At 72.1% G+C, this 459,371-nt stretch carries 412 protein-coding genes, 3 tRNA genes, 11 pseudogenes, 1 CRISPR repeat array and 1 riboswitch (2 of these 428 running past the window's edge); of the genes and pseudogenes, 200 read left to right on the top strand and 226 right to left on the bottom strand.

The window, feature by feature from the left end; genetic code table 11:
• From H299_RS0109250 to H299_RS0109165, 18 genes are all read right to left on the bottom strand, one after another.
• Positions 1-530 carry the 5' portion of a F0F1 ATP synthase subunit B gene (locus H299_RS0109250; protein ID WP_027748188.1) on the bottom strand. Its footprint begins 22 nt before the window's first position, so 530 of the gene's 552 nt are visible here — the first part of the coding sequence; it begins with the start codon at positions 528-530; the stop codon falls past the left edge of the window.
• A 41-nt stretch (positions 531-571) separates the two neighbouring features.
• Positions 572-814, bottom strand: a complete 243-nt coding sequence (atpE, locus tag H299_RS0109245; protein WP_027748187.1) for an ATP synthase F0 subunit C — start codon at positions 812-814, stop codon at positions 572-574.
• A 73-nt stretch (positions 815-887) separates the two neighbouring features.
• Entirely contained in the window at positions 888-1,697 is an 810-nt protein-coding gene (atpB, locus tag H299_RS0109240) for a F0F1 ATP synthase subunit A (protein ID WP_027748186.1), read from the bottom strand.
• A 237-nt stretch (positions 1,698-1,934) separates the two neighbouring features.
• Positions 1,935-2,381 (bottom strand): Cg1360 family ATP-synthase-associated protein, encoded by a 447-nt coding sequence (locus H299_RS0109235; protein ID WP_027748185.1) that lies wholly within the window; start codon positions 2,379-2,381, stop codon positions 1,935-1,937.
• Positions 2,382-2,662: 281 nt separating this feature from the next.
• Positions 2,663-4,015: an MraY family glycosyltransferase gene (locus tag H299_RS0109230; RefSeq protein ID WP_027748184.1), complete on the bottom strand. Its 1,353-nt coding sequence runs from the start codon at positions 4,013-4,015 to the stop codon at positions 2,663-2,665.
• A gap of 95 nt (positions 4,016-4,110) precedes the next feature.
• Positions 4,111-4,770, bottom strand: coding sequence for a low molecular weight phosphatase family protein (locus H299_RS0109225; RefSeq protein ID WP_027748183.1), 660 nt, complete (start codon positions 4,768-4,770; stop codon positions 4,111-4,113).
• A complete protein-coding gene (locus H299_RS0109220) occupies positions 4,767-5,414 on the bottom strand; it encodes an L-threonylcarbamoyladenylate synthase (RefSeq protein ID WP_027748182.1) in 648 nt (215 codons plus the stop codon). The genes H299_RS0109225 and H299_RS0109220 overlap by 4 nt, the downstream gene beginning before the upstream one ends.
• Entirely contained in the window at positions 5,415-6,254 is an 840-nt protein-coding gene (prmC, locus tag H299_RS0109215; RefSeq protein WP_027748181.1) for a peptide chain release factor N(5)-glutamine methyltransferase, read from the bottom strand.
• A 96-nt stretch (positions 6,255-6,350) separates the two neighbouring features.
• Positions 6,351-7,433 carry a peptide chain release factor 1 gene (prfA, locus tag H299_RS0109210; RefSeq protein WP_027748180.1) on the bottom strand — a complete coding sequence of 361 codons (1,083 nt, stop codon included), beginning with the start codon at positions 7,431-7,433 and terminating at the stop codon, positions 6,351-6,353.
• Between the two features lie 138 nt (positions 7,434-7,571).
• Positions 7,572-7,796, bottom strand: a complete 225-nt coding sequence (rpmE, locus tag H299_RS0109205; RefSeq protein WP_027748179.1) for a 50S ribosomal protein L31 — start codon at positions 7,794-7,796, stop codon at positions 7,572-7,574.
• Positions 7,797-7,948: 152 nt separating this feature from the next.
• Positions 7,949-9,076, bottom strand: a complete 1,128-nt coding sequence (locus H299_RS0109200; RefSeq protein WP_027748178.1) for an LCP family protein — start codon at positions 9,074-9,076, stop codon at positions 7,949-7,951.
• Between the two features lie 415 nt (positions 9,077-9,491).
• The gene (gene rho, locus H299_RS0109195) at positions 9,492-11,555 is read right to left on the bottom strand and encodes a transcription termination factor Rho (protein WP_027748177.1); all 2,064 of its coding nucleotides are present in this window, start codon (positions 11,553-11,555) and stop codon (positions 9,492-9,494) included.
• Between the two features lie 386 nt (positions 11,556-11,941).
• On the bottom strand, positions 11,942-12,886 hold the full coding sequence (gene thrB, locus H299_RS0109190; RefSeq protein WP_027748176.1) for a homoserine kinase: 945 nt from the start codon (positions 12,884-12,886) through the stop codon (positions 11,942-11,944).
• Positions 12,887-13,136: 250 nt separating this feature from the next.
• Complete coding sequence (thrC, locus tag H299_RS0109185) at positions 13,137-14,261, bottom strand: threonine synthase (RefSeq protein WP_027748175.1); 1,125 nt, start codon at positions 14,259-14,261, stop codon at positions 13,137-13,139.
• Positions 14,262-14,287: 26 nt separating this feature from the next.
• A complete protein-coding gene (locus tag H299_RS0109180) occupies positions 14,288-15,580 on the bottom strand; it encodes a homoserine dehydrogenase (RefSeq protein WP_027748174.1) in 1,293 nt (430 codons plus the stop codon).
• Between the two features lie 148 nt (positions 15,581-15,728).
• On the bottom strand, positions 15,729-17,120 hold the full coding sequence (gene lysA, locus H299_RS0109175) for a diaminopimelate decarboxylase (RefSeq protein ID WP_027748173.1): 1,392 nt from the start codon (positions 17,118-17,120) through the stop codon (positions 15,729-15,731).
• A gap of 17 nt (positions 17,121-17,137) precedes the next feature.
• Positions 17,138-17,953, bottom strand: a complete 816-nt coding sequence (locus H299_RS0109170; RefSeq protein WP_027748172.1) for an arginine--tRNA ligase — start codon at positions 17,951-17,953, stop codon at positions 17,138-17,140.
• A gap of 89 nt (positions 17,954-18,042) precedes the next feature.
• Positions 18,043-18,504 (bottom strand): response regulator, encoded by a 462-nt coding sequence (locus H299_RS0109165; RefSeq protein WP_486587204.1) that lies wholly within the window; start codon positions 18,502-18,504, stop codon positions 18,043-18,045.
• 271 nt (positions 18,505-18,775) lie between these two features.
• Between H299_RS0109165 and H299_RS0109160 the strand changes: the two genes are divergently transcribed.
• Positions 18,776-18,847, top strand: a tRNA-Arg gene (locus tag H299_RS0109160).
• 211 nt (positions 18,848-19,058) lie between these two features.
• Here the strand turns inward: H299_RS0109160 and H299_RS0109155 are convergent.
• From H299_RS0109155 to H299_RS33060, 5 genes are all read right to left on the bottom strand, one after another.
• A complete protein-coding gene (locus H299_RS0109155) occupies positions 19,059-20,435 on the bottom strand; it encodes an integrase (RefSeq protein WP_027748170.1) in 1,377 nt (458 codons plus the stop codon).
• On the bottom strand, positions 20,432-20,635 hold the full coding sequence (locus H299_RS0109150) for a helix-turn-helix domain-containing protein (RefSeq protein ID WP_027748169.1): 204 nt from the start codon (positions 20,633-20,635) through the stop codon (positions 20,432-20,434). Before H299_RS0109150 ends, H299_RS0109155 begins: the two co-directional genes overlap by 4 nt.
• A gap of 898 nt (positions 20,636-21,533) precedes the next feature.
• Positions 21,534-21,980 carry a lanthionine synthetase LanC family protein gene (locus H299_RS0109145; RefSeq protein ID WP_486587210.1) on the bottom strand — a complete coding sequence of 149 codons (447 nt, stop codon included), beginning with the start codon at positions 21,978-21,980 and terminating at the stop codon, positions 21,534-21,536.
• A 557-nt stretch (positions 21,981-22,537) separates the two neighbouring features.
• Positions 22,538-23,410, bottom strand: coding sequence for an aminoglycoside phosphotransferase family protein (locus H299_RS0109140; RefSeq protein WP_027748167.1), 873 nt, complete (start codon positions 23,408-23,410; stop codon positions 22,538-22,540).
• The gene (locus tag H299_RS33060; protein ID WP_051262248.1) at positions 23,407-24,651 is read right to left on the bottom strand and encodes a helix-turn-helix domain-containing protein; all 1,245 of its coding nucleotides are present in this window, start codon (positions 24,649-24,651) and stop codon (positions 23,407-23,409) included. Before H299_RS33060 ends, H299_RS0109140 begins: the two co-directional genes overlap by 4 nt.
• Positions 24,652-25,492: 841 nt before the next feature.
• Between H299_RS33060 and H299_RS0109125 the strand changes: the two genes are divergently transcribed.
• The 11 genes and pseudogenes from H299_RS0109125 to H299_RS39885 all read left to right on the top strand — a co-directional run bounded on the left by H299_RS0109125 (position 25,493) and on the right by H299_RS39885 (position 36,798).
• Positions 25,493-26,326 (top strand): SAM-dependent methyltransferase, encoded by an 834-nt coding sequence (locus H299_RS0109125; RefSeq protein WP_078512593.1) that lies wholly within the window; start codon positions 25,493-25,495, stop codon positions 26,324-26,326.
• 228 nt (positions 26,327-26,554) lie between these two features.
• The gene (locus H299_RS33055; RefSeq protein WP_158692306.1) at positions 26,555-27,163 is read left to right on the top strand and encodes a DUF6624 domain-containing protein; all 609 of its coding nucleotides are present in this window, start codon (positions 26,555-26,557) and stop codon (positions 27,161-27,163) included.
• On the top strand, positions 27,160-27,957 hold the full coding sequence (locus H299_RS38180; protein ID WP_078512573.1) for a GntR family transcriptional regulator: 798 nt from the start codon (positions 27,160-27,162) through the stop codon (positions 27,955-27,957). Before H299_RS33055 ends, H299_RS38180 begins: the two co-directional genes overlap by 4 nt.
• Before the next feature lie 96 nt (positions 27,958-28,053).
• Positions 28,054-28,320, top strand: a complete 267-nt coding sequence (locus H299_RS0109105; protein ID WP_158692305.1) for a hypothetical protein — start codon at positions 28,054-28,056, stop codon at positions 28,318-28,320.
• 102 nt (positions 28,321-28,422) lie between these two features.
• Positions 28,423-29,475, top strand: a complete 1,053-nt coding sequence (locus H299_RS0109100) for a hypothetical protein (protein ID WP_158692304.1) — start codon at positions 28,423-28,425, stop codon at positions 29,473-29,475.
• 120 nt (positions 29,476-29,595) lie between these two features.
• Positions 29,596-29,778, top strand: a complete 183-nt coding sequence (locus H299_RS0109095) for a hypothetical protein (protein WP_027748162.1) — start codon at positions 29,596-29,598, stop codon at positions 29,776-29,778.
• 253 nt (positions 29,779-30,031) lie between these two features.
• Entirely contained in the window at positions 30,032-31,276 is a 1,245-nt protein-coding gene (fxlM, locus tag H299_RS0109090) for a methyltransferase, FxLD system (RefSeq protein ID WP_027748161.1), read from the top strand.
• A gap of 53 nt (positions 31,277-31,329) precedes the next feature.
• Positions 31,330-31,503 carry an FxLD family lanthipeptide gene (locus H299_RS38175; RefSeq protein ID WP_078512572.1) on the top strand — a complete coding sequence of 58 codons (174 nt, stop codon included), beginning with the start codon at positions 31,330-31,332 and terminating at the stop codon, positions 31,501-31,503.
• A gap of 69 nt (positions 31,504-31,572) precedes the next feature.
• Positions 31,573-34,503, top strand: a pseudogene (locus tag H299_RS39905) (lantibiotic dehydratase); the annotation flags it as partial.
• A 151-nt stretch (positions 34,504-34,654) separates the two neighbouring features.
• Positions 34,655-35,809, top strand: coding sequence for a lanthionine synthetase C family protein (locus tag H299_RS39890; RefSeq protein WP_037758183.1), 1,155 nt, complete (start codon positions 34,655-34,657; stop codon positions 35,807-35,809).
• A gap of 11 nt (positions 35,810-35,820) precedes the next feature.
• Positions 35,821-36,798, top strand: coding sequence for a thiopeptide-type bacteriocin biosynthesis protein (locus tag H299_RS39885; RefSeq protein WP_486587209.1), 978 nt, complete (start codon positions 35,821-35,823; stop codon positions 36,796-36,798).
• Positions 36,799-37,064: 266 nt separating this feature from the next.
• On the opposite strand, the gene H299_RS0109050 is transcribed toward H299_RS39885, so the two are convergent.
• The 10 genes from H299_RS0109050 to H299_RS0109005 all read right to left on the bottom strand — a co-directional run bounded on the left by H299_RS0109050 (position 37,065) and on the right by H299_RS0109005 (position 47,663).
• Entirely contained in the window at positions 37,065-37,865 is an 801-nt protein-coding gene (locus H299_RS0109050) for a class I SAM-dependent methyltransferase (protein WP_027748155.1), read from the bottom strand.
• A gap of 1 nt (position 37,866) precedes the next feature.
• Positions 37,867-38,142 carry a hypothetical protein gene (locus H299_RS0109045; RefSeq protein ID WP_027748154.1) on the bottom strand — a complete coding sequence of 92 codons (276 nt, stop codon included), beginning with the start codon at positions 38,140-38,142 and terminating at the stop codon, positions 37,867-37,869.
• A complete protein-coding gene (locus H299_RS0109040; RefSeq protein WP_027748153.1) occupies positions 38,139-40,313 on the bottom strand; it encodes a phosphoketolase family protein in 2,175 nt (724 codons plus the stop codon). Before H299_RS0109040 ends, H299_RS0109045 begins: the two co-directional genes overlap by 4 nt.
• A 3-nt stretch (positions 40,314-40,316) precedes the next feature.
• Positions 40,317-41,468 carry a GGDEF domain-containing protein gene (locus H299_RS0109035; RefSeq protein ID WP_027748152.1) on the bottom strand — a complete coding sequence of 384 codons (1,152 nt, stop codon included), beginning with the start codon at positions 41,466-41,468 and terminating at the stop codon, positions 40,317-40,319.
• Positions 41,468-42,193 (bottom strand): HAD family hydrolase, encoded by a 726-nt coding sequence (locus tag H299_RS0109030; RefSeq protein ID WP_486587203.1) that lies wholly within the window; start codon positions 42,191-42,193, stop codon positions 41,468-41,470. Before H299_RS0109030 ends, H299_RS0109035 begins: the two co-directional genes overlap by 1 nt.
• Positions 42,190-43,374 (bottom strand): enolase C-terminal domain-like protein, encoded by a 1,185-nt coding sequence (locus tag H299_RS0109025; RefSeq protein ID WP_027748150.1) that lies wholly within the window; start codon positions 43,372-43,374, stop codon positions 42,190-42,192. The genes H299_RS0109030 and H299_RS0109025 overlap by 4 nt, the downstream gene beginning before the upstream one ends.
• Positions 43,374-44,438, bottom strand: a complete 1,065-nt coding sequence (locus H299_RS0109020) for a hypothetical protein (protein ID WP_027748149.1) — start codon at positions 44,436-44,438, stop codon at positions 43,374-43,376. Before H299_RS0109020 ends, H299_RS0109025 begins: the two co-directional genes overlap by 1 nt.
• Complete coding sequence (locus H299_RS33045) at positions 44,438-44,941, bottom strand: ATP-binding protein (RefSeq protein WP_078512571.1); 504 nt, start codon at positions 44,939-44,941, stop codon at positions 44,438-44,440. The genes H299_RS0109020 and H299_RS33045 overlap by 1 nt, the downstream gene beginning before the upstream one ends.
• A gap of 268 nt (positions 44,942-45,209) precedes the next feature.
• On the bottom strand, positions 45,210-46,451 hold the full coding sequence (locus H299_RS0109010) for a helix-turn-helix domain-containing protein (RefSeq protein WP_027748148.1): 1,242 nt from the start codon (positions 46,449-46,451) through the stop codon (positions 45,210-45,212).
• An 84-nt stretch (positions 46,452-46,535) separates the two neighbouring features.
• On the bottom strand, positions 46,536-47,663 hold the full coding sequence (locus H299_RS0109005) for a helix-turn-helix domain-containing protein (RefSeq protein ID WP_027748147.1): 1,128 nt from the start codon (positions 47,661-47,663) through the stop codon (positions 46,536-46,538).
• Positions 47,664-49,467: 1,804 nt separating this feature from the next.
• Between H299_RS0109005 and H299_RS39550 the strand changes: the two genes are divergently transcribed.
• Together H299_RS39550 and H299_RS0108995 are read left to right on the top strand one after the other, a co-directional pair.
• Positions 49,468-49,947, top strand: a complete 480-nt coding sequence (locus H299_RS39550) for a hypothetical protein (RefSeq protein ID WP_158692302.1) — start codon at positions 49,468-49,470, stop codon at positions 49,945-49,947.
• Positions 49,940-51,208, top strand: coding sequence for an MAB_1171c family putative transporter (locus H299_RS0108995; RefSeq protein ID WP_158692301.1), 1,269 nt, complete (start codon positions 49,940-49,942; stop codon positions 51,206-51,208). The genes H299_RS39550 and H299_RS0108995 overlap by 8 nt, the downstream gene beginning before the upstream one ends.
• Positions 51,209-51,230: 22 nt before the next feature.
• On the opposite strand, the gene H299_RS0108990 is transcribed toward H299_RS0108995, so the two are convergent.
• Positions 51,231-52,082, bottom strand: a complete 852-nt coding sequence (locus tag H299_RS0108990) for a helix-turn-helix domain-containing protein (protein WP_027748144.1) — start codon at positions 52,080-52,082, stop codon at positions 51,231-51,233.
• Between the two features lie 752 nt (positions 52,083-52,834).
• Here H299_RS0108990 and H299_RS0108985 point away from each other — a divergent pair.
• The 8 genes from H299_RS0108985 (at position 52,835) to H299_RS33035 (ending at position 59,770) form a co-directional block, all read left to right on the top strand.
• Entirely contained in the window at positions 52,835-53,740 is a 906-nt protein-coding gene (locus H299_RS0108985; RefSeq protein ID WP_027748143.1) for a hypothetical protein, read from the top strand.
• A 5-nt stretch (positions 53,741-53,745) separates the two neighbouring features.
• Positions 53,746-54,426 carry a zinc finger domain-containing protein gene (locus tag H299_RS0108980; RefSeq protein ID WP_027748142.1) on the top strand — a complete coding sequence of 227 codons (681 nt, stop codon included), beginning with the start codon at positions 53,746-53,748 and terminating at the stop codon, positions 54,424-54,426.
• Between the two features lie 150 nt (positions 54,427-54,576).
• Positions 54,577-55,218: a WhiB family transcriptional regulator gene (locus H299_RS0108975; RefSeq protein ID WP_027748141.1), complete on the top strand. Its 642-nt coding sequence runs from the start codon at positions 54,577-54,579 to the stop codon at positions 55,216-55,218.
• Positions 55,215-56,828, top strand: a complete 1,614-nt coding sequence (locus H299_RS0108970) for a hypothetical protein (RefSeq protein ID WP_027748140.1) — start codon at positions 55,215-55,217, stop codon at positions 56,826-56,828. Before H299_RS0108975 ends, H299_RS0108970 begins: the two co-directional genes overlap by 4 nt.
• A complete protein-coding gene (locus H299_RS0108965; protein ID WP_027748139.1) occupies positions 56,825-57,016 on the top strand; it encodes a hypothetical protein in 192 nt (63 codons plus the stop codon). The genes H299_RS0108970 and H299_RS0108965 overlap by 4 nt, the downstream gene beginning before the upstream one ends.
• 164 nt (positions 57,017-57,180) lie before the next feature.
• Positions 57,181-57,348 (top strand): hypothetical protein, encoded by a 168-nt coding sequence (locus H299_RS38165; protein WP_486587202.1) that lies wholly within the window; start codon positions 57,181-57,183, stop codon positions 57,346-57,348.
• Positions 57,349-57,476: 128 nt separating this feature from the next.
• The gene (locus H299_RS40340) at positions 57,477-58,022 is read left to right on the top strand and encodes a plasmid mobilization protein (RefSeq protein ID WP_027748138.1); all 546 of its coding nucleotides are present in this window, start codon (positions 57,477-57,479) and stop codon (positions 58,020-58,022) included.
• The gene (locus tag H299_RS33035; protein WP_051262244.1) at positions 58,019-59,770 is read left to right on the top strand and encodes a relaxase/mobilization nuclease domain-containing protein; all 1,752 of its coding nucleotides are present in this window, start codon (positions 58,019-58,021) and stop codon (positions 59,768-59,770) included. The genes H299_RS40340 and H299_RS33035 overlap by 4 nt, the downstream gene beginning before the upstream one ends.
• A 133-nt stretch (positions 59,771-59,903) precedes the next feature.
• Here H299_RS33035 and H299_RS0108945 read toward each other — a convergent pair whose 3' ends face one another.
• A complete protein-coding gene (locus tag H299_RS0108945) occupies positions 59,904-60,722 on the bottom strand; it encodes a hypothetical protein (RefSeq protein ID WP_158692300.1) in 819 nt (272 codons plus the stop codon).
• Between the two features lie 186 nt (positions 60,723-60,908).
• Positions 60,909-61,328: a hypothetical protein gene (locus H299_RS0108940; protein ID WP_027748136.1), complete on the bottom strand. Its 420-nt coding sequence runs from the start codon at positions 61,326-61,328 to the stop codon at positions 60,909-60,911.
• Positions 61,329-62,145: 817 nt separating this feature from the next.
• On the opposite strand from H299_RS0108940, the gene H299_RS0108935 reads away from it, so the two are divergent.
• The gene (locus tag H299_RS0108935) at positions 62,146-62,589 is read left to right on the top strand and encodes a hypothetical protein (protein ID WP_027748135.1); all 444 of its coding nucleotides are present in this window, start codon (positions 62,146-62,148) and stop codon (positions 62,587-62,589) included.
• A gap of 95 nt (positions 62,590-62,684) precedes the next feature.
• Positions 62,685-63,374, top strand: a complete 690-nt coding sequence (locus H299_RS0108930) for a hypothetical protein (RefSeq protein WP_027748134.1) — start codon at positions 62,685-62,687, stop codon at positions 63,372-63,374.
• Between the two features lie 353 nt (positions 63,375-63,727).
• Here H299_RS0108930 and H299_RS0108925 read toward each other — a convergent pair whose 3' ends face one another.
• The 4 genes from H299_RS0108925 to H299_RS0108910 form a co-directional block, all read right to left on the bottom strand.
• Complete coding sequence (locus H299_RS0108925) at positions 63,728-64,645, bottom strand: hypothetical protein (protein WP_158692299.1); 918 nt, start codon at positions 64,643-64,645, stop codon at positions 63,728-63,730.
• A gap of 271 nt (positions 64,646-64,916) precedes the next feature.
• A complete protein-coding gene (locus tag H299_RS0108920; protein ID WP_078512570.1) occupies positions 64,917-65,603 on the bottom strand; it encodes an SPDY domain-containing protein in 687 nt (228 codons plus the stop codon).
• Positions 65,604-65,679: 76 nt separating this feature from the next.
• The gene (locus tag H299_RS0108915) at positions 65,680-65,961 is read right to left on the bottom strand and encodes a hypothetical protein (RefSeq protein ID WP_027748131.1); all 282 of its coding nucleotides are present in this window, start codon (positions 65,959-65,961) and stop codon (positions 65,680-65,682) included.
• Positions 65,962-66,061: 100 nt separating this feature from the next.
• A complete protein-coding gene (locus H299_RS0108910) occupies positions 66,062-66,433 on the bottom strand; it encodes an SPDY domain-containing protein (protein WP_027748130.1) in 372 nt (123 codons plus the stop codon).
• Between the two features lie 270 nt (positions 66,434-66,703).
• Here H299_RS0108910 and H299_RS33030 point away from each other — a divergent pair, with 270 nt between their 5' ends.
• Positions 66,704-67,873 (top strand): hypothetical protein, encoded by a 1,170-nt coding sequence (locus tag H299_RS33030; RefSeq protein WP_037758178.1) that lies wholly within the window; start codon positions 66,704-66,706, stop codon positions 67,871-67,873.
• Positions 67,874-67,888: 15 nt separating this feature from the next.
• Here H299_RS33030 and H299_RS0108900 read toward each other — a convergent pair whose 3' ends face one another.
• The 7 genes from H299_RS0108900 to H299_RS33010 all read right to left on the bottom strand — a co-directional run bounded on the left by H299_RS0108900 (position 67,889) and on the right by H299_RS33010 (position 73,831).
• Complete coding sequence (locus H299_RS0108900; protein WP_158692298.1) at positions 67,889-68,542, bottom strand: hypothetical protein; 654 nt, start codon at positions 68,540-68,542, stop codon at positions 67,889-67,891.
• 999 nt (positions 68,543-69,541) lie between these two features.
• Positions 69,542-70,186: a SpaA isopeptide-forming pilin-related protein gene (locus H299_RS40335; RefSeq protein WP_486587201.1), complete on the bottom strand. Its 645-nt coding sequence runs from the start codon at positions 70,184-70,186 to the stop codon at positions 69,542-69,544.
• Positions 70,183-70,551: an MSCRAMM family protein gene (locus H299_RS40330; protein WP_486587200.1), complete on the bottom strand. Its 369-nt coding sequence runs from the start codon at positions 70,549-70,551 to the stop codon at positions 70,183-70,185. The genes H299_RS40335 and H299_RS40330 overlap by 4 nt, the downstream gene beginning before the upstream one ends.
• A gap of 35 nt (positions 70,552-70,586) precedes the next feature.
• Positions 70,587-71,225 carry an SPDY domain-containing protein gene (locus tag H299_RS0108890; protein ID WP_486587199.1) on the bottom strand — a complete coding sequence of 213 codons (639 nt, stop codon included), beginning with the start codon at positions 71,223-71,225 and terminating at the stop codon, positions 70,587-70,589.
• Between the two features lie 196 nt (positions 71,226-71,421).
• Entirely contained in the window at positions 71,422-72,255 is an 834-nt protein-coding gene (locus H299_RS33015; protein ID WP_037758174.1) for an SPDY domain-containing protein, read from the bottom strand.
• A gap of 43 nt (positions 72,256-72,298) precedes the next feature.
• Positions 72,299-73,537, bottom strand: coding sequence for an ATP-grasp domain-containing protein (locus H299_RS0108880; RefSeq protein ID WP_027748127.1), 1,239 nt, complete (start codon positions 73,535-73,537; stop codon positions 72,299-72,301).
• A 51-nt stretch (positions 73,538-73,588) separates the two neighbouring features.
• Entirely contained in the window at positions 73,589-73,831 is a 243-nt protein-coding gene (locus H299_RS33010) for a hypothetical protein (RefSeq protein WP_051262242.1), read from the bottom strand.
• A gap of 5 nt (positions 73,832-73,836) precedes the next feature.
• Here H299_RS33010 and H299_RS38160 point away from each other — a divergent pair.
• Positions 73,837-74,711, top strand: a protein-coding gene (locus H299_RS38160; RefSeq protein ID WP_106965752.1) for an IS5 family transposase whose coding sequence is annotated in 2 segments (ribosomal slippage) — positions 73,837-74,175 and positions 74,178-74,711 — 873 coding nt in all. Because the reading frame shifts where the segments join, the coding sequence is not laid out codon by codon here.
• Positions 74,712-74,720: 9 nt separating this feature from the next.
• Here the strand turns inward: H299_RS38160 and H299_RS0108860 are convergent.
• The 8 genes from H299_RS0108860 to H299_RS33005 all read right to left on the bottom strand — a co-directional run bounded on the left by H299_RS0108860 (position 74,721) and on the right by H299_RS33005 (position 80,809).
• A complete protein-coding gene (locus tag H299_RS0108860) occupies positions 74,721-75,182 on the bottom strand; it encodes a hypothetical protein (protein ID WP_027748124.1) in 462 nt (153 codons plus the stop codon).
• Positions 75,183-75,686: 504 nt separating this feature from the next.
• Positions 75,687-76,931, bottom strand: coding sequence for an MFS transporter (locus H299_RS0108855; RefSeq protein ID WP_027748123.1), 1,245 nt, complete (start codon positions 76,929-76,931; stop codon positions 75,687-75,689).
• Positions 76,928-77,437 carry a hypothetical protein gene (locus H299_RS0108850; RefSeq protein ID WP_027748122.1) on the bottom strand — a complete coding sequence of 170 codons (510 nt, stop codon included), beginning with the start codon at positions 77,435-77,437 and terminating at the stop codon, positions 76,928-76,930. Before H299_RS0108850 ends, H299_RS0108855 begins: the two co-directional genes overlap by 4 nt.
• Positions 77,437-78,300 carry a winged helix-turn-helix transcriptional regulator gene (locus H299_RS0108845; RefSeq protein ID WP_027748121.1) on the bottom strand — a complete coding sequence of 288 codons (864 nt, stop codon included), beginning with the start codon at positions 78,298-78,300 and terminating at the stop codon, positions 77,437-77,439. The genes H299_RS0108850 and H299_RS0108845 overlap by 1 nt, the downstream gene beginning before the upstream one ends.
• A 31-nt stretch (positions 78,301-78,331) precedes the next feature.
• Positions 78,332-78,754: a hypothetical protein gene (locus tag H299_RS0108840; RefSeq protein WP_027748120.1), complete on the bottom strand. Its 423-nt coding sequence runs from the start codon at positions 78,752-78,754 to the stop codon at positions 78,332-78,334.
• Positions 78,755-78,766: 12 nt separating this feature from the next.
• Positions 78,767-79,207 (bottom strand): hypothetical protein, encoded by a 441-nt coding sequence (locus H299_RS0108835; protein WP_027748119.1) that lies wholly within the window; start codon positions 79,205-79,207, stop codon positions 78,767-78,769.
• Entirely contained in the window at positions 79,204-79,659 is a 456-nt protein-coding gene (locus H299_RS0108830; protein ID WP_027748118.1) for a hypothetical protein, read from the bottom strand. The genes H299_RS0108835 and H299_RS0108830 overlap by 4 nt, the downstream gene beginning before the upstream one ends.
• Positions 79,660-80,095: 436 nt before the next feature.
• Positions 80,096-80,809, bottom strand: coding sequence for a hypothetical protein (locus H299_RS33005; RefSeq protein ID WP_037758171.1), 714 nt, complete (start codon positions 80,807-80,809; stop codon positions 80,096-80,098).
• 236 nt (positions 80,810-81,045) lie between these two features.
• On the opposite strand from H299_RS33005, the gene H299_RS39545 reads away from it, so the two are divergent.
• Positions 81,046-81,204 (top strand): hypothetical protein, encoded by a 159-nt coding sequence (locus H299_RS39545; protein WP_158692297.1) that lies wholly within the window; start codon positions 81,046-81,048, stop codon positions 81,202-81,204.
• 9 nt (positions 81,205-81,213) lie between these two features.
• Here the strand turns inward: H299_RS39545 and H299_RS0108815 are convergent, their stop codons facing one another.
• From H299_RS0108815 to H299_RS0108800, 4 genes are all read right to left on the bottom strand, one after another.
• The gene (locus H299_RS0108815) at positions 81,214-81,894 is read right to left on the bottom strand and encodes a DUF3631 domain-containing protein (RefSeq protein WP_027748116.1); all 681 of its coding nucleotides are present in this window, start codon (positions 81,892-81,894) and stop codon (positions 81,214-81,216) included.
• A complete protein-coding gene (locus H299_RS0108810) occupies positions 81,891-82,373 on the bottom strand; it encodes a hypothetical protein (protein ID WP_027748115.1) in 483 nt (160 codons plus the stop codon). The genes H299_RS0108815 and H299_RS0108810 overlap by 4 nt, the downstream gene beginning before the upstream one ends.
• Positions 82,370-83,020, bottom strand: coding sequence for a DUF4913 domain-containing protein (locus H299_RS0108805; protein ID WP_027748114.1), 651 nt, complete (start codon positions 83,018-83,020; stop codon positions 82,370-82,372). The genes H299_RS0108810 and H299_RS0108805 overlap by 4 nt, the downstream gene beginning before the upstream one ends.
• A gap of 166 nt (positions 83,021-83,186) precedes the next feature.
• The gene (locus H299_RS0108800; protein ID WP_027748113.1) at positions 83,187-83,942 is read right to left on the bottom strand and encodes a DNA-methyltransferase; all 756 of its coding nucleotides are present in this window, start codon (positions 83,940-83,942) and stop codon (positions 83,187-83,189) included.
• Between the two features lie 484 nt (positions 83,943-84,426).
• On the opposite strand from H299_RS0108800, the gene H299_RS0108795 reads away from it, so the two are divergent.
• The 7 genes from H299_RS0108795 (at position 84,427) to H299_RS0108765 (ending at position 91,758) form a co-directional block, all read left to right on the top strand.
• Positions 84,427-85,560 carry a C40 family peptidase gene (locus tag H299_RS0108795; RefSeq protein ID WP_027748112.1) on the top strand — a complete coding sequence of 378 codons (1,134 nt, stop codon included), beginning with the start codon at positions 84,427-84,429 and terminating at the stop codon, positions 85,558-85,560.
• A gap of 142 nt (positions 85,561-85,702) precedes the next feature.
• Positions 85,703-86,017 carry a hypothetical protein gene (locus H299_RS0108790; protein ID WP_027748111.1) on the top strand — a complete coding sequence of 105 codons (315 nt, stop codon included), beginning with the start codon at positions 85,703-85,705 and terminating at the stop codon, positions 86,015-86,017.
• Positions 86,017-86,709 carry a hypothetical protein gene (locus H299_RS0108785; RefSeq protein ID WP_027748110.1) on the top strand — a complete coding sequence of 231 codons (693 nt, stop codon included), beginning with the start codon at positions 86,017-86,019 and terminating at the stop codon, positions 86,707-86,709. The genes H299_RS0108790 and H299_RS0108785 overlap by 1 nt, the downstream gene beginning before the upstream one ends.
• Positions 86,710-86,742: 33 nt before the next feature.
• Positions 86,743-88,104, top strand: coding sequence for an SCO6881 family protein (locus H299_RS0108780; RefSeq protein ID WP_027748109.1), 1,362 nt, complete (start codon positions 86,743-86,745; stop codon positions 88,102-88,104).
• 90 nt (positions 88,105-88,194) lie between these two features.
• Positions 88,195-89,667, top strand: a complete 1,473-nt coding sequence (locus H299_RS0108775) for an SCO6880 family protein (RefSeq protein WP_027748108.1) — start codon at positions 88,195-88,197, stop codon at positions 89,665-89,667.
• Positions 89,668-89,718: 51 nt separating this feature from the next.
• The gene (locus H299_RS0108770) at positions 89,719-90,165 is read left to right on the top strand and encodes a DUF6238 family protein (RefSeq protein WP_027748107.1); all 447 of its coding nucleotides are present in this window, start codon (positions 89,719-89,721) and stop codon (positions 90,163-90,165) included.
• A 78-nt stretch (positions 90,166-90,243) separates the two neighbouring features.
• Positions 90,244-91,758 (top strand): ATP-binding protein, encoded by a 1,515-nt coding sequence (locus H299_RS0108765; RefSeq protein ID WP_027748106.1) that lies wholly within the window; start codon positions 90,244-90,246, stop codon positions 91,756-91,758.
• Between the two features lie 104 nt (positions 91,759-91,862).
• Here H299_RS0108765 and H299_RS0108760 read toward each other — a convergent pair whose 3' ends face one another.
• From H299_RS0108760 to H299_RS0108725, 8 genes are all read right to left on the bottom strand, one after another.
• Positions 91,863-92,198, bottom strand: a complete 336-nt coding sequence (locus tag H299_RS0108760; protein ID WP_027748105.1) for a YnfA family protein — start codon at positions 92,196-92,198, stop codon at positions 91,863-91,865.
• 11 nt (positions 92,199-92,209) lie between these two features.
• A complete protein-coding gene (locus tag H299_RS39540) occupies positions 92,210-92,518 on the bottom strand; it encodes a hypothetical protein (RefSeq protein WP_158692296.1) in 309 nt (102 codons plus the stop codon).
• Positions 92,499-92,948 carry a MerR family transcriptional regulator gene (locus H299_RS0108755; protein WP_027748104.1) on the bottom strand — a complete coding sequence of 150 codons (450 nt, stop codon included), beginning with the start codon at positions 92,946-92,948 and terminating at the stop codon, positions 92,499-92,501. The genes H299_RS39540 and H299_RS0108755 overlap by 20 nt, the downstream gene beginning before the upstream one ends.
• Positions 92,945-93,280, bottom strand: a complete 336-nt coding sequence (locus H299_RS0108750) for a hypothetical protein (RefSeq protein ID WP_037758168.1) — start codon at positions 93,278-93,280, stop codon at positions 92,945-92,947. Before H299_RS0108750 ends, H299_RS0108755 begins: the two co-directional genes overlap by 4 nt.
• A 283-nt stretch (positions 93,281-93,563) precedes the next feature.
• Positions 93,564-95,282, bottom strand: a complete 1,719-nt coding sequence (locus tag H299_RS0108745; protein WP_027748102.1) for a hypothetical protein — start codon at positions 95,280-95,282, stop codon at positions 93,564-93,566.
• The gene (locus H299_RS0108740; protein WP_027748101.1) at positions 95,279-95,602 is read right to left on the bottom strand and encodes a helix-turn-helix domain-containing protein; all 324 of its coding nucleotides are present in this window, start codon (positions 95,600-95,602) and stop codon (positions 95,279-95,281) included. Before H299_RS0108740 ends, H299_RS0108745 begins: the two co-directional genes overlap by 4 nt.
• 4 nt (positions 95,603-95,606) lie before the next feature.
• Positions 95,607-96,683, bottom strand: a complete 1,077-nt coding sequence (locus H299_RS0108735) for a tyrosine-type recombinase/integrase (protein WP_027748100.1) — start codon at positions 96,681-96,683, stop codon at positions 95,607-95,609.
• Between the two features lie 774 nt (positions 96,684-97,457).
• Positions 97,458-98,825, bottom strand: a complete 1,368-nt coding sequence (locus tag H299_RS0108725) for a hypothetical protein (RefSeq protein ID WP_027748098.1) — start codon at positions 98,823-98,825, stop codon at positions 97,458-97,460.
• Between the two features lie 476 nt (positions 98,826-99,301).
• On the opposite strand from H299_RS0108725, the pseudogene H299_RS33000 reads away from it, so the two are divergent.
• The 6 genes and pseudogenes from H299_RS33000 to H299_RS32975 all read left to right on the top strand — a co-directional run.
• A pseudogene (locus tag H299_RS33000) lies at positions 99,302-100,147 on the top strand (IS110 family RNA-guided transposase); the annotation flags it as partial.
• 94 nt (positions 100,148-100,241) lie between these two features.
• Positions 100,242-101,417, top strand: coding sequence for an HAD hydrolase-like protein (locus tag H299_RS37480; RefSeq protein WP_158692295.1), 1,176 nt, complete (start codon positions 100,242-100,244; stop codon positions 101,415-101,417).
• Between the two features lie 204 nt (positions 101,418-101,621).
• Complete coding sequence (locus H299_RS0108705) at positions 101,622-102,089, top strand: hypothetical protein (protein ID WP_027748097.1); 468 nt, start codon at positions 101,622-101,624, stop codon at positions 102,087-102,089.
• A 256-nt stretch (positions 102,090-102,345) separates the two neighbouring features.
• A CRISPR array of direct repeats spans positions 102,346-102,699; the repeat unit is 29 nt; unit sequence GCCGTCATCAACCCTGGTGGGTTCGCAAC.
• Positions 102,700-102,891: 192 nt separating this feature from the next.
• Complete coding sequence (locus tag H299_RS32985; RefSeq protein WP_486587198.1) at positions 102,892-103,527, top strand: hypothetical protein; 636 nt, start codon at positions 102,892-102,894, stop codon at positions 103,525-103,527.
• A 12-nt stretch (positions 103,528-103,539) separates the two neighbouring features.
• Positions 103,540-104,181, top strand: a pseudogene (locus tag H299_RS32980) (hypothetical protein); the annotation flags it as partial.
• Between the two features lie 152 nt (positions 104,182-104,333).
• Positions 104,334-104,786, top strand: coding sequence for a GNAT family N-acetyltransferase (locus H299_RS32975; protein ID WP_051262240.1), 453 nt, complete (start codon positions 104,334-104,336; stop codon positions 104,784-104,786).
• A gap of 27 nt (positions 104,787-104,813) precedes the next feature.
• Here H299_RS32975 and H299_RS0108690 read toward each other — a convergent pair whose 3' ends face one another.
• Positions 104,814-106,406 (bottom strand): ISL3 family transposase, encoded by a 1,593-nt coding sequence (locus H299_RS0108690; RefSeq protein ID WP_486587197.1) that lies wholly within the window; start codon positions 106,404-106,406, stop codon positions 104,814-104,816.
• 169 nt (positions 106,407-106,575) lie between these two features.
• Here H299_RS0108690 and H299_RS32970 point away from each other — a divergent pair.
• The 16 genes and pseudogenes from H299_RS32970 to H299_RS0108610 all read left to right on the top strand — a co-directional run.
• A pseudogene (locus H299_RS32970) lies at positions 106,576-107,112 on the top strand (VWA domain-containing protein); the annotation flags it as partial.
• 150 nt (positions 107,113-107,262) lie between these two features.
• Positions 107,263-107,712, top strand: coding sequence for a hypothetical protein (locus H299_RS0108680; RefSeq protein WP_027748094.1), 450 nt, complete (start codon positions 107,263-107,265; stop codon positions 107,710-107,712).
• Positions 107,713-107,819: 107 nt separating this feature from the next.
• Entirely contained in the window at positions 107,820-108,239 is a 420-nt protein-coding gene (locus H299_RS0108675; protein ID WP_078512569.1) for a hypothetical protein, read from the top strand.
• A gap of 405 nt (positions 108,240-108,644) precedes the next feature.
• Positions 108,645-109,091 (top strand): hypothetical protein, encoded by a 447-nt coding sequence (locus tag H299_RS40325; protein WP_486587196.1) that lies wholly within the window; start codon positions 108,645-108,647, stop codon positions 109,089-109,091.
• A 271-nt stretch (positions 109,092-109,362) separates the two neighbouring features.
• Positions 109,363-110,112, top strand: a complete 750-nt coding sequence (locus H299_RS0108665) for a hypothetical protein (RefSeq protein WP_027748092.1) — start codon at positions 109,363-109,365, stop codon at positions 110,110-110,112.
• Positions 110,113-110,170: 58 nt separating this feature from the next.
• Entirely contained in the window at positions 110,171-110,551 is a 381-nt protein-coding gene (locus H299_RS0108660; protein WP_027748091.1) for a hypothetical protein, read from the top strand.
• Entirely contained in the window at positions 110,548-111,348 is an 801-nt protein-coding gene (locus H299_RS0108655; protein WP_027748090.1) for an SPDY domain-containing protein, read from the top strand. The genes H299_RS0108660 and H299_RS0108655 overlap by 4 nt, the downstream gene beginning before the upstream one ends.
• 266 nt (positions 111,349-111,614) lie before the next feature.
• Positions 111,615-111,968: a hypothetical protein gene (locus H299_RS40320; protein WP_486587195.1), complete on the top strand. Its 354-nt coding sequence runs from the start codon at positions 111,615-111,617 to the stop codon at positions 111,966-111,968.
• Positions 111,943-112,719: an SPDY domain-containing protein gene (locus H299_RS0108645; protein ID WP_027748088.1), complete on the top strand. Its 777-nt coding sequence runs from the start codon at positions 111,943-111,945 to the stop codon at positions 112,717-112,719. Before H299_RS40320 ends, H299_RS0108645 begins: the two co-directional genes overlap by 26 nt.
• 214 nt (positions 112,720-112,933) lie before the next feature.
• Positions 112,934-113,701: a haloacid dehalogenase-like hydrolase gene (locus H299_RS32960; protein WP_051262239.1), complete on the top strand. Its 768-nt coding sequence runs from the start codon at positions 112,934-112,936 to the stop codon at positions 113,699-113,701.
• On the top strand, positions 113,698-113,838 hold the full coding sequence (locus H299_RS39535) for a hypothetical protein (RefSeq protein ID WP_158692294.1): 141 nt from the start codon (positions 113,698-113,700) through the stop codon (positions 113,836-113,838). The genes H299_RS32960 and H299_RS39535 overlap by 4 nt, the downstream gene beginning before the upstream one ends.
• 11 nt (positions 113,839-113,849) lie before the next feature.
• The gene (locus H299_RS0108630) at positions 113,850-114,671 is read left to right on the top strand and encodes an SPDY domain-containing protein (protein WP_027748087.1); all 822 of its coding nucleotides are present in this window, start codon (positions 113,850-113,852) and stop codon (positions 114,669-114,671) included.
• A 121-nt stretch (positions 114,672-114,792) separates the two neighbouring features.
• Positions 114,793-116,586 carry a type IV secretory system conjugative DNA transfer family protein gene (locus H299_RS0108625; protein ID WP_027748086.1) on the top strand — a complete coding sequence of 598 codons (1,794 nt, stop codon included), beginning with the start codon at positions 114,793-114,795 and terminating at the stop codon, positions 116,584-116,586.
• 656 nt (positions 116,587-117,242) lie between these two features.
• Positions 117,243-117,533 (top strand): annotated as a pseudogene (locus tag H299_RS38150) (hypothetical protein); the annotation flags it as partial.
• A gap of 66 nt (positions 117,534-117,599) precedes the next feature.
• Positions 117,600-118,796 (top strand): tyrosine-type recombinase/integrase, encoded by a 1,197-nt coding sequence (locus tag H299_RS0108615; protein ID WP_027748085.1) that lies wholly within the window; start codon positions 117,600-117,602, stop codon positions 118,794-118,796.
• A complete protein-coding gene (locus H299_RS0108610; protein WP_027748084.1) occupies positions 118,789-121,245 on the top strand; it encodes a site-specific integrase in 2,457 nt (818 codons plus the stop codon). The genes H299_RS0108615 and H299_RS0108610 overlap by 8 nt, the downstream gene beginning before the upstream one ends.
• A gap of 35 nt (positions 121,246-121,280) precedes the next feature.
• On the opposite strand, the gene H299_RS0108605 is transcribed toward H299_RS0108610, so the two are convergent.
• Positions 121,281-122,099, bottom strand: coding sequence for a barstar family protein (locus H299_RS0108605; RefSeq protein WP_027748083.1), 819 nt, complete (start codon positions 122,097-122,099; stop codon positions 121,281-121,283).
• A gap of 145 nt (positions 122,100-122,244) precedes the next feature.
• Here H299_RS0108605 and H299_RS0108600 point away from each other — a divergent pair, with 145 nt between their 5' ends.
• The 4 genes from H299_RS0108600 to H299_RS32950 are packed head-to-tail and all read left to right on the top strand — an operon-like array spanning position 122,245 to position 126,658.
• Positions 122,245-122,868 (top strand): hypothetical protein, encoded by a 624-nt coding sequence (locus H299_RS0108600; RefSeq protein ID WP_037758162.1) that lies wholly within the window; start codon positions 122,245-122,247, stop codon positions 122,866-122,868.
• Positions 122,868-124,130: a DNA cytosine methyltransferase gene (locus H299_RS0108595; RefSeq protein WP_027748081.1), complete on the top strand. Its 1,263-nt coding sequence runs from the start codon at positions 122,868-122,870 to the stop codon at positions 124,128-124,130. Before H299_RS0108600 ends, H299_RS0108595 begins: the two co-directional genes overlap by 1 nt.
• The gene (locus H299_RS0108590; protein WP_027748080.1) at positions 124,131-125,243 is read left to right on the top strand and encodes a DnaB-like helicase N-terminal domain-containing protein; all 1,113 of its coding nucleotides are present in this window, start codon (positions 124,131-124,133) and stop codon (positions 125,241-125,243) included. It begins immediately after the preceding gene.
• The gene (locus H299_RS32950) at positions 125,240-126,658 is read left to right on the top strand and encodes an SPDY domain-containing protein (protein WP_078512568.1); all 1,419 of its coding nucleotides are present in this window, start codon (positions 125,240-125,242) and stop codon (positions 126,656-126,658) included. Before H299_RS0108590 ends, H299_RS32950 begins: the two co-directional genes overlap by 4 nt.
• A gap of 1,037 nt (positions 126,659-127,695) precedes the next feature.
• Here H299_RS32950 and H299_RS0108575 read toward each other — a convergent pair.
• The 10 genes from H299_RS0108575 to H299_RS0108530 all read right to left on the bottom strand — a co-directional run bounded on the left by H299_RS0108575 (position 127,696) and on the right by H299_RS0108530 (position 138,852).
• Positions 127,696-129,030 carry a condensation domain-containing protein gene (locus H299_RS0108575; RefSeq protein WP_027748077.1) on the bottom strand — a complete coding sequence of 445 codons (1,335 nt, stop codon included), beginning with the start codon at positions 129,028-129,030 and terminating at the stop codon, positions 127,696-127,698.
• A complete protein-coding gene (locus tag H299_RS37475) occupies positions 129,027-129,920 on the bottom strand; it encodes an inositol monophosphatase family protein (RefSeq protein ID WP_078512567.1) in 894 nt (297 codons plus the stop codon). The genes H299_RS0108575 and H299_RS37475 overlap by 4 nt, the downstream gene beginning before the upstream one ends.
• Positions 129,917-130,933, bottom strand: a complete 1,017-nt coding sequence (locus H299_RS32940) for an SDR family oxidoreductase (RefSeq protein WP_037758157.1) — start codon at positions 130,931-130,933, stop codon at positions 129,917-129,919. Before H299_RS32940 ends, H299_RS37475 begins: the two co-directional genes overlap by 4 nt.
• A gap of 192 nt (positions 130,934-131,125) precedes the next feature.
• Entirely contained in the window at positions 131,126-132,157 is a 1,032-nt protein-coding gene (gene gntD / locus H299_RS0108560; protein ID WP_037758155.1) for a guanitoxin biosynthesis L-enduracididine beta-hydroxylase GntD, read from the bottom strand.
• Positions 132,157-133,278: a capreomycidine synthase gene (gene vioD / locus H299_RS0108555; protein WP_027748075.1), complete on the bottom strand. Its 1,122-nt coding sequence runs from the start codon at positions 133,276-133,278 to the stop codon at positions 132,157-132,159. The genes gntD and vioD overlap by 1 nt, the downstream gene beginning before the upstream one ends.
• Positions 133,279-133,577: 299 nt before the next feature.
• On the bottom strand, positions 133,578-134,498 hold the full coding sequence (locus tag H299_RS32935; protein ID WP_037758153.1) for an NAD(P)-dependent oxidoreductase: 921 nt from the start codon (positions 134,496-134,498) through the stop codon (positions 133,578-133,580).
• Entirely contained in the window at positions 134,495-136,285 is a 1,791-nt protein-coding gene (locus H299_RS32930; protein WP_486587194.1) for a non-ribosomal peptide synthetase, read from the bottom strand. The genes H299_RS32935 and H299_RS32930 overlap by 4 nt, the downstream gene beginning before the upstream one ends.
• A 5-nt stretch (positions 136,286-136,290) precedes the next feature.
• Complete coding sequence (locus H299_RS32925; RefSeq protein ID WP_158692292.1) at positions 136,291-137,472, bottom strand: pyridoxal-phosphate-dependent aminotransferase family protein; 1,182 nt, start codon at positions 137,470-137,472, stop codon at positions 136,291-136,293.
• Between the two features lie 77 nt (positions 137,473-137,549).
• On the bottom strand, positions 137,550-137,753 hold the full coding sequence (locus H299_RS0108535) for an MbtH family NRPS accessory protein (protein WP_027748074.1): 204 nt from the start codon (positions 137,751-137,753) through the stop codon (positions 137,550-137,552).
• 151 nt (positions 137,754-137,904) lie between these two features.
• Positions 137,905-138,852, bottom strand: coding sequence for a winged helix-turn-helix domain-containing protein (locus H299_RS0108530; RefSeq protein WP_027748073.1), 948 nt, complete (start codon positions 138,850-138,852; stop codon positions 137,905-137,907).
• 172 nt (positions 138,853-139,024) lie between these two features.
• Between H299_RS0108530 and H299_RS32920 the strand changes: the two genes are divergently transcribed.
• On the top strand, positions 139,025-140,149 hold the full coding sequence (locus H299_RS32920) for an MFS transporter (protein WP_199782408.1): 1,125 nt from the start codon (positions 139,025-139,027) through the stop codon (positions 140,147-140,149).
• A 35-nt stretch (positions 140,150-140,184) separates the two neighbouring features.
• Here the strand turns inward: H299_RS32920 and H299_RS0108520 are convergent, their stop codons facing one another.
• The 4 genes from H299_RS0108520 to H299_RS0108505 all read right to left on the bottom strand — a co-directional run bounded on the left by H299_RS0108520 (position 140,185) and on the right by H299_RS0108505 (position 145,294).
• Complete coding sequence (locus tag H299_RS0108520) at positions 140,185-142,359, bottom strand: AfsR/SARP family transcriptional regulator (RefSeq protein WP_027748072.1); 2,175 nt, start codon at positions 142,357-142,359, stop codon at positions 140,185-140,187.
• Between the two features lie 207 nt (positions 142,360-142,566).
• On the bottom strand, positions 142,567-142,860 hold the full coding sequence (locus H299_RS0108515; protein ID WP_027748071.1) for a hypothetical protein: 294 nt from the start codon (positions 142,858-142,860) through the stop codon (positions 142,567-142,569).
• Positions 142,853-143,527 (bottom strand): PIG-L deacetylase family protein, encoded by a 675-nt coding sequence (locus tag H299_RS0108510; protein ID WP_027748070.1) that lies wholly within the window; start codon positions 143,525-143,527, stop codon positions 142,853-142,855. Before H299_RS0108510 ends, H299_RS0108515 begins: the two co-directional genes overlap by 8 nt.
• Positions 143,528-143,536: 9 nt before the next feature.
• Positions 143,537-145,294 (bottom strand): carbamoyltransferase family protein, encoded by a 1,758-nt coding sequence (locus H299_RS0108505; RefSeq protein ID WP_486587193.1) that lies wholly within the window; start codon positions 145,292-145,294, stop codon positions 143,537-143,539.
• Between the two features lie 1,722 nt (positions 145,295-147,016).
• Here H299_RS0108505 and H299_RS32915 point away from each other — a divergent pair.
• The gene (locus tag H299_RS32915) at positions 147,017-148,216 is read left to right on the top strand and encodes a DegT/DnrJ/EryC1/StrS aminotransferase family protein (RefSeq protein WP_037758151.1); all 1,200 of its coding nucleotides are present in this window, start codon (positions 147,017-147,019) and stop codon (positions 148,214-148,216) included.
• A gap of 66 nt (positions 148,217-148,282) precedes the next feature.
• On the opposite strand, the gene H299_RS0108495 is transcribed toward H299_RS32915, so the two are convergent.
• The gene (locus H299_RS0108495) at positions 148,283-148,747 is read right to left on the bottom strand and encodes an NUDIX domain-containing protein (protein ID WP_027748068.1); all 465 of its coding nucleotides are present in this window, start codon (positions 148,745-148,747) and stop codon (positions 148,283-148,285) included.
• Between the two features lie 52 nt (positions 148,748-148,799).
• A complete protein-coding gene (locus H299_RS38145; RefSeq protein ID WP_158692291.1) occupies positions 148,800-149,582 on the bottom strand; it encodes a helix-turn-helix domain-containing protein in 783 nt (260 codons plus the stop codon).
• 847 nt (positions 149,583-150,429) lie between these two features.
• Here H299_RS38145 and H299_RS0108485 point away from each other — a divergent pair.
• Positions 150,430-150,923 (top strand): annotated as a pseudogene (locus H299_RS0108485) (pentapeptide repeat-containing protein); the annotation flags it as partial.
• A 132-nt stretch (positions 150,924-151,055) separates the two neighbouring features.
• Here H299_RS0108485 and H299_RS32910 read toward each other — a convergent pair.
• Positions 151,056-152,075, bottom strand: coding sequence for a transporter (locus H299_RS32910; RefSeq protein WP_486587192.1), 1,020 nt, complete (start codon positions 152,073-152,075; stop codon positions 151,056-151,058).
• Positions 152,076-152,261: 186 nt separating this feature from the next.
• Here H299_RS32910 and H299_RS39530 point away from each other — a divergent pair.
• The 13 genes from H299_RS39530 to H299_RS0108415 all read left to right on the top strand — a co-directional run bounded on the left by H299_RS39530 (position 152,262) and on the right by H299_RS0108415 (position 164,337).
• Positions 152,262-152,338: transfer RNA gene (locus tag H299_RS39530), tRNA-Arg, on the top strand.
• 126 nt (positions 152,339-152,464) lie between these two features.
• On the top strand, positions 152,465-152,695 hold the full coding sequence (locus H299_RS0108475) for a CopG family transcriptional regulator (RefSeq protein ID WP_037758149.1): 231 nt from the start codon (positions 152,465-152,467) through the stop codon (positions 152,693-152,695).
• On the top strand, positions 152,692-153,108 hold the full coding sequence (locus H299_RS0108470; RefSeq protein WP_027748064.1) for a PIN domain-containing protein: 417 nt from the start codon (positions 152,692-152,694) through the stop codon (positions 153,106-153,108). The genes H299_RS0108475 and H299_RS0108470 overlap by 4 nt, the downstream gene beginning before the upstream one ends.
• A 234-nt stretch (positions 153,109-153,342) precedes the next feature.
• Positions 153,343-153,924, top strand: a complete 582-nt coding sequence (locus H299_RS32905; RefSeq protein ID WP_078512563.1) for a nuclear transport factor 2 family protein — start codon at positions 153,343-153,345, stop codon at positions 153,922-153,924.
• The gene (locus H299_RS32900; protein ID WP_078512562.1) at positions 153,921-154,826 is read left to right on the top strand and encodes a sigma factor; all 906 of its coding nucleotides are present in this window, start codon (positions 153,921-153,923) and stop codon (positions 154,824-154,826) included. Before H299_RS32905 ends, H299_RS32900 begins: the two co-directional genes overlap by 4 nt.
• A gap of 462 nt (positions 154,827-155,288) precedes the next feature.
• Positions 155,289-156,755, top strand: coding sequence for an ATP-binding protein (locus H299_RS0108450; protein WP_037758147.1), 1,467 nt, complete (start codon positions 155,289-155,291; stop codon positions 156,753-156,755).
• Positions 156,752-157,174 (top strand): roadblock/LC7 domain-containing protein, encoded by a 423-nt coding sequence (locus H299_RS0108445; RefSeq protein ID WP_027748062.1) that lies wholly within the window; start codon positions 156,752-156,754, stop codon positions 157,172-157,174. The genes H299_RS0108450 and H299_RS0108445 overlap by 4 nt, the downstream gene beginning before the upstream one ends.
• A complete protein-coding gene (locus H299_RS0108440) occupies positions 157,171-157,533 on the top strand; it encodes a DUF742 domain-containing protein (RefSeq protein WP_027748061.1) in 363 nt (120 codons plus the stop codon). The genes H299_RS0108445 and H299_RS0108440 overlap by 4 nt, the downstream gene beginning before the upstream one ends.
• Positions 157,511-158,116, top strand: coding sequence for an ATP/GTP-binding protein (locus tag H299_RS0108435; RefSeq protein ID WP_037758145.1), 606 nt, complete (start codon positions 157,511-157,513; stop codon positions 158,114-158,116). Before H299_RS0108440 ends, H299_RS0108435 begins: the two co-directional genes overlap by 23 nt.
• Positions 158,113-159,390 (top strand): cytochrome P450, encoded by a 1,278-nt coding sequence (locus H299_RS32895; protein WP_051262232.1) that lies wholly within the window; start codon positions 158,113-158,115, stop codon positions 159,388-159,390. The genes H299_RS0108435 and H299_RS32895 overlap by 4 nt, the downstream gene beginning before the upstream one ends.
• Entirely contained in the window at positions 159,390-160,697 is a 1,308-nt protein-coding gene (locus tag H299_RS0108425; RefSeq protein WP_027748059.1) for a cytochrome P450, read from the top strand. Before H299_RS32895 ends, H299_RS0108425 begins: the two co-directional genes overlap by 1 nt.
• A 232-nt stretch (positions 160,698-160,929) precedes the next feature.
• On the top strand, positions 160,930-163,149 hold the full coding sequence (locus H299_RS0108420) for an NADP-dependent isocitrate dehydrogenase (protein ID WP_027748058.1): 2,220 nt from the start codon (positions 160,930-160,932) through the stop codon (positions 163,147-163,149).
• Between the two features lie 246 nt (positions 163,150-163,395).
• The gene (locus H299_RS0108415) at positions 163,396-164,337 is read left to right on the top strand and encodes a D-alanyl-D-alanine carboxypeptidase family protein (protein WP_027748057.1); all 942 of its coding nucleotides are present in this window, start codon (positions 163,396-163,398) and stop codon (positions 164,335-164,337) included.
• A 54-nt stretch (positions 164,338-164,391) separates the two neighbouring features.
• On the opposite strand, the gene H299_RS0108410 is transcribed toward H299_RS0108415, so the two are convergent.
• From H299_RS0108410 to H299_RS0108395, 4 genes are all read right to left on the bottom strand, one after another.
• Positions 164,392-165,660, bottom strand: a complete 1,269-nt coding sequence (locus H299_RS0108410; protein ID WP_027748056.1) for an MFS transporter — start codon at positions 165,658-165,660, stop codon at positions 164,392-164,394.
• Positions 165,661-165,739: 79 nt separating this feature from the next.
• A complete protein-coding gene (locus H299_RS32890) occupies positions 165,740-166,846 on the bottom strand; it encodes a ThiF family adenylyltransferase (protein WP_051262231.1) in 1,107 nt (368 codons plus the stop codon).
• A 171-nt stretch (positions 166,847-167,017) separates the two neighbouring features.
• Positions 167,018-168,886, bottom strand: coding sequence for a M3 family metallopeptidase (locus tag H299_RS0108400; RefSeq protein ID WP_078512561.1), 1,869 nt, complete (start codon positions 168,884-168,886; stop codon positions 167,018-167,020).
• A gap of 321 nt (positions 168,887-169,207) precedes the next feature.
• Positions 169,208-169,927, bottom strand: coding sequence for a hypothetical protein (locus H299_RS0108395; RefSeq protein WP_078512560.1), 720 nt, complete (start codon positions 169,925-169,927; stop codon positions 169,208-169,210).
• A gap of 313 nt (positions 169,928-170,240) precedes the next feature.
• On the opposite strand from H299_RS0108395, the gene H299_RS0108390 reads away from it, so the two are divergent.
• The 4 genes from H299_RS0108390 to H299_RS0108375 are packed head-to-tail and all read left to right on the top strand — an operon-like array spanning position 170,241 to position 174,457.
• Complete coding sequence (locus H299_RS0108390; protein ID WP_027748053.1) at positions 170,241-171,272, top strand: hypothetical protein; 1,032 nt, start codon at positions 170,241-170,243, stop codon at positions 171,270-171,272.
• On the top strand, positions 171,269-172,159 hold the full coding sequence (locus H299_RS0108385) for a hypothetical protein (protein ID WP_051262230.1): 891 nt from the start codon (positions 171,269-171,271) through the stop codon (positions 172,157-172,159). Before H299_RS0108390 ends, H299_RS0108385 begins: the two co-directional genes overlap by 4 nt.
• A 33-nt stretch (positions 172,160-172,192) precedes the next feature.
• A complete protein-coding gene (locus tag H299_RS0108380) occupies positions 172,193-172,696 on the top strand; it encodes a hypothetical protein (RefSeq protein WP_027748051.1) in 504 nt (167 codons plus the stop codon).
• A gap of 12 nt (positions 172,697-172,708) precedes the next feature.
• A complete protein-coding gene (locus H299_RS0108375; RefSeq protein ID WP_027748050.1) occupies positions 172,709-174,457 on the top strand; it encodes an asparagine synthase C-terminal domain-containing protein in 1,749 nt (582 codons plus the stop codon).
• Positions 174,458-174,512: 55 nt separating this feature from the next.
• Here the strand turns inward: H299_RS0108375 and H299_RS0108370 are convergent, their stop codons facing one another.
• Positions 174,513-174,980, bottom strand: coding sequence for an SAM-dependent methyltransferase (locus H299_RS0108370; RefSeq protein WP_027748049.1), 468 nt, complete (start codon positions 174,978-174,980; stop codon positions 174,513-174,515).
• Between the two features lie 62 nt (positions 174,981-175,042).
• Here H299_RS0108370 and H299_RS0108365 point away from each other — a divergent pair, with 62 nt between their 5' ends.
• Complete coding sequence (locus H299_RS0108365) at positions 175,043-175,846, top strand: inositol monophosphatase family protein (protein WP_027748048.1); 804 nt, start codon at positions 175,043-175,045, stop codon at positions 175,844-175,846.
• Positions 175,847-175,902: 56 nt separating this feature from the next.
• Here H299_RS0108365 and ehuB read toward each other — a convergent pair whose 3' ends face one another.
• Together ehuB and H299_RS0108350 are read right to left on the bottom strand one after the other, a co-directional pair.
• A complete protein-coding gene (gene ehuB / locus H299_RS40315; RefSeq protein WP_486587191.1) occupies positions 175,903-177,819 on the bottom strand; it encodes an ectoine/hydroxyectoine ABC transporter substrate-binding protein EhuB in 1,917 nt (638 codons plus the stop codon).
• 326 nt (positions 177,820-178,145) lie between these two features.
• On the bottom strand, positions 178,146-178,688 hold the full coding sequence (locus H299_RS0108350; protein ID WP_027748047.1) for a GNAT family N-acetyltransferase: 543 nt from the start codon (positions 178,686-178,688) through the stop codon (positions 178,146-178,148).
• 716 nt (positions 178,689-179,404) lie between these two features.
• Here H299_RS0108350 and H299_RS0108345 point away from each other — a divergent pair.
• Together H299_RS0108345 and H299_RS40310 are read left to right on the top strand one after the other, a co-directional pair.
• A complete protein-coding gene (locus tag H299_RS0108345) occupies positions 179,405-180,514 on the top strand; it encodes a chitinase (protein ID WP_027748046.1) in 1,110 nt (369 codons plus the stop codon).
• 175 nt (positions 180,515-180,689) lie between these two features.
• Positions 180,690-180,830, top strand: a complete 141-nt coding sequence (locus H299_RS40310) for a hypothetical protein (RefSeq protein WP_486587190.1) — start codon at positions 180,690-180,692, stop codon at positions 180,828-180,830.
• A gap of 283 nt (positions 180,831-181,113) precedes the next feature.
• Here H299_RS40310 and H299_RS39880 read toward each other — a convergent pair whose 3' ends face one another.
• Entirely contained in the window at positions 181,114-181,284 is a 171-nt protein-coding gene (locus H299_RS39880; protein WP_199782419.1) for a hypothetical protein, read from the bottom strand.
• Between the two features lie 100 nt (positions 181,285-181,384).
• Between H299_RS39880 and H299_RS0108330 the strand changes: the two genes are divergently transcribed.
• Positions 181,385-181,684, top strand: coding sequence for a helix-turn-helix transcriptional regulator (locus H299_RS0108330; protein ID WP_486587208.1), 300 nt, complete (start codon positions 181,385-181,387; stop codon positions 181,682-181,684).
• Here H299_RS0108330 and H299_RS0108325 read toward each other — a convergent pair.
• The gene (locus tag H299_RS0108325; protein WP_027748044.1) at positions 181,671-182,399 is read right to left on the bottom strand and encodes a snapalysin family zinc-dependent metalloprotease; all 729 of its coding nucleotides are present in this window, start codon (positions 182,397-182,399) and stop codon (positions 181,671-181,673) included. The genes H299_RS0108330 and H299_RS0108325 overlap by 14 nt on opposite strands.
• A gap of 329 nt (positions 182,400-182,728) precedes the next feature.
• Between H299_RS0108325 and H299_RS38125 the strand changes: the two genes are divergently transcribed.
• Positions 182,729-183,592, top strand: a complete 864-nt coding sequence (locus H299_RS38125; protein WP_027748043.1) for a lamin tail domain-containing protein — start codon at positions 182,729-182,731, stop codon at positions 183,590-183,592.
• A 61-nt stretch (positions 183,593-183,653) separates the two neighbouring features.
• On the opposite strand, the gene H299_RS0108315 is transcribed toward H299_RS38125, so the two are convergent.
• Positions 183,654-184,127 carry an Lrp/AsnC family transcriptional regulator gene (locus H299_RS0108315; protein ID WP_027748042.1) on the bottom strand — a complete coding sequence of 158 codons (474 nt, stop codon included), beginning with the start codon at positions 184,125-184,127 and terminating at the stop codon, positions 183,654-183,656.
• 93 nt (positions 184,128-184,220) lie between these two features.
• On the opposite strand from H299_RS0108315, the gene H299_RS0108310 reads away from it, so the two are divergent.
• The 3 genes from H299_RS0108310 (at position 184,221) to H299_RS0108300 (ending at position 186,536) form a co-directional block, all read left to right on the top strand.
• Positions 184,221-185,066 (top strand): LLM class flavin-dependent oxidoreductase, encoded by an 846-nt coding sequence (locus H299_RS0108310; RefSeq protein ID WP_027748041.1) that lies wholly within the window; start codon positions 184,221-184,223, stop codon positions 185,064-185,066.
• Positions 185,067-185,140: 74 nt separating this feature from the next.
• Positions 185,141-185,584 carry a nucleoside deaminase gene (locus H299_RS0108305; RefSeq protein ID WP_027748040.1) on the top strand — a complete coding sequence of 148 codons (444 nt, stop codon included), beginning with the start codon at positions 185,141-185,143 and terminating at the stop codon, positions 185,582-185,584.
• Positions 185,585-185,660: 76 nt separating this feature from the next.
• Positions 185,661-186,536, top strand: a complete 876-nt coding sequence (locus tag H299_RS0108300; RefSeq protein WP_027748039.1) for a glycosyltransferase — start codon at positions 185,661-185,663, stop codon at positions 186,534-186,536.
• A gap of 623 nt (positions 186,537-187,159) precedes the next feature.
• On the opposite strand, the gene H299_RS37465 is transcribed toward H299_RS0108300, so the two are convergent.
• Entirely contained in the window at positions 187,160-188,971 is a 1,812-nt protein-coding gene (locus tag H299_RS37465) for a hypothetical protein (protein ID WP_051262229.1), read from the bottom strand.
• Positions 188,972-189,157: 186 nt separating this feature from the next.
• Here H299_RS37465 and H299_RS0108290 point away from each other — a divergent pair, with 186 nt between their 5' ends.
• Genes H299_RS0108290 through H299_RS0108280 form a run of 3 tightly spaced genes read left to right on the top strand, consistent with a single transcriptional unit; the run spans position 189,158 to position 191,906 of the window.
• Positions 189,158-190,330 (top strand): NAD-dependent epimerase/dehydratase family protein, encoded by a 1,173-nt coding sequence (locus H299_RS0108290; RefSeq protein ID WP_078512557.1) that lies wholly within the window; start codon positions 189,158-189,160, stop codon positions 190,328-190,330.
• Complete coding sequence (locus tag H299_RS0108285) at positions 190,327-190,821, top strand: NUDIX domain-containing protein (RefSeq protein WP_027748037.1); 495 nt, start codon at positions 190,327-190,329, stop codon at positions 190,819-190,821. Before H299_RS0108290 ends, H299_RS0108285 begins: the two co-directional genes overlap by 4 nt.
• Positions 190,818-191,906 carry a GHMP family kinase ATP-binding protein gene (locus H299_RS0108280; protein WP_078512556.1) on the top strand — a complete coding sequence of 363 codons (1,089 nt, stop codon included), beginning with the start codon at positions 190,818-190,820 and terminating at the stop codon, positions 191,904-191,906. The genes H299_RS0108285 and H299_RS0108280 overlap by 4 nt, the downstream gene beginning before the upstream one ends.
• A gap of 78 nt (positions 191,907-191,984) precedes the next feature.
• Here H299_RS0108280 and H299_RS0108275 read toward each other — a convergent pair whose 3' ends face one another.
• The 4 genes from H299_RS0108275 to H299_RS0108260 form a co-directional block, all read right to left on the bottom strand.
• Positions 191,985-193,082 (bottom strand): radical SAM protein, encoded by a 1,098-nt coding sequence (locus H299_RS0108275; protein WP_027748035.1) that lies wholly within the window; start codon positions 193,080-193,082, stop codon positions 191,985-191,987.
• Between the two features lie 248 nt (positions 193,083-193,330).
• Entirely contained in the window at positions 193,331-194,236 is a 906-nt protein-coding gene (locus H299_RS0108270) for a carbohydrate ABC transporter permease (RefSeq protein ID WP_051262228.1), read from the bottom strand.
• Positions 194,233-195,252, bottom strand: coding sequence for a carbohydrate ABC transporter permease (locus tag H299_RS0108265; RefSeq protein WP_078512555.1), 1,020 nt, complete (start codon positions 195,250-195,252; stop codon positions 194,233-194,235). Before H299_RS0108265 ends, H299_RS0108270 begins: the two co-directional genes overlap by 4 nt.
• 209 nt (positions 195,253-195,461) lie before the next feature.
• Complete coding sequence (locus tag H299_RS0108260) at positions 195,462-196,754, bottom strand: extracellular solute-binding protein (protein WP_027748032.1); 1,293 nt, start codon at positions 196,752-196,754, stop codon at positions 195,462-195,464.
• Positions 196,755-197,057: 303 nt separating this feature from the next.
• Between H299_RS0108260 and H299_RS0108255 the strand changes: the two genes are divergently transcribed.
• Together H299_RS0108255 and H299_RS32875 are read left to right on the top strand one after the other, a co-directional pair.
• Positions 197,058-198,221, top strand: coding sequence for a serine/threonine protein kinase (locus H299_RS0108255; RefSeq protein WP_027748031.1), 1,164 nt, complete (start codon positions 197,058-197,060; stop codon positions 198,219-198,221).
• 7 nt (positions 198,222-198,228) lie between these two features.
• Complete coding sequence (locus H299_RS32875; protein ID WP_486587189.1) at positions 198,229-199,044, top strand: HAD family hydrolase; 816 nt, start codon at positions 198,229-198,231, stop codon at positions 199,042-199,044.
• Here H299_RS32875 and H299_RS0108245 read toward each other — a convergent pair.
• Positions 198,992-200,545, bottom strand: a complete 1,554-nt coding sequence (locus H299_RS0108245; RefSeq protein ID WP_027748030.1) for a N,N-dimethylformamidase beta subunit family domain-containing protein — start codon at positions 200,543-200,545, stop codon at positions 198,992-198,994. The genes H299_RS32875 and H299_RS0108245 overlap by 53 nt on opposite strands.
• Before the next feature lie 220 nt (positions 200,546-200,765).
• On the opposite strand from H299_RS0108245, the gene H299_RS32870 reads away from it, so the two are divergent.
• Both H299_RS32870 and H299_RS0108235 read left to right on the top strand, forming a co-directional pair.
• Positions 200,766-201,611, top strand: coding sequence for a methyltransferase domain-containing protein (locus tag H299_RS32870; protein WP_037758137.1), 846 nt, complete (start codon positions 200,766-200,768; stop codon positions 201,609-201,611).
• Positions 201,608-202,405: a GNAT family N-acetyltransferase gene (locus tag H299_RS0108235; protein WP_486587188.1), complete on the top strand. Its 798-nt coding sequence runs from the start codon at positions 201,608-201,610 to the stop codon at positions 202,403-202,405. Before H299_RS32870 ends, H299_RS0108235 begins: the two co-directional genes overlap by 4 nt.
• A gap of 70 nt (positions 202,406-202,475) precedes the next feature.
• On the opposite strand, the gene H299_RS32865 is transcribed toward H299_RS0108235, so the two are convergent.
• The 3 genes from H299_RS32865 to gad form a co-directional block, all read right to left on the bottom strand.
• The gene (locus H299_RS32865) at positions 202,476-203,651 is read right to left on the bottom strand and encodes a hypothetical protein (protein ID WP_051262227.1); all 1,176 of its coding nucleotides are present in this window, start codon (positions 203,649-203,651) and stop codon (positions 202,476-202,478) included.
• A 162-nt stretch (positions 203,652-203,813) separates the two neighbouring features.
• Complete coding sequence (locus H299_RS0108225) at positions 203,814-204,026, bottom strand: hypothetical protein (RefSeq protein WP_158692290.1); 213 nt, start codon at positions 204,024-204,026, stop codon at positions 203,814-203,816.
• A 386-nt stretch (positions 204,027-204,412) separates the two neighbouring features.
• Entirely contained in the window at positions 204,413-205,798 is a 1,386-nt protein-coding gene (gene gad, locus H299_RS0108220; protein ID WP_027748027.1) for a glutamate decarboxylase, read from the bottom strand.
• Between the two features lie 179 nt (positions 205,799-205,977).
• On the opposite strand from gad, the gene H299_RS0108215 reads away from it, so the two are divergent.
• From H299_RS0108215 to H299_RS32860, 3 genes are all read left to right on the top strand, one after another.
• Positions 205,978-206,994, top strand: a complete 1,017-nt coding sequence (locus H299_RS0108215; protein ID WP_027748026.1) for a DUF5954 family protein — start codon at positions 205,978-205,980, stop codon at positions 206,992-206,994.
• A gap of 133 nt (positions 206,995-207,127) precedes the next feature.
• Complete coding sequence (locus tag H299_RS0108210; protein ID WP_027748025.1) at positions 207,128-208,255, top strand: FAD-dependent oxidoreductase; 1,128 nt, start codon at positions 207,128-207,130, stop codon at positions 208,253-208,255.
• A gap of 137 nt (positions 208,256-208,392) precedes the next feature.
• Positions 208,393-209,199 carry a peptidoglycan recognition protein family protein gene (locus H299_RS32860; RefSeq protein ID WP_078512554.1) on the top strand — a complete coding sequence of 269 codons (807 nt, stop codon included), beginning with the start codon at positions 208,393-208,395 and terminating at the stop codon, positions 209,197-209,199.
• 165 nt (positions 209,200-209,364) lie between these two features.
• On the opposite strand, the gene H299_RS0108200 is transcribed toward H299_RS32860, so the two are convergent.
• Entirely contained in the window at positions 209,365-209,904 is a 540-nt protein-coding gene (locus tag H299_RS0108200; RefSeq protein WP_051262226.1) for a GNAT family N-acetyltransferase, read from the bottom strand.
• Between the two features lie 189 nt (positions 209,905-210,093).
• On the opposite strand from H299_RS0108200, the gene H299_RS0108195 reads away from it, so the two are divergent.
• The 10 genes and pseudogenes from H299_RS0108195 to H299_RS0108150 all read left to right on the top strand — a co-directional run bounded on the left by H299_RS0108195 (position 210,094) and on the right by H299_RS0108150 (position 223,603).
• Entirely contained in the window at positions 210,094-210,489 is a 396-nt protein-coding gene (locus tag H299_RS0108195; protein ID WP_027748023.1) for a hypothetical protein, read from the top strand.
• A gap of 193 nt (positions 210,490-210,682) precedes the next feature.
• Positions 210,683-211,108: an SH3 domain-containing protein gene (locus H299_RS0108190; RefSeq protein ID WP_027748022.1), complete on the top strand. Its 426-nt coding sequence runs from the start codon at positions 210,683-210,685 to the stop codon at positions 211,106-211,108.
• Positions 211,109-211,369: 261 nt separating this feature from the next.
• Positions 211,370-212,344: an AurF N-oxygenase family protein gene (locus H299_RS0108185; RefSeq protein WP_078512553.1), complete on the top strand. Its 975-nt coding sequence runs from the start codon at positions 211,370-211,372 to the stop codon at positions 212,342-212,344.
• 78 nt (positions 212,345-212,422) lie between these two features.
• A complete protein-coding gene (soxR, locus tag H299_RS32855; protein WP_037758135.1) occupies positions 212,423-212,911 on the top strand; it encodes a redox-sensitive transcriptional activator SoxR in 489 nt (162 codons plus the stop codon).
• 4 nt (positions 212,912-212,915) lie between these two features.
• Positions 212,916-213,224 (top strand): hypothetical protein, encoded by a 309-nt coding sequence (locus H299_RS0108175; protein WP_027748020.1) that lies wholly within the window; start codon positions 212,916-212,918, stop codon positions 213,222-213,224.
• Positions 213,225-213,713: 489 nt separating this feature from the next.
• Positions 213,714-214,730, top strand: a pseudogene (locus tag H299_RS32850) (chitinase); the annotation flags it as partial.
• A gap of 211 nt (positions 214,731-214,941) precedes the next feature.
• On the top strand, positions 214,942-217,053 hold the full coding sequence (locus H299_RS0108165; protein ID WP_027748019.1) for a serine/threonine-protein kinase: 2,112 nt from the start codon (positions 214,942-214,944) through the stop codon (positions 217,051-217,053).
• 151 nt (positions 217,054-217,204) lie between these two features.
• Complete coding sequence (locus H299_RS32845) at positions 217,205-219,709, top strand: outer membrane protein assembly factor BamB family protein (RefSeq protein ID WP_037758133.1); 2,505 nt, start codon at positions 217,205-217,207, stop codon at positions 219,707-219,709.
• A 38-nt stretch (positions 219,710-219,747) separates the two neighbouring features.
• Positions 219,748-222,192, top strand: a complete 2,445-nt coding sequence (locus tag H299_RS37460; protein WP_158692289.1) for a protein kinase domain-containing protein — start codon at positions 219,748-219,750, stop codon at positions 222,190-222,192.
• 196 nt (positions 222,193-222,388) lie between these two features.
• Complete coding sequence (locus H299_RS0108150; RefSeq protein WP_486587187.1) at positions 222,389-223,603, top strand: C40 family peptidase; 1,215 nt, start codon at positions 222,389-222,391, stop codon at positions 223,601-223,603.
• 37 nt (positions 223,604-223,640) lie between these two features.
• Here H299_RS0108150 and H299_RS0108145 read toward each other — a convergent pair whose 3' ends face one another.
• Entirely contained in the window at positions 223,641-224,213 is a 573-nt protein-coding gene (locus H299_RS0108145) for a roadblock/LC7 domain-containing protein (protein WP_027748017.1), read from the bottom strand.
• Positions 224,210-226,852, bottom strand: coding sequence for a nitrate- and nitrite sensing domain-containing protein (locus H299_RS32835; protein WP_051262224.1), 2,643 nt, complete (start codon positions 226,850-226,852; stop codon positions 224,210-224,212). Before H299_RS32835 ends, H299_RS0108145 begins: the two co-directional genes overlap by 4 nt.
• Positions 226,853-227,403: 551 nt before the next feature.
• Between H299_RS32835 and H299_RS0108135 the strand changes: the two genes are divergently transcribed.
• Entirely contained in the window at positions 227,404-228,261 is an 858-nt protein-coding gene (locus H299_RS0108135; protein ID WP_027748016.1) for a protein phosphatase 2C domain-containing protein, read from the top strand.
• 100 nt (positions 228,262-228,361) lie between these two features.
• Here H299_RS0108135 and H299_RS0108130 read toward each other — a convergent pair whose 3' ends face one another.
• Positions 228,362-228,826 carry a MarR family transcriptional regulator gene (locus H299_RS0108130; protein WP_037758306.1) on the bottom strand — a complete coding sequence of 155 codons (465 nt, stop codon included), beginning with the start codon at positions 228,824-228,826 and terminating at the stop codon, positions 228,362-228,364.
• A gap of 312 nt (positions 228,827-229,138) precedes the next feature.
• On the opposite strand from H299_RS0108130, the gene H299_RS0108125 reads away from it, so the two are divergent.
• Complete coding sequence (locus H299_RS0108125; protein ID WP_027748014.1) at positions 229,139-230,017, top strand: lysozyme; 879 nt, start codon at positions 229,139-229,141, stop codon at positions 230,015-230,017.
• Between the two features lie 68 nt (positions 230,018-230,085).
• Here H299_RS0108125 and H299_RS40305 read toward each other — a convergent pair whose 3' ends face one another.
• The 6 genes and pseudogenes from H299_RS40305 to H299_RS38995 all read right to left on the bottom strand — a co-directional run bounded on the left by H299_RS40305 (position 230,086) and on the right by H299_RS38995 (position 232,233).
• Positions 230,086-230,256, bottom strand: coding sequence for a DUF7848 domain-containing protein (locus tag H299_RS40305; RefSeq protein WP_486587207.1), 171 nt, complete (start codon positions 230,254-230,256; stop codon positions 230,086-230,088).
• Positions 230,217-230,396 (bottom strand): annotated as a pseudogene (locus H299_RS40300) (DUF6415 family natural product biosynthesis protein); the annotation flags it as partial. The pseudogene H299_RS40300 and the gene H299_RS40305, both read right to left, overlap by 40 nt.
• 59 nt (positions 230,397-230,455) lie before the next feature.
• Complete coding sequence (locus H299_RS37455; RefSeq protein WP_051262223.1) at positions 230,456-230,635, bottom strand: hypothetical protein; 180 nt, start codon at positions 230,633-230,635, stop codon at positions 230,456-230,458.
• A 41-nt stretch (positions 230,636-230,676) separates the two neighbouring features.
• Positions 230,677-230,925, bottom strand: a complete 249-nt coding sequence (locus tag H299_RS39875) for a hypothetical protein (RefSeq protein WP_199782418.1) — start codon at positions 230,923-230,925, stop codon at positions 230,677-230,679.
• Between the two features lie 113 nt (positions 230,926-231,038).
• Positions 231,039-232,046 (bottom strand): XRE family transcriptional regulator, encoded by a 1,008-nt coding sequence (locus H299_RS40295; RefSeq protein ID WP_486587206.1) that lies wholly within the window; start codon positions 232,044-232,046, stop codon positions 231,039-231,041.
• Positions 231,928-232,233, bottom strand: a complete 306-nt coding sequence (locus H299_RS38995; protein ID WP_106965747.1) for a helix-turn-helix domain-containing protein — start codon at positions 232,231-232,233, stop codon at positions 231,928-231,930. The genes H299_RS40295 and H299_RS38995 overlap by 119 nt, the downstream gene beginning before the upstream one ends.
• A gap of 166 nt (positions 232,234-232,399) precedes the next feature.
• On the opposite strand from H299_RS38995, the gene H299_RS39525 reads away from it, so the two are divergent.
• The 3 genes from H299_RS39525 (at position 232,400) to H299_RS0108095 (ending at position 233,820) form a co-directional block, all read left to right on the top strand.
• Positions 232,400-232,603, top strand: coding sequence for a hypothetical protein (locus H299_RS39525; RefSeq protein ID WP_158692288.1), 204 nt, complete (start codon positions 232,400-232,402; stop codon positions 232,601-232,603).
• Positions 232,600-233,142, top strand: coding sequence for a DapH/DapD/GlmU-related protein (locus tag H299_RS0108100; RefSeq protein WP_027748012.1), 543 nt, complete (start codon positions 232,600-232,602; stop codon positions 233,140-233,142). The genes H299_RS39525 and H299_RS0108100 overlap by 4 nt, the downstream gene beginning before the upstream one ends.
• A gap of 69 nt (positions 233,143-233,211) precedes the next feature.
• Positions 233,212-233,820 carry an AAA family ATPase gene (locus H299_RS0108095; RefSeq protein ID WP_078512549.1) on the top strand — a complete coding sequence of 203 codons (609 nt, stop codon included), beginning with the start codon at positions 233,212-233,214 and terminating at the stop codon, positions 233,818-233,820.
• A gap of 90 nt (positions 233,821-233,910) precedes the next feature.
• On the opposite strand, the gene lon is transcribed toward H299_RS0108095, so the two are convergent.
• Entirely contained in the window at positions 233,911-236,322 is a 2,412-nt protein-coding gene (gene lon / locus H299_RS0108090) for an endopeptidase La (protein ID WP_027748010.1), read from the bottom strand.
• A gap of 128 nt (positions 236,323-236,450) precedes the next feature.
• Here lon and H299_RS37450 point away from each other — a divergent pair, with 128 nt between their 5' ends.
• From H299_RS37450 to H299_RS0108065, 5 genes are all read left to right on the top strand, one after another.
• Positions 236,451-237,077, top strand: coding sequence for a hypothetical protein (locus tag H299_RS37450; RefSeq protein WP_027748009.1), 627 nt, complete (start codon positions 236,451-236,453; stop codon positions 237,075-237,077).
• Positions 237,074-237,898 (top strand): class I SAM-dependent methyltransferase, encoded by an 825-nt coding sequence (locus H299_RS0108080; RefSeq protein ID WP_051262222.1) that lies wholly within the window; start codon positions 237,074-237,076, stop codon positions 237,896-237,898. The genes H299_RS37450 and H299_RS0108080 overlap by 4 nt, the downstream gene beginning before the upstream one ends.
• Positions 237,899-237,978: 80 nt before the next feature.
• Positions 237,979-238,818, top strand: a complete 840-nt coding sequence (locus H299_RS32815; protein ID WP_486587186.1) for a response regulator transcription factor — start codon at positions 237,979-237,981, stop codon at positions 238,816-238,818.
• A gap of 6 nt (positions 238,819-238,824) precedes the next feature.
• Positions 238,825-239,934 carry a sensor histidine kinase gene (locus H299_RS0108070; protein WP_051262221.1) on the top strand — a complete coding sequence of 370 codons (1,110 nt, stop codon included), beginning with the start codon at positions 238,825-238,827 and terminating at the stop codon, positions 239,932-239,934.
• 237 nt (positions 239,935-240,171) lie between these two features.
• Positions 240,172-244,083 (top strand): multifunctional oxoglutarate decarboxylase/oxoglutarate dehydrogenase thiamine pyrophosphate-binding subunit/dihydrolipoyllysine-residue succinyltransferase subunit, encoded by a 3,912-nt coding sequence (locus H299_RS0108065; protein ID WP_027748006.1) that lies wholly within the window; start codon positions 240,172-240,174, stop codon positions 244,081-244,083.
• Between the two features lie 111 nt (positions 244,084-244,194).
• Here H299_RS0108065 and fxsT read toward each other — a convergent pair whose 3' ends face one another.
• From fxsT to H299_RS32795, 7 genes are all read right to left on the bottom strand, one after another.
• The gene (gene fxsT, locus H299_RS0108060; RefSeq protein WP_486587185.1) at positions 244,195-247,158 is read right to left on the bottom strand and encodes an FxSxx-COOH system tetratricopeptide repeat protein; all 2,964 of its coding nucleotides are present in this window, start codon (positions 247,156-247,158) and stop codon (positions 244,195-244,197) included.
• A 260-nt stretch (positions 247,159-247,418) separates the two neighbouring features.
• Positions 247,419-248,816, bottom strand: a complete 1,398-nt coding sequence (locus tag H299_RS32810) for an aKG-HExxH-type peptide beta-hydroxylase (protein ID WP_078512548.1) — start codon at positions 248,814-248,816, stop codon at positions 247,419-247,421.
• A 38-nt stretch (positions 248,817-248,854) separates the two neighbouring features.
• Entirely contained in the window at positions 248,855-249,118 is a 264-nt protein-coding gene (locus H299_RS0108050; RefSeq protein ID WP_158692287.1) for a hypothetical protein, read from the bottom strand.
• A 105-nt stretch (positions 249,119-249,223) separates the two neighbouring features.
• Complete coding sequence (locus H299_RS32805) at positions 249,224-252,355, bottom strand: SAV_2336 N-terminal domain-related protein (protein WP_051262220.1); 3,132 nt, start codon at positions 252,353-252,355, stop codon at positions 249,224-249,226.
• A 6-nt stretch (positions 252,356-252,361) separates the two neighbouring features.
• Positions 252,362-253,435, bottom strand: a complete 1,074-nt coding sequence (locus H299_RS0108040; RefSeq protein WP_027748003.1) for an AAA family ATPase — start codon at positions 253,433-253,435, stop codon at positions 252,362-252,364.
• 110 nt (positions 253,436-253,545) lie between these two features.
• Positions 253,546-255,759: a VMAP-C domain-containing protein gene (locus tag H299_RS32800; protein WP_486587184.1), complete on the bottom strand. Its 2,214-nt coding sequence runs from the start codon at positions 255,757-255,759 to the stop codon at positions 253,546-253,548.
• A gap of 168 nt (positions 255,760-255,927) precedes the next feature.
• Positions 255,928-256,383, bottom strand: a complete 456-nt coding sequence (locus tag H299_RS32795) for a CU044_2847 family protein (RefSeq protein WP_037758128.1) — start codon at positions 256,381-256,383, stop codon at positions 255,928-255,930.
• Positions 256,384-256,533: 150 nt separating this feature from the next.
• Between H299_RS32795 and H299_RS0108025 the strand changes: the two genes are divergently transcribed.
• On the top strand, positions 256,534-257,496 hold the full coding sequence (locus tag H299_RS0108025; protein WP_027748002.1) for a zinc-binding dehydrogenase: 963 nt from the start codon (positions 256,534-256,536) through the stop codon (positions 257,494-257,496).
• A 63-nt stretch (positions 257,497-257,559) separates the two neighbouring features.
• On the opposite strand, the gene H299_RS0108020 is transcribed toward H299_RS0108025, so the two are convergent.
• Both H299_RS0108020 and H299_RS0108015 read right to left on the bottom strand, forming a co-directional pair.
• The gene (locus H299_RS0108020; RefSeq protein WP_027748001.1) at positions 257,560-258,429 is read right to left on the bottom strand and encodes a PadR family transcriptional regulator; all 870 of its coding nucleotides are present in this window, start codon (positions 258,427-258,429) and stop codon (positions 257,560-257,562) included.
• A gap of 128 nt (positions 258,430-258,557) precedes the next feature.
• Positions 258,558-258,752: a DUF6104 family protein gene (locus H299_RS0108015; RefSeq protein WP_027748000.1), complete on the bottom strand. Its 195-nt coding sequence runs from the start codon at positions 258,750-258,752 to the stop codon at positions 258,558-258,560.
• 348 nt (positions 258,753-259,100) lie between these two features.
• Between H299_RS0108015 and H299_RS0108010 the strand changes: the two genes are divergently transcribed.
• Positions 259,101-260,297: an NAD(P)-dependent malic enzyme gene (locus tag H299_RS0108010; protein ID WP_027747999.1), complete on the top strand. Its 1,197-nt coding sequence runs from the start codon at positions 259,101-259,103 to the stop codon at positions 260,295-260,297.
• Between the two features lie 84 nt (positions 260,298-260,381).
• Here H299_RS0108010 and H299_RS0108005 read toward each other — a convergent pair whose 3' ends face one another.
• Positions 260,382-261,176, bottom strand: a complete 795-nt coding sequence (locus H299_RS0108005) for a class I SAM-dependent methyltransferase (RefSeq protein ID WP_027747998.1) — start codon at positions 261,174-261,176, stop codon at positions 260,382-260,384.
• A 103-nt stretch (positions 261,177-261,279) separates the two neighbouring features.
• Between H299_RS0108005 and H299_RS0108000 the strand changes: the two genes are divergently transcribed.
• Positions 261,280-261,900, top strand: a complete 621-nt coding sequence (locus tag H299_RS0108000; protein ID WP_027747997.1) for a CGNR zinc finger domain-containing protein — start codon at positions 261,280-261,282, stop codon at positions 261,898-261,900.
• Here the strand turns inward: H299_RS0108000 and sodX are convergent.
• Positions 261,813-262,274: a nickel-type superoxide dismutase maturation protease gene (gene sodX / locus H299_RS0107995; protein WP_027747996.1), complete on the bottom strand. Its 462-nt coding sequence runs from the start codon at positions 262,272-262,274 to the stop codon at positions 261,813-261,815. The genes H299_RS0108000 and sodX overlap by 88 nt on opposite strands.
• Before the next feature lie 145 nt (positions 262,275-262,419).
• Here sodX and sodN point away from each other — a divergent pair, with 145 nt between their 5' ends.
• Together sodN and H299_RS38120 are read left to right on the top strand one after the other, a co-directional pair.
• Positions 262,420-262,815, top strand: coding sequence for a superoxide dismutase, Ni (gene sodN, locus H299_RS0107990; protein ID WP_027747995.1), 396 nt, complete (start codon positions 262,420-262,422; stop codon positions 262,813-262,815).
• 178 nt (positions 262,816-262,993) lie between these two features.
• Positions 262,994-263,285, top strand: a pseudogene (locus tag H299_RS38120) (NsdA family TPR-like regulatory protein); the annotation flags it as partial.
• A 422-nt stretch (positions 263,286-263,707) separates the two neighbouring features.
• On the opposite strand, the gene H299_RS0107975 reads toward H299_RS38120, so the two are convergent.
• Positions 263,708-264,667, bottom strand: a complete 960-nt coding sequence (locus tag H299_RS0107975; RefSeq protein WP_027747993.1) for a LysR family transcriptional regulator — start codon at positions 264,665-264,667, stop codon at positions 263,708-263,710.
• A gap of 244 nt (positions 264,668-264,911) precedes the next feature.
• Here H299_RS0107975 and snpA point away from each other — a divergent pair, with 244 nt between their 5' ends.
• A complete protein-coding gene (gene snpA, locus H299_RS0107970; RefSeq protein ID WP_027747992.1) occupies positions 264,912-265,604 on the top strand; it encodes a snapalysin in 693 nt (230 codons plus the stop codon).
• 123 nt (positions 265,605-265,727) lie between these two features.
• Here the strand turns inward: snpA and H299_RS0107965 are convergent, their stop codons facing one another.
• Positions 265,728-266,879 (bottom strand): 50S ribosomal protein L11 methyltransferase, encoded by a 1,152-nt coding sequence (locus H299_RS0107965; RefSeq protein ID WP_027747991.1) that lies wholly within the window; start codon positions 266,877-266,879, stop codon positions 265,728-265,730.
• Positions 266,880-267,049: 170 nt separating this feature from the next.
• Entirely contained in the window at positions 267,050-267,964 is a 915-nt protein-coding gene (locus H299_RS0107960) for an EamA family transporter (RefSeq protein WP_199782407.1), read from the bottom strand.
• Positions 267,965-268,195: 231 nt separating this feature from the next.
• On the opposite strand from H299_RS0107960, the gene H299_RS0107955 reads away from it, so the two are divergent.
• The 5 genes from H299_RS0107955 (at position 268,196) to H299_RS0107935 (ending at position 271,689) form a co-directional block, all read left to right on the top strand.
• A complete protein-coding gene (locus H299_RS0107955) occupies positions 268,196-268,426 on the top strand; it encodes a hypothetical protein (RefSeq protein WP_027747989.1) in 231 nt (76 codons plus the stop codon).
• Positions 268,427-268,573: 147 nt separating this feature from the next.
• The gene (locus H299_RS32790) at positions 268,574-269,521 is read left to right on the top strand and encodes a pyridoxal-phosphate dependent enzyme (protein ID WP_051262263.1); all 948 of its coding nucleotides are present in this window, start codon (positions 268,574-268,576) and stop codon (positions 269,519-269,521) included.
• Positions 269,518-270,033: a GNAT family N-acetyltransferase gene (locus H299_RS0107945; RefSeq protein WP_027747988.1), complete on the top strand. Its 516-nt coding sequence runs from the start codon at positions 269,518-269,520 to the stop codon at positions 270,031-270,033. Before H299_RS32790 ends, H299_RS0107945 begins: the two co-directional genes overlap by 4 nt.
• A gap of 271 nt (positions 270,034-270,304) precedes the next feature.
• Positions 270,305-270,718, top strand: coding sequence for an anti-sigma regulatory factor (locus H299_RS0107940; RefSeq protein ID WP_027747987.1), 414 nt, complete (start codon positions 270,305-270,307; stop codon positions 270,716-270,718).
• Positions 270,715-271,689, top strand: a complete 975-nt coding sequence (locus H299_RS0107935; RefSeq protein ID WP_037758126.1) for an RNA polymerase sigma factor SigF — start codon at positions 270,715-270,717, stop codon at positions 271,687-271,689. The genes H299_RS0107940 and H299_RS0107935 overlap by 4 nt, the downstream gene beginning before the upstream one ends.
• Positions 271,690-271,766: 77 nt before the next feature.
• On the opposite strand, the gene H299_RS0107930 is transcribed toward H299_RS0107935, so the two are convergent.
• Positions 271,767-272,180 carry a hypothetical protein gene (locus tag H299_RS0107930; protein WP_027747985.1) on the bottom strand — a complete coding sequence of 138 codons (414 nt, stop codon included), beginning with the start codon at positions 272,178-272,180 and terminating at the stop codon, positions 271,767-271,769.
• Positions 272,181-272,242: 62 nt separating this feature from the next.
• Here H299_RS0107930 and H299_RS0107925 point away from each other — a divergent pair, with 62 nt between their 5' ends.
• Complete coding sequence (locus H299_RS0107925; RefSeq protein WP_027747984.1) at positions 272,243-273,211, top strand: diacylglycerol kinase family protein; 969 nt, start codon at positions 272,243-272,245, stop codon at positions 273,209-273,211.
• A gap of 314 nt (positions 273,212-273,525) precedes the next feature.
• Positions 273,526-273,789 (top strand): WhiB family transcriptional regulator, encoded by a 264-nt coding sequence (locus H299_RS0107920; RefSeq protein ID WP_027747983.1) that lies wholly within the window; start codon positions 273,526-273,528, stop codon positions 273,787-273,789.
• 203 nt (positions 273,790-273,992) lie between these two features.
• On the opposite strand, the gene H299_RS0107915 is transcribed toward H299_RS0107920, so the two are convergent.
• From H299_RS0107915 to H299_RS0107890, 6 genes are all read right to left on the bottom strand, one after another.
• The gene (locus H299_RS0107915) at positions 273,993-275,468 is read right to left on the bottom strand and encodes a PAS domain-containing sensor histidine kinase (protein WP_027747982.1); all 1,476 of its coding nucleotides are present in this window, start codon (positions 275,466-275,468) and stop codon (positions 273,993-273,995) included.
• 476 nt (positions 275,469-275,944) lie between these two features.
• A complete protein-coding gene (locus tag H299_RS0107910; RefSeq protein ID WP_027747981.1) occupies positions 275,945-277,018 on the bottom strand; it encodes an SIS domain-containing protein in 1,074 nt (357 codons plus the stop codon).
• Between the two features lie 44 nt (positions 277,019-277,062).
• Complete coding sequence (locus tag H299_RS0107905; RefSeq protein ID WP_027747980.1) at positions 277,063-278,649, bottom strand: glycoside hydrolase family 3 protein; 1,587 nt, start codon at positions 278,647-278,649, stop codon at positions 277,063-277,065.
• An 18-nt stretch (positions 278,650-278,667) separates the two neighbouring features.
• A complete protein-coding gene (locus H299_RS0107900; protein WP_027747979.1) occupies positions 278,668-279,546 on the bottom strand; it encodes a carbohydrate ABC transporter permease in 879 nt (292 codons plus the stop codon).
• A gap of 11 nt (positions 279,547-279,557) precedes the next feature.
• Positions 279,558-280,544, bottom strand: coding sequence for a carbohydrate ABC transporter permease (locus H299_RS0107895; RefSeq protein ID WP_027747978.1), 987 nt, complete (start codon positions 280,542-280,544; stop codon positions 279,558-279,560).
• A gap of 85 nt (positions 280,545-280,629) precedes the next feature.
• Positions 280,630-281,907, bottom strand: a complete 1,278-nt coding sequence (locus H299_RS0107890; protein ID WP_027747977.1) for an extracellular solute-binding protein — start codon at positions 281,905-281,907, stop codon at positions 280,630-280,632.
• Between the two features lie 294 nt (positions 281,908-282,201).
• On the opposite strand from H299_RS0107890, the gene H299_RS0107885 reads away from it, so the two are divergent.
• From H299_RS0107885 to H299_RS0107860, 6 genes are all read left to right on the top strand, one after another.
• Positions 282,202-283,023, top strand: coding sequence for a GntR family transcriptional regulator (locus H299_RS0107885; RefSeq protein ID WP_027747976.1), 822 nt, complete (start codon positions 282,202-282,204; stop codon positions 283,021-283,023).
• A gap of 186 nt (positions 283,024-283,209) precedes the next feature.
• Positions 283,210-283,518 carry a DUF3311 domain-containing protein gene (locus H299_RS32785; protein ID WP_051262217.1) on the top strand — a complete coding sequence of 103 codons (309 nt, stop codon included), beginning with the start codon at positions 283,210-283,212 and terminating at the stop codon, positions 283,516-283,518.
• Positions 283,515-285,110 (top strand): monocarboxylate uptake permease MctP, encoded by a 1,596-nt coding sequence (gene mctP, locus H299_RS0107875; RefSeq protein ID WP_027747975.1) that lies wholly within the window; start codon positions 283,515-283,517, stop codon positions 285,108-285,110. Before H299_RS32785 ends, mctP begins: the two co-directional genes overlap by 4 nt.
• A 46-nt stretch (positions 285,111-285,156) precedes the next feature.
• Complete coding sequence (locus H299_RS0107870) at positions 285,157-285,684, top strand: GNAT family N-acetyltransferase (protein WP_027747974.1); 528 nt, start codon at positions 285,157-285,159, stop codon at positions 285,682-285,684.
• Between the two features lie 53 nt (positions 285,685-285,737).
• Positions 285,738-285,876: riboswitch (cobalamin riboswitch) on the top strand.
• A gap of 119 nt (positions 285,877-285,995) precedes the next feature.
• A complete protein-coding gene (locus H299_RS0107865) occupies positions 285,996-288,416 on the top strand; it encodes a ribonucleoside-diphosphate reductase subunit alpha (RefSeq protein WP_027747973.1) in 2,421 nt (806 codons plus the stop codon).
• Positions 288,413-289,465, top strand: a complete 1,053-nt coding sequence (locus tag H299_RS0107860) for a ribonucleotide-diphosphate reductase subunit beta (protein WP_027747972.1) — start codon at positions 288,413-288,415, stop codon at positions 289,463-289,465. The genes H299_RS0107865 and H299_RS0107860 overlap by 4 nt, the downstream gene beginning before the upstream one ends.
• A 161-nt stretch (positions 289,466-289,626) precedes the next feature.
• Here the strand turns inward: H299_RS0107860 and def are convergent, their stop codons facing one another.
• The 6 genes from def to H299_RS0107830 all read right to left on the bottom strand — a co-directional run bounded on the left by def (position 289,627) and on the right by H299_RS0107830 (position 294,619).
• The gene (def, locus tag H299_RS0107855; protein WP_027747971.1) at positions 289,627-290,259 is read right to left on the bottom strand and encodes a peptide deformylase; all 633 of its coding nucleotides are present in this window, start codon (positions 290,257-290,259) and stop codon (positions 289,627-289,629) included.
• A gap of 85 nt (positions 290,260-290,344) precedes the next feature.
• Complete coding sequence (locus H299_RS0107850) at positions 290,345-291,346, bottom strand: hypothetical protein (protein ID WP_027747970.1); 1,002 nt, start codon at positions 291,344-291,346, stop codon at positions 290,345-290,347.
• 438 nt (positions 291,347-291,784) lie between these two features.
• Positions 291,785-292,159 (bottom strand): mycothiol system anti-sigma-R factor, encoded by a 375-nt coding sequence (rsrA, locus tag H299_RS32780; RefSeq protein WP_051262216.1) that lies wholly within the window; start codon positions 292,157-292,159, stop codon positions 291,785-291,787.
• The gene (locus H299_RS0107840) at positions 292,156-292,863 is read right to left on the bottom strand and encodes a sigma-70 family RNA polymerase sigma factor (protein ID WP_027747969.1); all 708 of its coding nucleotides are present in this window, start codon (positions 292,861-292,863) and stop codon (positions 292,156-292,158) included. Before H299_RS0107840 ends, rsrA begins: the two co-directional genes overlap by 4 nt.
• A 227-nt stretch (positions 292,864-293,090) precedes the next feature.
• Entirely contained in the window at positions 293,091-293,792 is a 702-nt protein-coding gene (locus tag H299_RS32775) for an alpha/beta family hydrolase (protein ID WP_037758123.1), read from the bottom strand.
• The gene (locus H299_RS0107830; RefSeq protein WP_027747968.1) at positions 293,792-294,619 is read right to left on the bottom strand and encodes an SOS response-associated peptidase; all 828 of its coding nucleotides are present in this window, start codon (positions 294,617-294,619) and stop codon (positions 293,792-293,794) included. The genes H299_RS32775 and H299_RS0107830 overlap by 1 nt, the downstream gene beginning before the upstream one ends.
• Before the next feature lie 217 nt (positions 294,620-294,836).
• On the opposite strand from H299_RS0107830, the gene H299_RS0107825 reads away from it, so the two are divergent.
• The 6 genes from H299_RS0107825 (at position 294,837) to H299_RS0107800 (ending at position 301,649) form a co-directional block, all read left to right on the top strand.
• Positions 294,837-296,279, top strand: a complete 1,443-nt coding sequence (locus tag H299_RS0107825) for a basic amino acid/polyamine antiporter (RefSeq protein WP_027747967.1) — start codon at positions 294,837-294,839, stop codon at positions 296,277-296,279.
• Between the two features lie 135 nt (positions 296,280-296,414).
• Entirely contained in the window at positions 296,415-297,644 is a 1,230-nt protein-coding gene (locus tag H299_RS0107820) for an arginine deiminase (protein ID WP_027747966.1), read from the top strand.
• A 236-nt stretch (positions 297,645-297,880) separates the two neighbouring features.
• Positions 297,881-298,594, top strand: a complete 714-nt coding sequence (locus tag H299_RS0107815) for a M50 family metallopeptidase (protein WP_027747965.1) — start codon at positions 297,881-297,883, stop codon at positions 298,592-298,594.
• Positions 298,595-298,731: 137 nt separating this feature from the next.
• On the top strand, positions 298,732-300,156 hold the full coding sequence (gene aroA, locus H299_RS0107810) for a 3-phosphoshikimate 1-carboxyvinyltransferase (RefSeq protein WP_027747964.1): 1,425 nt from the start codon (positions 298,732-298,734) through the stop codon (positions 300,154-300,156).
• A gap of 13 nt (positions 300,157-300,169) precedes the next feature.
• Entirely contained in the window at positions 300,170-301,177 is a 1,008-nt protein-coding gene (rsgA, locus tag H299_RS0107805; protein ID WP_027747963.1) for a ribosome small subunit-dependent GTPase A, read from the top strand.
• Between the two features lie 148 nt (positions 301,178-301,325).
• A complete protein-coding gene (locus tag H299_RS0107800) occupies positions 301,326-301,649 on the top strand; it encodes a DMT family transporter (RefSeq protein ID WP_027747962.1) in 324 nt (107 codons plus the stop codon).
• A gap of 18 nt (positions 301,650-301,667) precedes the next feature.
• On the opposite strand, the gene H299_RS0107795 is transcribed toward H299_RS0107800, so the two are convergent.
• The gene (locus H299_RS0107795) at positions 301,668-302,258 is read right to left on the bottom strand and encodes a TetR/AcrR family transcriptional regulator (RefSeq protein ID WP_027747961.1); all 591 of its coding nucleotides are present in this window, start codon (positions 302,256-302,258) and stop codon (positions 301,668-301,670) included.
• Positions 302,259-302,409: 151 nt separating this feature from the next.
• Here H299_RS0107795 and hisN point away from each other — a divergent pair, with 151 nt between their 5' ends.
• Positions 302,410-303,204: a histidinol-phosphatase gene (gene hisN, locus H299_RS0107790; protein ID WP_027747960.1), complete on the top strand. Its 795-nt coding sequence runs from the start codon at positions 302,410-302,412 to the stop codon at positions 303,202-303,204.
• Positions 303,205-303,384: 180 nt separating this feature from the next.
• On the top strand, positions 303,385-303,855 hold the full coding sequence (locus tag H299_RS32770; RefSeq protein ID WP_051262215.1) for a CBS domain-containing protein: 471 nt from the start codon (positions 303,385-303,387) through the stop codon (positions 303,853-303,855).
• A 110-nt stretch (positions 303,856-303,965) separates the two neighbouring features.
• On the opposite strand, the gene H299_RS0107780 is transcribed toward H299_RS32770, so the two are convergent.
• Positions 303,966-305,432 carry a catalase gene (locus H299_RS0107780; protein ID WP_027747959.1) on the bottom strand — a complete coding sequence of 489 codons (1,467 nt, stop codon included), beginning with the start codon at positions 305,430-305,432 and terminating at the stop codon, positions 303,966-303,968.
• Between the two features lie 136 nt (positions 305,433-305,568).
• Between H299_RS0107780 and H299_RS0107775 the strand changes: the two genes are divergently transcribed.
• The gene (locus H299_RS0107775; protein ID WP_027747958.1) at positions 305,569-305,985 is read left to right on the top strand and encodes a Fur family transcriptional regulator; all 417 of its coding nucleotides are present in this window, start codon (positions 305,569-305,571) and stop codon (positions 305,983-305,985) included.
• A 108-nt stretch (positions 305,986-306,093) separates the two neighbouring features.
• Here H299_RS0107775 and H299_RS0107770 read toward each other — a convergent pair.
• The 3 genes from H299_RS0107770 to H299_RS32760 all read right to left on the bottom strand — a co-directional run bounded on the left by H299_RS0107770 (position 306,094) and on the right by H299_RS32760 (position 311,226).
• A tRNA-Met gene (locus tag H299_RS0107770) sits at positions 306,094-306,170 on the bottom strand.
• A gap of 156 nt (positions 306,171-306,326) precedes the next feature.
• Positions 306,327-308,117: a tetratricopeptide repeat protein gene (locus H299_RS32765; protein WP_199782406.1), complete on the bottom strand. Its 1,791-nt coding sequence runs from the start codon at positions 308,115-308,117 to the stop codon at positions 306,327-306,329.
• A gap of 184 nt (positions 308,118-308,301) precedes the next feature.
• A complete protein-coding gene (locus H299_RS32760) occupies positions 308,302-311,226 on the bottom strand; it encodes a UPF0182 family protein (protein ID WP_199782405.1) in 2,925 nt (974 codons plus the stop codon).
• A 111-nt stretch (positions 311,227-311,337) separates the two neighbouring features.
• Here H299_RS32760 and H299_RS0107755 point away from each other — a divergent pair, with 111 nt between their 5' ends.
• Positions 311,338-311,913, top strand: coding sequence for a PPA1309 family protein (locus H299_RS0107755; RefSeq protein ID WP_027747957.1), 576 nt, complete (start codon positions 311,338-311,340; stop codon positions 311,911-311,913).
• A 101-nt stretch (positions 311,914-312,014) separates the two neighbouring features.
• Here the strand turns inward: H299_RS0107755 and H299_RS0107750 are convergent, their stop codons facing one another.
• From H299_RS0107750 to H299_RS0107735, 4 genes are all read right to left on the bottom strand, one after another.
• Positions 312,015-313,115 carry a PDZ domain-containing protein gene (locus H299_RS0107750; protein WP_027747956.1) on the bottom strand — a complete coding sequence of 367 codons (1,101 nt, stop codon included), beginning with the start codon at positions 313,113-313,115 and terminating at the stop codon, positions 312,015-312,017.
• 65 nt (positions 313,116-313,180) lie between these two features.
• Complete coding sequence (locus H299_RS39870) at positions 313,181-313,351, bottom strand: hypothetical protein (protein WP_199782404.1); 171 nt, start codon at positions 313,349-313,351, stop codon at positions 313,181-313,183.
• Between the two features lie 160 nt (positions 313,352-313,511).
• The gene (locus H299_RS0107740; RefSeq protein WP_027747955.1) at positions 313,512-313,976 is read right to left on the bottom strand and encodes a molybdopterin synthase catalytic subunit; all 465 of its coding nucleotides are present in this window, start codon (positions 313,974-313,976) and stop codon (positions 313,512-313,514) included.
• 67 nt (positions 313,977-314,043) lie between these two features.
• On the bottom strand, positions 314,044-315,138 hold the full coding sequence (locus H299_RS0107735) for an SDR family oxidoreductase (protein WP_027747954.1): 1,095 nt from the start codon (positions 315,136-315,138) through the stop codon (positions 314,044-314,046).
• Positions 315,139-315,270: 132 nt separating this feature from the next.
• On the opposite strand from H299_RS0107735, the gene H299_RS32755 reads away from it, so the two are divergent.
• Together H299_RS32755 and H299_RS0107725 are read left to right on the top strand one after the other, a co-directional pair.
• The gene (locus H299_RS32755; RefSeq protein WP_037758118.1) at positions 315,271-316,800 is read left to right on the top strand and encodes a zinc-dependent metalloprotease; all 1,530 of its coding nucleotides are present in this window, start codon (positions 315,271-315,273) and stop codon (positions 316,798-316,800) included.
• A complete protein-coding gene (locus H299_RS0107725) occupies positions 316,797-317,324 on the top strand; it encodes an NUDIX hydrolase (RefSeq protein WP_027747953.1) in 528 nt (175 codons plus the stop codon). The genes H299_RS32755 and H299_RS0107725 overlap by 4 nt, the downstream gene beginning before the upstream one ends.
• 81 nt (positions 317,325-317,405) lie before the next feature.
• On the opposite strand, the gene H299_RS0107720 is transcribed toward H299_RS0107725, so the two are convergent.
• From H299_RS0107720 to H299_RS0107705, 4 genes are read right to left on the bottom strand one after another with little or no spacing between them, the layout of a single operon-like run.
• Complete coding sequence (locus tag H299_RS0107720; RefSeq protein WP_027747952.1) at positions 317,406-318,164, bottom strand: AIM24 family protein; 759 nt, start codon at positions 318,162-318,164, stop codon at positions 317,406-317,408.
• 15 nt (positions 318,165-318,179) lie between these two features.
• A complete protein-coding gene (locus H299_RS0107715; protein ID WP_027747951.1) occupies positions 318,180-318,860 on the bottom strand; it encodes an AIM24 family protein in 681 nt (226 codons plus the stop codon).
• A gap of 10 nt (positions 318,861-318,870) precedes the next feature.
• Positions 318,871-320,571 (bottom strand): TerD family protein, encoded by a 1,701-nt coding sequence (locus H299_RS0107710; protein ID WP_027747950.1) that lies wholly within the window; start codon positions 320,569-320,571, stop codon positions 318,871-318,873.
• Between the two features lie 48 nt (positions 320,572-320,619).
• Positions 320,620-321,192 carry a M48 metallopeptidase family protein gene (locus H299_RS0107705; RefSeq protein WP_027747949.1) on the bottom strand — a complete coding sequence of 191 codons (573 nt, stop codon included), beginning with the start codon at positions 321,190-321,192 and terminating at the stop codon, positions 320,620-320,622.
• A 174-nt stretch (positions 321,193-321,366) separates the two neighbouring features.
• On the opposite strand from H299_RS0107705, the gene H299_RS0107700 reads away from it, so the two are divergent.
• Together H299_RS0107700 and H299_RS32750 are read left to right on the top strand one after the other, a co-directional pair.
• A complete protein-coding gene (locus H299_RS0107700) occupies positions 321,367-322,488 on the top strand; it encodes a ThiF family adenylyltransferase (protein WP_027747948.1) in 1,122 nt (373 codons plus the stop codon).
• Positions 322,489-322,583: 95 nt separating this feature from the next.
• Positions 322,584-323,987, top strand: coding sequence for an ABC1 kinase family protein (locus H299_RS32750; RefSeq protein ID WP_037758116.1), 1,404 nt, complete (start codon positions 322,584-322,586; stop codon positions 323,985-323,987).
• A gap of 214 nt (positions 323,988-324,201) precedes the next feature.
• On the opposite strand, the gene H299_RS40290 is transcribed toward H299_RS32750, so the two are convergent.
• From H299_RS40290 to H299_RS0107675, 4 genes are all read right to left on the bottom strand, one after another.
• Positions 324,202-324,528 (bottom strand): hypothetical protein, encoded by a 327-nt coding sequence (locus tag H299_RS40290; protein ID WP_027747947.1) that lies wholly within the window; start codon positions 324,526-324,528, stop codon positions 324,202-324,204.
• Positions 324,525-324,887 (bottom strand): WhiB family transcriptional regulator, encoded by a 363-nt coding sequence (locus H299_RS0107685; RefSeq protein WP_027747946.1) that lies wholly within the window; start codon positions 324,885-324,887, stop codon positions 324,525-324,527. Before H299_RS0107685 ends, H299_RS40290 begins: the two co-directional genes overlap by 4 nt.
• 137 nt (positions 324,888-325,024) lie before the next feature.
• The gene (locus H299_RS0107680; RefSeq protein ID WP_027747945.1) at positions 325,025-325,312 is read right to left on the bottom strand and encodes a hypothetical protein; all 288 of its coding nucleotides are present in this window, start codon (positions 325,310-325,312) and stop codon (positions 325,025-325,027) included.
• 149 nt (positions 325,313-325,461) lie between these two features.
• A complete protein-coding gene (locus H299_RS0107675; protein WP_027747944.1) occupies positions 325,462-327,777 on the bottom strand; it encodes an ATP-dependent DNA helicase UvrD2 in 2,316 nt (771 codons plus the stop codon).
• A 155-nt stretch (positions 327,778-327,932) separates the two neighbouring features.
• Here H299_RS0107675 and H299_RS0107670 point away from each other — a divergent pair, with 155 nt between their 5' ends.
• Complete coding sequence (locus tag H299_RS0107670) at positions 327,933-328,190, top strand: NrdH-redoxin (protein WP_027747943.1); 258 nt, start codon at positions 327,933-327,935, stop codon at positions 328,188-328,190.
• An 85-nt stretch (positions 328,191-328,275) separates the two neighbouring features.
• Here H299_RS0107670 and nudC read toward each other — a convergent pair whose 3' ends face one another.
• The 5 genes from nudC to H299_RS0107645 form a co-directional block, all read right to left on the bottom strand.
• Positions 328,276-329,214 (bottom strand): NAD(+) diphosphatase, encoded by a 939-nt coding sequence (nudC, locus tag H299_RS0107665; protein WP_027747942.1) that lies wholly within the window; start codon positions 329,212-329,214, stop codon positions 328,276-328,278.
• 128 nt (positions 329,215-329,342) lie between these two features.
• Positions 329,343-330,743, bottom strand: a complete 1,401-nt coding sequence (locus H299_RS0107660; RefSeq protein ID WP_027747941.1) for a dipeptidase — start codon at positions 330,741-330,743, stop codon at positions 329,343-329,345.
• 34 nt (positions 330,744-330,777) lie between these two features.
• The gene (locus tag H299_RS32745) at positions 330,778-334,278 is read right to left on the bottom strand and encodes an ATP-dependent DNA helicase (RefSeq protein ID WP_486587183.1); all 3,501 of its coding nucleotides are present in this window, start codon (positions 334,276-334,278) and stop codon (positions 330,778-330,780) included.
• A gap of 99 nt (positions 334,279-334,377) precedes the next feature.
• Complete coding sequence (locus H299_RS0107650) at positions 334,378-337,884, bottom strand: ATP-dependent DNA helicase (protein ID WP_078512543.1); 3,507 nt, start codon at positions 337,882-337,884, stop codon at positions 334,378-334,380.
• Between the two features lie 167 nt (positions 337,885-338,051).
• Positions 338,052-338,558, bottom strand: coding sequence for an MGMT family protein (locus H299_RS0107645; protein WP_027747939.1), 507 nt, complete (start codon positions 338,556-338,558; stop codon positions 338,052-338,054).
• A gap of 128 nt (positions 338,559-338,686) precedes the next feature.
• Here H299_RS0107645 and H299_RS32740 point away from each other — a divergent pair, with 128 nt between their 5' ends.
• Positions 338,687-341,593 (top strand): lysylphosphatidylglycerol synthase transmembrane domain-containing protein, encoded by a 2,907-nt coding sequence (locus H299_RS32740; RefSeq protein ID WP_106965746.1) that lies wholly within the window; start codon positions 338,687-338,689, stop codon positions 341,591-341,593.
• Positions 341,594-341,696: 103 nt separating this feature from the next.
• Here H299_RS32740 and moeZ read toward each other — a convergent pair whose 3' ends face one another.
• From moeZ to H299_RS0107605, 7 genes are all read right to left on the bottom strand, one after another.
• Complete coding sequence (gene moeZ, locus H299_RS0107635; protein WP_027747938.1) at positions 341,697-342,875, bottom strand: adenylyltransferase/sulfurtransferase MoeZ; 1,179 nt, start codon at positions 342,873-342,875, stop codon at positions 341,697-341,699.
• 66 nt (positions 342,876-342,941) lie between these two features.
• Positions 342,942-343,712 (bottom strand): spherulation-specific family 4 protein, encoded by a 771-nt coding sequence (locus H299_RS0107630; protein WP_027747937.1) that lies wholly within the window; start codon positions 343,710-343,712, stop codon positions 342,942-342,944.
• On the bottom strand, positions 343,700-344,623 hold the full coding sequence (locus tag H299_RS0107625) for an NAD-dependent epimerase/dehydratase family protein (RefSeq protein ID WP_027747936.1): 924 nt from the start codon (positions 344,621-344,623) through the stop codon (positions 343,700-343,702). The genes H299_RS0107630 and H299_RS0107625 overlap by 13 nt, the downstream gene beginning before the upstream one ends.
• Before the next feature lie 139 nt (positions 344,624-344,762).
• Positions 344,763-346,340, bottom strand: coding sequence for a hypothetical protein (locus tag H299_RS32735; RefSeq protein WP_051262212.1), 1,578 nt, complete (start codon positions 346,338-346,340; stop codon positions 344,763-344,765).
• Positions 346,337-348,376, bottom strand: a complete 2,040-nt coding sequence (locus H299_RS32730; RefSeq protein ID WP_078512542.1) for a DUF3492 domain-containing protein — start codon at positions 348,374-348,376, stop codon at positions 346,337-346,339. The genes H299_RS32735 and H299_RS32730 overlap by 4 nt, the downstream gene beginning before the upstream one ends.
• 252 nt (positions 348,377-348,628) lie before the next feature.
• The gene (locus tag H299_RS0107610; protein WP_051262211.1) at positions 348,629-350,032 is read right to left on the bottom strand and encodes a DUF3152 domain-containing protein; all 1,404 of its coding nucleotides are present in this window, start codon (positions 350,030-350,032) and stop codon (positions 348,629-348,631) included.
• 173 nt (positions 350,033-350,205) lie between these two features.
• Positions 350,206-351,192, bottom strand: coding sequence for an alpha/beta hydrolase (locus H299_RS0107605; RefSeq protein WP_027747934.1), 987 nt, complete (start codon positions 351,190-351,192; stop codon positions 350,206-350,208).
• A gap of 158 nt (positions 351,193-351,350) precedes the next feature.
• Here H299_RS0107605 and H299_RS0107600 point away from each other — a divergent pair, with 158 nt between their 5' ends.
• The 4 genes from H299_RS0107600 to H299_RS0107585 all read left to right on the top strand — a co-directional run bounded on the left by H299_RS0107600 (position 351,351) and on the right by H299_RS0107585 (position 353,173).
• Complete coding sequence (locus H299_RS0107600; protein ID WP_027747933.1) at positions 351,351-351,575, top strand: hypothetical protein; 225 nt, start codon at positions 351,351-351,353, stop codon at positions 351,573-351,575.
• A gap of 165 nt (positions 351,576-351,740) precedes the next feature.
• On the top strand, positions 351,741-352,370 hold the full coding sequence (locus tag H299_RS0107595; RefSeq protein ID WP_027747932.1) for a TetR/AcrR family transcriptional regulator: 630 nt from the start codon (positions 351,741-351,743) through the stop codon (positions 352,368-352,370).
• Positions 352,371-352,500: 130 nt separating this feature from the next.
• The gene (locus H299_RS0107590) at positions 352,501-352,728 is read left to right on the top strand and encodes a DUF3107 domain-containing protein (RefSeq protein ID WP_027747931.1); all 228 of its coding nucleotides are present in this window, start codon (positions 352,501-352,503) and stop codon (positions 352,726-352,728) included.
• A gap of 154 nt (positions 352,729-352,882) precedes the next feature.
• Positions 352,883-353,173 carry a hypothetical protein gene (locus H299_RS0107585; protein ID WP_027747930.1) on the top strand — a complete coding sequence of 97 codons (291 nt, stop codon included), beginning with the start codon at positions 352,883-352,885 and terminating at the stop codon, positions 353,171-353,173.
• Between the two features lie 93 nt (positions 353,174-353,266).
• On the opposite strand, the gene H299_RS0107580 is transcribed toward H299_RS0107585, so the two are convergent.
• On the bottom strand, positions 353,267-354,016 hold the full coding sequence (locus H299_RS0107580) for a ferritin-like fold-containing protein (protein WP_027747929.1): 750 nt from the start codon (positions 354,014-354,016) through the stop codon (positions 353,267-353,269).
• A 511-nt stretch (positions 354,017-354,527) separates the two neighbouring features.
• Here H299_RS0107580 and H299_RS32725 point away from each other — a divergent pair.
• Positions 354,528-356,132: a DEAD/DEAH box helicase gene (locus H299_RS32725; protein ID WP_486587182.1), complete on the top strand. Its 1,605-nt coding sequence runs from the start codon at positions 354,528-354,530 to the stop codon at positions 356,130-356,132.
• Positions 356,133-356,247: 115 nt separating this feature from the next.
• Positions 356,248-357,132 carry an alpha/beta fold hydrolase gene (locus H299_RS0107570; RefSeq protein WP_027747928.1) on the top strand — a complete coding sequence of 295 codons (885 nt, stop codon included), beginning with the start codon at positions 356,248-356,250 and terminating at the stop codon, positions 357,130-357,132.
• A 114-nt stretch (positions 357,133-357,246) separates the two neighbouring features.
• Here the strand turns inward: H299_RS0107570 and H299_RS0107565 are convergent, their stop codons facing one another.
• The 4 genes from H299_RS0107565 to H299_RS0107550 form a co-directional block, all read right to left on the bottom strand.
• On the bottom strand, positions 357,247-357,855 hold the full coding sequence (locus H299_RS0107565; RefSeq protein ID WP_027747927.1) for a MarC family protein: 609 nt from the start codon (positions 357,853-357,855) through the stop codon (positions 357,247-357,249).
• Between the two features lie 149 nt (positions 357,856-358,004).
• Positions 358,005-358,850 (bottom strand): PHP domain-containing protein, encoded by an 846-nt coding sequence (locus H299_RS0107560; RefSeq protein ID WP_027747926.1) that lies wholly within the window; start codon positions 358,848-358,850, stop codon positions 358,005-358,007.
• Between the two features lie 103 nt (positions 358,851-358,953).
• The gene (locus H299_RS0107555) at positions 358,954-359,592 is read right to left on the bottom strand and encodes a DUF6758 family protein (RefSeq protein ID WP_027747925.1); all 639 of its coding nucleotides are present in this window, start codon (positions 359,590-359,592) and stop codon (positions 358,954-358,956) included.
• Between the two features lie 263 nt (positions 359,593-359,855).
• The gene (locus H299_RS0107550; protein ID WP_027747924.1) at positions 359,856-360,446 is read right to left on the bottom strand and encodes a suppressor of fused domain protein; all 591 of its coding nucleotides are present in this window, start codon (positions 360,444-360,446) and stop codon (positions 359,856-359,858) included.
• Between the two features lie 462 nt (positions 360,447-360,908).
• On the opposite strand from H299_RS0107550, the gene H299_RS0107545 reads away from it, so the two are divergent.
• Together H299_RS0107545 and H299_RS0107540 are read left to right on the top strand one after the other, a co-directional pair.
• Positions 360,909-362,024 carry a magnesium and cobalt transport protein CorA gene (locus H299_RS0107545; protein WP_027747923.1) on the top strand — a complete coding sequence of 372 codons (1,116 nt, stop codon included), beginning with the start codon at positions 360,909-360,911 and terminating at the stop codon, positions 362,022-362,024.
• A gap of 53 nt (positions 362,025-362,077) precedes the next feature.
• The gene (locus tag H299_RS0107540; RefSeq protein WP_027747922.1) at positions 362,078-362,650 is read left to right on the top strand and encodes a hypothetical protein; all 573 of its coding nucleotides are present in this window, start codon (positions 362,078-362,080) and stop codon (positions 362,648-362,650) included.
• A 35-nt stretch (positions 362,651-362,685) separates the two neighbouring features.
• On the opposite strand, the gene H299_RS0107535 is transcribed toward H299_RS0107540, so the two are convergent.
• Positions 362,686-363,420 (bottom strand): hypothetical protein, encoded by a 735-nt coding sequence (locus H299_RS0107535; protein WP_051262210.1) that lies wholly within the window; start codon positions 363,418-363,420, stop codon positions 362,686-362,688.
• Positions 363,421-363,716: 296 nt separating this feature from the next.
• Between H299_RS0107535 and H299_RS0107530 the strand changes: the two genes are divergently transcribed.
• The 3 genes from H299_RS0107530 to H299_RS0107520 all read left to right on the top strand — a co-directional run bounded on the left by H299_RS0107530 (position 363,717) and on the right by H299_RS0107520 (position 366,980).
• Positions 363,717-365,015 (top strand): magnesium transporter MgtE N-terminal domain-containing protein, encoded by a 1,299-nt coding sequence (locus H299_RS0107530; protein ID WP_027747920.1) that lies wholly within the window; start codon positions 363,717-363,719, stop codon positions 365,013-365,015.
• Complete coding sequence (locus H299_RS32720) at positions 365,015-365,563, top strand: DUF1003 domain-containing protein (RefSeq protein ID WP_051262209.1); 549 nt, start codon at positions 365,015-365,017, stop codon at positions 365,561-365,563. Before H299_RS0107530 ends, H299_RS32720 begins: the two co-directional genes overlap by 1 nt.
• Positions 365,564-365,792: 229 nt before the next feature.
• The gene (locus H299_RS0107520; protein ID WP_078512583.1) at positions 365,793-366,980 is read left to right on the top strand and encodes an Mrp/NBP35 family ATP-binding protein; all 1,188 of its coding nucleotides are present in this window, start codon (positions 365,793-365,795) and stop codon (positions 366,978-366,980) included.
• A 134-nt stretch (positions 366,981-367,114) separates the two neighbouring features.
• On the opposite strand, the gene H299_RS0107515 is transcribed toward H299_RS0107520, so the two are convergent.
• From H299_RS0107515 to sigE, 5 genes are all read right to left on the bottom strand, one after another.
• Positions 367,115-367,798, bottom strand: coding sequence for a hypothetical protein (locus H299_RS0107515; RefSeq protein ID WP_027747918.1), 684 nt, complete (start codon positions 367,796-367,798; stop codon positions 367,115-367,117).
• Positions 367,799-367,939: 141 nt separating this feature from the next.
• Positions 367,940-368,497, bottom strand: a complete 558-nt coding sequence (locus H299_RS0107510; protein ID WP_027747917.1) for a sec-independent translocase — start codon at positions 368,495-368,497, stop codon at positions 367,940-367,942.
• A gap of 133 nt (positions 368,498-368,630) precedes the next feature.
• Positions 368,631-370,322 (bottom strand): trypsin-like peptidase domain-containing protein, encoded by a 1,692-nt coding sequence (locus H299_RS0107505; RefSeq protein ID WP_027747916.1) that lies wholly within the window; start codon positions 370,320-370,322, stop codon positions 368,631-368,633.
• Between the two features lie 77 nt (positions 370,323-370,399).
• On the bottom strand, positions 370,400-371,350 hold the full coding sequence (locus tag H299_RS0107500; RefSeq protein WP_027747915.1) for a zf-HC2 domain-containing protein: 951 nt from the start codon (positions 371,348-371,350) through the stop codon (positions 370,400-370,402).
• On the bottom strand, positions 371,347-372,120 hold the full coding sequence (sigE, locus tag H299_RS32715) for an RNA polymerase sigma factor SigE (RefSeq protein WP_199782416.1): 774 nt from the start codon (positions 372,118-372,120) through the stop codon (positions 371,347-371,349). The genes H299_RS0107500 and sigE overlap by 4 nt, the downstream gene beginning before the upstream one ends.
• 155 nt (positions 372,121-372,275) lie before the next feature.
• Between sigE and H299_RS0107490 the strand changes: the two genes are divergently transcribed.
• The gene (locus H299_RS0107490) at positions 372,276-372,962 is read left to right on the top strand and encodes an O-methyltransferase (protein ID WP_078512539.1); all 687 of its coding nucleotides are present in this window, start codon (positions 372,276-372,278) and stop codon (positions 372,960-372,962) included.
• Positions 372,963-373,124: 162 nt separating this feature from the next.
• On the opposite strand, the gene H299_RS38110 is transcribed toward H299_RS0107490, so the two are convergent.
• On the bottom strand, positions 373,125-373,292 hold the full coding sequence (locus tag H299_RS38110) for a DUF3117 domain-containing protein (protein ID WP_106965600.1): 168 nt from the start codon (positions 373,290-373,292) through the stop codon (positions 373,125-373,127).
• A 309-nt stretch (positions 373,293-373,601) separates the two neighbouring features.
• Between H299_RS38110 and H299_RS0107480 the strand changes: the two genes are divergently transcribed.
• Positions 373,602-374,390, top strand: coding sequence for an enoyl-CoA hydratase-related protein (locus H299_RS0107480; RefSeq protein ID WP_027747912.1), 789 nt, complete (start codon positions 373,602-373,604; stop codon positions 374,388-374,390).
• On the opposite strand, the gene H299_RS0107475 is transcribed toward H299_RS0107480, so the two are convergent.
• Both H299_RS0107475 and H299_RS32710 read right to left on the bottom strand, forming a co-directional pair.
• On the bottom strand, positions 374,375-375,004 hold the full coding sequence (locus tag H299_RS0107475) for a DNA-3-methyladenine glycosylase I (protein ID WP_027747911.1): 630 nt from the start codon (positions 375,002-375,004) through the stop codon (positions 374,375-374,377). The two genes, H299_RS0107480 and H299_RS0107475, sit on opposite strands and share 16 nt — an antisense overlap.
• Positions 374,991-375,371 (bottom strand): DivIVA domain-containing protein, encoded by a 381-nt coding sequence (locus tag H299_RS32710; protein WP_037758109.1) that lies wholly within the window; start codon positions 375,369-375,371, stop codon positions 374,991-374,993. Before H299_RS32710 ends, H299_RS0107475 begins: the two co-directional genes overlap by 14 nt.
• Before the next feature lie 165 nt (positions 375,372-375,536).
• Between H299_RS32710 and folP the strand changes: the two genes are divergently transcribed.
• The gene (gene folP, locus H299_RS0107465) at positions 375,537-376,403 is read left to right on the top strand and encodes a dihydropteroate synthase (RefSeq protein WP_027747910.1); all 867 of its coding nucleotides are present in this window, start codon (positions 375,537-375,539) and stop codon (positions 376,401-376,403) included.
• 40 nt (positions 376,404-376,443) lie between these two features.
• Here the strand turns inward: folP and H299_RS0107460 are convergent, their stop codons facing one another.
• The gene (locus H299_RS0107460) at positions 376,444-377,190 is read right to left on the bottom strand and encodes an LOG family protein (protein WP_027747909.1); all 747 of its coding nucleotides are present in this window, start codon (positions 377,188-377,190) and stop codon (positions 376,444-376,446) included.
• A 128-nt stretch (positions 377,191-377,318) separates the two neighbouring features.
• Entirely contained in the window at positions 377,319-378,398 is a 1,080-nt protein-coding gene (gene dapE / locus H299_RS0107455) for a succinyl-diaminopimelate desuccinylase (RefSeq protein ID WP_027747908.1), read from the bottom strand.
• Here dapE and H299_RS0107450 point away from each other — a divergent pair.
• Together H299_RS0107450 and H299_RS37445 are read left to right on the top strand one after the other, a co-directional pair.
• Positions 378,397-379,368, top strand: a complete 972-nt coding sequence (locus H299_RS0107450) for a VldE C-terminal domain-containing protein (RefSeq protein ID WP_051262208.1) — start codon at positions 378,397-378,399, stop codon at positions 379,366-379,368. The genes dapE and H299_RS0107450 overlap by 2 nt on opposite strands.
• A 338-nt stretch (positions 379,369-379,706) precedes the next feature.
• Positions 379,707-380,006: an ATP-binding protein gene (locus H299_RS37445; RefSeq protein WP_486587181.1), complete on the top strand. Its 300-nt coding sequence runs from the start codon at positions 379,707-379,709 to the stop codon at positions 380,004-380,006.
• Between the two features lie 115 nt (positions 380,007-380,121).
• Here the strand turns inward: H299_RS37445 and dapC are convergent, their stop codons facing one another.
• Positions 380,122-381,252 (bottom strand): succinyldiaminopimelate transaminase, encoded by a 1,131-nt coding sequence (gene dapC / locus H299_RS0107440; protein ID WP_486587180.1) that lies wholly within the window; start codon positions 381,250-381,252, stop codon positions 380,122-380,124.
• A gap of 134 nt (positions 381,253-381,386) precedes the next feature.
• Positions 381,387-381,713, bottom strand: coding sequence for a ferredoxin (gene fdxA / locus H299_RS0107435; RefSeq protein ID WP_027747905.1), 327 nt, complete (start codon positions 381,711-381,713; stop codon positions 381,387-381,389).
• Positions 381,714-381,850: 137 nt separating this feature from the next.
• Here fdxA and H299_RS0107430 point away from each other — a divergent pair, with 137 nt between their 5' ends.
• Complete coding sequence (locus H299_RS0107430; protein ID WP_027747904.1) at positions 381,851-382,981, top strand: GNAT family N-acetyltransferase; 1,131 nt, start codon at positions 381,851-381,853, stop codon at positions 382,979-382,981.
• A gap of 110 nt (positions 382,982-383,091) precedes the next feature.
• Positions 383,092-384,021, top strand: coding sequence for a transglutaminase-like domain-containing protein (locus H299_RS0107425; protein ID WP_027747903.1), 930 nt, complete (start codon positions 383,092-383,094; stop codon positions 384,019-384,021).
• A 201-nt stretch (positions 384,022-384,222) separates the two neighbouring features.
• On the opposite strand, the gene H299_RS0107420 is transcribed toward H299_RS0107425, so the two are convergent.
• The 4 genes from H299_RS0107420 to H299_RS0107405 all read right to left on the bottom strand — a co-directional run bounded on the left by H299_RS0107420 (position 384,223) and on the right by H299_RS0107405 (position 388,070).
• The gene (locus H299_RS0107420; RefSeq protein ID WP_027747902.1) at positions 384,223-386,418 is read right to left on the bottom strand and encodes a hypothetical protein; all 2,196 of its coding nucleotides are present in this window, start codon (positions 386,416-386,418) and stop codon (positions 384,223-384,225) included.
• A 127-nt stretch (positions 386,419-386,545) separates the two neighbouring features.
• The gene (locus H299_RS32700) at positions 386,546-386,947 is read right to left on the bottom strand and encodes a DUF6113 family protein (RefSeq protein WP_037758264.1); all 402 of its coding nucleotides are present in this window, start codon (positions 386,945-386,947) and stop codon (positions 386,546-386,548) included.
• 5 nt (positions 386,948-386,952) lie between these two features.
• A complete protein-coding gene (mshB, locus tag H299_RS0107410) occupies positions 386,953-387,840 on the bottom strand; it encodes an N-acetyl-1-D-myo-inositol-2-amino-2-deoxy-alpha-D-glucopyranoside deacetylase (RefSeq protein ID WP_027747901.1) in 888 nt (295 codons plus the stop codon).
• A 35-nt stretch (positions 387,841-387,875) separates the two neighbouring features.
• Positions 387,876-388,070 (bottom strand): hypothetical protein, encoded by a 195-nt coding sequence (locus tag H299_RS0107405; protein WP_027747900.1) that lies wholly within the window; start codon positions 388,068-388,070, stop codon positions 387,876-387,878.
• 213 nt (positions 388,071-388,283) lie between these two features.
• On the opposite strand from H299_RS0107405, the gene H299_RS0107400 reads away from it, so the two are divergent.
• Positions 388,284-390,461 carry a prolyl oligopeptidase family serine peptidase gene (locus tag H299_RS0107400; protein ID WP_027747899.1) on the top strand — a complete coding sequence of 726 codons (2,178 nt, stop codon included), beginning with the start codon at positions 388,284-388,286 and terminating at the stop codon, positions 390,459-390,461.
• Positions 390,462-390,575: 114 nt separating this feature from the next.
• On the opposite strand, the gene H299_RS0107395 is transcribed toward H299_RS0107400, so the two are convergent.
• The 5 genes from H299_RS0107395 to H299_RS0107375 form a co-directional block, all read right to left on the bottom strand.
• Positions 390,576-391,742: a dipeptide ABC transporter ATP-binding protein gene (locus H299_RS0107395; RefSeq protein WP_027747898.1), complete on the bottom strand. Its 1,167-nt coding sequence runs from the start codon at positions 391,740-391,742 to the stop codon at positions 390,576-390,578.
• Positions 391,743-391,754: 12 nt separating this feature from the next.
• On the bottom strand, positions 391,755-392,819 hold the full coding sequence (locus H299_RS0107390) for an ABC transporter ATP-binding protein (RefSeq protein WP_027747897.1): 1,065 nt from the start codon (positions 392,817-392,819) through the stop codon (positions 391,755-391,757).
• 11 nt (positions 392,820-392,830) lie between these two features.
• Complete coding sequence (locus tag H299_RS0107385; protein ID WP_027747896.1) at positions 392,831-393,808, bottom strand: ABC transporter permease; 978 nt, start codon at positions 393,806-393,808, stop codon at positions 392,831-392,833.
• Between the two features lie 120 nt (positions 393,809-393,928).
• Positions 393,929-395,731 (bottom strand): ABC transporter substrate-binding protein, encoded by a 1,803-nt coding sequence (locus H299_RS0107380; protein WP_027747895.1) that lies wholly within the window; start codon positions 395,729-395,731, stop codon positions 393,929-393,931.
• Positions 395,732-395,829: 98 nt separating this feature from the next.
• Positions 395,830-396,861, bottom strand: a complete 1,032-nt coding sequence (locus tag H299_RS0107375) for an ABC transporter permease (protein WP_027747894.1) — start codon at positions 396,859-396,861, stop codon at positions 395,830-395,832.
• A gap of 478 nt (positions 396,862-397,339) precedes the next feature.
• On the opposite strand from H299_RS0107375, the gene H299_RS32695 reads away from it, so the two are divergent.
• The gene (locus H299_RS32695; RefSeq protein WP_051262206.1) at positions 397,340-398,356 is read left to right on the top strand and encodes a hypothetical protein; all 1,017 of its coding nucleotides are present in this window, start codon (positions 397,340-397,342) and stop codon (positions 398,354-398,356) included.
• Between the two features lie 304 nt (positions 398,357-398,660).
• On the opposite strand, the gene typA is transcribed toward H299_RS32695, so the two are convergent.
• The 5 genes from typA to H299_RS0107345 all read right to left on the bottom strand — a co-directional run bounded on the left by typA (position 398,661) and on the right by H299_RS0107345 (position 405,281).
• Complete coding sequence (typA, locus tag H299_RS0107365; RefSeq protein WP_027747893.1) at positions 398,661-400,544, bottom strand: translational GTPase TypA; 1,884 nt, start codon at positions 400,542-400,544, stop codon at positions 398,661-398,663.
• A 172-nt stretch (positions 400,545-400,716) separates the two neighbouring features.
• Positions 400,717-403,032, bottom strand: coding sequence for an ABC transporter family substrate-binding protein (locus H299_RS0107360; protein ID WP_486587179.1), 2,316 nt, complete (start codon positions 403,030-403,032; stop codon positions 400,717-400,719).
• A gap of 192 nt (positions 403,033-403,224) precedes the next feature.
• On the bottom strand, positions 403,225-404,031 hold the full coding sequence (locus H299_RS0107355; protein WP_027747891.1) for an SAM-dependent methyltransferase: 807 nt from the start codon (positions 404,029-404,031) through the stop codon (positions 403,225-403,227).
• Between the two features lie 95 nt (positions 404,032-404,126).
• Entirely contained in the window at positions 404,127-404,690 is a 564-nt protein-coding gene (locus H299_RS0107350; RefSeq protein ID WP_078512582.1) for a Uma2 family endonuclease, read from the bottom strand.
• Positions 404,691-404,846: 156 nt separating this feature from the next.
• A complete protein-coding gene (locus tag H299_RS0107345) occupies positions 404,847-405,281 on the bottom strand; it encodes an SRPBCC family protein (RefSeq protein ID WP_027747889.1) in 435 nt (144 codons plus the stop codon).
• A gap of 278 nt (positions 405,282-405,559) precedes the next feature.
• Here H299_RS0107345 and H299_RS0107340 point away from each other — a divergent pair, with 278 nt between their 5' ends.
• The 4 genes from H299_RS0107340 to H299_RS0107325 all read left to right on the top strand — a co-directional run bounded on the left by H299_RS0107340 (position 405,560) and on the right by H299_RS0107325 (position 409,602).
• Entirely contained in the window at positions 405,560-405,856 is a 297-nt protein-coding gene (locus tag H299_RS0107340) for a hypothetical protein (RefSeq protein WP_027747888.1), read from the top strand.
• 118 nt (positions 405,857-405,974) lie between these two features.
• Positions 405,975-406,820, top strand: a complete 846-nt coding sequence (locus H299_RS0107335; protein ID WP_027747887.1) for a hypothetical protein — start codon at positions 405,975-405,977, stop codon at positions 406,818-406,820.
• A gap of 38 nt (positions 406,821-406,858) precedes the next feature.
• Positions 406,859-408,805 (top strand): fumarate reductase/succinate dehydrogenase flavoprotein subunit, encoded by a 1,947-nt coding sequence (locus H299_RS0107330; RefSeq protein ID WP_027747886.1) that lies wholly within the window; start codon positions 406,859-406,861, stop codon positions 408,803-408,805.
• Positions 408,802-409,602, top strand: a complete 801-nt coding sequence (locus tag H299_RS0107325; RefSeq protein ID WP_486587178.1) for a succinate dehydrogenase/fumarate reductase iron-sulfur subunit — start codon at positions 408,802-408,804, stop codon at positions 409,600-409,602. Before H299_RS0107330 ends, H299_RS0107325 begins: the two co-directional genes overlap by 4 nt.
• Positions 409,603-409,704: 102 nt before the next feature.
• Here H299_RS0107325 and H299_RS32690 read toward each other — a convergent pair whose 3' ends face one another.
• From H299_RS32690 to glpX, 5 genes and pseudogenes are all read right to left on the bottom strand, one after another.
• Positions 409,705-411,504, bottom strand: coding sequence for an ATP-binding SpoIIE family protein phosphatase (locus H299_RS32690; RefSeq protein ID WP_078512537.1), 1,800 nt, complete (start codon positions 411,502-411,504; stop codon positions 409,705-409,707).
• A 176-nt stretch (positions 411,505-411,680) separates the two neighbouring features.
• Positions 411,681-414,230, bottom strand: coding sequence for a SpoIIE family protein phosphatase (locus tag H299_RS32685; RefSeq protein ID WP_486587177.1), 2,550 nt, complete (start codon positions 414,228-414,230; stop codon positions 411,681-411,683).
• Between the two features lie 88 nt (positions 414,231-414,318).
• Positions 414,319-414,558: pseudogene (locus H299_RS0107310) on the bottom strand (hypothetical protein); the annotation flags it as partial.
• A 147-nt stretch (positions 414,559-414,705) separates the two neighbouring features.
• Entirely contained in the window at positions 414,706-415,458 is a 753-nt protein-coding gene (locus H299_RS0107305; protein WP_027747883.1) for a GntR family transcriptional regulator, read from the bottom strand.
• Positions 415,459-415,595: 137 nt separating this feature from the next.
• Positions 415,596-416,630 (bottom strand): class II fructose-bisphosphatase, encoded by a 1,035-nt coding sequence (glpX, locus tag H299_RS0107300; protein WP_027747882.1) that lies wholly within the window; start codon positions 416,628-416,630, stop codon positions 415,596-415,598.
• A 190-nt stretch (positions 416,631-416,820) separates the two neighbouring features.
• On the opposite strand from glpX, the gene H299_RS0107295 reads away from it, so the two are divergent.
• On the top strand, positions 416,821-417,420 hold the full coding sequence (locus H299_RS0107295; RefSeq protein WP_027747881.1) for a DUF4245 family protein: 600 nt from the start codon (positions 416,821-416,823) through the stop codon (positions 417,418-417,420).
• An 81-nt stretch (positions 417,421-417,501) separates the two neighbouring features.
• Here H299_RS0107295 and H299_RS0107290 read toward each other — a convergent pair whose 3' ends face one another.
• The 4 genes from H299_RS0107290 to H299_RS0107275 all read right to left on the bottom strand — a co-directional run bounded on the left by H299_RS0107290 (position 417,502) and on the right by H299_RS0107275 (position 421,254).
• Positions 417,502-418,095 (bottom strand): malonic semialdehyde reductase, encoded by a 594-nt coding sequence (locus tag H299_RS0107290; protein ID WP_027747880.1) that lies wholly within the window; start codon positions 418,093-418,095, stop codon positions 417,502-417,504.
• 136 nt (positions 418,096-418,231) lie between these two features.
• A complete protein-coding gene (locus tag H299_RS0107285) occupies positions 418,232-418,513 on the bottom strand; it encodes an exodeoxyribonuclease VII small subunit (RefSeq protein ID WP_078512535.1) in 282 nt (93 codons plus the stop codon).
• Positions 418,514-418,611: 98 nt separating this feature from the next.
• Positions 418,612-419,826, bottom strand: coding sequence for an exodeoxyribonuclease VII large subunit (gene xseA / locus H299_RS0107280; protein WP_027747878.1), 1,215 nt, complete (start codon positions 419,824-419,826; stop codon positions 418,612-418,614).
• Positions 419,827-419,835: 9 nt separating this feature from the next.
• Positions 419,836-421,254, bottom strand: coding sequence for an APC family permease (locus H299_RS0107275; RefSeq protein WP_027747877.1), 1,419 nt, complete (start codon positions 421,252-421,254; stop codon positions 419,836-419,838).
• A gap of 85 nt (positions 421,255-421,339) precedes the next feature.
• On the opposite strand from H299_RS0107275, the gene H299_RS0107270 reads away from it, so the two are divergent.
• A complete protein-coding gene (locus H299_RS0107270) occupies positions 421,340-422,377 on the top strand; it encodes a 4-hydroxy-3-methylbut-2-enyl diphosphate reductase (protein ID WP_078512580.1) in 1,038 nt (345 codons plus the stop codon).
• Positions 422,378-422,719: 342 nt separating this feature from the next.
• On the opposite strand, the gene H299_RS40285 is transcribed toward H299_RS0107270, so the two are convergent.
• The gene (locus H299_RS40285) at positions 422,720-423,553 is read right to left on the bottom strand and encodes a DUF6542 domain-containing protein (RefSeq protein ID WP_158692286.1); all 834 of its coding nucleotides are present in this window, start codon (positions 423,551-423,553) and stop codon (positions 422,720-422,722) included.
• A gap of 236 nt (positions 423,554-423,789) precedes the next feature.
• Here H299_RS40285 and ychF point away from each other — a divergent pair, with 236 nt between their 5' ends.
• Positions 423,790-424,878, top strand: coding sequence for a redox-regulated ATPase YchF (gene ychF, locus H299_RS0107260; RefSeq protein WP_027747875.1), 1,089 nt, complete (start codon positions 423,790-423,792; stop codon positions 424,876-424,878).
• Between the two features lie 279 nt (positions 424,879-425,157).
• On the opposite strand, the gene H299_RS32675 is transcribed toward ychF, so the two are convergent.
• Positions 425,158-425,742 carry a class I SAM-dependent methyltransferase gene (locus tag H299_RS32675; protein WP_037758102.1) on the bottom strand — a complete coding sequence of 195 codons (585 nt, stop codon included), beginning with the start codon at positions 425,740-425,742 and terminating at the stop codon, positions 425,158-425,160.
• Positions 425,743-425,797: 55 nt separating this feature from the next.
• Here H299_RS32675 and H299_RS0107250 point away from each other — a divergent pair, with 55 nt between their 5' ends.
• The 5 genes and pseudogenes from H299_RS0107250 to H299_RS0107235 all read left to right on the top strand — a co-directional run bounded on the left by H299_RS0107250 (position 425,798) and on the right by H299_RS0107235 (position 431,006).
• Positions 425,798-426,568 (top strand): helix-turn-helix transcriptional regulator, encoded by a 771-nt coding sequence (locus tag H299_RS0107250; RefSeq protein ID WP_027747874.1) that lies wholly within the window; start codon positions 425,798-425,800, stop codon positions 426,566-426,568.
• A gap of 122 nt (positions 426,569-426,690) precedes the next feature.
• Positions 426,691-426,858 (top strand): annotated as a pseudogene (locus H299_RS40280) (ATP-binding protein); the annotation flags it as partial.
• Between the two features lie 151 nt (positions 426,859-427,009).
• Positions 427,010-428,107, top strand: a complete 1,098-nt coding sequence (locus H299_RS0107245) for a sugar diacid recognition domain-containing protein (protein ID WP_027747873.1) — start codon at positions 427,010-427,012, stop codon at positions 428,105-428,107.
• Positions 428,108-428,225: 118 nt separating this feature from the next.
• Positions 428,226-429,422 carry a glycerate kinase gene (locus H299_RS0107240; protein WP_486587176.1) on the top strand — a complete coding sequence of 399 codons (1,197 nt, stop codon included), beginning with the start codon at positions 428,226-428,228 and terminating at the stop codon, positions 429,420-429,422.
• A 156-nt stretch (positions 429,423-429,578) separates the two neighbouring features.
• Positions 429,579-431,006 carry a GntP family permease gene (locus tag H299_RS0107235; protein ID WP_027747871.1) on the top strand — a complete coding sequence of 476 codons (1,428 nt, stop codon included), beginning with the start codon at positions 429,579-429,581 and terminating at the stop codon, positions 431,004-431,006.
• 21 nt (positions 431,007-431,027) lie between these two features.
• Here the strand turns inward: H299_RS0107235 and H299_RS0107230 are convergent, their stop codons facing one another.
• Positions 431,028-431,462, bottom strand: coding sequence for a VOC family protein (locus H299_RS0107230; RefSeq protein WP_027747870.1), 435 nt, complete (start codon positions 431,460-431,462; stop codon positions 431,028-431,030).
• A gap of 119 nt (positions 431,463-431,581) precedes the next feature.
• Between H299_RS0107230 and H299_RS0107225 the strand changes: the two genes are divergently transcribed.
• The gene (locus H299_RS0107225; RefSeq protein ID WP_027747869.1) at positions 431,582-432,220 is read left to right on the top strand and encodes a TetR/AcrR family transcriptional regulator; all 639 of its coding nucleotides are present in this window, start codon (positions 431,582-431,584) and stop codon (positions 432,218-432,220) included.
• A 238-nt stretch (positions 432,221-432,458) separates the two neighbouring features.
• Here the strand turns inward: H299_RS0107225 and H299_RS0107220 are convergent, their stop codons facing one another.
• Positions 432,459-432,833: a WhiB family transcriptional regulator gene (locus H299_RS0107220; RefSeq protein ID WP_027747868.1), complete on the bottom strand. Its 375-nt coding sequence runs from the start codon at positions 432,831-432,833 to the stop codon at positions 432,459-432,461.
• A 336-nt stretch (positions 432,834-433,169) separates the two neighbouring features.
• Entirely contained in the window at positions 433,170-433,823 is a 654-nt protein-coding gene (locus tag H299_RS32670) for a DUF1707 and DUF2154 domain-containing protein (RefSeq protein WP_037758254.1), read from the bottom strand.
• A 215-nt stretch (positions 433,824-434,038) separates the two neighbouring features.
• Here H299_RS32670 and H299_RS0107210 point away from each other — a divergent pair, with 215 nt between their 5' ends.
• The 5 genes from H299_RS0107210 (at position 434,039) to H299_RS32650 (ending at position 441,633) form a co-directional block, all read left to right on the top strand.
• The gene (locus H299_RS0107210) at positions 434,039-435,766 is read left to right on the top strand and encodes a fumarate hydratase (RefSeq protein WP_027747867.1); all 1,728 of its coding nucleotides are present in this window, start codon (positions 434,039-434,041) and stop codon (positions 435,764-435,766) included.
• 74 nt (positions 435,767-435,840) lie between these two features.
• Positions 435,841-437,301 (top strand): class II fumarate hydratase, encoded by a 1,461-nt coding sequence (locus H299_RS32665; protein WP_078512533.1) that lies wholly within the window; start codon positions 435,841-435,843, stop codon positions 437,299-437,301.
• Between the two features lie 183 nt (positions 437,302-437,484).
• Complete coding sequence (gene fomD / locus H299_RS32660; protein ID WP_051262204.1) at positions 437,485-438,237, top strand: cytidylyl-2-hydroxypropylphosphonate hydrolase; 753 nt, start codon at positions 437,485-437,487, stop codon at positions 438,235-438,237.
• Positions 438,238-438,390: 153 nt separating this feature from the next.
• Positions 438,391-439,071, top strand: coding sequence for a class I SAM-dependent methyltransferase (locus tag H299_RS0107195; RefSeq protein WP_027747866.1), 681 nt, complete (start codon positions 438,391-438,393; stop codon positions 439,069-439,071).
• 63 nt (positions 439,072-439,134) lie between these two features.
• Positions 439,135-441,633, top strand: a complete 2,499-nt coding sequence (locus H299_RS32650) for a SpoIIE family protein phosphatase (protein ID WP_106965740.1) — start codon at positions 439,135-439,137, stop codon at positions 441,631-441,633.
• A 66-nt stretch (positions 441,634-441,699) separates the two neighbouring features.
• Here H299_RS32650 and ahpD read toward each other — a convergent pair whose 3' ends face one another.
• On the bottom strand, positions 441,700-442,281 hold the full coding sequence (gene ahpD, locus H299_RS32645) for an alkylhydroperoxidase, AhpD family (protein ID WP_051262203.1): 582 nt from the start codon (positions 442,279-442,281) through the stop codon (positions 441,700-441,702).
• Between the two features lie 171 nt (positions 442,282-442,452).
• On the opposite strand from ahpD, the gene H299_RS0107175 reads away from it, so the two are divergent.
• The 7 genes from H299_RS0107175 (at position 442,453) to H299_RS32640 (ending at position 449,829) form a co-directional block, all read left to right on the top strand.
• The gene (locus H299_RS0107175) at positions 442,453-443,058 is read left to right on the top strand and encodes a Uma2 family endonuclease (protein ID WP_027747864.1); all 606 of its coding nucleotides are present in this window, start codon (positions 442,453-442,455) and stop codon (positions 443,056-443,058) included.
• A 145-nt stretch (positions 443,059-443,203) separates the two neighbouring features.
• Entirely contained in the window at positions 443,204-444,664 is a 1,461-nt protein-coding gene (locus H299_RS0107170) for a catalase (protein WP_027747863.1), read from the top strand.
• Positions 444,665-444,760: 96 nt separating this feature from the next.
• Positions 444,761-445,285 (top strand): PadR family transcriptional regulator, encoded by a 525-nt coding sequence (locus tag H299_RS0107165; protein WP_027747862.1) that lies wholly within the window; start codon positions 444,761-444,763, stop codon positions 445,283-445,285.
• An 80-nt stretch (positions 445,286-445,365) separates the two neighbouring features.
• Entirely contained in the window at positions 445,366-446,037 is a 672-nt protein-coding gene (locus H299_RS0107160; protein ID WP_027747861.1) for an ABC transporter ATP-binding protein, read from the top strand.
• Between the two features lie 29 nt (positions 446,038-446,066).
• On the top strand, positions 446,067-448,382 hold the full coding sequence (locus H299_RS0107155) for an FtsX-like permease family protein (protein ID WP_037758244.1): 2,316 nt from the start codon (positions 446,067-446,069) through the stop codon (positions 448,380-448,382).
• 152 nt (positions 448,383-448,534) lie between these two features.
• The gene (locus tag H299_RS0107150) at positions 448,535-449,494 is read left to right on the top strand and encodes an SPFH domain-containing protein (RefSeq protein WP_027747859.1); all 960 of its coding nucleotides are present in this window, start codon (positions 448,535-448,537) and stop codon (positions 449,492-449,494) included.
• Positions 449,491-449,829: a hypothetical protein gene (locus H299_RS32640; RefSeq protein ID WP_051262202.1), complete on the top strand. Its 339-nt coding sequence runs from the start codon at positions 449,491-449,493 to the stop codon at positions 449,827-449,829. Before H299_RS0107150 ends, H299_RS32640 begins: the two co-directional genes overlap by 4 nt.
• 93 nt (positions 449,830-449,922) lie before the next feature.
• On the opposite strand, the gene H299_RS32635 is transcribed toward H299_RS32640, so the two are convergent.
• The 4 genes from H299_RS32635 to H299_RS0107125 all read right to left on the bottom strand — a co-directional run bounded on the left by H299_RS32635 (position 449,923) and on the right by H299_RS0107125 (position 455,236).
• On the bottom strand, positions 449,923-451,485 hold the full coding sequence (locus tag H299_RS32635) for an AI-2E family transporter (RefSeq protein WP_051262201.1): 1,563 nt from the start codon (positions 451,483-451,485) through the stop codon (positions 449,923-449,925).
• Positions 451,486-451,689: 204 nt separating this feature from the next.
• The gene (locus tag H299_RS0107135; RefSeq protein WP_027747858.1) at positions 451,690-452,424 is read right to left on the bottom strand and encodes a lytic transglycosylase domain-containing protein; all 735 of its coding nucleotides are present in this window, start codon (positions 452,422-452,424) and stop codon (positions 451,690-451,692) included.
• 406 nt (positions 452,425-452,830) lie between these two features.
• Complete coding sequence (phoH2, locus tag H299_RS0107130; RefSeq protein ID WP_027747857.1) at positions 452,831-454,153, bottom strand: RNA 5'-3' helicase PhoH2; 1,323 nt, start codon at positions 454,151-454,153, stop codon at positions 452,831-452,833.
• Positions 454,154-454,474: 321 nt separating this feature from the next.
• The gene (locus H299_RS0107125; protein ID WP_027747856.1) at positions 454,475-455,236 is read right to left on the bottom strand and encodes an isoprenyl transferase; all 762 of its coding nucleotides are present in this window, start codon (positions 455,234-455,236) and stop codon (positions 454,475-454,477) included.
• A gap of 179 nt (positions 455,237-455,415) precedes the next feature.
• Between H299_RS0107125 and mgrA the strand changes: the two genes are divergently transcribed.
• Entirely contained in the window at positions 455,416-456,462 is a 1,047-nt protein-coding gene (gene mgrA / locus H299_RS0107120) for an L-glyceraldehyde 3-phosphate reductase (protein WP_027747855.1), read from the top strand.
• A 201-nt stretch (positions 456,463-456,663) separates the two neighbouring features.
• Here the strand turns inward: mgrA and H299_RS0107115 are convergent, their stop codons facing one another.
• The 3 genes from H299_RS0107115 to H299_RS37430 all read right to left on the bottom strand — a co-directional run bounded on the left by H299_RS0107115 (position 456,664) and on the right by H299_RS37430 (position 458,283).
• Complete coding sequence (locus H299_RS0107115; RefSeq protein WP_027747854.1) at positions 456,664-457,401, bottom strand: A24 family peptidase; 738 nt, start codon at positions 457,399-457,401, stop codon at positions 456,664-456,666.
• A gap of 39 nt (positions 457,402-457,440) precedes the next feature.
• On the bottom strand, positions 457,441-457,653 hold the full coding sequence (locus H299_RS37435) for a hypothetical protein (protein WP_158692285.1): 213 nt from the start codon (positions 457,651-457,653) through the stop codon (positions 457,441-457,443).
• Positions 457,654-458,082: 429 nt separating this feature from the next.
• Positions 458,083-458,283, bottom strand: coding sequence for a hypothetical protein (locus tag H299_RS37430; RefSeq protein ID WP_027747852.1), 201 nt, complete (start codon positions 458,281-458,283; stop codon positions 458,083-458,085).
• Positions 458,284-458,401: 118 nt separating this feature from the next.
• On the opposite strand from H299_RS37430, the gene H299_RS0107100 reads away from it, so the two are divergent.
• Positions 458,402-459,371 carry the 5' portion of a WYL domain-containing protein gene (locus H299_RS0107100; protein ID WP_027747851.1) on the top strand. Its footprint extends 68 nt past the window's final position, so only the first 970 of its 1,038 coding nucleotides appear in the window; the start codon lies at positions 458,402-458,404; the stop codon falls past the right edge of the window.

Here is a 459,371-nt window from a genome sequence, read left to right as displayed (position 1 = left end):
GACGCGCTGTCCTCAAGGCTGTCGAGGAAGCGGTCGATCGTACGGCTCTGCCGCGCGTGGTCGTCGAGCGACTCACCCACGAGCTTGCCGGCCAGCTCCGTGGCCAGCTTGCCGACGTCCTGGCGCAGGGCCTGGGTGGCCTGCTTGCGGTCGGCCTCGATCTGGGCGTGACCCGCGGCGATGATCTCCTCGCGCTGCCGCTGGCCCTCGGCCCGCATCTCGGCGATCAGCTCAGCGCCCCGCTGCTCGGCCTCGCCGCGCATCCGCGCCGCCTCGTGCCGTGCCTCGGCGAGCTTCTCCTTGTACTGCTCCAGGGTCTGCTGTGCCTCGAGCTTGGCCGCATCTGCCTGCTCGATGCCGCCCTCGATGGCCGCACGGCGCTCGTCCAGAACCTTGTTGATGTTCGGGAGGAGCTTCTTCGACAGGAAGAAGAAGACGATACCGAAAGCGATCAGGCCGATGACCAGCTCAGGGATCGGCGGAACGAGCGGGTTCTGCTCTTCCTCCGCCAACTGCATCAGAGCGTTCACATCAGTGCCTTTCGTTGAAAAGGGCAATCAGTCGGCACTGATCACTTGCCGTAGACGAACGGCAGGACGATGCCGATCAGGGCGAGCGCCTCACAGAAGGCGAAGCCGAGGATCTGGTTCTGCCGGATGAGGCCGGCGGCCTCGGGCTGACGGGCCAGAGCCTGGGTGCCGTTACCGAAGACGATGCCGACGCCGATGCCGGGGCCGATGGCGGCGAGGCCGTAGCCGATGGAACCGAGCGAGCCGGTGACGCCTTCTGCAGCGATGGTCTGGAGAGCAGACATGCCGGTTCTTCCTTCTCTTTCACGGTCCGATGGGGGTTGGCCACCGGAAGAACAGATGGTTGGAGACGGGGGCTCAGTGGTGCTCGGCGAGCGCGCCCTGGATGTAGTTGCAGGCCAGGAGGACGAAGACGTACGCCTGGACGGCCTGGATGAACAGCTCGAAGCCGACCATCACGACGGCCATGATGAACGAGACGCCCGCGTAGGCGATGCCCACGCCGTTGAGCGTGTACCAGGCGGCGATGGTGAACATCACGATCAGCAGGTGCCCGGCGAACATGTTGGCGAAGAGCCGGACCGCGTGGGTGAAGGGCCGCACCAGCAGGTTCGAGAAGAACTCGATCAGCATGGCGAGCGGCAGCACGGGACCGAGCGACTTGTCGTAACCGGTGAAGTTCTTGAAGGCGCCGACGAAGCCGTGGCGCTTGAAGGTCAGCGAGACCCAGAGGACGTAGACGATGAGCGCCAGGCCTGCGGGGAAGGCGATGATCGAGGTGACCGGGAACTGCGCCAGCGGGATCACGGACCAGAGGTTCATGACCCAGACGAAGAAGAACAGCGAGACGATCAGGGGGACGTACTTCTCGCCCTCCTTCTTCCCGATCGTCTCGTAGACCACCCCGCGGCGGATGAAGTCGTACCCCGCCTCGCCGACCATCTGGAGCTTGCCCGGGACCACCTTCGGCTTGGCGAACGCCGCCCAGAAGAACCAGACGATGAGAACCGAGCCCAGCAGTGCCAGCAGCATCGCCTTGTTGAACTCGAAGCCGCCGACGGTGAACATCGGCTTGAAAACAAAGGAGTGGAGCCCCGGGGCCGGGAAGCCGCAACCGTCAAAGATGTGGCAATCGGTCTCGAAGGCAAGCGTCTGGTCAGCACTCACCGCGAGCTCCTTCTGCATGGCGCATGGATACGGCTACCTCGATGTGTCGGCGCGGCGCGCGGCCGCGGAACGGCACTGGACTGGTCTTACGGATGTGGAGACGGCGGCCGATCAACGGGCGGGGCTGTCGATGCCCGGTCGTGGAGCACGACATCTCAGCCGCCCGCACCTGCTGCGCCGCAGTTGGCACCGGACGATAGCAGCTAGCCGAACCTGCCTTTATGCCGACCCTACCGATCATGAATTCGCCCCCGTCGCAGCGGCATTGGCCTGCGCGTCGCCGGTCGAGGACTCGGGCTCCACGTACAGCGTCTTGGCCGTCATGTGTGCCCTCGCCTGCGAGGCGATCCACACGAGCGTGGCTCCCAGCAGCGTGAAGCCGAAGGCCTGGGTACTGAAGAGGGTGGTGTCCTTGAACACGGCCAGGACTATGGCGAGCAGCAGGATCTGCGTCGTGTACAGCAGCAGGCCCATGGCCTGGAAAAGGTGCGGAAAGGACTGCGCGACCTTCTGCAGCGCGAAGAGGCCCAGCCCCATGAAGAGGATCACCACAACCGCGCCCGCCGCAGCACCGATCGCGCCCTTGCCGCCCGCGAGCGGAGCGCTCACAGCTGCGCCGACGGCACCCGCGAGGGCGGTCGGGACGACACAGTGAAGGAGCATGCGAGCGTCGTTCGGCTGCATGGGGAACTCCGGGGAGTCGGGGGCGTCTTGTCGTCGATGACGAGCGTATCCCCGGCATTGCGGACATCTTCATCGAGGACGCCCATCTCACCGAAGGGCCGTCGCACTGCGCCCCCTCGGCCGGTCACCGGGTCTCGTGAACGCTATCACAAACTATTTGATGAGGTCTTTACCAAGATTATGTGCTGCCCGTCACACGAATAAGCGGGCTTCCCCACGACAATCCACCCGCCCTGTATGCCCGTTATGGGTGGGGCAAACCGGCACCGGCCTCCCGGTCCTTACGAACGGGTATCGATCTTACGCCGCCGCGTGAAGCGCTGCCGGTCGCCGATCGCCGTCGAGCCGTGCAGCCCCGCGAGCGCGGGCTCCCGCTCCGGCTCGGCCGCCGCTCCCGCGTCGCCGTCCGCACCCGCCGCCGGGCCCTGCGCCGCCGCCCCGCCGCCGGTCACCGCGCCGTCCGCGCCGCCCCGCCGGTACCGGGGCGGCACCAGGAAGCGCGCCCAGAGAGGCACCCGCGGGGTGAAGCGCGGCAGCAGCAGCACGACCAGGCCGATCGCGCTCAGCAGCACCACCGCCAGCACGATCACCAGGCTCGACGAGTCCACCGAGAAGGCGACCGCGCCGAAGGCGAGCAGGGCCGACCAGAAGTACATGATCAGCACCGCCCGGCTGTGCGAGTGCCCGATCTCCAGCAGCCGGTGGTGCAGGTGCCCGCGGTCGGCGGCGAACGGCGACTGGCCGTTCCACGTCCGCCGTACGATCGCCAGCACCAGGTCGGCCACGGGCACCGCGATGATCGTCAGCGGCAGCAGAAGCGGCATGTAGAGCGGCACCATGGTGTGCACCGCGTCCCGCTCCGAACCCGCGTGCTGCACCATGAGGTCGGGGTCGACCTGGCCGGTGATCGACACCGCGCCGGCCGCCAGCACCAGGCCGATGAGCATCGAGCCGGAGTCGCCCATGAAGATGCGGGCGGGATGCATGTTGTGCGGGAGGAAGCCCAGGCACATGCCCATCAGGATGGCGGCGAAGAGCGTCGCGGGGGCGGCGGCCTCGATGCCGTGCCCGTACCAGATGCGGTAGGCGTACATGAAGAACGCGGCGGCGGCGATGCAGACCATGCCGGAGGCGAGGCCGTCCAGGCCGTCCACGAAGTTGACCGCGTTGATGGTGATCACGACGAGGGCGACGGTGAGCAGCGTGCCCTGCGGCGCCGTCAGCGCCACGTTCCCCACACCCGGCACCGGCAGCCACAGGATCGTCAGCCCCTGGAGCACCATCACGCCCGCGGCGATCATCTGGCCGCCCAGCTTGACCAGCGCGTCGACGCCCCACTTGTCGTCCAGGACACCGAGCAGCCAGATCAGCCCGGCGCCGGAGAGCAGCGCGCGAGGTTCGTCGGAAAGGGTGAACACCTCGCCGATGTTGGTCAGTTGCGACGCGGTGACCAGACCGGCGCACAGCCCGCCGAACATCGCGATGCCGCCGAGCCTCGGCGTCGGCTCCCGGTGCACGTCCCGCGCGCGGATCTGCGGCATCGCACCCGCGGCGATGGCGAACTTCCGCACCGGGCCGGTCAGCAGATAGGTGACCGCGGCGGCGACGCACAGCGTCAGCAGATATTCACGCACGGGCTCCCCAGTGTTCTCGCCGGCTGCTCAGGCCCACACCCTAACGGGCGAAACCGTGGACACCTGGCAGGTCGGATCGGTTGCACAAACGCCTCTTACATCCGTGCCGGTACGCCGGTGAGAGCGGTCACCACCGGGTCCAGCGCCTCGCTGATCTCGTCCCCCACACTGCGGAAGTACGGGATCGGGGCGCCGTAGGGATCATAGATCTCGTCGGCCTCCGGATTGGGCGCGATCAGCCAGCCGCGCAGCGCCGCCGCCGCGTGCACCAGCGCCGCGGCCCGCTCCACCACGCTCACCGCCGTACGGGGCGGCGGCAGCGTCGCGGGGTCTATCGCCCGCACCAGGCGGGTGAACTCCTTCAGCGTGAACGTGCGCAGCCCGGCGGAGTGCCCCATCGAGATGACCTGCGCGCGGTGGTCCCGGGTGGCGGTCAGCACCAGATCGGCCCGGATGACGTGCTCGTCCAGCAGCTCGCGGGCCAGGAACCCGCCGGGGTCGGCGCCGTACTCGTGCAGGACCGCCGCCGCGTGCTCCTCCATGGGCGCGCCCTCGTGCCCCCAGGTGCCCGCGCTCTCCACGACGATGCCGCCGCTGCGCGCGTCGCCGAGCCGGTCCGCCAGGGCGTACCGGTTCAGCCGCTCGGTGAGCGGCGAGCGGCAGACGTTGCCGGTGGAGACGTGGAGAATCCGGAAGGCGCCGGGACCGGGCGGTGCGGCCGGTGCCGGTATGCCACGCCCTTCGGGCGGGGTCAACTGCCCACCTCGAGGTGGGGTACGACCTTGCGCAGCTCCTCCGCGCTCAGTGCGCCGGCCCGCAGCAGCACCGGCACCTCCCGCGTGACGTCGACGATCGAGGACGGCGCGGTGTCCTGGGTCGGACCGCCGTCCAGGTAGACCGAGACGGACTCCCCCAGCATCTCCTGCGCCGCGTCGCAGTCCTGCGGGGAGGGGTGCCCGGTCAGGTTGGCGGACGACACGGCCATCGGGCCGCACTCCGTGAGGAGTTCCAGCGCCACCGGGTGCAGCGGCATCCGTACGGCGACCGTGCCCCGGGTGTCACCCAGGTCCCAGGCCAGTGACAGCTGCTGTTTCGCGACGAGAGTGAGCGCTCCCGGCCAGAAGGCGTCGACCAGCTCCCAGGCCGTCTCGGAGAAGTCGGTGACCAGGCCGTGCAGGGTGTTGGGCGAGCCCACCAGCACCGGCGAGGGCATACCGCGCCCGCGCCCCTTGGCCTCCAGCAGGTCACCGACGGCCTCCGCGCTGAAGGCGTCCGCGCCGATGCCGTAGACGGTGTCCGTCGGCAGCACGACCAGCTCGCGGCGGCGCACGGCCGAGGCGGCTTCGCGCAGACCCGTCCTGCGGTCGGTGGCGTCGGTGCAGTCGTAACGGCGTGCCATCTAGGGCACCTCCCTGCGGGCTGTGGCGAATCGGGGGCGGTTGTTGAGGTCGGGATGGTCGGCGGCGTCCGCCCAGCCACGGTCCTCGGTGAAGATCCACGGCACTTGGCCGCCCTGGGTGTCCGCGTGCTCGATCACCACCACGCCGCCGGGGCGCAGCAGGCGGTGTGCCGTGCGCTCCAGGCCGCGGATGGTGTCGAGACCGTCCTCGCCGGAGAACAGGGCCAGCTCCGGATCGTGGTCGCGGGCTTCCGGGGTCACATACTCCCACTCGGTGAGCGGGATGTAGGGCGGGTTGGAGATGACGAGGTCGACCTGCCCGTCCAGCGCGGGCAGGGCGCTCAGCGCGTCACCGCGGTGGAGCGCGACCCGCGAGCCCTCGACGTTGCGGCGGGCCCACTCGTGCGCCCCCTCGTCCAGCTCGACCGCGTGTACGCGCGAGCGCGGTACCTCCTGGGCCAGCGCGAGCGCGATGGCGCCCGAGCCGGTGCACAGGTCGACGATCAGCGGCTCGGCCACGTCCATGGCGCGTACCGCGTCTATCGCCCAGCCGACCACCGACTCCGTCTCCGGCCTGGGCACGAAGACGCCGGGGCCCACCTGGAGTTCGAGGTAGCGGAAGAAGGCGCGGCCGGTGATGTGCTGGAGCGGCTCGCGCGCCTCGCGCCGGGCGACGGCCTCCCAGTAGCGCGCGTCGAAGTCCGCGTCGGCGACACGGTGCAGCTCGCCGCGCTTGACGTCGTGCACGAACGCCGCCAGCTCCTCCGCGTCGAAACGCGGCGACGGCACGCCCGCGTCAGCCAGTCGCTGGGTGGCCTGCGCCACCTCGGCGAGCAGCACCGTCTGGGAGTACGGCCCGCGGCGAAGCCGCTGAGGGTCGCTGTGCCCGGGGGTTGGCTGCACTTGTGGGGTCCTCCACCCGTTCCTTGCGCGTACTCACTGCGAAGCCGCGAGCTTCGCCGCGGAGTCCGCGTCGACACACGCCTGGATCACCGGGTCCAGTTCACCGTCGAGCACCTGGTCCAAGTTGTACGCCTTGAAGCCGACCCGGTGGTCGGAGATCCGGTTCTCGGGAAAGTTGTAGGTCCGGATGCGCTCGGACCGGTCCACCGTACGCACCTGGCTGCGGCGGGCGTCGGACGCCTCCCGCTCCGCCTCCTCCTGCGCCGCCGCGAGCAGCCGGGCGCGCAGGATGCGCAGCGCCTGCTCCTTGTTCTGGAGCTGGCTCTTCTCGTTCTGGCAGGAGACGACGATGCCGGTGGGCACGTGGGTGATGCGGACGGCGGAGTCGGTGGTGTTGACCGACTGGCCGCCCGGGCCCGAGGAGCGGTAGACGTCGATCCGCAGGTCGTTCGGGCTGATCTCGACGTCCACGTCCTCCGCCTCGGGCAGCACCAGGACGCCGGCGGCGGAGGTGTGGATGCGGCCCTGCGACTCGGTCGCGGGCACCCGCTGGACGCGGTGCACCCCGCCCTCGTACTTGAGCCGGGCCCAGACGCCCTGCCCGGGCTCCGCTCCGGGCCGCGCCTTCACCGCGATCTGGACGTCCTTGTACCCGCCCAGGTCGGAGGCGTTGGACTGGAGCAGCTCGGTCTTCCAGCCGGCGCGCTCGGCGTACCGCAGGTACATCCGCAGCAGGTCGCCCGCGAAGAGCGCGGACTCGTCGCCGCCCTCGCCGGCCTTCACCTCGAGGATGACGTCCTTGTCGTCGCCGGGGTCGCGCGGCACGAGCAGCAGCCGGAGCCGCTCGGTGAGCTGCTCGCGGCGGGCCTCCTGCTCCTTGACCTCGGCGGCGAACTCGGCGGCGTACTCCGGGTCGTCGGCGGCCAGTTCGCGGGCCGTGGCGATGTCGTCCGCGGTCTGCTTCCAGGCGAGGTAGGCGGTGATGATCGGGGTCAGCTCGGCGTAGCGCTTGTTGAGTTTGCGGGCGCCCGCCTGGTCGGCGTGGATCGCGGGATCGGCGAGCTGCCTCTCGAGGTCGGCGTGCTCGCCGATCAGTTCCTCGACCGCCTCGAACATCGTGTTTTCCTTGTCTGGAAGATCAGCCGGGCGGCACCGGTGACGGTGCGCGGCGACGCGGTGGACAGCCGGTGAGGCGACAAAAGCGCCGGTCCGGCCGCCCCGGAGGGCGGCAGCGGGACCGGCGCTCGGGGGTCGCTACTTCGAACCGGCGGAGGCCTTCTTGCCGAAGCGGGCCTCGAAGCGGGCCACGCGGCCACCGGTGTCGAGGATCTTCTGCTTGCCCGTGTAGAACGGGTGGCACTCGGAGCAGACGTCGGCGCGGATCGCGCCTTCGGCCACAGTGCTACGGGTGGTGAACGAGGCTCCGCAGGTGCAGCTGACCTGGGTCTCGTAGTACTCGGGGTGGATCTCGCGCTTCAAGGTGTCTCCTAGGTTCGGGAGGGCGCCGGGTCGCGGGGCGGATTTGCCCCACGTGAACCGGAACCGACGTACCAGTCTGCCACTTCTGGCCGTACCCCCCAAAACCGGGGGGCGGGCGCCGGTATTCCCTCCCGGGGCGGCCGCGGGGGCCGCTACTCCACGACCCCGCCGATGTCACTCTCCGCGCCCGCCGTGTTCCTGGTGGCCGACCTCGGTATCGGGCGGTCCTCCCGCAGCGCGGCCCACACCTGCGCGCTCTGCCGCTCGACGGGGAGCACCCGGTTGGGGTTGTGCGGGTCGTAGCGCACCGGCATCGTCACCATCCGGACCTCCTCGGGCTCGATGCCCTTCATCGTCTTGGCCAGCCCGGTCAGGTCACCGACCGAGTCCAGTTCGGAGTCGGTGGTCAGCGCGGAGGTGGCGGTGTCCGCGAGGTCGAAGAGCTTCTTCGGGTTGCCGAACAGGCCGATGCTGTTGACCTGGCCCATCAGCGCGCGCACGAACGCCTGCTGCAACTGGATGCGGCCCAGGTCGCTGCCGTCGCCGACGCTGTGCCGGGTGCGGACCAGGCCGAGCGACTGCTCGCCGTCCAGGGTGTGCTCCCCCGGCCGCAGGTCCAGCTTGCTGTCCCGGTCCTTGATCGGCTTGTTGACGGTCAGCTCCACCCCGCCGAGCCGGTCTATGAGGCGCTTGAAGCCGGAGAAGTCGACCTCGACGTAGTGGTCCATCCGCACGTCGGTCATCTTCTCGACCGTCTTGACCGCGCAGGCCGGGCCGCCGACCGCGTACGACTCGTTGAACATCGCCTCGCGCACGGCGGGCGCGGTGCCGCCGTCGCGCCGCTCGCAGCCGGGCCGCCGCACGATGGTGTCCCGGGGTATCGACACGACGCTCGCCTTGTCGTGGCCCTCGTCGACGTGGACGATCATCGCGGTGTCCGAGCGGGCGGTGCCGTCGTCGCCGCCGTACTCGCCGTGCGATCCGGCGCGGGAGTCGGAGCCCATCACGAGGATGTCCGTCGAGCCGTTCGGCGCGTCCTCGGGGCGGTCCGTGCCCAGCGCGGCGTTGATGTCGATGCCGGAGATGTTGCCGTTGAGCTTGTAGTAGACGAAGCCCAGTCCGAAGCCGCCGAGCAGGAGCAGCCCGGCCATCGTCCACGCGACGGCCAGCAGCGCCCGTCTGCGCCCCGAGCGCGGGCTCAGGCGGCGCCCGGTGGGGCGTACGCCCCACGAGCGGGCTCCGGCCGCCTGCGTGCCGCCAGTGGTGTCATGATCCGCCATCGCCTCTGCTCTCCCCTCTCGGCTGGTCTCCGGTCCCGCTTCCTGGGAACGGTTGCACAGCGCGCGAGGGGGTCCGAAAACCGCGGCTCGCCGGGCGCGCCTGCGCCAACAGGGTCCTGTTCCTCTTCTACCTGCGACGACGCACCGCCGCGCGGCGAATACGAGGGGCGGCGGGGGAGGCGCGGCGTGTGTGCGGGCTCTCAGGCGAACGGACGCACGGCGAGGGCCGCCCCACCGGCAGTGATGGGGCGGCCCTCGCCGTGCGTCCGTTCGAGTGACTCTGCGACGTCGACCGCCGCCGTTGCCCGGCGTCGGCGTCGTCTTCTGGAACCCGCACCCTCTGCACCACTCGCATGCTCGGCCCTGCGGGGGCCTCCCAGCTTCGCGGCGCCGCGCCGGACTCCGTCCGTCGGACTCAGTCGCCGCCGTTGCCCGGCGTCGGCGTCGTCTTCTGGATCTGGAGCAGGAACTCCGCGTTCGACTTCGTCTGCTTCATCTTGTCCAGCAGCAGCTCGACGGCCTGCTGCTGGTCGAGCGCGTGCAGCACCCGGCGGAGCTTCCAGACGACGCCCAGCTCCTCGCTGCCCATCAGGATCTCCTCCTTGCGGGTGCCGGACGCGTCCACGTCCACCGCCGGGAAGATCCGCTTGTCCGAGAGCTTCCGGTCGAGCTTCAGCTCCATGTTGCCGGTGCCCTTGAACTCCTCGAAGATCACCTCGTCCATGCGGGAGCCGGTCTCGACCATCGCCGTGGCGACGATCGTGAGCGAGCCGCCGTCCTCGATGTTCCGCGCGGCGCCGAAGAACTTCTTCGGCGGGTAGAGCGCGGTCGAGTCGACACCACCGGAGAGGATGCGGCCCGACGCGGGAGCGGCGAGGTTGTACGCGCGTCCCAGGCGGGTGATGGAGTCCAGCAGCACGACCACGTCGTGGCCCAGCTCCACCAGCCGCTTGGCCCGCTCGATGGCCAGCTCCGCGACGGTGGTGTGGTCCTCGGCCGGACGGTCGAAGGTCGAGGAGATGACCTCGCCCTTGACCGAGCGGGTCATGTCCGTGACCTCTTCCGGACGCTCGTCGACCAGCACGACCATCAGGTGGCACTCGGGGTTGTTCGTGGTGATCGCGTTGGCGATGGCCTGCATGATCATGGTCTTGCCGGTCTTCGGCGGCGCCACGATCAGACCGCGCTGCCCCTTGCCGATCGGCGACACCATGTCGATGATCCGGGTCGTGAGCTGACCCGGGTCGGTCTCCAGGCGCAGCCGCTCCTGCGGGTAGAGCGGGGTGAGCTTGGTGAACTCCGGACGGGACTTGCCGCCGTCGGGCGTCACGCCGTTCGCCGAGTCCAGGCGGACCAGCGCGTTGAACTTCTCGCGCCGCTCGCCCTCCCGCGGCTGCCGCACCGCGCCCGTGATGTGGTCACCCTTGCGCAGGCCGTTCTTGCGGACCTGGGCGAGCGAGACGTACACGTCGTTGGGGCCCGGCAGGTAGCCGGAGGTACGCACGAAGGCGTAGTTGTCGAGGATGTCGAGGATGCCCGCGACGGGGATCAGCACGTCGTCGTCGGCCACCTGCGGCTCGCTCGTGCCCGCGAACTCGTCACGGCCCCGGCGCCCGCGCCGGTCGCGGTAGCGGCCACGCCGACCGCGGCGGCCACCGTCGAAGTCGTCGTCGTCGCGGCGGCTGTCGTCACGCCGGTTGTCGTCACGGCGGTTCCCGCCGCCACCACCACCGCTGCCGCTGCCGCCGCCCGACTGCTGACCGCCGCCGTCGGCGTTCTTGTTCCGGCCGCGGTCGCGGTCTCTGTCGCGCTGCCGGTCCCGCTTGGACTGGCGGTCCTGCTGCTTGGCGCCGTCACCGCGGGCCTCGCCTCGGCCGCCGTCACCACGGCCCCCGTCACCTCGGCCGTCGGCGCCCTTGGCACCGTCGGTCCTGGTGTCGGCGTCCTTCGGCTCCTGCCGGGCCGCGTCCTTGCCCTCGGCCGTGTCGAGGGCGGACTCCGCCTTGCCCTCGCTCTTGGCGCGACGGCTGCGGCGCTCGTCCGCGGGCTGGCCGGGGATGTCGATCTGCTGCTGGGCCGCGGACTGCTCCGCGCTGTCCCCGGCGGAGTCGCCGGGCTCACCGGTGCGGGCCTTGGAGGTCGCACGGCGCTTCGGCTTGGTCTCGGCCGCGCCGGACGCCGCGTCGCCGTTGTCGGCGGGGGCGGCGGCCTTGGCCTTCTTGGCCTCGGCGGCGGGTGCGGAGTCCGCGCCGCCACCCGCCTGCCTCTCCTTGATGACCTCGATCAGCTGGCTCTTGCGCATCCGCGCGGTGCCCCTGATCCCGAGGCCGGAGGCAACCTGCTGCAGCTCGGCCAGGACCATGGCCTCAAGGCCGGTGCCCGAGCGCCGACGCTTGGGGGCGGCAGGAGCATCCGTGGCGGACGCTTCGGCAGCAGCGCTGTCGGGGTTCACGCCCATCAGATCGGTGGTGTCGCTCACGAAGGGTCCTTCCCTGGAGCGGGCGTCGGCCTGTCTGGCTCGGCGACCGGTCGTGCTGTCCGGCTGCGGTCCCTCTGCTGTGGACCGGGCCGGGGCGGTGGTCCCGCCTCTGCGTACGGCGGAGAATCAGATACGTCATCGTGCTGCTCGGCGTGATTCAGTGACATGTGTCCATCACACCGATTCCGGAGCGTGCACGGCACTGCTCGGCAGGCTGCTCAGGCAGTGTGGGAGGCTCCCGGAAGAAGGGGTGGTCCCTGACAGGGACACCAAGCACCGCACTCTACGGGCCTGAGGTACGACCCAGGGGACTGCGAGTGCAGACTTGAGGTTAACACTACCGGATTCTCCAAACATTCCCCCTCTCCACGACCGGCAATCAGCTGTCACTGCGCCGCGCCGCCCCCCGCGCCCCCCGCCGTGAGCGGCAGGACGCACGCCCCTGAGCTGTCGAGCGTCAGCCGGTTGGCCGTCCAGTGCTCCCCCGCCAGTCGTGCGATCTTGTCGGCCGCGTCGCCCTCGGCCAGGGCCAGGACCGTCGGGCCCGCGCCCGAGATAACCGCTGGGACGCCGTCCGAGCGCAGACGGTTGACCAGCGCCGCGCTCTCCTCCATGGCCGGGGCCCGGTACTCCTGGTGCAGCCGGTCCTCCGTCGCGGGCAGCAGCAGCTCGGGACGCCTGGTGAGCGCCTCCACGAGCAGCGCCGCACGGCCCGCGTTCGCCGCCGCGTCCACATGCGGAACGGTACGCGGCAGCAGGCCTCTTGCCGTCTCCGTGAGCAGCGGCTTCGCCGGCACGAAGACCACCGGGACGATGGATTCGGCGGGCGTCATCCGGATCGCGCGGGCCGCCCCCGCCTCCGTCCAGGCCAGCGTGAAGCCGCCCAGCAGGCAGGCGGCGACGTTGTCCGGGTGGCCCTCGATCTCGGTGGCCAGTTCCAGCAGCGCGGCGTCGTCCAGCCGGGCCTCGCCGCCCGTGGTCACCGCGCGGGCGGCCATGATGCCCGCGCAGATCGCAGCCGAGGAGGAACCGAGCCCGCGCCCGTGCGGGATGCGGTTCGCGCAGACCACCTCGAGGCCGCGCGGCTGGCCGCCGAGCAGGTCGAACGCCGTACGGAGCGACCGTACGAGCAAGTGGTCCTCGTCGCGCGGGAGGGTCTCGGCGCCCTCACCCGCGATGTCGATGTGCAAGCCGGACTCGGCGACGCGGACCACCACGTCGTCGTAGAGCCCCAGCGCCAGCCCCAGGGCGTCGAAACCGGGGCCGAGATTGGCGCTGGTGGCGGGAACGCGCACCCTGACAGCGGCTGCGCGGAAGGCGGGACCGGCCATCTCTCGATGACTCTCCTCATCGGACTACGGATTGCTTGCACAGACTCCCCAGCGGACCGCGGCAGTCATACCGGACCGGTCGCTGACCCGACGCAGTGTCGTACATGCGTGGGACCGGGGTGAATGCCAGCCTATCCAAGGAAGGTTGTCTGGCGACATAGGGCGCACGGGAGGCGCATGATGCGTTTCGCGGCGGCCCCGTGCGCTCGGCTCGCCGCGGTGCGGACGCGCCGGGACGTCACGCCGGGCGTCACGCCAGGCCGAGGCGCTCCGCGGCGGCGTCCGCGTCGACCGGTACGGTCATCGGCTGCGGGGCTCCGGCGACGGCCCAGTCCGGGTCCTTGAGGCCGTTGCCCGTGACCGTGCAGACGATGCGCTGGCCCGGGTCGACCAGGCCCTGCTCGGCCGCCTGGAGCAGGCCGGCCACCGAGGCGGCCGAGGCGGGCTCCACGAACACGCCCTCCTCGGCGGCCAACAGCCGGTAGGCGCGCAGGATCTGACGGTCGGTCACGGAGTCGATGAAGCCGCCCGACTCGTCGCGCGCCTGCTCGGCCAAAGTCCAGGAGGCGGGGTTGCCGATGCGAATCGCGGTGGCGATCGTGCTCGGCTCGCGCACCGGCGCGCCGTGCACCAGGGGCGCGGCGCCGGACGCCTGGTAGCCCCACATGCGGGGGGTGCGGGTGGCGGGGGCGGAGGCGCCGTCCGCGTACTCGCCGTAGCCCTTCCAGTAGGCGGTGATGTTGCCCGCGTTGCCGACCGGGAGGACGTGGATGTCCGGCGCGTCGCCCAGCATGTCGACGATCTCGAAGGCGGCGGTCTTCTGGCCCTCGATCCGGGCCGGGTTCACCGAATTCACCAGTGCGACCGGGTACTTCTCGGAGAGGCCGCGGGCGAGGGTGAGGCAGTCGTCGAAGTTCCCGTCGACCTGGAGGATCTGCGAGCCGTGCACCAGGGCCTGGCCCATCTTGCCCAGCGCGATCTTGCCCTGCGGCACCAGCACGGCGCAGACCATCCCGGCGCGCACCGCGTACGCGGCGGCCGAGGCGCTCGTGTTGCCGGTCGAGGCGCAGATGACGGCCTGTGCGCCCGCGGCCTTGGCCTCGGTGATGGCCATCGTCATCCCGCGGTCCTTGAACGAACCGGTGGGGTTGGCGCCCTCCACCTTGAGGTGCACGTCGCAGCCGGTGCGCTCGGAGAGCACCCGGGCGGGCACCAGCGGGGTGCCGCCCTCGCGGAGGCTCACGATCTCGGCGTCCGGGTCCACGGGGAGCCGGTCGCGGTACTCCTCGATGATGCCGCGCCACTGCCGGGAGGTGCCCGCGGGGGCGCCGGTGCCGCCGAGGGCCCCAGGACCCGCCTCGGACACGGTGGACATTCGTTCCATGATGCTCATCGCTTCCCTTACTCCCCTTCGACCCGCATGATGCTCGCGACGCCGCGTACGGTGTCCAGATTGCGCAGCGCCCCGACGGTCGCGCTCAGCGCCGCGTCCGGAGCCCGGTGCGTGACGACGACCAGCCAGGCGTCGCCGTCCTTGCCCTGCTGACGGACGGTGTCGATGGAGACACCGTGCTCCGCGAAGACCGTGGCGACCTGGGCGAGCACGCCGGGTTTGTCGGCGACGTCCAGGCTGATGTGGTAGCGCGTGACGACCTCGCCCATCGGCTCCACCGCCAGCTGCGCGTACGCGGACTCGCCGGGCCCGCGGGCCCCGTTGACCTTGTTGCGGCAGGCCGCCACGAGGTCGCCCAGCACCGCGGAGGCGGTCGGCGCGCCGCCCGCGCCCGGGCCGTAGAACATCAGCTGCCCGGCCGCGTCCGCCTCGACGAAGACGGCGTTGTACGCCTCGCGCACGGAGGCGAGCGGGTGGCTGAGCGGGATCATCGCCGGGTGCACGCGGGCCGTGACGGACCGGCCGTCGGCGGCGCGCTCGCAGATGGCGAGCAGCTTGACCGTGCAGCCCATGCGCTTCGCGGAGGCGATGTCCGCGGCGCTGACGTCGGTCAGACCCTCGCGGTGCACGTCGTCCAGGCGCACGCGGGTGTGGAAGGCGATGCCGGCCAGGATCGCGGCCTTGGCGGCGGCGTCGAAGCCCTCGACGTCGGCGGTGGGGTCGGCCTCGGCGTAACCGAGGGCGGTGGCCTCCTCCAGCGCCTCGTTGTAGCCCGCGCCGCTGGTCGCCATCCGGTCGAGGATGAAGTTGGTGGTGCCGTTGACGATGCCGAGCACGCGGTTGACCTTGTCGCCGGCCAGCGACTCGCGCAGCGGGCGCACCAGCGGGATCGCGGCGGCTACGGCGGCCTCGAAGTAGAGGTCCGCACCGTGCTTCTCGGCCGTCTCGTGGAGCGTGGAGCCGTCCTCGGCGAGCAGCGCCTTGTTGGCCGTCACGACGCTGGCGCCGTGCTCGAAGGCGGCGGTGATCAGGCCACGGGCCGGTTCGATGCCGCCGATCACCTCCACGACGACGTCCACGTCCTCGCGCCGCACCAGGGCGGCGGCGTCCGTGGTCACCAGCTCCGGGTCGATGCCCTCGCGGACCCGCCCGGGGCGGCGCACGGCCACCCCGGCCAGTTCGACGGGCGCGCCGATGCGGGCGGCGAGATCGTCCGCGTGCGTCGTCATGATGCGTGCCACCTCTGAGCCGACGACTCCACAGCCCAGCAGCGCCACCTTCAGCGGACGCGTACGCATCATTGACCTCACTCACTTGTCCATCGTGTGCACTCAGTCTCACGCACGGACCGGGAGATTCCACGCCCGGTTCAGTATGTGGGACACATGTCTCGGTGGGCGACACCGCCGGTGACGGCGACCGCCTGGTTCCCCGGCTCTGCGGCCCCTGTCAGCCGACGTCGAGGCTCATCAGATCCTCCTCCGTCTCCCGCCGCACGATCACCCGCGCCTCGCCGTCCCGCACCGCGACCACCGGCGGGCGCAGCGCGTGGTTGTAGTTGCTGGCCATCGAGCGGCAGTACGCGCCGGTGGCGGGCACCGCGATCAGGTCGCCGGGCGCCAGGTCGGCGGGCAGGAAGGCGTCCCGTACGACGATGTCACCGCTCTCGCAGTGCTTGCCGACCACGCGCGCCAGCATCGGCCCCGCGTCGGAGGCGCGGGAGACCAGGGACACGGTGTACTCGGCGTCATAGAGCGCGGTGCGGATGTTGTCCGACATGCCGCCGTCCACGCTGACGTACGTACGCAGGCCCGCCAGCGGCTTGACCGTGCCCACCTCGTAGAGGGTGAACGCGGTCGGCCCGGCGATGGCCCGGCCCGGCTCGACCGACAGCCGGGGCACCGACAGCCCGGCGCCCTCGCACTCGCGGGTGACGATGGCGCCCAGCGCCTTGGCGATCTCGTGCGGCTCGCGCGGGTCGTCCTCCGAGGTGTACGCGATGCCGAGCCCGCCGCCGAGGTCGATCTCGGGCAGCTCCACCCCGTGCTCGTCCCGGACCTGCCGCAGCAGTTCGACCACACGGTGCGCGGCGACCTCGAACCCCGAGGTGTCGAAGATCTGCGAACCGATGTGCGAGTGGATGCCGATCAGCTGCAGGCTCTCCAACTGGAGCACCCGGCGCACCGCCTCCGCCGCCTGCCCGTCGGCGAGCGCGATGCCGAACTTCTGGTCCTCGTGCGCGGTGGCGATGAACTCGTGGGTGTGCGCCTCGACGCCGACGGTCACCCGGATCTGTACGGGCTGCCGCCTGCCCAGCTGCCCCGCGATGTGCGCGACCCGGACAATCTCCTGGAAGGAGTCCAGGACGATCCGCCCGACGCCGCACTCGACGGCGCGGCGGATCTCGTCGTTCGACTTGTTGTTCCCGTGCAGCGCGATGCGCTCCGGGGGCATACCGGCGGCGAGCGCGGTGGTCAGCTCACCCTGCGAGCACACGTCGAGGTTGAGGCCCTCCTCGTACAGCCAGCGCACGACGGCCCGGGAGAGGAACGCCTTCCCGGCGTAGAAGACGTCGGCCTCGTCGCCGAAGGCGTCGCGCCAGGCGCGGCAGCGGGCGCGGAAGTCGCTCTCGTCGAGGAAGTAGGCGGGGGTGCCGAACTCCTCGGCGAGCCGGCGTACGTCGAGGCCGCCCAGGGTGACGGCGCCCTCGGGCGTACGGTCGACGGTGCGGGCCCAGACGCGCGGGTCGAGGGCGTTGAGGTCGGCGGGCGGCGCGGTGTAGTGCCCCTCGGGCAGTACGTCGGCGTGGCGGGGCCCGGCGGGGTGCGCGGAACGGCTCATGGTCTGCTCTGATCCCCTCAGAGGTGTGCGGGTGCGGTGACGCCGAGCTGGGTGAGGCCACCGGCCAGCACCGATCCGGCGGCCTCGGCGAGGGCCAGCCGGGAGCGGTGGGCGGCCGAGGGTTTCTGGTCCCCCCGGGGCAGGGGCGGGCAGGCGTCGTGCGCGTCGAAGAAGGCGTCGGCGACGGCCGCCAGATGGCGGGCGTGGGCGGCGGGCGGCGCCGACGCGGCGACCCTGGCGTGGTCGGCGAGCAGCGCGAGCAGGGCGCGCTCGGCGGGGGCGTCGTAGGGGTAGGGGGGCGGGGCAGGGGTCGTGGAGGCGTGCCGGGGCGCGGGGGCCACCGAGGGGCGTACGCCGAGCGCGGCACCGTTGCGCAGCAGCGCACGGGCGCGGGCGTGCGCGTACTGCACCCGGAAGAGCGGGCTGGCGTGCGTCCGTACCAGCAGCGTCTCCGGTGCCCCGCCGGTCGCTGCGGCCCAGCGCGCGGCGTCGCGGGCGGGGCGGTCAGATGCGGAGGCGGCCGATGCGGCCAGCGACGCCACCAGCGCGGCCCGTCCTCCCGCGTCCAGCGTGACGTTGACGAAACCCGGCCCGGTGATCTCCACCCGGCCGATCCCGGGCTCCCGCTCCAGCCTGCGCGCGAGCCGCTCCGCGTACGCGCCCGCCCGCCGTCGGCCCAGCCGCAGCAGCACGCCCGTCGCGTAGTCCCCGCCGCCTCGGCGCGGGGGCGACTCGACCACCACCCGCTCGGGCAGCTCCACCCGCGACCCGGCGTCGTCGACCACACCGTGCAGCGAGAGCAGCACGGTGCGGGAGAGCTGGGCGGGTGTCACGGGACAAGCGTATGGGACAGGGGGTGGGGGTAGGCGAACGGGTTTCACGTACCGGGATGACCCGGACCTCCCCGCTCCGCCTCCGTCGCTCAGCGCAGCGGCCGTACGACGGGCTCGGGACCGCCGCCCTGCGTGCCGTCCCCCGGCAGCGGCAGACCCTCGGCCGGCGCCGCACCCCGCGCACCCCGTGCGCCCTGCGCTCCGCTCGCCAGCCGCCGCACCATCGCGACCAGCGCGGTGGGCTCGAACGGCTTCGCCAGCACGGCGTCCACACCCCGCGAGCGCTCCGCCTCGATCTCCGCCCGGGTGCACGCGCTCACGATCGCGACCCCGATGTGCCGCGTACGCGGATCGGCCCACAGCCGCTCGGCCGTCCGCAGGCCGTCCAGACGGGGCATCACGACATCGAGGGTGATCACGTCCGGACGGACCCGGTGCACGATCTCCAGACACTCGGCACCATCGTCCGCGGTCAGAACCTCGAAGCCCTCCAGCTCGAGATTGACCTTGATCAGCTGGCGGATGACCTTGTTGTCATCCACAACAAGCACCCGTCCGTACACACCCTGCACGCCAAGAAGCGTAGGCGTGGGAGACCGGCTGCGTCCGGGTTTTGCCCATTTCCGCCCCCGTACGGGTCACCTCTCCGCCTGCTCACGGGCACCCCACCCCGCAAACCCGGGGCCTCCGCCCGTCAACCCGTCAACCGTGCGCGGCGACCCCACCCGGCCCACCGGGCCGGACCCGACCCCGACCGCGAAACCCGTTCCAGCGCACCCCTTCCGTACTGGTACTGTTCTACCCGTCGCCACCACACGACGCGCCCCCGTAGCTCAGGGGATAGAGCAACGGCCTCCGGAGCCGTGTGCGCAGGTTCGAATCCTGCCGGGGGCACTCGCAGGCTGAGTGCCAAAAAGACCCTCTGATCAGGCTGTACGCCAGATCAGGGGGTCTGCTGTTGTGCGCAGCCGAATGCCACCGAATGCAGCCCTAGGACAGCCACTGCGGGACATGCGCGGGATCAGACATCCTGCACAAGGCGGATAATTCTGTACATAAGAAACACCCCGGGGCGATCGCCTCGGGGTGTCGAAGATGATGATCGTCACGCGTATTCGAGCAGCAGGCTCTCGATGCGCTGATTGGCCACAACGTGACGTCCGTGAAGACACTTCGCATAGCGAGCCAATAGGACCTCGACCGTATTGCCCGCGCGCTCGGCGACCTCCGTGGGATCAACTCCGGCATTGAGCCACGTCGACAGAGCGGAATGGCGTAGGTCATAGGGGCGATCTGCGAGCGGGCTATTGACAAGCGCTGGCTGGAGTCCGAACTCGCGGGCCTCCGCCCACACACGGGAGTAGGTTGTTGAACCCACCAGTCCGCCGCGCTCGTTGAAGAAGATCCTGCCGTCATCGGCCACACCGAACGTGTCGATGCTGTACAGCAGCATCGACACGAGGATCGGCGGCAGCGGCGTCGGCCGGACTTCCTCCGGCTCCCGGTTCTTCAGGCCCCGATCGTCGTGAACCTCGCCCGTCCTGGTCCACTTCTTCCCCACCGTCGGGCGCGTCTTGTTCAGATGCGCCATCCCCCAACCCTCGGACGGGAGATGACAGTCGTGGACGGTCAGGCCCACAGCCTCCGCCGGACGCAAACCGGCATAGTACATGCCGCCGAACATGCCCACGAGTCGTCGACCTCGGGCCCTGCGATAGCCGCCAACATAGGAGACGGCGCCAAGCAGATCAGCCGCCTGCTTCGGGTTGACAACGACACGCGGGTCGACTGGGACAACTCTCGACGGCTTCTGCACAGACACCGAATTGACGGGGTTCTCATCGAACTCGCCCAGTTCCTTGGCGTAGTTCATTGCGTTAACGAGGACCTTGCGCTTTCGCCGGAACGTTTCACTTGACGCCGCCGTCCCATCAAGTTTCAGCTTGAGGACTTCCAGTACCTGACGCATGACCGCTGGATTAGCCAGGTCAGAAAGAGGTGGAGTATTGCGCGACAGCCAGTCGGCAACTGCTCTTACCTCCAGGGGAAGTTGCCGATCCTCCGGGCCGGGAAGAACGAACACCCAGTCGCGAAGCGCTCGCTGCATCTCCTCGTCCGTCGGCTTCCCAGGGCGTTGCGGCGCGAGGGCCTTCGTGACATTCGTCAGCGCTTCGTTGATCTCGTCCCGATAGTTGGGTGCAGCATGGGGCCACTTCATCCGGAGATACTTCAGGGCGAAGCCCCACCACATGGTGGCCGGCGCGGCTTCCTCCATCGAGGGAGGAAGTCCCGTCTCGGTATCGAACTGCTCACCACGTTCCTGGGCCATGAGGAGTTTGGCGTGCAGTTTGTTGGCAAGGCCCACGGTGCGCCGGGAGCGTGACACCTCGCGCCCTGCTACAACCCAGCGCACCTCATAGGTGTCCCTCCCCTGACGGGTCTTCTTTCTGACGTCCCATAGTCGAACGTCGGTCGTCTTCAAGCTGCAGCTTCCTCTCTCTCACGCAGCCATTCCATGAGCGCACTGCGCCAGACACGCAACTCGCCGTTGGGGAGCTTCAGTACAGTGGGCCCCGTTCCCAACTCGCGCCATCTGTAGAAGGTTCTGCGGGAAGTCTTCTTCAGCTCCGCGAGCACCTCGGCGACGGTCAGCAGCTCGTCCCCCTTCTCGCCCCGATTCACCTCGCGACTCCGTCCGAAATCTGCTGCTTTTTCAGAGACGGACATGCAGGGTTCCGTTCTGGGACAGGGGGTATCGCGGATGGACGCACTGAGGAGCTCCTTGCAGGTTAGCTAAGCTGCCGCTGGTCGTACGCAGGTCGGCAGTGGGGCGCGGTCGTTCCTTTCGTCTCAGGGTTTGGAGTGGCTGCCCGCACTGGTCCACCGCCAAGCAGCCGGTGCGAACGACGTAAATACTCCAGACGAACCCCGGTTTCGGTAACCGGGGATCGTGGCCTATATTGCGCCCCTCGCCAACGAGCTGACCCGCAGAGACTCAAGCTCAGGTGGCCAGCTTGTACGCCCGAAGTGCTGGGGTAGTGCCGTCCGTGACGAATACCAAGAGGCCATCTTCAGTAGGGCGACTGAGGCTGCGGGGCCACGGGACGCTCGTTCGCGCCGACCGCTCGGGCAACGCTGCGAGTTCCCGATCCGGGATGAACAGCGATGTGCGCGAGGACTGCACGGTCGAGGCGCTCACGCTGCAGAAGGTCCCCGCCGAAAAGGCCCTGTTGCGCAGCGGTAGAGACACTGCGCGGTGGACGGAGAACCGCAGTCGTCGGCCTGATGGGCACTCCACGATTCATGGTACTGAGCGCCAGGAGGGTCGGGCGGGGACGTAAGGGGAACGAAGTACGGACTTTGACGGATCAACCTCCTTGGCCGGGACCATTGCGCACAGATTGGGAGGGGTAAAGTCGGATTCCAACAGGGTCGACGTCCCCCACTTTGAACGTCTTTCACTTGGTGTTTCCGGGAGGTTGTACGTTGACATGGCCTCCGGCGATGGTTCCAGTCCCGTGGGGCTCTTTCTCGTCTGCCGTGGGCGAAAGCCATCATCGGACCCGCGTGTCAGGCACGTCTAGGGCAGCACGATGAGACAGGCCCAGGCATCGGGAGTGTCGCCGGGAAACAGACTCGCGTAATCGGCCAGGACCAGCGCCGCGCCTGCCCGCCCCGTGAGGAATCCCTTTCCTCTGGACGCCGGTTCGTCGACCAACGAGACGCGGGCCTCGTGTTCCGTCAGCCTCGAGTGGAGGAAGCGGTGGGCGGCTTGGAGGATGCCGCCTGCGCCGTGGCAGAGGGCGGTTCCTTCGGTATCCCATTCGTCCGACGGCCGGGCGGCGAGGGTGATCATGGCTTCATCCGCGGTGCGGTGGAAGGCGGGTTCGCAGACGGCGCGTCCTGCGCCGGCGAGGGATGTGGCGATGCCGGGCATTCCGTAGCACCATGCGGTGGTGCGCACTTCCGTGCTGGCGGTGGCTTCTGGGCCGTTATCGAGGGGGTGCCGCCGATGTGCGGCGGCCATGTGCGTTGCGGGGTCTGCCAGGTGAGGAGCCATTCGACTGGCGTGGATCGCCTCGTGCTGTCCCGGCACGGTGTATCCGGCGTGATGGGCGGCGGCGAGACGCGAAAGGGCCCGGCGATGCCGTGGGCGAGGCCGGTGGCCGGGACCTGGACGGCTGGTGGAGGTGGGAGGGGAGCCACCATCACGGGCGGGTTCCGATGGGGGTGAGGCACGCTGGGGACATGGGCGCCCTCTCGATCTGCGAGCTGGCCTGCAGCTCGCAGCGGCGGGGCAGGATCGTGGAACAGGGAGTCCACAAGTGCTGCGGTGGCGGTGGGGTCCGTGGTGTCAGCGCAGGCCACGGTAGCGGATGGGCACTGCGCTCTCCTTCCGATCTGGCGCCGCTTTGAGGCATGCCTCCGGCCGTGGCCCTCGCTCTCGGCCAGATACGCCTCCTCGGCAGGCAGCGATGCTCTTGGTCTGATCCCTATCGCCGCCAGGCCAGGAGGGGTCCGGCCTGGACGGCGAACCTTCGCTGGGTCGGGGGCGGGTCGCTCGCGACGGCGTCCATCGCCTTCCTACGATGCCGCGTCCCAGCGGGCGTCACGTCTTCCCGCTCGGAGCGTGTCGAGTCGGTGTACAAGTTGCGCGGTCGCTGCGGCGTCCCCCCGGTCGGCCTTCCGAATGTAGGCGCCGAGGGTGTGGAGGTCTCGCATGTCCGTCAAAATGCTGAGCGTTCCCGCAGGCGGCATGGCCTCTCCGTAGGCCGCCTGAAACGCGTCAAGTTCTGTTCGGCTGCGCCCGAAACGGACGCCTTGGAAGGTGTTGGCGAGGTCGAGTTCGCGCGGGCCGACGGCGGCCTCGTCCCAGTCGCCCAGGATGGCCCGGTCTCCGTCCCAGAGGGTGTTGCCGGGGTAGGCGTCACCGTGGATGAAGCCATGACCGAGGGGGAACTCCAGGCGTTCGTATGCGGCTAGTAACGTCTCGATTGCTGATTCGAGCCAGTCGCGCGCCGGGGAGGGCAACGAGGTGCTGCGGGAGACGGACTTCCGCAGACTGGCCAGCGGCCGGAACGGCGCGAGGGGCACTGGAGGTGGAGGCAGTTGGTGAAGGTCGCGGAGAAGTGCCCCTAGATGCCCGGCGGAGGGCTTGGGCCTTCCCCGCTGCGGATAGTGGCGCCAGAAGGTCAGGACAACCTCCCGCGCGGAGATGGGCTGTGGGACATCCAGCGGCTCAGTGGCCGGGAAGCCCAGCCCGGTCAGCCAGCGCAGGAGTCGGATGCTGGTCTCCGCCGCAACGGCGGTCTCGGCCGGGACGACCCGGACCACGACTTGCGAGCGGGGCAGCAGGTACACGCCGGTGGCGTGCTGATGGAGGAGTGCCATTTCCTGGCAGTCCAGGCCGAGGGACCGGGATGCGTCGGCCACGACAGTGAAGTGCGGTGGGGTCACATGAGGGACCGTACCGCCGCGGTCCCACCGGACTCACGTCCTTGGAACTCCTGCGTGGCCCGGGCCAGCTCCTGCGCGAGCGGCCGGGTGGCGACCGCGGGGGTGTTCAGCTCCTCCCGCACCCGCTCAAGGGCCGTGGCCAACTGCCGGATTCGCCGCTCGGGCGGCAGGTCGAGTACGGGCTGAAGGTGCGTCGCCGCCTGGTCGAGGTGTCCGAGTGCGACGAGCGCGGTGGCCATGTCGATGTGGGCGAGTGCTTCGTCCCCGTAGGAGCGATCCTCCGGGCGCCCCCGCGCGTACTGGTCGATGGCAGCGGTGGCGAACTCCATTGCCTTCTCATGGTCGCGCAGCAGCCCATAGGTGGCTCCCGTATAGAAGTCCTGCTTCGCCCGCGGGAAGGTGAGCAGTCCGCCGAAGGTGGTGATGTCATCTTCTGCGGGCTCCTGTTCCTGTGCGCGCAGCATGCGCTCCAGCGCGGAGCGGGCTCGGCGGTGGTCTCCGATGCGTGCGGCGGTGCGGGCTTCGATGGCCGCGATGCGGATGCGACCCTCCCCCGGCGGCGAATATCGGTCCGCCTCGACAGCGAGCTTGAGGGCGAGACGGTGCCGAGGGGACCATTCGGAGATCAGCGCAACAGTGCCCTGCGTCCATGCGCGCAGTCCGCTGTGATCGGCCTCCTCCGCAAGGGTCAAAGCGGTGTTCGCTTGGGTGTGCGCAGCCTTCTCCTGCCCGAGATTCTGGGATGCGTGTGCCAGCAGCAGGCAGCTGATGCCGCCCAAAAGGAACAGGTCGCGAAGGTGCCCTGGGCGTTGGCGCTCTTTGAGGAGTGCGAAGACCCGGTCGCGGGCGGCGACAAGATCGTCGACAAGTGGCAGCAGCGGCCCGTGGACGTAGGCGGTGGAGATCCGCGAGAGTTCGTAGGCCAGGGCATTCAGTTCATGTCCGCTCGTAGTGGCTGCGCCGAGGTTCTCGATGAAGAGAGCAGAATCGGCGGCTGCCTGGTCGACGCGGCTCTTCGGTGAGCGGACCGTGTTGGTGCGGAGAGGGATGTGCACCATCTCCGGTGGTGTGCCCAGCCGTTCGAGGACGGTGGTGATCGCGTCGATGTGGGTGAGGCGACGGAGGCCCGATTCGGTGCGCGACCAGAAGACCTGACTCTCACCGATGAGCGCGCCCAGGTCTGCCTGGCGCAATCCGGTGAGTTCACGCAGGCTGCGGAAGAGCTGGGGAAAGTCCAGCACTCGCAGAGCTGCCTGCACTCGGGGTGCGTCCCATACCGCGTCGGGGATCACTGGCTGCGGCGCATCAGACGCGCAGACTCCACTGCATGCCGTGCAGAGCACGAACTGGTCGTGGCGGCTCAGTGCGGTCCCGCAGTCGTGGCACCTCCGCACCGTCCTACCCATACCCCTCCACACCCCCTCATGTGGTGTCTCAGTTGGCTTCCGAGGGTCACAGGCTCTCAGCAGTCAGTATTCCACCGGGGAATGGTATTCCGCCGGGGCATGTGCTCTTTCGTGTGATCACGGCCACGGTGAGCACAGGTAGCCGAGACTCCGCAGACGGCAATGCCCCCACCAGCCTGCTGGTTCGTGGCCGGTTCCCTCCCGACGCAATCCTCAGAGGAAGGCAGCAGCACATGCTCTCTTCACCACCCCGTCACGGTGCTGACGGCCAAGAAGGTGTGCTGATCGCGCAGAGTCAGCGTGATCTGGATGGACATCGGGCGGCAAGCAGCGAATCCATGGGCGGCCTGCGTGCACGGGGGCTCAGGACCGGTCATTCGGGTCGGTCCGCTGCACTGCGACACCGTGGGGGCGGCCCGTCGTTCATTCGGGCGCTGGGCCGGCTGAAGGACAGCCGTGCCCCTCTTCAGCTCCTGCCCCGGCCTCACCCTTACTCACCGGCGCGTACCTCGGCGCGCCGGAGCCCGGGGCAGGCACACACCACCGGGTTGATCGAATGCCTGACCCACGTCTGGGGAGTCCGTGCAGGCCAACCGGATATCAAAGGCGACGACGGCATTGTCGGCGATCTCGTCGTTCACCCAGCACCGCCCACGAGCCCATCTCGGAGATGATCATGACCGATCAGCAGCCCAGCGCCGGGGACAGCGGCTCCGCGTGCCCACGTGATCTGGGGTTGGGCGAGGCACATCCGGCGCGGATGTACGACTTCTACCTGGGCGGGAAGTCCCACTACCTGGTTGACCAGGCGGCGGCCGAGCAGGTCCTCCAGGCGTTTCCGAGTATCCGCACGTGTGCCCAGCAAAACCGCGACTTCATGCTCCGCGCCACGAGACTGCTGGCCGCGGAGTACGGCATCCGGCAGTTCCTCGACATCGGCACCGGTATCCCCACCCGGCCCAATCTGCACGAGGTGGTCCAAGGCGTCCTCCCGGCCGCCCGGGTCGTCTACGTCGACAACGACCCTGTCGTCCTCACCCACGCCCGCGCGCTGCTCACCAGTTCCGCGCAGGGGAGCACCTCCTACGTGGAGGCGGACATCACCGCGCCGGACCTGGTGGGGAGAGTGACGGGGGATCTGGACCTATCCCGGCCGGTCGCGCTCAGCCTGGTGGCCATCCTGCACTTTTTGACCGACAGCCAGGATCCCTACGGCATCGTCCGACGCCTGATGGACACCCTGCCCTCCGGATCCGCTCTGATCCTCTCCCACTGCACGGGCGACTTCGACCCGGCCACCTGGGATCAGGTCGTCGGCATCTACCGGCGGGCCGGCGTCCGTGCCCAGGTGCGCACCCGAGGAGAGGTCACCTCCTTCTTCCAGGGCATGAACCTCCTTGAGCCCGGGATCGCGGTGGGGCACCGCTGGCACCCCACCAGCCCCGGCACTGTCGCCGGGGTCCCGGATGCCGACGTCAGCCTCCTGGCCGGAGTCGGCATCAAACCCTAGGCCCACTCCGCGAACCGCCCTCCAAGCCGCCGCCGGGGCGAAGCCACTCCCGCCGCCGCCCGGTGCTCCCCCCTGGGCGTCAGCACGGGCAGCGCCCCGGCGGCCTCCCCACCTCCTGCAGGTTCGGGCGGCCATCTGGCGATCCGAGCAGCTACCTCACCACCCACCACCTGCGACAACTCTCTCCCACACCACTACCCCCGACACCGACTCCCCTTGGGAGGCACAGTGACCAACCACCCCGGATCCGCCCGCACTGACCCCACGGGAACGACGCCCCTTCCGCAGAGTGTGGAGACCCTGCCGGAAGGCGCAGCTGCCGAGTTGGCCTATCGAGGCCGTCTGGCGCTCCGAACAGCCGCCTCAACACCGCACTCCGACAGCGCCCGCGAATACGCAGCCGGGCGGCAGGAGAATCTCAGGGCCTTGCGCGCGATCGTGGACGCCTACGGCTGGCCCACGACGGAGCAGGTCGGCGAAGAAGCGTCGATCGCGGCGCTCACCATCGCCCTGCACGGGGATGCCGCCTTCCTCGCCCGCTGTCGCCAGTTGGTCGCCGCCGCGGTAGGGGCCGGCAGGTGCCCGGCCGCGCACGCCGCGGTCTTGGAGGATGCCTGCGCCGTCGCTGCCGGGTGCCCGCAGCCCTACGGCACACGGGTGCGGTGGGTCGGCGGCGTCCCCCAGCCCTATCTGGTCCATCACCCCGAGGATCTCGATTCGCGTCGTGCCAGCGTCGGACTCGGCCCCTACAGCGAGTACCTGCGGCGAATGACTCAGTCCGCCGCCCACGTCATGGCGCTCGTGGACGCGAGCGGGACGGAGGAGGCGGGGCGATGACGGTTCCGGACCCTGTACCGGTGGAGACTGCCGTGATGCGGGCAGCCGTGGTCGCGGCGCTGCGCCGTCTGCGCGGGCCTGCAACTGTCACCGAACTGACTTCTCACGCACAACAGTTGATCCCGTACGCCAGGCAGCACCGTGGTGCCGCCTCACCGGCGGTACGACTTGCTCTGGAGACTGCGGTCACCCAGCTCGCTGACGAGATCGGATACGACGCCCCGACGGAAGGGCTCCAGGAGCAGCGGGCCGTGGCGCTCGCCCGTCGGCTCCGCGCAGCGCTTGATGCTCTGGAGGCCGTCGTCCGTGCCGAGGAAGAACACGAGCGTGCCCGGCAGAGCGCTGCGCAGGCGCAGCAGATCGCGGCCTCGGTCCGCGCCCGGATCGCTGAGGGCCGGTGGCGGCCCGGACACCTCGTGACGTTCTCCGCCCTGCGCCAGGACCACGGGGCGGCCCCCGGCCAAGCGCTCACCACCGCGCTGCGCATGCTTCGTGACGAAGGGCTCGTCGAGTCCTCGTGCCGTCCGCGGCTTCACCGGGTCACAGCCCCCGGCAGGCCGTGGCCGCCCTCCTTGCGCCACTACATCGCCCAACGCCTGCGCGAGCGCCTCGCTTCCGGCATCTACCCCCCGGGCGCCCGGCTGAAGGCAAAACACCTGGCAGCGGACCTCACGGTCTCCACCGAGACAATTCGCCATGCGCTGTGCGACCTGCGGCAAGAAGGCGCCCTGGAGTACGTGCCCGGCCGCGGCGTCCTCGTCCCCCACCGGACACCTCCGTTGAAGCCGGAATGATCCCCGCCCCCGCAGACCACCGTCCAGGACGGCGGTTCCGCTGGGCCGCTCTGCTCTGGAGACCCAACCCCACCAACGTCAGCTGGAGCCCCCGTCATGACCGAGCCATCCCACAGCCGGACCCCGCAGCACGCCCGCACTCCACCAGCGGACCCGACAACGGTGTATGAGCTGCTCACGGTGGGCGTGGACTCCATCCGGATCGGCGATCTGGTCCACGTCCACGGCGCCGAGCGCACCGTGCGCGACATGCGCAAGACGCCCGGCGCCGAGAAGTTCCTGCTCTTCGAGGGCGGGGTCACCTACCGCCTCGCCCCCCGCGAAACGCTCTGCGCCCGCCGCCCCTACACCCCGACCCCCTAGCACCAGCCGGCCGCCGCGCACGGCGCGAGCCTGCCCTCGTCCCGTCCTCTTCCTCCACCTACTGCCCAGTGCCATCCGGCCCTTCACAAGGAGCGCCACCACGTGACTGTTCCAGGCTCCGATCATGCTGAGCCGCCCGCCACAGCCGACCCTGCCGCCCGCGCCTTACCCTCCCGCCCGCTGACCCAGTGGGTACCGGCTTCCCCCGGCGCCGGGCGTGACCTCGCGCTCCTGGTCGTGCTCGGCCTGGCCGGCACGATGTCCTCCTCGCTGATCGCGTTCGCCCCGCTGGCCGGCCTGCCCCAACCCCCATCGCTGGCCAACGAGGTGGTGCACGTGGCCGCTTACGCGGCCGTCGGCTACTGGCTCATCCTCCAGCTGATGAACCGCCCCGAGCGCTTCCGCGCGGGCCAGCTCGCCCTGGCGTACGCGCTGGTGGCGATCACGATCACCGCGCGGATCGCGAACGCCATGCAGTCCTCCGCCCTGGCGGACCTGGTGGACACCCTCGCCTACACCGCCCTGCTGACCTGGCTCACCCTCACGGTGTGCGCCCGGCACGGCATCACCTGGCAACACCTGAGCATTCCCCGCACCCGCCACCGGACCGTGGACGGCCCCTACTGGCTGATGATGCTGGGCATGGCCCTGGCCTGCGCCCTCACCATGGAACTGATCGCCTACCTGGGCGCCACACTGCCACCCTCAGCCCCCACAGCGGCCGGCTACGCACCCCAGTGGCACTTCAACCCCCACTCCCTCTACGCCGCCCTCACCATGAGCGCGCTCACCGCGGCGCCGTCCATACTGCTGCGTATCCCCCCTGAGTTGATGCTCACCGTCAACACCCTGGGCGCCCTGTGCTTGTCCGCGTACGAGACCGGCGGCGCGCAGGCCGCGCTCTACTGCTACACCGGCATAGCCGAGGAACTGCTGCTGGTGGCAGCAGTCGTCGCGCTGGGCACCGCAGCACGCCTCCCCCTCACCACCATCACCGCCATCAGCCTCCTCGGCCGCGTCGGCGGCCACCTCTCCTACGGCACCCCCGCCCTCGCCCTCATCCTCCTGGGCACCGCCAGCCTGCTCCTCTACCTCCGCCACCGCCGCGTCGAGGTACTCGTCCTCACCCACATCTGGATCGACCTCATCCACTGAACGCCGGCCCCCGGGGTCTCATCAGGCCGGAGGCCGCCGCCACCCACCGGCCAAGCTCCCGCGCCGTGCCGACGCGGGCCACATCGCGGCACCGTCCGCACCCTCCCAAGAAGGAAGACCATGATCCGTCACGTCACCATCGCCATAGCCACCATCGCCGCAGCGGCGGCCCTCGTACTGGCCACTCCCACCGTCCCGACCACCACAGCCGCCGAACCATGGGGCCGCGGGCCGCATGAGGAGCCCGGCCCTCACGGGATCACGACGGCCACCACCGACCGAGCCGCCCACCCCTGCGGCTGACCGCCCCCGCCCGGGCTGCCCCGCGACACCACACGGCGGACAGACCTCGCCACTCCACCCCCGGGGCGGCAGTGCCCGCACACCACGACGGTGCGGGCCGCACCACCCGTCCTGTCCCGGCCGGTGAGCTCTGCCCCCAGCCGGGACAGGACAGCACCAGCAGCCCCGCCGGTGACATGCACGATTCCGTGTCATCCCTGTCCGACTTTCACCGTCTGTGAACGGCCTGCTACCCGTGACTACACTCCGAACGATGGACACCGATACCCCTTCTGAATCCGCACGCATCGACGCCCTGCGCGAGACGCTGATCGGCCAGTTGCGTGAGCTGAACGCCCTGCACAGCGAGGCGGTCGCGGCAGCCGTGCGCACCGTGCCGCGGCATCTGTTCGTCCCCCAGGGTGTGACGCTGGAGCAGGCGTACGCGCCCGAGCGTGCGGAGATCACCAAGGAGGACGAGAACGGCGTCCACATCTCCTCCGTCTCCGCGGTACGCGTGCAGGCCATGATGCTGGAACAGGCCGAGATCCGGCCGGGGATGCGTGTGCTGGAGATCGGCAGCGGTGGCTACAACGCCGCGTTGATCGCGGAACTGGTCGGCGAAGGCGGCGAGGTCACCAGCATCGACATTGACGCGGACATCGTCGCCCGCGCCCGCCGCCTGCTGGACGCCACCGGCTACGGCCGGGTGCACACTGCGGTCGCAGACGGCGAAGAGGCCCTGCCCGAGCGGGCACCGTTCGACCGGATCATCGTCACCGTCGGCGCGTGGGACATCCCTGTGGCCTGGACCGGCCAGCTCGCCAAGGGCGGACGGATCGTCGTGCCGCTGCGGGCGCGGGGCCTGACCCGCTCGGTCGTCTTCGAGGACGAGGAGGGGCATCTGGTCAGCCGGGATTACCGACTGTGCGGGTTCGTGCCCATGCAAGGCGCGGGGGAAAACCGTGTACGGCTGGCGATGCTGCACGACGTGGAGGACGAGGAGATCGGACTGCGGCTGGATGACCAGCAGCAGGCTGACACAGATGCGCTCAGCCAGGCCCTGATGCAACCGAAGAGCGAAGCCTGGTCGGGGGTGACCATCGGGGGCTCCGTGTCCTTCGCCAACCTGGACCTGTATCTGGCTACCTGCTTGCCCGACTACGCCCTGATGGCCGGTACCCCCAAGGCCCGCGAGCGCGGCTTGATCGCCTCGGCCTCCACGCTGGGGACCTCCACCCTCCTGGACGGCGGCAGCTTCGCCTACCGGGTGGTGCGGCTGGTCGAAGGTGAGGAGGACCTGTATGAGTTCGGCGCCTACGCCCACGGCCCGGATGCGGCCAAGGCCGCCGACCGTCTGGTGGAGGCCGTCCGAGCCTGGGACCGCGAACACCGCGAGGACCAGGCCGTCTACCGCGTCTACCCGGCCGACACACCCGCTGACGAGCTTCCCTCTGGTCTGGTGCTGTCCAAGCGGCACCGGATTGTCACCATCTCCTGGCCCGCCCACACCGGGTGAACAGGCGCCAGGAACTGCAAGAGCACATCCCCAACCGATTCTCGGGAGGAACGATGGAAGCGGCAGTACTCATAGCAGCCCCGGCGGGGGCTGAGACGGACTTCGACCTGGACATCTCGGTCGTCGAGCAGGGCCCGGTCATCGCTGGTCTACTGAACGACACCTCCGACAACTGCACCGACACCTGCAAGAGCGCCTGCTCCAACAGCACTTGCGTCATCGGCTGAGCCAGGAACGGCAGCCCGGCCCCCGGAAAGCCCGGTGGGCCGGGCCGCCCCGGGAAAGGGGAGGGAACGGTGTATCAGCTGATCGAGGCGGCCGTGGTGCGGGCCGCCGTTCATCCGGCGGCCCGTTCGGAGGCGACCTGGCCGGACCTGCGCGGTGGAGCGGACGCCGACGTGGAGCGGTGGCGTGCATGGATCCGCCAGGTCTGGGCCGACGAGCAGGTCGCCGAGGCCGTCGAAGTGGCCAGCCCGCTGCTGGCCCGCCGTCTGGAGGAGATCTGCGCGGGCGAAACCCGCAAGTCCCGCCAGGTGCGGCGGGCTGCGGTCTCGCTGGTCCGCTACCTGCTGCGGATGCGGCACCGGGCCACCCCGTTCGGGCTGTTCGCCGGTATAGCCCCGCTACGGTTCGCCCCGGAAGCGAAGGTGCAGTGGGGCGGGCGGCACCACACCGTCGTCCGGGCAGACGCGGTGTGGCTGACCGAGGTCATCACGCAGCTGGAAGCGTGCCCCGAGCTGCTGCAGCGCCTGCCTGTGGCCGCCGATGTGACCGCCTTCGTCCGTGGCTCACGCCTGGTCATCCCCTTCCAGCCCCCGCCCCACCATGAGAAGGGCTCCCCGTCCCAGGTGAGCATGCGCCTCACCCCGGCTGTCCAGGTCGTCCTGGACACCGTCACCGCCGCTCCTGTCACCGCCGCAGGGGTGGCGAAGGCGCTCACGGCCTGCTATCCGCAGGTTGCCGCCCGGACGGTCGAGAAGCTGCTCGCAGACCTGATCTCCCGCCGGGTACTGATCACCAGTCTGCGCCCGCCGATGACTGCCACCGATGCCCTGGGCCACCTCGTGGCCGCGCTGCGCGCGGCTGGCGCTGACGATATCGACGCGGTCGCTGACACCGTTCAGTCGCTGCGCGAACTCCACCGCGATCTGACCCGCCTGGCTGCCGCGCCCACCGGCCGCCGAGCGTTGCGCGCCCGCGCCCGCAGCCGCATGCAGGCCCTCACCGGCCGGGCTGGCCAAGTGGAACAGCCGCTCGTGCTGGATACCCGTTTGGACTGCGAGGCTGTCCTGCCGCAGGCAGTGGCGCGGGAGGCGGAGAAGGCTGCCGCGGCCCTGGTGCGCCTGAGCCCTTTCCCCAGCGGCTCCCCGGCTTGGCGGGAGTACCACTCCCACTTTCTGGAGCGATACGGGAGCGGCGCCCTGGTCCCCGTGCGCGACGTGGTGGACGCCGACGTGGGCCTCGGGTTCCCGGCCGGGTACCGCTCCTCACCCTTCGCGCTGCCAGCCCCCACCGGGAGCCCGCGGGAGGAGAAACTGCTGGCCCTCCTCCAGCAAGCTGCCCTCGACGGTGCGGAGGAGATCACCCTCGACCAGCAGGTGCTTCACGAGCTGAGCGTGGAAGAGGCTGGGCAGGTCCCCGCCCACCTGGAACTGTGCTTCCGCCTCCACGCCGCGACCCGTGTCGAGGTGGAGCACGGTGACTTCCAGCTCGTCGTCACCGGAGTGGCCAACGGGGCCGGCACTACCACCGGGCGCTTCCTCGACCTGCTGACCGAGGACGACCGCGCCCGGATGGGTTCCGTGTACGCGGCCGTGCCCACCACGGAGGCGGGCGCGCTGCGCGCGCAGATATCCGCTCCGCCTCTGCGGGCACGGACCGAGAACGTCGCCCGCGCCCGCCAGGTGCTTCCGCGCGTGATCTCCCTGGCCGAACACAGCACCGCACCCGGCCGTCTCGACTTGGACGATCTCGCCGTCGGCGCCGACCCCCAGCGCCTGCACCTGGTCTCCCGCTCCACCGGCCGACCCGTCGAACCCGTACTGATGAATGCGGTGGAGCTGACCAACTTCACCCACCCGCTGGCACGTTTCCTCACCGAGCTGCCTCGCGCACGGGCCGCCGTGCTCGCCCCGTTCTCCTGGGGCGCCGCCCGCCACCTGCCCTACCTGCCCCGGGTGCGCTACGGCCGCACCGTGCTCGCCCCCGCCCGCTGGCAGATCCCGACCACCGACCTGCCTGGCCCCCAGGCCCCGGACGACGCATGGGCGTACGGGCTGGCGCGCTGGAGGCGGCGCTTCCACCTACCCGAGACGGTCTTCCTCGGCGACGACGACCGCCGCATCCGCCTGAACCTCAGCGAGCACGCACACCGCCAGCTGCTGCGCACCCACCTGAACACCGAGGGCCACGCCACCGTGCATGAGGCCCCCGAGGTGGACGCGTACGGCTGGCTGGACGGCCACGCCCACGAAATCGTCGCGCCCCTCGCCACCACCGACCCCACACCCTCCGCCGCATCTTCGGCCGCGGAGCCCTGGGCCAGCACCGTCAGCCGGGAGCACGAGCATCTACCCGGCGCCTCCCCCTGGCTGTACGCGAAGCTGTTCGGCCACGCCGAACGGCAGCCCGAGCTGCTCATCCAGCACCTGCCCGCCCTCCTCGCGCACTGGGCAGAGGCGCCGGAGTGGTGGTTCGTGCGCTACGCCGACCCCCAGCCTCATCTGCGCCTGCGCTTCCGGCTCCCCGACACCGCCGCCTACGGCACGGCCGCCGCCCGTCTCGGCTCCTGGGCAGTCGGCCTACGCCGCGCCGGGCTGATCGGCGACCTCCAACTGTCCACCTACCGCCCCGAGACCGGCCGCTACGGCACCGGGACTGCCATGGAGGCCGCCGAAGCGTTCTTCGCCGCCGATTCGGCGGCTGCCCTCACACAGATGACCCACGCCGGCCCCAGACCGCAGGCGCTCACCGCAGCGAGCTTCACCGACATCATCACCGTCTTCCTCGGCGACCGGACGGCGGGCATGTGCTGGATGATCGACCACATCGTCAATCAGGCCGCGCCCGCCACCAGCCGGGACCTCCATGGCGAGGCAATCCGCCTGACCGACCCCCATGCCGGACAGACAGCCGTCAGCAGCCTGCCAGGCGGCGCTCAGATCAGCGCGGCCTGGAGGGAACGCGGAGCGGCGCTGGCTGCCTACCGCGCTCGCCTCACCGAAGCCGCCGGGCCCGCGGCGGAAGAGGTGTTGCGTCCCTGCTGCATATGCACCACATCCGCACCCACGGCATCGACGAAGACTGTGAACGCGTCTGTCACCGGCTCGCCCGCACCGCCGCCCTGTCCTGGAGCGCCCGCCGCCGAGGAGCCGCCTCGTGACGACCAGCACCGAGCCGCACGAGAGCGCCCAGTCCCTGGCCCACGGCGCCGTCGGCGCCGCGCTGCTGCCCATCGAACGCGCCCACACCAGCAGGGGCACCTGGTCCTCCGCGCACGCCGCACTGGCCCGCGCGGCCGGAGGCGATCTGCTCGGCGGGCCGCAAGCGTCGCTGTTCTACGGTGCCCCGGCTGTCTCCTTCGCCCTGCACGCCGCCGCCCAGGGGACCGGCCGCTACGCACGCGCCCGGAAGACCCTGGACGCCCACGTCACCGCCCTGACCCGGCAGCGGCTGGCCGTAGCCCACCGCCGCATCGACCACGGAATGCGGCCACACGTCGCCGAGTTCGACATCTTCTACGGCCTCACCGGCCTCGGCGCCCACCTCCTGCACCGCCACGGCGAGAACGACGTGCTGCGCGAGGTCCTCACCTATCTGGTGCGGCTCATCGAGCCCCTGCCCGGCGACCAAGACCATCTGCCCGGCTGGTGGTCACCCACCGGCCCCACCCACCAGTCCTCGGCCGCGTTCCCCGACGGACACGGCAACCTCGGCATGGCCCACGGCATCAGCGGCGTCCTGTCCCTTATGGCCCTCACCACGCTCCACGGCATCACCGTCGACGGCCAGCACGGAGCTATCGCCCGCATCTGCACCTGGCTGGATACCTGGCGCCAGGACGGGCCCACCGGCCCGTGGTGGCCGCAGTGGATCACCCTCACCGAGCACCGCACCAAAGAGGTGCACCGCCCCGTCCCGACGCGGCCTTCCTGGTGCTACGGCACCCCTGGCCTGGCCCGCGCGCAGCAGCTCGCCGCCCGCGCCCTCGGCGATACCCACCGGCAGCGAGCAGCCGAGCACGCCCTGCTCGCCTGCCTCGACGACCCCGCCCAACTCGGCCAGATCAGCGACGGCGGACTGTGTCACGGCGCCGCCGGGCTACTGCACACCACCCACCGCATCTCCCACGATGCCCTCACCGACGGATTCACCGACCGGTTGCCTCAGCTCCGCGCGCTCGTCCACGACCAGCCGCCCGTCCGCGAGGAAGGGTTCCTCGACGGTGCCACCGGCACCGCCCTCGCCCTGGACGCCGACGCCCACGGCGGCCTCGCAGCCTCGCGCTGGGACGCCAGCCTCCTGCTCGGATGACGGTGAGGAAGATGACGCAGCCCGCCACCCCGCACGCCGCCGAGCGCGCCGTCCTGGCCTACCTCGCCGGCACCCCGCTGACCCAGGCCGCAGACGAGGTCGGCCTCGACCCAGCAGACCTTGCCGAGGCCATCGAGACCTACCAAGCCGCCGGAACCAGCGCCCTCTGCGAACAACGCGGCCAGCACAGCTGGCACCAGGTTCGCATCGCCTTCCCCGACTGGGACACCGCCGAACACACCGTGCTCACCCATCTGTGGCCCTGGCTGTACGAGGCGGAGGAGATGGGGACACTCTCGGCATGGTGGTTCGTGCGCAAAGCGCCCTGCTGGCGCTTGCGCTGCAGCCCTGGCTCTGCCACCAGCCACACCGAGCTGGCCGAGACGCTCGGGGGCGTGCTCGACCGCTTGACCGACCAGAAGCAGATCGCCGGGTGGCGGGAGAGCGTCTATGAGCCCGAAACGTACATCTTCGGCGGCACCGCGGGCATGGAGGCCGCCCACCGACACTTCCACGCCGACAGCCGCGAGGTCCTCAACTACCTCCACCGGGCCGACCAGGGGCTCGGCCGACGCGAGGTGTCCGTGCTCGTGCTCAGTGCGCTGTTCCGCGGTGCCGGGCAGGAAGGGGCCGAGCAAGCCGACATCTGGCACCGTACGGCCGCCAAGCGCCCCCTCCAGACCGACGTCCCCGCCGTCCGGATGGAAGCAATGGCGCCCAAGCTGCGGCACTTGATCACCCTGGACACCCGCCCCACCAGCGCACTCATCGGCAGCAACGGACCCCTTGCGCAGCTCGCAGGCTGGCTCACGGCAATCAGCGAGGCCGGCGGCCGGCTCGCGGACCTCGACCGCGACGGACAGCTCCACCGCGGCTTGCGCGAACTCCTCGCGCACCACGCCCTCTTCCATTTCAACCGACTCGGCCTACCCACACCCGCCCAAGCCGCACTCGCCCGCGTAGCGCGCGATGCCCTCGTGACTCTGTGAAGTCCGGCAACCAGTATTCCGGGACTTCCAAGCCTCCGACGCTGACACGGGTTGGCGGATGAACTGGGAGCCGATCGTCGAGATCCGCCTCGGCCCTCGAAGGTCAGTCAGGGGCCGCGATGGTGTGCGAACTCGCGGACGCGCTGGGGCTGGCGGCTCCGATATCTCGGGCCCTTCCTGTGCGGACGAGAACACCACTGCGCTCGGTCAGAGGCCAGCAGGTTGGAGATCAGCCAGCCCTCAGCCGGGCAGCGGCGCATGGGTCGTTAAGCTCGCGTGGCGATGACGGCTTCGGTGCGTACGAGTTCGTCGAAGGTGCCGGCGGGGTTGAAGTCGGCGAGTGCCTTCCGGAGGTCGCGTTCGAAGTCGTCCTTTTGGTCGCCGAGTTGGGTGGGGCTGGAGTAGCTGTAGGAGTGCTGAAGGCCGATGACCTGGTCCAGGGTGCGGGTGATGGTGCGGTCCCAGCGGGCGGTTTCGATGTGGGAGAACGGGGAGCGGGCCAGCACGTCCTGGTGGCGGTCCTTGGGGTGGGTGTAGGTGCTTGAGCCGGCCCGCCGCTCTGGGCCGAGGTAGCGGGTGCGGACCTCGGCGATGGCCTGGAGCCAGGGGGCGGGCTCGATGTCACCGGGGGCGCCGCTGGAAGCCAGGACGACGGCCCCGTTCGGTTCGATGAGCTGGTCGAGGTCGCGCAGGGTCTGGTCGCGGTCCATCCAGTGGAAGGCGGCGCCCATCACGGTTAGTAGCACCGGTTCCAGGGCCATGCCGGACAGGGTGGTGGAGTCGCCGAGGCGCCATTCGATGTTGGTGATGTCCTGCTCGGCGGCGAGCTTGCGGCCCTCTTGAAGCATGCCGGGCTCGGGGTCGACGGCGGTGACGTGGCCGACGAGCTTGGCGAGGGGGAGGGCGAGCACGCCGGTGCCGGTGCCCAGGTCAAGGACACGTTCGCTGCCGTCGAGGGCGAAGCGCGCGGCAAGCATGTCGTATAGGGCTGGGTCGTAGCCGGGCCGGAAGCGGGCGTAGTAGGAGGCGGTGGAGGCGAACAGCTGGTCAGGAGTGTGGGAGGTCATCTCAGTCCTTCGCGTCCAGTTGGGCGAGTTCGGGGTCATTCCGCCGGGTTGGTGACAGCGGCAGGAGGGTGTCGTCCATGGCGACGATGCCTCGGAAGCCGTCCTTGCCGTCGATGCTGCGGTCCCGCCCGAGGTGCGGTCGCTGGCGATCAGCCGCAGCGGCGACCTGCTCGCGCCCCTCGGGCGTGATCACGTCACCCAGGACGACGAAGCCACTGCGCTCGGAGGCGTCGAGGACCTCTGGATCGGGCGGGGAGGCCGATTCAAGGGTCGTCACCGGCTGCGCTCCTTGATCATGAGGTTGGCCTGGGCCCAGAGGGCGGAGGCCGAGAGGCCGCAGTGTTCCAGCAGGCCCTCGGGGGTGGTGGGCCGGCCGGGCTCTCGGTAGCCGACGACGTGGAAGCGGCTGGTCTCGCCGCGGGCGGCCAGTAGTGCGCGGACGGCGCCGGGGTGGGTGGGGACGGCCATCAGGACGGGGATGTGGGTGCTGAAGAGGCGGGTGAAGGTCCTCTCGGACAGAGCGTAGGGCCAGTGCGGGGCGGGGCCGAGGACCGCGAGGTCGTTGACATGCAGATAGCGGATCTTGATCTCGGGGTGCGACCGGCGCAGCAGCGTGACGGCGGCCGACAGTTCGCGGGCCGGGATGTGCCCGGCCGAGGCGAGGACGAGGTGCGGGTGGCCGCGGTGGCTCAGGTTGGGCCAGATGGCGGCGCCGTCGGTGAGTTCGTCGCGGAACGGGCCTGGCGGGAACGAAGGTCCGGGGTGCTTGTCGGTGATCAGGAAGTTGACGCGGTCGCGGCTGGCCAGCATCACCGCGAGGACGGCGGCGGCCCGCGTGGCGTCCGCCGGTGTGTAGACGTGCACCAAGCCGTCCTCCGTCTCCAGCATCGACGAGACCAGGCCGGGGTTTTGATGGGTGTAGGTGTTGCGCCAGCCCAGCGAGGTGATCAGGTAGTTGACCGACGGGAGTCCGCCCTGCCCGGTGAGATAGCGCAGGCGCCGGTGCTTGAGGTGCTGGACGAGCAGGCTGGTGTTGACCGGGGCGAACGCTTCGTAGGTGGCCAGCAGTGCGTCCCGGCCGGTCTCGGTGTAGCCCTGAAGCCAGCCGTGGCAGATCTCCTCGTTCAGGATCTCGACCGCCCAGGGCGGCAGCGAGCCGTCCGCCGACAGCTCCAGCCGGTTCGAGGCGATCTCGTCCGGGCTGAACAAGCGGAAAGCCCCGTTCGCCGCCCGTTCGCGGATGACCGTGGAGACGTTCGGCCAGGGCTGCGGTCCCGGGGAGGCCAGCGGGGCCGACGGCCGGGCTGTCTCCTGATCCTGTGGAGGGCCGGGCAGGGCCTGGCGGACCAGATCGGTCGGGCGGCCCTCGGTGGTGAACAGCTCGGCGGGCCGGTAGGAGGTAAGCCAGGCCGCCAGTGCAGCGAACTCCGCGTCATCGCGACGGGGATCTTTGAGCGGGGTCTTGTGGACGGCCGGGGTTCCGGTGATCAGCCGTCCGGCCACGCGGTCCGGCCCGGTGTGGCCTTTGGACATGGTCAGCACGATCACCGGCTGCCGCCCCTTCTCGCTGAGCGGACGCACCTGGTGGAGGGCGTCGGCCAGCAGTCGACGGAAGTCCGGCACGTCAGCGCCGTCGTGGATGAGCGGTTCGTAGCCGAGGCCGGTGAAGTAGCCGCGTACCTCGTCCTCGTCCATGCCGGCCAGCAGCGAGGGGCCGCCCATCCGCAGGCCGTTGGCCAAGACCACCGGCAGTACCGCCCCATGGTCGCCGCTGCCGGCCAGGGCGCGGCGTGCGAACCAGGCCGCCGCGGTAGCCCCGGTCTCCAGTTCGCCGTCCCCGATCAGCGGGACGACAAGCCGGTGCGGGGCGTCCAGCACCATGCCCTGCGCGATGGCCAGGGCGGGGCCGAGCTGCCCGCCGGTGTGCCGGACGCCGGGGATGAGCGGGGTGATCTCCCCGCCGAACCGCTCTGGGTGCGGAAAGCCGGTGATCAGAGCCCGCAGTTCGGGCATCGACCAGCCCGGCCCGCTCCCGGTCAGGTGCAGGGTGCCGCCCAGGTAGGCGTGTGCGAGTGCGGACGGACCCGCGTGCCCGGCGCCGTGCAGCACCAACAGCTCGGAGCCGGCGGGGCGCCAGGCGGTCAGCGGCCCGAGGTGGGCGAGCATGAAGTTGACCGGCGGGCACACCCCCCAGTGCCCGCGCGGGTTCTCCTTGACGTCCGCCGTCCGCAGGGGGCGGGCCAGGCGGGGGTTGTCGGTCAGGTAGAGCTGGGCGGCACACAGAAGGTTCAGGGCCCGCCAGCAGGCGTCGATGCCCTGATCGGGCACGGCCTCGGCGGCTTGGTCGGCCGTGTGGCCCCAATCAGGGAAGCCGGACGGCTCGGGCAGGCCGGGCGGGAGCCCGGCAGGCTGCGGAGGGTCGGCGCACGGGATGCCGGTGAGGGCCATGGATCAGCTCCGGGTACGGGTGGCGACCGCGTCGATGACGGCGGTGATGCGGGCGGTACGGATGTCGTCGGAGGCGGATTCGGTGATCAGGTGGAGCATCTGCGCCTGCTCGTGGGCGGGCAGGATCGACCAGTCCAGCCGGGCCCGTTCCAGGGCTGCGGCGAGGTCCTCGGGGACGCCGCGGGCGGACTTCTCACGCACGGGGTGGAGGGTGAGCGGGATACCCGGCCCTTCCATCACGGCGCTCTCGTGGGGGATGGCGGCCTGGCCGTGCAGGGAGACGGCCACGACAGTGCGGGCCGTGCCGTCGGGGTAGGTCACCCGCAGCCGCTTGCCACGCAGGCCGACCGGTCCGGTGCAGGGCAGCAGCAGCATGCGCGCCCCGGTGCCGGTGGGCCGGGCGAGAACGTGCAGGGTCTCGGCGCCGACCGGCAGCGGCATCAGCGCGCGTCCGTCCTTGGCCGGGACCTCCCTCCAGGGCGGCGGGGGCTGGGTGACGGCGATGACGCCACCCTCACCGCCAACAGCGCGGCGGACGGCCTTGTGGGTGAACAGACAGCGGTCGACCGCGGCCAGCAGTCGGTCGGTGAAAGCATGCTTCCAGCCGCCGCCGCGCTCGGTCGGAAGGTGCTCGGCAGCAGCGAAGGTCAGGGCGAAGGAGACGCGGACCGGCAGCTCATCGGTGAGCCGGTCACGCAGCTCGGCGACGGCCCGGTGGAAGTCGGCCGCGTCATCCAGCGCGGCGGCGATGATCACTTCGTCGCCGCCGAAAGTGGCCGCGCATCCGGCCTCCCAGGGCTGAGTGTGGAACCAGGAGCGGGTGACCGCTCCGAGGCGGGCCATCACCTTGTTCCCTGCCAGGTGTCCGTAGCAGTCCGGCTCGGTGGCGTTCGCCTTCTCGACATGGTCCTTGAGCCCGTCAACGTCCCCGATCGCCAGACCCACCAGTCCGGCTCCTTTGGCCAGGGCGGCGGCGAGAGCGCGGGGGATGTGGCTGTGGAAGTCAGGAAAGGCGATCAGGCCGGTCACCGCGTCCTCGCGGCTGCCGGCGCACCACTCGCGCAGCGGCAGCTGTGCGGGGTCGAACAGCGGAACCGAGCTGGCCAGCGGGTCGTGGGCGGGCACCTTCGGTAAGTGCTTGCCGGATATGTCCATCAACGGGTCTCCGAGGTCGCAGTCGGGGCCGGTGCGGGCCCGGCGGGCAGCAGCAGGGGGAGGGTCGTGAGCGTGGTGAGGCGGACCGTGCGAGCCGGGCTGAACAAGGGGCCGCCGATCAGGTGGCGGTCCAGCCAGGCGGTGTGCCAGCCCGCCGCGGTGGCCCCGACCACGTCCGCCCGCAGGGAGTCCCCGACGTGCAGCAGTTGCCCCGGGCGAAGACCGCTTGCGCGTTCGACGGCGGCGAAGGCTTCTCGTTCAGGTTTGACCGCGCCGGTCTCGGCCGAGTAGGTCACCCGATCGAGCAAGGTCCGGAAGGCCGTAGGAAGCTCGGCCGGGGTGGAGGAGCCGAGGCTGTTGGTCAGGGCGAACAGCGCGAAGCCCCGCTGTCGCAGCGCAGTCAGGACCGGTGCGGCGTCCGGGAACAGTTCCGGTTCGGCGGCCCGCTGCCGGGCCCGTTCCAGCACCTGCGTGAGGGGACCGACCAAAGCGGTGCGGCCGAATGCCGCGGCCAGGTCGCGGGCGAGGTCCTCGGCGGTGATCCGGCGGCGCTTCGCTCGTTGCTCCATCACCGCGCGGGACTCCTCCAGCGAGATGCCCAGCACCTGGGCGACCTGTCCGGTGGTCGGCTCGGAGTCCAGGCGCACCAGGGTGCCGCCCAGGTCGAAGCAGATCGCACGCACTCCTGCCCACACAGTGCGGCGCAGACAGGGCTGGGCGATCACCTTCCCGTCACCTCCCACGCCGCCGCCCCATCGGGCAGCACGCAAATCTCGGCGAGTCCTTCGGCCGTGCGGACCGGCAGCAGCCCGCCCTCGGCCCGCATGGGGGTGGAGAAGACCTGCTGCCGCAGCGGCTCCAGGGTCAAGTGCCACTCGATGGCCGGGATCTTGTCCCGGCAGCAGGCTCCGGCCAGGGCCAGGGCGGCGGGCAGCCGGTCGCCGTGCGGGAACGTCGCCATGCCCAGGTCCGCAGCCAGCTCGGTGGTGTGCAGGGAGCGGGCCAGCCCACCCGACCAGCCCGGATCGACCTGCCAGACATCCACACCCTCGCAGGTCAGCAGCCTGATCTGCTCGGCCTCGTCGACCGCGTGCTCACCCGCCGCCAGCGGAACCCCCGCACCGGCCGCCCGCAGCCGGTGCCAGCCGAAGGAGCCGGGCGGCAGCAGTTCCTCAGCGAACGCCACCCCCAGATCGGAAAGGACGGGCAGCAGTTGCATCGCCTCGTCCAGGCGGCAGCCGCCCAGACCGTCGACCATGAACCGGCCCTCACCCGCCGCTTCCCGCAGGCGGCCGAGCGTACTTGCGACAGCCTTCGGCCCGGCGAGGATCAGGTTCCTGGTCAGCGGCCACTTCTGCCCCCAGAACCCCGCGGTCGTGATCCAGGCCGCCGCCTCGCGTGCCGCCGGGTGGGCCGGGTCGAGGCCGAGCGCTGAGGCGTACGCGGGAACGACGGGACGGATGGCGCCGCCCAGCAGACCGGTCACGCTCACCCCGGCAGCGCGGGAGGCCATATCCCAGCAGGCGAGTTCGACTGCGGAGGCCGCCTGCCGGGCATGCGGCCCGCTGCGGTGCCGCCCGGTCTTCTTGCGGTAGGCCAGGCGGCGCGGGGCTGCGGCATCGTGCCCGATCAGTCCGGCGGCCAGGTCATCGGCGACGATCTGCGCGACCGTCTCTCCGACCGGGGCCTGCCAGCCGGAGACGCCGTCGCCGACCAGTTCGATGGCGAACCGCCTCCGGTGCTCGGCCCAGGCAGGGCCCGCCGGCGGCTCGCCCGTCGCGGCGGTGACCGGCTCGGGCAGGCCGGGCGGGAGCCCGGCAGGCTGCGGAGGCAACCGCCAGACACGAACCGCCCGGACCGCGCTCGCTGCGGCGGCTGTCCGGTCGGTGACGGTGAGGGTCGTCATCAGATCTTCGCCCCCGTCAGTTCCTCACCGGCGAAGGTGAAGCACCAGGGGCTGCGGTAGTTCTGCCACCACTGCGGGCGCAGGCCCGTGGGGGCAAAGAGGTCTTCCAGGCGGCGGCGCATGGTCAGGTGCCACTCGATCGTCTCCGACCCGGGGGCGCGGTAGACGTCCATGAACGGGTTGTGGGCCTGGTAGGTCTGAAACCGGGGGAAGGTGGTGGTGACCGGCACGAAGTCTTCAAGGTGCCGGGCAGCGTCCTCGATCGGGTCCAAGCCGACGATGTAGGTGAAGTCGGTGGTGATGCCCCGCTGCTTCGCCCGGCCCAGGGCGGCGGTCATCTGCGCGGGGGTGAGCTTGGCTTTGGACTCCTTGAGGATCTGGCGGCGTTCGGTGAAGCACTCGGCGGTCAGCGTCAGATGGAACGGGCCCAGACCGGCGGCGGCGTCCATGCCTTCCTCGCTGGTCAACACCGAGGACAGGAAGTGCAGGGTGCCGGTGCAGCCGTTCGCACCCATCGCCGCGCGGACCTCCGCGAGGTGCTCCAGCGCGAGCTGCTCGTAGAGAAAGCAGCCGGTGCAGACCGTCACCGTCTCCACCGAGGCGAGGTCGGCCATGCCGGAGTTCGACGCGAGAGCCCCGAGGTAGCCGGGCAGGTCCAGGGCCTTGATCTTCGGGTCGGAGGCGTCTTCGAGGGTGTTGGGGCAGAACACGCAGCCGGTGCACTGGCTGCGGGCGTTGGAATTGAGGGTGAGCATCCTGTTGCCGCCGCGCCAGTAGCCCAGCACCGCATCGTCGTCCTCGATGCCGTCGACCTCGCCGACCTTCTCACCGTTCAGCCGCAGCTCGTGCTCGTCCAGCTCGAACGGAGAGTCCTCACGGCCCAGCGACAGGATCAGGAACAGCGGGATCTCGGGGCGGGAGTCCAACCGCAGCCGGAACCGCATGCGGGGCTTGGCCAGCGGGGAGCGGGCGCCGGACGCGTTCAGCGCGATCAGCAGCACGTCCTCGGGGTTGATGTTCCACTCGCGGGCCACCTGGTCGAGGTGGCGGACTGATTCGAGCATCAGCTGTGCCCTTTCTCGTAGAGGGAATTGCGAGCCGACGCCTCAGCCGGTGCCGGGAGCCGGCCGCGTGCGGTGAATCCGGCGGGGACGGGGGCCAGCGGCAGGCGGACGACGATCTGCTTGCCGCCGGTGGCGGTGTCCGGGACGACCTCGACACGGCCGCGGACTTCCCCGACCAAGGCGTCGACCAGGAACAGGCCGCGCCCGCCGAGGGCGTGGGCGACCGGCAGGGGCTTGGGCTTGAGCGGGTGGGCATCAGCGACGGCCAGCACCAGCCAGGCCCCTTCTTGGAGCGCGAGGGTGACCGTGGCAGTGGGTGAGAGTACGGCCGCGTGCCGCACCACGTTCGTCACCAGCTCACTGATGATCAGACAGGCGGTGTCCACCACCTGCTCGGACACACCCCAGTCAGCGAGGACCGCCGCGGTCTCGCGGCGGGCCAGCGGGACATGTGCGGCGGTGGAGATCACCTGGAAGTAGTGGTGCATCGCAGTGCTGGACATCGCGCGGCTCACCCTCTCTCTCCGGGTGGAAGCCGCCGCCCGGACCGTGACCGAAGGTAAGGGCCTCAGCACGCAGGGGTGTTCACCGTCGTGAACCAACCGAACACGACGCGTCGGACGGCGCGTTCGGGTACGCAGCAACGCGCTCGGTCCCGTACGGACTCCACGCAGAGGTATGTACGGGCGAGCATGCTCAGCCACGTACGAGTCGTGCACTTCAGCGACGTACGGACCTATGTCCTCAGCCGGGGCCGAGCGGCACCACCGGTCACAGTGGCAGGCCGATCCGGTGGGCCAGGCCCCGCAAGTCCCGGCAGGTGTGGGCGGGCAACTGCCGGTCGGTGAGGAACTCGACGGTGTTCCTCACCGGCGCGTTGGCGTGGATGCGCTGCGGGGCGATCTCCTCGGCGGTCAGCAAGGCCGCGACCGCCTCGGCCTCCCGGCCCCGCAGATGGGCAAGCGACCGGCCCAGATCGGCATGGAAGGCGGCCTGCCGTCCCGGAGCCTCATCCAGGACCCCGGGATGCACCCCGCCCCCGGCGGTGACGGCTGCACCGTGCAGACCCAGGTCGGTGTTCAAGCTCACCTGGTGGATACCGACATTGGTGGGGCCGAAGTTCAGGTGCCACGCCCGCGTCTCGCCGGTGCGCCCGGCGAGGTTCGCGGCCTCGACCAGGTGCCCGCGTACCTCTGCGGCGCGGGCCTTCCCGGGCCGCTGCCGGTCCTGGGTCAGCGCGGTGGCGGAGATCAGGTGAAGTTCGCCGAGCAGTGCGTGCGCATCCGGGCTCGACAGATGCGCTTCCACAGTGTTGGCGGCGGCGGTGGCCTGGGCCAGGGCCTGGGCCGGGCTGCCGGCCGACATCAGCACATGCGTGTGGAAGAAGCCGGAGAGCGCGGAGTAGACCGGGTCATCGAGTTCCGCGATTCCCTCGGCAGCGCGGGTGACAGCGATGAACGCCAAGTCGGTATAGCCGAGGTTCTTCAGCAGCAGCGTGCAGGCCGGGTGGTAGGCGTCCGCCAGCAGCTTCAGCAACTCGCGCCGGGCGGCACCGACAGCGCCCTCGGCCGCGGCGTGCAGGTCGGCCAACAAAGCGGGCAACCCGGCGGCCAGGGTGCCGTACTCGGCCGCGTGGTAGAGCCGATTGGCCCTCGTAACCCGCTCGGCCAGGAGCGCCGCCGGAGCCTTGGGCGGGCGGCGGTCCGGCGCGGTAGTCGTGGTGACCCCCATCAGCGCCAGCCGCAGGGCCGGGATCGCCTCATGAGCCGCACTCGCGTGCGGGCCTGCCGTGGCGAAGGGCTGACCAGTCAGCTCGGACGGGGCGACCTGCAATGCCTCGGCGAAGGCGGAGATGTGGCTGGAGCGGTCCAGTAACCGCCGGCCGTTCTCCACCATCGACAGATAGCCGACCGAAACCCCGGCCAGGCCCGCGAGGTTGCGCAGGCTCATCCCGCGCTGGCGACGGGCCGAGCGGAGACGCTCGCCGATCCGCCTGGCCTGCTCTTCGTCCATCGCCCCGCCTCAACTCCCGTCCCTCAGAGGTAGCGTAGGGCGAGTCTGCCGCCCCAGGGGACTTTCCCGCCAAGACGGGCGCCGTCACCGCACGCCCGCCTGTTCGGCCAGATTCCGCACCGCCGCGGCCTGGACGGTGTCGGTGGTGCGGGCGGCGAGCACGGCGACCAGTTCCCGGGCGAAAGGGTCCAGCCGCAGCCGCAGCGGCGCCGCAGCGTCGGCCTCAACGAGGCAGGTAGCGGCCTGGGCGGCGCGATCCTGGCGGGCCTCGGCCACTGCTGCAACCATCAGCAGGCGGGACCGCTGAGCACCGTCGAGTGCGGTCAGATCCGCCGCGCGGGCATGGTCGGCGGCCTCCTCGGGATCGCCGTACTCGGCAGCGACGGCGGCACGGGCCGCGATCACCATGGCCAACTCCCCTGCGCCGGTAGCCCGCCCGGCAGCAGTGGCCAGGAGTCGTTCGGCGTGTCGGCGGCGTCCGGCCATGGCCTGGGCGACGGCGGCCAGCACCGGCAGCTCCCACCCGGCTCCTGCGGCCTCGGCCCGCTCGGCCCGGGCCAGCGCATACTCCGGCAGGCCGAGGTCGATCAGCAGCCGCACCTCCTCGACCAGCACCGGCAGCGACTCGCGGGTACCGGGGCGGACCCGGTGCAGCAGCATCCAGGCCAGATCCTTGTAGCCCAGACGCCGCAGCAGCCCTGCGCCCAGCACATGCACCTGAACCTGCAGGGCCACCGCCTCCTCCCGCCCGGCGGCCGAGGCGGTGGCGACCGCGTGGTCCGCGCCCTCGACCAGCTTCGGGAGCGCTAGCGCGAGGCTGTGCTCATCACCCCCCGCATCGGCCTGTGCGGCGGCCAGAGTCCGCTCCGCCAGCTCATCCAGCATCAGGCCGACGGCCGTATCTGGGTGCGGGTGAGCGATGCGGCGCCGCAGATGGAAGGCGACCGCCCGCACCGCCGCGTGCTCCTCCCCGCCCGGCGGGTAGGGCTGCCCGGTCAAGTCCGCGACATCCAGCCGCAAGGCGGCGGCCAGGGCCGCCAACCAGCCGCGGCGGTCCACCCACTCCCGGCCCGTCTCCAGCCCGGCAACGTAATCGAGCGGCAGCCCAGCGCCGGAGGCCAGGTCCTCGCTGGTCAGTCCGCGGCGAAGGCGCCAGGCAGCCAGGCGGGCCCCGATCGGGCCGCCTGCGGCCCTCCCGTCCAGCTCGCGCATCACCAGATTGCTCGCATACCACTCGCCCGGACCGTGTGCTCTGCCAGGACAGACCCGTTCATCTCGCTCAGAGGTATCCCTGCGGAGAACGCATACGTCCTTCGCGCGACACATTAGTCACACTGCCGAAGACGGTGCGAACCGGCAGGTGAGGGGTCGGCTGTCCGTCAAGGAGAGGGGCAGCCCGGGCCAGCAGGACCGCGACGCTCTCCACGAACTGCCGCAGCTATTCAACGAGACGGGCGCTGTACGTCTCCAGTTCGGCGTTGCGCAAGTTCAGAACCTGAATGGGGTTGGCGCAGGTGCCCACTGTGTCCTCAGCTTGCGGACCTCGCCAGCATGTTCGCTGCACCGCTCGAGCTCCGCTTTCCCACCGGGACGCCCCCCGCCCGCACTTCCTCCGGTTCCGGGCCCCAGGTCTGCGACGCACCTCCAGGGCACACCGTCGTCATACCAACCGTATCGGCCGTGAGATGACACCCGGGCTCGCCGCTGGCCCACCGACCGGTGCGATGTCGCTGCTTGTCGTCGATATCTTCACCGAAGGTGACGTCCAAGTCGCCAGCATGGGTCGCGGCCGACTGGAGCTTCTTCACCGCCTACGAACTGGTCCTGTTCGCCCAGACGGTCAGGCGATGCGGCTGGGGCTCGGGTGGTGCTGGCTGATCGCGCCGCTCGCCCACCTCGGCATCGCCGATCACGGCCCCGCCAGTCCACTGCTCGGCACCCCGGCAGCTCCGTTCCCGTCGACGTGTGGGTAAGCGCATGGTGATATGCCGCCAGTTGTCGGAAGGCTGACGCGCGGTGTTGTGCACCGGGGTGGTACCGGCCACGTCTCGGGTCACGAACCCGTAGCCCATGCTGCACATCTCGGTGATGACGGTGCCATGCTCAGCATCGGTGTGCGAGCCGAGCCACCGCCCGCAGGCGGCAGCTGGAGGAGGGCTCCGGCCGGTCCAGGATCCGCAGCCGCCAAGTAGCGATCCGCGCAGATCAAAAGCAGCCCTGTGCCAGGTCATGCGTGTGGAGCCAGAAGGTGCCCGGTCGGCGGCGCTAAGTTCCTCGGCCGTCCGCTCGCACAGGCCGGTTCCGTGCCTGGGCATCGCCTGAGACCGCCGCCAGGCTGGCGGCGACGTCTGCACCGTCCTCACAGATTCTCCTCCTCTGCTCTTCCGGGCGTCTTCGAGGGGCGCCGCAGCGCCCGCGCTCCCGTCGCGGTAGCCATGCAGCACGTCGCCCTGTAGGAGTTCGCCGATTATTTGAGAGGTCCGGGCCGGGTCGCTGCCCCGCGGACCAGCGCGGGAGCAGTTCTGGCCCGTCCAACGTGTTCAAAATGGTGCTCTTCCAGGGATTTTGATGGCCAGTCATTTACTGCGGGGTGGCAGGGCCGACAGATGCGCTCTCAGAGATTGAGGGCTGCTTCGAATTTCCCTCGTTCACATTCACGAGGCCAACTGGCCAGCGAGGTACTGTTATTGGCCTGCTGCCGTAAAGATTCATCCGCTGACCGGATCGCAGCTTCTTCCCCAGCGGGCATGGGCGCTCTCCACAATTCAGCATGAGGACCCTCCCTCGCTTTGTGAGCCGCCTCCGTGATAGTGGGCAGGGTTTGCATGATTGCAGGCGGAGGCGGGAGTGACCTGATCAGAGGGATGGGCTACCGTCCCAGGAAGCAAATTTCCAGGACGGGGTATATGCAGGAGGAACTGTGTGGTGGTGGCGTCGTAATGGTCCGTCATTGCGTGGCGTCCGCAGAGAGTGCCGCCGGATCTCGTCGGAAATGCCGGTACCCCACCCATTCAGCATGAATGTCTTCCTCTCCAACCTGGAGACTGCGCGTGGCAGGCGGATACGGCTTGTGGAACTGCCGGATGACGCGCCGGGGCCGAGGGGACCGTGCGGGGTGTCCGTCCGCTGCCATGCACATCCACTGGATTTGATCCTGTGCGCGCGGGAGGTAGGCGGTTTCCACCGACGGAAGGTCATCTTTCACGAGGTGGCACATCTGTGGCTGGAGGATGGGCAGCCCGGGCAGCGCCTCGGGGAGCTGCTGCCGGGGCTGCCCGCAGGAATGTCGCGGCGGCTCCTCGCCGCCGGCCAGGTGCGCGGGCACGGCGGTTTCGGCACCCGGGTCGAGCAGCGCGCCGAGCTGCTGGCCGACCTGCTTCATGCCGAGTCCCGAAGCCAGGGCCTTCGGGCCGATGATGATCTGGTCCTCAAGAACCTCGAGGAGAGCCTGAACCTGCCTCTCGCACTGCCGCGCAGGCGTGGTCTTCGTGGCTGAGGCGCTGCCGGGCCTGGTGCTTGTGCTGCTGCTGGGGCAGATGGCATGGCGGGTGCCGGGGGCGCTGCGGGGGTCGGAGAGGGATCGGACGTTGTGGGGGGTTTGCGTTTCGCTGGGGGCCGCCTGGCTGCTGGGGTCGGCCCCTGGCGGGGTGGTGGCCGCTCTCACCGGCGTGGACGGCTTGGACGTCCTGTTGATGCACGTGAGCGTGCTGGTCGGGCTGTGCGCGCTGGTGCGGTACGTGTCCGCGGTCGGCCGCGGCGCCGCGGGGAGCCGGTGGGGCAGGCTGTCGGAGCGGGCCTCTCGGTCGGTGCCGGCAGTGTGCGGGGTGGGGGTGGTGCTGATGACGGTGCTGTTCTTCGCCGCCGTGGACCGCTCAGGTCCCTCAGCCGTCGCCCGGGCGTCCGCGGTGCCCGCACTCGCTGCCTATTGGGGTGTGATCTTTTTGTGGGTGGCGGTCACCATGGCGATCTGCGCTGTGCAGTGGGGTGGCGCCGCCTGTCGGGCGCGGGGGGCGATGCGGTGGGGGTTGTCCCTGATGGCCGCGGGTGCCGGCGTCGGGGCTTTCTATGCCCTTGTGCGCGATGTTGTCGGTGTGCACACGGCTCTGGGGCCGATGCGGATGGATGCGGGTGTCGCGCAGACCCAGGCGCTGCTGGACGCCGCGGTCGCGCTGTGGGTGGTGGGCGCGAGCATCCCCGCTGTCCAGGGAGTTGGTGTGCGGTGGAGGACGATGCGTGCGCTGGTCCGGCTGCATCCGCTGTGGCGGGACTTGGCCCTGGCGGTGCCCTGGGTGGTGCTTCGTCCTCCCTGCGCCGCGCGGCGTGGACGCCGCGGAAGTGAAACGGTGCGTCGCGCGCGTGATCTCACGGCCGATGTGCCGGATCTGCTGCTGGAGCGCTGGGTGACGGAGATCGTTGATGCGCGGCGCGCGCTCAGCTATCACGCGCCGCGGGGCCTGCGGGCTCAAGCTGTGGAGCTGGCGCGGCTGCAGGGCCTGGCAGGTGAGGATGCTGATGCGGTGGCGGACATGTACTGGACGCGGGCGGCGCTGGCGGCCATGGCGCTCGGCGCTCCGGCCGGCGCTGTGCCGGTGGACGCTCCCGTACTCGGCAAGGACTTCGACGCGCAGGTGAACCGGCTGCTGCTGTACTCGGCCCACGTTGGCGGGTGTGGGCACCGACACGGTTCGGCGTCGAGCTGGCGCCGCGCTGCCCGGGCGGGATCGGGCAGCCGCCCACTCGGCGGTGTAGGCGGCTGATTTGTTCTGCTGCTGGCGCGGGTCAGTCGCGCTCGCCCTCGGGGCCGGTGCCGGGCAGCTCTCCGCGCTCAACCTCGTCGAGCAGCTGGTCGATGAACGCGATCAGCTGGGGGCTCACCTCGCCGCTGCCTCGTGCGGCGATGGTGACGTCGCCACGGCGGAAGGCGGCGAGTTCTTCGACTTGGGCGGCGAGCGCGCGCACGGCGTCCTGCTCCGGCAGCAGGTACTGCGGCGGAACGCCGAGAACACGCGCCAGCGCCTCCAGGAGTTCGGGGTGTGCCTCGGCGGTGGTGCCCGAGCGCAGATGCCCCACGCCGGCCGCGGTGACCAGTACGGCGCCCGCCTCCCGGTTGACGGCCTCGGCGAGTTCCGTGTCGTTTCGGGGCGTTTCGGCGAGCAGAGACTGAATCTTGTCCGCCAGCGAGCCCGGCGCCGGCGGACCGTCGGGCTGGGGCTCGGCGCCGAAGGAGCGATCCTGTGCGGCCAGCAGCTGCGCCTGGGACACCCCGTAGGCGGTGGCCAGCAGCGACACGAAGGCGTCCGGCAGCCGGCGTCTGCCGCGCTCCGCCTTCAGGACGCCGTCCGCACTGCGGGTGCCGGTGATCACCTTTGTCGCACCCTGGGCATAACCGGCGTCCTGCCGCAGATCGGCCAGGTCAGGTGGACCGGAACGAGGGAAGAGGGCCTCCAGGCTCACCCCGAGCACCTGAGCCAAGGCGGGCAGCCTCTCACCGGGCGGGACGGAGCCGCCCGCCTCCCAGGTGGCGACGGTGGCCGCCGCCAGCCCCAGCGCCTGGGCGACTTCGCGCTGGGTGAGGTCTGCGGCCCGCCGCGCAGCGCGGAAGCGGCGCCGGTCGAAGCAGCGAGGCGGCATGCGGACCCTCCCTGGAGCCGTCGCCATTGAAGAAACTTCAATGTATTGAGTTGCCATCTGGATCGATGTAGCTTCAATCCTACAAGCACGGCTGTGCGCCGCACCTCCCTCCCTGCTTGTACCCGGCCGCGTCCCACCCGGCGCTGCGGGAAGACGGCTAGCGCGGACTGGAGTTGTCGATGCATGACGAGACGGGCAGCCCGGCCACCCCCGCCTCGCTCTTCTCTGAACGCGACCACGGCCGCGGGGCGTGCCGTGCGAAGCCCCTTCGCAGGACGAGAAGCAGCCGGCGTCCACCCTTGCCACTTGTAGAGAGTTCTTTAGCAAGGTCTGGATCTTGCCGCAGGGCACCCATATGTTCGTCGTCCCCGGCCGGGCAGCACGCCCGGCAGCCGACGCCACGAGGAGCGAAATGCACAACGCGCGATCCGGCTAGGGCGCGTAGGCCCTGAAACAGCGGCGGCGCCCAAGGAGCGGTAACTCCCGGACGCCGAACGCCAATGGGACTCCTGCCCCGGCAAGGGCGGAGATTCACCCACCTTCACCGCACCGGCCCTTTCCTACGAGGCACACCGGCGCGGGCTTCACTACGGAGGAGAGTCTTACATGCCGCCTGCCCTGCGCAAAAGGCCGGTCCCCCCGGCCAGCGCGGCAGCCACCCCCGCTTCCCCGCCTGCCGATCTGCCCGCACGCCGACTGCTCGGCACGCTCGCCCCGGCCCTGGGCATCCGCTTCGATCCTGCGGTGGCCCGATGAGCCGGGAGGCCCGCGAGTGGGCGTGGGAGCGCAGCACCAGCCGCGGAAACGCCCGCCTGGTCCTGCTGTCGATCGCCGATCGGGTGCCGGACAAGCAGTGCGTCGCCTGGGCGTCCCTCACCTCGCTGATGAAGCGTACGAGGGCCAGCCGCAACTCCGTGCGCGGTGCCCTGGTCGCACTGGCCGAGAGCGGCGAGCTGGAGGTGCTCGACGGCCTCGACGGCCCGCAGCACAGCACGGTCTATCGGCTGCCGTGCGCCGCAGCGTGGCTCGCCAAGGTCGCGGCGGCCGGGGAGGACAACCCCGACGCGTACGTCGAGCCCCCGTGCGACACCGACCCGGTACCCGAACTGGACGACGCACGGCTGCGAAAGCACGGCATCTGGCCCAAGGCCGGGTCGGAATCCGACCCCTCTCGTCAGGATCTGACCGGGTCAAAATCTGCACCCCCTCGTCAGAATCTGACCCCGCCCCGGGGCAGAAGCCGACCCCCCTCCGGGTCAGAACCTGACCCCCAGAACCGCAGTGAACCAAAGGTGAACCGTAAGTACAGCAGCAGTGGTGCTGCCGGCCTCACCTCGGCCGAGGACTGGGAGATCGACGACGCGAGCCTGTCCTGGGCCCAGCAGCAGGGGCACCTCGCACGCCTCGGCGAGCATGGCCTCCACGCCGCCGACGCGAAGTGGCGCCACCACCGCAGTGCCTGGAGCCCTCGCTCCGCCGCAGCCTGGGCTGCCGACTGGCGCTCCTGGATCGCCCGAGAGCACAACCCCACACCCCAGCGCCCGAACCTCTACGCCCTGCCCGGCGGCTCTACCGCGCCGCAGGCCGGCATGACCCGCGCCGACGCGCACATGGCCGCCCTGCTCGCCGCCGTCGACGAACCGACGGGAACGGAGTAACTACCTTGAACCGCCGAGAAGTTGCTGCCGTACTCACCTACGTCGGCCGCATCGACCCCCGCCTCATCCGCACCGCCGAAGGCGAGGCCCGGTCCCAACTCGACACATGGCACGAGCTGCTCGACAACATCCCCATGACCACCCGCCAGGGCTGGGATGTCCGCGAGACCGCCCGCAAGCGCATCGTGATCTCGCCCTACCCGATCCAGGCCGCAGACGTGGCCCGCGAATGGCACGCCCACTACCGTGATCGCCTGGCTCGGCACACCGACCCGACCCCGTCGGCTGACCCGGACGATCCGCGCGCCTGGCGGGCGGAGCTGCTGGCGTCACGGCATGCGGTGGCCACCGGGGAGGCCGCCCCCTCGGAGCACCGCGAACTCACCCCCGGGCGACACCGGCCGGTACCCAAGGATCAGCTGGCCGCCGTCGGCTGCATCCCGCCCGCCGTACGCGCCGAGCTGGCCCCCTACCGCCCGGCCCGCGCCGCCCGCGAAGCCGCCGTCGCCGCCGGAGGCCCCGACGTGCTCAGCGTGCCGTGCGAGTGGTGTCACGCCGGCAAGGGGGAGCCCTGCCGCCGCCGGCGCATCACCCTCGACGGCGCTGCCCGGGGCAACGCACCGCTCGCCACCGCCCACCCCAGTCGCGTCGACCGCGCCCTGGCTGCCCAGGCGCCTGCCGCCTGACCGCAGCGCAGCCCGCTTCTCTACAGAAACGTTCCTCCTCCGGTACGGCGCCACGCCGTACCCCGAGCCCGCCTCGCAGCACCCGCCGCACCCCACCCACCTTCGGTGCCGAGCGATCCGCACCCGCCGAGGCGACTTCCGGAGACTGCCTTGCGCCATATCACCACCAACGACACCCCGACCCCGAGCATCCGGGGCATCGCCGACCACAGCTGGCAGGCCCGTGGCCTGTGCCACAACATGCCGCCCGCGGTCGGCGACCAGCTGTTCTTCCACACTGCCCGGGCCCGCGCGGCAATCGAGGAGGCCAAGTCGATCTGCGGCCGGTGCCCGGTGAAGAAGGCGTGCTTCGACTACGCCCTCGACAACGAGATCCGCCACGGCATGTGGGGCGGGCTCACCGAGGCCGAGCGCCGCCCCTGGCACGCCAAGGTCAGAAAGCGCCTGGACTACAGCCGCGTCAAGGCGGCCTTCGAAGGCCGCGATGTCCGCCTCAGCGACGCCGAGCGCGACGCCGTCACCCGCCACGCCTACGTCCGCGGCTGGAGCCCCGAGCGTCTCGCCTACACGCTGCGGCTCGATCTGGACTGGGCGCGCGACCTGATGCGCAACGCCGCACACGCCGTCGCCGACCGCGACCGCTACTGGGGGCACTTGGACGAGACCGAGCCCACCGACGACGAGCACGTCGACGACGAAGGCGCCGAGGACGAGGACAATGCCTCGCCGGTGCAGGTGCCCCGCCAGGCGCAGACCCACTCCTTGATCGCCGCTCTGCGAAAGGCCGCATGACCCACCCCATCGCCCTGTCTCTGCCCCTGGGTATCGCTCCCGTCTTCGCGGTCGCGGCTGTCGGGGTGCTGGCCCTGGTGCTGACCGGGTGGTCGATCCGACGCAACCGGGCACGGGCAGGTGCCCCGCGCGCCGGTACCCCCGCGGTCTGGGTCGCGGCCCTCGCCGCCCTCAACTGCACCGTCTACAGCGCGGACACCAGCTGGCGTTTCGCCGCCGACTACCTGGACATGGCTGGCACCGTGGAGCGGGCCATGATGTTCAGCGCGGCCGAGCTGGCCCTGTTCGCTACTGCGCTGATGGCCCGGCAGAATCTGAAGTCCCGAGGGACGCCCGGTCTTCCGGGCAGCCTGGTCTGGGTGCTCACCGGGGTGCAGGTCATCCCGGCGTACGCGCAGTCAGCCGCGGTGGGCGGCACCGTGCGGGCCTTCGTCGGCCCGGTCATGGCGGCCATGCTCTGGCATCTGGCCATGGGTATCGAGCTGCGGCTGCACAAGCCGGGCGCCGCGTCCCAGGGGCTGCTGGCGACGCTCGGACGCGAAGCGCGAGAACGTCTCCTCTCACGCCTGGGCGTCGCCACGCGGAACCGCTCTGCCGCCCAGATCACCAGGGAACGCGCCACGGAACGGGCAGGGGCCCTGGCCTCCCGGCTGGCCAAGATGCCGGAGAAGAAGCGCGCGAACCGCCAGGGGCGCCGGATAGAGCGGCGGCTCGAGACGGCCCTCGCACGATCCGGGGTCGGCACCGATCCCGACCAGCGCCGTGCGCTGCTGGAGCAGCTGGCCGCCCGCCGGCACGCCATGGCTCTCGCCTTCGTCGCCCTGCCGTCCCCCTGGACTCAGTCCTGGGAACACGACGACCGCCACGGGGACCGGTCCCCTTTCACTCCGGTCCCAGAAGTTCGGAATCGGAAGTGGAGCCAGGAAGACGTGAGCCCGACGGGGACGGTCCCCAACGCCGGTCCCCGAACCGCGGGCTCGATCGGGGACCGCGCTGCCGGGGACGCGGCCGAAACGGGGACGGGGACCGCACCCGTCGGGGACCGTCCCCACCCCGTCCCCAACGAAGACGGGGACCACATCGGCGAACGTGACGCGCGTCTGCCCAGCCCAGGCGAAGAGGCAAAGGGGGAAGGTGATGTCGTGGTCCCGGGGACCGGTGAAAGTGATGACGGCGCGAGCGGCAACGTCCACGAAGTCGCAGCACACAGGGGCACTGACCCCTCCCCTGCGGCCGTCCCCTTCGGCGACGAGGGCCCAGAGCACCCAGGCGCCGAATCGGGGACCCGGCCCGACGGGGACCGTCCCCACACCGTCCCCCCGCGGCGCAAACAGAAGCCGAAGGGGTCCCGAAACCGTGCGGGCGCCGGGAAGCCCAAGCGCTCACGGAAGGGGCCGCAGCTGACCGTCGAGGAGATGGTCGAGCGGGTTCGTCCACACGTGGCGGCACTGCTGGCGCGGGACGGCAACGCGTCGATCACCCGTCCCCAGGTGCGGGAGATCCTCCGCGCCCAGAACATCCAGGGCGGCCGGAACGAACGCCTCACGCCGGTCCTGCAGAGGCTGCGCGACGAAGCAGGCACCACCGCGACAAGGAGTACGACCCGATGAAGACCTGCCAGCGCTTCACGCGCATCAAGTCCGGCTTCGAGCAGGACATCCGATGCCTGCGCGGCTATGCCGAGCGGCACCAGGGATCCGCACCCGCGAAGACCAGCGCGAAGAACGCCTTCTCGGTGAAGCGGAACATGGCGCGAGCCTTGAATCAGCACCTCGACCGCTGCCCCGAGTGCGGCTGAATCTTGCAAAGAAGCAGGTCACGCGCCTGCCTCCGCAATCCGTCTCGTGGGTCCCGGCCTCGGCCGGGCACCGCCCCTGCTATGGAGGGTTCCCCATTCCTGCCCGTCACCCGCGTACGCACACACCATCAACCGCCGAGGCCGCCGCCTGGGCGGACGTGCTCGTGCAGTGCCAGTTCCTGCACGCGGCCGTGCTGGCCCCCAACGGCCAGTGGCTCACCCAGTACCACCCCGAGTCCCCAGTTCGCGTCCTGCACGGCCCGGCCGCTGTGGTCGAACTCGCCGCCGAGATCCAGCACCGCATCCGCACCATGAGGAACCGCACCCGATGACGAACCCGACGACACCCTCCACTCACGCCCGCGGTGAGCTGACAACCAACTCGACGTCGAGGCGAGCAAGTTGGTGCGAGAGTAGTACTCCCGTTGGGAGTACTACTCTCGCGTCCTCCGCCCCGGGGGTGGCGGAGGCGGTCTCGCGCCGGGGGGCGCCGGACCGAGGGGATGCGACCGAGGGCGGCCGGCATCCCCTGGAGGAGCAAACAACCACTCACCCGTGTCACAACCCGCACTGCACTTTCCACGCGAGCGCGCCGTCGAGCCAGCCGCCCGCGCGTAACCGCACGCCGAAGACCAAGTCAAGCAAGCGCAAACACCTGATCACCAGCCGCTTCAACGACGACGAGAAGCAGTCCGTCCTCGACGCCGCAGCCGCGTGCGCCATGACGCCGTCCGGCTTCCTCGCCCACGCAGCCCTCAGCGCCGCGCGCGACCTGACGCGCACGGCAGCCGAGATCGCCGGCGAACGCGAAATGCTTGCCGAGCTGTTCAGCCTCCGGCGCCACCTCGGGCAGATCGGCAACAACGTCAACCAGGTTGCCAAAACGCTCAATTCGGGCGGTGACGCCCCGCACGCCGAAGCGGTCCTCTTCGCCGTAAACCGTGCCGCTCGACGCGTGGACACCTTCACCCAGCACTACCTGGACAGCGAGCGCCCGGCTGCATGATTCCCAAAGTCCACGACATGGGCGGTGACACCCGCGGCCTGGTGGCCTACCTGTACGGTCCCGGAAGGGCTGAGGAGCACATCGATCCGCACCTCGTCGCCGCGTGGGACAGCCAGGCCCCCGACCCGGGCCGCGATCCGAAGGCAACGTACGGCGACCTGCAGCGCCTGCTCGACCAGCCCGTGATGGCACTGCCCGAGAGCGCCAGGCCCGACGAGTACGTATGGCATCTGTCCGTACGCGCCGCGCCCGAAGATCCGATCCTCACCGACGAGCAGTGGGCCGACATCGCCCACCGCATGGTCGCCGCCACCTGCATCGCCCCCGAAGGCGACGACGCCGCCTGCCGCTGGGCGGCCGTCCGGCACGCCGACGATCACATCCACATCGTCGCCACCGTCGTACGCGAGGACGGCCGCCAGGCCCGCATCCGCCAGGACGGCGCCCGCTCCCAGACCGAAGCCCGAAAGGTCGAAATCGACTACGGGCTACGCCGGTTGAACGTCGGTGACGGAACCGCCGCCAGACGCCCCACCAGCGCCGAACGCCACAAGGCGAACCGCCAGGGCAAGGAACGCACCCCACGCGAGGAGCTGCGCGAGACCGTGCGCCGCGCCGCAGCCGGAGTCGCCAGCGAGGAGGAGTTCTTCGATCGCCTGGCCGCCGCCGGCCTCCTGATCCGCCAGCGCACCGCGCCCTCCGGCGACCTGCTCGGGTACAAGGTCGCGTTGTCGGACGACCGCAACGAGGACCAGGAGCCGATCTACTATTCCGGCTCCACCCTCGCGCCCGACCTCTCCCTGCCCCGCATCCGCAAGCGGTGGGCCGCCGACGCCTCCGGCTACCACAGCGACACCGCCAAGGACCGCTCCTCCGGCTCGCCCCGTATCAGCCCGTCGGCCGCCCGGCGGCAGGCGACGACAGCGGTCTGGCAGGCCGTGCTGATCCTCGACCAGGGCGACGACGGGCAGATCGCCGCGCACCTCGCTGCAGCCGGCGAGGTCCTCGACGCGCTCGCCAAGACTTCGGCCGCGCACACCCGCCGTGAACTGCGATATGCGGCCTGGGCGTTCGAGCGGGCGACCCGCTCCCACGTCCAGGCCGAGCGAGGCCACGACCGTGCCCTTCGTCAGGCTGCCCGCGATCTCGTCTACGGCGGTCCCGCCCTCGGCCGCGGGGAGGACGGTGCCACCACCGCCATGCTCATCGACATGGCGTTCTTCCTGGTCAGCGCCGCCGCCCACTGGCACGGGAAGAAGGAGCACGCCCAGCAGGCCGCTGCTGCCCGCCAGGCTGCCGACCACCTGCGTGCCGCATATCAGGCCGCCGCGCCGTTGCACCTCGGCGTGATGCACCAGCGCGGTCGCCGCCTGTCCCAGCCCCTCCAGCGCAAGCAGGGCGCCTATCTCCGACAGGCGGTGCCTGAGCTGGCCGGGCAGGTCCTCGCCGAGCCCGGCTGGTACGCCCTGGCCGCCACGCTCGCCGATGTCGAGAACGCCGGCCACGACCCCGCCGCGCTCCTGACGGAAGCGGCGGAGCGACGCGAGCTGGAGACCGCAGAATCGATCAGTGACGTGCTGGTATGGCGGCTGCGGCGGATGGCGGATCTGCCCGCAGACGCCTCGGCTGCGCCACAGAGCGGTACGGCAAACGCCGCGTTGACGGGGCTTGCGAGGACGCAGTCCACGCCACCGTCGCACGACGCCTCGGCCCGCCAGGCCGACAGGCCGCGAGAGCCTCGGCGCTAGATGTGTGGTGCCGATCCTGACGGTGCGTCCCAGCGCGCGCAGAGGGCAGCCGACCGCCTCGCGGACGGCCAGGGCCAGGAGCCGGGCAAGCCCCGTTGCCTCTTCCGGGCTGGGCTTGACCCGGCCAAGCCGGTTACGTCCTCGTCACCTGCCGGGCGGCAGTTTCCTGGCGTTTTTGCAGTGCTCTCCAGTCCGCGAGATCTTGCGGGTGCTCCCTGAGCCAGGCCCGCTGGGCCGCGGCCAGGGCGGTGTAGGCGGTGTGCAGGTAGCCCGTGGCCTCCTTGCACCGCAGGTCCGCCCGCGCCGCCGGGTGCGTCCGAGGGGCTGCGTCGGCGGGCAGGTCCCGCAGGATGGCTTGCGGGTCGGTCTGCCGGATCCCGGCCCTACGCATGCATGCCCGCCAGTCGCTGGTTGCCTTCTGGAACGACGGAGCTTTCTCGATACTGCGGCGGGCGTGTGTTTGCCCGTCTCCGAGCAGCAGGCGGAGCTGGAGCCAGCGCACTCGACCGTCATCACCGAGAAGCCGCTTCTCGGCTTCAGCCTGGCAGCCTGTAGCGGGCCGGGTGACCTTGAGGTTCTCGCCCTTCGCGGTAATGCGCCGCTTCGGGTCCCCGAACAGCGCCCGGGTGTACGCCTCGCTTTCGTGCCGCTCCGCCGGCAGTTCCGATGGCTTAGCGGGAGCGGGAGGATCCAGGCGTTCCAGACCGAAGGGTAGGGGATACTCCTCGGTTCCGGTCGGCGTCTTCCCGATCGCGGCGGGCCGCTGGCGGAAGCCCTTCGCAGCCATACAGCGGGAGACGAGATGCCGCTGAGCGGTGGAGACCCGCTCGTCTGCTGCGGTGCGGACATACAGGAGCCGGTGCAGAGGCGGGCGCGCCTTCAAAGTGTCCAGCACAGCCGTGGAAGGCTGTGCGAGGGATTCTTCCGGCTTTTCGGGCATCCCTGTGGTCACCGAGACTGCTGTACCTGCACCCAACACAACGAGCACCAAGGCGGCCAGGCCAAGGACACGGCGCGGAGACGACACGGAACCCCCACTCTTACGATTCCGGCTGACACGCACGGCTCAACTCCTCTTCTCCGTTCCGTCCGTGCAGGTCGACGAGGTTGCCCGTCGGCCTGCACGAACCGCCAACCCTCAGTAGCAGTTGACCGACGTGGTGCCACGCACCCGCAGAGAACTCGCCCGGTCTTTCAGGGAGTCGGGAAGAGAGTAGACAGAGCTTCCGGGGTTCACGCAGAACAGGAACCCGTTCGAAGCCCAGTCGCTGCCCACACCGGTGTAGTAGTGGCTTTCGTATCCGCTCGAGCTGGAATTGCTCGCGGACCACACGTTGTTGTGGACGATTCCGCCGTTGGTGAAGACGTCGTTGCGGAAGTCCGTGTCGGTGTTGAAGTATGAGTGCTGGTCACTGCCCAGTTCGAGATGGAAGACGCAGTGGTACCCGCTGCCGCAGTAGGGTCCGGCTGCCGCAGGACCCGCGCTGAGAAACACTCCTGCCGATGCCGCCATCGTGGCCAGTCCCACCATGGCGACCGCCTTCTTGATCGTGCGCATGTGTTCACCCTTCGTCGCTTTCCCCGGGTGGATGCCCGGCTCCTGAGGCGGCGAGCGGCCGTGCACGCCTGCAGGCCCGAAGGCCCGAACCGCGCCGTGCCGCACTGGGTGCGCCAACCAGCCAGCACTCGCGCGGCACCGACAACGGCCGTTCATATCTGGAACATGGTCGCCTTCGTGGTGCCTCAGCCAAGAAGGCATCGCCGATCCTTCCCGGATGTTGCTGGTGTGTGATTAGCACTGCGCGCCATCTGCTTAGCACCGGGTGCCAGGTTGTGCGCGGCACGGCCGCCTGAAGGGATTCGATGGGGCTGGTGCCGCGGGTGATACGGGCAGTGCGGGTGAGGCCCCAGCTCGCGGCTCTGACGTGGACGGGGCAGGTGAACAGGAGGAGGCCGGCGAGGACGCGTCGGACGGTTCAGATGCTGGTGGCTCATGCGGAGGCGATCGATTCCCAGCGGCGTGGTGGCGGAAGAGGCGGTGCAGGAGTCGCAGGGAGATGTGGTGCGTGGCGGCGGCAGGGGAGAGTTCGAGGTCGTCCAGGTACTGGGGGACGAAATGCTGGACGTGCGGGAGCCCGCGACGCACAGCATCACGGTGCACGCATCCGGCACCCAGCGATCCCGCAGGCCAGGCTGCGGGATCGCTGGGTGCCAAGGCACCTGCACGCGACCGTGTACTGCCGCCTTGGCGATTCGCACCAGTACGCGTCGCTCATCCGCGCCGGGAAGACCGAAGTTCAATTTTTTTAGAGTTGCAGCAGGTCAGAAGGTGGCGGCACTCTCCTCGTGCAGGCGACGACAGAGAGGGAGACGGCATGTTCCGACGCAACCGTGCGGACCGAGAGTTCCGTGAAGTCCAGCGTGTCGGCCAGGCGGTGCTGGCGATGCACACCGAACTGCCGCTGCCGAACACCCCCAGCCCGTCCGCTGCGCTGGCCTCGGCCGCGCCGGGGGCCGCGGTGGTACCCGACTTCCCGCCGCCGGGCTTCCGGTCGCCGTCCCGCCGGGACGTCTCGGGGTTCATGATGGGCTGGGACCTGCCGCTCGTCATCGACGGCGAAGTCCACGCGTGCCACTGCGGCGCGTACCGGAACTGGATCGTCTTCAACATGCGCGACGACTCCGTGTGGCTGCGCTGCGAAGCCGGCCACGAGACCAAGGAGTCTCGCCTGGACACCGCCTGGTACAACCGCAACTCCGGTCCGGTCGACCACTACCACCCCACCCTCGAAGAGGGCCTGCGCCACCTCGGCCACTGAGCCGCGAAACCCCTTCCCCCACCCCCGCGTTCGTCGGCACTCGGAGGGCCGACCCGGTCAGACAGTCCCTCTCGCAACATCAAGGGGTTTTTCGCATGCGCCGCTCCACCACGACCTCCCTCGGCCTCAGCGCCCTGACCGTCCTGGCGCTCTCCGGCTGTTCCTGCAACACCGCGCCCGTCGACGCCCCGGCCACATCCTCCGCACCTGCGCTCCGGGACAGCAACACTGCGAAGACATCTGCGCCACTCTCCTCGGCCGAGCTGAGGAAGCGGCTGCTGAACGAGAGCGACCTGGGCGAGGGCTACACCCGCAAGCCCCAGCCTGCCGTCCGGCACAACGACGTCACCGTCACCGGCTGCCCGGCCCTGGAGAAGCTCGGCGACGACACGGCCACCGGAGCCAGCCTCGACTTCCCCCGCAAGGCGAAGACGGCCTTCACCCACGCCGACAGCTCCGAGGTGAGCGAGGAGCTCTACAGCGACAGTGCAACGAAGCTGTCCAACGGCGTCGGGAAGGTCTTCAACGCGATGATCTCCTGCCCGTCCTACCAGGTGGCGTCGGGCAGCACCGTCATCAACATGGGCACGCAGAAGACGGCCGCGCCGGACCTGGGCGATGAGCAGTGGAGCCAGCTGCTCACCTACTCCGCCGGCGGGCAGCGCAGCGTCGTCAAGCAGACGGCGATCCGCACCGGCAACATCCTGGTCGTCGTCTCCGGCTCGCCTCGCCTCGTAGACGCCCACCTGGACAAGGCCCTGGAGAAGATCCGGGTCAACCGCTGACCGACCGAACCTGGCGGCCGATTCGAGCCATGGGGTCGCGGCCGAACATGAGGCCCCTGACCTCCTTCCACGCTCAATTCGGCGTCGACATGGCGGGTGACGGCCACGGCCACGTCAGCGGGCTCCATCGCACCACGGGCGTACGAACCGAGAACGGCATCGACCGGTCCAACGGCCGCTCACCGGCATCGAGGCGAGTGAGCATCCCTTGGAGCAACGACGTAGTCCGTTCACCTTTCAACAGGTGCTCCATCCATCGGCAAGACTGCAGCATCCTCCCAGAGCGGAAGGCAGCGTCCAGTGCGCCTCGTCGTGCCCAACGACGGGGGATGAACAGCCGTTACGGCGGCTGATCACGACGCTCCCCGCCGCGGCCGGGCACGGTTTCGTCGGTCTCCCGCTCGTCGAGAACCCAGGGTTGCCGCCCGTACCGTCGCTGCGGTAGGGCGGTTCGGGATCAGGCGCAGCCTCCGCAGCCACCAGCGGGCGGCCCACCGCGTCCCGTTACGCAGCTCGGGGTAGCGCACTGTCGCCTCGGGGTGCTCGACTCGTACCCATAGCGGCCTGCCCACGATGATCCGGTCCGCGCCAGAGACCGGGTCGCCGGGATCGTGTAGCCATCGCTGGGGGTCTAGCACGACGTCGGAGTAGACCTCCGCGAACACGGAGCACGCGTCGTTGTGGCCGACGGTAAATCCGCGAGTCTGCGGGCGGTCTGCATGCTCATCGTGAGTGCCCGTGCTCCCCTGGCGAAGGGCGATCTTCAGCGCTTCGAGGGAGAAGTACTGCTCGTCCTCATCCCACGAGGTGTTCTCGGTCTCTTGGGCGCGGAGAAGTTCCTCGATCGCCGGCATTTCCGACGAGGACCAGCCATCCTCGAAGTCATCCCACGGGCCGAAGCCTCTGACGCAGTCCATGCTGCCGAACAGGCAGATGTCGACCTGACGGCCCTCGCTGCTACGCGTCTGCAGGTGGAGCAACGCCCCGGGGTTCTTGGCGTACCAGGGATGGAACCGCGCGAACGAGACCTTGCCGGTGACCTGAACAAATGCCGCCTTCGGTGGAGTGGTGAGGTCTTCAACGACCGCGGCACCAAGCCCCTTCTCGATTCGCCACGCCTCCTCGACTCGGTTGCGGGTGAGGCGCTCCTGGCCTGCTCGACTGGCCTGGAGGACCCGGCTGTTCAGACCCACGGTCCAGCGTGCGTGGCCGACCAGCTCGATGCCGTTGTCCTCCGCGGTCTGTCGAATCGCCCGGTCCGACCAGTACACGTACCTACCGACCACGCTCTGTCCCTCCACTGTGGGTTCGGTCTCTACCCTGGCGGAAGGAGCGGCTCGCTGTGGCAGCAACAGGGGAAGCTCTCGACGAAGGTGGCGGCGGGCGACGAGGAGCCAGGCCCCTCAAGTGTGCGGTGGCGTTCGTATGCCCGAGGGCGAACCGGGGCAAGGGCAGGGGCGAGGCACCTCCACGGAACGATGGGAAGGGACGGACCTGTAGGGCGCGCAGGCCGTACGGGGAGAGGATGAACCACACCTGTCGTCAGCTGCGGCGGACGATGGTGAGGCGGTCCCCCGTGCCTTCGGGCAGCACCCGGCGCGGTACCGGGCCGGGTGCGGCGAGCGAGGAGGCGAAGGCGGCGACCAGCTCGTGCGGGGCGCTCGCGCTGAAACTGGCGCACCACAGGTATGGCGCTGCCAGGACGGGTTCCGCCCACGCCTGCCACCCCAGGAGGTCGTCTCGGGGGTCGGCGTCGTGGATGAGCGGCGGCAGCATCTCCCTGGAGATGCTGGCGGAGAAGCCGGGGTCCGTGGCGGTCGTGCGCGGGCGGTCCATGTCGCGCAGCCAGCCTCGCGTACTGAGTGCGGTGAGCACCGACTCGGCGCTCTCGAACCCGGCGTCGGGTGTGGCGCAGGCGTCGAGCGCGAGTAGGAGGTCGGCGAGCGCTTCGTGCGGGACGCCGGTGGTGAAGTACGCGTTCCACTCGGTCAGGGCGGAGGCGGCGTGGGGGCGGGCCGACAGCTGCCAGGCCACCGGGAGCCCGCCTAGCTCGAAGGGGTAGGCGGCGAGGATCCACTCGGCGCCGCGCAGTCCGTCCGGGCTCACATAGAGCAGGGTGTTGCGGGAGGTCGGCCACATGCGCCAGCCGAGGCCGGTGAAGGTGTCGCCGATCCGCTCGGCAAGGGCTCCGTCGTCACCGGCAAGGTGGCGCGGGGTGACCCAGTACACCGGGTCGGGTGAGTCAGGGTGGGAGGGCTCGATGGGGTGGTGCGGGTGCAGGCGCGCCTCCGTCGGTTCGGGTGGATCACTGGCCGTTGTTCTGCCCGGTCGCCCCACGTCGGCGGCGCCGGGGTGCCTCGACCGGCTCCTGCCAGGTCAGGGCCACGGCCGCAGCGGGCGGCAGAGGGCCGAGCTGCTCAGCCTCCTTGGACTCGGCGATGTAGACCACCGGGCGGCTGTGCTCGTCCACCGCCGTGTGCACATCGCCCAGGCGGTGGGCCATGGGGAAGAAGGGGTTGATGGCGAGACGGACGGGTGTCTCGCGGTCCCAGGCGGACAGCAGGTCGAGGATGTCTCCGACGGTCATCTCGTGCGGGTCCGATTCCAAGGCGTTCTCCAAGCAGTCGCGGCCGAGCCGCAGAGCAGGGCAGCGTACGCGTCGCGTACGAAGGACAGGGGACCGCAGGTCACAGGGGTCGGGAGGTGGCCAGGATCCGGGCCACGACAGCTGCGATGAGCTCCGCTGGCGTCTCCGTACCGAAGGACATCCGATACCCGGGAGCCTTCGCGGTACCGGTGACGGCGATGACCCAGCCCTCGCCCGTCACCCAGCCTTCGTCAGCGCCGCCGGGCCGACCGTTCGGGAAATAGCCGAGGTAGAACCGGCCGTCACGCGAGCTGACGTGCACGTCGGCCCGGTCATCCACGATGTAGGTGAAATCGGCCTTCGAGAACTGGTCGAGCACCTCCATCGCCTGGCCGACGCCGAGCTTCCAGGAGCGCAGCCGCAGGGCCGCGACCGTCGTGGCGAATCCAGGTTGCGCCGCATCCAACGCCACTGCATCACCTCTCTGACCTGGGGTTTTCTGGGAAGGTCGTTTAGGTTGACATGCCGTGGCGGCGTCCGCCAGTCCTGTGGGTGCTCTTCCTTGTCTGCCACCGGCGAACTGCTGTCCCTCGCCATCCAATCGAGGCGTTTGACAGCGGACCCAGTCGCGTCCGCCTCACTGTCACCGCCCTGTCATACCGGCTGCACGCAGCTCCCCTTGTCAGTGACACCAGCGACAATTCTCTTCGACAGCGCTGGTGGGGCAGGGGGATGCACACGCATGCAGACAGATGACTTCTTCCGCAGCAGGCCCGATGAACACGTGGACTGGCCCAACCACAGGCCAGGTGAATGGGTGTGTCAGCTATGGGAACTGGATGTCGAGCTGATGGAGTCCCTGCGGTTCGGCCCCCTGCTCGACCACCCGGACCTGGAGGTAGCCGAGGCGCTGACCAGGCTGCTGCACGAGGACTTCGTCGCCCGGGGCACGCGCCACGATGAACGCATGACTGACGAGGAAGTCGTCCTCGCAGTCAAAGCGCACCGTGCGGTCCTCGAACGCCTGGGCCTTGAGTCGCCAAAGCTGCCGTTCCGCCATCACAGCGGCTTCTACGACTATTGGCGCAAGAACGACATGTCCGGGGGCGGCGGCTGGCAGGCGCGCCGCGAGTGCATCGAAGGGCTGTTCGGGCCGACCCTGCAGGCTCTGGAGGACCTGCAGGAGATCGAGTACGAGCAGCGCTTCAAGAACGGCCCCCGCGGCACGTTCAAGAACCTCATCTTCGCCGCCGTGGGCCCGAAGCCGAAGATCGTGTTGCGGGATGCGGTGAACAACGACGTAGAGATCGTCCAGAACGCCAAGAACTGCCTCGTGTACAGCGACCCTCTGCCGGCACAGGGCCTGACCTGGCGACAGATGGTCACCTGGTGGCAGGCGAACCACCTCCCCAACGTCGAGGAGCGGGAGGCCGCCGATGCCCTGTACCGCCGACTGTACCGCTCGCTGGATTCCCTGCCGGAGCAGACGGTCCTGCGCACCTACTGCACCCGCTACGCCGAACCCGCCGGGTTCGACCTGCCAGCCCTCATCCCGCAGGTCTACCTGCACTACGACCCCTACACCCGGAAGAGCGGCGGACACAGCGGTGCCCTGCACCGCCAGCGCATGGACTTCCTGCTTCTGGCCCCCGACCGCTCCCGTATTGTGATCGAGGTCGACGGCGTCCACCACTACGGCACCAAGAACCCCACCGGGGCGGACAGCCGCACCACCTACACCGCTTCGCCCAGGCTGTACTCGGAGATGGTCGCCGAGGACCGCCGACTGCGGTTGGCCGGCTATGAAATCTACCGCTTCGGCGGCTGGGAACTCACCCGGCCCGACAGCCCGCAGCTCATCTCCGACTTCTTCACCGAACTCCTCGCCCGGCACAAGAAGCCGACACCGTAGCGGCGGCGCGCTGCTTCAGTAGCTGGCCGTGTCCATGGCCTCCAGGTACTCGATCTGCCAGTCCTCGTACTGACCGAGATGAGCCGAGTAGCCGCCCCACAGCAGGTGGGCCAGCTTGTGCAGTTCGTTCACCTGCTCATAGAAGTTGATGTTCTGCTGCACGGGCCGGGCGGGAGTCCGGCCGTTGCCGTGGCCGACCACGGCGTACCGGTAGGTCTCCCCTGACGCATCCTCGCTGTCCAGCCAGTGCAACTGAGTCCAGGACTCCGGATCGATGCGCTGCTCCACCTCGGGCAGGTCCAGCAGTGCCAGGTACCGGTTGAGGCAGTCCGCCAGCTTCTTGATGTTGTGCGTGCGCAAACGCTTATCCAACTGGTCGGGGCTGAGGTCTTCGTCTCCCGTGTAGCCCTCGCGCAGCGCGCAGGGGGCAGCCTTGCGGATCAGCCACTTCAGCGACAGCTCGATGCTGTGCCGGTAGTTATAGAGAATCGGGAGGGGCAGCATGTCGTCCGGGCCATGAGTGATCCAGTGGCGAGCGGCAGTCTCGGCCACTCGCAAATAGCCGCCCGCAAGGGCGAGATCGTCCTCGCTGGCACCTCCCCAGACGGCGATCTCGGCACTTTCCCATCGCGGCCGGGGCAAACTCAATCGGTCTTCCGCTTCCTCCATTCCGCCAGGATGGCAACCTCCCGCATCGTCCACCACCACTTTTGGCACCTGCCTCCGCAACAGCGTCCCAGAACGTTGCTGGCGGGAGTCCGGGCGTGGTCGTGCCTCAGCAGGGAAACCAACAGCAGCTGGCCCATGTCAGCCAGCTCGGACGGTTCGATCCGGCAGTAGGCCCAGGTGGCGCGCCGTGCCGGAGGCAGCATGCAGTCGCCTTCTCCAGCCAAGCTGTGATGTGTACTCTCGTCGTCGACTCGAATGGCTGGCAAGGCGACTGCATTCGTTGTCGCAGGACAACTGCTGTCCAGCGCACCCGCTGACTGCCGACTGGGCCCGCTACGGCGGGCGGAGCCCGCTACCCTCTGGCTGCTATGGAGATCCCGGAACCCGCCGGACCGCCCTACGTCGATCCGGACCAGGAAGATCCGACGCGGCCGATCTGCGGGATCTGCCCGGCCACCCAGTACCCGCGAGAGCAGTTCGTGGTCTACAGCAGGCCCTCGTGGGAGTGCCCGTTCCATCCGACGAACGGGCATCGCTACACACACGACGAGGGTGTGCCGGCCTGCGTACACCCGGACAAGATTGGCCTGGAGCCCGACAGGATCGCCCCGCCACCGCAGGTGCCACCACAGCAGGATGGTGCGCCAGCTCGCCGTACACGCCGGAAGTTCCCTTGGCGCGCCCGGTGATGCTCAGGTGCTCCGAGGTAGCAGTGTCGCCTGCTGACCAGCGCGCAGCCCCGGAATTCAGGTGAGGTCTGGCACGGCGAAATTGGGGCAACCCAAGAACACGCACCAGAGGTGCCGACGCCTCTGGCCGTGCTGATGGTGCTGTTCGCTGTGAGCGCCAACCCCAAGTGAGGGCCACGTACCGACGGTTCGCGCACGGCAAGCGCCTCCCTCCACGAGCCCATCGCACGCGGAGCGTTTCTGACGGGCGCCATGACAAAACCCCCGGAATCTGCTGATTCCGGGGGCTTTGTGGGGTGGAGCGTTGGGGTCAGTTCTCAGCGGACCCGTCGTCCGTGCGATGCCGGCGGGACACGACGAGGGTGCCTGCGCCGGCGGCGAAGAGTACTCCGGCGCTGCCGATCAGCCCCCATGTGGCGGCAGCCCCGCTGTGCGCGAGCGCGCCCTCGGGGGTGGGGACCGCAGTGCTCGATGCCCTCTCGTCTGCGGCCGGGGTGTCCGAGGCGGAGACCGTCGGCTTCGGGGTGTCCTCATTCTTGCCGCCCTTGTTCGGGGTGGGCCCCGCTGTCGCCTTAGTGGTGGGTTTATCGGTCGGCTCCTCCGCGGGAGGCGGGGTGGTGGCGGTCTTGGCGTGGGTGGCGGTCACGGTGATGGGGGCGCCGGGCTTGGCCTTGAATTTCTTCAGGGGCTTGTGGATTTCGTAGCCCTCGGGTGCCTTGACCTGCTTGGCCCAGAAGTCACTACCGGTACGGGAGTTGATGGGCAGCTTGCCGCTGGCTGTGCCGTCGGGTCCCGTGGCCAGCGTCAGGATGGTCTGGTCACCGCTGCCGATGTTGACCGTGGATCCGGCCAGCAGCTTGCCGCTCTTGTCGTCCTTGGCCTTCAGGAGGACCGAGGCGGCCTTGAACGGGTCGACGATCGTCAGCGGGGTGTCGTTGCCGGGGGTGACGATCACGTCCTAGGCGTCGACCTCTCGTGCAGCGGGCTCCCGGAGGAGGTTTCCTTGAGCCGGTAGAGGCCCGGGACGAGGCCGGGGAAGGTGAGCTTCCCTTGGGCGTCGGTCTTCCCGTTTCCGGCTTCCTGGCCGGCGGTGTCGAGGAGGAGGAACGAGGCTCCTTCGAGGGGATCGCCGGCCGGGTCTTTCTTGGTGAGGGCGACACTGCCGGCCTCGGGTGCGGGCGTCTTGCGGGGAGCTGCGGAGGCAGCGGGTGTTGGCTCGGCCGGCTGGGCGGTTGCGGCCGGCGCCCAGGTGAGAGTGCCGGTCACGGCGGCGGCGCAGGCAGTGGAGCGGACGGCGCTGCGGAACATACGGGCGTGCACGAGGAGACGGTCCTTGATCGGCGTCGGGAGGGAGGTCAGCGGGTTCGGCGCGGAGCCTGTCCGGGAGGAGTCTTGGCGACGGTTGAGGGCAGGGGTGCCTGCTTGGCGGGCGTTGTCGCCGCTGCGATGTAGAGGTGGTCGCGCGTGTGGAGGGGGATGTCCTTGACCGTGCGGCGCACGGGCGAAGTCGAGATCAGCGATGCGGTGAAGGCCGCCACGAGCGTGGTGGGCACACCTGCGGAGAAGCGCGCCCGCCAGTGCATTCGGGACGAGTCTCCGCACCAGGCTGTCCAGGCGGGCACGCTGGAGTCGCTGGGCCTGGCGTACCGGTGCTCCACGACGCCAAGAGCGTCCGGAGTGCGGAAGTACTGCCTGCCGTTGGTCTTGACGCTGTGGCTCCACCCGCGGGCGAGCAGGGGTGCGTACGCCTCGTGCGGCGCCGTGTCGTCCTCGAACAGCCGGTCCTGGGAGTTCCCGTCTTCGAGGTAGAGGTCGAGCAGCTCGGTGTGGACGTCGTGCAGGAGCTCTACGGGGGTGGAGGTCTCGAAGGTGATCTGCCAGGTGGCCGGGGCGAAGGGGTCGCGGTGCGCGGCGGTGGTCCACAGCGCCTTGCTGGCGGGGTGTGGGGCGGGGGCATAGCCGGCCCGCAGCCGCAGACAGGGGCTGGTGGCCATGGCCCGTCCCTCCTCGGGCTGGTGCAGTGACCAGTCCCCGTCGAAAGGGAATGGCCATGCCGTACGGGGACTTGCGGGGCCTGGGCCGGCCAGGTGGCGGGGAAGGACGTTCACGGTCTGGTCGGGGTCAAGGTTCGCGAAGGTGTTGGGCGACACGAAGGGCTCCTGCCGGGAAGGAAGGGGTGGGGCGCTGGGGTCAGCGGCGTTGACCGCCGCGCCTGGCGGAAGGGGCTGGCGGGAGGCTCACGCTGCTCCAGCGGGGGACGCTGTGCGTGCCAAGTGCCGGCGGGTGGCGGGGCGCGGTGCGTTTGACGTCGAGAGGGGTCGGTGTTGCGGGCTTCGGCGGCTGGAGGGGAGTGAGCTGGGCCAGTTGCGCGAGCCGCGGATGCAGGATCTCCCGGTAGCGGGCTACGGGGGTGGGGTCGGCGAGTGCGGCAGCGGTGGCGGCGATCAGGTGTTTTGGGGTGCGCGCGGTGAAGATCGCCTCGGCGCGGGTGCTCCAGCCCGGTGGGCCTGCCCACAGGGTCACCAGCTCGGCATCACGGCCGCTGCGGGCGATGTCGATGCTTGCTCCCGCCATCCGGTCTGGGGCAACAATCTCCACGAGGCCCCGCGAGGCCGGTTTGCGCTCCCAGCCTGCGTCGATCAGGGGCTGGACGGCGTCGCTCCAGTAGTACGACGTGGAGGTGAGGAAGCTGTCGCTGTCCGCGTCCCATTCGGTGGCCAGCGCGCGGGTAAGGCCCTTGACGATCTCGGGGGGTGTGTTCTGGTTGATGCGGGCGGTCCAGCGGGGTTCGGAGACGGCGTTTTCGGCGGCGCTGACCTTCCACACGTCGTAGTCGTCGCCGAACCAGCCGATCTTGATGCGGTGGTCCGGTGAAGTGATCAGGAGCTGGCACGGGCCGTCGTCCAGGTGATGGTGCGGCCAGTGTGCGACAGGGGCGAAGCTCGGGTCGGCGTGGCCGGGGAGTCCGGCAAGGTAGCGCGGGGAGACGTAGACGTCTCCGGCGCTCGTGGTGGTGTCGGTCAAGGGGACATCCGAATGTTCGGGGTGCGCGGGCGCAGCAGAGGGTCTATGCGGGAGTGACCTGGACGGTCAGGTGCCGGTATGCCTCGGTGGAGCGGGTCTGGGCCCCTGCCGCGGTGGAGCCGGTGGTGATGAGGTAGCCGATGCGTGCACTGAACATGTCGCCGCCGTCCTGCGGCAGGAGGAGGCGGTCGCCGACGTCGCGCTGGAAGCGGACACGTTCGAGCCAGCTGGCACCGTCGGCGAATTCGGTGTCGATGCGGCGCTCGGTGAGGGTGCCGGAGTAGGCGGGGTAGATCAGTCGGATCGCCGCTGCCTGACGGTGGGTTGGTGTCAGGTCGGGGGCGTGGCCGCAGGCGATGTCGGCGGCGGCGCGGGGCAGGTCGATGCCGGTGGCCAGGTGGACGAGGTGGCCGATCATGTCGCCGGCGATCCGCGCGTTGACCTCGATCAGACGGGGTCGCCCTTCGACCAGCCGCATTTCGACGTGGCTGACGCCGTCGGTGACACCGAGAGCGTCGAGGGCGGCGGCGGCGACCGGGGCCACGGTGGCAAGGAGCGGATCGTTCGCGTCGACCACGTGCGCCAGCTCCTCGAAGTAGGGCGCGCAGCCGACGGTCTTGCGGGTGACGGCGACCACGGTGGTCTGCCCCTGATGGGTGACGCACTCGACGCTCACCTCCGAGCCGTCGAGGTACTCCTCGACCAGCACCCGGGTGCTCTCCACACCGTGGCCGGCAGCCCGCGCGGCGAAGGCGTATGCGGCGGGCAGTTCACCGGCGGCATCGACGCGGATGACGCCCATGCTCGCGGCGAGCGCGGCGGGCTTGAGCACGACGGGATAGCCGATGCGCCGGGCGGCCTCTGCCGCCTCGTGCTCGGTGCGCACGCCGACGGACGCGGCGGAGGGCAGCCCGTGGCGGGCGAAGAGCGTGCGCGAGGTGTGCTTGTCGCGGCAGCCCTGGAGAGCCTCCGGAGCTGGGGTGGGCAGACCGAGTCGGCGGGCCAAGCGGGCGACGGGCACGAGGTACCACTCGGTCCACGTCATCATGCCGGCCAGCTCGTACCGCTCGGCGAGCACGCCCCCGGCCGCGGTCAGCGCCGCCTCATCGAAGGGATCGGCGACCTCGTGGTCCAGAAGGTACTCCTTCTCCCAGGTCGGCTCGGCGTCGGCGATCAAGGCGACGTCGTAGTGGGCGCAGAGGTTCTCAAGGCAATAGCCGCGATACACCTGGGCCTCCGTGTCAGCGGCGGCAACGACCAGGACGACGGGGCGAGAGGACAACAAGGCTCCAAAGGGCGCGGGAGAGAGGCAGAGTTGAGGCACACGAGGGGGTCAGGGGGTGCGGCGGCGGCGCAGTTCGAAGGCGGGCGCCCAGTGGGGGTGGTCCTCGATCAACTTGCGGGCGTACAAGGACGTGAAGGAGTTGTTCAGCCCGCTCACACCTGCGGGCAGTTGCCAGCGCAGGTCCTCGAACAGAGCCTTCAGCCCGACCCGCGTGGCACCGGCGGCGAGTCGCTCGGCTGTGAGGCGCTCTAGGGTCTGTTGCGAAAGTGGATCAAGGTCGTGGATGATCACCGCCTGTGGGGAGAGGTGATCTGACGAACGGCCAGTGGGACCGGCTCGAGCCGCTGTTGCCGATGGGTAAGAAGCCGGGCCGACCGCCAGTGTGGACGCGGCGGCAGCTGATCGACGGCATACGTTGGCGGACCAGGACCGGCGCGCCGTGGCGCGATCTCCCGGAGCGATACGGCCCGTGGGACCGGGCCTACGACCTGTTCCGGCGCTGGCAGCGCGATGGCACCTGGCAACGGATCTTCGAGCAGCTTCAAGCAGAGGCCGATGCCAAAGGTCTGATCACATGGGACGTGAGCGTGGACTCCACGATCGCCCGGGCCCACCAGCACGCCGCCGGGGCGCGTGAAAGGGGGATCTGCAGAAGGAGCCTCCCGGTGGCGTCGGCAGCGAACCTGGCGACCACGGCCTCGGGCGCTCGCGCGGTGGGCTGACAACGAAGCTTCACCTGGCGGTCGAGCAGGGGCAGAAGCCACTGTCCCTGCTCGTCACCGCCGGTCAGCGGCACGACAGCCCGCAGTTCCAGCCGGTCCTGGATGGCATCCGCGTGCCCCGTATCGGCCCGGGTCGCCCGCGCAACAAGCCGGACAAGGTCCGCGCCGACAAGGCGTACGGCTCCCGCGCGAACCGCGCCTACCTGCGCAGGCGCGGCATCCGCTGCACCATCCCGGAGAAGGCCGACCAGATCCGCAACCGCAAGAAACTCGGCTTCCGCGGTGGCCGCCCGCCCAAGTTCGACAAGGCCGACTACAAAGAGCGCCATGCGGTTGAATGCGGGATCAATCGGTTCAAGCGCCACCGCGCGGTGGCAACAAGGTACGACAAGCTTGCCGTTCGCTACGAGGCGACCGTGCTGGTCGCGGCCATCAACGAATGGCTGTGACCAGCACCTTCACAACAGCCCCTGGGCGAGGTTGTCGGTAACGCGCTGGAGCACGGAGACCGCAGTCGCGTACTCCGCCTCCGTGATGTCGCCGAGGAGCTCCGCGCGCACCCGGTCCATGTGTTCCTTCGCCGTCGCCAGGCCCTCGCGGCCCTGCTCCGTAAGGGCCAGCCGGCCGTCCGCGCCGATGCCGAGCCAGCCCCGGTGTACGAGGGCGTCGGCGGCGTGGACCATCGCCTGGGTGCCCACACCGTAGGGCACGACCAAGGCGCGGATCTCCTCCCTGGTGAGGCCGTGCTCAGCCCGGACGATGTTGTTGAGCGCCCACCACTGGGGCTGGGTCATGTCGATGCGTGCCAGGGCGGCCTGCGAGTGCCGCAGGATCGCCTCGGTGGCGCCCCAGGCGACCAGGGCGATGGGCCGCTGGCCGAGCGTGGTGGTGCCGTTCTGCAGGGTGTTTACCGTCGTCATGATTGCTAAGCTAGGACCTCAAGTGCGGTTGAGGTCAAGGCTGGTTCAGATCATCATGGCTGCGACGGCGCAGCGCCAGTGGGTGAACATGCGGCGATATCGCCGGGGGTCTCCTGCATTTTCGCGATGGCTTTCCGTCCAGCCGCGAGTCGTTCGCAGTTCTGGCGGGACCAAGGCCACGATCCCGGTTCCGGCGGACCGAGTCCGCAACCGTCAGAAGCTCCTGCGCGGTGGCGCTGCCGCCATGAGATGCGAGCAACTGGCCGTGCGCCAGTCGCAGTCCTCAACGAGCGGCTGTGACCAGCACTTCCGCAACAGACCCTAGTGCGCGGTAGACGTAGGGGTGCTCGGCGTCGAAGGCCAAGAAGCGGTCGGTCAGCGTCGGGCGCGAGCCCGCGCGGAACGACGGTCGGGATACCGTCAGGGCGCGCGGGGCGGCAGGGGTGTTGCTCGTGGGCATGGCAGCGGTCTCCACGGGGGTGAGCAGGAGGGTGACCGGGAGGGTCAGGCGGAGGCGGTGTTCAGGCCGGGGGTGGTGCGCAGCCGGGCGAAGGCGGTGAACAGGCCCGCGGCCTGCAGCGCGGCGCAGAGGGTGATGACGTGGCCGAGCTGGGCGGGCGGCACGGTGGCGACGAGGGCACCGGCGAGGGGGAAGGGCAGCAGGAGCAGCAGGATGGTCAGTGACAGGGTGGCGCCGAAGACGTCGGCGGGGATGAGGTGGGAGCGCAGGGTGCGCAGCACCACGGTCATGCCGCCTTCGCCGGCCATGAGGACGGCGATCAGGGTGAGATAGGCGTGGTAGGTGCCCGCGAAGGAGACGGCCACGCACGCGCAGGTCGCGATCGTGGCGGACAGGGCGCCGACCGGCCACAGGCCGAAGCGGTCAATGGCCCGGCGGCACACTACGACCGCGCCGAGGGAGGCGAAGGCGGCAACCGCCCAGATGAGCCCTACGTCGGCTGTGGAATGTCCGAGCTGCTTGATGATGATCACGGGGGTGGCGGCCTGCAGGAGGCCGACGGTGAGGTTGGAGACGGTCAGCCCGGTCACCAGCCAGCCCAGAGCCGGCAGGGACCGCAGGGTCGACCAGCCGGTGTGCAGCCCCTTCAACACCGGCTGCGGCGTGGCGGGCTCGTCCCGGTGGTGCCGGCGCCGCGGGGCCAGTGCGCTGGTGAACAGCGAGAAGGCGGCGATCACACCCAGCATCGCGGCGGGGCCGGCCCACTGCAGCAGGACACCGGCCAGCGCGGGCCCCGCCAAGGTGGCGGTCTGGTCGATGCCGAGCAGCACCGACTGCACCCGGTGGGCGCGGTCGCCGGCTTCGCGGCTGGCGGCCCCGCCCGCGGTCTCGACCGCGATGTAGGAGCACTCGGTGAGGATCCCGGTGGATGCGGCGAGCAGCATGACGGTGACCGCCGTGCCGGGGCCCGCCGCCTGGGTCGGCAGGATGAACGCGGCGGCCAGCACGACCAGGGCCCGGGCAGTCGAGGCGTAGCGGAGCACGGCGGTGGTGCCGTGGCGGTCGACCAGCGCCCCGGCGAAGGCGAACGCGGCCAGGCGCGGGATCCACTCCAGGGCGAAGGCGAGGCCGGTCAGGGCCGCGGAGTCGGTGGTGGCCAGCACCAGCAGCGGGATGCCGTAGGTGGTCATGGCGGACGCGGCGGCGTCCGTGCCGCGCGGCAGGTAGATGCCGCGCAGCAGGGTGAGGGGCGGCCGGCGGGCATGCCGGGGTCCGACACGGGATCTCACGCAGCGCGCCCCGATTCCTGCGCCGCCAGGCAGGAGGGGGTGTTGGCATGGTTCAGCGCGCGGGGATTGGCCTGCAGCCACTCGGCCAGCACGTGGTGCGGCGCCGGCCGTTCGGCCGTGGCGCTGTTCTGCTGCGGGCCGCGGCTGTGCAGCTGGAGGGTGTGCTGGACGCGGGTGACGAAGTCGCTGGTGCTGCTGGGGTACTGGTGGCTTCGGGCCCAGCGTGCCGCGGTGTCGTACACCTCGGCCAGGTCCTCGCCGCTCCCGGTGAGCCGGTAGCGGTTGTCGGCCGATTCGGCGGCGTGGATCAGGTCCAGGTCGCGTGCGGTGTCGAGGGCGTGGCGCAGCTGTCCGGGGGTGAGGTCGCCGAAGGCGCCCTGCAGGCTGCCGCGGCCAATGGGGCCGTTGTCGTCGATCTCGGTGACCAGGCGTATCAGGCCCGGCCCGGACAGCGTCCGGATCGCTCGGCGTTCGCGCAGGAGGCTGGCGGGCAGGGGGCGGGTCATCAGCGCGGTCCTCCTGCCGGGGTGAGTAGGCGGGCGGGTATCTGGTGGGAGAAGAGGTCGCCGGGCTTCCACACAGGGCCGGGCGGGGACGCGGTGGTCAGGGCCGGGCGGGCTGGCGGTGCGTCGGGGGCGGGCAGAGCCGGAAGCCGGGTCTGGGTGGTCGCCCAGGGGCCGCAGTGGTTCTGGGACGGGGCGAGGCCCTGCCCCCGGGCCGGGCGGGCCGCGGCCTCGCCGGGTGGGGTGGCCCAGGCGGTGATCGCCTGGAATACGGGGGCGAGGGCCTGGCCGCTGGCGGACAGTCGGCAGTCGCCGGTTGCGGTGGCCGTGATGAGGCCGTCGGCGACCAGGCGCTCCAGGGGCTTGTAGACGGCGGTCAGTGCGTAGCCGGGCATGGCCTTGCTGGCCAGCGTCGTGGCGCTGGCCGTGCCCCGGGCCTGCAGGGACCACAGGATCGGCGTGGCGTGCCGCGGGACGATCAGGGCGAGCGTGTCGTCGATGTTCTGGGCCGGGACATACTGCTCGGGCTCCATCCCGCCGGTCTCCAGGTGGGTCTCACCCCAGGCGGCGATCACGGTGAGGACGGGCATCAGTTCGGCGCCGCGGCGGGTGAGGCCGTAGGTGACGTGGCGCGGCGCGTACTCCGTGCGTTCGACTACGCCGGCAGTGGTGAGGTGGCGCAGCCGGGGGTGGAGCTGGCCGTCAGCCAGCCATGGCAGCCGGGTCTTGATCTGGGCGTAGCGCAGCGGTTGGGAGGAGAGGGTCATCAGCACCCACACGCTCCAGCGGGGGGCGAGCAGATCCAGGGTCTTGGTGATGCTGGAGAGGGCGTTCGAGGTGGTGTGGGGCAGAGCGGTGGTGGCCAAGGAAGGGGGCTCCTCAAGCGGTGGGGGCGGATCAGCGGGTGCGGGAGGTGGCGGGCGCCGCGGCGGCGGGCAGGGGCGGAGCCGGCGGCTGCGTGTCCGGGGCCGCTACGCGGCGCAGTCCTTGCAGGACCGCGCCCACGCTCTTGGCCTGGGCGTCGCGGGTGGCGACGGACTCGGCGATGCGGCGGGCGCAGTCGAGGATGTGACCGGCGTCGAAGTGTCCGATCTCCCGTTCAGGGGCGGCGAGTTCGCGCAGCCGCTCCAGTTGGAAGTCGATGTTGCGTTCGGCCAGGGTCAGGTCGCGGTAGCTGCCGGTCAGGGCGGCGAGCATGCCGTGGTCGGGGGTGGCATCGGCGAGGGCTTCGAGTTCAGCGAGCGGCTGTTGGTACAGCGCCTCGATGCGGTCGGCGACGATCTGGGAAACGGAGTGCGTGGTGGCGGAGGGCTGGGGCAATCGGCTTGGCCTTCAGGGGCGTCGGGGCCGCACCTCCCCGGCACGGCGGGCTGCCGGGGCGGGTGGAGCGATGGCGGTGATCTTCGGTTGGACGTGCCTCTGCTGCCGGTTGCGTTGTTCGGGTGCGGGCATGGTCCGCAGCAGGTCGTCGAGTGCGGCGGCGTAGCCGTTGCGGCCGGCCACAGCCGCCTCCAGCCACTGGGCGTCCCAGCGCAGGGCCTCGGCGGACAGCCCGTCCATGTCGCGGTCGGCGGCGGTGGCCTCATGGACGCGGTCTCGGACGAGGGCCACCTGTTCCTCGGAGAGGGCGAGGAAGCTGCGCAGCTCCAGGGCGCGCTGGAGCGCGGCATTGGCCCCAGCGCCTGCTGCTTGCAGGTACAGCTCGGCAACACGGGCGCCGAACGCTCCCTCCAGCGCCGCATCGCGGCTGGCCGACTTGTCGATGACGCTCACCGTGCTGGCCCTCGCGCTGCGGCGTCGGGCGCAGTGGGCAGCACGGGCGGGGAGGTGGGCAGCGCTGGAGCGCGGCGGTTGGCGAGGGAGGCGCCCTGCCACACGGCCGTGCCTCGCTTGCCCAGTGCGTTGGGGTCGAGGAGGTAGCTCACGACCACGGCACGGCCGTCGCGGGAGGCGACAGCGTTGTTGACCTGGTGGGCCAACTCCATGACGGGAGAATCGAGTACGCCGGGCTGGGAGCCCAGAGCTTCGACGAGCGCGTCTTCCGCGATGTCGAGTGCACGCTGGGTTTCGGTGAGCAAGCCGTACCAGTGCACGACGGCCGTGGCCTCGGGGTTGGCCTGCGGGGCCGCCTCAACCGCCCGGCGCAGGTCGGCGAGCGGCATCTGAAATCGGTCCTCGATTCGCTCGGTGATGACGCCCATCACGTCTTCGCTGGAGTCGAACACAGCGTGGCTCCTTCCATTTCGGGGATTCCGTCGCAGGAATGGGAAAATGGCGGCCGTCGGCCGCCTTGGACCGGGTCGTCACCGCCTTCGCACCGATCGCCCACGGTCCGGGTCGGGCGACGGCCGCTCGCCGCAGCCGGGACCGGTGCGTTGGCCCGTGCGGTCGTCATGCTCGGAGCGGAGATGACCGGGAGTGTGAGTGCGCCGAGAACGGCGGCGGAGGCGGTGAATCGGGCAGTGCACATGCAGGAATTGCCTCCCTGGCACGGAGAGGGAATACGGAAACAGCCCCAGGCGGATGCCGTGCGGACCGAGAGTAAGAGTCCGGAGAATCCCCGGTTTCGGTAACCGGGGAGCGCGTGCTACGTTGCGAGACCCCTCGCACGCGACTGACGCAATTGCGCGGCGAGAGAAAGAAGTTAGCGCTGTCGGGAGTTCAGCGGCTCGGCCCGCGCGGCGGTGCGGGTCGTGTCGGCAGGCCGCGGGCGGCGGCGCCCCGGGGGGCCGGCGAGGCCGTCGGCAGCGACGGCTTGTCGCCTCTCCAGTGCGCTTCCCACCACTGGGTGGCGGCCTCGAAGGTCTGGAAGCCGCCTTCACGCAGGGCGTGTGTCCATGCGGCGCAGTCGACCTCCTCCAGCAGCACGCGGAAGGGCAGTGCCGCCTTCTCGTGGACGGCGCGCAGCATCACGGTCGTCTGGATGGGGTCGCTGTCGTGGGTGTAGCTGGTGAGCAGGGCGAAGTGGTCGCCGTCGCCGCGCAGCCGCTTCTCCAGGACGCGGGTGGCCTCGTTCGCGGGGACGGTGCCCATGTCCTCGGGCAGGAGGATCTTCTCCTCGGGGCAGCCGCGGGCGATCAGCCAGGACTGGGCCATGGACGGCAGCGGCAGTTCCTTGTGGTCGAAGCGGTAGGTGTGCGTCGACGGGGAGCGTTTGAGGTGCAGGGCGACGAGCTGCGGCTGACCGGGGATGCCCCAGGTGACGGCTCCGTTGTGCATGAGGAAGAAGCTGTGCTCTCCGTCGGCGCTGTGGTGCTCGGCGAGTACGGTCATCATGTCCCGCTCGATGCCGATGCGCCCCCAGAACTGGTCGGCGACGTGGTTGGTGACGGCTTCGTATCCGTCGAGGCGGAAGTCGGGTTCGTAGCTGGGCATCGGTGCTTTCGTTCGATGACGCCGGCGCCGTCCAGCGGCGTGGCTGGCCAACAGTTGGAAGAGCCGGGGGCAGCGTGCGGGCGCGGTGCCAAGTGACCCTCGCGGCGGGGCGCGGTCAGGGCGTCTCGGCAGGGGTCGGTGAGGGTGAGGGGCTGTCCGGCCTGCACCGTGTAGCAGGTGTCACGCTCCACGAGGGCGGCCGTCTCCAGGCGCTGCAACGGGCGAAGGAGACGCGAGTGCGCGAGAGGGTCGCCACGGGGCCCGCCGGCCAGGGCCGTGCCGATGTCCTGCCGGTGGCGGGCGTCGGCGAGCCTGGCTCCCGGCTGACGGGCCCGACGCAGACCAGGGCCAGTGGCCGCTCGTATGCGTCGAGCCTGGTCGAGTACGGGGCGTGAGTGGGTGCCTCAGCAGGAGCAGTTCGGACGGGCCTCCAGCAGGTCGGCCCGCTGATAGGCCCTGTAGCGGCTGCCGTCGGCGGCGCGCGGCTTGCGGGGCCGGACTCCGTAGGTGCGCAGGAGCAGGGCAAGCCGGATCGGGGTGAGGTCGGCGTAGTGCCAGCGTCCCTCGGCCTTACCGGGCAGCTCGCGCAGGCGCTCGGCCAGCTCCGCGGTGCTGACGTACTCCGTGGAGCCCTGCGCGTCGAAGACGTCGAGGCAGGCGTGGACGATGGTCTGCGGACGGCTCGGGCACGAGAGGAACTCCTCGCACGTCTCCTGGTGGAGGTCCTCGGGGTCGTCGAGATCCTCGAAGTCGGGATCGAAGTCTGGCGCCTCCTCCGGCTCGTACTCGGCCTCCGGTGCGGCGTCGTACGCCGCGGCGCAGCAGCAGGAGGTGGAGAGCAGGACGCCCAGTTCGGCACCGGCTGCCATGCGTTCGATCAGCAGGTCGGTGAATTTGTCGAACTGCTCGGTGGCGGTGACGCCCTCGGGAGGTTCACCGCCGGCGAGGGCGGGGAGCTGGCGGTCGAGGTCCTGGACCTCGACGAACGCATCGAGGATGGCGCGGTGGCACGGATTCTCGGTGACCTGGGTCGGCGCCAGTACGGCGGCGGCGACCTGGTCGATAAGGGTGGGGAACTGCGTCAACGAACAGGGCCCTTCAGGGTCGGGGATGCGGGTCGGCGAAGGCCGGGCATCGCATAGGGCGGTGGTCCCGGTTTGGGGATGGGCTGGCGCGTACTGAGCTGCGGTGAGCGGGTACGGGCGGCGTGGGTGCGCTCACCCGTGGGGCGCCGGGCGATGCCGAGGCGGTCGCGGGCGGTGTTGTACACGTCGTGTGCCTCGCGCGGGCGTACGGCCACCACGTGGATCTCGGTGGTGTGCGTGGAGTTCGCAGGAGCCGGCCGCTGGGCGTAGACGATGCGCCACGCGTTGCGGTGATCGACGTAGACCTTGCGGCATCCGACGAGGTCGCGGGTGAGTTTGGCGCCGAACAGGCGGGCGTTGACGATGTCCTGGAGCTGGGCGAGTACCAGATCGCGGATGTCGCCGGGGGCCTGGAGGAGATCCCCCAGAGCGCGGGGGTCGAAGGAGAGCCCGAAGGCCGGCCCCTCGCGGCCGGTCATCCGGCAGCCTGACCAGGCTCGCCGTTCGTCTCGGACTCCTCGCTGGCGCCGGCGGTCCGGGTCGAGGGCGGCGGTCCGGGCAGCAGACGGTGGGCGGGCCGGTCCGGATCGGTCATGCACGCCGAGAGAGGGCCACCCGGCGCCCGCACGGTGGCCATGGCGTGGGTGAGGAAGTCGCGGTGCCACACAAGCAGCCCGGACAGGCCGGCCTCGGGGTCCTTGTGCTGCTGATAGGCCAGCCACAGGGCGTGCAGCCAGGCAACGACGTCGGCGTGCTCCTGCCACTGCGCGCACCACGGCGCGGCTGTGGTGACCTCCGCCCCGTAGACCCGGGCAAGGAAGTCATCCACCCAGTCGGACAAGGCGTCGAGTTCGTCTTCGTACTCTTCGCCCTCCAGCTCCAGGATCGGGCGGGGCTCCGGCGGAGCAGGTTGCGGCGGCAGACCCGCGAACCCCGGCATGCCGAAGGCGTCGAACGGCGCGTCCGCAGACGGTGACGCGGAGGCGAGGCTGTCGAGCTGGCGAGCCTGCTCCGCGGACTGGTCCAGCAGTTTGCGGACGCTTGCCTCGATATTCTCCAGATCGGGCTCCGGCAGCCGGACCGGTTCCGTCTCGTCCTCCTCCGGGGGGTTTATGGATTCAGGCACGAAAAGGGGCCTCCTTGAGCCGCAAACATTGGGCGTGAACTGCGGCTTCAATCATCCGGAGGATCCCCGGTTTCGGTAATCGGCGCCTTACTGCTACAACTCAGTGCGGCACGGCCGGGGTTTACGGGCGACGTGTCGAGGTGTGTGCCGCGCAGCAGAACCGGGTTCAGGCGGTGAGGGTCAAGTCGTCCTGGGAAAGGGTGTGTTGCAGCGTTTCGGTGAGCCGGCCGGCAGCGATCTCGGCATAGTGCCTGGTCTTCTCGACACCGATGAAGTCGCGGCCCTCCAGCAGGGCCGCGACGCCGGTGGATCCGGATCCGCAGGTGAAGTCCAGCACCGTACCGCCAGGCGGGGAGATTTGCACCAGCTCACGCATGACGGAGACGGGCTTCTGCGTGAGGTGCTGCCGCGCCTTGCCGCTGGGCTGCGAGGCGCTGTAGAGGCCGGGCAGGTAGACCGGGTTCCGTGAGGCGTCGATCGCGCCCTTGCTGCCCCAGATGACGAACTCGCAGTTCTGGGTGAACCGGCCCTTCTGGGGCCTGGCCTGGGGTTTGTGCCAGGCCAGCACGCCACGCCAGAGCCAGCCGGCGGCCTGGATGGCGTCCGTGGTGATCGGCAGCTGCCGCCAGTCGGTGAAGATCAGTGCGGTGCCGCCGGTCTTGGTGAGCCGGTGCGTCTCAGTCATGATCTGGCTCAGCCAGAAGCCGTAGCTCCTTTGGTCCATGTTCTCGCCGGTGAAGTCCGGCAGCTCGTGCTTCGCGTCGGCGGAGGTGTATTTCTGGCGGGCGCTGCGGGAGGTGCGCTCCTTGGCCGTCCGCCCGCCGCTGTTGTACGGCGGGTCGGTGATGACGGAGTCGACACAATCGTTTGGCAGGTCGGCGAGGACGCCGAGCGCGTCGCCCTGGTGCAGGGAAAAAGGCAAAGAGATACCCCAGTTCGGGTCGGATGGGGGAGATGCTCCGGCTCGCCCGGACGACGCCGCAGGACCGAATACGGGCGAGAAGGCTCCGCGTGCCGCGCGGCGAGGGTGAGAGGAGGAGTCAAAACTGTAGAGCACGATTCCCGGTTGAGGGCTATCGCCACCCAAGGCCCCCAAAAAAGGAGCCTTGGGCAGAGGCGATTTCGGCAACCGGGGATCCGCCCTTACTGTTTTGGAACTGCCCGGCCTACACCGCCGATGGCGCATCCCCGCCCCTCTTTCGCGGAAGAACCGCCACGCCCTGGCAAACCTGGCCCGGTGCCGGTGCGAGCGGCAACTCGCGCATGCTCCCCGGGCCCGATCCACCCGCCACCCGGCCCTCGCGCCGCCGGGTCTTCACCGAGGACCTCGTTGTGACATCGCCACACCCGCCCCTGCCCGCAACCCGTCCGCCGACCCGTAGCCGCCTGCCGGGAGGCGGGCCGGATTGAAGGGTCTCGCCGCCGGAATCGGCGTCGTCGTCCTCTGTCCACTCCTGCTCGCCGGTACGGCCATGATGGTCGCCGTCTCCAGCACAGCCTCCACCCAGACCACGGGCTCCTTCCGCGGATGCCTGGGAGGCGATACCGACGCCATCACCGAGAAGATCACCACCATCCTCGACGGCGCCTCCGGCAAGGACATCCGCATCGAGGGCCTCACACTGCCCGACGAACAGATTCCGCACGCCCAGACCATCGTGGCCACCGGCATCAGCCTCCACGTCCCACGGCGCGGCCAGATCGTCGCGCTGGCGACCGCCATGCAGGAATCACGCCTGCGCAACCTGGCCTACGGCGACCGCGATTCCCTCGGGCTCTTCCAGCAGCGCCCGTCCCAGGGCTGGGGCACCGCGCAGCAGATCCGCGATCCGGTCTACGCAAGCGAGCGCTTCTACCGGGCGCTGTTCAAGGTGCACGGCTGGGAGTCGATGACCGTCACCCAGGCCGCCCAAGCCGTCCAGAAGTCCGGGTTCCCCGACGCGTACGCGCAGTGGGAGCCCCTGGCCACCGCCTTGCAGAAGGCCATCGCCGCGACGTTCCCGAGCACCGGTGTGGACGAGCGCGGCAAGGACACCGCGGACGGCGGGAAGTCCGGCGCGGGCGGCTCCACCTGTGCTCCGGCCGAGGACGGCTCCTCCTACGGGCGCATCCCCGAAGGATCCGTGCCCCAGGGATACACGATCCCCAAGGACGCCGACCCGAAGGCCCGCGAGGCCATCGCGTGGGCGATGCGCCAGCTCGGCACGATGTACCAGTGGGGCGGCAGTTGTACCGACGCCCACGGCCCCGACCCGATGGGCCGCTGCGACTGCAGCTCACTGATGCAGCAGGCGTACGCCCAGGTCGGCATCAAGCTCACCCGCAGCACCTACACGCAGGTGGCCGAGGGCAAAGCCGTCTCGTCGAAGAACCTGAAGCCCGGTGACCTGATCTTCAGCCGCGGCAGCGCCGCCCGGCCCGAGCACGTCGGCATGTACATGGGTCAGGGCCTCGGAATCGAGGCACCGCGCACATCCAGGCCCGTCCGGATCACACCGATCAAGGACTGGACCCTCCTCGCCGCCCGCCGCGTCATCTGACGCCACGACGCCCACCCCCGGCGCCTCCGCGCGGCCCCGCCGGGCCCCCCTCTCGCGTGTCGAGCGCCACCTCCCCTGCTTCTCCTTCCCCTTCGGCCGGCCCGTATCCGGCCTGCGCATGCCAGGAGCCCCCACCACACCCATGCCCATACCTCTCGCAGACCGCGTCACCCAGCTCGCCTACGACCCCGGAATCGCACCCAAGGGCGGCGGCCTGCCCGGCCTCGCCGTCTTGAAGAACGTCGTCAACAGCATCAACCTCTTCGGCATCATCGCCGTCGTGGGGGCCCTGGCCGTCTCGTTCGGCGTGTGGGCCTGGGGCCATCACACCGGCGGCCACCAGGCTGAGGCCAACGGCAAGAAGGGCGCCGTCGTCGCCGCCAGCGCCGCACTCGGCCTCGGCGCCGCGAATGGGATCGTCGCGTTCTTCTCGGCCCTGGGGTCGCAGGTCCACTGATGAAGAACCGTTTCCCTTCCCTCTCCCTGTCGTCCTACGGCGCCGACTGGTCCGCCCGCCGCCGCATCGCCCTCGTCGCGATCACCCTCGCCGTTCTTCTGGCCCTGGCTGCCGCCGTCGCCACCTTCACCGGGAGCAACGACGCGGGCCGGCGCTCCGACCCCGGTACGCCGTCCGCCGCGAGCAGCACCTCGCCCTCAAAGGAGGCGCCCAGGCCGGGCACGGACCCTGATTCCGTGCCCGGCCCGCCGCAGATCGCCGATCCGGTCGCCTACGCCAAGGCCGCCGCGGCCATGCTCTGGACCTACGACACCCGCGACACCAGCCGCGACCAGCAGCTCGCCGGCATGCGCACGTGGATGACCGAGGAGACCAAGTACGCCGACTGGCAGTCCCTTTCGGCGCAGATCCCCGACCCGGTGCTGTGGTCGCGGATGGCCGACCAGGACCAGCACGCCGCCGCCGAAATCGCCGAGGGCCACTACCCCTCCGCGTTCAAGCAGGCGCTCGCCGAGGACCCGTCCGCGATCACACAGGCGTACATCTACGCCGTCACCGTGACCGGCAAGCAGCAGCTCGCCTGGAAGGGGGGCGGCGGCGGAGCCGAAGAGCGCGCAGTGACCCTGGCAGTGCAGTGCAGGCCCGGCCACGACTGCTCGCTGGCCGCCCTCGCCCCCCGCGTCGCGCTGTGACCCGCAACCTGACCGGAAAGTGAGGAAACCCTCTTGGGCTTCTGCGACATACCCCTGGCCGGCAAGGTCTGCGACGTCGGCGACGCGGCGGAGTTCGTCTCCGACCCGGGCGAATCGATCGGCGACTGGATGGCCAAGAGCGCCGGCGAACTCGCCGCCGCAGCGGCCGATCTCGCCGCGAAGGCCGTCGACGCCACCACCACGGTGGATCTGAACGCCGCCTGGTTCCGCGACAACTACGAGATGCTGCTGCCGATCGGCCTGGTCGTCCTGGTCGGCACGTTCTGCGCCCAGCTGGTCAGGGCCGCGATCCGGCGCGACGGCCAGGCCCTGTCCCAGGCGTTCACCGGCACCATGGTCGGCGTCCTGTTCTCCTTCTGCGCCATCGCGGGGACCACCGTCGCCCTGGAGGTGGTGGACGCGCTGTCCGCCGGGCTGTTCCAGGCGTCGCGACTGTCGATCGAGTCAGCGGTGCGCCGCACCGTTCAGGTGGGCCAGATCGGTGCTCTGCCCGGGCTGGGGTGGATGGTGGCCGTCTTCGCCGGCGTCGGCGCCGCGATGGGCGCGGCTCTGTTCTGGTGCGTGATGATGGTCCGCAAGGTCGGCATCCTCGTGATGGTCACCCTCGCCGTGTTCGCCGGAGCCGGAGGCGGCTGGGAGGTCGCGCGCCGGTGGCGCCGCGGCTGGATCGAGGCCACCGCCACCCTCGTCGTCAGCAAGCTGCTGATGACCGTGATCTTCGTACTCGGTGTCGCCGCGATGGGCAAATCCGATTCCGAGGACGGCATCGCCGCCCTCGCGGACGTCATGTCCGGCATCGTCATCATGGCCATGGTGCTGCTCTGCCCCTACGCGACGTTCAAGTTCGTCCACTGGGCGGCAGAAGGAACGGACGGAGAATCAATTCACCGTGCCGGCGAATCCGGTGCCCAGATGGCCAGGCAGCACACCGAGCGCGCCGGCCGCAAGGCCGCCGGCGCCGCGGCCACAGCAGGAACCGGCGGCGCGGCAGCCGCAGCAGGCGCCGCACCGCAGGGGCCCGACGCTGTACCCGGCGGCGGATTCTCCGGCGACATCGCCGCCGATCCCACCGGCGGCGACAGCGGCAAGGACGCGCAGAGCCCGCACGGTTCCCCCAGCGGCGACGGGCTCGACAACGGCCTGGAGAAGGCCGTACAGCCCCCGCCGGCCAGCCCCCGCGACGACACCAGCGGCCAGTTCGGCGGTCCGCCCGGGCAGGGCGGCAATTCGGGACCGCCCTCGAGCGGGAGCGACGGCTTCCTGTCGCAGTCCGGTGCCGGAACCTCCACACCCGCGCCGCAGGGCGCCCCGTCGGCACCGAATCCGGACGGCACCTCCCGAAGTACCGGGACGCCCCCGCCCGCCGGGCTGTAGTTCCTGCCCGACTCCGGGGCGGCACGCGCTGCGCACACCGCGCCGCGTGCCGCCCCGGCCACCGCCCCCTGCGCACCTCCGGAACGGCCCTTGTCTGATCTCACCGCCACACCGCTCACCGTCAAATTCCCCCACCGATCCAGGCGCGGCATCCTGCTCGGCCTCTCCCTGCCCCAACTCGTACTGACCTCGGTCGCGTTGGCGCTCCTGCTGGTCACGGTGGTCTCCACCGGACTGCTCGGCGCCCTCGCTCTGGCACCGCTGTGGGCCGCGGTCGCCGCCCTGGTCGCCATCCGCCGCCACGGCCGCTCACTGGTCGACTGGGCGCCGATCGTCCTGCGCTTCGCGCACCGCCGGCGCACCGGCCAGACCCTGTGGCTGGCCCGGCCGCTCTCCCGCCCCCGCCGAGACGGCATCCTGCACCTGCCCGGCAGCGCCGCCTCGCTGCGCGTGGTCACCCCCGGCGACTCCACCAACGGCGCCGCCGCGGTCCACGACCCGCACCACCAGACCCTCACAGCCGTCGCCCGCGTCTCCAGCCGAGCCTTCGCACTCCTCGACCCCGCGGCTCAGAACCACCACGTGACCGGCTGGGGGCGGGCCCTGGCAGGCATCGCCCGCACCGGACACACCGCCACCGTGCAGGTCCTGGAGCGCACCGTCCCCGACTCCGGCGACACCCTCGCCCGCCACTGGACCCAGCACGGACACCCCCAGACCCCGGTCGCCGGACAGGTCTACAGCGAACTGGTCGCCTCCGCCGGCCCGGCCGCCGCCCCGCACGAGACGTACCTGGCCATCTCCCTCGACCTCAAAGCCGCCAAACGCCTCATCAGCCAGGCCGGCGGCGGACTCCCCGGAGCCTTCACGGTGATGGAGCAGACCACCTCCGCCGTCGCCCAGGCCGCCCGCAGCGCGGGATTGATGGTGACCGGCTGGCTGAGTGCGCGCGAGATCGCCGCCGTCATCCGCACCGCCTACGACCCAGGCGCCCTCTCCGCCCTGCAGCAGTGGTCGGAGTCCGGACGGGCCGAAGCCGACCCGCCCGCGGCCGGGCCCGTGGTCCAGGTCGAGGAGTACGACCGGCTCGCCACCGACACCGCCCGGCACGCCACCTACTGGGTCGAGGACTGGCCCCGCACCGAAACTTCGGCGGGCTTCTTGCACGGCCTCATGTTCACCGCCGGGGTCCGCCGCACCCTCTCCCTCATCTACGTGCCCCAAGGGCTCGAGTCCGCGATGCGCGACGTGCAGCGCAAGAAGGCCGCCATCGTGGCCGACGCCAACGAGAGGTCGCGGCGCGGACAGGTCGACTCCGAGGCCGACAGCGTGGAGTACGCCGACGTCAAGACCCGCGAGCGCCAGCTGATCGCCGGACACGCCGATGTGGCCCTGACCGGGCTGCTCACCGTCTCCGCCAAGACCGACGCCGTGCTCGACGCCGCCTCCGCGCAGATCGAGACCGCCGCTGTCACCGCGCAGGTCGACCTGCGGCGCTTGAACTTCCAGCAGCCCGACGCCTTCACGCTCGGCGCCCTCCCACTCGCCCGCACAGCCCTGTAACCCCGCCCCGACCCCAGCCGACGTCCTGCCACACCGGCAGAAAGGAACTCCTTGACCTCTGCCAACCCCGTCGGCGACACGTACCCGTACCTGCGGGCCGCCAGCGCCGGCCTCCGCCACCACACACGCGCCCTCACCCCGCGCGCTGAACGCCCCACCTCGCCCGCGGACCGCGTGCACCTCGACGTGCTGCACGCCCATCTGACCTCGCTGCACCAGCTGCTCGATCAGCTCGCCGACACCACCCGGCCGCCGCATCCCGCCGCCGGCCGACATCTGGCCACCGCGCACACCCGGCTGTGGCAGTCCGCCGCCGCCGTGCACGACGCCTTCCACCTCCTGCCCGCAGCGGAATCCCCGGCGGACACCGAATGCCACCCCGAGCGGCTCCCCGAGGGGCCACCCGTGCTGACCATCTGCCAGCGCCACCTCGCCGCAGGTCACGTCGTACGCCGCAAGACCACCCCCACCGGCCTCAACAACACCTGCAGCCAGTAGCCCCCGCCGCCGGAAGGCACCGCAGGCGCGCCCTGCAGCGCTCCACCAGCGCCGCCGTCATCTGAAAGCCACCTCGCCATGACCCACCGGCCCGCCCGGCGCGCCCGCCGCGCCTCGGCGTCACCTCTCTTCGCACCGACCGGCACCGACCGGGCCAGCCGCAAGGCGGCACGCCGCCAACTGGCCGAAGCAGCCGCACAGGCTCGCGCCCAAGCCGCCCGGCACCCGGCCGGTACCGAACCAGCCGAGCAGGAGATGCCGCCACCCCTCTTCCCTCCCCGTGGGCGCCCCGGACCCGCCTCCGCACGCGGCGGCCGGCTCAAGCTGGCCGCGCACCGGATGACCACCGCCACCGCCAGCGGCGCCTACCCATTCCTCGCCGAAGGCGGCCTCGGCGCCGAGGGCATCTACGTCGGCCGCGACGTCCACGCGGAAGCTAGCTTCGTCTTCGATCCATTCGAGCTGTACGGCAAGGTCGATGGGTTCACCAACCCGAACCTGCTGCTCGCCGGCGTGATCGGGCAGGGCAAAAGCGCGCTCGCCAAGTCGCTCGCACTGCGTTCGGTCGCCTTCCGTTACAGGATCTATGTGCCATGCGACCCGAAGGGCGAGTGGACACCGGTAGCGGAAGCCCTCGGCGGCCGGTCCGTCGCTCTCGGACCCGGGCTCCCGGGCCGCCTCAACCCTCTGGATGCGGCTCCGCGTCCGGCGAGCGTCTCCGAGGCCGACTGGGTCGGCGAGATCCGCAAACGCCGCCTGCTCCTGCTCGGCTCTCTCGCCCGGACGGTCCTGGGCCGGGACCTGATGCCCATGGAGCACACCGCCCTGGACGTCGCCCTGGACTCCGTCGTAACCCGCGCCGTCGACACCGGCCGCACCCCGCTGCTCGGCGATGTCGCCGCCACCCTCAACAACCCGGCCGCGCTCGACGAGGCTGCCAGGATGATGTCAGGCTGGCTCGGTGCCGCCGCACGCGACCTGGCCCACGCGATGCGCCGTCTCGTCCACGGTGACCTGGCCGGCATGTTCGACGCCCCCTCCACCGTCGCCTTCGACCCGACCGCGCCCATGCTCACCATCGATCTGTCCCGCCTGGGCGGATCCGGCGACGACACCGCCCTCGTCCTCGCCATGACCTGCGCCTCGGCCTGGATGGAATCTGCGCTCACCGACCCGGGCGGCGGCAGACGCTGGATCATCTACGACGAAGCCTGGCGCCTCATGCGCCACCCCGGCCTCCTGCAACGCATGCAGGCGCAGTGGAAGCTCAGCCGCGGCCTGGGCATCGCCAACCTCATGGTCATCCACCGCCTGTCCGACCTGCTCACCGCCGGCGACGCCGGATCCCGCGGACGTGCCCTGGCCGAGGGCCTGCTCGCCGACTGCTCCACCCGCATCATCTACCGGCAGGAAACCGACCAGCTCCACGCCGCTGCCGCCCTGCTCGGCCTCTCCTCAGTGGAATCCGACGCCATAGCCCACCTCAACCGAGGACGCGGCCTGTGGAAAGTCGCCGGACGCTCCTTCATCGTGCAGCACCTCCTGCATCCCCACGAGCTGGCGCTCTTCGACACCGACGCCCGCATGCATTGAAAAAGCGCCGAGTTCACGAAAACTGAAGTGCCCATGCTGCCTCTCCGGCGGCGGGAGGTGCAGTGATGAGTGTGTGTGAGGTCCTGGGTTCGTCGGTGAGTGGGTCAGTGGCTACGGGGTGCGTACATGATGACAGCCATCCCGGCGAGGCAGACCAGGGCGCCGATGACGTCGTAGCGGTCGGGCCGGTAGCCGTCGGCGACCATGCCCCAGGCGATCGACCCGGCGACGAAGATCCCGCCGTACGCGGCCAGGATGCGCCCGAAGTTGTCGTCACTCTGGGCTGTGGCCACCACGCCATATATGCCGAGGGCGATGACGCCGGCGCCGATCCAGACCCAGCCCTTGTGCTCGCGGATGCCCTGCCACACCAGCCAGGCGCCGCCGATCTCGAACAGGGCGGCGACGCCGAACAGGGCAATGGAACGCAGGACGGTCATGATCGGGCAGTCTACCGACGGCCCGCGCTGGTGGTCTGGAGCGGGCCGTCGGCCTGCTTGCAGCCGCATCCGCCCTGGCCAGAGGCCGTCCAGGAAGCGCCGCCGCGACGGCGGGAGAGCCACCAGGTGGCCCCGGCGAGTGCGGCCAGGGCAAGGGCGGCGGCAGGCTGCCAGCCCACCACGGCGGACGCACACGCGCCCACAACGCCTGCGGCGATCAGCATGGGCAGTAGGCAGCACGCCACACAGGCCAGTCCGGCCAGGGAGGCCAGCGCCTTGGGAGTGCGGCGCGGGGTCGGGTCAGCAACAGGGACCGGCATGGCGACTCTCCTCGGCGAGATCAGTGAACGGCAGGGGACAGCAGGGGCTTGCGGCGCACACGGTCAGGTCGTCGCATCCGGCGTCGACAGCGGTGACCAGGGCGGCGCGGATGCTGGTCAGGTCGGCGATCTTCGCGTCGACCTCGGCGAGCTTGGCCGCGGCACGGTTCTGGAGCCCCGGGACGGGGCGGCCGTGCCGGTGGCGGCCGGCCTCCAGAAGCTCGGCGACCTCCTCCAACGTGAACCCCAGGCGCTGGGCGGCCTTGATCACCCGCAGAACGGTCACTGCCTCCTCGTCGTAGAGGCGATGACCGCCGGGGCTGCGGTCGGGCTCGGCGAGCAGACCACGCCGCTCGTAGTAGCGCAGGGTCTGGATGTTCACCCCGGCCGCGACCGCGACCTGCCCGCTGCGCAGACCATCGCCGCTCACGACAGGTCCCGGTCCGCGGCCCTGGTCGCCCGGTCCTGGAGGGCGTCCAGCACGGCCTCGTGCGCCGCGTCGACCTCGACGTCCACGCCGATCCCGTCCGCCTCGGCGGTGACGGTGAAGGTGAAGAACGAGCAGCAGCCGCTCTCGCGGGCCACCAGGTCGCGGACCCTGTCCTCCACGCCCGGCCCGGCGGTAAGCACCAGGTGCAGCCGCAACCGGTCTGGTCGGGTCGAGTCGGCCAGCCGCTCGGCGAACAGCGCGTCGAACTCCGCGACCCGCAGCGGCTGCTCGGTGGTGGGCAGTGTGCAGGACTGCGGCACCCAGGTCGTCATGGTGAACACTCCCGTCGTCGTGTCCCCGCACGGTGCGGGTGGGGACATCTCCGACGGTAAACCCGTACCTGGGTATAGGTTGCAAGCCCGCCTCACCTATCCGGCGGGCGAGGAACGCACGTCCCGAACCTGGGCAGAGCCCCGCCGCCCCCACCCCGTGACGGCTGGACGTCACGTTCGGTGCAGGTGCCTCCCGGTTTCGTGGACACCGCCCACGGCCGTCTTGGACTGCTGTCTCACTCGATGTACACCCGCTTCCGGAACGACTCGTGAACAAAGCCGGCTACTGCTCGGAGCCGTCGTCGAGGTCACGCGGTCCAAGGACCAGGGTGTAGCGCAGGGCAGCGTCGATTCCGATGCCGAAGAAGTCGCAGATGCGGCGCACGTCGCCGCCGGTCGCGAAGATCTCCTGGAGGATGCGGTCCTCCCTCAGTGCCCGGGGCGTCACGCCGAGGTTCCGCCAGGCATAGAGCTTGCTGGTCGGGGTGGTCCGTGGTGCGGTCTTGCGGTTGATGAAGAGGTGGGGGTTGAGGGTGCTGGGCCAGCTCCGTGCCCGGTGGTTGAGGTAGGCAGTCAGGCGGCTGCGGACCGGCCCGGCGAGCGGAATCGTCTTCCCGTCGAGGGCGAGCTTGCCGTCGACGATGTCGGTGAGCTGGATGGCTGCGAGCTGTGGGCCGGTCAACCCGTGGAAGGCGACCAGCGCGACGGCCAGGGCCACGGCGGAGTCGGGCGAGTTAAGCGCGTCGCGGATCTTCGTGGTGTCGAGAGGGACGGGGACGGTGGTGTTGCTCCGGGCGACGGGGACGCCTCTGGTGGGGTTGGTGAAGATCTTCTTGCGGGACTTGAGGACGGTGAAGACCGAGCGCAGGCCCTGGTCGGCGAACAGCCGGTTTGCCCCTTCGGCCGGGAGAGCCTCGGCGACGTCCTTCCTGCTGATCTCGGCGAGGGAGGTGTGTCCCTGGTCGGCCCAGCTGCGCCAGATCGGGGCCATGCCCTGGATGTGGAGGTGGATGGTCTGCTCATGGCGGGGACGCCGCCGCGGGGCGGTGGCACTGCCCGTGAGCATGACGTCGAACCACAGCTGCAGTTGCCCGGCCATCTCCTCGGGCAGGCCGGTGGTCCTCTTCGCGAAGTACCGCTCGACGGCGGTGGTGCGGTCGTCGACCAGGAGGCCGGCGGCGGCGAGGATCTCCAGGGTCGAGGTCTGGGTGCCGCCGTACCGGATGCTTGCGGCGACATCGCTGACAAGGATTTTCGCGCCGGGCCAGTCCTGGAGGGCGTCCAGCAGCTTGAGCGTGTGGACGACGCTGTTGGTCTGCCGCCTGGTCCACGCGTGCCGCCGGGCGTGCTCCCGCAGGACAGGCTCGCAGTAGCGCAGCAGCAGCGAGTCCTTCGTCAACGCGCAGTCTTTGACGGCGCCGTGTCCGGGTGGCATGCGGAACAGCAGCAGCTGGCGGGCACCAGCGATGGTCTCAGGGAGAGCCGGCGGCTGCCGTTTGTCCAGCTCGCGGGCGCGGGCAGCGCGGCGGCGGGCGGCTCCGGTCTTGTCGTACTGGAGGTTGGCGAGGAAGAGCTGCTGCCCGTATCGGCTGGTCGTCTCCAGGTGAGGGGCACGTCCTGGTTGCTGGTACAGACGGGCGTTCTCCCAGCACAGCCGACAGGCACCCTGGCCGTTGATCCGGCTCTCGCGCCCGCAGAACTCGCAGGCGTCGACGGGATAGTGGGTGAACCACCAGCGGCAGCTCCAGCACTGCCAGCTGTGGGCCCGGTAGACGCCCCAGGCCAGGCAGCCCCGGCAGGAGCCGACGTGAAGTGGGGCGCCGGGATGGCAGCGGGTGCACAGTCCCTGGCTGAAGTAGTCCAGGCTGGCGCAGGCGCGGCACGGCGGTGGTGTGAAGGGGCCGCCGGGCAGGCAGCTGTAGCAGAAATCCATCCTCGGTCTGGTCCAGGCGACCCGGTTGACCTGGCAGACCGTGCACTTGCCCGGTGGCGGGGTGCTCATAGCGGCGGCTGCGAGCGCGGGCGGTCGAACCTCGGGGCAGTGACTGGTCCGGCATCGGACGCCGCGGCACTGTCCTGCTGCGGCGGCCGGCGGGCGGCGACCTTCTCCGGTTCACGGATCAGCAACGCCGTCGGATCACAGTCCAGGACCGCGCAGATCACGTCCAGGTCGTCCAGGCGGATCGAGGTCGGTGTCCCGGTCCACAGCGCCGACATCTTGCCCGCACTGATCTCCAGCCCGGCCTCAGCCAAGAGCCGGCGCATCTCGGTGGACTTCCAGATGCCACGCTCGGCGGCCTTCAGCCGCAGGTTCCACTGCACGGGTTCACACCTCTCCCAAGCGTGCTTCGAGCCGCTCGTTCGCGCTCATCCAAGCCCGCTCGACGTGATCGCTGTGGACGTGGATGTAGCGGGTCGTCGTGGACAGCCACTCGTGTCCGAGAAGTTCTTGCAGGGCCTTCAGATCCATCCCGTCCCCGTAAAGCGAGGAGGCGCAGTAGTGCCGCAGAACATGAGGCGTGAGCCTTCCCTCCCAGGCCGGCAGCCACAACCCGGTGGCGCTCGCCAGGCCGGCACGCAGGGAACTGTGGTTGATCCGCGTGCAGTGCCCGGTGAGTTCGTCGTGCCGCTCACTGGGCAGCAGCGGGGCGTCGGGTTCGGCCCAGTCGGGTCCGAACTGGTGCCGTACATCGGTCAACCACCAGTCGATCAGACGGTCAGCACCGTTGATCGCCGGGACCAGCCGTGGCTTGGGCCCACGCCCGCGGCTGCCTTTCCCATGACGGACGTGGAGCTTGCCGAACGTGCCAAGGTCGGGGCGCCAGTCGCGGATGTCGAGCATGCGTGCCTCGTTGATCCGCAGTCCCAGGCGGCGCCACAGCGAAGCCGCGAAGTAGTTCCGCGCGGCCGGCAGATACTTGCGCGCCCCGGCGACCGACGCCCGCCACTGCCCGAAGAGCTCGTCGACCTCCGCGTCGGAGGGCGGGATCCGCACGTTGGCGAAGACCGGGCTGCGGGGACGGTTGTACTCGTCGATCGGCTGCTGGACCACCGCCCCGGTCAGGGCATGGATGTCGCCCTGGTACCGGCTGATAGCGAAGTCGTAGAAGTAGGCGAGCATGCCCGCCTTGCCCGTACGCGTGCTGTGTGCCTGGCCCACCAGCCGCAGGCCGGTCAGGAAACGGTCGGCATCGTCGCACGACGCAGTCCACAACGGGCCGTTGAGGGTTCGCGCGAACTCGAAGATGGCTGTGCGCGCATTGCCGATGTGGCTGTCGGTCAGGTTGGCCGCGGCCATGGACAGCGCGAACTGATCGACGATCTCTTGCTCGAAGTCCTCGATGTCGCGCTGCGTCCGCAGCGCGCGAGCCGAGGTGATGTTCCGGATGACTGCCAGTGCCATGGGCTGCTCAGTTCAGCGAGACAACGACTGAATCGAGATTACTGGCAAAGCTTCAGGATTTCCGACGAATCCTCAAACTTCACTGCCCGCGGCAGGTATCCCACGCCACCTGGCCTGCAGCCCACTCCCACAGGCCCAGCCCGGAACGAACACAGCGGCCTACAGACAAAGGGCGCCGAGTCGTCGAAACTGAAGCGCCTTTGCTGCCGCTCAGACACCAGCCGGAAAGCCCAGCGGGCAGTGCCGAACACCGGGCCCAGCTCCGCCCGCACCCGACCTTGCGAAAGAGCCCACGATGCCTCTCGACCCGACCACCCGCGAAGCCCTGCTCGCCGCGATCCCCGAGGCCAACGCGCGGGGACGCAAGGCACTGGAGGATTGGGACGCCGTCTCCGACAGCCTGTGCGACGACAGCCACGAGCCGGTCGACGAGCGTTACGACATACGCCAGCACCAGCGCGACGCCGAAGCCTGGAATGCTTTCGAACCCTTCCTCGACCACGGGCCCGAGCTGCTCGCCCGGGCCGAGGAGGACTTCCGTGTCCTCCACCAGGACTACGAGAAGCCGGACTTCGAAACCATCGCGCGCCGCAGGTCGCAGCTCATCGCCCTGCACGACGCCGTCGAAGGGGGGCCGACAGGAGCGCGCTGCCTCGGTAGTTGTCAGTTGTCGCCTGATCAGGCCGCCTACGACCATCAACCCCTGGCAGCAGGGGCGTTGGGCATTCTCCTGCCACATCCGTTAGGTCACCACGGCCTGCCACAAAATCATTATCAAAGGTCTTCGTCCGTGCTGAGGAAGACCGACTTGAGCAGGTCGGCCGCGTCGACAAGGGGCTCGGTGGGCACCCGGAGCTCACCACTGGTCACCGCGTCGTTGCCGTCCTCGGTCAGCTCCCACGAGACCTCCACCGAACTGGCCTCAGGGTCCTTGGCGATGATGACGTAGTCCTCTTGGTCGCTCGTCCAAACTATGTTCGGACGGAACGACTCCGGAGTGAGCACAACTTCGGCGTCCCCGCCGTGGGTACTCCAGGTCACGGGATAACCCCTCTGGATAGGTCGGATCGCCGAGGGGTCGAAGCTCTGTGGGAATGGCACGTGGCGCCCCAGCACTGGTTCGACGACTTTCTCCAAGTCTGGGTCGCCCGGATCGAGGTAGTCCAGCACTTCGCAGTTGTGGAACGTCAGAATCAGGTGCGGCTTGGAGACGAAACGACCGCAGCTGACCACCTGGACGCCGACACCCGACATCCCAACGCCTAGGAAGTACTCCCGCCCCTCGGCGATGTGCTCGGCCTTCTTGCTCCGCCATACGGCGAGCGCGTGCTCCCGGTCCTGCCTCGACAGCGGCTTCGGGTTGCCGAAGATACTCGACGGCAATGTCAACAGCGCCGAGCCGCGAGTGCCTTCATCCGGTGTCGGCTGCTTGCTGAACTGCTCCTCCTCATGGCAGCGCAAGCTCTCCAGGACCTCGTCCACACGGTCGACCCTGCAGATGGGACCGAGCACTTGTACCTCAAGGTCAATCGGTGGCCTCCCGCCCCGGCGGGCGCGCTCGACAAGGGTGAGGACCTCTCCGGAGCGTGCAGGCCGCGTGTTACTGGTGCCTCGAACATAGATCGCGCCGTCTTCAAGGCTGTCGCGGCGGTCGTCACTCTGATAGCTCTTGTGACACGGGAAGATCGTCTGGCCATCCTCTGGCGGCTGGGCGATGACGAAGAGGACCTCGTGATCGGAGTCGATGCCGATCCTGCCGAACTCGAAGGCCGGGAACTGGGGCCCGAGGTAGGGGCGGAGCCGGTCCTCAAGCTCGTGTGCCTCGGTCCCACGCGGCACTCCGGGAGCACTGTTCTTCTGTACGCCGATGACCAGGACCGCGTAGCCGTGGAAGTGTCGGGCGGCCTCCCCCGGACGCCGGTTCGCTGCGCCCAGAAGGAACTTTGCGATCTTGGCCGCAGTCGCCTTGCTGTTCATGTTGAGAGGGCTCTTGACCTCGAGGTAGGTCGTCTCAGCCTCATCGCCAACAGCGACTACGTGCCCAAGAACGCCCCGCAGGGCGCGCTCACCAAGCGGGATGACGCTGGTATCGAGAGCGGAGTTCCCGGCGTCCGAGTCGTCTGAAGGCAAGAGATCCCGCATGGGCCGATTCTGCCATTCATGACGGCCGGGCGGGATCGAACATCCGCCTTCGAGAAGGCTAGGTTGCGGTCACGGCGCAACATAGCCGACGATCGCCGGTTACCCCAACCGGCGATCGTCACGACACTTGAAGCTCCCCTCCAGCCAGAGATCTCAGCGAGTCGGCACGCGCGTGGTTTGCGAAGCCGCCTCCTCGAAGGAGCAGCTCCATCTCTCTCCCATGGCCATGAGCCTGCCCGCACAAAGCGATGCCCGCTACCCACCGCGAGCACCCAAGAATCGATCGCAGAGGCGAGTGCTCATGATCGGGCGACGAGCCCCACGACTATGAATGCTCACTGCGCTCAACACCCGAGGTAGCCGGACGGCTGATGCCCACGAAATCGCGGGAACCTACACTCGCTTCCCGGTTCCACTGGAAGAACCATGCCCAACGACTCTGACCAAGACAGGCCCCAGGAGAAGATTCTCAACTCTCCCTGGAGATGACCGACGAGATCACCGCCGAGCTGACCGTACTGACCGGCTTCGACCAGGACCTGGCCGCCGAGGCCACCCGCACCAGCAACCGGATACGCGGCCTGCTCACCCAGTTCCACCCCAGCCTCGAACGCGTCCTGGGCCCCCGCCTTGACCACCAGGCCGTCACCTGGCTCCTGGAGCGCTACGGCTCCCCGTCCGCCCTGCGCAAGGCCGGCCGCCGCAGACTCGTGGAACTGATCCGGCCGAAAGCCCCGCGCATGGCCACCCGGCTCATCAACGACGTCTTCGACGCCCTGGACGAACAGACCGTCGTCGTCCCGGGCACAGGCACCCTGGACATCGTCGTCCCCTCCCTGGCCGCCTCCCTGGCCACCGTGCACACCCAGCGCAGGGCGATGGAAGCCCAGATCAACGCCCTGCTGGAGGCTCACCCTCTTTCCCAGGTCCTGACGTCGATGCCCGGCGTCGGCGTCAGGACCGCCGCTGTCCTGCTGGTCACAGTCGGCGACGGCACCGGCTTCCCCACCGCCGCACACCTGGCCTCTTACGCCGGACTCGCGCCGACGACGAAGTCGTCGGGGACCTCGATCCACGGCGAACACGCACCCCGGGGCGGAAACCGGCAGCTCAAACGCGCCATGTTCCTGTCCGCCTTCGCCTGCATGAACGCCGACCCAGCCTCCCGCACCTACTACGACAAGCAACGAGCCCGCGGCAAGACCCACACCCAAGCCCTCCTCCGCCTCGCCCGCCAACGCATCTCCGTCCTGTTCGCCATGCTCCGCGACGGCACCTTCTACGAACCCCGGACACCGAAGGACATCGAGCTCGCCGCATAACCCCAGCAACCCCGAACCACCCCAAACCCGACATGGATGCCTTGACGAAAGACATAGAGGCACCCCCCCGACCAGGAAAGGGATGCCCGCCTCCTTGACCACCTCCAGCGCTCCCGCCGAAGGCGGCCTGCACATCGTGTGGGCCTGGACGAGAACCCTCACCGACGACGGATCCCTCGACGCCGCCAACCCCGCGCTCACCGAGCTCGACGCCGCCCACCTCACCCCAGGGGACTACCGTGCCGCACCCGGCAACTTGCGCCACGAACTCTCCGGTGGAGGCCACGGGCTCTACGCCGCCTACCTGGATCGCCCGATCACTGCGACGCAGTGGGAACAGGCCCAGCATGCCCGTAACCGAGCGCGGCCCGCCCCACGACTGCGCGCGGACGCCCAGCAGGTACTCGAGGAGATGCACCGGGCGGGCGTCTCCCAGTCCCTGCTCTCCCTCACCACCCGGCACCAACCGCTCCTGGAGGAAGCCCGCAGCCTGGGAGTGCACTCCCGCATGATCCGCATCGACGGCCGGGTGGCCGACCGTACAAGCCAGACACAGGCGCTGGCCTACCACCTGTCCGCGCTCGGACTCGCCCGGACACCGCAGCGGGCCGTCGTGATCGGGGATACCGTGGACGATGCCCTGGCCGCCCGTGCTCTTGGCGCTGTGCCCGTCCTGGTCACCGGAGGACTCCACCCGGCCGCCCGTCTGCGAAAGACCAGAGCGGTCGTGGCCGATTCCCTGACCAACGCCGCCCGCATGGGCACCACGATGGCCCATCTCAAGGTCACCAACCGGCGAGTCCCCCTGCCGGCACCGCAGGCCGACCTGCCCGACCACCGCGACGCCGAGACATCCGACTACCAGGAACTGCTCCACCGGTGGGCGCATATCGTCACCCCGCTGCGTCAGCGCGGACTGACCTGCTATGTGGAGTACGGGCTGTCGGACTACCGCGTCGTCGCCCAGCTCCCCCACGACGGGGAACTGAGCATCAGCGGCGACCAGGAGCCGACCACCGGCCCCAGCGGGCACCCGGCGGGCTGGCTCGCCGTACGGGAATATCCCAACAGCCCCCGCATGCAGGACGTCATCTACGACTCGCTCCCCGCGGGTCGCAACGCTCAAAACGGCACCACCCTCGCGCCTCTGATGGCTGCCATCGACACCCGCCTGAGCGAACTGGGCCTGCTGCCACGCTCCCGACCAGCCCCACAACGAGCCCCGAATCCGCCGACCGAGGGCACCGGGCCCCGAGCCCGCAGCCGCTGACCGCACCGCCAGCCCGCGCGACGAACACCCACGGACACCGTGCGAAGAGCAGCGTGCGCCGCCACCTCGGCGCATACGCAGCGCCAGCGGTGATGCACACGCACACCACCGCCACGCCGGGCAGCGCCGGGCACCTACGGAGCCGTGCAGCGGCCCTATCGCCGCCTCGGCAGGCGCGACCCGCCGCCTCGATCAAGGACTCACATGACCGAACCCCCGCGCAGCACCGAGCTGGGCTCCCATCTGCTCACCAACATGCTGGGCTGCACAATCGACACCCTCGTCAGCCGACACCCCCGCGGCAGCACATCCGAACAACTCGCCGCGCTTCTCGCCGACGAAGCATCGGACTTGGATGCGACCCAGAGCGAAATGGCCCGCCTCGCCGCCCAGGCCACGGACGCCCTGACCCGCCTAATCCAAACAGGCGGGTCCTCCTCAACCTCCTCAGCCAGTGTCCTGGGCTCCACCGGCCATCGCCTGGAGATCCTCGCAGCCGAACGCGACCAAGCCATACGCCATCTTTACCGACTCGCCCGCGTGTACACGGCCTCCATCGCCGCCGTCGGCCCACCCCGGAGGGCAGAGCACTCGCACCGCTCCGCCGCCCAGCACGCGCCGGCCAGCCTGCCCACAGCGGGTGACCGGGGCGAACATCCTCAACACCGCTGACCTGCCCACCCCGCTCTGGCCGATGCCAGGAACCTGCGGGAAGGGCTGGTCTACGACGGACCCCTCCCGCGCCATGTCCGCGCCAGTGCCCCGAACGGAGCACGGCCACGCACACGCCCCGGCTAAGCTGTGGGGAATGCGGTACCCCTTCCCCGCAACTTCCTGACCTGCACTGATGCACCACTGCCGGATCGCTGCAGAATCGCCCCGCCGACAGCACGCTGGAGCTACCCTGACCAGCAGCTTTACTCTCGGGGCCGTCATCAACCCTGGTGGGTTCGCAACGGTGGCGTCCGGGTGGTCGAGATCGACGCCGCCGGGCCGTCATCAACCCTGGTGGGTTCGCAACCCGGACACCCCGCCCTGCAGCGCGCGGCCGACGCCGCGCCGTCATCAACCCTGGTGGGTTCGCAACCTGATCGTCTACCGGCGCGGCCGTGCGGTGACACCAGCCGTCATCAACCCTGGTGGGTTCGCAACGCCTGGCGGACCTCGGACATCTCCTCACCGACGTGGGGCCGTCATCAACCCTGGTGGGTTCGCAACGGGACGTCTTCGACGGTCTGCGGCGGGGGGCTTGAGCCGTCATCAACCCTGGTGGGTTCGCAACACGAAGTCGTTGACCAGGCCGCGGACGAGACTGAACGCCGTCATCAACCCTGGTGGGGTTCGCAACACCAGCTGCTGAGCGTGGAGGAGGTGCAGGGCCTGGTGCCGTCATCAACCCTGGTGGGTTCGCAGTCGGCGCTCCACCGCTGTGCGCTTGTCGCGAGCGCTCCCGCCACCAGCTCGTCACCACCGCGTGCGCGACTTCCGCCTGCGGATGGCCGTCATCGAGACCGAGACCGCGCTCGACCTCACACGTGACCGCTACGGCCGCACCGTTCACCCGGATACCGCCTCAGCCGCCCGCGACAAGGCGGCCGTCGAGGCGTACACCACACACCTCGCCCCGCACACTGATGCTCTGCTCGACGCCGCCCACCGTGCGCTCGACGAGCTGCCGCCCGCCAGGGACCTCACCGCGTGGCGGGCCGTGCTGGATGGCCTCGCCGCCTCCGCCACCGAGATCCGCCGGGCCCTGGAGCGGCCCGCCGCACCAGACTCGGCAGCCGAACGCGCGCAGCACGCGGCCCCGTGGCCACATCTGACTGCCTGGGTGGACCACAGCTTCATCGCCAGCGACCTCGCCGACCAGCACCAGCAGGCCCTTCTAACCAGCGGGGAGCAGCAGATGTGGGCCGGGGTGGCCCAGGCCGCGCGGAGGCGTAGCGAACTGGACCTGATCGAATCGTGGTACGCCGCTGACGGGCAGCCGATCACCCTCGCCTATCTGATCGAGGACGACGACTCCACGGTGATCGCTCTCAGAGGCGACCCGGACGCACCAGGCTGGCAGGTGATCGGGCACTACGCCCACGAATACGAAGCCGGGTAGGCGCTGCCCGCCGCCGATCTGTGCGAAAAGGTGCTGGGCGCAGACCTGCTGGTCACCCTCACCCGCATCTGGACCGCAGCCCACCAGTGCGCCGACCACGACGCCACGACCATGCTCGCGCACGCTCAAAGATGGTGCGCCGCTCTGGACGCCGCCGCCACCGCCCTGCCCGTGCCGGAGAACCTCACCGATCTGCTGTCCGGCGCCGTGGGGGTCGTCCTGGACAGCACGGCCGCCACCGACGCCGCCGACCTCGCGGCACAGGCCGCAGCGACCAACGCCATGGCCGCGCAGTCCAAGGCGCAGGCCCAGGACCGCGCCCAGCGGGCCGGCCAGCGACGCAAAGCCGCCGCCACCGCCAAGTCGGTCTTCAACGCCCGTGGTACCACCGTCACCCCCGACGGCACACCGGCGCCCAAAGGCAACCCGGTCACCGGCACCCGAAGGCCCACCGCCGCCGAGCAGAGTGCCGCCGCGCGCCTGAGCCGCGCCCTGCGCGCCGCCGCCTACCGCGAGCGGACCGAGGAGCGGACCACCAGCCCCACCCCGCCCGGCCGCCTCAACATGCGCGCGGCCCTCGCCCGCGACGCTCAGCGCGCGGCCGGGTCGGTCCCCACCGCGGAACCGTTCACCCACACCCGCCGCCGGAACTCGGTTCTGGCACAGATCTTGGGGAGCCGTCGCAGAGCGTCATCCAGCGTTCGGATGAAAGGCGGCTGGGTCCGACAGCGATCGATCTTGACGTGCCCGACGTGTGTGATGTCGAGTTGACGATGAGAAGTGGCACCAGCGCATAGGGGATCGACATGTTCATAGCAGAAGAGGGCGTTTTCGATCCTGTTGAGGTGCTGAAGCTCTACGACGTGGTCGGCTGGGAGGGCTACACCAGCGACGTCGACAAGCTCTGTCGCGGTCTCGCGAACTCTCACCTCGTCATCACGGCACGAGACGGATCGGGATCCCTCCTGGGACTGGCCCGGACCATCTCCGACGACGAGCACATCTGTTACGTCCAGGACGTCGTGGTCAATCCGGCGAACCACAGGCAGGGGGTTGGCCGGGCACTGGTCGAGCACTTGATGCGGCGCTACTCCCACTGCCGATTCTTCCTCCTGTCCACAGACCACGAGGCGTCACCAGAGGGCAGCCGCAACCACGCGTTTTACCGGAGCCTGGGCTTCCTGTCCTACGAGGAAAAGGAGATGGCAGGCTTCGGACTGCCAAGGAACCGCCCTGACCTGCGCGATACGGCTCCATAGTGGAAGATCTTGAGGAGTTACGGAATGCTACTGGAGCAGGATCAGCTTGCGGAGTAGATCGAATCCGGCTCGGCCGTAGAGCTGTCGCTTGATCTTCTTGATGCGGTTGACGGCGCCCTCGATGCTGCCGGAGCTCCAGTCGAGGGTGAGCCCGGCTGTCACGGCGTCGAAGTCTCGGTGCAAGTGCAGTGCGAAGCCGGTGAGGCCGGGCAGCTGGCTGGCGTCGACTGCGTCGATCCAGGTGGGGAGCGTGACGCCGAGGCGGTCGGTGAGTATCTCGCCGAAGTCGCGGACGTGTCCGGCTGCCGTGTCCAGTTCGGGGCAGCGGGCCAGGATGTCTTTCAGACCGGCTCGGTCCTCCTCGGTCAGGGTCGCAGGATGTCGGGTGAGCCAGCCGGTCACCTGCCGCACCGTCGGCGGCCGCGGCGGTGCGGCGGCCGGAGCCCCGCGCAAGGTGGCGATGTGGGCACGGACCATGCCGTAGGTGACGGGAGCATGCTCGGCGACCAGCTCGCCGTGCAGCCGGGCGACGCTGGTGCATCCCTCGGCGAATCGCCGTTCCACGTAGGGCTTGTACGGGTCCAGCCTGCTGGGTCGGGGCCGGTTCTCGCGGATGGTGTCCTGCCAGCGTGCGGCGCTCGCGTACCGGAGCACGGTGTTCAAACCCCAGCCCAGGTGCTGGGCGATCGCCCGGCGTGAGTGGCCTTGGGCGAGGAGCTCGTGGACCAGGGCGTGTGCGGCCTTCTTCCGCTCGGCCCGTCGGCCGACTGGCTCCGCGTCGTCCTGCGGCCGACTGGAAGCCCCTCCGCTGGCCTCCGGCAACACGCTGCTGGGCGACGGGTTGCGCAGGCAGTCGCGGTGGGCGGCGACGCAGGTCTCCACGGCCCGGCCCAGGCCCTGCCACAGATGGAACCGGTCAGCGACCTGCAGAGCATCGGGGGCACCGCGCCGGGCGCCCTCGGCGTAGGCGCCCGCCCGGTCCCGGCAGATGATCTCCACACCGGGATGGCGGATCAGCCACGCGGCCAGCGGCCCAGCGTCACGGGTGGGAAGCACATCGACCACGCGATGCTCTTCGACGCTGGTCAAGACGGTGGAGTAGGTCTGTCCGCGGCGGATTGCGAAGTCGTCCACGCCCAGCACCCGCGGCGTGCTGAACCGCGGATCGGGCAATGCCATGACCCTGCGTAACAGGGTCATCCGTCCCGCGCCGAAGCCCAGCTGGGCCGCCAGCCGAGCGCCGGCCCGCCCCGCCAGGGCGAGCCCTACCCGTTCCAGGACGTGGTTGAGCCGCGTGGTGAACCGTGAGTGCGGGACAGTCAGCCGGGAGAACGGCTCGGCGAACGTCCGGCGCTGGCAGTCCGCCGACCCGCAGATGAAGCGCCTGACCGTCAGCCGGATGACAAAGCCCTGATCAGCGAGCGGAAGGTCCTTCAGCCTGCGCTGGTAACGATCGTGGACCCGGCCCGAGAAGAGGCCGCAGTCCGGACAGGCCGCCGAGGCCGCGCGACCTCTCGCCACCACCTCGACCGTGCCGAACGCGGCCGTGACCGCGTCGACCTCCACCTCGTCGATCCCCTCGAACACCAGCGAGTCCCAGAACAGCGTGTCGGTCTGCATGCCCAGCACCATCACCGCCCACCGCCGACCACGGCAGCGAACGGAATGCACCTGAGGGAGCGTCACTGCCGGTCGTCGGGGAACAAGGCGTGCGCCGTCTTGTACGAGCCAGGACCTCGCAATCGAACAACGATGTCACGCTCTGCGACGGCTCCCCAAGATCTGTGCCAGAACCCGGAACTCGCCAACCCCACCGCTGCGTGTGGGTATCGCCGTCGACGTCTCCGGCTCCATGCGTGCCGTCTGTGCGCCCGTCGCGTCCGCTGCCTGGATCGTGGCACGCGCAGCAGCCCTGACCGACCCCGACTCCCTTACCGCCACCATCGCCTATGACAGACACCTGACCGCATTGACCCGACCCACCCACCGAGCACCACAGCGCGTGACGACGTTCGATGCCAACGGCGGCCACCACAACCTCGGCGACGCCATCGACGCACTCGACCACGGCCTCGAACTCAGCCGCCCCGGCGCCGGCCGCCTCCTCGTGATCGTCACCGACGCCCGGTACGGCAGCGACGAAACCGCTCAAGCCGTCACCCGCGTCAAGCAGCTCACGACCGCCGGCTGCACCGTACTCCAGCTCACCCTCACCGCAGAGTCCCACCACTTGCCGGGGACCACCTTGCTGCACCTGCCCCAGCCCTCCAGCGCTCCCGTAGCCATCGCCACGGCGGCCACAGACGCCATCCGCAGGACACGCTGAGACGACGCAGGCCACCACCCCAACCGCCAATGAAAGGCACTCAATTTGGAGCCCCAGACCAGCAGCCCGACCTCGAACGTAACGCCCATCAAACGGAATTCCCCGGGGGTCCCTACGAAGTGGACCGTCCAGCACTGCTGCGGCCACGAGATGATCCATGACCTGTCCGGCCGTCCCGCCGACCGGCGCGCCGGATTCGCCCGCTGGCTCGAAGCACGTGAGTGCTCCGAATGCTGGAAGGCCGCACGCGGCGAGGACATCGCCAGCAGGCAGGAGTGGCTCGCCGTCAAGCGCGCCGAGGAAGCGCAGGCCGCCTCGGAGTGGGCCCAGAAGTTCCACATGGCGCCGCTGGAAGGACCCGAGAAGGCCCTGGACTGGGGAGAGCGCTGCCGCCACCAACTCGTCACCAGCGCGTACAGCGCGCTGGTGAGCGAAGGCAGCTGGGAGGAGGACGACTGGGCGGTTGTGGAGGACAAGATCCGCACCGTCACCCGTGCCGGATGGTGGATCGACCAGCGCGACGCCGAGGGCACTGACCTGCCCGAACTCCTGGACGCCGCCGCCGGCGACGACCTCGGCACCGAGAATCCGTTCGGGTAGGGCGCCGGGTCTTGTACCCGATGATCCCCGGTTACCGAAACCGGGGATCATCCGGATCCTTGTTCCTCCCACCGCCTCCCCACGCACCTCGTGGAAGGAACCCCGCAGTGCCCGTGTCCCGCCGCCGCCCGTATGCCCCCGGGGACATCGTCACCCCCGAACGCGACATCACCCACGCCCATTTCCGGCCCGGCGACCCGGTCGTGATCCTCAAGGGCATCGCCGGTAACGAACTGTGGGGTGACACCTACAAGATCGTCACGCCCTCGTGGCACACCCCGACCGACGAGGACGGCTGGCGGCTGTTCGACGCGGCCGGCGGCGAGCGCACGTACATCACCGCGCACCCGCGCTACCTCGTCCACCTCACCGGCCAGTGCCCCGACTGCCTCATCTACCAGCAAGCCCTGCGCACGTACCTGGTGCCGCGCCTGGCCGGCGCCCAAGAGGACGTCGACTGCGGCTGGTACTCCACCACCGCCCTCAACCAGCTGGTGCACCTCGCCGACGCTCGGGACGGCCGGTGATCCCCCGCCTGGCCGAGCGGACCCACAGCCCGCACGACCCGCTCGCAGAGGCACTGGGGCGCCCGGTGTCGCCGGACGAAGGGCTGACCGAGTACACCGTCGTCGCCCACTGGCCGGGGCTGGATTTCTACCCTGGACGACGAGCAGAAGATCTGGACCTCCCTCCAGTGGGCCGAACACCTCGAAGACCCGTACCTGGAGCACCCGTTCACCGCCAGCGAAAGGGACGACCGGCGAGCGATCTTCCACCTCGCCGTCCGGCTCCACCCCGGCGACCGCACACTGCCGGGTGCGGCGTGGGCCGAGGTCGCTCACCGGCTCGCCCGCGCCGCCGGCGTCGAAGTCCCCGGCGAGGAAGACGGCTGTCGGTGGATCGCGGTCCAGGCCCAGCCCCGACGCCTCGACTTGATCGCCAGCCTCATCCGCCTCGACGGCACCTGGCACCCCCAGCCTGCCGACGTCCTGCGGCGCCTCGCGGATGAATCCCGGCGCATCGAGGCGGACCTTCGCCTGATCCCCGTACGCAACACACCAAGGCAGCAGGCCGTCTCCCGGGCTGCGACGACATCGACCCCGCTTGCGGCCGTCCTCGCGCAGCTCGCCGACGAGCGATCCGGACCACTGGCCACGGTCCGCGGACTCGTCGAGCACGCCGCCCACCGGATCGCCCAGCATCCCGGCACCACCAGTGCGGACGCAGCGCACCGCCTGGAGCTGCTCGCCCTCCGCCTCCACGGCATCCGGCACGACCTCGACGCCGCGGCAGCACACCTGACCGGCACGCCCCACTCCCGCGTCGCCTGCGCGCCACCGGCCGTCCGGGTCACGGCACGACCAACACCGAAGCCGTAGCTCGTCTGCGGGCCCGCCGGGTATCACGTCGAGCGCGACGAGGGCTTCGACACCGAGGAAGCTGCCGAAGTGCTCTCCGCCCGGCGCCTGCGCCGCCTCGCACACGGGCACCCGCACGTCGTGCGTTCTGTCCTATTTTCCACACCCGGACGCCCTGGCCGACCGGCACACCCCGTACCCGGCCCGCGGCCCTGCGGCCAAGAGGCCGCCGCCAGCTGGCGTAGACGCTCCGCCGTCTGCGGCTGCCCGCCCCTCTCCCGTCGAGGAAGACATGCCCCACCACGAAGACACCAGGCGCCTGGCCTCGTTCGCCGACGTCCTCGCCTCCGAACTCCCCGGCACCTGGACCAGCACCTTCCCTACTGTTGACCCGGACGACCTGGCCGCGCTGACGGACCACGTATGGGACATGGACCGCGTCGCCGAGTCCCTTGCCAGGCACCCGCTGCAGCAGGCAGCGGTTCTGACCCGCGATGACGGCGCACAGCTCGCCGTCTGCGACCGGAGCGACGATGTCAGCGGATTCCTGATCGCCGCCGTCGCGCCCCGCGTTGTGGCCGAGGCATTTCGCGGGGTGCGCGAGCCCGACGGGATCGTCGTGGGCGACGACCCGTTCCTGGGTGCCGAGCAGGTCGCCGGCGACCTGCTGCCCCGCTACGAGGCGGCACTGGATCACGTGCGTCGCCAGGCCGCCGCCGGCGTCGAGCCCTCGCACCTGGACCGGGTCGTCCTCACCTGGCAGCCGGACGGAAGCCTTGCCGCCGCCCCGATCGGCGAAGCCGCCGCCACCGTGCTGACCGCCGCCGGCTTCGTCCGCGAGGTGGCGACCGGCATCTACCGGCTGAACAGCGACGACACCCGCGCCCAGGCCCGCGCTGCGCAGGAAGCCGGACGGCAGCTCGCCGCCCGGGGAATTGACACCGCGCTCCAACACCCCTCGGGCCGGGCCGCGCCGACCGCCGCCCCGCCACAGCCGACGGCACCGCCCATCACCCGCGCCGCCACCTCGCGGACCCGATGACGAGGCCGCCGAGGCAGCCGCCACCGCCCCCATCCCGACACCGCATCCTGGAGGATGCATGCCTCACCCCACGTACCCGGTGAATCTGGCCGACGAGATCACCCGCCAGCTCGGCCGGCTCGCCGACCACCTCGCGCAACTGCCCCCGCATGAGGCCGCACAGGTCATCGCCTGCAGCCTCGATCCGGACAACGGAATCCTGGGCGGCGTCACCCACCTCGTGATCACCAGCAGCGAGTTCGCCAAGACCCAGGCCGAGCGCGGCGCCCTGCCGGCACAGGTGTCGCTCGCCCTCGGCCGAGCCGCGAACGAACTCCACGACATCGGCCTCGATGTGGACGACCACTGCGAAACCCTCTGCCACGCCGGCACACGGCCCACCACCATGGCGGCGGCGCCACCCGCACGTGCGCCGCTGATCGTCCGGCGGCACCGGTGACCAGGAAGCAGTGGCCAGGCTGGGGCCCGGGCGAACAGGCCGAGCAGCACTACCTGGTGGAGCCCCGGCACCTCGCCGGCGGCGGCGATGTCCGCCACGTCTCCGAGTTCCTGCGCGCCTCCGGCTGGCGGGACAAGACCAAGGCCGACGGTCCTCTCTTCCTGGAGAGCCCGGACCGCACAGTCCACATCGCCTACGACCCCACTGTGGTGCCGGGCGGGTGGACGATCCACGGCAGGCCGTCCGGACGGCAGGACGAGTGGTGTGTGAACCTCGGCCGGCAGACACCGGTGGAGATCATCTCCGGGCTGACCGACGCGCTCACCCAGCCCCGCTCCGCGCACGCCCCCTCCGCATGGGCGCCGCTCCAGGAGCAGCGCTGGCGCACTCCGCCCGACGGCGGACACGTCACCTCGGTGAGCCCTGACGGATCGGCATGGATGCAGTTCCGCCGGGGCCCGGACGGCGAGGCGGTGTGGTGGTCCGGCGCGCGGGACCAGCAGGGCAACGGCTGGACCGCGAGTTTCACCGCCACCACCCCAATGCATCTCGTGCAAGCCTTCTCGACCGCTCTGGCCAGTCCCGAGCCTGTGATGCGTCCGCGCGGGCGTGTGCCGCACAGCGGGCAGATCCGGACCCGCTCCGTCTCCGTCCTGCCCTCCCAGCTCCGTGCGTGGCAGCAGGCCCGCATCGCCGGCGCCCGCGCCGCCACATGGGCCCGCAACTCCGTCCGAACCCGGCCCGGCACCAGGGCCCCCACCCAAGTCTTCACCGGCCGCACCGCCGCACGCCGCTGATCACGAACTGACGAGGACACACCGCTATCCCCCTTGATCCCGCTGCCCGGCACCGCGAGGCTCTGCACCACCTCGACGGCTTCCTCCGCGACAGCAACAAGATCCTCGACGACTGGAATGCCGACTCCCAAGAGCACACCGGCTTCGACGGCCAGCCGCACGACGAGGACACCTGCCGACGCCGCCGAAGCCAGCGCGGTGCCGACACCTCGGCTGCGTTCGAACCCGTTCACACCGGCGCCCGTCACCTGCTGGATACGGCCCAGATGCAGCTCGCGCACCTGCCTGTCCACGGAGCTCAACACCGCTGGGCCCACCAACTCGGCGTCCTGCACACCGCGCTGGACCGCCTGGAGGCGCTGCAGCAGGAGTGGACAACGGCCCACGAAGGTCTCCCCGACGGCGCCCGGCCCGGCACACCGGGCTTCTGTGACTCCCTCGCCGATCATCACGCCGCAGCGGGGAACTGCCTCGTGGACTGGGCCACCCACGGCCACGTCATCGGCGAGATCAACTCCGCCGCCCGGCACGCCCCCTCGCCCCTCGCCCCGCCGCCAACCCCAGCGGCCGGCCAGTCCCGGCAAGGAGGTGACCGTGGACAGCGCTCCGGCCACCGTTGAGGCCACCTACGTCGCGCCGCGTCACCTGGCCGACGGCGGGGATCCCGCCTGGATCACCGTTCCCCTCCACTGCGCCTGCGGCTGGAGCCACGGGAACGACCCGCTGATGCCTCGCGTCCTGCTCACCAGCCCCGACCGGAAGGCGCTGCTGCGGCTGGAGCCCGACCCCGACGGCCAATGGTGGACGCTTCACCACGCCGCCGGGAAGAACAGGCCCGCCTGGTACGCGAGCTTCGGTGCACGCACCCCGGTCGAGATCCTCGCCGGCTTCACCGACGCCCTCACCGACGCCCTCACCAGCCCTCCTACCGCCGGTGAAGCCGACCCCTGTGAACCGCTCCGGCAAGCCGAGTGGACACCCGGCAACGTCCCCAATGGGCTCATCTCGCCCGACGGCACGGCGTATGTCCAACGCTTCGGCGAGGGCAGCGGCCCCTTGTTCGTCACCGTGGCGCTCAGCGAATCCCGGCCGGTGTGGCAGGCCCGCTTCGGCGAGCATGCTCCGCCGCACCTGATCGCCGCGTTCACCGCCGCTCTGGCCGACCCCACCCCGGTGGCTCGGCCCGACGGGGTCCCTCTTCCGACCCGCAACCCCGCCTTTGTCACCCGCACGGACCGGGTGGTGCCCGCCGCGCAGGTCGCGTTCGCCCTGGAAGACCGCGTCCGCAGGCTCAGCGCCCGCCTCGCCGCCCCCTCAGCGGCCCCGCGCGGCCCGCGACGCCCTCCGGACAGCCCAGGCCGCGTCCGGTAGCCGCCCTCCGCACCGGCCAGGAGCACATCGTCCTCCTCCCACCAGCTACCCGGAGGCGGGCGCCACACCGTCGCCCACGCCGGCGCGATGCCTCAGCGTCCGTCCGTCGGATTCGCCGACCGCCTCACCGAGCACATGCGGCGGACTGCAAGACCCCGAGGAAGCCCTGACCACGCAGCCAACACCCCTCTCCCGCCGAAGGAATCCACCCCCTATGAGCCCTGCCCTGCATGTCTTCGACATGGACGGAACGATCCTGGGACCGCCCGCCGACGGCGCGTCCGGGCAGCCGCACAGCGCGGCGCTGGAAATTGCGCGCCACCTCGGCTGTCACCCGCAGGTGCTGGACCTGGAGAAGCGTCTGGCCCGCCACGAGATGACCCACCCCGAGTTCGCGGTCGCCTTTCACCAGCTGTGCACGGGCAGTCCTCAGCCGCTCACCGAAGCAGACATGATCGAAATCTTCGAGAACGCGGCGTGGATCCGCGGCCTGGACCATGTCGTCGCCGACATCCACGACCGCGGTGAGAAGTGCGCAGTGGTGACCATGTCGAACGAGCGCTTCGCCGAACTCCTCGTGGACCGCCGCGGCATCGACTACGTCGTCGGCACCCCCTGCCCGACCCTGCCATGGACCCGCGCGGAACCGCTCGACCCCGACCTCGCCCCCGGACCCGGCGACAAGCCCTCTCTCGTGCAGGCCATCCGGCAGACGGCTGGTGTGCCCCGGAACCGGGTGATCGCCTACGGCGACGGCTCCAGCGACGAGCCGCTCTTCCAGCACCTGGACAAAACCGTAGCCGTCAACGCCTCGGCCGCCCTTCGCGCGCTCGCCACCCGCACCCATGCCGGCCCGGATCTGTGGCCCGCCTACCAGCAGGGCCGCGACCTGCTGGCCCACGATCCCCCGTGCCGCACGACGGGCCCACGCGGTCCGGGCGCCGGACTCACCCTCCCTTCCCGTAGTCCATCAACTCCGTGACCGGCGAGATCCGCCTGATCTTCGACGGCCTCCGGGACGCCGCCCCGGAGGCCACCGACCGGCATGCCCTGCACAGGAACGTGCAGGGCCTGGGCGGTCACGCATTTCAGTCCGCACATCCGCCGGTTCAGCCGTGACCCGCTCCCACATGACCTACATCTCCAGCAAGGCCGACGATCCCTCGAACCGCATCTGGTTCGACACCAGTCCGCGCCACCTGGCCGGGCCCGGCGATCCCCTTCATGTCACCCAGGCGCTGCGGGCCGCCGGTTGGAACAACCACTCAGATCCCGACTTCCCCCACGTCGTCCTGGGCAGTCCCGACCTCCGGTACACGCTCGTACTCGAGCCCGAACCAGCCTCCTACTCCTCCTGGTGGCGGGTCGTGTCGCACGCCGACGGGCAGCGCTGGCACGCCTCGTTCGGCGCGAACGTACCCGCCGAGGTCATCGCCGGATTCTCCGACGCACTACAGCGCCCCACGCCGGCATCGGAGCCGGACGTGTGGCCGGTGCTCAAGGCGGCAGGCTGGGGCTATGACCGCGACGAGCGGGGCAACGAGGCGGCGCACCATCCGGACGGCATCACACACATGGAACGGCAGGCGACGCTGACCAGCGACTACTTCAGCTGGACAGCCGAAGTCGCGATCCCCACCGGCCTCGGCGGCCACAAACGGCTCTGGCACGCCTACTTCGCCGACCACACACCCCGCCATCTGCTCGCCGCTTTCGCCACCGCCCTCACCGACCCTGCGCCCGTGCCGCGCGCTCGCCACGACGTCCCGCACGCCCACCTGGTCACTCAGGTGGACTGTGGGGCCCAGGGCAAGCAACTTGCCGCCGCCCACGCGGCACGTCTGAAGGCCGCCCGTGCCGCCGCCCGCAAGACCCGCCGCAGTGCTCCGCTCACCCGCCATGCGCCGGCACCCTTCACCGAGGTGACCGCTGCTCCGGCCCGGGGCCGCTGAACCACGCCCAGCGCACGGCACGCCGAATCTCCGGCCGGCCCCGCCCGGAGCCGCTCCCCGGCCGTCCGCGCCCCCGCCGCTCACGGCGCCCCTCCATCCGCTCTCCCCGGCAGGTGCCCCATTGCCTCCCTCCTCCGCCTCTTCCTCCGGCGACGGCTACGACATGGCCTTCCGCCTCCTGCTCGCCGTACTCGGCGTCGCCGTGCCGCTCTCCAACTTGGCCTGGCTCGGCGGCAACCTCACCGCCTGGGCCACTGACGCCGGCCCCAGTGCCCCGTACCAGCCGGTGCAGGCCCTGCTCCATCCCGACCAGCTGTGGCCCCATGTTGGCGAAACATCCTTGCAACTGGGCACACGCGTCCTACCGGGCGCCGTGCTGCTTGCCCTGGCCGTCACCGCCGATGTGATCTACAAGCGGCACCGAGGCGGCATCGGGCGCAAGAAGCGGGTCGCCGGCATGGCCAAGCAGCGGGACATCGAGCCGCTGATGTCCAAGGCCATCACCGCCAAGGCACGCTCGCTGCGCCCGAGTTTGAAAGACGCCAAGCACCTCGACGCGGCCGACACCGGCATCCTCCTCGGCAACCTCCAGGGCACGAAGCACGAGGTGCGCATGGGGTACGAGGACGTCGCCGTCGCGATCATGGCGCCCCGCTCGGGCAAGACCACCTCGCTGGCGATCCCCTCCATCCTCAACGCCCCCGGCCCGGTCCTGCTCACGTCCAACAAGGCCGCGGGCGATGCCTACACCGCGACCCTCGACGCGCGGGCAGCCGTCGGACGGGCCTGGACGCTCGACCCGCAGCAGATCGCCCACGCCAAGCGGGCCATGTGGTGGAACCCCCTGGCCGACGCCAAGACCCTCGACGGCGCAGGCCGGCTGGCCGGCCACTTCCTCGCCGCCTCCGTGGACGCGTCCCAGCAGGGCGACTTCTGGTCCAAAGCCGGCAGCAACATCCTCTCCCAGCTCTTCCTGGCTGCCGCGCTCGACGAGCGGCCGATCACCGACGTGATGGCCTGGCTCGCCTTCCCCGCCGACCGCACCCCGCTCGACATCCTGCGGGACCACGGGTTCGCCGCGGTCGCCGCGCAGTTGAAGGGCACCGTGGAGGGCCCGCCCGAAACCAGGGACGGCATCTACGAGACCGCTCGCCAGTACGCCGCAGCCCTGCTCAACTCGGAGATCGCCGCCTGGGTGACCCCGCAAAAGGACGTACCGGAGTTCAAGCCGAGCACGTTCGTCACCTCGAAGGACACGCTGTATCTGCTCTCCAAGGACGGCGGAGGCGGCGCGAGTGCCTTGATCGCGGCGTGCGCGGACAGCGTGATGCGTGCCGCGACCGCCCAGGCCGAACGAGCGGGCGGGCGCCTGGACCCGCCGATGCTCGCGATTCTCGACGAGGCGGCGAACGTCTGCAAAATCTCGGACCTGCCGGACCTGTACTCCCACCTCGGCAGCCGCGGAATCATCCCGATCACGATCCTGCAGTCCTACCGGCAGGGCCAGAAGGTCTGGGGTGACGCGGGCATGGACGCCATGTGGTCCGCCTCCACCATCAAGGTCATCGGCTCGGGTATCGACGACCCGGACTTCGCCGACAAGCTCTCCCGGTTGATCGGCGATCACGACGTGGAGACGACGTCCACCTCGACCTCCGAGTCGGGCAAGTCCACCTCCGTGAGCATGCGGCAGGAGCGCATCCTGGCCGCCGACGCCATCCGGGCCCTGCCCAAGGGCACCGCGCTCGCCTTCGCCACCGGCTTGCGCGTCGCGATGCTCGACCTCCGCCCCTGGTATCTGGAGCCGGGAGCCGACGACCTCTCGGCTGCCTCTGCCCGCGCGTCCAAGGACATCACGGCCCGCGCGCTCGCCAAGGCGGACCCGAACCAGAGCGACTTCCGCCCTGCCGCTTGAACCTCACCGCGCACCCGGTCCACGGCAAGTCGACTGGAGAAACGGCTCATTCACCCGTGTGTGACGGTACGCCGGACGCTCGCGTCCGAGCCGCCCGCCGAAGCTTTGCCGTTCGACGAGCCGCCACCGCCCACGCCTCTCCAGCGGCTCCTCCCTGGCCGCTGACCGCCCAAGCCCCGGAAGCCGCCGTCAGCGACGCGGTGACGCTGGCCACCGCGACGCGACAGCGCCGGGCCACCGCAGCGGACACCGATCAACGCTGACTGCCGTGCAGTGCCCCCCTGACCGAGATCGCCCGCGGACACGCCGTGGCCGGAATCGCACTGGGCCGCGAGTTCACGCGCTCCCGCGAACCAAGGCGCTGATGAGCACCCCGCGCGCCTGGAGACGAAGCACCTCGTTGAGACAACCGCCTACATCGGCAGCCCAGGACCGCGCGCGCCTCACCCCGGTCGGCATCACCACCCTCGCCTCAGCCATCGAACCGCCGGCCCCGGCAACGCCGGGCGCGCGCCCGCGACGACACCCCGCCCCTCCCGAACACCGCCCGAAGCCGCTGAACGGGGCCGACCTGCCCACCTTCCAGGCCCTCCGTATCGCTCCCCACCTCCCCAGGATCGACCATTTCCGACCAGCCGCAGTTCCGCGCCCTCTCCCTGGGCGCCGGAGTCCAATCCAGCACTCTCCTTGCCCTGTCCGCCGAAGGCGTCCTTCCCAAGGTCGACTACGCGATATTCGCCGACACCGGATGGGAACCGCGTGCCGTCTATGCACACCTCGAGCGCCTGGAGCAGGAGATAGCCGCGCCGGCGGGCATCCCCCTCCTGCGCGTGTCGACCGGCAACATCCGCGACGACGCGCTCGACCCGCAGCACCGCTTCGCCTCCATGCCGCTCCACATCCGCAGCCAGGACGGCAAGGCCGGCATGACACGGCGGCAGTGCACCGTTATCTGCACCAACTCCCCTCGTTGATCGACGTGATGGTCAGCGCGATCGACGAGGAGGAACACCTTGGAACTGCGACAGGAACTGATCGAGGGGCGGGCCGAGCTGCCCCGGGTGGGGGCCGTTGTCCCCGCTCGGGGCGTCCACCCGCCGTACATCGTCGTGAACGCGTACGACGACGAGATCGAGGCGGCTACCGCCTACCTGCGAGATCTGGCACTGAACGACTGCAGTCCGCTGACGGTACGCAGCTACGGGTACGGCCTGTTGCGGTGGTTCCGGCTGCTGTGGCTGCTGGGGGTGGCGTGGGAGAAGGCGACTGAGTCTGAGGTCGCGGTGCTGGCGGGGTGGCTGCGGACGGCCTCGAATCCGCAACGCGAGCGGACGCGGGCAGGTGGCGCCGCGCCGGGGTCGGTCAATCTGAGGACCGGCAAGCCTGCACTGCGTGCCGGGTATGCGCCGAGGACGATCAACCACGCGTTGTCGGTGGTCAGCGGCTTCTACGGGTTCCACGCCCATCAGGGCAACGGGCCGGTGGTCAATCCCGTCCCCATCTCACCGCAGCGTCGGCGGGCCCTTGCGCACCGGAGTCCATTGGAGCCGCGGGCGGTCGTGGGGCGGGCCCGGCTTCGGCAGAAGGTCTCCGACCGGCCGCCCCGCTCGATCCCCGACCGGCTCTGGGACGAGCTGTTCGACCGCATGGGTTGTGAGCGTGACCGAGCCCTGCTGGAGTTCTACGTCTCCAGCGGCGCCCGCGCGGTCGAACTGCTCGGGGTGGGGGTGAACGACATCGACTGGGCCGGCCAGCGGATCTACGTGATCTCCAAGGGCACCCGCGAGAGGGAAGCGGTGCCGGCCTCGCCGCAGGCATTCCTCCGGCTGGCCCGCTACCTCGACGAGGCGGGCACGCCGTCGCGGGGCGAGCCGGTCTGGCGCACCCGGCGCGGGAGTGATCGCCCCCTGTCCTACTGGGCGATGCGCCGGATCATGCAGCGGGCAAACGAGCTGCTGGGCACGAACTGGACCCTGCACGACCTTCGGCACACGGCGGCGTCCCGGATGGCCAACGGCGGGAAGCTCACCCCGGTCGAGGTCCAGGCCATCATGCGGCACGCCAACATCCAGACCACCAGCCGCTACCTGACCGCCCGGGTGGAGGAGATGTTCGACAAGCTCGCCGAGCACTACAGCACCCCCCGGCCCGCGACGAGCTATCCCACCGGGTACTCCGCGGACGACATCAAGGCGGTGTTCGGTGCCTAGGTCACAGGCCAGCCCGACCACAGGCGTCAGCCGCCGACACGGGCCCATCGTGGAGGGGCTCACCTTCCCGAGCCGGTTCGTGGGCGGTCCGATGAAGCCGCAGGCCGCAGTCGCGGATACCCCGCCGCGACCGCATGGAGAGCTGTCCGCCGCCTCGATCAACCACATCTCCCGACTGGCCTTCGACGTCTGGGCGGACGCTCCCTCCGTCACCCGACACCAGCGCAGCCAGGCCACCCGCGGGATCCTCCAGTACCTGTCCACCTACCCGGGCCAGACCTGGCAGGAGCGCTGGGATGCCAGCCCGCTGGGCAAGGGACTGATCAAAGCGAACAGCCTCGGATCCCGCCGGACGACCGGCCTTGCCGTCACCCCTGGGGTCCGCACGCTGTTCTGTCTCCGCGTCGTCCAGCCCTCGATGCTCGCCTTCCGGCAGAACCAGCTGAACAACTTCACGCCCCTGTTCATCTCCGCGCAGAACGACCCGTTGCTGATCACCTTCGAGGAGCACATCGCCGCACAGGAGCTGCGGCTCAAACACCAGCGGGAGGCGGTGCTCGACATGTGCACCCTCCTGACCTATCAGGGCGTCGCGCTGGCCGACGTCACCGCGGCGTCGATCCTCCAGTACGCGCACGACAACCGTCTGGCCCGCTGCCGTCTCCAGCCCGGCCAGCCCGCCTCCAACCGCCTGTTCGGGCACGGAATGTGGACGGCTCTTATCGGCATGGGCCGGTTCCCGACCTCCACGCCGACGACCATGCGGGCGGCCATGATGCGCGGCCAGCGGACCATCGAGGAACTCATCGACCAGTACGGAGTCCGCGACCAAGCCGTCCGTGGGCTGCTGATCGACTACTTCGGCCGACGCCGTGCTGACCTCGACTACGCCAGTCTGAAACAGCTCGCGCTCCTCCTGGTCAAGCACTTCTGGGTGAGGATCGAACAGCTCAACCCCGGCCAGCAGGGCCTGCGGATCGCGCCTGATCTCTACACGCGCTGGCGGGAGACGATCCGCCTCAAGGACGACGGCTCCCATAGGATGGGCCAGGACGACATCGTCATCTCGGTCCGGAGCTTCTACTACGACCTGCACACCTGGGCCGCTGCCGAACCCGAGCGCTGGGCCACCTGGGTCGCACCGTGTCCCGTCCCGCCCGGTGAGCTCCACGGCCTGGGCGTCCGTCGGCGGAAGGTGAGCGAACGCTCCGCGGACCGCACCCGGCAGCGTCAGCCCCTCCTGCCCGTTCTGGTCGAGCACGTCGAATCCCGCTACGACCAGGCCAGGCTCCTGCTCGAACGAGCCGACCAGGCCGCCGACGGCGAGGTGTTCACCCATGCTGGTACCGCCTACCGCCGGGTGATCAGCGAATCGGACCGGAAGCGCCTCCGGCACGGCGACGCAGTTCCCACCCGCGTGCTGAACCTGGACTCCGGCGAGCTGGTGCACCTCGGAACCGAGGAGGAGGCCGCCTTCTGGGACTGGGCGGCAGTGGAAACCCTGCGGCACTCCGGCGTCCGCATCGAGGAGCTGTGCGAGCTGACCCACCTCAGCATCCGCCAGTACCAGCGCGCGAACGGCGAGGTCATCGCCCTGCTGGTCATCGCCCCGTCCAAGACCGACCGCGAGCGCGTCATCCCGATGTCCGCCGAACTGTTCCACGTCATCGCCTCGATCATCCGCCGCCACGGCCGGCGCGGAAGGCCGATCCCCCTGGTCAGCCGCCATGACCCGCACGACAAGGTCTGGAGCGCTCCGATGCCCTTCCTCTTCCAACGCCAGAACGGAGCGATCGGATCGAAGATCTTCAACCCCGGCACCATCCAGAAGATGATCAGCCGACGATGCGAGGACCTGGCCGAGACCCACCCCGGCTTCCGCGGGCTGAAGTTCACCCCGCACGACTTCCGGAGGATCTTCGCCACCGGGCTGGTCAACAGCGGCCTGCCCATCCACATCGGCGCCGCCCTGCTCGGCCACCTCAGCATCCAGACCACCCGCGGCTACGTCGCCGTCTTCGACGAGGACGTAATCCGCCACTACCACGCCCACCTGCACCAACGGCGCCAGGTCCGGCCCTCGGAGGAATACCGGGACGCCACCGAGCAGGAGTGGACCGAGTTCGAGGAGCACTTCGACCGCCGCAAGGTCGAGCTCGGCTCCTGCGGACGTCCCTACGGCACCCCCTGCCAGCACGAACACGCGTGCATCCGCTGCCCGATGCTCCACGTCAACCCCAGGATGCTCGCCCGGCTCACCGAGCTGGAAGCCGACCTACTGCACCGCCGACAGCAAGCCGAAGCCGAGGGCTGGATCGGCGAGATCGAGGGCATCGACCTCACCCTCACCTTCCTTCGCGCCAAGCGCGACGAGACCCAACGCCGAGCCCAACGACCAGCTGTCCACCTCGGCATCCCCGCCCGCCGCCGTCCGAAGGAGTCCGAATGACCTTCCCCAGACCGATGCCCGGAAGCAACGAGCTGTCACCGAAGGATGACGCCCACACCCCGTTCCTCGAAGATCTCCAGGAACAGGTCGAACAGCGCAACCTCGCGATCGCCGGCGGGCACGCGCTCTACCAACCGTGCCCTGGTCTCGGTCGACGACTCCCAGTGCAAGGTGAACGGAGTGGTGGCGCCCCAGCCGCCGCTCAGACAGTCGTCCAGAGCGTCGAGGTTCCAGCCGAAGTATCCGCCAGGCCCGTTGATGGCCTCACCGATCGCGCAGTAGAAGGTGTCTCTGTCAGCGATGTGCCGGCCGTCCAGGGTGAACACCTGGCCTGCAGGAGCGTCGGGCTTCCCTTGACGTTGGTACTCCCGGGACCACAGCGCCACCGACAGCCACGCATGTCTTTCCTCGGGGGCAAGTTCGTGCCACATGCCGGTGCGATTCAGGTGCCCCGTGCGGATCAGGTCCCACACCTGTTCCGCTCCAGCCAGAGCGTTCTCGCACCACAGGGTCACCGTGAGGTCTACGAGGCCGGCGCCGCGGGCGGAGGGCTTGACGTCGAGGACGGTGACCTCGTTGACGAAGTAGGACCCCATGGTGGCACCGTCACCGTCGAGGAGCTCGAACCAGGCGTTCCCCGCCACAGCACGACGGCCGCCAATGTGATCGATGCCCTTCAGCAGGCCACCTTGCGGGAGGCAACCTGCGAGGTGCACTCGGCGTGCTCCCTCCTCATCCGGCAGCGGAGTGAACAACCCCGCGGCCTCGTGAGCAAAGCCCCAGAAGTCGCTGTCGTCCTCGTCCGAGGTCAGCGCGTACTTCTGCCCCTCGCCGCCCCGCCCTGATGTTCGCATCGCACCCCCATTGAGAGCGCTGATCTTACCGACGCCTGGGGATCTACCCGGCGGTCGCCGGAGCCGCCACCACCCCTGACCCCATCCCATCCATCTCGGAGGCCCTTTGACGAGTCATATACCCGCCTTCACCCATGAGAGTGAAGTGCAGAGAAGCACCGGCGAATACAAGATCAAACCGATCAAGAAGCAGGTCCGCGAACTCCTCGGCTACCCCTACCCCGCCCGTATCCCCCGCGAGGTGTTCGTGGAGCAGTGGGTCGGCATCTCCACCGACGAGTTCCACCGCGCCAAGGACGCGGACGTGAAGTACATGCGCAACCGGCACCCGCTCATCGACCTGGGCTGGTCACGCAGTGACTGCGTCCGCTACCTCTCCTCGCTCGACCTGGCGGACACCCCCAAGAGCAGCTGCCTGGGATGCCCGTTCCACGGCAACGCGCAATGGCGCCACATTCGCGACACCTCGCCGACCGAGTGGGCGGACGTGGTGGCCTTCGACGCCGCGATCCGCCAGGGCAACGCCCGCGCGAACGCCAGCGGCAACCACCTGCTGGGCGAGGCATTCCTGCACCGCTCACGCGTCCCTCTCGATCAAGCTCCGATCAATCACGTCACCGCCGCCGAACGGACCGCCAAGCAGCAGGAACTCGGAGGCGAGGCAAACCCCGCCACTCTGGAAGAAGGCGCCAAAGACGGCTGCTCGCCCTGGGCCTGCCGCGGCGACGGGGACGCGCCGACCCAGGACGGCTTCGAGCTGGCCACGTGATCGTGCTCGACCTCTTCGCCGGCCCCGGCGGCTGGAGCCACGCCCTGACCATCCTCGGGGTGCGCGACGTCGGCCTGGAACGGGACGGGTGGGCCTGTAAGACCCGCGCGGCGGCAGGGCAGTTGACCATCCGCACCGATGTCGCGATGTATCCGGCGGGGCCCTTCCTGGGAAGGACCACCGGGCTCATCGCCAGCCCGCCCTGCCAGGCATGGTCGATGGCCGGCAAACGCCTCGGACTCCTCGACCAGCCCCTGGTCCACCAGGCTGTCGCCGACCTCGCCGTCGGCCGGGACACCCGTGAACAGCTCCTCACCGCCTGCCAGGACGAGCGCTCCCTGCTCGCCGCCGAGCCCATGCGCTACCTGCACGCCCTCCACCAGCACGGCCAGCCCGAGTGGATCGCGATGGAGGAAGTCCCGGACGTCCTGCCCTTGTGGCGCCAGTACGCCGCGATCCTGCGCAGCTGGGGCTTCTCGGTGTGGACCGGGATCCTGAACGCGGCGGACTACGGAGTGCCGCAGACGAGACGGCGCGCGATCCTGCTCGCCTCCCGCACCCGCACCGCCGAGCCCCCGCCGCCCACACACGCCAAGTTCGCCGAGCCGGAGTCGCTGTTCGGGCCGGGCCGCACCCAGTGGGTGTCCATGGCCGAAGCCCTCGGCTGGGGCCGCACCGACCGCCCAGTGCCGACCGTATGCGCCGGCGGAGGCCCGGGAGGCGGCCCGGAACCCTTCCCGTCCGGATCACGCAAGACCCTCAGCGACGCCCGCGACCGCGGAACCTGGAAGCCCCAGAGCACACGCATACCGCAGTCCCGCCGGGAACGCGCGCAGTGGAGCGCTCGGCACGGCGCCCCGGAGCGCCGACCAGCCGAGGCTCCTTCCTCCGTGTTCACCGCCGAAGCGGATCGCTGGTCATGGGCACTGCGCAGCAACAACCAGTCCCACGCGACCGTGCGCCGGTCCGACGAGCCCGCCGGCACCCTGTTCTTCGGCCACCGCGCCAACGAATGCGTCTGGATCGCCGAACCCGCAACCAGCACCACTGACGAGGAGAAGCCTGCGCCGGAGTCCATCCGGATCACCGCCCAGGAGGCCGGCCGCCTGCAGACCTTCCCCGCCGACTACCCCTGGGCCGGGAACAAAGGCCAGCAGTTCTCCCAGATCGGCAACGCCGTGCCACCCCGGCTCGCGGCCCACCTGCTGGCCCCGCACCTCGGCAAGACCCTCCACCCCGACGACTTCACCCTGGCCGCGTAAATGCCCCACTCCACCGACCCGTACGTGGACGACCTGGACGGCCTGCCCCATCCGCAGCCGGTGCACTACGCCGAGCAGTCCCTGCTCGGCGCGCTTCTCCTCGACCCCCACCGACTCGCCGACATCGGCGACCTGCACGCGGACCAGTTCGGCAACCACGCTCACAGCGCCCTCTTCCGGGCCATGCGCACGGCGCCCCTACCCACCCCGCAGACCCACCGCTCCGATCCCGCCTGGCTCAAGGCTGTCCTCGACGCGGCGCGCCCCCAAGCCCCCGGGCTGACCGCCGCCTACCTCCACACCCTCATCCAGGTCTGCCCCTGGCCCCAGCACGCGCCGGCGTACGCCCGGATGATCCGAGCCGATCACGCCCGGCGCACACTGCTCATGCACGCCCAACACCTCTCCCAGACCTCCACCGACGTCACCCTGCCCAACCCGGCCGCCACCACCCTGGCCCAGGCTGATGCGCTCGCACAGTTCTTGGACACGCTCGCCGGACAGTTCGCCCCCCACCCCCACTCCCTGCCGCACACCCTCGTGCCGGGCACTGCCGCGGGGCACAGCGGCGAGGAAGCCCTCGACGAGGAACGACTTCTCCTCGCCACAGCCACAGGGCACCCGGGAGCGCTGAAAGACATGCGCTGGCTGCAGCCCGACGATTTCGTGCTGCCCCTGCACGCCACGGTGTGGCAGTGCCTGACCGCCCTGGCCCACCGCGCAGAACCCGTGGACGCGGTCACGGTGCTCTGGGAAGCCCAGCACCGCGGGCTCCTCTCTGACGGCCTCGACCCCAGCGACCTCATCGCCCTGGTCTCCACCCCCGTCGGCTCACCCGAATACTGGGGTGAGCGAGTCCTTGAACGCGCTCTGCTGGCCCGCGCATTCGACGTCGGCTCCCGTATCACCGCCTACGCCCAGGACCCCGCCAACACTCCGCACCAGCTGATCACCGGCAGCCGCCGCGCCCTGGCCGACCTCACAGCCCTGCGAACCCGCTGGCAGCGCAGCACCGCCCCCACAACGCCGACGACTCCTCGTGCCCCGCGCAGCCCGGCTGTCTCCCGCGCCGGTCCGCCGCCCCGAGCCACGACAGCACGAGCACTCCGATGACCCCCGATCCGGCCTATCCGCGCCGGCCGGAGCCGCGAAACGAGAACAGATTGCCGCACCCCGAAGCCGACCCTCACATCCGCCTCGACCTGTACCAGCACCGCTCCAGCGCCGTCACCGCCACCATCACGGGCACCCCCACCCGCACGATCCACGCCCTTCTCACCACCCACGGCTTCGAGCCGCTGGACGAACAGACCATGGTCATGGCACGCATCGACCGCGAGGAACCGCACTACGCCGAACAAGCCGCACGCGCCCTGCGAGCCGAGAACATCACCGTGGACCTCACCCCCGAGCTGCGCGACGAGATCGACACCGAATGGACCTGGGCCAACTACCCCATGCCCTGGTGCTCACGCGAGGAGATCCGCGAGGTCTCCAACGACGCCCAGAAGATCTACGACGCAATCCGTCACGGCCGCCTGATCATCCACGCCCACGCCCACGACGGCTGGACCACCGTCGCCGTCGGCACCTACCGCGACGGCCCGAGCATCCACCTCCACGGGGAAAACCACCTGCGTACCGAATCGACCCGGTACGACAACCCCGTTGAGGCCATCACCGAGTTCGATCGCCTCTACGGCGACGCCGTACACCCCGGTCCGGCGCCAGCCACCGACACCGAACACGAAGCCGAGCAGGCACGCACCTCGCCGCCGGGTGCGGCCCAGGCCCAGCGGGCCCCGGCGGCGTCCAGGCACGTAGAGGCGCATGCTGCCGAGGCCAGCAACCATGAAGCGCTCCTGAACGACTTTCTCGAGTCGCACGGAGAGTGGGAGAAGTGGCGGACCTGGTCCGATGAGACCACCCACGCCGTCCACGAATCCCTCGTCCTGCGGGCCGAGTTCGTCCACGAAGCCGACCCGGACGACGTCCGGTGGAGGATCGCCGCGTACGAGTCTCCGGTCGGTGCGCGCCTGTGGCACGCCACAGCCACCGCGAAGGCCCCCGTCGAAATCATGCGCGTACTGCTCGACAGCCTTGCCAACGGTGATGCCGAGCAGCTCGCGGTGGGCAGCCAGTTCTCAGAAGAGGCCATCGGTGAAGCCACACGCCCGCTGGCCGACGCCGGCTGGGAGCACATTGTCGACGGCCGCTGGATCCGCTGGCAGGCTCCGGGGGATCACCCTGCCGGCGTCCATTTCGACGCCTTCGCCGCGCAGGCCCGCCACACCGATCTGCCTGCGTGGACGTTCTGGGGCGGCGGCGATCCCGGCGCTCCACACTGGACGGTCCACTTCTCACCGCACGCTGCAGCCTCCGTCCTGCAAGAAGTAGCCTTCGAGGCGACAAAGGGGCTCACGCACACGCCGGTCGCGGCCCGCCCCAGGGGCAACCTGCACACCAGGCGTCGTTCCGGCACCCACGCGCCACCCTCATCACATGCCGGTTCGGCAAGGAGGCGGTGACCTGTAGGCCCCGGACCACCGCCGCCTCAGCTCCAGCCGAACAGGGCTGGCTCACCGTTTCCGTCAGCAGCGAACAGCCGGGCACTACGCGCGGGCTACGGCATCGACTACGTCACCAGCACTCCCTGCCCGCCCCTACCCTGGGCCCGCACCGGCCCCGACGACGAGCCCCACCTGGTGGAGACGATCAGGCAGAAGACAGGCGTGCCCTGAGACCGGGTAGTTGCCTACCGTGACGGCGCCAGCGACGAGCCGCTCTACCGCCGCCTGCGAGCGACCGTGGCCGTCAACGACTCGACTTCTCTTCGCAGATCACCGCCAGCACGTACGACGGAGAGCGGACCTGTGGCCCACCTACCTCCATGGCCGTGACCTCCTGGCACCAGCGGAAGCCATCTGGCTTTGAGGTGGAGAAATCCCGACCGCGGACATGCCACGTCATCGCAACTGCAGCCTCATTTAGTTCGGAGGCAAACCAGAACGCTTTACGTGGGATTCGCCACAGAGTAACTCCAGCCAATCTCAACAGACAGGAAGCACACCCTGAACCGGTAAATAAGAGACGAACAGGCCGCCACACTCCAAGACTTCCGCCACCTCGGCTGTGACCCGCAGACGTTCGAACTGGACCAGTGCTTAGCGCGGCACACGAAGACCCACCCCCAGTTCGCCGCCCACTCCCACCATCTGTGCGCCACCAGCCCCATACCACTCACCGCGCAGGCGATGGCCGTCATCTTCGAGAACGCGCCGTGGATCAACGGCTTGGACCGTGTCATCGCCGACATCCACCAGCGCGGCAAGCACGCTGCCGTGGACACCATGCCAACACGGCCTTCGCCGCGACTTCCTGCAGGAGCACGGCATGGACGGCTCCGCAGCCCCGCGTGTAGAAGCGAAAAGAGAGGGGCGCGCCCCTCCCCATACGCCCGGTGATGGTCCAGTGGGCGGAGCGCCGCGCCGAGTCCGCCGCTTCCCCATGGGCAAGTCTGCGCCCCGGCGCCGTGACACCGGCGCCGGGGCGCGTCACTGGAGCGTCAGGAGTCCGCGGCGGTCCCGGAGGTCGCCGCGGCCGACAGATCACCGGCCGCCGCTTTGACGAGAAGCTGTTCGAGATCGCGCAGAAACCTCTCGACCTCCGCGGGTGAGAGATAGCGACAGTCCGCCCAGAGGGAGAGCTCGGCGACGTCCCGGATCCGGTGGACGGTGAGATATCCCCGTACCCAGTTGTACTTCGCCTCGACCACCTCGACCTGTGTCCCGGCGGGATCGGCCGATCCCCTGGGCCCGGCCGGTGTGGATCCGACGAGGTCGCAGAAGACGAAGTCCCGGGTGTAACCGCCGTCGCCCCGGCACTGCTCGACCCGTTCGCGGACCGTGCGCTGCGCGGCGGAGTCGACCAGGCTGTTGCCGTATCCCTGCAGGGCGGAGAGCCAGGTTTCGCGTACGAGGTCGTCGAAGCGGGGGGCGGTCAGGCCGACCACGATCAGTGCGTCCTGCGCGATGGTCCCGATGTGGTCGACGAGACGGGTGCTGAACCGGTTCGACGCAATCGAGGTGATGGCGCAGCGGTCGAGTCCAGATCGCCGCCCGAGTAGGGCCGCGGTCCCCGCCATCAGGACGTTCGACCGGCTCGTCCGGGTGCGGGCGGCGATCTCGGAGGCCGCCCGTGCCAGGGCATCCGACGTGATCTGGCCCTCGCAGTACCGCGGCTCGGGCTCGCTGTGCCGCGCGGGCGTCAGCATGGCCCGCGGGGCGGCGAGATAGGCCTTTTCCCAGTCGCTCAGGGACCGCTCGCACTGCCGGCGCCCGGCCTCCGACTGCTGGAAGGCGGCGAGTTCCAGAGGCTGGTCCGCCCGCGGCAGCGGGAAGTCCGGTTCGCTGAGCAGCCGGTCTAGCTGCTCGCCGAGGATCTGCAGGCCGACTCCGTCGAGGGCCATGTGCGAGATGACCGACACGATCTCCGCGGGCTCCCCCCGCCGGGTGACGATCGCGATCCGCAGGGGGAGCTCACGGGCGAAGTCGAACCGGTGGGTGCACATGACCTCGTGCAGCCGTGCGACGGTACCGTCGATGTCATCCGCTTCCACCATGTCGACCCGGAGCCTGCAGGCTCCCCGCAGTCGTTGCTCGTGCTCGTTCGGGTAGAGGGTCCGCAGCGACTCGTGGGCGGTGAGCAGCCGGTTCAGCGCCGTGCGCACCGAGTTGAGTGGAACACCGGCGGGCACCGGGATCCGCATCGGCTGGAAGGGCAGATACTCGTCGTCGGGGTTCTCCAGGTGTTCGCGCAGAATCTTCTGCTGGCCCCAGGCCATCGGGCCGGTCCGGTCGGGACCGAGATCGATGTCGAGCCACAGCGGTGTTCGAGTCACCGCGCCTCCTCTGTCCGGTCCGGTGAGTCGAGCAGGAGCAGGTCCCGCAGGCCCTCCCCCAGGCCGGGGCCGTACCCGCAGACCGCGAAGTCAGCATCGGCCCTGCCGATCGGGTCGTCCAGCCGCACCGGCTCCCCAGTGCGCAGGTCGAAGCAGCCGCCGCCCGTCGCGGTGAGTAGGACCTCGATCGCCGCGATGTCCCAGATGCGCATCCGGCGGTGGATGAAGGCGGCGTGAACACCGGTCGCCACCATCACCGCGTCGAACACGCTGTTGCTCATCCTGATGCCGCGGACTCGCGCGGCCAGCGCCGCTAGGAGCGGCCAGTCGCCCGCCGTGCTCTCCGGCGGTCCGACATCGAGCCCATAGGCCACCAGGGACTCCTCCAGCGGCGGGGCCGGCGGCCGGTGGAACGGGCGGCCGTTGCGGTGGACCCCGCGCTGCCGGTCGGCGACATGGAGATCCCCGAAGTCGGGCAGCACCACTCCCCCCGCCACCACCACGCCGTCCACCACAGCAGCCATCATCACTCCGTGCAGCGGGCCGCCCGCGGCGAAGTTTCCGGTGCCGTCGAGCGGGTCGACGATCCAGGTCAGCTCCCCGTCGCCGGGAGTGACCCCACGCTCCTCGTCGATGACGGCGGCATCCGGATACGCGGCGCGGATCCGGTTGGACAGCAGCTCGCCCACGGCCCGGTCGGCGGCCGTCACCGTCTGATTGCGGTCGTGGTCCTTCGTGGCCAGCACCGCGCGGGGCGACTCCCGCACTAGGGCTGCCGCCTCGGTCAGACAGGCACCGATGAAGTCTCCGTGACCGCCCTCCCCCGGCGGCTTCGCGCCCCCTCCGCGGGTGTGCGGGCGGGCTACCAAGGGGCCCGGCCCGCCGCTCATGCGTCGCCGCTCGGGGTGGCCGGTGCGAGCCGGTCGTCGGCGGAGAGTTCGGTCAGATAGTCGCTGTAGTGCGCGGCGCGGAAGTCGTCGTAGCGCCCGGCCTGCATGGCGTTGCGGATCTCCCGGACACCGTCCACCAACCGGCGGGCTGGTGTGAAGCGGAAGGTACGGGCGTAGCCGTCGAACCGGACCCGGTAGTCGCGCGTGTCGGCGATCTCGCTCTCCACGTCGATGACCGTGCCGGGCACCTCTTCCGCGATGATCTGCGCCACCGACGACATCCGGTAGTTCTCCCGCTGGCTCCCCGCGTTGTGCACGAGCGTGCGCGGCCAGGATGGAGTATCGATGACGCAGGCGATGGCGGCGGCCGCGTCCCACACATGGAGAAAGGGGCGCCACTGGTCCCCGCCGTGCACGACAATCCGGCCCTCGGCCACCGCCAAGGCGGTCATGATGTTGACCGCCAGGTCGAAGCGCATCCGGTGGGAGAGACCGTAAAGCGTCGCGAAGCGCAGGATGCACGGGGTGGGTCCGGCGTCGTGCGGTGACAGCAGATAGTGCTCGGCGAGTACTTTCGTCTCGGCGTAGAGCGACTGCGGGCGCAGCGGCGACCACACATCGGCCTCACCGCTGGTGGTGAATCCATAGTTGCTGCAGGTGGAGGCGAAGACCAGGCGGCCCACTCCGTACCGTCGGCATGCCTCAGCCACCCGGATGGTGCCCATGTAGTTCGTCTGCCAGGTCCGCTCCGGATTCACCCCGCAGGCCGGGTCCCCGACGATGGCCGCGAGGTGCACCACGGCCGTCACGTCGGTCAGCAGGCCCTTCCAGTCACCGGGATCGAGGATGTCGGCCTCGATGTGACGGTTCCCTGGGACCGACTGCGACCAGCTTCCGCCGGCCGGCACCCGGTCGAGCGAGATGACCTCGGAGCCGTTGCGGGCCAGTATTTCGGCGAGTGCCGAACCCATGTAGCCGCGCCCGCCGGTGATCAGTACTTTGCTGCGATTCATCGGTTTCCTCCACTCGGTCCGACCGATCCGGGTGTGTGCGCCCGACACAGGGCTCCGTCGCGCACGACCAAAGACGTGCCGTCACCGCCCATGACGCCCGGGGACACCGGGACATTCGACATACTCGAAACACTCGGGACTCAGGGCACTGGTCAAATCTCTGTGATGGAACTCGGACGGGCACCGCGAGGCCTAGTAGATGACCCTGGCCGGGCCCGCCTGCCTGCGGCTGCGCGACTTGCGCAGGTCGCGGACGACATTGAGCCGTTTCAGCCAGCGGTCGGTGCCGTCGAACCGGGCCTTGAACGGCGGCCTGCCGTGGACGAGCTGATAGTTGTCCAGGAAGATGACCTCGCCCGGCTTGAGCGCGTAACCGCCGATCACCTCATTGACGGCCGAGACGAGCACACCGAGGGCCGCGGCCGCTTCGGAGTCCTCGCTCACACCGTCCATGAAGTACGGGTCGACCCGCAGATACGGGGCGCGTTCGTCGCCGAAGAGCACCGAGACCCGCTCGGGCTGCTCGTCCAGCGCGGTGATCCATTCATAGCTGCGTTCCAGCAGCCGCCGCTCGGCCGCGTCGAGCACCCGGGTCTCCCCGGTGTTCTGCGGCAGGTGCGAGCGGTCGGGGCGGATAGGGAACAGCTCCTGGTGCAGCAGGGCCGCCACATCGGCCGGGATATCCAGATCGGCCACCGAGGCGATGGTTGTCGGCACCCCGTCCGGATTGCGCAGGCACATCAACCCCAGGTAGTCCGGCCGCAGGGGGTGGAACGCATCCTCCGTGTGCCAGTCGAGGTTCTCCTCACTGCCGGATCCCAACTGCTCCTTCTCGTGCCCCTTGATCGGAGCGACATCGTGCATGACACGACCGTCCTGCTGGGTCGCCCAGCCGATCGGATCGCCGAGCAGCGTCGCGCAGAGGAAGAAGAAGATCTCCTTCGGCAGCGTCGACTGCCGCCCCGTCGAGTGTTTCCAGTGCGCGGGGGTCGGGCCGAGGCTCCCGTCCTCGACCGGGTAGCCAGAAACGACCAGGGCACCATCGGTCTCGTCGAAACGGAAGGAGTTGATTTGCTCACGGATGAGGCGGGGCAGTTCATGAGCGTGCACACTGCTCTGCCGGAGGAACTCCGGGTCCTCCACCGAGCCGTACCGGGTCGCCAGATCGGTGACCAGATCCCGGGCGGCGTTGACGTCATCATCGGCCAAATGAGCGAAACGCATTACTCCACCTCATATTCGTTCTTGAGTTCGCTGGACAGCACATCGAGTCCCCGGGCGAAGTCGCCGGAGGGCCCGCCGAATCCCAGGCGTACCCGGTCGCTGTGGTCGAACGCGACGCCGGGAACGAGCAGGACACGGTGGTCCCGGCCGAGTCGGCGGCACAGTTCGCGGGTGTCCGCGTACCCGGACAGCGCGGGGAACGCGGTCACGCCGCCGTGCGGCACCGGCAGATCAACGAACTCGGCATGGTCACGGGCCCACCGGATCAGCAGGTCGCGATTGGCCGCCGCCGCGCGCAGTCGGCCGCTGATGGCCCGGTCCGCGTGTTCCACCACATGGCAGGCGAGCGTTTCGAGCAGCGGAGAGAGGCTGAGCGTGATCCGATCACGCAGTCCGGTCATTCTGGTGATGAGATCCGGTGCCGCGAGCGCCCAGCCGAACCGCATGCCGGGCAGACCGAAGGCCTTGGAGAAGGTGCCGATCGAGACCGTTCTCGGATAGGTGCGCACGGGGTCGGGCAGCACCGGTCTGTCGTAGACCAGTTCGGCGAAGGCGGCGTCCCAGACCAGATGGGAGCCGACTGCGGCGGTGATCTCCACCACCTCACGGAGTTGCTCCCCGGTGAGCGTGGCACCGGTGGGGTTGTGCGGGAAGTTAAGTACGACCGCCTTGGTGCCGGACCTGACCGCCGCGGCGAAATCCGCGACATCGGGGACGAAACCGCGCTCGGGGCGCAGCACCCAGGGGGACACCTCACAGCCCAATGAGCGGGCGATGGAGGTGTGCGTGTGATAGGTCGGCTGGAGCGCGACGACATGGTCGCCGGGTTCCAGCAGGGTCATCATCGTGACGTAGATGGCCTCACTCGCGCCGTGTGTGGTGACGACCCACTCGGCGTCGCCGTTGCCCCACCGGTTCGCGATCGCGGCCCGCAGATCCTGTCTGCCAGCGCACGGGCTGTCGCGGAACACCGTGTCGTCGAGTACGGCGAGGTCGAAGCCCGTCAGCTCGCGCAGCTCCCGCAACGAGTACTCGGCGACACCGCTGGAGCCGATGTCGACCTCGGACTCGAAGTAGAAGTCGCGCATCCAGCTTTCGAGCGCGGCGTCGGGGAATTCCATGATCCGTCCTCATCACGTGGGTGACTGTCCCGGCCCCGGGGCCGGGGTGGGGCGGTTCGGCGCCGAAGGCGGCGGGGAGAGCGTTTCTGCGCTGGACTGTGGAGGCACGGTCCGGAGAGTGTCCTCGAAAGGGCGTCGTCCGCCCGGAGGACGGGTCCAGCGGGGGCCGACGCGGGGCTCCGGCCGTGCCCGCAGGGGTGGAGAGGTCCCGTGGACGGCGGGGGGCAAGTTCCGAGGCAGAGAGTGCGTATCAGGGCACGAGGGGCGGACGGACCGCCGAGGGCACCACCGGCGCCGACCTAGTAGCCCAGCTGGCCGTCGATGAGTCCCAGCGGCTGCCCGCCCGCCGCGACCCGCCGGACGTTGGTCTCCACCAGCCGGGCGAAAGCCTCCTCGGAGTGGCCGAAGTCTCCCGCACTGTGCGCGGTGACGACACAGTTCGGCAGGTCCCACAGGGGATGGCCGGAAGGGAGCGGTTCCGGGTCGGTCACATCGAGCGCCGCTCCGGCGATCCGCTTCTCCGCCAAGGCGGTCACCAGGTCGTCGGTGACCACCAGCCCGCCCCGTGCGACGTTCACCAGATGGGCATCGGAACGCATGGCAGCGAGCCGTTCCCGGTTGACGAGGCCCACGGTCCGCGGGGTGAGCGGTGCGGCGAGAAAGATCACCTTCGCCTCCGGAACATGGTCGTCAAGCGCCTCGGCTGGCCGGGTCCTGGCCCCGTCCACCTTCGCGACACCGGATCTGCTCACCACCGTCGCCCGGACCCCGAAGGGAAGCAGCAGATGGAGCAGGGACCTAGTGACCGCGCCGCCGCCGACCACGAGGACATCCGTCCCGCGCAGGCTCGCCGCGGGCTGGGGAATCCACTCCCGCTCGCGGATGGGTACCGGGAGCCCGCGCAGTGACGCGAGCGCGAGCATGAGCGCGTGTTCGGCCACGAGGTCGGCCTGAACACCCTGTGCGCGGCTCCAGTTGACGCCGCCGTCCAGCAATGGCAGATAGTCCTCCGCGCCCGCGCTGGCCAGTTGCACCCAGCGCACGGCCGGTGCCCTGGCGAGCGACTCCCCCAGTGCGCCGGGATCGTCACCGAGCCATACCAGGCCCTGCGCGGTCTCCATCGCGGACGGCTCGCCGCCGGCACGGCGGATCGCGGCGACCACCTTGGCCGATGTGGCCCGCGGCAGTACGGCAACGGGGAACAGGGGGAGCGCGGTCATTCGGCCGCCCTCCCGCGCACCCGGTGGGCGAGGCCGCGGACGGTGCCCGCCTCGACGGCCTCGTGCGGCGCGAGCCGCACGTCAGTGACCGCGGAGATCCGGTTGATCATGCTGAGGAGAAAGAGGGAGTCACCGCCGAGTTCGATGAAATCGTCGAGCACACCGATCTCGTCGATCTGGAGCATTTCGGCGGCGGCGGCGCACAGGTCCCGCTCCAGCGGGTCGGCCGGGGGCACGAAGGCGGTGCTCTGTTCCGGCCTGCGCGGCATCGGTGCGGGCAGCGCTCCGCAGTCGATCTTGGCGTGCGCCGTGAGGGGAAACGCGTCGAGGATCACCATCGTCGACGGGATCATGTGGGCGGGCAGGTGGCCGGCGAGGAAGCCGCGCAGCTCCGCCACCGACACCGCACCGGTATCCGCCGTCACGTACCCAACCAGACGGCGTGTGCCGGTACCGTCGTCCCGGGGCACCACGACGGCCTGGCGCACCGCAGGATGACCGCTCAGCGCCGCCTCGACCTCCGCAGGTTCAATCCGGTAGCCGCTCACCTTCACCTGCTGGTCTACACGCTCCAGGAATTGCACTCTCCCATCGTCCAGTTCACGCACCAGGTCACCCGTTCGGTAGAGCCGGGCACCGGCCTCGCCCGAGAAGGCGTCCGGTACGAACTTCTCCGCCGTCGCGGCGGGCCGGTTCTGATATCCGCGGGCCAGCGAGGCACCGCCGATCAACAGTTCTCCCGGCCTTCCCGGCTCCACTAGCCGAAGCTCCTCGTCCACCACGAACATCCGGGTGCCGGGGATGGGGGAGCCGATCGACAGCACCCCGTCGTCGGGCATGAGGCCGGGCGGAACGTTCCAGTAGGTAGCTGTAGCCGTGGTCTCGGTCGGACCGTAGACATGGACAAGGGTGATGCCCGTGGTGTTCCACGCACGGACCGCCTCGGGCAGAGCCCGGTCCCCGCCCATCACGGTCAGGCGCACAGAGGGCGGGACGGTGTTCCCTGTGTCGATCAGATGACGCACGAGCACATGCCACTGGGCCGTCTGGAGCTCCATCAGGGTGATCGACTGTGCGGCGAGGAAGTCCAGCAGGCCGTGCGCGGTCGACAGGAGCGAGCGGTCGGGCGCGAAGACCAGCGTCGCGCCCCGGACCAGCGGCGGGAACAGTTCCTCCAGCGAGGCGGAGAAGGCGGACGAGGCCAGCATCAGATAGCGGTCGTCGGCGCGCAGCCGGAATTCGTCGGCGGCGGCGAAGGCCAGGTTGGAGAGCCCGCGATGAGTGATCATCACCCCCTTGGGTGTTCCGGTCGACCCGGAGGTATGGATCACACATGCGAGATCGTCCGGACCGGCGTCGAACTCCCGTACGCAGTGGTCGCTCCGGCCGCCGTCTGGCTGGATGGTTCCGGCCGCCAGCCCCGCACCCGCCTCCGGCCGGTCCGCGTCATTGATCAGCAGAACGATTCCGGCCTGGGACGCGAGCAGGCGCTGCCGCGCCACGGGGTACTCTCGGTCGATGGGCACGTACACCGCGCCGAGGCGGAGTACGGCGAGAACCGACACCAGCAGGTCCCCGCTGTGGCGCATCATCACACCGACGTGGTCCCGCGCGCCCACCCCGGCGGCGGCCAGCCGGTTGGCGAGGTGGTTGACCCGCAGGGCCACTTCCGCGTAGGTGAGTTCGCCCGCCATGTCGACCAAGGCAGTCGCGTCGGGAGTGTCCGCCGCGGTCCGCCCGAACACCAGGGGTAGCGGTTTCTCCCGATTCAAGGTTCCCGTCCTCATGGTCGTCACGCGCCACCCCGCACGGACTCCGGAACCGCCAGCCGGGTGCTCTCCTGCGCCGCCTGCTGGGCGGCCAGCTCGGTCATGACCGCGCCCACGCCCGCTCCGGGCGGAACCGCGGAGCCCGCCGACCACAGGACGCTCTCCAGCGCCCCGACTGCAGTGATCACGTCCCATGCGTCGATGTGCCCGCAGTGGCCCACCCGGACCACCTTGTCGGCCAACGGTCCGTTGCCCGCGGCCAGTTGCACACCGGTCCGCTCGAAGACCTTTCGGACCAGCTTCTCGGCGTCGACCCCGTGGGGGACGTACCCGGCGGTGACGATGGAGTTCCGGTCGTCCGGCGGGGTGAGCAGGCTGAGCCCCAGTCCGGTCAGTCCCGCCCGGGCGAGCCTGCCCAGCTTCATGTGCCGGTCCATCCGGGCATCGATTCCCTCGGCGAGGCAGGCCCGCACCGCCGCGTCGAGCTGCACCAGGACACCCACCGCAGGCGTCCACGGTGTGCGCGGGACGGCCTGCTTCAAATTGTCCCTGGCGGTGGACCAGTCGAAGTAGAAGCGCGGCAGCAGGGCCCGCTCGTGCCAGCGCCACGCCCGTTCCCTCACGGTGGCGAAGGAGACTCCGGGTGGTGCCATGAGTGCCTTCTGGGAACCACTGATCACCACGTCCAGTCCCCACTCGTCGGCGCGGATCTCGCAGCCGCCGAAGCCGGACGCGGAGTCCACGATGGTCAGTACGTCCGAGGTCGCGGCGCCCAGAGCGGCCAGATCGGCGACGACGCCGGTGGAGGTCTCGCAGTGGACGGCGATCACCGCGCTGATGCCGGGGTCCGCCGCCAGCCTCGCCTCCACGACGGACGGTTCCACCTCCCGTCCCCACGGCACGCTCTCCTCGACGACGTCGAGACCGAAGGCCGTGCAGAGCGCGGTCCACCGCGCCCCGAACGAGCCGTTGTTGAGAACGAGCACGCGATCGCCGGGGGAGAACAGATTCTGCACCGCGCTCTCGACCGCACCGGTCGTACTGCCGGTGAAGATCAGGACGTCGCCGGCCGAGCCGGCCAGCGCCCGGAGGCCGTCCAGTGTCCTGGTGAGCAGTGCGGCGAACTCCGGTGTCCGCTCGTCGGCCATCGGGGCAACACCGGCGGCGATGACGGAGTCGGGCAGCGGGGTTGGTCCAGGAACCATGAGCCGGTCTTTACGGAACGTCACGGTCAAACCTTCCGACGATGAACGGATGTGCCCTGCGGAACGGGGCAGCGTGCTCAAGCGGTACGCGCCCCGAGATTCAGCGGACGCATTTCGGTCCATATCTTCTCGATCCGGCGCAGGCACTCGGCTCTGCTCCCGATGGTGCCCTCGTCGAACCAGCCCGGCGGGCTGTCCCGGTCCTGCAGCCAGACCGAGTACTGTCCCTCGTCGTTGACGACGACTCGACAGCGCTCCGCGTCAGCGGCATCGTCACGCATCTCGTCTCCAGTGGCGGTTGACTGTGTACTGCGGCATTCGATCAATGCCGCTTCACATACTGGTCCCCGCGGCTGTGCCGGGGCTATCGACCGGCTATGGAGCAGCGCGCACCCCCCCCGTATCACGGTGTGGTGGAGCGCGGGGCGGCGGTCAGCCGCGTGCCAGGTCGTCGCCGAGGCGTGTGCGCGCGTACAGCACGGCGTGTCCGCGCCGGGCGGGCGTCAGCAGTCCGCCGGCGCGCAGTGCGGCTAGGTGCTCGGAGACGGTGCTGGGGGCCAGCCCGAGCAGCCGGGCGAGGGCCGATGTGCTCATCGGCTCGTCCAGCGCGGTCAGCACCCCCGCCTTGGTACGTCCCATCACCCGGGCGAGTCCGGTGTTGTCGGGCCGGACCGCACCCGTGCCGGCGATCCCGCGGGCGGGGTAGATGACGGACGGCTGCCACGGCGCGACAGCGATGACACTGGTGCGCGGCCAGGCGAACACGCTCGGCACCAGCAGCAGCCCACGCCGGTCCAAGGGGACCCTCGCCCGTGCCGGGTTGCGGACGACCACGGCGTCGGTGCCCGCGCGCTCGGCCATCCGGACGTCGGGGTGGAGTCCGTCGATCGCCGCGTCCAGCCCTCCCGCCGCCAGCCGGCCCGAGCGGAAGCCGATGTCGGCATGGAGGATGTCGCGCAGGACCGGCCAGCGCGGGGCGATCAGCTCCCGCCAGGCGATCTCCAGCTGACTGGCCAGCAGATCGCGGGCGCCTCCCGGGTCGGCCCGCAGCCCGCCGGTGTCGACATTCAGGGTATCCAGCTCGGTCGCCACCTGCGCCGCCGGTGTGCGGCGCACTTCGGCCAGCTGGGCCTCTGCTGTTGTGCCGGGGCCGGTGGTCGGCGGGCTGAGAAACTCGCAGATGTAGTGCGGATCCCCGAGTACGGACAGCAGCTCGGCGATGGGCAGGCCGGCCATCGCGTCCACATCGAGTCGGGCCACCCCGGGCGGATGGCCGCGCAGCCCGAGTCCGATCTGGAGGGCGGCGAGAAGCTCCTCGAGCGGCGAGACCGCGAAGCGCACCCGGTGCGCACCCAGCGGAGTGAGCATGAACTCGATCATTGCGGCTCCGGAAGATTCGGCTCTACCCGAATTATTAGCAGCAAGGGCGACCCGGTGCCACGTTCACCGGGTGACGACGACACATCCGGACAGCGCGCGGCCATCCCTGTTACGGCACAAGCCATACTGGCGGTGGTCCACGGCCACGCAGTTCAGCCGGCTCCCCAGCACCATGGCACCGCTCGCCTTCACGGCACTGACCACGGCCACGACCGGTTCCTACCGGACGGGCGCCGTGATGATGGTCGCGTTCGTGATCGGCCAACTGGCCGTGTCGATCCCCGTGGGACGGCTCCTCGACCGCGCGGGGCCGGGCCGGGGCCTGCATGTCCTGTTGTGGAGCTCAGCCCTCACCGCGCTCGCGGTGGGAGGCGCTGCGCTGGCGGGCGCGCCCACTTGGGGTCTTCTGGTGGCGGCCGGAATGTGCGGTGTCACCGCGGGCGGTCTGTCCGCCGGCTTTCGCACCCTGCTCTCGCGCACGGTCGATGACAGCATGCTGCTGCGCGCCATCAGCGTCGACGCGATCCTGCTGGAGGCGGGGATCATCGCGGGGCCGGCGCTGGCCGTGGCCCTGGGCAGCGGGCACTCGACGGCTCCCATGGCTGGGATGGCCGCCGCGTTCGTGGTCAGTTCTCTTCTCCTGCCGAGGGCGGGGTCGGGCACGGCCGCCGTCGCGCAGGAACCGGGCGCGGATGCGGCCCCGATCGCCTGGCTCCGCACGGTCGGCTGGCTGGGGTGCCTGTTCACCATCGGGCATCTGCTGTCCACCCTGGAGGTAGGTGCGCTGCCGCTGGCGGAGCGGGCCGGCGCGGGTCAGGGCGCGGCGGCGCTGCTCATCGGGGTGCTGTCGGTAGCCAGCATCGTGGGCAGCGCGCTGTTCGCCTGGCGCGGTGGTGCCGGCACGGCCTGGGCCGTGCTCTTCCTGTCGGGCCTGGCCGTGGGCGGCGGTCTGACAGCGCTCGACGCCGGCCGGCCCGCGCTGATCGGTGGTCTCGTACTGGTCGGGCTCTGCACCGGTCCGCTGCTGGCCGTGGGTTCCGTCAACCTCCAGCGGGTGCTGCCGCGATCGCGCCGGTCCGAGGGTTTCTCCGTCGCCCATGTCGTGCAGACGGTCGGGTTCGCGTCCGGGTCGCTCAGTCTGGGGATGCTCGATCTGGAGACGGCGATCGCCCTGGGCGCGGGCAGCGCGGTGGCTTGCGTCGTACTCGTGCTGAGCACCAGGGGGCATCTCGGGGCGGAACCGGACACTGGGACCGTTCAGCCTCCGGGCCCGGAGGCTGAACGGTCCCGCGGGTGACGGTGCCGGGGCGCCGTCACCCGGGGTCGGTCCGGTCAGCGCAGCTGGCTTCCGGTGCCGGACAGGTTCCGCCGGAAGGGCGGTCGCCCCGCCGGGAAATCCACCGGCGACGGGCCGAGGTCTCCCGAGGACCGGGAGGCCGCCGATACCGCGTGGCTCCGGCACTCCCGCCAGTCGCCGGGGTGGCGGTCCGCCCTCAGCAGCGGGGTCATCCCCGCCACCAGTGCGCAACACGCGTCGTCCTCACCGAGGCGGTGGGCCTGTCGGACCATCGCCAGCAACTCCGGCCGGTTGTTTTCGAACCAGATGGCCGGGGAGGACTCGGCCTCCCTGGCTGCTCTCGCCAGCCGAGGGTGCAGGATCACCGGCGCCCCCGGCTGGTGAGGTCCCGAGCCGCCTCCGGAGGCCCGTCTCAGCAAATGGATCCAAGCGTCGAAAACCCGGCGCAGAGCGAGGTGCTGCTCCTCGGGCGGAACCTCGCGGAGCCGCTCCCTGGCGACCAACCGCACCAGAGCGGACAGCCGGTATCTCGTCTCCGACCGCACCCGGCGGGCCGTGACGAGCTGAGCATCGAGTAAGCGGTAGAGATGATCGTGGCAGTCGTCGGCATCGTCCAGCAGAACGCCCGGCAGCCACCCGGGAAAGTCCGCGTTCTCGTACCTGGCGAGCCGGGCGAAGAGCCGCTTGGTGTCGCTGTCGAGTTCGCCGTGGTCGCGCAGGATGCTCCCCCGTACGCTGACCCCGCCGTAGGAGAGTTCATCGAGCTGACGAGTGGGGTCGAGCAGCAGCGCGATCGCGTCGGCGAGGGTCCAGTAGGGTCGGGCGTTGAGTTTCCCCGCGATTGCCCGCAGCGCGAGCGGCAGCCTGCCGACCATGTTCACCAGGGTCACGGCTCCGGAGCTGTCGTCGCCAGCGCGCCCGTCGTCGAGCATGGCCGTGAGCATCTCCACGGCCTCGCCGGTGCCGGGGACCTCCAGGTTGACCCGTTCGGCGCCGGGCAGTCCGCCGAGTCTGCTTCTGCTGGTCACGATCACCACGCACTCAGGGGAGCCGGGCAGCAGGGCCCGGATCTGGCGTTCGTCCCGGGCGCCGTCGAGCAACACGATGGCCCGGCGCCCGGCCAGGGCGTTGCGGTAGAGCGACACATGGTCGTCGCAGTCGGTGCGCTCGTCGGGGAGTGCGCCCAGGGTGTACAGAAAGCGCTCGATCACCCGAGCCGGGGTCACGGAGGGGGGTTCCCGGGTAAGGTCGGCGTGGAGCTGGCTACCGCCGAAGCGCTCCATCAACTCGTGTGCGAGATGCACCGCGAGGGTCGTCTTCCCCACCCCCGCGGGTCCGGAGATCACGATCACCGTCGCACGTGGACGGGCACCGGTCGCGCAGACGGTGGGCCCGGTCTTCTCGAGAAGTTCCTTCAGGACCGCCCGCCTGCCCGCGAAGTCCCCCACGGTGGGCGGCAGCAGATGCGGTACGGGAAGCTCGGCCCTGCCCGCGGGCGGGCCGGCGGAGACATCCGGGACCAGGTCGTCCTCGGCCAGGATCCGCCCGTAGAGCTCGCGTAGCCGCACCCCCGGCTCGACACCGAACTCCTCCACGACACTCCGGCGCGCCCGGTGGTAGACCTCCAGTGCCTCGGGCCTTCTGCCGACCCGGTGCAGGGCCGTGATGTACAGCTCCAGCAGACTCTCCCGGAAAGGGTGTTCGGCGATCAGGGCCATCAGCTCGTGCAGTACACCGTGCGGATTGCCCAGCTCGATCTCCGCGCCGATGCAGACCTCCAGCGCGTCCGTGCGCCGCTCGGCCACCTGGGCAGCGAAGGCGCGCACCGAGGCGTTGTCCACATCGGCGAAGGGCACGGCGGCGGAGATCTCAACGGCCTTGCGCAAGCCGCGCACGGAGGCGGGTGACGCATGCGTGGTGAGACGTTCGAGTGCCGCAGTGAGTGCGTCGTCGAAGGCGCCGAGATCCAGCTCATCCGGCCGCACTGCCAGTACATAGCCCGTCGTCCGCGTGGCGATGCGGTCCTTCAGTCCGGCCTGGGCGAACTTGCGCCGGAGACTGGAGACACAGGCGTGCACCTGGCTACGCGCCGTGTTCGGCGGATTCTCGCCCCAGATCTCGTCCACCAGGTAGTCGATGGACCTCGCCTGATTGGCGTTGATGACGAGCAGGGATAGGAGGGCACGCTCGCGTGACGACTTCAACACCACTCGGCCATTGGTACCCGTGACCGACAGCGGTCCGAAAGCCTGAAAGGTCCAGCCCATGTCACCCCTCGTGCCTGGTGGTTCGTGAGTGCTGTGTAAGTGTGCGCCGCCCGCCGGAGGTACAGGTGCCAGCGCGACCGGTCCGCCGCCGGTGAGCGGTCCGGGCGCCCGACTCAGGCATGTGCGGTGACCGCGCGGCGGACCGGTCTGTCACGAGGCCTCCTTCCGCGCCCTACGCAGGTCATCCGTCCTGGTCAGCGCGTATCCGGTGGCGACAACGGTGGCCCGGGCAGAGCCCAGCGCCTCGCGCAGGAGCCGGATGGCGTTGCCGGAGCGGCCTGTGTGCGTACTGTCGGCGCGCAGCAGGGACAGCACCGTCTCCAGAGCAGCGAACTGAGCCTCGTGGAGGGGATCGGCACGGTCGAGATCGTCCATGAGATCGGTGATCGCCCGCTGGGCGCGCGTCAGGGTGCGGGAGGAGGGCCGGGCCGCCCGGTCAGTCATGGATCCGGCGTACGAGGACGAAGGGCTCGGCTGCCTCGCGGCCGACACCGCTGCCGCAGGCGGCCGCGTGCGCGCGGATGGCCTTCGAGGAACGGGGGTGCGGCCATGGCCTGGTCTCCGTCTCGTAGCACTCGAAGGCGGCCACCTTGATGTCCAGGGTGGCGGTGATATCCGAGAACCAGGTGGGGGTGAAGGTCGCCTCGAACGGCGGCGTCCACTCGACACTGGATGTCGGCGCGTAGCTCAGCACCCGGCGCACCGGCCCGCCGGGGCGCGGGCGGGTGGCGACCATGACGGAACGGAACACGGCACGGTGGTCCAGGTTCACATCCGGGTGCACGGTGTACACGGTGCGCGGGGCGAGCTCCCTGACCGCGTCCTCCACCACAGCATTGATGTCGACGTGCGGCGTGGTGTCGAGACGCATGTCGGGAAGATCGCGCTGGAGATACGCGCGTACTCCGAGGAGTTCGGCGGACCGCCTGGCCTCCTCGTGCTTGGTCTTGAGGACGACAGGATCGTCCGGGTACTGGCTGGAGCTGCCGTCCGTCACACAGAGCACGGTGACCGTGGCGCCCTCGTGCAGTGCATGCTTGGCGATGGTCCCTCCCATGCCGAGCACTTCGTCGTCGGGGTGCGCGGCGACCACCAGGATCCGCTCGGTCATCTGGCTTCCTCATCCCTTCCGCACGATGAATTTCGCGCCGAGTACGAGCACATCGAGCCCCGTGGCCCAGAATGTGCGCAGTGCGTCCTCCGCAGTGTTAACGACGGGTTCCCCGCGCACATTGAACGAGGTGTTCAGCAGCACCGGGACTCCGGTGACCCGCTCGAACTCCTTCAGCAGCCGGTGCAGCTGCGGTCCGGAGCCCCGGTGAACCAGTTGGATGCGCGAGGTGCCGTCCGAGTGGACGACCGCCGGGGCATCCCGTTTCAGGGCGGCGTTGGCGCTGAAGGCCATGGTCATGAACCGGGAGTCGGTGAATCGTTCGAAGTAGCGCTCCGCCGCCGCGGCCGTCATCGCGGGCGCGAAGGGACGCCACAGCTCACGCTGTTTCACGGCCTCGTTGACCTTGTCGCGGGTCGCGACGGTACGGGGATCGGCGAGGATGCTGCGTTGGCCCAGGGCCCGTGGGCCCGCCTCCAGGCGGCCCTCCATCCAGCCCACAATCTTCCCGTCCGCCAGCGCCCGGCTGGTCTCGGCGAAGACGTCTGCGGGCTCCTCGAAGGGGACCTTGGCATTGCGCAGCACCTCTGCGATGTCTGCGGGGTCCTCCTCCGGACCGAGCGCCAGCGTGGTCAGCGGCGGCGGGACGGCTCCGGTCTCCCGATAACAGGCCACCAGCGCGGTTCCGGCGGCGCCACCGCTGTCGGCACAGAGCGGATGGGCGAACACATCGGTCACGCAGTCGAGTTCGAAGATCCGGGAGTTCATCTTCACGTTGTGGGCAATACCGCCGCCGATGCAGACCGTGCTGATGCCGGTCTCCCCGACCGCCCAGGTGACGAGGCGGCAGGCGGCCTCCTCCAGCGCGCTCTGCACGGCGAACGCGAGATCCATGTGCCGGCGGGTGATCTCCTCGGAGGGCAGCCGGGGGGGCGCTCCGAGCAGTTCAGGCAGCGCGTCGGTGAAGCGGCCGGACCAGGAGTGCTCGCCGCGGTGGATGTAGGCGGGGTCGAGCCGGTACTCGACGCCGTCGTCGGCAACGGTCAGTACCCGCGCCACCAGCGCCCGCAGGCGGGCGTCAGGCTCTCCGTGTGCCGCCAGACCCATCACCTTGTACTCGCCGTCGTACGCGTCGAAGCCGAGGTACTCGGTGAAAGCCGCATAGAACCAGCCGAGCGAGTGCGGAATCCGGATCTCACGGACGGGCGTGAGATCCGTACCCCGTTTCACCCACACCACGGTGGTGTGCTCATCGCCGGAGCCATCCGCGCTGAGTGTGATCGCCGTCTCGAACGGGGACTCCATGGCGGCCTGGAAGGCATGGGTGTAGTGGTGCGGCGACGACTTCAGCGGTGGGAAGCGTAGATCGCCGAACTCCTTTCGCCAGTGGCGGTGGTGGACCCGCTCCATCGCCGTCTCGTTGTAGGTCCTGAGCGTCCCCGCCTGCCAGTCGAGCGTGGCCTGATCGGGCTCCGTCCCCTCCTCTGCGGCGAGACGGGAGTAGAACTTCGCCATTGTCCCATCCGTGTACGCGGGCAGGTCCCAGCCCACCCCCACCGCCGCGACCTCGTCCAGCCGGACGCCCGCCTCCTTCAGGCAGTGGCGCAGGGACCGGATCGGGTAGACCCCCTCGGCATGCTTGTTCCGGACGAAGCGCTCCTCCTCCGCGTAGGCGACGACCCGGCCGGCCCGTACAGCGGCCACGGAGGGGTCGACGGGACCGAGCGAGATCCCGAGGTACACCCTTTCCAGGGATGAATCAGACATGACGCACACTCCTCTGGTGAACGGGTGGGAAACGACTGGGCACTGGAGCGGCAGTAGGGCACCACGACGGGCGGGCGCGGTACGGGCGACCACCGCGCGGGCGGGCCGGTCGCTTCACAGGCCGGATCCAGCCGGCGGGGTAGCGGGCGGAAAGGCGGCGAAGCATCCACCGCACCCGGGGCGAGGACGGCGACGGCCGCGCGCCGGGCCCGGGGATCTGGAATGAGCAGTCAGCCCGCGTCGGGGTGCTCGGCAGAGGGTCCGTGAACACGGCCCACGGCCGCACCCCGGCTTCCCTCGCCCCGATACCGACACAGCGCGCCGGGCACCACTCGTCCGGCCGTTCCCTGCGCCGGGTGGAAGCGGCACCTCCAGTGCCGCGTCCCGGGCCGGGGAGTGAATCCGCCGTTTGCGCGGTGCACGCACCCCGGCCCGACGAATAGCTGCGCAAGCTGTCCTCCAGTCGGGAGAGCTGGTGCCGGGAGCATCCGATGCGGGCAGTACCCGAGTTCGACGCAAGAGCCCGGGCATCCGGGGCGACGGCGGTTACGGGTTAGCAGACAAGCAGGTGGGCCGCAGGAATTCAACAGCCGGGAATGCATCGGGTCAACCGATGACCTCACGATACGCAAGGGGTGACCGGAGACCGGCGAAAGATGCACGTCCGCGAAATATGAGAATGCAATCCATGCAAATTGGCCGGGAGTCGCTGCATTCGACTCGCCAGGTTCCGTTAGGCCCTCAGCGGGCATCGCCGCCCGGCCGAGCCGAAGCCCGGACGATGTGCACCCCGTGCTGTGCGCACATCGGGAGATCGGCCGGGAACCCTCCCTCACCCCCGGTGCTGCGGCCAGCCCGAGCACCCCCGGAGCTGCCGAAATCCCGCTCGAAGGACCCGCCGGACACGAGAGCCGAGCGACGGGAGGGGGGTGGCGACCGGGAGCTCACCGGCTGCCCCCACCGGCCCCGGGCCGCCCGGCATCGGTCCCGATGACACCGAGCCTCCTCCCGGGCCCACGATGCCGATGCACCCGTTCGGGGCGGATGAGCATTCATAGCGCCCGGCCGGACCGCCCCTGCAATTTCTCACGCGGTCCGCACCTTATTGGGTCAACGGATGACCTCACTCGGCGGGAAGGGGTTGACGCATACCGTTCCCGGGGGCAGCGTCCCATCGTACAGAAGGGCAATCAACTCCTGCTGACCGGAGACGGAAGGGGATTTCTCGGCGATGAGAGGCGAGAGAGGGACGAATATCCGTGAACGGCGAAAGTAGAGTCATGGACGAATTCTACGAAACCGGGGAAACTCCCTGCCGCCACCGGTCGCTTCACAATCGGGATCCACCCGGGTCCACCGAAGGCGGGAGGGTTACGGAGCCCTCCGGCCGGCCGGGCACATGCTGCCGCCAAGCCTGCACCGGCCGGGTCCGCGCCCCGCGGGCCGGACCACCACCGCATGTTCCGTGCGTGCCGGCGCCTCAGCCGACGCACATGGGATGAACCGGCACGACGGACTCCTTGCGGGTCTCCCGGCCGACGCCCCCTGGGCCGCTCCCCGGGATCCCGCGCCGTCACACCGGCCCGAGAAACCGCGACCGGACCACAGCACGGATGACCGTGCCGCACCGATCGGACCACACGGCACCGACCGGTCCTCAGAACCCGCGACCCGATGGCGCCGCGCTGCCTCTCGGGTTTACCGACCAGAGAGGAAACACCCTTGAGGAATTCCCCGCCCGCCGCGCTCGGTGGCGTCCCGCTGCTGGAGAGCGAGACGCCGATGGCCCGTCCCACCGTGAACGACGATCCGCTCCTGCACGCGGCACTGGGCGAGATCCTGGCATCCGGTCAGCTGACCAACGGGCCACAGGTGGCCGCGTTCGAACGGGAGGTCGCGGAGTTCGTCGGTGTGGAACACGCCGTCGCTGTGTCGAACTGCACCACCGGGCTGATGCTGGCACTGCGCTGCCTCGATCTGGAGGGCGAGGTGGTGCTGCCCAGCTTCACCTTCATCGCGAGCGGCCATGTCGTGCTCTGGAACGGTCTGCGGCCCGTCTTTGCAGACATCACCCGGGACACCTTCACACTCGACCCCGATCGCGCGGCCGCCGCCATGGGCAGTGGGACGGCGGCACTCCTCGGCGTACACACCTTCGGCGCCCCCTGTGACATGGAGGCGCTGGAGCGTATCGCCGATGAACAGGCGGTCCCGCTCGTCATCGACGCAGCGCACGGCTTCGGAGGGACCTATCCGGACGGCAGCCGCATCGGTTCCAAGGGCATCGCGGAGGTGTTCAGCCTCAGCCCCACCAAACCCTTCACCACAGGGGAGGGAGGCATCATCACCACACGGGACGGCGCGCTCGCCGAAGCGCTGCGCACAGCCCGAAACTACGGGAACCCCGGCTCGTACGACAGTGTCCTGCTCGGCCTCAACGGACGGCTCACCGAATTCGCGGCGGCGATCGGCAGGAGCGGCCTGCCGCTCCTGCCGGGCTGGCTGGAGCAGCGGCGCGGGCTCGCGGAGCGGTACCGGGACTGCCTCAAGGATGTGCCCGGACTGTCCTTCCAGCGGATACCGGACGGGGCAAGCAGTGTGTACAAGGATCTGTGCGTCGTCGTGGACGCCGCTCAATTCGGCCTGGAACGCGATCAGCTGGCCGACGCGCTCGCCGCCGAGCGGATACCGACGCGCCCCTACTTCGACCCGCCGCTGCACCGGCAGAGCGTGTACTGGAAGTACGCGGTCGACGGTCTTAACACCGGAACCGAGGGAACCATGGCTGCCACCGAGTGGCTCGCCGAGCGCGCGCTCACGCTGCCGCTGTACTCGCACATGCCGACGGAGATCGTCGATCGCGTCTGCCAGGCCGTGGACCGAATCCACGCCCATGCTGGCGAACTGGCCTCACGGGGGTAGGCGGACAAGGGGCGACTTGAGCCCACGCGCCCGGAGCGGCCCCATCGAGCCTGAGCGCCGAGAACGTCAGGAGGAGGACAGAGCCGTAACCGTCGAACGGTAGTGATGGAGGATGGGCAGCTCCGGAGCGATGATGTGCGCGGGCAGTGCGTCGATGGGGAAGAATACGGCGCTGCGGAGCTCCGATTCATTGACCTGCGGCTGGTCGTGGGTGGCCGCAGTGAAAGCAGCCGTCACATTGAACACCTCGTCGCCGTGGTCGTATCGGAAATAGAAGTCGGGTCCGGAGAAGACGTTGAGCAGGCGCAGCTCGGCCAGACCTATCCCAAGCTCCTCTCTCACCTCACGACGGCCCGCCGACTCGAACGACTCACCGGGCTCCATCAGCCCCCCGGGCAGACCCCAGCCGGGAATATCGGTGCGCTCGACCAGCAGTACTCGGCCCTCGCCGTCCAGGATGAGGACGGAAGTGCCGGGTAGGATCAACGGACGGGTGCCCACCAGGGCGCGCAACTCGGATACGTAGTCCACAGGAGCCTCTCTCATGCGTGGGTGTGGGGAGTGAAAACCGGCCGGGGTCAGGTCATCGGCACTGATACACCAGGTGGTTCAGCCGGTCGCCGCTCTCCCTGAGCGCGGCGGCCGCAGCCGGGACATCCTGCTCGAACACCGGCTGTCTTCCCATGACACTGACGGCCCCCACGGGAACACCGGACTGGACAAGCGAAATGGCAATCATGAGCCAGTCCGGGGCGGGCCCCGGACCGAGTAAGTAGCCGCGCACACTGAATTCACGCTGCGCCTCCAGTCCGCCCGGCAGGTCGAGATGGGCGAGAATGGACCTTCCCGCAGCATCCGCATTCAGCGGCCGTGGCGTCACCAACGCGCCGTGCGGCGGCATACCATTCGATCCCGGAAAACTCTCCACACAGATATGTGCGGGCGCACCCATCAGAATCGCAGCATGCAGACAGGCGGTGTATCCCAACCGGCCGCACAGCGCCCCTAATTCGGCACGTGTCGCGGCGGTCGGAAGATGTGGATGCGCACGGATTCCGGCGCGCGCCGCTCTGCGATTTCCCGCACACGGTGAATTTTGCCGCGCCGGTGCCGCGGATGGTTCTCTGGGAGGAGTGGTGAGAGCATAGTGACCGTGTCGCACCTGGAGGATCACCCCTGCCCGCAGCCCGGACTGAATGATTCGCTGCACGGTGGATCGGCTCAGATTCGTCCTGTTGATGATGGCGCTGAGAGCGTGCGGTCCCGGGCCCATTTTCTGCAGGATCCCGAGGACTTGGAACGCCCGGTCGGAAACGCGCTCCCGACCCTCGGGCCCTGCGGGCCTGGAAACTTCGTAATGCATCATGCCTCCTTGATCTTGAATTTTCACCAAGTGCCCGAAGCAGTCTCGATCCATCCTCACCAATCGATATCAGATATACGAACTAAGACAGCACGATGCCCACCCCGAACCGTTGTGAAAATACGCTAACGGGCGCCGTCTCGCGGTGTCAATGGAGCCCTGAATGGCTGGTTACTGTCGATTCTCACCGGCGATTGCCATACTGGCGCCGCTCACCCAGCTACCCTCGGAGTGGCGCTGCCCACCGGGGGCCGGTCAGAGCTTCGCGGCAGCTCAGTAGACGGAGCGCCCGACCGCCTCCGATCCCCTTCTGCCGGATACCCGTCGAGGGCATGCCGTATCCATTGTTCTCATTTCAGGTGCTCCCCATGGTGTCTGCCGCCCGCCATGACCTCATGCTTTCCGGACCGCCGGGTGATCGCCCTCGTTGAACACCCCGCCGGGCCGCAACAGGATCGCGCGTGTCAGGGACCGCCGGCCCCGCAGCGGGTTCAACAGTGGCGGCGATGCGAGTGGCAGCAGTAATCGGCACCGCTTTCAGCCAGGTCCTCCGGCCGCTTGCGGGGAGGTTCCACTCAAACCGGCGATCATTACCGGGTAATGAACCGGGCTGGGACAGGTCCGGGCCGAGGGCACCCGGACGCCGGTGGGCAGTTCCCCGACGCCGCAGGGAAATCCAGCACGCAGCGGGACGTCATGAGCTGGCGGTGCGGCCAGCGTGGACACCTTGCACCGGGACACTGCTCGTCGCCTCCGGGCCGGTCGCGGGATGTCCGCCCGTGACGGCGCCCGACAGTCGCAGGTCGTTCGCCGTCCCCTCCGGCGCCGTCAGGCCACCGTCGCCATGGCAAGGTGCGCGCTGGAGGACAGCAAGAACGAGCCGGGGCGGCGGATTTCTACTACGGCGAGATGGAGATGCGCCGCCACGACCGCACCGGCACCGCCCGCGCCGAGCGAGGGCTGCTGCACGACTACTGGATGCTCTCCGGCTACGGCCTGCGCGCCTCCATCGCCGCGGCCATGCTCGTCACCGTCGTGCTGCTCATGGGCTTCGGGCTTCCCCAGGACTCTCCGAAGCAGGAAGTGACCGGAACCGTACCGCCCGGCGGAGGCAAGGTCTCCTTCGAGATCGACAAGGCTGATCCGCGCAACCCCACAGGGGAAAGGTTCACCGGCGTGCGCTTCGAGAAGGCGCTGAACGCCACGCCCAACTCGGTGGTGTTCCGCTCCTCCGGCCAGGACCTGACCACCGCAGGCACCTACATCGAGATGACCTCCCGCGTCACCGAGCCCCTCCTCCTGGGCCTGGCGGTCCTGGCCGTCCGCAACCGCGTCAAACGCTAGCCCAGCACACACAGCCAGAGACCGAAGAACGCCCCCGGGCGCCGAGCCCGTCATCCGCGCACCCGGAAGACCGCGGGCAGCGCGGACCGCTGCGAGGGCGAGAATGGGCCGCCAAACGGTGGGTGTGCCCGCTCACGGTGATGACCGGCATCGCCTGACCGTCCCTGACCAGCGTCCGAAACCGGCAGGCTGGACACGGCACCATAGCTGCGGATCCCCGGTTACCGAAACCGGAGATCCGCCGAATACTTGTAGATCCACCGCCGCTCCTGACCGCCGGCCGAAAGGCCGTACACCAACGATCCACACCTTCACCCGTGAAACGCTCATGGCAATGCGTGCCTCTGTTCCTTCACGCCGCGGCATAGCTGAGCTGGAACAGGTCCCGGGCACGAGACCCACTTCCTTCGGATCGGCCTTCAGGTAGACCAGCACTTTGGCCCGCTGGGGAGGCATGAGGCAGGCAAAGTTCCGCAGCCGCCGGTAGGCCGCGTACTGCTTGCGCTGGACGCGGGCGACGCCGCTTCCGAGGCCGCGAAGCACCTCGTCGACGGCCGCAGCCAGCTCCGGCATCGCCCCGCCCTGCCTTCGAGCCGAGGGAAGCACGGCCGCGCGTCGGCGAGTCCGCCCCGCTACGGGCGACTGCCCGGTGACCGAGGCCACGGTCTCAAGACCGAAGTGCTCGGTGCCGAAGTAGCGGTAGCAGACCAGATCGATGCTGCGCCGGTGCTCGCGCACGGCGTGGGCGTCGTAGCGGGTGAAGTCGCCGGCCACGCAGATCCGCCTGGGCGCACTCCACAGGACCTGGGCGGCGGCTGGTGCCCCGAGTCGGTCGCGGACGAGGCACTCGAAGGCGCTCCGGTGAGCCGTGAGCCAGGACATGTAGTACAGGCCCTGGTTGATCACACCGGCATCCACGCCGCGCTTGTACTCGACGATCACCGGTGCGCCGTTCTCGTCGATCCCGAGCGAGTCGATCCGTCCGCCCTCGACACAGTCGATCACGTACTCGCTCGCCAGGAACCGCACCCCCAGCATCGTCTCCATGTGCGCCTCGAAGAGGCCCTGCACGTCTGCCTCGACGTCAGCAAGACGCGGCGCGACCTCCGTCACGCCGCCTTTCGTGTGGAACAGCTTCAGGCTGCCCGGCACCTTCCCCTCCCGTTCTCCGCAGTGCCGAAGTCCAACACGCCGAACGGCGGGATTATTTCCAGGTGTCATCCGATCGCGCTCGCGGGACACACGACATGCGACATAGTCGACGAAAGGCCCCAATGCACCGATCTCAACTTCGCGGGACATGCACGGGACCGCGCCGTTGACGGCCTGTCAGACATCGCCGCGACCAGGGGAAACACTCAGGAATCGAACGGCCTCCGGAGCCGTGTGCGCAGGTTCGAATCCTGCCGGGGGCACTCCGGAAAAAGGCTCTGACCAGCGGAAACGCAGGTCAGAGCCTTTCTTGTGCTGCCAGGAGGCACACGTCCACCACCCTTCTGCAAGCGCACGTCCAGGGTGGCCACATCATCCAAGCAGCAACCATGCCCCGCGATATCGCCGAGGCCGCCAAGGCCCGCAGCGGCCCGTCGGGTCTGTCCGCCTATGTCGCCGGCGCCGTCGCGCGCCAGATCGAGCGGGACAATCTCAACGAGCTCATCCAGGTCGCCGAGGCCGAGCACGGGCCCGTCACCGACGAAGAGATCCAGGTCCTGCGCGACCAGCTCCAACAGGCCCGCCAGCAGCAAATGCCGGGCGGGACGAACGCCGCGTGACCCGCTCTTCCGCGCCCACCCCCGGCGGCACCCTGGTCCTCGGCAGCGAAGGGCTGGCCAAGGCCGTCCTGCGCGACCGTACGGTGACCGGCTGGCTCGCCCTCGCCCGCGCCGACGACCTGCGGGTGATCACTTCGGCGGCCACCCTCGTCGAAGTGATGCACCCACGCATCAACCGCCCAGCCCTGGAGTGGACGCTGTCCCGTCTCATCATCGAACCGGTCACCGAGCCCATCGCCCGGCACGCCGCCGCTCTCCTCGCCGACGCCCGGCTGCACGGCCACAAGTACGCCATCGACGCCATGCTCAGCGCCACGGCGCTGGCCGCCCCCGGCCCCATCACCGTTCTCACCTCCGACCCCGAGGATCTCGCCGCGCTCTGCCGCGGGCGGGTCACCGTCATCAAAATTTGAGGGCGCACCGCAGGGAGCGGGTCTTGATCACGGGGGATCTCTCGCACGATCTCCCCGGCCAGGTCCGGGAACTCGGTCGTGAGGGGCAGTAGTCCGCCCCGGGCAGCCGATCCCCTGGCCGGATTCGTGGTCTGGGCGCCGCTTCCGCCACGGGGCCGCCGCACGCTGCGCCTCACATTCCGGCGCGCCGCGTGGTCGTACTGCTGAACGGACCGGTACGACGGAGAGGGAACCATGAAAGATCTGAAGGCCTTGAACGCCATCGCCGACCGCGTGGAGATCGAGGCGCTGCGCGGCGAGCACGCGGACGCGGCCAACATGGAGGACCCCGAACGCTTCGCATCGCTCTTCACGCAGGACGCGGTGTGGCGGATGCCCGACGTCGGCATCGATCTCCTGGGCCGCGAACAGATCCTCGCCGGGTGCCGGCGGCTGGCCGAGGACTGGGAGTACTTCGTGCAGAACTGCCACCTCGGCGTGATCGAGCTGCACGGGGACACCGCCTCCGGCCGCGACTACATCTACGAGCTCGGACGCCAGCGGGACGGCAGGTGCGTCGTCAACTACGCCGTGTTCCACGACCGCTACCAACGCACCCCGGAGGGCTGGAAGTTCACCGAGCGTGTCTACGAGGTGAAGTACCTCGACACCACTCCCCTGGCGGGCGCGCCCAGCGTGGACTGGGAGGATGTCGACCTGCCCGCCGGGAGCAACTCCCCTGCGGGTGAGCGCACTCAGCCACGCGCCGTAGCGCACGGCGAGGTCGGGGCCGGGGATGTCACAGAAGGCACGGGCTCCGACGTCATGGGTGCGTGACACGATCGGGAGCGGACGGAAGCGAGGAGTCGGTGACGGGCGAGGGCGCACAGGGCACGACCGGGCAGCTCGTTCGCGACGGGCGTGCGGACCCTGCCACCGAGGCGTTCGTCGTCCATCGCAATCTGCTGTTCACCGCCGCCTACGACTTGCTCGGTTCGGCCGCCGACGCGGAGGACGTGCTCCAGGAGACTTGGCTGCGGTCGGCGGGGGCGGATCTCGGCGCGGTGGAGGACCGGCGGGCGCGCCTGCTCCGGATCACCACGGGGCGGGCGCTGACCCGGCTGCCCGCGCGGCGCCCGTACGAGGTGCCCGGTGCCGGTTCCCGGCTGAGTGAACCGCCGGGCGCCCAGGGCGCCGTGGACGCGCGGGCGGCCCGCGCCCGGCCGGGGGCGGTCCGCCGCGTGGCGCGCCGCCTGGTGCGCCGCGTACGGGGGCACGTCGCGGTGCGGCCGCCGCGCGGGATCGTTTCGGCGGCCGGCCCCCCGGACGCGCCCGCCGCGCCCGCCGCGCCCGCCGCGCTCGACGCGTTCCGACGGGCGGTCGAAACGGGGGATCTGCGGCGCCTGCGCGGCCTCCTCGCGCCGGAGGTCGTCTTCCTCAGCGACGGCGGCGGGAGCAGGCACGCCGTCCTGTGGCCCATCGTGGGAGCCGACACGGTGGCCCGCATGCTGGCGGTCGGACTGGGCCGGATCACCGGGGCGTCGCTGCGGCCGGGACGGGTCCACACGTACCCGGCGCTGGTGCTCCGGCTGGGCGGCGAGATCGACACCGTGGTGGCGGTGCGCGTCGACGGGGGCCTCATCACCGGGCTCTACGCCGTGCGCAGCCCCGCGAAGCGCTCGCGTGGACGGGCCGGGGCCGCCCAGGGGGTGTCCTCGTCGCACCCGCCCCAGGGGTGAACAGCCCCTGGGGCAGGCCGCGTCGGGGCAGGGGACGGAGTGAGGGGGACGGAGCCAGGGGGCCGCGGCCCTGTGCGGACGGGTTCGCCGCCGTGCTCTCCCTCGCCGGTACGGCGCCCGCCGACCGGCCCGCGATCCTCCGCGGCCTGGCCGGGCTGCTGCGCGCGCAGGCCGCGTTCCTGTGGGGCCCGCGAGGACGTCCGTAGGGCCTGCCCCGCGGCCCCCGAGGGGGTACAACCGGCTCGCGGCGCCCGGCGAACACTCCCGGCCACGGTGCCGGATCAGGGTGTGTACGGGCGATCAGGCACGTATGTCCTTGCGTTCTTGACTAATTTGATGATCTGTCATGCCCTCCCAGTTGAGAAGTGGTCTAGTCTGCTGCCTGCGTGTCAACGCGGATTGGACGAATCTGGTTCTCCGCCTGCGCGATTCCGGTTGTTGCCTTGCTCGTACGAGGATCTGATGCCCCCAGAGATAACGGACGCCCTCCTGTGGTTCCTGGTGGTGGCTTTGGCCGCGGCCGGAATCATCTCCGGGCTCACAGCTCAGCGACAGCGGAAGGCCGCGTCCCGTGCCGCCAGACGTGTCGAAGAACTCCAGGCCGCCCTGCACCGGCGTGACGACGAGGCGCACCACCTGGCCGGTCACCAACTGCCCACGCTGGTCAACGCCCTGTGGAGCGGTCAGCGGGTCGACGTCCCCAAGCTGCTGCACCAGGAACTGGCCGAAACCCCCTTCGCGCAGGCCCGGGAGTCGCTGATCGGCGCCGTCATCGGGGTCGCGCAGCAGGCCGCCGACCGTGCGGAGGGCGCGACCCAGACCGCGGTGAAGACCGTCACGAGATCGATGCAGGCGCTGCTGGCCGAGCAGCAGAGCGCAATCCTCACGATGATCGAGCGGCACCACGACGAGAAGGTGCTGGCCGACGCCATCACCATCGACCACGCCAGCAACCAGCTCAGCCGCCGTGCCCAGATCGTGGCCGTGCTCACGGGTTCCTGGCCCGGCCGCCAGCGCACCGAGGCGCCGGTGCTGGACGTCGTACGGGGCGGGGTCTCGCGGATTCGCGACTTCCAGCGCGTCAAGATCACCGGCGATCCGGCGTTCGCGGTCACCAGCCGGGCCGTCGAGCCCGTGGTCCTGGCCGTCGCCGAGCTGCTGGACAACGCCGCGCGGCACTCGGAGCCGGGCTCCGACGTGCAGGTGTGGTTCGTGCAGGCGCACAACGGCCTGAGCATCATGATCGACGACGCCGGAGTGGGGCTCAAGCCGGAGGACAAGGCGACGGCGGCGCGGCTGCTGTCGGGGCAGGAGCCGGTACGTCTGACGCGGCTGCGGAATCCGCCCAAGTTCGGCCTGGCCGCGGTCGGCGTGCTGGCCGCGCGGTACGGCTTCCGGGCGAGCGTGGAGCAGGAGTCGGACTTCGGCGGGGTGCGGGCGGTGCTCTATCTGCCCAAGGACCTCCTGGTGACACCTGCGGCGCAGGGCACCGGGGCCGAGACCGGAGCCGGAGCCGGGACCGCCGGGTCCGGCGCGGCGCCGGAGGCTCTGCCGGGCGAGGCTGCCGGCACCGCTGAAGCCCCCGTACGCGCCGCCGTACCCGCGCCCGCCGCGCCGCCAGCCCCTCACGTCCCCCTGGCGGACCTCGCACCCGCCCCCGCTCCCCCGGCCGCCGACCCCGCGCCGTCGCACCCGGCCGGCCCGTTCGGCTCGCCCGGCGCGGAGTCCTTCGACGAGCGCCCCGACGGCCTCCCGCAGCGCCGCCGTCGCAGCGGACCGCTGCCCGAAGTGGCGCAGGCGCCCGCGATGCGACCGCCGACGGGCTCCGGCCGCACGCTGGGGGCGTTCGCACGGGGCCGCCGCGCCGCGCAGGGCTCCGCCTCCCCCGAAACCCCCGACACCCCTGACGAGAGGAACCACGGGCGATGACCACCGCTCGCACGAGTCTCAGCGGCCTCGGCTGGATACTGGACCAGCACCTGCTCCGCCTCCCCCACACGCTGCGCGCGCTGCTGCTGACCTCGGACGGTCTGGTGGCGGCCACCTCCACGGGTCTCGACCGCGATCTCGCCGACCGGATGGCCGCGGCCGTCTCGGGCATGCAGTCGCTCAGCCGGGAGGCGTCGGAGTTCGCGGACTGCCGCGACGCCCCCTGGGAGCTGACCATGATCCAGTACGGCAACGGCTACCTCTTCTTCATGGCCGCCGGGCCGGGCACCTATCTCGCCCTGTCGGCCGGGAAGAACGCGGACGTGGAGGCGATCTCGTACACCATGGAGAAGACCGTCGACCGGCTGGGCCAGGAGATGGCCATCGCCGCACGGGGCGCGACTGGCCTGGAGTCATGAACCGGCCCCGGGTCGGCCGGGACCGGGGACTGGTGCGGCCGTACGTCGTCACGGGCGGCCGGTCCGCTCCGAGCCGCAATCATTTCGATCACATCACCCTCGTGATGCTCTCCTCCGCCGGCCTGTCCCGCAGCAGCCTGACGCCTGAGCAGTGCCGCGTCGTGGACCTGTGCGGGCCCGGCGCCCTGTCCGTCGCCGAGATCGGCGGGCACCTCCAGCTGTCGCTGAGCGTGCTGCGCATCCTGCTGGCCGATCTGATGGAGAGCGGTCACATCACCACCCGGGCCACCGTCCTGACCGCCGGGAACCCCGACCGAGAGCTACTGGAGGCAGTCCTTGCGGGACTCCGCGCACTCTGAATCCGCCGCGGGCACGCACCTGCGCGGCGACGAGACGGTCGTGAAGATCGTGGTCGCCGGACACTTCGGCGTGGGCAAGACGACCTACGTCGGCACGCTCTCGGAGATCCGCCCGCTGCGTACCGAGGAGGTGATGACCGCAGCGAGCGTGCACCACGACGACCTGCGCGGCCTGCCCGAGAAGACGGAGACGACCGTCGCCATGGACTTCGGACGGCTGCGCCTGAGCGACGAGTTGGTCATGTACCTCTTCGGGGCCCCCGGGCAGGAGCGCTTCCTGAACGTGCTGAGCGACCTGACCCGGGGTGCCCTGGGCGCCCTGGTGCTCACCGACACCCGCCGGCTCGCCGACAGCTACCACATCATCGGGCGCATGGAGGACCTCGGGCTGCCGTACGCGGTCGCCGTCAACGAGTTCGACAACGCCCCCTCCTACGGCACCGAGCAGCTGCGCGACGCGATGGACCTGGCGCCGGACACGCCGCTGGTGCTGTGTGACGCGCGCAGCCGCGACAGTTCCAAGCAGGCCCTCGTACAGCTCGTCGAGTACCTCCTCACCCGTCACCCGGAGCCGATCCGATGACCACTCCGCCCACCGCCTCCCCGGGGCGGGCAGCCGCCGGCGCCTGCCCGTACACCGGAGGCGCGGAGCGCCCCCTGCCCCTGTACGGGCCGGAGTTCGCCGCCGACCCCCGTGCCACGTACGCCCGGCTGCGCGCCCTCGGCCCGATCGCCCCGGTGGAGATCGCCGAAGGCGTCAACGGCATGGTGACCACCACGTACCGGGCCGCGCTGCACCTGCTGCGGAACACCCCGGACATGTTCGCCAAGGACCCGCACCACTGGGAGGCGCTGCGCACCGGCCAGATTCCGCCGGACAGCCCGGTCCTGATGATGATGGGGCCCCGCCACAACGCCATGCTGCTGGACGGCACCGCCCACTCCAGGCTGCGCGGCGCGATCACCAGCAGCCTGGAGCTTGTCGACACGCACGCGCTGGAGGCCGGCGTCGCGCGCGTCGCCGACCAGCTCATCGACAGGTTCGCCGCCGACGGCCACTGCGACCTGATCACCGACTACGCCGACGCGCTGCCCATGCAGGTGCTGATCGAGATGTTCGGCAGCCCGCCCGACGTGGGCCTGGCTATCGTGCAGGGCATCGCCAAGCTCTTCGACACCACCCAGGACGCCGCCGAGGCCAACGTCGAACTGGAGGCCGCCTGCCTCGCGCTGACCCAGCTCAAGCGTGACCATCCCGCTGACGACGTCACCTCCTGGCTGGTGGCACACGAGGCGCGGCTGACCGACGCGGAGATGATGCACCAGATCCTTCTCCTGGTGGGCGCCGGGACCAGCCCGTGCACCAATCTGATCTCCAACGCGCTGCTGCTGATGATCGCCGACGACCGGTTCAGCGGCAACGTCTTCAACGGCGTGCAGCCGGTCGGGGACGCGCTCGACCACGTGCTGTGGGAGGACCCGCCGGTCTCCAACTACGCCCCGCTCTACGCGTTGGGGCAGCAGAGCTACCTGGGTGTCGAGCTGCGGCCCGGCATCCCGATCCTGATCAGCTTCGCCGCCGCCAACAGCGACCCGGCGCTGGCCCCCGCCGCGGACCAGCGCGCGGGCAACCGGGCCCATCTGGCCTTCGGCGCGGGCGTGCACGCCTGCCCGGTCCCCGACCTGGCACGCGTCATCTCTGAGACCGCCGTCGAGCGCGTGCTGGACCGCCTCCCCGAACTGGCCCTCGCCGTCCGGCCCGATCAGCTCGAACGCAGACCAGGCACCTTCCACTCGGGCTGGGTCAGTCTTCCGGTGACGTTCCCGCCCGCCGCCCGCACTTCAGGAGGAAACTGATGGACGCCCGGACCCCCGCCGCCGGCTGCCCCTACCGCCTCGACCCCAGCGCACGCGACATCCACGCCGAGGCAGGGCAGCTCCGCGCCCTCGGTCCCGCCGCGCGCGTGGAACTGCCTGGCGGGCTGGAGGGCTGGTCGGTCACCGATCCGGGCCTGATCCGCCGGCTGCTCACCGACCCCCGCATCTCCAAGGACGCCCATCAGCACTGGCCCGCCTACATCGACGGGGAGATTCCGGAGCAGTGGCCGCTGCGGATCTGGGTGGACGCACGCAACGCGCTCACCGCGTACGGCTCCGAGCACACGCGGCTGCGGCGGCTGATCGGTCCCGCCTTCACCGCCCGCCGCATCCGCGCGCTGGCACCGGCGGTCGAACGGATCACGGACACGCTGCTGGACGAACTGGCGCAGCGGCAGCAGCAGGGACCGGACGGCGACGCGGCGGACGGCGCGGTGGACCTGCGGGCCGCGTTCGCCTGGGTGCTGCCGCTGCTGGTCGTCAACACCCTGCTGGGCGTCCCCGAGGAGCTGCACGGCGGCTTCCGGGAGAAGATCGGCGGGCTGTTCGCCACCGGCATCAGCGAGGAGGAGGCCATGGCCAACGGCGCGGCCGTCTACCAGCTGCTGGCCGAACTGGTCGCCCTCAAACGGGAACACCCCGGCGACGACGTGACCAGCGCGCTGATCGACGCGCACGACGACGAGACCGGTACCCGGCTGACCGAGCAGGAGCTCCTGGACAGCCTGCTGCTGCTCATCGGCGCCGGGCACGAGACCACGGTCAACCTGCTCGACCACATGGTGGTCAACCTGCTGGAGAACCCGGAGCAGCTCGCCCTGGTCCGCTCGGGCGAGGTCGTGTGGAGCGACGTGGTGGAGGAGACACTGCGGCACCAGGCGCCGGTCGCCACCGTCATCCTGCGCTTCCCCGTCGAGGACCTGCACGACCCGCAGAGCGGGCTGACCTTCGGCCGCGGGGAACCGCTGGTGATCAACTACGCTGCGGCCGGCCGCGCGCCGGAGGTGCACGGGGAGGACGCGGACCTCTTCGACGTCACCCGGCCCGAGCGCCGCGAGCACCTCGCCTTCGGGCACGGCGCGCACTACTGCCTCGGCGCCGAGCTGGCCCGGCTGGAGGCGCGTATCGCGCTGCCCGCGCTCCTGGACCGCTTCCCCGGCCTCGCGCTGGCGGTCCCCGCCGCGGAGCTGGTCCCGCTGGAGTCGTTCATCTCCAACGGGCACCAGGAGGTGCCGGTCCTTCTCGGCACGCCCTCCGGCGCACCCGCCGGCGCTACGGCGGCCTGAACAGCCCGGCCGCCCCGCCCAGCCGCCCCGCCCGAGTCGAGATCGGGCGGGGCGGCGGCATGTTCACGACATCGGCACCGCCTGCCTACGCAGAGTGACCCGCCGCGTGGCGTGCCGTCCTGGCGGGCCGCGCAGGCCGGTGCGCGCGGCGCACGCGGGGGCTGGTGTCGAGCGAGGAGCCGGCAGGAGATATCTTGATATCGAGACGATGTAGACGTGGAGCGGAGTAGCGGTGACTGACTCGACCATCATCTATACGGACACGGACGAGGCCCCGGCCCTGGCGACGTATTCGTTCCTGCCCGTGGTCAAGGCGTACGCCGCCACGGCCGGGGTGTCCGTGGAGAGCCGCGACATCTCGCTGGCGGGGCGGATCATCGCCAGCTTCCCGGAGTACCTGGCGGAGAGCCAGCGGATCGACGACGCGCTCGCGGAGCTGGGTGAGCTGGCCCAGCGGCCCGAGGCGAACATCATCAAGCTGCCGAACATCTCGGCGTCCATCCCGCAGCTCAAGGCGGCCGTCGCCGAGCTTCAGGAGCAGGGCTACGCGCTGCCGGACTACCCGGACGACCCCAAGACGGACGAGGAGCGCGAGGTACGCGCCCGCTACGACAAGGTCAAGGGCAGCGCCGTCAACCCGGTGCTGCGCGAGGGCAACTCCGACCGCCGCGCGCCCGCCTCGGTGAAGAACTACGTCCGGGCGAACCCGCACCGCATGGGCGCCTGGAGCCCCGACTCCAAGACGAACGTCGCGCACATGGACGGTGACGACTTCTTCTCCACCGAGAAGTCCGCCGTCATCGCCGCCGACGGCGCGCTGCGCATCGAGCTGGTGGGGGACGACGGCACCACCACCGTCCTGCGCGAGTCGGTGCCCGTGCTGGCGGGCGAGGTGGTGGACGCGGCCGTGCTGCGCGTCGCCGCGCTGCGTGAGTTCCTGACCGCGCAGATCGCCCGCGCGAAGGCCGAGGGCGTGCTGTTCTCGGTGCACCTGAAGGCCACGATGATGAAGGTCTCCGACCCGATCATCTTCGGCCACGTGGTCCGGGCCTTCTTCCCGAAGACCTTCGCCGCGCACGGCGAGGCGCTCGCCGCGGCGGGCCTCACCCCCAACGACGGGCTCGGCGGCATCTTCAAGGGCCTGGAGTCGCTCCCCGACGGCGCGGCGATCAAGGCGTCCTTCGAGGCCGAACTGGCCGAGGGCCCCGACCTGGCGATGGTCGACTCCCACCGCGGCATCACCAACCTGCACGTGCCCAGCGACGTCATCGTGGACGCCTCGATGCCCGCGATGATCCGCACCTCCGGCCACATGTGGAACGCGGACGACCAGGAGGCCGACACCCTCGCGGTCATCCCCGACAGCAGCTACGCGGGCATCTACCAGGTCGTGATCGACGACTGCCGGGCCAACGGCGCGTACGACCCCGCCACCATGGGCTCGGTGCCGAACGTCGGTCTGATGGCGCAGAAGGCCGAGGAGTACGGCAGCCACGACAAGACCTTCGAGATCCCCGTCACCGGCACCGTGCGGGCGGTCGACGGCGGCGGCGAGGTCGTGCTGGAGCAGACGGTCAGCGCGGGCGACATCTTCCGCATGTGCCAGACCAAGGACGTGCCGATCCAGGACTGGGTCAAGCTCGCCGTCAGCCGGGCCCGCGCGACGGGCGACCCGGCCGTCTTCTGGCTCGACGAGGCGCGCGCGCACGACGCGAACCTCATCGCCAAGGTCAAGGCGTACCTCCCGGAGCACGACACCGAGGGGCTGCGCATCGAGATCATGGCGCCGGCCGACGCGATCGCCTTCTCCCTGGAGCGCATCCGCCGCGGCGAGAACACCATCTCGGTCACCGGCAACGTGCTGCGCGACTACCTGACCGACCTCTTCCCCATCCTGGAGCTGGGCACCAGCGCCAAGATGCTCTCGGTGGTACCGCTGATCAACGGCGGCGGGCTGTTCGAGACGGGGGCGGGCGGCTCCGCGCCCAAGCACGTCCAGCAGCTGGTCAAGGAGAACTACCTGCGCTGGGACAGCCTGGGCGAGTTCCTCGCGCTCGCAGTCAGCTTCGAGCACCTGGCGCAGAAGACGGGCAACGCGCGGGCGCAGGTCCTCGCCGACACCCTGGACCGCGCCACCGGCACCTTCCTCACCGAGAACAAGTCGCCCAGCCGCAAGCTGGGCGGCATCGACAACCGCGGCAGCCACTTCTACCTGGCGCTCTACTGGGCCGGTGAGCTGGCCCGGCAGACGGACGACGCGGAGCTGGCGGCGGCGTTCGCCGCACTGGCGCAGACGCTGTCCGACCAGGAGCAGGCGATCGTGGACGAACTGGTCGCCGTCCAGGGCTCGCCCGCCGACATCGGCGGCTACTACCAGCCGGACGCGGACAAGGCGACGAAGGTGATGCGTCCTTCGAAGACCCTCAACGACGCGCTCTCCACGCTCGGCTGACGCGGCCTCCGCCGGGACGGAAGAGGGGGAAGGGCCCGGTGCCCTTCCCCCTCTTCGCGTTCCCGGGCACGGCGGGGGGGGCCGTGCCCGGTCCGGTGCCGGTCTCGTGTTCTGCGCGCCTCGCGTACATCCCTCCGCCCCGCTCGGGAGTCTTCCTTGAGGGGCACCGGCCACTCGGCGCCCCCGCGCACTCCGCGCCGCAGGCGCACGCCGCCTGTTCAGCTCTTTCACTCCCGGAGCGTCTCCTTGAAACTCAGCACACCCGCCGTCCGCAGGTCCACCGCCGTGGCCCTCGCGTGCGGCGTGTTCCTGACGGCCTCTCCGCTGGTCGCCACCGCACAGGCCGCCCCTGCTCCGCCCTCGGTGAGCGGCAAGGGCGCCTATCTGCTGAACAACGCGACGGGCTCCAAGGTCTTCGGCAAGTCGACCACCACCCGCCGGCAGATGGCCAGCACGACGAAGATCATGACGGCCGCCGTCGTGCTCTCCACCAAGAACGTCAACCTCGACCGCAAGGTGACGGTCAAGAAGCAGTACCGGGACTACGTCGCCAAGCAGGGCGCGAGCACCGCCGATCTGCGGACGGGCGACAAGGTCACCGTGCGGCAGCTGCTGTACGCCATGATGCTGCCCTCGGGCTGCGACGCGGCGTACGCGCTGGCCGACGCCTACGGTTCGGGCAGCAGCATGGCCGCGCGTACCAAGTCGTTCATCGGCAAGATGAACAGCAAGGCGTCCTCGCTCGGTCTGAAGGACACCAAGTTCGACTCCTTCGACGGCATCTCCCAGGGCGGGAAGAACTACACGACCCCCGGCGACCTCGCCAAGATCGCCCGCTCGGCCATGGGCAGCGGGCACTTCCGGGCCATCGTGAAGGCGAAGTCGTACAAGGCGAAGGCGACGGCCAGCAACGGCGGCACCCGCACGTACACCTGGTACAACACCAACCAGCTGCTCGGCTCGTACAAGGGCGCCATCGGGGTGAAGACCGGCACCGGTACGGCGGCCGGCCCGTGCCTGGTCTTCGCTGCGACGCGGGACGGGAAGACGCTGGTGGGCGTCGTGCTCAACGGCAAGGACCGCTACAAGGACGCGGCGAAGCTGCTCGACTACGGCTTCGGCTACAAGAAGTCGAGCGCGAACCAGATGAAGCTCCGGCAGCTGCCGGAGAACGCCCAGCGCGACTGACGCGGCTGACGCGTGTGTGACCGCCGCCCCCGAGCCGTGCCGGGGGCGGCGTCCTCACGTGGCGGGGCGGGCGGTACGGTCCGCGTCGCGCTCCTCGGCGTCGTCGGCGTCGTCGGCCGCGATGACGCCCTCGACGGGGGTCCGCAGCGGGGAGAGGTAGGCGAGTACGGCGATCCCCAGACGCAGCAGCCCGCCGATGGCGATGATCAGGTACATGTTGTGGAACGTCGACTCCAGCGTGCCGGCCAGCAGCGCGGCGACCGGGATGGAGGAGAAGGCGAGCATCCGGGTGCTGGCCACCACCCGGCCCAGCAGGTCGCCGGGCACGATCTTCTGGCGCAGGGTGAACCAGGCGACCGGGTTGACCGAGCCCAGCCCGTAGAGCAGCCCCCAGGTGACGCCGATGGCGACCGGGCTGCGCATCGGGATCAGCAGCAGCGTGCCCAGGCCGGCCAGCGCCGTGGTGCCGATGAGGATGCGGCCGGGCGGGAACCGCTGCACCAGCTTGCCCGCGACCGCCGCGCCGAGCACCGCTCCCACCCCCTGTGCGGCCAGGACGAAGCCGATCACCTGGGGGCTGAAGTCGCGGTAAGTCGTCAGGTAGAAGACGAAGTTGGCCTGGATCAGCCAGATCGCGAAGTTGGTGCCGGTGAACATCAGCGAACCGGCCGCGAGGACCCGGTTGCGGCGGAAGACGTAGCGCAGCGCGACCCGGATGTCCCGGACGAAGGTGACCTTGCCGCGCGGCGCGCGGGGTGCCTCGCTCTTGCCGGAGCGGATCATCAGGACGGCGATCCCGGAGATGACGAACGTCGCGGCGTTGACGTAGATGGTGGCCTGGTAGCCGAGGAAGACCACCAGGCCGCCCGCCGCGGCCGGTCCCATCATGCTCATGATGTTGTCGCCGGACTGCATCCAGCTGTTCGCCGGGCCGAGCCGCTCGCTGGGCACGATCTCCGGCAGGAAGCTCTGGAACGCGGGGTGGTAGACCGGCTCCACGCAGGCCAGCAGGAAGGCCGCGAGGTAGATCGGCCACAGCGCGTGCGTGCCGGTGGAGACCACCACGGCGAGCGCGGTGGCGATGGCGGCGGCCGTCAGGTCCCCGAAGACGAGCAGCTTGCGGCGGTCGAAGCGGTCGGCGAGGACACCGCCGGGCAGCGACAGCAGCAGGAAGGGGATGTACTCGATCGCGTAGACGGCGCCGGTCTGGAGCGCGGAGCCGGTGAGCTCCAGCACCAGCAGCGGGAGCGCCAGCCGGTAGAGCCAGTTGCCCAGGGAGGACGTGAGGTAAGCGGTGAGCAGGGTGTAGTAGCGGCGTCCCACGGGCGTCTCTCCAGATCATCTTTCACGGGCCGCGATCCGGCGCCGTCGCGCGGGGTCGAGTCAGGCGGGGCGGCTGCGCTCAGCTTCCGCACACCGGGCAGTCGTCCTGCCGCTCCCAGCGCTCGCTCTCCTGCATGGCGTAGTCGGTGAACCGCAGCTCCATCAGCCGGCCCGCCGCCACCGGCGGCGCGATGCCGGTCACCAGCCGGGTCAGCTCCCCGATGAGGAAGCCGGTGGTCATCGTCACCAGCGGGCAGAACGCGGCGTTGTCCCCGCCGATGCGCCGCTCCCGCTTCTCCTCCAGGAGCTGCCCGGAGACCTCGTCCGCGGCCAGGGCCTGGCGCCGCCAGCACTCGATGCAGCCGGTGCGGCCCGGGATCATGGTGAAGTACACGGCCCGCTGCGTCTCCAGGCCGCCGGTGATCAGCGGTACCCCGGCCCGTACGCAGGCCTCGTTCACCCAGTGGGCGATCTCCATCTTGGGGCGGTCCGCGACGGAGATGACCACGTCCGTGCCGTCCAGCACACTGGTGACGTCCTCGGCGCCGCGGATGCGCAGGCCGACGGGCTCGATGTCGATGTGCGGGTTGAACTGCCGTACCCGCTCCACCGCCAGGTGCAGCTTCTCCTTGCCGATGTCGCTCTCCCGGTAGAGGATCTGCCGGTTGAGGTTGGACAGCTCCACCCGGTCGAACTCCACCGCCCGTACGTGGCCGACGCCCATCGCGGCCATGTCCAGCAGGACGTGCGAGCCCAGGCCCCCGAGGCCGAGCAGGGTGACGCGGCAGTCACGGAGCTTGCGCTGCGGCGCGTACTTGTTGTCGTCCATCCGCGCGAAGGAGCCGAAGAAGTTGATGTTCCGTTCCCAGCGCTCCAGTTCGTGCGCCTCCAGGACGCCCTCGGGCGTGTGCTGGGCGTCGAGCAGGAACCGCGCCTCGTCGAACTGCGCGACGGCCTCGTCCACGTCCTGGCGGGTGACTTCGGGGAAGTCGGCGCTCAGCGCCTGGTGGATCTCCGCCGCGGTGCGGGTGCCGTCGAGGAGTTCGAGGAGGCGCCGGACGCTGCCGGTCGGGTCGGCGATCTCGGTCACCTCGCCGAAACCGCCGATGAAGATCGTCTCGCCCGAGCCGAACGTCGGTGAGGTGTGCTTGAGTTGAGGCCTGCGCGTCTTCTCGGCGGGGGGCATCGTCGTCTTCCTTCCGCGATACTGAACCGTGGCACGGCCGGAGCCGTGGCCGCCCGATGACCTCCGCGGGTGGGCGATTGGCGCGCCCACCCGCGGAGTTGTGGAACGTGGAGGACTCAGGGCCCTCCGGGGAGGGCTCAGCCCTCCTGCGCCTGGCCGGCGGTGCTGGTCTTACGCGTCGTCATCGCAACGGACATGGTGGTCACCTCCTGTCAGCCCTGAGGGCCGGGTTTTCCCGTCCCGTGCGGGATGCACGGGACGGAAGTCGGTGAGGGCGCACAGCTCGTCCAGGCGCGGCGCCAGCTGGGCCACCCCGTCGCGCCAGGCGGTCTCGCGGCTTCGGGTGACGGCGGCGAGCAGCTCGGCCGGCGGGCGCGAGTCGCCCAGGCGCAGCGCCGCGACCAGCCGCCTGCCAAGGCCCGCCGGGTCGTCCTCGAAGTGGCGCAGCAGGGTGAGCGCGGAGAGCTGTCCGTAGACGTACGCGTAGTGCGAGCCCGGCGCGGTGAACAGGGGGTCGAGGTAGCTCCACCACATGCGGTACTCGTCGGTCAGCCGTACGGCCGGGCCGTAGAGGCGCCGCTGGCCCTCGGTCCACAGCTCTGAGACGCGGGCCGCGTCCAGGATCTCCCCGTCGCGTGCCGCCGCGTGCAGCGCCGACTCGAAGCGGTGCAGGGCCGCCTGTCGGCCGACGGCGACCATCTGGTCCTCCAGCCAGCGGGCCAGCCACGCCAGCCGGACTCCGGTGTCGGTGCTGCCGGCCATCAGGCGGCGCACCACCACACCCTCGCAGAAGAGCGCGAGGGTCTCGGCCATGACGGGGGCGGGGGTGGACGCGAGGTGGGGCTGTTCGGCGGCCAGCTGCAGCGAGACAGCATGCCCCAGCTCGTGCGTGAGCGTGAGGATGTCCCGGGGTTTCCCGGTGAAATTCATCGAGACGAACGGAAGCTGCCCGGGGATCGCCTGCGTGAAAGCGCTGCGGCGTTTACCCGGCCTGGGAAGTGCGTCGATACGGGCGCCGTCGATCACCTTGCGGGAAAGCTGGGAAAACACCGGGGAAATTGAATCCATTGCCGCCAGTGCCGCGTCCAGCGCGTCGCTCCAGGTGGTCTCCGGAGGCAGTGACCCGAAGGGGGCGTAGCGATCGTAGTCGGTGAAGTCGTCGATCGAGAGGATTTCCCGTTTGAGGGCGTGGTAGCGGTGGATCAGCGGGCCGCACTCGTCGGCCGCCGCAAGGAGGGCGTCCAGTTCGCCGTGCTGGACCTGGTCCAGGACGCGCCGCTCGGCGAGCCAGTCGGTCCGCCGCAGAGCGGCGCGGGCCTCGCTGTCCGCGACCGTCATGGACAGGGCGGTCGCGCGCAGTTCGAGCTGGCCGGCCAGAGCGCTGCTGACCGCCTGGTGGCGCGCGGCACGCACCGCGCGGTCCGCGTCGTAGAGCCCGGGGAGGGCCTCGCCGATGCTGCGCGGCGTGCCGTCGATCTCGACAGAGATCCCCGACAGCAGCTGCCGGGAGAGCGATTCCCAGCCCTCACCGCCGGTCGGACGCAGCCGCGCGAGGATGTGCTCCTGCGCTTCGGGGAGCGTACGGGCGGTGCTGGCCTGCACCTTCGCGAGGAAGTTGGCGTAGCCGCCGAGGTCAGCGGCCTCGTGCGGGCTCCACCGGCCCAACTCGGCCTCGAAGAAGGCCAGTAACGAGGCAGCTTCCGCCCACGCGCGGTCGCAGCGGGCGAGCAGCGCGGTGGCGGGTGGCTGTAATCGGACGTCAGCCTGGAGGAGTTCGCCGTAGCAGGACGCCTCCTGGAGGCGGGCGACGCAGTGCTCGTAGCGGCGGAGGGCGGCGCGCAGGCGGGGCGCGTCGAGGTCGGCCAGGCGTCCGGTGAACTCCTCGGCCAGCTGCCGCGCCTCATGGAGCGCGCCGTCCAGCAAGTCGTCGATTATCGGTGAGCCGGGGTGCGGGAAGAGCGAAGCCGGAGCCCATTCGGGCGGGCCGGCAGCGGCGGGGAAATTCCGCAGGGTGCTCGTGTGCTGATCGCTGCCTGGCATGATTCCCCCTTCACATTCCCGCGGACTCGGCCCGCATTGGAGCCGTACACCCAAGACTTCGCGAACAGTGGGGGTTCGTGCCCGTCTTTCATGCTCGACCGGGCAGGAGAAATATAGGGAGCTGCCGAGTAGGGAGTCAAGCCCCGTCGGTGCAGAATAATTTCATGATTCTGTTCGGGATTGGCGAATCTCACCGACCGTCATGATTCAACGGGAGACACTCCGCAGGGAACGGCAGTTCTACTACGCAGCGTAAGGAAGTGATCACCAAAGGTCTGTCGGCCCCGCACCCGCCGCGGGGGTGAGCGCCGGGCCGCCGGGTCAGGACGGCAGCTCCGCGCAGGTGCGGGAGTCGGGGAGTTCCTCGGCCAGGAAGACGGTCTGCGCCGTCATCCGCAGCCCGGTCATGCCCTCCCGGAAGGTCTCCACGGACTCCTCGGGATGCACGGAGTCGATCACCGCGTGCGGCCCGATCGCGTTGAACTGGTGGCTCACCCCGCGCGGAATCTGCATGTCGACGAAGGAGCAGGGCGGCACGACCAGGTTGTACCGCGTCCGCACCACCTCCTGCGGCGTGTCCGGCAGCGTGTCCTGGAAGGTCCGCGGCACGAAGGGGGTGACGCCCTCGACGTGGGTGACCTGGAACGGCGAGAGGCTGCTCACGCGTATCCGGGTGCCCGGCCCGGTCATCATCCGCACGAACCGCAGCCCGGTGTGCAGGTGCATCCGCGAACAGAGGCCCCGCTCCTGGACGTTGTAGAAGTCCATCAGGTAGCGGTCCGCGAAGAAGCCGTCGAAGGGGGCCTCGACCAGGTAGACGTCCCCCTCCTCGAACGTCTGGGAGCGGGTGATCCCGTCGCCGTCGCGGGTGGTGGCCGCCGGGCTGCCCTTCGCGCGCCGTACGACGCCCGCGAACGCCTCGACGACGGCCAGCGCGACGTCCTCGGGCAGCCGCAGCACGGGGGTGACGACGTTGCGCGCGGTGTCCGTGAAATCGGCGACGTCGTGCACCTCGTTCACCGCGTCGGCGTCGCGCTTCATCCGTGGACTCGACATGACGGCGGCCCCTGCGGGTGCGGCCGCGTGCGCGGTGCGCACACGGTGATCGGGAAGGGATGGCAAGTGTACTGACCAGCCATCGGCGCCACGGCGGGCGGCAGCACCGCGTTCACCAGGACTTCGCCGCCGCTTCCCCCCTTCCGGGCTGTCCCGTCGCCGCCCCGTCGTCTAGAGTCAACTCCTGTTTGACGGGGTGGGGGTGGCAGATGACCGCGCGCGGGAGTGGCCTGGCGGGGCCGCAGGGGCACGGAAGCGGTCCGGCCCAGCGGGTGAGTGCCTGGCGGGTGAGTGCCCCGTGATCTGCCCGCGCTGCTCCCGGAGCCTGCTGTACAAGCAGCGCAGCCGCAGGCGCTGCTCCTACTGCAAGCGCCAGTTCGCGCTGGAGCCCAAGGAGAACAAGCTCAGGCTGCACGACGTCCGGGTGCGCACTCTCGCCGCCCGGCTGAGCGACGACCAGCGCCTCGCGTACACCTCCGAGCAGCTCTGGTACGCCACCGCGCGCAACCACCTCGTCAACCCCGGCGACAAGTACGCCGGCTGCGGCTTCTTCCTCTTCCTGGCCCTGGGCCTGGGCGTGCCGATCGTCAGCGTCACGGCCGGCCTGGCCGCCCGCACGGTGCTGATCACCGTGCTGGCCGCGCTGGTGGTGCTGATCGCCGGCTGCGTGCTGCTCCGCCGCATGCGCCGCCGGGCGGACCGGCACCGCCCGCGGCCGATGCCGATGCCGTTCGAGACCTTCCACTCAGACGTGCTGAAGCGCTGGTCGAAGGTGTACGGCGGCCCGCCGCCCGGGCTGGTGCGCGACGCCCAGGTGCCGCCTCCCGTCGTCGCGCACCCCCGGCTCGCCCTGGCGTGCCCGGACCGCTCCGTGCTCACCTGCCTCGCGGCCAACGGCGCGGCCGACACGTACGCGATGGTCCTGGCACAGTCACCGCGCCAGGTGCCGCCGGACGTCCCGGTGATCGTGCTGCACGACGCGAGCCCGGCCGGGCTCGCCTTCGCCGCCGAGGTACGGGCCTTCTGCGGCGAACGGGCCGTGCCCGCCGGGCTGCTGCCCCGTACGGTGCTCGCCCAGGAGTCGTCCTTCCGGCTGCGTACGGTGGCGCTGCCGCGCGAGCAGGCCGCGCGACTGCGGGAGTTGTGCCCCGAGCTGACCGACGCGGAGGCCCGGTGGCTCTCCGAGGGCTGGTGGTCGCCGCTGGCTGCGGTGCGCCCCGCGAAGCTGCTGACGGCGGTCGGCCGGGCCGCCGAACGGGCCGAGGCGCGGTCCGACCCCGACCGGAGCAGGGCGCGCGGCGTCGGCTTCCTCACCTGGCCCGCCGCATGAGGGGCCGCACCGCGGCGGGAAGTCCCGCCGGCGCCGCCCGTGCCGCGCTGCTGGACCGGGCCCTGCGCACGGCCGCCCGCCGGGCCGCGGCACCCGACGGGCTGCGCTTCACCGAGCGCCAGCTGTACTACGAGCTGTGCCGGGTGCTGCTGCCCTGGCACCGCGGCCCGCGCCGCCTGCCCTTCACCCTCGCCCCCGCCCTGTCCTACCGCGACTTCCGGACGGCGCTGCGCCGCCACCGGGCGCGGCACGGCCCGATACCCGGCCTGCTGCCACCGGCCGCCCCGCCGCCGCGCCGCGCGGCGGGCCGCCACACCCCCGAGCCGGACCTCTTCGACTACGGCCTGCCCCGCCTGCTGGTCTGCGAGTCCGACAGCGTCGCGGCCATGCTGCGCGCCAACAAGCTGCCCACGGAGTCCGCCTGCCCCGTCTACGGCCAGTCCCAACTGCCGCTTGACGGGGGCGTGCTGCGGATGCTCGCCCGTGCGGAGCGGCCCGCCCTCTACCTGCTGCACGACGCCTCCGCCCGGGGGCTCGCCTTCCCCGCCCGGCTGCGCCGCACGACGGAGGTGCCGGACGGCGTACGGGTCGTCCCGCTCGGCCTGCGCCCCCGGCAGGCGGGTGCCGTGCACCTCTTCCACGGCCGCCGCCCCGCGCCCGCCGGCGGGCCCGGTCCGGCCCTGCCCCCGGCACCGCCCCTCCGGCTGAGCGAGTGGGAGGAGAGCTGGCTGCGCCGTGGCCGCTTCACGGAGGTCGAAGCGGTCAACCCGGCGGCGCTGCTGCGCACCGTCCACCGCATGGTCCGCGAAGTACCGCCCGAGCCGAGCCGGCTGGGCGCGCTGCGACGGTCCCGTACGGCGGGCTTCCTGACCTGGCCCACCGCGTGAGGGGGGCACCTCGCCATGAGAGAAGGACGTGCAGTGCCGCAGCCGCGGGAGATCACCTACACCGATGAACTGCTCGCCGACGGCACCGCGCACCGGCGCTATGCCGACGGCCGGCAGGAGTGGCGTACGCGGGAGGCCGACGGCCGCGTCTCCTGGCGCGACGACCACGGCGGCGCGGGCACCGACGAGTTGCTGGGGCGGCGCCTCGTCAAGCGCACGGGCGCCGACGGGGTCGTCCGGTACGGCCGGGAGGGCGGATTCGGGCGCACCCTGTGGAGCGACGGCCTGCTCACGGTCAACCGCACGTCCTTCGGCCACGCGGTCGGCGCCGCGCTCACCGCCGTGGCCGCCGGGGGGATGCTCGGCACCCTGCAACCGCCGCCCGACGTGCTGACCGCGGAGGAGGAGGAAGAACTGCGCCGCGAGGCGCAGGCCGAGGCCGGCGCCTCCGGCGGCGGCGGTGACGCCTCGGGCGAGTCCGGCGGCTACGGCGACTGGGGCGGGAACGGCGCCGACGACGGCGGCGACTTCGGCTGAGAGGAACCTGTGATGTCCCGCTGGTGCGCTTGTCTGGACCCGTACGACGACCCGGCCCGGCAGCTGGCCGCCCTGGGCGGCCGGACCGTACAGGCAGCCGGCCCGCACGCCCTGGGGCTGCTCGACGGGCCAGGCCGGGCCGCCGGGCCCTTCCGGGCCGGGCCGCTGCACGCCGTCGGTGAGGTCACGCTCCACAACGCGCCGCAGCTGCGCGCCCTGCTCGGCGCGGCCGAGGTGCCCGCCGACTGCCCCGACGGCGAACTGCTGCTGCGCTGCTACGCCCGCCTCGGCACCGCCGGACTGGCCGCCGCCGAGGGCATGTTCGCGCTGGCCGTCACCGAGGGCGAGGGGCCGGACGCCGAACTGGTCCTGATCCGCGACCACGTGGGCGCCCGTACGCTCTACCACGCCCGTGCCGCCACCGCCGCCGGGCCGGTCTGGGCCGCCGCCACCTCGCTGCGGGCGCTGCGGCACTGGCCCGCGCTGCGGACCGGGCTCCACCTGCCCGCCGTCCGCTCCTTCCTCACCTTCGCCTACCTCCCCGGCCGCGAGACCCTGCTGCGCGGTGTGCACGAGGTGCTGCCCGGCCGCTGCCTGCGGCTGCGTGCCGACGGGACCAGCGTCGAGGAGACCTTCTGGGAGCCCGCCGAGGCCGAGGACGAACGCCCGCCCGCCGCGCACGCCCTGCGGCTGCGCGCGCTCCTGGAGGAGGCCACCGCGCGCCGGCTGCCGGAGTCCGGCCCGGCGGCCGTACTGCTCTCCGGCGGGGTGGACAGCAGCCTGGTCACCGCGCTCGCGGCCAAGCTGCACGACCAGGGCGTGCGCTCGTACTCGATCAGCTTCGGCGGCGACACCCCCAACGAACTGGCCTACTCCGGACTGGTCGCGGCGCACTGCCACACGCGGCACCGGGTGCTCACCGTGCCCGGGGCGCAGGTCGCGGCCCGGCTCCCGGAGACCGTCGCGCTGCTGGACAACCCCGTGGGCGACCCGCTGACCGTGCCCAACCTGCTGCTGGCCGAGGCGGTGGCGGCCGACGGCATGGACATCGTCCTCAACGGCGAGGGCGGCGACCCGGTCTTCGGCGGCCCCAAGAACCTGCCCATGCTCATCCACGAACTGCACCGCGACGAGCCGGGCACCGAGTCCCGGGCGCTCGCCTACCTGGACTCGTACCGCAAGTGCTACGCCGACCTGCCCGTCCTGCTCACCCCGGACGTGCTGGCCGAACTGGCCGACGCGCCGCCGCCGACCACGCTGGTGGCGCCGTACCTGCGCCAGGGCGCGATGCGCAGCCTGCTCAACCAGCTGCTGCACACCAACCTGCGCACCAAGGGCGCCCACCACATCCTCACCAAGGTGGAGCGCATCACCGCCGCCACCGGCCTGGAGGGGCGCGCGCCGCTCTTCGACCGCGCGGTCGTCGACCACGCCTTCCGGGTGCCCCCGCGCTGGAAGCTGCACGGCACGAGCGAGAAATGGATTCTCAAGGAGGCCGTCCGGGACCTGCTGCCCGCGACCGTGGTCGACCGGCCCAAGAGCGGCATGCGCGTACCGGTGCAGCAGTGGCTGGACGGGCCGCTGCGGGAGCTGGGCCACGACCTGCTGCTCGGCCCCTCCGCCCGCGCCCGCGGCCTCTTCCGCGAGGACACTCTCCGGGCCTGGCTCCGCTGCGAGGGCACGCTGCTCCCCCGGCAGGGGGGCAAGCTGTGGCTGGTGCTCACCCTCGAACTCTGGCTGCGCTCCTTCGACGTGCGGTGAGGGCGGGCGGGTCGGTAGGTCGCGGGTCCGCAGGTCGCAGGTCGGCGGGGGCCGTTCAGGGCCGGAAGTACTCCGACATCACGTCGCTGACCCAGTCCGGCTGCTCGATGTCCGCCACGCGGAACTCCGCCATCACCGGCTTCAGGTCGATGACCGGGGTGCCGGAGACCGCGTCGAGGCCCACCACCGTCAGTTCGCGGCCGTGGACGGCTTCGAGGGCACAGGACGTCACCCCGATGCGGTTCGGTCTGCGGGGGCCGCGGCCGGCGAAGACGCCGACGGGCGGGAGGTCGGAACGGCCTCGGTAGGGGCGGGGCTCGCGATAGTCGTCGGGCTCGGGGAACTGGTCGAAGAGGAAGAGGACCTCCACGTGGGAGAAGCCCTCCAGACCCTGGAGACACGCCTCGCCGAAGCGCTCGTCGAGGGTGATCGTGCTGCGGACGGCACCCCAGTTGTCCGTGTGCTGGATGTCCGTCCGGTCGTTTCGGACCGTACCGATCGGTGTGACCTCGAAGCTTGCCATGGCCACGTTCTATCTCCTCGGCCCTCGTCGTGCCCAGAGAGGGGGTCGATAGTGTGTGCGCCATGGTCAACTCCCCCGCGCGCGCAACCGATGCCGAGGTCGCGACGGCCGCCGTACGGGCCGGGGCGGACGTGGTGCGCCAGATGTACGGTCAGCGGCTCGCCCGGCTCGACAAGGGCGCCGGGGACTTCGCCACCGCCGCCGACCTGGCGGCCGAGGAGGCCATCCTCGGGGTCCTCCGCGCCGCGCGGCCCGACGATGCGGTGCTGGGCGAGGAGAACGGGCGGCAGGGCGCCGCCGGGGCCGCGCGCCAGTGGTTCGTCGATCCCTTGTGCGGCACGCTGAACTACGCCGTCGGCTCCATGCTGGTGGCCGTCAACGTCGCACTGCGCGGCGGGGCGGCGGCCGTGGCCGACCCGTTCAGCGGCGAAGTCTTCGTCACCGACGGCGAGACCGCCCGGGTGCGGCACGACGGGGCCGACGCACCGCTGGGCCCCAGCGCCGCCACCCGGCTGGTGGACGTCAATCTGGACCCGCCCTTCCCGAGCGCCCCCGGCTTCCGGGCCGTGGACCTGCTGGCACACCCCGGGTTCGCCGAGCACTTCCGGCCACGCGTCGTCTCCTCGACGCTGGCGCTGACCTGGGTCGCCGCGGGCAAGCGCGCGGCGTACGTCACCGATGGCGGCGACCTGTCCGAGAGCGTGCACTTCGCCGCGGGCATCGCGCTGTGCCGGGCCGCCGGCTGCGTGGTCACCGGTCTCGACGGCGCCCCGGTCGGGCGGACGCAGGGGGGACTGGTCGTGGCCGCCGACGCCGAGACCCACGGGCTGCTGATGTCGATGATCCGCGGCGGGGGCGACGCGTAGGGCGTCCGGCTGCCGCAGCCGCTGCCGCCTCCCGGGTCGTCAGCACAGCTTGTCGGTCAGCACAGCTTGGCGGCCGTCAGCCGTGTCATGTCGTCCTCCGTGAATCCGAACGGCCGGACGATGCGCAGGAGTTCGCCGCTCTCGCGGAGCTTGAGCAGCTCGGTGTTGAAGGCGTCGCGAAGCTTCCGATCGGAGCGGTGGAAGGCGAACCCGGTTGCCCTGTGCACAGGTTTGCCCCCGCTGCTCGTCGGCCAGAACGGAGCGGTCACCTCCACACCCGAGTTGTCCTCGGCCACCTTCGCGAGCGAGATCCGCGTGCCCACGAAGGCATCGATCTCGCCGCTGGCGAGGGCGGCCGGACCGGCCGACTGGTCGGCCAGCACCTTGATGCCCTGCACACCCGCGTTCCTGGCGTGGTCGAGCTGAGGGAAGTTGGTGCCGGTGGCGAGCTTGAGGCCCTTCTTGGTGATGTCCTCGAAGCTCTTGATCCCGCGCGGATTGCCCTTCCGGACGAGAAAGGCGTCCTTGATCTGGATGTCCGGGTCGGAGAAGAGGACCTGGTCGCAGCGCTTCGGCTCGATGGACATGGCGGCCGACAGCACGTGGAAATGCCCTGCCTGAAGGCTGGGAAGGAGGGCATCGAACGCGACCAGCACCCCCTCGACGCGCGGCACACCGAGCCGTTTGAAGATCGCCTTGGCCACCTCGGGAGCCTCGCCCGTCGGCTTGCCGTCCTCCAGGTAGCCCCACGGCCGCTCGTCCGACAGGCCGATCCTCACCGTCCCGGCAGCGCGCAGGTCGTCGAGGAGGCCGCCGCCCCCGGGCCCCTTCCCGCTCGTGCCCCCGCTGAACAGCTGGTACGCGGTGACGCCCCCGGCAGCGGTGACGACCGAGGCCGCGCCGAGGCCCAGCAGCCCGCGCCGGGTGAGCCCCCGGCGCGACGGGGCCGGAGCGGGCGGCAGGCCGGACGGCGGTGGTGGCGGTGGTGGCGGCGGGCCCGCGCTGCCCGGCCAGCCAGGTGTGCTGTCGTGCCCGGGGACGACGTCTTGGACGGGAGCGGCGCCGTACACGGGGGCGGCACCGTACACCCCAGGACCGACGGGCGAGGGGACCGTGCGGGGATGGGTCTGCCCGGCGGGTGCCGTGGGCGCGGACCCGGACCCCGGCCCCGGCCCCGGCGCCCGCAGCCGGTCGTGCACCTCCTGCGCCGACGCGGGCCGGCCGTCGGGGGACTTGGCAAGCAACTCGCCTACGAGGGAGTCCAGTTCGCGGGGAATTCCAGCGCGCAGCTGCCCGGGGGGCTGCGGCTCCGTGTGCACCTGGGCGAACATGACCGCCGCGGGCTCGACATTCCCGAACGGCTGCTCCCCGGTGAGGAGTTCGTGCAGCAGACAGCCCAGCGAGTAGAGATCCCCACGGGCGTCGCTGGGCCGTCCGAGCAGGCGTTCGGGCGGCATGTAGGCGGGGGTGCCGATGATGTGGCTGGCGGAGGTGGCCGTGGTCACCGCGGTGGCGAACCGGGCGATGCCGAAGTCCAGGATCTTGATGACGCCGTGCTCGGTGAGCATGAGGTTCGCCGGCTTGAGGTCGCGGTGCACAATGCCCTCGCCGTGCGCGGCGGCCAGCGCGGCGGCGGTCTGCGCGGCCCAGTCGACCGCGGTGGCCACGCTCGGCAGGCCGTCCCTGCGCAGCACCCGGCCGAGGTCACGTCCGGAGAGCCGCTCCATGATCAGGTAGAGGCTGCCGTCGGTGTCCTGGCCGAGGTCGTGCAGGGTGACCACGCCGGGATGGTTCAGACCGCCCGCCGTCCGTGCCTCGCGCAGGAACTGCCTTTCCTGGTCGGCCAGTTCACCCTCGTGCTGGATCAGCTTGACGGCGACCCAGCGACGGATCACGCCGTCCCAGGCGGCCCAGACCTCGCCCATACCGCCACGGCCGAGCCGCTCCGTCAGCTCGTACCGCCCTGCGATCACACGGCCTTCCGGCATTTCTCCCCCGACCGGTATGCACCTGGCGCCCTCAACGTCCTGTCCACCGCGAACCCGTGAGGAGACGAACGTCCCGCCCCCGCGGTTCCCGGCAGTGCGGGGACAGCCTAGGTGAATGACTCCGATGTCCTCAGTGGTCCCAGGCGGTCAGCGCCGGACGTGTGCTTCGGTGGTCCGGTTGTGCCCGGCTCGCGGCAGCGAGGGCGCGGCGCCGTGCGGGCCGGTACGCGGTGCGGCCCGGGGCCGTGTGCCGGTCCCGGGCCGCCGCCGCGCGCGCCCGACGGCTGGTGCGCCGTCGGTGCGCCGTCGGATCAGACGCCGAACGGCGCCGCGTAGCGGATCGTGCCGGAGGGGACCGGGCGGGCGGGGTCGAGGGGGAGCGCCAGCATGTTCTCGTCGGGGACCGCGAACGGCGGGCGGATGCCGTAGGCCGCGGCCGGTGTGAAGCCGAAGCGGGGGTAGTACGCGGCGTGCCCGAGGACGAGTACCAGGTGCTCGCCCTGCTCGCGGGCCGCCGCCAGGGCCGCCCGTACGGCCGCGGTTCCGGCGCCCTGGCACTGGTAGGCGGGCAGCACCGCGCACGGTGCCAGGGCCAGGGCCGGGACGTCGCCCACGTGGCAGCGGGTGAGCAGCGCGAAGCCGGCGACGGTGCCGTCGGGCGCCTGGGCGAGCCAGGACAGGCCGGGCAGCCACGCGTCGGGGTCGGCGCGCAGCGCGTCGACGAGATCGGCCTCCTGGGAGGTGGGGAACGCGGCGAGGTTGACCTCGCGTACGGCCGCACGGTCGGCCTGGTCGTCGCGCTCGGGGCGGGTGTTCCAGGGAGCGGGGGTGGCGGCGTTCGGGGTGCTGTCCATCGTGCGGGTCCGTTCCGTTTCTGTGCTGCGGGCGGGGGCGTCGGCGGCGAAGTCTCGGTGCTGCGAGGACTCCGGACGCGTCGAGGACTGCGGGTCCTTCGGGTACTTCGAGGACAAGTCGGACACCTTCGGTGTGGGGGCCGCGGCACGACGCGTCAGCCGTCACCGGGCGCCGCTCACCAACCGGAGGGGTCCGGGTGAGGGGCGCGGGGAGGCGGGAGGTGGGTCAGACCGGGGCCCGGGAGGAGAGGAGGAACCGGGCGCCGCGCTGGGCGGCGGTCTTCACCGCATTCATCAACTCACCTCCCTGCTCACGCGCGTGGGCCGGCATCCCGTCCGGAACGCTCAGCGATCCGGCGCGGGTCCGACGCGGACCCGGTCAGGTTAGCAGGGACCCCGCCGACTTTGGTCCAGACCTATTGACGGCAGGTCTGGACCACTTTACGTTCACCTCACCACCCCCGCGTACGTCTCTCCAGGCGCCCCACAGTCCAGGAGCTGAGCGTGTCCCCCAGACTGTTCCTCCTCATGCATGCCCCGCGCACGGCCGCCGGCCGCCGTCCCCACGGCCGCCCCGCGCGCCCTGCCCCGCTCGCACGCAGGCGGTATCACGCGGCAGATCTGTGGCTTCTACCCACTCACCCGGAGTCAGGTCGCCCTGACCGCCTTCGCCGCCCCGGCGACGGTCCGTCATGGCGCGAAGGGAGCACATCATGATCAGACGGAAATCCCGCCTGCTGGGAATCGGCGTGGCGATGGCCTTCGCCGTACCGATGCTGGCCGCGGCGGCACCGAGCGCCGCCTCGCCGGGCACCATGTCGCCGAGCAGCGCGTCACCGGCGTCGGCACCGACCGCCGTACCGCAGGCGGAGACCTGCGCGGTCAAGTCGAAACCCGCGGGCAAGGTGCTCCAGGGGTACTGGGAGAACTGGGACGGGGCGGCGAACGGCGTGCACCCGCCGTTCGGCTGGACCCCCATCAACGACAGCCGCATCCTGCAGCACGGCTACAACGTGCTCAACGCCGCCTTCCCCGTGATCCGTTCGGACGGAACCGTCCTGTGGGAGGACGGGATGGACTCGACGGTGAAGGTCGCCACACCGGCCGAGATGTGCGACGCCAAGGCGGCCGGCCAGACGATCCTGATGTCCATCGGCGGCGCGACCGCCGGTATCGACCTCAGCTCCCGCACCGTCGCCGACCGCTTCATCGCGACGGTGGTGCCGATCCTCAAGAAGTACAACTTCGACGGCATCGACATCGACATCGAGACCGGGCTCGTCGGCAGCGGCAACATCAACCAGCTGTCCGCCTCGCAGGCCAACCTCATCCACATCATCGACGGCGTACTCGCCCAGATGCCCAGCAACTTCGGCCTGACGATGGCGCCCGAGACGGCGTACGTCACCGGCGGCAGCGTGGTCTACGGCTCGATCTGGGGCGCGTACCTGCCCATCATCAAGAAGTACGCGGACAACGGCCGCCTGTGGTGGCTGAACATGCAGTACTACAACGGCAGCATGTACGGCTGCTCCGGCGACTCGTACTCGGCGGGCACCGTCCAGGGCTTCACCGCGCAGACCGACTGTCTGAACAAGGGCCTGAACATCCAGGGCACCACGATCAAGGTCCCCTACGACAAGCAGGTCCCCGGCCTCCCGGCCCAGCCCGGCGCGGGCGGCGGCCATATGCCGCCGAACCTGGTGTCGCAGGCGTGGAACCACTACAACGGCGGGCTCAAGGGCCTGATGACCTGGTCCCTCAACTGGGACGGCTCCAGGTCGTGGAGCTTCGGCAACAACGTCAAGTCCCTCCAGGGCCGCTGACCGGGCACCGAGGCCGCGGCGCCGGGCGGGTCACCCACCCAGGGTGGCCCGCCCGGCGCCGCGCCGGACGCCCGTGAGCTGACCGTATGCTGGGCCGAAGGCAACGGAGAACCAGGAGCGGTCGCCCGGGCCCGGCCTCAGTACGGACGACGCCACCCGGGCCATGCTGGTGCGGATGCCCCGCGTCGCCCAGCGGCTGAAGCGCCTCACGGTGCCCGAGCAGCTGCGCCCGATGAACCTGGCGCACCTGCTCTTCGACGGACCGCCCTGGTCCACCAGCTCGCCACCCGCCTCCAGGTCGCACCGACGACGGTGAGCCTGATGGTCGCCGACCTCAGCCGGCAGGGCGTGGTGGAGCGCGACGCGGACCCGGCCGACCGGCGGCGCACCATCGTCTCGCTCACCCGCGACCCGGAGACCCGGGAGGCGATCAGCGCCTGGCTCGCCAGGGGTGCCGAGGCCTGGCAGCAGGCGTTCGCACCGCTGGCCCCGGAGGAGCGCGCCATGTTCGTCCGGACCCTCGAGGCGTACGAGCGGGTCTCCTCCGACGGCGCGGACCGAGGGCGCTCCCGGCGGCCACGGCCCCGGCGCTGTCACCGTCACCGTCCAGGGTCCGTGCGCCCTCTGTCCCACGGCTGGGCCGCGATCCAGTCGCGCACGAACTCCCCCACCTCCAGCGGGACATACCGCACCTCGCGCCCCAGCACGCGGGCGAACTCCCCGGCCAGCCGCAGGCCCGTCAGCACCTCGGCGCCGCCGACGCGCAGCACCCGGCCCGCCGCAACCGGGTGCCGTCAGCGCCGTCGCCGACGAGGGCCAGGCCGTTCCAGGGACTGAAGAGGTTGTCCAGGTAGACCGGCGGACGCAGCGCTGGCCGCCGACACCCGCCCCTGGACGGTCGAGGCGCTGGCCCGCGAGGCGGGCATGTCCCGGTCCGTCTTCTCCCGCGTCTTCCGCGAGCTGGTCGGCGAGACCCCGGCCCGCCACCTGCTGTCGCGGCGGCTCCAGGAGGCCCGGCTGCTGCTGGCCGACACGTCGGTGCCGCAGCGGGACATCCCCGCCCGGGTGGGCTACGACAGCCGGGTGGGCTTTCACCTGGCCTTCCGCCGCGAGTACGGCATGACGCCCGGCGAGTACCGCGCGGGACGGCGCCCGGTCAGCGGACGGTGACCAGCTCCGGCTTCCACGCGCTGCCGAGGCCGAGGCCGTTCGCCCACAGCAGGTCCACGCGGCTGCTCTCGGCCGCGTTCGGCTGGGCGTTGGTGCAGCCCGTGCCCGGCCCGTGGCCCGACATCAGTTCGCTGCACGGCCCCGAGTAGTGGTCCGGCAGGCCCAGGATGTGGCCGGTCTCGTGCGCGACGATGCGCAGCGCGTCGTACTCGCGGCTCTGCGGGAGGTCGATGAAGATGTAGCCGTGCCCGTGGCCGTCGGTGACCGCGTGCGAGCCGCGCGGGTCGGTGCCCTCCCGGTAGCTGAAGTCGGCGGCGCCGCTGACCTCCCGGAGTTGGACGTGGGTGACCGAGGAGTTCCAGATCTCGGTGCTCTCGGCAATCTCCGCCTGGAAGCTGGGTGCCGCAGTGTCGTTGTAGGTGAGGGTGACCGCCTGGGTGCCGGACTCGGCGGCCCGCTCGTGCCGCACGTCCTGCGCGGCGCGCCAGACCGCGTCGAACACCGCCCGGCTCTTGATCTGCTCGGCCCGGCTGCCGCCGCCGTAGGCGGCCGTGGCGGGGGCGGCCGTGGCGGGGGCGGCCGTGGCGGGGGCGGCCGTGGCGACTGTGCGCTCCGCCGCGCGCGGCGGGCTCGCCGCGCCGGGTGCCGCCGCGAGCCCGGCGACCGCGAGGCCGAGGCCGAGCGCGCCGGAGAGCAGCGTCCTGATGCGTTTCACGTGGAGTCCTCTCGTCGTAGGGGGGTCGGCGCCTGGCGCCTGACGAGCGTGGTGGGCGGGCCCGGCGCCCGCATCACGCCGGGCGGCTCCCGTCCTCGCAGAGTGTGGTGGCGCGGTGTCCCGCACGGAGGATGCCGACCGGCGATAGGCCGGTCCCATCACGGCGCCGCCACGCAGCAGACCGGCCGGGGGTGCGCAGGCGAATCGCCCAGAAACTACCCGTCAGGGTGGTTCCGGGACGAGCTGCGCGTTCCGTGCCGGTGGGCGGGTAGATCGACGCTCGGCAGGGCCCATCGAGCAGCAGGCCGAGCAACAGGGAGAAACCAGGCATGAGTTCCGCTGTCACCACCGGATCGTGGACGTCCCTCACCGTCAGCTCACCCACCATCAGCGGCGTCCAGACCCACCACGTCAAGTGGGGCGACGCCGCCGACAACGCCAAGAGCGGCTACGTCTTCCAGGGCGGCACCGTAGAAGTCGACCTCGACGGCACCGAGTTCACCCTGGGCACCTTCACCCACCAGAACTTCCCCATCCCGCCGCTCCCCCAGCGGGAGTTCGACGTGGACCTCAAGGTGAACGTGGCGTTCGAGGACGGCACCACGAACGACTTCACCTTCCGCTTCCACCACAACGAGACGCCCAACAACGGCCCCGCCCCCGAGGACCTGGTCGACCTGCCGTCCTTCATCTCACCCGAGACGGTGACCGTGGACGGGGTCGCGTACAAGGTCCTCATCAGCGGCTTCAAGCAGAACGGCCAGATCGTCCGGCAGTTCGTGAGCCAGGAGAGCAGCGCGAACAGCGCCGACATCGTGGCGCTCTTCGCCCGGCCCGGCAAGCCCGACGTCGTCATCACCCAGGTCCACTTCAAGGGCCAGGCCAAGGGCCAGGCCGACGAGTTCGTCGAGGTGCTCAACCGGGGCACGGAGCCCGCCGACATCTCCGGCTGGCTCCTGGGCGCCGACGACCGGGGCCAGGACTTCACCTTCCCGCCCGGCACGCTCCTCCAGCCGGGCCAGCGCATCCGGATCTACACCAACGAGGACCACCCCGCCTGGGGCGGATTCCGCTACGGCGTGAACCGCCCGATCTGGAACAACCAGGGCGACACCGCCAAGCTGACGGACCCGAACGGCGACGTCGTCTCCGACTTCCCCTACGGCGACAAGGTGCCCACCCCCGTCCCGTGACGCCCGGAGCCGGGGCGGCGCGGGCGGGGGCGCTGTCCCCCTCCGCCCGCCCCGCGCGCCGCTACGCTTCCGCGTCCGCTTCGGAGGAGGGCGGCGCGAGGGGGCCGCGGAAGGGGAGCGTCTGGCTGTAGACGACGTTCGTCGTGGTGCTGCCGAACCGCGCCAGCTCGTTGATCAGGCCTTCAAGCCGGGCCATGGAGGCCACCGCGACCTTCAGCGTGTAGCAGTCGTCCCCCGTGGTGCGCAGGCACTCCAGGATCTCGTGCCGCTGCGCCAGCAGCCGGTGCAGCGGCTCGTGGCTGCTGCCGGGGTACTTGAGGCGTACGACCGCCAGCACCGCGAATCCGGCCCTGCCCAGGTCGACCTCGGCGCGGTAGCCGGTGATCACCCCCAGCGCCTCCAGCCGCCGGACCCGCTCGGTCGCCGCCGAGGCGCTGAGGTTCACCCGGCGGCCCAGCTCGGTGAGCGGGAGGCGGCCGTCACGCTGGAGTTCGGCGAGCACGGCCCAGTCGGTCGAATCGAGACTCTCGGTCATCCGGCGAAGATACCGGCAGATCCACGGAGCGGAACCCCTCACGCCGGAAGGAGTCTCTTCCAGCGGCCCTGTCCGGCTGGATAGCCTCGATCCATGCGAACAGGCGTGAACGTACCGAACTTCGGCCCCGGCACCGACCCCGGTGTGCTGCGGTCCTGGGCACAGACGGTGGAGGGGCTCGGCTTCGACCTGCTGATGGTCTCCGACCACGTGGCGATCACGCCGGACGTCGCCGCCCAGTACCCGGCGCCGTTCTACGAACCCTTCACCACTCTCTCCTGGCTCGCCGGCGTCACCGAGCGGATCGGCCTGGGCACCACGGTGCTCGTCCTTCCCTACCGGCATCCTCTGCTCGTCGCGCGGATGGCGGCCAACCTCCAGCAGCTCAGCGGCGGGCGGCTGGTGCTGGGGGTCGGGGTGGGCTGGGCGCGGCAGGAGTTCGAGGCGCTGGGCGTGCCGTTCCGGCAGCGCGGGCGGCTGACCGACGACTACCTCCGGTCGCTGCGTACGGCCTGGGCCGATGAGGCGGACTACGGCGCCACCCCGATCCCGGTCTGGGTCGGGGGGCACGCCGACGCCGGGCTGCGCCGCGCCGTACGGCTGGGCGACGCGTGGCACCCGCTGCGCCTGACCCTCCCCCGGCTGCACGCGACGGCCGACCGGCTGGCGGCGATCGCCGCCGAGGAAGAGCTGCCGGTGCCCGCGTTCGCGCCGCGCATCGCCCTGCGGATCACCGACACCCCGGTCACCGGGGCGGAGCGGGCCGCCGGGGTGGGCACCCTCGAGCAGGTACTCGGGGATCTGGAGGAGCTGCGGCTGATGGGTGCCGAGAGCGTCGTCTTCGACCCCTTCGACGGTGACCCGGAGGAGACGCGGCGGCCGCAGCGGGCGTGGCGGGCGCTGGCCACGCTCGCCGACTGCTGGGATCGGGGGCGGTAGCCGCCGACCGCGCCCGCCGCACCCCCCGAGCCCGACCACCACCGCCACCACCACCGCACCCACCTGGAGCGAAGATGACCTCACCGGCCACGCACGACCCGCACGACGAGCCCCTTCTGCGCCGGGCCATCGCGCTCGCCGCCACGGCCCGGGAGAGCGGGAACCCGCCCTTCGGCTCGCTGCTGGCGGACTCCGCAGGCCGGGTGCTCGCCGAGGAGTGGAACACCACGCTGACCGAGTCCGACATCAGCGCCCATCCGGAACTGAAGCTGGCCCGCTGGGCCGCCCGCGAACTGGACCCGGACACCGCCGCCGAGACCACCCTCTACACCAGCTGCCAGCCCTGCCCCATGTGCACCGGCGCCCTCGCGCGCTCGGGCCTGGGGCGCGTCGTCTTCGCGCTCTCCGGCGACCAGCTCTCCGGCCTCAAGCCGTCCGGCGACTTCCCGCCCGTGCCCCAGTACGGGCCCGCGCTGTACGACGAGGCGCGGGTACCGGTCGAGGGCTACTACACCTGACACGGGTCCTGGGTCCGGCTCCTGGCGCGGGGGCGGCTAGCATCGCAGCCTGGGCTCAGGAACGGAGTGTTCATCTGTGCGTCATCTTCGCGTCGGCGTCGCCATCTTGACCATGGGAAACCGGAACGACGAACTGCGGGAGCTGCTGGACTCCGTGGCGGCGCAGAAGACCCCGGCGACCCGGATCGTGGTCGTGGGCAACGGCTCCCCGCTGCCGCCGCTGCCCGCCGGGGTGACGGAGGTCGAACTCGAGGAGAACCTCGGCGTCTCCGGCGGCCGGAACGCGGCCATCGACAAGCTCCGCGAGCTGGGTGACGTCGACCTGGTGGTCAACCTGGACGACGACGGTCTGCTGATCAGCCCGGACGTCTTCGGCCGCCTGACCGAGGCGTACGCCGACGATCCGGCGCTGGGCATCGTGAGCTTCCGCATCGCCGACGAGCGCGGCCTGACCCAGCGCCGGCACGTACCCCGGCTGCGCGCCAGCGACCCCGAGCGCGGCGGCCTGGTGACCACCTTCCTGGGCGGCGGGCACGCGCTGTCGATGGAGATGCTGGAGCAGACCGGCGACTGGCCCGACGAGTTCTTCTTCGCGCACGAGGAGACCGACCTCGCGTGGCGGGCGCTGGACGCGGGCTGGCACATCCGCTACGAGCCCTCGCTCGTCCTCCAGCACCCCTGGACCTCACCCGCCCGGCACGCGGTCTACTACCGCATGGTCGCCCGCAACCGGGTGTGGCTGGCCAAGCGCCACCTCCCCGCCCCGCTGGTGCCGCTCTACCTGGGCACCTGGGTGGCACTGACCGCCGCCCGCACCAGGTCCGCGGCGGGCCTGCGGGCCTGGGCGGGCGGCTTCATGGAGGGGGTACGCAAGCCCTGCGGACCACGTCGGCCGATGCGCTGGCGCACCGTCTGGCGGATGACCCGGCTGGGGCGGCCCCCGGTCATCTAAGGGCCGTCCCGTAATCCCCGGCGGGCGCACGACGCCAGCTACGGTCCCCTGCCGCGTTGTCGGATCGTCCGAATACGGCCCGGTATGAGGACGACCCTCCGCCTTGCAGGGCACCGCATCTGACGCCGTGCGCTGATCCACCGCGGATTACGGGACAGCCCTTAGTGCCGCGTCAGGCAAGGTTCACCCCGCTCGCCGCCCTGGCACGCCCATCCGCTGCGTTGCCCGATCGACCGAGTAGCCCACTACGAGGCCGATCAGGCGCCTTCCGGCCGACCGCACCAGGACGCCTCGCTACCGGGCAAACCTTGCCCGACGCGGCACTAGGCCCTGTCGGCGTACGGCCTCAGGCGGGGCTGTGCGGCGTCCGGTGCACTGCGTTCGCTGCGCTCTCTCCGTCTCGGCCCTCACTTCCGCTTCTCCGGAGGCCGAGCGCGTTCGCCGGGCGGAGGCCCATCCTCGTACCGGGCCGTACGTGGGCGGCTCCGACCGCCTGACATGGTGCGGTGCCGGACGCGCGACGAGAGCGGGGGCACTCTCCTCCGGCTTCGCCGGGAGGTGCCCCCGCCTCGCGAGGCGCCGCGTCCGGCAACCGGCGGGGCCCGGCCGCCAGGTGCCGGGCGTCAGTCGGGGGCCGGGTCGTCCGTGTCCGGGGACAGGTGGATGCCCTCGTAGGCCAGCCACTGGGCGAACGAGTGCAGCCCGAGCCGCAGCCCCATGGCGGGTTTCCAGCCCGGCGGCGCGGGCGGTGCCGGCACCCGCTGCCCGTCCGCCGCCGCGGGCTCGGACGCCTCCTCCCCGGCGGGGACCGCGGCCAGCGGCACCGGGCGGACCGCCTCGCGCACGGCCGCGGCCAGCTCGGCGACGGGGTGCGGGTCGAAGTCCGCGAGGGACAGCTCCCGCTCCGCGGGCGGCCGTTCCAGCAGCAGGCAGAGCGCGTCGGCCAGGTCCGCGGTGTGCAGCGGGCGCAGCGGCTCGCGCCGGGTGGTGTCCGGGCGCAGCGGGCGGCTGCGCAGCGCGTCCCAGACCAGTCGCCCGATCACCGTCTCGCGCGCGCAGCCGGGCCCGTAGAGGTCGCCCGCGTCCACGGTGTACGACGCGCCGCCCGGGTCGCCGCCCGGTGCTCCGGCGGGGAAGCGCAGCGAGAACGTGGCCGCGCCGGCCGTCGAGTTCAGGCCACGCAGGTCCAGCAGCGCGTGGCAGCCCTCCTCCGTACGGGCGCCGGGGCGCAGCGCGGTGACCCGGTGGCCCCGGTCGGCCAGCGCCCGCACGAGGTGCTCGCCCAGCGGCGTCGCCGCGCCGTACACGCCGACTCTCCCGGCACGGGCGGGCCGCCGTACCGTGCCGGAGGCGGGGGACGTGCCGGGCGCGTCCCCCGCCTCCAGGCCCGCAGCCAGCCCCGCGCGCACCAGGCGCGTCAGCGCGGCGCGCCGCTCCTCGATCTGCTCCTCCGTGGCCGTGTGGCTGATGCCGCCGGACCCCACGGTGGCGAGGCATTCGTCCAGCACGGCCGGGTCGACCACGCCCTCCGCGCACCGGTGCCGCTCGCGCCGGGAGACGAAGCCCATGGTGTACGCGGTGAGCCAGGCGGCGCGGCCCCCGTCCGGCAGGGACGCGTCCGCTTCCGGGACCAGCCGCTCGGTGCGCACCCCGGCGCCTTCGAGGTACTGCTCGCAGCCCAGGTGCAGCCAGCGCTCCGGCCCGGGGCCGTCCTGCCGTACGAGGCACTGGGCGAGTCCCTGCTTGTGGAACGGCACCACTCGCAGGCCGGTCAGCCGCGCGCCCTCGTGCTGCGCGGGCTCGTGCGCGGGCGCGTCCGGCGGCGGGAAGCACACCGAACGGCGGGGCCCGCGGAAGGCGTTGCCCGAGATGCTGCCGTGGTCCTCGTGTTCGGCGAAGCTGGGCACCGCGACGTAGCCGGGGACGCGGTGGGCGCGCAGGTAGCGGCTCATCAGGATGTCGTCGGGCCAGCCGCCCAGCCGCCGCCTGCCGTACGCGGCGAAGCCGGTGGCCACGTGCCGGGGCAGGATGATCGCGACGCAGGGGAAGTACTCCCCCACCGCGCCGACCCAGCGCGCTCCGGCCATGGCGCCGAGCCGGGCCGCAGCGCCGTTGCGCGAATCCCAGAGCGCGAAGAGCGCGAGCGCGGCGTCCGGCATCTCCTCGACCGCCCGGCGGGCCCGTCGGAAGAAACTTTCGGACAGGATCATGTCGTCCTGAACCACCAGGTGGTGGGTGGCCCCGTCCTCGATGGCCGACCATGCGGCCAGCGCGGTGCGCAGCACCGAGGGACGCCCGCCGGGGTCGGGGTCCATGACGACCCGTAACGCGCCCGGCGGCGCCCCCGAGGCCAGGCGTTCCGCGGCTGGCAGGCGCTTGGGGTGGGTCATCACCGCACCGCTGAGCACGACGTCGGTCCTCCGGTCACGCGTCACAGATCCTCCACTGGTCCACCGGGCCGCAGCTCCGGTCTCTACTGGAATCGGACAGTACGGCTGCCGGTATCGACGCCGCAAGACAGCCGAAAAGGCCCTCTGGCACAGACCAATTCCGCTCGTCATGATGACCCCACGGGCCCGTCCCGTCACAGCAGTTCCTCAGCGTCCACGGAGAGGCTTCCCATGTCAGCGGCACCGAAAGAGCACAGCAGCGACGCGGCCACCGGCAGCACCGGCGAGACCCCCGGCATCGGCCGCCACGAGCGGAGCCCCGGCACCGGGAGCGGGGGCCCGACGGAAGCGGCGGCCGGCCCGGTGGCCGGCGCCTCCGTCCCCGCGCGGCTGGAGAGCCTGCGCGGCGCACGTGTCGTGGTCACCGGGGGCGGGGGCCTGGTCGGCAGCCGGTTAGTGGGGCTGCTCCACCGGGCGGGCGCCGAGGTGACGGTGCTCGACCGGATGGACGCGTATCCGGGCGCCGTGCACACGCTCTTCGGCGTGGACGCGCTCGGCGTGAAGGTGGTGCGCGGCGACATCCGCGACCGCGAGGTCGTCCGCCAGCTGCTGGCCGGTGCGGACCACGTGGTGCACGCGGCGGCGTACGCGGACGTGGCCGCGTGTACCCGGCACCCCGATGTCGCCTTCCGCGCCAACCTGGAGGGCACCGAGGTGGTGCTGGAGGAGACGGTGGCCGCGCGGGTGCGGCGGCTGGTCATGGTGTCCTCGGCGGCCGTCTACGGCAACGGCGACCCGTCCGTCGAGGGACCGCAGGAGTTCCGGGAGGAGCACACGCCGCTGCCGCTCTCCGTCTACGCGAACTCCAAGCTGTGGGCCGAGCACCAGACGCGGCTGATGCTCGGCGGCTCGGACAGCACCGAGTACGCGGTGCTGCGCTACTTCTCCGTCTACGGCGACCCGCAGGTTCCCAAGCCCGGCAGCCACTCGTGGATGGTGCCGTGGCTGACGATGCAGGCCCGCCTCGGCCGCCCGATGCAGCTCAACGGCGGCGGGGTGCAGGTGCGGGACCTGGTGCACGTCGAGGACGTGGCGGCGGCCACCGCCCTGGCCCTGACCGAGGAGGGCATGGCCGGTCAGACGGTCAACGTCGGTACGGGGACGCCGACTTCGGTCCGTGCGGTGGGCGAGATGATCGCCGCGCACTTCCCGGACGCCCGGTTCGTGACCACGCCGCTCCCGCCGGGCGACCCGCTGGGCGGCTTCGCCTCGACCCGGCGTACGCGCGAGCTGCTGCGCTGGTCGGCGTCCATCAGCGTGCGCGAGGGCGTGGACCGTTACGTGCGCTGGCTGGCCGACAACCCGCAGGCGTTGCCCGACTGGCTGAGCGAGTCGGCCGCATGAGCTATGCCGGCTCCTACGTCTGGTCGCTGCGGCAGTCGGTGGGCAGCCGGCTGCTGCTCGTCCCCGGCGCCCAGGTGCTGCTGCTGGACGAGGCCGGGCGCGGTCTCTTCCAGCAGCGGGCCGACACCGGGGTGTGGGAGCTGCCCGCCGGGGCCTGCGAGGAGGGCAGCGACTTCGCGGGGACGGCGGTGCGCGAGCTGCGGGAGGAGACCGGGCTGCGGGTGGAGCGGGCCGATCTGGAGGCGTTCGGCTCGCTCTCCGACCCCGGCGTCCACACGCTCACCTATCCGGGCGGCGACGTGACCCACTGCTTCGCGCTGTGCTTCGCGGCCCGGCGCTGGTCGGGGACGCTGCGCCCGAATCCGGCGGAGGTGCGGCAGGCGGAGTTCCGCGAGCTGACCGAGGTGCCGCGTCCCGTGCACCCGCCCACACCGGTCGTCCTGGAGATGTTCCGGGAGTACCGCACTACAGGAAGGTTCCAGGCCCGGTGAGCGCGCACGCGAACGCACGTCCCCAGACCGGCGCCGAGCCCGCGGCGGGCGGGCCGGCGGTACCGGGCGCGGCCGGCCCCGCCGCCCGTGCGGTGGTGCCCTGCCGGGCCTGCCTCTCGGGCGAGGACCTGGACTGGCTCGGCGGCCGGTCCGTCAGCCTGGCCCTGGACCTGACGACCACGGTGGAGGTGCCCACCGGCCGCCCCGGCGGCCCGTGCACGGAGAGCGGCTGGGCCGACGAGGTGTGGCAGTGGCTGCGCACCCGGCAGCCCTCGCTGGGGCTGGGGCGGCGCCCGCCGGCCGTCACCGTACGCAGCGACGCGCCCGCGGCCAGCGGGCTGTCGTCGTCGACGGCGCTGATCGTGGCGCTCTTCCGGGCGTTCACGGACGCCTGCGCGCCGGGGGCGGACGTCTCCGCCCGTACGCTGGCGCAGTGGGCGTACGAGTTCGAGTTCGCCGTGTTCAACGGCGGCGGCATGGACCACCTCGCGGTCATCGCCGGGGACGCGCTGCTGCTGGGCGGCCGTACGCGGGGGCTGCCCGAGGTGCGGGAGCAGGCGCGGTTCCCGGCGGAGTGGGCCGTCCTGGTGGTCGACTCGGCCACCCGCAAGGACACCGGGGACCACATCCGCACCGTGCGGGCCCAACTGGCCGCCGGTGACGCACGGCTGGCCGGCTACCTCTCCCGGACGGACGACGCCTCGGCGGCGGTCTGGGCGGCGCTGGGCAGCCGCGACCTGGTCGCGCTGGGCATCGCGATGAGCGAGGCGCACGAGGCCATGCGGGACCTCCAGGAGATGTCGACGCCGACGCTGGAGGAGTTGCGCGTACTGGCGCTGCGCGCCGCCGGACTGCCGCTGAAGCTGAGCGGCGCCGGTGGCGGCGGGGCGCTGGTGGGGATCTGCCGGGCGGCGGACCGGGCGGAGATCGCGAAGGCGCTGCGCGACGCGTTCCGGCCGGTGCAGCCCCGGGCCCGGGTGATCCCGGCCGGTGCGGCGCCGGGCCTGCCGGGCTGGACGGCGGAGCCGCACGGCGCGGGCAGCGCGGGCGGCGCGGGCCGTACGGGCGGCGGCGCGCGCGGCTGAACCGTACGCGGGGGCCCGCTGCCCGGCCACAGGCCGGGCAGCGGGCCCCTCTCGCGTGGGGTCCCAGGCGTCCGGGAACTAGATGAACGGGTCGTAGTCGGTACCGGGTTCGGGCGCGGGCACGCCCTTGCCTATCTTCTCCAGTTCGAGGTTGGAGATGTGCCGGGCGCAGTGGAAGCGGCAGTCCCGGCTCGGGTCGATGATGCCCCGGTCGGAGTCGCGCCAGATGTCGGCCAGGCTCTCGGTGACCGCGTCGCCGATCTTCGCCCCCGAGTTGCCCCGGTGGTAGGAGCAGACGTACACCCCGGACGGGGTGACCAGGGTGCGCAGTTCGGCCACCGCGCAGCGGTGGTAGTCCTTGGGCTGCACCGCCCCGACCCGCTTGCGCAGCGAGGTCAGGGTGGAGGAGTTGATGATCTGGAAGGTGTCGTCCTCCAGCCGGGCGGCCTTCTCCAGCTGGTCGTCGACGGAGTCCAGGGTCTCCTGCGCCACCTGCACGATGTGGTGGCCGTCGTCGAACATGGCTTTGGTCTCGAAGTAGTCGCATCCGATGTCATGGGCCAGCTCCGCCGCCTCCAGCACCTCCTGGTGGTTGCTGACCACGGTGCCGTCAGGCTCCTGGCGGCTCATGATGAGGAACGAGTAGCCCAGCGCGCCCTTCTTGGCCGCCGCCAGCATCCGCATGTTGGCGATCACCTTGTCGAAGACGCTGCGGCCCTTGCGGTCCGGCCGGAAGAGCCGGTAGGTGTCGCTCGTACCCGCGTCCATGGAGACGCGCACCCAGCTGGCGTACTCCGCCAGTTCGGCCAGGTTCTGGTTGATGAGGGTCCCGTTGGTCACGACGCCGACGGCTATGCCCGCCTCGCCGAGGACGCGCAGCACCTTGCGGGTGCCGCGGTGGGCCAGAGGTTCGCCCCCGCCGATGAGGACGACGGCGTGGACGGACATCTCCACGAGTTCGCCGGCCAGTTCGGCCAGCCGTTCCGGGGTGAACCGGCCCTGGTTGAGTAACTTCCCGCTGATGCACTCGGGGCAGGCCAGGTCGCAGAAGGTGGTGGGGTCGAGATCCACCACGAGCGGGCCGGAGGTGGCGGCGCCGGACGCCGCCTCCAGTACCCGCGGCCAGCCGGAGGGCTGGTACAGCTTGGAGACCAGATCCAGGCGGTCAGTCTGCACAGTGTTTCTCCATCAGTGCTGAGGTTGCTGAGTTGCAGGGCGCGGAGGGGCACGGCTGCGTGCCGGTACTCCGCACGGAATCGCGTGCGAGGGGCCGCGAGTCCCCGGTGGAGGTGCCCGGCCGCGTCCGCAGCCCCAGCCCCAGCACCATCCCCAGCCGCGGCCCCAGCTGCGGCCCCAGCCGGGCACCTCGCCGGTGCCCGGGTGCCGCACCGCGTCCGGGGTGCGGCCGTACGGTCGTCGCTCCGTCATCCCTTCACCGCCCCCGCCGCGAGGCCGGCCGCGAGCCGGCGCTGGACGATCATGAAGAAGATCAGCACGGGGAGCGCGGTGAGCGTGGCGCCCGCCATCATTCCGCCGTAGTCCGTGCCGAAGCTGGTCTGGAAGGAGACCAGCCAGATGCTCAGGGTCTGCTTGTCGTTGGTGGAGAGCAGCACGTAGACGAGCACGTACTCGTTCCACGCCTGCACCAGTGAGTAGATGGAGGTGGCGACCAGGCCGGGCGCGAGCAGCGGCAGGACCACCCGGCGGAACGCGCCGAAGCGGGTGCACCCGTCGACCATCGCGGCCTCCTCCAGCTCCACCGGGATGCCGATGATGAAGCCGCGCAGCAGCCAGACCGTGAAAGGCAGCATGAACACCAGGTAGGTGAGGATGACGCCGGCCAGGCTGTCGGTGAGCCCCATGTCGCTGAGCAGCAGGTAGATCGGGATGATCAGCCCGGCCAGCGGGATCATCTGGACGGAGAGGATCACCAGCACGAACGCCTTTCGGCCCAGGAAGTTGAACCGGGCCACGGCGAACGCGGCGAGCGTGCCGATGAGCAGCGAGACGACCACGGTGCCCACACCGACGATCACGCTGGAGCGGACGTTGGACCAGAACGTCGGCGTCGCCATCGCCCGCTCGAAGTGCTCCAGGGTCAGCCCGCTGGGCCAGAACTTGGGCGGCCAGGCGCGGATCTCGGACGCGGGGCGCAGCGCCGTGAGCACCATCCAGTAGAGGGGGAAGGCCATCAGCGCGCTGAAGACCAGGCCCAGCGTGTTGGCCAGGCGCCTACCGCGGCGACGGCGGCGGCGGCCCGTACCGCTCGCGCCGGCCTTGCGGCTCGTGACGGCCTTGCCGCTCGCGCGGCTCGTGACGGTGCCGCTCACTCGACCTCCCCCATCTTCAGCAGCTGACGCAGGTAGACGACGGCGCCGGCCAGCAGCATCAGCACCGTGATCACCGCGATGGCCGCACCGGAGCTGTACTCGTTGACGGCGAAGGACTCGGTGAAGGAGTAGACGCCCAGCAGGTAGTAGTCCTTCTCGGGCGTGCCGCCGCGCATCAGCCAGATCTGGTTGAAGACCCCGAAGTCCCAGATGGCCATGAGCGCGGTGACCATCACGAAGGCCGGTTTGATGACCGGGAAGGTGACGCTGCGGAAGAGCTTCCAGCCGCGCGCGCCGTCCACCCGTGCCGCCTCCTCCAGTTCCGCCGGGACCTGGGTGAGCGCGGCGTGCAGGGTGATGGCCGCGAACGGGATGGCGCCCCAGACGACGACCAGCACGATGACGGTGAAACCCTGCCAGGGGTTGGCGAACCAGTGGTGCCCGGTGAAGTCCACGCCGGGCAGCAGGCTCAGCAGCCAGTTGACGACGCCGTGGTCGGTGTCGGTCAGCCAGCGGAAGACCGCCGACGCCACCATGATCGGCATCGCCCAGACGGCGACGAGCACGGCGGTCATCGTCACCCGCACCCACCGGTCGACGTGGCGGAGCAGCTGGGCGACGCCCATCGCCAGCCCCATGGTGAGACCGACGCACACCACGGTGAAGAGCGCGGTGCGGCCGACGACCTCCCAGAAGAACCCGTCGGTGAAGATCGACCGGTACTGCTCGACCCCGGCCCAGGGCGGGTCCGTGCCCGCGAACAGCTCCTTGCGGGTCATGTCCTGGAAGGACAGCAGGAACAGCTTGACCAGCGGGTAGCCGAGCACTGCGGACAGTGCCAGCACGGTGGGCGCGACGAGCAGGTAGGGCAGCACCCGGCGGGGCCGGGCCGGGCCCCCGGGGGTGCGGGGGCCGGACCGGGCCGCAGGCGGCCTGCGGTGGCGGTGGCTGCGGCTGCGGCGCGCGGACGGGGCCTTCGGCCCGGTGCCGGAGCGCGGCGGATGCGCGGTTTCCATGACGGAGTGCTCCTCGGGTACTCGTCCGCGCCGGGTGCGGGCGTACGCGTGCGTATGCGGTCCGTACGCGTGTGCTGTGCGATTCGGGGGCGTCCCGCGCCTGTGGCGCGCACCTGCGCGTGCGACGACACCCCCAGCGGTCTTCCGACCGCTCCCCCGTGGAGCTGGACCGGCTCGGGCCGGCCGGGCGAACCGGCCGGCCGTCGCGGTCAGTTCTCGTTGATCACTTCGTCGATTCTGCGGTCGGCGTCCTGCGCCGCCGCCTTCACGGACTTCTTGCCCGTCGCGATGGCCTGGAGCATCTCCTGCATGATGTTGGACTTCTCCACCGCCACCCAGCCGGGGGCGAGCGGGGTGACCCAGCCGCGCTTGGCGGCCTCGGCGGCCGGTCCGTTGACGCCGTCGGCCGGCACCTCGTCCAGCTGTGCCGTGTTGTTCGGCAGCGTGTCCACCTTGATCAGCTCACGCTGCGAGGCGCTGTTGGTGAAGATGCTGATCCAGTCGGCCGCCATCTCCTGCTTCTTGGACTTGGCGGGGATGGCGAGGGTGGAGCCGCCGAGGAAGGGCGGCAGCACCTTGCCCGAGGGGCCGGGGAAGGCGAACGTGTCGAACTTGCCCTTCAGCTCGGGGTTGCCGCCGGAGCGCTTGTCGGTGGCGGCCATCGCCTCCCAGGTGTTGCCGTAGAACATGCCGACGTGGCCCTGGCCGACGATCGCGGGCTCGTCGGCGTTGTCCTTGGTGCGGTCCCCGACGTGGTAGTTGTCGAGCAGCTCGTACCAGGCGGTCAGCCCCTTGACGGAGGCGGGCGAGGACATCGCGCCCTGCCAGCGGCCGTCCTTCTCCACCGCCATCTCGCCGCCCGCGTCCTTGATGAACGCCATCGCGGCGTACCAGTAGCGGCCGGGCATGTACATCGCGGAGAACTTGTCGTCCTCGGCGCCGAACTTCTTCTTGAGCGTGCCCAGGTCGGACAGCAACTCGGTATACGTCTTGGGCGGGCCGTCAAGACCGGCCTTCTTGTAGAGGTCGGTGCGGTAGATACCGACCCGCGCACCCACGTAATAAGGCACACAGTAGGTCTTGCCGTCCTGCTGACAGGCCGTCTCCAGCGCGGGCAGCCAGTCCTTCGAATTATCGTAGTCCTTCGGGTCGACCTCGGCGAATGCGCCGTTGATGATGTAATTGGTCGTCTCGCTGTTGCCCATTTCCACGATATCCGGGACCTTCTGGCCCGCCAGCGCGGCGTCGATCTTCTGGTTCTTGCTGTTCCACTGCTGGTACTGGACTTTCACCTTGACGTCGGGATGGTCCTTCGCGAAGCGCTTGTTGGTCGATTCCACCAAGCCCGGCCATACCTGCTCCGCGTCCACGGTGAGCCACACCGTGAGATCGCCGGATTCCGCCGACGAATCGCCCGAGTCGCTGCTGCACCCTGCTAATACGGTCAGCAAGGCGACAGCTGCCGCCAATCCTGTGGAGAAACGAGATGTGCGCTCTGCCATGGTGCGCTCCGTCCCGAGGGGGGGTCAACGCCGATCCCGTACCTACCCCGCCGTAAACGGGAATCCACACAGGGGATTTATTCCAGCCAGATAGCTGGAACGGGGCAGGGCCGCCCGGCAAAGGACAGACCCCTTGGGGCCATTGGTCTATACCATGATCAAGGGCCAGTGGCATGGTCCGCAAGCCGCCGAGACTTGACGCAAACAGTGCGGTGTGTGACCAGGCCACCCTTGACGGTGACGCCCCGTCTGCCTCACTTTGACTCGCGTGTCTCCCACGTTCCCGATCGAAGGGTGTGGCACGTGACTGAGTACGGCACGACGCTTGCGGAATCGGACACCGGCCCCATACGGGTCAACTCATGGAACGGCTGGGATCCGTTGCGCCACGTCGTCGTCGGGCGCGCCGATAACACGGTGGTGCAGGCGCCCGAACCCGCTGTCCGACGGGACTTTCCGGACGACGGCTACCCGCTGGGCACCTACGGCCCCATGCCCGCCGACATGACGGCCGAGGCCAACGAGCAGCTGGACAACTTCACCGCGATGCTCCGCCGTCGCGGTATCCGGGTGGACCGCCCGGACCCGGTCGACTTCAGCCGGCAGGTCTCCACCCCTGACTGGACGCAGGACACCATGTCGGGCTGCATGCCCCCTCGCGACCTGCTGCTGACGGTGGGCAACGAGGTGCTGGAAGCGACCATGTCCTATCGCAGCCGGTGGTACGAGTACCTGTGCTACCGGCCGCTCCTGAAGAAGCTCTTCGACGCCGACGACCGGATGCGCTGGGAGGCCGCGCCCAAGCCGCGCCTCACCGACGCGAGTTACCACACCGACTTCTGGGACACCTACAACACGCTGCCCACCGAGGAGCAGCTGCGCCGGGTCCGCGACTACGAGCTGGTGCTCACCGAGGAGGAGCCCCTGTTCGACGCGGCCGACGTCGCGCGCTTCGGCAAGGACCTCTTCGTCCAGCTCTCCTTCGTCACCAACCGCAGCGGCTACAAATGGCTCAAACGCCATTTCCCCGACCACCGGGTGCACGCGGTGACCTCGACCAACACCCACCCGCTGCACATCGACGCGACCTGGGTGCCGCTGCGGCCCGGCCTGGTGCTGCACTGCGGCGAACGGCTCGCCGACGCCGAGCTGATGGAGTTCTTCAAGCTCAACGACTGGGAGATCGTCGAGGCGGTGCAGCCCGCCAGCTGGGACCACCCGCCCAAGCTGTCGTACTGCTCCCCGTGGCTGGCGGGGAACATGCTCAACCTCGACGCGAACACGCTGTGCATCGAGGAGAAGGAGGTCCGGCTGTCCGAGCAGCTGTCGGCCTACGGCTTCGAGATCGTGCCGGTGCCCTTCCGCGCGGTCGGCCCGTTCGGGGGCGGCCTGCACTGCGCCACCGTCGACATCGAGCGCGAGGGGTCGCTGGAGGACTACTTCCCGCGCCGGTACGGAAGGTTCTGATGCCGTCTTGAACGCAGGCGGCAGCGGTGGCGGCGGCCGGGACGGTGGCCGGGTCCGCGTGGTGGTCTTCGACTTCTACGGCACGCTCGTGCGGATGGTGCCGCCGCTGCCGCCCAGCCACCGGGCGGTCTTCCTGCGCCACGGCCTGCCCGCGCAGGCCGTGCGCTGGGGCGACCAGTGGTCGGTCGGCCCTGCGGACGGCGAGGAGCACACGGCGCACTCCGTCAGCGAACATGCCTACCTGGCATGGGAGTTGGAGCGACTGCGGCACCGGGCGCGTACCTGCGGCGTGCCCGAGTCCCGCGTCCAGGCGCTCGTGACCGAGATCGACCGGTCGATGAAGAGCCTGCGCCTGGCGCTCTTCGCCGACACCCTCCAAGCACTGGGCGCGCTGCGCGACCGGGGCCTGCGGATCGCGGTGTGCTCCAACTGGTACTGGGATCTGGAACGGGCCCTGGAGACGGTCGGGCTGGCCGGGGCGGTGGACGTCGCGGTCAGCTCGGCGCGGGCGGGCGCGCGCAAGCCGCACCCGCTCATCTACCGCACGGTCCTGGAGCGGTGCGGCACCCCGCCCGGTCAGGCGCTCTTCGTCGGCGACATGTGGCAGGCGGACGTGATCGGACCGCTGGCCGCCGGGATGCGGGCGGTGCACCTGTGGCGCGAGGAGGACCGGGCGGTGGAGGGTGCGGCCCCGCCGCTGGTGGACGGGGCCGCGCGGGTCTCCACCCTGCACGCGCTCGGCGGCCTGCTGGACGACTGGCCCGCCGGTCTCAGCCGCCCCGGCGGCCCAGCCGGTCCAGCAGGTTGCGGGTCACCCGGGTGACGCCCGCGTCCAGTTCCCGTCCGCACACCACCGGCCAGTCGGTGGTGCCCGCGGTGAAGACCGTGCCGCCGCCTGGCTCGGCGGAGGTGTGGATGCCCATCGTGGCGGCGCGCGGACCGGTGATCTCCGGTTCGCGCGCCGGGCAGTTCCAGTGACCCCACTTCAGGTGGTGGAAGTCCTCGTGCACCGGGTCGAGCACGTACAGGCCCAGGATCAGGAACGACTCGGGGGTACCGTCCACTCCGGTGGCGCGGGCGGTGCCCGTCTCGTCGTACGCGAACGCCGCGCCGTCGCATTCGTAGCCGATCAGCCCCGTCCCGGCGCCGAGCGCGTCGGGCCGGCCGCCGCCGGAGCCGTCGCGCAGCCCGGTGCCCTCGAAGACCCAGTGGTCGGCGTGCTGCACCGTGTAGCCCGCGCGGGGCCGGTCGCCCGGCCAGTCGCCCGGCCACATGCCGCCGTTGCGGAAGCTGACGCCGGTCAGGGTGTTCTCCGGCTCGCCCACCCCGCCGGGCGCCGGGTGCCACCACAGGTCGGTGGCCGGCAGGTGCGGGTACTCCTCGCCGACCTGGTGGTCGGTGTCCGAGACGAACGCGGTGTCGTCGTCCGTGAGATGGACCCGCCACCAGCAGGTGTTCGCGCTGAGGAAGGCGACGTTCCCGCCGCCGCGCACGAAGTCGGCCACCCGGGTGCGCATGGCGGCGCTCCAGTACTCGTCGTGGCCCACGCTCAGCAGCAGGTCGTAGGGGGCGAGCAGGTCGGGGTCGGCGTGCAGGTCCTGGTCGGTGCAGTACTCCACGTCGTACCCGCCGCGCTCCAGCCAGGCGATGAAGGGGGCGTCCCAATAGGCGAGGTCGATGACGCCGCCGGGGCGGTGCATGCTCAGCTTGTGGCCGCGGGGCTGCTCCCCGGACCCGCCGGACCCGCCCGACCCGCCGGACCCGCCCGACCCGCCGGTGCCGTCCTGGTAGACGGGGTGCTCGTAGAGGTTGCTGGCGCGGACCAGGCCGGTGCGGTTGGACTGGTTGTACGCGTGCCGGGTGAAGGTCGACTTCTTGTACAGGATGCGGGCCGTGCGGCCGGGGACCCGGGGCCGCACGACGAAGAACTCCCGCTCGAAGCCCTCGATCTGCGGGAACCCCTCGGGGCCGCCGTCCGGCGCCAGCAGCGGCACGGGCTCCCCGGCTCCGGCGCCGTCCTCAGCCCCGCCCTCGCCCTCGACGAAGTGGGCGAGGTACACGCCGGGCGGCCAGTCCTCGGGGACGGGCAGTTCGCAGGACGGCCAGCCCCACGCCTCGGCGGGCGAGGCGTGCGCGGGATCGCCGTCGGGATGCGGCGGAGCCGGACTGTGGACCCCGGGATACGGCTCCGACTCGCCCATGTACGTCAGTTCGCGGCCGAGCCGGTAGCAGCGGACCCGGAATTGCGCGGCGTCCGTGGAGACATGCAGCTGCAACGCGCTTCCGGCGAGCACACTCTCCCGGCCCACATAACCTTCAATCACCGCGCCCGACCCCTTCCGTACGGAAATCGCCCGCGCCTGACGGGCTGCTGTCGCGCGAATGCTATGCGGTGTTCCGGCGGCCGACAATCGTCTCGAAAAGTACCGGCCCGCACTGGATCATTTCTGGACAACCAGCTGGTCCGAAGAGTATCGGCCGAGGTCAACGGGTAGCGCGGCGAGGACGGAAGACCGTCTGCCGCCCGAGTAAAAAGGGAATCGAATGGACAGTGAATTCCGAGTCCGCGAGCTGGTTCTTGGCATTGAGGGGCTGGCACTGCTGCGGCATGCGATCCACGGCGACGAACGCTTCCTGGAAGCACGGATCGAGGAGATCCGAAAATTCGCCTCGGGCTCGGGCGAAGGGCTCCCGGACGGCGGGGCGAGCGTACGGGAACTGACTCCGGCGGCCGGCTACGAGGCGTGGTCCCGGGTCTACGACTCGCTGCCCAGCTCGTTCAACGAGGTCGAGGGACCCGTGGTCCACGCGCTGCTGGACGAGGGCCCGGTGGGCACCGCCCTCGACGCCGCCTGCGGCACCGGCCGCCAGACGGCGGCGCTCACGGCGCGCGGCTACACCGTGATCGGCGTGGACCAGTCGCCGCACATGCTGGAGAAGGCCCGGGAGAAGGCGCCCGCGGCCACGTTCCGCGAGGGGCAGCTGGAGCAGCTCCCGCTGGACGACAACTCGGTGGACCTGGCCGTCTGCTCGCTGGCGATGACCCACCTGCCGGACCTGAAGCCCGGCGTCGCCGAACTGGCCCGCGTGGTACGCCCGGGCGGCCGGATCATCATCTCGGACCTGCACCCGTTCGTCGTCTCGCTCCAGGGCCAGTGCCTGTTCGTGGCCGGATCTGAGCGTCTTGCGTACGTACGCAACCATGTGCATCTGGCGGGCGACTACTTCGCGGCCTTCCGCGAGGCAGGGCTGACCGTCCGCGACTGCCAGGAGCCGGTCTTCAACGGCCGTCTCGCGCCGGGCGGATACGAGGAGCACATCGCCGACGCGGCCCGCGCCGCCTGGGACGGCATCCCGCTGGTGATCGTGTGGGAGGTGTCGGTGCCGTGAGCGCCACCGGGCCGGACGCGGAGGTGACCGTGGTCCTGCACAGCGAACGCCCCGAGCTGTGGGACCGCATCCCCGCGCTGTTCGCGGGCGTGGTGCCCGAGTACAACCTGCACGGCGACATCAACGACGACCGGGCGGGCGACTACTGGAACCGCATGTTCAAGGACTTCGCGGAGCACCAGTTCGTCCTCTACGACCAGCGGCGGGACGACGTCCTGGGCGCGGGCCGCGCCCTGCCGCGCGGCTGGGACGGCACGGCGGCCGGGCTGGGCCCCGGCCTCGACGACTCCATCGCCGCCGCCTTCCGCGACCTGGACGCCGGCGTCGCACCCGGTGCGCTGTGCGCGCTGGGCGTCGAGGTCGCACCGGGCCACCAGGGCAGGGGCCTCTCCAAGCTGCTGCTGCGGCAACTGGTGGACGCGGCACGGGCGGCGGGCCTGCCGCGGGTGATCGTGCCGGTGCGCCCCACCTGGAAGGAGCGCTATCCACTGACCCCCATCGAGCGGTACGCGACCTGGCAGCGCCCGGACGGCTCGCCGTTCGACCCCTGGATTCGCACCCAGGTGCGCGCCGGAGGCACGATATCGGCCGCCAGCACGCGGTCGTCGCTCATCACCGGCACGGTCGCCGAGTGGGAGTCGTGGACGGGGATGGCCTTCCCCGAGGACGGCGAGTACGTCTTCCCGCAGGGGCTGGCGACGGTGCGGATCGACCACGGGCGCGATCGGGGTGAGTACTGGGAGCCGGCAGTGTGGATTCTGCACGACGTGCCGGAGGCACCGCAGGCGCGGTAGGTGTACGGCCCCGCCCCGCCCCCGGTGGCGCGGGGCGGGGCCGTACACCGTGGCGGGCCGCCGGGACCGGTCAGTCCTGGAGGCGCGCCCCGAACCGTACGGCGCTCCAGGCGTACGCCGTGAGCAGGTCGGCGTGCGCCGGGAGGACGTCGGGGCGCCGCTCCGGCGGCAGCCCCGCGAGCCCGACGGTGGACAGCGCGGCCGACCGCAGCCGCGCGGCGACCGGGTCCGGCACCGGCCCGGCGGCGTCGGCCGCGTTCGCCGCGACGGGCGTGCGCGCGTACGGCCGCGCCACCGCGACGGACTCCCGGCCCAGCAGCAGGCAGTGAATCCACAACTCCTCGGCGAACCGCGCGCCGAAGAGGCGGGTCACCTCCCCGGCACCGGCGGGGCGGTGCTCCCGGGTCAGCTCGCGCAGCCGCGCCGCCGTGGGGCCGGTGGCGGGCAGCGCCTCCGGCCAGCCGAGGTGCAGCGCCGTGCCGTCGGGCCCGACGGGGCGCTCCGGATCGCGCAGGAACCCCTCGCCGTACCGCATGTACGGGAGCCGTCCGACGTCCTCCAGCACCCGGCCGTCCGGGAGGAACCGGGCCGCGTCGGCCGCGTCCACGGGGCAGGCGACGCGGCGTACGCCCTGTGCGGCGTGGCCGTTGATGCTGCTGGTGCCGATGTGCTCCACCACCCCGGGCACGGCCAGCAGGGCGGGGCGCCCCTTGCCGCGCAGGAACCGGGCGAGCACCTCGTCGTCGTGCCGCTCGTCGTCCACCCGCTCCCGGGCGTACTCGGCAAACTCCCGGACCATCGCGGCCGGGAGGCAGGTCGCCAGGGTCGGGGTGAACTCCTCGGGCACGGCGCGCACCCAGCCCGCGCCCGTCAGCGCGGCCAGCCGGACGGCGGCGCCGTTACGGGCGTGCCAGTTGGTGTAGAAGACGAGCGCGTCGTCGGGGAAGCGGGCGGCGCAGCGGGCGACGAGGCCCGGCATCTGAGGCGGTGCGGCGATGTCGTCCTGCACCACGAGGTGGTGGGTCGCCTCGTCGCTCATCGCCGACCACGCCACCAGCGCCGTCCGTAAGGCCGTGCCCCTGCCCGGCGGTTCCGGGTCCAGCGCCAGGCCGTCGAGGCTGAGACTCGCGGCCAGCTCCTCGGCCTGTGCCCTGCGCGAGGGGTGGGCCATGACGGCCGAACTCATCCGTACCGCGCTCGTGTGCAGCGCGTTCGTGTCTGCCGCGTTCGTGCGTACTGCGCTCATCGAGGCACTCCCTGACGTCCCGGCGGTGGCGGCGGGGCGTCACCGCAACCCGGAACGTGTGGGCGGCGGGTGGCCCCGGCGCCTCATCGTGGCAGACACCGCCGCACGTCACCTCGAACGGAAAGGATCAAGAGCGGGAATTCGGACAGCCCGGAACGGGAATCAGATCCAGTACGAGGAATGCCGCCGCGCGCGCACCCGGAACTCCCGGTCGCAGCCGTAGGAGAACGTCACGGAACGCTCGGCGGACCGGGGCGGCGCCGCGTCCGCCAATCCGCGCCCGGCCGCGCGTTTGCAGTGCACAACGAGTGCGATGCCGACCGCCCAGGCGAATACGATCACCGCGTCCACATAGATCGTCATGACGAGATGCACGCCATTGAGGGTGTGCACCGCCGCGACCAGAGCCGCCGATAAGAGCACGGGCAGGGAGAGAAGCAGACATCGTCTGGCTCGGAACATGGGGGGTGACCTTCCGCCGGGCCCTGCACAACCCCAACAGTGTGCAGCATCTTCGCCGAATTGCTACCGCCCCGTCAGCCGCTGGACCTGATTGGCATATGACGAGGCCGCTCACCTCGGCGACTCTCGAGAGGATTTCCGGAATACCGGCAGCGTATGCGCCGTACGGGTACCGAAATGATCACGACGCGGCCGATCTTCGCCTCATTTGCTGCCCTTTTGCCCGCCTTCTGCATTTCTCCTGGAAAGGGACCGTCCGGAATGCGGCGAGCGGCCGGGCCGGAGTCCGCCGGGTGATCTCAGTGGTGGAAGGCGACCCGGCCGCGCGGTCCCGCGCCCGAGGCCGAGAGCGCGTCGAGACTGTGGCGGAGATCCGCCAGGAAGTGCGCCATCCGGTCGTCGCTCGTGCCGTGGCGGACCAGCACGCGGTGGATCACCGTCGCGGAGCGCTCCGGCGGCAGCGGATAGGCGGGGACCTGCCAACCCCGCATCCGCAGCTGGTCGGAGAGCTGGTAGAGGTCGAACGGGGAGCGGTCCGCGTCCCGCAGGGTGTACGAGACGGCGGGCAGCGCGCCGCGGCCGTCGTACAGCAGCCGCAGGGGTTCCAGCCGCGCCACCTGCTCGCCGACGCGCACGGCCGTGTCCAGGCAGGTCTGCTGCACCTGCCGGTAGCCCTCCCGGCCCAGCCGCAGCAGCAGGAAGTACTGGGCGACGACCTGGCTGCCGGGCCGGGAGAAGTTCAGCGCGAAGGTGGGCATCTCGCCGCCGAGGTAGCTGACCCGGAAGACCAGTTCCTCCGGCAGGTCGGCCGCGTCCCGCCAGACCGCCCAGCCGACGCCGAGCGGGGCCATGCCGTACTTGTGGCCGGAGGCGTTGATCGACCTCACCCGCGGCACGCGGAAGTCCCAGGCCAGCTCCGGCTGGACGAAGGGGGCGACGAAGCCGCCGCTGGCGGCGTCCACGTGCAGCGGCACGTCGAGGCCGGTGTCGCGCTCCAGCGCGTCGAGTTCGGCGGCGAGCGCGGCGACCGGCTCGTAGTCGCAGGTGTAGGTGACGCCGAGGATGGCGACGACGCCGATGGTGTTCTCGTCCACGTACCCGCGCAGCTGGTGCGGGCGCAGGCCGGTCGCGTCCTCCTCGAGCGGGACGCGGCGCAGCTCGACGTCGAAGTAGCGGCAGAACTTCTCCCAGCACACCTGGACCGGGCCGCACACCAGGTTCGGCCGCCCGGCCGGCTTCCCGGCGGCCTCCCGCCGCTGCCGCCAGCGCCACTTCAGCGCGAGGCCGCCGAGCATCGCCGCCTCGCTGGAGCCGGTGGTGGAGCAGCCGGTGGCCGAGCCGTCCGGGGCGTTCCACAGGTTCGCCAGAATGTGCACGCAGCGGTTCTCGATCTCCGCGGTCTGCGGGTACTCGTCCTTGTCGATCATGTTCTTGACGAGGTTCTCGTCCATCAGCCGGTGCACCTGGGGCTCGCTCCAGGTGGTGCAGAAGGTCGCGAGGTTCTGCGCGGCGCGGCCGTCCAGGGCCAGTTCGTCGTGGAGCAGCTGGTAGACGGTGAAGGGGTCGGTGGGCCCGTCGGCGATGCGCCGCCGGGGCAGCGGCGCGGCGCTCATGGGCCGCGCGTAGACGTCCGCCGGGGAGTCGTCGTCCGAGTCCGCGGCGGCGAAGACAGTGTGCAGGGGCATGTGCGCCTCGTCCCGGTCGGTTCGCCCGGCACCGCCGTACGCGCCTCGCGGCCCGCCGCGGTACGTCCTCCAGCGAACGGCGGCGCGGCCCTTGCGGCAAGCTCCCGGCGGCCGTTCGGGTGGGCCCGGAATTCCGGCGACTGCCTGACGGAATGACACCGGACCGACACAATGTGTGCATGGACCGACAGCGACGGAAGCCGCCGGATCACCTGACAGTGAACGTCGTCCAGCGGGACGACCCGGTCTCCCGGGTCACCGAGGTGGACGCCCTGGAGTCGGCGCACCGCTACCCGAGCGTCGTCCTGCGCGGCCCCGTGTTCGGCTTCGCCGCGCAGGGACCCGCCGACGGAAGCCGCTGGCGGCTGCTCAGCGAGATGACCGGCGGCTACCCGCAGGACGCGCGGGACGGCCTCAACTCGCACCTGTGGTTCCGGGCCAAGGACGGCACCGACGACCCCGCCGTACGCCGCGAGCTGCTGGCCGCCGTGGCCAGGCTGGAGACCGAACCGGCCGACGAGGTGCGCGCGGACTCCGTGCGCTACCGCATCGTGCGCGGCGACGAGTTCGCCCGGATCGGCCCGGACGGCCTGGAGCCGCCCCGCCCCACCGACCCGGAGCCGTCCGACCCCACCTGGGCGCCGGGCCAGGGCTCGCCCTCCCGGGTGGAGGGCTTCGTGATCGACCACGCGGAGGCCACCGGCCTCGCCGAGGGCCTGCACCGGATGTCGCTGCTGACCCTGCGCTACACCGCCGACCGCTACCCCAGGGACGTACGCGAGGACTCGGCACGGGCGGTGCGCACCCATCCGGGCGTGGTGCTGCTGCCCGCGGGCTTCACCTACGCCGAGGAGAAGGACGGCTCCTGGGAGCCGATGGCCTCGGCCCAGCCCACCCCGCACGACGCGCGGCGGCTGATGGCGAACGCCATGGAGGAGTTCTGGCCGCAGGTCTACCAGTTCACCGAGAAGCAGCGCGGCGACTACGCGCGCGCCGCGCAGCGGTACCGCGAGACCGGGCGCGGCAACACGCTGCGGGTGCGCGGGCGGCACTTCGAGATCGTGCGGGTGGAGCGGATGCTGCGGATCGGGCCGGACGGGCCGGAGACGCCGCGCCCCTCGGACGTGGACGAGATCGAGCCCGCGAAGATCCACCCCACGATGGACGAGGACGGGGTCATCGCGCACGGCGAGTGACCCGGGGGCACGAGGGCACGGGCACGGCGCGTGTGCCGTGTGCCCCGATGTCACATTCCGGGGTGCCCCGCGCGTCTGGTTTCCGTACGGCCGTCTCCCGGCCGTACGGCACCCGGAGGTCAGGAGCCCGTGCATGCGTCAGATCACCGTTGTCGGCGGCGGATTCGCCGGGTTGACCGCGGCCGTCACGGCCGCCGAGGCCGGTGCCCGCGTCACCCTGCTGGAGGCGCACGGCACGCTCGGCGGCAGAGCACGCACCGCCGGGGCCCCGTACCGCACCAACCAGGGTCCCCACGCCCTCTACAACGGCGGCCCCCACTGGAGCTGGCTCAAGGAGCGCGGCCTGCTGAAACCGCTGGCGCCGCTGCCGCCGTCGGTGCTGCCCAGGCTGTACTACCACCACGAGGGGGCGCTGCGCCGGGTACCGCCGCTGGGCATGCTGCGGCTGCTGCGCACCCGCGGCGCGCCGGTCGACCAGGACTTCGCGAGCTGGGCGGCGGCGCGCGTGGGGCGGCGGGCGGCGCGGGCCGCCGCGCACTACAGCGCCGTCGCGGTCTTCCACCACGATCCGGGGTCGCTGTCGGCGGCGTTCGTGCACGAGCGGCTGCGGCGCGCCGCAGCGCTGCCGCCGGAGGCGCACTATCCGCGCGGCGGCTGGGGCGCGCTGATCGCCCGGATGGCTGCCCACGCGCGGAAGCTGGGCGTGGAGGTCACCACCGGCGCCCGGGTGGACACGCTGCCGACGGGCGGCCCGGTGATCGTGGCGACCTCGCTGGAGGCCGCGGCGAAGCTGCTGGACGACGACACCCTGCACTGGGACAGCGGACGCACCGCGCTCCTCGACCTCGCACTGCGCAGCCGCCGCGGGGACGCCTTCTTCGTCTCCGACCTGGACGCCTCCGGCTGGATCGAGCGGTTCACCGCGCCCGACCGCACGCTGGCGCCGGCGGGCGAGTCGCTGATCCAGGCGCAGTTCCCGGTGGCGCCGCACGAGGGGCGGCAGGCCGGCATCGCCCGGGGCGAGGCCCTCCTCGATCTCGGCTGCCCCGGCTGGCGGGACCGGCTGGTGTGGCGGTCCGAGTCGATGGCCGCGGGCCGCACCGGCGCGGTGGACCGGCCCGGTACGAGCTGGCGGGACCGGCCCGCGGTGGAGCGCGGGGACGGGGTGTACCTGGCCGGGGACATGGTGGCGGCGCCCGGCGTGCTCAGCGAGGTGTCGTTCAGCAGCGCGCGGGCGGCGGCCACGCTCGCCGTGCGCTGAGGGGCGGCGAGGCGCGGGGGGCGAGGCGCGGGAGCGGCGCTCCGGTCACCCGGACGGGCGCCGCCGGCTGGGCCGTCGGCCCGTCCCGGAGCACCGTGTGACGTGTGCGGCCGACCAGGATCGCGCCCCTCGCAGCGATGGCACTGCTGCTGGCGGTGCTCACCCGATGGGACGCCCCGGTACGGGCCGAGCGGCCGGAGCCGGGGCGGGACCAGGCCCGGCACGAGAGCCGGGCCGGTACGGGCGCGCCGCGCCCGCCGCTGGTGTCCCGGGCGGCCTGGGGCGCGGACGAGCGGCTCGTACGGGAGCACGCGGCGTACGCGGGCAAGGTGCGGGCGGTCTTCCTGCACCACACCAACCACCCCAACGGGTACGACTGCGCCGACGTACCGGAGCTGCTGCGCGCCCTCCAGGCCACCCACATCGAGCACATGGGCTGGGACGACATGGGCTACAACTTCGTCGTGGACCGCTGCGGCACCGTCTACGAGGGCCGCGGCGGCGGCGCGGCCCGGCCGGTCAAGGGCGCGCACACCCAGGGGTTCAACGCGCGCACCGTGGGCATCGCCGCGCTCGGCAACTTCGGCGCGGGCACGCGCGTACCGCAGGCGATGCTCGACTCGATCGCCGCCGTCGCCGCGTGGAAGCTGCGGCCCGGCGCCGACCCGCACGGGCGGGTCCGGCTGGTCTCCAGCAACGGCGGCAGCCGCTTCCCCAAAGGCGCGCGCGCCCGCCTGGAGGTGATCTCCGGGCACCGGGACGGCTACGAGACCAGCTGCCCGGGGGACGCGCTCTACGCGCGGCTGCCGCAGCTGCGGGACGAGGTGGTCCGGCTGCGCGCGGCGGCGGCCGGACCGGGCACCGAGCCGGTACGGGCGCCGGGCGGGGACGGCCAGGACGGCCGGGAGGGCGCGGACGGACGCCCGCACGGCCGTACCCGCTGAGACCGCCGCCCCGCCCCGCCGGGGGGTACCCCGAAGTCCACCCCTCCCCCGGTGCCTGCGGCCTCGTGCCGCCCCCGCCCGCTCCCTGGGTTCGGGTACGGGACGGCGCGCCGGGCGCCCGCGGAGGCAGTGGTCGGGTGACCCGCCGCCAGCCCGCCGCCGCCCTCACAGGTCGCGGATAAAGCAGATCCGGTCCAGGCCGGGCCCGTCGTAGTCCCGGTGCACCGGGACGCCGTCCTCCACCGCGTCACCCGGTTCGAGCCGGAAGCCCAGCCGGGTGTGGTAGGCGAGGGAGCCCGTGTTGACCGGGCTGGTGATGCACTTGACGCGAGCGCACCCCCGCTCGCGCGCCAGCGCGAAGAACCGGCCGTAGAGCGCGCTGCCCAGGCCGCCGCCCCGCCCGTCCGGGTGCACGCCCACGAAGTGGACGTACGCGGTGCGCGGGTCCGTCTGGGAGACGAAGCCCACCAGGAAGGCACGCAGCGCCCCGGCGTCGTCCTCGGCGAGGAAGCTGGTGTCCGTGAAGTGCTGGAAGAACAGCCGCGGTACGAGCAGCCGCCGCTGCGCCGCGCCCTCCTCGCCGCCCATGCCGTCCCACCAACTGCCGAGCACCTCCTGCACCCGCGCATGGTCGGCGGCCTCCGGATGGCGCAGCGCGATGCCGCGGGGCAACTCCGGGCCACTGCGGTGCTCGGTCACGGGCATCCCCTTCGTCGTTGTGTCCGGCCGTCTCCGGCCACGTGACCAGTCTGGTGCGGCCTCGTGCGGCGCCCGCGGGAGCTGCGGGTTCCGCCGGGTCCGCCGTCGCAGACGACCCTAACGCCCGGCCGGCCCGCGTTTGGTGGGGGACAGTGGGCCGTGACGGAGCGGCGTACGAGGAGAGGGCGGGACGAGATGCGCGTGGGTCTGGTACGAGCGGTGGGCGTGGCGACGGCGCTGTACGGAGCGGCGGTGACGGCGCGGCCCGGCCTGCTGGCCGTGCCGTCGGGCCTGACGGACGCGGCGGGCCGGGTGGCCCCGGACACCGCCGCCTCGCTGCGGCCACTGGCCTGGCGGGACCTGGCCTGCGGAGTGGCGATGGCCGCGGCGCCGGAGGGCGCGGCGCTGCGTACGGCCGTACTGGTGCGGATCGCCGCGGACTTCGGGGACGCGGCGCTGCTGGGGACGACGCTGCCGGAGCGGGAGCGGCGGGCGGCGGCAGTGGCGGTCTCGCTCGGCTGGGGCGCGCTGTCGGTGGCGGGTCTGTTGCTGCCGCCCGGCCGCGGGTCCCGGCGGCGCCGCTCGCGCTGACGCGGGCCTGCTCGGGTGCTGTTCGGGGACTGCGCGGGGGACTGCGCGGGGTGACGAGTTGCGGGCACAAAGTAGGACATTTAACGTGAGGGCGAATAAGGGTGACGGCTCCGCAACGGAGCGTGTCCCCCGCCCCTCCCTTTCCCAGGGCCCCACGTCACCGGGCCCGTTCCCCCTCCACAGGAGGCAGAAAGTGCTTGAGTCCACATTCAGCAAGGTCGCCATGATCGCCGCCGGCGGCGCCGTGGCTGCCATGACCGCCACCGGCCCCGCGCTCGCCAACGACCCCGCCCCGGTCCCGGCCCCCGTCGAGAAGACGGCACCGGTCGAGAAGACGGCGCCGGTCGAGCAGACCCCGCAGGCCGACGCCGACGCCAGGGCCTACTGGGGCAAGGTCATCGCCCGCTCCGGCCTCAAGGTCCGCTCCGGGCCGAGCCAGAGCTACCGCGTGACCGGCTACCTGAAGTACGGCCAGACGGTCAAGATCAAGTGCAAGGTCAACGGCCAGTGGATCAACGGCAACCCGCGCTGGTACAAGCTGGCCGACGGCCGGTGGGCCTGGGCCTCCGCCCGCTACATCACCAACATCGGCGCCGCACCGCACTGGTGCCACCGCTGACGGCGGACCACTGACCCGCTGACCGGCTGACCTCCCGGTGCGGACGCGGCCCCAGGCCGCGCCCTCACCGGGGAATCCCCAGCCCACCGCGCCCCCAGGCAGCCCCGAGCGGCCTGGGGGCGCGGTGCCGTCCGCGCACCGGCCATGAAGTCACGCGGGAGGGATTGACACGTCTGCTGACGCGCAGTCTCATAAGAGCCGACAGCTGTAACCACAGGTAACACCTGTGCGGCGAACTCCCCCAGCGAGGTGCGCTCAGCCATGACGCCCAGGACCCCCCTGCCCCCCGCGGCCCGCGCCGCCACAGCCGCCGACACCGCCGGGCAGCAGGCCCCACGGGACGCCCTCGGCCTGCTCAAGGACCGGGAGCAGGTGGCCGAGCGCCTCCTGGAGTCCTCCCGCAAGCACTCCTTCGACCCCGACACGGAGCTGGACTGGGACGCACCCTTCGAGGACGGCAAGTGGTTCTGGCCCCCGGAGCTGGTCTCCCTCTACGACACCCCGCTGTGGCACCGGATGTCCGAGGAGCAGCGCTTCGAACTGGCCCGCCACGAGGCGGCCTCGCTGGCCTCGCTGGGCATCTGGTTCGAGGTGATCCTCATGCAGCTGCTGGTCCGGCACATCTATGACAAACCGCTGACGAGCGCGCACGTGCGGTACGCGCTCACCGAGATCGCCGACGAGTGCCGCCACTCCATGATGTTCGCGCGCATGATCACCCGGGGCGGCGCACCCGCGTATCCGGTCACCCGCCTGCACCACAACCTCGGCCGCGTCCTGAAGACCTTCTCCACCACCCCCGGCTCCTTCACCAGCACCCTGCTGGGCGAGGAGATCCTCGACTGGATGCAGCGGCTGGTCTTCCCCGACGAGCGCGTCCAGCCGCTGGTGCGCGGCGTCACCCGCATCCACGTCATCGAGGAGGCGCGGCACGTGCGCTACGCGCGCGAGGAGCTGCGCCGCCAGATGGCCACCTGCCCCCGCTGGGAGGCGGAGCTGACCCGGCTCAGCTCGGGCGAGGCCGCCCGCGTCTTCTCCCTCTCCTTCGTCAACCCGCGGGTCTACGAGGCCGTCGGGCTGGACCGGCGCGAGGCGCTGGCGCAGGTGCGGGCGAGCGGCCACCGCCGCGAGGTGATGCAGCAGGGCGCCAGGCGGCTCACCGACTTCCTGGACGAGATCGGCGTACTGCGCGGCGCGGGCCGCAGGCTGTGGCGGAGTTCGGGCCTGCTGGCCTGACCAGCGGCGGGGCGCGCGGTGAGGGCGCCTCCCCGGGGAGACTTAAACGCACCTTCAAGGCTGCGTTAGGCTGATCCCATGCCCACATCACTGCCCTGGAACGCCAAGGAAGCCACCGTCGGCGAGCTGGCGGAGCGGGCCGGGGTCGCCACCTCCGCGCTGCGTTTCTACGAGCGGGAGGGCCTCATCCACAGCAGGCGCACCTCCGGCAACCAGCGCCGGTACAGCCGCGACACACTGCGCCGCGTCGCCTTCATCCGGGCCTCCCAGCGCCTGGGCATGCCCCTGGCGGCCATCCGCGACGCGCTGGCGCTGCTGCCGGACAGCCGCACACCCACCCGGGAGGACTGGGCGCGGGTCTCCGAGGGCTGGCGCAGCGACCTGGACGAGCGCATCCGGCTGATGCAGCAGCTGCGCGACAACCTGACGGACTGCATCGGCTGCGGCTGCCTGTCGATCGACGTCTGCGTGCTGACCAACCCCTACGACCAGCTCGGCGCGGAGGGCCCGGGGGCCCGCAGGCTGGCGCAGCCCTCCGCCTACCCCTGCTGCACGAGCGAGGAGTGAGGGCGTGCGGAGCGAGGACACCGCCTTCAGCGGCGGCCCGCTGGACGGCCGGGTGCTGCCGGTGCTGCTGGGCGCCACGGGACGGCCGCCCAAGACCTACGAGGTGCCGGTGCCGGGCGAGGACGGCGCCCCGGGCGTGGTCCTCGTCTACCGGCTGGAGCCCGCCGCCCTGACCAGGCGCCTGCGGCTGCCGCGCGGCTGGCGGTACGTCTACGACCCGGAGGGGGTCCCCGAGGGCGGGCCCAAGTGGCCCTGGAGGCGCCCCGGTTCGGCGGATGCGAAGAAACCGGGCGGGTCTGGTACGGACCATTGACAACACTGGTCTAGTCCTGTTTGCTCCCAGACCAGGGACGCCGCCCGGGATGCCTCCCAGATCGTCACGACTTCCGGGCGGCGGACCTCACCAAGTCCGCCTGCAACCGCAGTCCGCAGCACGGTACTTCCCGGAAACGGCACGGCCCTGACCGCGGCGCGGCTCCGCAGGCGGCACGTCCCCCCCACCCCCCACACGCCCCACCTCGCAGCTCGCGAGCACCGCTTCGCCAGCACCGCATCCCTGTGGGCCGTCCGCAGGCCGTACGCCCCACTGGTCCGGTACCGCAGCCGATTCGGGAGCGACCCCATGCGCCAGCGACTCCGCCGTACCTCCCCCCGTCCCCCGTCCGCCCGCAGACCCCAGCGCACCTCGGTCCGCCGGGTGCTCACCGCCGCCCTCACCGGCTTCGTCGCCGCGGGCCTGCTCATCACCAGCGCCCAGGCCGGGCCGCAGGCCGAGGGAGCCGAGCGGCGCAGCGCCGCCGCGCTGCCCGAGCACGCGCTCGTCGGCTACCTGCACACCACCTTCGCCAACGGCTCCGGATACACGCCGCTGTCCGCGGTGCCCGACAGCTGGGACATCATCCAGCTCGCTTTCGGTGAACCGACCTCCACCACCTCCGGCGACATCCGCTTCTCCCTCTGCCCGAAGACCGAGTGTCCCAACGTGGAGACCGAGGCGGAGTTCAAGGCGGCCATCGCGGCGAAGCAGGCCGCGGGCAAGAAGGTCCAGCTCTCCATCGGCGGCCAGAACGGCCAGGTGCAACTGGCCACGACGGCCGCCCGGGACAAGTTCGTCTCCTCGGTCAGCGCCATCATCGACCGCTACGGACTCGACGGCCTGGACATCGACTTCGAGGGCCACTCCCTCTCGCTGAACACCGGCGACACGGACTTCAAGAACCCCAAGACACCGGTCATCGTCAACCTGATCAGCGCGATCAAGACGCTCAAGGCCAAGTACGGCCCGGACTTCAGCCTGACCATGGCGCCGGAGACCTTCTTCGTGCAGCTGGGCTACCAGTTCTACGGCTCCGGCAAGTGGGGCGGCCAGGACCCCCGGGCGGGCTCCTACCTGCCGGTCATCCACGCGCTGCGGGACGACCTGACCATGCTGCACGTGCAGGACTACAACTCCGGCCCGATCATGGGGCTGGACAACCAGTACCACTTCATGGGCGGCGCCGACTTCCACATCGCGATGACCGACATGCTGCTCACCGGCTTCCCGGTGGCCGGCGACCCGAACAACATCTTCCCGGCGCTCAAGCCCTCGCAGGTGGGAATCGGCATGCCCGCCTCGAACTACGCGGGCAACGGGTACACCCCGCCCGGCGAGGTGACCAAGACGCTCGACTGCCTCCAGAAGGGCACCAACTGCGGGTCGTACCGGACCCACGGCACGTGGCCCCAGCTGCGTGGACTGATGACCTGGTCCATCAACTGGGACCGCTACAGCGGGTACGAGTTCATGAAGAACTTCGACCGCTACTACGGCGCCTGACCGCCACCGCACCCGAGCACCGGGACTCCTGACCAGAGCCGGGGCCGGGCTCCGGTCCCTCCCCGGCGGCGCGGCCCCGACGGCGTACCGGACGCATCGCGCGTCCGGTACGCCGTGCGCGTGGCCCGTCCGCGCCCGCGCCGCGCCGCAGTCGGTACCGTCACCCCTGGGCCCGCACCAACGGGCCGCACCACGGGGATCGGGGGGACCGATGGAGACGCTGCGCCCGGAGGACCCGGCACAGCTGGGCCCGTACCGCCTGGCCGGGCTGCTCGGCACGGGCGGCATGGGCCAGGTGTACCTGGGCCGGGACGGCCGTACGGGCCGCGCCGCCGCCGTCAAGGTGCTGCGCGCGGAACTGGCGGGCGACTCCCGGATGGCCCAGCGCTTCCTGCGCGAGGCGCGCGCGGCGGCCTCGGTGCGCAGCGCGGGCGTGGCCCGGGTGCTCGGCTCGGGGGCCGACGGCGGGCGGCAGTGGATCGCCACCGAGTTCCTGGCCGGACCCACCCTCGACAGCGCGGTGGAACGGCACGGACCGCTGCCCGCCCCCGCCGTACGCGCCCTGGTCACCGCCCTCGCCCGCACCCTGCGGGACATCCACGGGGCCGGGCTGGTGCACCGCGACCTCAAGCCGCCCAACACCGTGCTCACCGCACGCGGCCCGCGCGTCATCGACTTCGGCATCGCCCGCCCCGAGCACGGGCTCACCCTCACCGCCACCGGCCAGACGCCCGCCAGCCCCGGCTACGCCCCGCCCGAACAGGTGCTGGGGCAGCGGACCGGCCCGCCGGGCGACGTCTTCGCCCTCGGCGCCGTACTGGCCTTCGCCGCCGGGGGCAGGCGCGCGTACGAGGGCGGGCACGTGGCCGCGGTGCAGTACCAGGTGGTGCACGGGGAGCCCGAACTCGACGCGGTGCCATCGGAGTTCCGCCCGCTGGCGCTCGCCTGCCTGGCCCGCGACCCGGCGCTGCGGCCCACCCCGGCGCAGGTGGCGCGCGCGGTGTCCGCGCCGCGCCGCGCGGGCCGGGTGTGGCACGGCGGCCCGCTGGCGCAAGACATCGCCGAACGGGAGCGGGCTGCGGAACGGCGGCTGGCCGCCCTGCCGCCGTCCGGGGAGGGCGGCGGACCCGCACCTTCACCTTCCCGCCGCCGCGTCGCCACCGCGCTGGCCGGCGGCGGCACGCTGCTGGCGGCGGGCGGCGGCGGAGTCGCCTGGTGGCTGCTGCGCGGAGGCGGGAGCACGGCGCCCGCCGGCCGGCCCTGGGACGCCGACCGGCTCACCGGCTACACCGAGGGCACCATGCCGCAGCCCCTGTGGGGCCCGCTGGAGGTAGCCTCCCCCAAGGCCCCCGCCCCGCTGCCCGTACGGGACCTGGTGGTGGTCGCCGCGGCGGACGGCGGGCTCGCGGCGTACGACGTGCGGGACGGGCAGCGGCGCTGGCGGCGCCCCGGCACGGACCCGGCCGCCCGCACCCTCGCGCCGCCCGCCGGAGAACTCCTCCTCGCCACCGACGGCGAGGGCGCCCTCCTCGCCCTGGACGTCCGGGACGGCACCCCGGCGTGGACGCACCCGCGCGCGGACGCGGCCGTGCTGCTGGCGGCGGACGCCGAGGCGGTGTACGTCCTGACCGGCGGGGGCGAAGTGCGGGCGGTCGACCTGGAGTCGCGGCGCACGCTGTGGACCGTACGGGCGCCCGTACGCGCCTCCGCCGAGCGCCCCGCGCTGGCCGCGGCGGGGTCGGGGCGGCTCGTCCTGTACGGCTCGGACGGCCGGGTCGCCGCCCTGGACACCGGCACCGGCCGCCGCGCGTGGGGACCGCGCGAGCAGGGCTCCGGCGCGCTCGCCCCGGCGCTCGCCGGGGGCACCGTCTTTCTGGGCGGGCGGAAGCTGTCCGCGCTCGGCCTGGCGGACGGGAGGGAGAAGTGGTCGCGGGCGGCCGGGGGCGAGGACGGCTGGGGTGCGCCCGCCCTGGCGCCGCGTCCCGCCACCGGGGCCGACGGCGGTACCGGCGGCGGCGGGACGCTGTACGCCGTGGACGGCCCGGACCTGTACGCCCGCGCCACCGCCGACGGCGGCGACGTGTGGACGCTCTCCCTCAGCTCCGAGGACGCGCCGCTGGAGGCCCCGGTGGTGCAGGGCAACAGCGCCTGGGCGGTGACGGACACCTCCGGCGAGGGCGGGGTGGCCGCCGCCGACACCCGCAGCGGCAAGACCGCCTGGCTGTACACCTCGCCGGGCGAGGGGCGGGCCCGGATGGGGGCGGCGGGCAACCGCGTCTTCCTCGCCCAGGCGGGCACGCTGACGGCCATGCCGGTGTGCTGAACCTCCCGGGCCGCGGATGGGCGACTGCTCGGGCCGCACGGGCGGCCCCTCCCCCTCGCACTGCTCCACCGCGCATGACGGGAGAGAGTCCCTGCGCGCCGAACCGCTATGGTGCTCACCGCACACGGCGATCGGGGGAGTGGGACACACCGTGGCAGAACAGCATGACCAACTGTCCGGGCATCTGCGGAGCCTGGACGGCTCAGACCCGCGCACACTGGGCGGATTCCGGCTGCTGGCGGTGCTCGACGCCGCCGGCGCCAGCGACGCCGGCGAGGACGACGGGGCCGGGGAAGGGGCCGGGAGCGGGGCGGCGGACGGAGCCGCGACCAGGGGCGTACGGCGCTACCTGGCGCGCTCGCCGCACGACGCCCGCGCCGTCGCGCTCACCGCCCTGCGCCCCGCCCTGGCCGGAGACCCGACACTGCGCGAGCGGCTGCGCCGCGAGGCCGCCGCGGCCGGGGCGGCGGACGGCCGGTGGCTGCTGCCGCTGATCGACGCGGACCCCGACGCGGCCGTGCCCTGGCTCGCCTACGCCTACGTTCCGACGCTCTCGCTGCCCGAACTCGTCCGCACCCACGGGCCGTTGCCGGAACCCGCCGTACGCGCGCTGGGCACCGCGCTGGCCGACGCGCTGCGCACCCTGCACGACGCGGGCTGGGCACACGGCGGCCTCGTGCCCGAGGCCGTGGCGCTGGCCGCCGACGGGCCCCGGCTCGGCGGCCTGGCCACGGCGCGGCCCGCCACCTCGGAGGAGACCGGCGCGGACGTACGCGCGCTGGGCGCGGTGCTCGCGTACGCGGCGACCGGCCACGACGGGCCGTCGGCGGGCGGGGACTCGGCAGGCGGGGGGTCCGTGCCCGTGCCGCTGCCGTCGGCGCTGGCCGACGCGCTGCGCCCGGTGCTCGGCGGCCAAGCGGCGGACACCCGCGGCGCGAAGGGGCAGCGCCGGGGGCAGCCCCGGCTGTCGAAGCTGCGTGCGGCGCTGCGCGCACCGCTGGCCGACGAGGGGCCCGTCGTGCCGCTGCCGGGAGCGGCGGTGGCCGCGCTGGCGGCCCGCGCGTCGGCGGTGCTGGCGCTGGAGTCCCCGGACGGGGCGCCCGTCGGGGGCGACCGGCACACGCACCTGCTGCGCGTACCCGGCCCGCGCGCGGACGTACCGGCACCGGGAGGGGACGAGTCGACTCTCACGCTCCGCGCCCCGGTGGCGGCCGACGGCGGCGAACGGCCCGCGAACGGCACCGGCCGCGCGGGCCGCACAGAAGAGGACCACACAGAAGAGGACCGCGCGGACGCGGACGGCGAGGCCACCGCCCCGGTCGGGGTCGGCCCGGCCGCCGCCCGCTCCCGCCGCTCCCTGCTCAGGACCGGCGCGGCGGGCGCCGCCGGTGTCCTGGTCGGGGCCGGAGCCCTGGGCGGCTGGGTCACCGGACGCGGCGGCGGCCTCGACGCGCTGACCGACCCCGGCTCGGCCGGCGGCGCCTCCACGGACGCCACCACGAAGCCGCCGCGCGGCACCCCGCCCCGCGCCCTGTGGCGCTACGACCTGCCGGGCGGCATCTCGGTGCGGCACGAGCCGCTGGTGTGGCGGAGCAGGCTCGCGGTCCTGGTGGGTACGGACGGTTCGGTCGGCATCGACATGGCCACCGGCGAGGCGGTCTGGTCGCGCAACGACCTCTCCAGCATCCACGCCTCGCAGAGCATCGACCGCGACCTGGCGCTCGTCCTCGACAAGGGCCAACTGGTGGCCTTCTCCGCGGAGACGGGGCAGCGCCGCTGGGGCTCGAACGTGTACCGGCCCGGCAGCCCCGACTACAGCGGGCGCAGCGCCGACGAACTGCTCCACGTGACCGCCGGCGGCCGGGTCGCCCTGCTCGCCGGAAGGGACGTCGCCGGGCACGACACGAGCAAGGACCAGGGCAAGCTGCTGCTCGCCTTCGACACCCGCAAGCGCCGGGCGCGTTGGCACGTACCGCTGCCGGAGGCTCCCGCGGGGAGCCGGCTGGGGGTGTACGACAGCGGCTCGTCCCTGGTGCTGGGCAGGTCGCTCGAAGCGCATCCCGAGCTGACCGCCTACCGCCTCTCCGACGGCCGACGCCGCTGGCGGCGCACCGTCGAGGAGCTGGCGGCCGACGCCACGGTGTCGCTGTCCTCCTCCCTGGGCGTCCTCTACGCCGCGCAGGACGACGAACTGCGCGCGCTCACCGCGGAGTCGGGCAAGGAGCGCTGGTCCAGGCCGCTGGTCAGCGACGGGCAGAGCAAGCTGGGCACCGTCGTGCTCCGCCCGTCGCCACGGGGCGGCGGCAGCGGGAAGCAGGGGAAGGGCGGCAAGGGGCAGCAGCGCCTGTACGTGGCGGACAGCGGCCGGAGCGTCTTCTGCGTCGACCCCGGCGACGGGCGGGAGATCTGGCGCCGGGCCATGGAGGACGACTCGGTCTGGCAGGACCAGCCGGTGCTGGAGACCAGCACCTCCGGCAACACCCTGCTGGCGGCGTCCAGTTCGGGCGTCATCGCGATCGACGCGCGCAACGGGCAGCCGCTGTGGCGCTTCCGCGAGACCGAGGGTGACTCGATGCAGAACTACCGGGTGTACCCGGCGGGCAAGAGGGTGCTGGTCACGCACAGCGCCTCCGCCTTCGCCTTCCCGGTCCGGTGACCGGCCGGCGGACCGACGAGGGAGAGGAGGACCGCAGCATGCGCAGCCCGCACGCCGCACACACCCCGCACACCGCACCCACCACGGCACGCCCCGGGCCGCTGCTCCCGCACGACCCGGAGACCCTGGGCCGCTGGCGGCTGCTCGCCCGGCTCGGCTCGGGCGGCATGGGCACCGTGTACCTGGCCCGCTCCCCCGGCGGCCGTACCGTCGCGCTCAAGGCGGTGCACCCGGCGCTCGCCCGTGAGGCGGAGTTCCGCGCCCGCTTCCGCGACGAGGTGCGCACCACCCGCGCGCTCCTCGGCCGCCCCGGCGGCGCCCGCCACTTCGCCGCCGTCGTCGACGCGGACACCGAGGGGCCGCACCCCTGGCTGGCCACCGAATACCTGCTGGCGCCCACGCTCCAGGACGCGGTGGAGACGTACGGCCCCTGGCCGCCGGGCGCCGTACGGGCGCTGGGCGCCGCGCTGGCGGAGGCGCTGGCCGTCGTGCACCGGGCCGGGTCGATGCACCGCGACTTCAAGCCGTCGAACGTCCTGGTCACCGCCGAGGGCCCGCGCGTCATCGACTTCGGCATCGCGCTCTCCTTCGGCGCGGAACGGCTGACCCGCACCGGCTTCGTGCTGGGCTCCGCCGCCTACATGGCCCCCGAGCAGGCCGACGGCCGCGCGTCCACGCCGTACTCGGACGTCTTCGCGCTCGCCGGGGTCGTCGTCCACGCGGCGACGGGGCGCGGCCCGTTCGGCGGCGGCACCCCCGAGGAGCTGCTCTTCCGGGTGGTGCACGGGCGGCCGGAACTGGACGCGCTGGCGGCGGCCGACCCGGACGGCTCGCTGCACCGGCTGCTGGCCCGCTGCCTGCACAAGGACCCCACCGAGCGCCCCAGCGCCGCCGAGCTGTCCCGGCTGCTGCGCCCGGACGACGTGGATGCCTCGCCGTTCGCCACGCTGCTCCCGGCACCGGTCCTGGCCGACATCGCCGCCCGTACGACGCTGCGCTGGGACGCGGCGGCACCGAGGCAGGCGGACAGCGCCGGGCAGCGCGCGGCCGGGCAGCACGGCGCAGGCAGCGGCGCGGCCGGCTCCGGCGAGGCGACGGGCGGCGGGGACGGTGACGGTCGCGGCGCAGGCGGCGGCGCGGCCGGGCCGAGCCGCCGGGCGCTGCTGGCCGGCGCCGCCGGGACGCTCGCCCTCGCGGCGGCGGCCGGCACCGCCGCGTACGCCACCGGCCGCGCCGCCCGCCCGTCGGCCTCGGCGGCGGCTGCCGCGGACGCGACCGGCACGCCCACGCCCTCCCCCGGCCCCACCGGGCGGCGGAAGACGAAGGGCACCGCGCCTCGGCCGGTGTGGGAGTACCGCGGCGGCCTGTCGTCGCTGGGCCATCCCGAACTGGCGGGCGGCGCCCTGGTGTCGCGCACCGAGACGGCCGGTGAGCTGTGCGGCATCGACACCGCCACCGGCACCGTGCGCTGGTTCGCCCGCGGGGTGTCCGGCAACCAGCCGGTCGGCTCGCAGGACGGCCGGACGGTCGTACACCCCGCGCTGTACGCCGTGGAGGAGGACCGGCTCGCCCTCGTCTCCACGACCGACGGCCGCACCCGGTACACCGACCCGCTCGGCCTCCGCTTCAACCGGCTGGCCGCGTCGCCCGCGGTCGGCTTCCACGGCCGTACGCTCTTCGCCGTCGGGCAGCGCGCCCCGCAGAGCGGCCCCCCGGGCGGCGGCGCCCCGTCCGCCCCGGGCGGTGACGAGGACGGCGGGCCGCTGGACCGCTACCTCTTCGCGTACGACATGGACGGCGCCAAAATGCGGTGGCAGCGCACCATCTCGCGCAGCGCGGCCGGTTCCCCGGGCGCCGGGGTCGTGTCCGGCGGACGGCTGGTGATCTGCGAGCCCGACGGGCTGCGGGCGTACGGCCTGAGGGACGGTTCCGGGCGGTGGCACACGAAGCTGCTGCCGATACGGGACGACGAGGACGGCATGAACCGCGCCGTGGTCCCCGCGGGCGGCGGCCGGGTGCTGGCCTCGGGCCGCGAACTGCTGCTGGCCGACGCGGCCGACGGCCGGGTGCGATGGCGGCTGGGCCCGGACAGCGCGCGGCGGGGCAAGGGCGATCCGCCCGACCCGGAGGAGGACGACCCGGTCTTCGGCACCCCGGCCGTGGCCGACGGCCGGGTGTACGTGACCTCGGGCCGGTCCGTGCTCGCCTTCGACCTGGCCACCGGACGGCCGCTGTGGCGCTGGCGCTCCGAGGACTTCCTGGAGTCGCCGCCCGCCCCGACGGCGTACGCGGGCGGGCTGGTCTTCCCGCCGCTGACCGGCGGCCGGACCGTGCTGCTCGCGCTGGACGCCCGTACCGGCAAGCAGGCGTGGCGGATCAGGGAGAGCGAGTACACCGGGGGGAACACGCGGATCGCCTCGGACGGCAAGCGGCTCTACGCGTCGCGCGGCACCCACATCCGCGCGCTGCCGCTGGGCGGCTGACGGGGCGACAGACCGGGGAGCGCGGACGCGGCGGGGAGCACCGGAGCACCGCGAGGGCACCGGACGGGTGAGCCCGCGCCCCCAACGGGTGACAGCGGTGGGCGGATGCGCCCAGCCCGGCGCGCGCCGCCCGCCGCGAGCTGCCCACGATCGAGGGGAGAAGCCCTTGTGCGAGCAGCTCAGCCCGGAGGTGAGTGTGCTGATTTCCGTTCGGTCCGCAACCGCGCTGGCCGTGGCCACGGCCACGGCGGCCGTCCTGGCCGTCCCACCCGCGCAGTCCGCGCCCATGGCGCCGATGGCGCCCGCGCCGCCCGCGCCCGTGCCCGCCGACCGGCCGGTCAGCGAACTACTGGCCGACCTGCGCACCCTCTACCAGCAGACCGAGGCCGCCGCCGAGGCGTACCACAGCGCCGGAGCGCGGCTGCGGACCCAGCGGGCCACCGCACGCAAGCTGGACCGGCGGCTCCAGCGCGCCCGCAGCTCGGTGGACAGCAGCCGCGCCGAGGCGGGGCGGCTCGCCCGCAGCCAGTACCGCAGCGGTGCCCCGGTGCTGCCGCCCGACGCCCAGCTGATGCTCGCGGACGACCCGGCGCAGGCCCTGGCCAACACACACCTCCTGCAACGAGCCGTCAGCAACCAGGCCCGTACGGTGAAACGGCTCACCAGCGCCGAACGCCGCGGCGACGCGCTGGCCACCCGGGCCCGCCGCGCACTCCAACGGCAGCAGAAGCTCGCGGCCGACCGCAAGGCGCACCGGGACCGGGCCCGTTCCCGGCTGCGCGAGGTGGAAACGCTGCTCACCTCGCTCCCCCCGGACAAGCTCGCCCGGCTGCGTCAGCTGGAGGGCGCGCAGGCGGCACGCTCCCAGGCCGCGTTCCTGGCCGGGGGCGCGCTGGGCGACCCGGCGGGCGGCCCGGCGGGCGGCGCCCGTACGCCGACCCGGCAGGGCGCCCGCGCGCTGGCGTACGCGCTCGCGCAGCGCGGCAAGCCGTACGCCTGGGGCGCGGCGGGGCCCCGGGCGTTCGACTGCTCCGGGCTGACCGCCAGGGCCTGGGCACGGGCCGGGCTGCGCATCCCGCGCACCAGCGGGCAGCAGTGGCGGCGGCTGGAGCGGGTGCGGCTGCGCGAACTGCGCCCCGGTGACCTGGTGGTCTACTTCGCCCGTGCCACCCACGTCGGCCTGTACGCGGGACGCGGCATGGTGGTACACGCGCCGCGGCCGGGCACGCCCGTCAAGGTCTCACCGATCGCCGCCAACCCGGTGCTGGGCGCGGTACGCCCGGACCCGGACGCCCGGCCGCTGGCCCGCTACGAACCGCCGCCGCTGCCGAGCGCCGACCGCGACGGCGGCCGGAACCGGGGCCGGGGCGGCGACGCGGGCTACGACTCGACCAAGCCGCCGCGCCGCTGACGACAGCCCCTGACGACGGCACCGCCCGGGGGCGGACTCACCCCGTCCGGGCGGCGGCCGGGGCCGTGAGCGCGGTGCGGAGTTCCGGGGTGAGCACGTGCCCGGCCCGGCCGACGAAGCGGGCCATCTGGTAGGCGACGACGCTCATGTCGCAGTCAGGCAGGGCGTGGACGCCCAGCAGCGAGCCGTCGCTGATCGCCATCACGAAGAGGCTGCCCTCCTCCATGGCGACCATCGTCTGCTTGACCGGGCCGCCGTCCATCAGCCCGGCGGCGCCCGCCGTCAGCGAGGCGAGCCCGGAGACGATGGTGGCCAGATCGGCGCTGGAGCCGCTCGGCCCGCCGTCGCCGGGCGTGCTCGCCGCCTCGGCGGCCTGCTCCGCGGCCTGCTCCGCGTCCGGGTCCGTGCCGGTGTCCGCTTCGGGGCCGGTGCCGCCGGTGTCGGGTTGGGGGTCGGTGTCGGGGTCGGAGGAGAGCAGCAGCAGCCCGTCGGCGGAGACGACGGCCACGGACCGTACGCCGGGCGCCTCCTCGACCAGGTCCGAGAGCAGCCAGCGCAGATCGCGCACCTCGCTGCGCTCCGTCGCGTCCCGTGGGGTGGGGGCGTTCACGGCAGTACCTCCTCTTCCTCGGACGAATCCCCGACGGCGGTGCCCGGCGGCGCGGGCTCCTCGGTCTCCGCCGCGGCGTCGCGGTGGCCCTCGCGGGAACCGCGCTGGAAACCGCCCAGCTGTCTGCGCAGCGCCTCCGCGTCGACGCCGCCCTTGCGGGGCTGCGGCATGACGGGCGCGGGGGGCGGCACCGGGCCGGGGACGCGCCGGGGCAGCCCCGTCGCGGTCACCTCCGCCTCGGCCACGGCGGGTTCGCTCGCCGGGGGTTCGGCCGCAGCGGGCTCGTCCGTCTCCGCCCCGGTGGAACTCACCTCGGTGGGACCCACCTCGGACAGGCCCGCCTCAGCGTCCGCCGGTCCCCGGACGGCTTCCTCGTCCACCGCCGGAGCAGTCGCCGGAGCAGTCTCCGGGCCGGAAGCCGAGCCGGAAGCCGGTCCGGACGTCGCCGCCGGTTCCGCCGGACGCGTGCCCGCCTCCCCCGCTTCGGCGGTGGTGGGCCGCTCGTGCTGGTCCGGTTCCGGCGGCGGCGCCGGGCTGCGCAGCAGCGGGCCGCGCGGCGCCGGGACGGTCGGCCCGCCCCGGTCGGCGGGCCGCCGCCGTACGGGCAGCGCGTCCGGGACGGCCGTCCGTACGGGCGGCGCGGCGTCCGGGGCCGCGCCGTGCCCGCCGTCCGCCCCGGACGAGGGCGCGGGCGAAGGCGCGGGCTCCTCGGGCGCGGGCATCGGGTACCCCGGCAGCAGCGCGCGCGGCACCGTGACGTCCGCCGCGATACCGCCCCGACGGCGCTCGCGCAGCCGCACCCGCAGCCCGTGCCGGAGCGAGAGCCGCGCCACCAGCTCCAAGCCGAGCCCCATGCCGGGGCTCTCGCCCAGCGTCCTGGTGTCCGGTGCGTCCAGTTGGGCGTTGAGTTCGGCCAGCCGCTCGCCGGTCATGCCGGAGCCGCTGTCCTGGACGGAGAGCATGATCTCGCCGGAGCGCAGGGTCCGGCCGCTCAGCCGCACCTCGGACCCCGGGACGGAGAACGCGGCGGCGTTGTCGAGCAGTTCGGCGACCAGGTGGCTCAGTCCGTCGGCCGCCGGCCCCGCGACCCGGGCCTCCGGCACCGAGCCCAGCTGCATACGCTCGTACTGCTCTATCTCGCTCACCGCCGCCCGCACGACGTCCAGCAGCGGCACCGGGCCGCCCGGATGCACCGCGGAGTCGGACACCCCGGCGAACAGCAGCAGGCCCTCGCCGTGCCGCCGTATCCGGGTGGCCAGGTGGTCGAGGGCGAAGAGCTTGCCGAGGCGGTCCGGGTCGGGCTCGTCCGCCTCCAGCGACTCGACGACGCGCAGCTGCCGCTCCACCAGCGCGAGCGTGCGCCGCCCCAGCTCCTCGATGGCACCGCCGGGCACGCCCGAGGCGGAGTCGAGGCGCTGTACGAGGACCTCGCACTCGGCCTGGAGCCGCTCGTGCTCGGCGGTCAGCTCGGCCTTGCCCCCGGCCAGTTCGATGCTGTCGGTCTCCGCCCCCACAGCGCGCTCGTGCAGGTCGGCGACCAGCTCCCGCAGCTGGTTGAGGGCGGCGACGACATCGGCGAACTCGTCGTTCCGCCCGCGCAGCAGCACCGGCTCGCCGCCCGCGGGCTCCCGCGCCACCCGCTCCGCGCCGCGCCGCAGCACGGCCAGCGGGCGGGTCACCGAACGCGCCGTCTGCACACCGGCGCCCAGCGCCACCAGCAGGCACGCCGCCACCAGCGCGAACCGCAGCTCCAGCGCCGTGACCGCGTCGTCCCGCGAGTCCTCCCAGCGCTGCGTCTCGGCGGCGGCGAGCGAGGAGTGCACGCTGCGCATGGCGGAGATCCGGGCGGACAGGGCGTCGCGGACGCGCTCCCGGTCGAAGGCGCGTTCGGCGGGGGTGAGCGTGGGGAGGTCGGTGAGCTGCTTCAGATAGCGCTGGGCGGTGGCCACCTCGGCGCCGGTCAGGGTGTGGTCGTAGGTCTCCCGGGCGGGCTCGCCGGCCAGCTGCTCGAAGTCGGCGAGCGCGGTCTCGGAATGCAGGTGCGTGCGCTGGGCCTCGGCCGTCAGCCGCCGCTGCGGGCCGTCGGCGGCGAGCGCGCCGCGCAGCAGGCCGCGGGTGGCCGACGCGTACCCCACGCCGCGGCCCAGCTGCGGCAGGGCCTCGGCGGTGGCGGCGGCGTCCGCCGGTCCGGCGGGCAGTTCGCGGGCGGCGGCGCGGGAGATGTCCTGGAGCCGCAGCACGGCGGAGGTGTAGCGCTCGTAGGTCTCGTACGCGCTGTCCGTGCGGTCCAGCGCGCGCTGCCGCGTCTTGGGCACGGACCGCAGCACGCGGCGCACCTGCGCGGGCACGTCCTCCGCGTCCGCTGCGAGCACCTCGTCGATCTGCCGGTCCACCCGGCCCTGCCGGGCGCCGCTGGCGGGCCGCTCGCCGTCGCCCCGGGCGGCCACGTAGGCGACCATGTCGTCCCGCTCATCCGCCAGGGAGTGCGCCAGCGCCAGGGCGCGCTGGTTGGTCCCGGCGCGGTCGACGCGGTCCTGGGCGTCGGAGAGTTCACCGAAGGAGGCGGCGATGCCCGGCGCGCCCGCGCCGAGGACGGCGACCGCGCACAGGGCGACGGAGACGAGCAGCCGGTTGCGCACGCGCGACCGGCGTGCCGGAGGCGGTGTACGGGGCAGGCTGGTCCCGGTGCCGCCAAGTTTCCGCAGTCGCTTCGTCCGCACCCGTGCTCGCAATCTCGTCCCGCCCGGCCGGGGTCGGGCCCCGGAGGCGACAGTCCAACTCACCGGCTCCACCGCCGGCCGACTCGCACAGCCAATCTCGCACGACCGGCCCTCGGTACGCGCGCCCGGCACGGCGGGCCGCACCCGGCCCACGACGTCCGACCCTTGCAGGACCGGATCGGGGTGGGTGTGCTTCCCCTGCCGCACCATCCGATGGAGTGAACATCAACCGGGAGTTGGCGTACAACTCGCCCCCGGGCGCCGCCGGGCCCCGGCACGTGCCGGGCTGGAAATCCCGCTTGCCGCCTGGCAGTATGCCTGGCCGCCGCCGGGCGGAACGTCCGCCACCGCCACCGCCGTCGCGCCGGGCGAAGGCCCGCGCACAGGCCCGCGCACCGCCCCGACCTGCTGGTCCGGTCCAACTCGACGGCGGCGGCCGGTCCCGCGACCGGCTCCGGCAGACTTGCCCCATGCGCATCGAGATGGCGAGCGAACCGGGCGACCCCCAACGCCCCAACGAGGACTACACATCGGTGGCACTTCCCGCCTCCGGTACGGGCGGGACCCTGGTGGTCCTCGACGGCGTGACGCCGCCCCCGGGCGAGGACGGCTGCCTGCACGGCGTGCCCTGGTTCACCGCCCGGCTCGGCGGCGGGCTGCTCGAACTGTGCGCCTCCCGCCGCGATCTGGCGCTGTCCCACTGCCTGGCCGAGGCCCTCGCCCGCACGGCCGACGCACACCGTCCCACCTGTGACCTTTCTCACCCACGCACTCCGCAGGCGACGGTCGTCGCCGCACGCTGGGACGACGAGACGATCGAACACCTGGTGCTCTCCGACTCCACGCTGCTGCTGGAGCACACGACCGGAGCGGTGACACCCGTGGTCGACCCCCGGCTGGACGAACTGCCGCCGCGGGTACGCGCGCTGCGCGACGAGGTGCGCGCCCTCCCCCGCGGTTCGGCCGAGCGGGCGGCGGCCGGGGAGACGTACGGGCGCACGGTGGAGGCGCTGCGCAACGCGCCGGAGGGCGAGGGCTTCTACACCGCCGCCGCGGACCCGGAGGTCGCCGCGTACGCCGTCACGGGCAGCACGCCGCGCGCGGGGATCGCGGCGCTGCTGGGCGTCACCGACGGCGCGAGCCGCTGGACGGAGGTCTTCCGGCTCGGCGACTGGGCCGCGCTGGCCTCCCTCGTGCGCAAGGAGGGGCCGCACGCGCTGATCTCCCGCGTACGGGCGGCCGAGTCGGCGGACCCGGACCGGCTGGCCTTCCCGCGCGGCAAGCGGCACGACGACGCGACGGCGGTCCTGGCGGAGCTGACGCCTTAGCGGCGGGCCCGGCTCGGCCGGGGCGTCGGCGGCGTGCCCGCCCCGGCGCCGATGCACCGGCCGACGCCCCGCCCCGGCACCGCTCAGACCCCGGCACCGCTCATTCCTCGGCGCCGCCCGGCCCGTTGAGCCGGTGCAGCAGGCGCGCCAGCTCCGCGATCTCGCCCCGCTCCCAGGCCGCCAGCTTGCGGCGGTACTCGGCCCGCCGCGCGCTGCGCACCCGGTTGAACCGCTCGCGGCCCACCTCGGCCAGCTCGACCAGCGACGCGCGCCCGTCGGCCGGGTCCTTGGAGCGGGTCACCAGGCCGAGGCCCTCCAGGGCGGCAAGCTGGCGGCTCATGGTCGCCTTGCCCACCCCGAAGTAGGCCGCCAGGTCGGTCGCCCGCTGCGCACCGGCGTCCTCCAGCCGCACCAGCAGGCCGTACGCGGCAGGCTCCAGGTCCGGGTGGACCTCGCGGGCCATCTCCCCCGAGGTCGCGCGGGCGCGGCGCAGGAAGACCGTCAACTCGCGTTCGAGGTCGAGGAACTCGGGTCCGTACGCGCTGTCCCCGGCTCCGTCGCGGATGCCACCGCCCGGGCTCTCCTGGTGGTCCACACCACTGTGCGGGCCCGGCGACGCGCCCTCCTCGGTTACGGGCTCGTGCACGTCAGCACCCCCTCCGGCTTTCTCCGACAGGAAAGTTTCTGCCAGCGACGGCGATCGTCGCAGTTGGGCCAGTATTTCGCAGGAGTAGACCAACGGCGTCACCCCGTACCCTTCCGTCCGCCTGGTCTACGCGCGTATCTTCTCTCCTGACATGCTCACACCATGTGATCACGTCAGCGAGGCAGCCCCCCACTCTGTCCCCCCACCCCACTGAGGTCTTCGGAGGCAGCGATGCCCAGCAACAGATCCCGTACCACCCGACGCCTGCGCGCAACCGCGACCGCGGCCGGAATGCTCCTCTCCTCACTCGCGCTCGTCCTCGCCCTGCCCGGAGCGGCGTCCGCCGCGCCGGGTTCCGGGAGCGGCAGCGAGAGCGGCGAGAGCAGGAGCACGGTCGAGCGCGGCGACGCGTGGATGGGCATGACCGTCGAGGAACACGAGGGCGGCGACCCGTACGACGGGCCCCCCAAGGGCCTCGCGGCGAGCGTGGAGGGCGTGGACGTCTCCAGCCACCAGGGGAACGTCAACTGGAACACCCTGTGGAACAGCGGAGTCCGCTGGGCGTACGTGAAGGCGACCGAGAGCACCTCCTACAAGAACCCGTACTTCGCCCAGCAGTACAACGGGTCGTACAACGTCGGCATGATCCGCGGCGCGTACCACTTCGCGACCCCGAACACCTCCAGCGGCGCCACCCAGGCCAACTACTTCGCCAGCAACGGCGGCGGCTGGTCCAAGGACGGCAAGACCCTGCCGGGCGTCCTGGACATCGAGTACAACCCGTACGGCTCGACCTGCTACGGCAAGAGCCAGTCCGCGATGGTCAGCTGGATTCGCGACTTCACCACCACCTACAAGGCCCGTACCGGCCGCGACGCGGTGATCTACACGACCACCAACTGGTGGAGCCAGTGCACGGGCAACAACAGCAGCTTCGGCAAGACCAACCCGCTGTGGATAGCCCGCTACGCCTCCTCCCCCGGCACCCTGCCGAACGGCTGGGGCTTCTACACCTTCTGGCAGTACACCTCCACCGGTCCGACCGTCGGTGACCACAACGTCTTCAACGGCGCCTACGACCGGCTGAAGGTCCTCGCCAACAACGGCTGACCCAGCCGCGCACCGGACCCGGGGCGGTCCCCTCCACCAGGGCGGGAGGGGACCGCTCCGCCACCGCGTCAGCCGCCCGCGTCCTCCCGGACCACGGAGGCGCGCCAGGGACGGCGGATGATCTCGCGGTAGGCGGTGTGGGCGGGCAGGCGCCGGGCGTGGTGCAGCATCCAGCGCTCCGCCGCCCGGAACTCCCCAGGAGGCGGCGCACCGCGTCCAGCCGTGCGCGGCGCTGCCACGACAGCGGACTGGCGTGCCACAACTCCCCGACGGCCGCCTCGGCCGCAGGCAGCAGCGCCCGCACGTGACCGCGCAACTCCGCCTGCACCGGCCCCAGATCGGGACACCCCGGCGACGCGAGGAGGGCCAGCGCCCGCATGACCGCCACCCGCACCGCCTCGGCGTCCACGGGCGCGCCCGCGACCTCACCGGGTGCGGTCACGAGGCGGCCTCTCCGCCGAAGGCGGAGCCGTCGGCGCGGCTGAGCGCCTCGCGCAGCGGGGCGGCGCCGGTCAGCAGCCGTCCCGGCAGCGGCGGTACCGCCCAGTACGGGCCGAGACCTCGGGTGCGGTGCCCCGGCGGCACGGCCAGGTACGAGGAGCCCCCGAGGACCGCCACGCGCGGCAACGGCGCCCAGGCGTCGGCCGTACCGACGGGAGTCAGCCAGTACAGGACCCGCGACCACGGACCACTGCCCCGCTGGCACCGCCCAGCAGCGCCAACGCCCGGTCCCCCAGCCAGGCGGGGGCCTTGACCGCATCCCACGCCACACCGGCCCGCTCCACCTCGATCTCCGGCCCGGCAGGCGGAAACCAGGGCCGGGGCGGCGGCGTCCCCCCGGCAGCGGCAGCGGCCAACTCGGCACGACGGGCACGGGACTGGACGGTACGGCGGCAGGTGGTGGCCATGTCGACTCCAGGTGACAGAGGGTGTGTTGACCGTCACAGCGTGCCCGCCCGGAACCCCTCCCTCGTTGACAGGGAGGCAACATCGGAAGCATTGACAGAGAGTGCCCCGAGTGTTACACACCGCTCCACTGGGCGAACGTGCGCACCCGAGGCGGGGTCTGCCCGCGAGCCCGGAGGAGCACGCCCATCGTCAGCCTCGTCGTCGCGTGATACCGCGTCTGCAACGGAGACACCCGCCGGGCTCGCTCCAGAGCGGTGATCGCCTCGTCGCGCCGCGCCGTGAGAGCGAGCGAGCGCGCGTAGTCGATCCAGAACTGCCCCGACCGCGCGGCCGAATATCCGGCGGGGAGACGCACCTCGGACGCCAACTGCACGGCCCTGCCGTGCTCGTCGTGATCGCCCGCTGCGGCCACCACGTGCTGGGCGACGTTCGTCGGCCCGAACGCGAGCATGTAGCAGTCCGTTTCGCCCAGCTCCTCCGCGAGAACCCGCGCCTCATCGAACCACTCGTCGGCGTCCTGCCCGCCGGTGCGGAGCGCCGTCAGCTGCCCGCCCTTCAACAGCAGGCCACCGCGCATGGCACGCGTCTCCGTCGTCCCGTCGCTCTCCAGATCCCGCAGCCCCTGGCGCACCAGCCGCAAGCCCTGCTCCAGCGCAGGCCCCTCCGCCGAGAGCTGAGCGCGCTTCAACCGCTCCGCTGCGACCTGCCGGGGGTCGCCGCTCTGCGGCGCGGCCATGGCCATGCGCGAGAGCGCGAGGCGCGCCAGGTCCATGTACCCGAACTTGTAGGCCACCGAGAACGCTCCGATCGCCGCCTCCGCCTGGAGCCAATGCGCCCGCTCCCGGTCACGGCCCGGCGAGGCATGCAGGAGCACCGCGCAGGAGGTCTCCGCAAGCAGCGCCGGGGTCTCCTGCGCGAGGGTGGCGTACTCGGAGACGGCACGTAGCTGCCGTGCGCGCTCGATCGCCGCTTCCAGCTCCGGCAGCGGGCGCGGCGGCGGATCATCGTCGTCGGGCATGATGCCCCAGTCGTCGAGCGCGTTGGACAGCGGCGCGATCAGCCGGTCCATCTGGTCCCGGCGCAGCTGCTCCATGTAGGGCTGGCCGTGCAGGACGTGCACGCTCACGCTGAGAGCACGGGCCGTGGCGGCGATGATCTGGCCGCTGGGGACCCTGTCGCCGTTCTCGATGCGAGAGCATCGAGGGGGACACGTGGGCGCGATGGGCGAGTTCGCGGAGTGAGTAGCCACGGAGGCCGCGGATCTCCTGAATGCGCGTGCCGATGTGCGTGCCGGTGCTGTCAGGCATCCTGGTGCTCCGTTCTGAACGCGACACCCAGAACGGTACGCCCGGCACACACCCGACGGTAGCGAGCGACTTCCGCCCGGCGGCGCCGCCAACTCACGTCGATCAGCGCTCGTCGGGGCCGAAAACGCGATGCGAACCGTATCGGCCGGCCCCTAGAGTGGCGCGCATGCCGATGACCGCCTCGCCCTCGTCCGCGTGCCCTGCGTGGAATGTGCGGGTGCACACGGACCGGCGGTCCCCGCTGGGGGCGCCGGACCAGCTCTTCGAGCGGCTGGTCCCGAGGGTGCGCGACGGCTTCGGACTCGTCGGCGTGGACGGCTGCCCGCCGGTCCTGGCCATCGAGCTGCCGCGAACCAGCCGACCGTCATGACCGGTGAGCGCCTCATGCTCATCCAGAGCGACGAGTTCCGAGCGATGGCCGAGCGGGTGCTGCGGACCTTCGAGCTGACGTCCCGCCTGAACGCCCTGCCCTTCGACGACGAGGCGGGCAAGGCGGAGCTGTTCGAGCAGATCCTCGGCAGACCGCTGCCGCCGCGCGTGACGATCCACCCGCCGTTCTTCACCGACCATGGACTCCGTCTCGACCTGGCCGAGCGCGTCTTCGTCAACCAGAACTGCACGTTCCTGGACTACGCCGGTATCCGGCTCGGTGAGCGCGTGCTGGTGGGCCCGAACGTCACGTTCCTCACCAGCGGGCACCCGGTCGATCCCGAGGAGCGGCGGCTGTACCTCACCGGCGCGCCCATCGACGTGGCGGAGAACGTGTGGATCGGCGCCGGTGCCACGATCCTGCCCGGCGTCACCATCGGCCGGGACGCCGTGATCGCCGCCGGCGCGGTCGTGGCCGACGACGTGCCGCCCGCCAGCCTGGTCACTGGCTCCAAAGCCACCGTGCACCGGCGGTGGTGACGTGCCGACCGGGCCGCCGACACCTCCCACCACCGCCCGCAACCAACCATCCCGTACAGAAGGAACACGATGAACAACAGCCCCACGGCGTCGTCGAGCACGGACGAGCACGGCCGTCCCGAGTTCCCTCAGCGCGAACAGGCGATCATCCTCATCACCGGCATCCAGGCTTCCGGGAAGTCGACGGTCGCGCAGGCACTGGCCGAGCGGCTGGCGTGCTCCGTGCACGTGCGCGGGGACCAGTTCCGCCGCATGGTGGTCAACGGCCGCGCCGACATGTCCGCCGAGCCCAGTGACGAGGCCGTCCGCCAATTGCGGCTCCGTCACCAGCTGACCGCGACCACCTGCGACGACTACTTCCGAGCCGGCTTCACCGTGGTCGCACAGGACGTCATCCTGGGCGAGCACCTGGCCCAGACCGTCGCGCAGATCCACAGCACTCCGCTGCTGGTCGTCGTCCTCGCGCCGGAACCCGAAGCCGTCCTGGAGCGCGAGGCCGTCAGGGCCAAGAACGCCTACGACACGCTGACCGTCCACGGTCTCGACAAGGTCCTGCGCGAGGAGACCGCACACCTCGGCCTCTGGATCGACACCTCGTCCCAGACTCCCGCCGAGACCGTGGACGAGATCCTTGCCCGCGCCTGGACCGAGGCCCGCGTCGGGGAGCCGCGAAGCTGATCGAGCAGGCAGCGCGCCGCCCCCGCCCGGCAGTGGTGACGGCCTCCCTCCCCCACCGGGGTGAGGAAGGGAGGCCGCCCGGGAGGCCCGTCAGGCCGCGACGGGGAGGTGCACGGATGCGGACGCCGGGGTCAGCGCCAGCTCCAGCACCCGGCGTACGTCGGAGACCGCGTGGACCTCCAGGCCCGCGAGCACGTCCGCCGGTACGTCGTCCAGGTCCGGCTCGTTCCGCTTGGGGATGATCACCGTGCTCACCCCGGCCCGGTGCGCCGCCAGCAGCTTCTGCTTCACGCCGCCCACCGGCAGCACCCGCCCGGTCAGCGAGACCTCACCCGTCATGGCCACGTCCGTACGCACCTGACGGCCGCTCAGCAGCGAGGCCAGCGCGGTGGTCATGGTGACGCCCGCGCTCGGACCGTCCTTGGGCACCGCGCCCGCCGGCACGTGCAGGTGGACGCCGCGCTCCTTGAGGTCGGCCACCGGCAGCTCCAGTTCGGCGCCGCGCGAGCGCAGGTAGGAGAGCGCGATGTGCGCGGACTCCTTCATGACGTCGCCCAGCTGGCCGGTGAGCGTCAGCCCACTGCCGCCCGTCTCGGGATCGGCGAGGGACGCCTCGACGAACAGCACGTCGCCGCCCGCGCCCGTGACCGCCAGTCCGGTGGCCACACCGGGGACGGCCGTGCGCCGCTCGGCCGGGTCCTGCGCCAACTCGGGCGTGTGGTGCGGGCGTCCGATGAGGTCGCGCAGCGCGTCCGGGTCGACCGTGAACGGCAGTTCCCGCTCGCCCAGTTCGTGTTCGGCGGCCACCTTGCGCAGCACCCGGGCGACGGCACGCTCCAGGCTCCGTACGCCCGCCTCGCGGGTGTACTCACCCGCCAGCTTGCGCAGCGCGGCCTCGTTCAGCGTGACCTCGTCGGCGCCCAGCCCGGCCCGCTCCAGTTGGCGGCCCAGCAGGTGGTCCCGGGCGATGGTGACCTTCTCGTCCTCGGTGTAGCCGTCCAGCCGGACGACCTCCATGCGGTCCAGCAGCGCCTCGGGGATGGCCTCCAGGACGTTGGCGGTGGCCAGGAAGACCACGTCGGACAGGTCGAGTTCAACCTCCAGGTAGTGGTCGCGGAAGGTGTGGTTCTGCGCCGGGTCCAGGACTTCGAGCAGCCCGGCGGCCGGGTCGCCGCGGAAGTCCGAGCCGAGCTTGTCGATCTCGTCCAGCAGCACGACCGGGTTCATCGAACCGGCCTCCTTGACCGCCCGCACGATCCGGCCCGGCAGCGCCCCGACGTAGGTGCGCCGGTGGCCGCGGATCTCCGCCTCGTCCCGTACGCCGCCGAGCGCGACGCGGACGAACTTGCGCCCCATCGCGCGGGCCACCGACTCGCCGAGCGAGGTCTTGCCGACGCCGGGCGGCCCCACCAGGGCCAGCACCGCGCCACCGCGACGGCCGCCGATGACGCCCAGCCCGCGGTCGGCGCGCCGCTTGCGCACCGCCAGGTACTCGGTGATCCGCTCCTTGACGTCCTCCAGCCCGGCGTGGTCCGCGTCCAGCACGCCCTTGGCACCGGCGATGTCGTACGCGTCGTCCGTCCGCTCGTTCCACGGCATCTCCAGCACCGTGTCCAGCCAGGTGCGAATCCAGCTGCCCTCGGGGCTCTGGTCGGAGGAGCGCTCCAGCTTGTCGACCTCCTTGAGGGCGGCCTTGCGCACGTCCTCGGGCAGCGCGGCGGCCTCCACCCTGGCGCGGTAGTCCTCGCCCTCGTCCTCGGGGTCGCCGTTCAGCTCGGACAGCTCCTTGCGCACGGCCTCCAGCTGGCGCCGCAGCAGGAACTCGCGCTGCTGCTTGTCCACGCCCTCCTGCACGTCCTTGGCGATCGACTCGGCGACCTCCTGCTCGGCCAGGTGCTCGCGCAGCGACTCGACGGCGAACCGCAGCCGCTCCACCGGGTCGAGGGTCTCCAGCAACCGCACCTTCTGGGCGACGGAGAGGAAGGGCGAGTATCCGGCGTTGTCGGCGAGCTGCGCGACGTCGTCGATCTGCTGCACCCGGTCCACGACCTCCCAGGCGCCGCGCTTGCGCAGCCAGCTGGTGGCGAGGGCCTTGTACTCCTTGACCAGTTCGGCGACGGCGCCGGGCGCGGGGGCGGTCTCGCCCGCCGCGGCTTCGGTGACCTCGGTGCCCGCCACCCACAGCGCGGCGCCGGGACCGGTGGTGCCCGAGCCGATACGGACCCGGCGCAGGGCCCGGATGAGCGCGCCCGGGTCGCCGTCGGCGAGGCGTCCGACCTGCTCGACCCGGCCGAGTACACCGATGCCCGCGTAACTGCCGTCGATCCGGGGCACCAGCAGCACCTCGGGCTTCCTGCCGTCCGGCGCGGCGGCCTGTGCGGCCTCCACCGCGGCGCGCACCTCGGTGTCGGACAGGTCCAGGGGCACCACCATGCCCGGCAGCACCACCTCGTCGGCGAGCGGCAGCACCGGCAGGGTGAGCGATGAAGACGTCGAAGCCATGATCTCTCCCTAAGCAGCCAAGTTGAGCTATGTCGACTCAATGCTCGGAAGAGGGTCGGATGTTCCCCGCCGGAGCGAATTCTGCTGTTCGCTCTCAGCGATCAGGGCGAACGGGCGATACTTCCCGTATGCCGCAGCCCGTCGCGCCCTTCACCGCGCCCACCCGCCGCGCGGCCCTGGCACCTCTGGCCGCTCTGCTGCTCGCCGCCACCGGGGCGGGCTGCTCGCGGGGCGGACCGGGGGCGCGCTCCGAGACGACGGCCGACGGGGGACCGTCCGCGTCACGCACCGGTCCCGCCACCGGCCGGCCGACAGACGCACCGGGCGGCACCGCGACGGGGGCTCCGCCCGTACAACCCACCGGGGCGCCCGCGTCATCCCGCCCGGGGGCGCCGGGGCAGGCGCCAGGACCGGCCGAGCTGGTCTCGCTGCGCGTCACCGGCGGCTACGCCGGGGTCGACCGGCGCATCAGCGTCCGCACGGACGGCACGTACACCGCCGTCCCGCACCGCGCCGAGAGCCGTGAGGGACGCCTGCCGCGCCCCCGGGTGGAGCGGCTGCGGCGCCTGCTGGCCGAGGCCCGGCTCGGCGGGCGGCCACCGCGCGCGGTCGACCCTCGCCTCCGCGACCAGCTCCGCTACCGCGTCGCTTACCGTGAGCACGTCGTCCTCACCGACCTGTCCGACCCGGTGAGACCACTGGCTGAGGCGATCGACCTGCTGGAGCGGGCGATCGGAGGAGGGAAGAGCGCGTGACCGCGCCGGAAGGGCTCACCGAGCCCGCAGAAGCCACCGCAGCCCCCCGCGACGCACCGGCGGGGACTGCCCCCGCCGCCCCCGAGGACACGGCCGTGCTCGACCGCCGGGAGGGCCCGTACGGCGAGGTGGTGCTGCGCCGCCAAGGCGGACTGCTGCAGATCATCGCCAACGGCTGCTTCCTGATGGACACCTCCGACGGCCGCTCGGAGCGGCTGCTCGTACGGGCCGCACTCGCCGAGTGGGCGGCCGGTCGCCCCGGCGGCGGCGCCCGCGGCGCGGGGCGCCCGAGCCTGCTGGTCGGCGGGCTGGGCGTCGGCTTCTCGCTGTGCGAGGCGGCGGCCGAGCCGCGCTGGGGGCGGATCACCGTCGTCGAGCGCGAGGAGGCGATCATCGACTGGCACCGGGACGGCCCGCTCGCGGCGCTGACCGCGCACGCCCTCGCCGACGCGCGCTGCACGCTGCTGCACACCGACCTCGTGTCCTGGATGTACGGGGCGGGAGCGGCACGTGCAGCACGTGACCCGCGTGAAGCGGGCGGCACAGCCGGTGAACGCTTCGACGTGCTCTGCCTCGACATCGACAACGGCCCCGACTGGACGGTCACCGACGGCAACCGCTCCCTCTACTCCCCCGCCGGGCTGGCCGCCTGCCGGACCCGCCTCACACCCGGCGGCGTACTCGCGGTCTGGTCCGCGCGGCACTCCGCCGACTTCGAGGACGCGTTGCGGGTTGCCGGATTCGACCGGGTCCGTACGGAAGAGATCCCAGTCGTCCGGGGCGTCCCCGACGTGGTGCACTTCGCGACGAGACCGGCGTAGCCGCAGCGCACGCAAGGCCCTTACGCTGCTGCCAGCACGTAACACTTCAATGCCACGGGGCAACGCAGGGGCGGCACCGAATGGACCAGACCAACAACTCATCCACGCACGGCGGTCACGCCGGAGCGACCACCCCGGGCGCCCAACGTCGCGTCCTGGTCGTCGAGGACGACCCGACCATCGTGGACGCCATCGCGGTGCGGCTGCGCGCCGAGGGATTCCAGGTGCAGACGGCGGGCGACGGCCCCGCGGCGGTGGAGACCGCCGAGACCTGGCAGCCCGACCTCCTCGTCCTGGACGTCATGCTGCCCGGCTTCGACGGCCTGGAGGTGTGCCGCCGGGTGCAGGCCCAGCGCCCGCTGCCGGTGCTGATGCTCACCGCCCGTGACGACGAGACCGACATGCTGGTCGGGCTCGGGGTCGGCGCGGACGACTACATGACGAAGCCGTTCTCGATGCGCGAGCTGGCCGCCCGCGTGCACGTGCTGCTGCGCCGCGTGGAGCGGGCGGCGCTGGCCGCGCACACCCCGCGCAGCGGGACGCTGCGGCTCGGCGAGCTGGAGATCGACCACGCCCAGCGCCGCGTCCGGGTCTCCGGCGACGACGTGCACCTGACCCCCACCGAGTTCGACCTGCTGGTGTGTCTGGCGCACTCGCCGCGCGCGGTGCTCTCCCGCGAGCAGCTGCTCGCGGAGGTGTGGGACTGGGCGGACGCCTCGGGCACCCGTACGGTCGACAGCCACATCAAGGCGCTGCGCCGGAAGATCGGCGCCGAGCGCATCCGTACGGTGCACGGGGTGGGGTACGCGCTGGAGACCCCGGCGCCCCTGGCCCCGGCGGCGGGCCACCAGGCGCCCGCACAGCCCGGCTCACCCGCCGCGTCCGGCTCGCCCGTGATCCCCGCCGCCGACGGAGCGTGACCTGCGGTGACACGACGGGCTCCGCGCCTGCACCGCGCCTGGAGCCGCTTCTGGGCGCAGACCTGGGAGGGCCTGCGCCCGCTGGATCCGTACCGCTCGGTCAAGGCGGCGCTCGGGGCGCTGGTGATCGTCTCGGTGGTGATCACGACGCTGCTGGCGCTCTTCGCGGTCCACTCGGAGACCGAGCTGCGGGTGATCACGATCCTGTCGATCATCGTGTCCCTGCTGATCACGCAGTTCGTCGCCCAGTCGCTCACCGCACCGCTGGACGAGATGACGGAGGCGGCCTGGGCCATGGCGCAGGGCGACTACACCCGCCGGGTGCGCGGCGGGCGGCGGGACGAGTTCGGCGAGCTGGCGGTCACCTTCAACCGGATGGCCGCCGACCTGGAGGCCGTGGACCGGCACCGCAAGGAGCTGGTGGCCAACGTCTCGCACGAGCTGCGCACGCCGATCGCCGGGCTGCGTGCCGTCCTGGAGAACGTCGTCGACGGCGTCTCCGAGGCCGACCCGGAGACGATGCGCACGGCGCTCCACCAGACCCAGCGCCTGGGCAAGCTGGTCGAGCACCTGCTCGACCTCTCCCGGCTGGACAGCGGGGTGGTGCCGCTGCACTCGCGGAGCTTCGAGGTGTGGCCCTACCTGGCGGGTGTGCTCAAGGAGGCCAACATGAGCAAGGGCCAGGGGCACGCGCGCACGGACGTGCACCTGCACCTGGACGTCTCCCCGCCGGAGCTGACCGCGCACGCGGACGCGGAGCGGCTGCACCAGGTCGTCGCCAACCTGATCGACAACGCGGTCAAGCACAGCCCGCCGCACGGCCGGGTGACGGTGCGGGCGCGGCCCGGCGGCGCCCCGCAGAGCCTGGAGGTCGAGGTGACCGACGAGGGTCCGGGCATCCCCGAGGACGAGCGCGACCGGGTCTTCGAGCGGTTCAGCCGGGCGACGAGCGCGGGCCCGGGGGGCTCACAGCCGGGCGACGGGGGCACGGGGCTGGGGCTGGCCATCGCCCGCTGGGCGGTCGACCTCCACGGCGGCCGGATAAGGGTGGCCGAATCCCCGCGCGGCTGCCGGATACAGGTCACCCTCCCGGGTCAGGCGCGCACAGGCGGTTGACGGGAGCGGGCGCGCCGACCGGCGCGGACGCCGCCGGTGACGCCGCAGAGCGGCCGTCAGTTCCGGTAAAGGCGCAGAACATCGTGTGTTTCCCGCCAAATCCTGCCCCGAAACCAGGCTTCTGATGTGACTTGCGCGACGTCAAGGCCGCCCGGACTGCACCGACCGGCCATGAAGGCGTAGCCTTTGCTTCCGCTGTCCACCATCTTTAGGAAGCGGAAGAGGGCGGTTGTCGCCGTGTCGTCACAGTCCCCCAATAGCTCGAGCATTTCGACCGATCAGGACGGTGAGGGGAAGCACCCCACCGCCGCGTTCGGCCCCAACGAATGGCTCGTCGACGAGATCTACCAGCAGTACCTCCAGGACCCGAACTCGGTCGACCGAGCCTGGTGGGACTTCTTCGCGGATTACAAGCCGGGTCCCGCCGGGGGGAGCCCCAAGGGCGAGGGCCATCCGGACGGCGCGCCCGGCGCGCAGGCCGACGGCGTGAGCAGCGGTACGCCCGCGGCGTCCGCCCCGCCCGCCGTACCGCAGACGGCGGGCCCGGTGGACGGCAAGGCCGCACCGGCTCCGCCCACCGCGGGGGGCCAGGCGGCTGCTGGCACCGCTCCGGCCGCCGCCGGCGCGCCGCAGGCCGCGGTCACCACCGCCCCCGCGAAGCCCGCACCGCAGGCGAAGCCCGCGGCGCCGGCCAAGCCGGCGGCTGAGGCCGAGGCCGCACCGGCTCCGGCCCCGGCTCCGGCGAAGCCCGCCGCACCGGCGAAGCCCGCCGAGGGCGAGGGCGGCCCGGAGTACGTCGCGCTGCGCGGCCCCTCCGCCGCCGTCGCGAAGAACATGAACGCCTCGCTGGATCTCCCCACCGCCACCTCGGTGCGCGCGATCCCGGTGAAGCTGCTCATCGACAACCGCATCGTCATCAACAACCACCTCAAGCGCGCCCGCGGCGGCAAGGTGTCCTTCACGCACCTCATCGGCTACGCCATGGTGCAGGCGCTGAAGGCGATGCCCTCGATGAACCACTCGTTCACCGAGAAGGACGGCAAGCCCACCCTGGTCAAGCCGGACCACATCAACCTCGGGCTCGCCATCGACCTGGTCAAGCCGAACGGCGACCGCCAGCTGGTGGTCGCCGCGATCAAGAAGGCGGAGACGCTCTCCTTCTTCGAGTTCTGGCAGGCGTACGAGGACATCGTCCGGCGGGCCCGCAGCAACAAGCTGACGATGGACGACTTCACCGGCGTGACCGCGTCGCTGACCAACCCCGGCGGCATCGGCACCGTGCACTCGGTGCCCCGCCTCATGCCCGGCCAGGGCCTGATCGTGGGCGTCGGCGCGATGGAATACCCGGCGGAGTTCCAGGGCACCGCGCAGGACACCCTGCACCGCCTGGGCATCTCCAAGGTCATGACGCTGACCAGCACCTACGACCACCGGGTCATCCAGGGCGCCGCCTCGGGCGAGTTCCTGCGGGTCATGCACCAGATGCTGCTGGGCGAGAGCGAGTTCTACGACGAGATCTTCGAGGCGCTGCGCATCCCCTACGAGCCGGTCCGCTGGCTCAAGGACATCGACGTCAGCCATGACGACGACGTCACCAAGGCCGCCCGGGTGTTCGACCTGATCCATTCCTACCGGGTGCGCGGCCACGTCATGGCCGACACCGACCCGCTGGAGTACAAGCAGCGCAAGCACCCCGACCTGGACATCACCGAGCACGGGCTCACCCTGTGGGACCTGGAGCGGGAGTTCGCGGTCGGCGGTTTCGCGGGCCGCACCATGGCCAAGCTGCGCGAGATCCTGGGCGTGCTGCGCGACTCGTACTGCCGCACCACCGGCATCGAGTACATGCACATCCAGAGCCCCAAGGAACGCAAGTGGATTCAGGACCGCGTCGAGCGGCCCCACGCGTCACCGGAACGTGAGGAGCAGCTGCGCATCCTGCGCAGGCTGAACGCCGCCGAGGCGTTCGAGACGTTCCTCCAGACCAAGTACGTGGGCCAGAAGCGCTTCTCGCTGGAGGGCGGCGAGTCGGTCATCCCGCTGCTGGACGCGGTGATCGACGCGGCGGCCGAGGCGCGGCTGGACGAGGCCGTGCTCGGCATGGCCCACCGCGGGCGGCTCAACGTGCTGGCCAACATTGTCGGCAAGTCGTACGCCCAGATCTTCCGGGAGTTCGAGGGCAACCTCGACCCGAAGTCGATGCACGGCTCCGGCGACGTGAAGTACCACCTGGGCAACGAGGGCCTCTTCACCGGCCTGGACGGCGAGCAGATCAAGGTCTCGCTCACCGCCAACCCCTCCCACCTGGAGGCCGTCGACCCGGTCGTCGAGGGTGTCGCGCGCGCCAAGCAGGACATCATCGGCAAGGGCGGCACGGACTTCACGGTGCTGCCGATCCAGGTGCACGGCGACGCGGCGTTCGCGGGCCAGGGCGTGGTGGCCGAGACGCTGAACATGTCGCAGCTGCGCGGCTACCGCTGCGGCGGCACCGTGCACATCGTGATCAACAACCAGGTCGGCTTCACCGCGGCGCCGGAGTCGGCCCGTTCGTCGATGTACTGCACCGACGTGGCGCGGATGATCGAGGCACCGATCTTCCACGTGAACGGCGACGACCCGGAGGCCGTGGTCCGGGTGGCCCGGCTGGCGTTCGAGTACCGGCAGGCGTTCAACAAGGACGTCGTGATCGACCTGATCTGCTACCGCCGCCGCGGTCACAACGAGATGGACAACCCCAAGTTCACCCAACCGGTGATGTACAGCCTGATCGACAAGAAGCGCTCGGTGCGCAAGCTGTACACCGAGTCGCTGATCGGCCGGGGCGACATCACCATGGAGGAGGCGGAGCAGGCGCTCCAGGACTTCCAGGGGCAGCTGGAGAAGGTCTTCACCGAGGTCCGGGACGCGACGACGCAGATGCCCGCGTCCGACGCCCCGAACCCGACGGCCGAGTTCCCCGTCGCGATGGACACCGGCGTGAGCCAGGAGGTCGTCAAGCGGATCGCCGAGTCCCAGGTCAACATCCCCGACCGGATCAAGGTCCACCCCCGGCTGATGCCGCAGCTCCAGCGGCGCGCGGCACAGGTCGAGGAAGGCACGATCGACTGGGCGACGGGCGAGATGCTCGCCTTCGGCTCCCTCCTGATGGAGGGCACCCCGGTCCGGCTGGCCGGCCAGGACTCCCGGCGTGGCACCTTCGGCCAGCGGCACGCGGTGCTGGTCGACGGCGACACCGGCGAGGACTACACGCCGCTGCTCTACCTCTCCCAGGACCAGGCCCGCTTCAACGCCTACGACTCGCTGCTGAGCGAGTACGCGGCGATGGGCTTCGAGTACGGCTACTCGCTGGCCCGGCCCGAGGCGCTGGTCATGTGGGAAGCGCAGTTCGGCGACTTCGTCAACGGCGCGCAGACGGTGGTGGACGAGTTCATCAGCTCGGCCGAGCAGAAGTGGGCCCAGACCTCCGGGGTCACCCTGCTGCTGCCGCACGGCTACGAGGGCCAGGGCCCGGACCACTCCTCGGCCCGGATCGAGCGCTTCCTCCAGCTGTGCGCGCAGAACAACATGACGGTCGCCATGCCGTCGCTGCCGTCGAACTACTTCCACCTGCTGCGCTGGCAGGTGCACAACCCGCACCACAAGCCGCTCATCATCTTCACCCCGAAGTCGATGCTCCGGCTCAAGGCGGCGACCTCCACCGCGGAGGAGTTCACCAGCGGCGGCTTCCGCCCGGTCATCGGCGACGACACGGTCGACCCGGAGCAGGTCCGCAAGGTCGTCTTCTGCACCGGCAAGGTCTACTACGACCTGGACGCCGAGCGGCAGAAGCGCGGTCTCAAGGACACCGCCCTGGTGCGCATCGAGCGGCTCTACCCGCTGCCGGGCAAGGAGATCCAGGCCACGCTGGCGCCGTACACCAAGGCGCAGAAGTACGTGTGGGCGCAGGAGGAGCCGGCCAACCAGGGCGCGTGGCCGTTCATCGCGCTCAACCTGGTCGACCACCTGGACCTGATCATCGGGGCGGCGCCCGACAACGCGGACCGGCTGCGCCGGGTATCGCGCTCGTCGTCCTCCTCGCCCGCCGTCGGCTCCGGCAAGCGGCACGCGGAGGAGCAGCAGCAGCTGTGCAACGAGGTCTTCGACCTCTGACGGACGGCACCCGCCCGCGCTCGCGCGGGTTCGCACGACGCGGCGGCGGCACCGGGAAGGTGCCGCCGCCGCGGTGCGTGCGGCCGGGCCCCGACCGGGCCCCTCGGCCGGTCAGCCGAGGTAGGGCTCGAAGTCCCAGTACGGGCGCACCCGCTGGCGTGCGGAGAGCGCGTGCGGGTGCTGGGCGCCCAGGGTGCGGCCCAGGCGCTGCAACGCGTCCTCCTCCAGCTTGCCCGCCTCCGTGCGCTCCCGCAGCGCCCGCAGGTCGGCGGCCAGCGCGACCTGGCTGGAGAGGGTGAGCGGGTGGTCCTCGCCGAGCGTCGCCCGGGAGCGCCGGAGGGTGTCCCGGGACAGCTCGGCGGCCTCTTCCAGGCGCCCGGTGAAGTTCCGGCCGCCCGCGGCGTTCAGCGCGCAGCCCAGGGTCGCCGGGTGGTCGTCCCCCAGCAGGGTGCGCAGCCCGGCCAGGGCCTGCTCGAACATGTTCAGCGCGCTGTCGCGGTAGCCCTCGGCCTGGAGGATGAGGCCGACGTTGGACTGCATGCCGGTGGGGACCGGGTGCGCCTGGCCCAGCAGCTTGCGGTAGCCGTCCTCCGCCTCCTCGATGAGGTCCTTGGCCTGCTGCACGTCGCCGTACTGGCGCAGGTAGTTCCCGAAGTCGCAGATCAGCGCGAGCGTGCTGAAGTGCGCCCGCCCGAACGCCCGTTCCTGCTGCTCCAGCAGGCTGGCCAGCACCGTGCCGGTGTCCTGCTTCGCCGCCCCGGCCCGGCGCTCGCACTGCACCAGGTTGTGTCGCGCCCACAGCGTCCGGGCGTGCTGCGCGCCGAGCACCTGCACATGGCGCCGCACCCCCAGCTCCTGCCGGGCCAGCGCCTCCTGGTAGCGGCCCATCAGGCGCAGGTCGCGCGCGCAGGCGTTGCCCGAGCTGAGGGTGTCGGGGTGGCGGGCGCGCAGCAGCGTCTCGCGGGTGCGCAGCGTCTGGAGATCCGTCTCGTACGCCTCGGCGTAGCGGCCGATCAGGCGCAGGCCGCCGGCGAGGTTGTGGTGCGCCAGCAGCGTCGTCCACTCGTCGGGGCCGAACAGCCGCTCCGCGGTGGCCACGACCTCCCGCTGGAGCTGGAGCGCCTCCGAGTAGTACCCCAGGAAACGCTGGTCGGCGGCGAGGCCGCTGGTGGCCGTCAGCAGCGCCTCCTCGTCGGCCTCGGGCTGGGCGCGCAGCCGCTCCAGACGGGCGCTGTCCAGGGCGTACGCCTCCCGGAAGCGCCCTGCCGAGCGCAGGATGTTGCCCTGCTGGGTGGTGAGGGAGAGCATCGCCGGGTCGTCGGGGTCGGTGCTCTCCGACCACTGCTCCCGAATCCGCTCGGCCAGGTCGGCCCCCACCTGGTACTCGCCCCCGGTGTAGCAGTAGCGGACGCAGTTGAGCAGCAGGTTGCGGACCCGCGAGCCGGTGGCCTTCAGCGCGCCGGACGGGCCCAGGTGCGGGAGGAGTTCGGCGTACCTGGCCCAGGTGCGGCTGTCCTCGGGGCGGCCCGGGTCCGCCTCCGCCAGCACCCGGCGCACCACCTGCCGGAACGTCTCCCGGTCGTCGCCCGCCGTCAGATCGCCGACGATGCTGTGCACCAGCCGGTGCATGTGCACCGACTCGTCCCCCGGAACGGTCTCGCGCGGCGGCGCGGCACGGGAGTCCCGGCTCAGCACCGAGTAGTTGACCAGCACGTCCATGGCGTGCGTCCAGGCGCGCAGGTCGGTGCTGATCCAGCGCAGCCCCTCCGGCAGGTCCTCCGGGTTCAGGCCGCGCGCCAGGCCGATCGGGATACGGCCCGGCGCGAACGCGGAGCACAGGGTGAGGAGTTCGACGGCGCGCGGCTCGGACTTGCGCAGCCTGTTGATCAGTATCGACCAGGAGGTGAGCGAGGACTCGGGGTAGTCGATGAGGTAGCGGCTGCGCGAGGCGGTGTCCTCGGGGCGGCCGGGCCCCCGGCGCACCATCCGCAGGTACTCGCCGGCCGCCATCCCGGACTCGCCCAGCAGGGCGGCTGCCTGCGCCATCTGGAGGGGGACGTCCTGGAACTCGGCCGCGACCTCGTGGGCCTCCCCGGCGGTGACGTGCGGCGCGCGGCGCATGAGATAGGCGGTGGACTCGGTACGCGCGAATCCGGCGACCTCCACCACGGCCGCGCTCGCGCCCCAGGAGCGGTCCCGCGAGGTGACCAGCACGTGGCTGGTACCGCCCTTGGGGAGGAAGAGGGCGGCGTCCTCGCTCTGCTCCCAGCTGTCGAAGATGACCAGGCTGCGCTGGTACGGCTCGCCCCGGCGCAGCGCGTCCCGTACCACCCGGATGCGTTCGCCAGGCTCCGAGCTGCGGGTGAGGTCCAGCTCGACGGCCAGCTCGCCGAAGCGCTCGCGCTGGGTGTTGCGCTGGTCGGAGTTGACCCACCACACGACGTCGTAGTCCGGGCTGAAGCGGTGCGCGTACTCCGCGGCGATCTGCGTCTTGCCGATGCCGGACATGCCGACCAGGGCGCACACGGAAGCGCCGCGGGCGGCGTCGGTCAGCCGCTGCTGGATGGTGTTGAGCAGGTCGTCCCGGCCGGTGAACTGCCGGTTGCGGCGCGGCACGTCGCCCCAGACGGCGACCGGGTCGTTGGGGTAGCGCGAGACGGGCCCCTCCAGGGACAGCGGTTGCTGCGCCGCGGGGAGTTCGAGCCGGGTCAGCAGCCGCCGCTCGGCCTCCGCCTCGCCGACGCCCCACAGGTCGACCGGCTCCAGCACGGCGGTGGCGGGCAGCAGCGTGCGGTTGGTGAGGTTGACCGCGGCGAAGCGCTCGGCACGCGGGGCGACGAAGTCCCGCAGGGCGGTGTTCCACTCGCCCTCGCGGCGCGGCCCGAGCTGGAAGAACCAGTCGCTGAGCACCAGCAGCACCCGGCCTCTGGCGAGCAGCAGGTCGCCGAGCGCCTCCTCCAGCGGCTGGTCCCGGTCCGGGTCCCACCGCTGGAGGGTGGCCCGGTGGCCGTGGCTCTCCAGCCGCTGGGCCAGCCAGCCGGCCCAGGAGCGGTGGTATCCGGGAAAGACCACCATGACGTGCTCCGCCCGGTTTTCCGAAGCTCCGTTCGCGCCCGGATGCGGCTGCTCAACCATGGGCGTGTCCTCCTCGTCGATCCAGGTGCGCCCGCACTCGCGGGGCGTCGCGCTGCGCAGATGACGCGGCTGATGCGGCGTCGGATGGTCTGGTGTCTGGGGGTCGTCCGGCCGGCGGGTGGGCCGGCGGGCAGGTCGTCCGGCTGGCGGGTGGGCCGGGTGGCGAACCGCCGGTGGAAAACCGTGCCGGGCCAGCGAGATTACCTTATGTCACAGGTTGATGACGCGTGTTCGAGCGGAGCGGCGGCCCGCTCCGCACGGGGCACCGGCGGGGCCGGGCCCAGGGCCGCGCCCGGCGCGTGCGCCGGCGCCAGGCCGGCGTGGTGGCGCCGCATCGCACGGGTGAACACCTCGCCGGAACGGGTCAGTTCGCCGGAGCCCAGCAGCGTGGTCAGCGCCTCGTCGGTCTGCTCCCGGAAGCGCGCGCAGCGCCGCCGGGCCGCGTCGCGGGCCGCGGGTGAGGCGCCCCGGCGGCGGGCCATCCGGTACCAGAGGTCGGCCAGCGCCAGGTGCGCGTACGTGCCCTGGAGCACGGCGCCCACCGGGCGCGGGTCGGGCCGCCAGTCCACCCGGTGCACCGCGGGCCCGTCGTCCGCGTGCAGCGGCACCAGGTCGCACAGCACCGCGAGCTTGCTGTGCTGCACCTCGTGCACCAGCACGGAGGCCATCTCCCGGGCGGACCCGGGCAGCCCGGTGAGCACGCCCCAGGGGGCGGCGCGCAGCGTCGCGCTGGCCGACCAGCCCGGCTCCAGCGGCACCACCGCGCGCACCAGCGAGGCCACTTCGGTGCGGCGGCCGGGATCGGCCGCCTGCAACAGCGTCAGGGCGGCCGACCAGCGGGCCCACCAGTCGCGGTGCTCCCGGCCGCCGGGCCCGGCGTCGGTGAGGCGAGGGGCCGAGCGGGGGCCGAACCGGGGTCCGGCACGGTGCGGGTCGAGGTCGTCGAGCAGCGCGGAGCCTCCCGGCAGCGGCCGGAGCCCGCGCCAGCCGGCGACGGGGGGAGGCGGGCGGTGCCCCGGGGGCCGGGTGCGCAGCACGACGCCGCCGCGGCCCTGGGCGGTCAGCTGGAGGCTGCGCGGCCCGGCGACCAGCCGTACCGAAGCGGCGCGGGCCTCGTAGACGCCGAAGCCGGGGAGGGTCAGCCGCCCCTGGGAAGTGGGCAGCGTGAGCCGGAAGCCGGTGCCGGTGCTCAGGGCCACCGCGGCGGCGACGGCGCCCAGTCCGTCCAGGAGCCCTTCCCTCGCCTCCCGGGCCGCAGCGTCCGGGCCGTGCGGGCTGTGCGAGCCGTGCGGGTCGGGGACGCTGAGGGCCTGGACGAGCCAGTTGCCGATCGCCGGGTAGGCGAGCGCCGCGCGGGCCGCGGCGGGGGCGCGCGCCTCCGCGCGCTCCAGCAACCGCCAGTACTCCTCCAGCCGTTGCGCCAACGCGGGCGGCACCGGGTGCCGGTGCGCCTGTGTCAGCAGGCCGCGCAGCAGCACCAGGCGCCGGCTGTGCAGGCCGGCGTGCAGCAGCCGGGTGTCCTCGACCGCAGGCCGGGTACCGGCCACCGACGCCAGCACCGCCGAATCGATCTCGAACGGGGCGGCGGCGGCACGCATCGATGCGCCCTCCCTGCCCGGGCGCAGATATGGCCCGATCACACTGCTCGACGGCTGGTTGGCGACACCACAGGCACCGAGTGCCGCGCTTGCCGACGCCCGCTGTCGCTGGTGTCGTCCCCCTCCCAGGAGTCCGCGAACCGTTCCGGGTGGCGCACCGACTCCTCGACGGCGGCCAGCAGCCCCGGATCGTCCATCACCCGCAAGGCATGCAGGTCAACACCCGTGAGATCGGGCAGATACGGCGCTCCCACCCGGTCACGGCCCGCCTCGCCGTACGCGTCACGGACCTGCTTCGGCACGCTCTTCTCCTCCCTGCCCCGCCCCTCGCAGGAGGCTGCCACTGCCGGTGGAGGGTTCTTCCCGAAGCCCCTGATACGGAAACCCGTTCGGTCCGCCGCCCGCGCTCATCCGGCCTCGAGCGCAGCGATGCGCTCCCGGGTCAGCCGCACCTCCGCCCAGGGCACTTCGTGCAGCTCGGAGACGAGCTGCCGCCACTCGTCGGCCGCGGCCCGGTACTGGACGAGCGCGGCTGCCCCGCGGCCCCGCCGCTCGTGATGGGCGCCCAGCGCGTGCCGGGCGCGGGCGACGGCCACCGACGCGCGCGCGTCGCCGCGCGCCTGGCGGGCCTCCTCCAGCGACCGGCGCAGCGTCTGCTCGACCCGGGAGCGGCGCTGGTGGAACTCCGGAAGGTTCTCCTCCGCGTCACCGAGCAGCCGCCAGGCCTCGGCCCGCAGCGCGGCGTCCGTGCCCCGGCGGGCGGCCTGCTCCAGCAGGTGGCTGCCCTCGTAGAGGTCGGGCAGGAAGCGCTCGCGGGTGAAGCGGGCCAGCAGCGCCCGGCCGAGCAGGAGTTGCAGCCGGGCCGCGAGCGGGCCGTCCGCCGGGGCGACGGTGAGCGCCTCCCGGAGCACCCCCTCGGCCCGCGCCGCGTCCCCGGCGCGGTCCAGCAGCATCGCGCCCCATTCGGTCAGCAGTTCGCCGCGCTCCGGGCTGTCCCGTTCGGCGAACCGCTCGGCCGCCGCGTACTCCGCGGCGGACGCCTCCCACTCCCCGGTGTCCCGGTGCACCCGCGCCCTGGCCCGCGCGCAGCGCAGCCGCAGCTCGTCGTTGTCGCCCGCGGCGGCCTCGGCCCGGTCGAGATTGGCCAGCCGGTCCTGCGGGGAGGCGGCGATCTCCCGCAGGGCTCCGCTGAGATCGAGCAGGACGGCGCACAGCTGGCGGCCGTCGCCGTCGGCGGACGCCAGCAGGTCGGCCGCCGCCCGCAGTTCGCGTACGGCCGCCGCGGCCTGGGTGCGCTGCCCCGTCCCGGCCCCGGTGGCCGAGCGGGACAGCGCCAGCTGGATGCGGCCCTGCCACAGCCTGCGCCGGGCCTCCACCCGCTCGGGCAGCGGTCGGCCGGCGGCGGCCTCCCGCTCGGCGGCCTCGGCCAGCCGGGCCATCGTGCGCTCGGCGGCGAGCAGTTGGGACAGGTCGCGTTCGACGCGCCACAGGTCGTGCTGGACGGCGGCGAGTTCGAAGAGGGTCTCCAGGTCGTCGCCGACCAGCTGCTCCGCCGCGCTGTGCAGCAGCTCGCGGGCGAGGTCCGCGTCGCGGCGTACGGCGCCGGTCTCGGTGCGGGCGTGCAGGATCTGGCCGAGCACCAGGCGGGCGCGGGAGAGTTCCTCGGCGGCGGTGCCGGCCTCAGCGCCCGCCTCAGCGCCCGCCTCAGCGCCCGCCAACGCGTCCGCGGCTGCCCGGGGGCTCGCGGCGGCGGTCGTGGCGGCGGCGAGCGCCGCCTCCGCGTGCTCGCGCGCCTCGTGCAGCAGCTCCGGGTCACCCTGGGCCCACCAGCGGCGCAGCAGCCGCTCCGCCTCCGCGAGCGCGCCGGGCGCACGCCCCTCGGGCGCGTACCAGCGGACGACCCGGGCGGGGATCTCGGCGAACAGGTCGTCGGCCGGACGGCCGTTCGCGTGGTGCGGCCCGTCCAGCGCGCCGGCCGCCTCCCCCTCGCCCCCGGAGGTCTGCCCGGAGAGCTGGGCGACCGCGAGCGCGGGGAAGTTGCGGGTGCCCTTGCCGAACCTGCGCGCGACGTAGTCCGAGACGTGCTTGAGCACCAGCAGCGCCGCGCCCCGGTCCAGGGACTGGCGCAGCAGGTCGTCCACCCCGGCCACGTAGCAGTAGCGCGGACCTGGCGAACCCTCGATGTCCGGCAGCCGCTCCAGCAGCCCGCTCAGCAGCACCTCGGCCAGCTCCATCGGGCCGGTCCCGGGCAGGATCGCCTCCTGCACCAGCTGGATGACCGGCAGCAGCAGCGGGACGGCCGTCAGGTGCACCGCCAGCTCCAGGGCGCCCGGGGAGGCGGACGCGCGGAACGCGGACAGCAGTTCGCGCGGGTCCTGGCCCGCCGCGCCCCCCTCCCCGTCCCACACCCCGCCCACGGGCGCGGGCATCGCGTGGTGCCGGGGCCGCACCCAGGCCGCCGCGCCGCGCGCGCTGCCCGTGCCGCCGCTGCCCAGCAGGCCCGCCCAACTGCCCAGCGCACCCGGCGTCGGCAGCAGCACCGGCACCGGCAGGGCGTCGGGGGGCGGCGGCGGGCCGTAGCCGTCGGGCTCGAAGCCGAGCCTGCTGCCGGAACGCTCCGCCCGCAGCAGCACCCCGGGCTCGGCGGGCAGCGCCGTACGCGGCCACAGCCGGGGCGGCAGCGGCTGCACGACGGCCAGCGGCGAACCGCCCGACCAGCGGTGCAGCAGCCGCTGCGCCCCGCCGTCCTGCCACAGCGGCCCCACGCAGTCGCTCACGATCAGGGTGAGGCGGCGGCCGGTGGTGTCCCGGTACTGGTCGGCCGGGCGTAACCGGGTGCCCTCGCCCTCCCGGCCGGTACCCACCAGCGGGGTGCCGTCCGTCGCCCGGTGCAGGTAGAGGGCCTGCACGTCGCGGAAGGCGCCGAGCTGCTCGCAGGTCTGGCGCAGCCAGTCGAAGGTGAGCTGCCACACGGAGGCCGTCGTGGAGGCGTCCATCAGCAGCAGGATCTCCGCGCCGCGCCGCTCGGAGCGTCCGAAGACGGGGCGTACGGCGCCGCAGCGCGCGCTCAGTTCGGCGCTGGCGTCCTCGTCCAGCGGCCCGGGGACGGGCGGCAGGCGCGGCCGGTACCCCAGGAGCGGGCGCAGCGCGCGCTGGAGGCCGAGCAGGCCCGGCAGCACACTGGCCGCCGGCACGTGCACCGGGAACGCCAGGTCCGGCCGCCCGCCGTGCCGGTCGGGGGCGTAGAGCGAGACGGGAGCCGAGCGCTCGGAGAGGCCGTACGGCTTCCGGGGCCGACCGGCGGCGCTCTCCGCCTCCGGCTCGGGTTCCGCCGCGTCGTACGAAGGCTCCCGCTCCGGTACGGAGGGCTGCGCCGGCGGCGGACCAGCCTCAGCGCCCCCCGCCTCCGGGGTGAGATAGGGAGCCAGCCAGAGGGCCTCCGCCACCTCGCGCGCCGTCAGATCGCTGTCCGCCGCGCCCAGCCGCTCGACGAAATCCTCCAGCCGTGCCGGCTGCCGCCTTCCGGGCGGCGTCGACATCTGCCATCACCTCGGGCGGTCCAGGCGGCGCAACAGCATCGCGGCGAGACGGTTGCGGGTCACCCGCTCGGCGCCCGCGGCGCGCTGCGTGAGGAACAGCGCGTTCAGCAGCTGGTCGGTCGCCACCACCTGGCCCGGGTCGCGGGCGAGGAAGCGGCGGATGTACTCCTCGCCGTCGGCCACCGCGTCCTCCCCCAGATGCGCGGTGACCATGGCCGCGAGCTGCTTCTCGGTGGGCGGCTTCAGCTCCAGCTGGATGCAGCGGCGCAGCAGGGCGGCGGGGAAGTCCCGCTCGCCGTTGGAGGTGAGAATGATGAAGGGGAACTCCGTGCAGCGCACCCGGCCGCCGGTGACCGGCACCTTGTCGCCGTCGGCGGTGAGCACCTCGGTGACCGGCTCGCGGTCCGCGCCGCGCTCCAGCTCGCGGATCGTGAACTCGCCCTCCTCCAGGACGTTCAGCAGGTCGTTGGGCAGGTCGATGTCGCTCTTGTCCAGCTCGTCGACGAGCAGCACCCGGGGCAGGCCGTCGCTGCTGGGCAGCAGCGCCGTCCCCAGCGGGCCCAGCCGGATGTACGAGCCGATCGGCGGCCGGCCCGGGGGCTCGCCCGGCGCACCGCCCGACTCCCCGCCTGCCTCACCACCCGCCTCGCCGGTGCCCGCGACCGCGCGGTCCAGCTGGACGTCCTGGAGCCGGCCGATGGCGTCGTACTGGTACAGGCCGTCCTGGAGCGTGGTGCGGCTGACGACGGGCCAGGTGAGGACCCGGCCCAGCCCCAGCTCGTGCGCGACGGCGTGCGCCAGCGTCGACTTGCCGGTGCCCGGGTTGCCGGTGACCAGCAGCGGGCGGCGCAGGTAGAGCGCCGCGTTGACCGCCTCGACCTCCTCGGGGCGCGGATGCAGGTTCTCCACCAACTGGCGCCGCACGCCCAGCCGTCGGTGCGAACCGGCCTGGTCGGCGGTCGCGCCGCCGGCGCCGCTGTCCTCGGCGAGGGTGAAGTCCCGCCACGGGGGCGGAGCGGGCAGTCGCCGCACACCGTCGTGCGGCATCCCCGCTCCCCGGTAGATACGCCAATCGCTCACTGTGGGCTCCTCATGCTCCTCATGGCTGTGGTCGGCCCTGGCTGGTCGGTGTCATGGGCGGGGTCGGTACCGAAGCGGTACGACCGGTGCCGGACGGCGGCCACCGGGCGCTATCTGCGCAGCGGCGGAGCGCGGAGCGGGCTCTCGTCACTCCGGGCCCCATGGGGCGGGTCGTACAGGAGAACCAGCTCGCGCGCCCAGGCGACGTCGGGGTGCGCGGTACGGGCCGCGCTGCGGTTGCGCAGCGAACGGACCAGCTCGGGCAGCCGGGGCTGCCCCTGGTCGTGGCGCACCGAGGCCAGCAGCCGGGCGGCGCCGGCGTAGAACTCGGCGCAGTCCGTGTGCCGTTCGTCGCAGCGGCGCCACAGCGCGATCGGGTGCCCGGCAGCCAGCGCGACGCCCAGCACGAGCGCGCCGCGCCCGCTGCCGCCGCGCGCGCAGTGCACCGGGACGGCCTGCGGCGGCGCGTCGAGCAGTCGGCCGTAGGCGGCGGCGTCGTCCTCGGGCAGCACCGCCTCGTGCCCGAACTCGGGCACCTCCAGGCAGAGCGGCACGGCCTCCAGCACCCCCTGCCCGATACCCGCCCAGCGGCGGCGCCACTCGGGGGTGACCTGCTGGAGGCGGCGCTGGCCGTCCCGCAGCGCGACCGTACGGCGGCGGCCGAGCGGCAGCGTGTGCGGGCTGAACGGCTCGTCCTGGGTGGGCATCCGGGCCCGCCACGTCTCCACCGGCTCGTCGAACAGGGCGCGCGGGAGGCTGAAGTCGACGGCCGCCAGGTGCTCGCCGATGTCGCCCCGGTCGAGGGCCGCGGCCAGCGTGCTCCGGATGTCCTCCTCCAACTCCGAACGCGGCACGCCCAGTTCGCTGTGGCGCACCGGGGTGACCTCGCCGTCCTCCCGCACCAGCTTGATCCGCCAGGCGTGGGCGCCGTAGAGGTCCGGGTCGATCTCGACGACGACGTCGGCGTGTGCGGTGCCGGTGGTGCCTGCGGGGGCGGCGCCCTCGGCGGATGCGGCGGCTCCGGCGGATGCGGCGGCCTGGGCCGTCCCGGTGCCGCCGGCGCGTACCGCGTCCGGCTGCGGCGGGCCGGTGCGCGCCGTGTGCGCGGCGGAGTCGCAGGAGGCCAGGACGCGGGCGACGCCCTGCCGGATCAGGCCGTTGCGCAAGGTCCGGGCCATGGCCTCGATCCACTCGCGCAACCTGGCGAGCGCCCCGGGCGCCACCGGCGCGGCGTCGTACGCCCCGGCGTGGACGGCCCAGACGCGCGCCGCGTAGAGCACCACCGCCTCCCGCTCCGGGTCCCGGCCGGTGCCCGGACCTCCCGCGAAGCCGTCGTGCGGGTCGTACATGAGCCCGGCGCCCTCGCGCCAGCTGCGCGGCGCGTGCACCTCCAGCGCGTACGACTCCAGCAGGACCGCGCTGCGCGCCTCGTCCACCAGGGCCAGCACCTGCCCGGTGCTGGCGGGGGGCGGCAGCTCGGCGAGCCGGCCGTACAGCTCGGCGCGGGCGTCGGCGGTGAAGCCGTACCCGAAGGCGAGGCCGGGGACGGGCCCGGCGCCGTGCCCGTCGGCCGCCGCGGCGCCCGCGGCCAGCTCCACCTGGAGGCGCGGCCAGCTCTGCCCGGCGCCCAGATAGCGCGCGAGGTGGTACCGGTCGTGTGCGGCGAGCACCTCCCGCCAGGCGGTACGGCCCGCGCCGCCCTCGTCGCAGAAGGAGCGCAGCGCCGTGATGGGGGTGGCCAGCGGTGAGGCGGCGTCACCCTTGGGCCGCCCCTTGTTGACGCCGATGACACTGCCGCGCCGCAGGTCCACGACCGGCCCGCCGGAGCAGCCGGAGGGGAGATAGCCGCCGCGCACCATCAGCGGGCCGCCGCTGCCGCCGCTGGCCCGCCCGGCGACACCCGCGTAGACCTGGCCGCCGCCCGGGGCGTTCATGTAGCCGTACAGGCCCACCTCGGCGGGGGTCAGGGCCGAGCGGTCGCTGAGCCAGAGGCAGGAGGGGTCCGTCGCGTCCGGGACCCGCACGAGCGCGAGGTCGGGGTCGCCCCAGGGAGACGGCGGGCGGGCCGGATCGGCGGGCGCGGGCAGACCGCACACCAGCTCCCCCGTGAACCGCAGGCCGGTCCCCGTGGTGATGCCGATGACACGCTCACCCCTCCACACGGCGTCCCTTCCGCTCCCCACCACGTGCGCGCACGTCAGCACCCAGCCGGGTGCGACGAAGAAACCGCTGCCCCAGAACGCGGGGCTGCGTCGGTCATACCCGTCGCCCGGTGCGCCTATCCGCACAACGGACGCCTGCGCGAAGCTCTCCACGGCGCTCACAGCACACACCCGGCGCACGGTGGCAGGCTTCGGCTCCGCACAGCGGTACGGCTGCCGGTCATGCTCGAACTCCGCACCCGCACCCCCGGTTCCTCCCCCTGTGAGGCATGAGGGAAGAAGATTAGTGCACGGCACAGGCAGCCGCGAGGCCGTACGCAGGGCGGACGGTCAGCGGCCGTCGGTGCCGCCGGGTGACGCGGGGGGCTGCTGGGGCGGTTGCTGCGGGCCGTCCAGCCGCCAGGTGAGCGTGACCGAGATCGACCCCTTGGCCTCGCCGTCGGCCAGGATCGCCAGCGCACGGCCCGCCTTGGCCGCGAACTCGACGCCGAAAGTGGCGTTCACCTCGTCGGGCCGGGCGTCGCGTGCGGCCTCCAGCACCGCCGAACCGACGCCGCTGACCAGCTCGTTGAGCCCCTGGACCCGGCGGGAGAGGCGGTCCAGCGCGCCGGTGTCCTCGTACTCGCCGTCCTCGTCCGCGCCGTCCCCCGCGCCGTGCCAGCCGCTCGGGTCTGCCGCGTCGGCGAAGCCTCCGTCGTCCCCGTCCCGCTCCGGCCCGAGCTGCGTGACGGCGGCGAGCATCGTCTCCCCGCCGGGCAGCCGGATCTCCTGCGTCCTGCGTTCCATCGCTCCCCCTGGTCGTGTCCCCGAAGACGCTTCCCCGCACCTCCGGACGCGCTCCGCCCCCGCGCGGCGGCCACCGGCAGCCGGGTGACGTACGTCGCTTCGCGGGGCGGGGGCTGGTTGGCCTCGACCCGCGGCGCTAGCGTACCGATCATGTTTGCTGTCTACGCCGCGCGCCTCGACCCGGATCAGCCGCTGAACGGACTGGAGTTGGGTGAACGGCCGGAGCCGGACGTTCCGCCGGGCTGGACAACCGTCGACGTCAAGGCGGCCTCGCTCAACCACCACGACCTGTGGTCGCTGCGCGGGGTGGGCCTGACCTCGGAGTCCCTGCCGATGATCCTGGGCTGCGACGCGGCCGGGGTGGACGCCGACGGCAACGAGGTGGTGGTGCACTCCGTCATCGGCCAGACCGGTCACGGCACGGGCCCGCGCGAGCCGCGCTCGATCCTCACCGAGAAGTACCAGGGCACGTTCGCCGAACGGGTCGCCGTACCGCAGTGGAACGTCCTGCCCAAGCCGAAGGAGCTGTCCTTCGAGCACGCCGCCTGCCTGCCGACGGCCTGGCTGACCGCCTACCGCATGCTGTTCACCAACGCGGGCGTACGTCCCGGCGACTCGGTTCTGGTGCAGGGCGCCGGGGGCGGGGTCGCGACGGCGGCCATCGTGCTCGGTGCGGCGGCCGGGCTGCGCGTCTTCGCCACCAGCCGGGACGAGGCCAAGCGGAAGCGGGCGGTGGAACTGGGCGCCGAGGGCGCGTTCGAGACCGGGGCGCGGCTGCCCCGGCGCGTCGACGCGGTCATCGAGACGGTGGGCGCGGCGACCTGGTCCCATTCGGTCAAGTCGCTCAAGCCGGGCGGCACGCTGGTGATCTCGGGCGCGACCAGCGGCCCGAACCCGTCCGCCGCCGAACTGAACCGCGTCTTCTTCCTCGAACTGCGGATCGTCGGCTCGACGATGGGCAGCAAGGAGGAGCTGGCGTCGCTGCTCAGCTTCTGCGCGGCCAAGGGCGTGCGGCCCGTCGTGGACTCCGCGCTGCCGATGGACCGAGCGCGCGAGGGCTTCGAGAGGATGGCGGGCGGCGGGCTCTTCGGCAAGGTCGTCCTCACCGCCTGACGCGCCTCACCACGCCGTCGCCAGGGTCCGGCCCCTGCGGCGCCGGTGACCCGGGCGGCCCGGTCAGGCACCCGGCGGGCGCAGGGCGACGCCGACGTGCGCCGCCGCCTCGGACAGCCGGCGGCGCACCTCGCGCAGCTGCTCCTCGGTCACCCCGTGGTCGCGGGCCGCGTCCCGCACCTCGTCGCGGAAGCGGTCCAGCAGCCGCTCCAGCTCGCGCACCGGGTCACCCGGGGAAGGCTCCGACCGGGAGACCGCATCACCGCCGCCCGCGTCGGTGTCGGCACCGGTGTCCGCTGCCGGGGCCGCCTCCGCCTCCGGCCGCAGGTACGGGGGCCACGCGGCGGTGTCCGCGGCGGCCCGCTCCAGGTCCAGGCCGCCCGGCCGGCGGGCGAGTTCGAAGGTGCCGGACCGCACGACCCCCTCCCAGTCCCCCGCGTCCGCCTGCCCCCGCACCTGCCGGGTGAGCCGGTTGATGTGTGCCACCGCCTCCGCATGGGCCTCGCGCTCCTTGTCCGCCTGGCTCCGGGCCCGCCTGGCCTCCTCCTGCGCGCGGCGCGCCTGCTCCCGCAGCTCGAGCCGCAGCGCACCCGCGGAGCCGCCGCCGTCCGCCCGCACGTCGGCGGCGAGCCCGGCCAGCGAGTCGCGGATCTCCCGCTCCAGCTCGGTCAGTTCGCCCTGCCGGTCGCCGAGTTCGGCGCGGCCCTCGCCCGTGAGGGAGTAGACCTTGCGGCCCCCTTCGGTGGCGTGCGTGACCAGCCCCTCGGTCTCCAGCTTGGCCAGCCGCGGGTAGACCGTCCCGGCGGAGGGTGCGTACAGGCCCTGGAAGCGCTCCTCCAGCAGCCGGATGACCTCGTAACCGTGCCGGGGCGCCTCCTCGAGGAGCTTCAGGAGGTAGAGGCGCAGTCGCCCGTGGGCGAAGACGGGGGGCATGTCACAGATCCCTGGTGTCGACGTGCGACGGCATGGCGCGTCCGGTGGGAAACACGCTATGTCGCGAGTGGCACCGCACGCAAGGACGGGTGACGCGACATACGCGAGAACGCCCGCGCCGCACCCCGTCAGCCGTCGCCCTCGTCGTCCTCCTCGTCGTCGTCCAGGCGGGCGAGCCAGGTCGCCAGCCGCTCGACCGGAATCTCGAAGTCCGGATTCAGGTCGACGAAGGTGCGCAACTGCTCGGCCAGCCACTCGAAGGTGACCTCCTCCTCGCCGCGCCGCTTCTCCAGCTCCTCGATGCCGCGGTCGGTGAAGTACAAGAGTGCTCCAGGGGTACGGAGGGGGACGGTACGGCTCCAGGGTATGCGGCGGACCGGCGCCCCCCGCAGCCACCTGCGGACTCCCCCCGGAGACCGGACGGTGAGAGCTTCGTCACCCACGGTCGGCGGGCGATCCGGGAAGACGTTCGTCCCCGGCCGCGCTCATCCGGTAGAAAAGACAGTTACACCCCTCACCCGGGGACCCAGGGCGCGTGTGCGGCGTGCCCGGCGTCCGGCACTTCCCGGGGCAGCGGCCATCCGCAGCCCCGGCAACGGACGTGGTGCCCGCCCGCTCCTCACACCAGGGAGCGGCCACCCTCAACGAATGATGAATAAGGGGTCCAACAAGTGGCAGCGGAGATCGTCAATCCGAAGGACGGACTGGGCGAGGACGTGGTCGATCCGGCCTTCGCACTCCACCGCGGCGGCAAGATGGCGATCACCGCCACCGTGCCCGTGCGGGACGCGGACGACCTGTCCCTCGCGTACACGCCCGGCGTCGCCAAGGTGTGCAGCGCGATCGCCGAGCAGCCCGAGCTGGTGCACGACTACACCTGGAAGTCGCAGGTGGTGGCCGTGATCACGGACGGCAGCGCGGTGCTGGGACTGGGCGACATCGGAGCGGAGGCGTCCCTTCCGGTGATGGAGGGAAAGGCCATCCTCTTCAAGCAGTTCGGCGGCGTGGACGCGGTGCCGATCGCGCTCGACTGCCGTGAGGTGGACGAGCTGGTGGAGACCGTGGTGCGGCTCGCTCCCTCCTTCGGCGGCATCAACCTGGAGGACATCTCCGCTCCCCGGTGCTTCGAGGTCGAGCGGAAGCTCAAGGAGCGGCTGGACATCCCCGTCTTCCACGACGACCAGCACGGCACCGCCATCGTCACGCTCGCCGCCCTGCGCAACGCCGCGCGGCTGCGCGGGCGCCAGCTCGGCACGCTGCGCGTGGTCATCTCGGGCGCCGGTGCGGCCGGCGTGGCCATCGCCCGCATCCTCATCGAGGCCGGCATCGGCGACGTCGCGGTGTGCGACCGCAAGGGCGTCGTCTCCGCCGACCGGGGCGACCTGAACCCGGTCAAGCGGGAGGTGGCCGGATTCACCAACAAGGCCGGGCTGAGCGGCTCGCTGGAGAGCGCGCTGGACGGCGCGGACGTCTTCATCGGCGTCAGCGGCGGCACGGTCCCCGAGTCCGCGGTGGCCACCATGGGCCCGGACTCCTTCGTGTTCGCGATGGCCAACCCGAACCCGGAGATCCACCCCGACGTCGCGCGCAAGTACGCCTCCGTGGTGGCCACCGGGCGCAGCGACTACCCGAACCAGATCAACAACGTGCTCGCCTTCCCCGGCGTCTTCGCGGGCGCGCTCCAGGTGCGCGCGTCCGAGATCACCGAGGGCATGAAGATCGCGGCGGCCGAGGCGCTGGCCGCGGTGGTCGCCGACGAACTGAGCGCCGACAAGGTGATCCCCTCGCCGTTCGACGACCGGGTGGCCCCGGCGGTGACGGCGGCGGTCGCCGCGGCGGCCCGCGCCGAAGGCGTGGCCCGGCGCTGAGCTGAGCTGAAGTGAGCTGACGAAGCGGCGGGGGCGGTGCGGGCCAGGTGGTCCGCACCGCCCCCGTGGCACGGGTGCCGGCGGCTAGCGCAGGCCCAGCACAAGCGCGTCGGCGGGCGAGCACCACACCGCGCGCGCCTCGGCGAAGCCGTGCTCGCGCAGCGTACGGGCGTGCCAGTCGACGGGCTGCACCTCACCGTCCGAGTGGTCCCCGGCGAGGGGGCTGCCGAAGATGCGGAACCGCTCGGCGGCCGGACCGCCCAGCCGCTCGTCGTCGGCGACCAGCTGCCACCAGTCCGCCCAGTCGTGCGCGCCCGCCGTCCTCGCCTGCGCGCGGCGCTCCCGGTCGAAGTGGTGCACGGCCGCGTTGATGCGCGGTGTGCCCTCCTCCGGCATGTGGTCGGCGTTCATGAAGACACCGCCTTCCCGCAGCACGCCCGCGAGCCGGCCGTAGAGCGTGTGCAGCGCGTCCGTACGCAGCCAGTGCAGCGCGGTCGCGGTGAGCACCGCGTCGTACGAGGGCTCCGGCAGCTGCCGGGGCCAGTCGGGGTCGGTGAGGTCCGCGGTCACGAACGCGGCGCGGGGCTCGTCGGCGAAGTGGCCGCGGGCGATGGTCAGCAGCGCCGGGTCGAGGTCGACGCCTGTGGTCCGTGCCTTGGGGAATCGCTTGAGCACCCGGTCCGAGATGCTGCCCGTACCGCATGCCAGGTCCAGCACCCTGGGGGCGGGGCCCACCAGCGCCTCGACCATGTCGAGCATGACCCGGAAGCGCTCCTCACGGTCGGGCAGGTACCACTCCTGCTGGCGATCCCAGCTGTCCTGCCACGCCTGCCAGTCCCACCCCGTGGTCACGGTCGTCTCCGCCGTCTCCGCCGACATCCCGTCTCCTTCACTCCGCACCAAGGCGTCACACCTCCGTGTAATACCCTGGTTCACCCTTCATCTATTACGGACACTAGCCCGTCAGCCGTAAGGATCACAAGTGGAACTGAACTATTACTCGGACTACGCGGTGCGGCTGGTCAACACCGAGGAGCCGGAGCGCGGCATGGACACGCTCACCTCCGTGGAGGCGGTCCGCGAACTGTTCGGCCCCAGCAATCAGGCGGCCCGGCGCGCCACGGAGGCGGACGTGACCCGACTGCGCGGCGTACGGACGCGCCTGCGCGCCGTCTTCGGCGCCGCCTCCGAGGGCGACGACGTACGCGCGGTCGACCTGCTCAACTCGCTGCTGATGGAGTTCCCGGCCAGCCCGCAGATCGCCCGGCACGACGAGCGGCGCACCGGCGACGAGCCGCACTGGCACATGCACCTCGCCGACTACCCGGCCAACGCCACCGCGGGCTACGCGGCCACCGCCTGCATGGGCCTGGCCTTCCACCTCACCGACCTCGGCGTCGACCGGCTGGGCATCTGCCAGGCGCCGCCCTGCCGCAACGCCTACCTCGACACCTCGACGAACCGGTCCCGCCGCTACTGCTCGGACCGCTGCGCGACCCGCGCCAACGTCGCCGCCTACCGCGCGCGCAAGCGTCTGGAGAGCGGCACGAGCGGGCGTACCGCCGAGAGCAACCAGCCCACCGCCGAGGGCACGGAGCGCTGAATCCCGCGCGGCGACCGCAGCCGCAACCACGCGCGCGCCAGCACCAGTTCGTCCGGCACCGCGCCGAACTCGCGGCTGTCGTTGCGCACCGCCGGATTGTCCCCCCGCACCCACCAGCCGCCGGGGCGCCGCGCGACCGCGCGCTTGACGATGAGCAGGTCGTGCTGGAATGGGTGCCGCAGCACCACGATGTCACCCGCACGCACCGTCCCGCCGTAGTGCACCACCATCTGGTCTCCGGGACGCAGCGTGGGCAGCATGGACGGGTTGTACACCTCCGCGAGCCCGATCCGCGCCAGCGGCCCGCGCCCGGGCGGGCCGTGCTCGCCCGGCTCACCCTGCTCGTACCGCCGCTCCCGCGCCCGCTCCGGCATCTTCCGCCTCCGGTCGGTCCGATCCGCCACCAGTCCCACGCTCCCACTGGACTTTTGTCCTAAGCACCCCGGGGCACACGAGAAAACAGTTCCCGCACGGAGTAATCTCGCACGTGAGAAGACGATCACGAGGAAGGACAGCTTTATGCTTTCCCGCCTGTTCGCCCCAAAGGTGCAGGTCAGTGCCCACTGCGACTTGCCCTGCGGCGTGTACGACCCGGCCCAGGCCCGTATCGAGGCCGAATCGGTCAAGGCCGTCCAGGAGAAGTACCAGGCCAACGAGGACCCGCACTTCCGGGCCCGTGCGACGGTCATCAAGGAGGAGCGCGCGGAGCTGGCCAAGCACCACGTTTCCGTGCTGTGGAGCGACTACTTCAAGCCGCCGCACTTCGAGAAGTACCCGGAGCTGCACCAGCTGGTCAACGACACCCTCAAGGCCCTCAGCGCCGCCAAGGGTTCGACCGACCCGGCCACGGGCCAGAAGGCTCTGGACTACATCGCCCAGATCGACAAGATCTTCTGGGAGACCAAGAAGGGCTGATCGCCATTCAGACCCTTTGACCTGCGGTTTCCTTGAGCGCCTGGTCATCCTGCCCGCACCCGGTCCACCGGCCGCCACCCACGGCGCCCCGGCACGGACCGGGTGCGGTCTGCTTTCCGGGAACGACCTGCGGTCGTCAGGTGGCGCGGGCAGTGGGCAACCGCGAGACCCAGCTCGCGACCTCGGCCAGGAGGGCGCCGCTCAGCGCTACTACCAGGTCGGCCACCAGCTCGCCTGCGAGGCCGACCCCCACAGCCACGCTGCCTGGATGATGCGCGCCCTCGCCCACCAGGCCCTGAGCCTCAGACAGCCCCACCACTGCGTCGACCTCGTCGAAGGCGCCCTCAGCACAGGTCTCGGCTACGTCGACGGCCAGACCGAGGCTCTCCTCCACATCACCCACGCCCGCGCCTACGCCGCCGTCAACGAGAACCCGTCGGCCGCACGCGCCCTGCTCGCCGCAGAGGAATGGACTGGCGAACCCGAGAACCGCGAACCCCGCAAACACTCCCAGGTCCGCTGGCTCGACGCCCGCACCATCCCCGAAGCCTTCGTGGACACCACCGCCAGCGCCCTCCGGCAGTACCTCGCGGGCGGCCCGGAAGTCTCTCTCGACGGCTGGCAACAGACGCACTCCGCTCATCATCCTTGGCTGCCGAGGGGCAGCCGCCTGATCACCCCACCCCCACCTTGCGGACCTCGCCGCCGGCGACACAGTCCCCTTCCGCATCAAGGACAGAGACCTGCGATGTGACGGTCCTCCGCGTCACCGAGTACCCCGACTTCGAAGCCCTCCTCGGCGGCGCGAGGCACGTCCCCGACATCCAGCGCGCCCGCGCAGAAGCCGACGCGCCAGGGTGATCCCGTACGCGCCCGTCTCAGGCGCCCCGGCTCAGGCCGCGCGGGAGCGCAGCAGCGGGCTGTCGTGGTGCTGGAGCCACTGCCGGTAGGCCGCGCTCATCCAGGCCACCTCGCGGTACGACGCCTCCAGGTCGGCGTACGCGGCCTCCAGCCGCTCGGCCGCGGCGGCGGAGCCGGCCTCGGGCATCGCGAGCAGCAGCCGCACCGTCAGCGGATCGCCGCACAGCGGGCGGATGACCATGCCGGGCCGCGGCCGCGAGGTCGGCTGGCAGGGGCTCACCACCTCGCCCGCGGCGACCAGGTCGGCCCCCGTCAGGTAGTCGCCGTGCACCACCCGCGGCGCCAGCCCGGCGGCGGAGAAGACCCGCCGCAGCCCGGCCCACTCGCCGTCGACGCTCGGGTCGACCATCCAGCGCTCGGCGGCGAGTTCGGCCAGCGGCACCTCGTCCCGCGAGGCGGCCGGGTGGGTGGCGGGCAGCGCGACGAACTGCGGCTCCTGGGCCACCAGCACCCGCTGCCGTACGCCCTCGGGGATCTGGAGCGGGCAGCCGGACACCTCGTGCACGAAGGCGACGTCGAGCTGGTTCGCGGCGACCATGCGCAGCAGGGTGTTCGGCGAGACGTCGATCCGGATGGTGATGTCCGTATCCGGCAGCCGCGCGTGCAGCCTGCGCAACCAGCCCGCCACCGCGCGGTTCCCCGTACTGCCGACACGAAAACGGGCGCCGCCGGACAGCGCGACGGCGTCCCGCGTCTCACTGACCAGGGCCGACATCTCGGCCACGATCGGCCGCGCGCGGCAGAGCACCGAACGGCCAAGCGGCGTGGGGCGGCTGCCCGTACGCTCCCGGGTGAACAGCTGCCCGCCGATGGCGCGTTCGATACGGCCGAGCTGGGTCGTCAGGGAAGGCTGCGTGACACCCAGCTGACGGGCGGCCTTGCGGACACTGCCCGTCTCGGCTATCGCACACAGCGCACGAAGGTGCCTCACCTCGAGCTCCACGGCGGGAGCATAGCGGCGCGCCTGTTCGCCGCACCAGACGGCGTGCGGCACCGGTCCGTACGGGCCGGCCGGGGGGACATAGGCCGAAGCTATCGGCCCCTGACATCATCCGCGCGCCCGCCCGGCTCCCCGAGACTCTGCGGGACCGAACGTTCATCCGGTGGTACCGGCCGTCGCCCCACGCGTTCCACTGACGGCCGCCGTGCCACGGACGACCAGGAGGAATCCCCCCATGAGACACACCAAGGCGGCAGTCGCCGGCGCGCTGGGCTTCGGCCTCGCGGTGAGCCTGGCAGCGATCCCGGCCGGCGGCGCGGTCGCGGCACCGGCCCCGGACACGGCGGCCGACAGCACCGTGACGGCGGCGTACACGGGTACCGGCGGTACCAAGGAGGCCAAGCAGGCCGAGGCCGACAACAAGGCGTTCTTCGAGGCCGTGATGAAGTCGGCCATGAAGAAGCAGGCCGCCGAGCCGGGCACGCAGGCGGTCACCGTCACCTACAACGCGAGCGCGGCCCCCTCCTTCGCCGCCGAGATCGCGCGCAGCACCCAGATATGGAACGGCGCCGTCAACAACGTGACCCTCCAGGAGGGCGCCAACGCCGACTTCACCTACCGCGAGGGCAACGACCCGCGCGGCTCGTACGCCCAGACGGACGGGCACGGTCGGGGCTTCATCTTCCTGGACTACGCGCAGAACCAGCAGTACGACTCGACCCGGGTCACCACGCACGAGACCGGTCACGTGCTCGGGCTGCCGGACAACTACTCCGGTCCGTGCAGCGAACTGATGTCGGGCGGCGGTCCCGGCCCGTCCTGCACCAACTCCAACCCCAACCAGGCGGAGCGCAGCCGGGTGGAGCAGCTGTGGGCGAACGGGCTCAGCCAGCTGGAGATGAAGGCTCCCTTCGTCAAGGCTCACTGACCCGGCGGAGCGCCGCACCGTTCGCCACCCCGCATCCCCGCGGCGCCCGGCGCCCGTCCCGCACCTCGCGGTACGGGTGCCGGGCACCGGCGTGCCGGGCCGGGCCGGCGGCGGCGCGGCCGCTCAGCCGGCGGCCACCAGCCGCCACAGCGAGGTGACTTCGGCCGAGCGCGCGGAGTGCAGCGGGTCGTCCGGGTCGGCGGCACGCGGATGGCGGGGCGCCATGTCCGCGCGGCCCGCGACCCGCAGTCCGGCGTCCGCGATCCAGCCCGTCAGCTCCTCGCGGGTGCGCAGGCCGAGGCGCTCGGCGAGGTCGGAGAGGATCAGCCACCCCTCCCCGCCCGGCTCCAGGTGGTCCGCGAGCCCGGCGAGGAAGCCGCGCAGCATCCGGCTGCCGGGGTCGTAGACCGCGTGTTCCAGCGGCGAGGTGGGCTTGGCCGGAATCCACGGCGGGTTGCAGACGACGAGCGGAGCGCGGCCCGGCGGGAACAGGTCCGCCTCGACCACCTCCACCGCCGCCCGGACACCGAGCCGTTCCGCGTTCTCGCGGGCGCAGCGCACGGCCCGCGGGTCGGTGTCGGTGGCGACGACGTGCCGCACCCCGCGCCGGGCGAGCACCGCGGCGAGCACCCCGGTGCCGGTGCCGACGTCGAACGCCGTCCCCTCCCCGCCGCCGGGCAGCGCCGCAGCGGCCACCAGGTCCAGGTACTCGCCGCGTACGGGCGAGAAGACGCCGTAGGCCGGGTGGACCCGGTCACCGCCCAGCGCCGCGACCGGCACTCCGTTGCGCTGCCACTCGTACGCGCCGATCAGGCCCAGCAGCTCGCGCAGCGCCAGCACCGACTCCGCGCCCTCCGGCGGCCCGTACGCCGCCGCGCACGCGGCCCGTACGCCGGGCGCGCGGCGCAGGGGGACGGCGTACTCGCCGTCCAGCGGCACCAGCAGCATGCCGAGGATGCGGGCGCGCTGGGCCTGCCGGGCCCGGTGCTGGTGGAAGGCGTCCCCGGGAGCCGGGGCGGGCGCGCGGACCCGCGCGGTACGCGGCTTGGCGTCGACCCGGCGGGCGAGCGCGGTCAGCAGTTGCCGGGCGTTCTGGAAGTCACCGCGCCACAGCAGCGCCGTCCCCTCGCAGGCCAGCTTGTAGGCGTCGGCGGCCTTCGTGGTGTCGTCGGCGAGCGCCACGCGCGCCGGTGGCCGGGCCCCGCTCTCGGAACGCCAGCGGGCGGTACGCGGTACGCCGTCCTCGGCCCAGCTGATGATGGGGGGTTCGCTCACCGGCTCACCCTACGGCCTCGCCGTCGCCCCCTTCCCCGCAGTGCGGGGCGTGCGGCGTGCGGTGCGCTGCACCCGCTCCGCCTCGGCTCCACCCGGGCGTACGTGGTCGGCTCCGCAACGCAGCGGGCCGTGGTGACCAGGCCCGCCAGGCGGCCTGTGCCGGACACGGCCTACGGCGGCGGGCTCGGGCAGCGCCGCCGCGCCGCGGGCGCCGTCCGTACCGCGCCGACGCTGGCCACGATGACCAGCACCAGCGCCAGCACCTCCGGCGGCCCCAACCGCTGGCCGAGCACGAGGAAGCCGGCCGTCGCCGCCGCCGCGGGCATCAGGCTCATCAGCACCGCGAAGGTGGCCTGCGGCAGCCGCCGCAGGGCCAGGGTGTCCAGGGCGTACGGCACCCCGGAGGAGAGGACGGCGACCATGGCGCCCAGCCCCAGCGTGACCGGGTCCAGCAGGGCGGAGCCCCCGCCGGCCACCCCCAGCGGTGCGCTGATCAGCGCGGCCACGGCCATCGCCAGGGCCAGCCCGTCCATCTTCGGGAAGCGCGCCCCCACACGGGCGTTGAAGACGATGTAGAGCACCCACATCGCGCCCGCCGCCAGCGCGAAGGCCACACCGGCGGCGTTGAGCCGGTCGAATCCGCTGCTGCCCAGGAGGTAGACCCCCGCCAACGCCAGTCCGGCCCACAGCAGGCTGAGCGCACGGCGCGCGGCGACGACGGACAGGGCGAGCGGACCCAGCAGTTCCAGCGTGACCGCGGGGCCCAGCGGAATGCGGTCGATGGCCTGGTAGAAGAGGGTGTTCATGGTGCCGAGCGCGACGCCGAGCCCGAGCGCGGCGGCCCAGTCGGCGCGGGTGTGGCCGCGCAGCCGCGGGCGGCACAGCGCCAGCATCAGCAGCGCGGAGAACGTCAGGCGCAGCGCCACCACCCCGAGCGCCCCGGCGCGGGGGAAGAGCAGCGCGCCCACCGCCGAGCCGAACTGGAGCGAGAACGCCCCCGCGCACACCAGGCCGACGGCCACCGCCCGCCCGGCGCCCTCACCCGAGGGCGGGGCCTGCGCGGTGCTGCCCGCCGGGGTGCTCATGGCGCCCACGCTACGGGGTGCCTTCCGGCGGGCGCGCCGCGGTCCAAAGAGCGGACGCGGGGGGCGGGGCGGAGGCGGGGCGGAGGCGCGCGAGTGGCCGCGTGTCCGTCCGCAGGGAACCGAGTGATCACGGCATACGTTGAATCGGCAGGCACACGTGCGGAGGCATATGTCGCACCAGCAGGGGCACTCCGTCTCCGCACTCCCCCGTACAGCACAGGAGGCAGACCAATGGCAGGGTTCCTCGACAAGGCCAAGGAGCAGGCGCAGCGCGGCCTGGCGCAGGGCAAGGAGAAGGTCGGCGAGGTCCAGGCCCAGCGCGCCGGGCAGGACCTGGTGCGCAAGCTGGGCGCGGCCTACTACGCCGAGCAGCGGGGGACGGGCTCGGCCGCGCAGGTCCAGCAGGCGCTGGCCGCCGTCGAGCAGCACGTCGCGCAGCACGGGGACAGCGCGGTGCGCTGACTCGGGTGCGTTCCGTCCGTCCCGCCCCGGCGCGCGTGCAGAGCGTGCGCGCCGGGGCGGCCGGGCGGCTGCGCGGTGCCCCGCCCCGGGGCGCCGCGTGAGAATCATGGGGTGACACGGGATGACGGGGTGCCGGCGGAAGGCGTGGTGACCGGGCGGGCGGCAGTGCCGGGCCCGGCCCCGCTGCTCCCTTCGCCGCTCCAGGAGGCGGCGGACGAGCGCTTCGCGCGGCGGGGCGTCCGGCTGCTGCTCAAGCGCGACGACCTGATCCATCCGGAGCTGCCCGGGAACAAGTGGCGCAAGCTCGCGCCCAATCTGCGCGCCGCCGCCGAGGGCGGCCACCGCACGCTGCTCACCTTCGGCGGCGCCTACTCCAACCACCTGCGCGCCCTCGCCGCCGCCGGCCGCCTGCTGGGCCTGGCCACCGTCGGCGTCGTGCGCGGGGACGAGCTGGCGCGGCAGCCGCTGAACCTCTCGCTGGCGCGCTGCGCGGCCGACGGCATGCGGCTGCACTTCGTCAGCCGGGCCGACTACCGCCGCCGGGCCGACGCCGACTGGCTGGCCGGGCTGCACGACCGCTTCGGCGATTTCCTGGCGCTCCCCGAGGGCGGCAGCAACGCGGCGGCCGTGCGCGGCTGCGCCGAGTTGGGCGAGGAGCTGCGCGGGCGTACGGACGTCGCCGCCGTCGCCTGCGGTACGGGCGGCACGCTGGCCGGGCTGGCGGGCGGCCTCGCGGGCGGCGGGCGGGCGCTGGGCGTCCCGGTGCTGCGGGGCGGCTTCCTCGGGGCGGAGGTGGCCCGGCTCCAGCACGCCGCCTTCGGTGGCCGCCGGGGCGACTGGTGGCTGGACGAGCGCTTCCACGGCGGCGGCTTCGCCCGTACGAACGGGGAGCTGCGCGACTTCGCGGCGGACTTCGCCGCCCGGCACGGCCTGCCGCCGCTCGACCACGTCTACGTGGCGAAGCTGCTGTACGGTCTGTGCGCACTCGTGGCCGAGGGGGCTTTCGCCGAGGGCACCACCGTCACCGCGGTGGTCACCGGTCCGGCCTTCCCGCCCGCTTCGCCGCCCGCCGAGACTCCCCGAGGTGTTCCGTGATCAGAACCGCCGTGCCCGCCGACGTCCCCGTCATCCTGGAGCTGGTCCGCGAGCTGGCGGCGTACGAGCGTGCGCCGGAGCACGCCCGCGCCACCGAGGAGCAGCTGCACGCCGCGCTCTTCGGCGCGCATCCGGCCGTCTTCGCGCTGATCGCGGAGGAGGACGGCGGGCGCGGGGAGGACGGCGGCCAGGGCGCGGCACGCACGCCGGTCGGCTTCGCCCTGTGGTTCCGCAACTTCTCGACCTGGACGGGCACTCACGGTGTGTATCTGGAGGACCTGTACGTCCGCCCGGAGGCGCGCGGCGCGGGACACGGGAAGGCGTTGCTCTCCGCACTCGCCGAGATCTGTGTCGCGGAGGGCTATGAACGCTTCGAATGGTGGGTATTGGACTGGAACACCCCGTCTATCGGCTTCTACCAGTCGCTGGGCGCCGAGCCGATGGACGAGTGGACGGTCTTCCGGATGTCCGGAGAGCCACTGCGCGCACTCGCCCGTGCCAACGCAGCGTAGTCATCCTGGATTCACCGGCCTCACCCCCTAGCCACGGACAGTACCCATGTGTTTACTATGGGTTACGGCCCTTGGATGGGGCGGCCCCGCGGGTCGGGGAGTCGTTCAAGATTCGCGCGGGCGACATCCCGGCGCGGATCGCGATAGCGTCACAGTCGTACCATCCGCCGCGCCGGCCAGGGGCTCCGCAGCTGCTCCACGTGGAGTCCCCGGCCGGCGCGTTGGTCACAGCCGACGAGCCTAACCAGCTTGCGCCACCTTGGAGGTGAGGGTGTCTCAGATCGCAGGCGAGCCCGGAGACAAGGACTTCGTCGAGGTCCGGCTGCCCGCCGCGGGCGCCTATCTGTCCGTGCTGCGTACCGCCACGGCCGGGCTGGCCGCCCGCCTGGACTTCACTCTCGACGAGATCGAGGATCTCCGGATCGCGGTCGACGAGGCGTGCGCGATCCTGCTTCAGCAGGCGGTGCCCGGCTCCGTGCTGAACTGCGTGTTCGAGCTGATCGGTGACTCCCTGCGGGTGACCGTCTCGGCGCCGACCACGGACGGCCGGGCCCCGGAGCGCGACACCTTCGCATGGACGGTTCTCTCCGCCCTCGCGGGCGAGGTGGACTCGGTCGTCTCGGAGGACCGCACGGTCACGATCAGTCTGCGCAAGCAGCGCGGCGCGGGTCCGGAACCGTCGTGACCGAGCACGAGGCACGAGACGTGTGGGCGGGCCGCCCCGAGGCGGCCGGCCCCGGCATTCCCGAGCAGCAGGCCCGGCCGCACCCCGCGGACGGCGGAGGTCAGCGGCCCGGGCCGGCGGCGCGGGGGCAGCGGGCAGGGACGGCGGAGCAGGCGGACGCGATGGACCAGCACCGGCACGAGAAATACCGGCACAGCCCGCACGGGCGGCGAGACCCGCAGGACCGCAGCGGGGCGCGTGCGCTCTTCGTCGAACTGCGCAAGCTGCCGGACGGCTCACCCGCCCGCGCCGAACTGCGCAACCACCTGGTGCGGATGCACCTGCCCCTGGTGGAGCATCTGGCCAGGCGTTTCCGCAACCGCGGTGAGCCGCTGGACGACCTCACCCAGGTCGCCACGATCGGGCTGATCAAGTCCGTGGACAGATTCGACCCGGAGCGGGGGGTGGAGTTCTCGACGTACGCCACCCCCACCGTCGTCGGCGAGATCAAACGTCACTTCCGGGACAAGGGCTGGGCGGTGCGGGTGCCGCGCCGCCTCCAGGAGCTGCGGCTCTCGCTCACCTCGGCCACCGCCGAGCTGTCCCAGCAGCACGGCCGCGCGCCGACGGTGCACGAGCTGGCGGAGCGGCTCGCGATCTCGGAGGAGGAGGTGCTGGAGGGCCTGGAGTCGGCGAACGCCTACAGCACCCTGTCGCTCGACGTCCCGGACACGGACGACGAGTCCCCGGCCGTGGCCGACACCCTCGGCGAGGAGGACGACGCACTGGAGGGGGTGGAGTACCGCGAGTCGCTCAAGCCGCTGCTCGAGGAGCTGCCACCGCGCGAGAAGAAGATCCTGTTGCTGCGCTTCTTCGGGAACATGACGCAGTCGCAGATCGCCCAGGAGGTCGGCATCTCCCAGATGCACGTCTCCCGCCTGCTGGCCCGCACCCTGGCCCAGCTGCGCGACCGGCTGCTCGTGGAGGAGTGACCCTCCAGACCGTGGCCCGAGTCATGGGAAGTTGACCGGGAGGCCGTCCCGCACGGCCTCCGGCAGCTCACGGCGGGCTACGCGTCCCGCGGGCCGATGCCCAGCGCCTCGGTCGCGGTGGGATTGACCACACAGACGAGCACCGCGAGCGCCATCGCGCCGATCACGAGCCCGCCCAGCGTCCAGACGCCGCCGTTCTGCGCCATCTGCCAGCCCACCGGCAGCGCCAGCAGCTGGATGATCATCGCGGGCCCGCGGCTCCAGCGCTGCACCGTCCACAGCCCCCGCGCCGCGGCGAGCGGCAGCACGGACAGCGCGAGGACCGTCAGGGCCAGCGTCAGCGCCTGCGTCATGCCGTCCGGATCACCGGTGAAGAGCAGGATCAGCGAGTACAGCCCGAATCCGGCGACCACGGCGCCCTCGACCGCGGTCAGCACTGCCGCAGTCACGATCCGGGCCGGGCGGACGGGGGCGGAATCGGTGTCACTCACCCCAGCAGGGTAGCCCGGCACCGGACTGCGCCGTGTACCCCGGCGTAGGTACGCTGCACCTCATGCGCGCACTTCTCGTGGTCAATCCGGCAGCCACCACCACCAGCGCGCGGACCCGTGACGTGCTCTCGCACGCGCTCGCGAGCGATCTCAAGCTGGAGGTCGCGACCACGGAGTACCGGGGGCACGCCCGCGACCTGGCCCGGCGGGCCGCGGAAGACGGCCAGACCGAGCTGGTGATCGCGCTCGGCGGCGACGGCACGGTCAACGAGATCGTCAACGGCCTGCTGCACCACGGCCCCGACCCCGGCCGGCTGCCCCGGCTCGCGGTCGTGCCCGGCGGATCGACCAACGTCTTCGCCCGCGCCCTCGGCCTGCCCAACGACGTGGTGGAGGCCACCGGCGCGCTGCTGGACGCCCTGCACGAGCGCAGCGAGCGCACGGTCGGGCTGGGCCTGGCCGCCGGCGTGCCCGGCACGGAGGACGCCGAGGTGCCGCCGCGCTGGTTCACCTTCTGCGCGGGGTACGGCTTCGACGCCGGGGTCATCGGCCGGGTCGAGCAGCAGCGGGAGCGGGGCAAGCGTTCGACCCACCCGCTGTACGTACGACAGGTGCTGCGCCAGTTCGTGAACGAACCGCACCGCCGGCACGGCACGATCACGCTGGAGCGGCCGGGCGAGGCGCCGGTCGAGAATCTCGTGCTCTCCACCGTCTGCAACACCGCGCCGTGGACCTATCTGGGCAACCGGCCGCTCTACGCGGTGCCCGGCACCTCCTTCGACACCGGCCTCGACCTGCTGGGACTCTCCCGGCTGACCATGGGCGCGGTCACCCGTTACGGCGCACAGCTGCTCGCCTCCCGGCCCGATCGCGGTCCGCACGGGAAACACGCGATCGCCCTGCACGATCTGACGGACTTCACCTTGCATTCACAGGTTCCACTGCCTCTCCAGATGGACGGTGACCACTTGGGACTGCGCACCAGCGTTCAGTTCACAGGCGTACGGCGTGCACTGCGCGTGATTGTGTAAGCCGAAGGGCCTAAAGTCCTTTTACTCGAACGTTTAGGCTGGCCTCCACCCACTGGAAGTACGGCTGTGAGTGATGCGACACCAAGGAATCAAAAAAAAGTTTCCAGAAGGGGTTGTATCCGCCGCCGAGGTTTGCGAGTCTCTTCATGGCGATCGGGACGGCCCCACAAGCGGCCCCCTTGAGAGCCCGAATCCTCCTCCTCCTTCCTGTGGGACCCGCATCACATATCGGCGCGGAGCCCTTCCCCTGTGAGGGGATTCGTGAAAGCGTTCACATTCACAAGCAAACCGCCACACGAGGAGAGGTAGCAGCCATGGACTGGCGTCACAACGCCGTTTGCCGCGAGGAAGACCCCGAGCTGTTCTTCCCCATCGGCAACACCGGTCCCGCGCTGCTGCAGATCGAGGAAGCCAAGGCCGTCTGCCGTCGCTGCCCCGTCATGGAGCAGTGCCTGCAGTGGGCTCTGGAGTCCGGTCAGGACTCCGGTGTCTGGGGTGGCCTCAGCGAGGACGAGCGCCGCGCGATGAAGCGCCGCGCCGCCCGCAACCGGGCGCGCAACAACGCCGCCACCGCCTGAACGGCGGCCGGTCGGCCACCTGGCAGCATCCCGAGCCGCAGCGCGCAGTGCACCGATAACGCACCGCACACGCAGAATCCTGAGCCCTGGACCGTGACTTCACGTCACCGTCCGGGGCTTTCGGCATTCCCGGCCCAACCCGACTCGCCCCAACCCAACTGGACCCAGCCCGATCCGGCCCGGCCGTTCCGTCCCGCTCCCGCCTACGGCTTCTCCCCTGCGACCGGCAGGTCGAAGACCACCCGGGTACCGCCGCCGGGGGCGGGCACCATGTCGAAGGTGCCGCCCAACTCCCCCTCCACCAGCGTGCGGACGATCTGGAGCCCCAGATTGCCGCCCCGCCTCGGGTCGAAGCCCGGCGGCAGCCCTAGCCCGTCGTCCTGCACGGTCACCAGCAGCCGGCCGCCCGCGCCCCCGGCCGCCCGGCCGCGCACCGCGCCCACCTCGACCGTGCCCTGCGTACCCGGATCGAACGCGTGCTCAAGCGCGTTCTGGAGCACCTCGGTCAGGACCATCGACAGCGGGGTGGCGACCTCGGCGTCGAGAATGCCGAAGCGTCCGGTACGGCGGCCCGTGACCCGGTCCGGTGAGAGTTCGGTGACCATGGCGAGCACCCGGTCCGCAATCTCGTCGAACTCGACCCGCTCGTCGAGGTTCTGGGAGAGCGTCTCGTGCACGATCGCGATCGAACCGACCCGGCGCACGGCCTCGTTGAGCGCGTCCCTCCCCCGGTCGGAGTCCATCCGGCGGGCCTGGAGGCGCAGCAGCGCGGCGACCGTCTGGAGGTTGTTCTTCACCCGGTGGTGGATCTCCCGGATGGTGGCGTCCTTGGTGAGCAGTTCGCGCTCGCGGTGCCGTACCTCGGTGATGTCGCGCAGCAGTACGAGCGAACCGATCCGGCTGCCCTTGGGTTTGAGCGGGATGGCCCGCAGCTGGACCACGCAGTCGTTGCCCTCGACCTCGGCGGCGCGCGGTGCCCAGCCGCTGGCCAGCTTGACCATCGCCTCGTCCACCGCGCCCCGCGAGGGGGCGAGTTCGGTCGTGGCCTCGCCGAGGTGCAGCCCCACCAGGTCGGCGTTGAGGCCCAGCCGGTGGTAGGCGGAGAGCGCGTTGGGGCTCGCGTACTGGACGACGCCCTCCGCGTCGAGCCGGATCAGGCCGTCGCCGACCCTCGGTGAGACGTCGGTGTCGCCCGGCTGGCCCGGGAAGGGAAACGATCCGGCGGCGATCATCTGGGCGAGGTCGGAGGCGCTCTGGAGGTAGGTCAGCTCCAGGCGGCTCGGGGTCCGCACGGTGAGGAGGTTGGTGTTGCGGGCGATGACCCCCAGGATGCGGCCCTCGCGGCGCACCGGGATGGACTCCACCCGCACGGGCACCTCCTCGCGCCACTCCGGGTCGCCCTCGCGCACGATCCGGCCCTCGTCCAGCGCGGCGTCCAGCAGCGGCCTGCGGCCCCGCGGGACGAGGTGGCCGACCATGTCGTCCTGGTAGGAGGTGGGGCCCGTGTTGGGCCGCATCTGGGCCACGGAGACATAGCGCGTGCCGTCCCGGGTGGGGACCCACAGGACAAGGTCGGCGAAGGACAGGTCGGACAGCAGCTGCCACTCGGACACCAGGAGGTGCAGCCACTTGAGGTCGGGATCGCCGAGGGCCGTGTGCTGGCGTACGAGGTCGTTCATGGAGGGCACGGCGTCGAGCCTACCGGCGGGGGGCGCCGGCGCCCCCCGGCGCCCGTGGCCGCCCCGCGCGAGCCCCGGCGCATGTCCTCCGCCCCATGGACACAGCGAATGGTCTAGTCCACAATGGGAGGCGAAGTGAAGCACTGCCTCCGCTCTCCCCGCACAGGAGGGCGGAACGAGATCCGTGGCGCTCTCTGCCCTGACCGCGCCATAGTCTCCGGTGCCGATCCAACTCCGGGCTGCGGTGCCGGACGGGCTGAGGGTCCCGTCCTGGCGCCGCGGCCCGAAGTCGTTCCACGACGCTTCCGGGCCCCCCATGCCCGCGTACGCTCCGGACTGCCCGGCGCCCCCGGGCACGACGACGGCACGGCCCCGCTCCCGGGCGGGAGCGGGGCCGTGCCGTACGTGTACACGCCCGGAGCGCGCCGTGCCTGTCCGGGGCCTGCCCGGCGCCCGTCAGCGCCCGTCAGGCAGCCTCAGTGCGTCTCGGTCACCTTGGCCAGCGCGCGGGGCGCGTCCGGGTCCTGGCCACGGGCGATGGTGACCTCGTAGGCCAGCATCTGGAGCGGCAGGATCTCCAGGATGGGCTGAAGCTCCTCCGCCACGCCCTCGGTCGGCAGTACGAAGCCCGCCGAGGCGGCCTCCACCTGCTGCTGCGGGCCGACCACGACGAGGTCCGCACCCCGGTCCAGCAGCCGGTCCAGGACGGGCTGGAGCGCCGCGCCGCCCCTTCCGTCGGTGACGACGGCGATCACCGGCGAGATGTTGTCCACCATCGCCAGCGGCCCGTGCAGCAGGTCCGCGCCGGAGTAGGAGAGGGCCGGGATGTAGCTGGTCTCCATCAGCTTCAGGGCGGCCTCCTTGGCGGTCGGGTAGCCGTAACCGCGCGAGGTGATCACCATCCGCTCGGCGAAGCGGTAGCGGCCCGCGAGCGCCTTGACCTCCTCCTGCCGGGCGAGCACCGACTCGGCCAGCTCGGGCAGCACCTTCGCCGCCTCCGCGCCGTTGCCGCCACGCATGCCCTCCACGAAGAGGTAGAGGGCGAGCAGCTCGGCCGTGTACGTCTTCGTCGCCGGGAGGGCCTTCTCCTCGCCCGCCAGCACGTCGATGTGGAACTCGCTGACGGCCGCCAGCGGCGAGTCCGGGTTGTTCGTCACGGCGAGCGTGACGGCACCGGCCTCGCGGGCCGCCTGGGTGGAGGCGACCAGGTCCGGCGAGCCGCCGGACTGGCTGACGGTGATCACCAGGCAGTCGGTGAGGTCCGCCTTGGCCTCGTACGCCGTGGTGGTGGACATGGAGGTGAGCCCGCAGGGCTTGCCCAGCAGCACCTCCAGCAGGTACTTGGCGTAGAGCGCCGCGTTGTCGGACGTACCGCGCGCCGTCAGCAGCACGAAGCGGGGGTTGCGGGCGGCGATCGCCTCGGCCGTCGCGCGGATGGCCGGGGCGCCTTCCTCCAGGATGCGCCGCAGCACCGCGGGCTGCTCGGCCATCTCACCGGACATGATCCGTCCCGGCAGGTGGGTCTGCTCGGACGAGGTCGGGGCGGACATGCTGGGTGCCTCCAGGTGGCTGTGTGCTGTGCGGACCGAGGGGATCAGCTGCCGGCCCCCTTGCCGGCGATGACCTCCGCGGCGGCCCGTCCGCAGACGCGGGCGGCGCCGTGTGTGGCGATGTGCAGCGCCCCGGCCGGCGGTGCCTGGGGCAGCCCCATCTCGACCACGACCGTCTCGGGCCGCGCGGCGAGCAGGGCGTCCAGGGCGTCGGCCATCCAGCTGTGCCGGTGGACGTCTCGCACTACTGCGACGATCCTACGGTCCGACGCCGCCTCGAGCACATTTGCGAGCAAGCCGGACGGGCCCGCGGCGGTGACCTCCTCCAGACCGTAGGTGGCGGTGGTGGTGCCGGGAAGGAAACGTTCCAGCTCCGCCGCCGGGCCCCAGGGCGTCTCGCCGCCGACGGCGATGTTGGCCAGCGGGGTGAAGGCGGCCACGAAGGGCGGCGCGGCCGGCGGCCGGTAGCCGTCCGCCCCGGTCACCCGCAGCGCGCGGCGGGCCGCGAGCAGCCCCACCTCGGCGTCGTCGGCCGCACCGGCCGCACCGGCGGGCCGGGACGAGGATGCGGGCGCGCTCCCCTCCTGCTTTTCCGGCGCGCCCGCGCCCTGCGTCCAGCTCGCCAGTTCGCGAACCCGTGCTGCGGCGTCGGCGAGCCGTTCACGCGGAAGCTCGCCGTCGCGGACGGCCCTCACCAGCGCGTCACGCAGCCGCAGCACGGTGTCTTCGTCGGCCAGCCCGCCGCCGACGCAGATCGCGTCGGCTCCGGCGGCGAGCGCGAGCACGGTGCCCTGCTCCAGGCCGTAGGTGGCCGAGATGGCGTCCATCTCCACCGCGTCGGTCACGATCAGGCCGTAGTGCCCGACCCCGCCCTCGCTCCGCGGCGCCCGCAGCAGGCCGGTCAGCACGGCCGGGCTGAGGGTGCCGGGCAGCGCCTCGTCCAGGGCGGGCAGCAGGATGTGCGCGCTCATCACGCACTTGCTGCCCGCCTCGGCCGCGGCACGGAAGGGCACCAGCTCACGCTCGTTGAGCGTGGCCAGGTCCGCGTCGATGCGCGGCATGGCGTGGTGCGAGTCGACGTTGGTGTCGCCGTGCCCGGGGAAGTGCTTGACGCAGGCGGCGACGCCGGCCGACTGCATGCCCTCCACGTAGGCGACGGTGTGCCGGGCCACCAGTTGCGGATCGCCGCCGAAGGCGCGTACGCCGATCACCGGGTTGTCCGGGTTGGAGTTGACGTCCGCCGACGGCGCCCAGTTGAGGTTGACCCCGCACGCGGCCAGCCGCCGGCCCAGGGAGCGGGCGACGGCCCGGGTCAGGTCCGGGTCGTCGACCGCGCCGAGCGCGAGGTTGCCCGGGTAGGACGACCCCGTGCGCACCTCGAGCCGGGTGACGTCGCCGCCCTCCTCGTCGATGGCCACCAGCACGTCGGGGCGCACCGCGCGCAGCTGGGCGGTGAGCGCCGTCAGCTGCTCGGCGGACTCGACGTTCCGGCCGAAGAGGCCGACGGAGCCGAGCCCCTGGCGGAGCTGCTCCAGCAGCCATTCGGGCGCGGTGGTGCCGGTGAATCCGGGCTGGAGGACGGCCAAAGCGTCCCGCGTGAGGGTGGTGGTGTCGCTGACAAGGGTCGTCATGACGTCTTTCTTTCGGGGTCAGCCCTTTACCGCTCCGGCGCTCAGCCCGCTGACCGCGCGCCGCTGGAGGAAGAGGAACAGGAGAAGCACGGGAATGGCGAACAGCGACGAGGCGGCCATGGTGGCCCCCCAGTTGCTGCCGAACGCCGTCTGGAACTGGGTCAGCCACAGCGGCAGGGTGTACGCCTCGGAGTCCTTGTTCAGGATCAGCACCATGGCGAACTCGTTCCAGGCGGTGATGAACCCGAAGAGCGAGGTGGACATCAGGCCGGGAGCGAGCAGCGGGAAGACGACGCGGAAGAACGCCTGCGTCCGGCTGCAGCCGTCGATCATGGCCGACTCCTCCAGCTCCTTGGGCACCGCGGCGATGAATCCGCGCAGTGTCCAGATGGTGAAGGGGAGGACCATCACGAAGTAGATCAGTGTCAGGAAGGCGATGCTGTTGAGCATCTCCGCGTCCCGCGCGATCAGGTACATCACGATGACCATGACTTCCCAGGGCGCCATCTGGGCCATCATCACGGCGAGCACCAGGCCCTTGCGGCCCTTGAACCTCATCCGCACGATGGCGAACGCCGCCGCCAGCGACACGACCAGCGCGAGTACCACGGCGCCGATGGTCACGGTGAGGCTGTTGACCACGTACGTCCAGAACTGGTCGACACCGGTCGCGGTGCTGTAGTTCTCGAACGTCGGCGTGAAGAAGAACTGCGGGGTCTCGGTGAGGACCTCGTGGGACGGCTTGAAGGATGTCGAGAACATCCAGTAGACCGGGAAGAGGAAGAAGGGCACCAGGAGGAGGGCCGCGACGTTGGGCCAGACCTTGCCGAACGTCTTGCGGCGCCGGGCCTTGGCAGCCGCCTTGTCCGGTGTGTCGAGGGGCGCCTTGTCGGCCAGAACGGTGTTGCTCACTGCTCCTCCTCCTGCTTGAGCATCAGGCGGAAGTAGAAGGACATCGCGATCAGCAGGATCAGGATGGTCAGTACGGACGCGGCGGCGGCGAGGCCGAAGCTCCCCTGCGACATGCCCTCGACGTAGGCGAAGACCGGCAGGGTCTCGGAGGCCCGGTCGGGTCCGCCGCTGTTGAGGGCGACGATCTGGGCGAACGCCTTGAAGACCCAGATGATCTCCAGGAACGTGGTGATCAGGAAGAACGGCTTCATGATCGGGAGGATGATGGAGCGGAAGAGCCGGAAGCTGTTGGCGCCGTCCATCCGGGCGGCCTCGTACAGCTCGCCGCTGATCGTGGTGAGCCCCGCGTAGAGGTTGAGCGCCACGAAGGGGACCGAGCCCCAGACGATCAGCAGGGTCACGATGACGAGCGTGGAGAAGCCGGTCTCGAACCAGTTGTGCTGCTCGTAGCCCTCGAAGCCAAGGCTGCGCATGACCCAGTTCATGACGCCGAACTGGGTGTCGAACAGCCAGCGGAAGACGGTCGCGGAGGCGACGATGGGCATCGCCCACGCCATCACCAGGGACAGCGAGAGGACCAGCCGCATCTTCTTGCCGAGCCGGTTGAGCAGCAGGCCGATCAAGGTACCGATCGTCATGATCAGTGCCACGTTGACGGCCATGAAGACGAAGGTCCGTACGACGACGGTCCAGAAGGCGTCGTTGGACAGCAGGTCCGTGTAGTTGCTGAACCCGGTCCACACGGTCTTCCGGGAGATCATCTCCGTCCGGCCGAGCTGCTGGAGGGAGATGATGACGTTCCGCACCAGCGGATAGCCCAGGAAGACCAGCAGGGAGAGGACCGCCGGAGCGATCAGCAGATACGGGAGCCACCGGCCGGGCAGCGACGGCTTGCCGCGGGGCGACCGCCCTGGCTCCGCCGCGGGCCCGCGGGGCGGCGGCTCCTTGGCGACCGGGGTCGCTCCCTGGGTTTGCACGGTCATTTTCTACTTCCTCGGGGTGAGGGCCGGGGACAGGGCGCAGGGCGAGAGCCCCCGGCAGCCGCGCTGCCGGGGGCACCCTGAGTGATCAGCTCTTGTTGACGCGCTCGGTGATCGCGTTGTTCGCGTCCTCACCGGCCTTCTTGGGGTCCTCACCCTTGAGCACCTTGGTCATGTACTCCTTGATCGGGTTCGGGTCCGTCTCGACGTTGGCCCAGCCCGGGGTGATGGGCGTGGTGCGGCCGGTGTCGGCGGTCTTCCCCATGGCCTCGGCGAAGGAGCCCTTGGCCGGGGTGAACTGCGCGGCCTCGCTGTTGGGCAGCAGACCGCCCTCGGTGGCCTCGGCGTACTTCGTCATCCACTTCTCGGAAGTGGCCATCTTCAGCCACTCCTTCGCGAGGTCCTTGTTCTGCGAGCGCTCCGAGACGGCGAGGTTGGAGCCGCCCAGGAAGGTGCTGCCCGGCTTGCCGGCCGTCTTGCCCGGGATCGGGAAGTAGCCGAAGTCGGCCTTGCCGCCGGCCTTCTTCATGGCGTCGATGGCGCCGCCGGCCTCCCAGCCGAGCCCGATCCACGAGGCGACCTTGCCCTTGGGCACGACGTCCGTGGACTGCTGCGGGGTGGCCTCGTCGGCGTCCTTGGGGCCGGTGGAGAAGGACTGGAGCTTCTTGTAGAAGTTCATCGCCTTCACGGCTTCGGGGCTGTCCAGCGCGCCCTTCCACTTGTCGCCGTCCTCGACGGCCAGCTCGCCGCCCTCGTCCCACAGGAAACCGGAGTAGACGTACCAGCTCTGGCCGGGGAGGTAGATGGGCTGCTTGTCGCCCTTGGCCTTGAGCTTCTCGAGACCGTCGACCCACTCGTCGCGGGTGGTCGGCGGCTTGACGCCGGCGTCCGCGTAGGCCTTCTTGTCGTAGACCACGACGCGGCTGGCCGCGTACCAGGGGGCGCTGTAGAGCTTGTCGTCAAGTTCGGCGGAGGGCAGCATGCCCTTGGTCCACGTGTCGTAGCCCAGCTCGCCCTTCATGTCGGTCAGGTCGGCGAGGCCGCCGGTGACCGCGTAGCCGGCGGTCTGGGTGTTACCCAGTTCGATCACGTCCGGCGGAGCGTCCTCGGAGAGGGCGGTGGTGATCTTCTCCTGGATGCCGTTCCACTGCTGTACCTTGATCTTGACCTTGACGCCCTTGTTCTTGGCCTCGAACTCCTTGTTGAGTTCCTTGACCCAGGCTTCGGGGGCCGAGCCGTCCATCGCCCAGACGGTCAGCGTCTTGTTGCCGCCGCCGCTGCCGCTGTCGTCATCGTCGGAGCCACAACCGGCGACCGTGGCCACCATCGTGGCGGCTCCTACAGCCGCTATGAGCTTGCGCTTCACGTCATCCTCCTCAAGGGACCACCAGAAACCCCCCGCCCACCGAGATGACAGAAGACATACGCCGCGTACTGCCCGTGGGTCTGGGTTTGGTCTTTAATGGTTTAGACCAGTGCCCGCAGCTTGGCCTAGACCTATAGGGGTGTCAACGGTGTATAAAGCTCACAGTCGGTTCCGTTACCGGAACGACATCTGAGCTGGGACACCCCCCTTGGCAGAGCCCGTGCCACGATGTGACCCGCGACGTACACGGAGGAGCCGGTGACGGCAGCACGACACGAGTCGGGAAGGCGTGCCATGGGCACCGACGGGGTTGCGGCCACTGAGGTCGGGATAGACAGGGTGGCCACCGCCCGCACCGCCGGCGGGGGCGGAAGCGGGGGGAACGGGCAGGCGGCGACACGCACCGCGCGCGTTCCCAAGTACTACCGGCTCAAGCGCCATCTGCTCGAGATGACCGAAACCATGCCACCGGGCACCCCGGTCCCGCCGGAGCGCACGCTGGCAAGCGAGTTCGACACCTCACGGACGACCGTCCGCCAGGCACTCCAGGAACTCGTGGTCGAGGGACGGCTGGAGCGGATACAGGGCAAGGGCACGTTCGTCGCCAAGCCCAAGGTCTCCCAGGCGCTCCAACTCACCTCCTACACCGAGGACATGCGGGCCCAGGGACTCGAACCCACCTCGCAGCTCCTGGACATCGGCTACATCACCGCGGACGACCGCCTGGCCGGCCTGCTGGACATCCTCGCCGGGGGCCGGGTGCTGCGCATCGAGCGGCTGCGGCTGGCCAGCGGCGAACCGATGGCCATCGAGACCACGCACCTCTCCGAGAAGCGCTTCCCCGCCCTGCGGCGCAGCCTGGTCAAGTACTCCTCGCTCTACACTGCGCTGGCGGAGGTCTACGACGTCCACCTGGCGGAGGCCGAGGAGACCATCGAGACCTCGCTGGCCACCCCGCGGGAGGCCGGGCTGCTGGCCACCGACGTGGGCCTGCCGATGCTGATGCTCTCGCGGCACTCGCGGGACACCGACGGTGAGCCGGTGGAGTGGGTGCGGTCGGTCTACCGCGGCGACCGCTACAAGTTCGTGGCCCGGCTCCAGCGGCCCCGCCCCTGAGCGGGCGGCGGCTCCGCGCGGCCTTCCCCCGCCCGTTCCCGCCCATCCACCGCACCTCCGTGACGCCTACACGCTCCGCGTGGCCTGTCCGTTACTGATCGGGGTAGTGACGGGGGACCGCTCTGTGACTAGATTTCTGCCACCCCGCAGAAGACCGGCCGGAGCCCCAGGGACGGAGTCGCCTTCATGTCACCACCGCACGCCCGCGAACCGGTCGTCACGCCCTCGCGCGTGGTGGCCGGGCTGTGCCTCCTCGCGCCGTTCGTCTCGATGCTCTGGGTCGGCTCGTACGACAGCGTGGACCCGGCCTTCATCGGCATCCCGTTCTTCTACTGGTACCAGATGCTCTGGGTGCCGATCTCGACGGCGCTGACCTGCGTCGCGTACGTGCTCGTACGCCGGGAGCAGGCGGCCCGCAAGCAGGCGGCCGGGCACGCGGGTCAGGGCGGGCACGGCGGTCAGGGCGGGCGGACCGAGGGGGCTGAGCCGAAGTGAACGAAGGCGTCAACGTCGTCGCGCTCAGCGTCTTCCTCTTCTTCTTCGCCCTGGTCACGGTGATGGGCTTCCTCGCCGCCCGCTGGCGCAGGGCGACGGCCGACAACCTGGACGAGTGGGGCCTGGGCGGGCGCAGCTTCGGCACCTGGATCACCTGGTTCCTGCTCGGCGGCGACCTGTACACCGCGTACACCTTCGTCGCCGTCCCGGCCGCGGTGTACGCGGCGGGCGCGGCCGGCTTCTTCGCGGTGCCGTACACGATCCTCGTCTACCCGCTGATCTTCACCTTCCTGCCCCGCCTCTGGTCGGTCTCCCACCGGCACGGCTACGTGACGACCTCGGACTTCGTGAAGGGGCGCTTCGGCTCCAAGGGGCTCTCGCTCGCGGTCGCCCTCACCGGAATCCTGGCCACGATGCCGTACATCGCGCTCCAACTCGTCGGCATCCAGGCGGTGCTGGACGTGCTGGGGGTGGGCGGCGGCGAGTCGACGCACTGGTTCGTCAAGGACCTGCCGCTGCTGATCGCCTTCGGCGTGCTGGCCGCGTACACCTACTCGTCCGGCCTGCGCGCCCCGGCGCTGATCGCCTTCGTCAAGGACGCGCTGATCTACCTGGTGATCGTGGTCGCGATCATCTACATCCCCATCGAACTGGGCGGGTTCGACGACATCTTCAGCGACGCCGAGGAGAAGCTCTCGGAGACCGGCGGCTCCCTGGTGGCCGGGCCCGACGCGCACTGGGCGTACGCCACCCTGGCGCTGGGGTCGGCGCTCGCGCTGTTCATGTACCCGCACGCGATCACCGCGACGCTCTCCAGCCGCAGCCGCGAGGTGATCCGCCGCAACACCACCATCCTGCCGCTGTACTCGCTCATGCTGGGCCTGCTGGCGCTGCTGGGCTTCATGGGCATCGCGGCGGGCATCGAGGTCGAGAACGGGCAGCTGATCGTGCCCCAGCTGTTCGAGAACATGTTCCCGGACTGGTTCACCGGGGTGGCGTTCGCCGCGATCGGCATCGGGGCGCTGGTCCCGGCGGCGATCATGTCCATCGCCGCCGCGAACCTCTTCACCCGCAACATCTACCGGGACTTCCTCAAACCGGACGCCACCCCGGCGCAGGAGACCAAGGTCTCCAAGATCACCTCGCTGGTGGTCAAGGTGGGGGCGCTGGTGTTCGTCCTGACGCTGGACAAGTCGACGGCGATCAACTTCCAGCTGCTGGGCGGCATCTGGATTCTCCAGACCTTCCCCGCCCTGGTCGGCGGCCTGTTCACCCGGTGGCTGCACCGCTGGGCGCTGCTGGCGGGCTGGGCCGTCGGCATGGCGTACGGCACGATCGCCGCGTACCACGTCTCCTCGCCCAAGCAGAAGCACTTCGGCGGCAGCAACGACTCGATCCCGATGATCGGCGAGATCGGCTACATCGGGCTGACCGCGATCGTGCTGAACGCGGTGGTGACGGTGGCCCTCACGTTCGTCCTGCGGGCGCTGAAGGCGCCGGAGGGCGTCGACGAGACCGTCCCGGCCGACTACACGGCGGACGCGGGCGACCCCAAGGTCAAGGACCTGCCCCCGGCGGCCGGCGGCCACTGAGGGCCTGCCCGGTACGCACCCGGGCGCGTACCGCATGCTGGCGGTCATGGACATAACGATCAGGGCGGCGCGCGAGGAAGAACTCGCAGACGTCGGCGAGCTGACCGCCCGGGTGTACCTCGGCGACGGGCTGCTGACCCACGGGGTGAGCGATCCCTACCTCGAGGAGCTGCGGGACGCCCGGCGCCGCGCTCGGCACACGCAGGTGCTGGTGGCCGTGGAGACGGCGGGACCGGCCGAGGCGGGCGGCGCCGGCGCGCTGCTGGGCGCGGTCGCCTTCGTCGGCGCGGGCGGGGAGTACGCGGACATCGCGGGGCCGGGCGAGGCCGAGTTCCGGATGCTCGCGGTGCTCCCGGCCGGCCGGGGCCGGGGCGTGGGCGAGGCGCTCGTACGCGAGTGCCTCACGCGGGCGCGCGGGCTGGGACTGCGCCGGGTGGTGCTCTCCAGCGTGCCGGAGATGGCGGCGGCCCACCGGCTGTACGGGCGGCTGGGTTTCGTCCGCACCCCGGAGCGGGACTGGGAGCCGCTGCCGGGCCTGCCGCTGTGGACCTTCGCACTGGAGCTGTCCGGCTGAGCGCCTTCCTGTCGCCCGCGCGGGACACCACATCTTGGGGTGCATGAGCTGGGTGGCACCACATGTATGGTGGTGCTTGCTGTCGCCGCAGGGGAATCCGGTGTGAATCCGGAGCTGTCCCGCAACGGTATGGCGGGCGCGTCCACCGCGCCGCGGCCGAGCCCGAGCACCTGCCGACGGTTTTGTACACGTCCGGGCCTCGTGGGTTGGGCCGGCGGACGCGGAGCGCCGTCGTGCCTTGAAGTCCGGAGCCGCTCACGCCCGTCGTGCCCCTCCCCGTGGCTCCAGCCGAGCGAGGGAGAGCACGTCCCGTGACCATCGCACCAGCCGCACCCGCCACCGCGGAGCCCGTCTCAGCGGGCCCCGCGGGCGCGGAATCCGCCGCCGCGGAACTCACCGCCCTGCTGGTCCGCCTCAGCGCCGACCTGCCCGCAGCCGACCCGCACCGGGTGGCCGCCGCCGCGCTGCGCGGCCGTCATCCGGGCTCCGGCGCGGCGGAGTTGCGGTCCCTCGCCGCCGAGGCGGCGGCCGGGCTGATCGGCGAGGAGCCGGAGTACTCGCGGCTCGCCGCCCGGCTGCTCACCCTCGCCGTACGGGACGAGGCGGCCGGGCAGGGCGCCGTCTCCTTCTCCACCTCGGTCGCGGTGGGGCACCGCGAGGGGCTGATCGCGGACGGCACGGCGCGGTTCGTCACCCGGCACGCGGACCGGCTGGACGCGCTGGTGGAGGCCGCCCTCGCGGCGGGAGCGGACGACCGCTTCGGCTACTTCGGGCTGCGTACCGTCCACTCGCGCTACCTGCTGCGGCACCCGCGCACCCGGCAGGTCATCGAGACGCCGCAGCACTTCCTGCTGCGCGTGGCCTGCGGGCTGGCCGCCGAGGGCGACACCGCCGAGCAGGCCGCGGCAGCGGTGCGCGAGGTGGCCGAGCTGTACCGGCTGACCAGCACGCTCGCCTATCTCCCCTCCTCCCCCACGCTGTTCAACTCCGGCACCCGGCACCCCCAGATGTCCTCGTGCTACCTGCTGGACTCACCGCTGGACGAACTCGACTCGATCTACCAGCGCTACCACCAGGTGGCCCGCCTCTCGAAGCACGCCGGCGGCATCGGCCTGCCGTTCTCCCGCATCCGCGCCCGCGGTTCGCTCATCCGGGGCACGAACGGGCACTCGAACGGCATCGTCCCCTTCCTGCGGACGCTGGACTCCTCGGTGGCCGCGGTCAACCAGGGCGGCAGGCGCAAGGGCGCGGCCTGCGTCTATCTGGAGACCTGGCACGCGGACATCGAGGAGTTCCTCGAACTGCGCGACAACACCGGCGAGGAGGCCCGGCGCACCCACAACCTCAACCTCGCGCACTGGATTCCGGACGAGTTCATGCGCCGGGTCGAGGCGGACACCGCCTGGTCGCTCTTCTCCCCGTCCGACACACCGGAGCTGGTCGACCTGTGGGGCGACGAGTTCGACGCCGCCTACCGCCGCGCCGAGGCCGCCGGGCTCGCGGTCCGTACGCTGCCCGCGCGCGAGCTGTACGCCCGGATGATGCGCACCCTCGCGCAGACCGGGAACGGCTGGATGACCTTCAAGGACGCCGCCAACCGCACCGCGAACCAGACGGCGGAGCCCGGCAGCGTCGTGCACTCCTCGAACCTGTGCACGGAGATCCTGGAGGTCACCGACGACGGGGAGACGGCCGTCTGCAACCTGGGCTCCGTCAACCTCGCCGCACACCTGACCGACGGCGGGGAGGTGGACTGGGAGCGGCTCGACGCCACCGTCCGTACGGCCGTCACTTTCCTGGACCGCGTCGTCGACATCAACTTCTACCCGACCGCTGAGGCGGGCGCCTCCAACTCCCGCTGGCGCCCGGTCGGTCTGGGCCTGATGGGCCTCCAGGACGTCTTCTTCCGGCTGCGGCTGCCCTTCGACTCGGCGGCGGCGCGGCAGCTCTCCACCCGCATCTCCGAGCGCGTCATGCTCGCCGCCTACGAGGCCTCCGCCGACCTGGCAGAGCGGCACGGCCCGCTCCCCGCCTGGGCGGCGACCCGCACGGCGCGCGGCGTACTGCACCCCGACCACTACCCGGAGGCCGAGGAGTCCTGGCCGCAGCGGTGGGCGGCGCTGCGCGAGCGGATCGCGCAGACCGGGCTGCGCAACGCGCTGCTGCTCGCCGTCGCGCCGACCGCGACCATCGCCTCCATCGCCGGTGTCTACGAGTGCATCGAGCCGCAGGTCTCCAACCTCTTCAAGCGGGAGACGCTCAGCGGCGAGTTCCTCCAGGTGAACGCCTACCTGGTGGCGGACCTCAAGCGGCTCGGCCTGTGGGACGAGCGGATGCGCGAGGAACTGCGCGAGAGCAGCGGCTCGGTACAGGACCTGCCGCGCGTCCCCGAGGAGGTGCGCGGGCTCTACCGCACGGCGTGGGAGATCCCGCAGCGCGCGCTGATCGACATGGCGGCGGCCCGCACGCCGTACCTGGACCAGAGCCAGTCGCTGAACCTCTTCCTGAGTTCGCCGACGATCGGCAAGCTCAGCTCGATGTACGCGTACGCGTGGAAGCGCGGCATCAAGACCACCTACTACCTGCGCTCCCGCCCGGCGACGCGGATCGCGCAGGCGGCGGGGGGCGGCTCCGCCACGGCTGCCCCCGCCGAGCCCGCCCCCGGCACGGCGGACGCCGAGGCCGCCGCCTGCTCCCTGGAGAACCCCGAGTCCTGCGAGGCATGCCAATGACCACCACCCCCGCCGCGCCGAGCGCCCGCGCGAAGAACCTGCTCGACCCGGGCTTCGAACTCACCCTGCGCCCCATGCGCTACCCGGAGTTCTACGACCGCTACCGCGACGCCATCAAGAACACCTGGACGGTGGAGGAGGTCGACCTCCACTCCGACGTCACCGACCTCGCCAAGCTCTCCGCGGGCGAACAGCACATGATCAGCCGCCTCGTGGCGTTCTTCGCCACCGGCGACTCGATCGTCGCCAACAACCTGGTGCTGAGCCTGTACAAGCACATCAACTCCCCCGAAGCGCGCCTGTACCTCTCGCGGCAGCTCTTCGAGGAGGCGGTGCACGTCCAGTTCTACCTGACCCTGCTGGACACCTACCTGCCCGACCCGGACGAGCGCGTCGAGGCGTTCTCCGCCGTGGAGAACATCCCCTCCATCCGCGAGAAGGCGCAGTTCTGCTTCCGCTGGATGGCCGCTCTGGAGGGCGGCGAGGGGGCGGAGCGGATCGACCAGCTGGAGTCCCGCGCCGACCGGCGGCGGTTCCTGCTGAACCTGATCTGCTTCGCGGCCTGCATCGAGGGCCTGTTCTTCTACGGGGCCTTCGCCTACGTCTACTGGTTCCGCTCGCGCGGCCTGCTGCACGGGCTGGCCACCGGCACCAACTGGGTCTTCCGCGACGAGTCGATGCACATGGCCTTCGCCTTCGACGTCGTGGACACCGTCCGCGCGGAGGAGCCCGAACTCTTCGACGACGCACTGGAGGCGGAGGTCACCGCGATGCTGGCGGAGGCCGTGGAGGCCGAGTTGCAGTTCGCGCGCGACCTGTGCGGCGAGGGCCTGCCGGGGATGAACACCGAGTCGATGCGGGAGTACCTGGAGGCCGTGGCGGACCAGCGGCTCGTACGGCTGGGCTTTCCGGCCCGCTACGGCTCCAGGAACCCGTTCTCCTTCATGGAACTCCAGAACGTCCAGGAGCTGACCAACTTCTTCGAACGCCGTGCCTCGGCCTACCAGACGGCGGTGGAGGGGTCCGTCTCCTTCGACGACGAGTTCTGATGCGGTGACCCGGGGACGTGGCCGGTCAGCAGCCGCCGCAGTTGCGGTAGGTCACGTCCCAGTGGTTGCCCTCGCGGTAGTGGCCGTTGCCCGAGCCGGACTTCCACTTCGAGCCGCCGACGGAGGTGAAGGCCCCGGCCCGCGCTCCGCGCAGCCCCGCCTCAGTCGTTCGGCACCGTCTCGTAGCGCGCGGTGCCCTCGGCCATCTGCTGGAGGGCGTCCTTCCGGTCCCGCTTGGAGAGCCGGTCGATGTAGAGATAGCCGTACAGGTGGTCCGTCTCGTGCTGGAGGCAGCGGGCGAAGTAGCCGTCGCCCCGGACCGCGATCGGCCTGCCCTCCGCGTCCTGCCCCCGGACGACGGCGCGGTCCGGGCGGGCGAGCGAGGCGTAGGCGGTGGGCACCGAGAGGCAGCCCTCGTTCGAGTCGTCCAGCACCCGCTGCTCGGCGGGGAGTTCGTCCAGCACCGGATTGCAGACGACGCCCACGTGCCGTACGCCGTCGTCGTCCGGGCAGTCGTAGACGAAGACCTTGAGGTCCACGCCGATCTGGTTCGCCGCGAGGCCGACGCCCTCCGCCGCGCGCTGGCTGGCGAACATGTCGTCGATCAGCGAGGCCAGTTCGGGGCCGAACTCGGTCACCTGCGCGCACTCCCGGTGCAGCACCGGATTGCCGACGACGGTGATCGGACGGGCGGTGCCCCGCTCGCGGTAGGCCAGCTCGCGCTCCTCGCACCGCTCCGTGTCGACCACGTACTCGTCCACCGGTTCCGACTGGGTGTCCTGCTGCTGCGCCATTCCGCCTTACGCCTTCCTCATGCCCGGGCTCCCGGGTCCCATCCGGCCACTTCGCCCTACAGGGTACGGGTGCGCGGGCGCGCGCTCAGCAGACCTCTTCCAGATCACGCCACTCGCGGCTGTCCGGGCTGTCCGCCACCCAGCCGTCCAGCAGGCCGCGCACCAGTCCGCCCGGCGCCGCCAGCCCGCACTCGCGCTCGGGAACCCACAGGTCACCGGGCCCGCCCGCGGTCATGTGGCCGAGCGGGCCGGGGTGGCCCGGCGAGCTGTGGTCGTGCGGGTCCAGGTGCAGCGAGCCGTCGCCCTCGTCGCTGGGCATCCGGCTCTCCGAGCACGACCGGCACAGCAACCGCACCGACGACGACCAGTCCTCGGCGGCGAACCCGGCCTGTGCCGCCAGCCGCTCCAGTGCGTCCCGGTCCGACTCGGAGGCCGCATCCAGCAGCACCACCCAGGTGGGCACGGGCGAGGGCGCCCACAGCTCGATCTCGTCGAAGACCGGGTAGGAGGGGCCGGCCGCGGTGGTGCGCTCGCCGTGCGGCACGCCGTCGTGCAGCACGACCTCGCCCCAGCGGCGCCCGGAGGAGGGCAGCGGGATGCTCTGGATCTCCAGCCGGGCCGGATCGATCCGCCTGCCCCACACCACCTCGGCCTCGCCCTCCGGAGAGAGCCGTACGGCCGCGCTGCCCAGCTGCATGCCGGTCGGCTCACCGGCCGCCGCGGCCGTCTGCGCCTCCCCGGGCACCCGCAGCCCGTACGCCTGCCAGCTGCGGCGCGCGAGCGGCCAGTCCTGGAGGGCGGTGGCGGCGATGCCGACGTTCCACCAGTCGGGGGCGCCCGTCTCGCGGTCCAGCAGGGCGACCGCGCGCAGCCCGGCGGCGCGGGCCTGCTCCCAGTCGTGCCGGAACTTGTGCAGCAGGGCGAGGTTGAACCACGACTCGGAAAGCCACGGCTCCAGGTCCGCGGCACGCGTCAGCAGGGCGCCGGCGTCCTCGTAGCGTCCGTCACCGATGAGCGTGAACGCGCGGTCGGTCGCCTGCCGCCAGGAGGCGGAGGGCCGGTGCCGCACCTTGCCGAAGATCCTCACGATGTGCCGCCTGATTCCCCTGTCGTCGGTGTCCGGAAGCCGCCGGGTGCCCGCTGTGTCGCCGGGTATCACCGTGTGTACACCTGTGCCGGGCGCGCCCCGCCTGCGGTCCGGTTCCCCTCTTCGCATCCAACCATGCCCACTCGGGTGCGCGCTCACTACCGGTGGGTCGGGCGGCCTCGCCGACGGCGGCGCCCCGGATCGCGCGCCCGCGGACAGGGCGGCGGCGCGAGGCGTACGGGCGCGGGGGCGTACGGCCCGGGGACCGCTCACGACAGGGGTGCGCCGGGCGGTGGGAGCCGGAAGGGCCGGTCGGGCGGCGGCGCGCGGAGCGGAGGAACGCCCCGGGAGGGCGGCCCCGGCGGGACGCGGGACTCACCCGATCAGGTGAGACGGCGAGGCCCGGGACCGGCCGGCCGGGGCGGGCCCGCCCGCCCGTCAGGCGAGGTGCTTGCGGGAGTCGGAGAGCGCCGGTGCGTCGGCTTCGGCGTCCACCGCGTCGGCGGTCTTGGGAGCCGCGTGCTCGGCAGCCTCGCCCGGCTGCTCCGGCACCGGTTCGCCCGACCGGATTCTGTCGATCCGGCCCACCACCTTGGAGCGCAGGTCGGTGGGGACGTCGTCCTGCCCGCAGCAGCGCTTGACGAGCTTCTTGACCTCCTGCTCCAGGCCGTACTGCTCCAGGCAGGGCGAGCACTCGTCGAAGTGGTCCTTGATCTTCTCGCAGTCCCGCTCCGGCATCTCCTTGTCGAGGTACTCGTAGAGGTGGTTCAGGACCTCGGAGCAGTCCATCTCGTGCGGCTCTCCGCAGCTCATGAGCCCGAGCCTTTCCGGTCGTGCGACTCGTCAACGACTCCCGGCCGCGCCGGGGAAGACCCGCTCGACGCCGACGCGACGCCTGCCGGGACCAGGCCGCGCTCGCGCGCGTAGTCCTCCAGCATGCCGCGCAACTGCCGCCGCCCGCGGTGCAGACGGGACATCACCGTGCCGATGGGTGTCCCCATGATGTCGGCGATCTCCTTGTACGCAAACCCCTCGACGTCGGCGAGGTAGACCGCGATGCGGAATTCCTCCGGAATCGCCTGGAGGGCCTCCTTGACGTCCGAGTCCGGCAGGTGGTCGAGCGCCTGGGCCTCGGCGGAGCGCAGACCGGTCGACATGTGCGACTCGGCGCGCGCCAGCTGCCAGTCCTCGATCTCCTCGGCGGCGCTGCGCTGGGGCTCGCGCTGCTTCTTGCGGTAGGAGTTGATGAAGGTGTTGGTCAGGATGCGGTACAGCCACGCCTTGAGGTTCGTGCCCTCGCGGAACTGGTGGAACGATCCGTACGCCTTGGCATACGTCTCCTGCACCAGGTCCTCCGCGTCGGCCGGGTTCCGCGTCATGCGGAGGGCGGCGGAGTACATCTGGTCCAGGAAGGTGAGGGCGTCCCGCTCGAAGCGCGCGTTGCGCTCCGCGGCGGTCTCGTGCGGTGTGTTCGGCGCGCTCTCCGTGCCGTCGTCGGTCCCGGTGACCGGACCCACCTCCTCCGATGATGTGACGAGCCCGTACGAAGACTCGCTCGAATCGGAGAATAGACGACGACCGACCACCGGCGCCGCCTGAATCTTCTGGGCACCCGCGAGTGCCAGCGTGGCCCAGTCCAGGTCAGCGGCCTGGGGACGCTGCGGGCAGGCGACAGAACCCATGGGTGCGGCTTCCTCTCATCCGAACGTACCGACTGTCCGCGACAACCAACGCCCCCGGCGTCCTATTCCCGGCGCGGACGGCGCCGGGCGGGCGGCACCGTACGGTCCAGCCAGCCGACCACCGCGCCGGTCAGCACGGCCAGCGCGCCGTCCTGCGAGATCTCCGCCCGTTTGGGTACGGCGAAGCCGTGGTCGGCCTGCGGCACCTCGGCCAGCTCCGCGTCCGGCGGGAGCCCGGCAGCGCGGAACTCCTCCGGGCGCCCGAACGGGTCGCGTCCGCCCTGCACGAGCAGCGTCGGCAGCCCGGCGCCGACCAGCTCGCCCGCCCGGGACTTCTCCGGCTTCCCCGGAGGGTGCAGAGGGAAGGCCAGCGCGAGCACCGCGCGGGCGCCGAGCGCCCCCGCCGTACGGCACGCCACCCGCGCGCCGGCGCTGCGCCCGCCCGCGACGACGGGCAGGCCGGGCGCCTCCAGGGCGGGCCACAGCGCCGTCCAGCCGGTGTCCAGGGTGCGCGGCGCCGGGGCGAGCCGGCGGCCCGCGACCCGCCACGGCTGCTCGACCAGGGCGACCGTCACCCCGCACGGGGGCAGGGCCGCCGCGAGCGCGCGCAGGTCGCGTGCCTCGACGCCGCCGCCCGCGCCGTGCCCGAGCGCGAGGACGAGGCGGGGGCGGGCGCCGGGGAACCAGGTGATCCGGGCGTCACCGGCGGGGGTGGGCACGGTCTCCGGCTGCGGCGGCTCGGGCAGCGCCCCCGGCGCGGCCATCAGAAGAGGGTCTCCTCTTCCGGCGCCGCCAGTTCCTTCAGCAGCTCGGGCCCGTTGTTCCGCACGTTGCTGACGTCCGTGGGGACCGGGTACGCGCGCAACATCCCCGGCGGGGGCGGCGCGAGCAGCTCCCGTACCCGCTCCGCTTCCGTGCCCGTCGGGTCGAGCCACTCCGACCAGCGGTCCGGGGGCAGCATCAGCGGCATCCGGGGGTGGATGTCGGCGAGCGACTGCGGGCCCGCCGCGCCGGCCTCGCCGGTCGCCCCGGGCAGCAGCGAGGTCTCGGCGGCCGTGGTGATCACGGTGCAGGTCGTCCACCAGGCGCGCTCGTGGTCGTCGGGCAGGGTGCGGTCGCGCCAGAACTCGTAGAGCCCGGCCATCGCCAGCACGCCGCCGTCCACCGGGGTGATGAAGTACGGCTGCTTCCGGGGGCGCTTCTTACGGCCCTTCTGCTCCCGTTCGAGCTCGCCCTTGGCCGTCACCCATTCGTAGTAGCCGTCGGCGGGGAGGAGGCAGCGGCGGGCGGCGAAGGGCTTGCGGTAGGCGGGCTTCTCGTGGACGGTCTCCGCCCGCGCGTTGATCATCTTCACGCCCATGTCGGGCGACTTCGCCCAGCCCGGCACCAGGCCCCACTTCAGCGTGCGCAGCTGCCGTACGGGGCGCGGGTCGTCCGTGCCGCGCACGGGGCGGTCGAGTACGGCGTACACCTCTTTGGTGGGCGCGACGTTCCAGTCGGCCTCCAGGGTCTCCGCCGGGTCCCACTTCTCCACCTGGAAGAGCCCGGCCAGGTCCTCGGGACTCCTGCTCGCCGCGTACCGTCCGCACATCCGGAATCACCCCAGTGGACTGTAGAGAAGTCTCGGAAGACCGAAGACTAGTCGCCGGTTCCGACAGCCTGCCCGTACGGGGCCGACGACCGCCGGAGCCGCCCGCCCGTGGACACTCCGGCACCCACTATCCGGACGATTCCCCCCTTCAGCTGATATTCCTGGGCGCGTTGACGGGAACTCCGGCCCGCATCCGTCCGCATCGGGGAGGGAAGTCATGAGCCACACCGGCCCCGGGGCGGAGACCGCCGCCGGACCGCCCGCGGCGGCGAAGCTGACCCTGCTGACGCTGACCACCATGGTCGTCGGCTCCATGGTGGGCGCGGGGGTCTTCTCGCTCCCCCAGCGCTTCGCGCAGGAGACCGGGGTGACGGGCGCGCTGATCGCCTGGGCCATCGCGGGCACCGGCATGCTGATGCTCGCCCTCGTCTTCCAGTCCCTGGCCGTGCGCAGGCCCGATCTCGACGCGGGGGTCTACGCGTACGCCAAGGCGGGGTTCGGCGAGTACCTGGGCTTCTTCGCGGCGTTCGGCTACTGGGCCAGCGCGTGCGTGGGCAACGTCACCTACTGGGTGCTGATCATGTCGACGATCGGCGCGATCTGGCCCGCGCTCGGCGACGGCGACACGGTCTTGGCGGCGGTCCTGTCCTCGGCCGGGCTGTGGGCGTTCTTCCTGCTCATCCGGCGCGGGGTGAAGGAGGCGGCGGCGATCAACCGGATCGTGACGGTGGCCAAGGTCGTCCCGATCCTCGTCTTCGTCCTCCTCGCCCTCTTCTACTTCGACCTCGGCGTCTTCACGGACAACCTCGGCGGCGCCGACTACGCCGGGTCCCTGTTCCAGCAGGTGCGCGGGACGATGCTGGCCACCGTGTTCGTCTTCCTCGGCGTCGAGGGCGCCAGCGTGTACTCACGCCACGCCCGCCGCCGCGAGGACGTCGGCCGGGCGACCGTGCTGGGCTTCCTCAGCGTCTTCGCCGTCTTCGCCTCCGTCACCATCGTGTCGTACGGCATGCTGCCGATGAGCGAGATCGCCCGGCTCCGGCAGCCCTCGATGGCCGGGGTGCTGGAACACGCGGTCGGCGAGTGGGGCCAGGTCTTCGTCAGCGTCGGCCTCATCCTCTCGGTACTCGGCGCCTACCTGGCCTGGACGCTGATGGCGGCCGAGGTGCTCTTCGTCGCGGCGAAGGACGAGGACATGCCGAGCTTCCTGCGCAGGGCCAGCGCCGAGGACGTCCCGGTGCCCGCGCTGCTGATGACGACGGTCCTCAGCCAGCTGGTCCTGATCGTCACGCTGTTCTCCGACGACGCGTTCAACTTCGCCCTCGACCTGACCAGCTCGCTGTCCCTTATCCCCTTCCTGCTGGCGGCGGCCTTCGCGCTCAGGATCTCGCCCCGGCCGCGCGGCGGCGGGCCGGGCGGCGAACTGCTCACAGCCACCCTCGCCACGGTCTACACGGCGTTCCTCATCTACGCGGCGGGGCTGAAGTTCGTCCTCGTCTCCTTCATCGTCTACGCGCCCGCCACGGTCCTCTTCGTGATGGCCCGGCGCGAGCAGGGCAGGCGGCTCTTCTCCGCCGCCGAGTCCGTCGTGCTCGCCGTCTCGGTCGCCGGTGCGGCCGTCGGCGTGACCGCCCTGGCGGCCGGCTGGATCAGCCTCTGATCACCGGCCGCCACCCGGCCGCCGTACCCGCGGCGTCCGCCGCATCCGACCCCCGGGAGACCCGCCGTGCCCCGTGAGCACCCCAGGACCGACCGCCCCGCGACCAACCACCCCGCCTCCGGCAGCCGCACCGCGCTGGGCGTGCACTCCGAGGTGGGCAGGCTCCGCAGGGTCCTGGTCTGCGCTCCCGGCCTCGCCCACCGCCGGCTCACCCCGACCAACGCCGAAGACCTGCTGTTCGACGACGTGATGTGGGTGGACAACGCCCAGCGCGACCACGCCGCCTTCGTCACCGAACTGCGCGCCCGCGGCGTCGAGGTCGTCGAGCTGCACGAACTGCTGGCCGAGACCATGGAGATCCCCGCCGCGAAGGCGTGGCTCCTGGACCGCAAGATCATCGCGAACGAGGTGGGCATCGGGCTCGTCGACGCCACCCGCGCCTTCCTGGAGACCCTCGGCTCCCACCGCCTCGCGGCGTACCTGATCGGCGGCCTCGCCACCGCCGACCTCCCACCGGAGTACCGGCACGGATACCTGGCGCTCGCCCGCGAGTCGACCGGAGCACGCGAGTACCTGATGCCGCCGCTGCCGAACACCCTCTACACCCGCGACACCACCTGCTGGCTCTACGGAGGCGTGACCCTCAACCCGCTCTACTGGCCCGCCCGGCACGACGAGACGCTGCTCATGAAGGCCGTCTACCTCTTCCATCCCGACTTCGCGGGCAGCACCGTGTGGTGGGGAGACCCGGAACGCGGCTGGGGGCAGGCGACGTTCGAGGGCGGCGACATCATGCCCGTCGGCGACGGCGTCGTGCTGATGGGCATGAGCGAGCGCACCTCGCGGCAGGCGATCACCCAGGTCGCCGCGGCGCTGTTCGCGGGAGGCGGCGCCGAGCACGTGATCGTCGCGGGCATGCCGAAGCTGCGGTCGGCCATGCACCTGGACACCGTCTTCACCTTCGCGGACCGCGACATCGTCACCCTCTACCCGAAGATCATGGACCGGGTGCACACCTTCTCGCTGCGGCCGAGTGACCGGAAGCCGGGCCTCGAGATCACCGACGAGGGCTCCCGCGCCTTCGTGGACGTGGTGGCCGGAGCCCTCGGACTGCCGGGGATGCGGGTGATCGAGACGGGCGGCGACGTGTACGCCTCCGAGCGGCAGCAGTGGGACAGCGGCAACAACGCGGTCGCGCTCGAACCGGGCGTCGTCTTCACCTACGACCGCAACACCCACACCAACGCGCTGCTGCGGCAGGCGGGTGTCGAGGTCATCACCATCGTCGGCGCCGAGCTGGGGCGGGGGCGGGGCGGCGGCCACTGCATGACCTGCCCGCTGATCCGCGAGCCCGTGGCGTTCTGACCCGCGCCCCGACCTGCTCGCGCCCCGTCCTGCTCGCGCCCCGTTCCGTCCCCCGGTCCCCCGCCCGCCCGCGATCCCCGCACCGCCCGCCCGCCCGCGCGGCCGGTCGCCGAGGCGGGCTGCCAGACTGCCACGGCACTCCGCGGCGGCGCCGACCGTTGCGGGGAGGGGCGCCGCCGGCGAGAGGCGGGGAGACCGCCGCGGGGCAGCCGGGGGACCGAGGGGACTGGGAAGCGATGGACAACGCGAGCATCAACGACGTCTGGGACCGGGTATTCGGCACCCAGTCCGATCCGGAGCAGTGGCTGGTGCTGGCCACCGGCCTGCTCGCCCTCGCCGTCGTCGCGACGCGCGGCCCGTGGCGCCTGGCGCGGAACGCCGTGACCATCGCCCACGAGGGCGGGCACGGGCTGATCGCCCTGCTCACCGGCCGTCAGCTGGACGGCATCAGACTGCACTCCGACACCTCCGGGCTGACGGTCTCGCGCGGCAAGCCGCACGGCATCGGCATGGTGCTGACGGCCGCCGCCGGATACACCGCGCCCTCCCTGCTCGGCCTGGGCGGCGCCTGGCTGCTCGCGGCCGACCACATCACCGCCCTGCTGTGGGGCGCCACCGCACTGCTGCTGGCGATGCTCGTCATGATCCGCAACGCCTACGGCGTACTGACCGTCGTGCTCACCGGCGGCGCCTTCGTCCTGGTCTCCTGGCTCGCGGACGCGGACGTGCAGGCGGCGTTCGCGTACGGCGTGGTCTGGTTCCTGCTGCTCGGCGGCGTCCGGCCGGTGTTCGAACTCCAGGGCAAGCGCAGGCGCGGCGGCGCCCCCGACTCGGACGCCGACCAGCTGGCCCGGCTGACCCGGGTGCCCGCCGCGATGTGGCTGCTGCTCTTCCACGCCGTCTCGCTCTGCTCGCTCCTCGGCGGCGGGCGCTGGCTGCTGGACCTGTGACGGCGGCGGTCGGGGCCGCGGCGCCGGGCGGCCCCTCGTACGCGGGCGTGCCCGGGCGGCTCCGACCACGCGGCAAGGTGCGGCGCCGGGCGCCGCGGGCCCGAAAAGATCCACCGGACAGGCTCTAAAGTAGGGCCATGACCGCACACACCGGCCACGCCGTCACGGACCCCGGCCTCTGGCCCGCGCCGCTCTGCCCCGACCCAGTCGACGCGACCGTCGCCGTGCCCGGTTCGAAGTCGGTCACCAACCGCGCGCTCGTGCTGGCCTCGCTCTCCTCCGAGCCCGGCTGGCTGCGCAGGCCGCTGCGCTCCCGCGACACCCTCCTGATGGCCGGCGCGCTGCGTGCGCTGGGCGTACGGATCGAGGAGACGGTGCCCTCCAGCACCGCCGCCACCGCCGATGCCCCCGCTACCACGGACGCGGGTACGGAAGGCGCGGGCGAGGCATGGCGGGTCATCCCCACCGGGCTGCACGGCCCGGTCACCGTCGAGGTCGGCAACGCGGGCACGGTCATGCGCTTCCTCCCCCCCGTCGCCGCCCTCGCCGACGGCCCGGTCCGCTTCGAGGGCGACCCCCGCGCGTACGAGCGCCCGCTGCACGGCGTGATCGACGGGCTGCGCACCCTCGGCGCCCGCATCGACGACGAGGGGCGCGGCGCGCTGCCGATGACGGTGCACGGCTCCGGCTCGCTCGCGGGCGGGCCGGTGGAGATCGACGCCTCGTCCTCCAGCCAGTTCGTGAGCGCCCTGCTGCTGTCCGCCCCGCGCTTCAACCAGGGGGTGGACGTACGGCACGTCGGCGGCCCGCTGCCGTCCATGCCGCACATCCGGATGACGATCGACATGCTGCGTGCCGCGGGCGCGCAGGTGGACGCCCCGGAGGACGGCGGCGAGCCCAACCTGTGGCGGGTCACCTCCGGCGCCCTGCTCGGCCGCGACCTGGTGATCGAGCCGGACCTCTCCAACGCCCAGCCGTTCCTGGCCGCCGCGCTGGTCACCGGCGGGCGGGTCACCATCCCCGACTGGCCCGAGCACACCACCCAGCCGGGTGACGCCCTGCGGGAGATCTTCACCGCCATGGGTGGCAGCTGCGTACGGGACGAGCGCGGCCTCACCCTCACCGGCACCGGCCGGGTGCACGGCATCGACGTGGACCTGAGCGAGGTCGGCGAGCTGACCCCGGGCATCGCGGCGGTCGCCGCGCTCGCCGACTCCGAATCCGTGCTGCGCGGCGTCGCGCACCTGCGGCTGCACGAGACCGACCGGCTCGCGGCGCTGACCAAGGAGCTGAACGGCCTCGGCAGCGACGTCACCGAGACCGAGGACGGGCTCCGCATCCGCCCGCGCCCGCTGCACGGCGGGGTCTTCCACACCTACGACGACCACCGCCTCGCCACCGCGGGCGCGCTGCTGGGCCTGGTGGTCGAGGGCGTCGAGGTGGAGAACATCGCGACCACCGGCAAGACGCTGCCCGACTTCCCGGAACTGTGGCACGCCATGCTCGGCGGCACCGGGGCGCCCCGGGCCGGGGCGACGGGCACGCCGGGAGCGAGAGCCTAGAGGGCCGGCCGCGATGCGCCGCTACGGCAAGCACACCGACGAGGACGACATCCGCGTACGCCCCGGACGCCGGGGCACCCGCCCGCGCACCCACATCCGGCCCAAGCACGAGGACGCGGCGGAGGGGTTCGTCCTGACCGTCGACCGGGGGCGCCTCACCTGCCTGGTGGACGGCCGCAGCGTGACCGCCATGCGCGCCCGCGAACTGGGCCGCAAGAGCGTGGTGGTGGGCGACCGGGTCGGCATCGTGGGCGACCTCTCCGGCGCCAAGGACACCCTCGCGCGGATCGTCCGGGTGCAGGAGCGGGTCTCCGTGCTGCGCCGTACGGCGGACGACGACGACCCGTACGAGCGGGTCGTCGTCGCGAACGCGGACCAGCTCGCCATCGTCACCGCCCTCGCCGATCCGGAGCCCCGGCCGCGGCTGATCGACCGCTGCCTGGTCGCCGCGTTCGACGCCGGGCTGACCCCGCTGCTCGTGCTGACCAAGTCCGACCTCGCCCCGGCCGCCCCGCTGCTGGAGGCGTACGCGCACGTGGGCGTGCGGTCCGTGGTGACCAGTGCGGAGGAGCTGGCGGACGGCGAGTCGGCGGAGCGGGTGCGCGCGCTCCTGTACGGGCAGAGCACGGTCTTCGTCGGGCACAGCGGCGTCGGCAAGACCACCCTGGTCAACGCGCTGGTGCCGGAGCGGCGCCGGGCCACCGGGGTGGTCAACGCGGTGACCGGGCGCGGCCGGCACACCACGACCTCGGCCCTGGCGCTGCCGCTGCCGGACGGGGTGGGCTGGGTGATCGACACCCCGGGCGTACGTTCGTTCGGGCTGCACCACATCGACCCCGGCCGCGTCATCCACGCCTTCCCCGACCTGGAGCCGGGGACGGCGGAGTGCCCGCGCGCCTGCAGCCACGACGAGCCGGACTGCGCCCTGGACGCCTGGGTCGCGGCCGGGCACGCGGAGCCCGCACGCCTCTACTCGCTGCGCCGGCTGCTGGCGACGCGCGAGCGGCGGGAAGGGGACTGATCGCCTTCAGCTTGTCCGGTGTGCATACTGCACACCCAGGGGTCGTCGCCGCGCGGTCCGCCCGGGGCGCGCGGCTTCGGCGTACCACCATGGCCCGTCCGTCCAACCGCCCGGCTCGCACGGGCCGTTCACCCGGAGGCAGAAGAGCATGGCATGGCTGCTGGTCGTCGTCGCGGGCATCCTCGAGACGGGCTTCGCCGTCTGCCTCAAACTCTCGCACGGCTTCACCCGGCTCTGGCCGACGATCGCGTTCTGCGCGTTCGCGCTGGGGAGCTTCGGTCTGCTGACCCTTGCCCTGAAGCGGCTCGACGTCGGACCGGCGTACGCGGTGTGGACGGGGATCGGCGCGGCGGGCACCGCGATCTACGGGATGATCTTCCTGGACGACGTGGTCTCCGTACTGAAGCTGGTCTCCATCAGCCTGGTGATCGTGGGCGTCATCGGGCTCCAGCTCTCCGGCGGGGCGCACTGAGGCGCACCGGGGGCGCCGTCACAGCAGCGCCCGTACGACCTCGTCGACGCGCCCGCTCGCTTCCTCGTCCAGACCCTCGTCCGTCCCCTTGAGCGGTGCCACCAGGTAGGAGAGGACCAGCCGCAGGCCCACTTCGCAGGCCCTGCGCAGCGTCTCCGGGTCCGGCACGGAGGCGCCCGAAGTGCCGCCCGACACGCCGGAGACGATGCGGTCGCGCAGTTCGGCGGCGAGTTCGACCGGGGCGGCCGGCCGGTCCTGCACCGCCAGCGGCATCCGCGTACCCCAGCTGCCGGTCAGCGCGGCGGTGACGATCGGCTCGCTCGGTGCGGTGCGGAGCATCCACGCCGCCGCGGCGGCGCAGCTGGCCGCCGGGTCGGCCCCCTTGCGGGCCGCCTGTGCGGCGACCGCGATGGCGCCGTCCAGGAAGTCGGCCACGCGCTGGGTGACCAGCGCCGTCCCCAGCCCCTCCTTGCTGCCGAACTCGTTGTAGAGCGTCTGCCGGGAGACCCCGGCCCTGGCCGCGATCTCGACCATACGGACGCCCGTCCAGGGGCGTTCGGACACGGCGGCGTGCGCGGCTTCGAGCAACGTGTCTCGTGCAGTCGGCATCCATGCCTCCCGAAGGCCCGGCCCGAAGGCCCGACATGTGGCGTGCGGGACAGAATTGACGTACGGCCAGAAGGTGTCAAGACGCCCTGCACGGTCCCGTTGCCGGTGTGGCCGTGTGGCCGGGACCTGAGCCGGTGGATACTGTTCGGTCATGCCGGACTACCACGATGATCTGCGTTTCGCCCATGTGCTGGCCGACTCCGCCGACGCCACGACCATGGAGCGGTTCAAAGCGCTCGATCTGAGGGTCGAGACCAAACCCGACATGACGCCGGTGAGCGACGCCGACAAGGCGGCCGAGGAGCTGATCCGCACCTCCCTCCAGCGGGCCCGGCCGCGGGACGCGGTGCTCGGGGAGGAGTTCGGCACCGAGGGGCACGGCCCGCGGCGCTGGGTCATCGACCCGATCGACGGCACCAAGAACTTCGTACGCGGGGTCCCCGTATGGGCGACGCTCATCGCCCTCACCGAGCTGATCGACGGTCAGGACCACCCGGTGGTCGGGCTGGTGTCCGCCCCGGCGCTCAACCGGCGCTGGTGGGCGGTGCGCGGCGGCGGGGCGTACACGGGGCGGAGCCTGTCGCAGGCGACGCGGCTGAAGGTGTCGCAGGTCGGCGAGGTGCGGGATGCCTCGTTCGCGTACTCCTCGCTGTCGGGCTGGGCCGAGCGCGGCATGCTGGACGGCTTCCTCGAACTGTCCCAGGACTGCTGGCGCACCCGCGGGTACGGCGACTTCTGGCCGTACATGATGGTCGCGGAGGGCTCGGTGGACATGTGTGCGGAGCCGGAGCTGTCCCTGTGGGACATGGCGGCGAGCGCCGTCATCGTCGAGGAGGCGGGCGGCCGGTTCACCGGCCTGGACGGACTGCGGGGCCCGCACAGCGGCAACGCCGCGGCCTCCAACGGGCTGCTCCACGACGAGCTGCTGCGCTACCTGAACGCCTGACGGGCCGCGGCGGCACACCGCCGCGCGCCTGCCGCGTACGTGCAGCTGACCCGCAGGGCCGCCGCGCATGCCTGCCGCACACGGCTGCCGCACAGCCCTTGCTGGCGTCCGGCCGACGTGTGAGCATGAGGTTCCGAGCGCTTGTGACTTTGTGAATCCACTCTCGAGAGGGGCCTCTCCATGCCCACGCTCGTCCAGGACGCCATGAGCACCCTCGTCCTCACCATCGGGCCCACCCACACCCTGCGCCAGGCCGCCGCACTGATGTCCGCCCGGCGGGTGGGCGCCGCCGTCGTACTCGACCCCGACACCAGCGGCGTCGCCATCCTCACCGAACGGGACGTCCTCAACGCGGTGGGCGCCGGGCTCGACCCCGAACAGGAGACGGCCCAGGCCCACACGACCACCGACATCGTCTTCGCCAGCCCTCGGTGGACGCTGTCCGAGGCGGCCCAGGCGATGGCCCGAGGCGGCTTCCGGCACCTGATCGTGCTGGACCAGCGCGAGCCGGTGGGCGTGATGTCCGTACGCGACATCGTGCGGTGCTGGTCGGGCATCCCCGACCGGCACGACGAGCAGCGCGCGGAGCCCGCGGACCGGCGCGCGGGCCTGGCCGCCGCGCCCGGGGCGCCGCGTACGCCGACGAGGTAGCCCGGGCCAAGCGGTGAGCCCGCCCGGGCCGTGAGCCCGGCCCGCGCAGCACCGGAGGGACCGGAGCCCCATGGCGTCCGATCCCTCCGGCTGGCAACGGCAAGCGGGCGTCAGCCGCGCAGGGCCTCCACCGCGGCCTCCAGCCGCTTGCCGTAGTCCGCGTCCGCCTGGCGGAAGTTCTCGATGGCCCGCTGCACGATGTCCTCGCGCGTGACACCGGCGAGCGCACCGGCGAGGTTGTTGACCAGGCGCGTCTGCTCCGCCTCGGTCATCAGCCGGTAGAGGTTGCCGGCCTGGACGAAGTCGTTGTCCTCGGCGTGCGAGGGAGCCGCCGACTCACCGGTGACACCGGAGACCGCGACGGACTGCCACAGCGGCTTGTCGGTCTGCACCGGCCCGCCGAAGCTGTTGGGCTCGTAGTTCTTCGCGCCGCCGTGCCGGCCGTCGTACATCTGGCCGTCCCGCCCGTGGGTGCGCGCCTCGGTCGCGCGCGGACGGTTCACCGGCAGGTGGTCGGCGTTGATGCCGACGCGGTAGCGGTGGGCGTCGCCGTAGCCGAACAGGCGGCCCTGGAGCATCTTGTCGGGGGACGGGCCGATGCCGGGCACGAAATGCGCCGGGGAGAAGACGGACTGCTCGACCTCGGCGAAGATGTTCTCCGGGTTGCGGTTCAGCTCCATCTTGCCGATCTTGATCAGCGGGTAGTCCTCGTGCGGCCAGACCTTGGTCAGGTCGAACGGGTTGAAGCGGTAGCCCGCCGCGTCGCCCTGCTCCATGACCTGCACGTAGACGGTCCAGCTGGGGAAGTCACCCTTCTCGATGGACTCCCGCAGGTCGCGCTGGTGACTGTCCGGGTCCTGGCCCGCCAGCACCGCGGCCTCTTCTTCGGTCAGGTTCTTGATGCCCTGGTCCGTCTTGAAGTGGTACTTGACCCAGAAGACCTGGCCGTCGGCGTTGGTCCACTGGAAGGTGTGCGAACCGAAGCCGTGCATATGGCGGTAGGACGCGGGGATGCCGCGGTCACCGAAGAGCCAGGTCACCTGGTGGGTGGACTCGGGCGAGAGGCCCCAGAAGTCGAAGACGTTGTCCGCCTCCTGCGAGCCGGTGTACGGGTCGCGCTTCTGGGTGTGGATGAAGTCGGGGAACTTGATCGCGTCCTTGATGAAGAACACCGGGGTGTTGTTCCCGACGAGGTCGTAGTTTCCCTCCTCCGTGTAGAACTTCAGCGCGAAACCGCGCGGGTCGCGCACCGCGTCCGCCGCACCGAGGTTGCCCGCCACCGTCGAGAAGCGCGCGAAGACCTCGGTCTCCTTGCCCACCTCGGAGAGGAAGGCCGCACGCGTGTACTTGCTGACGTCCTCCGTCACCGTGAACGTGCCGTACGCGCCCGCGCCCCGGGCGTGCACGATGCGCTCCGGGATGCGCTCGCGGTTGAAATGCGCCAGCTTTTCGATCAGGTGCTGGTCCTGGACCAGCACCGGCCCGCCGACGCCTGCGGTCTCGCTGTTCTGGTTGTCCGAGACAGGTGCTCCGGCCTCCGTGGTCAACGGTCCGGTGGTCTCGACCTGGGTGCTCACTTGCCGCCTCCTGCTGCGTCTGTCGTCCCTTGGCTCTCGCCGCCCCGATCCTACATTGGACAATGTCTAAGTCAAGAAGTACCCGAATTCCGTACGGGTTCTGGCCATAGAACTGCGCGCTGCTAGTCTTGCTGTCATGAGTGACCTGCTGCAACGACTCCGTGATCGCGGCTGGCGGCTTACCGCGCAGCGGCGAGTCGTGGCCGAGGTGCTCGATGGCGAGCATGTGCACTACACCGCTGACGAGGTCCACGCCCGCGCCGCCGCCCAACTGCCGGAGATCGCCCGCGCCACTGTGTACAACACCCTGAGCGAGCTGGTCAGCATCGGGGAAGTCATCGAGGTGAGCACGGCCGACCGCGCCAAGCGGTACGACCCGAACGCCCGGCACCGCCACCAGCACCTGGTCTGCTCCCGCTGCGGCACGATCCGCGACGTCCACCCCGTGGGCGACCCGCTGGCCGCGCTGCCCGAGGGCGAGCGGTACGGCTTCGCCGTCTCGGACGCGACCGTCACCTACCGGGGCCTGTGCCCCGACTGCTCCAGCGGCTGACCGAAGAGACACACCGAAGCGGCACAGCGCCACCCCCGCCCGGGCACAGCGCACGGGACGCACACGCAAGCAGAAGGCCCGGATCAGCTGATCCGGGCCTTCTGTCTTTGGTAGCGGGGACAGGATTTGAACCTGCGACCTCTGGGTTATGAGCCCAGCGAGCTACCGAGCTGCTCCACCCCGCGTCGTTGTGTCTTTACTCTAACCCCACCACGACGACCAGCGCAAATCCCTTCCCCGGGCGTGAGCGGAGGCCGGGAAGCACCTCCACGACACGCCCGGGGCCGCCCCGCACCGCACTGCAGATCGGGCGGGTGGTGCCGGCACGTGACGCCGACCGCTCAGGCCGACAGCTCGTCCCGCAGCACGTCGAGCAGCTTCGCCGCCCGCCCGGCCACCTCGTCCGGCCCCAGCTCGACGGCGCGGGCGCACCAGTGCTGCCCGTCCGCCAGCTCGCCACGCCGCGCGCTGATCAGCGCCAGCCGCAGCGCGGCGCGGCCGTGCCCCGCCTCGGCCGCGCGGGTCCACCACAGCGCCGCCTCCGGCTCGCTGCCCTCGCGGGCGAGGAGCAGCCCGAGGTTGAACGCGCCGTTCGGGCTGCCCGCCTCCGCCGCCGAGCGGTACCAGTGCGCCGCGTCCACGACGTCGCCACGGGCCGCGGCCGACATGCCCAGCCGCACCTGGGCACGGCGGTGCCCCTGCTCGGCGGCCCGCGCGTACCACTGGTCGTACTCGGCGCAGCCGGTGCCCGGACCCGCGTCGGCCGCCGCCGCACCCGGGACGCCGCCGCCCGCACCACCCGCGGCGTCCTCGTCCGCCGTGCCCGCGGCGCGCTGCTCCAGCAGCGCGCCCAGCCGGAAGGCGCCCTCGACGCTGCCACCGTCGGCCGCCCGGCGCAGCTGCCGCTCGGCAGCCTCGGTGTCGCCGGAGCGCAGCGCGCTGATGCCGATCTGGAGCGCGGCCTCGGCGTGCCCGGCCGCCGCCGCCCGCTCGTACCAGGCGTGCGCGGCGTCGTCGTCGCCCCGGCTGACGTGCAGGATGCCGAGGTTGAACGCGGCGTCGATGCTGCCCGCCTCCGCGGCCTTGGAGAACCACGGCTCGGCGCCCTCCGCGTCGCCGCGCTGGAGCAGCAGCACGGCCAGCGCGTTGGCGGCCTCGCGGTGCCCGGCGTAGGCGGCACGGCGGTACCACTGCTCGGCCTGGGCCACGCGGTCCTGACCGGCGCACAGCAGCCCGAGGTTGAACGCGCCGTTGTCGTCCCCGGCGTCGAGCGCCACGCGGTACCAGCGCTCCGCGGTCTGCCGCTCGCCGCGCTCGGCGTGCAGCGCGCCCAGCGCGTTCGCGGCGTTGCCGTCGCCCTGTTCGGCGGCCTTGCGCCACCACACGGCCGCGCTCTCCTCGTCCCCCGCATCGCGCAGGAGGAAGCCGAGCGCGCAGGCGGCGCGGGACTCACCGGCCTTGGCGGCGGTGAGGTACCAGCGGCCTGCGTCCTTCAGCTCGCCGCGCCGCTCCAGGATGGCGCCGAGGCGCAGCGCCGCACGGCGATGACCGCGGGCGGCGGCCTGCTGGTACCACTGCGCGGCCTCGTCCGCCGCCGCTCCGCCGGCGGCCTGGTCCTGGCCGTGGCCCTGCCCCTGGCCCCGGCCGCCGTCCGCGCGGGCGCTGATCAGCTGGGCGACGCGGTACGCCGCCTCCCGGTGCCCCTGCTCGGCGGCGGCGCGGAACCACTCCTCCGCGCCGCCCTCACCTCGGTGCTCCAGCAGGTCCGCCAGCGCGTACGCCCCCAGCGCGTGGCCGCACTCGGCGGACTGCCGCAGCCAGTAGTGCGCCGCGGGCTCGTCGCCGCGCTCGCGGTGGTAGCGGCCCAGCGCGTGGGCCGCCGCCGCCGAACCGGCGACGGCGGCGATCCGCCACCAGCCCGCCGCCTCCTCCGCGTATCCCCGCTGGTGCAGCAGCACCCCGAGGTTGTTGGCCGCGGCGCGGTCACCCCCGGCGGTCGCCGCACGCAGATGCGGCTCCGCCCCGTCAAGATCGCCTCGGCGCAGCAGTTGCGCGCCGAGCACACTCGTGGCAGCCGCGTCCTGGGCGTGATCGATCACGCCCGAACCGGCAAGCCTCCCGTTGTCCCCCATAAGCCCCATCGTCGCACCACCCGCAACCCGCGTACACCTCGAATACCGCAGCCAGTGAGGTCACTTCAGCGGTTTGTCGACTTCCCGACAGAGCGATACTCAAACCCTTTTGCTCCGATGTCCCTCGTACAAGTGAAGGGGCCCGGAGTCGATTGACTCCGGGCCCCTTCCATGTCATCGAGCGCTAACTGGGCGGCTTGGTCTCGCCGTTGTCGGTCTTCTCGACCTTCTTCAGCGCCTCCTCGATGTCCTCCTGAGCCCTGGCGAAGCCCTGCCAGTCGCCCTTCTCCAACGCCTTGCGGCCTCTCTCCTGAGCCTCCGCGACGTCGTTCAGGGCGTCCTGGGCCGCGCCGTCACCGGACGGCGGGGTCTTCCCCGCGTCCTCGTCGCCGCCTGGTTCGCCTTCGTCCTTGCCTGGCGGTGGCGATCCTTCGTCCTTGTCACCTGGGGCGCCCGTCGGGAAGATCTCGTCCAACGCCTCCTCGAGGGTGTCCTCGTAGGCGATGTCCTCGCCGAAGGTGGCCACGACCTTTCTCATCCGCGGGTAGTTGGTGTCAGCACCTCGGATGTAGACCGGTTCGACGTACAGCAGACCGCCCTTGAGGGGCACGGTCAGCAGGTTGCCGTACTCGATCTCGGAGTCGCCTCTCTTGAGGATGTTCAGGTCGTTGGCGATCTCCGGATCAGAGTTGATCTTGCTCTGCACCTGTTGAGGCCCCGAAACCGTCGTGTTCGACGGCAGCTTGAGCATCGTCATCGACCCGTAGTCCGGACTCTTCGCGTCCGCGTTGACCGCCATGAAGGCGCCCAGCGTCTGGCGTTCGTTCGGGTTGAAGGTCGTCGTCAGGGAGAATCTCTGATCCTTCTCACCGGGCATCTTCATGCTCAGGTAGTACGGCGGAACCGCGTTCCCCTTGTGGGTGGGATCGTCCGGGATCTGCCAGCGCTCACTGCCGCTGTAGAACTGCGACGGGGAGGTGACGTGGTAGCGGGTGAGCAGCTCGCGCTGGACCTTGAAGAGGTCCTGCGGGTACCGCAGGTGCTCCATCAGCCCGTCGCTGATCTTCTCCTTCGGCTCCACCGTGCCCGGGAACGCCTTCATCCACGTCTTGAGCACCGGGTCCTCGGTGTCCCACTCGTACATCTTCACGTCGCCGCTGTAGGCGTCCACCGTGGCCTTCACGGAGTTGCGGATGTAGTTGACGCTGTTCTGCTGGGCGACCACGGCGCGCTGGTCGTCCGTCAGTGCGTCGGCCGTGGTGTCACCCAGCGTCGTCCGCGAGGAGTACGGATAGTTGTTCGTAGTGGTATACGCGTCAACGATCCACTGGATACGCCCGTCGACGACCGCCGGATACGGGTCACCGTCGATGGTCAGCCAGGGCGCCACCGCCTCGACCCGCTCCTTGGGCGTCCGGTTGTAGAGGATCTGCGAGCCCTCACCGATCGCGCCGGAGTAGAGGATGCGCGGCTCGTTGAAGTTCACCGCGTACGCGGCGCGGTTTATCGGGTTGGAGAGGTCGACGCCGCTGTCACCGGTGTAGGTGTACGTCTTCTCACCGCTGTCGTCCGCGTAGTCCAGCTCCTGCTGCGGACCGCCCACGATCGAGTACTGGTCGGTCTTCTCGCCGTAGTAGACCCGCGGCTCGTACTTCCCCAGCTCGCCGCGGGGCGGCAGGTCCTTCTCGGTGAAGACGGGCTCGCCGTCCTCGTCCGTCGTGGTGCCCTTGCCCGCCACCATGCCGTAGCCGTGGGTGTACTTGAAGTGCTCGTTGATCCAGCCCTTCTTCGGAATCCCGTCGGTGTTGATCTCGCGCAGACCGACGACGGTGTCCTGCTCCTTGCCGTCCTTGGTCGTGTAGCGGTCGACATCCAGCGTGGAGGGGAACTGGTAGTACCCGCGCACCTGCTGCTTCTGCTGGAAGGTCGGCGAGACGACGTTCGGATCGAGCAGCCGCATGCTCGCGGCGCTGTCCGCCGCGTCCCGCAGCGTGCCCTTGGCCGCCTTCGTCGTGCCCGAGTAGTCGTCGACCTTCGCGTCATCGATGTCGTACGCCTCGCGCGTCGCCTCGATGCTCTTCTCGATGTACGGCGTCTCCTTGGCCTGCTCGTTCGGCTCGACCTGGAACTTCTGGACGATGGCCGGGTAGAGCCCGCCGATCAGGATCGCGGACAGCACCATCAGGCCGAAGCCGATCACCGGCAGCTGCCAGGTGCGGCGCCACAGGGTGGCGAAGAAGAGCAGCGCGCAGATGATCGCGATGATGAAGAGGATCGTCTTCGCCGGCAGGTAGGCGTTCGCGTCGACGTACTTCAAGCCCGTCCAGTTGTCCGTCGCCTTGAAGTCACTGCCCTTGACGGCCAGGCCGTACCGGTCGAGCCAGTAGGCGACCGCCTTGAGCGCCACGAACGTACCCAGCAGGACGGACAGGTGTCCGGTCGCCTGCGCCGTCGCACGGGCGCCGGGGCTGGTCACCCGCAGGCCGCCGTAGAGGTAGTGCACCAGGGCGGCGGCCAGCAGCGAGAGGACCGCCGCCGCGAAGCCGAAGCTCAGCAGGAAGCGGTACCACGGCAGGTCGAACGCGTAGAACGAGACGTCCTTGCCGAACTGCGGGTCCTTCTTCCCGAACGAGACGCCGTTGATCCACAGCAGCCAGGTGCGCCACTGGCCCGCGGCCGACGCGCCGGAGATCAGCCCGATCAGCGCGGTGACGCCCAGCAGAATCCACTTCTTGTACGGGGCGATGCCCATGCGGTAGCGGTCGAGACTCTGCTGCTCCAGCGACATCGCGCTCAGCGGCGGTCGCAGCCGGTGGGCGAGCCAGATGTTGAATCCGACGACACCGGCCATCAGCAGACCGAAGACGGCGAAGAGGCCGACCTTCGTCCACAGGGTCTTGGTGAACACCGAGCGGTAGCCGACCGAGCGATACCAGAGCCAGTCGGTCCAGAACCCGGCGAACATGACAAAGAGCATGGCCAGGACCGCCAGCGCGCCGACCGTCATCAGCAGCGTCCGGACGCGCCGCGATGGTCGGCCCACTCTGATCCGTGGCCCGGTGGGGCCGCCTGAGCCCCGGTCCGGCATCTGGAAAGCCAAGGTGCGCACCTCGAAGATTGGCAGGGATGAAGCTGGTCCGCATCGTAGGACCCACTAAGGCAACTTAACGAAGCTTTACTCAGTTCCCGTTTCCGGGGTCTTCGAAGGCACGATATGAGCATGGACAACACCCCCAACGACGGCACACCCCTGGCAGCCGGTCCGCTGACCCGTGCGGTGCTGGAGATCGACGAGTACGCGGCCGGGCTCGGCTGGGACCAGCCCGCCCGGCTGTTCGCCCTGGTGGACACGGCGCAGCTGCGCGCCGAAGAGCCCTCCCTGGCCGGTCAGCTGGCCCCCGGGCCGGGCCCGGGCGCCGACTCCGGCCCGCCCCGGACGTCGTACACGCCGGTGGAACAGGACGCGCTGCCGCCCGGCACGGCGCTGGACGAATTCCTGGGCACCGTCGCCTGGCCCGGCGCGGTCACCGGCTGCGCGCTGACGGTGGAGCGGCTGATGCTGCCCGCCTCGGCCGAGCAGGCGGTGCCCGAAGGGCTGGACGACGCCCAGCTGGCGGCGTGGGTCGCGCGGCACCCGGAGCGGCAGGAGGTGCGGATGACGGTCGCCGTCCTGCGCGACGGCGCGCGGGAGTCGGCGCTGCGGCTGCGCGAGCGGGACGCGGCGACGGACGTGCTCACCGGGGCGGGGCTCGTACCGGGGCTCGCGGACGCGCTGGCGGCGACCTTCGAGGACTGACGGCCCCGGGCCGGAGGTGACGGGGATTCGGGGGCGGGGCCGGTGGGCGGCTCCGCCCGCCGGTCAGCCCGCCGGGCGGCCTCCGGCCGGCGCCAGGCCCGTCAGCTCGCGGAGCAGCGCGGCAGGTCGGCCGTCCTGTCGTCCCGGATCTTCTCCAGCGCGGACATCGCGTCGTGCATCGTGTCCACCTTCACCAGGATCAGCCCGTCCGGCGTGTCGGCGGCGGCGGTGGCGCAGTTGTCCTTCGGGGTCAGGAAGAACTCCGCCCCCTCGTCCCGCGCCGCGACGGTCTTCATCTGGATGCCGCCGATGGCGCCCACCTTGCCGTCGGCCTCTATCGTGCCGGTGCCCGCGACGAACGCGCCGCCGGTGAGGTCCTGCGGAGTGAGCTTGTCGACGATGCCCAGGGCGAACATCAGTCCGGCGCTCGGGCCGCCGACGTCGGCGAGGGTGATGTCGATGGGGAACGGAAGCGTGTGCGCGGTGCCCGGCTCGATGCCCACCACGGCACGGCCGTCGTCCGCCGCCTTCTTGGTCGGGACGGTGACCCGCTCCCCCTTCAGGTCCACCGGGTCCTTCTTCGCCTTCTCCGCGGCGGCGGCCTTCTCGGCCGGCACCACGGTGAAGTCGACCTTCTCCCCCACCTCGTGCTTGGTCACCAGGTCGCCCACGTCCTTCGGCTCGGCGACGCGCTTGCCGTCCACCGCCTGGATGACGTCCCCCGCGTGCAGCTTGCCGTGCGCCGCGCCGCCCTTGGCGACCGTCCGCACCACGACCCGCGTCGAGACCTTCATCTTCAGCTCGCGCAGTGCGGCCACCTTCGCGCTCTCCTGGGAGGCGCTGAACTCCTCGGCGTTCTCCGCCTCGACCTCCTGCGCGGACTTGTCCTCGGGGTAGAGGGTCGAGTGGGGCACGACGGCGTTGTCGTGCGCGAGCCAGCCGTAGACGGCCTCGAAGAGGTTCATCCGGTAGTCGGAGCCGGTGACCCGGACGGTGGTCATGTTCAGATTGCCGGTCGCCTTGTTGTCCGAGACGTCCTTGCCGGGAAAGCTCAGCACCTGCTCACCGTGCGCCTTGCCCAGCGTGTTGTACGTCGGCCCCGGTGACATCGCCCCGTACGGCACGTTGATGAGGACGCCTGCGCAGAACACGGCTATCAGGAGCAGCGTGGACGCAAGCAGAGTCGCGGTACGACGTGGCATGCCGAAACCCTACGGGACAGGGGGGTCGGCGGGCCTGCCGGGCTGGTGCGTCCGGGTCTCGCGGGTCAGCGCGGAAGCCGGGAAGGTGAGCGCTCCATGGCCGCGCGGAAGCGCTCGTACCCGGCGACGCCGTCCGCGTCGGGTGTGGTGGTGCGGCGACGCGCGGCCAAGGCGCCCCAGATGCTCGCCACCAGCCCGGCCGCAACCGGAATGAGCAGCCAGAGGAGTGCGGCCACGGAGACCTCCCGACCCATGAGCGAACGTATCGGCCGAAGAACCAGCCGATGAGCAGATTAACCTGCGCGGACTCCCACGCTGGAGCCGGGCTGCCCGAAACGCAACCGGAACGCGTGTTCTCCCGCGGCGGGGTCGCGGACACCGCCCCGCACGGTGGGGTTACGCCTCCGCGCCGACCCACTCCTGGGCGCCGTCCGTGAACGTCTGGTGCTTCCAGAGGGGGACCTCGTGCTTGAGGTCGTCGATCAGGCGGCGGCAGGCGTCGAACGCCTCCGCCCGGTGCGGGCAGGAGACCGCGACGACGACCGCGAGGTCGCCCACCGACAAGCCGCCCACCCGGTGCACGGCCGCCAGCGCGCGCACCGGAAAGTCGGCGGCCACCTTCTCCGCGACCCGGCGCAGCTCCGCCTCGGCCGTCGGATGCGCGGAGTAGCCCAGCCGCGCGACGTCCGTACCGCCGTCGTGGTCCCGGACCGTGCCGACGAACAGGGCCGTGCCGCCCGCGGCGTCGTCGCCGACGGCGCGGAAGACCTCGTCCAGGGAGAGCGGACTGTCCCTGACCGCCAGCAGCCGGATCGGGTCCGCGGCTCGCCGCTCGCCGGGGTGGTCGTACGTCGGTGCCATGGACTTCATGCTGCCCCACCCGGGCCGGATACGGAACCGCGGCCCCGGGCGCCCCCGCGGCGCACGCTCACAGCCCGCGCCGCTTGCGCGCCCGGCGCACGAGCGCGGCGGTGCCCAGCAGGGCGACGGTCGCACCCGCGGCCCCCGCCGCCGTCGCGTCCTTGCGGCCCAGGCGGCGCCCGGCGAGCGTGTGCCGCCCGGAGACCTCGTCGAGCAGCTCGGCGAGCACCTCCTCGTTCGTCCACACCGGCCGCCAGCCCGCCTCGTGCAGCCTGCTGCCGCTGACCACCCAGGGGTGCATCGTGTACGCGAGGTCCCCGGCCGGCGACGGCGTGAGGCCGAGCCGGTGGAGCCGGGAGGCGGCGCCCAGGGCCACCGCCGAGGGCAGCTCCATGCGGCGCATGCCGGTCAGCTCCTCGATCTCCTCCTGCTCCAGCCAGCCGTCGCAGCCGACCGCCAGCTCACCCTCGGCCTTCTCCAGCGCCGCGTACTCCAGTGCGCTGACCAGGTCCTCCACGTGGCAGAACTGCCAGCAGGGCCGCGATCCGGCGACGACCAGGAGCCGGGGCGACTCGAAGTGCCGGGTCAGCGCGGTGTCCGTGCCGCCGACGACGATGGCGGGGCGCACGACCGTGACGTTCAGGCCGGGGTGCGCGCGGGGCGCCCGCTGCGCGAGGCGCTCGATCTCCAGCAGGTCGCCCACGCCGGTCGCCTCCGCGGTGGCGCGCAGCTCGGCGTCCTCCGCGAGCGGCACGTCGTTGTCCGGCAGGGCGCCGTAGACCATGGCCGAGGTGCACAGCACGACGCGACGCACGCCGGCCGCCGCCGCGGCGGTCAGGACGGTCTGGGTGCCGCGCACGTTGTACGCCGTACGGGCCGCCGGGTCGCTGTCGAGGCCGAGGTCGAGGGCGAGGTGCACCACGACGTCGACGGGGTGGCCGTCGCCGCGCAGCCGGTCGGCGATGGCGGGGTCGCGTACGTCCAGCGTGTGCCACTGCGCCTCGCTCGCCTCCCCGCGCCGCTCATCCATGGCGAGGACCTGCTTGACCTCCGGCGAGGCGGCCAGCCGCTCGGTGAGCAGCGCACCGACCCCGGAGGCAGCGCCGGTCACGGCGATGGTTGGGGTTCGCGCTGCGCGAACGTCGGTCTGGGAGGAACTCACCGGGCGTCTCCAGCGGTTGTTTCTGGTACGAGGTGCGCAGGCTCCATCCTGCCTGACAGGTGTCTAGGCTGGAGGCACAGCCCACCAGAACGCACTAATCGACCGTCCGACGAGACAGAGCCGAGGAAACCCGTGAGTGACATCCCATTCGGATTCGGCGTACCTCCCGAGGAGCCGGAGGACGGTGACGAGGCCAGGAAGAAGCAGGGCGGCCAGGGGGGCTCGGGCGGCCAGGGCGGCTCCAGCGGCCAGGGCGGCTCCGGCGGCGGAATGCCCGGCCCGTTCGGTTTCGGTGCGGGCGGCGCCGGGGAGAACCCGCTGGCCGCGATGTTCGGCTCGCTCGGCGGCCCCGGCGGCGGCTTCGATCCGAACGACCTGGGGGCCGCCTTCCAGCGGCTGGGCCAGATGATGTCGTACGAGGGCGGCCCGGTGAACTGGGACATGGCCAAGGACATCGCCCGGCAGACCGTCGCCCAGGGCGGCCAGCCCGGCGCGGCGGGCGCCTCCGAGCGCGCCGCCTCGCCGGACACCAGCGTGAGCGCGGGCGAGCGGAGCGCCGTCGAGGAGGCCGTGCGGCTGGCGGACCTGTGGCTCGACGGCGTGACCACGCTGCCCTCCGGTTCGGCCTCCGCGGTCGCCTGGAGCCGTGCGGAGTGGGTCGAGGCCACGCTGCCGGTCTGGAAGGACCTGGTCGACCCGGTGGCGGAGCGCGTCGGCGCGGCCATGGGCGACGTGCTGCCCGAGGAGATGCAGGCCATGGCGGGCCCGCTGCTCGGGATGATGCGCTCGATGGGCGGCGCGATGTTCGGCACCCAGATCGGGCAGGCGCTGGGTGTGCTGGCCGGTGAAGTGGTCGGTTCGACGGACGTGGGCCTGCCGCTGGGGCCGGCCGGCAAGGCCGCGCTGCTGCCGCGCAACATCGAGACGTTCGGCGAGGGGCTGGGCGTGCCCAAGGACGAGGTGCGGCTCTACCTGGCCCTGCGGGAGGCCGCCCACCAGCGGCTCTTCGCCCATGTGCCGTGGCTGCGCTCGCACCTCTTCGGCGCGGTCGAGGGCTACGCCCGGGGGATCAAGGTCGACACCAGCAAGCTGGAGGACGTCGTCGGCCAGCTCGACCCGCAGCACCCGGAGGAGTTGCAGGCCGCGCTCCAGCAGGGCATGTTCCAGCCCGAGGACACGCCGGAGCAGAAGGCGGCCCTTGCCCGGCTGGAGACGGCGCTCGCGCTCGTCGAAGGCTGGGTGGACGCGGTCGTGCACAACGCGGCGGAGCCGCATCTGCCCTCCGCGGGCGCGCTGCGCGAGACGCTGCGGCGGCGCCGGGCGTCCGGCGGGCCGGCCGAGCAGACCTTCGCGACGCTGATCGGCCTGGAGCTGCGCCCCCGGCGGCTGCGGGACGCCGCCCGGCTGTGGGCCTCGCTGGCGGACGCGCGGGGCGCGGACGGCCGGGACGGCCTGTGGGCGCACCCGGACATGCTGCCGACGGCGGCGGACCTGGACGACCCGGACGGCTTCGTGCACCGCGAGCAGCTGGACTTCTCCGAGCTGGACAAGATGCTGGGCGACGCCGCCGAGCGCCGTCCGGACGCCGAGGGCGAGGGCGGCGCCGAGGACGGCCGGGAGACCGGCGGCGGGACCGGCGGCGAGGGTGGCCCGCGGAAATGACCCTGCACGCGGAGGCCTCGCTCGCCCTCAAGGAATGGCCGGCCCCGGATGACGCGCAGGAGCGGCTCCGGCTGGCCTATCTCGCCCAGCTGGACAGCCATCCGGACGCCATGAGCCGGTCCTGCCGGGAGGGTCACCTCACGGCGAGTGCGCTGATCGTGGACCCGGTCGGCGGCCGGGTGCTGCTCACGCTGCACCGCAAGCTGCGGATGTGGCTCCAGACGGGCGGCCACTGCGAGCCGGGCGACCGTACGCCGGCGGGCGCCGCGCTGCGCGAGGCGACCGAGGAGTCGGGCGTTCCGGGGCTGTCCCTGCTGCCTGGCGGCCCCGTCCGGCTGGACCGTCATCTGACGCCGTGCGCCTGGCATCTGGACGTGCAGTACGCGGCGCTGGCGCCGGAGGGCGCGGTGCCGGCGCTCAGCGCGGAGTCGCTGGACCTGCGCTGGTACGCGTACGACGAGGTGGCGTCGGTGGCCGACGAGTCGGTCGTGCGGCTGATGGACCGCACCCGCGCCCTCCTCTGAGCGAGAGGGGCGCGGGCGCGGCCGGGGAGGAGCACGCAGCGGGGGTGGAGCGGGCGGCTTGGCCCTGTCCGGGCGACGGATCTAGTTCGTCCAGGCGTTGCCCTGGTTCGCGCCGCGCGAGCCCTGCTGGCCCATGCCGAACTGCGCGGCCACCCCGCTGCCGATCACGGCGTTCTGCGGCGGCAGCAGCTCACTGGGCTGTACGAGCGCGAAGCCCTCGCCCAGGAAGCTCAGCTCCCAGCCCTCGCCCGTGTTTCCCCGGCGCCGCCAGACGCCCGAGGAGCTGGTCTGCGCCTGCATCTGGACCCGCAGGGAGCTGGACCAGGCGACGATGGCGTCCGAGTCGGCGTTGGTGTAGCCGTCAGGGCTGACCTGGAGCGTCAGCGGCTCACCCGAGGTCATCAGGGCGACCTTGCCCTGCCCGGTGATGTTGAGCTGGTACTTGCCGGTGCCGGAGATGCCGTACTGGCTGTCCACGGAGACGACCTCCCAGTGCAGCTGGGAGTCGAGGGCGAGGACGTAGCTGCCGTCCACCGTAAGCCCCTCGCGGTCGACGTCCACGATGTGCACGTGCTGCGCGAGGTTGGCGAAGTAGACGGTGCCCTGGCCCGAGCAGCGCATCAGGTCGAGACCCTCGCCGCCGTTGGAGCGGTTGCGGCGGCGGCCCCGCGGCTGGTATTCGGGGTCGAACTCCAGCAGCCCCTGGTAGGCGACCATGCTGCCCTGGCGGGCGAGCACGTCCTTGTCGCCGTTGAGGGAGACGCGCAGCAGCCGTTGGTTCTGGAGGCAGTAGCGGTCGCCGGACTGGTTCTCGGTGTAGCCGAAAAGCGTACTCTGCATCGGTTTCTCCTCCCTTCAGCCCCGGACCCGCAGGCGGTCCGCGCTGTCCTCGCTGGGCTGTACGACCACGAATCCCTGACCGGAGAAGCCCAGCTGGTACGCCTCACCGCTGCCGCGGCCGACCATCGCGGACGCCTTGAAGCTGCGCTTCCCCTTCACCTTCAGATGCGTCGACCAGGCCACCAGGGCGTCCGGGTCCACACAGGTCTCGTCCGCGCCGCGACCGCAGTCGACGACGACGGGCATGCCGCGGGTGGTCACCGCCACCCAGCCGGTGCCCGAGAGGCTCACGTTGAACAGCCCCTGGCCCGCGAACTTCGCGATGCCCTTGATCCGCTCGACGCCCCAGCGCAGATGGGCGTCGAAGGCCAGGATGTTGGTGCCGTTGACCGAGAGGTTGTCCTCGTTGAGGTTGAGCACGACGACGTCCGCGCCGTAGTCGGCGAGGTAGAGCAGCCCGTCGCCGTGGCAGCGCATGACGGGGGCGCCCTCGCCGGTCAGCCACTGGGCGGCCATCTGGCGCACGGCGGGCGGGTTGGGCTCGTACTGCACGAAGCCCTCGTAGGCAACCATCGAGCCCGTACGCGCGTACAGGTCGTGGCCCGACTGCATGACGACCTTCAGCATGTTGGTGCCGTGGTTCTCCATGCGGGCCGTCGGCGGGGTCGGGGCGAAGCCCGCAAGTTGCTGGTTCATGACGGACTCCTCAGACCTCGTAGGGCTGGACGACGATGAAGTTCCCCGGCGCGCCGCGGAACTGGAGGTTCACGCCCTCCCCGGTGTGCCCCGGATACGCCTGGCGGCGCAGCCGCACCTGGCTGGAGATGATCACCTGGGCGGCGGACGACCACGCCACCACGGCCTGCGCGTCGGCGAAGGTGGTCGGCGTGACCGGCAGGACGACCGGGGCACCGTGGGTCTTGACGACGATGGTGCCGGTGCCCTGGAACTGCATCGTGAACAGCGCCCCGCCGGGGATGCCATGCCCCTCGATCCGGCGCACCTCGTACTGGAGCGACTCGTCGAAGGCGAGGACGTTCTCGGCGGAGACGCAGATGCCGTCACCCTGCAACTCGACGGGGTGCAGTTGGGCGGCCTCCTCGGCGAAGAACACCTGGCCCTTGCCGCTGCACCGCATCAGCTGCATCTCCTGGCCGGTGGCGCTCCCGGCGATGCGGGCCGCGAATCCGGCGCTCTTGTGGGAGAAGTCCACCTTGCCCTGGTAGAGCACCATGCTGCCCTGGCGGGCGAGGACGGGCTGGCCGTCGATGCCGAGGTCGACCCGGACCAGCTGGCTGTTCTGCGGCGTCCAGCGGCCCCCCGTCGGCGCCTCGCGGTACGCGTCGAAGGTGACCGCCATGCCCGCTGCGGGCCCCTGCGGGATCTGCGGCAGCTGGGGAGCGGCGGTCTGGGCGAAGGGGTTGGTCAGGGCCTGGCCGGGCGCGCCGGGCGGGGCCTGCGGACCGCCGGGGGGCGGTACGGCCTGGCCGGGGACCTGGCCGAACGGGGGCTGCGGGGGTGCCTGCGCGGCGGGCGCCTGGCCGAACGGGGGCTGGCCGGGCGGTTGCGCCTGCCCAGGCGCCGGGTAGCCGGGCGGGGGCTGGGGCGGGCCGGGCTGCTGCGGGGCGGCGGGTGGCGTCGCCAGCGGGGCGGCAAGGGTGGGGGCCGCGTGCGGCGCGGGGGCCTGGGGCGCCTGGGGGGCTTGCGGCACCTGCGGGGCCTGGGGCGCAGGAGCCTGTGGGGCCCCGAAGGAGGGCGCGGGCGGCGGCTGCTGCGGGGCGGCGGCCGGAGCGGCGCCGCCGGGCGGCGGTGCGAAGCCCGGCGCCGCGCCCTGCGGCGCCCCGAAGCCCGGTGCGGGCGCCGCGGGTGCGGGCTCCTCCTCGGCGACCTCGCCGCCGAAGTGGCGCAGCAGCGCGTCCAGGCCGCCGTCGAACCCCTGGCCGACGGCCGCGAAGCGCCAGACGTCCTTGAGGTAGAAGTCTCCGAGCATCACCGCGCGCTCGGTGGTGAACTCACTGCCGTCGAAGGCGTATCGCACGACCTCCTCACCGCCGGCGACTATGCGGATATAGCCGGGAGCGGCCTGGGACATCTGCCCCGCGCCGTCGAGCGTGGCGGTGAAGGACAGCTTCTGGATGTTCGCCGGAATGCGGTCGAGAGTGACCCGGAAGGACTCCGTGTCGCCCGCCTGGGCGCCGAGCTGCTGAATGGACTCCTCGGGCGACTTCGGCTGGTTGAAGAAGATGAAATAGCGCTCGTCCGAGAGCTGTTCCGCACCGTCGAGGCCGAAGCAGCTGATGTCGAAGCTCAGGCCGGGGCCCGAGATCTGCACGCCGACGTACAGATCCGTCCCCGCTGTCAGGTCACTGATCTTGGCCTTGTGGCCGCGTTGGAATTCCCTGGCCATACGTAACGACCGTCCCCCATCCGATTGCCATGAGTGCGTCGCGCCAGGCTAACCGGTACCCGGGAGAGTTCCGTCGTCGCGGGCGGCGGGAAGATGCGGAAGCCGGTCCGCCGCGGATACCCCTTCGAGGAATCCGCGCGCCCGCTCGGTACGTGGATAACCCTCCAGCAGCCGCCAGAATCGCGGGCCGTGCCCCGGAACCAGCAGGTGGGCGAGTTCATGCAACAGGACGTAGTCGATCACGTACTCCGGCATCCCCTGCAAGCGGTGGGAGAGGCGGATACTCCCCTCGGCGGGCGTGCAGGAACCCCAGCGCGTGTGCTGGTTGGTGACCCAGCGCACCGTCAGAGGACGGGCCCGGCCGCCGAGGTACTGCCGGGACAACTCCCCGGCGCGGACCACCAGCTCGCCGTCACCCAGCAGCCGCCTGCCCTCCTGGGCCGCCAGCTTGTCCAGCATGACGCCGATCCAGCGTTCCTCCTCCGCGTCGGACATGCGCGCGGGAATCATGACAACCGTACGGTCGCCCTCGCGGTAGGCGGAGACCGTGCGGCGGCGGCGTGCGCTGCGGCGCACTTCCACGGCGCTCCGGCTGGCGCTGCTGCGCGGGTCGGCGGGCACTCTCCGACGTTACCCGTTCGCCTTGGCGGAAGTCCTGCCTCCGGGCGGTCCGGCGCCGGCCCGGGGAAATTCACCTCCGAAACCGGCAGACGGGACGGCCGTTTCATGCGACTATCATCCGCTACCTGTGGACAAGTCGGTGCACGCCCTGGCGGGAGGCCGCAAGCTGTCCGCATGCATCCGATGATCAAGCCCGCGCTGCGGCGCGGCTGGCGCGACCGGCACACGGTGCAGTACGGCGTGGCACCCGCACACGCGGTGCTGCTGGGACCGGTCGACGAGGCGACGGCCAGCTTCCTCGACCTGATGGACGGCACCCGGAGCATGGAGCGGCTCCGCACGGCGGCCGGTTCGCTCGGGCTCGGCCCGGAGGCGGCCGATCTGCTGACGGAGCGGCTGTCCCGAGCGGGGGTGCTGGACGACGCCACGGCGGAGCGGGCGGCGTCGGCGGCCATCGGCGACCGGCTGCGGGCGGATCTCGCCTCGCTGACGACGGTGCATCCCGAACCGGGCGCCGGACCGCGGCGCCTCTCGGCCAGACGGTCGGCCCGCGTCCAGGTGCGCGGCGCCGGCCGGGTCGGGGCGACGGTCGCGGCGACGCTCTCGGCCGCGGGCGTGGGCCAGGTGGACGTCCAGGACGGCGGCGCGGTCGAGCCGTGGGACGCGCTGCCCGGGGGCATCCCCGCGCAGCGCACGGGAGAGCGCCGTGGCGTCGCGGCCCGCCGAGTGGTGAACGCCGCGAAGCCCTGGCGGCTCGGCGCCGTACGGCCCGGCGGCCAGGCCCGGGACGGACTGAGCCTGGTCGTCATCGCGCCCAGGGACGGCCTTGAGGCCTACGCGCCCGAGCCGGCCGCCGCCGAGCGGTTCCTGCGGGCGGGCACCCCGCATCTGTACGGCGGGGTGATCGAGGGCACCGGCGTGGTCGGACCACTGGTGCTGCCCGGCGTCACGGCGTGCGCGGGCTGCCTGCTGCGCACCCGCACCGAGCGCGAGCCGAGTTGGCCGCTGATGGTGGGGCAGTGGCGGGCGGCGGCGCGCAGACGCTCGGGGGTGCCCGCGTGTGACGCGGCGCTCGCGGGGATGGTCGCCGGAGCCCTCGCCTCCTACGCGCTGAGCTTCCTGGACGGGGACGGCGGGTGCGGCGCCGGGTACCGGATGCGGCTCGTCCTGCCGTATCTGCTGGCCGACACGGAGCAGATCACTCCGCACCGGGAATGTCCCTGCGGTGCCGATTCGACCACAACCGCACGCCCCCTCTCGGCCCCCGCGTCCGAAGAGGCCACAATGGCCTCGTAGCGGGCACACCCCCGGCGCGCCCGGCTCACGGGGCGCGGGGGCGCTGCGGTCCGGTTGTGCTTTTCGCTTGTGCTGTAAGGGAGTTGGAGGGGCGTATGTCTGATCTTCCCCGCAAAGCGGTCACTCGCACGGCCAAGCTGGCGGCGCTGCCGCTGGGCTTCGCGGGGCGTGCCACCTGGGGCCTTGGCAAGCGCATCGGCGGCTACTCCGCCGAGCTGGTCGGCCAGGAGGTGCAGCAGCGTACGGCCGAGCAGTTGTTCAAGGTGCTCGGTGAGCTGAAGGGCGGTGCCATGAAGCTCGGGCAGGCGCTGTCCGTCTTCGAGTCGGCGCTGCCGGAGGAGATCGCCGGTCCCTACCGCGCGACGCTGACCAAGCTCCAGGAGGCGGCTCCGCCGATGCCCGCGAGCACGGTGCACTCCGTGCTGGAGCAGCGGCTCGGCGAGAGCTGGCGCGAGCTGTTCCTGGAGTTCGAGGACACCCCCGCGGCGGCGGCATCCATCGGCCAGGTCCACCGGGGGGTGTGGCACGACGGCCGGGACGTGGCGGTCAAGGTGCAGTATCCGGGCGCGGGCGACGCGCTCGTCTCCGACCTGACCCAGCTGGGCCGCTTCGCCCGGCTGCTGGGCCCGCTGGTCCCGGGCATGGACATCAAGCCGCTGATCACCGAGATGCGCGACCGGGTGACCGAGGAGCTGGACTACGAGCTGGAGGCCTCGGCCCAGCGCGTGTGCGCACAGGAGTTCGCGGACGATCCGGCCGTGTTCGTCCCCGGTGTCGTGCACCAGGGCGATCAGGTGCTGGTGACCGAGTGGATGGGGGGCGTGCCCCTCGCGAAGGTCATCGCGGAGGGCAGCCCGGAGGAGCGCGACCGCGCGGGGCAGCTGCTGGCGCACTTCCTCTTCTCCGGTGCCGCCCGGACGGGGCTGCTGCACGCGGACCCGCACCCGGGCAACTTCCGGCTCCTGACCGAGCATCCCCACGGGTGGGGCAAGGGTGAGTGCCCGCCGGAGCGGTGGCGGCTGGGCGTGATGGACTTCGGCACCGTGGACCGGCTGCCGGACGGACTGCCGCCGACCATCGGCGTCGCGATGCGCATGGCACTCGACGGCGACGCCGAGGGCGTCTATCAGCTGCTGTGCGACGACGGGTTCGTCAAGGAGTCGATAGAGCTGGACCCGGACGCGGTACTGGAGTACCTGGTGCCGATCATCGAGCCCGCGAGGGCGGAGAGCTTCGCCTTCAGCCGGTCCTGGATGCGGGAGCAGGCGGCCAGGATCGCTGATCCGCGCTCCCCCGCACACCAGTTGGGCAAGCAGCTCAACCTGCCGCCGTCGTACCTGCTGATCCACCGGGTGACGTTGAGCACGATCGGGGTGCTCTGCCAGCTCGGTGCCACCGTCCGGATGCGGGAGGAGCTGGAGGAGTGGGTCCCCGGTTTCGCGGCGTCACCACCAGACCTGGTCGATCCGTCCCTCGATGGCTCGGATGTGGGTGCGTGAGCAGGCTTCGCAGAGGTAGCGCCGCTGGCCGTTCTCCCTGGAGAGGGCCCAGGTGACCGGAGTTCCCTCGGCGACCACGCCGCAGGAGGAACACCGTGTCTCGCCGGATTCGTTCTCGTCCATCCTCCCGAAGATAACCCCGGACACGCGAAGGAACCGGGGCGCAACGCCCCGGTTCCTTCCTCGGTCATCAGTACTGACAGGCCCTGGTGCCTTACTGCATGACCGCCATGGCGATCGCGCGGCGGGCACGCAGGGAGGCGCGCTCGGCGCGGCGCTGCAAGCGGCGGGCTGCCACCACTCGCAGCGCCCTGCGTTCTGACTCGGCCTCGTGGAGGCGTGAGTCCATATGCGCACGGGCCAGTGATTCTGGCATGAGTTGCATTTCTCGATTCCTGTTCTGTCTCTGGACGCCCTCGTCGGCTTGACGTCGGGCGTAGGCGCGTGAGGCTCTCGTCCTCATCGCCGGGTCGTACTTCGGGGACTGTCGCGACCGCGGGTCTCTCGCGGCCGGACGGCTGATCGTGCCCATGGCGGTCATGCCGCGACCGGGTTCTTGCGGGGACGCCCGCGCGGACGCTTGCGCGGTACGACGACGCCCTGGACGAACAGTTCGCCGCCCCAGACGCCCCAGGGCTCGCGCCGGTCCTTGGCACCGGCGAGGCACGCCTCACGCAGCGGGCAGGTCTGGCACAGCGACTTGGCGTACTCGACGTCGGCCGGAGCCTCGGCGAAGAAGACCTCCGGGTCGTACGAGCGGCAGGGTACGGCCACGCCGAGACGCTCGATGGCGTCGTCGAGGGCGGTAAGGGTGCTGAGCGGGGCGGTCAAAGTGTCCTCCGTGGAACCGGGCGGGATCAGGTCGGTGGTCGGTGACGGGGCGTGCGTCTCGATCTGCACTGTCGGTGCTTCCTCGTCTGTCGTCATCTGTTGTCTGGTCGGCCCGGCTGGTGGCCGGGCGGCTGGGGCAAACAGAAGGGCCGCGAAACCCTGTGTGGGTTCCGCGGCCCTGGAAGGTGCCGACCTGATCTTGCCGATCAGGCTGGATCTCTCCAGGGGTCGTGGCCACGGAAGGCCCACATCAGGTGCTGCTGCGTCTTCTGGCTTCCTTCGCCGGCACCGTTGGCCGCAAATGCAGAGGCATAGGCGCCTGCCTGTGCCGCTACCGCCGCGGGTGCCTTGATCGGTCGCTCATCGCCGACGAGCCGCTCATTGCCGCCGAGCAGGACGCCGGACACACCGGTGCTGCGGAGACGGAGGGAGGGCAGGCAGGAGGCGATCACCGAGTGACCGGCCAGTTTGGTGCTCTTCATGAGGTCAATCACAGGACTCGCCTCCTTTCGGCGTCTAGAGGGACCGGCCGAGGCCGGACCCGAAGATGTTCAGGGTTCAGTACAGCATGGAAAGTCTGGAGCGAGAAGCCCCGCCCTCTCCACGTCTGGAAGGCTATGAGGCCGCGTGCCACCCGCGCAAACTATTTTCCTGTCTCTTCTGTAACAGCCTCTGTGACAGCTTCCGCGGCAGCCTGCGCGGCCGGGTCTGCGGCGGGCTCCGCGGCCGAGTCCTCGGCGGGCTCCCCGGGCAGCTCCTCGTCCGCGCAGAGGGCCAGCACCGCAGGTCCGAAGCGGTCCAGCTTGCGGGCGCCCACGCCGGAGATCCGGGACAGCTCGGCCTCGTTCCCGGGCACCGCCTCGGCGATGGCCATCAGCGTCTTGTCCGTGAAGACGCAGTAGGCGGGCTGCCCCAGCTCCCGGGCCTCGCCCGAGCGCCACTCCCGCAGCCGCTCGAACAGCTCCTCGTCCAAGTCCGAGGGGCAGCCCTCGCAGCGCATCAGCTTGATCTCCCCCGCGTCGGTCAGCGTGCGCCCGCACACCCGGCAGCGCACCGGGCCGCGCCGCTTGCGACCCCGGCCGCCACCGCCCCGCTCGACGCCTCCGGCACCCCCCGCCGTACGGGCGCCGGGCGCCGCCGAGCCGGGCCGCAGCCCGTCCAGGAAGCGACTGGGGCGCCGCCCGGCCCGGCCGCCCGGCGCCCGGGAGAGCGCCCACGACAGCCCGAGGTGGAGCCGGGCCCGGGTCACCCCCACGTACAGCAGCCGCCGCTCCTCCTCGACCTGCTCGTCCGTCTTGGCGTATGTGATCGGCATCATGCCTTCGGTCAGGCCGACCAGGAACACGGCGTCCCACTCCAGCCCCTTGGCCGAGTGGAGCGAGGCGAGCGTGACGCCCTCGACCGTCGGCGCGTGCTGGGCGTTGGCCCGCTCGTCCAGCTCCGCGACGAGGTCGGCGAGCGTGGCCTGCGGGTGGGCGCGGCGGAAGTCCTCCGAGAGCCGCACCAGCGCCGCCAGCGACTCCCAGCGGTCCCGGACCGCGCCCGATCCGGCGGGCGGCTCCGTCGTCCAGCCGCGGGAGGTCAGCACGGCCCGCACCTGGGAGGGCAGGTCCACCGCGTCGTCCAGCAGCGCGTCGTTCCCCCCGGCGCGGGCGGCGCCGCGCAGCGCGACCCCGGCCTCGCGCACCTCGGCGCGCTCGAAGAAGCGCTCCGCGCCGCGCAGTTGGTAGGGGACCCCGGCGTCGGCCAGTGCCTGCTCGTAGACCTCGGACTGCGCGTTGATGCGGAAGAGCACGGCGATCCCGCTGGCGGGCACCCCGGCGTCCAGGAGGGCGCGGATGCGCTTGGCGGTGCCCTCGGCCTCGGCCGGCTCGTCCGGGTACTCGACGTAGGCCGGGTCGGGGCCCGGCTCCCGCTGGGAGACCAGCTCCAGCCGGTGCTCGGCGGCACGGCCGCGCGCCTGGCCGAGCAGCCCGTTGGCCAGGTGCACGACCTGGGGCGTGGAGCGGTAGTCCCGGACGAGCTTGACCACCGTCGCCCCGGGGTGGCGGGCGCGGAAGTCGAGCAGGTGGTCCGGGGTGGCGCCGGTGAAGGAGTAGATCGTCTGGCTGGCGTCGCCGACGACGCACAGGCTGTCGCGGTCGCCCAGCCACAGCTCCAGGAGCCGCTGCTGCAGGGGGCTGACGTCCTGGTACTCGTCCACGACGAAGTGCTGGTACTGGCCGCGCACCGTCTCCGCGATGTCCGGGCGGTCCTGGAGCACGCCGACCGCGAGCAGCAGCACGTCCTCGAAGTCGATCACCGAGCGGTCCCGCTTGAGCTGCTCGTACAGCGCGTAGATCCGGGCCGTCTCGGCCGGGTCGCGCGGGGCGTCGCGGCCCGACTTGGCCAGCGCCGCCGGATAGTCCTCGGGCACCGCCTGAGTGACCTTGGACCACTCGATCTCGCTCGTCACATCCCGCAGTTCGTTGCGGTCCAGCCGGATGCGGCAGCGGGCGGCGGCCTCGGCCACCAGCTGAATCTTGCGCTCCAGCAGCTGCGGCAGCTCACCGCCCACCGCGCGCGGCCAGAAGTACTGGAGCTGGCGCAGCGCGGCGGAGTGGAACGTCCGCGCCTGGACGCCGGTGGCGCCCAGCTGGCGCAGCCGCCCGCGCATCTCGCCCGCGGCGCGGTTGGTGAAGGTGACCGCCAGCACGCTCGCGGGCGGGAGTATCCCGGCCCGCACGCCGTAGGCGATCCGGTGCGTGATGGCGCGGGTCTTGCCCGTGCCCGCGCCCGCCAGGACGCACACCGGCCCGCTCAGCGCCGTGGCGACCTCGCGCTGCTCCGGATCGAGCCCCTCCAGCACGGCGTCGGCGTCGCCGGGCGGCACCACGTAGTCGGCGCGGGCCGGGTCGCGCGGGGCTCCGGGCGGCTGCGGTGCGGGCGGGAAGAGGGTGCTGTCCGTTGCTCCTGTCACGCCTCCATGCTGTCAGGTCCGCCGGGAGGGCCGGGACGGTTGTCCACAGCCGGAGCGGATTGTTCGTACGGGCCGGCCGCGCGGGAATGGTCGGGGAAGGCCGCGCGTTGCCCCTGGGCAACCCCCCGACGAGGCACGAAGGAGCGCGAGTACCCATGCCGGGAACCGTGACGATGTACAGCACCACCTGGTGCGGCTACTGCCGTCGGCTCAAGGGCCAGATGGACCGCGAGGGCATCACCTACACCGAGGTCAACATCGAGCACGACCCGGAGTCGGCGGCGTTCGTGGAGAAGGCGAACGGCGGCAACCAGACGGTGCCGACACTTCAGGTGATCCCGAAGGCGGGCGGCGAGTCCGTCGTCATGACCAACCCGAGTCTGGCCCAGGTCAAGCAGGCGCTCGGCGCCTGACGCCGCCGCCGGCGGCCCGGGCCCGGCCCTCGAGCCCCCGTCCGGGCGCACGGGGCGGGCGCGGGGCCCGGGCCGCCGGCGCGGCTCACTCCGGGCGGGGCAGCGGCTTGCCGTACCACAGCTCGACGAGCCGGGCCGCGATCGATATGCCCGTCAGCGGCAGCACCTCGCCGGACTCGATCGCCTGCCGCAGCTCCTCGCGGGAGAACCAGCGCGCCTCCTCGATCTCGTCCCCGTCCACCCGCACCTCGGGAGAGGTGGCCCGGGCCATGAAGCCCAGCATGAGGCTGGACGGGAAGGGCCACGGCTGGCTGGCGATGTACTCCACCTCGCCGACCGCCACCCCCGCCTCCTCCGCGACCTCGCGGATCACGGCGCGCTCGATCGACTCCCCCGGCTCCACGAATCCGGCCAGCGTGGAAAAACGCCCCTCCGGCCAGTGCACCTGGCGCCCCAGCAGCGCGCGGTCCTCCTCGTCGATCACCAGCATGATCACGGCGGGGTCGGTACGCGGGTAGTGCTCGGCGCCGCACGCCTGACAGCGCCGAATGTGCCCGGCCGCCGCGATGACCGTGCGGTCGCCGCAGCGCGAGCAGAAGCGGTGCAGGCGCTGCCAGTTCTCCAGGGCGACGGCGTGCACGAGCAGTTCGGAGTCGCGTTCGGACAGGAGCACGCCCGCCTCGCGCAGTCCGGCGGGACGCGCGGCCTCGTCCATCCGGCCGGGCAGCGAGTCCTTCTGGAGCGCGAAGTAGCGCACGCCGTCGGCGTCCCGGCCGAGGAAGTAGCGGTGCGCCTCGGTGATGGGGGCGTCGAAGGACGGCATGGTCACCAGCTCGGTGCGGCCGTCCTCGGTGTCCTCGACGAGCGCCTGCCCCCCGGAGACGACGAAGACCCGCGTCGTGGGGTGGCTCCACGCCGCCGCCAGCCACGCCTCGTCCAGCCGGTGGTGGGCGCTGCGGTCGATGCCGCCGGTGCCGGACAGCGTGATCGGCCGGGCGTCGGTGCGGTCGGTCCAGGTGGTCACGGCTTCCGGGTTCCCCTCGTCATCGGTGCGTACGCGGTCCTTCGGTGGTCGGGCGTCCGGCTCGGCGCGGCGTCCCGCTCAAGGTGGCGTGCCTCCCGGCGCAGTGCCCCGCTCGGGTGGCCTCCCGCTCAGGGCGCGCTCCAGTGTGCCGCCAGGTCCTCCCAGAGGTAGGCGGCTGCCTCCGCGCCCTTCAGCAGCAGGTCGAGCTCGACCTTCTCGTTCGGTGCGTGCCAGCCGTCCGAGGGGATCGAGATGCCCAGGAAGAGCACCGGCGCACCGAGCACGTCCTGGAGGTCCGCGGCCGGGCCCGAGCCGCCCTCGCGGGTGAGCAGAATCCGTTCGCCGAAGGCGCGGCCCATCGCCCGCAGGACGGACCGGAGCGCGGGGTGGTCCAGCGGGGTCAGGCAGGGGCGGGTGGCGCTCGAGAAGGTGATCTCGTGCCGGATGCCCGCGGGCAGCAGCCGCGCGACCCACTCCCGCAGGGCCTGCTGGATCTTGTCCGCCTCCTGTCCGGCGACGGTGCGGAAGGAGAGCTTGAGCTGCGCGCGGGAGGGGACGACGGTCTTGCCGCCCGGCCCCTGGTACCCGCCGCCGATGCCGTTGACCTCTGCGGTGGGGCGGGCCCAGATCCGCTCCAGGGTGGAGTAGCCCGACTCGCCGAGCGCCGCCCGCGAGTGGGCCGTACGCAGCCACCGCTCCTCGTCGAAGGGCAGTTCGGCGAAGAGCGCCCGCTCGGCCTCCGACAGCTCCACGGCACCGTCGTAGAAGCCGGGCACCGCCACGCGGCGGTCCTCGTCGTGCAGGGCGGCGGCCAGCCGCGCGGCCTCGGTGGCCGGGTTGGGCACGGCGCCGCCGAAGGAGCCGGAGTGGATGTCCTGCTCCGGGCCGTGCAGCTCGATCTGGCACTCGACCAGGCCGCGCATGCCGGTGCAGACCGTCGGGGTGTCCGCGGCCCACATGCCGGTGTCCGAGACGATCACCGCATCGCAGGCCAGGCGGTCGGCGCGGGCCCTCAGCAGCTCGGTGAAGTGCTCCGAGCCGGACTCCTCCTCGCCCTCGACCAGCAGCTTGAGGTGGACGGCGGGCGCGGCGCGGCCGGTCGCGGCGAGGTGGGCGCGCACGCCCAGGGTGTGGAAGAACACCTGGCCCTTGTCGTCCGCCGCACCCCGCGCGTACAGCCGCCCCGCACGCCGTACGGGCTCGAAGGGCTCGGTCTGCCAGCCGTCCTCGCGGGCGGCGGGCTGGACGTCGTGATGGCCGTAGACCAGGACGGTCGGCGCGTGCGGGTCCTCGGACGGCCACTCGGCGAAGACGGCGGGGTGGCCGGGGGTCTCCCACACCTCGACGGTGGGGAACCCGGTGCCGCGCAGCGCCCCGGCCAGCCAGTCGGCACTGCGGCGCACGTCCCCGGCGCGGGCGGGGTCCACGGAGACGGAGGGGATGCGCAGCCATTCTGCGAGGTCGTCGAGGAAGGCCTCGCGCGAGCCGTCGAGGAAGGTGCGGACGGCGCTGTCCGGGGTGGTGCTCATGCCCCCGAGCCTATCCGCACCGGGAAGGCGGGTCTCACGGGTAGGGCTCGCCGTCGTACGGGTCCGGGGGCTCCGGCGGCTCCTCGTCGGGGTCGTACGGGTCGGGTGGCCCGGGCGGCTCCGGCACGTACGGCACCCGGTCGTCCGGCTCGGGCCCGGGCGCCTCCGGCTCCTCCCCCAGCAGCAGCCGCTCCAGGCCCGCCCGGCCGGGCAGCTCCGGCGGGCGCACCAGCGCGCCGGTGCGCACGTACAGGAACGCCGCGCCGACCGCCGACAGCGGCACCCCCCGCTGCTCGGCCCAGGCCAGCCGGTAGACGGCGAGCTGGAGCGGGTCGGCCGTGCGGCCGCGGCTGGTCTTCCAGTCAACGATCTCCCACCTCTCCTCGCCCTGCGGCCCCTCCTCCCGGTAGACGGCGTCGATACGGCCGCGCACGGTGCGTCCGGCCAGCGCCAGCTGGAAGGGGGCCTCGACCCGGTACGGGGTGCGGTGGGCGTAGTCGGTGCGCTCGAAGGCCGCCTTCAGCGCGGCGAGGTCCCGCTCGTCCGCGATCTCCGCCGCCTCCCCGTCGCCCCCGCCGTCCGCGGCGTCGCCCCCGGGCAGTTCGTCCGGCCCGAGCATCGGCAGGGTCAGCTCCTCGAAGCGGGACTCGACCCAGGCGTGGAAGCGGGTGCCGCGGCGGGCTGCGGCGGGCTGCGGCGGGCGGGGCATGGGGCGGGCCAGCTCCCGGGCGAAGGCGGCGGGGTCCGCCGCCAGGCGGGTCAGCTGGGAGGCGGACAGCGCCGGGGGCAGCGGCACCTCGCGGACGGCGGCGCGGCTGCGGCGCAGTTCGGTGGCGAGCGCTTCGAGGTCGCGGTCCCAGGAGGCGGCGAGCCGGGCCTCCTCCGGGGTGAGCGGCCCGGAGGAGGCCGCCGCCGGACCGTCACGCCCCGGCTCCGGCTCGGGCTCCGGCTCCCGCTCGGGCCCTGGCTCCGCCTGCCGGGGCGCGGCCTCCGCGCGCTGCGCGGGCACCACGGCCCCGGCCGCCCCGTCCAGGTGTGCCAGCACCCGCGCCGCCGCCGCCCGGCGCCGTTTCAGCGCCCCCTCGTCCAGCGGCAGCGGCCAGGCGGGCTCCTCGGCGGGCCCGGCCAGTGCCGGGTTCTCCGCGTCCGGCGCGGGCTCGTCCGCCCACGCCTCCACCTCGCCGTGCGCGGGGTCCTCCGCGCAGTGCGCGCGCAGCGCCTCCAGGAAGTCGGAGGGCCCGCGGCGCCGCTTCTGGTCCGGGCCCCACCAGTGGCCGGAGCCCAGCAGCAGCGAGCGGGGCCGGGTGAACGTCACGTAGCCCAGCCGCAGTTCCTCGGTGGCCTGGTGCTCGCGCAGCCGGGTGTCGTACGCCTTGCGCGCCTTCGCCGTCCACTCGTGCATCGCGGGCAATGTCGCGGCGTCGCCGCGCAGCGCGTGCGGCAGGACGCCGGGCCGGGACAGCCAGGACTCGCGGGCCTGCTCGCTGGGGAACTGCCCGCTGACCAGGCCCGGCACCGCCACGACGTCCCACTCCAGCCCCTTGGCCTTGTGCGCCGTCAGCACCTTCACGGTGTCCGCACCGCCCGGCAGCGAGCTGTCCAGCCCCTTCTCGTACTGCACTGCGGTGCGCAGGAAGCCGAGGAAGGCCAGCAGTGTCGCCTCGCCGTCGAGGTTGGCGAAGCCGGCGGCGATGTCCAGGAAGGAGCTGAGGGTCTCGCGGCGGCGGGCCGCCAGCGCGTGCGGGGACGCGGACAGCTCGACCTCCAGCCCCGTCACGGCCAGCACCCGGTGCAGTACGTCCATCAGCGGGTCGGCCAGCGACCGCCGCAGCTCCCGGATCTCGGCCGCGAAGCGCGCGAAGCGGACCCGGGCCGCCGCCGAGAACGGCAGTTCGTCCGGCTCCCCGCCGCCTTCCAGGAAGGTGTCCAGGGCGTCGGCCAGCGAGATCACCTCGGTGGTGTCCACTCCCTCCACCGCCGCCGCGAGCCGCCGGTCGGCGTCCTGCCCGCCCGGCTCCGCGCGCTGGACCAGGCGGCGGGCGCGCCGCCCCAGCAGCGCCAGGTCGCGCGGCCCGATGCGCCAGCGCGGCCCCGACAGCAGGCGCACCAGCGGCGCGTTGGCGGTCGGGTCCTGGAGGACCTCGCACATGGCGACCAGGTCCGCGATCTCCGGCAGGTGGACCAGCCCGGAGAGGCCGACGACCTCCACCGGCACCTCACGTTGGACCAGCGCGCCCTGGATCTGCGCGAAGTCCCCGCCGGTGCGGCACAGGACGGCGATCTCGCCGGGCGGCGTGCCGGTGCGCACGCGGTGGGCCACGGAGTCGGCCAGCCACGCCAGCTCCTCGGCGTGCGTCGCCAGCAGCGCGCAGCGCACGATGCCGTCGTGCTCGGCGCCGGGGGCCGGACGCAGCGCCTCGACGCCCTCGTGGCGGGCGCGCAGCGGCGCGGCCAGGGTGTTGGCGAGGCGGAGCAGCCGGCCGCCGCTGCGGCGGTTCTCGCTCAGCGCGAGGCGGGGGGCGGGGCTGCCGTCGGCGGCGGGGAAGTGCTCGGGGAAGTCGTCCAGGTTGGCGACGGAGGCGCCGCGCCAGCCGTAGATCGCCTGGCACGGGTCGCCGACGGCGGTGACCGGGTGCCCCGTGCCGGAGCCGAAGAGACCGGCGAGCAGGATGCGCTGGGCGACCGAGGTGTCCTGGTACTCGTCCAGCATGACGACGCCGAACTCGCCGCGCAGCAGGCGGCCGACCTCGGGCACGTCGCGCGCGAGGGCGGCGGAGAGGGCGATCTGGTCGCCGAAGTCCAGCAGGTCGCGCTCGCGCTTGCGGCGGCGGTACTCCTCGACCAGCCCGAGCAGTTCCCCGCGCGCGAGCGCGGCCTCCGGGACCTTCCGCATGTCCTGGTTGGTCAGCGGTGTGTCCGCCAGCTCGGCGAGCAGCGCGGTGTCGTACGCGCGCAGCTCGGCGGGCGCGACCAGGTGCTCGGACAGCTCGCCGTCCAGCGCCAGGAGATCGCGGACGTGTGTGCTCAGGGCGTTGCGGAGCCCCTCGAAGGGGCCGCGGGCGGTGGCCAGCACGCGGGCGGCCAGCTGGAAGCGGGTGGCGTCGGCCAGCAGCCGGGTGCCCGGCTCGATGCCGAGCCGCAGGCCGTGCTCGGTCAGCAGGCGTCCGGCGAAGGCGTGGTAGGTGAGGATCTGCGGTTCGCCCGGGGGGTGGTCCGGGTCGGCGGCGGCGGCCGGGGCCTGCTCGGGATCGGTGATCCCCGCCCGTACGAGCGCGGCGCGCACCCGCTCCGCCAGCTCGCCGGCCGCCTTGTTGGTGAAGGTCAGCCCGAGCACCTGCTCGGGGGCGACCTGCCCGGTGCCGACCAGCCACACCACCCGCGCCGCCATCACCGTCGTCTTGCCGGAACCGGCCCCGGCCACGACGACCTGCGGGGCGAGCGGCGCGGTGACGCACGCGAGCTGCTCCGGGGTGAAGGGGATGCCCAGCAGCTCCTTGAGCTGCTGGGGATCGGTCAGTGGCGGGGGCGGGGGCACGGGAGAGACGCTAGCGGTCGCCACCGACAGCGGGCGAACCCGCACCGGCGCGGTACGGGATGCGCGGTGCGCGGAGCCGGGCGGCCCCGGCCCGCTCGGTCACTCGACGACGTGCCGCCCCTCGGGCTGCGCCGAACAGGAGCTGCGGAAGGCGCAGTGCGCACAGTGCCGGCCCGTCGCGGGGGTGAAGCGTTCGTCCAGCACCCGGCCCGCCGCCGTCGCCAGCAGCTCCTCGACGTCCGCCGCACCCGCGGCGTCCGGCGGGTCCTGCCGCTGGACGGCGGGCAGTTCGTCGCCGCCCTCGCGACGGGTCGCGCCCAGCCGCAGCTGGACCAGCTCGGCGCCGCCCGGCTCCGGGCGGCGGCCGTCGAACAGTCCGTCGGCGGCGCCCTCGGCCATGGCCAGCTGGTAGACGGCCAGCTGCGGGTGCCGGGCGATCTCGGCGCCGCTGGGCTTGGCCTTCCCGGTCTTGAAGTCGACGACGTACGCCCGCCCCCGCGCGTCCGCCTCGACCCGGTCCATGCTGCCCCGGATGCGGATCGCGTACTCCCCCGCCGCCAGGGTGACGTCGAACTCGTGCTCGCTGCCGACCGTACGGCGGCCCGCGCCGCGCTCCATCACGTGCCAGCGCAGGAAGCGCTCCAGCGCGGCACGGGCGCTCTCCTTCTCCTGCCGGGACTTCCAGGGCGCGTCGAACGACAGCCCGTCCCACACCGAGTCCAGCCGCTCCAGCAGCACGGACAGGTCGGCGGGCGTACCGCCGGAGGCGACCTCGTCGGCCAGCACGTGCACGACGTTCCCGAACCCCTGCGCGGCGGTGGCGGGCGTGTCCGCCTTCACCTCCCGGCCCAGGAACCACTGGAGCGAGCACGTGGTGGCCAGCTGCTCCAGCGCGCTGCCGGAGAGCGCGACAGGCTGCGCGCGGTCGCGCACCGGCAGCTGCGAACGCGTCGGCGCGTACAGCCCCCACCAGCGCTGCGGGTGCGCGGCCGGGACCAGCGGGTGGTCCTCGTCGTCCCGCAGCGCCGCCAGCCGGGCCAGCCGTTCGGCGGCGGCCTCGCGCAGCTGATCGGACGCGGCCGGGTCGACCGTGACCGCACGCAGCTCCGCCACCAGCGCCGCCACCGCCAGCGGGCGGCGCGGGCGGCTCGTCACCGCGCGGGGCTCGACGCCCAGTTCGGACAGGAACCGGGAGGGCTGGTCGCCGTCGTCGGACTGCGCCCGTACGGCCGTCACGACCAGCCGCTCGCGCGCCCGCGTCGCCGCCACGTAGAACAGCCGCCGCTCCTCCGCCAGCAGCGCGCCGGGCGGCAGCGGCGCGGCCAGGCCGTCGCGGCCGATCCGGTCCGCCTCCAGCAGCGAGCCGCGGCGGCGCAGGTCCGGCCACAGCCCCTCCTGCACCCCGGCGACCACGACCAGCCGCCACTCCAGGCCCTTGGAGCGGTGCGCGGTCATCAGCCGTACGGCGTCGGGCCGTACGGCGCGGGCCGCGAAGGTGTCGGCGGCGATGTCCTGGGCGTCGACCTCCTCCAGGAAGTTGAGCGCGCCCCGGCCGCCCGTACGCTCCTCGGCCCGGGCCGCGGCGGCGAACAGCGCGCACACCGCGTCCAGGTCGCGGTCCGCGTTGCGCCCGGCCGCGCCGCCGCGCCGCGCGGAGCGCTCCAGGCGGCGGGGCCAGGACGTACCGTCCCACAGCTCCCACAGCGCCTCCTCGGCGGTGCCGCCGCCGGCCAGCAGCTCCCGCGCCTTGCGCAGCAGCATGCCGAGCCGCTGGGCGCCCCGCGCGTACGCCGGGTCGTGCGCGACCAGGCGCTCCGGCTCGGCCAGCGCCTCGGCGAGCAGCGTGTCGGAGGGGCGCGGCACGGCACGGCCCGCGGCCCGCTCCTCGTCCCGCAGCGCCCGGCCCAGCCGCCGCAGGTCGGCGGCGTCCATACCGCCGAGCGGCGAGGCGAGCAGGGAGAGGGCGGTGGGGGTGTCCAGCCACGGTCGCGGCGGCGCCTCGTCGGGCGCGGCGGGTCCGGGATCGGCGCTCCCGCCCGGCGCGGGCGCACCGCGGGCCGGGCCGGTGGCCTGCGCGGCCCCACCGGCGGCGTCCGGCGCGACGGGCTCCGGCTCCGTAGCGTCCGGCCCGGCGGCGTCCGCCTCAGCAGCACCCGGCTCCGCGGCCTCCGGCCCCGCAGCACCCGACCCCGCCGGGCGCGCGGGCGCCGTGTCGTCCGAGGCCGCGTGCGCCACCGCGCGCAGCGCGCTGAGCAGCGGCGCGACCGCCGGTTCGTGCCGCAGCGGCAGGTCGTCGCCGTCGATCTCCAGCGGCACGCCCGCCGAGGTCAGCGCCCGGCGCACCGCCGGGATGGTCCGCCCGCCCGCCCGGACCAGGACGGCCATCTCCTGCCAGGGCACGCCGTCCTCCAGGTGTGCGCGGCGCAGGATGTCCGCGACGGTGTCCAGTTCCGCGCCCGAGGTGGGGCAGGTGATGACCTCCGCCCGCCCGCCCTCGCGCGCCGGGGCGAGCGCGCGGTGCGCCCGGACGGCCTCGGCCGGGAGGCGGCGCAGCGGCATACGGCGGGTCAGCTCGCGGGTGGCCTTGAGCAGTTCCGCGCCGGAGCGGCGGTTGGTGCCCAGCACCGCGACCGGTGCCGGGGTGCCGTCCAGCCGGGGGAAGCTGGTGCGGAACTCGAGGATGCCGTTGATGTCAGCGCCCCGGAAGGCGTAGACGGACTGGTCGGGGTCGCCGAAGGCGGTCAGCGTCCGGCCGCCGGAGGCCAGGGCGCTCAGGAGGCGCACCTGGGAGGGGTCGGTGTCCTGGTACTCGTCCACGTAGATCGCGTCGTACCGGTCGCGCAGCGCCCGGGCGACCTCGTCGCGCTCGGCGAGCAGCACGGCGCGGTGCACCAGTTCGGCGTAGTCGAGCACGCCCTGCGCGTCCAGGACGTCCAGGTACTCGGCCAGGAAGTCGGCTGCCGCGCCCCAGTCGGGGCGGCCGGTGCGGCGGGCGAACGCGCCCAGGGCGTCCGGCCCCAGGCCCAGCTCGCGGCTGCGGGCGAGGACCGCGCGCACCTCGTCCGCGAAGCCGCGGGTGGTCAGACAGGCGCGCAGCTCGTCCGGCCAGGCGGTACGGGCCCGGCCCTCGGCCGCCAGCTCCAGCTGCCCGGCGAGCAGCTCGCGGATGTACAGGTCCTGTTCCGGACCGGAGAGCAGCCGCAGCGGCTCCGCGAAGAGGTCGGCGTCCTGGTGCGCCCGCACCAGCGCGTAGCAGTACGAGTGGAAGGTGGTGGCCTGCGGCGCGCGGGAGCCGCCGTGGCGCGCGGCCATCCGGTCGCGCAGTTCGACGGCGGCCTTGCGGCTGAAGGTGAGGACAAGGACGCGCTCCGGGTCGCCGCCCCGCCGCAGCCGCTCGGTGACGGCCTCCACCAGCGTGGTGGTTTTGCCCGTACCCGGCCCGGCGAGAACGAGGAGGGGTCCGCCTTCATGGTCAACCACGGCACGCTGCCGTGCGTCCAAGGCAGGGAGATCGACCGGCCTCGGTGGGGTGCGCACCAGCCGGTACGCACCCGTCGGCGGGGCCGGCCGGTGCGTCGCGGACGGGATGGAGGGGCTCACGTGCATCGCCTAGGGGAGGGTCTGTGCAGGGTGGTGCAGACGCTACGCCAGTGGACACACGAGCCGCAGGGCGATACTCCCGTCCCCCGTACGGACGTACCTCGTACGGACGGCCCGGCGCTTGTGATCAGCCGGTATGAAGGAAGCTGGTACCTGTGAGCCGCAGCCGGTGGTCAGCCGTCCGTACGCTCCCCCTCAGCCGTACGCTCCGCGCCCGCGTCGCCGTCCCAGCGGGCCCGCCGCAGGTCGAGCCGCGGTATGTGCGCGCCGGGCCCGTCGGCCGTGCGCGGGGCGGGGCGCAGCGGGGTGCCCTCGGCGTGGTACGCCTCCAGGGCGCGCAGCTCGTGGCCCGCCAGCAGCACGCCGTCGGCCCGCACGATCCGCCACCAGGGGACGGCGCCGCCGTAGAGCGCGAGCACCCGGCCCACCTGGCGCGGGCCGCCGGAGAGCACCTTGCGGTCGCCGGCGGCCGTCGCGCCGGTGCCGCCGCCGTCCCGCTCTCCCCCGCCGGGGCCCGCTGTGTCCCGCCGCTCGGACACCTCGCCCTTGAGCCACTCCGCGACGTCCCCGTACGTCATGACCCGGCCCGGCGGGATGATCTCCGCCACTTCCAGCACCCGCTCCGCGTACTCCGGCAGCTGGGGCAGCTCCGCCGGCTCGCGCGGTTCACTCTCTCGCATGGCCGCCATGGTGCCGTATCCCGCCGACAGCGCCCCGCGCGCGGCCCCGTGCGTGCCGCTCCCCCCGAACGCGCCCTCGTGCCACCGGGGGCCGGGTGGCCGTGTCACCATCGTCCCGGCGGTGACAAGTGATACGAGACCAGGACGAGACGGCGGCCGGGCCGCAACGGGGGGAACAGCCTCAGAGGGCGCTCCCGGCTGTCGGCGAGCCCGAGTCCGGTCTCGCGCGGCCTCCCCGTGACGGAGGCGGCACGGGCGGCCGGGACCGCGGCGGCGGAGACGCCGGCGGCGGAAGCGACGGCGGGGCAGGCGACGGCCGCGGCGAGTCCGGCGACGGCGACCCGGGCCGCGGCGACCGCATCGACAGCGACGAGCCGCTGCTGCCCGCCCGCGTGCACCGCCCCTCCGACCTCATGCGGATGGTGCTCGGCCTGCTCGGCCTCGCCGCCGTGCTCACCGTCGCCGCCTTCGCGCACGGCACGGCCGCCGGGCTGGAGGACGACGTCACCAAGGGCACCGAGCAGGCGCCCGCGCTGCTGATCAGCCTGACCGGGCTGACCTCCAGCGTCGCTGTGCTGCTGGTGCCGGTGGCCTTCGCGATCGAGCGGCTGGTCAAACGCGACGGGCTGCGCATCGCCGACGGCGTGCTCGCGGCCGTCCTGGCGCACGGCGCCTCGCTCGCCATGGACCTGTGGGTGACGGAGGTGGCGCCCAGTTCGATCCAGGAGGCGCTGACCAAGTCGCTCTCCGACGGCGCGATCACCACTCCCGTGCACAGCTATCTGGCCCCGGTCATCGCCTACATGACGGCCGTGGGCATGGCCCGCCGCCCGCGCTGGCGGGTGCTGCTGTGGGGCGTGCTGCTGCTGGACTCCTTCTCGGTGCTCATCGCGGGCTACTCGACGCCCTTCTCGATCACCGTGACCGTGCTGATCGGCTGGACGGTCGCCTACGGGACGCTGTACACCGTCGGCTCGCCCAACGTCCGCCCCACCGGCCAGAACCTGCTGGCCGGACTGCGCCGGGTCGGCTTCAGCCCGGTCAGCGCGCTGCGCGTGCAGCCGGAGTCGGCCCACCCGGCGGGCCCGGACCAGCCGGACACCGGCGAGGGCAACGACCGGGGCCGCCAGTACCGCGTCACGCTGGAGGACGGCCCGCCGCTGGACGTCACCGTCGTGGACCGCGAGCGCCAGGCGCACGGCTACTTCTACCGGGTCTGGCGCCGCCTCGCGCTGCGCGGACTGACCCAGCGCCGCAGCCTCCAGTCGCTGCGCCAGGCGCTGGAGCAGGAGGCGCTGCTGGCGTACGCGGCCATCGCCGCCGGGGCCAACGCGCCCCGGCTGATCGCCACGTCCGAGCTGGGCCCGGACGCGGTGATGCTCGTGTACGAGCACATCGGCGGTCGCAGCCTCGACTCGCTGCCGGACGACGCGATCACCGACGAACTGATGTGCGCCTCCTGGCGGCAGGTGCGGGCGCTCCAGTCGCGTCGGATCGCGCACCGGCGGCTGACCGGCGAGGCGCTGTTGGTGGATCGTTCCGGCACCGTCATCCTCACCGACCTGCGCGGCGGCGAGATCGCGGCGGGCGACCTGGTGCTGCGGATGGACGTGGCCCAGCTGCTGACCGTCTTCGGCCTGCGCGTCGGCGCCGAGCGGGCGGTCGCGGCGGCCGTCAGCGTGCTCGGACCGGACGCCGTCGCGGACAGCCTGCCCCTGCTCCAGCCGATCGCGCTCAGCCGCAGCACCCGTACGACGCTGCGGCGGCTGGCGAAGGAGCGGGCGCAGCGGGAGCGGGAGGCGGTGCTGGAGGCGTCCCGCGCGCAGAAGGAGCAGCGCGAGCACCGGGCCGGCCGGGCACACGGCCACGCGGCCGCCACGGCCGACGGCGCCGCCACGGGGGCCGTCACCGCCACCGCGCGGGTCGGCGGCAGCACCGAGGGGACCGGCGCCACCAGCGACCGCAAGGCGCTGCGCGCCCAGAAGCACGCCCAGAAGCGGGCCATCGACGAGGCGCTGGACGAGGCCCGCGAGGACGACCTGCTGGTCCAGATCCGCAAGCAGGTACTGCTGATCCGTCCGCAGGCGCCGATAGAGCCCGCCCGGCTGGAGCGGGTGCGTCCGCGCACGCTGGTCAGCTTCATCGCGGGCGCGCTCGCGGCGTACTTCCTCTTCAGCCAGCTCAGCCATGTCCAGATCGACCAGGTGGTGGCGCAGGCGCAGTGGGAGTGGGTGGCGATGGCGCTGCTGTTCTCCTCGCTCACCTATGTGGCGGCGGCCACCGCGCTGCTGGGTTTCGTGCCGGAGAAGGTGTCGTTCCTGCGTACCGTGCAGGCGCAGGTGGCGGGCTCGTTCGTGAAGCTGGTGGCGCCGGCCGCGATCGGCGGCGTCGCGCTCAACACGCGCTTCCTCCAGCGGTCGGGGGTGCGCCCGGGGCACGCGGTGGCGAGCGTGGGCGCCTCCCAGCTCTTCGGCCTCGGCTGCAACATCGTGCTGCTGCTGACCTTCGGCTATCTGACGGGCACCGAGCACACCCCCACCTTCTCGCCCTCCCGCACGGTCATCGCCGGGCTGCTCACCGCCGCGGTGCTGGTGCTGATCGTCACGGCCGTGCCGACGCTGCGCAAGTTCGTCTCCGAACGGGTGCGTTCGCTCTTCGCCGGGGTCGTGCCGCGCATGCTGGACGTGGTGCAGCGGCCCAAGCAGCTGGCGTCCGGGGTGGGCGGCACGCTGCTGCTCTCGCTGGCGTTCGTGATGTGCCTGGACGCCTCGCTGCGGGCGTTCGGCTGGAACGAGATGAGCTATCCGACGCTCGCGGTCGTCTTCCTGGCGGGCAACGCGCTGGGCTCGGCGGCGCCGACGCCGGGCGGCCTGGGCGCGGTGGAGGCGGCCCTGATCGCGGGGCTGATCACCTTCGGGGTGCCGAAGGAGATCGCGACCCCGGCCGTGCTGCTCTTCCGGCTGATGACCTTCTGGCTGCCGGTGCTGCCGGGCTGGATCTCCTTCACCCAGCTGACCCGGAAGGGCGCGCTGTAGCCGCTCGGCCGCGCCGCCGGGCGAGCGTACGTGTGCGGGCACGGCCGCCTGGTGGCCGTGCCCGCACACGGTGCGGCCCGCGGGGGGCCGTCGCTCGCTCAGCTCAGTAGATCGGCTTCTCCGGCTCGATCTGGTGCACCCAGCCGACGACGCCGCCGCCGACGTGGACGGCGTCGGCGAAGCCCGCGTTCTTCAGCACGGCGAGCACTTCCGCGGAGCGGACACCCGTCTTGCAGTGCAGGACGATCCGCTTGTCCTGCGGCAGTCCGCCCAGCGCGCTGCCCATCAGGAACTCGTCCTTCGGGATCAGCTTGGCGCCGGGGATCGAGACGATCTCGTACTCGTTGGGCTCGCGGACATCGATGACCTCGATGTTCTCGCCTTCGTCCATCCACTCCTTGAGCTGCTTGGGAGTGATGGTCGACCCGGCCGCGGCCTCCTGCGCCTCGTCACTGACGACACCGCAGAACGCCTCGTAGTCGATCAGCTCGGTGACCGTCGGGTTCTCACCGCAGACCGCGCAGTCCGGGTCCTTGCGGACCTTGACCTGGCGGTACGTCATCTCCAGCGCGTCGTAGATCATCAGCCGGCCGACCAGCGGGTCGCCGATGCCCGCCAGGAGCTTGATGGCCTCGTTGACCTGGATGGAGCCGACGGACGCGCAGAGCACGCCCAGCACGCCGCCCTCGGCGCAGCTCGGGACCATGCCGGGGGGCGGGGGCTCCGGGTAGAGGCAGCGGTAGCAGGGCCCGTGCTCGCTCCAGAAGACCGACGCCTGACCGTCGAAGCGGTAGATGGAACCCCACACGTACGGCTTGCCCAGCAGCACGCAGGCGTCGTTGACCAGGTAGCGGGTGGCGAAGTTGTCCGTGCCGTCCACGATCAGGTCGTACTGCGCGAACATCTCCATGACGTTCGAGGAGTCCAGGCGCTCCTGGTGCAGCCGCACCTCGACGAGCGGGTTGATGCCCAGCACCGTGTCCTTTGCGGACTCCGCCTTGGAACGGCCGATGTCCGCCTGGCTGTGGATGATCTGGCGTTGCAGGTTCGACTCGTCGACCTCGTCGAACTCGACGATGCCGAGCGTGCCCACACCCGCCGCCGCCATGTACATCAGCGCCGGGGAGCCCAGTCCGCCGGCGCCCACACAGAGCACCTTGGCGTTCTTGAGCCGCTTCTGCCCGTCCATCCCGACATCCGGGATGATCAGGTGGCGGGAATACCTGCGGACCTCGTCGACGGTGAGCTCGGAAGCCGGCTCGACCAGGGGTGGCAGCGACACGAAGACCTCAACAAGGGGTTGGTCGGTTGATGTACGAGTGTTCTCGTAACACTGCCACGGCCGCTTTCATTCCGAGACACCCGTCCCGACCCGCGAGACGAATTCGTCCCAGTAGCCGGGCAGCGCCTCCCACGGGTTCCCCCCGCCGCGGGCCGTGCGGTCGGTGAACCACACCGTCCCGGCGCCCTGCCAGCGGGCGATCCGCAGCGCCTCGTCCAGGTGGGTGCGCGGCACCCCGTGCACCAGATGGCAGAAGCGCTCCGGCGGATGGTCCGCCGTCCAGTCCGGCGCCTGCGACCAGCGGTAGTCGGCCCAGCAGCCCGCGAAGGTGACCAGCTGGTCGGCGCAGTCGGCGTAGCCGGGGCTCGGGCTGCGGCCCTGCCCCAGCATCCCGCCCCCGCACAGGGCGCGCAGCGTGGTCACCGTACGCCGGGTCTCCTCCAGGTACGCGGGCTCGCATGGGCAGCGCGACAGGTAGAAGCCGTCCACCGCGTACCAGTCCAGGAAGCGGTGCGCGTCCCAGACCAGTTCGCCGAACGGGCGGGAGCCCTCCCGCATCTCCAGCTGCCCCAGGACGCGCCGGCCCGCCTGGTGCAGCCGGTCGACCGCGGCCCGGCAGGCGTCATCCCGGCGGGGCTCGTACGGCCCGTCCGCGCCGAGCCCGCGCCCCTGGCCCGCCGCAAGCACCGCCCAGTCCAGCGGCAGCCGCTCGCGGGCCAGTTCGGCCCACTCCAGCGGGGCCAGCAGCGGGTGCGCGGAGCCGGGCGCGCCGATACCGGGACCGCGCACCCGGCCCGTCGTCGCGCGGTACGCGCCCGGCGTCCTCACATGCGGCACGCGGCCTCCATCCAGATGTCGGCCAGCGACTCCTCCAGCCCGATCCGGGGGCGCCAGCCGAGCCGGTCGCGGGCCGTGCGCACGTCCGCCTGCTGCCAGCCGCCGCTGCCGTCCGGGTAGGGGAAGCCGCCGGGGGCGCCGGAGATCCCGGCGGCCTGGGCGTCCAGCTCGTGCACCGCGCCGGTGTAGCCCGCCACGCGGGCCAGCACCGAGGCGGCGTCCCGCAGCCGTACGGCGCGGCCGGTGGCGATGTTCACCACGCCCTGCGCGGCCGAGAGGGACGCGGCGTGCACGGCGCGCGCGACGTCCCGTACGTCCACGAAGTCCCGCTGCACGCCCAGCCCCGGCAGCTTCAGCTCGCTGTCGCCCTGCTGCATGGCCCGGCGCATCGCCTCCGCGAGCCGCCCCAGCGGCGACCCGGCGGGCGTGCCGGGGCCCACCGGTGAGAAGACGCGCAGCACCACCGCGTCCAGGCCGGAGCCGAGCACCAGCTCGGTCGCGGCGAGCTTGCTCACCCCGTACGGGCCGCCGGGGCGCGGCAGCGCGTCCTCGCCGGTGGACGAACCGGTCGGGGACGGGCCGTACTCCGCCGCACAGCCCAGATGCACCAGGCGCGCCCCGCAGCCGCTGCGGCGCAGCGCCTCGCAGACGGTGGCGGCGCCGACAGTGTTGTGCCGGGTCAGCTCGCGCGCCCCGCCGCGGGTGGCGCCCGCGCAGTTGATGACGACGCCGGGATGCACGGCGTCCAGGAAACGGGTCAGCGCCCCCGGACTGCCGGTCGACAGGTCGAAGCGGACGTCGGCGTCGTCGCCGCGGCCGAGGGCCGTCAGCTGGACGGCGGGATCGGCCAGCAGCCGGTCCGCGACGAAGCGGCCGAGGTAGCCATGGGCACCGAGCAGCAGCACTCTCATCGTGCGTCCTCCCGGCGGCGGGTGGTGCTCTGGGACGGCTCAACGGTCATCGGTCGTGCTCCTCGGGGTGTGGATTCCCTGTATGGGGTGGGGGGCATGGACGGCGAGGGGGGCGGGGGTGCGGGGGGCTTTCCGGGTGTCAGCACTCCGCCCGGGAGTGGTGCGCGGAGGCGCCGACGAGCACCCGGCCGGCGTAGGCCAGCAGGAGCAGCGCCGGGAGGGCACCGGCGGCGGCCGGGACGACCGCCGTGCCGAACAGCGGGACGGCGCTCTCCACGGGGCGGCCGAGCACGTCCAGTCCGGGCAGCCGGGCGGCCAGTACGGACCCGAGCGCGACGGCCTCCACCGCGGCGGCGGCGGCCAGGCCCGCGAGCGCGGCACCCGTACGCCCGTGCGCGGCCAGCAGCAGCACCGCGAAGCCCAGCAGGCCCAGCACGGCCGTCGCCCACTGCCCTCCCGCGCCGGGCAGCCGGCCCTCCAGCAGCAGGGCGGCGACCCCGTGCCCGGCAGGCGGTACGACGGCGAACAGCGCGGTCGCGGCGCCGAGCAGCGGCCGTGCGCGGGCGGCGAAGTGGCCGAGCGAGGGGCTGGTGAACAGCCGCCGCCGGGACCGGAGGGCGAACAGGCGGACGCACCAGACGGCGGGCGCGACGGCGTACGCCAGCGCGAGCGGCCCGGCGGGACGGGCGGCGACCGGGGCGGGGCCGTCCAGCTCCGGGCCCCCGCCGAGCAGGGCGGCCAGCAGCCAGTCGCCGTAGAGCGCGTAGCCCAGCAGGACGCAGCCGCAGAGGACCGCGCCCCGGCCCGCGCCGCGCACCGAGCCGGGACCGGCGCGCAGCGCGGGGCGGATCGCGGGGCGGACGGCCGCCAGCACGGCGGCGGTGCCGGCCAGGCCGACCGCGAACGGCACGGCGCGCGGTGTGCCGCCCGGCAGACTCGCGAGCACGCCGAACACCAGGGTGCACAGCACGCCGGGCAGCAGCGGTACGAGGAGCGGGAGCGCCGCCAGGGCAACCGCCGTCGCCGTCGCGGGCGGCCGGGGCAGCGGCGGATTCGGTGCGGGGGGCGGCGCGGGCGCGTCCTCGGCGCGCGGGGCGCGGGCGTACAGTTCCTCGGCCAGCGCGAAGACGTCCCGGTGCCGGAAGTCCTCCGCCGCGCGGGCGTCGGTGATCCCGTGCGCCTCCAGCCCGGCGGCGATCTCCAGCGGGTGGACGGCGTGTTCGCACAGCGCCCGGTGCGCCGCCAGGAGCCGCCCCGGCGGGTCGTCGGCTTCGGGCCCGGGGGTGGGGGTGGATGTGGGGGCGGGTGTGGGTGCGGGGGCTGGTGGCGCCTCTTCGGGGGGCACCTCTGCGGGTGCTGCCGGTGCGAACGGTGCCGGTGCGGGCCACGGTTCGCGTAAGACGCGGACCGCCTGCCGGGCATCGGCCGCGGGCGCGGGGGCAGGCTCGGCGGCACCGGGGCGCCGCCGCCCGGCGCGGTCCAGGGGCAGCAGTACGCTCCCCGCCGCGGGCCACGGGGAGGACCCGGCCACGGCACGGGCGCGCATCGGCCCGGTCTGCTCGACGGCGGGCACGCCGGAGGCGTCCAGCGCCGCGACGTCGTCCGCGTGGCCCGTCTCGGGCCAGACGACCCGGGCACCGGCCGCGGCCCGCTCCTGCGGTGGCCCCGGCTCCTCGTCGGACCCGGACGAAACCGGGTGCTCGGGCTCCTCGCTCACCTCGCGTCCTCCTCGCCCTGCCCGAGCCCGACCGCCAACCCGGGCCCGACCGCCAACCCGGGCCCGACCGCCAGCGCGGGGCCGACCGGTGCGTCGGGACCGGCCCAGCTGGGCATGGCGGGCGCCACGGCCGACGACCCCGACCGGTCCGTCCGATCCGGGCGGTCCGTCCGGGACCAGGCGCCGGGCAGATGCGCCTCCGGGGGGCGCGCGAAAGGCAGCGGCCTGCCGCCCGCGCCCGCCCGCGCACCGTCCGTGCCGTCCCCCGGCCAGTACGTCATCAGCTCCAGGTAGATGCCGCGGAATGCCTCGATGTTCTGCCGGGCCGTGAAGAGTTCGAGCGCCCGGGCTCGCGCCGCGGCCCCCAGCCGGGCCCGGAGCGCCGGGTCGCGCAGCAGCGACAGGCAGGCGCCGGCGAGGGCGTGCGGGTCGCCGGGCGGCACCACCAGGCCCGTACCGCCGACGATCTCGCCGACGGCGCCCGCCTCCGTGGAGACCGTCGCGCGGGCGCAGAACATCGCCTCCACCAGGGGGACGGGGAAGCCGTCCGCCCCGCCGCCGGAGCCGCCGCCGGCGAGCACCACGACGCCGCCCGCCGCGTACACGTCCGCCGGCGTGTGCAGGCCCGGACCGCCGAGCACCTCGAAGGAGACGGGGCTCCCGCCCGGCGCCCGGGTGCCGAAGCTCCGCGCGCCGGGCGGCTCCGCCGGGAAGAGCCGGGCCGCCAGCGCCCGGACGTGCGCCGCGTACTCGGCGTCGTCGGCCTCGCGTCCGGCGCGGGCGGTGCCGTCTGCGGGCTCGGCGGCGGACGGGGAGGTCTCGACGACGCGCAGCCGCGCCTCCGGCACCGCCTCGCGCACCTCGGCGAACGCGTGGAGCAGCGTGACCAGGTCCGTCGCGGGGTCGATCGGGCCCACCCACACCAGCGTGCGCCCGCGTACGCCCGAGCCCGCCCCGGCCCCCGCGCCGCCCCCGGCCCGCGGCGGCTCCGACGGCCGCTCGCCCACCTCGGCGAACAGCGTGGCGTCCAGCCCCGGATAGACCGTACGCAGCCGGTCCGGCGCGGCGCCGCAACGCTCCTGCCAGCGCCGGGCGTGCGTGTTGCCCGGCGTGATCAGCCGCGCCCGCGCGTACGTCTCCTGGGCCAGGCGCAGCTGGAACGAGGCCAGCAGTGCGCGTACGGGCGCACCGGCGGCGGCCGGGGCCACGGCGTCGGCGGCGCTGGCGAGGTAGTGCTCCCGCAGCCGCACGCCGTGCTCGGTGAGCAGCAGCGGCGTGCCGTACCAGCGGCTCGCGAGCAGGCCCGCGAGCGCGGCGGTGCCGCCCCCGACGGCGTGGCACAGGTCGGCGGCGGCGAGTCCGGACGCGGCGCCCGGCGCGCCGTACCAGTCGAGCGAGAGCGGACGCAGGGCGCGCTCCAGCCGGTCGGCGACCACGAGCAGATCGACGACGGCGGCGGAGTGCGCGGCCCGCAGCGCGCCCGGGGCGCGGCAGGCGGACTCCAGGATGCGCAGGGCCCCTTCGGAGCGGAGTGCGGCAGGGAGGCCGGTGCGCTCACGAGCCAGCTCGGCGAGCCCGTAGAGCCCGGAGGCGAAACGGTCCGCCAGGGCCGCGGAGCCAAGATCGCCACCGGCGGGAAGGCCTTCGCGGGACCCGGAATCGGGGGCGGCACCGGCGGCGGCACCGAAGCCGGGGGCGCCGGCCGCGTCCGCCGTGCACACCGCCGCCGCCAGATCCCGGAAGTGCGCCGCGAAACGGTGCCGCTCGCGCAGCCCGAACCCCGGCCCTTCGGCGCCTCCGCCGTCTCCTTCGGCCGCCTCCGGCCCGGGCGCGGGGCCCCACAGGGGCGCGACGGAGACGCTCGCGACGTTGCGGGGCAGGTCGCACCAGCCCGCCGCCGCCTGCCGGGCGCTCCGGGTCAGGGCGTAGATCTCGAACTCGTGGTTGCCCAGCCCGCGCAGCAGCCGGTCGCACCACGCCACCGACTCACCGCGCGCAGACGGATAACCACCCTCGGTAAGCAGCGCAACACGCACGGAGGCATCCTCGGTCGAACTCGAAGCGGGCCACTGCGGCAGCGCGCAGTGACGTGATGCGGAAGACGGTAAGCGCGTATCCCCCGGGTGTGCTGGACGGTTGTCCGTCGCACCACCGGAAGGGGTGAACAGCCGTGACTTTCCGGGCCGTTGCGCGTTGCTATCCGCTAGGAGCCGCTCACGGCGACGCGAAGGACCGCCCCCCGCGGGGCGCGCGCCGCCCGCCGTGCGCGGGCGGACGGCGCGGGGCCGTCAGCCCTTCGGGTGCGGCCAGGCGTTCGGGCGGCAGGTGGCTCCGCCCGACCGGAGCGACTTCGTCTGCTGCATCATGACCGGCGCCAGCTCACCGCTCTTCTCGCACCCGACGTGGTCGAGCCCGAGCCGGTGCCCCACCTCGTGGTTGATGAGCATCTCGCGGTACTCGCGGATGAGCGGGTCGCCGAAGGTCGGCGCGCCCCGGGCCCACCGGTAGGCGTTGATCATGATCCGCTCGGTGGACGCCGAGTCGCACGAGACCTGCTGCTCGGTGGTGTCCAGCCCGGACTTCGCGCACCACACGCCGGTGGTGTACGGGCTGGCGAGCGTGATGACGAAGTCGACCCTGCCGGACGACACCCGGTCGAAGCTGCGCGCCTCCTCGTGCGCCCAGCTGCGCCCGTCGTTCAGCGTGGCGTGCACGGCCTCCGCGAACAGCTCGCCGTCCAGCGGGAGCCCCTTCTCCACGTCCACGCGGTAGCGCAGCTCCTCCGCTCCGCCCGGGCCCTTGTCCTCGCCCCCGACGGCGCTGAACGCACCCGGCCCCTTGAAGTCGCGCGCCAGGGGGTAGACCTCGGCCATCTTCCGGTCGTACGCCTTGGGACCGTCCGGCTTCGCGGGCTGCACCGTCGGGGCGGGCTCGGGGCGCTCGTCCGAACGCGAGGCCTGGTCGGCCCCTCCCCCGCGCTCCGCGTCCGCCTGCGCGGTCCGGGTGCCCTCGCCGCGATCGCCGCCCGCGACCTGCCCGGCCACGACGACGGCCAGCACCGTGGTGACGGCCGCCGCGGCGGCGCCGGTGAACGTACGGCCCTTGCGGCTCCGGCGGGGCGGGGGCGCGATCGGGGCCAGCGGCGCGAGCGGCTCCGCGCCGCCATACCCCTCGGCGTCCCCGCCGCCGTCGCGCGGGGCCTGGCGGGGCAGTCGGGGCTCCTGCGGTGGCGCCTGCGCGTGGCGCTGACCTGGTATCCGCTGATCCGGGTGGCCGGCAGGAGCCGGCTGACCGGCGGCGGCCTGGCGGGGCGGCGGCGCGGCCTGGCGGGCCGTACGCGCTCCCGTGGCGCCTTCCGCCCCGGGTGCCCGGTGCGTGCCGGACGGAGGGCCGGGCCGTACGCCGGGCGCGCCGTGGGCTTCGCCGTCGGGCGCTCCGGCGGCGAAGACGTCGTCGAAGGCGTCCAGGTACTCCTGCCGCGGCCCGCCGGACGCCGCCGGGCCGCTGCCCGGGTACACTCCGCCGCCCGCCGGGCCCTGACCGGTGCCCGAGGCGCCCCAGCCGCCGCCCGGCTCGCGGTGCTCGGGGTGGCCACCGCGCGCGTCCGCCGGCCCGGCGGACCGGGGCGGGCCGCCGAAGAGCGACGCGCCGTGCGGCGGCGTCTCCGGCCCGGGGCCCGGGCTTCCGCCCATCGGCCGGCCGGGCAGCGGGCCAGGGGCCTGTCCCGGGCCTCCGCCCGGCGCCGGGCCGCGCTCCGGGGAGCGTGGCCGGGTGCGCTCCTGCGGGGACGACGCCCCGGGTGCGCTCGGCGGTGCGGCCGGTCCGGCACCGGCCGGATCGCGGCGCTTGCGGCTGTGACGTCCCACTAGCTGCCCTTCAGGGTCTCGGATGTCCGCTCCGTGTCCATGAGCAGCTCACGGAACGCACCCGCGACCACCTCCGGATACTCCATCATCGCCACGTGCCCCGCCTCCAGGAGGGTCAGCAGCCGCGAGTCGCGGAACGCCGCGCTCGCCCTGCGCGCCATCCGGAACGAGACCAGCAGGTCACGTCCGCCGTACACGAGCAGCGTCGGTGCCAGCACCCGCTCCGCCTGTCGCCACAACGAGTGCTGTCCGCCCAGTGTGTACGCGTTGACGAGGCCGCGCGCCGATCGCGACAACGCGTCCCAGAAATACGGCAGTTCGAGCCTTCGCTCGTACTCCGCGACGGCCGAGGCGAAGCCCTCCGGGCTGACCCGCGCCGGATCGCCGTAGCAGAGCGCGAGCACCTCGCGGGTACGCCGCTCGGCGCTCCAGTCCCTGGTGAGGCGGCCGAAGAGCGCCGTGACGCCGGGGACGGCGAGCAGCGCGGTGGGCAGGACCGTGCGCTGGGGCCGCAGTTCGGGCAGGGCGGGGGACACCAGGGTCAGGGTACGCACCAGGTCCGGCCGTACGGCGGCGACCCTGGTGGCGACCGAGCCGCCCATCGAGTTGCCCAGCAGGTGCACGGGGCCGCGGCCGGCGGACTCCATCGCGCGGATGACGGCGCGGGCGTGCCCCGAGACGGAGTAGTCGCCGTCGTCCGGCGGGGGCGAGTCGCCGAAGCCCGGCAGGTCGAGCGCCTCGGCGTCGACCGTGTCCGCCAGCAGCGCCATCAGCGAGGACCAGTTCTGCGAGGAGCCGCCGAGCCCGTGCACGTAGAGGGCCGGGGGCAGGCCGGGGCGCTGGACGGCGCGCGCCCTCACGGCCAGGGTCAGGCCGGGCAGCCGGACCGTGCGCAGCGTCTCGCCGTCCCCGAGGGCGGGGCCGCCCGCCGGGGGCACGACAGGGGGTGCGGCGGCACGGAGGTCCGCGGGCTCGGTCGACGACATGGGGCAATGTTACGAGACGATCACGCCGCCGCTCACGCGGTTCGGGTTACCGGATGGTTTTCCCCGCCTCGCGGTCCCCTCCCACCACTCCTACGCTCGTACGGAGGGCGCGGTTACGCTCGAGGTGCGGGGGGCTCGTCCCGGAAAGGGGAGTCAGTATGCCTGTGGACCCGACCGACCCTGACACCTTCGAGGACGCCTACGAGGACGAGCCGGACGAGGAGCGGCTCGAAGCACCCAGGGAGGACGCGGCCGAGCAGCACGCCGAGCTGTTGCGGCAGCACAGCGTGCCGATCACCGGCCGGGGCAGCGTCGAGGTGGACCCGGCGGACGCCGCGGAGCAGGCCCGCGAGGTGGAGCTGAACGAGGACGAGTACCGCTAAATCCACCCGCATTCGCCCAGGTGTTCGTCCACTCCGTGAAATTCTCCGCCCGGGACGCGCGGAGCGCTGTTACCCAAAAGTACGATGGCGGCTCAGTGACTCAGCGCGGACCGCGCGCGGAACCACGTCCCCTGGCTCAGCCGGGGAGGTACCAGGGAGGCGAGCGTGACAGCGACCGAGCAGACAGCAGCAGAGGCGCGCCCGCGCGGCACGCGCCTGCCGCGCAGGGCCCGGCGCAACCAGCTCCTGGGCGCCGCCCAGGAGGTCTTCGTCGCGCAGGGCTACCACGCGGCCGCGATGGACGACATCGCCGACCGCGCCGGTGTCAGCAAGCCGGTGCTCTACCAGCACTTCCCGGGCAAGCTCGACCTGTACCTGGCCCTGCTGGACCAGCACTGCGAGGCGCTGCTGCAAGCCGTCCGCGCCGCGCTCGCGTCGACCACGGACAACAAGCAGCGGGTGGGCGCCACGATGGACGCCTACTTCGCCTACGTGGAGGACGAGGGCGGGGCCTTCCGGCTCGTCTTCGAGTCCGACCTGACCAACGAACCCGCCGTCCGCGAACGCGTCGACAAGGTGAGCCTGGACTGCGCGGACGCGGTCAGCGAGGTCATCTCCGAGGACACCAAGCTGCCGCCGGAGCAGTCCATGCTGCTGGCGGTGGCGCTCTGCGGCATGGCCCAGATCACCGCACGCTACTGGCTGGGCTCGGGGCAGAAGATCCCGCGCGACGCCGCGGCCAAGCTGATCTCCTCGCTCTCCTGGCGCGGCATCGCGGACTTCCCCCTCCAGTGACGGCCCGCCGCACCGCTGTTCGCTGACGGCATGCGGACACGCTCCCCGGAGGCCGCCGCGGGCGGGCTAACCTGTGCTGCGTACCGCGCGGCTGGCCGCGCACCCAACTGACCGTCGGAGGGACATAGCCGTGGAGGTCAAGATCGGCGTGCAGCACGCGCCCCGCGAAATCGTCATCGAAAGCGGGCAGACCGCCGATGAGGTCCAGAGCGCGGTGGAAGCTGCGCTCGGCAAGAACGGCACACTGCTCTCCTTGGAGGACGAGCACGGTCGCAAGATCCTGGTCCCGTCCGACCGGGTCGCCTACGTCGAGATCGGCGAGCAGGCAGTCCGCAAGGTGGGCTTCGGCGCGATCTGAGCAGGCTCACGCGCAGGACGCACGGAGACGGCGGTCCGGCTGGATCTGGTGGGGCGCTACGCCCCCAGAATTCACCGGGGCCGCCGTTTCGCGTTCCCCGGGCGGGGGGTAGGACCGGAACGACCGACTTGCGTCCACGGCTCGGGAGGTCACCATGCTCTGGGAAGCGCTCAGCTCCGTACTCGTCGGCTTCGTGCTGGCCTGCGCCGCCGCCCGATGGCTGCCCGCGCAGTTCCCCGACCGCGCGCTGGTGCTGGCCACCGGGCCCGTCGGCGCCCTGCTGGGCGGGCTGATCGCGCGCGTCGTGATGGGTGCCGGGCATTCGGTGGTGACGCTGGTGATCGCCGCGGGCGTGAGTGTGGCGATACTCTCGCTGCTGCTCGGCGGGGGCGTGCGCCCGGCGGGGTTCCGTCCCGAGGTCGCAGCGCACCCCCGCGTTCCCTGACCCGGCCCCCGCTGCCGGGCCTTCCCCAGCCGACGGCCCGGCACGGGGGCGCTCGGCGGGGGCTCGGCGGCGGCGCGCGCCCCGGCCGCAGCCCTACGCGGCGAGGCCCAGTGCCGCCATCCGCTTCGTGTGCGCCTCGGTGATGCGGGAGAACATCCGGCCCACCTCCGCCAGGTCGAACCCGTCGGCGACCCCGCCGACCAGCATCGTCGAGAGCGCGTCCCGCTCCGCGACGACCCGCTGCGCCTGCGAGAGCGCCTCCCCCATCAGCCGCCGCGCCCACAGCGCCAGCCGCCCGCCGACGCGCGGCTCGGCCTCGATCGCGGCCCGCACCTTCTCGACCGCGAAGTTCGAGTGACCGGTGTCGTCCAGTACGCGCAGCATGAGGGCGCGGGTGTCGGAGTCGAGCCTGGCCGCGACCTCGCGGTAGAAGTCGGAGGCGATCGAGTCCCCGACGTACGCCTTGATCAGGCCCTCCAGCCAGTCGGACGGCGCGGTCTGCCGGTGGAACTCGTCCAGCGCCGCCGCGAACGGCTCCATCGCCTCGGTCGGGTCCGCGTCGATCTCCGAAAGTCGCTCCCGCAACTGGTCGAAGTGCTGGAACTCCGCCGACGCCATGGACGCGAGCTGTGCCTTGTCGGCGAGCGAGGGCGCCAGCTTCGCGTCCTCGGCCAGCCGCTCGAAGGCGGACAGCTCGCCGTACGCCAGGGCCCCGAGCAGATCCACCACCGCCGCGCGGTACTGCGGGTCCGCGGCGGCCCGGTCCCAGTCCTGGGCGGCGATCCCGGTGGGTTCCGCGGTGGTGGGGGCCGTGTCGGCGGGGGTTGTGTCAGACGTCTCCATGGGATGCACGATAGCCCGCGCCACCTGGACGGGAAGCCCCCTGCCCGGCGCCGGTGCCGCCTCACGGAACTCGTACACAACAATCGCCTCGGTACACATGCACGGATTCGGGGTACAGTGATATTGGCCCGCCGAGCATCGGTGGGCGCAACGCATACGCGGATGCCCGGTCGGTGGCCCGATCGGCTCCGACCCGCAAGCCCTCCCGTGCGGCCCGTGCTCCCCGTGCGGCCCGCGGACCCAGAGGGACCGCTCGCGCGAGATGAGCGCTTGAGCGAGAGCTAGTGGTCCCGCACCGTCCGGCGGGCCGAGGCCGTCACTGGCCGCCGCCACCCGGTGCGGTACGACCCTCTCCTCGCTCCGCTGGGGACCTCCCCTTCGCCGCCTCAGGTCGCGTCACACAGAAGAGGACAAGCTCCTGTCCACCACGTTTCGAGATCTCGGAATTCTCTCCGAGACAGCCGAGGCCCTTGAGGCCGTCGGCATCACCTCCCCCTTCCCCATCCAGGAGATGACGCTCCCGGTCGCCCTCGTCGGCAGCGATGTCATCGGCCAGGCCAAGACCGGCACCGGCAAGACGCTGGGCTTCGGCCTGCCCCTGCTGGAGGCCGTCACCGTCCCGGCCGACGTCGAGGGCGGCCGGGCCAAGCCCGAGCAGCTGACGGACGCGCCGCAGGCACTCGTCGTCGTCCCCACCCGCGAGCTGTGCCAGCAGGTCACCAACGACCTGCTGACCGCCGGCAAGGTGCGCAACGTCCGGGTGCTCCCCATCTACGGCGGCCGTGCCTACGAGCCGCAGGTCGAGGCCCTCCGGCGGGGCGTCGACGTGGTCGTCGGCACCCCCGGCCGCCTGCTGGACCTGGCCGGCCAGCGCAAGCTGGACCTCTCGCAGGTCCGCTCGCTCGTGCTGGACGAGGCGGACGAGATGCTCGACCTGGGCTTCCTGCCCGACGTCGAGAAGATCATCCAGCAGCTGCCGGTCAAGCGGCAGACGATGCTGTTCTCGGCGACCATGCCCGGCCAGGTGATCTCGCTCGCCCGGCGGTACATGAGCCAGCCGACCCACATCCGCGCCTCCGAGCCGGACGACGTCGGCCAGACCGTCGCCAACACCAAGCAGCACGTCTTCCGCGCGCACAACATGGACAAGCCGGAGATGCTCTCCCGCATCCTCCAGGCCGACGGGCGCGGCCTGGTGATGGTCTTCTGCCGCACCAAGCGGACGGCCGCCGACATCGCCGAGCAGCTCACGCGGCGCGGCTTCGCGGCGGGCGCCGTGCACGGCGACCTCGGCCAGGGGGCGCGCGAGCAGGCTCTGCGCGCCTTCCGCAACGGCAAGGTCGACGTCCTGGTGTGCACGGACGTCGCGGCGCGCGGCATCGACGTCGACGGCGTGACCCACGTTATCAACTACCAGACGCCCGAGGACGAGAAGACCTACCTCCACCGCATCGGCCGCACCGGCCGCGCGGGCGCGGCCGGTATCGCCGTCACCCTGGTCGACTGGGACGACATCCCGCGCTGGCAGCTGATCAACAAGGCGCTGGAGCTGGACTTCCACGACCCGGAGGAGACCTACTCCACCTCGCCGCACCTCTACGAGCAGATGGGCATCCCCGCGGGCACCAAGGGGATACTGCCGCGTGCCGAGCGCACCCGCGCCGGCCTCTCGGCCGAGGAGCTGGAGGACCTCGGCGAGCCCGGGGCCCGGGGCCGCGGGCGCAACAAGCCCGCCGAGGAGAAGCCGCGGCGTACGCGCGCTCCGCGCGAGCGGCGCCGTACCCGTGGCGGCCGGACGACGGAGGACGAGGCGGTGCCCGCCGCGCGGAACTCCGCCGAGGCCGCGGTGGACACGGCCGAGGGCGCGCTCCCGGCCGGACCGGCGCAGGCGGACGAGGCGTCCGCGCCGCGCGCCCCGCGCCGTCGCCGCCGTACGCGTGCCGCCTCGGCCGGTGCGGCGGGCTCCGCCGAAGCCACGGCGGGCGCCGCTGCTCCGGCGGAGGCGGCCACCGAGGCCACCGAGGCCGCCGTGGGCGCCGGTGACGGCGACGAGGCGGCCCGCAAGCCGCGGCGCCGTCGGCGCACGCGCACGAAGCCGGAGGCGTCGGACAGCTGATCCGGTCGGCCCGGCCGAGCGCCGCGCCGTCCGGCGCCGAGGCCCGGTTCCTCCCGTGCGGGAGGAACCGGGCCTCGGCTCGTTCCGCGCGGGCGCCGGGAGGTAGCGTCCGGCTATGAGCCGACCCCAGACCCTGGAGCTGCCCGAGGGCGCCCGTGCCGCTCAGCTGTCCACCTCGCGCGGGGAGTTCGCCGTGCACGAGTGCGGGCGGGCGGAGCACGGCACGGCGCTCCTGGTGCCCGGGTTCACCGGCAGCAAGGAGGACTTCCTCGGCCTGCTCCAGCCCCTGGCGGCGGCCGGCTTCCGGGTGGTCGCGGTCGACGGGCGAGGGCAGCACGAGTCGTACGGGCCGCCGGACGAGGCGGCGTACGCGCGGGAGGAGCTGGCCGCGGACCTGCTGGCGCAGATCGCGGCGGTCGGCGGGCCCGTACACCTGATGGGGCATTCGCTGGGCGGCCTGATCGCGCGTTCGGCGGTGCTGCGGGACGCGTCCTCGATCGCCTCGCTCACCTTGATGAGCAGTGGTCCGGCCGCTCTCTCCCCGGCCCAGCAGGGCCGGGTCAGGATGCTGCTGTCCAGCCTGGCCACGCTGGACATGGAGGCCGTCTGGCAGGCGATGCAGGCCTACGAGCAGGCCCAGGACCATGCCGCGCAGACCCCGCTGGAGCCGGTCGACGACGCCACGCCCCCGGCCGTCCTCGACTTCCTGCACCGGCGCTGGCTCAAGACGGTGCCCCAGCAGCTGGCGGCCACCGGGCGGCAACTGCTCGAGGAGCCGGACCTGGTGGCGGAGTTGAGCCGGGTCCCGGTGGGCAAGCACGTGCTCTCCGGCGAGCGGGACGACGCCTGGCCGGTCTCCTGGATGGACGACATGGCGCACCGGCTGGGAGCGCGCCGTACCGTCATCGCGGGCGCGGAGCACTCACCGAACGCGGACCGCCCGGCGGAGACGGCGCGCGCGCTGGTACGCGGCTGGCACGCGGCGGCGGGCCGCCCGTAGCGCCTGAGGGTCTGTCGGGTGGTCCTGGGCCGAGCGGGTGCGCGCTGACGAGCGCGCTGCCCGCGTTGTCGTCGTCACCGACGCTTTGCGTCGGCTCGCTCCTCCGGCTGACCCTCAGCCGTGCCCCTGCACGAACTGCGTCACCCCGTTCGCGATCTGCTGCACCGCGATCGCCGAGAGCAGCATGCCGGAGAGCCTGGTCACCAGCACCACGCCGCCGTCCTTGATGACGCGGATGATCAGCAGCGAATAGCGCATCACCAGCCACAGCACCACGTGCATGGCCACGATCGCGGCCCACACCGAGAGCTGTCCGCCCCAGCCGTCCGCGTCCTGCACGGCCAGGATCACCGACACGATGGCGCCCGGCCCGGCCAGCAGCGGCATGCCCAGCGGGACGAGCGCGGCGTTGACGTCCTTGGTCTGGGCGGGCTCGTCGGCCTTGCCGGTGAGCAGGTCGAGCGCGACCAGCAGCAGGAGCAGCCCGCCCGCGACCATCAGCGCGGGTACGGAGACGTGCAGGTAGTCGAGGATCTGCTGGCCGCAGAGGCCGAAGACGGTGATCACCCCGAAGGCGACGGCCGTCGCCTGGAGCGCCATCCTGCGCTGCGCCTTGGCGGGGCGCCCGGAAGAGAGCGCCAGGAAGATCGGGGTGATACCGGGCGGGTCCATGATCACAAAAAGAGTGACAAATACGGACCCGAACACAGCGAACTCGAACACGGTGATGCCTCGCGGAGATGAACAATGGAAAGGAAAGGGCAGAGAGGGCCGCCGCAGCAGGCCGGAAACAGACGCGAAGGACGCGCCGGAACGGGGAAGGCCCATTGGCCGCCCCGCCCCGCCGGGTCAATCAGCCGGTGACACCGAGGTCAGCCGGTGGCCGGCGCGGCGCCTGACCCCCGCGCGGCGATCTCCGCGTACACGTCGGGCGCGGTGGTGTGCTCGCCGAGCACACAGGTCTTCCGGCTGCCGTGGTAGTCGCTGGAGCCGGTGGCCAGCAGCCCCAGCTCGCCGGCGATGCCGTGCAGCCGTGCGCGTACGGCCGGCTCGTGGTCCATGTGGTCGGCCTCCAGGCCGTCCAGCCCGGCGGCGGCCAGCTCGGCCAGCACGGATTCGGACACGCACTGGCCGCGCTTGGCCGCGAGCGGATGCGCGAAGACCGAGACCCCGCCCGCGCCCTTGATCAGCCGGACGGCGTCGAACGGGTCCAGCTCGTGCTTCTCGACGTACGCGCGCCCGTCGTTGGCGAGCCACTCGGCCGTGAAGGCGTCCGAGACGGTCTCCACGACGCCCGCCTCGACCATCGCCGTGGCGATGTGCGGGCGTCCGACCGCGCCGTTCGAGGCGATCCGCGCGACCTGCTCCCAGGTGACCGGCACGCCCAGCGCGCGCAGCTTCTCCACCATGGCCTGGGCGCGCGGCAGCCGGTCGTCGCGGACGAGTTCGCGCTCGCGCGCCAGCTCCGGCTCGTCCGGGTCGAAGAGGTAGGCGAGCATGTGCAGGCTGATGCCGCCCAGGCGGCAGGACAGCTCGGCGCCGGTGACCAGGGTGAGCCCGGCGGGCAGGGCCCCGAGTGCCTCCGCGTGCCCGGCGACGGTGTCGTGGTCGGTGAGCGCGACGACGTCCAGCCCCGCGGCGGCGGCGTTGCGCACCAGCTCGGCGGGGGTGTCGGTGCCGTCCGAGGCGGTGGAGTGGGTGTGCAGGTCGATGCGCACGGACAGACTCCAGCGGGCGGACGGTCGGGGGCTCCCCCACTCTACCGGCCCGTACGCGCGCCGCCGCCGCGGAAGGGCTCCCGCAACCCCCCGCGGCCCGGGCTCAGTCGAGGATGCGGGGGGAGAGCGCCCCGATGGGCAGCAGGTCGACCTCGGCGCCGGCGTCCCGCAGGTCGGTGAGGACCAGCTCGTCGTAGAGCAGCAGACCGGACTGCTCCGGCCAGACGATCGCCCACAGCCACAGGCCGCGCGCCTCCCCCGCGAAGACCGCGCGGTCGGCGGGGGCGTCGGCGACGTGCCACAGGGGGGTGGGCCGTCCGGCGGCCAGCACCTTGACGTGCGGCGGCTGGTCCCCGCAGATGTACGGGCCCGGGTCCGGGCCGGCGATCCCCGCGTACCTGGCGCCGAGCCCGACGCCCAGTTCCTCCGCCACCAGCAGCAGCTCGCCGGGCCCGCCGAACGGGCCGGGGCCGGAGCAGGCGACCACGGTGGCCCGGCCGCCGCTGCGGTCGTCGCCCGCGCAGGCCACTCCGGTGAACAGCCAGCCGACCGGCAGCGGCCACGGCATCCAGACGGGCACCCTGGACCGGCCGACGACGACTGCGAGGGCTTCGACGCTGGGCGGGACGACCGGCTGGAGCGGGTGCACGGTGCCGTGCGCGTCACACTGCCAGGAGTCGGCGAAGAGACCGGGCGCCCTGACCCGGCCACCGCATTTCGGGCAACTGGGTTCGCCCCTCATGAAGCACCACGGTGCTACCCCACCGCCCGCGAGTCAAGGACGATCACTCCGTCGCAGACAACCAAGATCTAGATGTATATCGCATTAATTACCATGCCTACGTTCCTACGCGGCACGGCCATCCGCCCTCGGCCCCGGCGGGCTCGGCGCAGGCGGTCCGGGCGAGGACCGGACCTCCAGCCGACAAGCGCTCCGGCCCCCGTCCACCGGGCCGACGGTCCGCCTGCCCGCCCGGGCACTCGCGCACCCGCGCGCCCCTGCCGTCAGTCGGCCAGCGCCACCGACCCGCGCCCCGGGTCCCGCAGGTCCGTCCCCTGCCGCAGCCAGCGCTCCTCCAGCGCCGCCGCCCCGTGGACGCGCTTCCACGCCGCCTCGTTGGGCGTCATCGGCAGCAGCGGCAGAAAGCGGACCGGCTCCCTGGGTTCGGGCAGCTCCAAGTCCGGAACGAGACCGCCGCCGCCCGCCACCAGCACCGAGGTGAACGGCGCCGAGGGCCACAGCGGCTCGCCGACGTCCAGCGACGCCCCCGGCGCCACCACCACGCCCTCCACCTGTGGCGAGGCGGCGAGTACGGCCAGTGCCCGGAGCACCTGGTCCGCCGCGCCGCCGGGCAACGCCCGTACGGACAGCAGCAGTTCGGCGCGCGGGCCGCGGTCCGGGTCGGCCAGGGCGGCGGCCGGGTCGGTCATCGGCGCGGCGGACATGCCCAGCGTGGCGTAGCGCACCAGGCCCGCGTCCACGAAGCGCAGCACCTCGATCCGGTCGGTGCCCAGGAAGGTCACCGAGGCCCGCGCGTCGGGCTCGCCGAGCGCGCTGGAGAGCCTGGACTCGACCAGTTGCAGTACATCCACCATGCGGCCGAGCATAGAACGCGTAAAGGGCAGGCGAAGGCTGGCCCTGCCTGGCCGAAACGGCACTTGCGCGCGACAACGGGTGCTACCGTTGACCGCTGGTCAAGGCTTGTGCAGTCGTCCCCCACAGGGGACCGGCCGGAGGAGGTGGGGTTGTCATGGATCCGAGTCGACCGTGTAGTACCAACCGCTCTTCCGCCCCGCACCCGCGTCCCCGCGCCTGAGACCCCTCCTCCCCCCACGGTATTCGCGGTAAACCCGCACAGGGATCTTTTTTCCGGGGCGCGTGCCGGAAGAGCGCCTGAGCTTCGCTCACTTCTCCACCGTCCGCGAACGCCGCCCTGACGGCTCCGCGCGGTGCCCGCTTTGCAGACCTCCGGACCCGGGCGAGGAAGCCGGCCGTAGGCCCCCATTCCGGGCAGCGCTGCCTGCCGCCGGCGGCTCGGCACCACCAAGGAGCCCGGCATGTCGATGATCCGAGACCTGCGCGCCGCAGTCCGTCCCGCCCTCCGCAGGGGGGCGCACAAGTCCTTCACCTACGACACCACCCGTACCGGCACGGCCAGCGCCGTCGTCGACTGCGCCGTCTACCGCGAAGGCCGGCGCACCCAGGAGCGGCTGGGCCCGGCCGAGGCGCTGCGCAGCGTGCGCGGCGGCGACGGCCGCGCGTTCGTGTGGATCGGTCTGCACGAGCCCACCGAGGAGGAGTTCTCCGGCATCGCCCAGGAGTACGGCCTGCACCCGCTGGCCGTCGAGGACGCGGTGCACGCCCACCAGCGCCCCAAGCTGGAGCGGTACGACGACTCGCTCTTCACGGTCTTCAAGACCATCCACTACGTCGAGCACGCCGAACTCACCGCCACCAGCGAGGTGGTGGAGACCGGCGAGGTGATGTGTTTCACCGGCCGGGACTACGTCATCACCGTCCGGCACGGCGGCCAGGGCTCGCTGCGCGCCCTGCGGCACCGGCTCCAGGACGACCCGGAGCTGCTGGCCAAGGGCCCCTCGGCGGTGCTGCACGCCATCGCCGACCAGACGGTGGACGGCTACCTCGCCGTCGCGGACGCGGTGCAGGACGACATCGACGAGGTGGAGATCGAGGTCTTCTCCGACAGCGCGAACGGCAACCGCCGCCGTACGGGCGACGCGGGCCGGATCTACCAGCTCAAGCGCGAGGTGCTGGAGTTCAAGCGGGCCGTCTCCCCGCTGCTGCGGCCGATGCAGCAGTTGAGCGAGCGGCCCATCCGGCTGGTCGACCCGGACATCCAGAACTACTTCCGTGACGTGGCGGACCACCTGGCCCGGGTCAACGAGCAGGTGCTCGGCTTCGACGACCTGCTCAACTCGATCCTTCAGGCCAACCTGGCGCAGGCCACCGTCGCGCAGAACGAGGACATGCGCAAGATCACCTCCTGGGCCGCGATCTTCGCCGTCCCGACGATGATCGCGGGCATCTACGGCATGAACTTCGATCACATGCCCGAGACACACTGGGAGTACGGCTACCCGCTGGTGCTGCTGATCACCGCCGGGATCTGCGTCGCCATCCACCGGGGCTTCAAGCGCAACGGCTGGCTGTGACGCCCGCGCAGGCGTCCTCGCAGGCGCCGCGGGCGAGCACGTAACCTGCCCTCATGACTGCGCAGTCCGAGCCGCCCCCCACCGATCAGGCGAGTGTCGACCGGGCCCTCCTGGAGGAGGCCGCGAAGAAGTCGGGCCTGCTGTGGGTGCGGGGCGGCGAGGCGCCCGCCCGCGCGCTGTGGCACATCTGGCACGAGGGGGCCGTCTGCCTGGTCGGGGACGGTCCGCTGGAGCAGCCGCTGGAGGGCCTCGGCCTGACCGACGGCGGCAGCGCCGTGCTCACCGCCCGCAGCAAGGACAAGGGCGGCAGGCTCCTCAGCTGGCCCGCCCGGGTCGTCGAACTGGCACCCGGCAGCGAGGCGTGGGAGGCGGCCGTCGGCGAGTTGAAGGGGAAGCGGCTGAACACCCCCGACGCCGAAACGGTCACCGACCGCTGGGCCCGCGAGTGCCGGGTGCTGCGGCTGGAGCCCGCGGGCGAGCCGTACGAGAAGCCCGGTGCCATGCCGGACGCCTCGCACGCCGCCGTGCCCCGGCCCAGCCCGGCCACCACCCGCCGTCCCGCCCCGGCGGCGCTGCCCGGGCTGCTGCTGCGGGGCCGCCGCGCGCGGCGGCGCGGCGGGGCATAGCGGGACCGGGGCCCCGCCACGGCCCCGTCGGTGCGTCAGCTGTCGGCGGAGATGCTCTTGCCGTAGTCCACGACCTGGTCCTTCTCGGGTGCGCGCACCGAGAAGCCCTTGTTCCAGTCGTCGAGTTCGACCGTGCCCGTGTTGCCGCCCCGCTCCAGCCGAAGCGGGTAAGGCGTGCCCTTGAGCGCGACCTGGAGGGTGCCGCCCTTGCCCTCGGCGCCGTGCACCTCGATCGTCCGTGCGCCGCCCACCTCGCCGCGGTCGCCCGTCTCGCGCTCGCCGTCCAGCACGAGCAGCCCGTCCAGCATGACCCGCATCTCGGTGAACCCGCTCAGCTGTTCGTAGGCCGGGTCCCCGGCGGGCACCTTCACGTACATGCCCTCCAGCTTCGCGGCGGCGGCCATGTCTGCCTTGGAGGGCTTCTCGCTCGCCTCGTCCTTCTCCTGGTGGGCCCAGAACTCGGCGCCGGCCTTCAGGTAGAGGTCCTTCTCCACCCGCAGCAGCTGGAAGGTGTCGCCGCCCTTGGTGGAGACCTCGCCGATACCGCCGCTGCGCTTGAGGCGCATCTCCAGCCGGTAGGTCTGCCCCTTGCTGACGATGGACCCCGACAGCCGTACGGACTCGGCGGCCGTGGCCGCCTTGCGGGCCTTCTTCTCGATCTTCGCGGCGGAGAGCTTGTCCACCCCGTTGGTCTTCTCCACGGGCTCCTCGTCGCCGCCGCCGCAGGCGGTGAGCAGCACGCCGAGGCCCAGGCAGGCGGCCCCCGTCACAGCGGCGCTCCCCAGGCCCCGCCGGGTGGATCTCCGCGGGTCCGCGGAGATCCACCCGGCACGGCCTAGCGGGCGGGCGCGTCCAGTCACGTCGGCTTCCTCCAGAAGTCGGGGGGCGGAACCGGACCGCACCCTACCCGGGCCCGGGCGCCGTCCCGCCAGGCAGCCGTCCGGACCAAGCCACAGCGCGGCGAGGGGCGGGGGCACGCTAGCCTGAACCCGGCAAACCACCCATACGGCGACGGTCCCGGGAGCCGCGCCCGGCCCGTACCGCCCGCGCACGGAGGAGAGGGCCGATGGCAGCGGGTTCCTCCAGGGTCTTCGTCTCGCACTTGTCCGGGGTGGCCGTCTTCGACCCCAGCGGCGACCAGGTCGGGCGGGTGCGCGACGTGGTCACCATGCTGCGTCCGGGCGGCCGTCCGCCCCGGGTGCTCGGGCTGGTGGTCGAGGTGGTCAGCAGGCGCCGCATCTTCTTCCCGATGACCCGGGTGACCGGGGTCGAGTCGGGCCAGGTGATCACCACCGGGGTGGTCAACATGCGCCGCTTCGAGCAGCGATCCACCGAGACGCTCGTGCTCGGTGAGCTGCTGGACCGCCGGGTGACCCTGGTGGAGTCGGGCGAGGAGGCGACCGTGCTGGACGTCGGCCTGGTGCAACTGCCCGCCCGGCGCGACTGGCAGATCGACAAGGTGTTCGTACGCAAGGGCCGCGGCGGCGGCCTGCGGCGGCGCGGCGAGACGCTGACCGTCGAGTGGTCCGCGGTGACCGGCTTCGCGCTGGAGGAGTCCGACCAGGGCGCCGCCAATCTGCTCGCCACCTTCGAGCAGCTGCGCCCGGCCGACCTGGCGAACGTCCTGCACCACCTCTCCCCCAAGCGCCGCGCCGAGGTCGCCGCCGCCCTGCACGACGACCGGCTCGCGGACGTGCTGGAGGAGCTGCCCGAGGACGACCAGGTGGAGATCCTGGGCAAGCTCAAGGAGGAGCGCGCGGCGGACGTCCTGGAGGCGATGGACCCGGACGACGCGGCCGACCTGCTCTCGGAGCTGCCCGAGGACGACAAGGAGCGGCTGCTCCAGCTGATGCAGCCGCAGGACGCGGCGCCGGTGCGGCGGCTGCTGTCGTACGAGGAGGACACCGCCGGCGGCATGATGACCACCGAGCCGATCGTGCTGCGGCCGGACGGCGCGGTGGCGGACGCGCTGGCGCGCATCCGGCAGGCCGACCTGTCGGCGCCGCTCGCGGCCCAGGTGTTCGTGTGCCGCCCCCCGGACGAGACGCCGACGGGCACCTATCTGGGGGTCGTGCACTTCCAGCGGCTGCTGCGGGAACCGCCGTTCACCTTGGTGGGCTCGCTGGTGGACACCGATCTGCGCCCGCTGCCGCCGGACACCTCGCTGCCGGTGCTGACCAGCTACCTTGCGACGTACAACATCGTGGCGGCGCCGGTGGTCGACGAGGGCGGGCATCTGCTGGGGGCGGTCACCGTGGACGACGTGCTCGACCACCTGCTGCCCGGCGACTGGCGCGAGTCGGCGGCGCACGGCGATCCGGGCCTCTACCAGCCCGACGTGCGCAACACCGAGGAGCGGGGCTGATGGCCGAGCGCGAGGACCGGCAGCCGCGCGGCGGGCGGGTGCGGCTGGACGTGCCGCGCGCGCCCCGGCGCGGGCTGCTGCCCGAGTACGACCCGGACGCCTTCGGGCGGCTGTCCGAGAAGATCGCGCGCTTTCTGGGCACCGGGCGGTTCATCGTCTGGATGACGGTCATCGTCATCGTCTGGATCGCCTGGAACGTGCTGCTGCCCGCCTCGCTGCGCTTCGACGAGTACCCGTTCATCTTCCTCACCCTGGCACTGTCGCTCCAGGCGTCGTACGCCGCGCCGCTCATCCTGCTCGCGCAGAACCGGCAGGACGACCGCGACCGGGTCAACCTCGAACAGGACCGGAAGCAGAACGAGCGCAGCATCGCCGACACCGAGTACCTCAGCCGCGAGGTCGCCTCGCTGCGGATGGGCCTGGGCGAGGTCGCCACCCGCGACTGGATGCGGTCGGAGCTCCAGGACCTGCTGCGGGAACTCCAGCACCGGGACGGGCGGCCCGGGGAGCGTACGGAGGAGCGTGGCGGACGCCCGGAGCGGACGTGACCGCTGGAGGGCTCAGGGGGCGCGGGGGGCGCGCGTACCGCGCCCGGCGCCGAAGCGGTACGGGAGCGGTACAGGAGCGGCACAGGAGGCCGCTGGGGCGGCTGGGGCGGGCCGGGACGGCCCCGGGGCGCGGCGGGCCCCCGGGCAGGCGCTGGGAGGGCGGTTGAAGTGACCAAGACGGGTGCCGCCGCCCCTTCGGGGCGTGCTCCGGGCGCCGTACCATTTCCGCATGGCTACCGACTCGACCTCAGACCCCGTCCGGGAGGGGTCCCCGGACTCCCATCCCACCGAAGAAGCGGTCCGCACAGCGCTCTCGTCGGTGAACGACCCGGAGATCCACCGGCCGATCACCGACCTCGGTATGGTCAAGTCCATCGAGATCGCCCCGGACGGGGCCGTCGCGGTGGGGATCTACCTGACGGTCTCCGGCTGTCCACTGCGCGAGACGATCACCGCGAACGTGACCGACGCGGTCCAGGCCGTGCCAGGCGTCACCGGTGTCAGCGTCGAGCTGGACGTGATGGACGACGAGCAGCGCCGCGAGCTGCGCGACTCCCTGCGCGGCGGGAAGACCGAGCGCGAGGTGCCGTTCGCCCAGCCCGGCTCGCTGACCCGGGTCTACTGCGTGGCCTCCGGCAAGGGCGGCGTCGGCAAGTCCTCGGTCACCGTCAACCTCGCGGCTGCCATGGCCGCCGACGGCCTGAAGGTCGGTGTGGTCGACGCCGACATCTACGGCCACTCGGTGCCGCGCATGCTGGGCACCGGTGACAGCGTGCCCACCCAGGTCGAGGACATGATCATGCCGCCGTCGGCGCACGGCGTGAAGGTCATCTCGATCGGCATGTTCACCCCGGGCAACGCCCCGGTCGTGTGGCGCGGCCCGATGCTGCACCGCGCACTCCAGCAGTTCCTGGCGGACGTCTACTGGGGCGACCTCGACGTCCTCCTGCTGGACCTCCCGCCGGGCACCGGAGACATCGCCATCTCCGTGGCCCAGCTGGTGCCGAACGCCGAGATCCTCGTCGTCACGACACCGCAGCAGGCCGCCGCCGAGGTGGCCGAGCGGGCCGGATCGATCGCCGTGCAGACCCACCAGAAGATCGTGGGCGTCATCGAGAACATGTCGGGGCTGCCCTGCCCGCACTGCGACGAGATGGTCGACGTCTTCGGTACGGGCGGCGGCCAGCGGGTGTCGGAGGGGCTGACCAAGACGACGGGCGCGCACGTGCCGGTCCTCGGCTCCATCCCCATCGACGTCCGGCTGCGCGAGGGCGGCGACGAGGGCAAGCCGGTCGTGCTGAGCGACCCGGACTCCCCCGCGGGCGCGGCGATCCGCTCCATGGCGGGCAAGCTCGGCGGACGCGAGCGGGGCCTGTCGGGGATGTCCCTCGGGCTGACCCCGAGCAACAAGTTCTGAGCCGCGGCGCCGGCTGAGCGGTGAGGGGCGTCCCCGTCGGGGGCGCCCCTCACGCGTGCGGTGTCCGCTCGGGCCGGTGCGGCTCAGCGCCCGCTCCGGGTCGGTGCCTGTCGCGGCTCAGCGGCTGTTGCAGCTCAGTGCGCGTAGCCGGTGATCTCCTGGACCACCGAGAAGCCCAGGCCGTACGCGCTCAGGCCACGCCCGTACGCGCCGAGGAGGACTCCCTCCTGCGCCGATCCGGCCAGCACCCAGCCGTACTCCGACTCCCGGTAGTGGAAGTCGGTGGGCACGCCGTCCACCGGCAGGGACAGGCCCGACCAGCCCGGACCGTCGAGTTCGTCCGCCAGCTCCCAGGCGGTCGCCGTCTGCTGGTCCAGCCAGTCCTGCCGCAGCCCGCGCTCCATCTCGGTCGGCCAGGTGCAGGACAGCAGCCCCGAACCGGCCAGCCAGGCGGCCGTAGACACCGACGTCGCCTCCAGCACCCCCGTACCGTCCGCGCTGCGCCGTACGGGGCGGCTGGCGACGGTCACCACGACCGCGAACCGCTGGCCCTCCGGGCTGGCCTCCACCTTGAGCGAGGGCACGTCCCCGTGCCCGGTCGAGCCGTGCTCGACAATGCTGTCGGCCGCTCCGCCCACCTGCATGAGCCAGCGGGGGCCGGTGAACGCCTCGTCCAGCCCGTACCACGGGAAGTCGGCTCTGAGATAGCCGTCCACAGCCTTGTGCGCGGCGGACTCTCCCCGTGTGGCGGGCGCTGCTCCGTCGGCCTGCGCACCGCCGGACATCTCCTGCGGTCCTACGCGACTCGTCGTCTCCATCTGCGCGACGCCTCCTTGTTGCCCTGCGCCATGGACGGCCCGCCTCCCTCGGACGGCCCGACCCGGACACAGGGAGGATAGCTACCCGCGCCCGCGCCAGCGGGCACGCCCGGCAATACGCGCCCCCCGGACGCCCCTGGCTCAGGTGGCGTCGGAATCGAAAGGAGGCGGTTCGGGAGGGGATTGGCCCGCGGCGGCGGAAGGTGCGTCCGCCTTGCTGAGGTTGGGGCGGCCGGCCGCCGCGGTGTCAGGGCCGGAATCGGCGGTGTGGGCGGCGGCCTTCGCGCCGACGTCGGCCTTCGCACCGCCGGTGCCGCTGCCGCTGTCGTCGGCGGAGCCGCTGCCCTTGCCGCCGGAGTCGGCGCCCGCGGTGTCCGTCCCGTTCACCGCGTCGGTGATCTCCGCGAGGTCCTTCCGCAGGTCGAAACCGTTGCGGATCTCGGAGATGCCCAGATCGTCGCCGTCCAGCAGGTGCTTGCGTGCGAACGTCTTGGGATTGAGGTCCTCGAACTCGAAGTCCTTGAACTCCGGGCCCAGCTCCGACCGGATGTCGTCCTTGGCGTTGTCGGAGAACTGCCGGACCTTGCGGATGAATCCGCTCACGTCCTGGATCATCTTCGGCAGCTTCTCCGGCCCGAACACCAAAATGGCCAGAATGATGAGTGCGACCAGCTCGAGGGGTCCTATGTCGAAGAACACCTAGCAGCTCCCTCAGTACGTCTCATCCCGCACGGCCGTCTGTCACGGTACCCCAGGCAGGCGTCCCTGAGCCGTGTCCGGTACGGAGAACGCGAGACCCGTACGCCCCGGGCTCCGGCCCCGCTCAGCACGGTCATTCACCGCTCGCCGTGCCCAGCTCCAGCGTGACCTTCTTCTTCTTGCCGTCCCGGGTCAGCGACAGTGTCAGCTCCTCGCCGGGGCGGTGCCGCCGGATCTTGACGATCAGCTCCTCACCGCTGCGCACCCGCTCGCCGTCCACCTCGGTGATCACGTCCCCCGCGCGGATGCCCGCCTTGTCCCCCGGGCCGTCGGGAATGACCGCCTCGTCCTGGCCGCCACCGCCACCACCCGCGACCCGGGCGCCGGAGCCCGTGAAACCGGTGTCGAGCCGGACGCCGATCACCGGGTGGGTGGCCTTGCCGGTGTTGATCAGCTCCTCGGCGACCTGCTTCGCCTGGTTCACCGGGATGGCGAAGCCGAGGCCGATGCTGCCGCCCTGGCTCTCCGAGGGCAGCCCGGTGCCCTCCTCCCCGGCCTTGATCGCGCTGTTGATGCCGACGACCCGCCCCTTCGCGTCCAGCAGCGGGCCGCCGGAGTTGCCGGGGTTGACCGACGCGTCCGTCTGGAGGGCGTCGACGTAGCTGACGTCACTGGCGCCGCCCTCGCCGCCCGCCGCGATCGGCCGCTCCGTGGCGCTGATGATGCCGGTGGTGACCGTCCCCTCCAGACCGAAGGGCGCCCCGACGGCGATCACCGGGTCACCCACCCGCACGGAGTCCGAGTTGCCCAGGGGCAGCGGGTCGAGCCCGGACACGCCCTCGACCTTGACCACCGCCAGGTCGTACCCGCCGTCCCGGCCCACCACCTCGGCCTCGGTGGTCTCGCCGCCGTGGAAGGTGACCTGCACGGTGCCGCCCGTCCCCGCGGGCTCGACCACATGGTTGTTGGTGAGGATGTAGCCCTCGTCGCTGAGCACGAAGCCCGTCCCGGTGCCCTCGCCGCCACCGCCGCGCACGTGGATGGTGACCACGCCGGGCAGCACGCGCGCGGCGATCCCCGGCACACTGCCGGGCGCGCGGCGGCTGGTCTTCTCCGCCGGGGCCTGCGAGAGCTGGATCTCGTCGAAGCCGCCGTGCCGCTCGGCGTAGACGCCGACGGCTCCGCCGACACCGCCCGAGAGCAGCGCCAGCACGATCGCCCCGGCGACCAGCCGGCCCCGGCCGCGCCGCGCGGGCGGGGGCGGCGCGGGCAGCGGGCGGGCCGCCCACGGGTCGTAGCGCAGCCAGCCGGGCTGCGCCTGGGGGGTGTTGGGGTGCGGGTGGTGGACCGCGTGCGGGTGGGGCTGCGCGGGGCTGCCGCCCTGCCCGGCGGTGGGGACCCCGTGCGGCGGGGTGCCGGGGACCGGCGAGCCGTGGGTGGGGGTGCCGTGCGCCGGGGTGCCATGGGTCGGAGTGCCATGCGTGGGCGTGCCGTGCGCCGGAGTCGCGCCCGGAAGCTGTACGGGCGGTGCCGGGGCCCAGGGGCCGGGCCCGCCGTAGGGGGGCGTGCGGTACGGGTCCTCGGCGTGCAGCGGCTGCGCGGCCGACTGCTCCTCGGCCGGAGGCTCCGCCGACGCGGGCTCTGCGGCCACGCGCCCGGTGTCCGCGGCGCCGCCGGTGTCGTCCTCACCCGCCGCAGCGCCTGCTGCCGCCTCCGCGGATGCTCCGTCCGCGGCGCCCTGGTCATCGGGCAGCTGCTGGCCGGAGGCTCTGCGCGGGCGGCTCCACCATTTCGGCTTCGGCCCGCTGGCCTTCCCCTCGTCCATGCTCTCCCCATCGTTCTCCGCGCCTGGCAGAGGGATTCAACCAGGTCCCACAGGACTCGGCCCAACGAGGCGACCGGTCACGGTCCCGGCGTGACCGCCGCTGCGGAGGGGGCGGGACTCGGGGTCGCCGCGACGGGGGTACGCCCGGGAACAGCGCCGATCGGCATCCGCTTCTCCGCGGAGAGCGCACGCGACTGCGCCGACGGCGGCCGTATCAGCGAAGGTGTGAACGCGGACCCGCCCAGCAGCGGATGCACCCGGGTGGGCACGGGCATGCCCGCCAGCATCTGCGTGCGCAGCGAGGCGGCCGGGGCCGGGGCGGGGGTGCCCGCCCGCCTGCCGGCGGGCTCGGTGGGGGCACGGCGCCTGCCGTCGCGGTCCGCCGCGCCGGTGGAAGGAGTGGTCGACGAGGGCGACGCCGTACGCGCCGGGACGGCCGAGGCGCCGCCTCGCTCACCACCGGCGACCGGGGCCCCCCCGGCCGTGCCGGAACTGAGGGCGCCGCCGAGGGCGAGGGCCGCCAGCGAGACCGCGCCCGCCGCGACGAAGGCGATCCGGCGGCTGCGCGAAGGTGCACGCTCGGCCTCGGCCACCCGGTGTATGCGGAAGCCGCGCTCGGGCATCAGCGCGCTGACGCCGCGCCCGGCGGGCAGGTAGTCGAAGGAGAGCGGGGAACGCCCGGCCCGGCCGCCGAAGCCGCGGGACCGCCCGGCCTCTCCTGGTCCGCCCAGGTCGCCGCCGGCGTCGAGGCCCGTTCCGGGGCCTGACGCGTCACCGGGGTCGCTGAAGGCGGGCAGGCCCTGCAGCCGGGCGAGCAGGCCGTCCGAGGGGGGCGGGGGGGCGGTGTCCGCGAAGACGTTCTTCAGCTGGCGCTGGGCGTCGGCCTCGGCCTTGCAGCTCCAGCACGTCGCCAGGTGCGAGAGGACCCGCTCGCGCGCGTCATGGCCCAGCTCGCCGTCGACCAGCGCCGCGAGCCGGTCTCCGAGATGCTGCTCCGCGGGCGTGAGCCCCTTGTCCGCACTGGTCACCCGGCCCCGACCTCCCCAGCCAGACCGCCAGGAACGGCAGCGCTCAGCGCGCGCTGCTGCTCGGCCCGCGCCGCGGGCGAGCGGTGCCGGAGCGCCTTGCGCAGGTGCGAGCGGCCACGGTGAATCCGGCTGCGCACCGTACCGAGCTTGACGCCCAGCGTCGCGGCGATCTCCTCGTACGACAGGCCCTCGATGTCGCAGAGCACGACCGCGGCCCGGAACTCCGGGGCCAGCGTGTCGAGCGCGTGCTGCACATCGGCGTCGAAATGCGTGTCGTTGAAGTGCTGCTGCGGGGTGGGCTCGCGGCTGGGCAGCCGCTCCGCGGCGTCGTCGGCGAGCGCGTCGAATCGGATGCGCTGCTTCCGGCGCACGGTGTCCAGGAAGAGATTGGTGGTGATGCGGTGGAGCCAGCCCTCGAATGTCCCCGGCGTGTAAGTCGAGAGGGAACGGAAGACCCGGACGAAGACCTCTTGCGTGAGATCCTCGGCGTCGTGCTGGTTGCCGGTCAGGCGATAAGCCAGCCGGTACACCCGCGCACTGTGCGTGCTGACGATCTCCTCCCAGGTGGGAGGCGTCCAGGACTGGGCATCCGCATCAGTGTCAAAGGTGGCTGTCGTCGCGGAGTCGGCAGTGTGGACGTGGTCAGCATTGTTGGTCACGGATTTCGGCTCGCCCGCCGGCCGACGAAAGCGCCTGAGCACTCCCCGGCCACCGGCCGCAGCCGCACCTCCCCTGTCGGCTCTGGTGGTGTCCAGTGGAACCCCTACCATAGCCACCTCGCCCGTTAGCTCCGGATAAGCAATTTTGACCTGCATTTGGTCAATGCTCTCGACTGCTTCTGGTCCGACGCTTCCCGTCCACCATTCCACTCCCCCCAACGCCCGGTCCCATCACCAGGTTCCCGGGGCAGCGGATACAGTCTCGGTTGCGTCGACTACGGGGACAGGAGAGGGCCATTACCGGCAACCAGCACACGAGCTGGGCGTTCGCCGATGCGTACGGCGCCGGACTCGTCGAGAACGCTGAGAGCGCCGCCCTGCGCTGGGCCCGGGAACGGGCCAGGGAGGCGGGCGTGTCGCCGGTGTCGTCCGGTACGGGAGCCGCGTTGCGGCTGCTGGCCGCCACGGCCGACGCCAAGGCGGTGGCCGAGATCGGCACCGGCACCGGTGTCTCCGGCATCCACCTGCTGCACGGCATGCGGCCGGACGGCGTGTTGACCACCGTCGACATCGAGCCCGAGCGCCAGCAGTTCGCCCGGCAGGCGTTCCGCGGTGCGGGCTTCGCCGGGAACCGCGCGCGTTTCATCCCCGGCCGCGCGCTCGACGTCCTGCCCAGGCTGGCGGACGGCGGCTACGACCTCCTCTTCTGCGACGCCGACCGGCGCGAGTACCCGAAATACCTCGGTGAATCGTTGCGTCTGCTGCGCACCGGCGGGCTCGTCTGCTTCGAGGGTGTCTTCGCGGGCGGCGGCACCGTCGACTCGGCCACCCAGCGCGCGGAGGTGCTCAAGCTGCGCGAGCTGCTGCGCACGGTACGCGAGAGCGCGGCGCTGATGCCCTCGCTGCTGCCCGTGGGCGACGGGCTGCTCTGCGCGGTCAAGCGCGGGCGCTGAGAGCGCCGCGGACACCCCGGCCCGGGAAGCCGTCGCCTCCGGGCCCCACAGCTGCGTACGGGCCCCACGAGGGGGCCCGTACGTCCTTCTGGAGACAACGGTGCCCCGGGGCGTACGCGACGCCTCCGGGGCAGCCCGATGATGACTGTGTCAGCCGCAGGGTCAGCCGCAGACCTTCTTCAGCTCTTCGCCGAGCGCTACCGCCTCGTCCGGGGTCAGCTCGACGACGAGTCGCCCACCGCCTTCGAGCGGAACGCGCATGACGATGCCCCGCCCCTCCTTGGTCACCTCGAGCGGGCCGTCGCCCGTCCGCGGCTTCATGGCCGCCATGCTCGTTCCCCTTCCTGAAACCAGCTCATCATCAGCCGACGGCCCCGAAGAGGCGCGTGTCACCGGCGTCGAACACTTTGCTTCCCCGTCATTATCCCGCATCTCACGACCCGATGACCAACAGCGTTCGGCATCCCTTCTGCAACGCCCTTTCACAAAACCACCCATTTCGGCGATCAAGGCGTGATACCGCGCCGCTTTCTGCCGTAGGCGTATGCCATCGGGTTTGACGCAGGTCACACAGCTGGGCGGAGCGGTGGCCCCGGAGTCGTCTATCCGGGCCCGCCGAGGTGGGCCATGCTGGGGCGCATGGCCGACACCTTGCTCTACGACGTCACCGAGGGGCTCGCGACGATCACCCTCAACCGCCCGGACGCGATGAACGCGCTCGACGAGGAACTCAAGGAGGCGCTGCGGGACACCCTGCGGCAGGCGGGCACCGATCCGGCGGTACGGGCCGTGCTGCTGGCGGCGCACGGCCGCGCCTTCTGCGTCGGCCAGGATCTCAAGCAGCACATCGGCGCCCTGCGCGAGCGCGGCGGCAGTGCGCTGACCACCGTGACGGACCACTACAACCCGATCACGCTCGCCATCGCCGGAATGCCCAAGCCGGTCGTGGCCGCGGTCAACGGCCCGGCGGCGGGTGCCGGCGCGGGCTTCGCCTTCGCGGCGGACTACCGGATCGCCGCCGAGAGCGCGGCGTTCAACACGGCGTTCGCGGGGATCGCGCTCACCGCCGACTCGGGCGTGTCCTGGTCGCTCCCGCGCCTGGTGGGCCCCGGGCGGGCGACGGAACTGCTGCTCTTCCCGCGCAGCATCAAGGCGCCGGAGGCGCTGGAACTGGGCCTCGTCAACAAGGTGGTGCCCGCGGCGGAGCTGGCGTCCGAGGCGGCCGAGGTGGCCCGCAGGCTCGCGGCCGGGCCGACGGCCGCGTACGCCGCGATCAAGGAGTCGGTCGCCTTCGGCGCCTCGCACTCCCTCGCGGAGACGCTGGAGAAGGAGGCGGAACTTCAGGTGCGGGCGGGTTCCTCCGCGGATCACGCGATCGCGGTGGAGGCGTTCGTGAAGAAGGAGCAACCCCGCTACACCGGACGCTGAGCCGCGCCGCGTGCCCAGCAGTCGGCCAGGTGGTCGTCGACCAGGCCGCACGCCTGCATCAGCGCGTACGCCGTCGTGGGCCCCACGAAGCGGAAGCCCCGCTTCTTCAGGTCCTTCGAGAGCGCCGTGGACTCCGGTGTGATCGCCGGGACGTCGTGGACCGTACGCGGCACGGCGCGGCCGTCGCTCTCCGGCGCGTGCGACCAGATCAGCGCGTCCAGCTCGCCCGCCCCCAGCTCCGCGGCGACCCGGGCGTTCGCGACGGTGGCGCTGATCTTGGCGCGGTTGCGGATGATGCCTGTATCAGCCAGCAGCCGGGCCTCGTCGGCCTCGGTGAAGGCGGCCACCTCGGCGATGCGGAAGCCGGCGAAGGCGGCGCGGAAGCCCTCCCGGCGGCGCAGGATCGTCAGCCAGGACAGGCCGGACTGGAACGCCTCCAGACACAGCCGCTCGTAGAGCGCGTCGTCCCCGTGCACCGGGCGGCCCCACTCCGTGTCGTGGTACGCGACGTAGTCCGGCGCGGAGAGGCCCCACGGGCAGCGCAGCCGCCCGTCCTCACCGGGCAGCGCGGCGCCCGCCGGGACGGTCGCCGGTGCCGGGTCAGTGGTCGTCATGGCGGGGCTCCGCGTCCTTGTAGAGGTCCGGCCGGCCCATCGCGGCGGCCTGCGCGCCGGCCAGGGCCGATTCCAACTCGGCGATGCGGGCGTCGCGTTCGGCCAGCTCGGCGCCGAGCCGGTCGAGCACGTCGTCCACCTCGCGCATGCGGTAGCCGCGCGCGGCCATCGGCAGCCGCAGCGTGTCCACGTCGGACCGGACCAGCGGCCGGTGCACCGAGGGCCGCTCCGTCAGCCGGTCCGGCGGTACGTCGGTGAGGCCGCCGGTGGCGACCTGCGGATAGCCGAGTCCGTCACCGCTGCCCACGACCGCGAGCGTGACCGCGGCGACCACCACGACCAACGAGATCAGCAAGAACCAGAACACGGTCAACTCCCCGAAGGTCCGTCCGACTGCTTACGGCTGCCCATGGTCCCCGATCGTGCCACGGCGCACTGACAGCCAGGTGAGTGAGTAGGGTCGGCAGGGGCCTGTGCTGGGGCCATGGCGCGCTGACCGCACGGTGGGCGAGGAGACCGGAGGGACGGCGAGATGCTTCGCCTGGGTACACAGGAGTTCGGCGAGAACGAGCCGGTGATCATGGCGATCGTGAACCGGACACCGGATTCCTTCTACGACCGCGGTGCGACCTACCAGGAGGAGCCGGCGCTCGCCCGGGTCGAGCAGGCGGTGTCCGAGGGCGCCGCCATCATCGATATCGGCGGGGTGAAGGCGGGCCCGGGAGAGGAGGTCAGCGTCGCGGAGGAGGTACGGCGCACGGCCGGCTTCGTCGCGCGGGTGCGGGAGCGCTTCCCGGAGGTGGTGATCAGCGTCGACACCTGGCGGCACGAAGTGGGCGAGGCCGTCTGCGCGGAGGGCGCGGACGTGCTCAACGACGCCTGGGGCGGCGTCGATCCCCGGCTCGCCGAGGTCGCGGCCCGCCACGGCGCGGGGCTCGTCTGCACGCACGCGGGCGGCGCGCGGCCGCGCACCAGGCCGCACCGGGTGGCGTACGAGGGCGGCGACGTGATGGCCGACATCCTGCGGGTCACGCTCGGGCTGGCCGAACGCGCGGTGTCGCTCGGCGTGCGGCCGGACGGCATCATGATCGATCCGGGGCACGACTTCGGGAAGTCGACCCGGCACTCCCTGGAGGCCACCCGCAGGCTGGGCGAGATGACGGCCACAGGCTGGCCGGTCCTGGTCTCGCTGTCCAACAAGGACTTCGTCGGCGAGACGCTGGACAAGCCCGTGAAGGAGCGGCTGACCGGGACGCTCGCGACGACCGCGGTCTCCGCGTGGCTCGGCGCCCGGGTCTACCGCGTGCACGAGGTCGCCGAGACCCGGCAGGTGCTCGACATGGTGGCCTCCCTGGCGGGCCACCGTCCCCCCGCGGTCGCCCGGCGCGGGCTGGCCTGACGCGCGGGGCGCGCGCTGCGACCCGGCCGGCCCGGCCGGGTCAGCCCGCCTCCTTGGTGACCAGGGCCACCGCCTCCGACACGTCGTCCGTGACGTGGAAGAGCTCCAGGTCGTAGTCCGACGCCTTGCCCGTGCCGACCACGGAGGCGCGCAGCCAGTCGACCAGGCCCTGCCAGTACGCGGTGCCGAAGAGGACGATCGGGAAGCGGGTCACCTTCTTCGTCTGGACCAGGGTCAGCGCCTCGAACAGCTCGTCCAGCGTGCCCATGCCGCCAGGCAGCACGACGAAGCCCCGCGCGTACTTGACGAACATCGTCTTGCGCACGAAGAAGTACCGGAAGTTGACCCCGATGTCGACGTACGGGTTGAGCCCCTGCTCGAACGGCAGCTCGATGCCGAGCCCGACCGAGGTGCCGCCCGCCTCCAGCGCCCCCTTGTTGGCGGCCTCCATCGCCCCGGGCCCGCCGCCGGTGATCACCGCGAAACCGGCCTCCACCAGCCCGCGCCCGACCTCCACGCCCGCCGCGTACTCCGGCGAGTCCACCGGCGTGCGGGCCGACCCGAAGACGCTCACGGCCGGGCCGAGCTCGGCGAGCGCGCCGAAGCCCTCGACGAACTCCGACTGGATGCGCATGACCCGCCAGGGGTCCTTGTGGATGAAGTCGGACGGACCCGTCGTGTCCAGCAGCCGCTGGTCGGTCGTCTCGGTCTGCACCTGCCCCCGGCGGCGTACCACCGGCCCGAGACGCTGCTCCCTCGGCTCCCGCCGCTGCTCCGGTCCGCCCATGACGTGCGCTCCCTCCGCCTTCACTGTTCCGCCCCACAGTACGCAGGCGCAGGTGACGGACAAGGCAATTCCCGGCTACGCGCACCCGGCGCGCGAGCCCGCGGCGGCCGAGGGCGGCCCGTCGCCGCTCAGCCCGTCAGCCACGCCCGCAGGACCTCCTCGCAGCGCAGCACCTGCGCCGTCTCGACCCGCTCGTCCCGCTTGTGCGCGAGGTTGGGGTCACCGGGCCCGTAGTTGACGGCGGGGACGCCCAGCGCGCTGAACCGGGAGACGTCCGTCCAGCCGAACTTCGGCCGCGGCTCCCCGCCCACCGCCGCGACGAAGGCCGCCGCCGCCGGGTGCGAGAGACCGGGCAGGGCGCCGGGGGAGCTGTCGTCCACCGTGAGGTCCTCGGCCCCGCAGCCGGCGAAGACCTCGCGTACGTGGGCCAGGGCCTGCTGCTCGTCGCGGTCGGGCGCGTAGCGGTAGTTGACCGTCACCGTGCACGCGTCCGGGATGACGTTCCCCGCGACCCCGCCCTCGATGCGCACGGCATTCAGCCCTTCGCGGTACTCCAGCCCGTCGATCAGCACGCGCCGCGGCTCGTACCGGGCCAGCCGCTCCAGCACCGGCTGGGCGGCGTGGATGGCGTTCGAGCCGCGCCAGCTGCGCGCGGAGTGCGCGCGCTGCCCGGAGGTGCGCAGGTGGACGCGCAGGGTGCCCTGGCAGCCCCCCTCGACGTTCCCCGCGGACGGCTCCAGCAGGACCGCGAAGTCGCCTGCCAGCCAGTCCGGGTGCGCCTGGGCAACCCGGCCGAGGCCGTTGAGATGCGCGGCGACCTCCTCGTTGTCGTAGAAGACGAAGGTCAGGTCGCGCCGGGGCTCGGGCACCGTCGCGGCGATGCGCAGCTGCACGGCGACCCCGGACTTCATGTCCACCGTGCCGCAGCCCCACAGCACCCCGTCGTCGTCCAGCCGGGAGGGCACGTTGTCCGCGATGGGCACCGTGTCGATGTGGCCCGCCAGGATCACGCGCTCCGGGCGGCCCAGGTGCGTACGGGCCACCACGTTGTTCCCGTACCGGTCGACGGTCAGGTGGGGCAGCGGGCGCAGCGCCGCCTCGACCGCGTCGGCGAGCGGCTTCTCGCTGCCGCTCTCCGAGGGGAAGTCGACCAGCTGTGCGCTGAGCAGAGCTGCGTTCTGTCGCAGGTCAAGTCCGGTGGGAGGCATGGCTGCCACTCTACGTCCGGGCACCGGTACCTTGGTGCGCGTGCCAGCGTCCTCCTCCCCCTCCCCGAAGCGGCGCGGCCGGGGTCTGCGCGTCCTCGCCGCGTTCGTCGTACTGCTCGGCATCGCCGGGTACGTGGCGACGCAGTACGTCATGGGCGGTGCCGGTCCGGCCCGCTGCACCGTGCGCGCCCCCGAGGGCGGCGACGGCGAGAAGACCGTCGAGTACAAGGTGCATCCCGCGCAGGCGGCGAACGCGGCGACCATCGAGGCGGTCGCCTCCTCCCGGCGACTGCCGGAGCGCGCGGTGACGATAGCGCTGGCGACCGCGATGCAGGAGTCCGGGCTGCGCAACATCAGCTACGGCGACCGCGACTCGCTCGGCCTCTTCCAGCAGCGGCCCTCGCAGGGCTGGGGTACGCAGAAGCAGATCCTCGATCCGGTCTACTCGGCGGGGAAGTTCTACGACGGTCTGGTGAAGGTTCCCGGGTACTCGCGGCTGCCGCTGACCGTGGCGGCGCAGAAGGTGCAGCTCAGCGGCTTCCCGCAGGCGTACGCCAAGCACGAGACGAACGCGGCGCTCCTCACCTCGGCGCTCACCGGCCGCCGGGCCGCCGCCCTCAACTGCACGACCGGGCCCGGCGGCGTCGACCGGGCGGGCGATCCCGCGGAGGTGCGGGAGAAGCTGCGGCGGGAGTTCGGCGACGAGGTGCTCGCCGGTGCGGGCACCGCTCCGGCGGGCGGGCGGAGCAAGCCCCCCACCGAGGACCTGTCGATCCCGGCCGACGGCGGACAGCGCGGCTGGGAGCTGGCGCACTGGGCCGTGGCACACGCGGCCGACCTGCGCATCGCGCGCATCTCCTACGGGGACCAGGTGTGGAGCGCGGACCGTTCCGAGGAGGGCTGGCATACCTCGGACGAGTCGCCCTCGGACGGCTCCGCCGTCGTCCTGCGGCTGGCGACGGCTCCCTGAGGAGGGTCTCAGTCCGCTCGCTCAGCCGTCCGGGCGCCCACTCGTCGGAGGGAGCGCGACGCGCCCGCGCCGGCTGCGGTCACGCGGCTTCGCGGGGGCTCCCGGCCGCGCCGGACCGTTGCCGCGACCGGGCTGTGGCGCTTCCCCCGCCGCCCGGGGCCGGGCCGGAGCGCCCGTTCCCCCGAAACAGATAATGCGACGCATTGCCCATCCTTTACCGGAACGGCCCGCAACCTTCGGCGCGGCCGAGCCGATAGGCAGTGCGTTCCGAGCGGGCACGGCAGCCCGCACGGGGCCGACCTTCCGAAGCAGCATCCCCCCTCCGCCGAAGGAGCACTATGTCTCTCCCCCTCACCCGCCGGATCGCCCGAGTCGCCCTGCTGACCGCGGCGGGCGCCGCCTCCGTCGTCGGTGCGGCCGGTGCGGCGAGCGCCGCCCCCTCCCCGCAGGGGCCCGATCTGGGGGTGTCCAACGTGGACGGCGCGGACGTCCGGGGCACCGTCGCGGACACCGCGGCCAAGGCGGGCGAGCTGGGCCCGCAGGGCGGCAGCGCTCTCCCCGGGCACGCCGCGCACGGCGCCCAGGGCCAGAACCCGATGATGGGCGGCCTGCCGGCGAACGGTGCCGGGCTCCGCTGAGCCCCACGGCCACCGGCCCGCGGGCCGGGGCTCCGCAGCCGGTCATCCGGTGCGCGGGGCTCCGGCCCGCACCCGTGCGGGCCGGACAGCGCGCGGCCCGGTGCCGGGTCGGGCGTCAGGCCGTCAGCCGCCGCACGGCGGCTGCCACCCGCTCGTCCGTCGCCGTGAAGGCGACCCGCACGAAGCGCCCGCCCGCCGGGCCGTAGAAGTCGCCGGGCGCCACCAGGACACCCCGCTCGGACAGGGCACGCACGGTCTCCCAGCACGGCTCGTCACGCGTCGCCCACAGGTAGAGCGACGCCTCGCTGTGCTCGATCCGGAAGCCCGTCGCCTCCAGCGCACCCCGCAGCGCCGCGCGCCGGGCGGCGTACCGCTCGCGCTGGCTCGCCACATGGGCGTCGTCGCCCAGGGCCGCGATCGTGGCCGCCTGCACCGGGGCGGGCACCATCATCCCGCCGTGCTTGCGGATCTGGAGCAGGTCACCCAGCACCGCCGCGTCACCGACCGCGAAAGCCGAGCGGTATCCGGCCAGGTTGGAGCGCTTGGAGAGCGAGTGGACGGCGACGATCCCCTCGTACGAACCGCCGCACACCTCGGGGTGCAGCACGGACACCGGCTCGGCGTCCCAGCCCAGTTCGAGGTAGCACTCGTCGCTGAACACCAGCACGCCGTGCTCCCGCGCCCAGGCCACCGCCTCGCGCAGGGCCTCCTTGGAGAGCACCCGGCCGGTCGGGTTGGACGGCGAGTTGAGCCACAGCAGCCGCAGCCCCGACGGGTCCAGCTCGCCGACGCCGTCGTAGGCGACGGGCTCGGCACGGGCCAGCCGCGCGCCGACCTCGTAGGTCGGGTACGCCAGCCTCGGGTACGCCACCCGGTCGCCGGGACCGAGGCCGAGCTGCGTCGGCAGCCAGGCCACCAGCTCCTTGGAGCCGACCACGGGCAGCACGTGGGAGTGGGTGAGGTCACGGGCGCCGAGCCTGCGCGCGCACCAGCCGACGATCGCGTCGCGCAGCGCGGCGGTGCCCCACACCGTGGGGTAGCCCGGGCTGTCGGCCGCGGCCGACAGCGCCTCCCGGACCGGCTCGGGCACCGGGTCGACGGGCGTGCCCACCGACAGGTCCACGATGCCGTCGGGGTGCGCCGCGGCCGTCGCCTTGAAGGGCTCCAGCCGGTCCCAGGGGAACACCGGGAGCCGGGCGGACGCGGTGCGCGGCGGGGACGGCGACACGGGCGGGGACGAGGTCACGGCGACGGCTCACTCTCTCTCGTACAACACCTCGGTCCCGTGCGGCGCGGACACACCGCGCCGCACGGGACCGGGGACGGCACCGGTGCTATGCGGGCACCGGGCCGGCGGACCTCACAGCAGGTCCCGGCGACTCACTCGTCGTGCTCCTGCGGCGGAAGCGCGGAGATCACCGGGTGGTCCCGCTCGATCATGCCGAGTTTGGAAGCACCGCCGGGCGAACCGAGTTCGTCGAAGAACTCGACGTTCGCCTTGTAGTAGTCCTTCCACTCCTCCGGAGTGTCATCCTCATAGAAGATCGCCTCGACCGGGCACACCGGCTCGCAGGCGCCGCAGTCGACGCACTCGTCCGGATGGATGTACAAGGACCGCTGGCCCTCGTAGATACAGTCGACGGGGCACTCCTCGATGCAGGCCTTGTCCTTAAGGTCGACACAAGGCTCCGCGATGACGTAGGTCACGCTGTCGTTCCTCCTCGATAGGGCCGGCGGACCGAGTACGGCTCCGCCGAGGGCGCGCGGGAGCGCGGCGTCGTCGATGCCCGCATCTAGTATCTCCGTTCCCGGAGCCGAGACGAACAGGAGGGGCGATTCCTGACGTGGAATTCACCATTAGCGGACAACTCGAGGTCCGCATCAGTGCGGCCGATGTGGGGAAACGCGTCTCGGTGAGGTCTTTGACCGGTCCGGATGAGCCGGAGGCCACCTTCACCGACACGGTCGGGGTGCTCACATCCTGGACAGATGGTGTGTTGAAGATCACTCGGCGCACCGGTGAGAGTGTCGCGCTCCAGGAGTCCGCCGTCGTGGCGGGCAAGACCGTGCCCCCGCCGCCCGCCCGGCGGCACGGCGCCCCGGCCGCCTCGGTGTCCGAGTTGCAGCAGATCGCCGCACGGGGCTGGCCCGCGCTGGAAACGGAACGCCTCGGCGAGTGGACGCTGCGGGCCAGCCCAGTCGTCCCGTACGAAGCGGAAGCACCGCCACGCCCCCTGCGGGACGGGTTCACCGCGCGCGGCAACTCCGTTCTGCCGTGGGGCGACTCCGGGCTGGAGCCCGACGCGGCGCTGCGCGAGATCGTCCGCTGGTACGCCGTACGCGGCCTGCACGCGCGCGTCCAGGTCCTCCTGGGGCCCGTCGCGGACGCGTCCGCCGCCCGTACGGACCCCGGGCTCGTCGCCGCGCTCGACGCGCACGGCTGGCCCGCGGAACGCTCCACCCAGCTGCGCGTCGGAGCGCTGGCCCCGCTCGCCGACCGGGAGCCGGACGGCCGGGTGCGGCTGCACCGGGAGCCGGACGCGCGGTGGCTGCGCCGCTACAACCGCGCGAGCACGGCGGGCGCCGCGGACGGCACCGTGAGCGCGGCGGACAGCGCGGCGCACAGCACCGCGACACGGGTGCTGCGCGGCGGCCCCTCCGTGTGGTTCGCGACCGTGCCCTACCCCGGTGCGGCGGCGGACGGCGGCGAGGACCGCCCGCCCGCCGCGATCGGCCGCTGCGTGGTGGACGGCCGCTGGGCCGGATTCGCGGCGGTGGAGGTGGCCCCGGACTGCCGTCGGCAGGGCCTGGCGCGCGCCGTGATGGCCGAGCTGGCCCGCCGTGCGCTGGCGGAGGGCGCCTCGGCGGGCTACCTCCAGGTCCACGGGGACAACGCCGCGGCGGGTGCGCTGTACGACGCCCTCGGCTTCACCGTCCACCACCTCTACCACTACCGCCGGGCACCGCAGAGCTGAGCACCGCAGAGCTGAGCACAGCCCACCGCCCGGGCGCGGGCAGCCGGTGATGACGCACGCGCGGGAGCCGAGCGCTCCCGCGGAGGGACGACCGCGACGGGGAGCGCCGCATGACGACAGGCAGCTGGGAGAGCAGGCAGAGATTCCGCAGGGCGGCGGCCGAGGAGCGGCCGGACCTGGCCCTGCTGTGCCTGCTGATCGGCACGGAGGCCGCGGCCGACCCGCGTTCCGGCCCGCCCGCGGGAGCGGCGGCGCGGTCCGCACCGGAGGCAGACCCGGACGCGGGGCCGGTACCCGACTTCCTGATCGACGCGGCCGTCGACACCTCGCAGATCGAACTCGACCGGCTGGCCGGAGAACTCCCCGCGCAGTTGCGCGGCACCCGCGACCCGCGCGCCTGGGCGGAGGCGCTGCGGGGGCTGCTCGGCGAGAGGTACGGCTTCCACGGCACCGGCACCGACTACCAGCGGCTGGAGTCGTCCCTGCTCCAGGCCGTGCTGATCCGGCGGCGCGGGCTGCCGATCCTGCTCTCGGTGGTCTGGATGGAGGTGGCACGGCGGGCCGGTGCGCCCGTGTACGGGGTCGCGCTGCCGGGCCACTTCGTCGTCGGCTTCGGCGACCCGGCGGGCGAGCACGTGCTGGCCGACCCGTTCGCCGGCGGTCGGCTGCTCACCGAAGGCGAGCTGGAACTGCTGGTCACGGCGGCGACCGGGGCGAGCAGGCCGGTCTCGCACGCGATGCTCCAGCCCGCCGACCCGCTGGAGACCGTGCTGCGCGTCCTGAACAACATCCGGGCCTGGGCGGCGGCACGGCCGGAGCACACCGCCGTCCAGCTGTGGGCCCTCGACCTCTCCCTGCTGCTGCCCCATCACCCGATGCGGCTCCGGCTGGAGCGGTCGCAACTGCTGGTCGAGCGCGGCGACTTCGTGGGCGGCGCGCAGGGGCTGGAGGAGTACGCGGAGGTGATCGCCGCGATGGAGCCCAACGCGGCGGACACCGTACGCCGCCAGGCCCGCGCGGCCCGCGCCCGGCTCAACTGACGCAGGCCGCAGGGGCGGCACCGCCCCGGACCGGAGGCAACCCCCTGGCTGCCGCTGTCGCGGCTCGCTCCCGCCAACGGCTCCCGGTGCGCGGACGTCCAGCGCGGGCGCCACGCGTAGCGCCCCCCGCCCCGGCGTGGCCGGGAGGAGGGGCGCAGCGTGCCGGGCGAGCCGGGCCCGGCGGGAACTGTCAGACAGGCCCTACTGGCTGCGCGCGCCGTCGACCACTGCCGTACGCTTCCCCGGCTCCGCGGGCGCCGGCTTCTTGAGCGCCTGGATCATCGCCGCCGCCGCGTGCTTGGGCGTCATCTCGACCGTCCCGGTGCCCGCCTCGACGACGACGCCGTCGAACGCCGTGCCGTAGGTCTCCGCGAGCTTCTCCGTGTCGATGACCGGTTGGAGGCTGCTTCCGCCGGGCTTCATAGTGAGGAACTCGCCCATCGTCTCCTGACTGAACGGCACCTCCACATCACCCGCCTGGAGCCAGACCCAGCCCGACATGGCCGTCTTGCCGAACCCGCCGACCGCGCGGTCGAGTTCCCCCTTGCCGATCTTCGGCTGCTGGTTGCTGACGGGCAGCGTGACGGGGGTGTTCTTCCCACTGACGGCACGCTCCCGGTAGGCGGCCTCGACCACCTCCGACGCCTTGGCGACACTGACGCCCTTGAACGGCTTGCCGGGCACCGCGACGGCCTTGCCGCCCTCGAACGTGACCATGCCGTCCTTGGGCGCGCCCGAGCCGCCCGAGCCCGCACCGGCGGAGATCTCGGAGAGTGCCGCCTGGAGCTTCTCGTGATCGACCTCGAGCGCGGCTTCCGCTTCCCGGCTGCCGCCGAGCAGCGAGCCGATGACGGAGACGGGGTTGTAGTCCCGCCCGGCCACCTCGCGGACGGTCGCGTCGGTGTCTATGGTCAGACCCGCCACGCTCGGCTTCAGCTCGATCTTCTTACCGTCGGCGACGACGGTGAGCGCATCGGTCCCGCGGTTCCCGAGCGCGGCGTTCAGCGTGTCGACCGCCTCCTGCTTCTCCTTGCCGCCGATGTCGACGCCCAGCACCGTGGTGCCCTTGGGGACGTCGGCGTGGTCGAGGAGCAGCCCGGCGCCGTAGGCGACGCCCAGGATGCCGATCAGGCTCGCGCCGACGAGCACCAGCTTGGAGCGGCCCTTGGAGGCGGGCCGGCCACCGCTGCTGCGCGTCTCCGGCTGCTCCGGGGCGTCGTCGGCCGACGGCACGCCGGGAGCCGGGCCGGGGAAACCGCCCTCGGCCGAGGGCAGCCGGGGGATGCCGCTGATCAGCGTGTCGCTGGCGATCCGGTCGCCGCCCGGCGCACCCGCCCCGTCCCCGTCGTACGACAGGGACGCGCCGGGCTGCGTCATGCCGGAGAAGGCGGACGGCCCGGTGCCCAGTCCGAGCGTGGAGCTGGCGGCGGGCTCCGCTCCGGCCAGGGGACCCGCGGCGAGGTCGCCGGGCGCGCCCGTGCCCGGCGCCACGGGTGGTGCCGACGGAGGCGGTGGGGGCGGCGACAGCGGCATGTCGCCGTGCGCCGGGCCGCTCGTCGGGCCGGTGGGCGGCGGCGGAACCGCCGGACCGGCTCCCGGCGCCGGGGCGCGCCCCGCATCGCCCATCAGCTCGGCCAGTTCGGTGATCGCGCTGCGCTGCGCGTCACCCGCGGCTCCGCCCGGCGCCGGCTGGTCGCCGCCGAGCACCGGGAAACCGTCGGGCGGCGTCGCCGGGTGCTCCTGCGCCTCGCTGTCGGAGGGCGAGTCCGCGAAGTACGGGCGGTCCCCGGGCGAGGGCGCGCCGGGCGGGCCCGGCGGCGGCACGGCGGGCGGCGGGCTCTCACCGGACCCGCCCGGTCCGCCGGACTCCTGCTTCGGTGCCCTGCGCGGCGCGAACCAGTCGCTGGTGCTCTGGGTGCTCTCGCCTCCGGAGCCTCCGGGGGCTCCCGAGCCGCCGGCACCCCCGGCACCACCGCCGGGACCGCCCGCTCCGCCGCCGTCGGCGGCCATCGAGGCCGTCTGCGCGCCGCTCCCGGTGGCGGCGGGCACGCCGCTCGCCGCCCGGCGGGCCGCCGGTACCGCGGCCTCCGCCTCGGCGGCGCTCGCGGCGGCACCGGGCACCCGGGGGGAGTCGGCGCCGTCCGCCACCGGTGTCCGCATCACCACGGGCGGAATCGGCCGTGAACCGGGGATGTTGATCCGGATACGGGTCGTCAGCGTGGTCTCTGTCTTCGGTTCGTCCGCACGCGCGCCCGCGGCGGGGTCCGGTCCCGGGGCGCTGCGGTCGGCCTGCTCGCCCGGCCCGGAGGCGGAGCCGTACGGCTCCGATCCCGGCGCGGGGGCGGGACCGCCGCGCCCGTGGGGCCCGGAGGACGAACTGTCGGTTTCACGGCTCAAAACAGGTTCTCCCGGTTGGATTCGCCGCCGTCATGTTGTCCGAAAGCGGCTCGCCGGCGCGCACCACCATACTTGGGGCCGCTGACACTGACCCCGGCACCACTGAATCACCACATCAGAGCAGGTGTCAGCGACCCTTGTCCGGCCGCCGAACCGCTGGCACCGGCACCGCGGGCAGCGTGATGGTGGCACACATCACAGCCAGCAGCATCCCGCCGAACAGGAAGACATAGGACCCGATTCCGGTACCGAAGACGAAATCGCCCTCCGCCCGCGGCATGGTGAGCAGCACCACCGCCACCACCCATCCCGCCGCCGGGGCGACGGCCCCGAGCTTCGTACGGGTCAACTGACCGCCGCCCCAGAAGAGCCCCGCCGCCCCCGCGAGGGCGAGCAGCACTCCCCCCGCCGACCAGCCCGCCTGCACCAGCGCGCCCGCCGCGCCGGTCAGCAGACCGAGCACGGCCAGCCCCCCGTACGCCGCGACGCGGGCGCCGCTCACCGGCCGGCTCAGCGGCCCGCCCGGCATGCCGCTCACGGGATTACCCCGGCGAACAGGTCGTCGGCCGGGCCTCCGGCCGGTGCGGGTGAGCCCGCCAGGCGGTAGTGCTCGGCGCCGAAGAGAGGCTGCCCCAGGTCGTTCGAAAGAGCGAAGAAGGGACCGTCCACGGCGATCTGGGTCGCGTGCGCGCGCATGGCCGCGCTCTTGGCGGCGGAGTACCGCTCGCCGCCCTGGATCACCACGGCGACCTCCGCGTCGTCCACCACGCCCGGCACGTCGTCCGGTCCGGCGATGCCGGGGAAGGGGATCTCGCGGCCCGCCGCTCTGAGCCGGGCGAAACCGGCCTCTATCGCGGAGCGCTGCACGCAGTTCCAGTAGATCCGGGAGACGGTGTGCGGCACGCCCAGCTCGGGCCGGCCGTCCGCCGCCGCGAGTTCGGCCCCGCGCATCGCGACGCGGTGGGCCTGGATGTGGTCGGGGTGGCCGTAGCCGCCATCGGGGTCGTACGTCACCAGTACCTGCGGGCGGACCTCGCGGATCACCTCCGCCAGGTGCCACGCGGCCTCGTCGAGCGGAGCCCGCCAGAAGCAGTCCTCGCGGGCGTTCTGCTCCGCTCCCATCATGCCGGAGTCCCGGTAGCGGCCGGGGCCGCCCAGGAAGCGGTGGTCGGTGACGCCCAGCTCCCGCATCGCGGCGGCCAGCTCACCGACGCGGTACGCGCCGAGGGTGTCCTCCCGGTCCGGTGCCAGATGCGCCAGCTCCGGGGGGATCACCTCGCCTTCCTCGCCCAGCGTGCAGGTCACCAACGTGACGAGGGCGCCCTCGGCCGCGTACTTGGCCATCGTGGCGCCGTTGTTGATCGACTCGTCGTCAGGGTGCGCGTGCACCAGCAGCAGACGGCGGTCGGGTGCTTCGGTCATGCCCCGAGCCTACGACGCCCGGGGACGGCTCGTCGTCAGAACTGGATGTCGCCGATCAGCCGGGCCACGTTCGTCGTCACATCGGTGATCGTCGGCGCGGCGGTCGAACTGGCGAGGTAGAAGCCCAACAGCGTGCAGGCCAGGGCGTGTCCGCCCTTGAGCCCCGACTTCTTGATGAGCAGGTAGACGATGACTGCGAGCAGCACCACCGCCGAAATCGAGAGCGCCACGGCGGTTCACCTCCAAGTCCACGCGGTGGGAAAGCGGTTGGAACGAACAGGTATCCGGAAGAGTCATACCCCGGGACCCACCATCCGCAACGGATCATAACTATCCGTACGACGACATGGTTCGGAGCACTGGTGCAGATGAGGGGCGCATATTCGATTCAAGCCAGTCACGGGCAGGTCCGCCGCGTACGGGGACGCTCTACGCTCGGCACCATGCCTGAGACCTTCCCGCGGCAGTACGCGCGCACGAACCGCTTCACCCTGGGCGCCCCGCGCGCCTTCACCGTGGCCCCCGACGGGGAGCGCGTCGCCTTCCTGCGCTCGGGCGACGGCGGCGACCGGTCGCACGCCCTGTGGGTGCGCGAGCTGTCCGGCGGCCGGGAGTTCGCCGCCGCCGAGCCGGGCGCGCTGCTCGGCGGCCGGGCCGAGGAGTTGCCGCCGGAGGAGCGCGCCCGGCGGGAGCGCAGCCGCGAGGGCTCGGCGGGAATCGTCGCCTATGCCACTGACACGGCGGTCGAGCTGGCCGCGTTCGCCCTCTCCGGACGGCTGTTCACCGCCGAACTCCGGGCGGGCACGGCCCGCGAACTTCCCGCCGCCGGGCCGGTCGTGGACCCCCGCCCCTCCCCGGACGGCCGCCGCGTCGCCTACGTCGCGGGCGGCGCGCTGCGGACGATCGAGGCCGACGGAAGCGGCGACCGCGTCCTGGCGGGCCCCGAGTCGGGCACGGTCACCTACGGGCTGGCCGAGTTCATCGCCGCCGAGGAGATGGGCCGCTCCCGCGGCTACTGGTGGTCCCCGGACAGCGACCGCCTGCTGGTCGCCCGCGCCGACGACGCCCCGGTGACCCGCTGGTGGATCTCCGACCCCGCCAACCCCGACCGCGAGCCGGCCGAGACCGCCTACCCGGCGACGGGCACCGCGAACGCCGAGGTCACCCTCCACCTGGTCGACGCCGACGGGGAGCAGCGCACCGAGGTCACCTGGGACCGCGCCCGCTACCCGTACCTGGCGCGCGTGCACTGGTCCTCCTTCGGACCGCCGCTGGTGCTCGTACAGGCGCGGGACCAGCGCAGCCAGCTCTGCCTCACCGTCGACACCGCCACCGGGGCCACCTCGCCGCTGCACGCCGAAGATGATCCAGTATGGCTCGAACTCTTCGCCGGAGTCCCCGCCTGGACACCCGACGGGCGGCTGGTCCGGATCGAGGACGAGGGCGGCGCCCGGGTCCTGATGGCCGGGGACCGCCCGCTCACCTCGGCCGCCCTGCACGTGCGCGCGGTGCTGGACATCGGCGACGAGGACATCCTCTTCTCGGCCTCCCCCGGCGGCGAGTCGGGCCGTGCCGACGCGAACGCGGGCGACATCGGCGTCTACCGCGCGGCGTTCCGCGGAAGCGGCGACAAGGGCGGCTGGGAGCGGCTCGCCACCGCCCCGGCCCCGCACGCCGCCTCGGCGGTGCGCGGCGCGGACACCGTCGTCCTGACCACGGCCACCACGGAGCGGCCCGGTTCCGTCGTGAACGTGCTGCGCCTGCTGGCGGACGGGCGTACCGAGGCCCGGGGCACGGTGGCCTCGTACGCCGAGCGGCCGGTGCTCACCGCGGCGCCCCGCCTGCTGCACGTGGGCGAGCGGAGGATCCCGGCGGCCGTGCTGCTGCCCCACGGCTACCGGGAGGGCGACGGAAGGCTGCCGGTGCTGATGGACCCGTACGGCGGGCCGCACGGCCAGCGGGTGGTGGCGGCGCACAACCCGCACCTGATCTCGCAGTGGTTCGCCGACCAGGGCTTCGCCGTGGTGGTCGCGGACGGGCGGGGCACCCCCGGCTACTCCCCCGCCTGGGAGAAGGCGATCTCGCGCGACCTGGCCGGGGTCAACCTCACCGACCAGACCGACGCCCTGCACGCGCTCGCCGCAACCCATCCGCTGGACCTCGGCCGGGTCGGCATCCGCGGCTGGTCCTACGGCGGCTACCTCGCCGCGCTGGCCGTGCTGCGCCGCCCGGACGTCTACCACGCGGGCGTCGCCGGCGCCCCGGTCACCGACCTGCGGATGTACGACACGCACTACCAGGAGCGCTACCTGGGCACCCCGCAGGAGAACCCGGCGGTGTACGCGGCGAACTCGCTGATCACCGACGAGGGCCTGTCCGGCGCCGCGCCGCAGCACCGCCCGCTGATGATCATCCACGGGCTGGCCGACGACAACGTCGCCGTCGCCCACAGCCTCCGGCTCTCCTCCGCCCTGCTGGCGGAGGGCCGCCCGCACGAGGTGCTGCCGCTGTCCGGCGTGACGCACATGACCCCGCAGGAGGAGGTCGCGGAGAACCTGCTGCTGCTCCAGGTGGCCTTCCTGAAGCGGTCGCTGGGCATGCCGGCCGACGACCGGGCCTGAGCCCCGGCCCGGCGGCCCCGTACACACCGACGGGCGCCGGTGCGGCAGCGTCGCTGCCGCACCGGCGCCCGGACCGGGACGCGGTGCGCGTCCCCGGGGTGTCGCGGTGCCGCGTCAGTCGCTGTCGCGCTGCGCCGCCTTCTTGGCCACCGGAGCCTCGGTGACGTGCTTCCCCTCCAGCGAGGCGAGCGCCTCGTCCAGGACGATGTCCTTGCCCTTGTCCTCTATGGTGCCCTCCTCCGGGAAGTGGCAGGCCGTGAGGTGCCCGGCGGCGTTGCCCTCGATCTGGACCAGCGGCGGCACGTCCGTGGCGCACTTGTCCTGCGCCTTCCAGCAGCGGGTGCGGAAGCGGCAGCCCGAGGGCGGGTTGACCGGCGAGGGCACGTCACCGGCAAGCCGGATGCGCTCCCGGCCGCTGTTGTTCTCCACGTCCTCGTCCAGGGACGCCTCCGGCACCGCGGAGAGCAGCGCGTGGGTGTACGGGTGGCGCGGGCGGGTGTAGATGTCCTCCCGGTCTCCGACCTCCACGATCTTGCCCAGGTACATCACCGCGACGCGCTGCGAGAAGTGCCGCACGATGGCCAGGTCGTGCGCGATGAAGAGGAAGGCGATCCCCATCTCGCGCTGCACCTTCTGGAGCAGGTTGACGACCTGGGCCTGGATGGAGACGTCCAGCGCGGAGACCGGCTCGTCCGCGACGATCAGCTTGGGCTCCAGCGCGAGCGCCCGCGCCACTCCGATGCGCTGCCGCTGTCCGCCCGAGAACTCGTGCGGAAAGCGGTTGTAGTGCTCGGGGTTGAGACCGACCGTCTCCAGCAGCTCGCGGACCTTGCTCTCCCTCCCGCCGGGCGGGTTGATGCCGTTGACCTCCATCGGCCCGCCGACGATCGACCCGACGGTCTGCCGCGGGTTGAGCGACGAGTACGGGTCCTGGAAGATCATCTGGATCTCGGAGCGGATCGGTGCCATCTGCTTCCGCTTGGCGTGCGTGATGTCGTGCCCGCGGTAGGTGATCCGGCCGCTGGTCGGCTGCAACAGCCGGGTCAGCAGCCGCCCGGTGGTGGACTTGCCGCAGCCCGACTCGCCGACGAGGCCGAAGCTCTCGCCCGCGTGCACGGTGAGATCGACGCCGTCGACCGCCTGCACCGCACCGACGGTCCGCTTGATCGGGAAGCCGCCTTTGATCGGGAAGTGCTTCGTCAGCCCCTCGACCTGCATCAGCGGCTCGCCGGCGGCCGGCATGTCGCCGCCCGGTTTGGCCAGGGTGAGTTCCTCGCTCATGTTTCTTTCTCCCTAACCCAGCCTGGGCTTGATCTGCTCGACGAAGTAGGTGCGCTTCTGCTCTGCCGTCAGGTGGCAGGCCGCTCCCCGCCCGAGCGGCAGCTCGGGACGGTCGCCGGAACAGCTGTGCCCGCCCGCGACCTGGTCGACGAAGTCGCAGCGCGGGTGGAAGGGGCAGCCCGGGGGCGGGGTGAGCAGGCTGGGCGGCGTGCCCTCGATCGGGCGCAGGCCCTCGCTGACGTCCGAGGAGATCCGCGGCATCGAGCTGAGCAGACCCCAGGTGTAGGGGTGCTGCGGTGCGGTGAGCACCTCCTTGGTGCTGCCGCGCTCCACGGCACGGCCCGCATACATCACCAGGATGTCGTCGGCGACGTTGGCGATCACACCCAGGTCGTGCGTGATGAAGACGATGGCCGAGCCGAACTCCTGCTGGAGGTCCTTGAGCAGGTCCAGGATCTGCGCCTGGACGGTGACGTCGAGGGCCGTGGTCGGCTCGTCCGCGATCAGCAGGTCCGGGTCGCAGACCAGCGCCATGGCGATCATGGCGCGCTGCCGCATACCGCCGGAGAACTGGTGCGGATAGTCGTTGACCCGCAGCTTCGGGTTCGGGATGCCGACCCGGTCCAGCATCTCGATCGCCCGCAGGTGCGCCTCCCGCCGGGAGGCACCCGTGTGCTTGCGGTACGGCTCGCTGATCTGGCGCCCGATCGTGTAGAAGGGCGACAGCGCGGTGAGGGCGTCCTGGAAGATCATCGCCATCTTGTTGCCGCGGAGCTTCTCGAGTGTCTTCTCGCGCGCTCCGATCAGCTCCTGCCCGTCCAGCGCGATCTCGCCGGTGATCTCCGTCTGAGCCGGGTTGTGCAGACCCAGGATCGACATGTTGGTCACGGACTTGCCGGAGCCGGACTCGCCGACGATACCGAGCGTCTTACCGCGTTCCAGGTCGAAGGAGAGTCCGTCCACCGCCTTGACGATGCCGTCCTCGGTGGAGAAGCGGACATGCAGGTCGCGTACCTGGAGAAAGGCGCCCGACCCGGTCGGGGACGGCGCGTCCTCGGGTTTGGTGAGTGTGGTCACGGGTCGGTCTCCTAGGACAGCCGCACGCGCGGGTCGATGAAGGCGTACAACGCGTCCACGACGATGTTGCACGCCAGGATGAAGGCGGCGCTGACCAGCATCACGCCCATCGTCAGCGGCAGGTCCTGGTCGTTGACGGAATCCACCGCGAGCCGCCCGAGACCGGCGAGTCCGAAGGTGAACTCGGTGACGATGCCGCCACTGAGCAGGGAGCCCAGGTCGACACCGATGATGGTGACGATCGGGATCAGCGAACCGCGCCACGCGTAGCGGAAGAAGACGTACTTGCTGGACATGCCCTTCGCCTTGGCGGTGCGGACATGGTCCTCCTGCAACTGCTCGATCATCGTGGACCGCGCCATACGGGTGTAGTTCGCGGTGAAGATGAGCGACATCACGAACCAGGGGATCAGCAGTCCGGTCGCCCAGCCGATGGCGTCCTCGGAGATCGGCACGTACTTGGGCGCTTCCAGCCAGCCCGTGTTGTAGACCAGCAGACCCAGCACGATCGGACCGAGGAAGTAGATCTGCATCGAGCTGAAGGCCAGCGAGGCGGAGCTGACCGTCTTGTCGACCAGGGTGCCCTTGGTGCGGGCGGCGATCATGCCAAGGCCGATGCCGGTGACCAGGAAGATGACCAGGCCGCCCAGCGTGAGGGAGACCGTCAGCGGGAGACGGTCCATGATCGTGTCCCAGATCATGCGCTCGTCGTCGAAGGAGACCCCGAAGCACGGAGCGTCGCAGCGGCCGACGTTGAAGTCACGCCCGGCGACGATTCCCTTCATGAATTCCCAGTACTGCATGGGAATGGACTGATCAAGGCCCATCGCCTCGCGAATGACCTTGAGGTTGCTCTCCGTGCAGTTTCTGCCGCACGAGAGCAGCGCCGGGTCCTTCGGAATGGCGAAGAAGAGGAAGAAGGTGAAGGCACTGATCAGGATCAGGATGACTACTGCGCCGAGCAACCGGCGAGTCAGATATTTCAACATGGGAGTTAGCTGCTCTCAGCACGGCTGCTACGACGGGAGAGGAGGGGTGTGTCTCTGACCGGTCCCCGGAGGTGCGCGCCTTGTGAACGCGCACCTCCGGGGGCCCGGTGTGAAGCGGTGTTACTTCTTCAGGTACAGACGCGTGACGTCGATGTAGCTCCGCTCAGTGCTGTACCGGGCGCCGCCGATGTTCGAGCCGTAGATCTGCAGCTGCTTGGTGTAGTACAGCGGAGCGGCCGGGTTGACCTTCTCCACGATGTACTTGTGCAGCTTCGTCCACTCCGTGGTCGCCTTGTCCTGGTCCTGCATCTTCAGGATTCGGTCGATCTCGGAGTTGACGTGCTTGTCGTTGATGTGCGAGTAGTTCGACGAACCGTCCGCGATCGCGTCACCGTCGTAGGACGGCGGGATCACCGTGGAGGCGGTCGGGTAGTCCTGGCCCCAGCCGGTCATGTAGAGGTCGAAGCCGTTCTTGACCTTGCCCATCTGCTCGTACCAGGTGGCCTGGTCGACATCCTTCTTCTGGATGTCGAAGCCGATGTTCTCCAGGGCCTTGGTGATGATCTCGGCCTGCTTCTGGCGGTGCGGGACGTTGGCGTAGGCGTAGACGAGCTTCGTGCCCTCCTTGACGCCGGCCTCCTTGAGCAGCTTCTTGGCCTTCTCCGGGTCGCCGTTCGGCTTCTTCAGCTTGCCGTACGGGTCGTAGCCCTTCTCGTAGCCCGGCAGGGTCGGGGCGAGCAGGCCGCCGGCGGGCTCACCGGCGTAGGTGCCACCGTCGGGACGCAGCACCTGGGCGTTCGGCAGCGCGTAGGTGATCGCGTCACGGACGCGCTTGTCCTTGATGCGGTTCATGTTCATGTTCAGCTGCCACACGTAGGGCTGGTAGCCCTTGACGGTGCGGTCGTCCGCCTCGGTGATGACCTTCTTCACCTTGCTGGAGTCGACGGAGCCACTGAACTGCGTCGCGTTCTTGCCCTCACCGCGGTCGGAGAGAATCCGCTCGGTCTGGTCCGCGCGGCTGTGGTTGAACGTGATGTTCCAGCCGTCCACGTACTGGTGGCGCTTGGGGTCGGTCTTCTCGTCCCACTCCTCGTTGCGCACCAGCTTCAGCGACTTGCCGGGCTTGAGCTCGGCGATCTTGTACGGACCGAGGGCGACGAGGCCCTTGCCCTGGTCGTACTTGTCCTTCGTGTCGTTGTCCTTCGGCACGATGGAGTACCCGGCCATGGCGAGCGCCTGCGGCAGGTCCGGCTGCGCCTGCTTGAAGTGGAAGATGATCGTCTTGTCGTCCGGCGTCTCGAGCACGTCGTCGGGCAGGTGCTTGCCCTTGTACGGGCCGTCGGGCAGCGCCTTGCGGTAGGACGCGCCGCCGCCGGAGAGCCACTGCTGGACGTAGAGCGGTCCGTCGGTGATGACCGGGGAGTACAGGCGCTCGATGGTGTGCCGGACGTCCTCGGAGGTGATCTGGTCACCCTCCTGGTCCTTGACGCCGTCCTTGAGCGTGAACGTCCAGGTCTTGCCGCCGTCGGACATCTTGCCGGAGTCCGTGGCGAGGTCGCCGGCGACGGAGGTCTTGCCCTTGCCGTCCTCCTTGAACGTGGTCAGGCCGCGGTGGATGAGGCCGGCGAGCTGGCCCGCGTCGCTGACGTAGATCTCTCCCGGGTCCAGGTGCGAGATGTCGTCTTCCTGGTAAGAGCGGATCGTGCCGCCCTTCCGGGCTCCCTTGACAGCTTCCGCCGGCCCCTGGGAGGCGGCCGCGTCGAGGTACTCGACCGCTTTCGACTGGGACTTGGCGTCCTTCTGGGACTTCGACTTGTCCTTGCCGCCGCCGCCGCTGCCGTCACTGCAGCCCGTCAGCACCAGCGAGCCGGCCGCGAGAGCGATGACCGCTCCGCGGGCTCTGCGAGATCGGAAGAGATTCATGAGCCGAATGCACCTGCCTGTCAGTTGGGATCCATCTGCTGCCCTGTAGCGTCCGGTCTCCCGGTGCAGGGGTGGCAGCCCCCCTCAAGCTGGACGGATTAGCGTCCGGATTTGGGGTCGAAGGCGTCCCGCACGGAGTCGCCCAGAAGGTTGAAGGCCACCACGAAGATCACCATGGCGACGCCCGGGAAGAGCATGTACGTCGGGTTGTCCTCGTAGATTTCCCCGGCGATCGCGAACATGCGGCCCCAGTCGGGCGTGGGCTCCACGTAGCCGACGCCGATGAAGGACAGGAACGCCACGCTCAGCATCGAGGAGGGCAGCATGTACGTGCCCTGGACGAGGACCGGGGTGAAGGTGTTGGGCAGCAGCTCCTTGCGGATGATCCGCCAGGGCGAGGCGCCCGTGACCTTGGCCGCTTCGACGAACTCGCGCTCCCGCAGGCTCAGCACCTGACTGCGCACCAGCCGCGCCATGCTCATCCAGCCCAGGAACCAGAGCACGGTGATCATCGCCACCGCGCGTAGATAGGTCGGAGTCTCCTCCCCCGGCGACACGAAGACGGCGACGACCACGGGCATCGTGGCGATGAAGAAGAGCTGGCTGGGCAGCGACATCAGGAAGTCGGTGACCCGGCCGAGCCAGTAGTCGACCTTGCCGCCGAAGTAGCCGCCGACCAGCCCGATCAGCACGCCCGTGATCACCATCAAGATGGTCACGACGACGGCGGTGTAGAGCGAGGTCCGCATCCCGTACAGCAGCTGCATGAAGACGTCGCGCCCCAGCTGGGGCTCGATGCCGAACCAGTACTCCCCGGACATGCCGCCGTTGGCTCCGATGGGGTAGCCGAACTCGTCCAGCAGCCCCTCGTTCTGCCCGTACAGCGTGTACGGGTCCTTGCCGTACAGCCAGGAGATGACCGGCGCCAGCGCGGCGACGGCGAAGAAAGCGATCACCACGAAGGCGGAGATCACACCGGTGCGGTCGCGCTTGAAGCGCTTCCACATCAGCTGGCCGGGCGATCGGCCGGTGTGCTGGCCGGGCTCGCCTGCCTGTTCCGTGCTCAGGCCTTCTGCGTCCGGACCTGGGGTGTCGGTCCCGACCTTCGCAGCCTGGGATGGACTCGTCATCGCGTTGTGCCCCCGCGCTAGTGGTGCTCCGAACCCGTTCTGACTGGCACCGGGGTGTGCCGTGGGTTGAGCGGACTTTTGCAAGTGAATAAGTACGCAGTCAAGGGGTGTTGGTCCCGGCATGCGGACAGGACACGCATCTTGAGCGAAGATTTTGCAGATTGACGTGCCAGCGTGCTTGACATGCCGACGCCCAAGTGGACATAAGCCGACATTCTGACCGAAAGCGCCTTAACACACTCGCAACTCAGCTGTCGTTACACCGATATACGGACGGCACACTCTGAACTCCGTACGACCTCTCGGGAGCACTCGTGAGCACTCGTGTTCATAACCTTCGCATCAAGCATCTTGATAACAACGCGCAGCGCGGGTAATCCTTGGGGGTCGGCAGTGACGCCCGGGGGACACCTGTGCCCGGACACGGCTCCGCACACGCGTGAAGAAGGTGCAGCACCACACTCGGGGGGCCAGGCGCATGGGGCAGGAACAGGCGCTCGCGCGCGGTGCGCGCGTGTTCGGGGCGATCGGGCTGCTGGTCCTCGCCTTCATCAGTCTCGGCTGGATCATCCGGGACTTCACCGAGGCCGCCGAGGTCACCGACGTCTGGTGGGTGTGGGCCGGGCTCGGCCCCCGAGCCGACGGCGGCCTGTGGGTCAGCTCGCTGCTCGACCCGATCCTGCTGATCGCCTACGTCGTCGCCGCGGCCATGACCGTACGGGCGTCCTCCGCCGCGGGCATCCTCGCCTCGGTCGGCGCGCTGACGGCCGTGCTGCGCCTCCCCAGCCTGTGGAACCTCCAAGCCGACTGGATGCAGGGCGTCGACGACGACCTCAAGACCAAGGCGCTGCTGAGCGCCGTCGCTGCGCTGGTGATCGGGCTGGGCCTGGTGGTCGCCGCCCTCGCCGGGCGCCGCCCGGTGGACGCCGGCGGGTACGGCTACGCGCCGGTGCAGGACCCGGCCACGATGGCGCCCGGCCGCCCCTCGCACGGCGCGGCCATCACCGCCTTCCTCGTCCTGGGTGCCGCCGGGGTCCTGGTGGCCTCCTGGGAGATCTACTGGTGGAACCAGCAGGGCGGGGAGAGCTACGGGAACGGCTTCACCGGAGAGCGGACCCTCGTGACGCTGCTGTCCGCGCCGCACGGCTGGACGGCCTGGACGATGGTGATCCTGACGCTGGTCGGCTCCGTCGCCGCCGTCAGCCGGGCGACCTTCGCCCGTCCGCTGGGGATGCTGGCGGGCGGCCTGCTGACGGGCTTCGGCATCTTCTTCGTCTCCGCCTTCCTGAAGCAGGACCTTCTCGAACACTTCTCCGACCTCCCCACCAACGTCCAGCTCAACTTCCTGACCCAGGTCTTCTGCGTCGTGGCGGGGCTGATCGTGCTGGGCGCCCTGGCCCAGCGCGCCCAGCGGGACCAGCCGATGATGCCGCCACCGGGCCCGCCGGGCCCGTACGGCCCGCCGCCGCCGATGGCACCTCCGCCCGGCTGGTGACACCGCCCGGGCCGGCACCGGCCGTCCTGGCCCCACCAGTCGGCCGCTGACCCGCGCCCGCGCACGGGACCAGACAACACCCTGCGCCGCTCCCGGCGGCTTCACCCACCCCGTACGGGCGCGAGAACCGCCCGTACGCGTGAGCCCGTACGGGGGGGGCGGCTTCGCTGTCGCGAACACCGCCGTGCACGCCGCAGTGAACGCCGACGCGCGCCTTCCGCCAGGCGTGGGACGCGAGGAGGGGGCCTGCCACGGGCAGGCCCCCTCCTCGTGCGTCACGGCCCGCCGCGGGCCGTGCTCCCTGCTACCGCTTGGCGCGGGACGCCGCCCGTCCGCGCTCCCGCTGGTCGAGCACGACCTTGCGGATACGCACCGTCTCCGGTGTCACCTCGATGCACTCGTCCTCGCGGCAGAACTCCAGCGACTGCTCCAGCGAGAGCTTCCGCGGCGGCACCAGGTTCTCCGTGGTGTCGGCGGCAGCCGCCCGCATGTTGGTCATCTTCTTCTCCTTGGTGATGTTCACGTCCATGTCGTCGGAGCGCGAGTTCTCACCGACCAGCATGCCCTCGTACACCTCGGTGCCCGGCTCGATGAAGATCGTGCCGCGCTCCTGGAGGTTCATCATGGCGAAAGGCGTGGCCGATCCGGAGCGGTCCGCGACCAGGGAGCCGCTGTTGCGCGTCCGCAGATCGCCGAACCAGGGCTCGTGGCCCTCGGAGATGGAGTGGGCGATGCCGGTGCCGCGGGTGTCCGTCAGGAACTCCGTACGGAAGCCGATCAGGCCGCGCGAAGGAACGATCCACTCCATCCGGACCCAGCCCGAGCCGTGGTTGACCATCGTCTCCATGCGGCCCTTGCGCGACGCCATCAGCTGGGTGATCGCGCCGAGGTGCTCCTCGGGGGAGTCGATGGTCATGCGCTCGATCGGCTCGTGCAGCTTGCCGTCGATCTCGCGGGTGACGACCTCGGGCTTGCCGACCGTCAGCTCGAAGCCCTCCCGGCGCATCGTCTCGACCAGGATCGCGAGGGCCAGCTCACCGCGGCCCTGCACCTCCCAGGCGTCGGGACGCTCGGTGGGCAGCACGCGCAGCGAGACGTTGCCGATCAGCTCGCGGTCGAGCCGGTCCTTGACCTGGCGGGCGGTGACCTTGTGCTTGACGCCGCCCTTGGTGCTGCCCTTGCCGACCAGCGGCGAGGTGTTCGTGCCGATGGTCATGGAGATCGCGGGCTCGTCCACCGTGATCAGCGGCAGCGCGACCGGGTTCTCCGGGTCGGCCAGCGTCTCCCCGATCATGATCTCCGGGATGCCCGCCACGGCGCAGATGTCGCCCGGCCCGGCCGACTCGACGGGCTTGCGGGTGAGCGCCTCGGTCATCATCAGCTCGGTGAGGCGGACGCTCTGCACGCTGCCGTCGCGGCGCATCCAGGCGACAGTCTGCCCCTTCTTCAGGGTGCCGTTCTTCACGCGGCACAGCGCGATGCGGCCGAGGAAGTTGTCCGCGTCGAGGTTGGTGACGTGGGCCTGGAGCGGCGCGTCGTCCTCGTACGTGGGCGCGGGCACCGTCGAGAGCAGGGTGGTGAAGAAGGGCTCCAGGCTGTCGCTGTCCGGGGGCACCGAGCCGTCGGCGGGCTGGGTGAGCGAGGCGACGCCGTCCCGCGCGCAGGCGTAGATGATCGGGAACTCGATCTGCTCCTCGTCCGCGTCCAGGTCCAGGAAGAGGTCGTAGGTGTCGTCGACGACCGCGGAGATCCGCGCGTCCGAGCGGTCCGTCTTGTTGATGCAGAGGATCACCGGAAGCCGGGCCTCCAGCGCCTTGCGGAGCACGAAGCGGGTCTGCGGCAGCGGGCCCTCGGACGCGTCGACCAGCAGCACGACGGCGTCGACCATCGACAGGCCGCGCTCGACCTCGCCACCGAAGTCGGCGTGGCCGGGGGTGTCGATGATGTTGATGACGATCGGGTCGCCACCGCCCTTGGGGTGGTAACGGACCGCGGTGTTCTTCGCGAGAATGGTGATGCCCTTCTCGCGCTCCAGGTCGTTGGAGTCCATCATCCGGTCATCGACGGACTCGAGCTGGTGTGCCGCGAAGGCGCCCGCCTGCTTCAGCATGGCGTCGACGAGGGTCGTCTTGCCGTGGTCGACATGGGCGACGATGGCGACGTTACGGATGTCGTTGCGCGTGGGCATGCGAGGGCGCTTCTCCCGGGATCGTGGATGGCGGCGCGTCCGGTGCGGTACGCGCGCCCGCCGGGCTCATCTCCTGCTCTGCGCCGCGGCCTGTACACCTATCGTACGGGCCTCGGGCCCGGAAGGGCGCCCCGGGCCGTGGCGCAGCGGGCTCGCGAGACCGCTGCGCGGCCTACTTCCGGTAGCCGATGTCCTGGTAGCGGGGGGTCTGGAAGCCGAACGCGCCGACGTTCACGAGCTTGCGATCCGCCGCGACCAGCTGCGGGCGCTGATAGAGGGGTACGGACCCGGCGGCAGCCCAGATGCGCGCGTCGGCGCTGCTCAGCAGCTCGTGGCGGTCGTCGTCGTCCAGTTCCGCCGCCGCCTCCTCGAACAATTGATCGATTCGGTCGGTGCCGACCCTCGTGTAGTTCTGGTCGACCAGCAGCGTGCCGTCCGGCGCCGGGACCGGCTTGGCGAAGATGGGCTGGGCATCGGTGGCCGGATAGGCGCTGGCTGGCCACGAGTAGAGGGCCAGGTCGAACTCGCCGGAGGCGATGTGGTCCCGGAAGTAGCCCTCGTCCTCGACCTTCGTGATCTGCGTCCGGATGCCGATCGTGTTCAGCGTCCGGGCGATGCGCGCGCCGGTGCGCTGGATGGTCGCCGAGCCGTGGCCCGAGGGGAGGAGGAAGCGCAGCGAGAGGGGCATCCCCTCCTTCGTGCGTACGGCCGTGGCCCGGCCGGTGGAGAGCAGCCGCATCTCGTCGGCGCGGGCCTTGGCGGCCTCGGCCGCCTCGGCGGCGCGCCGGGCGGCGCGGTCCGGGACCTCGGCCTCTCCCTCGGCGCCGCTCTCGCCGTCCTGGGGGCTCTCGCCGTCCTGGGGGCGGGCCAGTTCGGCCACCTGGGCGAGCAGTCCGGCGCGCTGGTCCGCCGCCTGCGGGGCGAGGGTGAGCGGCACCCGCTGGATACGGGCCGCCTCGGCGGCGCTGACCGGTACGGCGACCCGGTCCCCACCCGAGGCGACCGCCCCGCCCGAGGCCCCGGCGGCACCCGTGCCGTCGCCCGCCCCGCGGCCGTCTTCCGGGGTGCTGCCGTCCGGGGCGCGGTCACCCGGGGCGCGGTCGTCCGTCTTGGCGTCGGCCGAGCCCTCCGACTCCGGCCGGCCCTCCGCGGCGCCCTGCCAGCCCGCGTCCGCGAGCAGCGACTGCGCCGACGCCACGTCCGGGCCGCCGAGCGCGCCGCTGCTGTCCCGATAGCCCTCCTGGTCGCGCACCCGAAGGTGGCTGCCGAGCGGCTTCGCCGGGAGCCCGGCGGGGATGAGCGCGTGGCGCGCCAGCGCCTTCCGGTCGAGGGCGCGGGCCACCGCGCGCCGTACCCGCTGGTCGACGAGGGGACCGGAGGCGCCGTTCATGGCGAGCTGGGTGTAGGCGGGCTCCAGCGCCCGGCGCACGGAGTAGCCGCGCAGGTTGCGGCGCTCCTCGGACTCCGCCGCCACCGCCTTCGCCTTCGGCGGCTGCGCCGCCTCCCCCGCCGCGGGCTTGCCGTCCGCCGGGCCGTCCTGCCGTCCCTTGCCGTCCCTGACCTCACGCCCGGCCGCGATTCCGGCCGCCTCGATGCGGTCCGCGACCGCCGTGTCGACCGGCGCCAGGTCCAGCCTGCCCGCCGCGAGCGCCGCCTCACGCCGCTCGGGTGCGACCTGGGTCAGCTCGATGCGCTCCAGCTTGGGGCGGGCGCCCCACCAGCGCGGATTGCGTACGAGCACCGCGGTCCGGGCCCCGGTGGCGATGCGCCGGACCTGGAACGGGCCGCCGGACGCGGGCAGTTCGGCGCGTACGCCGTCGTTGAAGGTCTTCGCGCCGCGCATCACGGAGCGGGGGTAGAGCGGGGTGAACAGTGACTTCCAGTCGGCGTACGGACGGCCGAAGGTGACGGTGACCTGGCGCGGCTCCGGGCCCTTGGCGACCTTGGTGATCCGGTCGTACCCGGAGTTGCGGGCGGACCAGTAGGCGCTGTCCGTGCCGTTGAGGGCCTTCCACTGCGCGGCGAAGTCCCCGGCGCCCAGCGCGCGGCCGTCGCTCCAGCGGGCCTTCGGGGCGAGGGTGTAGACGACGGTCTGCCGGGGGTCCTGGTCGGTGACCTCGGCGGACTCCAGGTAATCGCCGTTCAGCTGCGGACGGCCGCCGCTGTCGAGGGTGAAGAGCGCGGGCAGCGTGGCGGCGGCGATGCGCGCGGTGGCGTCCGTCGCGTCGGGCTGGAAGGCGTTGAGGGTGGGGGGCACCTCGTCCACGGCCCAGCGGAGCGTACCGCCGTCGGCCACGCGGGCGCGGGGCGCGGCGGGGACGTCGAGGGCGGCGCCGCTGGCACCCCGCAGGCCGCCGCTCCCTCCATCGCTCGTGCACCCCGCGAGGGGCAGCAGGAGAGCGGCGGTGAGTACGGCGGCACAGCGCCGGGCGCGGGTGCCGACGGCGGAGACGGCTGACATGTCGGGCACGTCGGGCACGGCTGGCATCGCTGAACCTCCGGGGCTGGCCGCCCGCCGCACCACCCTCGACGGCTTCTGCGACTCATCACATCAATCGCTCGACGGCACCACTGAAGGCGACCCGGCGCGGCGCAGCACGCCGACACGGCGAAATGGCCGAAGCACGCCACCCGTGCGGAGCAGGGAGCGTGCCGCGGCGCTCGGTGGCTGCCTGGCCGGCTACGGCTTGCGGCCGACGCCGCCCGCCTCGTCCAGCTGCTGACGCGCGGCCGACGAGATCCCCTCCGGCCGCCACAGCGGGACGGCCACGACCCCCGGCTCGACCAGCTCCAGCCCCTCGAAGTACCCGGCCAGCTCGTCCGGAGTGCGCAGCACGTACGGCAGAGCGCCGCTCTCGTTGTACTGCTCCTGGGCCTCGGCCATGCCGGTCGGTAGCACGTTCGTCCCGTCGGCGAGGACGAGGTGGCTGCCGGAGGGAAGGGCGGAGACCAGGCGCGCGGCGATGGACCGCGCCGCCTCGTACTCCGGGACGTGGCCGAGGATGTTCAGCATGATCAGGCCGACGGGCTGGTCGAAGTCCAGGGTCTTCGCCGCCTCGGCGACGATGGTCTCCGGGCTGCGCAGGTCGCTGTCGATGTAGGTGGTCACGCCCTCCGGTGTGCTGGTCAGCAGGGCGCGCGCGTGCACGAGGACCAGCGGGTCGTTGTCCACGTAGACGATGCGGCACTCGGGTGCCACCTGCTGGGCGATCTCGTGCGTGTTGACCACGGTGGGCAGCCCGGTACCGATGTCGAGGAACTGCCGGATGCCGACCTCGCCGACGAGGTAGCGCACGGCGCGGTGCAGGAAGTGCCGCGAGGCGCGGGCTATGTCCACGATCCCGGGCGAGACACGCACGTACGCGTCGCCCGCCTCGCGGTCCACGGGGTAGTTGTCCTTGCCGCCGAGCCAGTAGTTCCAGATGCGCGCCGAGTGCGGAACGCTCGTGTCGATCTTCTGCCGCTGACCGTGCGACTCCTGTGCCACCGGATGACTCCCGCCTTGCCGACCACCGCTTTCGGCGTTCAACGTATCCGAACACGCCCTGCCCGTAAGGCAGATGGGTGTTCACCGAGCATCCGTCAGAATTCGCTGGTGTCCAGGTCGAAGGCGAGCGGCTCCGGCAGCGAGAGCTTCTGCTCCACCGAGACCGTCTGCTGCCAGGTGTAGCGGTCCTCCGAGGGCTGCGCGAAGACTGTCGCCTGCCTGGCCTTGCGGTCGATGAGCAGGTAGAGGGGAATCCCTGCTCGTGCGTAGCCCCGCAGCTTGCGCGTGTGGTCGTTCTCCGCCGTGGAGTACGAGGTGACCTCGCCCACCAACAGGACGGCGGAGGGATCGTGGTAGTGCTCGCCGTCCTGGAAACTTCCCTTGGGGGCGATCACGAGATCGGGGATCACCTTGCCAGTGACGGACGCGTCGGGCACGGCCAGCCCGAGCCCCGTGTACACCCGAAGCGAGGCATTCGGGTGCCCCTTCGCCACCTGGTGCACAACTTCGGTGACAATCTCTTCGTGCTCGCCGTTCGCTGGTGGTGCCACGTGGATTTCTCCCTCGATCAGTTCCACGCGCCACCCCTCGGGGGCCGCCGCGCTCAGAGATTCGAAGGCTTCTTCCACGGGCACGGGCTGGGGCATCGGCTGATCCATAGGGACATCCTCGTACGCACACGACGTACGCTCCGGGAAAGTCAGTGCCATGGCGGGCCTCCTTCGTACGGAGCGATGGTCTCAGCGTAGGCCAGCGGAGTGCCCCGAATCCCGGCTTCGTTCATCCGAACGCGTGAGCGGATACGTTTCTGCTCGTCAGCCCCCCTCCGTCAGTGCCAGTTCCTCGGCCGCCCGCTTGAACTCGGCCAGGTCCTGGTGGGCCAGCACCGAGTCGAGGCCGGTGACGGAGCCCAGGTGCTCGACGAAGCCGCGCGGGTGGTAGTCGATCCGCAACGACACCCGCGTACCGGCCGGTTCGAGCCGGTGGAAGATGACCGCGCCCGCGTGCTCGACGCCGTCCACCGTCCGCCAGGCGATGCGCTCGTGCGGCACCACCTCGGTCAGTTCGGCCGTGAAGCTCTTGTCCGCGCCGGGCAGCGACAGCCACCAGGAGAAGGAGAGCCGGTCGATCCGGGTGACGTTCTGTACGTGGCTCAGGAACCTCGGCCACTGGGTCACGTCGCTCCACAGGGCCCAGCTCACCGCGACGGGGGCGTCGACATCGATGGTCTCCGCGACGGAGGACGACATGTTCCGGCACCTCTTCCCTTGTTCTCGTCCACTGCTGTCCGTTCCCCGCGTACCCGCGCGCACCACATTCATGACCGCGGCCGTACGCGCACCCGACGGCACACCCTCACGGCTCCCCGCGGCGTCAGCACGGCGCCCGGAAACCCACCCGCACGGGGCGCGGACACACTCCGTCGGGGGAATCCCGTGCAGCGCCCTTCACAACGGGGAGTGTGACGCGAAACACTCGCACCCGCGTGAGCCGAACCAGCCGCCCACCCGCGGAGGTGTCGCACATCATGTCATTGCAGGATGAGATGACCACCGTCCAACGCTGCCTGGACGAACTCGCACGCAGCGTGACCCGCCTGGAATCCCACATCGGCGGCGGTCTGGAGATACGACGCATGCGCAGCGACGCGGAGCACCTGCGGGAATCCCTCGCACTGCTGCGCGCGTCGACGCCCGGCGTGCCCGGCCCGTCCGACACCCCGCGCCCGGAGATGGTCACCATCCCGGACACGCCCTACGACAGCTCGCTGTGGACGGACGCGGAGGACGAGGGGCTGGGGGCGAAGGACCGGCACGCGCCCTGACCTCGGCCTCGGAGCGCCCGGCGGCCCCCGCCACCGGGCACCGCGCCACCCCCGGAGGGCACCGCGCCGCGCAAGCGCCGCACCCTCCCTACCTTCCCTCCCCTCGACGGAGTCCCCCTTGGCCACCACCACACAGCCCACGGAGCCGGACAGCTCCGACAGCCCCCCCGCGCCCGGCGGCGTCCACTCCGCCGGGCGCGCCTCCATCAGCGAGGGCCATCTGCGCGTCGACCGCTGGTGGCTCGCCCCCGCGGCCACCGCGCTGGCCCTGCTCGCGTTCATCGTCTACGCGACCTGGCGCGCCTTCGCCAACAGCGACTACTACGAGGCCCCCTACGTCTCGCCGTTCTACTCGCCCTGCCTGGCGGAGAACTGCGAGCCGATGAAGGGCGGGCCCAACTGGGAGATCCTCGGCAGCTGGTGGGGCCTGTCGCCCGCGGTGCTCATCCTGATCCTGCCGCTGGGCTTCCGGCTCACCTGCTACTACTACCGCAAGGCCTACTACCGCAGCTTCTGGGCCTCTCCCCCGGCGTGCGCGGTCGCCGAGCCGCACAAGAAGTACACGGGTGAGACGCGCTTCCCGCTCGTCATGCAGAACATCCACCGGTACTTCTTCTACGCCGGTGTGCTGGTCGCGCTGATCCTCTCGTACGACACCCTTCTCGGCTTCCGCAACGCGGAGTACGAGTGGGGGCACATGGGCCTGGGGACCGTGGTCTTCCTGGTCAACATCGTGCTGATCTGGCTCTACACCCTCTCGTGCCACTCCTGCCGGCACATCATCGGCGGCAAGCTCAAGCACTTCTCGAAGCATCCGGTCCGCTACCGCCTGTGGGGCCTGATCGGCCGGCTCACCGCGCGCCACATGCTGCTCGCCTGGGCTTCGCTGATCAGCGTGGCGCTGGCCGACTTCTATGTGTACCTGCTGGCCACCGGGGCGTTCGACGACCCGCAGCTGTTCTGAGCCGTGAGCTTCCGCAACGTGAGAGGGATGCACCAGAGATGACGCAAGTCGAACGCCAGCAGTGGGACGTCGTGATCGTGGGGGCCGGTGGTGCCGGTCTGCGCGCCGCCGTCGAGGCGCGCGAGCAGGGGCTGCGTACCGCGGTGATCTGCAAGTCCCTCTTCGGCAAGGCGCACACGGTGATGGCCGAGGGCGGCATCGCCGCCAGCATGGGCAACGTGAACGAGGGAGACAACTGGCAGGTCCACTTCCGGGACACCCTGCGCGGCGGGAAGTTCCTCAACCACTGGCGGATGGCGGAGCTGCACGCCAGGGAGGCGCCCGACCGGGTGTGGGAGCTGGAGACCTGGGGTGCGCTCTTCGACCGTACGAAGGACGGGAAGATCTCCCAGCGCAACTTCGGCGGCCACGAGTACCCCCGGCTCGCGCACGTCGGCGACCGCACCGGGCTGGAGCTGATCCGTACCCTCCAGCAGAAGATCGTCTCGCTCCAGCAGGAGGACTTCCGGGAGCACGGGGACTACGAGGCGCGGCTCAAGGTCTTCCAGGAGTGCACCGTCACCCGGGTCCTCAAGGACGAGGAGGGCGGCCAGGTCACGGGGACGTTCTGCTACGAGCGGGAGTCCGGCCGCTTCTTCGTGCTGGAGGCGCCCGCCGTCGTGCTCGCCACCGGCGGCATCGGCAAGTCCTTCAAGGTGACGTCCAACTCCTGGGAGTACACCGGGGACGGGCACGCGCTGGCGCTGCTCGCGGGGGCCGCGCTGATCAACATGGAGTTCGTCCAGTTCCATCCCACCGGCATGGTCTGGCCCCCGTCGGTGAAGGGCATCCTGGTCACCGAGTCGGTGCGCGGCGACGGCGGGGTGCTGCGCAACTCCGAGGGCAAGCGCTTCATGTTCGACTACGTGCCGGACGTCTTCAAGGAGAAGTACGCCAAGTCCGAGGAGGAGGCGGACGGCTGGTACGAGGACCCGGAGCACAACCGCCGCCCGCCCGAACTGCTGCCCCGTGACGAGGTGGCCCGGGCCATCAACTCCGAGGTGAAGGCGGGCCGCGGCTCCCCGCACGGCGGCGTCTTCCTGGATGTGTCGACCCGGATGCCCGCCGAGGTGATCAAGCGGCGGCTGCCGTCCATGCACCACCAGTTCAAGGAGCTGGCGGACGTGGACATCACCGCCCAGCCCATGGAGGTCGGCCCCACCTGCCACTACGTGATGGGCGGCATCGACGTCGACCCGGACACCGCCGAGGCGGTCGGCGTCCCCGGGCTCTTCGCCGCCGGCGAGGTGTCCGGCGGCATGCACGGCTCCAACCGGCTGGGCGGCAACTCCCTCTCCGACCTGCTGGTCTTCGGGCGGCGGGCCGGACTGTACGCGGCGCGGCGCGCGGCACAGAGCCCGGCGGCGGAGCGTCCCCCGGTCTCGGACGCGCAGATCGACGCCGCGGCCGTCGAGGCGCTCCGCCCGTTCACCCCGGAGGCGTCGCCGGAGGGCACCGCCGCCGAGAACCCGTACAGCGTGCACCAGGAGTTGCAGCAGTCCATGAACGACCTCGTCGGCATCATCCGGCGGGAGGAGGAGATGGCGCGGGCGCTGGTGCGGCTGGCCGAGCTGCGGGTACGGGCCCGGCGCGCCGGGGTGGAGGGGCACCGGCAGTTCAACCCCGGCTGGCACCTCGCGATCGACCTGCGCAACATGCTGCTGGTCAGCGAGTGCGTGGCGCGCGCGGCGCTGACCCGTACGGAGTCGCGCGGCGGGCACACCCGGGACGACCACCCGGCGATGGACCACGAGTGGCGCCGCTCGAACCTCGTGTGCACCCTCGCGCCCGAGGGCGCCGAGGCGGCCGAGGGGGAGGAAGGGCCCGGCGGGCAGATCGTGCTGCGGCGCCGCGACATGCCGCCGATCCGGCCCGACCTGCTGGCCCTCTTCGAGCGGGACGAGCTGACCAAGTACCTGACGGACGAGGAGCTGACGGCCGAGTGAGTACGAGCAGCACCGCGAGCAGCGCGGTGAGCAGCAGTTACGACGCGCACTTCCGGGTCTGGCGGGGCGACGCGGAGGGCGGCGGTCTCGCCGACTTCACCGTGGAGGTCCACGAGGGCGAGGTGGTGCTCGACATCATCCACCGGTTGCAGGCCACCCAGGCGCCGGACCTGGCGGTGCGGTGGAACTGCAAGGCGGGCAAGTGCGGCTCGTGCAGCGCCGAGATCAACGGGCGGCCCCGGCTGCTGTGCATGACGCGGATGTCGGTGTTCGCCCGCGAGGACACGATCACGGTGACGCCGCTGCGTGCGTTCCCGGTCGTGCGCGACCTGGTGACGGACGTCTCGTTCAACTACACCAAGGCACGCGAGATCCCCTCGTTCGCGGCGCCCGCGGAGCTGGGCCCGGGCGAGTACCGGATGCAGCAGGAGGACGTGGAGCGGTCGCAGGAGTTCCGCAAGTGCATCGAGTGCTTCCTGTGCCAGGACACCTGCCATGTCGTGCGCGACCATGAGGAGAACAAGCCCGCGTTCGCCGGGCCGCGCTTCCTGATGCGGGTCGCGGAGCTGGACATGCACCCGCTGGACGCGGCCGAGGAGCAGGGCCTGGACCGCAAGACGAGCGCGCAGGAGGAGCACGGGCTCGGCTACTGCAACATCACCAAGTGCTGTACGGAGGTCTGCCCGGAGGGCATCAAGATCACTGACAACGCGCTGATCCCGCTCAAGGAGCGTGCGGTGGACCGCAAGTACGACCCGCTGGTGTGGCTGGGGAGCAAGATCCGGCGCCGGCGGTAGCCGACGGGGCGCCGGCCGGGCGCGGACTCGCCTCCGCGCCCGGCCGGGCCGCGTACCGCCAGACCAGTCCGGTGCGCCACCGCGCCGGCGCGCCGCCCCTGCTCAGTACAGGCTGAGCAGCGCCTCCGCGTCCATCGGCTTCGTCCCGCCGTCCGGCAGCGGCAGTTCGAACCACACGGTCTTGCCGTGCGGTGTCCGCCTGCTCCCCCAGCCGGAGCTGAGCAGCCCGACCAGTTGCAGCCCCCGCCCGCCCTCGTCGGTGGCGCGGGCCCGCCGGCGCCGCGGCTGGACGAGCCCCGCGTCCCAGACCTCGCACACCAGCGTGCGATCGCGCAGCAGCCGGAGCCGTATACCGCCCTCGCCGTGCCGCAGGGCGTTCGTGACCAGCTCGCTGACCAGCAGTTCCGTGGTGTCCGCCAGAGCTGTCAGGTCCCATTCCGCCAGCTGGCGCCGGGCCAGTTCGCGGGCGCGGGCGACCGAGCGCGGGTGGGACGGCAGCCGCCAGTCCCCCACCGCGTCGCGGCTCAGGCCCTGCACCCGGGCCACCAGCAGGGCGATGTCGTCCTCGCCGTGGTGCACGTTGAGCGTGTCCAGCACCCGGTCCGCGATGTCCTCCAGCGCCTGCGGCGCCTCCGTCAGTGCCGTACGGAAGGCTTCCAGGCCCTCGTCCAGCGGGTGGTCGCGGGATTCGACGAGCCCGTCGGTGTAGAGGGCGAGCAGCGCGCCGTCCGGCAGTTCGACCTCGATCTGCTCGAACGGCTCGCCGCCGACGCCGAGCGGCACTCCGCGCGGCACCTCCAGCAGCCGCGCGCTGTCGTCCGTGTCGCGCAGGATGGGCGGCAGATGGCCCGCGTTCGCGAAGGTGCAGCGGCGGGTGACCGGGTCGTAGACGGCGTACACGCAGGTGGCCAGGTACACCTCGGCGAGGTCCTCGGTGCCGGTGCGCTGCGAGCGGGCCTGGCGTCCGCCGCGCTCGCCGAGGGGCGCGCCGAGTCCGAGCGCGATCTCGTCGAGCGCCGAGAGCACCTCGGCCGGTTCGAGGTCGAGCAGGGCCAGGGTCCGTACGGCGGTGCGCAGTTCGCCCATCGCGACGGCTGCCCGCAGGCCGCGGCCCATCACGTCGCCGACGACCAGCGCGGTGCGGTGGCCGGGCAGCTCGATCACGTCGAACCAGTCGCCGCCGACCTCGGTCGCCGTGGTGCCGGGCAGATAGCGCGCGGCGATGTCCAGCCCGGCGGCCTCGGGGTCGCCCGGGGGCAGCAGGCTGCGCTGGAGGATGAGCGCGCGCTCGTGCTCCCGGCGGTAGAGCCGCGCGTTGTCGATGCAGACGGCGGCGCGGGCGGCCAGTTCCGCAGCGAGCGCCGCGTCCCGTTCGCCGAAGGGCTGGCTGCCCTTGGCGCGCGAGAACTGGACGAGCCCGAGCACGCGCTCGCGCGCGACCATCGGCACCACGAGCGTGGACTGCACCACCGCGCCGAGCTGGGCGGGCGCCGAGTCGCCCGGGCCCCCGCCGTGCTGCACCCGGCCCGTACGGAGCGCCTCGGCGGCGGGGGACGAGGCGGCGTAGCAGTGCGTGGCGCCCACGGGCACCGGGCTCGCTCCGTAGGACTCGCCGGAGGGGAGGGAGACGTGAGCGTCGGAGACCGCGCTGGCGAAGGCGACGCGGCGCAGCTCGCCGTCACCGGGGCCGGCCGGATGCGGCTCGTCACCGGCCAGCACGTCCTGGAAGAGATCGACGGAGGCGAGGTCGCAGAACTGGGGCACGGCGACGTCCAGCAGCTCGCGCGCGGTGGTCTCCAGATCGAGGGAGTTCCCGATCCGGGCGCCCGCCGCGTTGAGCAGCGCGAGCGCCCGGCGCACATCGTCCGGCTTGCCCGCTGCCTCGACTGGGGTATCGCTCAACGCCGTCCCTTCCCGCTCCCGGTGTGGTTGCCGGTCGGGGCAGTCTCGCAGGCCGATGGCCGATGGGACATGCCCTCCCCGAACGCCGCACGTTTTCTGCCGGTTATGGCAAAATCCGCGCGCCCGCACACCTCTGTGCCTCCCCCCTGCCCGTCTCGTCAGGGTTCACCTCTCTCCTAACCAGGCAACGCCAGCTCGAACCAGACAGTTTTTCCGAGTGCACCGTGCCGGGTGCCCCAGCGGCGGGATTCCCGGGCGACCAGCTGGATACCGCGCCCGCCCTCGTCCTCGTACGTGGCGTCGCGCGGGCGCGGCGGATCGGGCAGCGGGTCGGACACCTCGACCAGGAGTGAGGTTCCGCGCACCATGCGGACGCCGACCGGCCCGGGTGCGTAGCGCAGCGAGTTGGTGACCAGTTCGCTCACCAGCAGCACCGTCTCATCGACCAGTGCGCCGAGACCCCAGCCGAGGAGGGTCTCCCGTACGACCTGCCGGGCCCGCCGCACCGCGTACGGCTCGGCGGCGAACCGCCAGGAGGCGGCGCTGCCCTCCGGCAGGCCGCCGAGCCGGGCCATCAACAGCGCGGTGTCGTCGGCGGGGGCGTCCAGCGGGGCCTGCGCGGCCGACTCGGCGGACCCGGTCGACCCGGCCGGTGGCCCGGGCGCGCCGATCACGGCGTCGCAGGCGTCCTCGAGCGAGTGCGCGGCCAGCTCGGCGCTGAGCAGGGTGCGGAGCCGGTCGACGCCGTCGGTGATGTCCTCGCCACGGTTCTCCACAAGCCCGTCCGTGTAGAGGACGAGGACGGCGCCCTCGCTCACGTCCAGCTCCAGCGACTCGAAGTCGACGCCCCCGACCCCCAGAGGCGCGCCCGAGGGCAGGTCGAGGGCGGTGCCCGTCCACTCCCCCAGACTGTCGGGGACCAGCAGCAGCGGCGGCAGGTGGCCCGCCTTGGCGAGGGTGCAGCGGCGGGTGGAGGGGTCGTAGACGGCGTAGAGGCAGGTGGCCATCAGCGGGTCGTCGGGGCCCTGGCCGAGGTCGTCGGCCAGGTCGTCGACGCGGCGCAGCAGCCGGTCGGGCGGCAGGTCCTGCCCGGCGAGGGTGCGTACGGCCGTGCGCAGCCGCCCCATCGTCGCCGCGGCCCGCAGTCCGTGGCCCATCACGTCGCCGACGACGAAGGCGACCCGGCCGCCGGCCAGCGGGATGACGTCGAACCAGTCGCCGCCCACCTCGGTGCCGCTGCTGCCCGGCACGTAGCGGTAGGCGAGGCTGACGCCCGGCGGTGAGGGGACGTGCTGGGGCAGCAGGCTGCGCTGGAGCATCAGCGCACCCTCGCGCTCCCGGACGTAGAGGCGAGCGTTGTCCAGCGAGGTGCCGGCGCGGTCGGCCAGCTCCATGGCGAGGGCGAGGTCGTCCTGGTCGAACGGCTCGCGGGGGGTCGCGCGGCTGATGACCAGCAGGCCGAGCGCGATCCCGCGGGCGCGCAGCGGCAGCACCATCAGGGAGTGGATGCCGAGGTCGAGCGCGGCCTGCACCTTCGGGTCGCCGGGGTAGGTGGCGGCGCGCAACTCGTCCTGGGAGGAGATGAGATGCGGCTCTCCGGTGGAGAGCGTCCGGCCGAAGGGGGAGCCGGACTCGAAGGCGATGTCCTGGCCGACCCGGAGCATCCGGTCGACCGCCGGGCCGCGGTCCTTCGCGTCGATGCCCAGTTGCAGCAGCGGCGCGCTCAGCAGTCCGGCGACGTCCGGCAGCTCACCGCCGCGTACGAGGGAACCGGCCAGCATCACGCCGGAGTAGTCGGCGAAGCGCGGCACCAGCGCGGTGGCGAAGGTCCGCGCGATGCGGCGTACGTCCAGGCTGTCGCCGAGGGCGACGCCCGCCCGGTCCAGCAGCGCGAGCCGCTGGCGGGCCAGCTCGATCTTCTGCAGCGCGTCGCGGCGTTCGGAGACGTCCATCACGACGCAGCTCAGCCCGAGCACGCGCCCCGAGTCGTCGGTCAGCCTGCTGTACGAGATCGAACGGGCGCCGGTGCCGTTCGGGGCGGCGGTGACCACGTCGATGACGCTCCGGCCGGTGCGCAGCACCCCGGTCTGCAACTCGTAGATCTCGCCCGCCATCCAGGGCGGCAGGATGTCGTGGACCGTACGGCCGGGGTGGTCGCGTGCGGGGACGCCGTTGAGCCGGGCCAGCGCCTCGTTGACCCGGACGTAGCGCTGCTCGGTGTCGAGGAGGGCGATGCCCAGCGGGGAGGAGCCGAAGAGCGCGTGCAGCGCGGCGAGGTCGTGGTCCACCGCGCGCAGAGCGCTGACCTCGGTGAGGCTGGCGACGATGTACTCGGTGCCCTCACCGTCGGAGAGCAGTGAGGCGCGGCTCTCGACCTCGACGGTGCGGCCGTCCAGGTGGCGGGCGCGCAGGATGCCCTGCCAGTTGCGGTCCCGGCGCAGCACGCCGCAGATCCGGAGGGACTGGGTGCTGGCGGTTTCGGCGGGGGTGCCGCGCAGCAGCGTGTCGATGTGGCGGCCGGCGAGCCGGTCGGCGGGCCAGCCGAGGACCTCCTCGGCGGCGGGGCTCCAGAGGAGGACCCGGCCCTGGACGTCGAGGATGGCGAGCCCGACGTGCACGGTGTCCAGGAGGGAGGAGACCGACTGGTGGGCGAAGACGGGAACGCGCCCGTCCGTGTCCGGGGCGGTGCGCTCCGCCCGGCCCCCGGGTTCCGCGGTCTGTGCCACACCGCCCACGTCCCTGCTCGGGTACATACCTGGCCGAAAAGGACCTGCCAAGTAGGACTAATGCCTACATACCCGATTTTGCCCGGCGTCAGCCGCGGACGCCTTCACCCGGGGCCCGGCACTCGACCAGATAGCTGTCCGTGCCGCCCTGCCCGCCACCGGCGCCGCTGCCGCCGGTACTGCCGCCGCGGAGGCGGTCCGCGATCTGCTGCGCCTCCAGACGGGAGGCGTAGCTGCCGACACGGTAGCGGTTCCCGTGCCCGTCCTGGCGTATGAGGAGCCAGGGCAGCACGGCATTGCTGTCGCCGCTCACACTTCGCATATGCCGGAGCCTACGCTGCGCAACTCACGCAGCGCATTCATCTTTGCACAAAGGGCAATCACTTTCGGCCAATTGTCCGCCCCACATCGCCATACTCCGCCGCACCGGAGGAGCCCGGGACGCACCGGAGCCCGGGACGCCGCCGAGGCCCCGCTATCTCACCGGCAGGTGGTACGCGAGCCGGAAGCGGTCGGCGGGCACCACCACGTCCGCCGTCTCGACCGGCTGGCCACCCGCGAAGTACGTACGCTCGACGACCAGCACCGCATGACCCGGCACCCCGCCCATGATCATGGTCTCCTCCGCCAGACCGGGCCGGGCACCGACCTCCTCCATGACGTTGTCCACCACGACGTCGATGGCGGCCATCCGGTCGACCACCCCGCGCCCCGCCAGCGGCCCCTCCTCCGGCAGCATCACCGGCGTACGCCCCGTCAGGGACAGCGGCTCCCAGGAGGTGGAGATCATCGACGCCTCCCCCTCCCACCGGTAGACGTACCGCGTGCGCATCACCCGGGCACCAGGCTCGGTCCGCAGCCGCTCCGCGATCCCCCGCGAGGCCGCCTCCTGCTCGCTGCGCGACTCCCAGCTGCCCTTGATCCGCTCGTCGGACTGCTCCTGGCGGAACGGGCTGGGGTCCCCCGCCGTGCGGTAGCCCGTACGGGCGACGCGGCGGCGCACCCGCTGCTCGCGCACGTAGGTGCCCGAGCCCGAGCGGCCCTCGACCAGACCCTCCGCCATCAGCACCTTGCGCGCCTCCAGCGCGACGGTGTCCGACACCCCGTACTCCTCGCGGATACGGGCCTGGGAGGGCAGCCTGGTGTGTGGCGCCAGCTTGCCGTCGGCGATCTTCTGACGCAGATCACCGGCCACGCGCAGATACGCGGGCTGCTCACCGAAGGACACAAGCCCCTCCCAACAGGTTGACAGTGTGCAACACCCTGACAACTGTACGTGGTGAGCGCAGCACTCGACCAAGCATTCACCCGAAGTGATGAGTTACTGCTCAGAGGGCCTCTTCGCGGGGCTCTTCCGCGGCCCGCTCAGCGGGCCCGGTCGAAGTCGACCGCGCTGTACGCGCGCAGCTTGGAGAGCTGGTGCGTGGAGTCGATCTGCCGGATGGTGCCGGACTTGGAGCGCATCACGAGCGACTGCGTGTAGGCGGTCTCCGCGCGGTAGCGCACCCCGCGCAGCAGATCACCGTCGGTGATGCCGGTGGCGACGAAGAAGACGTTCTCCCCGCCGACCAGGTCGGTGATCTCCAGCACCCGGTCCAGGTCGTGCCCGGCGTCCAGCGCCCGCCGGCGCTCCGCCTCGTCCTTGGGCCACAGCTTGCCCTGGAGGGTGCCGCCCAGGCACTTGATCGCGCATGCGGTGATGATGCCCTCCGGGGTACCGCCGACACCCAGCAGCAGATCGACGCCCGTCCCCTCGCGCACCGCCATGATCGCGCCCGCGACGTCGCCGTCCGAGATGAACTTGATACGGGCGCCCGCCTCCCGGATCTCCTTGACGATGCCGTCGTGCCGCGGCCGGTCCAGCACCACGACCGTGACGTCCTCCGGCGCACAGCCCTTCGCCTTGGCGACCCGGCGCACGTTCACCGAGGCGGGCGCGTTGATGTCCACGAACTCGGCCGCCTCCGGGCCGGTGACGAGCTTGTCCATGTAGAAGACCGCGGACGGGTCGAACATCGCGCCGCGCTCCGCCACCGCCAGCACGGAGACGGCGTTCCCCATGCCCTTCGCGGTCAGCGTGGTGCCGTCCACCGGGTCGACGGCGACATCGCACTCGGCGCCCGTGCCGTCGCCGACGCGCTCGCCGTTGAACAGCATCGGCGCCTCGTCCTTCTCCCCCTCGCCGATGACGACCACGCCGTTCATCGAGACGGTGGAGACCAGGGTGCGCATCGCCTTGACGGCGGCTCCGTCCGCGCCGTTCTTGTCCCCGCGGCCGACCCAGCGGCCGGAGGCCATGGCGCCCGCCTCGGTGACCCGGACAAGCTCCAGCGCGAGGTTGCGGTCCGGGGCCTCCGGGCTGACCTCGAGCGGGGCGGGGAGGTGGTGGTGGTCGGTCATCGGACGCACCTTTCTGAACGGCCACGGCCGCGCGGGGGTGTCGAGGGTGAGGGTTGCCCTCGACTCTATCGAGAGTTCGAAAGAATGAGCAGTGCGCCCCACGTTTGAGCGGACGCACGCGGGCGGCACCCCGCACGCCCCCGGACACCCCCTCGGCCGGACGCGGGAGGGCATAGGGGACGATGGGGACGTGGCAGCAGACAAGAAGCGCGGCACTCAGACAGTGCGGGACATGGTGCTCTCGCTCATCGTCATCACCCTCGCCGCCGGCGTGATCTATCTGTTCATCCCCCACGAGGAGGACGACGACCCGGTCCGGACGGTCAGCTACGAGGTCGAGCTGAACACGGCGCGGCGCGCGGCACCGTACCCGGTGGCGGCGCCCGAGGGCCTCTCGAAGCAGTGGCGCGCGACGTCCGTGAGCTACGAGGCCGACGAGGCGGGCAAGATCGCCTGGCACCTGGGCTTCCTCGACCCCGACCAGGAGTACGTGGCGGTCGAGCAGAGCGACGGCCAGGTGGGCCCGTTTGTCGAGAAGGTCACCCGGGGCGCGGCGGAGACGGGGAAGTCGGTCCGGATCAACGGCGACGAGTGGGCGCGCTACGAGGGCGCGAAGTACGACGCGCTGGTGCGTACGGAGGCCGGGTCGACGACCGTGGTCACCGGGACGGCGCCCTGGGGGCAGCTGCGGAAGATGGCCGGGGCGCTCGAGGCGGAGAAGACCAGCCCCAGCCCGGCACCGAGCGCGAGCGGCGCCACGGCGGAGCCGAGCGCCGGCCAGGAGGTCTGACCCGGGGCGGACGCGCGTCCGCCCCGGCCGTGGACCCGCGCGCCGCCAGGTGCCCGCCGTCCGCCGTCCCGGCGCCGCCGCTCAGACGGTGGTGACGGCGTCCTCGTAGGACAGCCGGGGCGAGCGCGGCCGGTAGGCGTCCGGACCGGGCTTGCCGATGTTGACGACGACCAGCGTCCGCTGCCTGCCGTCGCCGAAGAACTCCTTGTCGATGCCGGCGGCGTCGAAACCGGTCATCGGACCGGCGGCGAGCCCGGCGGCCCGTACACCGAGGATGAAGTACCCCGCCTGGAGCGAGGCGTTGAAGGTGCCGGCGGCCTCGCGCGGGCCCTGTTCGCCGAAGACCGCGTCCTTGAGGTGCGGCGCGGCGGGGAACAGCTCCGGCAGGCGCTCGTGGAAGTCGAGGTCGACCGAGAGGATGGCGGTCAGCGGCGCGGTGGACGTCTTGGGCCGGTTGCCCTCCGCCATCTGCCGCACCAGCCGCTCGCGCGCCTCCGGGCTGCGGACCAGGGTGACCCGCAGGGGCGACTGGTTGAACGCCGTGGGGGCGAACTTCACCAGGTCGTGCACCGCCCGGAGCTGCTCGTCGGTCACCGGCTCGTCGGTGAACGTGTTGGCGGTGCGGGCCTCCCGGAAGAGCAGATCCTGGGCGGCGGGGTCGAGGGCGAGTGCCATGCTGTGCTGCCTCACGCGTGGGGGTAGTTCAAATTGGCACCACTCACCCTAGAGGAACTTAGTTAAGATTTCAATCAACTAGGACCCATGCCCTGCCGCGCATCCCGGCCACAGCCCTGCTCGCCCCGCGCCCTGCTCACCCCGCATCGGGCTCCCCGTCGCCGCCCTCCCCCGCACCGGCCGCGCCCGCCTCCAGCACCGCGTCCAGCCGCGCCCGCGCGCCCTCCAGCCACTCGCGGCAGATCCGCGCCAGCTCCTCGCCCCGCTCCCACAGGGCCAGCGACTCCTCCAGCGTCGAACCGCCCGCCTCCAGCCGCTGCACCACCTCCACCAGCTCGCCGCGCGCCTGCTCGTAACTCAGCGTGGACCCGGGCGCGGGCCCGGCCGCCTCATCCGTCACCGCTTCATCCGTCGTCATCCGCCCAGGCTAAAGGCTGCCTCTGTCATCCCCGACGCACTCGCGAGCCCACGGCCTGCCCGCACCGCGGAGCCGCCCAAGGGCTGCACACCGGGCAGTCAGGCACCCGGCTCCACCGTCACCCCGAACTCGCCCTCGGCCACCCGCGCCCGCAGCCGCTCGCCGGGCCCGGCCTCGGCCGGCTTGCGGATCACCGCGCCGTCCGCCCGCTGGAGCACCGCGTACCCCCGCTCCAGCGTCGCCGCCGGTGACAGCGCCACCACCCGGGCCCTGGTGTGCGCGAGATCGTCCTCCGCACGCTCCAGCCGGTGGCCGAACGTACGGCGCGCCCGGTCCGTGAGGAAGCCGGTCTCCGCCTCCCTGTCCTCGATCACCCGGTGCGGATCGGCCAGCGCGGGACGGCTGCGCACCTCCGCGAGCGCCCGCTCCTCCCGCTCCAGGAAGCCGGTCATCACGCGCCAGCCCCGCTCCCGCAGCACCCGCACCCGCTCGCGCTCCTCCTCCACGTCCGGCACCGTCCGCTTCGCGGCGTCGGTCGGGGTGGACGCCCGCAGGTCCGCGACGTGGTCGAGCAGCGGGGCGTCCCGCTCGTGCCCGATCGCGGAGACCACCGGCGTACGGCAGGCCGCCACCGCGCGCACCAGCCCTTCGTCCGAGAACGGCAGCAGGTCCTCCAGGCTGCCGCCCCCGCGCGCCACGATGATGAGGTCCACCTGCGGATTCTCGTCCAGCTCCCGCAGCGCGCCGATCACCTGCGGCACCGCGTGCACCCCCTGGACGGCGACCTGCCGCACCTCGAAGCGGACGGCGGGCCAGCGCAGCGTGGCGTTCCGCAGGACATCCCGCTCGGCGTCCGAGGCGCGGCCGGTCACCAGCCCGATGCACTGCGGCAGGAACGGCAGCGCCGTCTTGCGCCCGGCATCGAACAGCCCTTCGGCCTCCAGCGCGCGCTTGAGCCGCTCCAGTCGTACGAGCAGCTCGCCCACCCCCACCGGGCGGATCTGCGAGGCGCGCAGCGAGAGGGTGCCGCGCGGCGCGTACCAGGAGGGTTTCGCCGCGACGACGACCCGGGACCCCTGTGTCACGGTCTCGGCCACCTCCGCGAAGACGTCCGGCGGGCAGACGACGTTGACCGAGATCTCCTGCGCGGGGTCGCGCAGGGTCAGGTAGACCCAGCTCTTGGGGGAGCGCCGGTTGAGCTGGGTGATCTGCCCCTCCGTCCAGACCGTGCCGAGCCGGTGCACCCAGTCACCGATGAGCTGCGAGACCTTGCCGACGGGAATCGGCGCGTCGGCCGACGTGTGCAGAGCCATCCTCCGAGGCTACGGCCTGTCACCGACACCCGGCCCCGCCCGGTCGCCGCGCTGGGCGAGGAGCACCAGCAGACCGGCCGCCAGCCAGGCGCAGCCCAGCAGCTGCGCGTGCCGGTCGGCCGTGGCGATCACGGCGACCGTGATCGCCAGGCCCAGCAGCGGCACCACCCAGTCCCGCACCACGCTCACCGGGCCGTCGCCGAGCCGCCGCACCCCGAAGTAGCCCATCACCGAGAGGTGCAGCATGCCGAACGCCGTCAGCGCGCCGATGTCCACCAGGGAGACCAGCTGGTCCAGCCCGTTCACCGCCCGCGACGCCCACACCGCGGCGGTCATCGTCACCACGGCGGACAGCAGCAGCGCCCGGCGCGGCACGTGGCTCGACGGGTCCACCCGCGACAGCGGCCGGGGCAGCCTGCCGTCCCGCGCCATCGCGAAGAGCAGCCGCCCCGCCGCCGCCTGCCCGGCCAGCGCGGCGAAGGCCGCGCCCAGCGCCTTGCTTGCCGCGACCGCGGTGTGCAGCCACCCGCCGACCGCCTCCTCCACCGCCACGTAGAAGGCCGCGCCCTGCTCCTGGGGATGCTCGGCCAGCCGGCGCGAGGAGTCCTCGGCCAGCAGCGTCACCAGGTACGTCTGCACGACGAACAGCACCCCGGCCAGCACCAGGCAGCCCACCAGCGCACGCGCCACCGGCGAGGGCGACGTGCGCGCGCCCTGGCCGTCGGCGCCTCCCCCGCCGGCCGCCCCGCCCCTGGCCTCCTCCGCGAAGTTCGCGATCGCGTCGAAGCCCAGGTAGGAGAGGACCGCGACCGAGACCGCGCTGAGCACCGCGCGCGGCGAGAAGTCCCGGTCCCCGCTGAACGGGGTCAGCCAGTCCCGCTCCGGCCCCTCGCGCACCAGCACCACCAGCGCCGCCGCCACGAAGAGCACCAGCACCGCGATCTCCAGCAGCAGCACCACGAAGCCGACGGCGGCCGCCGTACGCACCCCGGCGAGGTTGAGCGCCGTCGTCACCAGGACCGCGAGCACCGTCCACACCCACTGGTCGACGGCGGGCACCAGCTCCTCCATGGCGATCCCCGCGAAGAGGTACGCCACGGCCGGGATCAGCAGGTAGTCCAGCAGCGCCATCCAGCCCGCCGTGAAACCGGCGCCCTTCCCCAGCCCCTGGCCCGCGTACGCGTAGACGGACCCCGCCTGCGGCACGACCCGCACCATGCGGGCGTACGAGTACGCGGTGAAGGCCATCGCCACCGTCGCCACGACGTACACCAGCGGCACCACGCCGTGGCTCTTGGCGTCCAGCGCGCCGAAGACCCCGACCGGGGCCATGGGCGCGATGAACAGTAGCCCGTAGACCACGAGGTCCCGGAAAGTGAGCGAGCGGCGCAGACCCTCGTCCGGCCCGGACTTCGCGTCTTCGGACATGATGTCCACATTGCCGCAGAAAGTCCCCCCGCTACGGCAGAGAGGCCCGGACACTCCGGTACGCACGGCCCGTACGATGGACGGCATGACTGCAACTCCCGCCCGCCGGCCCGCCGCCGCCCAGGCCGGGGACGCCACGCGTCACTCCTCCGGCCGCCGTGTCCTGCTCGCCGCTCCCCGCGGGTACTGCGCCGGGGTGGACCGCGCCGTGATCGCCGTGGAGAAGGCGCTGGAGCAGTACGGCGCCCCCATCTACGTCCGGCACGAGATCGTGCACAACAAGTACGTGGTCCAGACGCTGGAGAAGAAGGGCGCCATCTTCGTCGAGGAGACGGAGGAGGTGCCCAAGGGCGAGATCGTCATCTTCTCCGCGCACGGCGTGTCCCCCGAGGTCCACCGGGAGGCCGAGCGCGTCGGCCTCGCCACCATCGACGCCACCTGCCCCCTGGTCACCAAGGTGCACAAGGAAGCCGTCCGCTACGCCGCCGACGACTACGACATCCTGCTGATCGGCCACGAGGGCCACGAGGAGGTCATCGGCACCAGCGGCGAGGCGCCCGACCACATCACGCTGGTCGACGGCCCCGAGGACGTGCGGAACGTCGAGGTGCGGGACCCGGACAAGGTCGTCTGGCTCTCCCAGACCACCCTCTCGGTCGACGAGACCATGGAGACGGTCAACGCGCTCCAGAGCCGCTACCCGAACCTGCTCAGCCCGCCCAGCGACGACATCTGCTACGCCACGCAGAACCGCCAGACCGCGATCAAGCAGGTGGCGGCCGGGTCGGACCTCGTCCTGATCGTCGGCTCCAAGAACTCCTCGAACTCCGTGCGGCTCGTGGAGACCGCACTCCAGCACGGCGCGCGGGCGGGCCACCTCATCGACGACGCGAGCGAGATCGACGAGGCGTGGCTCGACGGCGTCGGGACCGTCGGCCTCTCCTCCGGCGCCTCCGTGCCGGACGTGCTGATCGACGGCGTGCTGGAGTGGCTCAAGGAGCGCGGCTGGGACGACCTGGAGCTCGTCCAGCCCGTCGACGAGCACGTGCAGTTCTCGCTCCCCAAGGAGCTGCGCCGGGACCTGCGCGCCGAAGCCGCCGAGAAGACGGGCTCCCGCGCCTGAGCCTGGTCGCGCGGACGCACGCCGCGGCGCGAGCCGCCACGGCTGCCCCGCCCGGGGGCCAGGTACCCGGACCTCCCCGGCCCCCGGCGGCGCACCGCGTACGCGCGGCGCCCGCCCGAGCTGGACGACTCCGGCAGCACAGCGAGACAGGCCCCTGCCCGAGACCTGGTGCCGCGTCGGGCAGGGTCACCCCGCGCGACGCCCCGCACGCACGCCGCCTGGCTGTGGATGTGGGAGGTGTGCGGAGGTTCCCGACAACGCCGGGGCCCCGCCCGACGAAGCCAGGAGGTGAGAGGTGCCCTACCTGCCATCGCCCGCCCGCCAGGCATGGCGGGACAGCCGTCAGGGAACGTGCGCCGTCCCGGACGCCCCCGGCACCGCCGGACGTGCGGTCCCCGTGCCCGGCGGCGGGCTGCCCGCCGCGCTGCGCACCCGCCGCTCCGCCCGCCGTCGGCGCACGTACGCCACCCGCCGCACCAACGCGATCAGCCCCGCGAGCAGCGTCCCGCCGTAGACCCAGCCCGCCTGGAGGGACAGCCCGGAGACGAGCCCCATCATCGTGCCGCCGAAGCCGTCCGAGCCGGGGCTGGTGAAGAGCAGCCCGGCGGCGAAGGCCAGCGGTGCCGAGACGGGTGCGGCCAGCAGGTCCGCAGGGCGCACCCACAGCGTGCTGGCGGCGCTGACCAGCAGGAAGAAGACGCCGTACGTGGCCGGGGAGTCGAGCAGCAACGCGTCCAGGCCGCCGATGAGCAGCATCGCCAGCACGGCGAGCAGCCCGCAGCCCAGCGCCGTGAGCCGCGGGCTCGGCAGCCGGGAGAACGCGTCGGCGAGTCGCTCGCCATGGGGCAGGCGGGACAGCGTGCGGTAGGCCGGGGACCCAGCACGCAGCCCGGCACTCCCGGCCCGCGCCGGGCCGCGGGACGACGCCCGCGCCGCGGCGGGACGCGGTGGGCGGGGCGCGCGTGGCCGCCGGGTCGCCTCGCCGACCCGTGCCGCGTCGCCGGTCTCCCCGCCCTCACGGCCGGCCCGTCCGTCACGGTCAGCGCCGCCGCCCGCGCCCGCCCCGCCCCGCACCGCCCGTACGGGGCGCGGAAGCCACGGCGGTCTCGGCCGGCGGGCGGCGGGCACCGCCTGCGGCTCGCTCTGCTGGGACACGCCTGTGCTGTGCTGCTCCACCGCACCAACCTAGGCCGCAACCCCCGTGAAACCTCGGCATGAACACGCAGGAGTTGCCCGCCGGGCACCCGTTCGACAGATCGTGACCGTGTCCTGCGGGCCGCACCGCGTCGGAGACCGCCTCGGCCGGGCGCCTGATCCGTCGTGGGCGTGCGGACGACGCCCGTAGACTGGTGGATCGGCTCGCCTACGCTGGGCCGGTCCGCCCAGTTCCATCCGCTACGGGAAGTCGTCACGTGTCGCTCACGATCGGAATCGTCGGTCTGCCGAATGTCGGCAAGTCGACCATGTTCAACGCTCTGACCAAGAACAACGTGCTGGCGGCCAACTACCCGTTCGCCACCATCGACCCGCACGTCGGGGTCGTCGGCATCCCGGACGCCCGGCTGACGCAGCTGGCCGAGATCTTCGGTTCGCAGAAGATCCTGCCCGCCACCGTCGACTTCGTCGACATCGCCGGAATCGTGCGCGGGGCGAGCAAGGGCGAGGGGATGGGCAACAAGTTCCTGGCGAACATCCGCGAGGCGGACGCGATCTGCCAGGTCATCCGGGCGTTCAAGGACGACAACGTCGTGCACGTGGACGGCAAGATCTCCCCGCGCGACGACATCGAGACGATCAACACCGAGCTGATCCTCGCCGACCTCCAGACGATCGAGAAGGCCCTCCCCCGGCTCCAGAAAGAGTCCCGGGTGAAGAAGGACCGGCAGGCCGAGGTGAAGGCCGTCGAGGAGGCCCAGGCCATCCTGGAGGACGGCCGCACCCTCTTCTCCGCAGGCATCGCCCAGGGCACGGAGGCCGCCGCCGCCCTGTACGAACTGCACCTGCTCACGACCAAGCCGTTCATCTACGTCTTCAACGTCGACGAGGACGAACTGGTGGACGAAGCGTTCAAGGACGAGCAGCGCGCCCTGATCGCCCCCGCCGAGGCGGTCTTCCTGAACGCCAAACTGGAGGCCGACCTCGCGGAACTGGACGACGACGAGGCCCTCGAACTCCTCCAGACCGTCGGCCAGCACGAGCCGGGCCTGGCCACCCTCGCCCGCGTCGGCTTCAACACCCTGGGCCTCCAGACCTACCTGACGGCAGGCCCCAAGGAGTCCCGCGCCTGGACCATCAAGCAGGGCGCCACCGCCCCGGAGGCCGCCGGTGTGATCCACACGGACTTCCAGAAGGGCTTCATCAAGGCCGAGGTCATCTCCTTCCCCGACCTGGTCGAAACGGGCTCCGTCGCCGAGGCCCGCGCCAAGGGCAAGGCCCGCATGGAGGGCAAGGACTACGTGATGCAGGACGGCGACGTGGTGGAGTTCCGCTTCAACGTGTAGCGGGAGCGGGTGACGGCGGCGCGGGTGATGGGACGCCTGCCGGGCAGGGGGCCACCGACCCGGCCCAGCCCAGGGTCGGTGGCAGACCGGTCGTGCCAGGTTTCGTGCTGTGGCGTGTTTCGTCCTGCTGATCAGACCCGATGGTGCAGTCGAGGCCGAGCCGAAGCCCGGGGAATGCCCCAGAGTGCCGGAGTCCCTCACTCCGTCGGGGCTGCGCGGAGGAGAGCGAGGACCTCCGCGCGGGCGGGCTCCGCCTGCGGCTGCACCCGGCGGGCCGGGTCAGGCGGCTTGCTCGGCCGGGGCGGAAGGCTTGTGCGCGGAGAACGTCAGCCGCCCGCCCACGCCGAGGGTGATGTCGACGTAGCCCAGCGTCTGAAGGCGTACGAGGAGTACGGCCGGCTCCACCGGGTTGTAGGTGTCGCCCTCGTGGAAGGCGTGCAGTGACAGGCTCGCCAGGCTGTCGGCCCCGACCAGGACCCCGCCTGGCTTGAGTACCCGGAGGACCTCTGCGAGCAGGAGGTTCTGGAGAGCCGCTGTCGGTACGTGATGCAGCATCGTGAACGACGCGGCGGAGTCGAAGGAGTCGTCGGCAAACTCCAGCGCGGTGCCGCTCCCTCGGCGAACCTCTACGTTCGTACCGGCGAATCGATCGGCAAGGAGCGACGCCGCCTCGGTTTCGATCTCCACAGCCACCAGGCGGTCGACCTTGGTCCGCAGCCATTCGGTCGCCGCTCCCGGGCCGGGGCCGACCTCCAGCAGCTCGTTCCCGAGATCGGCACGCGCGACGGCCAGCGGCAGTACCTCGTCGTGCAGATGGGCGGCCCACTCCGGGCTCGCGCACAGTTCAGCGTGGTTGGTGTTCATGACGAGAACGCTAGGGAGCGGTGCCACTGTCCAGAAGGCCGTAACCTTCCAACTTATGTCGCGAAACGGACAGGTTGGCGCGCTCGTCTCCATCAGTACGTTCCTCATGCCGGCGGGGACGCGGTTCACCCAGCACAGCCACCGGACACATCAGCTGGCCTGGGCCTCCCGAGGTGCCTTGACGGTCGACGTGGAATCCCGACGGTGGGTCCTGCCCACCACGCGCGCCCTGTGGATTCCGCCGGGAGTGCCGCACGTCGTCATCTCGGCCAGCCACACCACGATGACCTCGCTGTACCTGCCGACATCGCCGCCTGCCGGTCCGGGGCAATGGGCCTCGGTCCAGCCGGTCCACGTCTCGCTGCTGCTCGCCGAGTTGATCGACTACCTGGACGATCCGGACCTCGGCGCCGAGCACCGGGCGCGCGGTGAGGCGGTGCTCCTCGACTTGCTCCGGCCGGTGACGGCTACCGCCCTCGATGCTCCGCTCCCCGCAGACCCGCGCGCCCGTCAGGTCGCCGAGGAGCTGCTCGATGATCCGGCCTGCGGGCTGGCGGTGGATGCGTGGGGGCGCCGGGTCGGCACCTCCGGGCGCACACTCGCCAGGCTGTTCCTGTCCGAGACAGGCATGCCGTTCGGCCGCTGGCGCACCCTCGTTCGCATCCAGGCGGCGCTGCCCGCCCTGGCCGCCGGGGAGCCGCTCCATCGCGTGTCGCGCGGAGTCGGCTACGAGACGGTCAGCGCGTTCGTCGCGGCGTTCCGACGTGAGACCGGCACCACCCCGGGCGCGTACTTCAGTCGCAGATCAGATCGGGCGGCGCGCTGAGGGGCATGGCGGCCGTCTCGGCCGGGGGCACGTGCGCGACCGGTGACCCCGAGCCACAGTCGGCCGGACAGAGGGTGAGCATGATACTCACCTGCACGTTACCAACATGCGCGTTGTGTCATGAGCAATCGCCCTTCGACCGGCACGACATGGCAGCGCTTCATCGCCACCGGGCCGCTCTCACCGCCGAACCCGTACCAGTCGTGGCGGTCTCGCGAAGCGGTGTGGACTCTCCGGGCCTCGATGCCGCCTACGGCCCCGGCGATTTGTTCAGTGCCTGGCCGTTGTGAGCGGCGGGCTGTGAGCGGCGGGCTCCGCGCACGAACGGCTGGTCGCCCCAGGGAACGGCTCCTGAACCTCGTCTCCTGTCAGACAGAACCCGGCCTCCAGGCCGCGAGGTGATCGCCGGTGCGCGGTGGTGGGGCGGCGTAGGGTGGCCGCGTGATTGACGGCGTCGCGGCTCAGGCCATCGTGGATGACATCGCCGATCGGCTCGGTGTCCGGGTGAACGTCATGGACGACCAGGGCGTCATCATCGCCAGCAGCGACCGCTCGCGGGTGGGCGGCCTGCACGAGGGCGCGCTGCGGGTGCTGCGGGCGGGACGCCTCCTGTCCGTGACCAGTGAGGAGGCGCGCGGCCTCACGGGGACCCAGGCCGGGGTCAACCTGCCACTGCGGCTGGGCGACGAGGTCGTGGGCGTCGTCGGGGTGAGCGGTGAGCCCGCGCAGGTGGGCGAGATCGCGCAGGCCATCGCGAGGATGGCCGAGCTGATGGTGATACAGCAAGCGTTCCTGGGGGAGGCGGGCTGGCGGCACCGCGTGCGGCTCCAGATCGTGGAGGACCTGCGTGCCGGGCAGCTGACCGAGGCGGGCTGGCGGCAGCGGCAGCAGCTCGCGGGCTGCCGGGTCGATCCTCCCTACTACCTGTTCGTGGTCGACGGGGTGGCGGCGCGACCGGGCCAGGAGCCCCCGGGCGAGCGCGGGGACCCCTCGGAGCGGTACCGCTGGCTGGAGGCGAACGAGGCGGCGACGCTCATCGCCCCCGACACGAACGGCGTGCTGTGGGTGCTGGCGGGCGGCAGTGCGGGGGTCGCGCTGCGGCACCGGCTCTCGGCGCTGTGCGCGGCGGAGCGTGACACCGGCTTCCTGGACACCGGGCGTGCCGACGACTTCCCCGCGCTCCTGGAGCTGGCCGCGCAGGCCCGGTTCGCGCTGCGGCGGCGGCTGCGCGGCGAGGTGCGTCTGTCGGACCTGGAGCTGCCCGTCCTGCTGGCCCGGCTCGACCCCGAGGCGCGGCAGGGCGCGGCGGCGCGCATCCTGGGCCCGCTGACCGAGGAGCTGCGGCACACGCTGCGGGTGTACTTCGCGCACGACCGGAACGTCGGCGACGCGGCGACCGCGCTGAACGTGCACCGCAACACCCTCGCCTACCGCCTGGGGCGGGTGGAGTACCTCACCCGGCGGGACCCGCGCGCCTTCCAGGACGCGGTGGTGCTCCAGGTCGCGCTGCATCTGCTGGAGCTGTCCGAGCCCGACTGACACCGCCGCTCCGGCGTTCTTCCGCGAGCGGTTGTGCACCGCGCACAGGCGCACCGGACAAAGCGCGGGTGAACTTTGTCTGCCGAGCCAATGTCCTGCACGCGGGGCGGTTCCTACAGTGCTCACACGGCTCATTCGTCTCCGGAGTGTGCTGGTTCCTCCTGTTTCCCGAAGGGCCTCATCCACTGTGCGCGTCGTCATCGCTCCCGACTCATTCAAGGGCAGTCTCCCCGCCGCGGCTGTGTGTGCCGCGATCGAGAGGGGGGTGCGCCGGGCCCGTCCGGACGCCGAGGTCACCCGCGTGCCGATGGCGGACGGGGGCGAGGGCACGCTGGACTGCGTCCTGGACGCCACCGGGGGACGCGAGGTGTCCCTGCACGTCACCGGGCCGCTGCGGCGTACCGTTCCGGCGCGCTACGTGCTGTCGGCGGACGGCCGGTCCGCCGTCGTCGAACTGGCCGCCGCGTCGGGCCTGCCGCTGGTGGAACCGCACGAGCTGGACCCGCTGGGCGCCCACACCGCGGGTACGGGCGAACTGGTCGCCGACGCGATCCGCCGGGGCGCCCGCGACGTGCTGATCTGCGTGGGCGGCAGCGCGAGCACCGACGGCGGCACCGGCCTGCTCCGGGCGCTGGGCTTCCGCTTCCTGGCCGGGGACGGCTCCGAACTGGCGGCGGGCGGCGCCGCCCTGGCCGCTCTCGCCCGGATCGACAGCGGCTCCGTACCGGCTTCCGTCCTGGAGACCCGGTTCCGGATCGCCTGCGACGTCACCAACCCGCTGCTCGGCGCGGACGGCGCCGCCGCGGTCTTCGGGCCGCAGAAGGGCGCCACCTCGGAGCAGGTGCGGCAGCTCGACGCCGCGCTGGGCCGGTATGCGGACGTGCTCGCCGACCAGTTCGGCGTCCGGGTGCACGACCTGCCCGGTGCCGGGGCGGCCGGCGGCACCTGCGGCGGCCTGGTCGCCGCGCTGGGGGCGGAGCCCGTACGCGGCTGCGACCTGGTGGCGGAGACCGTCGGACTGGCCGCGGCACTGGAGGGCGCCGACCTGGTCATCACGGGCGAGGGCCGGCTGGACCGGCAGAGCGCCGCCGGGAAGGTCGTCTCCGTCGTGGCGCGGCTCGCCCGGCGGCGCGGCATCGCCGCCGTGGCGCTCGCCGGCCAGGTGGCGCTGCCCGCCGAGGAGTTGCACGCGGCCGGACTGACCGCCGCGTTCAGCATCGCGGACGGCCCGCGCACGCTGGCCGCGATGACCGGGGCGGTGGAGCCCCTGCTGTCGGACGCGGCGGAGCAGGTCGTACGGCTCCGCCTCGGCTGACCGGCACGGCTGCACCCGCCCGCCCCTTCCCGTCCCCCGTCCCCTCGTTCCCCGTCCCCCGCCCGTGTTGTCCGGAAGGTCCCCCTCCGGACACTCGGCCCCGGCCGTCGGCCCCGGCCACCACGGACACACCCCGTCCCGCACGCAAGGAGTTCCATGAGCACCGCAGGACCGTTCCTGCTCGTCGCCCTCGCGATGAGTATCGGCTTGATCATCCTCCTGTGCGGCCGCTTCCGGCTGCACCCCTTCCTGGCCATCGTCATCGCCTCGTACGGCTTCGGACTCGCGGCGATGGGCATCGGTGCCGCGACCGGCGCGGACAAGCCCTTCGTCGACAATCTCGGCGGCACCGTCGCCCAGGGGTTCGGCGACATCCTCGCGAGCATCGGCCTGGTGATCCTCTTCGGGACCATCATCGGCAAGGTGCTGGAGCGCACGGGTGCCGCCGTCACCCTGGCCGAGGCCGTGCTCAAGGTCGTGGGCAAACGGCACCCGGCCCTCGCCATGTCGGTGATGGGCTGGACGGTCTCCATCCCCGTCTTCTGCGACTCCGGCTACGTGGTGCTCTCGCCGCTCCAGCGCTCCATCGCGCGCAAGACCGGCAAGAACCCGGTCGTGCTGGGCACGGCGCTGGCCACCGGGCTGTACGCGTCGCACACCTTCGTACCGCCCACGCCCGGCCCGATCGCCGCCGCCGGCAACGTCGGCATCGGGGCGGACGGCCTGGTGTGGGTCATCCTCTTCAGCATCCCCGTCTCGCTGGCCGCCGCGCTGGCCGGGCTGTACTGGGCGCTGCGCCACACCAAGAACCTGGAGAGCGCGCTGCCCGAACTGCACGAGTCGTTCGAGGAGTACAAGGAGCAGTTCGAGCGGCTGCCGGGGCTCGGCCGGGCGCTGGCCCCGATCCTCGTACCGATCGCCCTGATGGCCGCCGGGTCCGTCGCCGCCTTCCCCTCCGGGGACTCCACGCTGGTCGACGGCGCCTTCGGCAGTCTGCTCAAGGACCTGGGTGCGCCGGTGAACGCGCTGCTGATCGGCGTCGTCCTGGCGCTCACGCTGCTCCCGCCCCGGCTGGACGCCAAGGCGCTCACCACCTGGGTCTCGGAGGGGCTGGTGGACGCGGCGCCGATCCTCGTCATCACGGGCGCGGGCGGCGCGTTCGGCGCGGTGATCAAGGGCACCCCGCTGGCCGACTACATCGGCACGCTGATCGGGGACGGCTCGGCGCTGGGCGGCGTGACCTCGCTGCTGGTGCTGTTCGGGATCGCGGCGTTGCTCAAGACCGCACAGGGCAGCAGCACCGCCGCGCTCATCATCACCTCCACCCTCGCGCAGCCGCTGCTGCCCGCGCTGGGCCTGGACGGGACGCTCGGCGCCATCCCCATCGGCCAGGTGATGGCCGTGATGGCCATCGGAGCCGGTGCCATGGTGGTGAGCCACGTCAACGACTCCTACTTCTGGGTCGTCTCGCAGTTCTCCGGCATGGACGTCAAGACCGCGTACCGCGCCCATACGGCGGCCACGCTGATCCAGGGGCTCACCGCACTGGCCGTCGTCCTCGCGCTCGGCGCCGTGCTGCTCTGAGGGCCTGTCCGGCAGCGGGCATCAGGAGGCGGAGGGCGGCTCGGCGAACTGCGCGGCGAAGGACTCCGCCGGGGGGATCGGGGTGATGACGTCGACGAGCACGCCCTCCGGGGCCGCCACGATGAAGTGTCGCTGGCCGAAGTCCTCGCTGCGCAGCGGGAGCGCCTCGGTGAGCCCGGCCGCGCCGACGAGGCGGCGGTGCTCGGCGTCCACGTCGGTTACCTCGAAGTTGAGGAGCAGCCCGCCGACGGGGGCACGGAAGCCCTCGGGGAGCGTCGGGTGGGTGTGGTCGAGCAGCGCCAGTTCGTAGTGCGGCGGTTCGGGGCGGCGGAGGCTGACGTACCAGTCCGCCTCGAAGACCACCTCGAACCCGAAGTGCTCCGTGTAGAAGGCGCGGGACCGGGCGACCTCGCGCACGCAGATCACAGGATAGAAGCTGTCGAGCTGGGTGTGCATGGGACTCTCCTCCGCAGGTTTCACATACCTTGGGTATGTGAAAGAGGCTAGTAACATACCCCGGGTATGTCAACGGGCGCGCCGACCGGCCCCGAGGCTCGGACGAGAGGGGACCGCAGGTGGCGAGCAGGGCGGAGCAGCGGGCCGAGACCCGGCGGGCACTGCTGGCGGAGGGGCGGCGGCGCTTCGCCGAGGACGGCTACCACGGGGTCGTGCTGGAGGAGGTCGCCCGCGCCGTCGGGGTCACGAAGGGCGCCGCGTACCACCACTTCGGCAGCAAGGCCGGTCTCTTCCGCGCGGTATTCGCGGAAGCACAGGAAGACGTGGCCGAACGGGTGGCGCGCGCCGCCGACGCACGGGACGACCCCTGGGAGCAACTCCTCGCGGGCTGCCAGGCCTTCCTGGCCGCCGGCTCGGACCCGGCGATCCAGCGCATCACCCTCGTCGACGCGCCCACCGTGCTGGGCTGGAACGAGTGGCGCGCGGCCGACGAGGCGTCCTCCGCACGCCACCTCGCGGAGGCGCTGGCAGCCCTGATCGACTCCGGGGTGATCGCGCCTCAGCCGGTGGAGCCGCTGACCCGGCTGCTGTCCGGTGCGATGAACGAGGCGGCCGTATGGCTCGCCCGCTCCCCCGCCGCCGAGCCGGACACCGAGCCGGGCGCCGCACCGGAGGCCGAGGCGCCTACGGGCACCCCCGCGCTGGATGCCACCACGCACGCCCTGCGCCTGCTCCTCGACGGCCTCCGCCGCCGCTGACGCACGGCCGCTCGCACGGCAGGGCCCGCACGCGCACCAGGGCCTGTCCGATGGATCTTTGCGGAGCGGCCCGCGGCGCCCGCGACGCCCACGGCGCGGCAGGGCACAGGCACCGGGCGACGCCCGCCCGGGAAGACCCACCGGACAGCCCCGAGCCCCAGGTCGGGGCGGGGGTCCGTACGGGCGCGCCGGGAAGCCGGGCGGCGGCAGGCGCCGTCAGGCGATCAGCGGGCCGACGTCAGGCGATCCGGCGAACGGGCGGTGCCTCCACCGCCGCAGCCGCCGCCGCAGCCGCCGCCCGCCGTCTGCGCGCCTGCACCACCCGCCGCTCGGCCGCCGTCAGGCCGCCCCAGACGCCGTACGGCTCGGGCTGGACGAGCGCGTGCTCACGGCACTCGACGAGCACCGGGCACCCGGCGCACACCCGCTTGGCCGCCTGCTCGCGCGAGAGCCGGGCGGCGGTCGGTTCCTTGGACGGGGCGAAGAAGAGCCCCGCCTCGTCCCGGCGGCAGACAGCCTCCGTGTGCCAGGGACCAGCGTGATCGCCACGCGCGGGAGCGCTCGGGGCGGTCACTCTGGCGGCCTGCAGTGACTGATGCGGCGGTTGCAGCACGGTCTACTCCTGACGAGACGGCTACGGCGGGTCGATCTGTCGATTGAGGCACCTTCACCCGTCCTGCTGCGCACGGCAGATCGCACTGCTGCCGTACGAGAGACGATGCCCGAGCCCTACCCGCTGTGCGCACGCTTATGCACACGGTGGCGGCCCACGCGCCGCCCACCGCCGGGGAGTTCACTTCCGCGACCGGTCACCGGGCGCCGCCGGGAACGGGGCCCGCGAACCTTCAGGTGTCGCACGCCCGCCGCCCGCTCCGCGTGCGCGCAAGTGCTCCGGAGCGCCGCCGGGAGCCGCGCGCCGCAGCGCGCCCCCGCACCCCGCCGCGGCCGGTCAGTGCCCCCTGTGCAGGTTGCGCAGCCGCTTGCCCCGCTTGGGCCGCGCCTCGACGCCGCCGAAGATCGCGAAGCCCTTCACGAGCACCACCGGCGCGTCCACGTCCGTCGAATCCTGCGACTTCACGTCGAAGCCGCCGAAGATCCCCGTCCCCTTGCCGCGCAGCGTGACGTTCTCCGGAACCTTGATCTCGACCCCGCCGAAGATCGCGGTGGCGTTGATCACGATCTCCCGCTGCTCGAAGATCGCCTCGCTCAGGTCGATCTCGATCCCGCCGAAGCAGGCGAAGGCGTTGGTCTTGCGCCCGATACGCCAACGGCCCCGGCGCGTCGCACCGCTGAAGATGGCCACCGCGTTGTCGCTGGCCGCACCCGCGGCCGGGGAGTCGCTCGTGAGCGGTGGCGCCTGGGCGGCGCCCACACCCGCCTCGGGCAGGTCGCGGACGAGCGGCTCAAGCTCGCCCATCGTCTTGGCGGAGTAGGCCGCGTCGATCCGCTCGGAGTGCTCCTCCGTGTCCAGCCGCCCCTGGGCCAGCGCCTCCCGCAGGATGTCGGCGACGCGGTCGCGGTCGGCGTCCGACGCGCGTACGTCCGCCGCGGCGGCGCGGCCGGAGCCGCCCGCCGGCGCGGGGGCCGGGGCGGGCGCGGCCACCGGCGCGGGGGCGGCTGCCCCCTGCTGCTTCTCGGGCGCCGCCTCCGCCGCCTTCTCGAGGCTGGCGGCAGGGCCCTGGTCGGGCGGAGAGTCATTCACCCGGCCAGCGTACCCAGACGCGATAGATCGCGACTACCCCGGATCACGCTTTGTCGCCCGGCCGTTCTACGCTTCCCTCCTGTGAGACGCGCTCACCGCCGAGAGGAAGATGCCTGATGCCCGCCACCCCCAGCCCGGCCCGGCCGGCGTTCGCCTACACGGAGCTGCTGCCGCAGGGCCCGGACAGCACGCCGTACCGGCTGGTCACCTCGGAGGGCGTCCGTACCTTCCAGGCGGACGGGCGCACCTTCCTCAGCGTCGAGCCGCAGGCGCTGCGCACCCTCGCCGCGGAGGCGATGCACGACATCTCGCACTACCTGCGCCCCGCCCACCTCAGCCAGCTGCGCCGCATCCTGGACGACCCGGAGGCCAGCGCCAACGACCGCTTCGTCGCGCTCGACCTGCTCAAGAACGCCAACATCGCCGCCGCCGGCGTGCTCCCGATGTGCCAGGACACCGGCACCGCCATCGTGATGGGCAAGCGCGGCCAGCAGGTCCTGACCGGGGGCGGTGACGAGGAAGCCCTCTCGCACGGCATCCACGACGCCTACACCAGGCTCAACCTGCGCTACTCCCAGCTGGCCCCGCTGACCATGTGGGAGGAGAAGAACACCGGCACCAACCTGCCCGCCCAGATCGAGCTGTACGCGGCCGACGGCGACGCCTACAAGTTCCTGTTCATGGCGAAGGGCGGCGGCAGCGCCAACAAGTCCTTCCTCTACCAGGAGACGAAGGCGGTGCTGAACGAGGCGTCGATGATGAGGTTCCTGGAGGAGAAGATCCGCTCCCTGGGCACCGCCGCCTGCCCCCCGTACCACCTGGCGATCGTGGTGGGCGGCACCAGCGCCGAATACGCGCTCAAGACCGCCAAGTACGCCTCCGCCCACTACCTCGACGAGCTGCCCGCCGAGGGCTCCGCCGCCGGGCACGGCTTCCGCGACAAGGAGCTGGAGCAGCAGGTCTTCGAGCTGACCCAGCGCATCGGCATCGGCGCGCAGTTCGGCGGCAAGTACTTCTGCCACGACGTGCGCGTGGTGCGGCTGCCCCGGCACGGCGCGTCCTGCCCGGTCGCGATCGCCGTGTCCTGCTCCGCAGACCGGCAGGCGCTCGCGAAGATCACGGCGGAGGGCGTGTTCCTGGAGCAGCTGGAGACCGACCCGGCGCGCTTCCTGCCGGAGACCACGGCGTCCGACCTGACCGGCGCGTCCGGCGCGACGGGCGCCGCCGAGGCGGCAGCCGCCGAGCGGGACGTGGTGCGCATCGACCTCACCCGGCCGATGGACGAGATCCGCGCCGAGCTGTCCCGGCACCCGGTCAAGACCCGCCTCTCCCTCACCGGCCCGCTGGTCGTCGCCCGCGACATCGCGCACGCCAAGATCAAGGAGCGGCTCGACGCGGGCGAGGGCATGCCGCAGTACCTGCGCGACCACGCCGTCTACTACGCAGGTCCGGCCAAGACCCCCGAGGGCTACGCCTCCGGCTCCTTCGGGCCGACGACGGCGGGGCGGATGGACGCGTACGTGGAGCAGTTCCAGGCCGCGGGCGGCTCCTTCGTCATGCTCGCCAAGGGCAACCGCAGCAAGCAGGTCACCGACGCCTGCGCCGCGCACGGCGGCTTCTACCTCGGCTCCATCGGCGGTCCGGCCGCCCGGCTGGCCCAGGACTGCATCAAGAAGGTGGAGGTGCTGGAGTACGAGGAGCTGGGCATGGAGGCGGTCTGGCGCATCGAGGTGGCGGACTTCCCGGCGTTCGTCGTGGTCGACGACAAGGGCAACGACTTCTTCACCGACCCCGGCCCCGCGCAGCCGTTCGTGACCTCCATCCCCGTCCGTCCGGCCGGGTAGGCCCGCGGGCGGCGAGTGCGGTACGGGCCCCCGGCGGCGGCGCGGTTGTCGGACCCGGCAAGTAGATTCGGGTCATGACCGATCACGACCAGCGTGCCCGGCAGGGCAGCCCCGCAGCCCCACCCGCACCCGTCGCCGCGGCCACCGCCCCGGGCGGATTCCGTACGGAGCACGACTCCATGGGCGAGGTCCAGGTGCCCGCGCACGCCAAGTGGCGGGCGCAGACGCAGCGGGCCGTGGAGAACTTCCCCATCAGCGGGCAGCGCCTGGAGCGCGCGCACATCGAGGCCCTGGCGCGGATCAAGGCGGCGGCGGCCGTGGTCAACGCCGAGCTGGGCGTGCTGGACGCGGAGCTGGCCGAGGCGGTGCGGTCGGCGGCCGAGGAGGTCGCCGTCGGCCGGTGGGACGAGCACTTCCCCGTCGACGTGTTCCAGACCGGCTCCGGCACCTCGTCCAACATGAACATGAACGAGGTCGTCGCCACGCTCGCCACCGAGCGGCTCGGCGCCCCCGTCCACCCCAACGACCATGTGAACGCCAGCCAGTCCTCCAACGACGTCTTTCCCTCCTCCCTGCACATCGCGGCGACGGCAGCCGTCACCCGCGACCTGATCCCCGCGCTGGACCACCTGGCGGCGGCGCTGGAGCGCAAGTCCGGCGAGTTCGCGTCCGTGGTGAAGTCGGGGCGTACGCACCTGATGGACGCCACCCCGGTCACCCTCGGCCAGGAGTTCGGCGGTTACGCCGCCCAGGTGCGGTACGGCGTGGAGCGGCTGCTCTCCGCCCTCCCCCGGCTCGCCGAGCTGCCGCTGGGCGGCACGGCGGTCGGCACCGGCATCAACACCCCGCCCGGCTTCTCCGCCGCCGTGATCGCGGAGACCGCCCGCAGCACCGGCCTGCCGCTGACCGAGGCGCGGGACCACTTCGAGGCGCAGGGCGCACGGGACGCCCTGGTCGAGACGTCCGGGCAGCTGCGGACGATCGCGGTGGGCCTTACCAAGATCTGCAACGACCTGCGCTGGATGGCCTCGGGCCCCCGTACGGGCCTGGCCGAGATCGCCCTGCCGGACCTCCAGCCCGGCTCCTCGATCATGCCGGGCAAGGTCAACCCGGTGGTCCCGGAGGCCGCCCTGATGGTCGCGGCGCAGGTCACGGGCAACGACGCGACGGTCGCGGCAGCCGGCGCGGCGGGCAACTTCGAGCTGAACGTGATGCTCCCGGTGATGGCCCGGAACCTCCTGGAATCCGTCCGGCTGCTGGCGAACGTCTCCCGGCTGCTCGCGGACCGCACCGTCGACGGCATCACGGCGAACGCCGAGCGCGCCCGCGAGTACGCCGAGTCCTCGCCCTCCGTGGTCACCCCGCTGAACCGCTTCATCGGGTACGAGAGCGCCGCCGCCGTGGCGAAGAAGGCGCTGGCCGAGCGGAAGACCATCCGCCAGGCCGTGCTGGACGCGGGCCATGTCGAGCGGGGCGAGCTGACGCTGGCCGAGTTGGACGAGGCGCTGGACGTGCTGGGTATGACGCGTCCATGAGGCTCACGTCAGGCGCGGGCGGGGCCCGGAAGCACCGCGGGTGACTCCTCCCTCACGCGCCGCGTCGCCCCCATACCGCACTCCGCCGCGCGACGTGCCGTACCAGCCCGGCTCCCGCACCCGAACGGGTGCCCTGCGGCACGGGTCACGGCGGGCGCCCGCGGGTCCTACTAGGCTCTGCTCATGACAGCGGACACGGTGGGACCCCGGGCGGACGGTCCGGGCGATTCGCCCGCCGCCGGCTGGCAGCCCGGCGAGCACGTGCTGTGGCGCTACCGCGCGAACGGCGCCGGCCATCCGCACATCTGCCGCCCCGTGACGGTCGTCCAGGACACCGCGCAGCTGCTCGCGGTCTGGCTGGCGCCCGGCACCATGTGCGTGCGGCCGGAGATGGCGGACGGCACCCCGGTGCACCGGGAGCCGCTCGCCACGCGCTACACCAGGCCCCGCCGGAGCGCGCGTGCGTGGTGGCTCGGCACCGGGGTGCTGAAGCTGGCCCGCCCCGGCGCCCCGTGGTCGGTCTGGCTGTTCTGGGAGCATGGCTGGCGGTTCAAGAACTACTACGTGAATCTGGAGGAGCCACGCGAGCGCTGGTCGGGGGGCGTCGACTCCGAGGACCACTTCCTGGACATCACCGTCACCCCGGACGGCGCCTGGGAGTGGCAGGACGAGGACGAGTTCGCCCAGGCCCAGCAGGCCGGCCTGCTGGACGCGGCGCAGGCCGCGCGGATACGGGCGGCGGGGCAGGCCGCCGTCGCGGAGATCCGCGCCTGGCGGTCGCCCTTCCCCGACGGCTGGGAGCACTGGCGCCCCGACCCGCGCTGGCCGGTGCCCCGGCTCCCGGAGGACTGGGACCGCTCCCCGGCCGCGGCGCCGCGAGCGGAGCCGCCGGATCTGGGAGCGCTCCCGGCGCCGGAAGGAAGGTCCGGACCATGAGCCGCTTCCCCGATCACAGCCGTGCGACAACCTCACGGCACCTCTTGATGCGCCCCCCTCAAGGAAACGTAGGATCAACCTCCGGAAGAAAGCTGCCGCACAACTCCCTTCCCCGCCCGGGGACTTGGCATGTGGCCAGAGAGGAGCCCTCCCATGGGCAGCACTGACGGACCGGGAGCGTACGACGACTACGACCGGTCCGAGTTGGACCGCAGCGGGCAGGCGGAGGCGTTCGACGCGATCGGCGACCGCTACGACGAGGCCTTCCCGCACAAGGAGGGCCAGCTCCTCGCGGGCACCTGGCTGGCCAAGCAGCTTCCGCCCGGCTCCCGGGTGCTCGACCTCGGCTGCGGTACGGGCCTGCCCACCGCGCGTCAGCTCGTCGACGCCGGACACCACGTCGTCGGTACGGACCTCTCGCCCGTCATGCTGGACCTCGCCCGCCGGCACGTGCCGGAGGCGGAGTTCCACCGCGTGGACATCGCGGATCTGGAACGCCGGGACCTCGGCCCGTTCGACGGCATCGCCGCTTTCTTCGCCCTGCTCATGCTCCCCCAGGTGGAGATCCCCTACGCGCTGCGTATGCTCCACGGGCAGCTGCGCGCGGGTGGTCCGCTGGCGCTGGGGATGGTGGAAGCGGATGTGAACGATTTCTCGATACCGTTCCTGGGTAACACGATCCGGGTGTCCGGTTATCTTCGGGACGATTTGCGCCGGATCGTACGCGACGCGGGCTTCGAGATCGCGGGTGAGGAGTCCTATGCCTTTGCCCCGGCCAGCACGGAAGTACCTCCAGAGATCCAGCTCTTCCTGCACTGTCGACGACGCCCCTAGGCCGCGAGCACCAAGCTCTGGGTGCGCCTGACGCGCAGCCCCGGACGGACGGAAACCCAACGCGTGACGGAGCACGAATCGCCAGCGGCGAGCAGAGCCCAGCCGCCGAACGCCTCGACGGAACCGCCCAGCGGTCCGCCCGCCGCCTCCCCTGCGGCCGGCCGGTCCGGCAGTGGGGCGGCACCGAGTGGTGCGCCGGACCGGTCGCCGCCGCGCGCGGAGGAGGCGGCAGCGCACGCGGCCGTCCCGGACCCGCGCGAGCAGAAGACCGCGCCTGCCCGGGGCAACGGGCGGCGGCGCGCGGCCGAGCCCACGGGCACCACCGCCGCCGCCGCGCACTCCGGCGCGGGCGGCACCGGTGGCGCGGCGGGCAGCCGTAGGAGCGGCGCCGCACAGGGCACCGCGAAGGGCGGCGAGAAGGGCGGCGAGAAGAACGCGAAAGGTGCGGCGAAGGGGAACGTGAAGCGGAAGGGGCCCGTGAAGAGCACCGCCAAGGACGCCGGCGCCCCGGGCACCGCCGGGACAGGGACCGGGACCGGCTCCGGTTCCCCGGCGGCGGCGACCGGCCGCCGCCGCCCCGACGACCCGGTGGACCCGGACCACGGCGGCGGCGCCGCCCGCGCCGCTTCCCGCCGCCGCAAGCCCGGCCCGAACCCGCCGGTCGACCCGGCGGCACCGCCGCCGGACACGCGCACCCCGGCCGGCCCCTCCGGCTCCCCGGACGGCGCCGTGCCGCCCTCGGCCGTGCCCGGCACGCCCCCGCCCGCCACCACCTCCGGTCCGCCCTCGGACGCCGAGGGGGAGATCGCCGAGCGGGAGCGGCGCGGCGGTGACCGGCTGCGCTTCGTCGGCGCCGCCACCCGGCGCATCGCACGCGGCGTCGACCTGGACGAGACCGTGCTCGGGCTGTGCCGGGCCAGCGTGCCCGCGTACTCCGACGCGATCCTCGTCTATCTGCGCGACCCGCTGCCCGTCGGCGACGAGCGGCCGGCGAGCCCCGTCGTGCTGCGGCTGCGGCGCAGCGACCGCATCCCGGAGGAGCGCCGGGACGGCGGGCTGGGGCTGGCGGCTTCCAGACAGCCGGGCATGACGGCGGAGAGCGCCGCGGAGCACACGGAGGTGCGGCCGGGCGGCCCGCTGTCCGAGGTGCTGCGCGGCGTCCGGCCGGTCTTCGCGGCGTCCGACGCCGTGAACGCCGCCCTGCCCGAGCTGCTGGGCCCCGACTGCACGCTCCCGGACGGCTACCGCGCCATCCTCGCCCCGCTGCGCGGCCGGCGGCGCGTCATCGGAGCGGCGGTCTTCCTGCGCCGCCCCGAGCGCTCACCGTTCGACGCGGAGGACCTGCTCGTCGCGGCGCAGCTGGCCACCCACACCGCGCTCGGCGTGGACAAGGCCGTGCTGTACGGGCGGGAGGCGTACATCGCCGACGAGCTCCAGCGCACGATGCTGCCCGACGCCCTGCCGCAGCCCACCGGCTGCACGCTGGCCAGCCGCTATCTGCCTGCGGCCGAGACCGCCCGGGTCGGCGGCGACTGGTACGACGCGATCCCGCTGCCCGGCAGCCGGGTCGCCCTGGTCGTCGGCGACGTGATGGGCCACTCGATGACCTCGGCCGCCATCATGGGCCAGCTGCGGACGACGGCGCAGACCCTGGCCGGTCTCGACCTGCCGCCGCAGGAGGTGCTGCACCACCTCGACGAGCAGGCCCAGCGGCTCGGCAGCGACCGCATGGCCACCTGCCTCTACGCGGTCTACGATCCCGTCGCGCACCGCATCCTGATCGCGAACGCGGGGCACCCGCCGCCCGTCCTGCTGCACCGGGACGGCCGTGCGGAGGTGCTGCGGATACCGGCAGGAGCGCCGATCGGCGTCGGCGGGGTCGACTTCGAGGCGGTGGAGCTGGACGCGCCGGAGGGCGCCACGCTGATCCTCTACACCGACGGGCTCGTCGAGTCGCGGACGCGTGACGTGTGGACTGGTATCGATTTCCTGCGCCAGAAGCTGGCCGAGACCGCCCGGCTGACCCGGCCGGGCACCGCGCCGCCGCTGGAGCCGCTGTGCGACGAGGTGCTGGACATCCTCGGCCCCGGCGACCGGGACGACGACATCGCGCTGCTCGCCGCCCGCTTCGACGGGATAACGCCCAGCGACGTCGCGTACTGGTATCTGGACCCGCGTGCCCAGACGGCCGGCCAGGCGCGGCGCCTCGCCCGGCGCGCGCTGGCCCGCTGGGGTCTGGAGGAGCTGACGGACGCGGCCGAGCTGCTGGTCAGCGAGGTGGTGACCAACGCGGTCCGGTACGCGGAGCGGCCGATCACGCTGCGGCTGCTGCGTACGGACATGCTGCGGTGCGAGGTCGGCGACGACGTACCTCAGCTGCCGAGGCTGCGCCAGGCCCGCGCGACGGACGAGGGCGGGCGCGGGCTGTACCTGGTCAACCGCATCGCCAGCCGCTGGGGTGCGACGCGGCTCTCGACAGGCAAGGTCGTGTGGTTCGAGCTGGCCCTGCCGTCCGGCTCCGCGTCCGGGTCCGGGCCTGGGAGCGCCGGCCCGATGATGTAGCGGCGACGGCGCCCCGGCTCGACGGTCGAGCCGGGGACGCCGGGCCTGGCCTGGCCGAGCGGGCCGTCAGTCCCCGCCCGGCACCGGCCGCTCCCCCGGCACCGCCTCCGGCACGGCCGCCTCCAGCACCGCCTCCGCCTCCAGCGTCGCCGCCACCGCCTGGAGCACCGCCGCGATCTTGAACGCCTCCTGCACCGCCTCCCGGTCCGTCCCCGCCGCGCGCAGCGCCCGCTCGTGCGCGTCCAGGCACCGGCCGCAGGCGTTGACCGCCGAGACGGCCAGCGCCCACAGCTCGTGGTCGGCCCTCGGCACGCCCGGGTCGCCCATGACGTTCATCCGCAGCCCGGCGCGCAACCCGTCGTATCCGGGGTCGGAGAGCAGGTGGCGGGTGCGGTGGAAGACGTTGCTCATCGTCATGGCCGCCGCCGCGGCCTTGGCCGCCGTGTACGCCTCGGCGGAGAGGTGCCCCCGCGCGTCCGGGCCCACCGCGCGCAGCAGGACGGGTGAGCGGAGGGCGATCGCGCAGCCGAGCACCGCGCCCCACAGGCGCTGCCGGGGCAGCGGGGAGTCGCCGATCACCGCACCGAGGTTGCGTCTGAGGTCGTTCGCGTACGCGGGGAGCGCGGCCGTCAGGTCGGCGAGTGCCATGCGGGGTCCTCCTCGTACCGCTTCGGACACCCACCACGGTGCCACAACGCCCCCGCACGTCAGCTCGGCGTCCCGCAGGTCGCTCATATGAAGGAATCAACGGCGCCGAAGACGCCTCCGCACGCTCCGGCCTACGATGATGCTCTCGACACCATCGCCAGGAGGCACGACATGTCCGCAGCAGCAGTCGAGCGTCCCTGCTCCGCGGAGCGGTCTTTGCTGGAGCAGGCCCAGCGTCTGTGGCAGGAGCTGCCCGAGGGCTATCGCGTCGAGGTCATCGAGGGACAGATCACCGTGACACCACCGCCGGACGGCCCTCATGGTGAGGTCCTCACCGATCTCCTGCTCGGCTTCAGCGCTCTGCACGGCGGGCAGAGCCGAGTGATCCAGGGAATGGGGGTATGGCTGCCCTCCGGGCCGTACGACTTCGCCGTCCCCGACCTCGCGGTGGTCGACGCCGACTACCGGAGCCATCAGCTGGAGAACAACTGTTACGACCCGGCCGCCTTCCGCCTGGTGCTGGAGGTCACCTCGTCGAACTTCGCGAACGATCTGCGGGCCAAGGTGGTCGTGTACGCGACGGCCCAGATCCCGGTCTACGTGATCGTCGACCGGAAGCACCAGCGCCTGCACGTGCTGAGCGAGCCGGTGATCAGCGAGTACCGCAGCCATCGCGTGCACGCGCCCGGTGAGACGGTCACGCTGCCCTCCTCGATCGGTGCGGAGATCACCCTCTCCGTCGACGAGGTGCTCGCGGCCGGGCACCGGGGGAAGTGACGCCGGGCTGCTCACAGCCCGCCTGCTGAGGGTCCGCCCGCGTTCGCGGATGCACCCGGTTGCCGATGTGTCGTCGGAGCGTTCTCCTGGGAAGAGCGATATCCCGGATTCCGTACCGCACCCACGCAGCGGGAGGCCGCTCCAGATGACCGACCACACGACCAACAACGTCGGAATCCCGGTGGAGAGCGACGAGCACTCGCTCACCGTCGGCTCCGACGGTCCGATTCTTCTCCAGGACCACTATCTGATCGAGAAGATGGCCCAGTTCAACCGCGAGCGGGTCCCCGAGCGGGTGGTCCACGCCAAGGGCGCCGGCGCGTACGGCACCTTCGAGGTGACCAACGACGTCAGCCAGTTCACCCGGGCCGACTTCCTCCAGCCGGGCAGGCGGACTCAGATGCTGGCCCGCTTCTCGACCGTCGCGGGCGAGCAGGGCAGCCCGGACACCTGGCGGGACCCGCGCGGTTTCGCGCTGAAGTTCTACACGGAGCAGGGCAACTACGACATGGTCGGCAACAACACGCCGGTCTTCTTCGTACGGGACCCGCAGAAGTTCCAGGACTTCATCCGCAGCCAGAAGCGGCGCCCGGACAGCGGGCTGCGCGACAACGACATGCAGTGGGACTTCTGGACGCTCTCGCCGGAGTCCGCGCACATGGTCACCTGGCTGATGGGCGACCGCGGCATCCCGAAGTCCTGGCGGCACATGAACGGCTACAGCTCGCACACCTACATGTGGGTGAACGGCGGCGGCGAGAAGTTCTGGGTGAAGTACCACTTCAAGACGGACCAGGGCATCGACTTCCTGCCGCAGGCCGACGCCGACGAGCTGGCCGGTTCGGACGGCGACTACCACCGCCGGGACCTGTTCGAGTCGATCGAGCGCGGCGACGCGCCCACCTGGACGGCGTATGTGCAGGTCATGCCCTTCGCGGACGCCCCCGACTACCGCTTCAACCCGTTCGACCTCACGAAGGTGTGGCCGCACGGCGACTACCCGCTGATCGAGGTCGGCCGGATGACGCTGAACCGGAATCCGGAGGACTACTTCGTCCACATCGAGCAGGCCGCCTTCGAGCCCTCGAACCTGGTGCCGGGCATCGGGCCGTCCCCGGACAAGATGCTGCTCGGCCGCCTCCACTCCTACCCGGACACCCACCGGTACCGGATCGGCGCCAACTACGCGCAGCTGCCGCCGAACCGGCCGCACGTGGAGGTGCGTTCGTACGCCAAGGACGGCGCGATGCGGTACGAGCCCGCGCACACCGCGCGGCCGTACGCGCCCAACTCGTACGGCGGGCCGGCCGCCGACACCACTCGTTTCGGTGAACCAGCGGGCTGGGCCACCGAGGGTGAAATGGTGCGCGAGGCGTACCGGCCGCGGCGCGAGGACGACGACTGGGGGCAGCCGGGCACCATGGTCCGCAAGGTGCTGGACGACGCGGAGCGCGAGCGGCTGGCCGGGAACGTCGCGGGGCACCTGCTGAACGGCGTGAGCAGGCCGGTGCTGGAGCGCGCGTTCCAGTACTGGCGGCACATCGACAAGGCGTTGGGCGACCGGATCGTCAAGAAGGTGGAGAGCGAGGCGGTGCCGCCGCGCTGAGGCCGCGGCGCCTGGCTGGGACGGCAGCGCCGCTGGCAGGCGCGGGTACACCATGCGTATACACAAGGTGTATACGCATGGTGTACAGTCTGCCGTATGTCCATCAGCCACACCCTTCTCGGTCTGCTCGAAGCCGGCCCCCGCCACGGGTACGACCTCAAGCGCGCCTTCGACGAGCGCTTCGGTCATGACCGCCAGCTGCACTACGGCCAGGTCTACTCGACGATGTCCCGGCTGCTCAAGCACGGCCTCGTCGAGGTGGACGGCATAGAGGCTGGCGGCGGCCCGGAGCGCAAGCGGTACGCGATCACCGACGCAGGTGTCACCGATGTGGCGGCGTGGCTCGCGCGCCCCGAGAAGCCCGAGCCCTATCTCCAGAGCACCCTCTACACCAAGGTCGTCCTCGCGCTGCTGACCGAGCGGGACGCCGCCGAACTGCTGGACGTCCAGCGCTCCGAGCACCTGCGGCTGATGCGCGAGCTGACGCGCCGCAAGAAGGACGGCGACTTCGCGGACCAACTGATCTGCGATCACGCGCTCTTCCACCTCGAGGCGGATCTGCGCTGGCTGGAGACGGCCGCCGCCCGTCTCGACCGGCTCGCCAGCGTGGTGCGCCCGTGACGGCCCCCGCACTCCGCGCCACCTCCGGCGCGCCCGGGGCGAGCACCGACACCGACAGCACTGCCGCGGGCTCCGGCGCCCTGCTCTCCGCCCACGGACTGCACAAGACGTACGGCAGCACGCCCGCACTGGCGGGCGCCGACTTCACCATCCACCCCGGCGAGGTGGTGGCCGTGATGGGCCCCTCCGGGTCCGGGAAGTCCACGCTGCTGCACTGCCTGGCGGGCATCGTGCCGCCCGACTCGGGCTCGGTGCACTACCGGGGCCGGGAGCTGTCCGCCCTGTCGGACGCCCGCCGCAGCGCGCTGCGCCGGGCGGACTTCGGCTTCGTCTTCCAGTTCGGCCAGCTGGTGCCCGAGCTGACCTGCACGGAGAACGTCGCACTGCCGCTGCGCCTGGTCGGCATGGGCCGCAAGGAGGCCGACGCCCGTGCCACCCGGTGGCTGGAGCGGCTCGAGGTGGCCGACGTCCGGCACCACCGCCCCGGCCAGGTGTCCGGCGGCCAGGGCCAGCGGGTGGCCATCGCCCGCGCGCTGGTGGGCACCCCGAGCGTGATCTTCGCCGACGAGCCGACGGGCGCGCTCGACTCGCTCAACGGCGAGCGGGTCATGGAGCTGCTGACCGACGCCGCCCGCGAGTCGCGCGCGGCCGTCGTGCTGGTGACGCACGAGTCGCGGGTCGCTGCCTACTCCGACCGCGAGGTCGTCGTACGGGACGGCAAAGCCCGGGACATGGCCGGTGCCAGGTGGTGATTCCGCGCCGCTGGTTCGCCGATCTGGCCATGGGTGCCCGCTTCGCGCTGGGCGGCGGCCGGGAGGGCTGGACGCGCACGGCGCTCACGTCCGTCGGCGTCGGGCTCGGGGTCGCGGTACTGCTGCTGGCCACCTCGGTCCCGCACCTGCTCGACGCCCGCGAGGCGCGCGGCGAGGCCCGGGAGAGCGCCGCACTGGTGAAGCAGCCCGCCAAGTCCGACCGCTCCGCCCTCTACCTGCACAGCGACACCGAGTACCGGGGCGAGGAGGTGCGCGGCCGACTGCTCCAGCCGGAGGGCGCGCACCCGCCCGTGCCACCCGGGCTGGCGGAGTTGCCCGGCCCCGGCGAGATGGCCGTCTCGCCGGCGCTGCGGGAGCTGCTGGAGTCACCGGACGGCGAGCTGCTGCGGGAGCGGCTGCCCGGCGCGATCACCGGCACGATCACCGACGAGGGCCTGCTCGACCCCTTCGAGCTGGCCTACTACGCGGGCAGCGACACCCTCACCGAGGGCGAAACGGTGTACCGGATCGACGCGTTCGCCAAGGTCCCCGAGCCCGAACCGATGGATGCGGTGCTGCTGCTGCTCATCATCGTCATCTGCGTGGTGCTGCTGGTGCCGGTGGCCGCCTTCGTGGGCGCCGCCGTGCGCTTCGGCGGCGAGCGCCGCGACCGGCGGCTGGCGGCACTGCGGCTGGTCGGCGCCGACGCCCGGATGACCAAACGCATCGCCGCCGGCGAGGCGGCGACCGGCGCGCTGCTCGGCCTGCTCGTCAGCGGGCTGGTCTTCCTGCCGCTGCGGCAGCTGGTGGGCCGCGTGGAGTTGTGGGACACCGGCGTCTTCGCCGCCGACATACGCCCGAGCACCGGGCTGGTCGTGGCCATCGCGTGCGCGGTGCCCGTGAGCGCCGTCCTGGTGTCGCTACTGGCATTGCGCGGGGTGACGATCGAACCGCTGGGGGTCGTCCGCCGCGCTGAGGCGCGGCGGCGCAGGCTGTGGTGGCGGCTGCTGCCCCTGGCGGCCGGGGGCGTGCTGCTCGGCCCGCTGGCCGACCGCCTGGAGGACGCGCACAGCACGGTGGACAGCTACCGGATCACGGCCGGCCTGGTGCTGATCCTCGCCGGCGTCAACGCACTGCTCCCCTGGCTCGTCGAGAGAGGGGCGCGGCGGCTGCGGGGTGGCAGGCTGCCCTTCCAGCTCGCGGTGCGGCGGCTCCAGCTGGACAGCGGCATGGCCGCGCGGGCGGTGGGCGGCATCACGGTGGCGGTCGCCGGGGCGATCGCGCTCCACATGCTCTTCACTGCCGTCGCGGACAACCAGACCATGGCCACCGGGCAGTCCCCGGAGCGCGCGGATCTGATGGTGAGCGTGCCCGTCACGGACGGGTCGCTGGCGCCGAGGGCCACCGCGGAACTGTCCGCGACCCAGGGCGTGCAGGAGGCGTTCGGACTCACCACGACCGACGCGTTCCGGGCCGGCCAGAATCCGGCCGACGCCGGCTTCGAATCCGTGACCGTGGCGGACTGCGCCGCACTGCGCGAGGTGGCCCGGCTGGGCTCCTGCACGAACGGCGACGTGTTCGTGATCCCGCCCCTCGGCCTGGCGGAGGACGAGCGGCGCTCCGGCAGCGCTGCGGGCGTCCGGTTCAACTTCGCCGTCCCGGACTACGGCAAGCCGGAGGGGAGGCAGCATCGCGAGCCCGTGCTGTGGACGGTGCCCAAGGACGCGCGTACGGTGCAGGGCCGCGAGAACCCGCTGGGAGTGGCGACCGACGGCATCCTGGCCACACCCGGGGCGCTCGATGTGCCCCACCTGCCCGGCGCCATTGCCCACATCTACGTGCGGACGGACGACGGCACGCCGGACGCCGTCGAGCACGTACGCAACGCCGCCGCGGCCCACGGGCCGCAGGCATCAACCATGCCGCTCGAGGCCACCCGCACCACGCAGGACTTCGCCTCGATCGAGCGCGGCCTGTACGCCGGGGCGATCTGCATCCTGCTGCTCATAGGAGCCAGCATGGTGGTCGCCACGCTGGAACAGCTGCGGGAGCGCAAGCGGCTGTTGTCGGTACTGGTCGCCTTCGGCACCCGGCGGTCCACACTCGCCTGGTCCGTGCTCTGGCAGACCGCGCTGCCGGTGGCGGTCGGCCTGGCGCTGGCGGCTGCCGTGGGAGTGGGCCTGGGTGCGCTGCTGCTGCGGATGAGCGAGCTGCCGCTGGTCGTGGACTGGTGGAACCTGGCGGGGCTCACCGGGTTGGGCGGCGCTCTGGTCGTGCTCGTGGCCCTGGCCAGCATGCCCGTGCTGTGGCGCCTCATGCGGCCGGACGGGCTGCGTACGGAGTGAGCGGCGCGGACGAGCAGTGCGGGGAGGCAACCCGGGCGCGGCGGCCACCCGTACTGCCCGCCCGCTCATAATCTGATATCACTTTGATAGACTCACGGCGAACCGGAGGAACGCAGAGAATCCGAGAGAACCAGCAGAACGGGGCCCGCCGCATGACCGCTGACTCGCAGGACCACCGCCCGACCTCGCCGACGGCCACCGCCGAGGTGCCGGAGATGCCCGCACCCCAGGTGCGCGAGACCCCCGCCCGCAGCATCCCCGGCGGACTCGCCCTGCTGCTGGGACTGGTCGGCATCCTCCTCGGAGGCGTAGTCACCGCCCTGGGCGGCATCCTGAGCGACGACGGCCCGATCGGCGCGGTACTGGTCGTACTGGGCATCCTCACGCTCACGGCCTCGGGCTTCAGCATGGCCGGCCTCAACATGGTCGCCCCCGGCGAGGCGCGCGTGGTCCAGCTCTTCGGCCGCTACACGGGCACCATCCGCACCGACGGGCTCCGCTGGGTCAACCCGCTCACCACCCGGTCCCGGATATCCACCAGAGTCCGCAACCACGAGACGGCCGTCCTGAAGGTCAACGACGCCTACGGCAACCCGATCGAACTGGCGGCCGTCGTCGTCTGGCAGGTCTCGGACACCGCACAGGCCACCTTCGAGGTCGACGACTACCTCGAGTTCGTCTCCACCCAGACCGAGGCGGCCGTCCGGCACATCGCCATCGAGTACCCGTACGACGCGCACGAGGAGGCCGGGCTGTCGCTGCGCGGCAACGCCGAGGAGATCACCGAAAAGCTCGCCACCGAGCTGACCGCCCGGGTGCAGGCGGCCGGCGTGACCATCGTCGAGTCCCGCTTCACCCACCTCGCGTACGCGCCGGAGATCGCCGCCGCGATGCTCCAGCGGCAGCAGGCGGGCGCCGTGGTGGCCGCCCGCAAGACGATCGTCGACGGCGCCTGCGGCATGGTGGAGGACGCCGTGGCCCGTATCACCGCGCAGGACTTCGTACAGCTGGACGAGGAGCGCAAGGCGGCCATGGTGAGCAACCTGCTGGTCGTGCTGTGCGGTGACCGCTCGCCGCAGCCCGTGCTGAACACCGGGACGCTCTACCAGTGACCGAGCGGCCTGCCCCCGGCACGGACGGCGCGGACGAGGCGGATGGCGCCGACGGCACCACGGGCGGAGGCCGAGCCGCGCCGCCCCGGCGGGCGGCGGCGCGCAAGCAGGTGCTGCTGCGTCTGGACCCCGCAGTGCACGACGCACTCGCCCGGTGGGCCGCCGCCGAACTGCGCTCGACCAACGCGCAGATCGACTTCCTGCTGCGCAGAGCCCTCGCCGACGCGGACAGACTGCCCGGGGAGGCGCGCCCGCACCCGCGCCGCGGGCGCCCGCCACGCGGCCCCGACACCGGGACCGGCACGCCGCCCGGCACCGGTGCACCGCAGGACTGAACCGCAGCCGCGCCTCACCTCGCTCGGCTCCGGCCACGAAGGACGGCGGTACGCGGCCCGGGGCCGCCGTACGCGCCCGGGCAGCCCCGTGCGTCAGTCCGGGTCCGAGCGGCCCGGGTCGGAGCCGGACGGCGCGGGCGCGTCGGCCGGTGCCGGGTCGTCGGCGGGCGGTGCCGCGCTGCCTCCCGCATCGGGCGGCCCGGTGGCGCCGCCCGCAGCCACCGGCACCGACGTGGGCGCGAGCGAGGCGACCGTGGCCCCGTGCGGTCCGGGCAACTGGCGCATCGTCTGTTCGTGTGCGTAAGCCCGCAGGTAGCAGACCACCGTGTTGGTCACCGCCACCAGCGGTACGGAGACGACCGCACCGGGGATGCCCGCGATCAGGCTGCCGCCGGTGACGGCCAGCACCACGCCCAGCGGGTGCACCCGCACGAGCCGGCCGAGGATGAACGGCTGGAGCACGTGGCTCTCCAGCTGCTGCACCGCCAGCACCACCACCAGCACCATCAGCGAGGTGAACACCCCGTTGGTGACCAGCGCGACCACCACCGCCAGCGCGCCCGACATCACCGCGCCGACAATCGGGATGAAGGCGAACAGGAAGATGAAGACGGCCAGCGGCACCGCCATCGGGACATCCAGGAAGTAGATGCCGATGCCGATGAAGAACGCGTCGATGAACGCGACTATGACCGTGCCGCGCACATAGCCGGTGAGCGTGACCCAGGCGCGCGGCCCGGCCCCCGCCACACCCTCACGGGCGGAGGCGGGGACGAACTTCAGCGTCCACTGCCAGATCCGCGGCCCGTCATAGAGCAGGAAGAGCGTCACGAACATCGCCAGCAGCGCACCGGTCAGGAACTCGAAGATCACCGTCACGCCTTCGAGCCCGGCGGAGGTGACCTCCTCGCTGTTGTCGTTGAGCCAGACGGTCAGGTTGTTGGCGATGTCGTTGATCTGGTCCTCGGAGACGTGGAACGGGCCGTCGACGGCCCAGTCCTGCAACTCCTTGATGCCGTCCTGGACGCGGGAGGTGAGGGTGGGCAGGTTCTCCATGACCTGCCAGACCACGAACCAGCCGACCAGCCCCATGATGACGAAGCCGCCGATGAAGGTGACGGCCGTCGCCAGCCCGCGGCCGAGTCCCAGGCGTCGAAGCCGGGTGACGGTCGGCTGCATCAGCGCAGTGATCAGCAGGCCGGCGGAGAAGGCCATGATGAGCAGGCCGATGGAGCTGACCGCCCGCATCAGCACGTAGATGACCCCGGCCAGGACCAGCAGGCGCCAGCCGGCCTCGGCCGCGACGCGGATGCCCCAGGGGACGACCGCCGCGGGCTCCGGCTGCTTCGTTATCGCGGGGGCGTAGTCGGGCGGCGCGGGCACCCGCGACGCGGGCTCCGGCTCGGCACCCGGCTCCGCCTCCGTTCCGGCGCCCGGCACCAGCCCGGTGTCCCGCGCCGCGCGTGCCGTACGCCCGGCCCGCGCCAGGCGCCCGGGCCGCTCCGGCTCCGTGTCGCCACTGCCGCCGTCCGCGTCCTCCACCGCGTCCCGGTGGCTCGTGGAACCGTCGGCCGCACCGGAACGTGCCCGGCGCTCGGCCAACCGGCCCGCCCAGCGCTCCACTTTGTACAGGAACTTCTCCACCCTGCCCGCCATCCGCTTCCTCCGCCCCCTGGCCGCTCAACCACTCTGCGCTGCCGTGTGGGGGACGACGTTACCGGCGCGCGTGGTTGCTTTGGTTCTCGTACACGCGACGGTGAGATGGCCGACACGCGTCCAAGGAGCACACAGCTGCCCCTGGTCCTGTCCGGGCCAGGGGCAGCTGAGAGTCTTCCGTGTGGCGGTGAACCGCGGTGGTGCTCAGTACCAGCGGTTGGCCTGCCAGAACTCCCACGCGCCGCAGGGGCTGTCGTAGCGCTCGTTCATGTAGTTGAGGCCCCACTTGATCTGGGTGGCCGGGTTGGTCCGCCAGTCGGCTCCCGCGGAGGCCATCTTGGAGCCGGGCAGCGCCTGCACCAGTCCGTACGCCCCCGAGGAGGGGTTCTCGGCCTGGTAGTTCCACGTCGACTCGTGGTCGACGATGTTCGAGAAGCACTGGAACTGCCCGGAGCCGACGATCTGCCGGGCCATCGCCTTGACCTCGGCGACCGTGTACGAGCTCTGCTGCGAGAAGTCCGGTGTCTCGGACGCCTCGGGCGTCTCCGTGCGCTCGGCCGAACGGCTGGCGGCCTCCTTCTTCAGCTTGGCCCGCTCCGCAGCCGCCTTCTTCTCGGCTGCCGCCTTGTCGGCGGCCTCCTTCTTGGCGGAGGCGTCCTTGGCCGCCTGCTTGCGCGCCTGCTCCTGCGCGGACTGCTTCGCCGCCGACTCCGCCGCCGCGGACTGCACGTCCGCCTGCTGCGTCACGGATGCGGTCTGGACCTGGGTGTTGTCACCCGCGGGAATGTCTGCGAGAAGCGTCGTGTCAGCGGCAGTCGCCTCGACGTCGCTCGTCGAGTTCTCCTGCTCGCTGCCCGAGGCCACTCCGACGACAGCGCCGACGGTGGTGACCGCGGTGGCTGACGCCACGGCGAATCCCCGAACCGAGATCCGACTCACACGGTTTCCTTCCAGGACCGCCCGCTGGGGTGACCTCGCGGGCGCAATCGTGCCCCTGGCACTGACCTCCCTCGTGCATGGCCACGGGAGGTACGGGCCCGGCTGGCTCCCTCGGAGAGGTAGCCCGCGTGGTAATTCGGGCGGCATACGGCGAACTGCTGTTGACTTGTGGGGTGCTGCACCTTCGGAGGTGCGGGTGTGCCGTATGCGGGGCCTGACAGAAACCACACCCTGCCGGACGGCGGCGGGTTGAGGCAATTCCATGCTGAGTGGGAAAGCTCACACGGCGTTTGGCCCCGATGATTTTCGGAAATACGGGCGCGGCCGGGACCGCCGCGAGTAGGGTGCTGCGCCCACCCGCACCGGTCCCGGCCGTCGGCAGCCGGTCAGGATCTCGGGAGTACTCCTAGATCCTGCCTTCCTCGAGCATTTCGGTCACCAGCGCCGCGATCGGCGACCGCTCGGACCGGGTCAGGGTGACGTGCGAGAAGAGCGGGTGGCCCTTCAGCTTCTCCACGACGGCGACCACTCCGTCGTACCGGCCCACCCGCAGATTGTCCCGCTGCGCCACGTCATGGGTGAGAACGACACGCGAGTCCTGCCCGATCCGGGAGAGGACCGTCAGCAGGACGTTCCGCTCCAGCGACTGGGCCTCGTCGACGATGACGAACGCGTCGTGCAGCGAGCGGCCCCGGATGTGGGTCAGCGGCAGCACCTCCAGCATGCCCCGGCTGACCACCTCCTCCAGCACCTCGCGGCCCGCCACGGCCGAGAGCGTGTCGAAGACCGCCTGCGCCCACGGGTTCATCTTCTCGTCGTGCGTGCCGGGCAGATAGCCCAGATCCTGGCCGCCCACCGCGTACAGCGGCCGGAAGACCATCACCTTGCGGTGCTGGCGCCGCTCCAGGACGGCCTCCAGCCCGGCGCACAGCGCCAGCGCGCTCTTGCCCGTACCCGCCCGGCCGCCCATCGAGATGATGCCGATCTCCGGGTCCAGCAGGAGGTCCAGCGCGATGCGCTGCTCCGCGCTGCGCCCCTTGATGCCGAACGCCTCGCGGTCCCCGCGCACCAGCCGGACCCGCCCCTCGGGGGTCACCCGGCCCAGGGCCTTGCCCTTCTCCGACTGGAGGACGAGTCCGGTGTGCACCGGCATCTCCGCCGCCTCGGGCACGAAGACGCTCTCGGCGGCGAAGAGTTCGTCGATGTCGTCGCCGGGGAGGGTCAGCTCGGCCATGCCCGTCCAGCCGGAGTCCGTGATCGCCAGCTCCGCGCGGTACTCCTCGGCGAGCAGGCCGACGGACGACGCCTTGATGCGCAGCGGCAGGTCCTTGGAGACGACCGTGACGTCGTACCCCTCGGCCTGGAGGTTCCGGGCCACCGCCAGGATGCGTGTGTCGTTGTCGTCCAGCCGGAAGCCCGCGGGCAGCACCATCGGGTCGGTGTGGTTCAGCTCCACCCGGAGGGAGCCGCCCAGGTCGCCGATCGGGATGGGCGCGTCGAGTCTGCCGTACTGGACGCGGTACCCGTCCAGCCGGCGGAGTGCCTGACGGGCGAAGTAGCCCAGTTCCGGATGCTGGCGTTTGGCCTCCAGTTCGGTGACGACCACCACGGGGAGCACCACTTCGTGCTCCTCGAAACGGGACATGGCCGACGGGTCGGCGAGCAGCACACTGGTGTCGATGACGTATGTGCGCCGGCCGGGAGCGTTGCGCTTCTTGCTGTTCACCACGGGTGGACGTACCCCCTCGGATGAGGTTGGGGTGCGACGGCGTCGCGGGGGAAGTGACCGGGCCCGGTCCGTGCAGCACGGGCCGGACTCCGGCCCTCCGCATGGTCCGCCGCGACGATGCCGCGGCCGTCCGTGGTGTGCAACGGGCCTCCCGGGGCCGGAGCCCTGGGAAGGGCACGGCCAAGTGGGATATTCCCGCGATCGGGCCCGGCCATGCCATGGCATATGACGCCGGTCCGGTGAACCCGCCGGTCCACCCGTCCGCGAAAGGGTCAGCGGGCGGGCTCGCGCCGCGTGTCCGTGCCGGGGAGAAGCGGCCCCTCAGGTGCCGTAGCGGCGGCCTCGGGCGGAGTAGTCACGCAGGGCGCGGAGGAAGTCGACCTTGCGGAAGGCCGGCCAGAAGACCTCGCAGAAGTAGTACTCCGAATGGGCGCTCTGCCAGAGCATGAAGCCCGAGAGGCGCTGCTCGCCGCTGGTGCGGATGACGAGGTCCGGGTCGGGCTGGCCGCGGGTGTAGAGGTGCTCGGAGATGTCCTCGACGGTCAGCGTGTCGGCCAGGTCCTCCAGGCTCGCGCCGCGCGTCGCCCGGTCGGCCAGCAGGGAGCGTACGGCGTCGGTGATCTCCTGCCGTCCGCCGTAGCCGACGGCGACGTTCACGAGTATCCCCTTGTTGTCACCGGCCCGCTGCTCCGCCTCCTTGAGCACCTTCTGGGTGTTGCCCGGCAGCATGTCGAGCTGCCCCACGTGGTGCACCCGCCAGCGGCCGTCCGCCGCCAGGTCGCGCACGGTGCCCTCGATGATGCCCAGCAGGGGGCGAAGCTGCTCCTCGGGGCGGTTGAGGTTGTCCGTGGAGAGCATCCACAGCGTGACGACCTCCACGTCCGTCTCGGCGCACCAGCCGAGCAGCTCCTGGATCTTCTCGGCACCGGCCTGGTGTCCCTGCTCCGTGGTGCCGCCGGAGGCCCGCGCCCAGCGGCGGTTGCCGTCCAGGATCACACCGATGTGCTTGGGCACCCGGTCGTGATCGAGACGGTCCTCCACACGGCGCGCGTAGAGCCTGTACACCAGGTCACGAAGCTTCATGGGAATGCCCAGTCCCTCCATACCGAATCCGGGAACGCCAGAACCTTACGCCCGCTCGCCCGACCGGGCGAAGTCGAGACGCAAAACGGACACGGGCGGCGGTGGCGGGCCGCGTGGGCGGGGTGAGGGGAACCAGCCGCGGTCGCTACGCGCGGGAGTTCTCTTGATAGGAAAGTCTCATGACTGACGACTCCTCTCCCTTCCGTGCCGCGGGCTCCCGCTACGACTCGATGGAGTACCGCCGCACCGGCCGCAGCGGCCTGCTGCTGCCCGCCATCTCCCTGGGCCTGTGGCACAACTTCGGCGACGACCGGTCGATCGGCTCCCAGCGCGCGATCCTGCGCCGCGCCTTCGACCTGGGCGTCACGCACTTCGACCTGGCCAACAACTACGGCCCGCCCGCCGGTTCGGCAGAGATCAATTTCGGCCGGATCTTCGCCGAGGACTTCCGCGCCTACCGGGACGAGCTCGTCATCTCGACGAAGGCGGGCTACCTGATGCACCCGGGCCCGTACGGCGAATGGGGCTCGCGGAAGTACCTGCTCTCCTCGCTGGACGCCTCGCTGCGGCGGACGGGCCTGGAGTACGTCGACATCTTCTACTCGCACCGCTTCGACCCGGACACCCCGCTGGAGGAGACGATGGGCGCGCTGGCCTCCGCCGTCCAGCAGGGGAAGGCGCTGTACGTGGGGCTGTCCTCGTACAACTCGGAGCGCACCCGCGAGGCCGTCCGGCTGCTGCGCTCGATGGGCGTGCGCCCGCTGATCCACCAGCCGTCCTACTCCATGATCAACCGCTGGACGGAGGAGGACGGCCTGCTGGACTCGCTGGAGGAGGAGGGCATGGGCTGCATCTCCTTCGCACCGCTCCAGCAGGGCATGCTCACCGACAAGTACCTGAACGGCATCCCGGAGGGCTCGCGGGCCTCGCAGGGCAAGTCGCTCAACCCGGAGTGGCTGAACGACGAGGTACGGCGGCGGCTGCGCGGCCTGAACGACCTGGCGGAGCGGCGCGGCCAGTCCCTGGCGCAGCTGGCACTGTGCTGGGTGCTGCGGGACAGCCGGATGACCTCGGCCCTGATCGGCGCGAGCAGCGTGGCCCAGCTGGAGGCGAACGTCGCCGCACTGGGCGGGCCGGAGCTGACGGCGGCGGAGCTGGCCGAGATCGACGCGTACGCGACGTCGGAGCCGGGCGTGAACATCTGGTCCCGCAGCAGCACCAGCTAGGCCGGTCCGGGGGGTGCCCCCGGAGGGGCGTGCCCGGCACAGGTGGGCGCGCAAGGGGGCGCTCAGGCAAAAGCGGGCCGGTCCGTGGGGGGGATACGGACCGGCCCGAGGGGGGGCTTCCACCATAGCGCCTACAGCGGCTCCGTTCGTGCATCTCCGGCAGTGTTCACACATCCGGTGTGCGATCCCGTGCGCCGGGGGCTACGCCGCCGCCCCCGCGGCGAGCACCCCGGCCAGCGCGCCGAGCAGCATGAAGGGGCCGAAGGAGACCGCCGTGCCGCGTTCCGCGCGCCCGGTGACCAGCAGCGCCGCGCCGTGCAGCGCCAGCAGGAGCGAGCCGAGGAAGGCACCGGCGAGCAGCACGTCCCAGCCGTACCAGCCCAGGGCCGTGCCGGTGCCGAGCCCGAGCTTGACGTCCCCGAAGCCCAGCCCGCGCGGGTGGGCGAGGAAGAGGAGGAAGTAGAAGCCGCCCAGCGCCACGCCCCCCAACAGCGCCCGCGGCCAGCTGCCCGCCGCGCCCGGCAGCAGCGCCGCCGCGCCGAGCAGGGCGCCGGTGGCGGCGGCGAGCGGCAGGGTGAGCAGGTCGGGCAGCCGGTGCACGGCTCGGTCGACGGCGGCCAGCAGCAGGGCGACAGGTGCGGCCAGCAGCCACACCGCCAGCTCCGGCCGCAGGCCGACGGCCGCGGTGAGCGCGCCGCACAGCACCGCGCCGGCGAGTCCGTAGCGGCGGGCGGACGGGCCGTACGGCGGCGCGGGGCGCGCGCAGTCGCGGCAGCGGGCCGGGCCCAGCCAGCCGCGGGCACCGCCGCCCAGCGGATGGCCGTACGGGCAGGCGGCGCGGCGCGGCTCGCCCGGCTCGACCGCGAAGCGGTAGACGGCGCGCGGCAGCAACAGGCCGGCCACGGCGCCGTATCCGGCGGCGAGCACCGTCCACAGCATCAGCACCCGCCGAGCGTACGCGGCCGACTGCCCGCGCCCCTACCGCGCCGGGGAGCCGTGGGGGCCGTCCGGCGCGTACACGCCCGCCAGGGACGCGGCCAGCGCCGAGGGGACGGAGATGCGCGGCTCCGCCCCGTCGACCAGGGTGTCCCGGAAGGCCGCCACCACCAGCGCGGCGCCCTCCTCGGCCCGGTCGACCTCCAGTCCGGCCAGCCGCAGCGGCGGCGGCGGCGCCTGCGTCTCGTCCTTCAACGCGCCGCCTCCGATCCAGGGTTCGGCCCGCGTACGCACGGACCACGCAGCCTCGCCCGGCGCGCGCAGCAACTCGGCGAGCCCCTCGGTGCCGCGTACGCATCCACGACCAGTGGCTGTCGGGCTCCCCCTGGAGGAAGGTCTGCCGAGTCAGCGCCGGCGCCCCGCTGGGGAGGCGGACCACCAGCACGACCGCGCCGGGCCGCGCGCCCGGCTGCACGCCGAAGACGGAGACCTCCACGGGCCGGTCCGACGCCGTGTCCAGGATCGGGGACAGGGTGTGCGTGCAGTTCGCGGCGGGCTCGATACGGCCGCGCCGGTGCGCGGGATCGCCGGTGAGCGCGTGGACGTCCTCGGGCGCGAGCGCGTGCAGGTAGTCGGCCTCGGTCAGCTCGATCTCGCCGGTCCGGCCCTCGGCCACCAGGCCGCTCATCCTTTGGAGGTGCGGATGCAGCACGTAGTTCTCGGCGAACGGGGGTAGCCGGCGGGACCGGCGGCGTCGGCCGCGACCAGCGCGCGGCCCTCCTCCTCGCTGCGGCAGGCGGCCACCTCGCTCGGCACGTGCACACCGCGCTCCAGGAAGCGGAGCGCGGGCTCCACGTACGCGTCGAAGTCGTGCGCCAGCACCACGGCGGCGAGTTGCGCCGGGTATCAGGCTCGCACAGGGCCACCACGTCCAACCCGCCGTGCCCACCCTCACCTGACATCCTGTGTCAGGTATCCGGAGGCGCTGAGGCACCCTGGACAGGTGAAGTCCGACCGGCTGCTCTCCCTCCTCCTGCTCCTCCAGACCCGGGGCCGCGTCCCGGCCGCCGACCTGGCGGACCGCCTGGAGGTCTCCGTCCGCACCATCTACCGGGACGTCGAGTCGCTCTCGGCCGCCGGTGTCCCCGTCTACGCGGAGCGCGGCCGGCACGGCGGCATCGCGCTGCTGCCCGGCTTCCGCACCGACGTCACGGGGCTGACCTCGGACGAGTCGCGGGCGCTGTTCGTCCTGGCCGCCCAGAGCGCGCACTCCGCACTCGGCCTGGAGAAGGCGCTCGGCTCGGCACTGCGCAAGGTGATGGCCGCCCTGCCCGCACCGCACCGGCCCGCGGCCGAGCTGACCAGCCGCCGCATCCTCGTCGATCCGCAGCGGTGGCTGAGCGGCCCGCGCGCCGACGGCACGGCACGCCGGGAGACAGCCGTCGACCTGGACGTCCTGCACACCGCCGTCTTCGCCGACCAGCGGCTGCGGCTGCGCTACCGGCACAGCGGCCGGAGCACCTCACGCACGTACACCGTCGACCCGTACGGTCTCGTCGCGAAGGCCGGAGTCTGGTACCTGGTCGCGGACCGGGGCGGGCGCCCGCGGCTCTTCCGCGCCGAGCGGGTCCGGTCGGCGACCGTCACCGACGCGCCGGTGCGGCGCCGGGCGGGCGTGGAGCTGGCCGACGCGTGGGAGGTGCTGCGCCGCGAGGTGGAGCACCGGCCGGAGGGCGTACGGGTGCGGGCGCGCGTACAGCGCTCCCGGTTCGACCTGTTCGCCCGCATCGTGGGGCCCACCTTGACCGCCGTACCGCCGGAGGCGGGCGAGGAGGCGGCGCATGCCGGCGGGGAAGCCGACTGGGTGCCGGTGGTGCTGAACTTCCCCGTGCTGACGGCCGTCCGGCAGCTCCTCCAGTTCGGCACGGTGGTCGAAGTCCTCTCGCCGCCGGAGGCCCGCACCGAACTCGCCC

Source organism: Streptomyces sp. CNH287 (assembly GCF_000424825.1).
The sequence above is the reverse complement of the archived record's forward strand: the minus strand, read 5'-3'. Positions and strand labels throughout refer to the sequence as shown.

Bases quoted from the DNA above. Each gene is read 5' to 3' on its own strand.
- H299_RS32635 (WP_051262201.1), bottom strand. From the start codon at position 451,485: ATGGCGGGCAGGGTGGAGAAGTTCCTGTACAAAGTGGAGCGCTGGGCG.
- H299_RS38175 (WP_078512572.1), top strand. From the start codon at position 31,330: ATGGAAGCGGCAGTACTCATAGCAGCCCCGGCGGGGGCTGAGACGGAC.
- H299_RS0107175 (WP_027747864.1), top strand. From the start codon at position 442,453: ATGTCCGCAGCAGCAGTCGAGCGTCCCTGCTCCGCGGAGCGGTCTTTG.
- H299_RS0107550 (WP_027747924.1), bottom strand. From the start codon at position 360,446: ATGGTGGATGTACTGCAACTGGTCGAGTCCAGGCTCTCCAGCGCGCTC.
- H299_RS40290 (WP_027747947.1), bottom strand. From the start codon at position 324,528: ATGACCGCCATGGGCACGATCAGCCGTCCGGCCGCGAGAGACCCGCGG.
- H299_RS39875 (WP_199782418.1), bottom strand. From the start codon at position 230,925: ATGGCCACCACCTGCCGCCGTACCGTCCAGTCCCGTGCCCGTCGTGCC.
- H299_RS0107290 (WP_027747880.1), bottom strand. From the start codon at position 418,095: ATGGCACTCGCCCTCGACCCCGCCGCCCAGGATCTGCTCTTCCGGGAG.
- H299_RS0109020 (WP_027748149.1), bottom strand. From the start codon at position 44,438: ATGCTCGAATCAGTCCGCCACCTCGACCAGGTGGCCCGCGAGTGGAAC.
- H299_RS0108915 (WP_027748131.1), bottom strand. From the start codon at position 65,961: ATGACCGTCGGAGACATCCTCGACCTGCTGTCCGCCTGGGACCGCGAG.
- H299_RS0108315 (WP_027748042.1), bottom strand. From the start codon at position 184,127: ATGACCGAGAGTCTCGATTCGACCGACTGGGCCGTGCTCGCCGAACTC.
- H299_RS37475 (WP_078512567.1), bottom strand. From the start codon at position 129,920: ATGAGCGGCGGGCCGGGCCCCTTGGTAGCCCGCCCGCACACCCGCGGA.
- H299_RS0108385 (WP_051262230.1), top strand. From the start codon at position 171,269: ATGAGGGGCCGCACCGCGGCGGGAAGTCCCGCCGGCGCCGCCCGTGCC.
- lon (WP_027748010.1), bottom strand. From the start codon at position 236,322: ATGGCTTCGACGTCTTCATCGCTCACCCTGCCGGTGCTGCCGCTCGCC.
- lysA (WP_027748173.1), bottom strand. From the start codon at position 17,120: ATGAGCCGTTCCGCGCACCCCGCCGGGCCCCGCCACGCCGACGTACTG.
- H299_RS38125 (WP_027748043.1), top strand. From the start codon at position 182,729: ATGAGTTCCGCTGTCACCACCGGATCGTGGACGTCCCTCACCGTCAGC.
- H299_RS0107235 (WP_027747871.1), top strand. From the start codon at position 429,579: ATGAGCACCGCAGGACCGTTCCTGCTCGTCGCCCTCGCGATGAGTATC.
- H299_RS0107960 (WP_199782407.1), bottom strand. From the start codon at position 267,964: ATGAGCACCCCGGCGGGCAGCACCGCGCAGGCCCCGCCCTCGGGTGAG.
- H299_RS0107920 (WP_027747983.1), top strand. From the start codon at position 273,526: ATGGACTGGCGTCACAACGCCGTTTGCCGCGAGGAAGACCCCGAGCTG.
- H299_RS39540 (WP_158692296.1), bottom strand. From the start codon at position 92,518: ATGCCGGTCCCTGTTGCTGACCCGACCCCGCGCCGCACTCCCAAGGCG.
- H299_RS0108990 (WP_027748144.1), bottom strand. From the start codon at position 52,082: ATGCCGCCTCGCTGCTTCGACCGGCGCCGCTTCCGCGCTGCGCGGCGG.
- H299_RS0108290 (WP_078512557.1), top strand. From the start codon at position 189,158: ATGTCAGCGGCACCGAAAGAGCACAGCAGCGACGCGGCCACCGGCAGC.
- H299_RS0108605 (WP_027748083.1), bottom strand. From the start codon at position 122,099: ATGCGAACATCAGGGCGGGGCGGCGAGGGGCAGAAGTACGCGCTGACC.
- H299_RS32905 (WP_078512563.1), top strand. From the start codon at position 153,343: ATGAAAGATCTGAAGGCCTTGAACGCCATCGCCGACCGCGTGGAGATC.
- H299_RS39550 (WP_158692302.1), top strand. From the start codon at position 49,468: ATGAATGTCTTCCTCTCCAACCTGGAGACTGCGCGTGGCAGGCGGATA.
- H299_RS32890 (WP_051262231.1), bottom strand. From the start codon at position 166,846: ATGCCCCCCGCCGAGAAGACGCGCAGGCCTCAACTCAAGCACACCTCA.
- H299_RS0107660 (WP_027747941.1), bottom strand. From the start codon at position 330,743: ATGAGCACCACCCCGGACAGCGCCGTCCGCACCTTCCTCGACGGCTCG.
- H299_RS0108505 (WP_486587193.1), bottom strand. From the start codon at position 145,294: ATGTCTGATTCATCCCTGGAAAGGGTGTACCTCGGGATCTCGCTCGGT.
- H299_RS0108790 (WP_027748111.1), top strand. From the start codon at position 85,703: ATGCCCATACCTCTCGCAGACCGCGTCACCCAGCTCGCCTACGACCCC.
- H299_RS0108185 (WP_078512553.1), top strand. From the start codon at position 211,370: ATGACGCCCAGGACCCCCCTGCCCCCCGCGGCCCGCGCCGCCACAGCC.
- H299_RS0108200 (WP_051262226.1), bottom strand. From the start codon at position 209,904: ATGCCCGTGACCGAGCACCGCAGTGGCCCGGAGTTGCCCCGCGGCATC.
- H299_RS0108785 (WP_027748110.1), top strand. From the start codon at position 86,017: ATGAAGAACCGTTTCCCTTCCCTCTCCCTGTCGTCCTACGGCGCCGAC.
- H299_RS32895 (WP_051262232.1), top strand. From the start codon at position 158,113: ATGACCACTCCGCCCACCGCCTCCCCGGGGCGGGCAGCCGCCGGCGCC.
- H299_RS0108005 (WP_027747998.1), bottom strand. From the start codon at position 261,176: ATGTCGGCGGAGACGGCGGAGACGACCGTGACCACGGGGTGGGACTGG.
- H299_RS37460 (WP_158692289.1), top strand. From the start codon at position 219,748: ATGCGCAGCCCGCACGCCGCACACACCCCGCACACCGCACCCACCACG.
- H299_RS0108745 (WP_027748102.1), bottom strand. From the start codon at position 95,282: ATGAGCACCCCGCCACCGGGCAAGTGCACGGTCTGCCAGGTCAACCGG.
- H299_RS32870 (WP_037758137.1), top strand. From the start codon at position 200,766: ATGGACAGTGAATTCCGAGTCCGCGAGCTGGTTCTTGGCATTGAGGGG.
- H299_RS0108265 (WP_078512555.1), bottom strand. From the start codon at position 195,252: ATGGAAACCGCGCATCCGCCGCGCTCCGGCACCGGGCCGAAGGCCCCG.
- H299_RS0107870 (WP_027747974.1), top strand. From the start codon at position 285,157: ATGGACATAACGATCAGGGCGGCGCGCGAGGAAGAACTCGCAGACGTC.
- H299_RS0107520 (WP_078512583.1), top strand. From the start codon at position 365,793: ATGGCTACCGACTCGACCTCAGACCCCGTCCGGGAGGGGTCCCCGGAC.
- H299_RS0107460 (WP_027747909.1), bottom strand. From the start codon at position 377,190: ATGGGCGGACCGGAGCAGCGGCGGGAGCCGAGGGAGCAGCGTCTCGGG.
- H299_RS32795 (WP_037758128.1), bottom strand. From the start codon at position 256,383: ATGGAACGCAGGACGCAGGAGATCCGGCTGCCCGGCGGGGAGACGATG.
- fomD (WP_051262204.1), top strand. From the start codon at position 437,485: ATGACAGCGGACACGGTGGGACCCCGGGCGGACGGTCCGGGCGATTCG.
- hisN (WP_027747960.1), top strand. From the start codon at position 302,410: ATGCCGGACTACCACGATGATCTGCGTTTCGCCCATGTGCTGGCCGAC.
- H299_RS0108680 (WP_027748094.1), top strand. From the start codon at position 107,263: ATGATCCATGACCTGTCCGGCCGTCCCGCCGACCGGCGCGCCGGATTC.
- H299_RS0107155 (WP_037758244.1), top strand. From the start codon at position 446,067: ATGGGTGCCCGCTTCGCGCTGGGCGGCGGCCGGGAGGGCTGGACGCGC.
- H299_RS32960 (WP_051262239.1), top strand. From the start codon at position 112,934: ATGAGCCCTGCCCTGCATGTCTTCGACATGGACGGAACGATCCTGGGA.
- H299_RS0107210 (WP_027747867.1), top strand. From the start codon at position 434,039: ATGCCCGCCACCCCCAGCCCGGCCCGGCCGGCGTTCGCCTACACGGAG.
- H299_RS0107925 (WP_027747984.1), top strand. From the start codon at position 272,243: ATGCGCGCACTTCTCGTGGTCAATCCGGCAGCCACCACCACCAGCGCG.
- fxsT (WP_486587185.1), bottom strand. From the start codon at position 247,158: ATGGTGGTCTTTCCCGGATACCACCGCTCCTGGGCCGGCTGGCTGGCC.
- H299_RS0108440 (WP_027748061.1), top strand. From the start codon at position 157,171: ATGAACCGGCCCCGGGTCGGCCGGGACCGGGGACTGGTGCGGCCGTAC.
- H299_RS32675 (WP_037758102.1), bottom strand. From the start codon at position 425,742: ATGAACACCAACCACGCTGAACTGTGCGCGAGCCCGGAGTGGGCCGCC.
- H299_RS0107540 (WP_027747922.1), top strand. From the start codon at position 362,078: ATGACTGCGCAGTCCGAGCCGCCCCCCACCGATCAGGCGAGTGTCGAC.
- H299_RS0107165 (WP_027747862.1), top strand. From the start codon at position 444,761: ATGTCCATCAGCCACACCCTTCTCGGTCTGCTCGAAGCCGGCCCCCGC.
- H299_RS0107610 (WP_051262211.1), bottom strand. From the start codon at position 350,032: ATGGGCGGAAGCCCGGGCCCCGGGCCGGAGACGCCGCCGCACGGCGCG.
- H299_RS0108210 (WP_027748025.1), top strand. From the start codon at position 207,128: ATGCGTCAGATCACCGTTGTCGGCGGCGGATTCGCCGGGTTGACCGCG.
- H299_RS0108375 (WP_027748050.1), top strand. From the start codon at position 172,709: ATGTCCCGCTGGTGCGCTTGTCTGGACCCGTACGACGACCCGGCCCGG.
- sodX (WP_027747996.1), bottom strand. From the start codon at position 262,274: ATGCCGGAGCGGGCGCGGGAGCGGCGGTACGAGCAGGGTGAGCCGGGC.
- H299_RS0109095 (WP_027748162.1), top strand. From the start codon at position 29,596: ATGATCCGTCACGTCACCATCGCCATAGCCACCATCGCCGCAGCGGCG.
- prfA (WP_027748180.1), bottom strand. From the start codon at position 7,433: ATGTTCGAGGCGGTCGAGGAACTGATCGGCGAGCACGCCGACCTCGAG.
- glpX (WP_027747882.1), bottom strand. From the start codon at position 416,630: ATGACCGACCACCACCACCTCCCCGCCCCGCTCGAGGTCAGCCCGGAG.
- H299_RS0108590 (WP_027748080.1), top strand. From the start codon at position 124,131: ATGCCCCACTCCACCGACCCGTACGTGGACGACCTGGACGGCCTGCCC.
- H299_RS40320 (WP_486587195.1), top strand. From the start codon at position 111,615: ATGCAGCTCGCGCACCTGCCTGTCCACGGAGCTCAACACCGCTGGGCC.
- H299_RS0107795 (WP_027747961.1), bottom strand. From the start codon at position 302,258: ATGCCGACTGCACGAGACACGTTGCTCGAAGCCGCGCACGCCGCCGTG.
- mgrA (WP_027747855.1), top strand. From the start codon at position 455,416: ATGACTGACGACTCCTCTCCCTTCCGTGCCGCGGGCTCCCGCTACGAC.
- H299_RS32695 (WP_051262206.1), top strand. From the start codon at position 397,340: ATGGGGCAGGAACAGGCGCTCGCGCGCGGTGCGCGCGTGTTCGGGGCG.
- H299_RS0107230 (WP_027747870.1), bottom strand. From the start codon at position 431,462: ATGCACACCCAGCTCGACAGCTTCTATCCTGTGATCTGCGTGCGCGAG.
- H299_RS0108935 (WP_027748135.1), top strand. From the start codon at position 62,146: ATGTTCCGACGCAACCGTGCGGACCGAGAGTTCCGTGAAGTCCAGCGT.
- H299_RS33005 (WP_037758171.1), bottom strand. From the start codon at position 80,809: ATGCCCAGCTACGAACCCGACTTCCGCCTCGACGGATACGAAGCCGTC.
- H299_RS0107395 (WP_027747898.1), bottom strand. From the start codon at position 391,742: ATGAGCGAGGAACTCACCCTGGCCAAACCGGGCGGCGACATGCCGGCC.
- H299_RS0109125 (WP_078512593.1), top strand. From the start codon at position 25,493: ATGACCGATCAGCAGCCCAGCGCCGGGGACAGCGGCTCCGCGTGCCCA.
- H299_RS0107740 (WP_027747955.1), bottom strand. From the start codon at position 313,976: ATGGCACCGACGTACGACCACCCCGGCGAGCGGCGAGCCGCGGACCCG.
- H299_RS38145 (WP_158692291.1), bottom strand. From the start codon at position 149,582: ATGATGCATTACGAAGTTTCCAGGCCCGCAGGGCCCGAGGGTCGGGAG.
- H299_RS0107605 (WP_027747934.1), bottom strand. From the start codon at position 351,192: ATGTCGTCGACCGAGCCCGCGGACCTCCGTGCCGCCGCACCCCCTGTC.
- H299_RS0107285 (WP_078512535.1), bottom strand. From the start codon at position 418,513: ATGACGACGGATGAAGCGGTGACGGATGAGGCGGCCGGGCCCGCGCCC.
- H299_RS0107910 (WP_027747981.1), bottom strand. From the start codon at position 277,018: ATGTCCGCCCCGACCTCGTCCGAGCAGACCCACCTGCCGGGACGGATC.
- H299_RS32725 (WP_486587182.1), top strand. From the start codon at position 354,528: ATGACGCTCCCGGTCGCCCTCGTCGGCAGCGATGTCATCGGCCAGGCC.
- H299_RS0107150 (WP_027747859.1), top strand. From the start codon at position 448,535: ATGACCGCTGACTCGCAGGACCACCGCCCGACCTCGCCGACGGCCACC.
- H299_RS33045 (WP_078512571.1), bottom strand. From the start codon at position 44,941: ATGTCCAGCACTGCGATGCACCACTACTTCCAGGTGATCTCCACCGCC.
- H299_RS0108965 (WP_027748139.1), top strand. From the start codon at position 56,825: ATGAAGACCTGCCAGCGCTTCACGCGCATCAAGTCCGGCTTCGAGCAG.
- H299_RS0107815 (WP_027747965.1), top strand. From the start codon at position 297,881: ATGGACAACGCGAGCATCAACGACGTCTGGGACCGGGTATTCGGCACC.
- H299_RS0108940 (WP_027748136.1), bottom strand. From the start codon at position 61,328: ATGCGCACGATCAAGAAGGCGGTCGCCATGGTGGGACTGGCCACGATG.
- H299_RS0109010 (WP_027748148.1), bottom strand. From the start codon at position 46,451: ATGGACGAAGAGCAGGCCAGGCGGATCGGCGAGCGTCTCCGCTCGGCC.
- H299_RS40310 (WP_486587190.1), top strand. From the start codon at position 180,690: ATGCCCCGCGTCGCCCAGCGGCTGAAGCGCCTCACGGTGCCCGAGCAG.
- H299_RS0107385 (WP_027747896.1), bottom strand. From the start codon at position 393,808: ATGTTGAAATATCTGACTCGCCGGTTGCTCGGCGCAGTAGTCATCCTG.
- H299_RS32935 (WP_037758153.1), bottom strand. From the start codon at position 134,498: ATGACCGCGCTCCCCCTGTTCCCCGTTGCCGTACTGCCGCGGGCCACA.
- H299_RS0108930 (WP_027748134.1), top strand. From the start codon at position 62,685: ATGCGCCGCTCCACCACGACCTCCCTCGGCCTCAGCGCCCTGACCGTC.
- H299_RS0107350 (WP_078512582.1), bottom strand. From the start codon at position 404,690: ATGGATCAGCCGATGCCCCAGCCCGTGCCCGTGGAAGAAGCCTTCGAA.
- H299_RS0108215 (WP_027748026.1), top strand. From the start codon at position 205,978: ATGGACCGACAGCGACGGAAGCCGCCGGATCACCTGACAGTGAACGTC.
- H299_RS0108970 (WP_027748140.1), top strand. From the start codon at position 55,215: ATGACCCACCCCATCGCCCTGTCTCTGCCCCTGGGTATCGCTCCCGTC.
- thrC (WP_027748175.1), bottom strand. From the start codon at position 14,261: ATGTCCACCGTGTCCGAGGCGGGTCCTGGGGCCCTCGGCGGCACCGGC.
- snpA (WP_027747992.1), top strand. From the start codon at position 264,912: ATGAGACACACCAAGGCGGCAGTCGCCGGCGCGCTGGGCTTCGGCCTC.
- H299_RS0108365 (WP_027748048.1), top strand. From the start codon at position 175,043: ATGGTCAACTCCCCCGCGCGCGCAACCGATGCCGAGGTCGCGACGGCC.
- H299_RS0108305 (WP_027748040.1), top strand. From the start codon at position 185,141: ATGACCTCACCGGCCACGCACGACCCGCACGACGAGCCCCTTCTGCGC.
- H299_RS0107270 (WP_078512580.1), top strand. From the start codon at position 421,340: ATGACTGCAACTCCCGCCCGCCGGCCCGCCGCCGCCCAGGCCGGGGAC.
- H299_RS0109220 (WP_027748182.1), bottom strand. From the start codon at position 5,414: ATGGCACGCCGTTACGACTGCACCGACGCCACCGACCGCAGGACGGGT.
- H299_RS0107955 (WP_027747989.1), top strand. From the start codon at position 268,196: ATGGCAGGGTTCCTCGACAAGGCCAAGGAGCAGGCGCAGCGCGGCCTG.
- H299_RS0107505 (WP_027747916.1), bottom strand. From the start codon at position 370,322: ATGGACGAGGGGAAGGCCAGCGGGCCGAAGCCGAAATGGTGGAGCCGC.
- H299_RS0109235 (WP_027748185.1), bottom strand. From the start codon at position 2,381: ATGCAGCCGAACGACGCTCGCATGCTCCTTCACTGTGTCGTCCCGACC.
- H299_RS32950 (WP_078512568.1), top strand. From the start codon at position 125,240: ATGACCCCCGATCCGGCCTATCCGCGCCGGCCGGAGCCGCGAAACGAG.
- H299_RS32865 (WP_051262227.1), bottom strand. From the start codon at position 203,651: ATGAGCGCAGTACGCACGAACGCGGCAGACACGAACGCGCTGCACACG.
- H299_RS0107725 (WP_027747953.1), top strand. From the start codon at position 316,797: ATGACCCTGCACGCGGAGGCCTCGCTCGCCCTCAAGGAATGGCCGGCC.
- H299_RS0108890 (WP_486587199.1), bottom strand. From the start codon at position 71,225: ATGGCCACCAGCCCCTGTCTGCGGCTGCGGGCCGGCTATGCCCCCGCC.
- H299_RS0108260 (WP_027748032.1), bottom strand. From the start codon at position 196,754: ATGGCAGAGCGCACATCTCGTTTCTCCACAGGATTGGCGGCAGCTGTC.
- rsgA (WP_027747963.1), top strand. From the start codon at position 300,170: ATGCGCCGCTACGGCAAGCACACCGACGAGGACGACATCCGCGTACGC.
- H299_RS32720 (WP_051262209.1), top strand. From the start codon at position 365,015: ATGGCCGAGCGCGAGGACCGGCAGCCGCGCGGCGGGCGGGTGCGGCTG.
- rsrA (WP_051262216.1), bottom strand. From the start codon at position 292,159: ATGAGCTGCGGAGAGCCGCACGAGATGGACTGCTCCGAGGTCCTGAAC.
- H299_RS0108350 (WP_027748047.1), bottom strand. From the start codon at position 178,688: ATGGACAGCACCCCGAACGCCGCCACCCCCGCTCCCTGGAACACCCGC.
- H299_RS0107720 (WP_027747952.1), bottom strand. From the start codon at position 318,164: ATGCAGAGTACGCTTTTCGGCTACACCGAGAACCAGTCCGGCGACCGC.
- H299_RS0108020 (WP_027748001.1), bottom strand. From the start codon at position 258,429: ATGCCCCCCGTCTTCGCCCACGGGCGACTGCGCCTCTACCTCCTGAAG.
- H299_RS0107275 (WP_027747877.1), bottom strand. From the start codon at position 421,254: ATGTCCGAAGACGCGAAGTCCGGGCCGGACGAGGGTCTGCGCCGCTCG.
- H299_RS0108765 (WP_027748106.1), top strand. From the start codon at position 90,244: ATGACCCACCGGCCCGCCCGGCGCGCCCGCCGCGCCTCGGCGTCACCT.
- H299_RS0108985 (WP_027748143.1), top strand. From the start codon at position 52,835: ATGAGCCGGGAGGCCCGCGAGTGGGCGTGGGAGCGCAGCACCAGCCGC.
- H299_RS0107580 (WP_027747929.1), bottom strand. From the start codon at position 354,016: ATGGAGACGTCTGACACAACCCCCGCCGACACGGCCCCCACCACCGCG.
- H299_RS32815 (WP_486587186.1), top strand. From the start codon at position 237,979: ATGGACCAGACCAACAACTCATCCACGCACGGCGGTCACGCCGGAGCG.
- H299_RS32925 (WP_158692292.1), bottom strand. From the start codon at position 137,472: ATGGTTCCTGGACCAACCCCGCTGCCCGACTCCGTCATCGCCGCCGGT.
- H299_RS0108095 (WP_078512549.1), top strand. From the start codon at position 233,212: ATGAACAACAGCCCCACGGCGTCGTCGAGCACGGACGAGCACGGCCGT.
- H299_RS0107195 (WP_027747866.1), top strand. From the start codon at position 438,391: ATGGGCAGCACTGACGGACCGGGAGCGTACGACGACTACGACCGGTCC.
- H299_RS0108900 (WP_158692298.1), bottom strand. From the start codon at position 68,542: ATGGAGGAAGCGGAAGACCGATTGAGTTTGCCCCGGCCGCGATGGGAA.
- aroA (WP_027747964.1), top strand. From the start codon at position 298,732: ATGACCGCACACACCGGCCACGCCGTCACGGACCCCGGCCTCTGGCCC.
- H299_RS32810 (WP_078512548.1), bottom strand. From the start codon at position 248,816: ATGCGTGCCGCCGCCGCCCCGTTCGAGATCGATTCGGCGGTGCTGGCG.
- H299_RS0108860 (WP_027748124.1), bottom strand. From the start codon at position 75,182: ATGACGACGGTAAACACCCTGCAGAACGGCACCACCACGCTCGGCCAG.
- H299_RS32765 (WP_199782406.1), bottom strand. From the start codon at position 308,117: ATGGGGGACAACGGGAGGCTTGCCGGTTCGGGCGTGATCGATCACGCC.
- H299_RS0108660 (WP_027748091.1), top strand. From the start codon at position 110,171: ATGCCTCACCCCACGTACCCGGTGAATCTGGCCGACGAGATCACCCGC.
- H299_RS0107755 (WP_027747957.1), top strand. From the start codon at position 311,338: ATGGACAACACCCCCAACGACGGCACACCCCTGGCAGCCGGTCCGCTG.
- H299_RS0107645 (WP_027747939.1), bottom strand. From the start codon at position 338,558: ATGCGAGAGAGTGAACCGCGCGAGCCGGCGGAGCTGCCCCAGCTGCCG.
- H299_RS0107515 (WP_027747918.1), bottom strand. From the start codon at position 367,798: ATGGAGACGACGAGTCGCGTAGGACCGCAGGAGATGTCCGGCGGTGCG.
- H299_RS0107670 (WP_027747943.1), top strand. From the start codon at position 327,933: ATGCCGGGAACCGTGACGATGTACAGCACCACCTGGTGCGGCTACTGC.
- H299_RS0107115 (WP_027747854.1), bottom strand. From the start codon at position 457,401: ATGCTGTGGACGGTGCTCGCCGCCGGATACGGCGCCGTGGCCGGCCTG.
- H299_RS38995 (WP_106965747.1), bottom strand. From the start codon at position 232,233: ATGCCTGACAGCACCGGCACGCACATCGGCACGCGCATTCAGGAGATC.
- H299_RS0107425 (WP_027747903.1), top strand. From the start codon at position 383,092: ATGACGACAGGCAGCTGGGAGAGCAGGCAGAGATTCCGCAGGGCGGCG.
- H299_RS37445 (WP_486587181.1), top strand. From the start codon at position 379,707: ATGTCTCTCCCCCTCACCCGCCGGATCGCCCGAGTCGCCCTGCTGACC.
- H299_RS0107700 (WP_027747948.1), top strand. From the start codon at position 321,367: ATGCATCCGATGATCAAGCCCGCGCTGCGGCGCGGCTGGCGCGACCGG.
- H299_RS0108665 (WP_027748092.1), top strand. From the start codon at position 109,363: ATGCCCCACCACGAAGACACCAGGCGCCTGGCCTCGTTCGCCGACGTC.
- H299_RS0108750 (WP_037758168.1), bottom strand. From the start codon at position 93,280: ATGACGACCTGGGTGCCGCAGTCCTGCACACTGCCCACCACCGAGCAG.
- H299_RS32665 (WP_078512533.1), top strand. From the start codon at position 435,841: ATGACCGATCACGACCAGCGTGCCCGGCAGGGCAGCCCCGCAGCCCCA.
- H299_RS32940 (WP_037758157.1), bottom strand. From the start codon at position 130,933: ATGAATCGCAGCAAAGTACTGATCACCGGCGGGCGCGGCTACATGGGT.
- H299_RS0108510 (WP_027748070.1), bottom strand. From the start codon at position 143,527: ATGACCGAGCGGATCCTGGTGGTCGCCGCGCACCCCGACGACGAAGTG.
- H299_RS0108690 (WP_486587197.1), bottom strand. From the start codon at position 106,406: ATGCAGACCGACACGCTGTTCTGGGACTCGCTGGTGTTCGAGGGGATC.
- atpE (WP_027748187.1), bottom strand. From the start codon at position 814: ATGTCTGCTCTCCAGACCATCGCTGCAGAAGGCGTCACCGGCTCGCTC.
- H299_RS0107375 (WP_027747894.1), bottom strand. From the start codon at position 396,861: ATGACGAGTCCATCCCAGGCTGCGAAGGTCGGGACCGACACCCCAGGT.
- thrB (WP_027748176.1), bottom strand. From the start codon at position 12,886: ATGGCCGGTCCCGCCTTCCGCGCAGCCGCTGTCAGGGTGCGCGTTCCC.
- H299_RS0107400 (WP_027747899.1), top strand. From the start codon at position 388,284: ATGCCTGAGACCTTCCCGCGGCAGTACGCGCGCACGAACCGCTTCACC.
- typA (WP_027747893.1), bottom strand. From the start codon at position 400,544: ATGCCCACGCGCAACGACATCCGTAACGTCGCCATCGTCGCCCATGTC.
- H299_RS0107585 (WP_027747930.1), top strand. From the start codon at position 352,883: ATGCTCTGGGAAGCGCTCAGCTCCGTACTCGTCGGCTTCGTGCTGGCC.
- H299_RS0107345 (WP_027747889.1), bottom strand. From the start codon at position 405,281: ATGTCGTCCTCCGTCGCGGAGACCATCGATGTCGACGCCCCCGTCGCG.
- H299_RS0107825 (WP_027747967.1), top strand. From the start codon at position 294,837: ATGAGCCACACCGGCCCCGGGGCGGAGACCGCCGCCGGACCGCCCGCG.
- fxlM (WP_027748161.1), top strand. From the start codon at position 30,032: ATGGACACCGATACCCCTTCTGAATCCGCACGCATCGACGCCCTGCGC.
- H299_RS32930 (WP_486587194.1), bottom strand. From the start codon at position 136,285: ATGAGGACGGGAACCTTGAATCGGGAGAAACCGCTACCCCTGGTGTTC.
- H299_RS0107895 (WP_027747978.1), bottom strand. From the start codon at position 280,544: ATGACCGTGCAAACCCAGGGAGCGACCCCGGTCGCCAAGGAGCCGCCG.
- H299_RS0107830 (WP_027747968.1), bottom strand. From the start codon at position 294,619: ATGTGCGGACGGTACGCGGCGAGCAGGAGTCCCGAGGACCTGGCCGGG.
- H299_RS0107710 (WP_027747950.1), bottom strand. From the start codon at position 320,571: ATGGCCAGGGAATTCCAACGCGGCCACAAGGCCAAGATCAGTGACCTG.
- H299_RS0108195 (WP_027748023.1), top strand. From the start codon at position 210,094: ATGCGCGTGGGTCTGGTACGAGCGGTGGGCGTGGCGACGGCGCTGTAC.
- H299_RS0108025 (WP_027748002.1), top strand. From the start codon at position 256,534: ATGTTTGCTGTCTACGCCGCGCGCCTCGACCCGGATCAGCCGCTGAAC.
- H299_RS0107480 (WP_027747912.1), top strand. From the start codon at position 373,602: ATGGCCGACACCTTGCTCTACGACGTCACCGAGGGGCTCGCGACGATC.
- H299_RS38110 (WP_106965600.1), bottom strand. From the start codon at position 373,292: ATGGCGGCCATGAAGCCGCGGACGGGCGACGGCCCGCTCGAGGTGACC.
- H299_RS0108445 (WP_027748062.1), top strand. From the start codon at position 156,752: ATGACCACCGCTCGCACGAGTCTCAGCGGCCTCGGCTGGATACTGGAC.
- H299_RS0109200 (WP_027748178.1), bottom strand. From the start codon at position 9,076: ATGGCGGATCATGACACCACTGGCGGCACGCAGGCGGCCGGAGCCCGC.
- H299_RS0107905 (WP_027747980.1), bottom strand. From the start codon at position 278,649: ATGACGACCCTTGTCAGCGACACCACCACCCTCACGCGGGACGCTTTG.
- soxR (WP_037758135.1), top strand. From the start codon at position 212,423: ATGCCCACATCACTGCCCTGGAACGCCAAGGAAGCCACCGTCGGCGAG.
- H299_RS0108760 (WP_027748105.1), bottom strand. From the start codon at position 92,198: ATGACCGTCCTGCGTTCCATTGCCCTGTTCGGCGTCGCCGCCCTGTTC.
- H299_RS33030 (WP_037758178.1), top strand. From the start codon at position 66,704: ATGCAGACAGATGACTTCTTCCGCAGCAGGCCCGATGAACACGTGGAC.
- H299_RS0108630 (WP_027748087.1), top strand. From the start codon at position 113,850: ATGACCTACATCTCCAGCAAGGCCGACGATCCCTCGAACCGCATCTGG.
- def (WP_027747971.1), bottom strand. From the start codon at position 290,259: ATGGCGCAGCAGCAGGACACCCAGTCGGAACCGGTGGACGAGTACGTG.
- H299_RS0109145 (WP_486587210.1), bottom strand. From the start codon at position 21,980: ATGGCCGCCGCACATCGGCGGCACCCCCTCGATAACGGCCCAGAAGCC.
- H299_RS0107530 (WP_027747920.1), top strand. From the start codon at position 363,717: ATGGCAGCGGGTTCCTCCAGGGTCTTCGTCTCGCACTTGTCCGGGGTG.
- H299_RS0107775 (WP_027747958.1), top strand. From the start codon at position 305,569: ATGAGTGACCTGCTGCAACGACTCCGTGATCGCGGCTGGCGGCTTACC.
- H299_RS0107860 (WP_027747972.1), top strand. From the start codon at position 288,413: ATGACCACCACCCCCGCCGCGCCGAGCGCCCGCGCGAAGAACCTGCTC.
- H299_RS32785 (WP_051262217.1), top strand. From the start codon at position 283,210: ATGTCACCACCGCACGCCCGCGAACCGGTCGTCACGCCCTCGCGCGTG.
- H299_RS0107340 (WP_027747888.1), top strand. From the start codon at position 405,560: ATGTCATTGCAGGATGAGATGACCACCGTCCAACGCTGCCTGGACGAA.
- H299_RS0108165 (WP_027748019.1), top strand. From the start codon at position 214,942: ATGGAGACGCTGCGCCCGGAGGACCCGGCACAGCTGGGCCCGTACCGC.
- H299_RS0107380 (WP_027747895.1), bottom strand. From the start codon at position 395,731: ATGAATCTCTTCCGATCTCGCAGAGCCCGCGGAGCGGTCATCGCTCTC.
- ahpD (WP_051262203.1), bottom strand. From the start codon at position 442,281: ATGGCACTCGCCGACCTGACGGCCGCGCTCCCCGCGTACGCGAACGAC.
- H299_RS32805 (WP_051262220.1), bottom strand. From the start codon at position 252,355: ATGTCGACGCCGCCCGGAAGGCGGCAGCCGGCACGGCTGGAGGATTTC.
- H299_RS0107555 (WP_027747925.1), bottom strand. From the start codon at position 359,592: ATGAGGGGCGAACCCAGTTGCCCGAAATGCGGTGGCCGGGTCAGGGCG.
- H299_RS0109050 (WP_027748155.1), bottom strand. From the start codon at position 37,865: ATGACCTCCCACACTCCTGACCAGCTGTTCGCCTCCACCGCCTCCTAC.
- H299_RS33035 (WP_051262244.1), top strand. From the start codon at position 58,019: ATGATTCCCAAAGTCCACGACATGGGCGGTGACACCCGCGGCCTGGTG.
- H299_RS0107450 (WP_051262208.1), top strand. From the start codon at position 378,397: ATGGCTGCCACTCTACGTCCGGGCACCGGTACCTTGGTGCGCGTGCCA.
- gad (WP_027748027.1), bottom strand. From the start codon at position 205,798: ATGCCCCTGCACACTGTCTTCGCCGCCGCGGACTCGGACGACGACTCC.
- H299_RS38180 (WP_078512573.1), top strand. From the start codon at position 27,160: ATGACGGTTCCGGACCCTGTACCGGTGGAGACTGCCGTGATGCGGGCA.
- H299_RS0107570 (WP_027747928.1), top strand. From the start codon at position 356,248: ATGAGCCGACCCCAGACCCTGGAGCTGCCCGAGGGCGCCCGTGCCGCT.
- H299_RS0107715 (WP_027747951.1), bottom strand. From the start codon at position 318,860: ATGAACCAGCAACTTGCGGGCTTCGCCCCGACCCCGCCGACGGCCCGC.
- H299_RS0108515 (WP_027748071.1), bottom strand. From the start codon at position 142,860: ATGACTGACCGGGCGGCCCGGCCCTCCTCCCGCACCCTGACGCGCGCC.
- H299_RS0107125 (WP_027747856.1), bottom strand. From the start codon at position 455,236: ATGAAGCTTCGTGACCTGGTGTACAGGCTCTACGCGCGCCGTGTGGAG.
- H299_RS32860 (WP_078512554.1), top strand. From the start codon at position 208,393: ATGGCACTGCTGCTGGCGGTGCTCACCCGATGGGACGCCCCGGTACGG.
- H299_RS0108125 (WP_027748014.1), top strand. From the start codon at position 229,139: ATGCCCAGCAACAGATCCCGTACCACCCGACGCCTGCGCGCAACCGCG.
- H299_RS0108705 (WP_027748097.1), top strand. From the start codon at position 101,622: ATGACCGAACCCCCGCGCAGCACCGAGCTGGGCTCCCATCTGCTCACC.
- H299_RS0107885 (WP_027747976.1), top strand. From the start codon at position 282,202: ATGGGCACCGACGGGGTTGCGGCCACTGAGGTCGGGATAGACAGGGTG.
- H299_RS32750 (WP_037758116.1), top strand. From the start codon at position 322,584: ATGTCTGATCTTCCCCGCAAAGCGGTCACTCGCACGGCCAAGCTGGCG.
- H299_RS0108450 (WP_037758147.1), top strand. From the start codon at position 155,289: ATGCCCCCAGAGATAACGGACGCCCTCCTGTGGTTCCTGGTGGTGGCT.
- H299_RS0107170 (WP_027747863.1), top strand. From the start codon at position 443,204: ATGACCGACCACACGACCAACAACGTCGGAATCCCGGTGGAGAGCGAC.
- H299_RS0108310 (WP_027748041.1), top strand. From the start codon at position 184,221: ATGCGAACAGGCGTGAACGTACCGAACTTCGGCCCCGGCACCGACCCC.
- H299_RS0108100 (WP_027748012.1), top strand. From the start codon at position 232,600: ATGACCGGTGAGCGCCTCATGCTCATCCAGAGCGACGAGTTCCGAGCG.
- gntD (WP_037758155.1), bottom strand. From the start codon at position 132,157: ATGCGTTTCGCTCATTTGGCCGATGATGACGTCAACGCCGCCCGGGAT.
- H299_RS32775 (WP_037758123.1), bottom strand. From the start codon at position 293,792: ATGGCCGCGCCGGGGGCGCTGCCCGAGCCGCCGCAGCCGGAGACCGTG.
- H299_RS0108400 (WP_078512561.1), bottom strand. From the start codon at position 168,886: ATGCCAGGCAGCGATCAGCACACGAGCACCCTGCGGAATTTCCCCGCC.
- xseA (WP_027747878.1), bottom strand. From the start codon at position 419,826: ATGGCTCTGCACACGTCGGCCGACGCGCCGATTCCCGTCGGCAAGGTC.
- H299_RS0108135 (WP_027748016.1), top strand. From the start codon at position 227,404: ATGCGCATCGAGATGGCGAGCGAACCGGGCGACCCCCAACGCCCCAAC.
- H299_RS0108285 (WP_027748037.1), top strand. From the start codon at position 190,327: ATGAGCTATGCCGGCTCCTACGTCTGGTCGCTGCGGCAGTCGGTGGGC.
- H299_RS0109180 (WP_027748174.1), bottom strand. From the start codon at position 15,580: ATGATGCGTACGCGTCCGCTGAAGGTGGCGCTGCTGGGCTGTGGAGTC.
- H299_RS37450 (WP_027748009.1), top strand. From the start codon at position 236,451: ATGCCGCAGCCCGTCGCGCCCTTCACCGCGCCCACCCGCCGCGCGGCC.
- H299_RS0107330 (WP_027747886.1), top strand. From the start codon at position 406,859: ATGACGCAAGTCGAACGCCAGCAGTGGGACGTCGTGATCGTGGGGGCC.
- H299_RS32700 (WP_037758264.1), bottom strand. From the start codon at position 386,947: ATGCCGGGCGGGCCGCTGAGCCGGCCGGTGAGCGGCGCCCGCGTCGCG.
- H299_RS0107650 (WP_078512543.1), bottom strand. From the start codon at position 337,884: ATGCACGTGAGCCCCTCCATCCCGTCCGCGACGCACCGGCCGGCCCCG.
- H299_RS0108735 (WP_027748100.1), bottom strand. From the start codon at position 96,683: ATGGCACTGGCAGTCATCCGGAACATCACCTCGGCTCGCGCGCTGCGG.
- H299_RS0108425 (WP_027748059.1), top strand. From the start codon at position 159,390: ATGGACGCCCGGACCCCCGCCGCCGGCTGCCCCTACCGCCTCGACCCC.
- H299_RS0107545 (WP_027747923.1), top strand. From the start codon at position 360,909: ATGTCGATGATCCGAGACCTGCGCGCCGCAGTCCGTCCCGCCCTCCGC.
- H299_RS0108725 (WP_027748098.1), bottom strand. From the start codon at position 98,825: ATGCGGGATCTCTTGCCTTCAGACGACTCGGACGCCGGGAACTCCGCT.
- H299_RS39525 (WP_158692288.1), top strand. From the start codon at position 232,400: ATGCCGATGACCGCCTCGCCCTCGTCCGCGTGCCCTGCGTGGAATGTG.
- H299_RS0108810 (WP_027748115.1), bottom strand. From the start codon at position 82,373: ATGACCGGCCGCGAGGGGCCGGCCTTCGGGCTCTCCTTCGACCCCCGC.
- H299_RS0107600 (WP_027747933.1), top strand. From the start codon at position 351,351: ATGCCTGTGGACCCGACCGACCCTGACACCTTCGAGGACGCCTACGAG.
- sigE (WP_199782416.1), bottom strand. From the start codon at position 372,120: ATGGTAGGGGTTCCACTGGACACCACCAGAGCCGACAGGGGAGGTGCG.
- H299_RS0108395 (WP_078512560.1), bottom strand. From the start codon at position 169,927: ATGAAGCGCGACGCCGACGCGGTGAACGAGGTGCACGACGTCGCCGAT.
- H299_RS0107800 (WP_027747962.1), top strand. From the start codon at position 301,326: ATGGCATGGCTGCTGGTCGTCGTCGCGGGCATCCTCGAGACGGGCTTC.
- mshB (WP_027747901.1), bottom strand. From the start codon at position 387,840: ATGACCGAAGCACCCGACCGCCGTCTGCTGCTGGTGCACGCGCACCCT.
- H299_RS0107750 (WP_027747956.1), bottom strand. From the start codon at position 313,115: ATGCCACGTCGTACCGCGACTCTGCTTGCGTCCACGCTGCTCCTGATA.
- H299_RS0108475 (WP_037758149.1), top strand. From the start codon at position 152,465: ATGCCCCGCGATATCGCCGAGGCCGCCAAGGCCCGCAGCGGCCCGTCG.
- H299_RS0108370 (WP_027748049.1), bottom strand. From the start codon at position 174,980: ATGGCAAGCTTCGAGGTCACACCGATCGGTACGGTCCGAAACGACCGG.
- H299_RS0107250 (WP_027747874.1), top strand. From the start codon at position 425,798: ATGTCGCGAAACGGACAGGTTGGCGCGCTCGTCTCCATCAGTACGTTC.
- H299_RS32920 (WP_199782408.1), top strand. From the start codon at position 139,025: ATGGCACCGCTCGCCTTCACGGCACTGACCACGGCCACGACCGGTTCC.
- H299_RS32770 (WP_051262215.1), top strand. From the start codon at position 303,385: ATGCCCACGCTCGTCCAGGACGCCATGAGCACCCTCGTCCTCACCATC.
- H299_RS0107915 (WP_027747982.1), bottom strand. From the start codon at position 275,468: ATGAACGACCTCGTACGCCAGCACACGGCCCTCGGCGATCCCGACCTC.
- H299_RS0109005 (WP_027748147.1), bottom strand. From the start codon at position 47,663: ATGCGCGAGCTGGACGGGAGGGCCGCAGGCGGCCCGATCGGGGCCCGC.
- H299_RS39885 (WP_486587209.1), top strand. From the start codon at position 35,821: ATGACGCAGCCCGCCACCCCGCACGCCGCCGAGCGCGCCGTCCTGGCC.
- H299_RS0109105 (WP_158692305.1), top strand. From the start codon at position 28,054: ATGACCGAGCCATCCCACAGCCGGACCCCGCAGCACGCCCGCACTCCA.
- sodN (WP_027747995.1), top strand. From the start codon at position 262,420: ATGCTTTCCCGCCTGTTCGCCCCAAAGGTGCAGGTCAGTGCCCACTGC.
- H299_RS32975 (WP_051262240.1), top strand. From the start codon at position 104,334: ATGTTCATAGCAGAAGAGGGCGTTTTCGATCCTGTTGAGGTGCTGAAG.
- H299_RS0108530 (WP_027748073.1), bottom strand. From the start codon at position 138,852: ATGATCGAGTTCATGCTCACTCCGCTGGGTGCGCACCGGGTGCGCTTC.
- H299_RS0109025 (WP_027748150.1), bottom strand. From the start codon at position 43,374: ATGACGACCCTCACCGTCACCGACCGGACAGCCGCCGCAGCGAGCGCG.
- vioD (WP_027748075.1), bottom strand. From the start codon at position 133,278: ATGGAATTCCCCGACGCCGCGCTCGAAAGCTGGATGCGCGACTTCTAC.
- H299_RS0107475 (WP_027747911.1), bottom strand. From the start codon at position 375,004: ATGACGACCACTGACCCGGCACCGGCGACCGTCCCGGCGGGCGCCGCG.
- H299_RS0108535 (WP_027748074.1), bottom strand. From the start codon at position 137,753: ATGCGTGACGATGCCGCTGACGCGGAGCGCTGTCGAGTCGTCGTCAAC.
- folP (WP_027747910.1), top strand. From the start codon at position 375,537: ATGCTTCGCCTGGGTACACAGGAGTTCGGCGAGAACGAGCCGGTGATC.
- H299_RS0109035 (WP_027748152.1), bottom strand. From the start codon at position 41,468: ATGGACATATCCGGCAAGCACTTACCGAAGGTGCCCGCCCACGACCCG.
- H299_RS0108850 (WP_027748122.1), bottom strand. From the start codon at position 77,437: ATGACCCGCCCCCTGCCCGCCAGCCTCCTGCGCGAACGCCGAGCGATC.
- dapE (WP_027747908.1), bottom strand. From the start codon at position 378,398: ATGCCTCCCACCGGACTTGACCTGCGACAGAACGCAGCTCTGCTCAGC.
- H299_RS0107360 (WP_486587179.1), bottom strand. From the start codon at position 403,032: ATGCCAGCCGTGCCCGACGTGCCCGACATGTCAGCCGTCTCCGCCGTC.
- H299_RS0107625 (WP_027747936.1), bottom strand. From the start codon at position 344,623: ATGAGAGTGCTGCTGCTCGGTGCCCATGGCTACCTCGGCCGCTTCGTC.
- H299_RS0109040 (WP_027748153.1), bottom strand. From the start codon at position 40,313: ATGGCCCTCACCGGCATCCCGTGCGCCGACCCTCCGCAGCCTGCCGGG.